Consider the following 461,373-nt stretch of genomic DNA (forward strand, 5'->3'; position numbering starts at 1 on the left):
AAAAAAGCTACTAATAATCTTTTATCAAGATTGGAACGAAATGTGCTTAAAGATTCTGATTCAGGAAATATAAAAAGCTTTTTTAAGAGATTAATTGATAGGATTTAAGGTATATGAGAACGGATAATTATATTGCTTTTGTTACAGTTTGTGGATTTTTTATAGGTTTTATTTGTGCTGTATTTAAGATTGATGATCCGTTTATGATGATAGGTTTTACCTTATTTACTACTTTTGTTTTTTATATTTTAATTCACCTTGTTGTTCTTAATTTTGTTGATGCAAAGAAATTAGGTAGTAGGAATTTTGATAAATTTGCTTATGAAAATACCACAAATCATTTCATAAAAGAGCTTGAAATTAGAGAAAATAGAATGGATAAGATTATTCAGAGTGTAGAAAGTGAATTAGAAATTATCAAAAAGCAAACAAAACCTGCAAGGAAATATAATGCAAAAGCGGCTTAATGCGTATGCAAGTGCTTTAAGAAATGCTCAAGATGAATTAGCTGTTAAATATCAACCAGCATTAAGAGCTATGGCATTTAGATTAAAAGAACGCTTGCCTGCTAGTGTTGATGTTAATGATTTAATAGGTGTTGGGACTGAAGAATTAATCAAATTAGCAAGACGCTATGATGATTTACAAAATGATAATTTTTGGGGATATGCTAGAAAAAGAGTATATGGTTCTATGCTTGATTTTTTAAGAAGTCTTGATACTTTAAGCAGAAGCAATAGAAAAATTGTAAAAGATATAGAAAAAATAATAAATGATTATATAAATGATTTTGATGAAGAACCAAGTGATGAGTATTTAGCAAGTGAATTAGGTATAGATATAGATAAGATTAAAGAAGCAAGATTAGCACAATCAATTAGCTATATCGTTCCATTAGATGAACAATTACAAGTATTAAGCGATGAAGACGCTAATGAAAGACTTGATAAAGAAAATTTATTAGAAAAAATTACCGAAGTTTTAGAAGAATTAAATGAAAGAGAACAATTGATTATTCAGTTATATTTTTATGAAGAGCTTAGTTTAAAAGAAATTAGTGAAATTTTGCAAATTAGCGAATCAAGAGTATCGCAGTTGCAAAGTAGGGTAATTAATACATTAAGAAAAAGGCTAATTGATGGCTGATATTTTATCTCAAGAAGAAATAGACGCACTTTTAAATTCCGTTGATTCAGCCGATAGTGTCCCTGAAGTAAAGAAAGAAAACGATGAAAGGCAAATCATAATATATGATTTTAAGCGTCCAAATCGTGTTAGTAAAGAGCAACTTCGTGCAGTAAAAGGAATTCATGATAAATTAGCAAGAAGCCTTGCTACTCAAATTTCTCAAATGATGAGAAGTATGGTGGAAATAAAGCTACATTCAGTTGACCAGATGACTTATGGTGAGTTTTTGATGTCTTTACCAAATCCTACTAGCTTTAATGTTTTTTCAATCAAGCCTTTAGATGGAACTTGTGTTTTAGAGATAAATCCTAGTATTGCCTTTCCTATGATTGATAAGTTATTAGGCGGAGCTGGAGAAGGAAGTGAAAAAAATAGAGAATTAACAGATATTGAGATTAACTTACTTGATAGTATTTTAAGAATTATGATGGGTAGGCTTAAAGAAAGCTGGTCAATAATTACTGATATGTATCCTAGCGTAGAAGCTAAAGAAAGTAGCCCAAGTGTAGTCCAAATTGTAAGCCAAAACGAAATAGTAATAATGGTTGTAATGGAGCTTACTATAGGTAATAATAGCGGTATGATTAATATTTGTTATCCTGTAATTTATTTAGAACCAATTTTAGGTCGTTTAGCAAATCGTGATGTAATGCTAGGCGAAACAAGTGCTAAAAAAAGTAGAAATAAAGAAATCAAAACCTTAGTAGGTCGTGCTGATATGGTCTATGAAGTGATTTTAGGTAAGGCTTTTATTAGTGTAGAAGAATTTTTAGGACTTGAGAATGGAAATATTATTAAGTTAAATAGAAATGCTGATGATAAAGCTATTGTGAGCGTTGATGGAAAAGATGTATTTTTAGCTCAATTTGGTATTCATAGATACCAAAAATCAATTAAGATTTTAGATTTAATTAAAACTGATAAAGATGAGGTTAAAAACATACTTGAAGCTTACGAACTAGAGCGTAAAACAAAGGCTGCAGAATTTGATAAAGTAGTAGAAATTCAAGAAGAATTGTCAATGGAAGATGAGGAAAAATTAGATGATTGATGAGTTTTTAGGTTTATTTGTAAATGAATGTATTGCCACTATTGAAGGGCTTACAGGAAAAAGTGCTAGATTTAGTGAATATAGTGAGTTTGATATTAAAAACAATGCCTTAAAACCACCTATTTTAAAAGCTGTTTTTAAAAGCGAAGATAAAGAATTTGCATTTTTATCAAGTCCTGTTTTAATGAGTGCGATTTCTGAATGGATGATGGGTGAAGAAGAAATCTCAATGAATGAGAATTTAGGCACAGATGAGCTTGACGCTAGCAAAGAAGCAATTAGCAATATATTTTCAGCATTTTCAACTTCATTAAATGCACAAAAAGATTTACCTAAGTTTAATTTTAGCTTAGAAAAATGTGAGTTTTTGACTGATGAGTGTGATTTATCTAAGTTTTATAAAATTTATTTTTATGATGTAAATATCAATGATTTAAATGAGCAAATAAGTCTTGCTATCAATGAAAAAGCTTATAAGCTTTTAAATCCTAATTCAAATTCTACAAAAGAAAGTGAAGTAAGTGCGCCTAAAATGGATTTGGGTGAGTTAAAAAATATTAATTTAATAATGGATGTAAAGCTTCCGATTAGAGTTAGAATTGGTAGTAAAAAAATGCTTTTAAAAGATGTTTTAACAATGGATATAGGTTCTGTTATTGAGCTTGACCAATTAGCAAATGACCCTTTAGAAATCTTAGTTGGGGATAAATGTTTTGCTGAAGGAGAAGTTGTTATTGTTGATGGAAATTTTGGTGTTCAAATTACTAAAATCGGAGATAAAAAAGAAAGGTTAGAAAGTCTTAGATGAAATCAGTTACAATTTTTGGCTCGGCTAGATTTGATGAAAATAATAAATATTATAAAGACGCTTTTGAATTAAGTGAAGTTCTAGCAAAGAACGGCTATAGCATTACTACAGGTGGTGGCGGTGGTATTATGCACGCTGCTAATAAAGCTGCTTTTTTAGTTGGCGGGGTTGAGAGTATTGGTATTAATATAAAATTACCAATGGAACAAAGATTAAATGAATATTGCACTAAATCTATTGAATTTAGCGATTTATCTTTAAGAAAAAAAGCCTTAATGCAAAATGATGTAATGATAGTTTGTGCTGGTGGATACGGAACTTTAGATGAATTATTTGAAGTTTTAACCTTAGCTCAAACAAAATTAAGAAATTATAAAATCATTTTATATAACGAAGAATTTTTTAAACCATTAGTTGATTTTTTTAAAAATACACTTTTAAATTCCGGTGCAATTGATGAGAGTTCTTTAAATATTTTTAGCATAGCAAATACACCTAGTGAAGTTTTAGACTTAATAAAATAATTTTTTTACCGATATACCCTAAAGATTATTAACAAGGAAAAAGAATGAGAATAACAAGCTCTTATATTTATTCACAAAATTTAGGCAATTTTCAGCGTCAGCAAAATATGATAAATGACGCAAATAACCAATTAACAAGTGGTTTGAAGATTAATCAATCTTATGATGACGCTGGAATTTATTCAGAAGGTTCAAGACTTGTTTATGAGATTTCTACATTTCAGCAAATTAGCGAAGCTGCTAGTAAAGCTATAAATATTACAAAAAACTCTGATAAAGCAGTAGATGAAATGAGTAAGGCACTAGACCAATTTAAAAACAAATTAATTCAAGGTGCAAACGAAGTTCATTCTGATACTTCTTTAAACGCTTTAGCAAATGACTTACAAAAAATAAGAGATCATATTGTAAATATTGCAAATACAAGTATTAACGGACAATATTTATTCAGTGGAACTAATGTTGGGACTAAGCCTTTTGATGAAAAGGGTAATTATTATGGCAATGATGAAAATATGCAAGTTTTACTAGGGTCTAATGTGTATAATGATTACAATATTTCAGGTCAGGAGCTTATGAAAGGTGTTGATAATGATTACAAAAAAATAATCAGCACAAATGTTCGTTTGGTTGATAGAAGATATGATATTAATAAACCAGAAGAAGTGCATTATATTACTCAAGATAGTAAGATTAAAGACTTAATTGGTAAAGAATATTTAAAACCACAAGCTAATGGAAAAGAGCTTAATGTGAATGATCATTTTTTAAAAAATGATGAAGGAAGATTTCCTGATACTTATTTTTATGTTCGTGGGACTAAGGGAAATGGTGAGAGTTTTAAAGCTAAGTTTAAGATGGGTGCTAGTGAAGATGTTGGTGCTATGCTTAATAAAATAGGTGAGTTATATGGAAATACTAAGGAAAATAAGGTAGTAGATGTAACGCTTAGCAATAATGGAACAATAGAAATTACTGATTTAAAAAATCAAGAAAGTAGAATTAATTTTTCTATGTTTGCAGCTACTGCTAAGGCTGATGATTTCGGACAAATTTATCCACCAAAAATACCTGATACACCACCAATGCCTATCATTCCTTTTCCTGTTAAAAGTGAGTTAGCAAGTGTAACTAATCCAAATGATTTAAGAAATAATAATAATGTTTTTGTTTTAGAATTTACAAATACAGGTAATATTGATACTTCTTTTACTAGCGATGGGATTGATTATTCTAGGTCTTTATTTAGTAAAAAAGATAATATCTTAAGCTCAAACATAGCTCAAGTAGATAAAAATAATAATGTAGCTACTAATGAGACTAAATTAGTTGAGGCTTCGCAAGGAACGTTAAAACTAAATCCAAATGATAACACGAGACCTGATAGTGTTTTAAAACTAGAAATTACTTCAAAAAATAAGGTACATTATTCAATAGATTTTAATATTACTCAAGGCACTGCAACGGCTAGTTATAAACAAAATGGTCAAGATAAAAAAGTAACTTTACCTATTACAAATGTGGTTTATGATAATAATCAGCATATTTCAGATAGTGTTAAGACAAATCCTGAAAATATAACATATAAGCAATTAGGAGATATTATTTCTATGTTTGCTAGTGATAATATCCCAACTAAAGATTATCAATTAGTGCCAAAATATCCAAATCAAGCTAATTCTCCTATGATTTTAAATAATGATGATAAAGCAGAATTAGAAAGGCTTTTAATTAATTCTAAAAATTCAGTTGATGTAGGTCTTAATGAAAAAGGTCAAATGACTTTAATAGACAAAGGTGCGACTACTACTAAAATAGATTTAGCTATATTTGACGCTAATACTATGAACGCTAATGAATTTGATTTTGGAAATGATGCTAATGGTGTGGCTATTGCTGAAGGTTCTAAAAAGGGAGATTTGTTTAATTTTAATACAAATTCTACTTTAATTGTTGATGAAGGCAGGGTTGATATTATAAAAGACCTTGATAAGATGATAGAAGCTGTTAGAAATGGAAATTATAGAGCAGATAGTAATAATCCTGAATTGTTAAAAAGTGTTGGTATTCAAGGAGCTTTAAAAAGGATTGACCATTTACAAGATCATATTAATAAAGTTCATACAAAAATAGGTGCAACTCAAACAAGTATTCAAAATTCTCAAGATAGAGCGGATTTAATGAAAGTAAATGTTGAACAAGTTAAGGCAAAGGTTCTTAATTCAGACCCTGTAGAAAGCCAATTAATGCTAATGCAAGCGACAATTACCTTACAAGCTACTTTACAAGCTAGTGCGCAGGTTTCAAAATTAAGCTTATTAAATTATATGTAAGATGAAAAAAGAATTTATATTTATATTTGTTTCATTTATATTATTTTATTTTAGTTTCGGGCTGTTTTTGCCCGAAGCTAATGGATTGTTTTTAGCAAGTGCTTATTTTAGCAAGGGCTTAAGAATTTGTTTTGGAAATCTTTCTTATATTTTTTTATTAGCATTTGTAGGAAATTACTTATTTGTATATAAATCTTTTAAATATGCTTTAAAAATATTAGCCAATATAATTTGTAGTATTTTGATATTATCTTTACCTTTTTCTAGTGTTTTTGATTTTGGAATTATTAGCTTTTTAGGTTTTGTAAATATTGTATTTTTTATCTTGCTTGTATTTGTTTTAATTTATTTTAATCATTCTTATATTTATTCAAAATTACAAGATAAAGATAAGTTCAAAAATCTTTTTAAAAGCAAAGAAAAACCTATTAAAAAAGAAAAAATCATAAAAGAAACAAAAACTCCTAAAGAAGACAAATCAAAACCAAAAGAAGAAATTTTAAGTGATTTAGGCAATATTAGATTTGTAAAATCATATGAAATAAAAACCACTAAAGAAGATGAAAAGACTAAAATTAATTTTACAAACGAACAAGGCAAAATAATTAGTGAGCCAAAAATAATCTTAGAGCCTTTAATGCAGAAAATAAACAAAGATAGCATTAATAAAGATGATTTTAAAATAGTTAAAAACGAAATAAAAGAAGAAAAATCAGTAGAGCAAACCGAAGAAATACAAAATGAAATTCCTGTTTTAAATTCTAATGATTTTCAAGATATTTTGATAGTAGATGAGCAAGATTCTCAAAGTTTTGTCCCTAAAAAAGGCAAAAAAGTAGAGATTTTAAATGAGCTTGAAGAAAATAAAGCAATTTTAAAAGATATTGAATTAGGAGCAATTGAAATACCAAGAGATTTTGAGCTACCTAGTGTGGAATTATTAGATAAAGCCGTAACTACAGAAATAATAATTAATGAAGATGAGCTTGATGAGAAAATAAACGAGCTTTTAGCAAAATTAAAGCATTTTAAGATTGATGGAGATGTGGTTAAAACATATTGGGGTCCTGTGGTTACTACATTTGAGTTTAGACCTGCTGCTGATGTAAAGCTTAGCAAAATCTCAGGCTTAGCTGATGATTTAGCTATGGCACTTAAGGCTACAAGTATTAGAATTCAAGCACCAATTCCAGGAAAAGATGTGGTAGGGATTGAAATTCCAAATAAAACTTCTCAAACAATTAATATTAGAACTATTTTTGAAGATGAATTATTTTCAAAATCTAAAAGCAAATTAACAATAGCCTTAGGTAAGGATATAGTAGGAAATACTTTTGTAACTGATTTAAAACGCTTACCGCATTTATTAATAGCAGGAACTACAGGAAGTGGTAAGAGTGTAGGTATTAATGCTATGATTTTAAGTCTTTTATATAAAAATAGCCCAAGGACTTTAAGGTTATTGATGATTGACCCTAAAATGCTTGAATTTTCAATGTATAATGATATTCCGCACTTATTAACTCCTGTAATTACAAGAGCAGAAAAAGCAACTTTAGCTTTAAAAAATATGGTTTTAGAGATGGAAAGACGATATGAATTAATGGCTAGCGTTTATACTAAAAATATTGAGAGTTTTAATGAAAAAGCACCTAAATTAGGACTTGAGCCTTTTGCTTATATTGTAATTATTATTGATGAGTTGGCTGATTTAATAATGACTAGCGGAAAAGAAGTAGAAACTTATATAGCAAGATTAGCTCAAATGGCAAGAGCAGCAGGAATTCATCTAATAGTAGCTACACAACGCCCAAGTGTAGATGTAATAACAGGTCTTATTAAGGCAAATTTACCTAGTAGATTAAGCTATAAAGTTGGAACTGGAGTTGATAGTAAGGTTATACTAGATTCTAAAGGAGCTGAGAGTTTGCTTGGTCGTGGAGATAGTTTATTTACTCCACCAGGAACAAGTCAGATAGTAAGATTGCACGCTCCATTTGCAAGTGAAGAAGAGATAATTAGAGTAGTAGAGCACCTAAAAAAACAAGAAAAAGCAAATTATGATGAGAGTATTTTACAAGATTCAAGCTTTACTCAAACCTATGTTAAAAATAATGATGATAGTGTAGATGAATTATTCAGTGAAGCTGTAAGAATTATGCAAGAGAGTGGAAAAACTAGTATTTCTTATATTCAACGCCAATTAAATATAGGTTACAATAGAGCTGCTAATATTGTAGAGCAGTGCGAAAAGCAAGGAATTTTGAGCGAACCTAATTCAAAAGGTGTGAGAAGTCTTTTATAAAAAAATCTAAGGAGAAATATGACAAAAATAGGAAAAAAAGAATTTTATGTAGTAGCATTAATGCTGTTTGCTATGTTTTTTGGTGCTGGGAATTTTATTTTGCCACCAAAACTAGGAATGGATGCGGGGAGTAATTTTTATTTAGCGATTTTGTTTTTTTGTGTAACAGGTGTTGCTTTACCTGTTTTAGGCGTTGCTGCAGTTGCTAAAGCAGGAACATTAAAAGAATTAGCAAGTAGAGTAAATGTAACATTTGCAGTAATTTTTGTAGCAGTTATTTATATTACCATAGGGCCTTTAGTAGCAATTCCAAGAGCTAGCACTATGCCTTATGAAATAATGATTTTACCTTTTGTTGATAATGAATATAATGTATATTATTTAGCTTTTTATAGTTTTATATATTTTGCACTTAATTATTATATATGCTTAAATCCTAGCACTATGTTAGATACATTAGGCAAGTATTTAACACCGATTTTACTTATTTTAATAGCAGTATTTTTTATATGCACTTTAATTTATTCAGAAGTAAATGTTAGCATTCCTAATCAAAATTACACTACCCACCCAGTAGCAACAGCATTTGTAGAAGGCTATCAGACTATGGATGCGCTTGCTGCTTTAGTATTTGGGATTAGTGTTGTTGGGGCTTTAAAATCATTAGGAGTTACTAATAAACATCAATTATCATTACTTACTATAAAAGCAGGATTATTTTCTGGAATTATTTTAATGATAGTTTATTTTGCTTTAGGGTATTTAGGCTATGTTTATGGTAATACCTTTAAAGACGCTAGTAATGGGGCTATTTTATTATCATTAATTAGTGATGATTTATTTGGTAGTTTTGGTAGATTTATTTTAGGATTTACAGCTTTACTTGCTTGTCTTACTACTACGATTGGTTTGATTGGCTCAAGTGCTAGCTATTTTAGTAGTGTTACTAAGATTTCTTATAAAAATTGGGTTATTATTTGGGTAGTTGCTAGTTTTGTTTTATCAATTCAAGGTTTAACGCAGATTTTAAAAGTAAGCGTTCCTATATTAATAGCGATTTATCCAATAGCTATAGTTTTAATAATTTTATCTTTAATAAATAATTTAATAAATGAGAGCAAAATCATTTATAGATTTAGCGTTTATACTGCGGCTTTTATAGGAATTTTAAACGCAATTGATAGCTCAATTTTAAACATAAATGATGAAAAAATATTATCTTATTTAGGTATAGCTAAATATTTAGAAATGTTGCCATTTTACTCATCTATGCTTGGCTGGGTTATACCTGTGATTGTTATGTTTATATTAGGATATATTATTAATGCCTTTAGTAAAAAAGATGATTTTTAATTAAATCATCTTGTTACAATTCTACACACTTATTTCTTATTAATTAACAATTAATATCAAAAATTAAAATTTTGTGTTAAGATTAAGCATTTTTTAAAAGGAGTGCTAATGAAAGCAAAAATTTTAAAAGAAGCACTTAATTCACAAGAAATTTTAGTAGCACCAGGAGCTTCTTGTGCTTTATATGCAAGACTTATTGAATTAGCAGGTTTTAAAGTTGTTTATGCTACAGGAGCAGGTATGGCAAATATGCAGTTTGGTTTTCCTGATATAGGACTTGTTAGTATGAATGAAATGTTAGAAAATACAAAGAGAATAAACGATGCTACAAATCTTCCCGTAATAGCAGATATAGATAATGGCTACGGCAATGCTTTAAATGTTTATAGAACAGCAAAAGAATTTAGCAAAAACAAAATAGCAGCAATTCAAATAGAAGACCAGCAACTACCAAAAAGGTGCGGGCATTTTGATGGGAAAAAATTAATATCTCAAGATGAAATGTGTGCGAAAATCAAAGCTTGTAAAGACGCCTTAGAATATGATACTTTAATAATTGCAAGAACAGACGCAATTGCTGTTAATGGTTTTGATGATGCTATTAATAGAGCTAATGCGTATTTAGAAAGTGGAGCTGATATATTATTTATAGAAGCTCCTACTAGCATAGAACAAATGGCAAGTCTTCCTAAATTAATAAAAGCTTATCATATTGCAAATATGGTAGAAGGTGGCAAAACTCCGATATTAAGCAATGATGAATTACAAAAAATGGGCTTTAATATAGTTCTTTATGCAAATGCTACTTTAAAAGCTGCTATTAAAGGTATGAATGATTTATTAAATCATCTAAAAACTACAGGCAGAACAGATAATGCAGAACATTTAATGATTTCTATGAAAGAAAGAAATAGAATATGTGAATTTGATAAGTGGATGGATATAGAAAATAAATTTAAAGGATAATTATGAAAATTAAATGCAGTGTTTATAGGGGTGGCACGAGTAGGGGGCTAATATTTAACGCAAATGACTTGCCTAAAGATAAAAGCACTTGGGCTGATATATTTAAAAAATCTATTGATTGTCATAACCAAAACGCTATTGATGGGCTAGGTGGTTCTATATCATCAACCAATAAAATATGCGTTGTAAAAAGTGTAAATAATAAAAATTATGATATTGAGTGGGAATTCTTTCAAGCTGGGGTTATGAAAGATAGTATAGATAATAAAGGCACTTGCGGGAATTTAATAGCTGCTGTTGGAGCTTATGCTATTAATGAAAAGTTATTTAGTTTTGATAGGTTTGCAAGCAATGTATGTGTTAGAATTTACAATACAAATATTCAAAAAATTATTGAATTTAAAGCTAAGATTAAAGATGGAGAATTTGTAGAAAAAGGTTCTAGTATTATGCAAGGAGTTTTTGGTGGTTGTGAGCTGGCTGATGTTTTTATTAAAAATGCAGGGGCTGAACAAACAGGACTTAAATATCCATTAGGAAAAATTAGCAATTTTAATGGTTATAGAGCTACTTTACTTGATTTAATAAATCCATTTTTATATGTTGATGCAAGGGAATTTGATTTAGATTTTAATTTAAATTATAATGATTTTAGTGCTTTAAAAGCTATTGAAGATTTAAACAAATTAAGAGATTTTTATGCTATTAAATTAGGTTTTGCTAAAGATGAAAATGATTTAGAAAACAATCAAGCTATACCAAAAATAGCAGCACTTTTTAAATCTGATAATAAAAGTGAATTTGATATAGGAATTAGGGTTTTAAGTCTTAGAAATCTTCATAAAAGCTCGCCTGCTAGTGGATTATATAATTTAGCCGTTGCAGCATTAGAAAATGGCACTTTAGCAAATGAGCTTAGTGGTTTAACTATGATACAAAATGGTATTCAAGATGTAAAAATTAAACATTTTTTAGGCGTAGTAGATGTTAGCGTAGAGATAGAAAGTGGTAAAATCATAGGTGTTGGACTTAAAAGAAGTGCAAGAAGAATAATGGACGGATTTATTTACATTAATTAAAAGGAGAAAATATGAAGAAATTTAAATGTAGTATTTATAGAGGTGGCACATCTAAAGCTGCTTGTTTTTATGAAAAGGATATGCCAGCAAGAGTTAAATGGGGCGAGTTTTTAGCTGATGTTATGGGGACTGCTACAAAGCAAATTGATGGAATTGGTGGTGCTGCGTCAGTAACTTCAAAAGTAGCTATAGTTGATATTAAAAATAATGAATTAACTTATACTTTCGCTCAAGTAAATATTGATAAAGAAATGGTTGATTTTAATAGTAATTGTGGAAATATTAGCTCATGCGTTGGTGCTTTTGCTTATGATTTGGGTTTGATTGATTTAAATGATTCTAAAATGTATGAAAAAATCATTATAAAAGATGAGTGTGATTTAGAAAATAAAATAATTTGCGTTAGGATTTTAAATACCAATACAAATAAATATTTAAAAGCTAGATTCAAATTAAGCGATGATTTAAAAAGTTTTGAACCAGCAGGAGATACTAAAATAGCAGGAGTGCCAAATACAGCTAGTGAAATTAAATTAGGTTTTATTAATCCTGAAGGCTCTATGAATAAAGGATTATTGCCTACAAATTCTGCAAAACAAGTTGTAAATACAAGTTTTGGCAATATTGAAATTAGTATAGTAGATGCTGGAGCAGCGCTTGTGTTTATGAGAGCTAAAGATTTATTAAGTGGCAATATATATGATGAAATTTCTCAAAACGAGCTTGATAAAATTGAAGAAGTAAGAAGTATAGCAAGTGAGCTAATTGGCTTAGCAAAAAAAGAAGAAGCAACAGCAAAAAATCCATCAGTGCCTAAAGCTTGTTTGGTTGATTTTGTGCAAGATTACACTAGCACAAGTGGTGCTAAAATATCAAAAAATGATATAAATGTATGCGTTAGAATGATGAGTATGCAACGCCCACACCCATCAATTGCAGTCACAGGAACGGTATGTATTTCAATGGCAGCAAAGACACAAGGCACATTAATTAATGAGCATTTAAGTAGCTTTTCTAATGAATTAGTAATAGCTCATCCAAGTGGGACAATTACGGGATTTATTGATAATGATAGCGTGAGTGTTATTAGGACTGCAAGATGCTTAATGCAAGGCTATGTATTTACTAGAAAAGATTATTAAGTTAAATTTCTAATTTAAATTCCTTTTTTGGAATTTAAATTAGGATTAAGTATTTTATAAATTAATAATGGCTTATAAAATACTTTAAAAATTATTTGATTTGATATTATTTTTTTCGTGTTTATTTAAAAACTCTTTCATATTAGACACTTCACAAGTAAATCTTCCTAGACTTTCATCAGAGCGAATTACTCTATGGCAAGGTAGTATTATTAAATAAGGGTTTTTTGATAATGCAGTTCCTACTGCACGATAGGCTTTAGAATTTATTCTATATGCTAATTCTTTATAAGTTATAGTGTTTGCATAAGGTATATTTTTAAGTTCATTTAAAACTTCTTTTGTAAAAGTAGAAAATTTATCAAGATTAAGTTTTATATTTGTAAAATCAAAATCTTCTCCCTTAAAATACTTTAAAAGTTCAGATTTTACTAATGAAGTTATTTGATTTGGTTTTTCTTTTAAAGTAGCAAGATTTGTAATATCAACTGAAATCAAATACTCATCATTAGCTTTTATTAAAACTATAAAGTTTTTAAATTTTATAATTTCAATATACATTAAGAGCCAAAACTACCAGAACTACTAGCACCACTTGTGCTTTGGCTTTTAAAAAATCCACTACTTTTTGAAGCTCCTGCACTAGGTGTGCTTTTAAAGCTATTTACACTTCTTTGATATGTGCTTGGGTTTTGATAATGCGTAGCTTTGTTTGCATTAAAATGTGAATTATTAAATAACTTATTGCCTATCCAAGAGCCAATTATTGCACCTGCTACAGAGCTTAGCAAAACTTCGCCTAATGAATGATTTGAACCAATACTTTCATTTGTTAATGAGCTTTGATTTGCTTCTATTTTTGCATTTTCAGCTTTTATTAGCTCATCCATCTCAGCCTTGCTTAATACTCTTTCATTTCCATTTAATTCTTTTAGAACTACTCTTGTTTCATCACTTGGAAATTCATCTTTAATTCTGTATTGTTTAGGAGCATATTCTTCTATTATTAAAAATGAGCCTTTAGCTTGTTGTTGCTCTTCGCCACCACAAGCACTTAATAATGAACCAGCTACAATTGCAGTTAAAGACGCTTTGTAAGTTAAGTTATTTAAATTCTTAAACATTTTTCCTCCTAAATCTTTGATAATTTTTTGTTTCTTATAAATACTTGATTGTTTTCTAGTTTTATTTTTTTACTTTTAAAAAGCCTTGATATGAGATATTTTTTTATTTTTTCACGCTTTTTTTTCTTAAATCTTAATAAATATTCATCTATTAAAATCCATTTTGCTTTTATAATTACTGGTAGATTTATTTTATTTTTTAATTCTTCGTTTTCTTTTTTTAATTCTTCGTTGCTTAGTTTTAAGATTTTTATTTGTTCTAATAGCTCATCTTTAATAGCTAAACTATTTTGTTCTGGTTCTATTAAAACATAGGTTTTATTATCTTCTTTTATTGATTTTAAAGTGCCTCTTCTAATTCTATTATAAATAGCTTCTTTGCTGATATTTAAGTATTTTGCGGCGTCTTTTACTAAGAGTTTCATTTCTAACCTTTAAAAAGGGGATAACCCCTTTTTATTAAAGCTTTGCTTCGTAATGTCTTAACATATATAGGCGTTTTAGCATTTTTTTTCTAGCTGAAATTTTTTGTTTTTTGCGAATTTCAGTCATAGGTTCAAAAAAGCGTCTTGCTCTAACTTCTGTTACGATTAGGTTACGATCAGTTTGCTTTTTGAATTTGCGATAAGCCTCGTCAAAAGATTCGTTATTATGAACTTTAATCCCTGGCACGGCAATCACTTCCTTTCGTTGTAAAATTAAAAGTGCTAATTTATAAAAAAATTGTTAATAAACAAAATATTTTTTAATTTACTATTCTTAATTTTTAAAGACTAAAATTATCTTAAAATTACAAATTAAGTTAAAATTAAGGAGAACGTAATGGGAAATATTACAAATTATTTTAAAAAGCGGACTACATTTTATGTTTTACTTACCTGTATTGTTTTTATTATTCCATTTATTAGAATAAATGGTAATCATTTATTTTTGCTTAGTTTTGATAAACAAAAATTAGATTTATTTTTCATATCTTTTAATACAAACGAGTTGTATTTAATGCCATTTTTATTAATTATGATGTTTGTATTTATTTTTTTTATTACAAATTTACTTGGTAGAGTTTGGTGTGCTTGGGGCTGTCCTCAAACTATATTTAGAATAATTTTTAGAGATTTAATACAAACTAAATTATTTAGAATTTATAGTGGCAGAAAAAATAAACAAAATAAACCAAGAAATAAAATATTTGCAAGAATTGCAAGTGTTATTGTGTTTTATCCAATTAGCTTAATTGCTGCAAGTAATTTTTTATGGTATTTTGTTCCACCTGAAGATTTCTTTACTTATCTTGACCATTTTAATGAACACTTACTTTTATTTGGAATTGTTTTATGCTTATCTTTATTTATAACATTTGATATTACTTTTATTAAAGAGAATTTTTGTGCTTATATTTGTCCTTATGCAAGAATTCAAAGCGTTATGTTTGATAACGACACAAAAAGTGTTATATATGATGAAAGTCGTGGCGGAATTATTTATAAAGATGGAGAAAAAATTATAAAAAAACCAATAGGTGGAGAATGTATAGCTTGTGAAGCCTGTGTAAAAATATGTCCAACTCATATAGATATTAGAAAAGGAATGCAGCTTGATTGTATAAATTGTCTTGAATGTGCTGATGCTTGTTCAAATGTTCAAGCAAGATTTAATAGACCATCATTAATATCTTGGTCTAGCACAAAAGAAATAAAAACTAAAGAAAAACTTAAATTCTTTAGATTTAGAACTATTGTTTATATAGTTGTATTGTGTGCTATGTTTATTGGGTTAGTTTTAACGGCTGGTAGCAAAGAAACTATGCTTATGAATATAAATAGAACTACTGAATTATATACAATAAATAAAGATGAAAATTATGTTGATAATGCCTATGTTATATTATTTCACAATACTAGCAAGCAAGACCATAGATTTTATTTAGAAATATTAGATGATGATATTAGTATTTTAAAACCTAAAAAAGATTTTAGAGTTAAAGCTGGTGAGAAATTAAAACAAATTGTTATTTTAAGAAGTGAGCTTAAGAAAGTTAAAAAACATCATAAGCATATTAATATAAGAGCTTATGCCTTAGATGATGATAAAATATTTACCATAAAGGATACAATATTTATATATCCTAAGGAGAAAAAATGGAAGGAAAAGAAGAAATAATTTTAAAAGTAGCCCTTGAACTATTTTTAGAAAAGGGCTACGAAAATACAAGTTTAAATGATATTGTTAAAGTAACTGGCGGTTCTCTTGCGACGATATATAAAAAATTTGAAAATAAAAATAATTTATTTTTAAAGGCTTTAAAATTTAGGGCAGAAACTAGGTTAGAGAATTTAAAAATTATGATTTCTTCAAAAGCCAACTTGGATTTACCAGATTTTTTAAATGTATTTGGTAATGAATATTGTAATTTTTTTATAGGCGAAGATAATGCAAAATTTTTAAGATTAGTTCTTGAAAGAACTTATCAAGATATTAATTTTAAACAAGAATGTGCAAAAGCAGATAAAGATGTAATAATTAGATTTTTATGTGAAGTATTTGAGAAAAAAATCAAAAAAGAAATTCTAAATGAAATAAGTGCTTATAATTTAGCTAATTTATACTGCTCTATGATTAGAAGTAATAAGATTTTTGATTTGATTTTTAACTCTAAAGAAATCTTTACACAAGATGAATTAAGTGAGCATGTAAAAAATGTAAATATCTTATTTTTAAGGGCTTTGCGTTAATTTCATTAACTTAAATGTAATTATAATTACATCTTTAAAATTTAAAATTACAACAAGGAAGATTTATGAAAAGACTTATTAAACTAAGTTTCGTTGCTAGCTTGTTATTATTTACAGCTTGCAATGACAAGGTAGAGCAAAAGCAGCAAGAAATGCCACCTTCTATTGTAGATATTAAAAAAGTAAGTTTAGAAAATGCTGAAATTTATTATCAATATGCAGCGAAATTAGAAGCTAACAAAGATGTAGTAGTTTTGCCAAAAGTATCTGGCGAGATTAAAAAAATATTATTTAAAGATGGCGATTTTGTAAAACAAGGAACAATTTTATATAAGATTGATGATGAGCAATATAAAGCTAGTTTGGATTTAGCGTTAGCTGATGTTGGTGTTGCTAAAGCAAACTACGAAAACGCTAATACTGATTATAATAGAACTAAAGACTTATATGCTAAAAAAGCAGTTAGTCAAAAAGAATTTGATACAAAAGAAGCAGCCTTTAAAAGTGCAAAAGCTAGTTTAGATAAAGCTAATGCAGCTTATAAGATAGCTAAATTAAACTATGATTATACTAATGTAAAAGCTCCATTTGATGGATATGTGCAAGCTTCATTAGTTGATGCTGGAAGCTATGCTAATGCAAATAATACTCAATTAGTAAAAATTGTAGATCAAAATACCTTAAAAGCTACATTTTTTATATCAGATACAAATATGGAACAAATTAAAAGAAATAATAATGATTTAAAAAGCGCAAAAGCTAATTTTACTTTAAATGGTAAGACTTATGAAGGTAAAGTTGAGTTTATATCAAATTATAATGAATTAGCAAGCACTAAGGCTTATGCGGTTTTTGAAAATACTAATCAAGAATTAAGTGCAGGAACATTTGTTAGTCTTAAACTAAGCAATATTATGCAAAATGATTCTTTTGTAATTAGTAGAGAAAATTTATTACAAGATATTGATGGATATTATGTATTTGTTAAAGACAAAAATATAACAAAACAAATTCATGTTAAAACAATTTTTGATGATGAGAAAATTGCCGTAATTGACGCAAAAACAAGTGATTTAAAAGTTGATGATGAATTGATTTTAAATAATTATAAAAAGATTTATCCTGGCGCAAAAATAGCAACTAAGGCAGAATTTGGTGCGATGATGCAAAAGCAAGCTCCTAAAGAGCAGACTAAGGAACAATAATGTTTTCTAAGTTTTTTATATATAGACCAGTATTTGCGATAGTTGTTTCAATTATAATTACTATTGCTGGTATTTTAGGAATGAAGGGTTTGCCTATTGAAGAATATCCTAATGTAACATCTCCAACGGTTAGGGTAACTGCTAATTATTCTGGCGTTGATGCAGCTACGCTTTCTCAAAATGTAGCAAGTATTCTTGAAGACGCAATTAATGGTGTTGAAGATATGATTTATATAACTTCAAGCTCAAGTTCAAGTGGTTTGATGTTTTTAAATGTTTATTTTAAGGTTGGAAAAGACCCATCAAAAGCATTAATTGATGTTAATAATAAAGTTCAAAGCGTTCAAGCAAAAATGCCTGAAGAAGTTAAAAAATTAGGTGTTAGTGTTGATGAAACTAGCTCAAATATTTTAGCTGTTGTTTCGTTTTATTCTCCTGATGATAGCCGTGATGAAACTTATCTAAGTAACTATGCTACATTAAATGTGGCTGAAGAGTTAAAGAGATTAGAAGGTATTGGTAGTGCTGAAGTAATTGGAGCTAAAGATTATTCTATGAGAATTTGGCTTGATTCAGAAAAGCTTAATAAATATGATTTAAATCCAGCTGTTGTAAGTGCAGCTATAAGAGAACAAAACTCACAATATCCAACAGGAACTATAGGCGATTTACCTATGAAAGAAATTAGTCCATTTGTTTATACAATGAGTGCTAAAGGTAAGCTTAGTAAGGTAAGTGATTTTGAAAATATCATAATAAAAGCACTTCCAAATGGAAATATTTTATATTTAAAAGATATAGCAAGAGTAGAGATAGGAACTAAAAACTATGGTTTTGCCGGACTTAATAATGGTAAAAAAATGGTTCCTATGATGATTAATTTAAAATCAGGTGCAAATGCTATAGCAGTAGCTAAAGCTGTGCAAGAAAAATTAGAAGAGCTAAGCAAATTCTTCCCAAGTGGTGTTGCTTATAGTATGCCTTATGATACTACCGATTTCGTAAAAGATAGTATAAGCGAAGTTGTTCAAACATTTGTTGAAGCTATTTTACTTGTTTTAATAGTTATGTATATGTTCTTAAAAAACCTTCGTGCAACTATTATTCCATTAATTGCTGTGCCGGTTTCTTTACTTGGAACTTTTGCTTTCCTTTATGTTTTTGGTTTTACAATCAATCTTATTACATTATTTGCTTTAGTTTTAGCAATCGGCATTGTTGTTGATGATGCTATTGTTGTTGTAGAAAATGTTGAGCGTGTGTTTAGAAGTGGTATTACAAAAGATGTAAAAGCAGCTACTAAAATGGCAATGGATGAAGTAACCGGACCTGTAATTTCTATCGTTTTAGTATTAAGTGCGGTATTTATTCCTGTATCATTTTTAGATGGATTTGTAGGGCAAATTCAAAGACAATTTGCAATTACTCTTGTAATTTCTGTTTGTATTTCAGGTTTTGTTGCATTAACGCTAACTCCTGCATTATGCGGTATATTATTAAAAGACCATGAAGATAAGCCTTTTTATTTAGTTAAAAAATTTAATGACTTTTTTGATTGGAGTATTAATATTTTTGGTAGTGCAGTTGCAAAAGTTTTAAGACATGTAATTCCAAGTTTAATAGTAGTTGCTATATTCTTTTATGGAATTTTTGCCTTACTAAAAATTATTCCTAGCTCACTTGTTCCTAGCGAAGATAAGGGTGCTGTATTAGTTTTATCACAATTAAAATCTTCTAGCAACCTAGATAAAACTCTAGCCTTTAATAATAAAATCTATGATATGGTTAAGAATAATCCTGCAGTAGAAAGTATGATTTCTTTAAATGGATTTGATGTAGAGAGTTCAGCTCTTTCTCCAAGTGCTGGAATTTCATTTATTACATTAAAAGATTATAAAGATAGAAAAGATTTAGGTATTAATGGAGATAGTGAAAATTTAGCTAATACTTGGATGAAAAATATGTGGCTTGACCCTGATGGTTTTGCATTTTTCTTAAATCCACCACCGATTATGGGGCTTTCTTTAACAGGCGGATTTGAAATGTATGTGCAAAATAAATCAGGTAAAAGTTATGAAGAAATTAAAAAAGATATAGATACTTTACTTGCAGCAGCATCAAAAAGACCTGAATTAACTCAAGCAAGAACGACTTTAAACACTGATTATCCTGAGTTAAAAGTAAGTGTTGATGAGAAAAAAGCTAAAATTTTAGGGCTTAGTTTAAGTGATATATATTCAAATTTAAATTTAATTTTTGGTTCTGTTTATGTGAATGATTTTACTGCTTTAGGTAAAAATTTCCAAGTAAATGTAAGAGGCGATGAAGAATTTAGAAATAAAAGAACAAGTCTTGAAAATATTTATGTTAAAAATAGTGAAGGCAAAAGTATATCTTTAGCTAGTGTTGTTGATATTAAGCCAAGTGTAGCAGCGTTTTCAGTAACTAGATTTAACCTTTTCCCAGCTGCAAAAGTTACAGCTTCGCCAGCTCCAGGATATACTAGTGGAGATGCTATTAATGCTATAGTTGAAGTGTTTAATGAAACTATGAATAAAGATGAATATTCTTATGCTTGGGCAGGAAGTTCTTATGAAGAAGTAAATGCTAGTGGTAGTGGTTCTACTGCATTTGCATTAGGTATGGTATTTGTATTTTTAATACTTGCAGCTCAATATGAAAGATGGTTAATGCCACTTGCAGTAATTACGGCAGTTCCTTTTGCAGTATTTGGAAGTTTAGCAGCAACTTATTTAAGGGGTATGCAAAATGACATATATTTTCAAATAGGTTTATTATTGTTAATTGGTCTTAGTGCAAAAAATGCTATATTAATTGTTGAATTTGCTATGGAAGAAAAATATAAACACGGCTTAAGCACTTATGATGCAGCTATAAAGGCGGCAAAACTTAGATTTAGACCTATTATTATGACTTCTTTAGCGTTTGGTTTTGGTATTTTACCTTTAGTATTTAGTGAAGGTTCAGGTAGTGCTGCTAGACACTCACTTAGCACAGGGCTAGTTGGTGGTATTATTATAGCTTCTAGTATATCTATTTTATTTGTGCCTTTATTTTTCTATTTACTAGAGAGTTTAAATGATAAGGTTTTTAAAAAGAAAGGAAAGCAAATTAATGAATAAGCTTTTAATATCAGCAATCGCAGCTTTATTTTTAGCTGCTTGCTCTAGTGTTAATAATTATGAGCTTAAAACTCCAAATAATTTAGATAATAATACTAAATTTGAAATTAAAGATTGGAGAAGCTTAGGCAAAGATGAAAATCTTAATCGCTTGATTGAGATTGCTATGGAAAATAATGAAGATGTTAAAATGGCTATTAATAATCTTTTAATAGCTGAATCAAATTTAGTAAGTGTTGGGATTAAAAGAGAGCCTAGCATTAATCTTGGAATTAATGCAAATGAGAGATTAATTAAACACCAAAAGCCAACTTACGGGCATTCTTTAGGTCTTAATTTATCTTATGAAATAGATTTATTAAATAAATTTGGTAAGGCTAAAGATAACGCTATTTATAGTGCTAATATTAGCGAATTTGATGTAGAAAACACTTATCAAACTATTGGATTTAGTATTGCAAAACTTTATTATCAAGTTGTAGCAACTAATAAAAAAATAGAAATTTTAGAAGACTTTATAAATAGCTATGAAAAAACTTTAAAATTAAAAGAAGAGCAATATAAATTAGGCTTTATTACAAAATCAGTTCTTTTACAAACTAAAGAACAATTTACTCTAAATCAAACTAAATTAAGAAGTTTAAAATTAGAAAGAGATTTGTATATTAATTCTTTAGATATTTTAGTTTATGGATTAAATCAAGAAAAAGAACCAATTAAATTTGCTAATAACTTAATAGAAGATTTTGTTATGCCAGCTACTATACCAAGCTCTGTTATGACAAATCGTCCTGATATAGCAAAAGCAATTTTAGATGTAAAAATAGCTCATAATAATGCAAAAATTGCTTGGGATAGCTTTTTTCCAACCTTTACAATAGGTGCTGGTGTTAGTTGGAGTGGAGATACACATAATGTATTTTCTGACCCTGTTGGCTCAATTACTGCTAGTTTGTTACAACCTTTATTTAATTTAGGTGATGTTGATGAGCAAGTAATTAGAGCAAATTTAGCTCAAGATAATGCAGTATTAGGCTATGAAAAAGTAGTAAAAACTGCGTTAAAAGAAATAGAAGATGCTATTTTAAAATATAATAATGCTGAAGTTAAATTAAGAGATTATGATGAAATAGTAAAACTAGAAGAAGAAATTTATGAGTTTAATAAGCTTAAATTTAATGAAGGAGAAATCAGCTTTTTAGAATTCTTAGATAGCGAAAGAGCTTTACAAAATAGCTTAATAGAGCAAATTGATTTAAAATTAGGCAAGATAACTGCAGGAATTGATGCTTATAAAGCTATTGGAGTTAAAAAACTTGAATTTAGGAAGTGATTTTTATATGAACCTAGCCTTAAAAGAGGCTTGGAAATATCAATTCTTAACTTATCCAAATCCTGCCGTAGGTTGTCTAGTATTAGATAAATACGGCAAGATTTTAAGCATTAAAGCACACCAAAAAGCAGGAACATTTCACGCAGAAAGATTATGTGTGAATGAAATCTTAGAAAAATATGGAAAAGATGCTTTAAAAGATAGTGTATTTTATGTAACTTTAGAGCCTTGCAGTAAGCAAGGTCGCACTCCACCTTGTCATGAATTATTAATAAAATATAAAGTTAAAGAAGTAAATATAGGCTCAAGTGATAGTTCTCAAAATGGTATAAATGAATTAAGGCAAGCTGGAATTAAAGTAAATCTTGGGATTTTACAAGATGAATGCGATAAACTAATTGCTCCATTTAAATTCTGGCTAGATAATAAGCCTTTTGTTTTATTTAAATTAGCAATTAATCTAAATTATAACAATGAAGGTAGTATTAGTAATGAGTATTTAAGGACATATTTTCACGAAATTAGAACCAATATAGATTATTTAATAATTTGTGGCAATACTTTAAGACTTGATAATCCTATGCTTGATGCTAGATATTCTACTAGCAAAAAAGCACCTAATTTATTAGTATTTTCAAAATATTTTCAAGATTTAAATTCTAATTTTAAATCTCTAAATATTTTTAAAACTAATAGAGAAATTATTTTTGGTAAAAATCCTTTAAAATTAAAAGATGAATTGCAAGAGCAAAATATTAAATTTGTAATGATTGAAGGTGGGTTTAATGCCTTAGAACTTTTCAAAAATCAAATAGATTGGTTGTTTTTACAACAAAGTAATTCTACTTATAAAAATTCAAATAACTTTAAGTTAAGTTTAAGTCCTATTTATCAAAGCACTACAAAAGATTTTTATAATAAACCACACGAATACCAACAATTCGGATTTTATGAAATAAGGGAATAAATGTTAGAAAAATATTTTGAAAAATTCCTAGTAAATTCTAGGTTTATTACAATCTTACCTGTTATTTTTGGTCTTTTAGGTGCTTTTATGTTATTTTTTATTGCTAGTTTTGATGTGTATAAGGTCATAAAAGTTACATATACTTATTATTTTTTAGGTGCTGATATTGACATTCACGAAGAAGCTGTAAGCACTATAGTTGGAGCTGTTGATTTATATTTAATGGCTTTAGTTTTTTATATATTTTCTTTTGGAATATATGAATTATTTATAAGCGATGTTGAAGAATTTAAACAATACAAACAAAGCAAGGTTTTAGAAGTTCATAGTTTAGATGAGCTAAAAGATAAGCTTGGTAAAGTTATTATTATGGTTTTAGTTGTTAATTTTTTCCAACACGCACTTAATTTAAAATTTAGCTCAAGTATGGATATGCTTTATTTAGCAATCGGTATTATGTGTATTTGCCTTGGATTATGGGCTTTACATAAAAGTGATAATAAATCTAAAGAACACTAAGGAGCAAAGATGATATTTATAGATACTTGTTTTGGAAAAAAAAGTGATGTTATGCCTATTTGGATGATGCGTCAAGCAGGTAGATACCTAGCTGAATACAAGGCTACTCGTGCTAGAGCAGGAGATTTTTTAAGTCTTTGTAAGGATTATAAATTAGCTAGCGAAGTTACGCTTCAGCCAGTGGATATACTAGATTTTGATGCGGCTATTATATTTTCAGATATTTTAGTAGTGCCACTTGAGATGGGCTTACCACTTAGATTTGAAGCAGGTGAAGGTCCTGTGTTTGATGAGATAATATCAAGTGAAATTGATGTAGAAAAATTAAATATAAATGCAGCTAGTAAATTAACTTATGTTTATGACGCTATAAAATTAACTCGTGAAAAATTAGCTTCAAATAAAGCTTTAATAGGATTTTGTGGTGCTCCTTGGACTTTAGCAACATATATGATAGAAGGAAAAGGCTCTAAAACTTATGTAAAAAGTAAAAGAATGATTTATGAAAATCCAGCCCTAGCACATAAATTATTAGCAAAAATTACTGAAGTTTTAAAAGAATACTGCGAAAATCAAATAAAAGCAGGTGCTAATGCTATTCAGATTTTTGATAGCTGGGCTAATGCACTTGAGCCTAGTGCTTATTTGGAATTTGCTTGGAAATATATTCAAGATTTAGCAAGTTATTTAAAGACAAAATACCCACATATTGCAATAATTGCTTTTCCTAAAGGAGTAGGTGGTTTTATTGAATGTTTAGATGCAAAAATTGATGTTTTAGGTGTTGATTGGAGCACTCCACTTCAAGTAGCAGCAAAAACTCCTTATGTATTACAAGGAAATCTTGAGCCTTGCAGACTTTATAGCAAAAAAGCTATAAAAGAAGGCGTTGAAATCATAAAAGAACTTACAAAAGATAAGGCTCATATATTTAATTTAGGGCATGGAATTTTACCTGATATTCCAGTAGAAAATGTAAGATATTTAATAGATTGTGTAAGAAATGCTTAGTTTAATATCTCTTGGCGGGACAATTTCTATGCGTAATTTAGGCGAAGGAGCAATTCCTAGCCTAAATGCTGATGATTTAACAAGTTCATTTAAAGACATTAATGCAATAACTTTTAGCAATATCTCAAGTCCAAATATAACTTTTTCAATGTTAATTGAAGTTTTAAATCTTGCAAAAGAAGAGATTAAAAAAGGCTCTCGTGCTGTAATTATTACTCAAGGAACTGATACTTTAGAAGAAAGTTCATTTTTTTGTAATTTATTTTGGGATTTAGATGAGCCACTAATTTTTACAGGTGCTATGAAAAATCCTAGCGAGTTAGGAAGTGATTATCTAGCTAATATTAGCAATGCAATTACTCTAGCAAATAGTGAGTTAGCAAGGGGTTTAGGTGTGCTTTGTGTATTAAATGATAGCGTTCATTCAGCACAATTTATCCATAAAAGCAATTCATTTAGTCTTGAAACTTTTACAAGTTTTAATCGTGGCTTGGTTGGAGAGATTAAAGAAGGTAGGTTTTATTTATTTAATAATAATTATAAAAGGCCAAAACTAAAGCCTTTAAAAGAAATTACTAAAAAAGTAGCCTTGTTAAAAATGTGCCTTGATTTTGACAATGATATGCTTGAATATGCTTTAAATAATTATGATGGTTTGGTAATTAGTGGCTATGGAGCAGGGCATGTAATGGCTAGAGCTATGCCAATTATTCAAAAAGCAAATATTCCAATAATTATGACAAGTAGATGTGAAAGTGGTAAAGCAGGTCTTAGAACCTATGCTTATGCTGGAGCTGAAGTTGATTTGATTAAAAATGGTGTAATTATGAGTGAATATTTAAGTGATGTTAAGGCTAGAGCTTTATTAATTAGTGCTTTATCTTTAGGAATTACAAATATAAAAGGTATGATTGAAGAATTGATTTAAAGGCAAATAAATTGCCTTTAGTTCTGTAGTGCTAAAATTAGATTTTTATTAATTAGTGCTTATCTTTATAAATTACAAATAGAAGAATTGATTTAAAGGCAAATAAATTGCCTTTAAACTTATAGTTTTTCTTTTATTTTTTCTGCATCAAATCCAAAATATTTAAATACATCTTTTTCTTTACCACTAGCGCCAAAACTATCCATTATGAAAAGCTCATCGCAGTATTTATATAATTCATAAGACCTTGCAGCTTCTATTCCGATAATCTTGCCTTTTAATAAAGATTTATCAAATTCTTTATCAAATAATTCAAAGCAAGGCATACTTAATACATTTATATTTTTATCTTTTGCAACTTCAAGTGCGAGTGCAACCTCACTACCACTTGCAATTATTGTAGCTTCTGCATTATCGCTATATTTTATAAAATAAGCCCCCTTGCTAATATCAGGAATGCTTGTATTTAAGCTTGGAAGTGCTGAGCGACTAAGTGTGAATGCACTTGGATTATTTAGCTTTAAAGCTACTTGCCAACAAGCTATATTTTCAGCCATATCAGCAGGACGGAAAGTGTATAGATTAGGAATATTTCTAAGAGTGCTGATTTGCTCAATTGGTTGATGAGTTGGACCATCTTCTCCTACTCCTATGCTATCGTGTGAAAATACAAAAAATGCTTTTAAATTCATTAAAGCCGCTAATCTTATTGAAGGCTTTAAATAATCACTAAATACTAAAAATGTAGCACAAAACGGATGCAAACCATATCTTGCCATTGCATTTATAATAGCACCCATTGCATGCTCACGAATACCAAAAGCTATATTTTTACCACCATTTCTAATATCTGCATAATCTTTTAGATAAGTTTTATTTGATGGTGCTAAGTCTGCTGAACCACCTAAAAATGTAGGAATTTGTTTTGCTATTTCGTTTAGACAAGCGTGGTTGCTATCTCTTGTAGCGTAATTTTTACTTAAATCAAGTTTAGAAAAATCCACATTTAAATCTTTTTTGCCTTCTAAATAAGCTATAAATTCTAATTGTTCATCATTAAATTTATTTGCTTTATCCCAACTTGCAAAATACTCATCACTTCTTTTACACATTTTCTCAAAGCCATTTTTAGCTTCGCTATCTATATAAAACTCTTCTTCATTCCAATTAGCTGCTTTTTTAGCTTTTAAAGCTAGTTCAGCACCTAGTGGTGAGCCGTGAGTTTTCTCGCTTCCTTCTAATTCACAAGCACCTTTTCCAATCTTGGTTTTAGCTATGATAATACTTGGACGCTCAGCATTTTTAGTCATTTCTAAAGCCTTGCTAATTTCATCAAAATTATGCCCATCAATAGTATAAACATCAAAGCCAACGCTATTAAATCTAGCCTTTATATCATCACGAAATGCTTGTTTTACATCGCCTTCAATACTAATTTCGTTACTATCATAAATTAATACTAAGTTATTTAAATTATGAACATTTGCTAAAGAACAAGCCTCATAGCTAATTCCTTCTTGCAAATCCCCATCTCCACAAAGGCAGTATATTTTATGATTTAACGAATTATTTAGTTTGCTACTAGCAAATTTTGCTGCCATTGCGAAACCAACAGCATTTGCAATACCTTGACCAAGTGGGCCTGTATCTATTTCTACTCCGTGAGTTTTAATCTCAGGATGCCCTGCTGCAAGTGAGCCTAATTGGCGAAAATTTTTAAGCTCATCAAGACTTAAATTAAATCCACTTAAATGTAAAAACGAATATATTAAAGAACTTGCGTGTCCGCCTGAAAATACTAATCTATCACGATTTATATGATTTTTTGTATTTAGATTAATTTTTGTGCTAAGCACTGCTAAAATATCACTAAGTCCCATTGCTACGCCTGGATGACCACTATTTGCACGATTAATCATATCTACACTTAAAAATCTTAAATTATTTGACATTTTTTCTAACATTTATTTTCCTTTGTTAATTGTTATAAAGAATTGAAAATCCCCGTTTTTATTCTCGTCTTTAATATATCTTTGAATTAATATATTTAAAACACCGCTTTGTTGAATTTGTTTATTAAAATCTGCTTTAGTATTTACTATTACATTATTTACTCTTAGGATTTTATCTTTTAGCTTAAAGCCTAAATTTTTATTTGAAATTCCTATTACATTTAGATTATTATCTAAAGTTATTCCTAAAGAATTTGAAATCTGTTTTTTAACAATTGCTTTTTTTGTTGTAAATACTGGTTGTTCATATATTTTAGGACTTACAACAGAGCTTATATTAATTTCTTCATTATCTCTTAAAACTTTTAAATAAATAGTGCTTTGATTTTCTGCAAAAAGTATTCTTTCATTTAATGCCCTAAGTGATTCTATAGGCTTATCATCTATGCTTAAGATTTCATCATTTAATCTTAAGTTGCTATTAAAAGTAATACCACTTACAAAATATCTATCCCCTCTTTGAGTAAATGTAGCACCAATATCGCCCCAATAAACATCATTATATTTTTTAAAATGATTTAAATAGCGATTGCCTATGAATTCTCCATTTAATAAACTAATACCCAAAACCTTGCAACAAGGAGAATTTAATAAACCAATTTTTGTATTAAAATCAAGCTTATCTCTTTCAAACAAACCTTGAGCTAGATATTTTAAATGTCCTATATATTCTTTTTTAGCATCAATAATTCCTAGCCAATCATTTCTAGTTCTTGTTGTTTCATCATCTGTGATTGGCTTTATTAAAGAAAAATCAGTCCTTACTAAATAAAGATTTAAAAATGGGTCGTATTTAATGTATGAATTTAATTTTGTATCAGGTAATTTTACTACAGCTAAAAGATTTTCATCTAACACAAAAGCAGGTAAGCCTTCGTAATTTAACATACTTGCTTTATTTTTTTCATAACATGCTAAATAATCATCAAATGTAGGTCGCTCTACGCCAAATAAGGTCGCTACTAACATTAAAGATAATGCAAGTTTTCTCATTTTCCTGCCTTAAAAAACATATCAGCCGCAGCATTTTTTGTGCTTGAACTTGCACTTTCTAATGCTTCATTTAGTGCAGAAATTAATAATATTTGCATAGATGATTTGTCTTTTAACAATTCATCATCTATTTTTATATCAATTACTTGAAATTTGCCATTTACTTTAACTTCTACCATTCCAGCACCACTTTTTGCTACAAATTCTTTATTTGCTAATTCGTTTTCAAATTCTTTAGCTTTATTTTGGACATCTTGCAACATTTCTTGCATTTTAGAAAAATCAAAATCTTTAAACATATTCACCTTTCAATCTAATTTTTTCTTCATAATTGTGTATTTCATATAAGCATTCAAGTGCTATTTTTTCATCTAAAAATGGATATTTTACACCTTTTATTTCTTGGTAATCTTCATCACCTTTACCTAAAATCATAACACATTCATTTTTATTTTGAGCTAAAAGTGCTTTATAAATTGCTAATCTTCTATCAATTACAATATTTATATTTTTTAATTCGTTTTCGCTTAAGCCATCTATCATATCTTTAAGAATTGCAATAGGTTCTTCATCTCTTGGATTATCACTTGTTAAAAATAAAGTTTTTGCATAATGACTAGCTATTTTTGCCATAGGAGTTCTTTTACTTTTATCGCGATTACCACCTGCGCCTAATACTACTATTAATTCTTTATGCTTCATTGCTTCTAGCACATTAGCAATTCCATCTGGAGTATGGGCAAAATCTACTATTATTTCTTTATTATATTTATTAGGAATGCTTTGCATTCTTCCCATTACCCCTGCATAATTAGCAATAGCATTAGTTAAATCATCTTTATTAGGTTTTACTAATTCATTAACACAAGCAAAAGCTGCAAGAAGATTATAGATATTAAATAAGCCTTTTAAAGAAGAGCTAATCTCATAAAGCTCATTTTTAACAGCAAAAACTGCTTCAATACCATCAATTAATGTATAAGCTTTTACGCTATATAAAGCAGGATTTTCTATACCATAAGTAATAGCACCTTTTACATTATAAGAAAATTTATAAGCATCTTGATTTATTATTTTTAAGCATTCATCTTGAAAAAAACTTGCTTTACAATTTGCATAATTTTCAAAAGTTTCGTGAAAGTCTAAATGGTCTTGAGTTAAATTAGTATAGATTTTAGCAGCGAATTTCATATCTCCACAGCGATTTTGTGCAATTGCGTGAGAGCTTACTTCCATTACAAAATATTCGCAATTATTTAAAGTTGCAATTTGTAAATACGATAATAATTCTAATAAAAATCCTGTTGTTAAAGATTTTGCCGCAACTTTTTTATCATTACAAAATGCCCCACGAGTTCCACATAAAAATACTTTTTTACCTAAATCAAGCAATATAGAATAAATTGCAGCAGCGGTAGTGGTTTTACCATTTGTGCCTGTTATACCTATAATTTTTATATTTTCATTGATTTTTAAAAGTTCTCTTGCTTTTGCTTCGTTAATTACTAAAGCACCTTTAGATTTTGCATCGTTTTCGTATTTGGAATTTGAATTGGTTAGTAAAAAATAACAACCTTTTTCACATTCATTTGAATTATCTGTTATGTAAGAATTATCTAAATTAACTTTCATAGTTTTTCAAAAGCTTCCTTTCCACCTTCAAGATTTATTAACGAAATATTGCTATCAATTTGTTCTTTTAAAGCCCTTTCAAGCCCTAATTTTAAAGTGGTATTTGCAGCAGCACAACCATGACAAGCACCAAGTAATTTTATATAAACAACCCCGTTTTTAACACCCAAAAACTCCAAATCACCACCATCATTATGAAGTATGTGAAGCTTTGATTTTAGGACATTTAAACAAGGTTCAATTAATTCTTCATCACTAAATATCATAATTTTTCCTTATTGTAATTTGTGTTATTGTGCTTTAATAAAATAAATATTCATTAACTAAGTTAGATGATAATTTTTATTTACAAATATTTTTTTAGGAGAATAAAATGGCAAAAGAATTAACAAGTGAAAATATTAATTTAGCTAAAAAAGGCGTTGCTTTAGTAGATTTTTGGGCACCATGGTGTGGACCTTGCAGAATGCTTGCACCTGCTATTGAAGAATTAGCAAATGAATTTGAAGGTAAAGCATTAGTGGCTAAGGTTAATATTGATGATTGTGAAGAATTAGCTGCTGAGTTTGGAATTCGTTCAGTTCCTACTATGTTATTTTTCAAAAATGGCGAAATAGTTGATACAGTAATTGGTGCTCAAGCAAAACAAGCTTTAGCTGATAAATTAAACTCACTATTATAATAAAATGATAAATCTAGCAGTATTTGGGGCAAATGGTAGAATGGGTAAGGAGCTAGTAAAACTAGCTTTGGCTGATGAGAATATTGATTTAGTATATTCTTTTACTAAGGAAAATAATGATTATAATGAGCTTTTTAAAGCTAATGTTATAATAGATTTTTCTACTCCTGCTGCTAGTGTTGAGTTACTTGAAAAAGCTAGCTTATTAGATAATCCACCAGCTTTAGTTGTTGGAACTACTGGGCTTAAAGATGAATATTTTAAAAAAGCTAAAACTTATAAAGGTAAGTTTTTTTGGGCTTCTAATACTTCATTGGGTGTTGCAATATTAAATGAACTTACGAAAATTGCTGCACTTGCTTTAAAAGAATTTGATATAGAAATTTATGAAAAACATCATAAGCATAAAGTTGATGCTCCTAGTGGAACAGCTCTAACATTAGCAAAAAATGCACTTGAAGCTAGAAATAAAGCTTTAAATAAAGAGCATAAGATTTGCTTTAACAGAGAAGGCAAAAGAGAAGATAACGAAATAGGTTTAGTAAGCCTTAGAGGTGGAAGCGTTGCAGGGTATCATAGTGTTGGATTTTATGGAGATGATGAAAGTATAGAATTAATTCATAATGCAAATTCTAGAGTAATATTTGCTAAAGGTGCTATTAATGTAGCAAAATGGCTTATTACTAAAGAGAATAAAAATTATTCTATGAGTGATTTTGTAGGTGAATTATTAAATAAGTAATTATAAAACATATTTTATTTTTAAGATTGCTTATAAAATTTATAATTAGTATTGCTTAATAACGAATAAAAATAATACCTTTAAACAATACAGATTCAAAATTTATAATCGTTATTTGAGCTTAATTTTTACAATATAAGTGATTTATAAAAAGGGCTTTTGCTTTATAAAATGTTTTTAAAATCCTTAAAATGTAATTTTATAATTTTTGTAAAACCTACTAAATAGATTTTAAAATCAATTTATGTATTAAAAATTGATAGAATTTTTTATTAAAATAGATATTAAAATTTTTAAGATTTAAGCTAAGATATTTTAAAGCTTCACAAAATAAATTAGTATTCAAATTTATGGATTGTATTTGTTTTATTAAAATATTTATAAATTTTTTTATTGCAGAGCAATTGTTGTTGTAAAATAAATTTGTTTTTATATTCTTTTATATTCATAAATTTATATATCAAACTAGAAATAAACTTATAATTCAAAGAATTTTATAAGCATATTCTTATTGATTTATAAGTTTATATTTAATACTAATAAAATACATATTTTAAGTGATATTTAGAAATTACGATTTCTCGTAATTTCTTAGTTTTAATGTAAATCTTTATTTAGTTTAATTGCTTTTTTATTAAAGCCTACTTGAAGTTTTCCATTAGTTGAGTTTAGTCTAAAGTGTAGGGCATTTAATCCTGATAATTCTTTAGCTTTATAAACATTTTTATCAAAATTAAAATTAGGATTTGCATTCTTAAGTCCATCACATAATAACAATTCAACCTTGCTTCCACCTAAAATTGCAATACCTGCATCAATTACACAATCATCTCCTAAAACTATTCCTGTAACACTATTTGCTCCTAATAAACATCTTTTACCAACACTAATTGGTGTGCCATCAGTCCCACTTAATACTCCTAAAATACTTGCACCACCGCCAACATCACTACCTTCGCCTACTATTGCAGAGCTTGAAATTCTACCTTCGCACATTACTGAACCTAGAGTTCCTGCGTTAAAATTCACATAACTTGCACCTGGCATAATCGTTGTTCCATTAGCTAAATGTGCTCCTAATCTAACCTTAGAAGTATCTAAAATCCTTGTATTATCAGCTGGGATTATTGTTTGTAAATATCTTGGGAATTTATCTACAAAATCAATTTCAGGATAAGTTTTGCTAAATTTTAATTCAGCTTCAAATTCTCTTAAATATTCTAATTCATAAGGTTTTGAATTGCTCCAAGCAAGATTTTTTAATAGTCCAAAAGCTCCATTTAGATTAATCTCTCTTGGTTTTACGAATTGTCTTGATAATAAATGTAGTTTTAAATAAACACTAGCAATGCTTTTAGGTGCTTCATCGCTATTTAGTGCAACTAGGAAAAATCTTTCATTTTTTATATTTTTTAAAGCTGCTTTTAGACTTATTATATTTTCGTGTCTTTTACCATCGTTTTCAAAGCATTCAAAATGTTTTAAGATATTCTTGATTTGCTCTTCTTTAAGCTCGATACAAAACTCACTTTCATTTTTGTAATTATTTAGCGCTAATTCTTTAAAATACACAGCAAAAGTGCCGAAATTTTGCATATAATTTACATTTGCAAAATCAATATAAATTAATTCTTTGCTTTTTTGTCCGAAATACCCAACTCCTAAAGCAAAAGCAAGTGGTTTAAAAAAGTCTTTTTCGCTTTGAACTTTTTCACAAAATTCATTAAAATTATTCATAAAATCTCCTTAAATCATATAACTTGTTTGATATAAAGTAATTAGCTCTTTATAAAGGTCTTCATCACTTCGTTTTTCTATAATACCATTACTTGGAAATAATCCATCATAAATCATTTGAACATTTTTAAATCTATTAGGGTGTAAGTGTGCTAATAGCTTTGCTGATATTTCTTTTCTTACTAAAACGGTTGGCGGGATTAGCCCTGAATGAAGCATTTCTCTAATCATTGATGAACGATATTTTATGTGATGATGAGCTCCGTGTGGGCATGATTTTGTGCTTACCATTACATTGCATTTATTACAAAATACAAATTCAGGTAAAACTATTAGCTCTAAGCCTGTTTTTTTAGATAATTCATCTATGGCTGTATGAGCTAAATTATTATCATAAAACAATCCTAAACCTTGATGATTTTGTCCTATTACTAGCTTATTTGCACCAAATGAACTTGCCAATAAACATTCGTAATTTGGGTCAAGGTAAGGACTAAATAAATCTATGTTTTTTAAATACACAGGGAAAATTCTCTCAAGTGGTAAAAAGTTTTTCGCATAGTATTCAAAGCATTCTTTTTTTGCTTGAAAATTTAAAGAATTTGTATCATATCCTTCAACTACGAAAATTATCACTAAATCAGCCTTATCAATAGTCCATCTTAGCATTCTTTCGTGTGCTCTTGTGATTGGGTCGGCATTTAGGATTAGGGCTGTTATTTTCTTGGCATTATTTTTTTTGATTTTATTATTTAGAGCAGTTTTTACTTTTTTAAATTCATTATTAAAAATCTCAACCTTTCCTGCTATGCAAGGATTTAATTCTTTATCTAATTTGCAAGTATTTGCACTAAATATATTTGTATATGCTTTATCATTATCAAAAGTAGTTGCTTGAGTGATTTTTCCTACTTTTTTATCATTTAATATTAATGTAATTTCATTGTTAAATTGATAGTTTTTAATATTATCATTTAATTCATAATTAGGAGAAAAAGCTAAAGTACAGGCTGATATATTTTTATCAATTGTGGCGGAATTAAATTCTTTAAAAACTTCTTCTTTATTTGGTAAATATCCATTGGTATTAAAAGAATTAATTTCAATTAAACTTAATATACTTAATTCTTTTTCAGTAATTTTTATTTCTTTTATTTTATTTTTTATTGATTCCATATTTTCTCCTTTTTTCCCAAAGTGATTTTCTGCTTAATCCTAATTTTTTACTAAGTTCTGTATCAGAATAGCTTTTTTGCCAATTAATTATCATATTTTTTATGTAATCATCAATTGTTAGAATTTCTCCTAATGCTAGTGTATTTGAATTGTCTTCTAGCTCAATTATGTTAAAGCCTTCAATATCGGCATTTCCATTAGTGTGAAATATAAAATTTTGCCCTTTACTAAGCTTGATAATTTGCTCTAATTTAGAGCCTTTTAAAACTTGAAAATTTGTAAAATATCTAATATCTCTATCTCCTACTAATAAATTATTTAGATTAAATGAGCTACTTAAATCAGTAAAATGAATATTTACATTATGAGAAAATACATAATTAAAAACATAGCTATCTGCTAAGATTTGCTTATTTGTTTTTATTAGTGTTGGAAATACTAATCTTTTTGCTGTATGAAATTTTGAATCAATAACTGATTTTATATAGCTACTTAATGCGGTATTTTGAGCTTTTAGCTTGTTGTAGCCATAAAAATAGTTTATTTTTCTAATAAGTTCTTCTATCATAAAAGGTTTTTGTATGTAATCATACGCTCCAGCTTCAATAGGCATACTAACTGTATCACTACTCACATAAGAAACTAACAATAATATAACGCTATTTTTATGATTTTGAATAACTTTTAAAAAATTATCTATATTAGTAGATAGCAAAATAACATCATAATATTTGTTTTTTATATCTTTAAAATCATTTGCAACTTCACAAATATATCCAGCATCATTTAGCTTTAAAGCCATACTTTGAGCTAAGTAAATCTCATTTTCAACTATTAATATTCTCATACTCGCTCCAATCAAATAATTTCATATTAACAACTACGCTTACGCTTATACCTTCGCATCGCCCAACAAAACCTAGTTTTTCTGTTGTAGTAGCTTTTATATTAATATTGCTTGTTTTTAGGGTAGTGATTAAATTTTTTAGCATTTCTTGTTTATATTTTAAGAGTTTTGGTTTTTCAGCACATATTGTAATATCAGCATTAATTAGCTCGTATCCATAAGATTTGCATTTATCATAAGCAAGTTTTAATAGTTGCATAGAATTTGCGTTATGATAATTATCATCATCAGGGCTAAAAGCAGCCCCAATATCTCCTAAGCCACAAGCTCCAAATAAAGCATCAGTAAATGCGTGAGCTAATACATCTCCATCAGAGTGTGCTTTTAGAGCATATTCTTTTCCTAGTCTTACACCTGCTAAGATTAATTCTTCATTTTTATTATCTTCATCTAATTTATGCCCTACATTAGAGTGGCAAAACTCATGCACATCGTATCCATATCCAACAAAAATATCTTTACTTGGCTTTGCTAGATTGAGTAATTTTAATTTTTGCAAGTCATTTTTTGTAGTTATTTTAAAGCTTAATTCATCTCCATTTATAGCTTTTATTGTTCCGTTATTTGCTAATATTGCCGAGCTTTCATCTGTAAAATTTTTTAAATTCGCAGATTTTAAAGCAGAGCTTTTGCTAAGTTGTGGGGTTTGAACTAATCTTAGTTCATTTCTATTTAAATAGCATTGTTTTTCTTCATTATAAATTGTATCAACAATTTTAATAGCTGGAAAAACACAATCATAATTTTTAGCATTTAATATAAGTTCGTTTAATACATTAGGATTGATAAAAGCTCTTGCTACATCAGTAATTAAAACATATTGAGAATTTACTTTTTCTAAAGCATTTTCAATACTTTCAAATCTTTCTTTACCGCCTTTAACATAAATATAATTTGGCTCTTTAACTTCATAAAAACAAGGCTCATCACAAACAATTATTATTTTTGAAAACTTATATAATTTCTCAAATTCTTTTGCTAAATATAGCCATAATGGGGATTTGTTTATATATAAATTTTGCTTTTTACAAGGTAAATTAAACCTAGTAGAATTACCTGCAGCTAATAAAATAAGCGTTATATCCAACATAATTATCCTTAAAATTATGATTTTGAGTAAGTTTTTAACATAATTTTATTTAAATCTTATCTAAAATGTAACATTTTTATAAATTAAATTAAAAATTGTTACATTCCGTAACAAGTTATAAAGATACTATGATTTTTTTAGCGGGAATTTGAAATTGAATTACATCATTTATTGAGTAATTTTTACATAATTTATTTTTTTTACCAATTGCTTTGATGATTTGATTATTGAAATTTAATGTAAAATAAATTAACTCATCTTTAATATCTATATTTTGAATAATTGCATTAAAGCTATTTTCTTTATTATTTTCTAATTCTATAAAATTAATTTTTGTTATTAATATAACTTCATCAAATAATTTTAGATTTAATTCAGTAAGAGCAGCTACTGAAATATTTGCTTTTATTAAGTCATCACCGCATTTGCAAGTTAGATTTATATAATTTTTCTCATTTTTAATCTCAACTATTTTAGCCTTAATTTTATTTTGAGCTGATAGTTTATAGGTAAAATCATCATTGAGTTTGGCTTTAAATTTGCAAAACTCTTCGTATTTTTTTAATATATCTTCACTAAAAGCACTTAATTTACTTCCTTCTTTTCTTGAAGTATTTGAAAATAGATTATACTCACTAGCTTTGCTTATTTCATCAAGACTATCCCAAGCATTTTTATAAGAAATATTCAAATTCTTAGCAGCTTTGCTAATGCTTTTGTCTGTTTTGATTTGTTGTAAAAGCAATATATGTTTTTTTGTAATTTTTACATTATCATTTAAAATAAATTCAATTTCTAGATTAATTTTCATAGTTTGTTCTTAATATTTTTTTGTTATTATTTGCCAAAAATACTAAATATGGAGTAATTTTGTGATAAAAAAATTATTTTTTATCCTTTCTTTGATTACGCTAGTAGTTGCGAACGAAATTGATGATTTTGAAGCAGAATTTAATCAAGTAGAAAGAGTAGATAAATTTTATAATTACAATAAAGCTGTTACTAGTTTTAATTATGCAGTTTATAATATGAGTTTAAGACCGCTTAGCAATATTTACAATACTATCACTCCTCCAATAGTTAAAAAAGGTGTTAATAATTTTTTCCATAATTTAGGGTCTCCGCTTAGATTTATTACTTTATACTTGAGTGGAGAATTTAAATCAGGAACTGCTGAATTAGGAGCATTTTTAGGTAATACCACATTGGGTTTAGGTGGTATTTTAAGACCTTTTAAATATGAAAAAGAAAGTGATTTTGGCTTGATGCTTGCTAGATGGGGTGTTCCACCAGGAGAGCATATTGTTTTACCATTTTTAGGACCTTCAAATGTAAGAGATGCTTTGGCATTGCCGTTTGATTATGCTTTAAAGCCTAATTTTTATTTAACTAATAATGCTAGTATTAGCGTTTCTACTTTTGGGCTGATTGATAAAACAAGTAGTAATTCTGTTTTAATTAATGAAGCTTATAAAAGTATAAATCCTTATGTAACAATAAGGGATTTTTATGAAAAAAACCGAAAGGAATTAGAATGAAAAAATTATTAATAATAGCTTTAAGCTTAGCAAGTTTATATGCTTACAAAATTGATACTTTTAAAGATGACATTGTTTTAGATGTTGCAAAAATACAAGATATCTTTAAGGGTGATAGCAACGATAAATCACAAGATTTATTTAATTTATTAAAAGATGATTTAGATATTGAATTAATGACGAAATTAGTTCTTTCAAAAAATGCTAATGAGTTAAGCGCTGAAAAATTAGCAGAATTTCAAAGTATTTTTATAGAAAGACTTAAAAAAGATTTTTCATCTAAAATTGATTTGGTTAAAGGTAGTAGCCTTGAATTAACAAGCACTAATATAGATGATAAAAGATGTCAGGCAAATATGAAAGTTGAGTATGAAGAACAAGTTAAAGAAATGATATTTAAGTTTAGAATTATCAATAACGAATGTAAGTTATATGATATTGATATTTTAAATACAAGTTTAATAGCTAGTTATAGAGCTCAGTTTTTAGATATTATAAAACAGAGTGGAATTAATGGCTTATTTGAAAAGCTTAAATGAATAAAATAATTAATTTTCTTCTTGTAAATTCTAAAAAAGTTTTTATGATAACTCTATTAATTTGTTTAGGGTTATCATATTATTCTACTAAGATAGAAGTTGAAGCAAAATCAACTAGCTTTTTCTTAGAAGATGATAAGGATTTACAACTATTTAATGAAAGTATAAAAACTTTTGGTTCTCAAGATTTTTTAGTATTAGCCTATAAAAGCCAAGGCGATGTCTTTAGTATTGAAAGTATTGAAAAACTTCAAAATATAGAGAAAAAACTATTAAAAATAGATGGTGTTAAATCAGTTCTTAGTATTTTAAATGCTCCATTATTTTTAAGTGATGGAAAAAGTATAAATGAAGGAGCTAATTTATTAAAAGCTAAAGATGAAATAAGTAAAAATAAATTTTATTTAAAGAATTTAATTAGCAAAGATTATTCAGTTGTTGATTTTTTAATATATGCAAATAACCCAGATGATTTGATTGTTACATTAAAGCAATTTGCGCTTGATAATGATTTGATTTTAGGTGGGATGAGCGTTATTGCAAGTGATATGATTGCTTATGTTAAATCTGATTTATATGTTTATGGAATAGGGTTATTTGTATTATTATCAATTGCTATTTTTATATTTTTTAGAAGTTTGTATTTTGTATTTGTTTGTATGTTTATATGCTTAATTTCTCTTTTTAGCACGACGGGAATTTTGGCGATTTTGGGTTATAATATAACCGTTATTTCAAGTAATTATGTAGCATTGGTTTTAATTATTACAATTTCTGTTATAGTGCATTTATTATCTCATTTTTCAGAACTTATAAACTTTAATAAAAATACAGATAGATTAACACAAGTAAGACACACATTATTAGCTAAGGCAAAACCTAGCTTTTATGCTATTTTAACAACCGTAGTTGGGTTTTTAAGTCTTGTTTTTTCAGGAATAAAACCTATTAGTGAATTAGGCGTTATGATGAGCATTGGTATTAGTGTTAGTTTGCTTTTATGCTATTTATATTTGCCTTATTTGTTACTTGCAAAAAAAGATTTTAAAAATGTATATTTTGCTAAAGAGCCTAAGTTTTTATTGTTTTGTGCAAATACTGCAATAAATCATAGAAAAATAGTATATTTTGTAAGCTTGATAATAGTTGTTTTTGCTATTGTTTCAATTCCAAAGCTTAGTGCTGAAAATAGTTTTGTGAATTATTTTAAAGATAGTAGTGATATTAAAAAAGGTTTATTATTAATTGATGAAAAACTAGGTGGAACGCTTCCGTTAGATGTAATTGTTAAATTTAACGATGAAGACGATGAACAAGCTGATGAGTTTGCTGAATTTTTAGATAATAGTGATAAGTATTATTTAACACCATCAAAAGTAGAAATTCTAAAAAAAATTCATAATTTCTTAGAAAATCAAAATTATGTAGGTAGTGTTTTAAGCCTTTATTCGCTTTTAGATTTTGCAAAATCTATGAATAATGGTAAAGATATTGATGGCTTTTTGCTAAATATATTGCAAAATAACCTTGAAGAAAGCACTAAAAAGCAAATTATTTATCCATATTACAACGAAAAATCAAAAGAATTTAGAATAGCAATTAGAATGGTTGATAGTGATAAAACTTTAAAAAGAGCTAAATTTTTAAAAGATTTAAATGATAATTTAAGAGAACTTACAAAAAATGATAATATAAATATTCAAGTAAGTGGAGTTATGGTGCTTTATAACAATATGCTAAGCTCACTTATAAGTTCTCAAGTAGATACTCTTAATTTTGTTATACTTAGCTTATTTGCATTGTTTTTAATAATTTTTAGAAATATAAGATTTAGTATTATTGGAATAATTGCTAATTTGATTCCTATTTCATTATTGTTTGCGATTATTGCTTTTAGCGGGTTAAGTCTTGATTTAATGAGTATTACAATTGCAGCAATTTCTATTGGAATTGGAGTTGATGATATAATACATTATGTTCATAGATTTAAAGAAGAAATCAAAAAAAGGAATTTAAATGATGCTATTAGGGCAAGTCATCAAAGTATTGGTTCAGCACTTTATTATACAACTTGCACTATTGTTTTAGGATTTTGTCTTATGATGAGCTCTAATTTTACACCTACTATTTATTTTGGATTACTGACTGTTTTAGTTATGATTTTATTATTATGCGGTTCTTTGTTTTTATTACCATCACTTATAATTAGTTTATATTTTAAGGGTTATTTTAAAAACGAATTATCAAAGAAGGATTTAAGTGCTTAAGTTTAATAATATAATTTGGCTTTTAAGAAAAAATTTTTTTATTACTTTTATTTTACTTGTATTAGTATTATTTTTTAGTTTTTATGTAAATTTTACAACAGTCAATGATAAACTAATTAATAATAACAAATTGATTTCTCATAGTATTCAAAATGCTATAAAACAGCATAAAATTAGACTAGATTTATATTCAAAAGCACTTGAGATGAATCCTAGTTTAAAAAATTTAGACTTAAATACATTTTCAGCATTTTATTATCTTAATGAAGATGGAGAAGTTTTAGATAAAATTAGCAGTGATGAAGTTGACCCTTTAAAAAAATTCATAGAAATTAATACTAGGAATTTAACTGGCAAAACTACTTATATTAGCGAATTAATTACTACTAAAGACTTACAAAGTAGCATATATTTTGCAAAAAAATTAGAGAATAATAAAAATACATTTTTGGTTGCAAAGCTTGATTTAAAAGAACTTTTAAAAAGTGTGAATAAATTTAATACTGATTATATATTGGTAGATTCTTTTGGTAATGTTTTGTATTCAAGTAATCAATCAAAATTAGATTTATCTGTCAATGTAAATGAGTTTAGTTACTATTGGTATTTATCTGGAATTTATCAAACAGCAAGTAATTCTGATAATATTATTAAAGAAGTAGAATATAGCGGCTTTAATGTGAGAAGCTTTATATCTGTAAGCGAGTATTTTAATTATTATTTTGTGTTAAGTGCATTTTTGCTAATAATATTAGTTATGTATTTTTGGAACGCTTATCTTGATTCTATGTTGGTTGAAAATGGTTTAGTAAGACAAGTAAGGTATTGCTATGATTTACAAGGTGCTAGCGATATTGATGAGTTTCAAAATTTTGAGCTAATAGAAGGCTCTGATTTAGAAGATTTGCAAAAACAAACGGCATTTTCAGTTCTTGAATATAAAGATATTAAAAAAGAATATAGAGAATTAGAACAAAGACTTAGCTCTATGTTTAGTAAAAGCACAATTCCTATGCTAATGATTGATGCTTTTACGGCTAAGATTTTTAAAGCAAATCAATCAGCACTTGATTTTTATAATCAAAAAATTACAGGTATGTCTAAAATGAATTTGTATATGCTTGGTAAAAAAGAGCAAAGAGATACCATTATAGACCCGATAAATTTTGCAAACAATATGCAAAATTCTATTAAAAATCAAGGATTTTATATACAAACTGAACACTATGTGAATGGAGAAGACTTTAAAGAAGTTAAAATATATCCATTCGTTATGAGATCGGAGAGATTTTGCTACGATATTTTGATGATTTTAGATACTAATATGGTTAGTAAAAGTTATGAAAATATTAAATCTCAATATGAAGCTTTAGAAAAAAGTTTCATTATTACTATGAATTTTACCCTTAAAGGTGGTAAGTTAAAAATAAGAAGTTGTAGTAAAAATATAGATAGAATTTTAGGCTATACAGCTTTAAGTTATACTTATTTTAAAGAGCTTTTACATAAAAGTAGCTATCCTGCTTATATTGAATTTTTATTAAAATTAAAAAATCTTAAAGATAATAGTTTTACAAATTATTCTAAAGTAATTGAACAAAATTTATATTTAAGACAAAATAATGGTAGATATGCAGAATTTAAAGTTAGCTTTAATATTTCAAGAGATTATAATTATGATAGTAAACAAGCTAGGTTTTTAAATATAACAGCTCATCTTGCTTTATTAAAACAAGATATATTAGAAGATGAAATAAAAGAACCTATATCTTTTAGTGATATTTATAAACAAAGTAATTCTATCATAGGTATATTTGATAAAGAATTTAAATGTATTAGTGCTAATAAAGAACTAAGAAATTTATTAAATACTCAAAATGTACCTAAGATATATTTAAAAGACTTGTTAGCAAAAGAGCAAGATAAAATTATTGCAAATATATTAGATGGCAAAACTTGTTCTATTAAGGATATTGTTTATTTAAAAGACTTTAATAATATATTGCATCCTAATAAATTAAGCTATGTTGTAACTAAGAATTCTTTAGGTGAGAATTTATATTGTTTAATTTTTAGACAAGAATACGACCCAGCAGAATTGGATAATTTTGTTGTATTTTGCAAAAATAGAATTGTAAATAATGAGAATTTAGATATTTTGTATTGTGAATATTACTATAAAGTAATTGGCAATAGAATTAACAATAACGAATCTTTTGATAATTTAGATTTTGATAAATTCTTAAATAATATTAGAAATTTTGATTTTACTAATGAAGAATTGGCTATTAAAGCAGATTATATGAGTAGATTAGTATCTTTAGTGAAAGAAAAAAATAGAGATAAAATTATGCAAATGTATGAAAACGGAAATAATATTTTTATAGGAGATATATATGAGCAAAGCTGACATATTAGTAGGTATTCAGTGGGGAGATGAAGGTAAAGGCAAAGTTGTAGATAAATTATGCGCTAACTATGATTTTGTATGTAGGAGTGCAGGAGGACACAACGCAGGTCATACTATTTGGGTTGATGGAGTTCGTTATGCTTTACATTTATTACCTAGTGGTATTTTGCATCATCGTTGCAAAAATGTAATAGGAAACGGGGTTGTATTAAATCCTGAAGTTTTGATTACAGAAATGGCTCAATTTGATAATTTAGAAGGTAGATTATTTATTAGTGATAGAGCTCATCTTAATTTAAGTTATCATGCACAAATTGACATCGCTAAAGAAAAATTTAAAGGTGATAATGCAATAGGAACGACTGGTAAAGGAATAGGACCTTGCTATTCTGATAAGATTTCAAGAAGTGGGCATAGAGTAAGTGAGTTGCTTGAACCTGAAAAACTTTGTAATGCAATTTTGAAAGATTTTGTGATAAATAAACCATATTTTGATACTTTAGGCGTAAATGCACCTGATGCAAATGAGCTGTTGGCTAATCTTAAAAGATATAAAGAAATGTTAGCACCATTTATTTGTGATACTACAAGACTTATATGGAAAGCTTTAGATGAAGATAAAAAAGTCTTATTAGAGGGAGCTCAAGGTAGTTTATTAGATATTGACCACGGAACTTATCCTTATGTAACTAGCTCAACAACTATTGCTGCAGGAGCTTTAAGCGGTTTAGGATTAAGCCCTTATGAAGCAGGCAAATCAATAGGAATAGTAAAAGCTTATACTACAAGAGTTGGACACGGACCTTTCCCTACAGAAGATAAAACAGAGCAGGGCGAAAGAATAGGCGAAATAGGAAAAGAAATAGGTGTTAGCACAGGTAGAAAAAGACGCTGCGGATGGTTTGATGCAGTAGCTGTAAGATATACTGCTAGATTAAACGGGCTTAGCGAACTTGCTTTAATGAAATTAGATGTTTTAGAAAATTTTGATAGCATTAAAATTTGTAAAGCATATGAATATAAGGGCGAAATAATTGATTATGTTCCAGCTGATTTAGAAAATGTAAAACCAATTTATGAAAGTGTTGATGGCTTTGGTAAAATTTATGGAATTAGAAGATATGATGATTTACCTGTAAATGCGAAAAAATATATCTCAAAAATTGAAGAATTAGTTGGTGTAAAAATAAAAATGATTTCTACTTCTCCTGAGCGTGAAGATACAATCATTTTATGAAATTTAAACAAATATTAAGTGTAAAAAAGCAAGCTTTACAAAATGCAGAGCTTGCTTTAAATAAAGCAAAACTTAAAAAAACTGCAATTGAACAAGAATTTGAATTAGTAAAAAAAGAATTAGACACATATCCAGAACCAAAAACTATACTTGAAATAAAATTAGCAAATGAAGCGATTTTTTTTAATTTAAATAAACAAAAAGAATTACTAGAAAAAATTAGTTTATGTGAAAAAGAGATAGTGCATTTTACTCATTTGTATAAAAAAGCTTCGCTAGATTATGAGAAAATAAAATACTTACACGATGAAGAAATTAAAAAAAAGAAAAAAGAATTTGAAAAAAAACAAGCATTAGAGTTAGATGAGATTGCAACAATGAGATTTTTTGCAGCTAATCAAGATATAAATTAAGTTTAAGGTTTTTAGTAAGATATTTTATAAATTGCTAAAAAAGGCTATAAACCAAAAATAGCTTTATTTTAGACATACAACCGATATTCAAAAGAATATAATTAAAGCCATTGTTAATAATAAAGATAAGTATAGTAATATTTTTTTATTCTTACTACACGGAAGAAGAAAAAACGAAGTATTAAGCCTTAAGTGGAAAGATATAGATTTTAAAAACGAAAGCTATATAATACGCTCCGAAAATTGTAAAATCTCTAAAACTATGGAATATTCATTAACCCCTTTATTAAAATATAGATTAAAAGAGCATTATAAAAATACTCTATTTAACTCACCTAAAGATTATGTATTCACAAATCCAGATACAGCAAATAAATATATAGATTTACGCAGAGCTTGGAATAACTTTTTAAATAAAAACAATTTACCAAAAATGAGACTTCACGACATAAGGCATTTAATAGGAACTTATGCTATTAATCATTTAGGACTTAGTATGGAAAGCGTAATGCTTACACTAGGACACGCTAACATTACTACTACTCATCACTATTTAACACGCAATAAAAACCTTTCAAAAATGGTAATTAATAGCATTTTAGAAAGTATCATTATTCCTAATAATAATGATGATTTACAGAAAGCCGAGTAAATAAAAAAACTTCAATTGGGGTTATTAGGGGTTTACCCCTAATTAACAACGAACACGCCAAAGCGTGTGAGTGGAAGCATTGAAAAACGAAGTTTTTCACACTCTACCTATTCTAACGCATAAAAACGCCCTTTATTTCAAAAATCTACTAAAAACAATGATAACTCTTTCTTATTAGCCCTTAATAACTTTAAGCTTAATTACGCTTATTTAAAAGCTATATCTTAGAGTTTATAAAATATAATGCTAAATTATATAAAAAGAGCAATAAAGGGCGTGAGTTATGGCGGGGGGCGTGAGCCCAACGCCGTAACGAACCCCGCCTTGTCTTATTTATACAAATTTGCGAGATTTTAAAAATTTGCCCCTTAAACGCCTATCACATAGGCATTTTAACCTTATTAAGTTTCACTTAAGAAAAGCAATAAACCAACATAAAAAAACAACATTTTTAAAGTAAAATAAAACTAAACTATTTTAAGAATTTTTTAAGTTTAAAGATGTTAAAATTCTAAACATTTATATAAAAAAGAAGTCTGATAAAGATTTATATATTAAATAAGTATTCTAATTATGCTAAAATGGTTGCGAAAGAGGGATTTGAACCCCCGTCCTTCGGGTTATGAGCCCGACGAGCTAACCACTGCTCTATTTCGCGACAAAAAAAGTGGATGGGGTAAAGGGATTCGAACCCCTGAATGACAGGACCAAAACCTGTTGCCTTACCACTTGGCGATACCCCAATGCAAATTGAAAGCGTGATTATATATCAAAAAAATATATTTGTCAAGTAAAATTTTTAAAAAAATAATTTTTACTTATTTTTTTTGTATTTCTAAACATTTATATATTATTTTTACATACACTTAATTAAAATAATTATTAAAAGGAAAAATATGTCTTTTGTTAGTATAGAAGAAGGTATAAAAGAATTAAAAAAAGGAAATATGTTGATAATGCTAGATGCTGAAGATAGGGAGAATGAAGGTGATTTGATTTTTCCAGCAGAATTTAGCACACCAGAAAAGGTGAATTTCACATTAACACATGCTAGGGGCGTTGTTTGTGTAGCACTAGATAAAAAAATTGCAGAGCATTTTGAATTACCGCTAATGGTTCCTAAAAATACTTCTAATCATGAAACGGCATTTACTATTACGGTGGATATTAAAACGGCAAGTACAGGTGTTAGTTCTAGCGAAAGAGATGCTACTATAAAATTATTTGCAAATAAAAATGCAGTTGCAAGTGATTTTGTAAGACCTGGTCATATTAATCCGTTAATAGCAAAAGATGGCGGTGTATTAGTTAGAACAGGGCATACGGAAGGAACGGTTGATATGTGTAAATTAGCTGGTCTTACTCCTGCTTGTGTAATTTGTGAAATTATGAATCCTGATGGAACAATGGCTAGGCGTGATGATTTAATAGAATTTGGCAAAAAGCACAATATAAAATTAGTAACTATTGAAGACTTAATCAAGTATAGATTGCAAAATGAAAGCTTAGTATCAAAAATTAGTGAAGAAAAAACCAAATTACTATGTAAAGATGTTAAAAAGATTGTATATAAAGATTTTTTAGGAGATATTCACACTATTTTTGCTTTTGCAGGTAAAAATGAAAAAAGTCTGATTAAGTTTTATAAGAGCTCTAAAGATATTAATATTTTAAATGCTACTAAATTAGAAGAAACTTTAAAATCAATAGATGATTTAAGTAAAGAAGGTGGTATGTTAGTATTTATGGAAGGCTTAAAAAGCGATGATAAAAATTATGGCATAGGAGCGCAGATTTTAAAAGATTTAGGCATTAATAAGTTTAAATTTTTAGGCAATCAAGAACAATTTGCAGCTTTAAGTGGCTTTGGCTTAATTATTGAATAATTAAAATATTTAGAATTTGAAATTAAATAATTGATTTCAAATTCTATTTTAAAACTTACTTATTTAAACCCAAAACCTTGCAGTATTCACAATACACACAACTAACAGAACGCTTAGCACATACTAAAGGAATATTTCTTTTTTTAGCTTGACTTTTTATTTTTTTCATAGTGTTATGATTTAAAAAACTTGTAAGCATAACAACACAGCCAGTATCTTGTGGAATGCTTTGACGATTTACTCTATTTTCATTTCTAGCATCCCAATGAGTGATTGTTTTTGCACCTAAGTCATGTAAAACTGCTTTAATAGGGGTAATCTCATCTGCACCAATAACCAAAACTGACATAAAACTCTCCTTAAAAATAATTTTGAGTATGATACTCAATTAACCTTTAAAGAAACTGATAATTATTATAAATTTCTAACAATTATATTAACTTACATTTTTATACAATGGTTTTAGGCTTTCATATGCAATATTTATCTCTTCAAATTTTTCTTTTAACACTCTTTTTACTTCTTCACTTTTTTCCGAGTGAAAATCAGGATGATAAACTTTACTTAACTTAAGATATTTATTCCTTACAACATCAAAACTAGCTCCTACTTCCACTCCTAATGTTTTAAAATGTTCTTCTAAAAGCATACAAACATTTAAAAACCTATTGTCTTTTTTCAGCTCATTTTTAATTTCTTTTTTAAATTGCAAATAAGCCAATTCGCTTAGACTAAAGCTTACGCAGTAATTTAAATGCTCGTTGCAAGCACATAGTTTATCTAATAAACTTAAGGTATTTTCATCTTTATAAGTGATGATAAATTTAGTTTTTAATATTTTTATATCGTGCTCTTTAAAATAATTAGAAAGATAAATTATTAAATTTTTTTCAAGATTTGAGAAATTTAAAATTATATCTTTTCTCATAAAATCAAGCTTACAATTTATCATTGCTTTTAGGCTATTTACACTTACTAGATTTAGTTTAAATTTTTTATAATATGCGGTATTTATATTTTGAAGTTGTTCGTTATTGTATTTTTTATTCAATATTGATAGTAATTTTAAAAAATATCTTCTTTGTGGAATTTCATTTTCAACATAAAATGATATTAGTTTGCTTTTCTTTCCGATATTTTGTGAAAAATTTTTATTAATTATTTCTTTCATTTCTTTAAAAAATGAAAAATCTTGAGTATTTATACTAATTGATTCTAAATTCTGTACAACTTGCATTTATAACCTTTATAAAGTTTTTTATAAATAAGCAATTTGTATTCCAAATATAATTGTAGTGATTTTCAAAAGAACTTTTGCAAAAGGAAATAATATTAATTTTCCTTTTGCAATGTAGAATTTAAATAGCGATTAATACATATACTATTGCTGCAATAATTGTTGGTATTGCATTTCTTTTAGCTAGTTCAATTGGATTAACCTTCGCATAAGTCGCACATATAATAGCAGCTCCTGCAATAGGGCTCATACTTCTTCCAAGTCCAGCTACAGCAGTTACAACAGAGCCAAGGTGCATAGGGTCTAGTCCGATATCTGCTGCTTTTATCGTTACAGCTTGATTAAATGCTATTCCGGCAGCATCTCCGCTACCTGTTATTAAGGCTAGGGCAAAAGTTCCAACAGAACCTATGAAAGTTGCAATATTTGGGTTTGATTTCATAAAATCAATTAATTGTTGAACAAATCCCATAGCTTCAAGCCCTGCAACGAATATCCCCGCACAAATAATGATTCCATATACATGTGAAAATCCTTCACCCATACCAGCACAAAATTTCTTCATAACTTCACCGGCTTTTACATCTTTAAAGCAAGTAATAAATGCTAATAATGAGCCAATAATCATTGCATGACCAATGCCAACTTTTGGAACTTTAAGTGCAAAAGTAGCTTCATACCATTCTTTAAAATGCGAATTGCTAAGAACTAAAAGTATAGCAACAGGAACAATTGGAACAATAGCTTTTATAGGATTGATTTTGAAATCTTTATCATCATTGCTTTCATCTTCAAGAACATAACCTTTATATTCTTTTAAAAGTAAGCCAACAATCATCAATCCAAAAGCACAAATTACAGCACTTACTCCAAAATAAAACGCTTCATAATGAATTACTTCCATTACATTTACTTTACTAACTTCAGCGACTATATTTGTCTGATGATAACCAGGGTTTAGATTTGCGCTTCCATAAGTTCCTAATAAAACGGTTGAAGCAGCAAGTGCAGGATGAACCCCCATTCTCATAAGTAGCGGGATAATAACCGCACCAACAGCAGCAGAGCAACCAGCAGCAGAAGTTACTGAAATATTAATAAATGCAGTGATTAATACAGCTCCAGGAACTAGAAAAATACCTGCATATTTTAATACTTTTGACAAAGCATGAACTAAATGCTTATCGCAAGTTGTAAGTTTTAAAACATAAGCAAAACCCATAGCAGCAACTATTGGTTCAATAATGTTTGCCTTTTTTATCGCTTTAGTAAAAGCTTCTAGTGCGTCCATTGGAGCACCTGCAATAATACATAAAACAACACCACTTGTAAAAAGAACCATTCTTGATTCGTGGCGTTTAATTAAAAGTGTAATAGTAACAATTACTACTATTAACGCTAGTGCAATTTTAAGAATTGCAAAACTTTCCATATTTTCTCCTTAGATTAAGTAATAAAAATTAAAATTAATTTTCATTTATTCTAACTGAAAGTTGTTAATTTGATATAAATTATAAAAATGATAAAGCAATAATTAAAATATATTTAATATAAATATTAAATACTATTAAAATAATTATTGCAATTGCTCTTCTATAATTTTTTTATATTTTAATAATTCTGTTGTTATTAAATCCTTTTTTTCATCATTTATATGAAATTTCAAGATAGTAACACTAATTGCAGCAAATATTTGTTGGTTTTTATAAATAGGCACAGCAAAACAAGAAAAATCATCATCATATTCCCCGTATTCATAAGAATAACCTAGATTTTTACAATACTGAATATTGTCGTATAAATCATTTATATTATTGATTGTTCTTGCAGTATTTTGCTCTAGAATTTGTTTTTTGAAAATACTTTTTAATTCATTTAAATTTTTATCAAATAACAATGCTTTGCCAAGAGCAGTTGCGTTAGCATTGGCTACATCTCCAGCTTTTGTCTTTAGAATAATTTTTTCATTACCTTCACTTTTATGTAAATAAATTACTTTTTTACCATTTAAAATCCCTAATTGCACGGCTAATCTTATTTTTTTAGCTAGCTCATCCATATAATAAATTATAATTTTTGTAGATTTCCTTTGTTCTAGCTCTGGATTTAGACAAAAAGATAATTTGTAATTTTTATTATCAAAACTTAAATAATCTAATTCACAAAGTGTTTTTAAAATAGGATGAAGAGTTCCCACACTGATTTTACATTCTTTTGAAATTTGTGTTATGTTAAGACCTTCATCACAATTTTTTAAAGTCTCTAAAATTTTAATAACCCTTAAAGTTGGTTGATGTAAAGTATCCAAGATTTTTCCTATTTATGTAAGATATTTTAATATATTAGATATTTCTTAATTATCTCTTAAAATTACAAGTTTTTTAGCTTAGTATTATTATTTAGTTTTTAAAAGAATTTAAACTAATAATATACATTATTGTTTAAATAGGAATATGTTGTATTCCTATTTAAAATGGTCTTATAATCATTGCAGTAATTATACCTATCATTATTATAGTAGGCACTTCGTTATAAGCTCTAAAAAATTTACCACTTTTTTTACAGGTATCATTTTTTAGTTGTTTAAGGTATCTTAAGCAATCAAAATGATAAATCAGTAGTAGAACAACACACAATAATTTAAGATGAAAATAACCAAGTTTCATCAAGGTTGAATTAGCACTAATCATTAAAATTCCAGTAAGTAGTGTAATTATCATAGAAGGTTGTCCTATGAAATAAAACAATTTATCTTCTTGAATTTTTACAACTTCAACAAATTCTTTTTTATGTGAATGTTCTTGATGATATACATAAAGGCGTGGCAAATAAAACAAAGTCGCCATCCAAGAAATAAACGCTAAGTAATGAAGCCATTTTATCCAATCATAATTGTTAGCTAGAAATTCCATTTTTCTTCCTTTTCTTAAAAATTTCTTTTAAAATTATTATAATAACGCCAAGGTTAATACACACATCAGCAATATTAAAAACAGCGAAGTTAAACCAATAATGCCAAGCTATAAAATCAATAACTCCAGGATATAAAAACCTATCATAAACATTGCTTATGCCCCCGGCTAATATGAATGATAGGGCATAATAATTATCGTTTAGGAATTTTTTTTCTTTAATTAAAAGTATTCCAGCAATTATAAGCAACATTATTTGAATATATTTTAGATATTCTTGTAAAAAACTTAGCATTGAAAAAGCAACCCCATCATTAAAAACTAAATAAAAACTAATAGGGGTAAAATGCCATTCATAACCTGCTAAAAATATATTTTTACTAAGTCTATCTAAGATTATTACAATGGCTATTATAAGACTTGAGATAATAATTTTTTTTCTCATACTAGCACACTTTGAAAGTATTTTATACATTCATTTTCCATATTTTTTAAAGTTTTTTCACTTTCGCATTCAAGTAATATTCTCATTAAATTTTCAGTTCCTGAATATCTAAATAAATAATTCACATTATTTTTATTTAATTTTTCATATAAGTTATCTATGCCTTCTAATTTATCTAAAGGTTTTTTTTCTGTGATTTTTAGGTTTGTTAAGCTTTGTGGAAATAATTTAATTTCGCTAAAAATCTCGCTAGCTTTTTTATTTAATAATAATTTTGCTACTTGAAGTGCTGCTACTATACCATCGCCAGTTTTTGCGTAATCGCTAAAAATTATATGTCCGCTTTGCTCTCCACCAAAATTATAATTTTTATCTTGCATTGCGTGTAGAATATATTTATCTCCAACATCGGTTGTAACATAAGAAATATCGTGTTTTTTAAGATAATTTAAAAATCCCATATTGCTCATTTTGCTAATTGCAACACCGCTTAAATTATTATTATCTTTTAAAGCTTTTGCTAAAACCCCTAATAAAATATCTCCATTAATGATTTCTCCGTTTTCATCAACCACAACCAATCTATCAGCATCTCCATCAAAAGCAAACCCAACATCAGCTCTTAATCTTTTTACTTCTTTAGCTAACATATTTGGATGAAGTGCTCCACAATTATCATTAATATTTATTCCATTTGGCTCACAAGCTAATGTTATAACATCAGCTCCTAATTCAGAAAAGACAGCAGGCGCAACCTTATAAGCCGCTCCATTTGCACAATCTAATACAATTCTAAGGTTTTTTAAGGTTGTATCTTTTGGAAAAGAATTTTTAATATGAACTATATATCTACCTATTACATCATCAATTCTTTTTGCAGAGCCGATTTTATCCTTTATTACAAGATGCGAATTAATTAAATTATCATCATTAAATATTTTATCAATTTCAAATTCTTCGCTTTCGCTTAATTTAAATCCATTAGCATCAAATACTTTAATACCATTATCATAATAAGGATTATGAGAGGCACTTATCATAATAGCAAAATCACATCTTAAATCTTGACTTAAAAAAGCAACAGCAGGTGTAGGCATAGGGCCAATTTGCAATACATTAAAACCTACTGCATTAAGACCACTAACGATTGCATTTTCTATCATATAACCACTTCTTCTAGTATCTTTTCCAACTATTACTTTTTTTGTTAATGCTTTATTTTTAAAAAAAATTCCAATAGCCATAGCAGCTTTAAGAGCTTTAAAAGCACTTAAATCATTACCTGCAAAACCTCTAATTCCATCTGTTCCAAATATCATTTTTTTGCCTTTCAGTATGATTTTAATTTTGAATTAAGATTATTTTAACAAAACTTTACTAAAATCAGTCTTTTAAAAATTTTTACGAAGGAATTTTTTATGGCAAATCATAAATCATCAGAAAAAAGAGCTAGACAAACAATTAAAAAAACTATTAGAAACAGATTCTATAGAACAAGACTTAAAAACATTACTCGTGCAGTTCGTGAAGCAGCAGCAGCTAATGATAATGAAGCAGCAGCAGCAGCTTTAAAAGTAGCTAATAAAAAAATTCACGAAATGGTAAGCCGTGGTTTTATTAAAAAACAAACAGCTTCAAGAAAAGTAAGTCGTTTAGCACTTTTAGTAAATAAAATTGGTGCATAATTTTTAATGCTAGCAAGCAAACTTGAACCTTTCTTAAAACGCTATGAAGAAATTCAAGCGTTTTTAAGTAATATTGAAAATACTACAGATTTAGCAAAAGTTACAGCCTTATCAAAAGAACAAAAAAGTTTAGAAGATATAGTTGAGGTTGCTAAAAAATATTTAAATACGCTAGATTCAATTGAAGAAAATAAAACTTTATTGCAAGATCCTGATTTAGGTGATTTAGCTAAAGAAGAATTAAAAGAATTAGAAGAATTAAAACCTAAATTAGAAGAAGAAATAAAAATACTTTTATTACCAAAAGACCCAAATGATGATAAGAATATTTTCTTAGAAATTAGAGCTGGAACTGGTGGAGATGAAGCTGCTTTATTTGTCGGAGATTTATTTAAAGCTTATGCAAGATATGCTGAAGACAAAAATTATAAAATAGAAGTAGTTAGTCAAAGTGAAGGCAGTGCAGGTGGATTTAAGGAGATTATTTTATTAATTAAAGGTGATAAAGCTTATTCAAGATTAAAATACGAAGGTGGCACACACAGAGTTCAAAGAGTTCCTGCTACAGAATCTCAAGGCAGAGTTCATACAAGTGCTATAACCGTTGCAGTTATGCCTGAAGTAGAAGATAGTGATATTGAAATAAATCCAAATGATTTAAAAATTGATGTAATGAGAAGTAGTGGTCATGGTGGTCAGAGTGTAAATACTACTGATTCTGCAGTTAGAATTACACATATTCCAACAGGTTTAGTTGTTGTTAATCAAGATGGTAAAAGTCAGCATAAAAATAAAGAAAGTGCTTTAAAAGTTTTAAAAGCAAGGCTTTATGAAATGCAAGAGCAAGAAAGATTAGCAAAAGAGCGAGAGAGTAGAAAATCTCAAGTTGGAAGTGGAGATAGAAGTGAAAGAATTAGAACTTATAATTATCCACAAAATAGAATAAGTGATCACAGAATAAATCTTACTTTACACAGATTAGACATAATTATGCAAGATGGTTTATTAGATGAAATCATTGAACCACTAATAGCTCACTATCAATCAGAGGCTTTAAACGAAGCTAATTTATGAAAAAAATAATTTTAAGCATACTTGTTGTTGTATTAACAACTAGTGTGTTTTTGTATGATAATTATCAACAAGAACAAAGAAATATAATCAAGCAAAAACAAGAAATAGATTATCTAGTAAAATTACTTGAAAAATTATATATAGCAGCTAAGGTGGAATGTTCAAGTTATACTGAATGTTTTATAGAAAATGGAGTTTTTAAATATTTTAAATTCTCTAATATTTATATTAAAAACAGAGTTGCATTTTATAATTTTTTACAATTACTTGAAAAAGATTTTAAAGATTTAAAATACTCTTTTATAGAAAAGAATAATTTAGAATATTATTTTGATAAAAATAAATATTATTTTGATGATACTAGCTTGTTTAATATGAGTTCAGAATTTGAATTTAATGTTGATAATCTGAAGTTTAATGACAATGTAAAAGATGATTTAGCATTTTTATCTTGGTATTTAAATAAAACTGCTTATAAATCTGTTCTTGATATGTTAAATGATATTAGTATAGATTTTAGAGTAAAATATAGTGTTGTAAATAACGCAATTGATTATTCTAAAATAGCGACTAATTTACAAATTAATCTTTCAAATACAAGTAAAATTAGTTTTAAAATAAGAAATAAAAAAATTGAGTTTAAGATTGAAAATTTTGATTTAATTAAAATTATTTTTATAGAATTTAAAGAAATCATAAAACCATTTTTAAAAAATAATGAAAATATTATATTTTTTGAAAGTTTATTTACTCATTATGATGAAATAATTAACCCTAAAATTAAATCAGTAACTTTTTTGATTGACAATATTTACAATACTAAAAATGTCCTATTTTCTAGCACTTACAAACTTGAATCAAATTAACATTTATTTATAAGCTTTGAGTAAAATTGAAACACAAATTCTATAAAAAAGGAAAAAATTATGGCAAAAGTTATGAAAACAATGGATGGTAACGAAGCCGCTGCATATGCTGCCTATGCGTTCACAGAAGTCGCAGGAATTTATCCTATTACTCCAAGTTCACCTATGGCTGATTATACAGATATTTGGGCTTCTCAAGGAAAGAAAAATATTTTTGGAATGCCTGTAAAAATTGTTGAAATGCAAAGTGAAGCAGGTGCTGCTGGTAGCGTTCATGGTTCGTTACAAGCTGGTGCATTAACTACAACTTATACAGCTTCTCAAGGTTTATTACTCAAAATCCCAAATATGTATAAAATCGCAGGTCAAATGCTTCCTGGTGTTATACATGTTGCTGCTCGTGCAATTGCTGCCCAAGCTTTATCAATTTTTGGTGATCATCAAGATATTTACGCAGCTCGTCAAACAGGTTTTGCAATGCTATGTTCAAATAGTGTTCAGCAAGCTATGGATTTAGCTGGTGTTGCTCATCTTAGTGCTATTAAAGGAAGAGTTCCATTTATGCATTTCTTTGATGGATTTAGAACATCTCATGAAATTCAAAAAATTGAAGTAATGGACTATGAAGTATTTAAAAGATTAATTGATATGGATGCAGTTCAAGCATTCCGTGATACCTGTTTAAATCCTGAACATCCAAAAACTCGTGGAACTGCGCAAAACGATGATATATATTTTCAAACTCGTGAGTTAGCTAATAAATTTTATGATGCTTTACCTGATGTAGTAGCTGATTATATGAAAGAGATTTCAAAAGTTACAGGTAGAACTTATAAACCATTTGTATATTATGGTGCTGCTGATGCTACTCGTGTAATTGTTGCTATGGGTAGTGTAAATGAAGCTTTAACTGAAGTGGTTGATTATCTAAACAAAAAAGGCGAAAAAGTTGGTGTTATGATGGTTCATTTATATAGACCATTTAGCTTAAAATATTTCTTTGAAGAAATGCCAAAATCAGTTAAAAAGATTGCAGTTTTAGACAGAACAAAAGAACCAGGTAGTATAGGCGAGCCTTTATATCTTGATATAAAAGCTGCATATTATGATAAAGAAAATGCGCCTTTAATTGTAGGTGGTAGATATGGTCTTAGTTCAAAAGATGTTGACCCTGCACAATTACTTGCAGTATATGAGAATTTAAATCAAGAAAAACCAAAAAATAATTTTACAATTGGAATTAATGATGATGTAACTCATCTTTCATTACCACTAGGCAAAAAGATTTCATTAGGGGATGAAAGCACAACTGAATGTTTATTCTACGGACTTGGTGCTGATGGAACGGTAGGTGCAAATAAAAACTCAATTAAAATTATTGGAGATAAAACTGATTTATATGCACAAGCATATTTTGCTTATGATAGTAAAAAATCAGGTGGATATACAAGAAGCCATTTAAGATTTTCTAAAAAGCCAATAACTTCAACTTATTTAGTAAGCACCCCACATTTTATTGCTTGTAGTGTTGCTGCATATTTAGACATTTATGATGTTTTAGCAGGTATTAGAGAAAACGGAACTTTCTTACTAAACTCAATTTGGGACGAACAAACTACAATTGAAAAAATTCCTAATAAAGTTAAAAAAGTTCTAGCTGAAAAAAATGTGAATTTTTATATCATAAATGCTACAAAACTTGCTCGTGATATAGGACTAGGTAATAGAACAAATACAATTATGCAAAGTGCATTCTTTAAATTAGCAAAAATTATTGATTATGAAGATGCTCAAAAATATATGAAAGAATTTGCATATAAAAGCTATGTTAAAAAGGGCGAAGCAGTAGTTGAGATGAACTATAAAGCTATTGATATTGGAGCACAAGGTTTAGTAAAAGTTACTGTTGATCCAGCTTGGGCTAATTTAGTAATAGATGAGAAAAAAGCTGATGATAAATACATAGGAACTGCTTTTGTTGAAAATATAGTTAAACCTATGAACGCTGCAAAAGGTGATGATTTACCAGTGTCAGCATTTATTGGGTATGAAGATGGTAGTTTTGAGCATGGAACTACACAATACGAAAAGCGTGGTGTTGGTGTTATGGTTCCTAAATGGATTGAAGCAAATTGTATTCAATGTAACCAATGCGCATCAGTTTGCCCACATGCAGTAATACGCCCATTCTTAATTAATGATGAAGAAATGGCAAATGCTCCAGCAGGCGTGAAAGAGCATTCAATTGATGCTAAAGGTGTAAAAGGCGAAAGTCTTAAATTTAAAATTCAAGTTTCAACATTAGATTGTACAGGTTGTGAGTTATGTGTAACTGAATGTCCAAGTAAAGAAAAATCACTTGTTATGGTTCCACTTGAAGAAGAGCTAGAAAAAGGTGAACAAGATAATGCTGATTACTTATTCCATAAAGTTACTTATAAAGATAATTTTATAGCAAAAGATACTACAAAAGGTGCTCAATTTGCACAACCATTATTTGAATTCCACGGAGCATGTCCAGGTTGTGGTGAAACTCCATATATTACATTAGTTACTAGAATGTTTGGTGAGAGAATGATGATTGCGAATGCAACAGGTTGTAGCTCAATTTATGGTGGTTCAGCACCTTCTACTCCATATCGCAAAAATGATAAAGGTTTTGGACCTGCTTGGGGTAACTCATTATTTGAAGATAATGCTGAGTTTGGTATGGGTATGAGAGTTGCTACCGAGACAATTCGCCATAGAATTGAAGATATTATGATTAATACGAAAGATAAAGCTCCAAATGCAATTGCAGCTCTTTATGGCGAATGGTTGGCTAATAAGAAAAATGCTGATATAACAGCAGATGTTAGAGATAGACTAATTCCATTATTAGAACAACACGCAGAACTTGAAGGTGCTAAAGAAATTTTAGGTCTAAAAAGCTATGTAGCTAAAAAATCTCAATGGATTTTTGGTGGTGATGGCTGGGCTTATGATATTGGTTATGGTGGGCTTGACCATGTTTTAGCTAGTGGAGAAGATGTGAATGTATTAGTAATGGATACTGAAGTTTATTCAAATACAGGCGGACAAGCTTCAAAATCAACTAGAACAGGTGCAGTAGCACAATTTGCTGCAAGTGGTAAGCCAAGTCAGAAAAAAGACTTAGGACAAATTGCTATGACTTATGGAAATATTTTCGTAGCTCAAGTAAACTCAAACGCTAACTATGCTCATTTTATTAAAGCATTAATCGCAGCTGAAGCTTACGATGGACCAAGCTTAATCATTTGCTATAGCCCTTGTATAGCTCACGGAATTAAAGGTGGAATGGGTGCTAGTGGTGATCACGCAGAAATCGCAACTAAGTGTGGTTATTGGCCAATTTACACATTTGATCCAAGATTAGAAGCAGAGGGTAAAAATCCATTAAAAATTGCTTCAAAAGAACCTGATTGGAATTTATATGAAGAGTTCTTAATGGCAGAAGTTCGTTATAACTCACTAAAAAAAGGAAATCCAAAAGAAGCAGCAGAACTATATGCTCGCAACAAAGCAGATGCGCAAAGACGCTATAGACAATTAAAGCGTTTAGCAGCAGCTGATTATAGCGTTTCTGAATAATTTCAAGCCCTTTTTAGGGCTTGATTATTTTATTACTCAAATAGAATTTAAAACATTAATATAATTTTTTAATAACTAGTGAATTATTAATCATATTAATCTTTTTATGAAGAAATAAGAAACATTATTGACACTTATAAAAGCATTAAAACACTTTCATAGTTTTATACTCAAAAATTAAAATTATTTTTTAAGAATATATAAAAATATCATCTAATTATTATAAATTAAAGTAATTACTTAAATGGTGTTAATTTGCCTATTTAAAGCTTAATAGTATATATTCAAAATTAGCGTAAATAAAGGCAAATTAAATATTTAAAATATTAGTAAATTTATACTATAGATTTATAAGCAATGTGAAAAATTATTAATTATTAAAATACTAAAAAAGAATTTTTTTATAAGTTTATTACTAATAAATATTGATGATATTTTATTTTTTATATTAATTTTATTACAAATTCTCTAATTCAAAATACCATAAAATCGTGATTTTTTATATATTATAATTTTTATCTTATGAGATTATAAAAAAAATAATATTTGACTTATAATGTAATTTAGAATAATATTTTGCTATTAATTTTTTATTTTAAGAAAAAAATAAAGATTAATACCAAAATTCTTATTTAAAGGAGTTTTATATGAATGAAGAAAAATTCAATAGGCGAGATTTCATAAAATCAGCTACTATTGGTGTTGGTGCAGTAGCAGCTAGCACAAGCCCTGTATCAATTATGGCAAGTGAGCTTAAAAAAAGTGGTAAAAATACCTCACTACCAAGCGTAGATGTTTTAGTTATCGGCTCTGGTGGTGCTGGTCTTAGAGCTGCTGTTGCGGTTAGAAAAAATCATCCAAATTTAAATGTTGTAGTAGTTAATAAAGGTATGCCATCACGAAATGCAACCTGTATGGCTGAAGGTGGGATTAATGGTGTGATTGATTTTGAAAATGGTGATTCAAACAAATTACACGCGTATGATACTGTTAAAGGTAGTGATTTTTTAGGCGATCAAGATGCAATTATTAAATTTGCACAAAAGGCTACCGAAGCAATTCACGAACTTGATTATGCAGGAATGCCTTTTAATAGACAACAAGATAAAACGGTTGCAAGACGTTTTGCTGGTGGTGCAAAATATGAACGCTGTAATTATGCAGCCGATAAAACAGGTTCTATTATGATGCACACCTGTCTTGATGAAGCTATTACAAATGGTGTTAATTTCTTGCTTGACCATTACTTACTTGACATTGCGATTGATAATAATGAGTGTGAAGGTGTAGTTCTTTTAAATATGCAAACAGGAGATGTAGTGCCTGTATTAGCAAAATCAGTAGTTCTAGCAACAGGTGGTTATACTCGTGTGTTTTATAACCGCACTTCAACCCCATTTAATGCTAGTGGAGATGGAATTGCTGCAGCACTTAGAGCTGGACTTGCGTTTAAAGACCCTGAAATGCTTCAATTTCACCCAACAGGAGTTAGAAATGGTGGTGCATTAATTACTGAAGCGGCAAGAGGTCTTGGTGGAAAATTAATTAATAATAAAGGCGAACGCTTTATGAGTAAATACTCAAATCGTCTTGAGCTTGCTCCAAGAGATATTGTTTCTCGTTCAATTGAAAGTGAAATTCGTTTGGGCAATGGATTTGGAGAAGGAATGGGCTCTTATGTTCTTTTAGATGTTACACATTTAGGTGAAGAACAAATTATGAATGAATTACCACAAATTCGTCATATTGGACTTTTATTTGAAGGTATAGATTTAGTAAAAGAACCAATTAAAATTCGTCCAACAGCACACTATTCAATGGGTGGTATAGAAATTGCAAAATTTGATGATATGAGTACTCATTTAGCAGGACTTTTTGCTGCAGGTGAGACAAGTTGTGCTTCAATTCACGGAGCAAATCGTCTAGGTGGAAATAGCTTAGCTGATGCGGCAGTTACAGGCAAACTTGCAGGTGAGGGTGCAGGTGAGTATGCAAATAAAAGACAAAATTATGGCTCTGGCAAACACGCTGAAGAATTAGCTCAAAAATGGAGAATTAAGCTAAAAGATATAACAAGTGGCAATTCAAAACCTAACGAGCTTTATGATTTAAGAGAAGAATTTGGACAATATAACTGGGATAATATGGGAATTTATAGAACAGGAGAAAAGCTTGAAAAACATATAAAAATCCTAGATGAGATTTGGGCTAAATATAATAATCTTAAAATTTCAAATCCAAATATGTTCTATAACACCGCTTTAATTGAGTATTTAGAATTTGGAAATCTCATTCTTTTAGCAAGATGTGCTTGTCTTGGTGCATTAAATAGAAAAGAAAGCCGTGGGGCTCATACTAGAGAAGATTATCCAACAAGAGATGATGAGAATTTCTTAAAACATAGCCTTGTTACTTTAAAAGATGACAAATTAAGCCTTAGTTATAAAGATGTAGTTATTACAGAATTTAAACCTGAAGAAAGGAAATACTAATGAAAATTTTAATTGACCGCTTTAATGGAGTTGATAAATTTGTTCAAGCATATGATTTAAGTATAGATGAAGTAAAGGGAAAAACGCTTTTAGCCTTATTACAACATATAAAACGCACTCAAGATATTTCACTAAATTTTACTTCGGCTTGTCGTATGGCGATTTGTGGTGCTTGTGGTGTGCGTGTGAATGGGCATTCATACCTTGCTTGTGATACTAAAATGGATGATTTATTAAAAGAATATGACAATCCTGAAAGCTTAAAAATCTCTCCTTTGGCAAATTTTAAAGTTCTTTCGGATTTGGTTGTAGATTGGGAGCCAAGTATTGAGAATTTAAGAAAAATAAAACCAACTATAACACCAAAAGAAGCCTTTTCTGATAAAAAAGGTTGCGTGCAAACTCAAGCTGAAGTTGATGCTATTAAAAAACAATGGGATTGTATTTTATGTGGTTGTTGTGCTAGTGAATGTAATAAACTTGAAGCTGATTCAAGTGATTATATGGAACCATTTGTATTTACTCACGCATTTCGTGCTGCTTATGATTCACGCTCAAAAGATGCTTTAAAACACTTAAAACCATCTATTGCAAATGGTCTTTGGATGTGCGTTCATTGTCAAGAGTGTGCCGACCGCTGTCCTAAAGGAATTAGTGCTGCTGATGATATAGCAATGCTAAGAGTAATGGCTATGAAAAAAGGTTTAAAAGATGGCACAGGACCAGCTCACGCAGAAGCATTCTTAAAAGACTTAGAAGATACAGGTAGATTAAATGAGATTTATTTAGCACTTCGCTCTGAAGGTGTTTTAGCAAATACTACAAAAATAGATATTGCATACAATCTAATGAAAGCAGGTAAGATGAATCCATTACATATTTTTGGTGATGAAGAAATTGAAGGTCATGAAGATTTAGTAAAAATGATTGAAGCAGCTAGAGCTGCTAATAAGGAGTAAGTTATGCAACAAAAAGATTTCGCTTTTTTCCCTGGCTGTGTTTTAAGTCAAGCAGCTAAAGAATCAAAAATGTCATTAGAAGCAATAGCTCCAATACTAGGTATAACTTTACACGAGATTAAGGGTTGGAGTTGCTGTGGTGCATCTCAAGCACAAGATGTAGACCCAATAGCAGCACTTGTAGCAAATGCTAGAAATATAGCATTAGCTGAGAATATGAATATGCCAATGCTAACAACCTGTAGCACTTGTATGCTAACTTTAACTCGTGCAAAAACTGCTTTAGATAAAGGTGCAAAAGACCGCATAAATGAATATTTAGCAAAAGGTAATATGAAATATCAAGGAAATAATGAAATAACAAGCCTTTTATGGATTTTGTATGAGAATTTAGATACCTTAAAATCAAAAGTTGTTAAGCCACTTTCTAATCTAAAAGTAGCTTTATTTTATGGTTGTCATAGTATTCGCCCTGAAAAATCATATAACGCAAAAGAAAGTTCAACTAATCCAAAAAGCTTTGAAGCTGTAGTTAGTGCGCTCGGTGCGACAATAGTTCCGTTTGAAAAACGCTTAGATTGCTGTGGTTTTCACGCTAGTTATCCAGCAGTAAAATCGGTGCAAAAAATGTCATCTCAAATTGTTGGTAGTGCTGATAAAAATGGTGCTGATTGCGTTGTTACACCTTGTCCGCTTTGCCAAATGCAGCTTGATATTTACCAAGAACGCTATCAAGATGCAATGGGTTCTGAAATTAGAAAGCCAATAATTCATCTTTCTCAATTAGTAGGATTAGCACTTGGTCTTAGCAACGAGCAATTAGGACTTGATTTAAATATAATTGATGCTACAAAATTAGCATAATTTTAGGGGCTAAGCCCCTAATTCTTTTGCCATTTTTATAAACTCAAGCTCTAAATGTGAGAGTTTTTTATCTTTTTTATAAGCTATAACTAATGTTTTAATTAAATTATTATCCTTTATATTAAATAATTTTATTTTATCTTTTTTATCATCTTTTATTAATTCGCTAATAGTAAAAGTAGCACCAACACCACTTGCTACTATTGAATTTGCAATATCAAAAGTCTCAGTTTCGCATAAAATTTTAGGAATAAATTCATTGTTTTTAAACATTAAATCAATATCTAATCTACTTCTTTGAGAAGATTTTGGCAGAATAAATTTCTCATTTTTTAGTTCTTTGATTGATATTTCTGGTAATTCTTTATTTTTATATTTTAAAGATAATTCGTGTAAAGATGGCAGTGCTAGAAAAACATTGCTGCTTTTTATTATTTCATATTTTAAATATTTTATATCAAGTGGTAAAACTAGCATTCCAAGGTCAATTTCATCATCATAAATCATTTGTTTGATTTTAAGCGTTGAAAAGATTTGAGAAATTTTAATATCAGCGTCGCTAAAACGCTTGCAAAATTGTGGCAAGAGATTTGGAATCATATTATAGCCATTTTGTAAGAATGCTATACGAATTTTGCCAGTTTTGGCATTGTTTAGTGCTGAAATTTCAGTATCAAGCTCTGCTATCATATCTTTTATTAGATTTGCTTTTTTTAAATATATTTCTCCTGCTTCGGTTAAAGATATTGGATTTGTGCTTCTATTAAAAAGCGTGGTTTTTAGCTCATTTTCTAATGCAAAAATACTTTGAGATAATGATGGTTGCGGTATTTTAAGCTCATTTGCAGCCTTTGTAAAGCTTTGTAATTTTGCTACTTTTAAAAATAGTTGCATATGTCTAAAATTCATCTTTTATCCTAATTTAAATTCTTTATTTTTCATATAAATATTTTATATGTTATTTGGTAATAAAATAAAAAATAGCTTTATAAAATTTTTTACTTTTAAAATTTAAATAGATAATATTTATTATTAAGATTTTAAAACAAGGTAAAAATGATTATTCTAGCGTGGGTAATACCTGAATTATAAGTAAAATAGCAAAAATAATATGCTAAATAATATTGACATTACAACAAATTCTACTTTAGATTAATATATCTTGTAAGAATATTTTAAAGCAAATTGAAGCTGTATTTTATGGTTTTCATATTATATAAATTTATATAATTTTTAAAGATTAATTACTAAGTAAAGCAATGATTTTAAATTCTTATTTTGTAAAAATCAAAATAAGAATTTAAACAAGCATTATAAACCTAATTGAATTTCTTTAGAATATAAATATCCTAAATGATTGGTGTTATTTAAGGTTATTATTTTTGCTAAATCATTAGATATTTCAAGGACATTAATGCAGGTATTATCTTGAGTAATGTTCCAAAATGAGCTAAGTGGTGCATTTAATAAATGAGAAATGATTACCTTATTTACTGCATCGTGAGCGAAAACTGCAATTGTTTTTCCATCGTATTTTGTAATATAATCGTTTATTGCAAGTTTTACTCTATTTAAAATATCTTCTAAGCTTTCTCCATTAGGCATTTTTACTAAATGTGGGGTTTGCTTCCATTTTTTTAATAAATCTTGTTCTATTTCACTTGATAATCTACCTTCCCAAGTTCCGTGATTTATCTCTAATAATCTTTCATCTTTTAAAACTTCTTTATTGTGAAATTTAGCACTTTCACAAGCTGTTTCATAAGCTCTTTTTAAAGGACTTGCTATAAAAAAATCAATTTGTATATTTTTTAAAGCAAGGGCTAATTTCTTAGCTTGCTCCTTGCCTAAATCACTTAAATCAGTATCAATTTGACCTTGATATCTACCTTCTTTATTCCAATTAGTTTGCCCGTGTCTAAGTAGTATTAGATTAATCATCGCAAATCTCACTGCAATCAATTATCTTAACTCCATGAACTCCAGCTAATTCACAAAGTTTTTTATAATCTGTTTTTAATGGTTTTTTATTAATGCTAATTGCCATTATGTTTTCACCACTTGTATTTGTTTTGCTAACTTGCATACTTAAAATATTTATTCCTGCTTCGCCTAAAATAGTTCCAATTTGTCCTATCATACCAGGCACATTATCGTGTGGCACTAACAATAATACTCCACTTGGTTCAAATTTAATATCATATTCATCAATACCACTAACATAAGCACTCTTATCGCTCATTAAAGCTCCTCTTATTTCGTGCTCACCTAATTCGCTTACTATTTTTACTTTTATTTGATTATTTATTTCATCACTTTTTTGCTCAATTAAGCTTATTCCTCTATTTTGAGCTAGAATTGGTGCATTAACCATATTTACTTTTTCTTGCAATATAGAATTTAATAATCCACATAACATTACTTGGCTTAAAGCTCTAGTATCAAGCTCTTTAAAGGCATTTGAATATTCAATGAAAACTTGTTTAATTGCTGAATTGCTAACTTCACACGCAATAAATCCTAATGCTTTTACTAGATTAAAATAAGGCTTAATTTTATTTAGCATTTCAGGGCTAACTGGCACAGCATTTAAAGCACTAGCAACCATTTGACCATTTAACGCTTCTTTAATAGCAATTGCTACATCAACTGCAACTCCTTCTTGAGCTTCTATTGTAGACGCACCTAAATGCGGTGTTAAAACCACATTTTTTAAAGTTGTAATTTCGTGGTTTCCTAATGGCTCATTAGCAAAAACATCAAGAGCAGCTCCTGCAATATCTCCATTTTTTAAAGCATTTGTTAAATCATCAAGATTAATACATTCACCCCTTGCTGCATTTATAATTCTTACACCTTTTTTCATTTTAGCTATGCTATTTTTATTTATCATTTCTTTTGTTTCATCTGTTAATGGAAGGTGTAATGTAATAAAATCAGCTTCAGCATAAACTTCATCTAATTCACATTTTTTAACTTGTAAATGAATAGCTCTTTCGTTGCTAAGATATGGATCATACGCAATTACTTTCATACCAAATGCTTGTGCTCTACTAGCAACACCAGCACCAATTCTACCTAAACCTAAAACCCCTAAAGTTTTATCTTTTAATTCAAGTCCTAAAAAGCTTTTTCTATCCCAAATACCATTTACAACGCTAGCATGTGCGTTAGGTATCATTCTAGCAAGGCTTAACATTAGTGCAAAAGTATGTTCTGTAGCTGCGTTTGTATTACCATTTGGTGCATTTACTACTATTATTCCTTTTTTTGTAGCTGCTTTTATATCTATATTATCAACACCAACTCCAGCTCTACCAATTACTTTTAATCTATGAGCGTGTTCTAATACTTTTTCTGTAATTTTTGTAGCACTTCTTAAAATAACTGCATCATAATCACCAATTATTTTTAGCAATTCTTCTTCGCTAATTTTAGGATATTCACTTACTTTGCAATCTTTTTCTAAAATTTTAGTAGCTAAATCGCTAACTCCATCTAAAACTAAAATCTTGTTCATCTACTCTCCTTTAAATAAAAGCTTTATTCTAGCAATTATTTTAAAGGATTGATTAATTAATTTGTTTTAAGTCGGTATTTTTAATATCTTAATTCAAATTCTTTAGAATTTCTTGAGTATAAATAGCATCATCAACACTTGCTAAAAGCCCTAAATCATTTGTCTTGATATAATTAATAAACTCATCTTGCTCTTTTGCTAAGCTTGAATGAGCTTGAAGTGTTATTGTAGTTTCATCTTTAATTAATTTTGAGTTTAAAAAGTCTAATTCATAGCTTGATACATTTGTATTTATAAAGGCTTTTCTAATCCTACTATTAAATTCCCAAGAAGCTAAAATATCAAGATTATTAGAATTTAGCTTAATTTGCGTGCAAGGATTATTTGTGCGATTTATTTTAAAACTAGCCTTTATCCCAAAGAAATTTGCTAAATCCAAATCATGCACACAAAGGTCTAAATCAACCCCAACATCACTAATTCTAGCTGGTTTTTTAGACGCTCTTATAAAACTTGCATATTTTATTTCTTCGTTTTTGATATGTTTTAAAAACTCAAGACTTACAGGGTTAAATCTCTCGCAAAAGCCAACTGCTACATTTACTCCGCTATTTTTAATAGCTAAAGCTTCATCAAGGCTAAATGATAATGGTTTTTCTATTAGAATAAAATTGATTTTATCTTTAATCTTAGAAAATACTTCATAATGATATTTAGTCGGAACAACTATTATCGCTCCATCAATATCATTTTTTAATAATTCATCTAAATTAGAAAAATACTTATTATCATCAATCCAATCAGGTTTAATTAAATCAAAGCAATATAAATTTATATCCTTTTTACAAAGTTCGGTGTAGTGGTTTTTACCCATTACACCAAGACCTATTAATGCTATATTCATTAAAAGCCTTCTTTATCTAAAGTATTATTTAATTCATTTAAAAGTGCGATTTTTTCCCATTGAGTATTCATATCAATTTCATTGCCTTCTTCTGTAGAGCTAAAACCACATTGGGTGCTAAACTCAATTTGTTTTGTATCTAAGAAATTAGCTGCTTCTTTTGCTCTTTTAATTAGAGTTTGAATACTTGGATTTTCCTTAGTTTTAGTAGTTAAAAGTCCAATTACTACTATTTGATTTTTAATATATTTTAATGGTTCAAAATCTCCTGACCTATCATCATCAAATTCTAAAAAGAATTTATTTATATTAAGATTTGCAAATAATTCGCTAGCAACCTTGCTATATCCACCACTAGCACTAAAATGGCTTCTATAATTACCCCTGCATATATGTATTGCACTTGTGATTGTTTTTGGCATAGTTGCTAGGCTTTTATTTAAATACTCCACATATTCTTTAGTGCAATCATCGGCGTTATAGTTGTTTTTGATTAGATTTGCTCTAAAATCTTCATCACAAAACGAGCCAAAGCTAACATCATCAAGTTGTAAATAAACTCCGCCTAATTTTTCAAATTCTAAATAAAAATCAGCATAGGCTTTTAAAATATCTTCTTTTAATTTTGCATAATCTTTTCCGTAGTATTCAAATTCTACATTAAATCCACCACGGATAAATAACATATATAAAAGCATTGATGGGCTAGGAATTGTTAATTTTAAGCGATTTGTATCAATGCCTAATTCTTTTGCAATTTTTACTAAACTTGCAAAATCTTTTAAGAAAGGATGGTTTTTACACTCTATTTTATTAGTTATTTTAATACCTTCAGCTCTTGTTTCTATACCTTTAAAAACATAGCCTTTTTCTTTAATAATTTTGCTAATTCCACTAAATCCCCAATAAAAATCTAAATGCCACCAAGAGCGTCTAAATTCTCCATCACTTAGATAATAAACATTGTTTTTATCACACTCAATGAGTAGTTCTTTTATACACTCATCTTCAATAGCTCTTAATTCGTCTTTACTGATTTTTGCGTTTGCATAATCACTTCTTGCAGCTTTTAATTTAGCTGGTCTTAAGAATGAACCTACTTGATCTAATCTTCTCATTTATTCTCCTTTATTAAAAATTTCAATGATTTTTTCTTGGTCTAGTGTATCTAAAAATGCAGAAAATGGCAAAGATAAAATCTCATTCGTTACATTTTCGCATACTTTAAAATCACTTGCTTTATAATCTAAATATTTAAAGCAAGGTTGCGAATATAGTGCTATTGGATAATGAATTGCGGTTGGGATATTGTTTTCACTTAGTTTTTTTACTACTAAATCTCTATTTTTAACCCTTACGCTATATTGAGCCCAAACACTCTTATATCCTGGTTTTACCTTAGGTGTAATGCAGTTTTTAAGGTTTTTTGTATAAATGTTAGCAATTTCGTTTCTTTTAGCAATTTCTTCATCAAAATATTTTAATTTTACATTTAAAACTGCAGCTTGTATGCTATCAAGTCTTGCATTTAAGCCTATTATTTCGTGTTTATATCTCATTTCGCTTCCGTGATTTATAAGTAATTTTACTTTTTTTGCTAATTCATCGTTATTTGTAAAGATAGCCCCACCATCTCCATAACACCCAAGTGGTTTTGAAGGGAAAAAACTTGTCGTGCTAATATCAGCAATATTACAAGAGATATTGCCTAAATCATCTTTTGCACCAAAGCTTTGAGCTGCATCTTCAATCAAGTATAAATTATGTTTTTTACATATATTTTTTATGGAATTTAAATCAGGCATTTGACCAAAAATTGAAACTGCCAAAATAGCCTTAGTCTTAGGTGTAATTAGGCTTTCAATTTTGCTTATATCAAGGTTATAATCTACTTCGCTTATATCAACAAAAACAGGTTTAGCTTTAATTAAAGCTATCATTTCAGAACTTGCAATGAAAGTAAAAGGAGTTGTAATTATCTCATCACCTTCTTTAATCCCTAAAGCTTTTAATGCTACATATAAAGCCGTAGTTCCGTTTGAGCAAGAATATGCGTATTTTGCTTTTGTATAATTTGCTAGATTACTTTCAAGTAAAGCAACTTCATTACCACCGATAAAACTTGTATTATTTAATATATTTTGAATTCTTTCATCTATTTCGTTTTTGTATTTTAAATATTGAGATTTTAAATCACAGAATGCTAACATTGATTATCCTTAAAAAATAAAAGGCTAATTGTATTTGCTTTCATTTAATACATAATTATTTAAGGCTTTATTGTAATCTTTATAATAAGCTTTTTTAAAATATAAATTTATAAAAATTATTTAAAATGATATTGAATGTGATAAAATAGGATATTTAAAAGCTTTTATTTATAAACAAGTAGCAAATACTCAAAAACTATAGCTAGTAATAAATCTATTTATTAATAAAATATTTGAATTATTAAATAATCTTATTTTATAGTATTTTATTATTATTGGAATTTAGGTGCTAGAGTTTTAAAAGTTAGTCTATATAAAAGGATAAAAATGAATGAATTAGAAAAGGTGCAAATTAGTTTGCCAATAATTTTAGATTTTGTATTCTATAGCGTATTAATGCTAGGAATTGGGTTTTATTTTTGGAAGAAAAATAAAACTTCAGAAGATTATTTTATAGGCGATAAAGGTATGGGTCCTATAGTATCAGCACTTAGTGCTGGAGCGTCTGATATGAGCGGTTGGCTTCTTATGGGATTACCAGGGGCTGTTTTATTATATGGCTTAGGTAAAACTTATATAGCAATAGGGCTTAGTATTGGTGCTTTAATTAATTGGATGTTTGTTGCTAAAAGGCTTAGAATTTATACTGATGTTAGAAAAGATTGTATAACTATTCCTGATTATTTTGAGACTAGATTTAGCGATGATAGTCATACCTTAAGAATAATTTGTGCTATTGTGATTTTAATATTTTTTACTATTTATATATCTAGTGGTTTAGTAGCTGGTGGAAAGCTTTTTGAAGAATTATTTTCGGTTAAATACGAACAAGCAGTAATTACAGGAACTATATTAATAGTTGTTTATACTTTCGTTGGCGGATATAAGGCAGTTTGTTGGACTGATTTGATACAAGGCTTATTGATGATGGGAGCTTTAATTATTGTTCCATTGGTTATGATTAATGAAATAGGCGGATTTAGCGAAGCTATTAATATAATAATTAAGCTTGGAGAAGAAAGTCAAAAAGATTATATTTCTATGAGTAAAAATCTAACTTTAGTAGGGATAATTAGTTCTTTAGCTTGGGGACTTGGGTATTTTGGTCAGCCACACATAATAGTAAGGTTTATATCTATAAAAAGCACAAAAGACATTCCAATTGCTACTTTTGTAGGTATTTCTTGGATGGTAATTAGCTTAATTGGAGCTATTTTAATAGGATTTATTGGTATAGCTTATTTGTATAAGTTTAATATAGACTTATTAGATAAGGATAGAATTTTTATAGTAACTAGCCAATTATTATTTAATCCTTGGATTTCTGGAATTTTATTAAGTGCGATTTTAGCAGCGATTATGAGTACGGCAAGTTCGCAATTATTAGTATCTAGCTCAACTTTAGCAGAAGATTTTTATAGAAAAATTTTTAATAAAGGTGCTCCTGCTAAGATAGTAATGAGAGTTTCAAGACTTAGTGTTTTGGTTGTTGCTATTGTTGCTTTTATAATTTCTGCTGATAAAAATACTAGCATTATTGATATTGTTGGATATGCTTGGGCTGGTTTTGGTGCTTCTTTTGGTAGTGTGATAATTTTTTCTTTATTTTGGAAAAATATGAGTAGATTAGGTGCGATTTTAGGTATGAGTTTTGGTGCTTTAGGAGTGATTTTGTGGGAGCATATTGATTATTTTAATATTGCAAAAGAAGGTATATTTGAACTTTATTCAATAATACCAGGATTTTTACTAGCTTCAGTATTTATAATAATAGGCTCAATGATACAGCCAGTAAGACAAGGAACAAAAAAAGCTTATGATGATATGCTAACTAAATTAAAGCTCTAAAAATTAGAGCTTTATTATCTTTAGTTTAAAACCTTTTTGATATGATTTAAAAAATTTTCAAGGATATAAAAATGGATATAAGAAAAGAATTTTTAGAGTTTTTTGCTAGTAAAGGTCATGAAATTACCCCATCAAGCCCACTTGTGCCTGATGATGCGACTTTGCTTTTTGCAAATGCAGGAATGGTTCCTTTTAAGAGTATTTTTACAGGTGAAGTGCCACGCCCAAATCCACCTAGAAAAACAAGCTGTCAAACTTGTATTCGTGCAGGTGGAAAGCATAATGACTTAGATAATGTTGGTTATACTGCAAGACATCATACATTTTTTGAAATGTTAGGAAATTTCTCTTTTGGTGATTATTTTAAAGAACAAGCAATTGCTTATGCTTGGGAATTTGTAACTGAGGTTATAAAATTACCTAAAGATAGGCTTTATGTAACCGTTCATGAAAACGATGATGAAGCTTATAATATGTGGCAAAAACACATTGCAAAAGAACGCATTTATAAATTTGGAGATAAAGATAATTTCTGGCAAATGGGTGATACTGGCCCATGTGGTCCTTGTAGTGAGATTTTTTACGACCAAGGTGAAGAAAATTTTAAAAGCGATGAAGATTATATGGGTGGAGATGGAGATAGATTCCTTGAGATTTGGAATTTAGTTTTTATGCAGTTTGAAAAACACCCTGATGGAACTATGACAAAACTACCAAAACCTAGCATTGATACGGGTATGGGGCTTGAGCGTGTAAGTGCTATTAAAGAAGGTAAATTTAGCAATTTTGATAGCTCATTATTTATGCCAATAATTGAAAAAATCGCAAGTTTAGCAAACTTAAAATATGAATATAAAAGTGGTGCTAGCTTTAGAGTAATTGCTGATCATATTCGTTCAGCTACATTCTTACTAGCTCAAGGCGTAACATTTGATAAAGAAGGGCGTGGATATGTTTTACGCCGTATCGTAAGAAGAGCTTTAAGACACGGATATTTATTAGGATTTAAAAGTGCATTTATGTATAAATTAGTAGATATTGTTTGTGAATTAATGGGAGAGCATTATACATATTTAAACGAGAAAAAATCTTTTGTAAAAGAGCAATTATTAAGCGAAGAAGAGAGATTTTTAAATACTATTGAAAAAGGTATGCAAATCTTTAATGATGAATTAAACAATACTAAAGATATTTTTAGTGGAGAAGTTGCGTTTAAATTATATGATACTTATGGCTTTCCACTTGATTTAACTCTTGATATGTTAAGAGAAAAAAATCTTAAAATTGATGAAGACAAATTCAATGAACTAATGGCTAAGCAAAGAGAATTAGCTAAAGCAAATTGGAAAGGTAGTGGGGATAAAGCAACTCACGGAGATTTTAAAGAATTATTAGATAAATTCGGTCTAAATGAGTTCGTTGGATATGAAAACACTGAAATTAAAGCAAAATTATTAGCTGCTTTAGATGAAGAATTTAAAATTGGAATTAAAAGCAAAAAAGCTTGGCTAATGTTTGATAAAACTCCACTTTATGCAACAAGTGGTGGGCAAAATTACGATTTAGGTAGTATTTATAAAAATGATAAATTAGTTGCAAATGTGCTTGAAGTTGAGAAATTTTTTGATATTAATTTAGCTTTAGTTGAAATTCTAGGTGATTTTAATGTAAATGATGAATTATTAATCAAAATTGATACCGAAAGAAGAGCAGAAATCGCAAGACATCATAGTGCTACTCACTTGCTTCATTATGCGTTAAGAAAGGTTTTAGGAGAAAATGCAACTCAAGCAGGTTCATTTGTAGATTACAATAGAATTAGATTTGATTTTAATTTTACCCGTGCATTAAACGAAGATGAGCTAAAGCAAATTAGTGATATTGTAAATGATATGATTTATAAAGCTACAAATTCAAATATTCAAATAACTGATATTGAAAGTGCAAAAAAATGCGGTGCAATGGCGCTTTTTGATACAAAATATGGCGATAAAGTAAGGGTATTAACTTTAGGAGATAGCATTGAGCTTTGTGGTGGAACTCATGTTAGCAATACTTCAGTAATTGGCGATTTTATAATATTAAAAGAAAGCGGAGTAAGTGCTGGTGTTAGAAGAATTGAAGCAATAGCAAGTAAGGCTGCTAAAGAATACTCAAGGAATTTGATTGCGGAATTTGAAAATATCAAAAAAAGTCTAAAAACAAATGATATTTTAAAGAGTTTTGAGAATTTAAAAAATGAAATAAAAGAACTAAAAGACGCTTTAAAAAATGGTGCTAATAATTTAAATAGCGAGATTATTAACGGCGTTAATGTTTGCGTTAGTGAATATAACGGGCTTGATATTAAATCTGGTATAGATGAGTTTAAAAATAAATTTGATAAAGCTGTTATTGTTTTAATCACTTGCAAAGACGATAAAGTAAGCATTGCGGTTGGCTCAAAAAATACTAGCGTTAAGGCTGGAAATTTAGCTAAGATTGTAGCTCAATTTTTAGGCGGAAATGGCGGCGGTAGAGATGATTTTGCTACTGCTGGTGCAAAAGATATTAGTAAAATCAACGAAGCTTTAGCTTTAGCAAAAGACGAAATCAAGAAGGTAATATGCTAGGGCTTGATAGCTTAGTTTTACCTTATATACATTTATTAGCTGGTATTTGCTTTATTGGTCTTCATTTAGGCATTAGAGCAAATGCTGGTTTTTATTTATGTGAAGATGAAGAGAATTTACAAAAAGCACTAAGGATATTAAAAAAGCAGCTTTATGCGTTTTTTGTTTTAATGGCTGTTATGGCTTTTAGTGCTATATATGTAATGATTAATAATAGTTCTGACCCATTGTTTAATACTTTAGCATCTACGCAATGGTCGCTTTATGCTTTTGCTACTTTAAATTTATTATATATTTATTATCAATTTATTTTATGTGAGAAAGAAAAAGAAAATAAATTATTAGTTTGTAATGAAAAAATAGCTTTAATTGTTTATTATTTTATCCCGTTAAATATTTTGATTTCTTGTATTGGTGTGCTATTTGCTTTACTCATTAGCACTATGATTTAAGGAGATTTTTTGAAATACATTATTTATTTTATAGCTGTTTGTGGAATTTTAGGCTGTGTTGTTTTAGGATATTTTTTAAATGTTGTTGAAAATAAAGATATTGATTATAAGGAATTTGATTTAGACCTTACAACTCAATTTTATGATAGAAATGGCACTTTACTTGCAAATGTTTTTAACGAAAATAGAGCTTATGCTAGATTTGAAGAAATTCCACCAAGACTAATTGAAGCATTAATTGCTATTGAAGATACGAGTTTTTTTGAACACGAAGGAATTAATATTGATGCTATTTTTAGAGCAATTATCAAAGATATTCAAAAAGGTCGCTTAGCAGAAGGTGCTTCAACTCTTACTCAACAACTTGTGAAAAATCATTATTTAACAAGTGAAAAAAGTATTAAAAGAAAAATAAATGAAGCAATAATTAGTTATGAAATTGAAAAAAATCTAACAAAAGAACAAATATTAGAAAGATATTTAAACTTTATATTTTTAGGGCATGGATATTATGGGATTAAAACAGCTGCTGCTGGGTATTTTCATAAGGAATTAAACGAACTTAGCCTTAAAGAAATGGCTATGCTAGTTGGCTTACCAAAAGCTCCTAGCACATATGATCCTACAAAAAGAATTGATTTATCGCTTTCAAGAGCTAATGCGGTTTTAAAAAGAATGTATGATTTAGGCTGGATTAGTGAAGCTGAGTATAAACAAAATGTAGCTTTAAAACCAATTGTTTATGATGAGAGTTTAACTCAAAATAAAGCTCCTTATGTAATAGATGAAGCTATTAGACAATTACAAGCTATGGGAATTGAAGACATTAAAACAGGTGGTTATAGAGTTGAACTTAGTGTTGATTTGAATACTCAAAAAATAGCTGAAGAAGCTATTAAGTTCGGATATGATGAACTTATCAAAAGAGATAAAGATATAGATTTAAACCAAATCAATGGAGCTATGATAGTTACAGAGCCTAGTAGTGGGGATATTTTAGCTTTAGTTGGTGGGGTTGATTATTATAAAAGTAATTTTAATCGTGCTACTATGAGTAATCGTCAAGTGGGTTCAAGCTTTAAGCCATTTGTATATCTTACAGCTTTAAATCTTGGCTATTCACCTGCTAGTGAGATTGCTGATATTGCAAGAGTATTTGAAACTCGTGATGCACAGGGTAAGAAAATGATTTGGAAGCCTAAAAATTATGGAAAAGATTTTAATGGTTTAATCACTCTTAAAGAAGCACTTACAAAAAGTAGAAACCTAGCTACAATTAACTTATTACTTGATACTAGCCTTAGTTTTGTTCATCAAACAATTACTAAATTTGGTTTTACAAATGTTCCACAAGATTTATCAATAGGATTAGGTTCTTTTGGTGTTAGTCCTTATAATTACGCTGAACTTTATAGCATTATTTCAAATTATGGAACAAAACAACCTATTAGATTGATTACAAAAGTTACTGATAAATTTGGTAATGAAATTGAGTTAAAAACCAAAGAAGCAGAAGAATTTGTAAAACCTGAACAAGCTTATTTAATGATTGATATGATGAAAAATGTTGTCGCAGCCGGAACTGGTGGTGCAGCAAGAATTGCAGGACTTGAAGTAGCTGGAAAAACAGGGACATCAAATAAAAGTATAGATGCTTGGTTTGTAGGTTTTACGCCTAGTATTCAAGTAATAACTTGGTATGGTAATGATAATAATAAGCCTATGAAATATTATGAAGGTGGTGCTAGAACGGCTGCTCCTGTATTTAGATATTTTATGCAAAAATATTTAGCAGAAAATCCAAATATTAAAAGAACTTTTGATATACCAAAAGGCGTTGAAAAAAGAGTAATTGATGGTAAAACTTGGTTTTATACAGATAAATCACCTTTACCAAAAGCAAGCAGAAATGATATATTAAAACAACAAGAAGAAGATGGATTGATGTTTTAAGGAGATTAAATGAATATTTATAATAAACATATAAGAAGTTGCTTAAAAAGAAAGCATGAATTTTTATCATTATTTGAACCAAAGCCAAAGGATATAAATCCTTGGGCTTTTATAAGAGCATATAATGAAATAGAAACTATTAATATTACCTTAAATACAATAGTTGGGGGGGGGGGTATTACAAGAGGAATTCTAGGCTATCACTTAGATGAATTTGGTAAAGACGATGGAACTAGTGAAGTAATTAAACAATTTTGCAAAAATAATCCAAATTTTACTCCTTTAGAGTATCCTTATAAAGTAATTCCTGCAGGGAAAGAAAAATATAAACAAAAAATATCAAAAGAATTTAGACTTGATACTTATTATAATTTTGTGCTTAATAAAATTCCATTAAATGATTGGTTGATTAAAATTGATTGTGACCATATTTATAATGAGATTGCATTAAGTAAAGCCTTGTTACAGCCAAAAAACATTATTGATAGTATTTATTTGCCTGCTCTTAATATGCATTATAGCGATGGTAAATTATATTTTTTAAAGAATTTTTATAAAGTAGGAGATGATCATTGGGTATTAAACAAAGGTAAATATACTCATTTTTATATGGATTATAATCAAGGTTATGAGTCTTTGTATTCTTTAAATAAATGGAAAAAAGCAGAAAATATAATAAGTCTTCATTTTCCGTTAATGAAAAAATCTCGTATTCATTTAGCAACTAAAGATAATTTAATTCCTTATGATGAATTTGATTTTTCACAATTAAAAATGACAGAGATTGATAAAGAATTTATTTTAAACAAAGAAAAAATTTTAAGTTATTTTAATTTCTAAGTATTTTAAATTCTAATTCAATTTAAAATCTAGGATTAATTATGATATTACTATCAAATATATAGCTATATTTTATAAAGTTGAAATATTAAATTATTCACTTATTTTAAACTTTTATAATTTTTAAGAAAATATATCAAAATAGTAGCAAAACTAGGGATTAAAAATGCAAAATTTAAAAAAGTTAAAAAACTAATATAATCAATTCCGTATCCATATTTTATAAATTTTATATCAGGCGGGAATATAAATGCTATAAAAATTAAAAAGCAAATAGTTATAAGCCTAAAAATTAAAGATTTTTTATTTAATTTTATATTAAGATTTGTAGAATTTATATTAAAAATCATAATAATAACATATAAAATAAATATTAATATTATATAAAATACCCCAAAAAATACAAGTAAAACAAATAAAGGTATCAAAAATAAACCAGCACAAAATAACCAAGATTTACAAGAATTTGCCTTATAAATAATACTTAAAAATAATATGCTAAAAAATGGTAGTATCAATATATCTATAAAATATGCTTGAAAAGTAAAAATACTTTTAATTACTCCAATTTTAAACATTAAAAAACCAAAAAACATATAAGAGCTTAATATTAAAAGTAAAATGCCCCAAAATTTAAAAAAATCTGTTGTGCTTAAACTTGCATTATAATTTAATAAAAATATATTTAAAAGAGTTTTTAAAAATATATTTTTAAACATTTTTATCCTTTAGATTTGATATTTGTTATTAAATTGATATATAAAATATATGTTAATATGATATTAACTTACAAAATATCTTTAATAATTGAGCTAATTTCTATAAAGCCATCAACTTCTCTTAAAAACAAATACTCATTTGAAGGTTGTTTTAGTGCTAAATAATTTTTACCTAAAATTTCATTGCAATATAAATAACTAGCAAAACTCCCACTCCCACAAGCGCTCTCATAAAATAAAGTCTTAATATCTCTTACCCAGACAATAGGCTCAAGGCAATCACCTTGTAAATACATAAAACCACTTGCTTTTTTGTCTAAAAAATCATTATCTTTTAAATATGAATATGCAAATTCTTTTAAATTAATTTTAGATAAATTTAATTTTTTCGTATAAATAATATGAAAAATATCTCCTAAATCTACATAATATATATCATCATCAAGCTTATTTAATTTATATTCATTTTTAAATCTTAAATAATAAAAATTATCATCTTTATATAGTTTTTTAATATTATTATCTTTTATAAAATCACTGCTACTAATACCGCATAAATAATCTTTATCATTTAGTTTAATTTTTGTAGTTTTTAAATTATTAGTATCTAAAAAATACTTTCCCGCACATCTTAAAGCATTAAAACAAATCTCTCCACCTGCCATTTTTAATTCATAATCTTGCACAAAGCCAACTTGTTCAACATCTTTATGCTTAGATAAAATCTCATTATTTATACTTTTAAAATCTAAATTATTAATGCCAATAACCAAAGCTGTAGTATTTCCCGCTGGATAATATAAATTATATTTATACATTTTTTACTCCTTTAATTTTCTTTATCTTAAACAAGCTTAGTTAAAATGGCGTAAGAGTATGGTGGATAATCGCTTTTAATTAAGAGGAAAGTCCGGGCTGCAATAAGATGAGGTTCCATCTAACAGATGGCTAGAGCAATCTAAGGGAAAGTGTAACAGAAAATAAACTTCCTAATTTTAGGTAAAGGTGAAACGGCGGGGTAAGAGCCCACCAGTGATTATGCGAGTAAAAGCAATTCAGCTTATAAACCCAACCTGCAGCAAGAAGGGGTGGTTTTTATCTTATATTTTAAACCCTTCGCTAGAGTGCTATTGTGAAATAGTAAGTAGATAAATGATTATCCAAGACAAAACCCGGCTTATAGCCATACTCTTTTAAGGATTAGGATGCAAATTAGAGTTTATTATGAAGATACTGATTGTATGGGGATTGTCTATCATACAAATTATTTAAAATATTGTGAAAGAGCTAGGAGCGAATGGTTTTTCGCTAATGAAGGAAAAGATTTATTAAAAGAAAATCCTTTTGCATTAAGAGAAATTAAGGCTATTTATAAAGCACCTGCTAAATTAGGAGATATTTTAGAAGTTAAAAATATTCTTGTAGGATTTGATAAATATTGTTTAGAATTAAAGCAAATAATTTATAAAGATGATAAAGCTATTTTTGAAGCTTTTATAAAATTAGTTCATATAAAAGATGGCAAACTATCCCCAATTAGCGAAGAATTAAAAAAAATATTTGAGTAAATAATTTATATAAATTCTTTAAAATTTTCGTGATTAGCTAGTATTAGTCTTTTATCATTTAAAGCTAGGAGTTTTTTACTAAAGCCGTTTTTACTAAAAAGTATAAAATAATCAGGCTCAAACCCTAAATATCTAGCCTTTTGAATGAGTTTTGAATACGAGCTAATGCACATTTTTTTGCCATTAAATTTCACTTCGCCTAATAAAGATATTTCGTAATTATCATAAAAAATATCACATTCATAATCTTTGCCCCAAATACTCTTAATGCCTTTTATATTAAATCTCTTCTCGCACCATTCACAAGCAATTTGCTCGTAAATAAACGACTGATATTCATAAAATTTTTCATTAATTAATTTTAAGGCTAGTTCTTTATCTTTTAAAATGATTTTTTCCATTGCCTTTAAAAAATAAAAATAAAATCTAGTGTAATTAGAATTAAAAATAACTTTATTTTGTGGATAAAATCTCTTAAAACTCAATAAATCATTATTTAATTCAAGTCTTAAAAAACCACGATTAATCAACGAGTGAAAGCTCTTTCTAGCTTTAAATCTTGAGCCGTATTTGTTGATAGAAAACTCCAAGCGAGATTTTCTAGCGTAGTGAATTAGTGCCTTGCATTCGCTTTCATTTATTTCAAATTCGTAAGGATTATATGTATTTACTAGCTCGTATATATAATAATTAATATCATTTAAACTAGGTTTAAAACTCTTATCTCCAAACACAGAATAAAAGTCTAACGCTTCGTCTAAATAAAAATGTGGATATCTTTTAATAAAGTCTAAAAATTCTATAACTACCCCTTAATTTTTTTGTGCTAATTTTACTTTAATTATTTTTACAAAGGGCAAAAATGCAAATTAGTGAGCTAAAAAGCGACATAATTTTAGATGAAAATACAAAATATTTTGATTACACAGCAAGTGCTTTAGCACTAAAATCAATTGAATTAAAAATGCAAAATATTTTAAAAACATACGCCAACACTCATTCAGATAGTGCAAAAAATTCAAAAATAACAAGTAAATACTATAAAGACGCAAAAAGCTATATCAAAAAAAGCTTAGGATTAAATTCTAATTATAGCTTGATTGCTTGTGGGAGTGGCTCAACTGCGGCTATTAAAAAATTTCAAGAATTATTAGGAATATATGTTCCACCGCTTATTAAACAGCGTTATTTTAATGATATTGCTAAAAATACTTTGCCTTTAGTAATTGTTAGTGCGATTGAACACCATTCAAATGAGCTTAGTTTTAAAGAAGGTTTATGCGAGTGCATTAGGCTAAATCATAGGGATTTTAATAGTGATTTATACGAGCTTGAAAGAATTTGCAAAAAGAACGCTAATAGAAAAATAATAATGAGTTTTAATGCCGTTAGCAATATCACAGGAGTTAGAGCAAACCTTGCAAAAATCAGCGAAATTGCGAAAAAATATAAAGCGATTTTAGCAATTGATGCAAGTTCGGCTATACCTTATGAAAATATTGAAATTCCGTTTGATGCTTTGTTTTTTTCAGGACATAAAATGCTAGGTGGAGTTGGCACGAGTGGATTTTTAGCTATTAAAAATGAGCTTATTGGCAAAATTCCTACATTTGCAGCTGGTGGGACGGTTGGCTATGTTAGTAGGAGTAATTATGAGTTTTTAGACGATGCTGAAAGCCTTGAAGAGGGTGGAACCCCTGCGATTTTACAAGTTATTAAAAGTGAATTAGCTTTTAGACTTAGAGATGAAATAGGGCTTGGAGTGATTAAAGAAAAGGAAAATATCTTAAAAGAATATTTTTTAAACGCAATTAAAAAAGTGCAATTTAAATACAAAATCACACTATACGCTGCAAATATTAAGGATAGATTGCCTATATTTTCACTAAATTCTACAGGCGTTAGCCCTTATGATTTAGCTAGGGTCTTAAGCGATGATTATGGGATAGAAACTCGTGCTGGGTGTGCTTGTGCTGGTCCTTATGCGCATGATTTATTAAATTATGTGGATAATCAAAATTTCAATGCTAAGCCTGGATTTTTAAGAATAAGTTTGCATTATACTCACGAATTAAGCGATATTGATTATTTGATTAACTCACTTTGCAAAAGCATAGAAAAGCTAAATAAGAATTTAAAATAAGGAATATTTATTAGCAAAGTAATTATGAATTTAAAAGGACTTGGTGCTTTAAGTATTCCAAGAGTGTTTTTTAATATGCAATTAATTTCAAAATTAAATGCTTTAAAAAAGCTAAAAAATGATGAGATTTTATATATAAAAAATAGATTGAATTATTACAATAAAATTAATGATTTTTTTGAGCTAAAAAAGATAGAAAATGTAGAGCATTCTAAATTAGGCGAAAACTTATTAAAAAACACTTCATATTCTTTTGATTTTTACAATGTTAGCAAATATTTTCATAAAGATTTAAAGATAAATAAATTCTTTTATGATTGTTCTAGTGAGTTTTTAAATACCATAACAAAATCAAGACCAATTGATAGTAAAAATGTGATTTTAAAGCTTGATAGCAGAAGATATTTTTGTTTTTTAAATGATAAAAATGATTTTAAAGATAAAGTGGATTTGGCTGTTTTTAGGGGTGCTTGTGTTCAACAAAATAGAATAGATTTTATTAATAAATTTAAAGATTGTAAAAGACTAAATCTAGGTAATGTAAATAAGAAAAATAGGTCAGGTTATTTAAGCAAGGAAGAGCAGCTTAAATATAAATTTATAATCTCTCTTGAAGGTTGGGATGTTGCTACAAATCTTAAATGGATAATGAGTTCAAATTCTATCGCAATTACTCCAAGATTAAAATATGAAACTTGGTTTATGGAAGGAAAATTAATTCCTAATGAGCATTTTTTATTAATTCAAGATGATTTTAGCGATATTTTAGATGTAATGGATAATGCTTTAACTAATGATAAATTAGTAAAAAATATTATTAAAAATCAAAATGAATATATACAACAATTTTTAAATCCTAATATAGAAGAATTGCTTGGTATTTTGGTTTTAGCGAAGTATTTTTATTATTCAAATCAAGTGAAATTAGATAATTTTGTAATTGAATTATTTGATTGAATTTAAAATATATAAATTTTATTTTAAACTTTATTAATATTTAATATGAATTAAAGTAAAAATATTTTAATATTTATTAAATATTTTTAAAGGAGAGTTTATGAAAAAAATTGTATTTTTAGGTGCTGGGTATGCAAATTTAAGTCTAATTAAAAAGATTAAAAAGAAAAATCTAAGAAAAGCAGAATTTATACTAATTAACAATAATTCTTATCATTATAAAACGACAGAATTACACAAAATAGCAGCAAGAGAAAGCGAAAAAGACATAGTAATAAATCTAAAAAGCATACTGCCTAAAGATATAACTTTAATTTGTGATAATGTAAAAAGTATTGAAAATGGCAAAGTTATTTGCGAGAATGCAAATTATGATTATGATGAGCTTTATGTTGGGCTTGGTGCGAGTGTAAATACCTTTGGCATTGATGGACTTGATGAATGCTTAAATATTATAAATTATAAAAACGCTTTAAAAACTGCTGAAACACTTTATAAAAATCTTGAGCTTTATGAGAATAAAAATGTAATTATTTGTGGTGCGGGGCTTAGTGGAGTAGAACTTTGTGGCTCAATCGCTACAACTTGCAAAAATCTAGGAATTAGCATTAATTTATATTTGGTTGAAGCAATGGATGAGATTTTGCCTGTTTATACTAAAGATTTAGCTAAAAAAGCTAGAAATTATTTAGAAAATCTAGGCGTAAAAGTTCTAAGCTCTCATAAAATAATCAAAAAAGTTGATGATAAATTATTCTTAAACGATGAAAATAATTATATAAAAGCAAAAACTATAATTTTTACAGCTGGAGTTAAGGGTAGTGAAGTAATTGCAAATAGTGGCTTTAATCACAAAAATAATAGAGTTTTAGTGAATGAGTATTTAATGGCACCTAATTTTGATAATTGCTATGTTTTAGGAGATTTAGCGATTGTTTCAAATTTCGCACCTACTGCACAAATTGCTTGTAAGCAAGGAAAATACCTAGCAAAAAGACTAAATGCAAGACTTGAAGGAATTGAGTTTAATGAACCTTTTAAATACAATGATAAAGGTAGCATTTGTTCGGTTGGAAAAGACTATGCAATAGGCGTTATTTTAGGTAAAACTTATAGTGGTTTTATGGCAAAAAGTCTTAAAAAATTAACCGAAATAGAATGGAGTGAAACTCTAAAGTAAAACATTAAAACAATTTTAAGAATTTGAAATTCTCATTTCACATTCTTAAATCTCAAAATCTCTTTTATGCTATTTATTACATAATTTATCTCATCGTTATTGATTACATAAGGTGGCATAAAATAAATCGTATTGCCAAGTGGTCTTAAAAGTAACCCATATTCAAGTGCTTTTAGATATACTTCAAGCCCAAATCTAGGATTAAAATGCTCTATATCAAATGCAAACACCATTCCTTGATGCCTAACATTTCGCACACTCTTAAATTCAGCAAATCCTTGCCAAAGTGAGTTTATATACTCGCTTTTAATTTTATTTTGATTTATAACATTATCTTTAGTAAATATATCTAAAGTTGCATTCGCAGCAGCACAAGCAAGTGCATTTCCTGTATAGCTATGTGAATGCAAAAACGCCTTGTATTCGCTATATGGAGCATAAAATTCATTATAAATTTCATCATTTGTAATTACTACACTAATTGGCAAATACCCACCGCTAAGCCCTTTGCTAAGGCATAAAAAATCAGGCACAATTTCACACTGCTCTAAAGCAAACATAGTCCCGCTTCTTCCAAATCCAACGGCAATTTCATCAAAAATTATATCAATATCATAAGATTTTGCTAACCAACAAGCCTTTTTAATAAACTTAGCTGAATACATATTCATTGAACCTGCACACTGAATTAAAGGCTCAAGTATAAAGGCATTTATGTTTTTATGCTCTTTTTCAAGTAATTTTTCAAGCTCTTTTAATTCATTTTCATAATCTAGCCCACTTGGTGCAGGAGTGTTTAAGCATTCAAGCAAAAGTGGTTTATAAGTCTTTTTATAAAGCTCAACATCGCTTACGCTTAGTGCAGCTATCGTTTCTCCGTGATATGAATTACTAAGTGATAAAAATTTGTTTTTTAATTTTCCTTGCAAAAGATTTTTATGAAAACTCATCTTAAGTGCTACTTCAACAGCACTTGAGCCATTATCAGCATAAAAGCATTTATTAAGCTTAGTTGGTAGTAAATCAGTAAGTCTTTTTGATAATCTTATAATGCTTTCGTGAGAAAATCCAGCCATTATGATATGCTCTAAAGTGTTTAATTGCTCGTAAATTTTACTATTTATATAATCATTGCTATGTCCGAAAAGATTTACCCACCAAGAGCTAACGCAATCAATATATGATTTATCATTAAAATCATATAAATACACACCTTTTGCCCTTTTTATAGGGATTAATGGCACAAATTCGTGCTCTTTCATTTGCGTGCAAGGGTGCCAAATATGTGCTAAATCAAGTTTTACTAATTCTTCTTGCATTTATAACTCCTTTATAAATTTTAATTAAAATTATTATAAAGGATAAAAATGCAAAACTTATTAAATGAATTAAAAAAAGAAAATAATTTTAGAGAACTAAAAAGATTTAAAAATGATGGTAAATTTGTGATTTTCAATGATAAAAGACTGCTTAATTTTGCTAGTAATGATTATTTAGGAATTGCAAGTAGCGGTGAACTTGAACGAGAGTTTTTAAAAAATCATTTTGCACTTAGCTCAAGCGCTAGTAGAAGTCTTGGTGGCGGTGGAGATGAATACTTTTTGTTTGAAGAATACTTATCGTCTTTATATAAAAATGAAGCGCTTTTATTTAGCAGTGGGTTTTTGCTAAATTATAGTTGTTTAAGTGCTTTAGCTACTTTAAAAAATACGCTTTTTTTAGCTGATAAAAAAGTTCATGCAAGTATCATTGATGGCATAAAGCATTCTAATTTTAAACGCTTTAAACACAATGATATAAATGATTTAGAAAAATTATTGCAAACGAATTTAAATTATGAAAAAATCATAATAATTTGCGAGAGTTTATATAGTATGGATGCAGATTTTGCACCACTTGATAAGCTTTTAGAACTTAAGAAAAAATATAAAAACATTATGCTTTATGTTGATGAAGCACATAGTATTGGCTCACTAGGTATTAATGGGCTTGGACTTGGACACTTAAAAGACATTGATTTTTTAGTTCTTACATTTGGCAAAAGCATTGCTAGTATGGGTGCTGCGATGATTTGCTCAAAAGAAGCAAAAGATTTTTTTATAAACAAGGCTAGGGGGTTAATTTATTCAACCGCTTTACCGCCTATTAATGTAGCTTATTCGCATTTTGTGTTTTCAAAATTGGCTAATTTTGATAAATTAAGAGAGCATTTACAAAATCTTAGCTCATATTTAAATGAATTGCTAAAAGATAAAATAAAGGGCGTTAGTTATATAAAAATGATAGTTTTAGGAGATAATGAAAAAGCTAATTTTTACTCGGCAAGACTTATGCAAAAAGGCTTTTTTGCTCCAAGTATAAAAACTCCAACCGTAGCTATTAAAGATACAGGAATAAGACTATCAATAAATGCTAGTATGGATTTTAGCGATTTAGATAATTTTGCTAAGGCTTTTTATGAAATTTGAGTTTTTACATAAAAATAATTCTAGTGATTTGGTGCTATTTTTCGGTGGTTTTGGATTTTTACCGAGTGCTTATAATTTAGCTTCTAAAAATGATGTTTTAATGGTTTATGATTATTTGGAATTTGATTTAGGATTTTTAGAGATTTGTAAAACTTATAAAAACATTAAACTAATCGCTTTTTCAATGGGTGTTATGGTGTCTTGCAAGTGTGATTTAAGTTCGCTTAATATCGTGCAAAAAATAGCGATAAATGGCACTATAAAAGGTATTGATGATGAGTTGGGAATTAGCGAAAAGCTTTTTAAAATTACGGCTAAAAGATTTGATAAAGAAAGCTTTTTAAATAATTGTGGCGGGATAAATAAGGCATTTAATCAAAATCCTAAAGATGAGCTTTTAAGTATTATAGAAATTTCTAAAAAGCCTTGTATTTGGCAAGATTATGATTTGGCATACTCATCAAATGATGATAAAATTTTCCCACAAAATGCACTTTTAAAAAGCTTTAAAAATATTAATAAAATCAATGCTTCTCATTTTTGCTTTGATGAGTTTTTAAGCTGGGATGAAATATGAAAAGTTTTTTAAGAGCAAAAGATACTTATTTTAAAAATGCTATCGTGCAAAATGATATGAGAGAAGTTTTGCTTAGCGAAATAAATGGGCGTTTTGATAGGGTGCTTGAGCTTGGCTCAAATAGGGGTGAGTTTAGTAAAATGGTAGCTAAAAAGATAGAATTTAGTGAGTTTTATTGCGTGGATATTAATGATTTTAGCTGTGATTATGGTAAGGAATTTATTTTCGTAAAGCACGATTTAAGAGATTTTGAAAACTCATTTTTAGCTAAAATGGATTTTGATTTAGTTATTTCAAATGCGTGTTTTCAGTGGCTTGATTTAGCAAAATTAATAAATGAAATTTCTAAATCAAATTCTAAGCTAATTTTTAGCACTTTTGGAGTGAATAATCTTTGGCAAATTAATGAGCATTTTGGTGTGGGGCTTGAGTATTTAAATATTGATGAAATAGAGCAGATTTTAAAGCCACATTATAAAAATATAAAGATTTTTGAGAAAGATTATGAGTTAAATTTTAGCTCAAGTATTGAGCTTTTTAGGCATTTAAAGCTTAGTGGAGTAAATGCCTTTAGCGGGGTATTTTTAGGTAAAAATGATTTAAAAATCTTTAATGATAAATATCACAATACCTTAAACTACCACGCTATTTTCGTTAGTGCTAATAATTAAAAAAATAATGTAGAATTAAATAAAAATATCAAGAAAGAAGAATATGAGTAGAAAAATAATATCTTTATTTTCAGGTGCTGGTGGTCTTGATTTGGGGTTTTTAAAAGCTGGATTTGAGATACTTGTAGCTAATGAATATGATAAAAGTATATGGGAAACCTATGAAAAAAATCATAAAGTAAAGCTTATAAAAAAGGATATTAAAGATGTAAAAATTGATGAACTTCCAAAATGTGATGGTATTATCGGTGGACCTCCGTGCCAATCTTGGAGTGAAGCAGGAACATTGAAGGGTATTGATGATCCTAGAGGACAGCTTTTTTATGAATATATTAGAATTTTAAAAGCCTTAAAGCCTAAATTTTTTTTAGCTGAAAATGTAAAAGGTATGATGTCAAAAAGACATAGTGAAGCTGTGAAAAATATAATTTATGAGTTTGAAAATGCTGGTTACGATGTATTTGTAAATGTTGTAAATGCAAGTGATTATGGAGTAGCTCAAGATAGGTTAAGGGTTTTTTACGTAGGTTTTAGGAAAGATTTGAATTTAAGATTTATTACACCATTACCATATAAAAACAAAATAACTTTTAAAGATGTAATATATGATTTAAAAGATAGTGCCATACCTGCTTTAGATAACAATAAATCGAATAGTGATAAATGTAAAATACCGAATCATGAATATTTTATAGGTTCTTATTCTAGTATTTTTATGAGTAGAAATAGGGTTCGAACTTGGAACGAGCCAGCATTTACCGTTCAAGCTTCTGGAAGACAAGCTCAATTACACCCACAAGCTCCAAAAATGCCAAAAGTGGATAAAAATAAACATATCTTCAAAGAAGGTTTTGAGAGTTTATATAGAAGACTTAGTGTTAGAGAGTGTGCTAGAGTTCAAGGTTTTGATGATAATTTTAAATTTTATTACGATAAACTTGAAGATGGTTATAAAATGATAGGTAATGCTGTTCCGATTAATTTAGCTTATGAAATGGCAAAAGCTATCAATAATTTGCTAAAAGGAGTTTAATGAGTAATAAAAGTAATAATCAAGGAAGAGCTTATGAATTTGCTTATTTAATTAATTTAGAGTATGAAATAGGCAAACATAGAAAAGTAAAAGTGATTGAAAATAGCAGTTACAAAGCAGCTAAAAAAGCTTGGGATAGTTTAAATGATATTGAAAAAGATATGTATAAAACTAGCGCCTTAGCTGGAATAGGCAAAATTTTTGAACTAGAACCATTGATTTTAGAAAATAGTAATGATGAGGTGGAGCTTTCAATTCAATCAGATGATAAAGGTAAGGATGCTGATGTAAGAGATGTTTTAATAAAAAGAAATGATATTAGTTGGGAAATTGGACTGAGTATTAAGCATAATCATTTTGCTGTAAAACATTCAAGATTATCAAAAAAATTAGATTTTGGTCAAAAATGGTACGGGTTTAAATGTTCTGATAATTACTGGAATGAGATTAAACCAATTTTTGATTTTTTAGATAATAGCAAAGGCTTAAAATGGAGCGAATTGCATAATAAAGATGATGTATATATTTCATTATTAAATGCTTTTAGAAACGAGATATTACAACAATACGCTTTAAATCAAGGAAAAGTTGCAAAATCTATGGTGGAATATTTATTAGGAGAATTTGACTTTTATAAATTAATAAGTATTGATAAGAAACAAACAACTCAAATACAAGCTTATAATATGCACGGAGATTTAGGCAAGAAAAGTCAAGTTGAAGTTCCTTTGGTATGCTTGCCAAATCAAATCATTTATTTAGATTTCAAAAAAGATAGTAAAAACACACTAGAGCTTTATTTAAATAATGGGTGGCAATTTTCATTTAGAATTCATAATGCTTCTACTATGGTTGAAAGTAGTTTAAAGTTTGATGTTCAAATTATAGGAATGCCAGTTAGTGTTCTTACAATAAATTGTATTTGGCTTTAATACCCCATTAATGGGGTATTTTTACAACTCTTAGCTACTTCATAGCCACTTTTTAAGATTAGTTCTACATTCTTTATATTTTCTTCGCCTTTTGTGGTTAGATAATCTTCTAACACGATTTCAAATATAGCTTTACTAACCTTTGATTTAGATATTTTGTTAATTTTATTATAATGGTATTATTTAAAATATATAAATATTTATTTTAAGTTGAGCTTTTTAGGCATTTAAAACTTAGTGGAGTAAATGCCTTTAGCGGGGTATTTTTAGGTAAAAATGATTTAAAAATCTTTAATGATAAATATCACAATACCTTAAACTACCACGCCATTTTCGTTAGTGCTAGCAAATGATTTACTCAAGTTCTAAATTCATTTAGTTTTGAGTTTAATTTTTCTGTAATATTGCTAAGATGATTTGCTGCCCCTGCTATTTCTTCTACGCTTCTTGCGTTTTCGTGAGTTATTTTATTGATATTATTAACTCCTGATAATATATCATCCATAACCTTGCTAGTGATTATATAATCATCTACGGTTTGATTTGAAATTCCTATTACATTATTCATAGCTTCATTCATATCGTTCATAGTTTTTTGAGTATTATCAGCTAATTTTGTCAGTTCCCCAATGCTTTTTGCATTTAGGCTCATTTGACCACTTGCATCTTCTATACCTTGCGTTATAACACTTATTGTTGCGTTTATTTCTACTAATGAATGCTGGGTTCTTTCTGCTAATTTTCTTACTTCATCAGCTACTACGGCAAATCCACGCCCATGCTCTCCTGCTCTTGCTGCTTCAATTGCAGCGTTTAGTGCAAGTAGATTAGTCTGGTCTGCTACATCATTTATCATTTCTAAAATAGATTTAACATTATCAGCATCTTGACTAAGTCTTACTATCTTATCTGATACTTCAGCTTCTAAATTCGCACTTTGCATAATTTTTGTATTTAATTCTGAAATAGATTTATTTACATCATTTATATATTTTAGAGCATTTACTAATTGGTTTTTGCCATCTTCTGCAGCTTTAACTCCGATTGCTAGAGTAGAGTTTGCACTATCTCCTTTATTAGCTACATCTCTTACTATCACAGAGCTTTGCTCAACACTTTGACCTGTATTTAAAGAACTTTGAGAAAGCTCATTTGCTACACTAGCATTTTCGCTACTTATATTTTTAGCATCTACGATTAATAATCTAACTTTTTCTATAAAATCATTAATAGCTTTACTTGTTGCTGCTATTTCATCTTTACCATTTATAGGTAGTTTTTGAGTTAAATCTCCATCTCCACTACTTAATTCAGTAGCTCTACTTGTAAGATAATTAAGTGGTTTAGAGATTTGAAATAATACAAAAAATATCAATATCGCAAGTATTATTATCCCAATAATCACTGCGTATGTTATGAATTTGATTCCAAATTCATTTATGTGAGAGTTCATATCGTCGTTGATTTTTTGTATTTCTTTCATTCCTTCATCTAAATCCACGGTGCAAGCATAGATAATTCCCATGCCTATATCTTTTTGAGCGTATATTAATACATTTCTTTCTTTGTTAATCATAGAATCAAAAAACTTAGTTTTAACATATCCACCATCTGGGTTTGCTGATGATTTGATTAAATCTTGAATAAAGTATTTTCCATAAATATCTTTGTCATTTATATGATTTTTACCAATTCTTGCTTGAACATAATGAACTAGGTAGGTTCCATCTTCATCCATTGCGAAAAAATTCACTAATTTATTATGTAAATCCATATTGCTTAAGTATTTTATGGTGTTATTGTATGATACTTCTTTACTAATGCCTTTACTTTTTAAATCTAAATATAACTGGTCTGTCATATGATTTACACTATATACAACGCTTTGAGCAGTTTTTAAAGCATCGTCTAAGACTAATTTTTCAATAGATACATCAGTATCATCACTAATTGATTTCATCGCACTATTTGATAAATAAATCATACTAGAGCATAAAATCACTAAAGACACAGCAATTATAATTGCTAATTTTTGAGATATTTTCATTCTCATTCTCCTATTGATAATAATTTCTAAATTAAGCTCCGTATATTAGCATAAAATTTACTTTTTATTCTTAAGCCTTTAAATATCTATATAGCAATGATTTAATATGTGTCAATGGGGGGGGGGTATCTTAAGTTGTAACAAATAAAATAAATATTAATTTAATAGTATTTTGAATTTTTTAAAAAAAATATAAAAATTTTTATATAAATTATTTATGGAATTTGGATTTAAAATTCAAATTCCATAAAATTTTTAACAACTCTTAGCTACTTCATAGCCACTTTTTAAGATGAGTTCTACATCTTTATGTTTTTCTTCGCCTTTTGTAGTTAGATAATCTCCTAGCACGATAGCGTTTATCCCTGCTTCAAACATAGCTTTAAAATCATCTTTAAATGCAAATTCTCTACCACCTGCAGCCATTAGTCTTGTATTTGGTAGTTTTTCTTTTGCAAGTTTTATTATATTAATAGCTTCTTCTTTGGTGATTTCTTTAGCCTTGATTTTTAAAGCTTCATTTTTTATATAAAAATTAATTGGACTTGTGTGCGGCTTTAAAGTCGCAAGAGCGTCAAGTAATTCAGCTCTTTGCTCATCGCTTTCGCCTAAGCCAAAAATCCCACCACAGCAAATGCCAAGCCCAGCATTTATAGCGTTTTGATTAGTTTCATATCTTTCTTCATAAGTATGAGTTGTGCAGATATTTTTAAAATTGCTTTTGGCGCTCTCTAGGTTGTGATTATAACTATCTATTCCATGCTCTTTTAAAAATACTAAATCCTTATAACTAGCTCTTCCATTGCAGCCAATTAGGTGTAAATGCAAGCCACTTTCTTTAATAGCACTTGCTGCTCTTGCAATAAAATCTAGCTTTTTACTGTCAATTCCACGACCAGAAGTAACAAGGCAAAATCCTAAAGCACCAGCTTCACTAGCTATTTTTGCTTCGTTTAAAATAGTATTAATATCCTTATAATCATATACATTAATATTTGTATTATAATGCTTACTTTGGGTGCAATACGCACAATCTTCGCTACAATTTCCACTTTTTACATTGCAAATTGAACATAAAAATATTTCTTTCATTTTATATCCTTTACTTGTTAAAATACAATTTATTCTAACTAAAAAGGATAAAAATGTATATATGTGGCATTCATACTGACGCTGGTAAAACTCATTTATGTGTTGCTTTGTGTAAAGCTTTTAATTATTCTTATTTTAAAATAGTTCAAGCAGGTTGTAATAAAGATAGCGATATTTTAAAGCGTTTTGTAAAGAATGTAAAAGTTCATAAAGAAGGGATATTTTTAAATACTCCTGCATCACCACACATAGCAAAAAAGGTTGATAATATTGAATATTCTATAAATGATTTAATCTTGCCTGATGATGATAAAATGATCATTGAATTAGCTGGGGGTCTTTTTTGTCCTATTGATGATAATTTAACTATGATTGATTTTATGAAAAAACATAAGCGTAAAGTGATTTTAGCTGCTAGGAATTATTTGGGTATGATAAATCATACGATTTTAAGTATAAAAGCATTGCAAGATAATGGTTTTGATATTGTTTGTGTCGTGATGATTGGCGAGATTGATACTAGACTTGATGAGTTTATTTATAATTATACGGGCGTAAATATAGCTCATTTAGAGTATTTTGATGAGTTTAACATAGATGAAAAGATACAAGAATTTAAAAATGAAATTGAAAAATATTTAAGGAGTTAGTTTTGGAAATAATTTATGTGATTTTGGCTATTTTGTTTTTAGTAATTATTATGGTTATTTTTACTTATAATTCTTTAATAGCAAGAAGAAATGATGTAAAAAATACTTATTCAAGTATTGATGTTGAGCTTCAGCAAAGATATGATTTAATACCTAATTTAATAGCTTCTATAAAAGCTTATTTTGAATACGAAAAAGATACTTTAGAAAATATTGTAAAACTTAGAGAAAATGCTATGTATTCAAATAATACTAAAGAAAAATTTGCTTTAAATAACGAACTAAGTAAAGCTTTAGGGAATTTAAATATCAAACTTGAAAATTACCCTGATTTAAAGGCAAACTCAAGTGTTAATAATCTTTTAAATGCTTTAAAAGATTGTGAAGAGCAAATTAGTGCTGCTAGAAGAGCTTATAATTCAGCAGTTACAAGTTATAACAATTATTGTGAGAGTTTTCCAAATAATTTAATAGCTAACGCTTTTAATTTTATAAAAGCTGATTTTTATGAAGTAAAAGATGAAATTAAAAGCAATCCTAATGTAAAAGATTTATTTAAATGATTAAAACATTAAAACTTATTTTTATAGTTTTAGTTGTTTTTGCATTTTATAAATTATGTTTAGCAATAGATGATTATTATATTAGCAAGGATATGAATTTAACTCATTTTAGTCATTTTTTATATTTAATGGTATCTTTAATATTACTTGCTTTATTAATTTATACTCTTAATCTTTTTTTATATGTATTGCCGTTTTTTTATAAACATAATTTCGTTTTGATTGAAGATAAGGAAAAATATAAAGATACATTAATAGCTTCTGATAGGGCTTATATTTTTAATGCTTATAGAAAAAATGGTTTAGATATTTTGTTTTGTTCTTTTTTAAAAGTTGATAGTATAGGTATGTTTGATGTTAAGATTAAGTATTTAAGCATTGATTTTTTTGGAACTTATATAAGGGTTAAGAAGAAAATTCATAATAATTTTGGTATTTTTGCTAATAGGAGATTGTTATTTTTGTATTTTAATAATGGAATTTTATTTAATCAAAAGATTAGTTATTTGAGTGATAATGTAGAATTTAATAAAAAATTTATTTTATATCCTAGCGATATGGTTAAGGATTTTAAATTTTTAAATCCTAAAAAATTAAGAAATATCGTAACAGCTGCAAAATACATAAATCATAGATTTAGTGTGATTTATGGCGATGAATATTTAGAAATTTATATTCATAATTTTTTATTTTCTTCTAATATTGAGAATGAATTTAAAAGTGTTTTAAGAATTATAAAAGAATTTAATGAGGCAAAATGATAGAGTTTTTAAAAGTTTTTAGAATAATTTGTATTGTGTGTTTGGCAATATATTTAATTTGGGGTATTACTAGGCAATTTCAAAATATTTATATAATGTTTATTTTGATAGTATTTATTATAATTTCATCATTTTTTATTAGCTATATTCAGTATAAAAATATAATCAAACCATTTTTTATTAGCAATAATTTTAATGAAATATCAAATATAAGCGATATTAAAAAAGGCATAATTAATAGTGAAAGTTTAAATATAGAATTTGCTTATAATAAAGATGATTTAGATATTTTAAAGGTTAATATTAAAAACACTTATTACACACAAAAAGATAAAAAAAGAGAAAAAGATATTTTTAAAGGAATTTATATTCGTAAAAAAAATATAAAAATGAAAGATTTTATAATAGTTAGTAATAGCGATATTAAGGATATTTTAGGAGTTAAAGAGCCTTTAATTTTACTTGATAATGTAGATTTTAATAAATATTTTAAATTGTATTCTAATAATAATTTAGAAGTTTTTAAATTCTTAAATCCTAAGAAATTAGATATTATTAGTAATAATGCAAAACTTATTAATCACAAAATAAGTCTTTTTTATAAAGATAATTATTTGCATATTTATATTCATAATTTTTCTTTTAGTGAAAATATTGAAAAAGAATTTAAAAGCATAATAAATATTGTTAATGAGTTTTAAAAAATGTGAGAATTTGAAACACGAAATTAAAAGTATATGCTATTATAAGTTATAATTTTATTTTTGTTATATTTATAACATTAAAATTGTCAGAATTTTATATCAGGAGAGAAAATGAAAAGAGAAGAAATAAAAGAATTAATAGATATGTTTGCTCAAGCAAATATAGGCAAAATCAAAATCAAAGAAGGCGATTTTGAAATTAGCTTAGAAAAGCAAGGAACGGTTGTTGAATGCGCACCAATTCCTGCAGTAATGCCACAAAGTGCTCCAGCACCAATTAATGTAAATGTAGTAAATGAAGCACAACCTGCTAAAAACACTCATCCAGCAATTACAAGCCCAATGGTAGGAACATTTTATCAAGCACCAAGTCCAGGTGCAGCTAGTTTCGTAAAAGTTGGTCAAACAGTGAGAAAAGGCGATACAATTTGCATTATTGAAGCTATGAAAATTATGAATGAAATTGAAGCTGAATTTGATTGCAAAATCGTAAGCGCTTTAGTAGAAGATGGACAACCTGTGGAGTATGGAACAGAATTATTTGCAGTTGAAAAACTATAAGTAGGTTGCAATGAGAGAGATTAAAAAGATTTTAATTGCTAATCGTGGAGAAATAGCTCTAAGAGCTATTAGAACGATTAAAGAAATGGGTAAAGAAGCTATTTGTATATATTCTAGTGCTGATAAAGACGCTTTATATTTAAAATATTGTGATGCTAGTATTTGCGTTGGTGGTCCAAAATCAAGCGAGAGTTATTTAAATATCCCATCAATTATTAGTGCTGCTGAATTATGCGGTGCTGATGCGATTTTTCCTGGATATGGCTTTTTGAGTGAAAATCAAAATTTCGTAGAAATTTGTGAGCGTCATAATATTAAATTCATAGGTCCTAGCGTAGAAGCTATGAATACTATGAGTGATAAAAGTAAAGCTAAACAAGTTATGAAAAGAGCAGGTGTTCCAGTAATCCCAGGTAGTGATGGGGCTATTAGTGGAGTAGAAGTTGCAAAAGAATTAGCTGAAGAAATGGGCTATCCTGTTATTTTAAAAGCTGCTGCAGGTGGTGGTGGTCGTGGTATGCGTGTGGTTGAAAAGGCTGCTGATTTAGAAAAAGCATATTGGTCTGCTGAAAGCGAAGCTACAAGTGCATTTGGTGATGGTAGAATGTATATTGAAAAATACATTAAAAATCCACGCCATATTGAAGTGCAAATCATAGGAGATAGTTTTGGAAATGTTATTCATATAGGTGAGCGTGATTGTTCTATGCAAAGAAGACATCAAAAGCTAATAGAAGAAAGTCCAGCTAGAATTTTAGAGCCAGCTACTAGAGAAAAATTATTAGAAACTGCTATAAGAGCAGCTAAAGCTATTGGATATGAAGGTGCAGGGACATTTGAGTTTTTATTAGATGATTATCAAAATTTTTATTTTATTGAAATGAATACAAGGTTACAGGTTGAGCATTGCGTAAGTGAAATGTGTAGTGGAGAAGACATTATTCGTCATATGATAAATGTAGCTGAAGGAAAAGCTCTACCTAAACAAGAAGAGATAAATTTCAAAGGTCATTCAATTGAGTGCAGAATTACTGCAGAAGACCCTAAAACATTTACACCTTGTCCTGGGACAATTAGTAGATATACAGCTCCTGCAGGTGCAAATGTGAGAATGGAAAGCCATGTTTATCAAGGATACAGCGTTCCTCCATTTTATGATAGTATGATAGGTAAGCTTGTTGTTTGGGCTCCTACAAGAGAGATGGCAATTCATAAGATGAAATGTGCTTTACAAGAATTAATAGTAAGTGGTATTAAAACTACAAAAGATTTTCATATTTCTATGATGGAAAATCCTGATTTTATAAACAATAAATTTGATACAAACTATTTATCAAGAAGATAATTCCTAAATGAAATTCTTTAAGAATTTCATTTAGTCCTAAGTAATGCTATGAAAGAAATTAATTTTTATAAATTATCTTTAAATATTTATTTAGAAATGCTACTTCGTTTTAGCTCTATTGTCATAAATACTATTATGATTAGTAGATACAATGTGTTTTTAATCGGAGCTATGAGTAGTGCAAATCAGATTTTTATAATAGCTACAACTATATTTTCATTCCTTTCAATTGGCTCAAGTGTATTAATATCTCAAGCTTTAGGTGCTAATAACAAAAACTTAGCAATAAGGTCAGCTCATATTAGTATATCTTTTAATATGGTTTTAGGTATTTTGATATTTTTTATAATTAATTTTTTTGATGGCAATATGCTTAAGTTGTTAAATGTTCCTAATGATATATTTGATTATTCATTAATATATTTACAAACTATAGCTTATGTAATATTGTTAGATTGCTTAAATATAGCTTTATCATCTGTAATTAGAACTTATGCTAAGGCTAAGGAATTAATGATTGTATCGCTTATTATGAATGCAGTTAATATCGTTTTTAATGCTATATTTTTGTATAAATATGATTTAGGCTTATTTGGAGTGGGAATTTCAAGTGTAATTTCTAGGATAGTAAGCCTTGCAATGTTAGTTTATATATATTTTAAGATTGCAAAACTTAAGATTTATTTTGAGCTATTTTTTAAAATTAATAAAAAAATATTAAAAAATATTTTGACAATAGGTGGCTTTAGTGCAGGAGAAAATCTACTATGGTCAGCACAATATATGGTTATTTTTGCTTTTGTTGGATTATTAGGAAAAGATGCTTTAAGTATTCAAAGTATATTTTTTCAAATTTCAATGTTTATATTTACTACTAGCTCTGCTTTAAGTGTGGCTAATGAGATAATCATCGGTAGGCTAGTTGGTGCAAAAGAATTTGAAAAAGCGTATAAACAAAGTTTTAAAGTATTAAAAATTGCAATAATTTGTAGTTTAGTATATGCTAGTTTTGTTTTTTTAATTCAAGATTATATATTTCAAGCACTTAGTTTAAGCAATGAATTAATAAATATTATAAAACCGCTTTTTATAATAAGTTTTTTCTTAGAAAGCTCAAGAGCTTTAAATATAGTAATGGTTAATTCTTTAAGGGCTAGTGGGGATGCTGCTTTTCCTTTTTATGCTGGAATTGTTTTTATGTGGGGAGTTAGTGTTCCTTTAGCTTATATTTTAGGGATACATTTACATTTTGCTATGGTTGGAATATGGAGTGCTTTTGTAGTTGATGAACTTTTAAGAGGACTTGCTAATACATATCGTTGGAAAAGTAAAAAATGGCAAAGCAAATCAGCTGTATAAATATCTTTTAAAAGATATTTATATTTTATGATTTAGTGTTGTTGTACTTTTAAATTCTTGTTTGTATCCGTTAGTTTCTATGCTATCTTTTAACATTTCTTCAAGTAAAGAATCATAAAATTCTTTAACACTTAGCACATATTTTGCATATTCTTTGTTTTTTGCTAATAAGTAATTTAAATTAAATTTTAATTGTTGTAATAAATCGCTTGATTTTTCACTTAATAAATCTGATAAATTACCATTATTTTTAGTAGCTAATTCAAGTAAGGCATTATCTAAAGCTTGCTTTTCTTTTAAAAAAGCATTAAGTGCTTCTACTTTTTCCTTATTTTGAGTATCAAGTCTGTCCTTTCTAGCTTCTTTGATATCACTTATTCCTTGTTCTGTTATGCTAATAATTTTTAATAAAAGATTATTAGCAGTAGCTAGTCTTTTTTCTATCATTAGCATAACTCATTTGCAATTGCATTTGCGGTAGATTTTAAATCAATTTTATAAGTTCCATTTGCAATTTGCTCAGCTATAGCAGCTGCTTTTGGGCTTAAAGAACTTTTGGTTTCTTTAACTTCAGTTTTATCAACATTTTCACTTTTTGTAGCTTTTGGCTTCATAATATCTTGGCTTGAATATACCATAGATGAACTAAGTGAGTTTAACATTTTTCAACCTTTTTATAATATTTGCATACTATATCGGAATTAGTTTAAAAAACTTTATAGCCTTTCTTTTAAAAAATTAAATAGCATTTCAGAAAATCCAAGCCCACCACTTAAAGCCTTACTCATAGCATCATTATACATTGAGCCATAAATATCATCTCCAGCATCTTTTCCAAATAGTGGATTTTCTAATTTAAGACTAATATCAAGGACACTTTTTATCATAAATGCTTCAAAAGCATCTGTTTGTTCTTTTAACAATTTTTCATCTACTTTTGCAGTATTTGGCTGGTTTATTAAATTAGAATTTAAAATTTCATGAGATTTTTTATTTTCTATTTTATTAATTTCTTTTTCTAATAAATTAGAAAAATTATTTTTACTATCTTCGCTTAATTTTATTAAGGTATTTGTATTTGGTAGAGTATTTTTATATGTATTTTCATAAATTTTTGATATATCCATTATAAAATCTCCAATTCAGCATTAATTGCCCCAGCTTGTTTTAAATTTTTAATAATCGTTATTACATCAGCAGGGCTTGCACCTAGTTTATTTAAGGCTCTAGTGATATTTGCTAAAGTTATTTTATCGTTAGTAATTCTTAAAATATTTGAGCTAGTATCAATTACACTACCATCTTTTAAATCAACTTCATTGTCTTTTAGTTCATAAGGTCTTTTAGGTTCAATTTTAATTGTTATATTTCCATGAGATATTAAAACAGGACTAACTTCTACATCAATTCCACTTATTATCGTTCCTGTTTTTTCATTTATTATGATTTTACTATTTGCGTTTATTTCTCCAGCATCTAGCGATAATACTTTTGCTATAAAATCAACTGCACTTTCTTCTTCTGGTCTTTCTATTATTATTGTTTTACCATCTGTAGCTTTTGCTATATCTAAATCATAAGCTTTATTTATTGCGTTTTTTATTTTACTCGCTAGTGCAAAATCATTTTGCTTTAGACTTAGAGTAATTCTTTCTTGATTGTTAAAATCAAAATTAACTTCTCTTTCTATACTAGCTCCATTTGTTATTTTTGCATTTGTCATACTAGCACCTTTGCCACTACTATCTATACTAAGCGCTCCTTGAGCTAATGCGTAAATATTCCCATCAACACCTTTTAAAGCACTTAATAAAAGTGTTCCACCTTTTAAACTTTTAGCATCACCTAATGAAGCTACATTTACATCAATTTTATCCCCACTTTTTGCAAAGGCAGGTAATTTTGCACTAATCATAACTGCTGCGGTATTTTTACTTTTAATATCATCAGGGCTTATTTTGATATTCATAGAGCCTAGCATATTTGCAATTGATTGAATAGTAAATTCGCTACTAGAACCATCTCCACTACCATTTAGACCAACAACTAAACCATATCCGATTAATTCATTATCCCTAACTCCAACAATATTTGCAATATCTTTTATTTGTGAAGCCATTAAGGAATTTAATATAAATATCAAAAATATCATAAATCTCATTATTTTTCCTTATTTTAAATATGTTTAAATTAAGCAAATCATATTCCATATTTTTTACAAAAACATTAACCAAATACTAAATTAGCTTTTGTAAAATCAGCAGATTACTTTCAAATTTTAAGGATAATAAATGCACAATTTATTTTTATTTAGTGATTTTATAGCTGATGACAATAAAGCGATTACTTATTTAATTCATTTCGTTTTAGTTATTGCAATTATTTTGGTTTTAGCAAAATTAGCAACTTCTAAAATGCAATTAGTTCCAAAAGGTATTCAAAATATTATGGAAATGTTTTTAGATGGTGTTTTATCTATGGGTAAAGATACTTTAGGCTCAAAGGAAGCAGCTTTAAAATATGTTCCTTTAATCGCTACTCTTGGATTAGTTGTTTTTGTAAGCAATATAATAGGTATAATTCCTGGATTTGAAGCTCCTAGTGCTAGTTTAAATTTAACACTTCCTTTAGCAATAATTGTTTTTATATACTATCATTACGAAGGCATAAAAACTCAAGGATTTTTTAAGTATTTCAAGCATTTTTTTGGTCCTGTTAAAGTGATTGCTCCACTTATGTTTGTTGTTGAAGTGATATCACATTTTTCTCGTATAGTTTCTTTATCTTTCCGTCTTTTTGGAAATATTAAAGGAGATGATTTATTTTTAGGTGTTATTTTAGCTTTAGTTCCAATCGTAGCTCCGCTTCCACCATATTTTCTTTTAACATTTATGGCATTTTTACAATCGTTTGTATTTATGATTTTAACTTATGTATATATAGCTAGTGCTATTGCAATTGATGAGGAGCATTAATGGAATTTGAAGTAGTTATTGGTTTAGAAGTTCATACTCAGCTTAATACAAAAACTAAGATTTTTTGTTCTTGTGCGACAAGTTTTGGTGAAGTTGCTAATACTAATGTTTGCCCTGTGTGTTTGGCATTGCCTGGAGCTTTACCTGTATTAAATAAAGAAGCTTTACAAAAGGCTATATATTTTGGTAAAGCAATTAACGCAAAAATTAATGAAGTAAGTATTTTTAATAGAAAAAACTATTTTTATCCTGATTTACCTAAAGCTTATCAAATATCACAATTTGATGTGGCAATAGTTGAAGGTGGAAAATTAGAAATTGAAGGTGATTTTGGTAAAAAAATAGTAGGAATTACTAGAGCTCACCTTGAAGAAGATGCAGGTAAAAATATTCACGAAAACGATAATTCTTTAGTAGATTTAAATCGTGCAGGAACTCCACTACTTGAGATTGTAAGTGAGCCAGATATTAGAAGCGCTGATGAAGCTGTAGCTTATCTTAAAAAACTTCATTCTATTATAAGATTTTTAGATATTAGTGATGCTAATATGCAAGAAGGCTCTTTTAGATGTGATGTTAATATATCTATTAGACCTAAAGGCGATAATAAATTTTATACAAGAGTAGAAATTAAGAATTTAAATAGTTTTAAATTTATTCAAAAAGCAATAGAGTATGAGAAAGAACGCCAAATAGCTGCTTGGATGGATGGTAAGTATGATAGTGAAGTAGTTCAAGAAACAAGATTATTTGATACTACAAGACTTGTTACAAAACCTATGAGAAGTAAAGAAGAAGCTGCTGAATATAGATATTTTGCAGACCCTGATTTATTACCTGTATTTGCTAGTTCTGATATGGTTAATGTTGTAATTCCTGAACTTGCAGATGAGAAAATATCTCGTTATGTTAGCGAGTATGGGCTAAAAGAAGATGATGCTAAGGTTTTAGTAAGCTCACTAGAAATGGCTATGTTTTTTGAATATTTAATAAAATCAGGTTGTTCTCCAAAACTTAGTACAACTTGGTTAAGTGTAGAATTAATGGGTTTATTAAAAGGTGAATTAAATATAACAAATTCTCCTGTGGGAAAAGAAAAATTAGCAGATTTGATAAAAGCTATTGAAAATAGTGAAATATCAAATAAAGCAGGCAAAGATGTTTTAGCTTATTTGTTTGAAAACGATATAAGTGTAAGCGATGCTATTGATAAACTAGGATTAAAACAAGTTAGTGATGATGGTGCTATTAATGCAATAATAGATGAAATATTATCTAAAAATGCAGATAAAGTAGCTGAATATAAGTCAGGTAAAGATAAATTGTTTGGATTTTTTGTAGGACAGACTATGAAAGAAGGCAAAGGAGCTTTTAATCCAAATAAAGTAAATGAGCTTTTAAAGGCTAAGCTTGGATGATTAGCGTAATTGGTTCTGGTAAGTGGGGTAGTGCAATAGCTCATGCTATCTCACTTAATAACAAAGTAAATATTTGTTCTTTTAGTAAAAAATCAGGTGAATATATTGATATAAACGAAGCTAAAAAAAGTAAATATTTAATATTTGCATTAAGTGCTCAAGGAACCTATGATTATCTTAGAGCTAACTTTAGTAATTTAAATGATAATTATGTATTAATCGCTTCAAAAGGTATTTATCAAGACTTGTTTTTACACGATGTATTTTCTAAGTTTTTTCCAATAGAAAATATTAGTGTTTTAACTGGCCCATCTTTTGCAGCAGAAGTTAGTAAAAATTTACCAACAGCACTTGTAATTAGTGGTGTTAATGATAAGTTAAATCAAGAATTTGCTAATTTTTTTCCTAGTTTTATAAAGACATACACCGATAATGATGTCGTTGGTGCTGAGATTTGTGGTGCATATAAAAATATTATTGCTATTGCTAGTGGAATTTGTGATGGATTAGAATTAGGTAATAATGCAAGAGCTGCTCTTATTTCTCGTGGTCTTATAGAAATTACTAGATTTGGTAAGTTTTTTGGTGCTAAAGATAATACTTTTCTAGGTTTAAGTGGGGCAGGTGATTTATTTTTAACTGCTAGTTCAACATTATCAAGAAATTACAGAGTGGGATTAATGCTTGCAAAGGGCTATAATCAAGATGAAATTAAGCAAGAATTAAATGAAGTTGCTGAAGGAATTGATACTACTAAATCAGTTTGTAAAATTGCAAAAACACATAATATATATTGTCCTATTGCTAATGAAATTTTATTAATTTTAAATGGCAAGAATGTAAAAACTAGCTTACAAGATTTATTAAAAAAATGAAAAAATTTTTAATTATATTATTTGTAAATATTGTATTGTATTCTCAAAATTTATCAAATATAAGCACCCAAAGACTAGCTGGTCAGATGATTATGATAGGTTTTAATGGAAAAGATATTAAAGAATACAATATAAGAAAATTAGGTCAAGAAGCTAGCCTTGGAAAAGTTGGTGGTATAGTTTTTAGGGCAAATAATTTCACAGATATTGAACAGGCAAAAAAATTAGTAAGTAGATTTAAAAATATAGCAATTGTAAATCCATTATTTTTAGGTATTGATTATAAAGATTTAGATAAAAATTATGATTTTTTATATTGTAAAGAACCTGATTTTATTAATCAGAATTTAAATATTAATGATGCTAGATTGAATTATCTAAAATCAGCTTTAAATTTAAAAGAATTAGGACTTAATTTAAATTTAACATTAGGGGTAAATACTAGTATAACTAATGATTTATTAGATAAACTTAGTATCTATGCTAGAGAATACTCTGATGCTTTTAGGCAAAGTAATATTTTAATAGCAGCTAAAACTTTTCCTGGAGATATGAATAATTCTTCAAGTTTTGTTAAAGATTATAGATTAAGTTTTTTAAAGCCATTTTATGATTTTACACAAACTAATAAAGTTGATATGATAATGGTTTCAAATAAAATTTATCCTATACTAGACAAAAAACCAGCAAATATGTCTAAGAAAATCATTAATATATTAAAAAATGATTTATCATTTAATGGGGTAATAGTAAGTGATGATATCTTAGGTGGTGATTTAGATGGCATAGATTTTAAAGATAGAATAATTGATAGTATAAATGCTGGAGTTGATATATTATATTTTGGATTATCTAGGATAAAGTATGGAGATACAGCAAGTTATGTTGTTGATATTATAAGTCAAGCAGTAGATGATGGCAAAATAAGTAGAAGTAGATTAGAAGAATCTTATATAAAAATTACTTCTTTAAAAGAGAGAATATGATAAAAAAATTATTAGATGAGCAAAGTGGTATTAAAAATACAATTGATAATTTATATTCACACCCTGACCCATTGCAAGTAGTATATGATAATATTAATAGCAAAGATATAGAATTTATTGCTTTAATATGCGCTTTATTTGCGTATGGAAATGCTGGTGCTATAGTAAAATTTTTAAAAAAACTTGATTTTACTTTACTTAATAAAAGTGATGAAGAAATAAGGCAAATAAATCACAAATATAGATTTCAAAACGAAAGAGACGTAGCAGAAATTTTTATTAGTCTAAAAAGATTTAAAGAAAAATCAAGTATAAAAGATTTTAGTCATAAAATTTATAAAACAAGCAAAAATAATAAAATATTAGAAGTTATTCAAGCTTTAATTGCTGAGATTTATTCATTGAATGATTATAGAAGTGATGGGTACGAATTCTTTTTTAGTAAAGTTAATAATACAAGTGCGTATAAAAGATATTGTATGTATTATCGCTGGATGGTAAGAAACGATAATTTAGATTTAGGTTTGTTTAATGAAATTAGTCCTGCTGATTTACTAATGCCACTTGATACACATACACATAAAATGGGGCTTATGTTAGGGCTTATTAAAAGAAAACAAGCCGATCAAAAATGTATGCTAGAGCTTAGTAAGGCTTTAAAAAATTTTTGCAATGAAGACCCTTTAAAATATGATTTTGCTTTATATAGAATATCTCAGACTAATGATGAAAATTCTTTACAAGAATTAATTAAAAATGCCAGAAATTAGTATTATCCAAGAAATTGTAGTTTTAATATCGGCACTATTTGCTGGCTTTATTGATGCAATTTGCGGCGGTGGAGGGCTTATTATAATACCTATGCTAATTGCTTTTGGTTTAGGAGAACAATTAGCCATTAGCACTCACAAATTTCAAGCAATGTTTGCGATGTGTTGTTCGTTTTCAACCCTTTTTAAATATATAGAATTTAAAAAAGTATTTATAGGAATGATTTTTAGCATAATAGGTGGTATTTTAGGTGCTAGGGTTCTTTTAATAATTAATCCTGAACCATTAAAACCCATTATATTATTTACTCTTTTATTGATTTTTATATATTCTATTTTCAATTCAAAACTAGGTAGTATTAAAGCTAAGCAAATAATGAGTGAAAAATTATTCTATCCGTTTTTTGGCTTATTAATAGGATTTTATGATGGATTTTTAGGGCCTGCTACAGGTTCATTTTGGATATTTGCTAGCATTAGTTTAATAGGTCAAGATATTAAACAAGCAAGTATTAATGCTAAAGCTTTATGTATGGCAAGTGGTATGATTTCTCTTATAATATTTATGATAGATTTTAAGATTTATTATTCACTTGGTCTAAAAATGGCTATGTGTGGTATATTTGGAGCATTTTTAGGTGCTAAATTTGTTTTAAAATACAAAAGTGATTCTATCAAAAAAATATTTTTAGTTATTGTTTTTATAACTTTACTTAAACTAACTTATGAATATTATTTAAAATAATTTTTATTACAAATTATAAAATTTATTTATATAAAAGACTTTTTATAAACTTATTTAGTCTTGTATAATTTAACTAAAATTATTATATAATTTCTTTATGGAATTTAGTTTATTAGAATATTTTATAGGCTTTTTAGCTTCATTTATTGGTGGTTTTATTGATGCTATTGTGGGTGGTGGCGGACTTGTTACATTGCCTGTGATTTTAGGACTTGGAGTGCCACCATCTTTAGCCATTGCAACTAGTAAGTTACAAGCTAGCATGGCTGCAGTTTCTGCTGTATTTAGTTTAAGAAAAGAAATAAAATTTAAAGAATTAAGACTTGGAATTTTAATAACAGCAATTTTTTCAATTCTTGGAAGTTATGTTTTGCTTTTAATATCTAATGAAGCTATTATGCCACTTATTTTAGTTATTTTAATATTAGTATTTATTTATACTATTTTTAAGCCAAATCTAGGGAATATAAACAAAAAAGCTATTTTAAGCACTACTTTATTTTTAATAATTTTTGGTGTTATTTTGGGATTTTATGATGGTTTTATAGGACCAGGAACTGGCTCATTTTGGATATTAGCATTTACTTCTTTATTAGGATTTAATCTAAAGCAAGCATCAATAAATACTAAATTATTAAACACTACAAGCAATGTTTGTTCTTTATGTTTCTTTTTGTGCTTTTATGATGTTTTAATTAAACTTGGTCTTATTATGGGAGTAGGTGGGATAATAGGTGCTTATTTGGGTGGTAAATGCCTTCTAAAAATTAATATAAATATAATTAGATGGGTTTTTATAATTATTGTTTTTTGCACTATTTGTAAATTAATATATTCAAATTTCTTTTAGCATTTTAAAATAGTTTTCAAATTCTTTACACTCATTTATTACTTTAAAACCATATCTTTCGTATATTTGTGAAGATTTGGTTATTAGTGTAATTTTGTTATAACCTTTATTTTTTGCTATATTAATTGCATATTCAAGCATTTCTTTTAATATCCCCATTTTTCTATAGCTAGGAATTATCGCTACACTATCTATATAAAATTCATCTTTATCGCATTCTTTTATAATCTCATAATTTGAGTTTATATTTTTTAAATATTGCTTTAAAGCGTCATCATTATATTCTCTATCGCCATAAGCACAACAAATTGAAATAATTTGATTGTCTTTTTCATATACAAATAAATTATCAAGACAAAATCTAGTTTTTTCCTTACCAAAAAAATCATAAAATTTTTCAATTTTCTTTTGATAATTTGTTTCGTTAAAAAAGTTTTCACTAAACTCAGCCATTGCTAAGTCTAAAATCTCGCAAGCCTTATAATCACTCATTCTAGCAGGTCTAATCATTAGTTATCCTTGTTTTTGTAAAATCTTAACCAAATTTTAATTATAAGAGGTGAATATGGGAAGAGCGTTTGAATACAGACGTGCAGCAAAAGAAGCTCGTTGGGATAAGATGAGTAAGATATTTCCAAAATTAGCAAAAGCTATTGAAGTTGCAGCAAAAGAAGGTGGAATTGACCCTGAAATGAACGCAAAACTTCGTTCAGCAATAGCAACAGCAAAAGCTCAAAATATGCCAAAAGATAATATTGACGCGGCATTAAAAAGAGCAGCAGGTAAAGATGGAAACGATATTAAAAGCCTTCATTATGAAGCTAAAGCTAATTACGGAGTGCAAATTATAGTTGAAGTTGCTACTGATAATACCAATAGAACCGCAGCTAATATAAAAGCTATTTTTAATAAAAACGGAGCTACTCCACTTGTAAATGGTAGTTTAGAATTTTTATTTTCAAGAAAAAGTGTTTTTGTATGTAAAAAACCTAATATGGATTTAGAAGAATTAGAATTAAGCCTAATTGATTTTGGTTTAGAAGAATTAGAAGATGAAGAAGAAAATGTAAGAATTATCGGAGCTTATGATAGCTTTAAAGAGCTTAGCACAGGAATTGATGAGCTTAAATTAGAGCTTGTTAGTGGAAGACTTGAATATGTTCCAAACAATCCAATAAGTCTTAGTGAAGAGCAAATCACTGAACTTGAAAAATTATTAGATAAGCTTGAAGAAGATGATGATGTTCAAGCAGTTTATACAAATATAGAATAAGGAAAAATTATGTTAAAAGTATATGACAATTTTGCAGATTTAGAAAATATTAATGAAGCTATTATTAAGACTAATAAAGGTGATATGAAATTAACTTTATTTAAAGATAGCCCGCAAGCTACTTTAAATTTTGTTCATTTAGCAAAAAATGGATTTTATAATGGTCTAAAATTTCATAGAGTAATTCCTAATTTCGTTATTCAAGGTGGTTGTCCTTTAGGCACAGGCACAGGTGGTCCTGGTTGGAATATTAAATGTGAATGTAAAAATCAAGAGCATAAGCATTTAAGAGGGACTTTATCTATGGCTCACGCTGGTCGTGATACTGGTGGCTCTCAATTTTTTGTTTGTCATTCAGCACAACCACACTTAGATGGAGTTCATACGATTTTTGGTCAAGTTAATAACGAAGATGGCTTAAAGATTCTTGATAGTATCCGCCAAGGCGATATTATTGAAAGTATTGAAATAAAATAATTTAAAATATCTAAGATATGATTCAAATTCTTTAATTTAGGTTAAAGAATTTGAAAATTAATTAAATTGATGATTATATTGCTTTTTACGAGGATATAAAAGTTTTTTGCAGATATTTTTTAAATATCTTTTTATTATATTTTTTTTACTTGTTCTAATACTATTAAATATCATATCAAGCTCTATTCTTTCCTTTTCGGTAATCACTTTTAGTCCTTTAATTGTTTTCTTATACGAGACATTAAAAATAATAACTCATCATCATCTAATTCACAAAGCATTGTAAATACAGCTTTTACTGCTTGTGGTTTAGAATTACCTAAACGCCAGTCTTGATAAGTTCGCATAGGTAATCCTAAACGCTGCGACATTGCTTGCAAAGAAATTTTCTTACCATTTTCTTTACTCTCTATCGCATTATGTAATAAATTAAATATATCGTTCGTCTCAATCATTTTTAAATTATACGATTTTAAAAATTAAACTTCGCTAAAACGGAGTTTATATTTGTAAAAAAATATAAAAAATACAAAATATCCTTAAATCAATACATTAAAAAATAAAATATATACGAAATAATGTATAAAATATATGGTTAAATAATTTTACTAAATTAAGTTGAGTGTATTAGACTAAATAGTTACTTGATAGTTAACAACTCAAGTGATATAATTCGTTTATCAATTTTAAGGTATGAGTGATAATGAGTAAAAAAACTGATTTTATACTAGAGCAAATGATTAAAGCTTATTTAAGCGAGCAAAATCCAATTGGCTCTATGTTATTGCAAGATAGTTTGAATGTTCCTGCAAGTACTATAAGAGTTTATTTTAAACAACTTGATAGTGATGGTTATATTTCAAAACTTCACGCAAGCGGTGGAAGAATTCCTACTCAAAAAGCTATGAAATATTATTGGAAGCAATTTTTTAATTATGAATTAAATTCTAAATTAGAATTAAACTCAACTTTAAATTTATTAAGAGTTGCTAACGAGAATGATTTGTTTTTCCTTATTGTTGATAACAAAAAAATATTTTTAAATGATATTTTAAACATTGAAAATAGATTTATTATTTTAGATTTTATAGAAAATAGGGTTTTGATTGATTTTAACGATGAATTAAATATACTTTTTAATCAGTTAAAAGGATACGAGATAAATGATATTAAGACTATTTTATATAGATTAAATTTAATAAATACTTTAAGTGATATTGAAAATTCTTTTAAAAATAAAATTAAATTTATATGTGGAGAAAAAATTTTTGCAAATATTGTAAAACTTTCTTCATTTAGTTCTATTATGAATTTAAAGTTACTTGATTATTTTACTAATAACTTGATTTATGATGAGCTATTTTTACCTGATTTTATGGGAGTTAAATTAGATTGTAATTATATGCAAAATAAAAGCTCTTTAATAATTGCAGGTAGTATTTTTACAGACTATGAAAATGTTTTAAATCAATTAAGGGAGGCGATATGAGCGAAAAAGCCACGCAAGAAGAAAATGTAGTAAATAACGAAGAAGTTTGCGAATGCAATGAAAATTGTGAATGCGAACAAAATGAGTTAAGTAATGAAGAAATTGCTTTAAGAGCAGAGCTTGATAAGGCAAATGAAGAATTTGCAAAATTAAAAGACGCTTATCTTAGAGCTAATGCAGATTTTGAAAATTATAAAAAACGCTTAGAAAAAGATAAGCAAAGTGCTGTGCTTTATGCACAAGAAGGCTTATTAAAGGATTTAATCCCTGTTTTAGACGCATTAGAAAATGCTAGTAATTTTGAAGCAGATGATGAGTTTTCAAAACAACTTAAACAAGGTATTGACAATACTTTAAGTTTATTTAAAAATATCCTAGCAAAACATGGAATTAAAGAAATCGTAGCTAATGAAGGTGATGAATTTGACCCTAGTTATCACGAAGCTATGATGCATGTTGAAGCAGAGCTTGAGCCAAATTGTGTTGCAGCTATGTTTCAAAAGGGTTATATGATAAATGACAGAATAATTAGAGCTTGTAAAGTAAGCGTATCAAAATAAAAGGAGAAAACTATGGGAAAAGCAATAGGTATAGATTTAGGAACAACAAATTCATGTGTAGCAATTTATGAGCGTGGAGAAAAAAAAGTAATTCCAAATAAAGAAGGAAAAAACACAACCCCTTCAATTGTAGCATTTACAGATAAAGGCGAAGTTTTAGTAGGTGATAGTGCAAAACGCCAAGCAGTAGCAAACCCAGAAAAAACAATTTATTCAATTAAAAGAATTATGGGTCTTATGATGAATGAAGACAATGCTAAAGAAGCGGCAAAACATTTACCTTATAAAATAGTAGATAGAAATGGTGCTTGTGCGATAGAAATTGCAGGTAAAACTTACACTCCACAAGAAATTTCTTCAAAAGTTTTAATGAAACTTAAAGAAGATGCTGAAAGCTATTTAGGAACATCTGTAACTGATGCAGTAATTACCGTTCCAGCATATTTTAACGATGCACAAAGAAAAGCTACTAAAGAAGCAGGTCAAATCGCAGGATTAAATGTATTAAGAATTATAAATGAACCAACTGCAGCAGCTCTAGCTTATGGTCTTGATAAAGTAAGTGCTGAAAAAATTGCAGTATATGACCTAGGTGGTGGGACATTTGACGTTACAATCTTAGAAACTGGTGATGGTGTTGTAGAAGTTTTAGCAACTGGTGGTAATGCGTTTTTAGGTGGAGATGATTTTGATAATAAATTAATTGATTTCTTAGCAACTGAGTTTAAAAATGAGCAAGGAATTGATTTAAGAAATGACAAAATGGCGTTACAAAGATTGAAAGAAGCAGCAGAAAACGCTAAAAAAGAGCTTTCAAGCACAAATCAAACTGAAGTGAATTTACCATTCATTACAGCTGATGCAACAGGTCCAAAACACCTTGTAAAAACAATCACAAAAGCTCAATTTGAAGGAATGATTGACTCACTTGTAGCTGAAACTATCACAAAAATCAATGAAGTTATAAGTGAAGCAGGAATTAGCAAAAACGAGATTAAAGAAGTAGTAATGGTTGGAGGTTCAACTCGTGTGCCTTTAGTTCAAGAAGAAGTTAAAAAAGTATTTGGAAAAGAACTAAATAAAAGCGTAAATCCTGATGAAGTTGTTGCAATGGGTGCTGCTACTCAAGCAGGAATTATTCAAGGTGATGTAAAAGATGTGCTTTTACTTGATGTTACTCCACTTAGTCTTGGAATTGAAACTTTAGGCGGAGTTATGAGTAAAATCATAGAAAAAGGTGCAACAATTCCTACTAAAAAAAGCCAAACATTCTCAACTGCAGAAGATAATCAAAGTGCAGTTACTATTAATGTTTTACAAGGTGAGCGTGAGTTTAGCCGTGATAATAAATCTCTTGGTAATTTTAATCTTGAAGGTATCCCAGCAGCTCCAAGAGGTGTGCCGCAAATTGAAGTTACATTTGATATTGACGCAAATGGTATTTTAACGGTAAGTGCATTAGATAAAGCAAGTGGTAAAGCTCAAAATATCACAATCACAGGCTCAAGTGGATTAAGTGATGAAGAGATTAAAAATATGATAAACGAAGCTGAGAAAAACAAAGAAGCTGACAAATTAAGAAGAGAAGTAGTAGATGCGAAAAATCAAGCTCAAAGCCTAGTTCATCAAGTTCAAAAAAGCCTAAATGATTTAGGAGATAAAGTTGAACCTGCAATTAAACAAGAGATTGAAGGTGCAATAAATGAGCTAAATGATGTAGTAAATAATGAAAACGCAACAAAAGCTCAAATAGATGAGAAAATGAAAAAACTAAGCGACGCAAGTCATAAATTAGCTGAAAATCTTTATAAAAAAGATGATAGCAAAGACGCTAAAAAAAGCGAAAAAGATGATGCAGTAGATGCAGAAGTAGAATAATAATTTATAAAAACTAGTCTTACAAGGATTTATCCTTAATTTTAGGAATTTCAATTTGAAATTCCTAATTTATCTTAATTCAAAATATCTTTTAATATTTATTTTTATTGATGGCAAAATTTAGTAAATATTATATTTTTACACAAAAATAGATTGCAAGCTCTGAATTAATTTTGTAAATTACAATTAAGTATGAAAAGTATATAAAATAAGAGTTCTTATATTTTATAAAATAATTTTTAAGAATTTAAATAAGTCATATAGTTTTTAAATAAGCATATATAAAAATTAAGTATTTTTAAAAACATTTGATAGCGATTTTAAACCCAAAATATAATTTATTTTTTATTACTGCAATATTTAAAGCATATATCAATTATTATAAAGTAAATTATTAAAATCATTTGAATTGTTTTTTTGATATAGTTTTTATACTAGTATTTAAGCTTTAATGGTTTTTAGCTCCTCTTATAATTTAGTGCAAAAGCTAAGGATAATATAGGTAAAAATACCTATATTATTGATTTTTATCTATTTGTTTTATTAAATCACTCATTTTTACATTTTGACCTAATATTTTTAGGTAGATATAATAGTTTGCTAAAACTTTTTTACCATACAATCTACTTTCTAAATAAGGCACAAGCTCCATTGATAAGAATGGTTCGTATGATTTTAATTTAGAATTTGGATTAAACATATAATCTTTTTTTAGCATTCTTTGAGTAAATCCTAAGCCCCCGTTATAAGCATAAGCTATAAATATAGGATGCTTAACTCCTTTTTTAAGAGTATTTAAATGAGCGTGTGCGAATTTATAAGCTATTTTTGGGTCAAACATTTGAGTAACATCAAAATCATTATCATTAAAATCAACTTTAGCAGTATGTCTTGCTACAAAAGGCATAAATTGCATCATACCTAAAGCATAAGAAGTGCTTACAGAAGCTGGTAAAAATCTGCTTTCTTGTTTAGCAATAGCTAAAATTAGTGCTTTTTGCTCTACGCTATAATTGGCTAATTCTTCAGGAAATGGTATTGGATAAATATTATCTTTAAAATTACTTAATTTATCGCTAATTACTAGATATTGTCCTTGAGTATTTTTGGTATTAAAATATTCTTGCATTTCGCTAAGCTTTTGAGTATCAGCGTTTTTAATGTCATTCATAAATCTAGCTTGAACTAAAGCATTATTTATAGGATAATCTATGCTTTTTGTAGGATTTGGTGTGATGATGGTCGGTAATGGTGTATTTGTTAGCTCTTTTGCTAAAATACTATAAATATTTAAATCATCACTATTTGCCAAAGTATCTAAATGTCTAGTTTTATTACTAGCTAAATAAGCAAAAAATAAAGCATTATCCTTTGGTCTTTTATATTTATAAGTTTTATTAGCTCTTAAAAAGTATTTTTCTGCTAAGGCATTTTTATTAAACATAAGTGCATTTAAACCTAATGCAAATGCTAAATCTTCTTTAGCGTCTTCTTTATCAAGACTTGCTAATTTTTCTTTTATTTTTGGATATTTATCATCTACTATAGCTGAGTTTAAAAATTTATAAGCATTAGGGTGTTCCATCATACTAGCACGAGTAAGTGGTCCTGGAGAAAAATCATCTAGCTTATATCCATCATAATAAAGCTTCATTAAGGTTTTTCCATCACCTTTTTTAATGCTTTCTGCCACAGGGTTTTTGTTAGCTAATATGCTTAATTGTGAGCTTAGATTTTTATCTTTTTGTTTATAAATATTTGCTAGTTTTATTAGGTTTTCTTTGCTTAATTTTTTTGCAAAATTTATTTCTTTTAGTCTAAATACCTGACATTTTTCATCTGCGTTCATTATAGAATTGATTGAATAATTATAGCAAGAATCAGCAGGTAATGTCTTTGGCTCTTCTTTAATATCTTTGCTTAGTTTTTCATATTCTTTTTTCATAACTCCAGCAAAACGGAAAATATGTGTTTTAAATTCTTTTAAATCTTCTTTTTTTATCTCATTATTTTTTAATAAATTATATAAAAAAAAGTCCTTAGCAAGTGAGTTCGGCTCATTTTTTAATTCTTCATAAGTATATGAAAATAAAGCTTGAGCAATTAATAATATACTAATTAATTTTTTCATAATAATCCTTTTACGATTTTTACTAATTCAAATAATCCGATTTGTAATAAATGTATTCCTACGAAAACAGCAATAGGAGCAAGACTTACCATGCCTATATTTAAAAATCTAGGCGGTATTATCATATATACTAAATCAAAGGCAGGTCTTACTAATTTATATACAATATTGTATATTTTATATCCGATAGGGCTTGTAAAAGCTTGTGGAAAAAACGAAAACAAACAATAGGCAATAACTAAATAAGAATAAATATTTAGTCCTCTTATTATTAATACAAGTAGTAAAACTACAATATCAGCAAAGCTCATCTTTTACCTTTAAAAACTCACTCATACAAGGTTGCATAATCTCATAAATTTGTGCTAATTCAGGGCCGTGAGCTGAACCGCTAAGCAATAATCTTAAGCTCATAAATAATTGTTTGCCTTTTAAATTAGCGTTGTGATTTAGTTTAAATTCTTCGTATTTGCTAGGTATGTTTGATTTTTCTAATTCAGCTTTTAATAATTTCGCACTCTCACTAAAATCTAAATTGTTAGCAAAAACTACATTAAATGGTAGAAAATATCCACTAAGTTTAGCTCTAATTTCATTTAAAGTGCTTGCTTCTTCTAAGTGAAGTTTTGCTAATTTTGCTAATACTTTTACATTACTAAACTTAGCTAAAAACTCATCTTTAAACAATAATCTAGCTAGAATTTCATCATCTAAAATCTTAATATGCTCTCTATTTATAAATCTTAATTTTGCCATACTAAATCTAGCCGGAGATTTAGAAATATTGCTTATTTCAAACCAAGAAATTGCATCATTCATCGTAAAAATTTCATTAGGAATTTTATTGCCTAAAGCTAGTAAATAATTAGCTATCGCATCAGGCAAAAAGCCTTCATTTAAAAGCCATTTTACGCTTGAATGCTCTTGTCTTTTACTCATTTTTTGACCGCTTTCTTCGTCTAAAATGATAGGTAAATGTGCATATTGCATACTCTCATTAAAGCCTAAAGACGCCTTTATATGTTCTTGTTTTGGAGTATTGCTTACATGGTCTTCTCCACGGATAATAAAGCTAACTCCTTCGCACATATCATCCATAGAGCATGCAAAATTATATGTAGGTGTCCCATCAGCTCTTAAAATCACAAAACTATCAACATCATTTGGCTCAAATGATAAAACGCCTTTTATTTCATCTTTAAAAGTAATTGTGTTTTTAGGCTTTTTAAGTCTTATTACGAATGGTTTATTTAAATCTTGTTTTAAATTCTCGCAAGTTCCATCGTATCTATAAGCTCTTTTTTCGTTTTTTGCTAATTCTTTTTTTTCTTCTAATTCAGCTTCGGTGCAATAGCATTTAAAAGCAGAACCATTTTCTAATAATTTTGCTGCTAATTTTTGATGAGTTGCTAGATGAGTGCTTTGCACATAGTATTCGTCCCAATTAATCCCAAATAAATTTAAAATACTCTTAATCTCTTCTTCTTTGCCTTGAATATTTCTAGCTGTGTCTGTGTCTTCTATCCTTAAAATAAACTTTTTATTATATTTTTTCGCACATACATAATTAATAACGGCAGTTCTTAAATTCCCTATATGCATATCGCCTGTAGGTGATGGGGCAAATCTAAACATTTGTAATTCCTTGATATGATTTTTCATAATTCTATTTTAAGAAAGTAAAAAGAGTGCCAATGAAAGAAGTATTAAAAAAAATTTCTTTTTTTAAAGATTTTAGCGAAAATGAGCTTGAAGAATTAGCAAAAATTTGTATTCTTAAAAGCTACGAAAAAGGCGAAATGCTATTTATGGAAGGTGAAAGTAGTAAGTATTTGCACTTATTAATTAAAGGAAATATTAAGGTTTATAAAACCAACCAAAAAGGAGCTGAAATTTTTATGCATAAATTAACTCCGATTTCTTTTGTAGCCGAATTAGCTAATTTTGAAAATATTCCTTTTCCTGCGAGTGCTAGTTTTTTAAATAGTGGGGAAGTGATTAAGATTGATTTTGAAGAGCTTAAAAATAAGTTTTTAACTAAGGTTGATTTTGTTCTAGCTTTATTAAGTGGAATTTCAAAAAAGTTAATTTATTTATCAGAATTCGTTCATAATGAAATGATTTTAAGTGCTGAAGCAAAGTTAGCTAAATTAGTTTGCGAGCAAAGCGAAGTATTTAAGAGCATAAAGCATATCCAATTAGCTTCATTTATAAATCTAGCTCCAGAGACTTTTTCTAGAATTTTAGCTAAGTTTAAAAATGATGGAATTATTAGTTTTGATGATGATAAAAACTTAATAATTCATGATGAAAAATATTTAAAATCACTTTACGAGAATTAATTATGAGCTTACACCATTTATTATTTGCTACTGCATTTTGCGTTGCTGTTTTTATTGCAAATGCTTATATTTATAGACAATTATTTAGAGTAATTTTCCCTAGATTTAAAAACTTTTTTTTAGTAGTTTGCATAGTTTTATTCATATCTAATGTTGTATTTTTGTTCTCTATGAGAGCTAATTTTTTGCCTGATTTTCTTTATACTACTTTATCAATTCTTTTGGGTTTTTCTTTCTTCTTCTTTTTAATCGCTTTAATTTATGATATTGTTAAATTTATAGCCTTTAAAAGCGTAAAGAATATAGACACAAATAGAAGAAAAACTTTAAAATTGATTTGTGATTTAGGCGTTTTATTTGTTGCATTTGGGTGTTTTTTACAAGGTATATTTAAGGCAATTAAAATTCCACCTATTAAATATGTAGATTTAAATGCTAATTTAGGAATAAAAATCGCAATGATAAGTGATGTGCATTTAGGCAAGAATTTGCACAAAGATTTTTTAGAAAAATTAATCGCAAAAATCAACGAACAAGAAGTTGATTATGTAGTAATTGTTGGGGATTTAATAGATACTAACATAGATGATATTGATTATTTGGATTTATTAAATACCTTTAATAAGCCTTGCTTTTATGTAACTGGCAATCACGAATACTACCACGACGCTACAAAAATCCTAGCAAAATTAAAACAAACCAATATAAAAGTATTAGAAAACGAAAGCATAGATTTAGGCAAAATAGTGCTTAGTGGCATAAATGATTTAAAGGGTGCAAAATATGGAATGCCAATGGATTTAGCCCCAATTTATAAAAATTTTAATGATACTAAATACAATATTTTATTAGCTCATCAACCTGTTGTAGCTAAGGAATTTGATTTGAGTAGATTTGATTTAGTTTTATCAGGACATACTCACGCAGGGCAGATTTTCCCATTTAGTATTTTTGTTTTAATGCAGCAAGGATTTTTGCACGGACTTTATGAAATCGGTAAAAAAACTAAATTATATGTTAGTAGTGGTGCTGGTTTTTGGGGTCCATCTATACGCTTTTTAGCACCTAGTGAAATAGTAATAATTAGACTTTAAGGAATATAATGAGAAAAACAATTTCAAGAATTTTTGGTAAATTAGTAAGCATAAAATATCCAAAAATTATGCAAAATTATATAAACAAAACTTATGTAAAGCATTTTAATATACCTTTAGATGAGTTTAAAGATTATAAAGAATACGATAGTTTATTAGCTCTTTTTACTAGAAGATTAATAAAGCCAAGAGAATTTGAAAGTGGCTTTATAAGTCCTTGTGATGGCACTATTTTAAGTTATGCAAAAAGCTCAAATTTAAAGGCGTTTAGTATAAAAGGTAAAGATTATGATATTAAAGAGCTTTTAGGTTTTACTCCTAAAAATGAGCTTGATTTTTTAAATATTTATCTTAGTCCAAGGGATTATCACAATTATCATAGTCCTTGTAATATGCAGGTTTTAAATCTAAAATATTTTTGTGCGGAGCTTTTTAGCGTTAATTTAAAAGCACTTAGTAAGCATGATAATTTGTATTCAAGAAATGAGCGTGTGGTTTTAACTTGCAAAAAAGATAATGGAGATATTTTTTATATGGTTTTTGTAGGGGCTGTAAATGTTGGCAAGATGGAATTTGATTTTGATACAAGCGTGCAAACTAATATGAAAAATGCAAGTGATTATGAGAAAAACTATGATAATGTAAGCTTAAAAAAAGGCGAAATGCTAGGAAGATTTTTGATGGGTTCTACTATTTTAATCTTAGGCGATGATTTAAAACTTGAATGCCAAGTTGGTGCGATTAAATTCGGACAGAGAATAGCAAATGATTAAAAAGACTAATGCAGCAAGGTTTTTAGATACTTTAAAAATAGATTATGAATTATTAAGCTATGAAGTAGATGATGATTTATCAGCAATTAGTGTAGCAAAAAAGACAGGAATTGATATTAAATATATTTACAAAACCATAGTTTGCGAGGGTAAAAATGCCTTGTATGTTGCTTGTATTCAAGGGGATTTAGAAATAGATTTAAAATCTTTTGCAAAGGCGGTAGGAGAAAAATCCTTAAGCCTTTTAAAACTTGATAAATTAAAGGATAAAACAGGATATATTAGGGGCGGTTGTTCGCCTTTTGGTATGAAAAAAGATTATGTTAGATTTATTGACGAAAGAGCTTTAGAGCTTGAGTATTTTGTGCTTAGTGCTGGGCTTCGTGGTCTTCAGCTAAAAATAAATGCAAAATATATTCAAAAGCTTTTTAATATTGCTAGTATAAGCAATTCATCTATCATTTAATTCTCCTTTTTTATACATTGGTTGAAATTTATTAACAATAACATTAAGCATTCTATATCTTATTTCTTTATCTTCTGGGCAATATTTATGTAAAGCATATAAATAATTAACCGGACCATCATAGATATTTTTTATATATACATTACTTTTATCTGTAAATAAAATAGCTTTTTTAAAGTATTCATTAATTTTTATTGTGTCTGTAGCATTACAAATATAATCAGGTAAAGGTATATCAGTAACATCTATTTTTGAAGTTCCATCGTAGTAATTGTTTTCACTATAATATTTAAATGCTGAAGTTCTTAAGATATCTATGACTACTTCTAGGTATAGTGCGTAATTAAATTTTTTCTCTGCTTGATATGAATAGTATTTATTAAAAGCTATATTTAAAAGCTCATAAATTTCACTTGCTTTATCATAATCTTTTATATAATATTCATATGACCTTTTATGTGGAGAATGAGACATATATAGCATAACCAAACCAAGCATATTAGATAGTCTATATTCTGTCATAATATCCACATCATAATAAATATTGCCATAAGGCACTCTTTTTATCATTTCATAGATTTCTTGATAATCATCGTAGCTTAGCTTGTCTAACATACTATAATCTTGTGTTTTTTTAGTTAAACCATACATGCGTTTATAATACAAAACCCACCACATAATATCTTCAATACTATCATCTGGCAAGAGCTTTTTACCTTCATCATAATAATTTTTAGCTATATTTAAAAAAGGTCTTACAATAAAGCTATCATATTTAAAAAATATATTTAATGTATTTGCAATATCAATAAATAAATATCCGGTTAAAAATTTTTCACTTGCTTCTGGATTTTTACTATATTTTTGTGGATTAAATTCTAATAAATATAAACTCATAATTAAAATATATAAAAGTGGAATTATTATAAAAACAATAAATAAAGCTTTGTATAAAATCTTTTTAAAATTAAATTTAAAATTAATTATTTGATTTATATTCATATTTAACCTTGTAAAAATAAGGTTTATTATAGCAAATAAATATTTAGGAATTTGATTTAAAAATTTATTTAAGTATTTAATTTTTCTTTTTTTTGAACTTCAAATTGACTTAAGTCAAAGTCAAAATTTTTAAACTTTTTTAGAATAGTGAGAAAAAAGGAGAAAAAATGTTTGATTTTAAATCTTGGAAAAAAGTTAGTTTAGCAAATGCTACGGTTGAGTTTTATGAGAATGATGAATATTTAGCTTTTGATAGTAGTCAGTGTATGCCACCTGAACCTATGATAAATGCTAGAGTTGGCTTAAATAATTTAAAGCCTAATCAAAAATTAATTATGCTAAATCATAAAAATCCTTTAGGCTTACTTCCTAGCGTGAAGCCATATTATGATATTCAAACTACACAAAAAGATGGACTTTTTTGGCTAGTATTTACTAAAATTAAAGAGCATAGCAATTTTGATGAAGCTTGTAAAGACCATCCATAAGGGCTAAGTTATGTTAAACGCATTCGCACCACCATTTAAAGTGGTGGCTATTTATTTTATATTTGCATTTTGCTATTTATTAGCTTTTATGTTTTTATTTTCTTATTCAAATTACGATTTTGAGAGTTATCAATTTAAAGCGTTTTTACATTGTTTTTTTGCTGGATTTGCTTTAAATATAATAATAGGTAGCCTTTATCAATTAAGCTCGGTAATTTATGAAAAAGCATTCTTTAGTATAAAAGGTGTATTTTTTGTGAGTTTTATTTGCAATATCTCTTTAGCCTTTATTATGTATTCGTTTTTAAATTATGATTTGGCATTACTAAAATATAGCGTATTTGCTATGATTTTAAGTGTTTTTTATTTTATTGTGCTGTTTTTAATATCATTTTTTGATTTTAATAATATTGCTAAAAGTGCTTTATTTTGTGGGGTTGTTTTTTTAGCATTAGGCTTAGTTTGTGCTGGTTTAATTGTGCTTATTTTAAACGGGCTTATATATTTAGATTATGAACTAATTCTTCATCTTCATATATATTTTATGTTAGGTTTTATTTTATTTATTTGTATAGGTGCTGCTAGTGTGTTATTGCCAATGTTTGCACTAACTCATAAGCATAAAAATTATTTATTATGGCTTAGTTTAGTGGCGTATTTTTTAGCATTTTTTCATAAAAGTATAGCTATTTTTTCCCTAGCTTGTTTTGTATTTTGGTGTTTATATATACTTAAAATACGAACAAGAAAGGCTAAAGATTATTGGAATTTAAATATTGTTTTTGCTTGTATTGGCTCGTTTTTAGCGATGAGAGAATTTTATGTTTTAGACTATGCTTTAGCTATTAAATTATTAATTTTTGCAACGATTTTACCTTTTATAATCGCACATATTTATAAAATTTTGCCATTTTTAATATGGTTTCATTTCATTTCAAAATTAATCGGAAAAATAAAAGTCCCTTTATTAGATGATATGGTGATTAAAAAAGCAGCTTTTTTTACTATGCTAATTAATATATGCTTAGTAATTTCTCTTTATTTTAGTTCATCAATTTATTTATATATAGCGTTAAATATAGGTCTTTTAATTAATGTAATCAATTTTTTTACTTATATAAATTACAAAGGAGCAAAGAATGAAAAAGCAAGTAATTAATGCAATTTCAAATGTAATTGACCCTGAAGTGGGTTTTGATATTTTAGCTTTAGGGCTTATTTATGATATACAAATTGATAATTCATATTGTAAAATCACTATGACCTTATCTACTAAATCTTGTCCTATGCACGATTTATTGATAACTTGGGTAAAAGACTCTATTTTAAGTGTAGATGGAATAGATAGTGTTGATATTGATTTAGTGTTTGAGCCTGCTTGGAGTATAGAAATGGCTAGCGATGAGGTCAAAAGTGCTTTAAGTTTTTGATTTACTATGAGAGATTTTCTCATAGTAAATTCTAATTATAATTTGATTTTTAATAAAGAATTATTAGCCATTTCAGGCACTAAAAGTGTGTTTGTAGAGTTATCATAAAACATATCAGCAGGTCCTTTAAGTGCTTTTAAATCTAGCTTTTCTAATTTATTTTGATTAAGTTTATAAATATAACCATTTAGCTCTTTACCCCAGCTAGATACTAAAATATCATCATTAATTTTAACAATTCCATCAAATTGCTCTAAATTATCACTTATTTTTTCTACATTTTTACTAGCTAAATCAATTTTTAAAATAGCTCCACCATCTTTTTCACTAGGATCATATCCTACAACATATAAAGAATTTTTATCAATCAATAAGCCATTAGGACCACCATAACTTTTGTCAATATTCATAAAAGTTTTATAATTTTTATCTTTTAAATTGATTTCAAAAATCGTATAAGTGCCAGTATCACTTACTAAAAGAGTATCATTGTCTAAGCTCTCAATTGCATTTAAAAATACCGAGCCTTTAATTTCTAGCTTAAATACTTCTTTTTTGCTTGTTATATCAAAGCCGTATAAAGTATCAATATCTACAACATAAAGTGTATTGTTAATAATCTTCATACCTTTTGGAGCATTTAAATTCTTTACAAATACATTGATTTTATCATCGGCTTTTGAGATTATAGTTATATAACCATCTAAATCCTTGTTTAAAGGCTCAATTTTTTGACCCACATTTGAGACAAATACATAATCTTTATTTGCCACAACACTCTCAGGCGAAGCAAAAGCATTGATTTCTTTAACTTCCATTGCATTCATACTAGCAAGTAATGCTATACTTAAAATATATTTTTTCATCTTTTCTCCTTAAATAATTTTTGAAAAATTATAAGGAAAAAAGAATTTTATTTCTAATAGTTTTAATGTAAAAAATATAAGTTTTTTGATTTTTGAAATTGTTTTGGGGTTTTATTATATCTTTTTTTATAGCGTGAAATAAACCAAGCAGGGGAGTTAAATCCTACTTCTAAACATATTTCTGTAATGTTTTTGTTTGAAAATTCTAATAAGAATTTTGCTTTTTCAAATTTTTTATTATCAAGCCATTCTTTAGGGCTAATTCCAAAACTTTGTTTGAAGTTTTTGCTAAAAGTAGTTAAGGACATATTAGATATTTTTGCCATATCATTTACGCTTTGAAAATCTTGTTCGCAATATGAAAATATCTGATATAAAGATAGTTTAAAATTGGTGATTATGGTCTTTAAAAATGATAAAAAACTTTGATTGTTTTTGCTATAAAGTAGGGCTAAAAATAATTCTTCAAATTTTAATTTTAAAATATCTTCATTGGTTTTATAGCTAAAACAAGGCAAAAATGATGTAAAAATTGAGCTTAATAATTCATTAGAATTTAGCTTAAAAATATGCTCATCGGTTGTAAAATTGCTATTTAAAAGGGCTTTATATTTATAAATTAGCTCTATTAAAATACTTTCTTTAAAACAAATTATAATTGAATTATAATAGTTATTTTCTACGCAGTCTTTTATCAGATATGAGCCTTTTGTAAAAAACAAAATCTCGTTTTTATTAATTGTAAAATCTTGCTTTTTAGTATGTATCATTTTATATCCATCGTTTATAAAAACAAGAGCATAATCATCAAATAATACTTCATAATAATCATCATTTTTTCTAGTTTCATATAAACAAAGATTAAGATAATTAGAACTTATAACATTTTTGCTGATTTTACTTAATTCATTAGGTAAATATATCATTTTTCGCCTTTAGTTTTAAAATTTATATATTTTACAAAAGAAAAATTTAATAAAAATTTTTTCGTATATACAAAATATAAATTTTAATTTACAAAAAGTAACACTTTTTCAAAAAAATTAATTTTATTTAATTTATTTTTCATAATTTTTATCATTTTTTGCATATTCTTTCTTAAATACAAAAAATAAAATTTAATTTTTTTGTATATACAAAATTAAGGAGAAATTATGGGAATTTTAAAAGGAACTTTACCAGCTTTATATACACCATATAAAGATGATGGAGGTATTAACGAAGTTGAGTTTTTAAAGATATGTGAATGGGGCATTGAAAAAGGACTTGATGGTTTATTTTGTAATGGTAGTGCGGGAGATTCTCAAGCAATGCCATACGAAATGAAAGTAAAAATGCTAGAGCTTTCAATTAAAGCTGCAAATAATAAAGTGCCTGTTATTTGTGGGATAGGAAGTTGTATTTATAAAGAGAGCTTAGACCTTGCAAACGAAGCTTATATAAAAGGGGCTAATGCGCTTTTACTTATGATGCCATATTATTATAAGTTTAACGATGATACGATTTATACTTATGTAAAAGACTTGCAAGCAAAAGTAAAACTCCCACTTTATATTTACAATATCCCACTTTTTGCACCTGCAATGAGTTTAAATCTAATTGAAAAATTAAGCAAATTACCAAATATTGTAGGTATTAAAGATAGCAGTGGAGATGCTTTGTTGCTAAACCATATTTTAGATGTTGTGCCAAGTGATTTTGATGTATTTGTGGGTCGTGAAGAGCATTATTTTGGAGCTTTAATGATGGGTGCAAAAGGTTCAATGACAAGTGCAGGATGTGTTTTCCCTGACGCTATGAGTGCGATTTATAAAGCATATAATGAGAAAAATTATGAAAGAGCAATCAAGCTTCAAAAAGCCTTGCTACCAGCTATTAGATTTGGAATGAGCTTATCATTTCCTATGGGATTTGCGCTTTTACTTAAAGCTCGTGGTTTTGCTTTTGCAAACAAAAGCATTCACCCACTAAGCGAAGAGACCTTAAAAGCACTTGATGAAAAATTCGAATATGCAAAAGAATTAGTTAAAAACATAGAGAGAATACTCTGAATAGAGGTTTAAAATGAAAATTAAGAAATTTTTAGAAAAGGTTCCAGGTGGTATGATGTTAGTTCCTATGTTATTAGGTGCTATTATACATACTTTTCTTCCTGATAAATTGGCTTATTTTGGACCTTTTACTAATGCCTTAGGAACAGGTGCAACAGTAATGCTTGCTGTTTGGTTTGTAGGTATTGGAGCAAGTATTAAACTTAAGGCTACTACAACAGTTTTAAAAAAATCTGGAGTATTGTTAGCAACTAAAATATTTGCCGCATTTATGGCGTGTATTATAGTTAAACAGCTTGTTCCTAACGGTATGATAACTGAAGGCTTTTTTGTTGGTTTTAGCACATTAGCAGTAGTTGCTGCAATGGATATGACTAATGCTGGTCTTTATACGGCTTTAACAAAACAATACGGAACTACAGAAGAAGCTGGTGCTAGTTTATTGTTAATGATAGAAAGTGGTCCTTTATTTACTATGTTAATTTTGGGGGTTAGTGGTTTAGCATCTTTTCCTATACAAAACTTTATAGGATTAATGATTCCATTTGTATTAGGTTTTGTATTGGGTAATTTAGATGAAGATTTTAGAGAATTTTTAACTAAATTAAATGAGCCAATGATAATTTTTGTTGGTTTTGCACTTGGAAGTACTATAAACTTAAGCTCGATTCTTGATGCTGGATTATCTGGATTGGTTTTAGCATTTATTGTAATCATATACACAGGAATATTATTAATATTTGCAGATATTTTTATTGCAAAAGGCAATGGAACTGCAGGTATAGCAGCATCAAGTACTGCAGGAGCAGCTGCGGCTACTCCGATGTTAGTTGCTGATTTTTATCCAGATTTTAAACCATTAGTAGAACATGCAACGATTTTAGTTAGCACTTGCGTTGTAGTAACAGCTTTTGTTGTGCCAATAATTACTGCTTATTATTCTAAATGGGCAAAAAATAAATTTAAGGTTAAATTATGAAAAATAGATTTTTAAAAGTTAGTGAAATTGACAATGTTGCAACTGCAATAAGTGATTTAAATAAAGGCGAAGTTTTTAATGAAGTTACCTTATTAAATGATATTAAAAGCGGACATAAATTCGCTTTAACTGATATTAAAAAAGGTGATTTTATTATTAAATACGGCGAAGTAATAGGAGCAGCTAGTATTGATATAAAAAAAGGCGAGTGGGTTCATACAAGCAACACCGAAGGCGTTCGTGGTAGGGGAGATAGCTGTGATAGTTCAAAATTAGAAAATGCTTTAAGATTAAGTCAAGAAAGTGCAAATAAGAAAAATCTAAATGCACAAGATTCAAAACACGAAAAAGTAATTTTGAAAGGCTATAGAAGAGAAGATGGCAAGTTTGGCTTAAGAAATAAGGTCTTAATAATTCCTAGCGTTGTATGTGCTAATAAGGTCGTAGAAAACATTGCTAAAGCGTGTCCTGAAGCTGTATATGTAACTCATCAGCACGGATGTAGTCAGCTTGATTTTGATGCAGAGCAAACAAGAATGCTAATGGCTGGAAATTGTGCAAATCCTAATGTATATGCAGCACTTGTAGTTGGGCTTGGTTGTGAGACTATTAGTTCAAATTCTGTTAAAGAATTAGCAAAAAGTTTAGCTCCTTATAAAGATATAAGAGCAATTAGTATTCAAGAGCTAGGTGGTATTACAAATACAACAAATGAAGGCATAAAAATAGTTAAAGATATGCTTGAAAATGCTAGTAAATGTGAATTAAGTGAAGGCGATTTTAGCGATATTATCTTAGGAACTGAATGTGGTGGAAGTGATGCTTATAGTGGGCTTAGTGCAAATCCATCTTTAGGAAGTTTAAGTGATTATGTAGTAGAGAATGGTGGAGCTGTAATTTTAGCTGAAACAACCGAGCTAATAGGAGCTGAAAATATCTTAGCAAGGCGTGCAATTAATGCTGATGTTGAGAAAAAAATATATGAAAAAATCTATGGCTTTGAAGAAAATGTAAAAAATAGTGGCTCAGATATTCGTGGTGCAAATCCAAGCCCAGGAAATATAGCAGGTGGGCTAACTACTATTGAAGAAAAAAGCCTTGGTTGTGTTTATAAAGCAGGGACGAGCAAAGTTGTAGATGTGATTGATTATGCAATGCCAGTTACTAAAAAAGGTCTTACATTTATGGATACTCCAGGAAATGATATAGAGCAGCTTAGTGCTATGGTAGCAGGTGGGGCGAACTTAGTTGTATTTACAACAGGTCGTGGAACTCCAACAGGAAGCCCTGTAACTCCAACGATTAAGCTAAGCACAAATAATTTTTGTGCGAAGAATATGGCTGATGTAATTGACTTAAATGCTGGTGAAATCGTAGATGGTAATAAGAGTAAAGAAGATATTAGAGACGAATTAATTGAATTAATTGTAAGAATAAGCGAAGGTAAATTAACAAAAGCAGAAATCAATAAACAAAATGATTTTAGCGTTTGGAGACTTGCAACAACTTGTTAAGTCGTAATCAAAGGAGGATTACATGGAAAAAATAGTAAATAAAATGTATTTAAAGATAATGCCTTTAATACTTTTAATGTTTTGTTTAGCAATGCTAGATAGATCAAATATTGCTTATGTAAAAGATTATATAGAAATAGACGCTGGTATTAGCAAGGCTGCATATGCTTTAGGTGCAGGGATATTTTTTATAGGCTATGCGATATTTGAAATTCCATCAAATTTATTATTGCATAAATTAGGGGCAAAAATTTGGCTAAGTAGAATTATGATAACTTGGGGACTTGTATGTATGGCTATGATTTACATAAAAGATGAAACAAGTTTTTATATTCTAAGATTTTTATTAGGGCTTAGCGAAGCAGGATTTAGCCCAGGGGTTATTTTATATCTTAGTTATTTTTTCCCTACTATTTATAGGTCAAAAGCTTATGGTTTTTATCAATTAGGAGCACCGCTTGCACTAATGCTTGGTGGCGTAATTACAGGGGCTATATTAGATTATGCACCTAGCATTTGGTTTAAAAATTGGCAATGGATGTTTATTATCCAAGGTGCTATTACTGTTATAGTTGGTTTTTATGCTTATTTTAAACTTGCAAGTAAACCTGAAGATGCTAAATGGTTAAGCGAAGAAGAAAAAGCAATTTTAATTGCTGAACTTGAAAAAGAACAAAATAATAAAGAAGAATTAAATTCTAGCAAAGCTTTATCATCAATTATTGTATGGAAATTCGTTTTAGTTTATTTTGCAATTCAGCTTAGTGTTTATGGGGTTTTATTTTATTTACCTACTCAAGTTTCACATTTTTTAGGGACAAATGTTGGATTAAAGGTTGGAATTATTAGTGCAATTCCTTGGGCTGTTGTATTAATTGCTCTACCTATTGTTACAAGTTATGCTGATAAATTAAGAGCTTGGAGTTCTTTTAGTATTGCATTATTGTTATTAGCTGTTGTTAGTATGTTTTTATCTGTATTTATAAATTCTTTAGCTTTATTTATTTTATTCATATCTTTAGCAGCTGTTGGTTTTATAGCGATTCAGCCTATTTTTTGGAATTTACCAACTCAAATCTTAAAAGGCACAGGAGCAGCAGCAGGAATAGCATTGATTGGGGCTTTAGGCAATCTTGGTGGTTTTGTAGCACCTAATTTAAAAAATTATGCCGAAAGTCAATTTAATAGTTCTTATGCAGGTTTAATTGCTCTATGTTTGGTTGCATTCTTAGGAGTGCTTATGTTAATACATTTAAAAAAATCTTACACAAATATTAAATAAGGAGAAATTATGGATTTAGGATTAAAAGGAAAAGTTGTAGTTGTTACAGGTGGTGGAAAAGGTATTGGTGGTGGCATTAGTATGTGTTTAGCTAATGAAGGTGCAATTCCTGTTATCGTATCTCGCTCTAAGCTTGATAGTGATTTTGAAAGCAAAATTAAAGCACTTTGCCCAAATTACGGCTTTTATCAATTAGATTTATCAAAATGGCAAGAAATTAGTGCAGTTGTAGAGCAAATTGTGGCTAAATATGGCTCAATTTACGCACTTGTTAATAATGCAGGTATGAATGATAATCTTCATATTGAAAGTGCTACAACTGAAGAGCTTATTAAAAGTTATGAGAGCAATTTATTTCATTATTATGAAATGACAAAGTGCTGCCTTCCATATATTAAAAAAGAGCAAGGAAGTATCTTAAATATCTCAAGTAAAACAGGTATCACAGGTCAAGGAAGAACAACAGCATACGCAAGTGCAAAAGGCGCTCAAATAGCAATGACAAGAGAGTGGGCTTGCGCTTTTGCACCTGATAATGTTAGAGTAAATTGTATTTGCCCTGCTGAAGTTTGGACTCCACTTTATGAAAAATGGATTAAAAATTTCTCTGACCCTGAAAAGCAATATCAAGAAATTGCAAAATTTATTCCACTAGGTCATCGCTTTACAACTTGCGAAGAGATAGCTGATACTGCAGTATTTACAATAAGCCCAAGAGCATCTCACACAACAGGGCAGATTTTAACTCCAGATGGTGGTTATATGCATCTTGATCGTGCATTAAACTGGGAAAATTAAGGAGAAAAAATGAATAAAAATGTAAAAATTGCAATTATTTTAGTAACTTCATTATTTTTCTTATGGGGTGTTAGCTATGGACTTGTTGATGTTATGAATAAAAACTTTCAAAATCATCTAGGCATTACTCAACAAAATAGTGGCTATTTGCAAATGGCTTATTTTGGGGCGTATTTTGTGATGGCACTTCCTGCTGGCTGGATTGCTTCAAGATTTTCTTATAAGGTTGGGATTATTACAGGACTAGCACTTTATGCGATTGGTTGCTTACTAATAATTCCTGCAACTAATATGGCTAGTTTTTCTATGTTTTTATTTGCATTTTTCGTTCTTGCGTGCGGGCTTGGAGCACTTGAGACTAATGCAAATCCTTATATGACAAAGCTAGGAGATGAGAAAAACGCTTCATTTAGAATTAATGCAGCTCAAAGCTTTAATGGTTTTGGACAATTTGTTGGACCTATTATTGGTGGAAGTTTGTTTTTATCAATTACTCATAGTGGCGAAAATGCAACTGATACAGAAAAAGAACAAGCATTACTTGAAAATATGTTTAATGTGCAAATGGTTTATGTAGGAATTGCTTTAGTAGTGTTTTTAATCTTACTTGCATTTGTGTTTAATAAAATTCCAGAAGGTAGCGAAGTAAGTGAAGAAGTAGAGTATAAAGACAACTCAAAATCAATTGATGTATTTAAACATAGACATTTTAACTTAGGCGTATTAGCTCAATTTTTATATGTTGCAGCTCAAGTTGGAGCGGGGGCGTTTTTTATAAATTACGCAGTAGAACATACAGCAAGTCTAGGAGAAAATGCTTTAAGCGATGAAAAATCAGCATATTTTTTCTCAGCTGCACTTGTTGCATTTATGATAGGAAGAATTGTTACAACTCCACTTATGAAAAAATTTAAAGGCGAGAGTATTTTGGGGCTTTATTCATTAATAAATGTTGCATTGTGCTTTTATTTATATATTGCTGATGGAATGATTAGTGTTTATGCTTTAATTTTGGTATTTTTCTTTATGAGTATTAGTTTTCCTACTATTTTTGCCGTTGCTACAAAGGATTTGCCATTAAATCAAGTAAAACTTGGTGGCTCAATCTTAGTAATGAGTATTTGTGGCGGTGCAATAATGCCTACAATTATGGGTTCAATAAATGATAGTTATGGCACAGGTGCGGGATTTTTAGCTTTAGCTCCTTGCTTTTTATATGTAGCATTATATAGCTTTTTATGGACTAAAAAGTCATGAAAATAATTGATACGCATTTTCATATATGGGATAAAAATGATATTAGTTGGGTGCAAAACGCCCCAACTAGATTGCAAAGAGATTTTTCTTTTGATGAATATTTAGATGAGTTTAGCAAAAGTGATTTTTTAGGTGGGGTTTATGTAGAAATAAATGCAAATAATCCTAGCCAAGAGAGTGCAAAAATGCTTAGCTTTAAACATAAAAAATTACTTGCTTTATGCCTTGCTACGATAGGTGGTGCTAGTTTTAGAGAAGTTTTACATACAAAGCCAAGTGGATATTGCTTAGGCAGTGAGTTTAAAAAGACTATTAATCTAGTAAATGCAAATGATTTAATGTTTGAAGTTTGTATAAACGAAGATGAGCTAAGTAATTTTAGTAAAATTGCAAAGGAATTTAAATCAGGAATTATCTTTAATCATTTTGCAAATATTAAGGATTTTAGCGGCGAAGATAGTTTAAGGCAAATTGCTAAAAAAGAAAATATTTATATGAAATTATCATGCCAAGATGATTTTATTTTAGGTAAGGATTATTCAAAATTACTTGATATGGCATTTAATATTTTTGGAGAAAGTAGAATTTGTTTTGGCTCAAACTATCCTGTAAGTGAGTTAAAACCAAATGAATGGATTAGAATAATTGAAAATCATTTTAAAAGTGATGATTTAAAAGAAAAGATTTTTTATTTAAATGCAAAAGAAATTTATAAGATAAAGGAGATTTAAAATGCAAAGATTTGGGCAAATTATAAAAGTTATTCCGGAAAAATTAGCTGAATACGAAAGACTTCACGCAAATCCTATGGAAGGTGTAAATGAGATGATAAAGGCTTGCAATATTCGTAATTATTCAATTTATAATTTTGGCGAATATCTATTCGCTTATTTTGAGTATGTAGGGAGTGATTATGAAGCTGATATGGCAAAAATGGCAGCCGATGAGAATACTCGTAAGTGGTGGGCTTGCACAGACCCTTGCCAAATATCACTTGGCTATGCAGGTCAAAAATGGCTTAATATGAAAGAAGTTTATCATTTAGATTAGACTTTTTATATTAAGTTTAAAATAATTCTTATTTAACTAAATTAAATAAGAATTAAAAATATTTATATAAAGAAAAGTTCTTTAGCATTATCTTGTAATATAATTTTAGCTTTATCATTAGTAACTTTTAAAAAATCATCTAAAGCTTTTTGATAATTTATTTTGCTTTCGTAATTTGTATGCGGCCAATCACTTCCATAAACAAAGCGTTTTATATCAAAAATATCGCTTAATTTATCAAATACATCTTTACTAAACGCTAAATCTTCATCTAATCTATAAAAGCCACTTACTTTAAAGTTAATATCTAAATTTTTATAATTATTAAACTCATCTAATAATTTAAAAGTATCTTTATTAGGTCTTGCAAGATGATCAATCATAATTTTTACATTATATTTGGCTAAATCATCAATGATAAATAATAATTTATCTAATTCTTTATGTAATTCTATGTGAAGATTAAATTCTTTAATATACTCTAAAGCTTCTTTATAATCATCAAAATTAGGCTTATCTTTTCCTATTAGATTAAGCCTTAATCCACAGACATTTTTTTCTTTTAAATCACTAATATTATTAGGGTCAATTACCACAATTCCCCTTAAATTAGAATGCTCTTTTAAAGCTTGTAATAAATATGAATTATCAAAACCTAAAAAGCTAGGCTGAACTAAAACACCATAAGAAAAATTAAATTCCTTTAAATTAGCCAAATATTGTTCGCAACTTGCATCATAATTTGGCACATATCTAACTACATTAGCCGAACTTATATTTGCTCTAAAAATGTGAGCGTGAGTATCTATATACATAATTCTTCCTTAAAAAATATTCATAACAATAATTCCAGCAATTAATGCTGCTATAAAACCTATAGGAATTGCTCTTACAATCAAGCCTTTAAATAAACTATCCTTATGCTCGTTTGCAATCGCTCCTAAAACCAATGAACCTCCAGAGCTAAATGGAGAAATAGCACTAGCTTGTGCTCCAATTACTATGCAAGTAAATAGCACAACTTCACTAAAACCACTTGCATTGCTTAATGTAGGCACAAGTGGGAAAAGTGCAGGAGTAACTACTCCTAAAGTGCTAGAAAATAGCGACATAATAGCTGCAATTATCATCATCATAATAGGGACAATTATTTTTGGCACATTGCTTTCTACAAAGCCTGATAATTGATTAATCACACCTGCTTTAGTAGCAATGCTAACAAGTATCCCAACTCCGCAAATCATAATCAAAGTCCCCCAAGGAATAAGTGCTATAACTTGCTTTTCATCTCCTAATTTTAAAAGCAATGATATAGCTACAAAAACAATAGCTATTAATCCTATATCTATTTTAGAATTTATAAAAGTTATAGTTTTTTCATTAGGAAATGCAATGTGTAATAAAGGAAATGCTAATACAAAAACCATCATAAGCGCCATTAAAATTAGTGTGGTTTTTTGTTTATCATTAAAAGTAATTTTTTCGCTTAATAATTCTATTTTTATATTAGATTTTTTTGCTTTAAATACAAAAAGACTGATTACAAAAATAGGCAAAATAAAAGTAAATAAAAATATCACAAAAGCATTAGAAAATGCAATATCAGGATTTATACTTGATTTTTCCATAAGAGAGCGAAATATTATTCCACTTTGAGAAGTTGGAAAATTTGCCCCGCCTAAAGCACCATAATTAATAGCCATAGCTCCACCAACTCTATCAAGACCTGTTTTTTCACAGAGTAAAAAAGTAATTGGAGCCATAAAAGCTAAAACACTATAAAATCCAGCACCCATTGCAGCAATTAAAGCCGATACTAAAAATATAGCATAAGGCAAAAAATACGGATAATTTTCAAATTTTTTAATCAAAAATGCAGCTAGTTTTTCTAATGTCCCATTAACACTTGCGAAATTATAAAATAACGAAACCGCAAAAATAACAAAAAATATAGAAACAGGCCAATAAGAAATAATTTCTTTAGGCTTTAAATCCATAAAAAACGCACCGATAATATAGGCAAATATAATTGCAAAAAATCCTATATTTAAACGAGTTTTATAGCCAATTAGAATTGATAAAACAATGGCTAAGATAATAAAACTTGTAAGCATATTAATCCTTTAATTAAAAATCTTTTTTTAAATTCTTTTTTAAATTCCAAATAATTTATGTAAAATAACATTAATTTGATTAACGAAGAAAAAAGGAGAAATAATATGAATAATTATGAATTATTTTATAATGAAGCTAAGAATATGTTTAAAGATAGGATATTTAATGACTATCTTAGATGTTTTGCTTATGGAATTGATGCGTCTTGTTATAAATATGTCCCTAAGATAGTAGTAATAGCAAGAAATGAGAGCGAAATACAAGAAATAATTAGACTAGCAAATAAATATAAAACTCCATTAAACTTTAGAGCAGCAGGAACTAGCTTAAGTGGTCAAAGCTCAACGGATAGTGTTTTAGTAGTAATTAAGTTTGCATTCAAAAAAATCGCTATAAATGATGATGCTAGTGAGATTAGTTTAGGTTGTGGTGTTGTTGGAATTAATGCTAATTTATCATTAGCTAAATTAAGTAAAAAAATTGGCCCAGACCCTGCTACGATTAATTCAGCTTTAATTGGTGGTATTGTTGCTAATAACTCAAGTGGTATGTGCTGTGGAACTAAGGATAATTCTTATAAAACTTTAAATAGTATTAGAGTGATATTAAATGATGGAACTATCTTAGATACTAAAGATAAAGCAAATGTGGAAGAATTTAAAAGAACTCACGCTAATTTAATTAATGAAATTAGAGCTATTAAAGAAGAGATTAAAAATGATAGCGAATTATATGAATTAATTAAACGCAAATTTAAAATCAAAAACACAACAGGCTATGCTATAAATTCTTTCATTGATTATGATGATGAAATAGATATTTTAGCTCATTTATTTGTAGGTAGCGAAGGGACTTTAGGTTTTGTTAGTGAAGCAAGACTTAAAACTATTGATGATTTACCTTATAAAGCCTGTGCTTTATTGTTTTTTAATGATATTAGTGATGCTGCAAATACTATTAGTGAATTTGCAAAATATGATTTTATAAATTCAGCTGAAATTATGGATTATGCTAGTTTAAAAGCTGCTAGTAGTTATGATGAATTAAAAGATTTATTAAGTGATATAAAAGACAATAATACCTGTGTATTAATTCAAACTGAAAGCGATAATGAAGAAGTTTTAAATGCAAATATAGTTAAAATTAAAGAGCTTTCAAGCAAAACTTTTAAATCATATTATTCTAAAGAAAAAAGCGAATATGATTTATGGTGGAAGATTAGAAAAGCGCTTTTACCAATAGCAGCTAGTAAAAGACCTGTTGGAGCTACTGTTATTACTGAAGATGTGTGTTTTGAGATAAAAGATTTAGCAAATGGTATTAGTGCTATTCAAGATTTATTTAAAGAATTTAATTTTGAAGGTATTATTTTTGGTCACGCATTAGCTGGAAATATTCACTTTATCATTACTCCTAATTTAAATGACAAAACCGAATTTGAAAATTTTGCAAAATTAGTAGAAAAAATGTCAAGTGTAGTAGCTAGTTTTGGTGGAAGTATTAAAGCAGAGCATGGCACAGGAAGAATGGTTGCACCTTTTGTTGAGATTGAGTGGGGTAAAAAAGCTTATGCTATAAACTGCAAGATAAAAGATATTCTTGATAAAGATAATATATTTAATCCTGATGTAATTATTACAAAAGATAAAGATATTTATAAGAAAAATATCAAAAACCAAAGCCCTGTTGATGAAGCTTTAAATTTATGTATGGAATGTGGATTTTGCGAGAGATTTTGTCCATCAAATGAAATCAGCCTAAGCCCTAGACAAAGAATTGCAGTGCTTAAAGAGATGAAGAGTTTAGAAGAATTAAACGACGAAGATAGCAAGAAAAAATTAAAAGATATGAAAAAGCTTTATAATTTTTATGTAGATACTACCTGTGCTGCTTGTGGGGTTTGTTCTATGGTATGTCCTTTAGGTATTAATTTTGCTGATTTTAGCTTAAAATATAGAAAAGCAAATCAAGGAGCTATTTCAAGAATTATCGGTAATTTTGCTTATAATCACCACGAAACTACTTTAGCTCTAGCAAAAACTTCTTTAAAAATTGCTAATAAATTTGATAATTACAAATTAAATAATTTACTAGCTACATTTAATTTACCACAAAGTAGAAATTACTTGCCTAGAGCAAATGATTATAAGTATTCAACAAATACTCAAGAAGAAAATGTTATATATTTTACAAGTTGTTTAAATAAAGCATTTAAGCCTAATGCAAAAATGAGTGATAAAAGAAGCATTCAAGAAGTATTTGAAAGTCTATGTAAAAAGGCAGGAATTGGAATAATCTACGCTCCAAATGATTTATGCTGCGGAAAGGCTTATGAGAATTATGAAAATATTCAAATTGCTAATGAAGCAAAATTAAATGAGTATTTATCTAATCAAAATTGCAGCGTTGTGATTGATCATTCTGCCTGTTCGGCTAAGGTAGTTAAAAATCATAAAGGTAAAGTTTATGATTTGAGTGAATATTTATACAAAGTAATTGCTCCAAGATTAAAAATCACAAAAGTAAATGAGCCAATAGGCTTATATATTATGTGTGCTGCTAGAAAAATGCATATAGAAGATAGCATAATGAGTTTAGCTAAATTATGTGCTGATGAAATAGTAATTGATAATGATACATACTGCTGTGGATTTGCTGGATATAAAGGCTTTTTAACTCCTAAGCTAAATATAAGTGCTACAAATAATTTTAAGAAATTTTACTCAAGCACTAATGTTAAAAGAGGCTTTAGTTCATCTAGCACTTGCGAAGTAGGACTTAGCGATGCTACTAATATGTCTTGGCAACATATTGCTTATTTATTAGACGAATGCAGTAATTAATCATTGAAAGAATTTGAAAATTAATTTTCAAATTCTTTAAGCTTGTGTTACTAAAAGTAATACAAGCTTTAATATTTTTCTTTTTTTCTATCTTTTTATCAATATATCTAGTATCCTAAAAACATAAGTTAATAAAGGAGTAAAATGAAAACTTATGTTTCTAAATTAGTATTAAAAGATACTATAGGTATTGGTGTTTTAGTTGTTAAAGAAGAGCTCTTTAGTAGAGTAGAATTATTTTTAGAAAAAGATTATCAAAAGAGCATAAAAGAATTAGCAAATATTTATGGTTTTAGTGAAGACGCAATTGATTTAAGAGATAAGATTATTTTTCCATCGGCTATTGATTCTCAAGTGCATTCTCGTTCTCAAGCAAATAATGAAGATTTTGAACTAGCAAGCAAACAAGCAAGTGCAGGTGGTGTTAGTGTAATGGTAGAAATGCCTTATGATGCAGGATTACTTATATCAAACGCAAATAATTTTAATAAAAAATTAAAAGATGGCTTAGAAAATTCTTATGTTGATTTTGCTCTTTATGCAACCATAAATCCAGAAGATGGTATAAAAAATATTGAAGAATTAATAAAATTAGGTGCTTGTGGCTTTAAATTATCTTTATTTGGAACAGACCCTGTTAGATTTCCTAGAATACCACCATATTTAATGTATGAAGTTATGCTTGAATGTGCAAAATATGATGTAATGGTAGGAGTGCATAATGAAGACCATGAAAGTGTTATTTATCTAACTGAAAAAATAAAACAAGAAAGAACAGACTATAAAGCACATAATTTATCTCGCCCTGAGTGGGTTGAAAATATAGCTGTAAATACTATATATGAATTAGGAGCTAGTGCAAGAGCAAAAGCTCATGTTGTTCATGCTTCTAATAAAAGAGCTTTAGAAATTGCTAATAATTATAAAAAAGATGGCTACAAAGCTAGTGTTGAATGCTGTTTGCATTATTTAATTTGCTCTGAAGAAGATGAGGTTAGAAGATTAAATGGTATTGCTAAAATCAACCCACCAATAAGAGATTTAGCCAACAAAGAAGCTATATGGGAATGTTTAAAAAATGGCTTAGTTGATGTAGTTTCAACAGACCATGTAAGATGGAGTAAAGATAGAAAGAGCAATGAGAATATATTTTTAAATTCTAGTGGAGCTGCCGGTCTTGAAGTGTTATTACCTTTATTTTTAAGTGAATGTAAAAAAAGAAATGTAGATTTAAGTTTAGCTTCTAAATTACTATCAACTAATCCAGCGAAATTGTTTAAATTGCCAAATAAAGGAGAATTAAAAGCTGGAAATGATGCTGATTTTGTTATTTTAAGTGAAGATACTTATAAGTATTATGCAAAAGATGGTTTTAGTAATCTTGATTATAGTTTGTATGAAGGCTATGAAATGCTTTATAAAATAAATGAACACTATGTTAGGGGTAATAAAGTATTTGATGGTAAAAATGTATATAAATTTAATGCAAAATTTATAAATCCTAACGAGAATTGATATGAAAATACTTGCAGATGATATTAAATTTCATATAAATAATTTAGCAAAAATTACAGAAACAAATCGTCCTTTTACTAGATTGGTATTTACTAATACTTATGAAGAAGGTAGAAAATATATTAAAAATCATTTTTTAAATTTAGGACTTAATGTTATATATGATGATTTTGCCAATATGTTAGCTATTAAAAAGGGCAAAAGTAATGAATGTATTATAATAGGTTCTCATAGCGATACCGTTGCTAGTGGTGGTAGATTTGATGGAGTTTTAGGTGTTGTATCTGCTATGGTAATTGCTACAGCTTTAAAAGATATACAATTAGATAAAACTTTAATTTTTTGTGATTATTTAGGAGAAGAGCCTAATTATTTTGGTTTATCTTGCGTAGGTTCTAGGGGAATGTCTGGTAATTTGAGTAAAGAACAACTTGATATTAAAGTTAATGATACTAAATTATCAGATATGATAATCAAATCAGGTGGTAATAAATCATTTAGAACTTTTAACGAATTAGGAATAGGTAAGCTTATTGAAAGTTATGAATTGCATATTGAACAAGGAAATATGTTAGAGAGTTTAAATACTAAGATTGGTATTGTAAATAAAATTGTAGGTATTTCAAGATTTAATGTGGAATTTAAAGGTTTAAGCAATCACGCAGGAACAACAGCTATGCATTTAAGAAAAGATGCTTTATTAAATTCTTCAAAATTTATTGTATGGTTAAATGATAAAGCTATTGAGTATTCTAAACAAGCTTATACGGTAGCAACCGTTGGGGCGTGTAGTGTAATGCCTAATGCTGCTAATGTTATTTCTAATAGTGTAAAAATAAGTATAGATTTAAGAAGTGAAGATGATTTAATAAGAATAAATTTTATTAAAGAGATTGAAGAAAAGTTAAAAGATTTAGACGCTAATTATAAATTAGTATCAGATTCTAATGCTACTCCTGCTGATGATTTAATTATTAAGAATTTAAAACAAACAGCAGATGAGCTACAAGTAAGTAACATTATTATGCCAAGTGGGGCAGGGCATGATAGTGCTTTTATGGCTAAGATAGCTTCTATGGGTATGATTTTTATACCTAGCAAAAATGGTTTATCTCATCATCCTGATGAAGAAAGCTCATTTGAAGATGCAGCTATTGGCACTCAAATTATTTTAAATAACATATTAAGGAGTGGTTATGAAAAATAGAACAAGAACCGTTATAGCAGCTTCTATGGGTAATGCTTTAGAATGGTATGATTTTTCTTTATTTGCATTTTTTGCAGTATATATTAGTGCTAATTTTTTTCCAAAAGAAGCAGACCCAATTACTAATATGATTAATACTTTTTTATTATTTGGGGTTGGTTTTATAGCAAGACCTATTGGTGCTATATTATGTGGTTATATAGGTGATAAATATGGTAGGAAAAAGTCTTTATTGCTAACTATTTCAACAATGGCTATAGGAATAATTATTATAGTATTAACTCCAAAATTTCAAGATATAGGATATTTAGCTCCTATTATGCTTTTAGTAGCAAGATTATTTCAAGGATTTAGTGCAGGTGGAGAAATCGGTGGAGCAACTAGTTATTTATTAGAAAATGCTGATAAAAAGCAAAGATTATTATATACTTCATTTTTGCAATCAACCATTGGAATTGCTAATATATTATCTGCATTAGCTGGAGTTATTATTACTACTATATTTACTACTCAAGATATTTATGATGGTGCTTGGAAATATGCTTTTGCTTTCGGGCTTTTGATTATTCCTGTTGGTGTATATATTCGTAATAAATCTAATGAAAGTGCAGTTTTTATTGAGCAACAAAAAGAGAACAAAAACAAAGCACCTTTAAAAGATTTATTAAAAGATTATAAAGGTAGAATTTTTACAGGTATGCTCTTTAGCACATTATGGACTGCTGGAGTTTATAGTTTAATTATTTTTATGCCTACTTTTTATCATAAATTCTTAGGCTATGATATGCAATTAGGCTATACTGCTAGTTTTTTAGGAAATATATTTTTGACATTAGGGTGTTTTTTTGCAGTGTTTATAGCACATAAAATTGGTCTTATAAAATCTCTTATGATTTCTATTGGGCTTTTATCTTTTATGCCATTTTTGGCTTTATATGTTTTATTAGGTAGTAGCAATGCTTTTTTATTATTTGCTATTCATATAATTTTATGTTTATTAATTAGCTTTTTTGTTGGATTAGCACCTGCTATTATGAGTTTATTATTTCCTGCTCATGTAAGAAGTAGTGGTTTGAGTATTTCTTATAATTTAGTTGCAATATTTTTTGCAGGATTTACTCCGGCAATTATTACATATTTAGCAAAATTTAGCTTATTTGCTCCTGCTGCTTGGACTTTATTGTCTTGTATTTTAGCGTTTTGGGGAGTTGTAAGAATGAAAAAATTAGGTCTTGATAATTGGCAAGAGTTTTAATTAAAAAGAATTTGAAAATTAATTTTCAAATTCTTTAATTGTTTTAGACTTGTCTTATTACATCAATTACACTGCCATCACGATATTCAACGACGGCTACTATTCTTTTATTTGATTTTTCATACTCACAAACTCCGCAAATATCATTTGCAATACTAGCTAAGTCTTTTATATCAAGTATTTTTAGCCTTGAGTTTTTTAAGGTTTTTGCCAAAGTTTTATCATTTAGCGCAATTCCGTATTCGCAAACAAGTGCATTAATGCTTTCTCCTGGAGTTGTAATTGAGTTTATTTTTTCTTTAACGATAGCTTTTCTAGTCCTAATTAAATTAGTAGTAATTATTGCTAGTTTTGCTCCTGCAGCAGCGTCGCTATGCCCACCACTTCCGCCCATAATATATCCATTTGAACTAGTCATTACATTGGTATTAAAATTAGTATCAACTTCAGTTGCTCCTAAAACAACGCAATCAAGTCTATTTACTATAGGAGAGCTTGTGTGAATGTTTGCATACAAACTTGAGCTAACTTCGTAATGATTAGGATTAGTTTGCAATGATTTTAAAGCTTCTAAATCAAATCCTTGAACATCAAAAATATTATTAAAATACCCTTCATTATATAAACTAACTAAATATGCAGTTATTCCGCCCATAATAAATGAGCCTTTGATATTTTTTTCTTTCATAATTTCTTTTACATAATGAGCACTTGCAAGGCTTATCCCACCAGCTCCTGTTTGAAATGAAAAACCATCTTTTAAAAGCCCACTTTCATCTATTAAATTAGCCGTTGTTTTAGCAATTTTTAGCTGAATTGGGTCTTTTGTAATATCAGTTGTGCCTGATTTAATACCATTTGGATCACCTATCTCATCAACCATTAAAATATAATCAATCTTATCTTGAGTAATACTAGGATTGCTTAATGGATAAGGATAAATTGTATCACTTACTGCAACGCTAACTTTAGCACAGTCTGCATCAGGCATAGCATAACCGATTGAGCCAAAGGCATTTTTACCCATTGTTCCATTGATATTCCCTGCATTATCGGTTGCACTTGCTGCAATAAATGCTACATCAATTTCTAAATCCCCCGCATAAATTGCTCTAGCACGACCGCCGTGGGTTCTAAAAATAGCTACTTTTTTAAATTCTCCACGAGAAATAGCATTTGCGACTTTTCCTGTGCAATAGTTTGTATCTATTTGAGTTATTATTCCTTTTTTTGCATATTCTACTAAAAAATCATGAGTTGGAAAAATTGCACTAATTGCTAGTTTTAAATCATTTATGCCTAGCTCTTCACAAGCTTGTAAGATAATTCCTACTACTTTATCTCCATTTCTTAGATGATGATGAAATGATATTGTATCTCCACTTTTTAAGCCTGTTTTTTTGATTAATTCTTTTACATTTGTATAGACTTTATTATCAGTTGGGTTTGATAGTTTTATATGCTTTTTAAGTGATTTTTCTTTAGGTTTTAGGCTAAATGCTCCGTTAAAAGCAATTACTTCTCCATAATCTTTAATATAATCAATATTCATAGAATTTCCTTTAAAATCTTTTTAGCACGACTAACAATAGGTGCATCAATCATTTTGCCGTTTAGTGAAATTACTCCACTTTTTTTAAGTTCGGCTTCTTTTATAGCGTTTAGGACTTGATTAGCCCAGATTATTTCTTTTTCACTAGGTTTAAAGCAATTATGAATAATATCAATATGCCTTGGGCTAATTACTAATTTGCCATCAAATCCTAGATTTTTAATATAAGTTGTATCGGCTATTAATCCATTTTCATCATTTATATTTGTATATGGAGTATCTATTGCATCTATTTTTGCAGCCTTACATACATTTAATAAATAATTTCTAGCAAAATCAATCTCAACTCCACTCTCACTTCTTCTTGCACCAATTTCGCTCGTATAATCTTCTGCACCAAAGCAAATAGCACTAACGCCATTTAAAAATGCTAATTCTTTAGCATTTAATAAGCCAAGTGGAGTTTCTATTAAAAGTAAAATTTCAATTTTTGGATTTAAATTCTTAGTGTATTTGATAAGTTCTTTAATCTCTTCTATATTTTCAGCTTTTGGGATTAATATGCTATTAATTTTAGTTTTTGATAGTGCTAAAATATCGTTTTTTGCATACTCTAAATTAATCCTAACTATTTTTTCACATTCATAATTTAGCATAGTTAAGGCATTGCAAACTAGATTTAAGGCACTATCTTTTTGCATAGGACTTACTGCATCTTCTAAGTCAAATATAATAGCATCAGCTCCAAATAATCCTGCGTTTTGAATATTTCCTGCATTATTTCCTGGTATAAATAGCAATGTTCTTCTCATTTTTCTAACCTTTCTAATGCTGTTTTTAGCCTTGCTAAGATACAAAAATCTAAAGCACCTTTATCATTTATCTCTATTAAAACATTTGTATTTTTGTGTTCTTTACAATAATTTTGAATTAAGTTCTTAATATGTTTTGCATAAGGATTTTCTTCTTCATTTATAAATACGATTTGAAATTCCTTATGTTTTTGAATATTAATTAAACAATCATTTGATTCAATAGTTCCAACGCTAATCATCTTAAACTCCAAATTGTGCAAATAAAAATGTAGCAGCTATAACCGTGCAAGCCCCACCAATTCTAGTTGAAATCTGTGCAAATGGCATAAGCTCCATTCTATTACAAGAGCCTAGAATTGCAACATCTCCTGTGCCACCAAGTCCTGAATGACAAACCATAACGCAAGAGCATTCAATCTCAAACATATTTAAAAACTTTGCACAAAAATACCCAGTAAGTGCCATAGTAGTAACTACGCTAAAGCAAATTATTATAAAAGCAATATTAATTGCAGCAATTACATCTTTCCAAGGTGTCCAAATAACTCCAACACCTACTAAAAGAGCCCAAGTTAGGTTTTTGCTTACAAATTGATATATGAAATTAGCTCCGTATTCTAGGCTTTTTGGCATTATGTTTAAAACTTTTGTAATAGCAGCCATAATAATCATAATAATTGGAGCAGGAATTGAAATTATCATATTTAATAATTTTCCTATTAAAAAATAGCATACCGCAACAAGCAAACCAGCACCCATTAATTTAATATCAAAAGGCAAGGTATCGTTATTTAAAGAATTGATATTTTCTTCTTTAGTTTTTACTAAAAGCCCGTTTCCACTTAAATGTGGCTTTTTTAGAGCTAGATTTTTTAAATATCCTGCATAAGCAATTGCAAATAGGTTTCCAAGCATTGCAGCAGGTGCTAGAAGTGCTATTATATTTGATGAATTGGCATTGCCTAAAATTTCTGAATAAGCAACACTTAGTGGGATAATTCCCTCTCCAACTCCGCCACTTAAGATAGGAATTGCTATATAAAATACAGCGTGAGCTCCGCCTATGCTAGTAATTGAACCTATTAAATATGCTACTATAATAGCTAAAAAAGTTCCTATAAATAAAGGTATAAACATTTTTAAAAACCCTGCAATTAAAATTGCTCGTTTCATACTTAATATACTTCCAACTACTAAAACGCTTATATAAAGATATAAGAAATTAGATTGTTTTATAAAAAATGTTATAGCATCTATTGAGTTTTGATTTAATAAACCATAATAAACCATACAAGATGGAACAAAAATGCTTAATATAGCTGGTCCGCCAATATTTTTTAAAATAGGCACTTTCATACCAATTTCGCCAAGCAGTATTCCTAAAATCATAGTAATAGCAAGTCCGCCTACCATATCTTTAGGAAGTTTTCCAAAATAGCAAGTGAAAAATACAATAAGTGCAAATACACAAAATGCGTATAAATTTACACCACCTATTTGTCTTTCTTTCATAAAAACTCCTTTAAAAATAATTTGAGTTTTCATTTTAAGAAGAATTAAGATTTTGTAAATTTAAGTAATTTAAAAAAGCTTTTAAATAATTAAAATAAGTAAATTAGTTTAATTTATAATATATTTGTGGTCTTCCTTTGGCTTTATATTCTAGTTTTGAAGTAATGTAATTAATTTGTTCTAAATAAGTAAGATATTTTCTAAGAGATATTTTAGAAATATTTGTTAGTTTTTCTAATTCATTGACATTAAACCAAGTATTAAATTCTTTTATTTTATCTTTTATAAGAGCTAAAGAATTTTTATCAATTCCTTTTGGTAATTCATCAATTTGTTTATAAAGAGCTTTATCAATATTTTCTTGATTGATTTTGCTATTTAATAGATTTCTTCTTAACTTATATTGATTTAGCGAGCTTTCAAGCCTATTTTGTTTAAATGGTTTTAGAATATAATCAATTACTCCTAGATTTAAGCTTTTTTGTAAGCTTAAGCTATCATTTCTAGCAGAAATTACAATAATATCAATCTTGCTAAACTCACTTTTAATTCTTCTAATAAGCTCAATTCCATCAGTATTTGGCAAGGTTAAATCAAGTAATATCAAATCTATTTCATTACTTAGCAAATAATTTATAGCATCATCTACTTTAGTAAAACAAGCTAGTAATTTAAACTCACTTACTGATAAAAGAATGTTTTTATTAATATCTTGCACCATCAAATCATCTTCAACTATTATTGTCTTAATCATTATTAATCCTTAAAATTACACTAAAAGAGCTTCCATTTTTTAATTTACTAACACTTATTGTTCCATCATAATTAGCAACAATTTTAGCACATAAATAAAGTCCATATCCTCTAAATTCACCCTTAGTAGAATAGCCTTTAGTAAATAAGTTTTCTTTATTTTGAATGCCGCAGCCATTGTCTTTACATTGAATTTTTAGGTAGTTTTTATTATTTTTTATAAATATTTCTATATTTTTATTTTCTGTATTGCTTAATGCGTCTATTGAATTATTTATTAAATTTGAAAGAATGCTAATAATATCATTTTGTAAATTACTATCATTTAAATTATCTAAAAATGATTTTTTATTAAGATTTATATTGATTTTTAATTCTTTTGCAAAAGCGAATTTGCTTTCGCAAAAAGCTAGGATTACTTTATCATTGATATTGCATAATAATTTATTTAAATTCTCTTTATTTTTTAAAATCAATTCATCACAATAATTTTTTGCTTCATTTATATTATTATTTTCTAATAAGGCATTTATTATGTGAAGTTTGTTTGAGAATTCGTGATGATTTGCTCTTAGGGCTTCGGCGTATTTTTTGACATCTATTAGCTCATTTGCTAATTTTTTAACTTCTTTTATATCTTTAAAAGACGCTACAACTCCTGCTATATTATTATCTATAAAGTATGGAATTCTATTTGTTAAAATTGTGATTTCGTTTAATATTTGCTCTTGATTTAATTCAGCTATTTTTGTATTTAATACTTTTTGCATATTTGAATGTGGGATAATATTGGCATTTTTTCCTATTAAATCATTATCTACTAAGGCTAGTTTAAAAATATCTTTAGCTTTATCATTTATTAAAGTAATGGTGTTTTTATCATCTACTGCAATTATCCCATCATTTAAAGATTGCAAGATAGCGTTTTGTCTTGCAACTAAACTAGCTATTTGTTTTGGTTCATAACCTAATAATATGTTTTTTATATTTTTATTTAGTATTTTTGCTAGTATTAAAATGATTATTATAAAAATAATTATCAAAACAAAATTATATTTATTTTCTTCTAAAATTATTTGATTTAGATAATCTACGAATACTCCAACTATTACAGCACCTATAATTTGATTATCTTTATAAATTGGACTAAAGCTTCTAATTGAGCGTTTTAAAGAACCTTTTGCTATTGATATATAATCCCCCCCCCCATTTAAGACTTGCTTAGCGTCCCCGCCTTCTACTAAAGTGCCTATTAAATCTTTATTAGGGTGGGTTAGTCGCTTTTGATTTTTATCTATTATTACTATGAAATCAAGATTTAATTCTTTACTTAATGTGTTTATATCTTCATTTAAATTAGGATTATTTATATTAATATTTTTTGCTAGAGTTTTTGATATTGCTTCTATTTTATGAGTAATTTCGTTTTCAATTAATTTTTTGCTTTGTATAAAAATAAAAATAGAAGTAATGCTTAAAACTATAAAAGAAATTAAAAAAAATGTTAAAGTAATTTTTGTAAATAATCTCATTTAAAATTCCTAATAGTTTTTTGGATACATTATATTAAAATCATTTAAGGAATTTGAAATTATGCAAAAAGATTTGCTTCAGCTAGTTTTAGAACAAAAAGAAAAGAGATTTAATGCAAGACTTGAATACGAAAATATTTATAAAACCCCTGTAATTTGCTTTAGTCTAAATCTTCCTTATATGTATAAAATAGCTAATATTAGTGAAGTTAAAGAGTTGTTTTTATTCGGAATTAACGAAGCGCTTAGTTTAGGAAATATCATAAATTATAGTGTTAATTTAGATGAATTATTTTGCTTATTTGCGATTGATGATGAAGCTTTAAATATAAAAAAACTCACTATATCTTTAGAAAATAAATATAATTTTTCAAGATTATTTGATTTTGATGTGTATTTTAATAACGAGACAATTAAGTTAAGAAATGCAGGTAGGAAGTGCTTTTTATGTGATGAATTAGCCATAGTTTGTCAAAGAAATAACACTCATACAAAATCTAGCATATATAAAAAACTTGATGAATTATTTGATGATTTTTATGTGCATATTTGCATAAATAAAAGTATTAAAAATAATTTTAGCAAAGCTGCTTTAAAGGCATTATTGTATGAAGTTAGCTTATCTCCTAAAATTGGCTTGGTTGATAGATTTAGTTCAAATTCTCATAATGATATGAACTTTTATACCTTTTTAGATAGCGTAAGTGAATTAAGAGAATATTTTGATAGCTTTTATACCTTAGCAAAATTATCAAAAAGAAATGATTTTATTAGGCTTAAAAAAATAGGTCAAATAGCAGAAAAATCTATGTTTAACGCTACAAATAATATAAATACTCATAAAGGTGCTTTATTTTTGTTTGCGATTATGATTTTTGCTTGTAGCAAAAGTGAAGATGAATTATCGCTTGAAAATATCTCAAAAATTACAAAAGATTTATGTGTAAATCTATGTCAAAATGAGTTAAACAACAATCTTAATTCAATCGGTGGGATTTGCTTTCAAAGATTTGGGATTAAGGGGGTAAGAGATGAGGTTGAGAAAGGATTTATAAATACTTTTAAGGCTTTTAAATTCTATCAAGCATTTGAGATTAAAAATGATATAAGTTTGTTAAAGACTTTATTTTATATCGTATATTTAATAGATGATACGAGTTTAATAAAAAGATTAAATTATAATTATGATAATTATTTACAAGTAAAAAATACTTGCTTAAAACTTAGTAAATATGATGATAGTAAAATAATAAAAATTATTAATAAATTAAACAATTTATACTCAAGTAAAAACATTAGTTTTGGTGGAAGTGCTGATGTTTTATCATTAATAATATTTTTAAATTTTATAAAAATAAAATAATTTTTTAATAATTACTTAAAAATTATATAAGATTAAAATTTTTTATAAAAAAAAGTAAAAAATCTATGGAAATATTAAGTTTAATTAATTAAAGTAATACCTTTAATTTATTTTTAAACTTAAGGAACAATGATGAAAAAAACATTAATCACATCTATTATTGCGGCTAGTTGCTTGCACGCAGCTGAATATAATATATTCATAGCCAGCTTTAAAAAAGACGATTATGCTACATTAAACAAAATAAAATCAAATATTGAAAAAGTTGTTAATAGTAGCAAATACGCTAATGAATTGGTGGTAAAAGCAAGAGCTAGTGACCCACAAAGTGCAAATAATAGCACATATCACACCGTAGTTGTTGAAACTGCTGATATGTCTAAATCAAAAGTAACAGAGATTAGAAACTATCTTCGCTCAAATTCTATCTATAAAGACGCTTATTTTACGACTAGAAAACCAAATGAACCTAAATTTGCTAAGGTTGATAGCGAAGTAGATACTAATTTAAACAATGACGAATTAACTAGCGAACCAGCTGTTGTAGATAATAATTCATCTGTTTCAAGTATGTTAGATAGTTTAGATGAAAAAAATGATAATGGTTTAAATATTCCTGCATTTAACAATGTTGAAGACGCTAATTCAATTACTTTAAATAAAATGATTGCTAGTGTTCTTGATACAAACCCAAGTGTAAATACTTATAAACAAGAATATTTAAAATCTTTAAAAGACTTAGATATAGCAAGTGCTGAATATTATCCAATGTTAAATGTATATGCAAATGGTGGATATGTTAATAAAAAGCATAAAGTTAATGTAAAACCTGAAGAAAAAGGAACAGGCACAACTCACGATGCTTCAATAGTTTTAACAGAAAACTTATTTAATGGTGGAAAAGATATGAATGGCAAGGCTCAACAAAGCCACATTACAAATTCTACAGCTTATAAAGTAATTCAAAATTCAAATGAAATCGTGTATGATAGCACTAAAGCATATTTAGATATGATAAAAACTAAACTATTACTTGAAATAGCACAAAAAAATGTAAAAGCTCACGAAGATATTTATGCTCTAATCAAAGATAGAACAAGTTCAGGTTTTGCAAGAGCTAGTGAAGAAAGACAAGCAGGAAGCCGTTTAGCACTTGCTAAAAATAACTTATTATCAGCAGAAAACGATTTTAAAGATGCTGAATCAAGATTTACAAGATTATTTGGTAAAAATGTAGATATTAATTCTCTTGTAATGCCAGAATTTACTTATGCAATTCCTAGTTCAGTTGAAGGCTTAAATGAAATTAGTAAAAAATGTAATCCAAGTGTGAGAATTCAAGCTGAAAATATCAATGTGCTTGAATATGAAACAAAGGTTAAAAAAGGAAATTATTTACCTAAATTAGACTTAGAATTAAGTGCAAACTATGCAAAAGATAAAATCTTTAGAGATTTACAAGCAGATACTAAAGATACTTCAGCAGGTGCTTATTTAAGATTTTCATACAACCTATTTAATAAAGGTCAAGATAAGCTAAATGTTGAAAAAAGTAAAATCGGAGCATTAGCAAGTCAAATGGATTATAATGCTACTTTAAGAGAATTAGAAGAAAGCAATTCATACGCATTTAATTCATATAAAATTAGTAATGATAAATTAAATTATTTAAATGATTATGTTGAATATGCTAAATCTACACTTTTAACTTATGAAGATGAATTTAAAATTGGTAAAAGAGATTTAATCAATGTATTAGATGCTCAAAGCGAATATTTTTCAGCTGCTAAAGAATTAATTAATACAAAGAGCAATATTTTATTAACCCAATACAAAATGCTTGATAATATGGGTGTAATTTCTGAAGGTTTTGTTAATGGTTATGCAAAACAATACATTAATAAAGCTTGCTCAATCTCTGATATTAAGTAATTGATGTATAGTAGAATTTTTAAAAGAGTGATTTTATTCACTCTTTTTATCGGTATTAGTTTATCTAGTTCTTCATTCATTAAACCACAAACTTATGTTAGAATGGAGAAGACTTACGGACAAGTTAGTGTTAAAAGACTTGAAAAACTAGATAAGTTAATGCAAGATATACAAAATACAAATGATGCAAATAAATTAGTAAAAGTTAATGAATTTTTTAATGACCCAAGTATTATAAAATGGCAAGATGATATGATAACTTGGGGTAAGACTGATTATTGGGCTAATAGATTTGAATCGCTTGGAAAGGGTTTTGGAGATTGCGAAGATTTCGTAATTGCAAAATATCTTACTTTACTTGATTTAGGAGTTAGTGAAGAAAAATTATTTTTTACATACGTATATGCTAATTTAAATGGTAAATGGATTTCTCATATGGTTTTAGCATATTATGAAAAACCTAACGATATTCCTTTTATTTTAGATAGTAATACAAATTCAATTAAAAGAGCAAACAAAAGAGTTGATTTAAAGCCTGTGTTATCGTTTAATGCTAAAGACTTATTTTTAGCACAACAAGCATCAAGCGGTAAATTATCGGCAAAATCTTCAAAATATACAAAAGATTGGTCTAGTTATTTAGAGAATTTAAAAAAGGGTGATTTATGACTTTATTTAAGCAAATTTTATTAGGTGCTATAGTTTTTATATTAATTATAATAGCTATTGTTGGTGTTAAAAACTATCAAACTACAAATGATTTTATAAACGAGCAATTAAGTGCAAATGCAAAGCATACAGCAACTTCGCTAGGATTATCAATTGCTACTTTAGATAATGTTGATAAAGATAGTGTTGAGCTTATGATTAATGCTATTTTTGATAGTGGATATTATCAAGAAATTAAATTCACTGACGCAAATGATGAGATAGTTTATGATAAAAGTAAAGAAAAAGTATTTTATGGAGTTAGTGATTTATTTGTAAAACTTGTAAATATTAGCACTCCTGTTGAGAGTTTTGAGATTAGACAATGGAATAAAATAGGCACTATTTATGTGCAAATTAGCCCTGCATTTGCTTACGAGCAACTTTATACAACCCTTAAAGAATTGTTTATTAATTTAGTGATTATTTTTATAGTTTCTATGATTTTAATTTATTTTTCACTAAAAGCGATTTTAGCACCACTAAATAAGGTTAGAAAACAAGCAGAAGCTATACTTGAACACGAGTTTATAATACAAAATAAACTACCATTTACCCAAGAAGTCAGAAAAATGGTAATGGCGATGAACTCAATGGTAGGTAAGGTTAAAGATATATTTGATAAAGAGAGCGAAACGCTAGATAAATATAATGATTTGCTTTATAAAGATGAAAGAACTAAGCTATTTAATAGAAGATATTTTATAAATAAATTTGAATCAATTAAAAGTAGGGAAGAATATTCAAATGGATATTGCTTTTTATTAAGTATTAAAGAAACTTATAATCTAAAAAAGATTTTAGGTTTTAATAAATCTATGGAATTTTTAGGAAGATTATCAGATATTTTAAGAGATAATGATAAGGTTTTTGATAGTGAATGTGTGTTTTCAATTAATGAAAATGATTTCGCTGTTTTAGGCGAGAATTCTTTAGGTTTTGAAGAAAACTGCGTAAATTATCTAAATAAAATAAAAGATTTATTTAAAGAATTTGGACTTGATGATAGTGAGTTTTTAATAAGCAGTTCTTTAAGTTCTTATGAAGGAAAAAAGCTAAATGAAATTCTTGCTGAACTAGACTTATTGTTAATTAAAAATAAGACTAATTATTCTTTAAACAAATCAAATAATTCTGATAATATTATCTTAGGTAAAGAGCAATTTAGAACATTTATTTATAACGCTATGAATAATAATGATTTTTGTTTTGCTAGCCAAGAAGTTTTAGATACTGATAATAATGTATATCATAAAGAATTATATTTGAGATTAAAATATAAAAATGAATTAAAAAATGCTTCTTATTTTATGCCTATTGTAAATGAGCTTAATTTATCAAAAGAATTAGATATTTATGTATTAAGTAAGGCTTTAAGTGAAGAATTTAAATCAGGAATTTCTGTAAATATTTCAAATGATTTAATAAAAGCAGAAAATTATCAAAAATTAGAAAAAATATTCAAAACTAGAAAAAATGAAAAAGTTTATTTAGAACTTGCTATGAGTAAGGAATTAAATATTAGAAATCTTATTGAGTTTTCAAGATTTGCTAAGACTTATGATATAGCTTTAGGGCTTGACCATTTTACTTTAAACAAAGAAAACTTAAGTATTTTAAATGAATTAAATATTTCTTATATTAAAGTTCAGGCAAGAACATTGCTTGATTTATTAGAAGATGTTAATGCTAGTGGGGCTAAAAATGCTTTAGAAATTATCTTAAATTCAAAAGGAATAAAAATAATTGCAATAGGTATAGAAGATGAAGAAACTTACAACAAAATAAAAGAATTAAATATTAATTTAGTTCAAGGAAATTACACAAGTAAAGTTAAGGAAGAAATATGATAAATACAAAAACAGATGAATTGCTAGATTGTCTAGTTATTCTTACTAAGCTTTATAACAATCCTTATAGTGCCGAAGCACTTACGGCTGGGTTGCCTTATGATAAAAATTTAGGCGGTATAGAGCTATTTTCAAAAAATAATAAAAAATCTCTTTTTAGTAGAGCTGCAAAAAGAGCTGGTTTTGCTAGCACATTAGTGAAAAAAGATTTAAAAGATATTCCTAATTTAGTATTGCCTTGTATTTTAATGCTAAAAGACCAAAAAGCATGTATTTTACAAAGTTTTCAAGATAATGATAAATTAAGTATTATTTTTCCAGGATTTGATGGTGCAGCTACATTGGTTAGCAAAGCAGAAATTGAAGAAGAATATTTAGGCTATGCTTTTTATTTAAAAAGAGAATTTGTTATTAAAAATGAAATAAATAATCTTAAAAATAACCCTAATGAGCATTGGTTTTGGGATACGCTTAAAAAATCAAAATCAATTTATGTAGATGTTTTACTAGCTTCATTTATCATAAACTTATTTGTTTTAGCAGGTCCGCTTTTTACAATGAATGTTTATGATAGGGTTGTGCCTAATAATGCAATTGAGACTTTATGGGTTTTAGCTTTAGGAGTATTTGTTGTTTATACAATTGATATGATTATTAAATTAGTTAGAGCTTATTTTTTAGAAACAGCTTCAAAAAAGAGCGATATTATTATGAGCTCATTAATTTATGAAAGAGTGTTGGATATTAAATTAAGTTCTAGACCTGCTAGTGTTGGTTCTTTTGCACAAAATCTAAAAGAATTTGATACGCTTAAAAGTTTTTTTGCAAATGCTAGTATTGCTGCTATTGTGGATTTGCCATTTTGTATAATATTTTTAGCAACAATTTATTTTCTAGCAGGGCATTTAGTAGTAGTTCCTGTTGTTGTGATGATACTTATTTTAATTTATACATTTAGTATTAGAAAACCTTTACAAACTTCAATAGAAAGCACATATCAAGCAAGTGCATTTAAAAATGGTGTTTTAATTGAGAGTTTAAATACACTTGAGACAATTAAGACTTTAGGTGCAGCATCTTCTTCTCAATGGATATACGAAGAAGCAACAGGAGAAATTGCTAATAAAAGTATAAAAAATAAATTATTATCTAGTTCTATTCCTATGGTTACAGGGTTTTTAGTTCAATTTAACACTATTGCTATTGTTGTATTAGGTGTTTATATGATTAAGGATATGGAGCTTAGTATGGGTGGTCTTGTTGCTAGTGTGATTTTAAGTTCTCGTGCAATATCTCCTATGGGTCAGGTAGCTTCTCTTATATCAAATTACGAGCAGACTAAAACAGCTTATAAGAGCCTTAATGATATTATGAATATGCCAGTAGAGCGTGAAAATGGCAAAAAATTCGTAAGAAGAAATAATTTCTTAGGTGGTATTGAGTTTAAAAATGTTTCATTTGCTTATCCAGAAGCTAAAAAAGAATCTTTAAGTGATGTTAGCTTTAAAATTAATGCTGGAGAAAAAGTTGCAATTATCGGTAAAAATGGTAGTGGAAAAACAACTATAGAAAAATTAATTATGGGACTTTATGAGCCAAGTAAAGGTAGTATTCATGTAGATGGTATTGATATTGAGCAAATTGACCCAGTGGATTTAAGAGAGCATATTGGCTATGTTTCTCAAGATATTATGCTATTTAAAGGCACTTTAAGAGAAAATATAGTTTATAAAGCACCTTATGCAAGTGATGAAGAAATTATAAAAGCTGCAAATATTTCTTGCGTTAGTGAATTTGTAAATTCTCACCCACTTGGATTTGATATGCCTGTTTATGAGCGTGGAGAAGGTATAAGTGGGGGTCAAAGACAAGCTATTGCAATATCAAGAGCGTTTATAACAAATACACCTATTATGCTACTAGATGAGCCAACAAATCAAATAGATACTCAAACAGAAGCAAAAGTTATAAATAATTTAAAAGAAGCTTGCAAAGATAAAACATTAATAGTAATTACTCATAAACAATCACTTCTTAATCTAGTTGATAGAATAATTGTAATTGATAATGCTAAGGTAGTTTTAGATGGAAGTAAAGAAGAAGTTTTAGCAAAGTTAGGAGCTAGTAAATGAAAAACTATACAAAAGATGATTTAGATTTTATGAATAGCTTATCACAAGCTGTATTATCAAAAAGCTCTCAAAAAACAAAAACTATGCTTTATATAATTATTACTTGTGTAATTGGTTTGATTGCTTGGATGAGTGTAGCAGAGATTGATGAGATTACAAGGGGGCAGGGCAAGGTAGTACCTAGTGGTCAAAACCAAGTAGTTCAAAACCTAGAAGGTGGTATAGTTCAAGAATTATTAGTAAGAGAAGGTGATGTTGTAAAAAAAGGTCAAGTATTACTTAAGATTGATAATAAAAGTTTTGAGAGTTCTTTAGGCGAGAGTGAAGTAAAAATTAGTGAGCTTTTGGCTAAAAAAATTAGGCTTTTTGCTCAAGCAAATAGTAAAGAATTTGATATTAGTATTTTAAGCGAAGATGAAGTAAATAAAATTTTCCCACAGACTTTAAAAAACGAACAAAGTTTATATGAGAGTAATATAGAGCAATTAAAAGAAAAAATTTCTCAAAAAGAAAGCGAAATAAAGGAACTAAAATCAAAAATCAACCATCTAAGCACGAGTTATAATTTAGTATCTAAACAAAATGATTTAACTTATAGTCTTTATAAAAAAGGTAGTGTAAGTGAAGTTGAATATTTACAAATTAGCAGACAATTAAATGATATTAGGGGAGAATTATCTCAAGCAAGATTATCGCTACCTAAATTAGAAGCTACATTAAATGAAATAAGATTAGGTTTTATTAATGATTCTAAAAAAGAATTAAATGAAACAAATGCTGAAATTGCTAGAATTAATAAAAGCCAAATAGGTCTTGATGATAGGGTTGATAGAACCTTAGTAAAAAGCCCTGTAAATGGTATAGTTTCAAAGCTTAATGTTCATACTGTTTCAGGAGTAATCAAGCCAGGTGAAAATATAGCTGAAATAGTTCCACTTGATGATAGATTGATTGCTGAAGTTAAGGTTAAACCTGCTGATGTGGCATTTTTAAGAGAAGGTTTAAGAGCTATTATTAAGGTAAGTGCTTATGATTTTAGTATTTATGGCGGACTTGAAGGACAAGTTATGCAAATTAGTGCCGATACAGAAACCAATGATAAAGGAGAGAGTTTTTATTTAGTAAAAATCGTAACAGAAAAAAATCATCTAGGAACAGATGAGCACCCACTAAATATTAAGGTGGGTATGATAGTAAATGCTGATATTGTTACTGGTAAAAAGACTATATTAGATTATTTATTAAAACCAATATTTAAAACCAAACAAAATGCTTTAAGGGAAAGATAATGCAAATAATTATAAATGTAGAAGATAAAGAGCTAAGAACTTATTTAGAAGAAATATTGAATGATTTTAATGTATATTCAACAAATTATTTAGATGTAATAATAGCTAAATACAAAGATGCTAATGTTATAATTTGCGATAATATTGATAGTATAAAAGAATTATCAAAATATAATTTTAAATGTCTAGCTATATCAAAAAATCCAAATTTTATAGAATCTCAAGCGTTTTTAAATGGCAATGCTAAAGGGTATGCAAACGCAAGAATGCAAAAAATTCACTTTATAGATGCAATTAATTGTATTAGTAATGGCGGTATATGGTTATTGCCTGATATTATTAGTAATATGATAAGTCTTATTAATCAAAGCTATAAACAAGATAATAATGATTTATATGAATTATTAACTGATAGAGAAAAAGTAGTTGCAAATTATATAAAAGATGGATTAAACAACGCACAAATTGCTAATATTTTGCAGCTTAGTGAAAGAACTATAAAGGCTATAACTTCAACTATTTATCAAAAAGTAGGGGTTAAGAATAGAATTCAATTCGTAATGGCTTTAAAAAATATTGATAAATAAATATAAAGTCCTATTTTAAATTCTTGTTTAAAATAGGATTAAAATTGTATTCTTTTAGTTAATATTTTTAATTAATAATTATTATTACTTAAGTTTTATTTAACTTTGTTTATTTATACTACGCCTTTTTAAATTATTACAAAAAAGGATTTAAATGAAACTATCACAAAAAATTTCCATATATCTTACCGCAGTTTTAATAATTGCATCAGTAATTTTAACTTCATACGAATTAAATAGAGTTAAAACTATTATTAATTCAAATTACAATGAATTAAATAGAAATGATATAACTTTAAAGAATTTGTATATAAATTCTTATATAGATGTAAAATTAAATAATATTAAAAAAATTGCTAAAAAATTTGAAGAAGCAAAAGATGTAAGCCCAAATTTTATTAAGCAAATAATAGAAGATGATAATAAGATTTTAGATTTTAAAGGTTTATTTGTAGGTTTAACAAATGGCGATGTTTATAAGGCTGAATCTGATTTAACTTTTAGATTAATCCCTAATTTTGATGGTAGAACTATAGCTTGGTATAAAGAAGCTTTAGAATTAAAACAAGCAAATTTATCTTCAGTATATCAAGATGTTTCAAGTAAAAAATCAGCTACAACTATTTTTGCACCTGTAGTAATTGATAATAAAATAGTAGCTGTTGTTGGTGGTAATATTTTAATTGATGATTTTAGCGATGAGATTACTAGAGCAAATTCTTTAAAAAATTCTAGCACTATAATTTTAGATAAAAATGATGAGATTATTTCAAGTTCTAATAAAGATGATTTAGGAAATCCTGAATGGAAAAAAGAATTTGTAAGTAAATTACAAAATTATTATAAAAATGATAATAGTGGTAATTTTATATTTAATAAAAACGATAAAGAATATATAGCTTATTGTTTAGAAGATAAATTAACAGGATATGATGTTTGCTCAATTATGCCAAAGGCAAATATTGATGATACTATTCACAATAGTATGATGAATTCAATTTATGAGTTTATAATATTTATTATTGTAGTTATAGGAATTTTATACTATTTAATCAAAAAATCTTTAAATCCTATGATTGCTATGCAAAATGGTTTAACTGAATTTTTTGAATTTTTAAATTATGAAAAAAATGATGCTAACAAAATCGCAATCACTTCTAAAGACGAATTTGGCTCTATGGCAAAAGCAATCAATGATAATATAGAAAAAACTAAATTATCTTTATTAAAAGATGAAGAAGCAGTAGAACAAAGCGTTCAAACAGCAGCAGCAATTGAAAGCGGAGATTTAAAAGCAAGAATTACTCTAAATCCTGCAAACCCACAATTAATTGAATTAAAAAATGTCTTAAATAAAATGCTTGATACTTTAGAAGAAAAAGTTGGAGCTAATACAAACTCAATTGAAAAGATATTTGATGAATATAGCCAAAACGACTTTAGAAATGAAATAAAAAATGCTAAAGGTAGAGTAGAACTTGCAACTAATATGTTAGGTAAGCAAATAAGAGATATGTTAAAAACAAATCTTGAAACTGCAAGAAACCTACAAGATAAATCTAAAATACTAAAAACAAGTGTTAGTGATATAAACGAAGGTGCAAGAAAGCAAGCAAGTAGCTTACAAGAAAGTGCAGCAGCAGTAGAAGAGATGAGTGCATCTATGCATGCAGTAAATCAAAAATCAAACGAAGTTATTAAAAACGGAGAAGATATTAAAAATGTTATTACTATGATTAAAGATATAGCAGAACAAATTAATCTACTTGCACTTAATGCTGCAATAGAAGCAGCACGTGCAGGTGAGCATGGGCGTGGGTTTGCTGTAGTTGCTGATGAAGTAAGAAAACTAGCTGAAAGCACTCAAAAATCACTAACAGAAATAGAAGCAAGTGTTAATGTATTAACTCAAGGTATAAATGATATGAGTGAAAGCATTAAAGAACAAACTCAAGCAATATCTCAAATAAATGAAGCAATAAGTAGTATAGATGAGCTAACACGTGCTAATGTAGTAGTAGCTGATAATACTAATAAAATATCAGATGAAGTAGATTTAATGGCTAGCATTGCTGTTGAAGCTGTTATGAAGAATAAGTTTGAGTAATAAAATTTATTTCACGATAATAAATTTACAAAAATATAATATCTCTATTTTACAATAATGAAGATATTATAAAATTATTTTTTGATACAAAAATATCTAAAAAAAGATTGGGGAAAAATGGAAAAGGAACTATTAGATAATGACTTTATAGTTAGTAAAACAGATATTAAAGGTAATATTACTTATGCTAATGAATCTTTTTTAAAAATTATAGGTTCAACAGAAAATGAAGTTTTAAATAAGCCACATAATGTTGTAAGACATAAAGATATGCCTAAAGCAGTTTTTAGATACTTGTGGCAACAATTAAAAGGAAGAAAAGAAGTTTATGCTTTCGTAAAAAATAGAACATTTGATGGTGGATATTATTGGGTATTTGCCAATATTAGCATATCTTATGATTTATCTGGTAATACGATAGGATATTATTCAGTTAGAAGAAAAATAGGTAAAAAAGCTAAAGAAGTTATTATTGCTTTATATGCTAAAATGCTTGAAGTTGAGAAAGCTCAAGGAGTTGATGCTTCTTGGAAAATTATAGAAGATATTTTGAAAAAAGAAAATAAAGGTTATAACGAATTTATGATAGGTATTCAGGGGCTAAAATGAGTATATTTAATAAAAATAATGATGAAGCATTCAATAAAATTATAGAAGTTTTAGAGCAAACTTCAAATGGATATTTAGAATCAAGAGTTACTGGTATAAAGGGCGAAAAATACACAATATTAGCAAATCATTTAAATAATTTGTTAGACCAAATAGAAGTGTGGCAAAGAGAAGTTGCTAGCTCTATTGAGGTTGCTTTTTCTGGTGCAACTTATAGAAATATTAATAGTGTAGGTTTAAAAGGTAGATTTAAAAGCACTGCTGATAATTTAGTAAGTGCTATTTTAGGAATTGCAAAAAGTATAGAAACTCAACGCTTAAATGAACTTAGTATTAAGGTTCAACAAAACAACAATGATTCAGGTATAATTGATATTTTAACAAATGGCTTAAGCACAAATCAAACTAATTTAAATAGCATTTTAAATTCTTCAAAGCAAATTGCAGATGATTCGCATACTACTCAAACTATGGTAAAAGAATTGTCAAAAAGCTCAAATGAATTACAAAATTACATAGGTTTATTTACTGATTTAATCAATGGTCTAAATGAAAAAACAAATGAAATATCAAAAATTATTGAAATGGTAAAAGACATTACAGACCAAACTCAATTATTATCATTAAATGCTGCAATTGAAGCAGCAAGAGCAGGAGAGCATGGTCGTGGATTTGCGGTAGTTGCTGATGAAGTAAGAAAATTAGCAAATAATACAGAAGAAGCTACTAATACTATTAATTTGAATATAAATTCTTTAAAAGAAAGTGTTAAAAAGTGTTTAGAATATTCAAATCAAGTTTCAGAAATTAGCAATAAAAATCAAGAAAAAACAAATCAGTTTTTTGATACTTTAAGTTCTTATGAAAAATTATCTGAAAATAACTTTAATAATGCTCAAAATAGTGGTAGATTGCAAAATAATTTATTTATACAAATACATTTATTACTTTATAAAGATGATGCGATTAGATGTTTGCTTAATAAGAATTTAAAACAAAATAAATCATTAGAAGAAAACATTGCAAAATCAATTAAAAAAGAGCAAGAAGGTATATTTAAAGATATTTTAGCTTTATACGAAGAGCTTTATAATTGTGAAGAATTAGACGAGCAAGTAAGACTTGTGAAAAGATTTGATGATTTAATCTTTAATATGTGTAAAAATTGCTAGTTTAAATAAGGAATTTAAAATAAATTTTTAAATTCCTTAAACCTTTAAATATATTCAATTTCGTTTTTAAAATAAATTATACTAAGAGTGATTTTATATAAATTCAAAATCATTTCATTTCTTTTGACATTCTATAAATGAATGAAAATACTTCGGCAACAACTTTTTATATATTTAAAAGCCTATTAATAGTCCTTAAAGTTATTTTAAAACCTAATAAACCACTAAGATATTTAAAAAAACACTCAAAAGGAATTTAAAAACAAACTTTTAAATTCCTTAATCTTTTTTAGTATTTACTTACACTTTTAAAACATACTCACTCATCATCGCCAGGAGCTACTCTTTGTAAGTATTTTACTACTTGATAGTATTCATTCTCATCTAAACTTGCATTATCTTGCATAGATTTAATTGTGCTTGGCCATACATTTTTACTAAACTCATCATAAGCATGTAAAGCATGGCATATACCACATCTTTCTTCAAATAATGCCTTACCATCTTCTATAATATCTTTATTTGTAATCTTAGTATTATCAACACTAGCTACTATCTCTACTACTTCCCAAGTATTATCATAATCATCTACTTTAGTTCCTATTACTTTAACAGCATTAGCATCATCAAGATTTACACTATTTGATAAGACACCTAAAGTATCATAAATAGCTTTTCCGCCTTTAGGACGATAGCCTGTAAGTTTTATCTCACTTTTATTATTATCATTTTTAACTATATCAAACTTAGTTCCTATAATAATTGTTCCTATTGTTTTATTATTAATACTTAAAGGAGTGTTTTCTAAAGCATAATTATTAGCTAATAATGAGCTTGTAATTAAACTTAATAATATTAGTTTTTTCATTTTTTATTATCCTTATAAATGTTTTTATACTTATTATTATTTGTTTTTATTACTTATCTTAATAAGTATTTTTAAAGCCTAAAATATACTTTTAGGCTTTATTTAATTTATGCTTTAAACTTTGGTTGTCTAAATAAATCAAGTGCTGGAATTTCTTTAGTATATTTTTCTATTTCTACTAAAGCAGTTGCTTGATTACCACAAGCAAGTTTACTACTTGGAATATCAGCTATAAGCACATTCACATCTCCGTGTAAGCATAAGCCTTTTTTATTAGGATTATACCAAGAGCCTTCTTGCATTCTAATTACACCAGGTTTAACATATTCAGTTACTAAAACACCACCTAGTATTTCTCCTCTATCATTAAATATACGAACTATATCTCCATTTTTAATACCACGAGCTTTTGCATCAATTGGATTCATCCATAAGCTTTCTTTTCCTTCTACTTCTTCAAAATCTCTTAAAAAAGTATTATTAAGTTGTGAGTGTAATCTATACTTTGGATGTGGAGTGATTAGATTTAATTTATATTTTTTAGCATTGCCTAAATATTCAGCTGGTTCATAAAATTGAACTAAGCCTTTGCAATCATCATAGCCAAACTTATCAATCTTTTTAGAAAATATTTCTATCTTACCACTTGGAGTTCCTAATCTATTAGTAATTGGGTCATCTCTAAAATCTTTCATTTTTACGAAATTCTTAGCTTCTTCAGGAGCTTTAAATTCTACATAGCCTTTAGCCCAGAACTCATCAAAGGTTGGCATTGATAGGCCTGTAGCACTTGCTTTATCGCGAGCTTCATTATAAAAATATTGCACCCAACCCATCATATCGCGACCTTCTGTAAAGGCATTTAATGCGTTATCTCCAAAATGCTTTAATATACCACAACAAATATCATAGTCATTTTTCGCATTGTAAAGTGGTTGTATGGCTTGTTTAATTGCAAATATATATCTGTTAGTATTTGCTTTAGTTATATCATTTCTTTCTATTTCAGTAGTAGCTGGTAGAACTAAATCAGCATGTCTTGCACTAGCAGTCCAAAAACAATCTTGAACTATAAAACTATCAACTTTTTCAAATGCTTTTAATTGTCTATTTCTATCTTGATGATGGTGCATTGGATTACCACCAGCCCAATAGATACATTTTATATTAGGAAATACTTTTTTCTTTCCATTAAAATCATATTCTTTGCCAGGATTTTCAAGCATATCTACTATTCTTGAAACAGGAATTACTTCGTTTTCTCTATTACTCCATTCTCCTTTAGTTGATGGGCTAACACTTATACCACCAATTCCTGGAAATCCAGCAAAATCCTTGCTCGTGTCAAATGTAGCTCCACTTCCAGCACCATTTAAAGTTAGAGAGCCTGGAATTGGTAACCCACCTGCATAATGATATGCAAACCCATATCCACCACCATCAAGTCCAATTTGTCCTAAAACAGATGCAAGAGTTATCATAGCCCAGTGAGCTTGTTCTCCGTGATGAGCCCTTTGAAAACCCCAACCTGCCATAATCATAGTTCTATTTTTAGCCATAAGTTCTGCTAATTCTTTTATTTTTTCTGCTTTTATACCTGTAATTTTTTCTGCTAATTCAGGAGTTTTTGGATTATTCTCATCAAATAATCTTTCTTTTAATTTAGCAAATCCTACTGTGTATTTTTTAAGGAATTTTTCATCGTGAAGATTGTTTTTAATTAGATGATAACACATTGCTTCTACTAAGGCAACATCGGTTGTAGATTAATAAATACTTGCTTAGCACCTAAAAATCTCGCTGTATCATTATATACTGGGTCAATATTAATTACTTTTATTTTTCCATCTTTAACTAATGCTTGTAATTTTTCTAAATAAGGGTAAGTTTCATGTAATGGCACACCCCAAGCAATTTGATTTGTATTAATCATATCATTTGACCATAAAACAACCACTTTTGAGTGTTCTAATACATTGTCCCAAGAAGTTTGCTTAGCACTTGATTCATCAACACCACTAATATAAGGAGTAATTGCACGAATACAATGAGTTGAGTATGTAAGAGTTCTAGTAGTGCAACCTCCAGCTATATTTAACATTCTTCCAAGTAAGCTTTGTGGGTTATTTATATTTCCAACACAATACCAACCATAACTACCGCCATAAACAGCATTAGAGCCATATTTTTCATAAACTCTTTTAAGCTCATTAGCTACTAATTCATAAGCTTTTTCCCAAGTAATCTCAACAAATTCTTCTTTACCCCTTAAGTTTTTAGGAGCTTTTTCAAATCCTTTTTCTAAAACACTTTTTCTAACGCTTGGGTTTTTAATTCTATCTGGAGCATAGGTTCTAGATAAAACTCCTTGTAATAATGTTGTAGGACACTCATCTTTTTCAAATGGTATTATGCTTTCTAATTTATTATTTTTAACAATAGGATAAAAAGCTCCAAAGTGCGTAGCACTAAATCCATCTACTGCACCTATTGGATCACCTGCTACAAAATCAACAGCACCTAAACTTGACGCACTAGCTGCTACTCCTGCTGCACCTTTTAAAAAGCTTCTACGAGATAACTTTTCCATAAATTCTCCTTTTAGTTTAAATAAAACTTAATTTTTTAAGTTATATAAAAATTATAATATTAAAATATGAAAATAAGTTAATGGAATAATTTTAAAAGCTTGATATTTATTAATTTAAATATTATTATAAATATTTAAAAAAATAATCATTTCATTTCTTTTGACATTCTATAAATGAATGAAAATACTTCTGCAACAGCCTTATACATTGCAGGTGGAATTTCTTCTCCTAATTCTAATTTGCTTAATACTTCACATAATTCTTCATCTTCTTTAATAGGAATATTATGCTCGTTAGCTAATTTTATAATTCTTTCGGCAATTTCTCCGCTACCTGTTGCCATTACTTTTGGAGCATTATTTTTATCTTTGTTATAGCCTAAGGCTAGGGCTTTTCTTATCTTACTCATACTTTTTTATTAAATCCTAAGTCTAATGTATATTCATCTTCGTATTTGCTCTCTCTTAATTTACTAATAAAGAAATTAGAAGTAATTAAACCAGCTTTTCTTAAATCTTTTTTAAAACCCCTTGCGTGATTGATTAAGATTTCTCTAAAATTATCATTTTCTATCATCATATTAATATCTAAATATTTATCTTGATTTAAACCAAGCATAATATTAATAGCTCCAAGTCTTTTAAATTTCAGCTTAATTTGTGCGTAAAATTTATCTTCGCTATCACTTTTAAAACTGATATTTGATTCATCTAAATCATCTAAAGAGTAGGGTAAGTATGTATTTACCTCATTATTTGCAACTGATATTATTTGATTTAATTCTATTTGATTTAATAGTTTTTGGCTCATATCATAGGCTATTTTATTATCTTTTGCTAAAGCTACTTTTGAAGTTTGAAGCAGTATTGATTTAGCATCATTTGAAATGGAGTTGTTTATATGTTCTGCAGTTCTAGTTACAACCTGATTTATATCTTTTTTGGCTTGATTTAAGTGAGTTTTTAGGCTTTTTATTTCTTGAGTATTTATATAATTTTTAAAACTTTCTTCATTTTTTAAATTAGCACTTAGTAATTTTGTCAAACTTTCAATTTTATTTTGCAAACTCAAATTCTCACTATTTAAAATAGAACTTATTGTATTGTTTTGATTGATTGCTTGTTTGATTTCTGGATTGTTTAACAACTTTAATTCTTGTTTAATATCTTGAGATTTTGTTATATCTTGTAAAGCTTTTAAATCACTTTTTATATCTTCACTTGATTTTTCTATAGGTTTTTCAGTAGCTTTTATTTTATCATCTGTGGTTTTAGAATTTAAATTATTGATTTTTTGATTTTCCTTATTTTCAAATTCTTTTGTTGTTTTTATTTCAATTTTATTAGTATCTTTAGTATAAATATCATTATTATTTTTTAGAATTTCTTTAATATTTTCAAGTTTGCTTAAAATATTATTCTCATTATTTGAAATTTTATAATTATTTTGCACATTTGATGGGTTGTTTATGATTTCTTTTGCTAGATTTTTTATGTTTTGAATATCAGCTTTTAAACTTGCTAATTTTGGTAATATACTTTTTACTTTATCGTTTTTAACTTCAATATTTATTAGGTTTTTTATTTCTTTATTGATTTTATCTTCTAACTTATTTGCTACTTCAATTAGTTTTAGTGGTTCGGTATTTTTTTGCAAATACGCTCTAGCGTTTTTTAATAATTCTAAAGTTTTTATAACAGGGGTAGTGGTTGATTTATTTTCTAATTTTTGATTTATAAAATTTTCTAATTTTTCAAGGGATTTTTCGGCACTCATTTGCTCTTGACCGAGTTTAAAAATCTCACTTTTTAAATCACTTGTTTTGATATTTTTCATAAATGAAATAAGCCTAAAAAAGCTTTGTGGTAAGGCTTGTTCGTTTAGATTAGCTCTTAGTTTGCTCTCTAAAAATACTCCTGAATTATTTAAAGCTTGAAATAAGGCTTTTGAATCTTGCATTTTGGTATTTAATAAATTATCAAGTTTATTTACAAATACTTCTAAATCCTTATCCTTGCTTAAAATTGCTTTTAATTCTTTAATATCTTGAGCGATATTTTTTGAAATATTTATGTTTTTTGCATTTTCGCCTAGTTGGTTTAAATCTTTACTTGATTTTATTCCATCAAGTAATTTATTTACGATTTTTTTAAGACCTAGTTCTAGTGTTTCATCTTCGCTTAAGGCTTCGTTTATTAATGAACTACCTTCTTTTAAGGGTTCTTTAATATCTTTTGTATCTTTTACATTGGGTTTTAAATTCCCTTGTTGCTTTAGCCCTAAATCACTATTTACTAAAGAATTTAAAGTCGTATTTATATTATTCATCGTTGCCTAAATGCACAAATTGACTTGGTTTTTGCTCAAATTCTATTCTATTTACAGCGTCAATTTTTGGTTGGGTAAGAGTAAAAATAGCTAAGAAAAACAATAAAACTATATAAATTAAAATATAAGCATTAGCTCCAAAATTACTTATCATAAATCCTAAAATTATAGGAGATAAAACAGAGCTTGATACATAAGCAAACATTAGCGTTCTTCCGATTTCAAGCATTTGCGAGCTTTCTTTTGCTCTATCACTAGCCCTTGCAAGTGCTAAAGCATATACACAAAAAAGACCCATTCCAAGGAAAAAGCATAAAATAAATATAGCAATTTTGTTACTTGCTAAAAAATATAGCCCTAAACTTGCAAAAAATGCAAGTATTACGCAAGATAAAATCGCTATTTTTCTACCATAAGTATCAGAAAATTTACCTATAAATAATTGTGCTATAAATCCGCCTAACATTGCTGTGAAAATTAGCAAAGATATATCTTGAATATTGTAATTTAATGCTAGAAAATATGTCTGAGACATAGAAAAAAATCCATTCATTAAAAAGCCACCAACAAATGCTGATATAAATGCTAGTTTTGATACATTAAAAATATTTGGGATACTGATTTTACGCCTTTCTTTAAGGATAGGTTGTTTGATTTTTAACAAATTAAGCGGTAACGAACATAATAAAATCACTATAACAGCTATTATAAATACATTATTGTAATCTGGTTCAAAATATAACAATAATACTCCTATGGCAAAACCAGAATAAAATACTATTTCATAAATTGAAAGCATTCGTGAGCGAATTTCGTTTTTTGATTTTTGATTTATCCAAGATTCAATAATTACTAATAATGTATAGTATGAAAATCCTATTGTAAATCTTAAAATAGCCCAAAAATATATTTCTTTTGTAAATATATGCAAAATTGCAGCTATAGCAAATAGTGAAGTAAAAAAACCAAAACTTCTAATATGTCCTACTTTTTGAATTAGACTATGAGAAAAAAATGTACTAATTAATGCACCAAAATATATGCTTGAACTTACTAATCCTACATAAAATTCATCATATCCAAGATTTTTTAGTAGTATAGAATTTGAGCTTAGTAAAAAAGAATTTCCTACAAACAATAGCAAAGATGCAAATAATAATGCTCTTAAAGAGTTGATTGTTTTTATCATTTAAATATCCTTACTAATAATAAGTTTAAAATTATTACAAAAGAACTTGCAAAAAAAGCAATTATATTAAAAAGCTTATTATTAATTAATATTAATACGAGTATTATAAAAAAAACATAGGCTAAAAATTTATATATATTTATAAATATTTTATAATGTTTAATTGCTTTAAAATTCTCTTTAATTCCTTTTTTTGGTATATAAATAGGGTTTGTATTTTGTATAAAAAATCTAGGTGTATTAGCAATTTGGAATTTAGGTAATGATTTTTTAAGGCTTAAATAGCTTAGAAATGGAATTATTAAATTAGCATAAAATGCTAGTTGGATACTATAAAAAGCATCTAAACTAGCAAAGTATAAACATAAAGCTATATTAAAAAATATTAAAGATATTACTAATTTATACATAAAACATTAACTTAGCACAAAGCACAATAAGAATAGCTAGAGTTAATGCTAGTGGGTGTATTATTTTGTTTAAAGGATTTGGTTTTTTGATTACGAATTTGAAAATTAAACTAATAGCTACCATTATAAAAATTAAGCTTGCAAAAGCAACTTTTAGCATAAAAATTTTCTGAAATGTAGTGTCAAAAAAGCCAATCTCGCTACCAACCCATCTACTCATCATCATACCGCCTGTAAGTATTAATAATACTACACAAATTGGCATAATCTTAATAGCTCTTTTAGTTATGCTTTCTTGAATTTGTTGTGCTAATTCTTGGCTTAGATTTTTCTTAGCACGACTAAATATAACAACATCAAAAAACAAATAACCAACAAAAATAATCGCACAAAAAATGTGAATAATAAGTGCAAATGGATATAAACTTTCCATAAAAATCCTTTCATAATATTTTTAAATGAGATTATATTTGTCTTTTTTGTTTGTTTTATTGATTTAGCTTAATTATTATAAAAGTTTATTAATAAATTGTTCTAGGGCAAAATGCCCTAGATTATTAATCTACTTTAAAGTTTTCAATTTCATTGAAGTTTAGATATTTGTAGATATTAGCTTTTTTGCTATCGCTTATTTTATCATTTACTAATTCTAAATATTCGCTTGGGTTTGGTAAGCGACCAAGTAAAGCACAAACAGCAGCTAATTCAGCGCTACCTAAATAAACTTGAGCGCCTATACCCATTCTGTTATCAAAGTTTCTTGTGCTTGTACTAAACACAACAGCTCCATCATTTACACGAGCTTGGTTACCCATACATAAGCTACATCCTGGAACTTCAATTCTAGCACCTGCTGCACCATAAATTGAATAATATCCTTCTTTTGTTAGTTGAGCTTTATCCATTTTTGTTGGAGGTGCTACCCATAGACGAGTTTTAAGCATACCTTTACCTTTAATAACTTCTCCTAAAGCTCTATAATGTCCTATATTTGTCATACAAGAACCAACAAATACTTCATCAATATTTTGTGGGCGTTTGCTATCTGCTAATACTTCACTAAGAGTTGCTACATCATCAGGGTCGTTTGGACAAGCTAGGATAGGCTCTTTTATAGTATTTAAATCTATTTCAAAAATATGCTCATAACTAGCGTCTTTATCAGCTCTTAATAATGTAGGATTATTAAGCCATTCTTGCATTCTAGCTTTTCTTCTTAAAAGTGTATTTTTATCTTCATATCCAGCTTCAATCATAGCATCAATTAAGCTTATGTTAGAATTTAAATATTCAGCTATGCTTTCTTTACTTAAATTAACACAACATGCAGCTGCGCTTCTTTCAGCACTTGCGTCGCTTAATTCAAATGCTTGTTCTACTTTTAGATTTTCTAAGCCTTCAATTTCTAAAACTTTACCAGCAAAAATATTCTTTTTGCCTTTTTTCTCAACCGTTAAATAACCTTCTTTTATAGCTACATAAGGAATTGCATTTACTAAATCTCTTAATGTAACACCAGGTTGTAATTCGCCTTTAAAACGAACTAAAATACTCTCAGGCACATTAAGTGGCATAGCACCTGTTACAGCAGCAAATGCTACAAGTCCTGAACCTGCAGGAAAACTAATACCTATTGGAAATCTTGTATGTGAATCAGCTCCAGTTCCAACTTCATCAGGCATAGCAAAACGATTTAGCCAACTATGAATTACCCCATCACCTGGTTTAAGTGAAACCCCACCTCTTGAACTCATAAAATGTGGTAATGTTGTGTGTGTTGTTACATCGCTTGATTTAGGATATGCTGCTGTATGGCAAAAACTTTGTAATACAAAATCAGCATTAAATCCTAAGCTAGCAAGTTCTTTAATCTCATCTCTTGTCATTGGTCCTGTTGTATCTTGACTACCAACTGTTGTAGTTTTTGGCTCTATATACATTCCAGGAACAACGCCTTCTAAACCACAAGCACGACCTAACATTTTTTGAGCTAATGTATAACCTTTAACTTTTACTTCAGGTTGAGATGGTTTTTTAAATATTTCTTCTTTTGGCATACCTAAAACATCTCTAGCTTTAGCACATAATCCACGACCTACGATTAGTGGAATTCTGCCACCTGCACGAACTTCGTCTAAAAGAGTATTTGGATTTATTTCAAAAGTTGAAACAACTTTACCATCTTTTTTAATTTGTCCGTTTGCAATATCAACAACAAATCTATCTCCCATTTCAAGATTTGTAACATCACAAACTATTGGTAAAGCACCACTATCTTGAGCGGTATTGAAAAAAATTGGAGCAATAGTTTGTCCTAAAATCACACCGCCTGTGCGTTTATTTGGAACTCCTTTTATATCTTCACCTATGTGCCATTGAACTGAATTTATTGCTGATTTACGGCTTGAGCCAGTTCCTACAACATCACCTACATAAGCTACTTGAATGCCAGATTTTTTAAGTTCTTCTATTTTTTCAATACTACCTGGTTGTCTTCTAACTAGCATTGCTTGTGCGTGTAAAGGAATATCACTTCTAGTAAATGCTTCACTTGCTGGACTTAAATCATCTGTATTTGTTTCTCCATTTACTTTAAAGCAAACGCATTCAATTTCAGATGCTACTTCAGGTCTTTTAATAAACCATTCTGCATTAGCCCAACTTGTTAGAACTTTGGTTGCGAATTTATTTCCTTTTTTATGTAATTCAGCAACTTTATCAAAACCATCATGAACGAAAATAATATTAGTTAAAGCATTTGCAGCAAGTTCTGCAATTTCATTGTTTTCTAAAGCTTTAAGTAATACTCTTACATTATAACCTCCAAGCATTGTGCTTAGCATTGATATTGCTTCAGATTTATTTATACAGGTGCATTTACTATTGTTAAATAGTATTTTTTCTAAGAAATCACATTTAATAAGCGCAGAATCATCAACACCAACACCAACACGATTAGCTAATAAATCTTTTAATTTTTCGCTATTTTTATCGTTGTTTTCTAAAAGCTCACATAATTGTTTTGTCTGAGCTACATTTAAAACCAATGCAGGGACATTAAGAGCAGCACGCTCTTCAACTAATTTTTGGTATTCTTCTAAAAATGCCATATTAACTCCTTTAAAATTTTTAAAAAGATTATAAATGCTTTAGATAATAAAAAAGTAGTTTTGTCAAGAAAAATGTATAGGGTCTATATCAATTGTTACTTTTTGTAACTGTTTGTAGTGCAAGGCTAGGTTACTTAGTAACATTTTTTTATTTGAACGGAGCAAAATATAATATCTATAATTATTGTTAATTTTTTCTATAGCACATTTTCCATAGCCTATTATTTCATAATCATTATCGTTTTCTTTGCTATTTTTTAAATGATTTGCCAAGTCTTCACATAAATTACTTGCTTCTATTTCATTTTTTGATGCAATAATTAATCTTAATAGTCTTTTGAATGGTGGATAATTAGTTCTAAAAAATTTCTCATCTTCTAAAAATTCATCATAATTTTGCAAGTATTTTTCAAAAAAATCTTTATTTTGAGTATTTATTAACACTTTAGCTTTTTTGCTTCTTCCTGCACGACCAGCTACTTGAATAGCAAGGGCAAGTGTATTTTCACGAGCTTTATAATCAGGGTAGAATAAATATTCATCAAGTCCTAAAATAGCACAAAATGTAACATTTTTATAATCGTGTCCTTTTGATATTAGTTGAGTTCCTACTAAAATATCTATATTTCCTAATTCAAATTCTTCTAGTATTTCTTTAAGTTTAGTTGCCGAGCTTAATTCATCGCTATCTAATTTTGCAATATTTGCATTAGGTAAAGCCTTTTTTAATTCTTCGCATAATTGAGCTGTTCCTATTATTTTACTTTCTAATATTTCGCTACCGCAGTTATCACAGGTATTTTTTAAATACTCTTTTTTACCACAATAATGGCATTTATATGTTTTATTATGTAAACTCATTGCCACAGAGCAATTAGGACAAACTTTTCTTGAATTACAATCCTTGCATACAACTTGACGATAATTACCACGCACTGGCAAAAATATCATACTTTGCTCTTTTTTATTTAAATTATCTTCTAATAAATCAAGTAAATTAGAGCTAGGTGTCTCAAGACTATCGTCAAAAAGAATTTCTTTTTCGCTTTGAAAATATGTGCCTTTTAATCTAAATTTATTTATATTTTGATTATAAAAACTTTGAAGGCTTGGTGTAGCAGAGCCTAAAATGATTTTTGCATTTGTAATACTTGCTAGATAAATTGCCAAATCTCTTGCGTTATAACATGGATATTTTGAAGATTTATACGAATTATCGTGTTCTTCATCTACGATAATTAACCCTAAATTACTAAAAGGTAAAAAAAGTGCCGACCTAGCACCAATTACTAAAGGCTTATTTCCTAATTCAAATTCTATTAAATCTTTTTGTTTGTTAGCCTTAGTAATTTTGCTATGCCAAGTAATGAATAAATCTTTAAAATATACTTTCATTCTTTTTTGCATTTGTGGAGTTAGGCTGATTTCTGGCATTAAAAACAATGCTTGTTTTCCTTCATTAAGGCATTCTTGAATTAATTTTGCATATATTTCAGTTTTTCCACTTCCTGTATCTCCAAAAACCAAATTCATTTTATTATTTTGTAAGCTATTTAGACACAAAAGTTGTTTTTCATTTAGTTTTAAATTTATATCTATATTCAAATTATTTTTAGTATTAGATATATTTTTGCTTAGTATAAAACTATCAAGACATAAAGATATATTAGCAGCGTAATATTTACTCATAAATTCTGCTAATTTCATTTGATTATCAGTTAGAAATTCATTGAAAATACTTATTATTTGTTTGGTGTTAAAAGTTGGCTTTTCACATTTATTAATAACAATTGCAAGACAATTTTTATTATGTAATTTTACTTCAACCTTTGAAAATGGTTTAATTTCCTCATCACTTTCATAGGTTAAAGTTTCTAAATTATGTCCTAAAATCGCTACTTTATAATAATTCATCAAGAAGCTTTTTTGATACAAGGAATCATATTATTAATTGAATCAATTCTTTTACTATTACATTTATTACATACTGCTTCTACGCATATTAATTCTGATTTTATACTTCTATAAATAAATTTATAATATATATTAGAATTAAATGTGTATCTATATAGTTCCATTTTCTCATCTTTTATAAGATTATTATCTTTCTTTTCTTTATCTAAGTAATCTTGAAAATCTTTATCTGCTTGATAAGCTGGGTTGTATAAATCAGTCCATGCAGAATATGTTGCATTGCTTGTAGCTATTGTTCTTGCTAAAAAAAGCCAACCTTTATTCTCATCTCCTCTATCTAAGCCATCTTTAAATAAAGCTGTAAAAATTTTAGTAGGTTCAATTGGTTTTCCAGAAGAATTTAAATTATCTAGATTATCATAGCTTGACACTTTCCCTACCATTACATTTTTTAGTAGTTGAGCGTTAATTTTACCATTAATACCTTCAATTTCTGATTTTAAGCTAGCTATATCAGATTTAAATTTTAAATCAAAAAAATTAGGTAAAGCTACAGCCGATAATATCCCGATAATAACTATCGCAAATATTAGTTCTATCATAGTAAAGGCTTTTTTATTTACTAGCATTTTACTCGCCTAATTTTTTACAAGGTAAAACTTTTGCACCTGGATACGAATTAAGGCATTTAAAAGTTCCTTTATTTTTATCGTATTCAAATACATAGCCATTTTTATTATTATCAGCATAATAAATAAAAGTTTCATTTACAACACTATTAGTCCAACCATCCCAACTACCTTGCTTAGACCCAAAAGTAACAGGGTTTTTTAATACTGCTGCAAAAAAACTATTGCTATTTTTCATATTATTTTGGCATGTTGTGCCTTTATCACGCTTAGCGTCTAAGCATAAGCCATCTGGATATTTTGAAGTACCATCTGTATAAAGGCTATTTTGCTTATATTGTTCTATACCTGAACGAATTAAAGCTAGTGTTTCTTTTAGTTTTAATATTTGTGCATCATCACGACCTACAAATAATTTAGGAATAGCAACGCCAGCTAATATACCAATAATCACTATTACAAATATAATTTCCATCATACTCATAGCTTTTTTCATCTTATTCTCCTATTATAGAGCAATCTTCTGCTTTCCAACCGCTTAAGACCTTGCTTTTATCACACTTAAAGCTTCCATCACTTGCATCGTATTTAAAAAATACTGCTGTATTTTCTTTAGGTTTTGTAACAAATAATAAATCATCATCAGAGTTGTCCCAACCAACTGAATTTTTAGCTCTTCTATTAATTCCTTTTGCTACCTCATCAGCAAAAGCAGGAGCACCCTTACAACCACTACTGCATAATTTTGTAGGATATTCTTTGAAGCCTTTTTCTACATAAGAATTTCCAGCGTAGGCTTCAATACCTTTTCTAATAGCTTCAACTTGCTCTTTTAATTGCACTATATGTGCTGTGTCTTTATTAGCCATCATTTTAGGAATTGCAATTCCTGCTAATATTCCTATAACAGCAATAGCAAAAATCATTTCTATCATACTAAATGCTTTTTTCATCTATTTTTCCTTTATTGTTAAGAATATTTATAATATTTATTAAATCTTCTTTTTGTCTTTGCAATTCTGATTTAAGATTTAAATTCTCTTCTTTAAGTTGTGAATTTTCTTCTTGTATTTTTTCAAATTCTTGCACTAATTGAAAGTGTGAGTAACTTTTTTTAAGATATAAATTAATAAATTGTGGTATTTCTATATTTTTTGTAGGGTTTTTTAGCTTATTTATATCATCATTTAAATAAGCTAAAAATTCTTTAGATGGAACATTAAAATTATAGCCCCTAGCTCCTAAGGTTATCGTAAATTTAGTTGTTGTTTCCAAGCACTTGCTCTATTGCTTTTAAGGTTTCTTCTTCAATTAGATTTTTATTTAATAATTCTTCTTCTAATTTACTAATTTCATATGATTGTGCTTCACATTTAGCTTTTGCTTGAGTTAATTCATTCATAAGTCTTTCGTTTTCGCTTACTAAATATTTATATTTTTCCATTAATTCTACTATTTTATTACTTAGTGTGCTTGTTATGTTATCGCTCATTTTGTTTATCCTTAATCAAATTTTAAAGCTGTGATTTTAATTATTTATAGTTAATATAATAATAAAAATTATTTTTTAGGATTAAAATGTTTGAGTTAATTAGTAATTATAAACCATCACCTGATCAAGCACAAGCAATAGAAAAGATTGTAAATGGTGTAAAAAACGGACAAAAATATCAAACTCTTTTAGGAGTTACAGGCTCGGGTAAAACTTTTACAATGGCAAATGTGATAAATAAACTTAAAATGCCTACTTTAATAATGAGCCATAATAAATCACTTTGCGCTCAGCTTTATAGCGAATTTAAAGGCTTTTTTGCGAATAATCATGTGGAGTATTTCATAAGTTATTATGATTATTATCAACCTGAAGCTTATATTCCTAGAACTGATACATTTATAGAAAAAGATAGCTCGGTTAATAATGATTTAGAAAGGCTTCGTTTAAGCTCAACTGCTTCGCTTTTAGCATACGATGATTGCGTTTGTATTGCAAGTGTAAGTGCTAATTATGGATTAGGAAATCCTGCTGAATATATTGATATGGTAGAATTTTTTGAAATAGGCAAATGCTATAAACAAAAAGAATTATTACTTCATTTAGTAGCTATGGGATATAGTAGAAATGATGCATTTTTTGATAGGGGGAATTTCCGTGTAAATGGAGATATTATAGATATTTATCCAGCTTATTATGAAGATGATGCAATTCGCTTAGAATTTTTTGATGATGAATTAGAAAAAATTTATACTTTTAATACTTTTGATAATAAAAAAATAAAAGATTTAAATAAATTTACACTTTATGCTGCAAATCAATTTATAGTTGCTACTCCAACGCTTAAAAGAGCTTGTAAAGATATTAAAAATGAGCTTGATGAAAGATTAGAATACTTTAAAAAACAAGGCAAATTATTAGAAGCACAACGCTTAGAACAGCGAGTTGAATTTGATTTAGAAATGCTAGAAACTACAGGAATGACTAAAGGAATAGAAAATTATTCAAGACATTTAAGTGGGCTTAATGCAGGAGAAACTCCTTATACTTTATTTGATTATTTTAAAATAAAACAAAAGCCATTTTTAGTAATTGTAGATGAAAGCCATGTTAGTTTGCCACAATTTAGGGGAATGTTTGCAGGAGATAGAGCTAGAAAGGAAGTGCTAGTTGAATACGGCTTTAGATTGCCAAGTGCTTTAGATAATAGACCATTACAATTTGATGAATTTATTAATAAAGATTGCTTTTTTTTATTTGTGAGTGCAACCCCTGCTGAATTAGAGCTTGAGCTTAGTGGTGAGTGTGTTTATCAGCAAATTATGCGTCCAACAGGACTGCTTGACCCTGAAATTAGCATAATTGATAGCGAAAACCAAATAGAGCATTTATATGATGAGATTAAAAAGGTGATTGCAAGAAATGAGCGTGTATTAATCACAACACTTACAAAAAAAATGGCAGAAGAATTGCAAAGATACTACACAGAATTAGGGATAAAATGTAAATATATGCATTCAGATATTGATGCAATTGAGCGAAATGAATTAATAATTGGTCTTAGAAATGCAGATTTTGATGTGCTAATTGGAATTAACTTGCTTCGTGAAGGACTTGATTTACCTGAAGTTAGTCTTATAGCTATTTTAGACGCTGATAAGGAAGGCTTTTTACGCTCAACTACGAGTTTAATTCAAACAATGGGAAGAGCAGCTAGAAATGTCAATGGAAAAGTAATTTTATATGCTAAAAAAATCACAAAATCAATGCAAGAAGCAATAGATATTACGAGTGAGCGAAGAAGCTTGCAACAAGCTTATAATAAATTGCACGGAATTACTCCAAGAAGTGTTGAGCGAAAATTAGAAAAGACTTTAAAACAAAACGAAGATAATGTTTCTATAAAAAAATCAAAAATAGAAAAAATGCCAGCAAACGAGCGAGCAAAATTAGTAAATGAATTAAGAGAAAAAATGCACCTAGCAGCAAAAGAGCTTGATTTTGAACAAGCAGCGTTTTATAGAGATGAGATTAAAAAACTAAGAAGTATTTAAAATTTTAAAATTAATAATTATTATTAATATTTTTTGTTTAAAATATTAGTTCTTATTATCATTATTAAGGAGAACTAATGTTTAAAGGCTTATTAAAAAGCTTAGTTTTGGCGAGTGTTTTATGTGTTGGTGCTAATGCTAAAGTGGAAGTAATTAAAGATGTTTTAGATAGAGAAGTTAAAGTTGATTTACCTGCTAAAAGAATAGTTCTTGGATTTTACTATACTGACTTTTTAGCAGTTGGTGGTAAGGACGCTTTAAAAAATGTAGTAGGATTTTCTAAGGAAGTTTGGACTGATTGGACTCCTGCTAGCTGGGACGCTTATATTAAAGTCTTGCCGGAGTTAAATAATATAGCTGATGTTGGAGAAGTTGAGCTAAGTACATTTTCGGTTGAAAAGGTATTATCTTTAAAACCTGATTTATTAGTATTAGCTGATTGGCAATATGAGATGATAAAAGACCAACTTGTACCAATTAATAAAGCAAATATTCCTATTGTAATACTTGATTACAACCGCGAAAGTGTTGAAAGACACATAAGAAGCACCGAAGTTATAGGAAAAATTACAAATAACGAAGCAAGAGCAAATGAGCTTATAAGTTTTTATAAAGGCATAATTGATGATGTGCAAGAAAGAATTAAAAAAGCAAATCTTAAAAAGCCAAAAATTTATATAGAATTTGGAAATCTTGGTCCAAAAGAGCATAGTTATACCTTTGGTAAAGATATGTGGGGTGCTTTAATTGACCTTGCAGGTGGGGATAATATAGCAGCACCACTTGTAGAAAAATGGATGCCAATTCATCCTGAAGAAGTTTTAGCAAGTAAGCCTGATGTAATAATAATTGCTGGTCGTGAAACTGAACTTAAGAAAAATCCAGAAGCTATGGTAATGGGTATTGGAATTAATGAAGAAGAAGCAAATAAAAGGCTAAATGGTTTTAAAACTAGAGCAGGTTGGGATAGTTTGCCAGCTATAAAAGATAATAGACTTTTTGCAGTATATCAAGGAGCTAGTAGAACACTAGTTGATGCTTCTATGGTGCAATTTATTGCTAAAGCTTTATATCCTGATTTATTCAAAGATATAGACCCTATTAAAACTTATATTGATTATCACAAAAAATATCTTCCGATAATTCCAACAGGTTCTTTTGGTATCCAAGCTAAGTGATAAAAGATGAATTTAAGTAAAGAAATAATCGCTCATAGAAAATATGAGCGAAAAAAAATTGTAATTATTGTATTTTTTATATTTTTGGGTATTTTGGGTTTTGTGTGTGATATAGCTGTAGGTCCATCTATGATAAGTCCTATTGAAGTTGTAAAATCAATTTTAAAAGCGTTTTTTATTGATATTGAAGTTGATAATACATCGTATATAATCACACATTCATTAAGATTGCCTATGGCTGTTATGGCTTTAGTTGTGGGTGCTGCTTTAGGTTATGGTGGAGCATTAATTCAAACTTTACTTAACAATCCTATGGCAAGTCCATATACTTTAGGACTAGCTGCTGCGGCTGGTTTTGGAGCTTCACTTGTGATTGCATTTGGATTTGCAGGAATTAGTCTTTATTTTGCTGTTCCACTTGGTGCATTTACTATGACTATGGTTTGTTCTAGTGTTTTGTTTTTGTTTGCAAAATCAAGAGCTTTTAGTTCTGAAATGTTAATTTTAGTAGGTATTGCGCTTTTATTTTTATTTCAATCATTATTATCCTTAGTTCAATACATAAGTGCGCCTGAAATTTCTCAACAAATTGTTTTTTGGCTTTTTGGCTCACTTCAAAAATCAAATTGGACTAATGTAATTATAGTTGGAGTGGTTACGATTATTTGTGTTATTTTACTTATAAAGGATAGTTGGGCGTTGTGTGCTTTTAGATTAGGTGAAAATAGGGCTGAAGTTTTGGGCGTTAATTTATCTTATCTTAGATTTAAAGCATTGCTAATTGTATCAATTATGAGCGCAACGGCTATTTCTTTTGTAGGAGTTATTGGATTTATTGGGCTTGTATCTCCTTATATAGCTAGAATGCTCGTAGGAGAAGACCAAAGATTTTATATGCTTACATCTATGTTAATTGGTGCTGTATTTTTAAGTTTTTCTTCTGTGATTTCAAAGATTATAGTAATAGGGACTTTATTTCCTATTGGAATTGTTACTTCTTTTGTTGGAGTGCCATTTTTCTTTTTTATAGTTTATAGTAGGAGAAGGGTATGCTAATCTTAAAAGATGTAAATGTTAAAAGAGCTAATAATTTAATATTAGATAAAATCAATTTAGAATTTGAAAATGGAAAAATATATGCAATAATAGGTGCAAATGGCGCTGGTAAAAGTTCGCTTTTAGATGCTATTTTTGGCAGAGTAAAAGCAGATGGAAAAATTAGTTTAGATGATTTTATTTTAAATAAAAAAACTTATAAATCTTGGCAAAACAATATTGCTTATATGTTGCAAGATTTTAATTCTAATGCAAATCTTAGTGCTTTAGAAGTAGTTTTGCTTGGAAAATTAAAAAAATTAGGGCTTTTTATAAAAGATGAAGAATTAGAATTTGCATTGAATATAATGAAAGGTTTAAATATTAATCATTTAGCTAATAAAAATATAAACGCACTTTCAGGCGGACAAAGGCAGATGATAAGTTTTGCTCAAGTGTTAGCAAAAGAGCCAAAAGTATTATTACTTGATGAGCCTGTGAGTGCTTTAGATTTGCATTATCAATGCTTATTGCTTGAAGCTTTAAAGGAGCAAACTTATACTAAAAACTTAATTAGTATTGTTGTTTTGCACGATTTAAATTTAGCTTCAAGGTTTTGCGATGAGCTTATAGTTTTACATAAAAATTTAGTTTATCAAAAAGGTTTAGCAAATGACATTATCACAAAGCAAATGTTAAAAGATTTATATGATGTAAATGTAAATGTTTTAGCTGATGAAAATAAGCCTTTAATATCACTTTTAGGAACAAAATGAAAATTTATATAGCAATGCAAGATATTTATAAAGAGGGCTCTATAGGTCTTAGAATACTTAAAAATGAGTTTTTGAGCTTGGGTTTTGAGTGTGAGTTTTTTGTGTGGCAAGAGTATGAGAATTTAAAAGATTGTGTTATTTTGCCACTTGGTGTTTGGGATTATTCTCTTAAAGTAGATGAGTTTTTGAGATTTTTAGATTTTTGTGAGTTAAATAATATTATTTTGATAAATAATACAAAATTAATTAGAAAAAACTTAGATAAATCATATTTACTAGATATAAAAGACGCTGTAAAATCTAATATTGTAGATATTAAAGATATAAAATTAAAACCAAATCAAATCATAAAACCCTTAATAGGTCAAAGCGGAAATGGTGTAGCAAGGTTTAATGATGATATTAATTTACAATTTTATAAAGATAAAGCCTTAATTCAAGAATACATTAATCACGATAGCGAAGCTTGTTTGGTATTTTTTGAAGGGGCATATCAATATAGTATTTTAAGAACTAAAAATAATGATTTTAGAGCAAACTATAATTATGGTGTAAAAATAGATGATTTTAATCCAAGTGATGAGCTTATATCTTTAGCTAGCAAATATATTCCAAAAGATAGCTTTTATGCAAGGTGTGATATATTTTTGGCTGATAGGTTTTATATAAATGAAATTGAATGTATTGAACCTGCTTTATATTTTGATAAAAAACCAGAGTTTGCAAGTATTTTTGCAAATAAAATGAAAAAATATTTAAATTCCTTAAAAATTTAAGGAATTTAATTTTAAGAATTTTCCAGATATTTTTTGCTAACTTCTGCATATTCTAAAGCTTGGTTTTTAATAGCTTTTATTTCTTCATTGCTTAATTCTCTAACAACTTTTGCAGGACTTCCTTGAATTAATGAATTTGGTGGAAAAACTTTATTTTTAGTTACTAATGAATTTGCACCTATTATTGAGTTTTCATTAATAACCGCCCCATCCATAATCACACTTCCCATTCCTACTAATACATTGGAATTTATCGTGCAAGCGTGGATTATAGAGTTATGCCCTATAGTTACATAATCTTTTATTATACAAGGTGTTTTAGGGCTAATCTCAACTCCTAGTTCATCATATAAAGCTCTTGCTACATGAATTGTAGAATTATCTTGGATATTTGTGTATTTTCCTATTTTTATATTAGCTACATCTGCACGAATAACTGCATTAAACCATATTGATGAATATTCATCAATTGTAGTATCTCCAATGATTTTAGCTCCATTTGCTACAAAAACTGATTTATTTAAATTAGGATAAAAACTATCGTATTTAACTAACATTTGCTTTCCTTAATAATAATTTTTATTATATGATATAAAAAAGGAGAAAATATGAAGAAAATATTAGTTGTATTTTTATTAAATATAATACTTTTTGCTGATTCTATTACTCAACATAAGGCTGATAAAATTCAAGATTCAAGACTATTTGTTCAATCACACGATGGAAAATTATTTTGTCTTAGCCCTAAGTTAGCTGATGGAAGATTGCTAGTAGGTATGCAAGATTGTAAGAACTCAAGTATCACAAGATATGATGTATATAAAAGACTTGCTTTTAGATATAATGATAGCTGGGTTTGTGCGTCGCTTGGGGATAGAATGAAAAATGGCAAGATGGGGAGTGATTATGTAGAACTTCGCCCTTGTGTATTAAACGATAAATCTCAATGGTTTGATATTAATAATGATGCTTTTAGCTTAAAAGCATTTTCAAATATGAAAATTACAGAAAAAAACTTTTTATTAGTGGCTACTAAAAATAATTTTGGTAATAAAATAAAAATTTTTGAAGGCGTTATGAAAGAATGGCTTGAAGCTATTGCACCACCTGTAAATTATGCTTTAAAAACACCAATATATTTTTATGTAGAAAATAGAACAAGTGGAGTTAGAACTAAGTATTATTTGGGTAAAAATAATGCAAATAAAAATAATCCAACTAATTTTTATTATGATTTTAGTTCAGGTAAAATTGCTTTATATAACAATGGTAATTTTGAATGTTTAAAGACCAATTTATCTAATTTAAATGCTAGTTATTTAAGATTTGAGAAATGTAATTTTGAAGATAGAGAGAATGATTTTTATTGGAATTTAAATCTATTTGATGGTTCTTTTATAGTGGATAATAAAAATAATATTTTAGAAGTTGCAAGGGGCAGTGATTTAGGAAGATTATTTGTTGTTACAAAAGATTATTATAAAATTAATCTTGCGGGAAGTTCTTTAAAGAATACTCAATTTTTCTTTGATAGTAGTGTGTATGATTTATGGAATTTTAATTATAGAAATGCGGGATTTAATTCGCACAAATGTGGAAATGAAAGAAGAGTAAAAAGAGATTTAAATTTCTTTAACTTAGCTAATTTTAATGTTTTAGATGATAATTGGATAAGAAGACTTTATGCGATAACAAGAACAAGTGATAGTAGTAATGATGCTAGTGGAATTTGTGGAATTTGTATGCTACAAACTTTTGAAATAGTATCTTTATTAACTCAAGTATATCCATATAATCCTGAACTAGAAAATAATAATCAGGGTTATTTATTTGATTATAGCGAGCATAGAAGTCCTTTTGTGTCTTTTCAAAGAAGAAATCCAGCATTATATAATCTAATGCAAGGAGCTTTTAACTTTTGGGGAAATGAGTTGGTATTCGGAGAGCCAATTTATCATAGAGGAGTTAGGGCGATTTGGGCTTTAACTAGAAATATATTGCCAAGATTTGATTGGAGTTTAAGTTCAGTTTATACTGGAGATGATATTGGTAGAGAATTAATAAGACTTACCCGCTCTCCTGCTGGTTCTTTATATATAGCTTTAGTAAGCCTTAGTAATGGTAGAGCTCACGCTATTCCTATAGTTATTACAAATCACGGGGTTGTGGTAATTCCAACAAATAATGAAAATATAAGCGAAGAAGAATATTTAGAATTAGTAAGACCTGCTAATAATTTAAGAAGCTTAGAGCTTTCTGTTACGGCAAATGGAAGATATCAAATAGAGGCATTAGCTTTAATTGGTTTAGTTGGAAATAGAGATAATGTATTAGGAGAATACTTAAATCAGTTTGATTGCACTGGAGATGGTAGTTTTAGAAGGGGTAATGGTAATTTCTTAAATCCAAATAATGCAAATACTTGCAATAATGGAAGATGTGAATTAATGGAAATTGATTTTATGTTTAGCAATTAAGCTAAACATAATCTCTTGGCTTTTTTAAAGACGGGATAAAATATATAATTTTTTGTTTGATTGTTTTGATAATTTTGCCAAATTTAGAACGTCTTTTCAAATTAGCATTTTCATTTATTGAGCTTTGAAAATTAATATCTACATTAATTAATATCGGATACACAGCATAAGTATTAAATAATAATGTATTAGATGTGTAATGATCTGCGGCCATATATATTTTTTTTGTTTCGTTGAATAATTTTTCAGCTCCTTTTTTTGTTATATAATATCCATGAGTTCCGTTGCCTCTTCCAATTATCTTTCTTATATTCCAGTTTTTTATTTTATGATTAAATTTTAAAGAATAAGGTGTATTGATAATATAACCATCATCTCTATATTGTTGCCAATAATGTCCTAATAATATTAAATCAGTATTTTTTGGAAATTCATTTTTATATTTTAAAAATTCTAATAAATTTTCATCAAATATTGCATCATCTTCTAAAATAATTGCGTCTTCTAGATTTTGTTCTATAATTTTTTGATAACATAATCTATGGCTCATAGCACAGCCTATTTCGCCTAAATTTAATGGTTTTCTAAGATATTTTAATTGAATTTCAACTGAAGCTACGTTGTTTTTTATTTCATCTTCACTCAACGCTTTGCCATATACAGCTTTAATTATTTCATAATTAAGCCCTAAGCTTTCGCAAAGGGCTGTTATTTTTTGTCTTTTTTCTATATCTTGCTCAAGATTAATTATAAAGAATTTCAAGCAAATACGCCTTTTTGTGGCCCACTTTTGCCACAACAATCTTTATACTTCTTACCACTACCACAAGCACAAGGTTCATTTCTTGATTGCTTTTTGATAGGTTTTTCAATTTCTTGAATTTCTTCATTAGTTTCAGGCATTCTTAGTTGAATTATTAGTAATACTTTTATACTTTCACTTTTAATTCTTTCAACTAGCTCCATAAATAAATTATAACTTTCTCTTTTATATTCTACTAATGGGTCTTTTTGATTATATCCACGAAGACCAATACCTGTTTTTAAAATATCCATTTGATACAAATGCTCTCTCCAAGCACCATCTAAAACTTGTAGATATAATAATTTTTCAATTCTTTCCTTTTCACTATCAGGAACTATGCTAAATTTAACTTTTAACATAGTAGTTATTGCATCAACAATAACACTTCTGCTTTCTTCTGTGTTTAAAGTTTTTAATAATTCTAAATCTAGCTCTAAATTAATTTCATTTTTGAATAATTCTACTAAATTTTCAGCACTTAAATCATTTAAGTTATGAATTAAATAATCCACATATTCAGCTATGTTTTGCTCAACTTTTGTCTCAATATCATAATTTGTATCTAGCAATTCATTTCTATATTTATATATAGTTTTTCTTTGTTCGTTTGCTACATCATCATATTCAAGTATATGTTTTCTACTTTCAAAATGAAGATTTTCTACCTTTTTTTGAGCACTTGCTACTGCACGAGTTACAAGTGAGCTTTCTATGCTTTCACCTTCAGCGATTTTTAATCTAGTAAAAATTGCTTTTAGCTTATCTCCACCAAAAATTCTTAATAAATTATCTTCAAGACTTAAATAAAATCTACTAACACCAGGATCACCTTGTCTTCCAGCACGACCACGCAATTGATTATCAATTCTACGGCTTTCGTGTCTTTCAGTTCCTATTATATATAAGCCACCTAATTCTCTAATTTCATCAGTAATTTTTATATCAACACCACGACCAGCCATATTAGTTGCAATAGTAACTGCTCCTTTTTTACCTGCATCTTTAATAATTTCTGCTTCGTGAGCGTGATTTTTAGCATTTAATACATTGTGAGCTATTTTTGCCTTTTTTAAATACTCGTGTAAAAGCTCGCTTTTTTCAATACTTGCAGTTCCAACTAATACAGGTTGTCCTTTTGCGTTAGCTTTTTTTATTTCATCAACTACAGCTTTAAATTTCTCATCTTGAGTTTTATAAATTAAATCATCTAAATCTTTTCTAATTACAGGCACATTAGTTGGGATTGTAATTACATCAAGGTTGTATATTTGAGAAAACTCAGTTGCTTCAGTTTGGGCTGTTCCTGTCATACCAGCAAGTTTTTCATACATTCTAAAGTAATTTTGGTAGGTAATATCTGCTAAAGTTTGACTTTCTTCTTGGATTTTAACTCCTTCTTTAGCTTCAAGTGCTTGATGTAAGCCTTCGCTAAAGCGTCTTCCTTCGCTAATACGACCTGTGAATTCATCTACAATCATTACTTCGCCATCTTTAACAACATAATGAGTATCTTTTAAAAATAAATTATTAGCCTTTAAAGCTTGGTCTAATTGATGAGCTAAAATAGCATTATCAAGACTATATAAATTATCAACTCCAAATAGTTTCTCTGCTTTTGAAATTCCTTGCTCTGTAATTAAAATAGTTCTATTTTTCTCATCTGCTATAAAATCTCCACTAGGTTTTTCTTTAGGATCATCTGGTGCAACTCCGCGAACCATTTGCTTAGCTACTTCATTAGCTCTTATATAGCCATCTAATGTTCTATTGGTTGGCCCTGAAATTATTAATGGAGTTCTAGCTTCATCTATTAAAATACTATCAACTTCATCAACTATTACAAAATAATGTCCCCTTTGAACTTTATCTTCAGCATCAAAGCACATATTATCTCTTAAATAATCAAAACCAAATTCACTATTAGTCCCATAAACAATATCACACGCATAAACAGCTTTTCTATTTCTATGGTCGTTTCCTACTAAAATACCAACACTAAAACCAAGAAAATTATATATAGCACTCATCTCATTAGCATCTCTTGCTGCTAGATAATCATTTGTTGTTACTACATGAACGCCTTTTTTTGTCATTGCGTTTAATACCACAGGTAAGGTTGCTACTAAGGTTTTTCCTTCCCCTGTTTTCATTTCTGCTATGCTTTTATCATTTAAAACCATACCACCTATTAATTGCACATCATAATGTCTCATTCCAAGCGTTCTTTTGCTAACTTCTCTTACTATTGCAAATACATCTTCTAAAACTAAATCTAAATTATTATTGTCTTCAAGCACTTTATTTTGTAGGTTTTGAAATTCGCTTTTAATTTCTTCGTCATTTAATTTTTGATATTTTTCTTCTAAAGAATTTATTTTTAATACTCTTTTTTTGTAGGCTTTAAGAAGTCTATCATTACGAGTTCCAAATATACATTTTGCTATACTTTTAAACATTTAAATTTACCTCTTGGTTTTGATTTTTGAATATAATTATATTTGTTAAAATAAATAAAAGGATATTTAAAAGGTATTTAAATGATTATTAAAAAAATCTTTTTGCTTTGTATTTGTGGAATTTTTGCTTTTGCATTTAAAATTGATAATATAAATTACAATAGTTTTGAAGCTGATTTTATTCAAAAAGTAGTTGATTTGAGTAATAAAACTTTAATATATGAAGGTAAATTTTATTATCAAAATGAAAAAAGTTTATGGCAATACTTAAACCCTGATGAAAAAAAAGTTTATATTACTAAAAATGAAGTTGTAATAATTGATTATGACTTAGAACAAGTAATTATTAGTAAAGAACAAATTGATTTAGCAAATATTTTAAAAAATGTTTCTTTATATGAAAAAAAAGAAGATTTTGTAATCTATAAAGCTAAGTATGATAATATAATTTATTATGTAAAAGTGCTTAATAATCTTTTAACAAATATAAGTTATAAAGATGAATTAGATAATCAAGTAAGCATAGATTTTATAAATTCAAAAATTAATTTAAAAATAAATGATGATATTTTTAAATATAGTATTCCAAAAAATTATGATGTAATAAGGTGAGGTTATGGTAATAGATATTGATTTAAAAGATAAAGCATATAAAGTTTATATAGATGAAGAATTAAAAATAAATAAAGATTATGTAATTTTAACTAATACAACTTTAGAAAAACTATACTTAAATGATGTTTTACAAAAAATAGGAAAACAACCAAAAGCGATAATAGTTATACCAGATGGAGAAGAATACAAAAATCAAGAAAGCGTTAATTATATTTTAGAAGAATTATTTAAGGCTGAAATTAGTAGAAGTGATTTGCTAATTAATCTTGGCGGCGGGGTAATTAGCGATATTGGTGGCTTTGTAGCTAGTATTTATAAGCGTGGAATAAAACATATAAATATAGCTACAACCTTACTTGCTAGTGTTGATGCAGCAGTAGGTGGTAAAACAGGCATAAACAATGCTTATGGTAAAAATCTAATAGGCACATTCAAGCAACCTAGTGCTGTTTATATTTTCACAAATTATTTTAAGACTTTAAAAAAGGCTGAATTAAGTGCTGCTATGGCTGAAGTTATTAAAATGGCTGTTTGTTTTGATTTGGATTTTTATAACAAATTAAGTAAATTAAGTTTTGATGATATTTTTGATAATATCTTAGAATTTGTAGAAAAATCAATAAAAATTAAAGCAAATGTGGTAATAAATGATGAGTTTGAAGATAATCTTAGAATGAAACTAAATTATGGTCATACTTTTGCTCATGTTATAGAAAATGAGACGAATTATAAAGGCTATTTACACGGAGAAGCTGTTGCTATTGGTATGGTTATGGCTAATAAATTGGCTTGTAACTTAGGTTTAATTTCAAAAGAATTTGAAATAAGTATTTTAAATACTTTAAAGAATTTTAATCTACCTACATTTTATAAAATCAATTCATCTTCTAAATTCTATGAAGGATTTTTCCAAGATAAAAAAACTCTAAGTGGAAAAATCAACTTTATTTTACCTAGCAAAGAAGATTTAAGCATTATTAAAAATGATATTTCAAAAGATGAAATATTAAAAGTTTTAAGGGAATTTGAATGAGATTTTTATTAGCTTTTTTTGTTTTTGTAACTTTTATTTATGCAGAAAATACAGAAGAATTTACAAAAAACCTTGAGGGCGTGTATTCTGTCAAAGAAAAATTGCATATTATAAATAATGAATTAAAAGACAATATCACTATAAAAAATTATAAAAATTATCAAGAATATTTAAGATTAAAAAATGAATTAAAAGAAGCAAATGAAAATTTATTAAAAGCTAAAAAAACTCAAAAAGAACAATTAGAAAATACCATAAAATCACTTGAAGATAAACTAAGTGTATTAAAAGATTATGAAAGCTACAGCGTAGTAAAGTATTTAAATCTACCAAGTGAGCCTACTGAATATAAAAAGATTTCAAATATTTATTTAGTTATTGAAGGTTTATCAGAGCGTAAAGAATTAGCTAATGAGAAAAAAGAATATGAAATAAAATTAAAAGATTTTACTACATTAGTATCTAAAATAGATAAGAAAACAAAGCTTTTACAAGAACTATATGACATTGAGCCAAGTGAGAATTTAAGTCAAGAATTAGTATATTCTATAAAAGAATTAAATGATTATAAAAGCGCTTTAGAAAATATCACAAATGCTTTTGAGATATTTAAAGTTAAGGCAAATAACACAATTAAGCTTATAAATAACGATATAAAAAAGCAATATGATAGTGCTATATTTTTTATAGCAATTATTATTTGCATATTTATTGCTAGGTATTTATTAGGTTTGATGCTTAGAAAATATGTTGATGATAAAGATAAAGTTTATACTTCTTTTAAGATTTTAAATATTTTTACTTTTATTATTGTTTCTATGTTTTCTATATTTTATTTTGTTGAAAATATAAGCTATTTAGTAAGCGTATTAGGATTTGCATCAGCTGGTCTTGCTATTGCTATGAAAGATATGTTTATGAGCTTACTTGGTTGGGCCACTTTACAATTTGGTGGTGGCTTTCATGTAGGTGATAGGGTAAAGGTTAGTAAAAATGGAGTTACTTATGTAGGAGATATTATTGATATTTCTTTACTTAAGATGACTATATACGAAGATGTTACATATACTACTTTTTTGACAAATCGTCGTGCTGGAAGAATTATTTACATACCAAATCACTATATTTTCACAGAATTAATATCAAATTATAATTATTCTTATATGAAAACCGTTTGGGATGGAATAGATATAGTAATAGATTTTTCAAGCAATCTTGAAAAGGCAAAACAAATAATTTTAGAATCAGCTAGTTCTCATACTCAAGCATTCAGCGATAGTGCAAAAAAAGCAATTCAAAAAATGAGAAATCATTATCAAATGAAAAATTCAGGAACAGACCCAAAACTATTCGTAATGCTAGAGCAATACGGGATTAAAATATCTATTTGGTATATGACAAATTCAAGAGAAGCTCTTAAAATGCGTTCAATAGTAAGTGAAGAAATTATTAAAAGATTAAAAGCAAGTGATGATATAAAATTAGCTTTCCCATCACAAACTATTTATATGGATAAAAGAAATAATCAGCCATTTTTAAAGGATAATAATGAAAATATATATTAAAACTTTTGGTTGTAGAACCAATATTTACGATAGCGAACTAATCAAAAGCTATATAAAAGATAATGAAATAATAAATGATGAATTGCAAGCTGATATGATAGTAATTAATTCTTGCACGGTTACTAATCAAGCTGATTTAGGCTTAAAGCAATATATAAGACATATTAAAAATCATAATCCAAATACTAAGTTCATCTTAACAGGTTGTGCTGCAGCAAGTATTGGCAAAAGCTTATATGATAGCAAAATAGTTGATGGTGTAATGGGTGCGTCTTTAAAATCAAATATAAATAAGTTTATACTAAATCCAAAGGAATTTGATTTAGGAAATTTAAATTTCATAGATGAAAAAATAGTAAGCAATTACGAAAACCACACAAAAGCATTTGTTAAAATCCAAGAAGGCTGCGATTTTGCTTGTTCTTATTGTATTATTCCTAGTGTAAGGGGCGGGGCTAGAAGCTTAAAATTAGAGCAAATTATAAATCAGATAAAAACCCTAGCTAATAATGGTTATAAAGAAGTAGTTTTAACAGGCACAAATATAGGTAGTTACGGAAAAGATTTAAATCTATCTTTAGCAAAATTGCTTAAAGAAATTAGCAAAATAAATGGGATTAAAAGAGTTCGTTTAGGTAGCATTGAGCCGGTTCAAATTGATGATGAGTTTAAAGAATTATTAGACGAAGATTTTATTGAAAAACATCTTCACATAGCCTTACAACACACAAATGAAAAAATGCTAAAACTAATGCAAAGAAGAAATAAAGCTTATAAAGACTTAGAATTATTTGAATATTTAGCTAATAAAGGCTATGCCTTAGGCACTGATTATATAGTAGGTCATCCAGGTGAGAGTGATGAAATATGGGCTGATGCTATTGATAATTTTAAGAAATTTCCAATAACTCATCTTCACGCTTTTGTGTATTCTAAAAGAGACGGGACAAAAAGCGTAGAATTAGCAAAGACTTTAGGCGAAGTTGATAAAAATATCTCAAAGCAAAGATTAAACGAGATTAAAGAAATTACTAGATTAAAAAATTATGAATTTAGAAAAAATCAAAAAGATTTAATAGTATTAGTAGAGCAGTTTAAAGACGGCTATTATCAAGGATACGACCAATATTTTAATTTAATTAAAATCAAATCAGATAAAGACTTATTAAAAACTTGGATAAATATTAAAGATTACGAGGTAGAAATTGACAAAAATAAAGCCATTTACTAAAAATATCAAAATAATAATCGCTTGCATAATTCTTGCAATTATAGCTTTAGGAATATTTTCGCTAAGTAAAAAAGAGCAAAATATATCTTTAAACGAGTTTTCATCATTAGAATTAAAAAATATTTCAAATGCTTACATTTATGAAAATATGCTTTATTTTTCAATAAATGATAAAGATTATAAAATTCTAGCTGATGAAGAAATAATCAAAAAAATCTTAAAATTCAAAAGCGTAGAAAATAAAACAGAATTTGATTATTCAATAATTTTAGTTTTTATTATGATAATAATTTTTATTTATTATCTAATATACTTAAGAAATCTTAGCACAAAACAAGGCATATCAAATCATCCAATTAATAATGTCTTAAAGCCTGAATTTAGATTTGTTATCAAAACAGATAGTAATTTTAATGATGTTATAGGTCAGTTTAAAGCCAAAGAAGAATTAAGAAAATTAAGCTCTATTTTTAAAACCAACAATCCTTGTTTAATAAAAGGAGTTTTATTAACAGGTGCTAGTGGAGTAGGTAAGACTATGTTAGCAAGAGCTTTAGCAAATGAGTGTGGGGTTAATTTTTTATACCAAAGCGCAAGTAGCTTTAATGAAATTTTTGTAGGTCTTGGAGCAAAAAGGGTTAGAGAATTGTTTGCAAATGCTAAAAAATTAGCACCTTGTATAGTGTTTATTGATGAAATTGACGCACTTGGAAAGCAGCGTGGAAATGCTTTAGCAAACGATAGTGAAAATACACTTAATGAATTGCTAACTCAAATAGACGGCTTTGCAGAGCTTAAAAATGTCTTAGTAATTGCTGCTACAAATAGAGCTGATGTTTTAGATATAGCTTTACTTAGAAGATTTGATAAAAAAATTCATTTTACCTTACCAAATTATAGCGACAGAATAGAATTCTTTAAACAACTTATTAAAAAAGATTTAATAAGTTCTGATTTTAATTTAGATTATTTAGCTTATATTTCAAAAGGTTTTAGTGGAGCTTCTTTTAAAAGCTTAGAAAATGAATTGTTACTAAGAGATAGATTAAGCGAAAGAGAAATAATAAATGAAATTTTAGTGATAAAACACGGCATTAGCGAAGATTTAGAATTAAGCGAAAACGAGCAATATATTCAAGCTATTTATCAAGCAGGTAAAATCACTATGGCAAAGATTTGTGATGCGAATTTAATTTATGCTAATTTATTTACATTTGAGTATTTTTATCCAAACGAGCATATAAAATCATTTTCAGAAATAAAAAACGAAATCAAAATTCTTTTATCAGGAATGTTAGCAAATGAATTATTTTTAGGCGAAAATTACAATAATTTTTCTAAAGATAGAGATAAAATACAAGAATTAAGCAAATTTTATGTGGAATTTGAAATATCATCTTTAGAAGAAGAATGTAAAGAATATTTAAAAGCTTATGAAGAAGAGATTAAAAATACAGCAAATGAATTGCTTTTAAATAAAGAAATATTTTTTAAAGGATAAAAATGGATATTATAAAAATAGGGATAATTACGAGTTCAGATAGAGCAAGTGCAGGAGTTTATGAAGATATTAGTGGAGCAGAGATTAGAAAAATTATGCAAGAATATTTATTAAATGAAATTGATTTTAAATACTCATTAATCCCTGATGAAGAAGAACTAATTACAAATGAGATTATTAAAATGGCTGATGAATTTGAATGCGATTTGGTATTTACCACAGGTGGAACAGGACCAGCTTTAAGAGATGTTACACCAGAAGCAACAAAAAAAGCAATCGAGCGTGAATTACCAGGCTTTGGAGAATTAATGCGTGCAAGCTCACTTAAGATTGTCCCAACAGCAATCCTAAGCCGTCAATTAGCAGGGACAAGGGGTAAAACTCTAATAATTAATCTTCCAGGTAAGCCAAAAGCAATTCGTGAATGTATAGAGCCTATTTTTCCTGCGATACCATATTGCCTAGACTTAATGAATGCAAGTTATATAAATGAGAGCGAAAATGCACCAAAGGTATTTAGACCTAAAAGTAAGTAAAAATATTCAAAAATGCACATAAGTGCAATAATTATTTAATAAAAAAAATTATAATTTAGAACTTTAATTTTTTAAGGAGAATAATATGAATAGGAAAATTGTGTTTTCATTAGTATTATTATCGGCTTTTTCTTATGCAAATGCAGAGAATAGAGTGGAATTACAAATAGGTATAGTGGATACTGATAATGCAAATCAGCATAGTAATCACTTAAATAAATGTATTAATTCTGTGCCTGGCAACAGAAGTGTTGATGGCTTAAACGATTGTGCTAAGCTAAGAAAGATGAACGATAAATTTTATGTTCAATGTTTTGCAAACCCAGATATAAGTGATGATACTTACAAAATTTTGTCTGAAAATTCGAGTTATTTCCATTTAATAAATATCTTAACTCAAAAAGGCGATGTTGTTAAAAACCCAGAAAAGGTTAGATATGAAGCATTAAGACAATGTGGAGTTAGCTATTTTGATGCTAGAATGTATTCAGCTTATAAAATGGCTGTTAAATATACACCTTATGAAGAAGCTACAAAATTTGTTAATAGCTATAGAGATAATGTTATTAAAAAGAAATTAAATGAAATTAAAAATACAGACAAAGAAGTATGTAAAAAAGTTTTTGAAGCAGAATTGAATTATATAAATAATTCTCAAAAAGGCTTAGATGATATTGATTACGACCCATATTATGCTGCAGTTGGTTTTAGAACACCTGAAGTTCAAAATTTTTCATCTAGTAAAACATTTTCAACTAATGTTAAGTTAAAATCAGATTTAGATGGTAATGATAAGAAAAAGTTTATAGAAGAATATTATAAAGAATTTCATGCAAATACAACAGGTAGAGTTATAGTTTCAAGTAGTCCAACTGTTATTAATAGTCAATATTTAGTGTATTTATTAGACCAAAATGAGTTTGCAGGTAGCAATGGTTGGGTATATAGAAACTTTTCAAATGTTGTTGGTGATAAAACAAATGCAGGTGATATTCAAGGAATGAAAGGTTGTTCTAGTTTATCAAATGTTAGTTTAACAACTTATAGTATTGCTTCTTGGGACGTTAATAAATTAATTTTTGTTAATGAAAATTATAATAACTCTGTAGTATTAGGTGTTTGTGATGTTTATAATAAATATTTAGAATTAAACAATAATCCTAATACTTTTGCTAAAGACAGAGCTTTAGAAGCTATAATTTTAAAGAATTCAAAAATTAAACCTTTTGATTATGGTGATTTGCTATCAGATTATAATGATAATAAAAATGGCAATCGTGTGAATGATTATGCCGGTGGTGTTAGTAAGTGCTATAATTATGATTTAGAGCATTATTCATCACAATATTCAAGAGCTAATTATTTTGATTATTTAAATCAAGAAGATTTTAGAAAAGATGATGCTAAAGAGATTGTAAGAAAAAATTATGTGTTTAGTATTCACAAAAATAACACTACTAGAAAAGGTATTGTTTTAGGAGATGATGATACTTATAATTTCAGTGTAAATGTTAGACCTTCATTTGTAACTAACAAACAATATAATTCTCAAGGAAAAGGGTCTGTTGTAACTACACAAGTATCAAATCTAGCTGTTAAATTTATCCCTGATGCTAATTATTATCAAATAACAAATGAAGCAAATCAAACTGATAAAAAAGATAGCAAACCTTTAAAAGTTACTAATTTAGATGATGTATATATTGCTTTAAATAATAGTAAAACTCCATTTAACGCTGAAGATAGAAAAGCAAATAATATTTCAGTTAAATATTATTTAACAAGTTTTGAATTAACAAAGCAAAGAATGGCAGATGCGAATGGTGCAGTAGATTCTAAAGAAGAAAAGATTTCGGTTAATTCTGAATATGAATTAGTTCAGAAAGAAAACATAACTGGTTTTGGACTAAAATTTACAAAAGATACGTTCAAAAAACTAGCTAAAATTGATGATAATGATTTATTAAAAGGTAATGTTTATAAATTCACATTTAAACCTTTAGAAATTGTAGAAGAAATTACCGAAACAAATAGAGAAGAAGTATGTCCATCAAGTGGTGCTTGCAAAATTCAAGAAAAAACAAGAAAATTTAGAAGACCAATGTTTCAAGCTTCAGGTGTTGATATTGTAAAAGGTGCTCCAAAGGGTAGTGTAGAAATTATCTTAGGTCATAGCGAAATGCCAAATGGTATTAATTTTGGAACAGCTTATAATAATATTGATGCTACTAAAATATTAGAAAATAATAAAATTGCTTCAAATACAAAGGTAGCTGATAAGATTTATACAAGAACAAGTAGTCAAGATATATATTTAGGCTTTACAAAACCAGATGTTAAAGTTCTTTATAAACAATACATTAAGTTTTATAATGGTTCTGATGAGTTAAATGCAGATATTTATAACGGAACTCAAAAACTTTCAAAATCAACTACAGAATGTAAAGGTTATTATCCAATTGATAACAAAATGGTTTTACATTTAAAAGATAAATTAGCTGTAAATCAAAATTATCAATTTAGATACGAAATTGCAGAATACGATAGCACTTTTGAAGAATGTTCAGTATTAGGCGATAGAAGTTCAAATACATTCTCAATTAGACCAGATAGCATTACTTATAAAGTAGGCACACTTGATACATTTGATAAAAAAGCAGGTAAAGAAGATAAAAAATATCCAAACAATAATGTAACTTTCACTGCGGATTTAAAAGATGATAGATTTGGAATTAGTGTTGCAGAATTAAAAGTAAGTGATTCAAAAGGTAGTGTTAAGAAATTCTATTTAGAAGATAAAAACTCAGTTCAATTAAATCAAGTTGGCTCAAAAGCTGCTAGTAGAACATTTGTTGATTTTAATAAAACAAATGGTAATTTTGATATAAAAACCGTGTTTCCTTTAGTAACAGACGCTCAAATAGCATTCTCTGAAAATAAATTTACTATAGGAGATTTAGAGCAAGATTTATGCGTAAATTCTAATGTTGCTGTAGATATTACTAATGCTAATAAGATTAATTCAGATGGTAAAATTAACTGCCAAACTCCAGGTAATGAACTTACTGTTAATTTTATAGCAGATGAGACACTAGGCTTACAAATTGATAATACGAATATGGCTATTAGACCTTATTTAACAAATACAAGCTTTACTAATTATGTTCCATTTAGTGATAATGACTCTGAAAGATTGGCATTACCATTGCAAGTAGCTAATAAAAATACTAATAATTATTTTTATAAAAAATTTGCTAATGATGACGCAACTATTAATATTAATTTAGGGTATGACCCAACACCAAATGTAAATAAAGTAATTATTAAAGCTGATTCAGAAACTTTAGGCGTAACAGCTACAAGTGGAACAAAAGGTGGATTTAAGGTAACTGGATTAAATAGTGGATTTGACAATGCTTTAAGTTTAATTGACCCAAGTGCTAAACTAAGCACCTATGATGATAGCAAGTTTAGTGCAAAAGAATTTGGTAAAATTTTAGTTAAAATTGGTTATCCAAAATACGATGGCACTAAGCCTAATTTAGACCCTAAATTCTTAATAAAATCTGCAGAAGCAGAAATTAAGTTTAATGGTGGCGGTAGTTTAAATGTAAGTAATTTATTAACAAATCCTTATGAGTTTGCTTTCACAGGTTTATTCTTTAAAGATTTAAATAAAAACACAGGAACAACTCGCAAAATTAGTGAAACTGACGCTTGGGTATTTAAATACGATAATAATAAATTTGTAAAAATGGATTCTAAGAATTTAAGTAATTATTCAAAAGTATATAATGATGCTAAAGGTGGATTTAGCTTTATTTCTGATTATTCTAAAAAAGAAATACCTGGAGATACTTACGAAGTTCCAACTAATTTAGAAAACAACCAATATATAAAAGATACTTTAAGATTTAGAGTAAAAGATAAAGCATTTAGCTATCTTGATTCTGACGCTACATTTACAATTGAATTTGTAAAATAATTATCTAGCCCTTAGTTTATCTAAGGGCTTTTATTTTTAACATATATTTCTTATTAATTTATTTACTATTTTTTAACATTATTTTAACTTAGCATAAATAGAATTAGCGATTTTAATTATTAAAATATTAAAGGAGCTATATGAAATTATCTTACAAAATTACTTTATTTGCTTTTGTTTCATTACTGATTATTAATTTAAGTGCTATTTTAGTAGCTAGTAAAGGTATGAATGAATTAGACAATATCGCTCAAGAAGCTCTTGATAATATGAGTGTTGATGATGCGAAAAAAACAGCAGTTAGTATTACTAGCTTAATTACTTCAATGTCTAAAAAAATTCATTCAACAAGTGAAAATCAAGAAAGTTATAATAAAAATATTCTTACATTTTTAAGTGAATTAGACTTAAAAAATCGCTCTGTTAATTTATTTGTAATTAATAAAAAAGGCGAATATGTAATGCACTATCTAAAAGATAGAATTGGCGAAAATGCTTATAATAAAAAAGATTCTAATGGTAAATTATACATACAAGAAATAATTCAAACAGCAAATAATGGTGGTGGATTTGTAACAACCCATATGAAAGCTGATAAGACAAGACCAGAAAGAGATGTGGTGTATTATGTAGAAAAAGATAGTTTCAATGATTATGTATATATAAGCGTAATTTACTTAGTAGAAGCTAAAGAAGAAATAGCAGAAATTAGTGCAAAAGTATTAGATAAGAAAAATGAAGTTGTTTTAAACTATTCTGTATTTGCAGTTATTTTATGTATTATTATTCTTGCTTTATGGCTGATTGTTATTAGAATTTGGATTAGCAAACCATTAAATGAACTAACCCAAAAAGCTTATGATTTATCTAAAGGAGATGGGGATTTAACTAAACTTTTAGAAATAAAAGGCAAAGATGAAATAGCAAGTGCTAGTAAGGCTATAAATGATTTTATAGGCAAGATTAGAATTTTAATTAACGAAGTAAAACAAATATCTTATGAAAACAAAACAATAGCAGCCGAGCTTAGTAGTGTTAGTATGCAAACAGGAAAAAGAAGTGAAGAAAGCTTTAATATAGTTGAAAATGTTGTTGAAGAAGGTAAATCAACTAAGGATAGTTTATCATCAGGTATAAATAGTGCTAATGATAGTAAAAATGAACTAAGAGGTAGCACAACTAGTATTCACGAGACCATTAATGCTATTAATTCATTAACTAATCAAATAAATCATAGTGCTGATATAGAAAGTGCTTTAGCTAGTAAGATTGAGCAATTAAGCCGTGATGCTGATAATGTTAAATCTATTTTAGAAATAATTAATGATGTAGCAGACCAGACTAACTTACTTGCATTAAATGCTGCAATTGAAGCAGCAAGAGCAGGAGAGCATGGTAGAGGATTTGCCGTAGTAGCTGATGAAGTAAGAAGTTTAGCTGAGAGAACTCAAAAAAGCCTTAGTGAAATAAATGCAACAATAAGCGTTATAGTTCAAGGTATTAAAGATGCAAGCGAGCAAATGAGTGATAACTCTAAGCAAATTGGCAATCTAACAAATGTTGCAAATGGTAGTGAAGAGCTAATTAAAAATATGGAACAAAAATTAAAAGAAGCAATAATTAGTAGTGATAAGACCGTGGATAATTATATTAACGCTAGCAAACAAATTGAAGATATTTTAAATGAAGTTTCGCAAATTGCAAAAATTACTAATGAAAACGCAAGAAGTGTAGAAGAAATAGCAAAAGCTGCAAGTCAATTAACTAATATCAGCGAAGAATTAGATAAAAAATTAAGCGAATTTAAATCATAATATATTCTTGCTAAGATTTTGTATTTAAGGAGTTTTAATGTCTTGGATATACTTAATCTTAGCAGGTGCTTTTGAGATTGGTTGGCCTATTGGCTTTAAATTAGCTAGTAATGGCTCAAAAATATGGATAGTGTTTTCTATAGTATCAATGGGGCTTAGCGGGTTATTTTTGTATTTAGCGCAAAAAAATATTCCTATCAGCACAGCTTATATTGTATGGACTGGTATTGGTGGGTTAGGAACGGCTTTGATTGGGATTATGGTTTTTAATGATAGTATTAGCTTTTTAAAACTTATGTTTTTAAGTCTTATATTAATAGGGTTAGTTGGAATTAAAATTGTAAGTTGATATTAAAAAAGATATATTTTAATAATTTGTTTATTTTATTAAATCTTATAAATATTTATATAACTTAGAATATATTTATATAAAATATTTAAAAATATTTTTAATTTTATAAATACCCCCCCCCATTTTGTTAGTAATTGATTAACCTTTATATATTGATTTTTAACTATAATAAAGCATTTTTCATTTATTTTTTAGGGGAGAAAATGAATAGAACTATAAAATTATCTTTAATAACTTTTATATTAGTGGGGGGGGGTAATTTAGCTCTTGCTGATGTAGTAACAAATGCTACCAATAGTGGATTAATTAGTCCATTAGCTAATAATCAAGTAACTATTAGCAAGGGTAATATAGTTAGTAATACATACACAAGTCCTACTGATATTACTTTTAATAGCACTTCAACAGGTAGTGTTATAAATTTAGGAAATAATAATGAGACCCATATAATTAATAATGTTAATATAAATGTTATTCATACTGATGGTAGGATTTGGGTTAGGGGTGATGCTACTTTAAATAATATGAATATATCTAAGGTAAGTAATTCAAGTCATGGCTTTATTGTTGATAATAATGCGAATGTAAAAATGGTAGGTGGAAGTTTAAAAAATATTGCTATTAATTTAGGTAGTTTTAGCGCAAACGGTTTACTTAGTCTAGATAAAGTATCTTTAGAGAATATTAAATATGGTTATAATACAGATAAAGGTGTTGGTTTAACTATTTTAAATTCTACTATAAAAGATAGCGATTTTAAGCACAATACTACTATAGATAATTCTGTATTATCTGGTACCATAAAAGGAAATATTACGCTTGTTAATAAAGTGGATTTATCTAAAGCTACTATAGATACTACTGATTTAAAATTGAATAATATCGAAGTTAAAGGGCTAGGAAATGATAAATCAGAATTGAAAGCAAGTGGTTTAATAACCACTTTAGGAAATGTTATGTTGAATAATATTTCAATTGCCAAAGCTAATTCATTAACCGGTAAAACACACCATATAACCATAGGTAATGATAAAGAAGGAAATAATACGAATATAGTTATAAATGATAGTATTCTTATAAATACAGCTATAAATCGTTATACAAATAAATATACAAATACAGCTTTAACCATAAATAAAAGCTTAGTAACTAATGTTAATTTTGGTAATGCTGATTCTGGGCTTGAAAATGTATTTATAAATGATAGTATTATTAATAATACAGATAGTAATGTAAGTATTAACAAAGGCGATAATAAAGGAACTTTTTATTTTAAAAATTCAGAAGTAAATAGCGTTATAAATGGTGGAATTCTTAATTTTGATAATTCACAAGTTAAAGGTAATATTAGTGGTGAGCTTAATTTTACAAATAAATCAAAAATTAATGCAACTATTAGCAGTGGTAATATTACTTTAGATAATTCAGAAATAAGTGGAAGTATAACTGCGAGTAATTTAACTGCTACAAACGGCTCAATTATAAATAGTAACTCTACTATTAGTGGAACTACAAATATAAGTGATAGCACAATAAAAGCTGATATTTCAAGTAAGAATTTAAATATTACAAATTCAACTGCTAGTGGAACTGCTGATAAAAAATTAGATATACAATCTACCGGAAATCATATGCAATTAAATGGGGTTACATTTAGCGATGTTGCTCTTAGTTCTGGCAATAATAGAATTGATTTAAATGGAGATAATACCTTTAATAGAATTTTAGTTAAAAATGAAAATATAAAAGGAACAGGTCATCATATAACTTTGGGTAATAATGCTAGTGCTACATTTAATGATAGTGAATTTATAAATACTGCTATTAATAATTACTCTTGGACTTATAACAACACGACTACTTTTAATAAATCAAAATTTACTAATACTTCAATAGGTTCAGCTAGTGCAGCATCTACTTCTAAAGTGTATATAAACGATAGTGAAATCAACAATACAGATACTAATGCAACAATAGGTGGTGGGACTATTTATCTTACTAATTCCACAATAAATAGTGATTTTACTGGTGGTCATATATATTTTGATACTAAAAGTAAAGTAACAGGCACTTTAAAAGGTTCTAGTTTTCATTTAAACAATATTACTAAATCAGCAATTAATGATAATATTAAGTTAGAAAGTGGAAATATAATTGCTTATGAAAGTCTTGAATTAGATGGTAAAAAGGATTTCATAAAAGAAAATACGGATTTAAATTTTTTAATTGAAAATAATTCGGAACTAAGGCTTAATAATTTAAATATATCAAATACGGAAATTAATTCTTGGAAATATAATAAAGATGAATTGACAAATAATAAATTATATATATCAAATTCTACTTTAAATGAAGTTGGGATTGGCTCAAAGGTTAATGGTGCTATTAAATATCTAACCGATTATTTAAGTTTAGATAATGTTGATATAAACAATACTCAAGCAAACAAAACTATGTATGCAAAAGTAATTGATATTAAAGGTGGTAATATAACAATACCTATGATTACTACTCTGCATCAAATTTATGCAAAAAATACAGATGGAAGAGATTTTTTCAATGTAAATAAAACTGATACTTTTATCAATGTAGATAATGCAGTGATTAATTCAAATATAGAAACAGGCGAACTTCATCTTAAAAACAATTCAGTTTTAAATGGAAATATTCAAGGAACTCATAAAGTTTATATAGATAATTCTACTCTTAATGGAAATATTACAAAAGACAATAGAAATACTTGTTATGAGCAAGAAGGCTGCACCGGAGAAATAGAAGATGTAATCATCACAAACTCAACCATAAAAGGTGATATAAACGAAGTAGGTAATGTAAGCTTAACTAATACTAACCTAGAAGCTTCAAATGTAATAGTAAAAAATGATATTAGCATAGATAACTCAACTAGCACAGAAGCAAAAACCATCACAGGAAATTTCAAAGTAGGCAATGACTTTAAATCAAGCAATACAATCTTTAGTGGAGATATAACTGCAAATAAATTATTAAGCGATGAAAAAAGCACTTTTCAAGGTCAGGTTAGTGCTGATAGCATAAGTGCAGTTGGTTCTATATTCAAACAAACTCTAACTATTACAGGCGATAGTAAAAACAATGTCTTAGATAAAGCTACATTAGAGCAAGGCATAGTAATTGATAGTAAAGGTGCACAAGTAAGTGTAATAAATGGCTCAGAAATCAAAGGAGAAATAAAAAACGAAGGCTTTATAAATGTAGAAGAAGGCTCAAAGGTATCAGAAAAAGTAACAGGTAGTGGTATTTTAAAAACCGATGGAGCTTTTTATGAAGATAATGTAAGTATGGGTAAGATTGAAGGAGAGAACAATACCTTTAAAGGCGATGTAATTATTACAAATACAAATACCGAAGTAAAAGCTGATAATAATACCTTTTTAGGCAATGTATCAGTAAATAATGGTAAACTTAGTGCTACTACTAATAACAACTTTAAAGACATTAATGCTAATAATATTGATTTTATAAACGATGATATAAAAACAACCGATGAAATAAAAGCTCAAACAATAAAAGTAGATGATAAGCTAGTAATTAAAAATATAGATTTAAAAACAACTTCTATTAGTGCAAACAAAGGAGAGATTACAAACTCAAATGTATTCTTAAATAATACTAATGAAGGCTCTAAAGATACTAAAGTATTTTTAAAAGGTAAAGATGATAATGCTAGTAGTGTATATGATAAAGCAGAAATAACAAGTGGAGATTACACTATAGAAAAATCAGCTATTAAAGGTGGTATTAGAGCTAATACCTTAACTACAACTAATTCAAAAATAGTAGGGCAATTAGCAGTAAATAATCTAAACGCTACTAATTCTACATTTTATATAACAGGTGGTGGATATAACACTTCTTTATATAATCACTTTAGTGGAGCAATCATTGCAAGATATGGTGCAAGTGGCTTTAATAATATAATTAATATTTCTAATACAAACTTAGGCTTATTAATTAATGGCTATGTTCCTATTGCAATTATTAATAATACTAACAACTCAAATACTACTAATTCAAATTCTACAAGAGCTGATGCAATAGCTACAACACCTAAAGTAGTTAATAAAGACTTCTTTAAGGTAACTTATACAACACCTATTTCAAGTGTATTATTATCACCTAATCTAGTTCATTATACAACTATGCAAGATGAGAATGGAACTAAAGAAGTTTGGAGTGTAGGTTTAGCTGGTAAAGAATTAAGTAAAGATGAAATCCAAGCAATAATTGATGGTAAAGGCAATGTTAATTACACTACAACAGAATTAATTAATAAAAACTATAAAGATTATTTTATGAGTGAATTATTAGACGATAATACAAAAGCTGAATTAAAAAGCATAATTAATACACCTTATTATGTAGCAAAAAATCAAGCAGAGATTTTAAATGATAGATTTACTTATCTAAGAGATGATATTAAAAATCACGGCTTTTGGGTGAATAATTCATATAATTATTTAAAGACTAATTATAATGATTTAAGAAACAAAGGCACAAGTGTTGGTATAGATAAGAATATAAGTTTGGATAGATTTAATCTAACTTATGGAGTATTTGCAAATATTTCAAGATTAGAAATAAATAAAGCTTTAAGCTCTTCTACTAATGTAAGGTCATTTGGAGCTTATGCTTCTACTAATTTTTATAATGGAAGCTTTATTGATTATTCTTTAGCTTATGTAACATTAAAAAATAAATTTGAAGCTAAAAAGATTGATTTATATACTACTAATTACTTAGACTTATATCAAATAGGTTTAGGCTTAGGACATAGATTTAGTATAAATAATAATTACTTAGAGCCTAATATTAAATTAATAGCTACTAGATATAAGGACTTAGACTTAAAAGGAACTAATGCAAGTATAGAAACTAAAAAAGGTCTTCAAGCTAGTATAAAAGCAGGAGTTAAAGCAGGGGTTGAGTTTAACAAAAACTTTAGCTTAGTTACTGAATTACAATACTTTAAAGACCTAAATGCTCTTTCAAAAAGTAAAGTAGTAGCTCTTTTAGAAAACAATTTTAACAATATCCAAGATAGTGGCTTAAATGCTAAAATAGGATTTTTAGTAAAACCAAATTCTAAACTAGACATTAATGCTGATTTTACAAAGAATATTTCTAATGAGTTTGATACAGGATATAGATTAAACTTAGGATTTAGCTATAAGTTTTAATTAGAACTTTATAAGTTCTAATTAACTTAGCTTTATTCTAAATACAAAGCTATTTCATCTGATATTAAATAGTTTTTATTAAATACTTTATTATCTTTTATAAAAACCAAATCTTTTAAATCATCTAATTTCTTTTTATCTTTAATAAGATTAATATCTACTCCTACATTTGATCTAAGTCCTAGAAAAATGCTTTCTAGTCTAATGTCATTTGGGCTTAAACTTTCTTTAATCCTAAAATATGGATTTGCTATATATTCATTTAGGTTTGAACTTGCTGTATAGCGAATATTATCGCTAGTGCCAACGCTTGAAAGTCCAATGCCTAAGTAATTTTCTTTACTCCAATAAGCTTTATTATGAGAGCATTCATATTCGCTAGAACTTGCAAAATTACTTATTTCATAAGCTTTTAACCCGATTTTTTGCAAATTTTCATAAAAATAGCAATTTAACTCATCATCTTTTTGAATATACTCGGTTTTATTTTGAAAAGGGGTATTATCTTCTAAAATTAAAGTATAAGCACTAAGATGATTTAATTCTAGGCTTTTTATGACTTTTAATTCATCATTTAGCATATTTAAATCATCTAAATAAGTGCCATAAATTATATCTATACTAAAAGATATTTTTTCATTTTTTAATAGTTTGATTTTTTCTATAGCTTGTTTGCTAGAATGAGCTCTGTTTAAGAATTTTAATTTCTCATCATTAAAGCTTTGCACCCCAACGCTTATGCGATTTAATCCATAATTACGCATAGTATTAAGCCAATTTAAGCTTAAAGAATTTGGATTTGCTTCAGCACTGATTTCTGTATCATTATTAATATAAGGCTTTAATAATTTAAAAATATTTTCATAGTATTTTGCGTCTATAAAGCTTGGAGTTCCACCTCCAAAATATATGCTTTTTATATCTTTAGAAAATGGTAAAAACCTTGCTAAATCTAATTCTAAGGCTTTAAAATATTCGTTTATTTTTTGCTGATTTGTAAAACTAGCAAAAGAACAATAAGAGCATTTGCTAGCACAAAATGGAATATGAATATAAATTCTCATTTTATGCTTTGAAATTTAATAAATTTTCGCCTAGTTTAGCGATTTGCTCATCTATCATTTTGATAGCATTATCAAGAGTTTTATTAGCTAAACTCATATAATCATCACCGAAATTAAATCTTTTTAAAGCTTCATTAAAGCCACTTAATAATCCATCTTTACCTAATCTTAGTTTATTAGCATCATTATTTGCATTTTTTAGGATTTGCTCTGCCATTCTTTTTGCAGTATTTTTTGAACCAAATTCTGCATTATCTAATAATAAATTTTTAGCACTATTGCTATCTAAATTATCTTTAACTAAATCTTTAAAATTATTTAAAAATTCTTTAATATTACCCCTATTATTTGCAATTTCGTTTAAATTACCTTGAATGCTAATTTCTGTGATACTAATCTCAAAACTCATTGCAAAAAAACTATCATTTTCGCCTTTTGCTGTGAGTTTGTCTAATTCTTCGTTGCTAATATTTACGCCGTAGTTTTTTAAGCTATCTTTAATGTTTTTTTGTGCTTCATCTTTACTACTAAAAGAAGCTGCTGCTTGATAAGATAAAGTTATATTTCTAGCACTTATTTGCATTTTTTCTCCTTGAAAATCATAAGCTTCATATCGGCAAAAAATAATTATTTCTTTAGTAAAAATGTTGCTTTTAATTAAATTTTTCTTGATAGTATCGTGTGAAATTAATTTTAGGTTATTTGATGAAAAAAAGATTTAGAAAAAATGTAGCAGCTATTGTTTTGTCTCAAGAATACCCATTAAATTGTAAAATTTTAGTGGCTTTAAGACTTGATATTGATGTTTGGCAATTCCCGCAAGGTGGTATTGATGATGGAGAAAGCCCAAAAGAAGCATTAATAAGAGAGCTTGAAGAAGAATTAGGCACAAAAGAATTTGAAATCATTGCTGAATATCCTGAATGGTTAAGCTATGAATTTCCTAACGAAGCTGTTAAGAAAAAATATAATTTTGATGGGCAAACTCAAAGGTATTTTTTAGTTAAAGTAAGAGATAATAACTTGATTAATTTAAATACTAATGAACCTGAGTTTAAAGAGCATCTTTTTGTGGATTATAAGGATATAAACCCTTATATTAATCATTTTAAAAGACCACTTTATACCAAAGTTTTAAAGTATTTTCAAAAAGAAGGATTTATAGGATGTTAGTTGTTCAAAAATACGGAGGCACAAGCGTTGGCAACCTTGAACGCATAGAAAATGTTGCAAATAGGGTTATTAAGTCTAAAAAGACTTATAAAGATATAGTTGTGGTAGTTTCTGCAATGAGCGGTAGAACAAATCAATTAATTGATAATGCTAATTTTTATTCAGAAAGTCCAAATAAAAAAGAATTAGATATGTTGCTTTCTTGTGGTGAGAGAGAAACTGCTGCTTTACTTGCTATTGCACTTATGTCAAAAGGATATGATGCGATTTCTTTAAGTGGTAAAGAAGCTGGGCTTTTAACTACAGATGATTATACAAACGCAAAAATCATTGATATTGATGCAACTAGAATTAAAAAAGAACTTTCAAGTGGAAAAATAGTTGTAATAGCTGGTTTTCAAGGGTATGCAGCAAATGGAAATACTACTACACTTGGTCGTGGGGGAAGTGATTTGAGTGCTGTTGCTTTTGCAGGGGCTTTAAATGCTGATTTGTGTGAGATTTACACAGATGTTGATGGGGTTTATACTACTGATCCAAGAATTGAGCCAAAGGCTAAAAAACTTGATAAAATTTCTTATGAAGAAATGTTAGAACTTGCTAGTTTAGGTGCTAAAGTTTTACAAAATAGAAGCGTTGAATTAGCAAAAAAATTAAATGTAAAATTAGTTACTAGAAGTAGCTTTAATGAAAATAGTGGAACAATTATAACAAGCGAGGAAAAAATGGAACAAGCATTAGTTAGTGGAATAGCATTAGATAAAAATCAAGCAAGAATAGTTTTAAGAAGAATTGAAGATAAGCCAGGAATTGCTGCTAGTATTTTTACAACTTTAGCAAAAAAAGACATTAATGTTGATATGATTATTCAAAATGTAGGTCATGATGGAACTACTAATTTGGGTTTTACCGTGCCACAAAATGAATTAAAAAATGCAAGTGAAGCTATGAGAGAGCTTTTAGGTAGTGATGTAGTAATAGAAAGCGATAGCGATATAGTTAAGGTTTCAGTAGTTGGAGTTGGTATGAAAACTCATTCAGGTGTTGCTAGTGCTGCATTTGAAGCATTGGCAAATGAAGGTATTAATATACAAATGATTTCAACAAGTGAGATTAAAATTTCTATGATTGTTAGCTCAAAATATGCTGAATTAGCAGTTAGAACACTACATAAAGTTTATAAGCTGGAAGATTAATGCAGGATTTTTTAAGTTTTGTAAAAGACTTTATCCAAAAAAAAGGTATGCTTTATAGTTGGCTAGATAGCGAAAGGTTTAAGATAAGCCCTTTGCTATCTTCTAGGCTTAGCTATTTACTAGATGGGAAAAATTTTATAGTAATTTGCGATGATGAAAGAGCTTGGTTTGAGGAGTATTTTTTAAGTCTTGTAAATGCAAAAAGTGCTAGACCATTGTTGCCATTTTTTAGCTTAAAAGGTTTTAAACTTGATAATTATGATAAGAATGAAGATTTACTTGATGATGTTTTAAGTCTAGCATATCCTAATGGTTATATTTATATTTATTTTGGTAAGGATAGTTCAAAAATGGCAAAACTTGCTAAAAATAAAAAAGATAGCTTAATGTTTATATTAGATGAAGAATATGATAATTCTTTTTGTCTTAAGTCAAGTGATGAACATTTAGATATTAAACTAATAACTATTGCTCAATTAATTAACGCTTGTTTAGACGCTATTATTTTTGCAAAGGTTAAGATTTGAGAAGTGAGATAATAATCACTCAAAGCCCTGATGATTTTATAAATGATTTAAGGCAAAAAACTAAAATCTGCAAGGTTTTTAGTGGCGATGAGTTTTTATTAGATGATGCAAAAGCGATTATGCAAAATGCTTATTTGATTGAAGAATATGATAAATATTTTGTATTATCATATAAAGAATATAGCATACAAGCTCAAAATTATATGCTAAAACTACTAGAAGAGCCACCTGCTAATGTGTATTTTAAGATTTTAGTTAGTTCAAAAAACCTTTTATTAGCAACTATTAAATCAAGATTAATTTCAAGAAAATTAGAAAATTATAAAAATAATTATGAGATTAAATTAAATCTTAAAAATATGTCGTATTTAGATATTGTAAATTACGATGTTGATAAAGCGAGTTTGAGTGAATTTATAAGTGCATTAGCTAAAGAATGCTACAAACAAGGCATAAATATTAGTAGTGATTTATTAGAAGAATTTTATAAATGCTATGAATTATCAAAGCTTAATTCAAATTCTAAAATTATAATTTCAAGGTTATTATTAGGAATAATGCGTGAGAGAAGCTAGTTTTTATTTACTAGATGAAAACTCGGCTAAAGATATTAATTCAAGTGAGTTTGCACTAGATAGATTTTTAAAAAGAAGTAATCATCAAATAATTTATATAAAAAATATAAGTACAACCGCTGCAAATATTTTAAAGCAAGACGCAATTAGCGTAGGTGCAATTGTTTTAAATCATAAAAATACAATTTTAGGTGGAGAGTATAAATACGATAGCATTTTGCTAGTTGATAGCATTAATGCAAAGGATTTAGCTAATAAGCTTAAATTGCAGCAGTTTTCTTGCATAAGACTTAGTAAATTTTTAAACGAATTAAAAATAAGCAAAAAATATCCAAAAATTATGGGTATTATGAATATTAATGATGATAGTTTTTATGAAAGTTCTAGGATTAGCGAGAAGGAATTTTTAGCTAAGGCTTATGAGTTTATTGAAAATGGTGCAAGTATTATTGATATAGGTGCTATGAGCTCAAGACCTAATTCTACTTATTTAGGAGCAAAATTAGAGCTTGATAGATTAAAGCCTATTTTTAATTTAATAAAAGAACATAAATTATGCGATAAGATAGATTTTAGCTTGGATAGTTTTGATGAGATTTGCTTAACAAATGCTCTTGATATTGGCTTTAAATATATAAATGATATTAGTGCTAATACTAAGCTATCAAAACTAGCTTTAAAATACGACGCTACTTATATTTTAATGCACTCACAAAATAATTATTTTGATAATTATATAAATAATACTGGCTTAAGCAACTCAAATTCCAATTCTAAATTCTTTATTTTAGATAGCGTTTATGAGTTCTTTTTAAATAAATTAAGCGAAATAGAAAGTAAAGTAATAATTGATGTTGGAATAGGTTTTGGCAAAAGTGAGTATGAGAATTTAGTTTTAGTAAAATATCTAAATCATTTTAAGACCTTAAATAAACCTATTTTATTAGCAGCTTCAAATAAAAGATTTTTAGGTGAGCATAAAGAAGCTTTAAGTTTAATCACTCACGCTAATTCAAATGCTGATTATATTAGAGTTCATGATGTAATAGGGCAAAATGCAATGATAAATTATCTTAAAAAAATGGAAAGTATATGAAAGAGTATTTAGAAAATATTAAATTAGCAAATAAATGGGCAAAGGCTTATTATTTAGGAGAAAATCCACTTGCAAGTGATGCTGAATACGACGCACTTATGAAAAAAATAAAAGATTATGAGAGTTTAAATCCAAATGATATAAGCCCTGATTCTCCAACGCAAAAAGTATTGCCAATCAATCTAAAAGATGTAAATGATGGCTTTAATAAATTAGCTCATCTTAGCAGAATGTATTCTATGGAAGATGTTTTTAATGAAGATGAATTACACGCTTGGATAAAAAGAGCAAAAGCAGAAGATGAAGAATTTTTCATTGAGCCAAAATTTGATGGAGCTAGTTTAAACTTAATTTATGAAAATGGTAAATTAATTCACGCAATTACTCGTGGAGATGGTAGTGTAGGCGATGATATTACTCTAAATGCTATGCAAATTACTTCAATTCCTAAGAGCATTGCTTATAAAGAATTGATTGAAATTAGGGGTGAAATTGTTATTTTAAAAGATGATTTTTTGAAGTTAAATGAAATAAAATTAGCAAATAATGAAAGCTTATTTTCAAATCCAAGAAATGCTGCAAGTGGTTCATTAAGACTTAAAGAACCAAGCGAAGTTGCAAAGAGAAATTTACAATTTTATCCGCACGGAATAGGGCAAAACTCACTAAGTTTTACAAAGCATAGCGAAGCAATGGAATTTATTAGAAGTTTAGGTTTTTTAAAAGATGATTTTTGCAAGGTTGTTAGGGCTAATAAATTGCAAATTGAGTATGAGAATTTACAAAATGATAGATTAAATAAAAAAATGATGTTAGATGGTTTTGTTTTAAGGATAAATGATTTAAGCAAATGCACTGAATTTACAAGCAAATTTCCAAAATTTATGGCTGCTTATAAATTTGAACCTTTAGAGCAAATTACAAAATTAATTGATGTTAGTTATCAAGTAGGAAGAACGGGAGTAATAACCCCTGTTGGAACACTTGAGCCTACTAATATTGATGGAGCTATAGTTAAATCAGTAACTTTACATAATTACGATGAGATAACTAGGCTTGATTTAATGATTAATGATAGCGTTAGCATAATTAGAAGTGGAGATGTTATACCAAAATTAACTCGTGTTTATAAAGAAAGAAGAGATGGCACACAAATTAAAATTCCAAAGCCAATAATTTGTCCATCTTGTAATGAAACTTTATTAGATGATGGAGCTTTAATTAAATGTATAAATCTTAATTGCAAGGCAAAAATGCTAAATCAATTAATATATTTTGCGAGTAAAAAATGCCTAAATATAGATGGTTTAGGGGATAAAATTATTGAATTGTTATTTAAACTTGAAAAAATCAGCACATTTGAGTGTATTTATGAGCTAAAATACGAAGATTTTCAAGGTCTTGAGGGTTTTGCTGATAAAAAGATAACTAATATTTTAACTTCTATTGAAAAATCAAAAGATTGCGAATTAGCAAGTTTTATAAATGCTTTAGGATGTGAGCATATTGGAGAAGTAGCTGCTAGTAAGGTTGCTAGTGAATTTGGATTTGATTGGTATTTAAAAGATGAGATTGATTATTTAAAATTAGATGGATTTGGAGAGCAAATGGCTAAATCTATTGCTAATTTTTGCGTGATTAATAAAGAGCTAATTATTAGATTTTATGAGATTTTAAGGCTAAAAAATACAAATATAAAATCTAGTGATAAATTCGCAAATACGACTTTTGTAATAACTGGCACACTTAGTAATCCAAGAGAATATTATGAAAATATAATCAAAGAAAACGGCGGAAAAACTAGCTCAAGTGTTAGTAAAAAAACTTCCTATTTATTGTGTGGAGATGATGCAGGAAGTAAGCTTACTAAAGCTAAAGAATTAGGCATTAAGATACTTAATGAAGATGAGTTTAAGGCACTTTTATGAGAGCTGATTTGTTTGTAGCAAATAAATTAAATATAAGCCGAAATAAAGCTCAAGAATTATTAGAAAATGAAAAAGTATTAATCAATAACGAAGTAAAAAAGGCAAGTGATAAGATACTGCAAGATTATGAATGCAAACTATTAGATGAAGTTTATGTTAGTAGGGCTGCTTATAAATTAAAAGGATTTTTAGAAGAATTTGAGTTAGAAATTAGCGGAATTAATTGCTTAGATGTTGGTTCTAGCACGGGTGGATTTACCCAAATATTACTTGAAAATAATGCTTTAAGTGTTACTTGTGTAGATGTTGGAGATAAACAATTGCATAATAGTTTAAGAGCAAATCTAAAGGTAAAAGTATTTGAAAATACAGATATTAGAGATTTTAAATCAGCTCCGTTTAAAATAGTTGTGTGCGATTTAAGTTTTATATCAGCTAGATTAATTATAAATGATTTAATAAGACTAAGTAGCAAGTATTTAATCATTTTATTTAAACCACAATTTGAAGTAGGAATTAATGTAAAGCGTTCTAAAAATGGTGTGGTAAAAGATGAAAAAGCCGTGCTTAAATCTTGCGAAGAATTTGAAAAAGAAGTAATAAGATTAGGTTTGATTTTACTTAAAAAATCAAAATCAAAACTTAGCGGAAAAGATGGAAATTATGAATATTTTTACGCTTTTTCAAAATGAAATAACAAAAGCAAATAAATGTGATTTAGAAAATATTACAAGTTTAGCAATAGGGTGTTTTGATGCTTTACATTTAGGGCATTTTGAACTGATAAAAAGGCTTGATGATAATGGAGCTTTATTAATAATATATAAAAAAACAAGAGAATTAGTTCCGATAATTTATAAGCAAGAATTATTAAATTGCAAAATATTTTTTGTAAATCTTGATGAGATAAAAGATGAAAATGCGTATAATTTTACACAAAATATTATGTATAATTTTACACAACTTAAATATTTTGTAGCAGGATATGATTTTCATTTTGGTAAAAATAGACAAGCTCACGCAAAAGAATTGCAAGAATTTTCTGGGCTACGATGTATTATCGTAGATGAATTTAAAATAGATAATATAAGCGTTCATTCAAGTTTGATTAAAGAATGTTTATTGAATGCTGATTTAGAAAGTGTGAATAAATTTTTAGGTAGAAATTATTTCATTCAAGGAAGACAAATCAAAGGTCAAGGTTTAGGAGCTAAATTTTTTGTCCCTACTATTAATGTAGATTATGATAATTATTTTTTACCAAAAGAAGGAGTTTATTTTACTAAGGTTTATTTAGATAATGAGTGTTATTTTGCAGCTACTTTTTTAGGCAAACGCTCAACTGATTTAAATACGGCTTTAGAAGTGCATATTTTAAATAGTTCAAATTCTTATTTTAAATTCCACAAAATTAAAATAGAGTTTTTAGAATTTTTTAGAGAGAATAAAAAATTTGATAATTTTGATAGTTTAAAACAACAAATTAACTTAGACATAAAAGCTCTAAGTTTAAAGGCTAAAGATGAAAGATGAAGTTTTTAACGAAGAATTAATAAAACAATTTGAATTTGATGAAAAAGTGGTGCGTGTGTTTGATGATATGGTTACTCGTAGTGTGCCGTATTATTTGCAAAATCAAGAATTAATTTTTAAAATTCTAAGTCAGATTTTGCCAAAAAATGCAAAGGTTTTAGATTTAGGTTGCTCAACTGCAAATACACTTTTAGCACTTTCAAAAAGAGATGATTTAGAGCTTTTTGGGCTTGATAATTCAGAGCAAATGCTAAATAGGGCTAGAATTAAGGCCAGTGATTTAGGTGTTAAAATTAATTTGATTAATAAAAATATAGAAGATATTTTAAGTCTTAATGATAGTTTTGATGCGATAATTTGTTCTTATACCTTGCATTTTATTAGACCACTTTTAAGAGAAGATTTATTACAAAAAATATATAAGTTATTAAATAAGAATGGGATTTTTATTTTATGTGAAAAAGTGCTTTATGAAAATAAAATTTTACAAAAAAATATAATTGATATTTACGAAAATTATAAGGAATTGCAAGGATATTCAAGATATGAAATAGCTCAAAAAAGAGCTGCTTTAGAAAATGTTTTAATACCTTTTACTTATGATGAAAATATAAAAATTTTAAGCAATGCTAATTTTAAGCAAATTGATTGCTTTTTTAGGTGGGCAAATTTTTGCTCTTTTATAGCTTTTAAGCTTTAAATGTTACGAAATGTAACAAATAATATAAAATTATTTTAAAAATATCTTGACATCAAAAATATTTTTTGCTTTAATCAACAAATATTTTTAAACAAAGGATTTTAAATGATGATGCAGATGCGCTAGCGTCTGGCTTTTAAAGACTTTCTTTTTTAGCTAGACGCAAATTAATTATATTAAAGCAAGCAAGCTAAAAAAGAAAGATAAAATATTTTTGCAACTTACAAAACTCTCAAAAATTTTTATTTTTCTTTAAATTAAATTTTAAGGAAAGTTATGATTGAAATTAAAAATCTTAAAAAGTATTACGGAAATACTTGCGTAATAAACGATGTAAGTCTTGATATTAAAAAGGGCGAGATTTATGCGATTGTCGGACAAAGTGGAGCTGGTAAAAGCACACTTTTAAGATGTATAAATGCACTTGAAAGCTATCAAGCAGGTTCATTAAAAGTATTTAATCAAGAAATTAAAGACCTTAAAGAAGAAGAGTTAAGAAAATTAAGAACCGAAGTTGGAATGATTTTTCAACATTTTGCTTTAATGGGTAGAAAGAGTGCTTATGAAAATATTGCAATGCCTTTACTTTTACATAAAAAAGATAATGTAGATAAAAGGGTTAAAGAATTGCTTGATTTGGTTGGATTAAGCGATAAGGCTAATTCATATCCTGCAAATCTTAGTGGTGGTCAAAAGCAAAGAATTGCAATAGCAAGAGCACTTGCACTAAATCCTAAGATTTTATTAAGTGATGAAGCAACTAGTGCGCTTGATCCTGCTACTACTAATCAAATCTTAGATTTATTAAAGCAAATTAATAAAGATTTAGGCATTAGCGTTGTATTAGTAACTCATGAAATGGACGCTGTTAAAAGAGTAGCTGATAAGGCTTGTTTATTAAGTGGTGGAGAAATCATTGGCAATGGAGAAATTAGCGAAATATTTTTAAAACCAAGTAAGAAGATGAGAGAATTCTTAGATGAGAGTGATTGTGTGCCAGAAAGTGGGCTTAATATAAGATTAATTTTCCCTAAAGAAGTAGCACTTGATGGAGTAATTTCTAAAATGGCAAGAGAGCTTAATATTGATTTTTCAATAGTTTGGGGAAAAATTGAAAAGCTAAATGATATTGCACTTGGCTCACTTATTATAAATATTAATCCAAGTGATAAACAAAGAGTGTGTGAATATATTAATAAAAGTGGCGTTTTATGGGAGGAAGTATGAATTATTTTGATAATTTTTTAAGTCATTTTGACAAGATTTTATATCCTGCATTAAAAGAGACTTTATATATGAGTATTAGTGCTACTATTATTGGTTTTGCACTAGGACTTGTTTTAGGAATATTTCTTTTTGTTAGTAAAAAGGGTGGTTTGTATGAGAATTTAGGCTTTTATAGAGTGCTTGATTTTGTAGTGAATATATTCCGTTCTTTTCCGTTTTTAGTATTAATTATTGCTTTAATTCCTTTTACAAAGTTTTTAATAGGAAAAAGCATAGGAACAACAGCTGCTATTGTGCCACTTACAATTGGAATTGCTCCATTTATTGCAAAATTAGTGCAAAGTGCTTTAAATGAAGTAGATTACGGAATAATTGAAGCAGCTAAGAGTTATGGTGCTAGTAGAATACAAATTATTTTTAAGGTCGTATTGTATGAAGCGTTACCGGCGTTAATTAATGCAGCAACGCTTACTTTAATAGTAGTCATTGGATATAGTGCAATGGCAGGAATTGTAGGAGGTGGAGGACTTGGCGATGTTGCTAATCGCTATGGTTATCAAAGATTTAAAACAGATATTATGGTAGAAACGGTTATCGTTTTGATTGTATTGGTTCAAATCGTTCAGATTTGGGGGGATTTAGTTGAAAAAGCTTTAAGAAAAGGTAAGGATAAATATCTTTATATTTCAATTTTAGCTTTAGTTATTTTATTTATTTATTCAGGAAATTTTATTTAAGGAGATATTATGAAAAGATTGTTTAGTTTAGCTGCTTGTTTAGCTTTAAGTGCAAATTTATTTGCTGATGTTATTAGTGTAGGTGCAACGCCTGTTCCACATGCTGAAATTTTAGAAGAAGTTGCAAAAATTGTTAAAGAAAAAGGGCACGAGTTAAAAATCGTTGAGTTTAATGACTATGTATTGCCAAATCTAGCGGTTGATGATGGCGAAATAGATGCAAACTTTTTCCAACATAAACCATATTTAGATGAGTTCAATAAGCAAAAAGGAACAAAATTAACTCCAGTTGCACCAGTTCATCTTGAGCCAATGGGAGCATATTCTAAAAAGATTAAAGATATTAAAGATTTAGGAGATAAGGCTTTAATTTATATTCCAAATGACCCAACAAATGAAAGTAGGGCTTTAGATATACTTGAAGCTGCAGGGCTTATTGAACTTGATAAAAATGTAGAGCTAAAAACTCCACTAGATATCGTAAAAAACCCTAAAAATCTTGATATAAAAGAGTTAGAAGCTGCACAATTACCAAGAGTTTTAGATGAGTGCGATTTAGCTGTGATTAATTCAAATTACGCATTAGCAGCGAAGTTAAATCCTACAAAAGATGCGGTAATTATTGAGGGTAAATATAGTCCATATACTAATGTTTTAGTAGTTAAGACTGATAATATTAATAGTGATAAGACAAAGGTTTTAGTTGATTCTATAAATGATGCAAGAATTAAAAAATTTATAGAAGAAAAATATAAGGGCGAAATAATCCCAAGTTTTTAAGGAGAAAATATGAAAAAATTAGCTTTAAGTTTAGCATTTTGTTTATACGCTAGTGCGGAAATTTTAAGAGTAGGGATTACCCCATATCCAAATGCTACTATTTTAGAAAATGTAAAAGATGATTTAAAAGAGCTTGGATATGAGTTAAAAGTTGTAGAATTTAATGATTATATTCTGCCAAATCTTGCATTAAATGATGGGGAATTAGACGCTAATATGTATCAACATAAGCCTTTTTTAGAAGACTTTAACGAGAGTAAAGGCACTGATTTAGTAGCGGTTGCTAATGTGTTTTTACCTCCAATGGCGGCATATTCAAAAAAGGTAAAAGATATTAAAGAATTAAAAAATAATGCTTTAGTATATATCCCAAATGACCCAACAAATGAAAGTAGGGCTTTAGACATACTTGAAGCAGCTGGACTTATTAAGACAAATAAGGAAGTAAAATTTAGAAGCGTTATTGATATTACGGAAAATCCTTTAAATCTTGATATAAAAGAGTTAGAAGCTGCACAGGTTCCAAGAGTTTTAGATGAGTGTGATTTGGCTGTAATTAATACAAATTATGCATTAGCAGCGAAGTTAAATCCTACAAAGGATTCTATAATATTAGAAGATTTAAATAGCCCTTATGTAAATGTTATTGCTGTTAAAAAAGGCAATGAAAATAATGAAGGGGTAAAAGCTTTAATAAAGGTTATAAAAACAGAAAAAATTAAGAAGATACTTGAAGAGCAATTTAAAGGTGCTATAATCCCAGCATTTTAATGATTAGGAATTTGCTTTTGGCAAATTCCTTTTTTTATTTCTTTAAAATTTAAGGAGAAGTGTTGAGATTTATTCTACTATTTTTATTATCATTTAGCTTGTTTGCTAAGGAAATTACTTTCAAAGATGTAACAGGAAACGAAATTACTTTAAATACCCCAGTTAACAGAATAGCTTTAGGTTTTTACTATACAGATTTTTTAGCAGTTGGTGGAGAAAAATCATTTGATAAGGTTGTTGGTTTTTCAAAAGCAGTTTGGAGTGAATGGAGTCCAATTTCTTGGCAAATGTATTTAGATGTAATGCCTAATTTAGACAAAATTGCAGATTTTGGTGAAGCAGAATCAGGTACATTGTCAATTGAAAAAATATTAGAATTAGAACCTGATGTATTAGTTTTAGCTAAATGGCAATATGATACATTAAAAGATACTTTAAATCCAATTAAACTAGCAAATATCCCAATAATAGTAGTAGATTATCACGAAGGAAAATTACAAAACCACGAGATAAGCACTAAAATTTTTGGAATTTTAACCAACCAAGAAAAAAGAGCTGAAGAAATTATGAATGATTATAAAAGTCGTTTAGAATTAATTCAAACAAGAACTAAAGATATTAAAAATAAAGTAAAAGTTTATATAGAATACGGAATTAATGGCCCTAGTGATAATGGAGTTACATATTCACATTATATGTGGGGAAGTTTGATTGATAAAGCAAATGCTAAGAGTATTGCTGATGGGCTTATTAAGACTTGGGGAGCTATTAATCCTGAAGAAATCATAGTTCAAGACCCTGAAGTAATTATTATAGCAGGTCGTGAAAGTGAGCTTAAGAAAAATAAAACTTCAATGGTAATGGGTAATAATATTAGTTTTGATGAAGCAAATACTAGATTAAGAGGATTTTCTAATAGAACTACTTGGCAAGATTTAAACGCAGTAAAAAATCATAGAATTTATGGTGGTTATCATAGTATGCTAAGGACTTTGGGGGATATTTTTATGTTAGAATTTGTAGCAAAAGCTGCTTACCCTGAGTTGTTTAGCGATATTAATCCAAGTGATGATTATATTAATTATCATAAGAAATATTTGTCAATTATTCCTGATGGAACTTTTATGTTAAAGCTTGATGATGAGAAATTTTAATAGAGAAATTCTTTCATATAAAGCAATTGTTTATAAGAGATTGGGATTTTTACTAATCTCTTTTTTATTAGCATTAGTATTTTTTATACTAGATATTTCTACAGGACCAGCTCAACTTGATTTAATTATTGTATGTAAAGCTTTGTTATCTAAAGCACTTGATATAGATATACAAAAGAATTTCGTTAATATTGTTTATAATTTAAGATTACCTATGGCATTAATGGCACTTGTTGTCGGAGCTTCATTAGGACTTGGCGGAGCTTTGATGCAAACTATTTTAAATAATTCTTTAGCTAGTCCATATACTTTAGGTCTTAGTGCTGCAGCTGGATTTGGAGCTTCATTAGTGATTGCATTTAATGTAAGTTTTATAAGTTCTTTTATTAGCATTCCATTAGGAGCATTTTGTGCTAGTTTGTTAAGCTCTGCAATATTATTTATGTTTGCTAAAAATAACAAATACAACACTCAAAGTTTAGTTTTAGTTGGTATTGCTTTATTGTTTTTATTTCAGTCTTTTTTATCTTTAGTGCAATTTTTATCAAGTCCTGAAGTATCTCAACAAATATTATTTTGGTTATTTGGAAGTTTGCAAAAAGCTAATTATATGAATATTTTAATAGTCTTTTTGGTTACTTTATTTTGCTATTTAATTTTATTAAAAGACAATTGGGCTTTAAGTGTATTTAGACTTGGAGAGAAAAATGCTAAAGTTTTAGGGGTTAATTTAGTATATTTAAGAATTAAAGTTTTATTATGTGTTTCTTTTGTTAGTTCTGTTGCTATTTCTTTTGTGGGCGTTATAGGTTTTATAGGTCTTGTTGCGCCACATATCGCAAGGCTTATTATAGGAGAAGATCAAAGATTTTTCTTACCAGCTTCAATGATAATAGGAGCTTTATTTTTAAGTTTAGCTTCTAGTGTTTCAAAATTGATAATTCCTGGTAGTTTATTTCCAATAGGAATAGTAACTTCTTTTATTGGTGTTCCTTTTTTCTTTTTTATTATATTAAGGAATAAAAATGCTTAAAATTAATAATCTAAGTATTAAAAAAGGAAATAAGACTATTTTAAATAATATCAACCTAGAATTTAAATCAGGTAAAATTTATGCTATTTTAGGTGCTAATGGTGTAGGTAAAAGCACATTGTTAGATGCTATTTTTCAACTTGATAAAAAACATAATATGACTTATCGTAATATTAATTCAGATAATATTAAAAAATGGCAAAGCAATATAGGTTATATGTTACAAAGTTTTCATACTCATACAAACCTTAGTGCTTTAGAAGTAGTTTTACTAGGTGCTTATAATGAATTAGGTTTAAAAGTAAGTGATGAAATTTTAAATAAAGCAGTTAATGTTTTAAAGGAATTTAAAATTTCGCATCTTGCTAATATTAATATTAAAGATTTATCTGGCGGTCAAAGACAAATGATAGCTTTTGCTCAAGTTTTGCTTAAAAACCCAAGTATTTTATTACTTGATGAGCCTGTAAGTGCATTAGATATTAAACACCAATGTATTTTATTAGAAGCTTTAAAAAAGATTACAATTGAAAATGATTTAATAAGCATAGTTGTTTTACATGATTTAAATTTAGCGAGTTTATATTGTGATGAAGCAATTTTTTTACACAACAACAAGGTTTATAAAAATGGAAAGATTAACGATGTTATTACACTTGATTTAATACGAGAAATTTATGAAATCAAGGCAAATTTAAGTATAGTTGAAAACAAGAAATTTATTCAAATATTAGGTTCATTAAACAAGGAAAATTATGACAACTCAAATCAAGCAGTTAATATCTAGACTGATTAATTTTTATGATTATATTTATTTAATCATACTTTTGGCGACAATTTTACATGTGTCCTTTTTGTTTATATTTTATTATATGAAAATATATGAGCTATTTTATGTAAATATAGTCTCAACCTTAATTTATGTATTAATAATTACAAATTTTAGTAGCGATAAAATAAAAATTTATTATGCCGTTGTATATTTTGAAGTTTTAATCCATCAGCTAATCGCAATTTATTACTTAGGTAGTGCTAGTGGATTTGACTTGTTATTATGTTGTTTGATACTTGTGCAATTTTTATTTTTTAAGAAAAGCACCTGTTTTGTATCAACAATTTTAATTATTTTTTTAATTTATCTTAGTTATTTTCAAGCAGATTCTATTGTGCTACATAGTGATAAATTTTTTGAAATTAACGAATATAAAAATGCAAATATTGTTCTTTATCCAATCAATTTAGCGGTTTTATTGGTATTTTTAGTGGTTTATGGTGTATTGGTAACCGTTATTCCTAGTAAAAAAATTAACGATTTAGCTCAAATTGTATATAAAGATTTTTTAACAGGTTTATATAATAGAAAATATATGGAAGATGTTGTGTTATCAAAATATAACAAACAAAGAATTTTAATTGCGGTATGTGATATTGATAATTTTAAACATATAAATGATACTTATGGTCACCAAACCGGAGATATTGTGCTAAAAATGTTGGCTATAGTTTTAATCAATAAGTATAAAAAATATTCTGATTTTAATATTAATATTTGTAGATGGGGTGGGGAAGAATTTTTAATCATTGCAGATATTGATAATAAAAAAGATGCTGAAATATTTTTAAATGACATTAGAGAAGAAGTGTTTAAATTAAAGATAAGTGATTTGCAAGAAACAATAAGTATTACAATAGGTGGATATATAGCTAATTTTAATCAAAAAGATTATAAGCAACTATTTGAAATCGCTGATAAGAATTTGTATCTTGGCAAGAATACGGGTAAAAATAAATGCGTAGTGAGTGTTGAAGAATAATAAAATTATGTAAGTTTTGCCTAGTTTTATCTAGTGAGCTTTAATTATTAGAATTAAAAAACCAATAAAATATAATACTTTATTGGTTTTCAATAATTCTTGTTATATCATTAAATGCAGCAAATATCATTAAAGAAAATAATAAAAACATTCCAATATAACTAAGTGTAATAAATACTTTTTGATTTACTTCTCTTTTAAAAACTAACTCATATAAAGAAAAACTACAAGAATAAGAAGTCTAGTTTAATTAAAAATATTGTAAGTAAATTAGAGATTTGAATTAAGCACAATATCTAGAGTGAGCTTTAATTAATTATTAGAATTAAAAAAACCAATAAAATATAATACTTTATTGGTTTTCAATAATTCTTGTTATATCATTAAATGTAGCAAATATCATTAAAGAAAATAATAAAAACATTCCAATATAACTAAGTGTAATAAATACTTTTTGATTTACTTCTCTTTTAAAAACTAACTCATATAAATTAAAAACTATATGCCCGCCATCAAGCACAGGAATAGGTAATAGGTTTAAAATCCCAAGATTAATTGATAATAAAGCCGTGATTATTAGCAGTTTTGAAATTCCAAGTGTAGTAGCCATTGTAGTTGTGTCGGCTATGCTTATAATTCCACCTATATTTTTAGGGCTAACTTCGGCTAATATTAATTTTTTAAGACCTTCAAGTATTAAAAAAGCTCCATCTAAACTCTCTTTAAAAGCCCAAGCAAATACACTAAAATCTCTATGATATTCTATAAAAGTCTCATTTTTAGGCACAATTCCTAATAGTGGTTTTGTGATGATTTCTCCGAAAATATTTTGAGTTTTGCCTTCGTAAGTTTTAATATCAAGTTCTAAAATTTCATTATTTCTTAATACTTTTACATTAATACTACTATCATTTACGAGTGGTTTTATATCGTAAAAATTATTAATTTTAGTGCCATTGATTTCTAATATTTTATCATTTACTTTTAGTTTTGTATCAGCATATTCGCTAAGCGCACCAATAGTCGGACTAAGCCTTTCAACTCCTATAAAACCTAAACTTATATAGATTAAAAATGCTAAAAGTAGGTTAAAAAATGGACCTGCAAAAAGAATTAAAATCTTTTTAAATGGGTGTAATACCGAATAGCTATCATAATCATAATTTTTAAGAGTAGGGTCGCTATCATCTTGACCTTTCATCTTGACATATCCACCTAAAAACACGCTTGATATTTGATAATCAGTGCCTTTATAATGCTTCACATAAATTGGCTTTCCAAACCCTATGCTAAATGTTAAAACTCTAACTTTAAAGTATTTTGCAGCTAAAAAATGCCCTAATTCATGAAAAAATATCAAAAAAGAAAGTATTAAAATAGTGCCTAAAAAACTAGCCCCATAATGCCAAAAGCAAAAAGCTAAAACAATAAAAGTGAGAATTATATTCTTCATTTTTTTGCCTTAGCGTATTCTATTACATAAATAGCCCCAGAATAAATAGTAAAGAAAAAACATAAATAAAATAAAATATCTTTTCCCCACCAATCCATTAGTAAAAATCCAATTGCTAACATTTGAAATGTTGTTTTGATTTTACCACTCATATTTGCAGCGATTTTAAGTCCATCAGCTACTATCATAACTCTTAAACCAGTTATAAAAAACTCACGAACTAATATAAAATAAACTAGAATTTCATTAACCCTTCCCATCATCATAAGCCCTAAAAACGCTGCTAAAGTAAGCATTTTATCAGCTAAAGGGTCTAAAATCTCTCCTAAAATTGTTTTTTGATTCCAAGACCTTGCAATATATCCATCAAAAAAATCAGTTATAGAAGCAATAGTAAAAATAAGAGCTGCTAAATAATTTATCCAAGAAATATGTATATTGTGAGTATTAACCAACACATTTGAGTGCGTTAATAATATAAATAAAATTGGTGCTAGGACTATCCTAGCACTAGCCAAAAGATTAGGTAAATTCATCACTTGAATGTTGTTCCACCATCTACAATAAATGTATGTCCTGTAACCCAACTAGCTTTATCGGTGCATAAGAATAAACAAGCACCTGCTAAATCTTCAGGTTGCCCCATACGATTTAATGGGCTTAAATTCATTGTAGCTTGTTTTACTTCTTCATAATTAGTAAATGCTTTTAGAGCATCAGTATCAATTGGACCACCACTTACAACATTTACACGGATATTTTTCTCGCCTAATTCAGTTGCTGCATATCTAGCCATTGCTTCAACAGCTGCTTTAGCAGTTCCATGACCTGCATAGTTTTCAATATGAACTAAATTCCCTGTGCTAGAAATTGAAATAATACTTCCGCCGCCAACTTTTTCCATTCTCTTAGCTGCTTCTTGAGCACCACAAACAAAAGCATTAACGGTAGCTGTAAAGATATTATTAATTCCACGAGGTTTAAGTTTCATAAACTTAGTATATCCACCTACAACTGCACGACCTGTAATAATTGCATTTGAGATAAAGAAATCAACTCTATCAAAATCTTCATCAATTTTTAAAAATAAATCTTTATAAGTTTCAGGCTCAAGTATATCAAATGGATAGCATTTAGCTTTAACTTTGTAAGTTTTTTCAATATCAGCAACGATTTCTTGTGCGATTTGTTCGTTTGAATTATAAGTAAATGCAACATTACAACCTGCTTTTGCAAATTCATACACAATAGCCTTACCTATACCACGAGTTCCACCGCTTATTACTAATACTTTATCTTTAAAATTAATCTCTTGCATTAAAATCCTTTTATATCATAATTTTTCATAACTTCTTCTATTCTTTTTAGATTTTCTTTACTAGGAGCGCAAAGTGGCAAACGATATTCAAGACTAGGAAGTAATCCTGCTATAAACATTGCTGCTTTTATTGGAATTGGGTTGCTCTCACAAAATAAAATCTTATTTATATTATAAAGTTTATCGTTAATAGATTTTGCATTTTTATAGTTTTCTTTTAAAGCTTCGTGAGTTAAATTAGCAATTTCATTTGGTAAAAGATTTGAAGTAACGCTAATTACACCACTACCACCATTGCTTAAAATAGGATAATTTATACTATCTTCTCCACTTACAAGTCTTAGTTTTGGCTCGTTTGCTAATAAATCTACGCATTTATCTATATTTCCACTTGCTTCTTTTACTCCGTAAATATTAGGACAATTTCTAAAAAGTTCAATTATAGTTTGACTAGCTATTTCACAACCTGTTCTTCCTGGAACATTATAAAGCATAATAGGAATATCAATTGATTTAGCAATAGCTTCATAGTGTTTATATAATCCACTTTGCATAGGTTTATTATAATATGGAGTAATGCTTAAAATCCCATCAGCTCCACACTCTTGAGCAAATTTTGCTAAAGATATTGCTTCGTGAGTTGCGTTTGAACCTGCACCTGCTAAAACCTTAGTATTTGTTCCTTTACAAACACTTACTGCGATTTCTATACATCTTTTATGCTCTTCGTGAGTTAAAGTTGGGCTTTCTCCTGTGGTTCCAACAGGAACTACGGCATCAATTCCATTTGCTATTTGTCTTTTAACTAGCTTTTCATAACTAAGTTCATCAATTTTATCATTTTTAAATGGTGTTATTAAAGCTGTCATTGCACCTATTATTTCTTTTTTCATACTTTCTCCTTTAAAATTATTTGAGTTAAATTGTCATCTTTTAGATATTTTTTAAAAACTTGGTTTAAAATTTTATAATCTAATTCTTTTGAAGTTAGAGAATTTAAAAATACATTTACATCTCCAAAACATTCAAATTTACCAATTCCACTCGCTAAAGCACTTGGGTTGGATTTTACTTGATTTATGCTTAATTCTAATTGATTATAAATTGTTCTTGTATCAAATTTATTAAATTTTGTTTGATTAATTAATTTTTTTAGTTGCTTTATTGCTGATTTTGTATTTACTAAATCATTACAAACTCCAAAAATTATAAATAAATTTTCATTCTTAGAGCTTTGTGCGTAAAAGTCCAAATCAGCACATAGATTATATTCATTTATCATTTTATTTTTTATAATTGAGTTTTTATCAAGATTTAAAAATATTGAAATAGCCTTTAAATACTCAAAATCTTCGTGATTAAATGCAGGTATTTTATAAGCACAAGCAAAAATATTAGAATTTAGATTAGGAAAACTAAGTTCTATTTCTTTTAGACCTGTTCTATCTGGCTCATATACTTTATTTTGTGTGATTTTTTTTGCTGATTTTTTACTAAAAATCTCTTCGCACATACCAAAAATATCAATATTAGCTAAATCACCGCTAATTACTATACAAGCATTATTTGGTGCATAGAATTTAGTATAAAATTCTTTTACAATTTTAGGTGTAAGATTTGCTATATCATCAGCAAATCCAATCGGCGTCCAATGATAACTAGTCTTTATAAAAGCGTAATTATAAATAGCATTATATAAATACCCAAAAGCATCATTTCCTACTCTTAATCTCTCTTCTTCAAGGACTACATCTCTTTCTTTATAAAACTCATCTTTATTAAACAATAACTCACTCATCATACTAGAATATAATTCTAAAACCCTTTTAATATGAATATTTGCGATATTTACATAATATTGAGTGTAATCAAAACTAGTGCAAGCATTATTTACTCCACCTAATGCTTTTATTATCTCATCAAATTCTCCAGCCTTATGAGTTTTTGTGCTTTTAAAAGATAAGTGTTCTAGCAAATGTGCTATACCGCTTTTGCCTAATTCTTCATAACTTGAGCCTACTTTATAAAAGATATTTACACTAGCTACACCTGAATTATCATTTAGATTTATGGCATAAATTTTTAAGCCATTTTTTAATACTTTACTTTCTATATTCATTTTATCTCTTTTAACATTCTTCAAATTTTTCTTTTAATTTTTTATAAAATTCATTATTTTCTAAGCTTTTATCGTTTCCAAATCCCACCATTTTAGAATTATCTAAAATCAAAATATTATCAGCAATTGCAATAGAATTTAGTCTATGTGCTATTAGAATAATTATCTTATCTTGCTTAATATTTACTAAGCTTTTTGATATTAAATTCTGACTTTCATTATCTAAAGCACTTGTTGCTTCATCAAAAATTATTATTTCAGGATTTTTATAAAACGCTCTTGCAAGTGCTAGGCGTTGTCTTTGACCGCCGCTAAAATTATTACCTTTTTCACTTAGTTTAGTATAAATTCCATCAGGCATAGCACTTATAAAATCATAAGCATTTGCAAGTTTTAAAGCATTGATTACTCTTTCTTCATCAAATTCATTTGCATAAGCAATATTATTTGCAATAGTATCGCTAAATAAATAAATATTTTGTGTAACTATTGCTATTTTTTCTCTTAAGCTATCTAGTGAATAATTTTTATAATTGTTATTATTTATTTTAATTTCTCCAGAATTTAGCTCATAAAATCTTAAAATAGTATTTACTAAAGAGCTTTTTCCACTACCACTTCTTCCTATAATTGCGGTGATTTCGCCTTTTTTAAACTCTATACTAACATTATCTAAAGCTAATTTATCATCGTATTTTAAACTAGCATTTTGTAATTTTAGGCTTTTAATTTCTTGATTTAAATTCTCATCTCCGCCTTTAATCTCTGGCTCAAGGTCAAGTAAATAAAAAGTCCTTGTGCTAGCTGCTAGGTTTGTTTGAAGACTTGCATAAAGACTTGTAATTCTTTTAACAGGAGTATATATTAAAAATAAAGCCGTTAAAAATGAGAAAAAATTGCCTATTTGCATAGAGCCATTTATAACTTCCATTCCACCTATTATTATAGTTGCCGATACGCCTAAAGCACCAAAAGTTTCCATAATAGGGCTTGTAAAGGCATTTATTTTAGTTCCACGATAGATTAATTTTGCTACATTTTCATTACTATTTTTGTATTTTTCTAGTTCTAATTTTTCAGCATTTGATGATTTAACTAGCTCAATATTGCCTAAAATCTCATTTAGTCTTGAAGTAAGCTCGGCATAATTTTGTTGTGTTGCTATTCCTATGCTTTTTAATTTTTTTATGAAATATCTAATAGGAAGCATAGCAGCAGGTAAGATAATAAATGCAAAAAAAGCTAATTTTGGGCTTTGAGAAATCACTACATAAAGTAAGCCTAAGGTTGTAATTATTTCTCTTGTAATATCAGGAATGAAATTAGTAAGCACATTTTGAAGACTTCCAATATCATTTAATGAGCGTGATATTAGCTCTCCACTGGGGTGTTTTTGAAAGAATTTCATATCCATTACTATGATTTTTTTTAGGATTTTTTGTCTTAGTCTTTTTGTAATTTCTATACCTATAAAACCCATATTAATTGTTTGCATATAAAGACCTAAATTCTTTATAAAATATAAAGCAAACACACCTAAAGGTAAGATATATAATAATGTTACATCTTTTTCTACAAAGATTTTATTTAAAATCGGTTCAATAATCTTAGCACTACCAGCAGTTCCAGCTGAAGCTAAAATCATACCTATTATTGCTAGAAAAAATCTTATTTTATAATCTTTAAAATAGTGCTTAAACCTTTTTAATACATAAGATAATTTTAATTGGGATACATTTTGATTTTCTATTTCTTTTAAATTCATAAAATCTCCCAATCAACACCATTAGCGCTATCTTGAATGCTTACGCCTAAATTACTTAATTCGTTTCTAATACTATCGGCTTTTGCGTAATCTTTATTTTTTTTAGCTTCATTTCTTTCATCAATTAATTTTAGAATTTGAATACGGAATTTCGCATCACAATTTTGTAAATATTCATTAGGATTAATCACTCCAACTCCTAATAATTCAACAATAGCTAAAAACTCATTTTTAAGCTCATCATTAGCTTTTATAGTATTTGCATAATTTACCCATTCATCTACAATTGCAAGTGCTTTTGAAGTATTTAAATCATCGCTTAAAGCTTCAACTAATTTTGCTTTTAGCTCACTATTAGGTGCTATTGTTTTTAAATCTAGTTCATTTAAATTAAGCTTTTTTTTCACTCTAAATATTTTATCAAGGCGTTTTTTAGAAGCTTTTAAATCAGTAATTGTGTAATTAAAATCTTGTCTATAATGAGTGCTTAGTAAATAAAATCTAAGTGTTTCTCCGCTAAATTCTTTTAAAGCGTCTTTTACAAAAAAGCTATTATTTAGACTTTTACTCATTTTTTCGTTATTAATATTTACAAAGCCATTATGTAGCCAAAAAGTAGCCAGTTCGTTTTTAGTTGCTAAACGACATTGACAAGCTTCGTTTTCGTGGTGTGGAAATAACAAATCAGCCCCACCACAATGAATGTGTAATTTAGGAAAAATATCTAAAATCATACAAACACATTCAGTATGCCAACCAGGACGACCTGTGCCAAAACTTGCTTTATAATAATTCTCATCAAATTTCCATAATACAAAATCACTTGCATTCTTTTTATCTACTTCATTTTCAAGTCTTGAGATAGTATCATCTTGAGGTTTGTTTGAAATACTTAAATAAAGTTTATCTAAACTTGTATTTAAATATATTCCATCATCTAATCTATAAGCATATTTTAATTCAAGCAATTTTTCAATAAAACTAATCATTTGATTAATATATTCAGTTGCTCTTGGGCTAATATCAGGCTCTAAAACATTTAAAGCCTTCATATCAGCTTCATAACTTTTAATATAAGTTTCGCTAATTTCAGCTAGACTTTTGCCACTTTCATTCATTTTTTTGATTAATTTATCATCAATATCTGTGTAGTTTTTCGCTAATTTTACTTCAAAACCATTTGCTTTAATTACTCTTTTTAATAAATCAAAACTTATGCTTGACCTTGCATGGCCTAAATGTGCGTCATCATAAACGGTTGGACCGCAAACATATATATTTATACATTCATTTTTATATGTAAATTCTTCTTTTTTTCTAGTTTGTGAGTTAAAAAATTGCATTTAAAAATCCTTTTAAATATATTAAAACATAAGCAAATATTACACTAATAAAGATAATTCCTAAGCAAACGCTAGGTCTTAAAATACTAAAAAATCTAGCATAAGAAAACACAAAAAGATAAGCAAGTAGTATAAACCAAGCAGAAATATTAGCACTTATACAAAACGCTAAAATACCAAAATCTTTTATCAAACATAAACTTGCAATTATACTTATAAAACAAGACATTATTGAAATCTTAGCAGCAATTGAGTGTAAATAATTTGCATTTATCCAAGCTAAAAATAATTTTGAAATTCCAAGTGGAACTATACATAATATATAAAGCCTTAAGACTTTAGCACATTCAAGTGTGTTTTCATTTGTAAATGCTCCACGCTCAAATAAGAGTTTAATTATCTCTTCGCTTAAAATATAGCCTGTTAATGCAGCAAGTATTAATAAAAGCAACATTAATTCAAATATTTTTTGAATACTTAAAATAGCATTTTGAATTTTTCCTTGTTTAATATAAGCAATTAAGCTTGGGAAAAATACTTGAGTAAAAGCTATAGCAATTAAGGCTAATGGGAGTTGATAAAGTCTAGTTGAATAATTAAGATATGAAATACTTGCGTGAGCTAATGAACTAGCTAGAGCAATTTCAACCAATGAGTTTAATTGCGAACTTGATGAGCCAATTAAAGATGAGCTAAAATTTTTAAAAAAGCCTTTAAGAGAAGTTTTTTTATTTTTATGATTTAAATTCTTTACATAAATTATCATAGAATGAAAGATTTTATTATCCTTTAAAGCAATCATTAAAATAATTACTTGAATAAAAGCACTTATTAAAATAAAATAAGTAATCATTTTAAGCAATTGTAATTTTTCTAAATCTTTAAATATTAAAAGAGCAGCTACACAGGCAAAATTAAAAATAGAAGCGCTTATGCTAGTTATAAAAAATCTACCTTTATAATTAAGTAAAGACGCAAAAAACGAAGCACAAAAAATAATCACTAAATACCAAATATTAAGCCCGATTAAAGGTGCTGATATTTTTTTAATCTCATCATCAAAACCATAGGCTATTAGATTAGTAAAGATATTAGAAAACATAAAAACAATTAAGGCTATTAAACTAAGTATAGCTATAAAAATTATAAGTATCTTTACACAAAATTCGCCTTTACGATTAGTCTTGGCTAGATTTGGTAAAAAGCTTTGATTAAATGTGCCTTCGGTAAATAAGGTTCTAAAAACACTCGGAAGCTTTATCATTATAAAAAATATATCAGAATAAATACTAGCCCCTAAAAATCTAGCTAGTAAAAAATCTCTACAAAAGCCACTTATTCTTGATATTAAAATACCAAAAATATTGAAAAAATATTTTTTTATTAGTTCTTGTTTCATTCATTTTACTTTTTTAATTTATTTTTAGGTATATTAACGAAAAAAAATAAAGGCTTTACAATTTGGAAAAATACATAATCAAAACAGATAAACCTTATGATGAATTAACAAATTATGCAAATAGATATAGAAAAGATATAAATAATTTAGATTTTAAGGTTCTTCATTATGAGACAATAATCACTAAAGATGGAATGTCTCAAACTCTTTTAGAACACGAATTAGAAGTATTTAACGATGATAAATTCTTTAATGACGATATGGAAATTAAACAAATATATGAAATAGAAATAATAGACAATATTGTTCCATTAATTGATTTTAAGATAGGAACAAATAAAAATCTTACTAAGGTAGTAGCAAATTTTAGTGCTATAAATTATGATGATAAAATAGAATTTGCTGAATATATAGAAAATATTAGAGATTTAATTAATAAAAAATTTATAAAAGCAGGTTTATTACTAGGCATTAGAGAATTTACTTTTCAAGAGCAGCTTGTAAAAATGCTAAAGGCATTTGAAAGTAAGCAAATTATGGAAGCTAGTATAGTTTTAGCTAAGGGGATTGAGCCAATTAATGCTATTAATTCAGAAACCAAGCTTTATTATAAAGATAAAAAAGTAGATGAAAATGCTAAAATTGATTATTCTCAGCGTGGTTTTATAAATGCTATTAGTAAAGATGAATTAATAATTGAATTTATTAAACCAATAAAAGCTGTTAATGGTAAGGATTTAAAAGGAAATATCATTAATGCTACTAATTCTAATATTATAAGTGAGCCTGATTTTAAGGTTAGTGAAAATATTAGAATGCTTGAAGATGATTTGAGTATAAAGTATTATGCAAATATAAATGGCTATGTAACTTTTGTTTATAGAGATAAGTTGTATGATATAAAAGATAGTGTTAGCGTTCAAGCTGTGGAATTTAAAACAACAGGTTCAATTGATGCAGGTATTAATAAAGATATTACTTTAAATGTTGATGAACAAGATTATTTAAAAGATGCAGTAGGGGCAAATCTTAGTATAGAAGTAAGCACACTTAATGTAAAAGGAAATATCGCTCAAAATTCAGTAGTAAAAGCAAAGATTGCAAATATAGGTGGACAAACTCATTCAAAAAGTAAGATTTATGCGAAAAAAATCAATATAGAAGTGCATAGGGGTTATTGCGAAGGCGAAGATATAGAAGTAAATAGGCTTGAAAATGGCGTTATTGTAGGAAAAAATGTAAGAGTAAAACACGCATTAGGCGGTAAAATCATAGCAAATAAAGTAATGATAGATACACTTACAACTAATACAACTATAGAAGTTAGTGATATTGCAGTTGTTAAAGAGTGCTTAGGAGAAAATAACAAATTCTTAGTAAGTGCTAGTAAATCTCCAATAATTGTTAAAAGTCTTGAAAAAACTTTAGGTCAATTAGCCGAAGTAAATAAAAATCTATTATCTTTACCAAAAATTATAGATAGTAAAAAATCAATCATAGACGCTAATAAAGATAGTATTATGCAAATTAAACAAAGATTAGCAGAGATGAAGCAAAGTAATATTATTCCACCTACTGCATTTTTGCAAAAAATTAGAGATTATCAAAATGTTGTGCTTGAATATAATGATTTAATTACTAAATTAAAAGATTTTAAAGATAAGCATAAAGATTTAGAAGATGATTTAAAAAGATTGCAAAATAAAGTCTATGAAGCAAAGGTTATAAATACTAAAAGATGGGCGAATTTAAATGAAATTAAATTCAAATTACTTTATCCTGATATTGAGCTAACTTATAATACTAAAGAATATGAAGATTTATATTGTTTAAAATTAGAAAGAGTTATGATAGGTGATGAAGAAAGTGCAAAAATAGTAAAGCTAAAAAGAACAGAAGTTAAAAATTACGAAGATGAATTTATGGAAGAAAAGGAAGATTATTGATAGTTTATTTAGAAGGTGAAGTTATTAAAAAAACTCCTGCGTTTATAATCTTAAAAACTTATGGAGTAGGGTATGGAATAAATCTTAGCTTATTAAGTGCTGCTAGGATTAATAAAGGAGATAAAGTAGCTTTATTAATTACTCAAATTATTAAAGAAGATTCAAATAAATTATATGGCTTTTTAGATGAAAGTGAGCAAATATTATTTGAAGCCTTAATAAAAGTAAATGGCATAGGTGCTACAAGTGCTATGGCACTTTTATCGTCAATGGATGTAGCGAGTTTGCAAAGTGCTATTATTAATGAAAACGCAAAAGCTTTATGTAAAGCTCCAGGAATTGGTGCTAAGAGTGCAAGTAGATTAATATTAGAATTAAAAGATAAAATAATCAAATTAGGAATAAGTGCGGAGAATAATTATTATTACGAAGCTAGTGAAGCTTTACTTGCTTTAGGTTTTAAACAAGAAGCTGTGATTAAAGCTTTAAAAGATATAAATGCAAATAGTGTTAGCGAAGTAATAAAACTAGCTCTTAAAAAATTAAGTTAAGGAAAATAAATGAAATACGCAATGGTTTTTGGTGGGAATTCTTACGAGCATGAAATAAGCATAGTAAGTGCTGTAACTGTGGCAAAATTATTAGATGATGTAATTTTTATTTATGTTAGTTTTGATAATGAGTTTTATCTAATAGATAAAAACAATATGAATGCAAATTATTTTGCAAAAGGTGGTTTTAAAAACCTTAAGCCTTTAGTATTAAAACACGGTGGCTTTTATCTTAAAAAACTTTTAGGCGAAGAAAAAGTAGAATTTGATATAGCTATTAATATAGTTCATGGAAAAGATGGCGAAGATGGGAAATTAGCCTCTATGTTTGATTTTTATAATATAAAATACATAGGCCCTAGAACTGCTGCTTGTGTGCTTAGTTTTGATAAACATTTAACTAAACTTTATGCAAATGAAGTAGGGGTTAAAACAATTGCTTATAAATTATTAGAAAGCAAAAATGATGAGGTTGAACTACCTGTTATTTTAAAACCAGCTAGGCTTGGAAGTAGTATAGGTATAAATATAGTAAAAAATAAAGAAGATTTTGCTTATGCGTATGATAGTTCGTATGAATTTGATGACAAGATTTTAGCAGAGCCTTTTATTGAAAATATTCAAGAAGTAAATCTAGCAGGATTTTTTGATGGCGAAAAAATTGTATTTTCAAAGATTGAAGAGCCTAAGAAAAATGGTCATTTAGATTTTGACCAAAAATATCTAAGCTTTAAACAAGAAAAAGTAGAAGAAGTAAAACTTAATGATGAGTTAGTAAATAAATTAAAAGACGCTTTTACTAGACTTTATTTGCCGTTGTTTAAAGGTGCTTTAATTAGATGCGATTTTTTTATTAAAGATAATGAGATTTATCTAAATGAGATTAATCCAAATCCAGGTTCTTATGCTAATTATTTATTTGATGATTTTAAATCTTCTTTAGAAAAATTAGCAAAATCTATTGAAAGTGATTTTAAAATTAAAGAAAATTTCACATTTTTAAATAAAATTGTAAGAGCTAAATAATGAGATTTGTTTTGATATTCTTGCTAAGTATTAATCTATTTGCAGGAGAGTATTTTGTATCAAAAGTAATGGACGGAGATACTATTCAAGTAAGAAAAGGCAAGAAAAAAACAAAAGTTAGATTATATGGCATTGACGCACCTGAAACAAGTCAGAATTTTGGTGCATATTGTACTAGGGTTTTGTCTTCTAAAATAATTGGCAAAAAGGTTGATTTGAAAATCAAAGGCAAAGATAAATATAAAAGAACCATAGCAATTGTATATTTAGATGAGGTAGATATAAATCGCTATGTAGTTCAGCAAGGTTGTGCTTGGGCGTATTCTTATTATACAAATATGTATAAAAGCGATGAGTTAAAAGCAAGACAAGAATTAAAAGGCTTATGGATAGATAAAAACGCTCAAAATCCTTATGAATGGAGAAAAAAGCATAAAAATAGAAGAAGTGAAAGTGAAGAGCTGAAAAAATTATTTCAATGGTTGATAGCATGAAAAAATTGATTGTTTTAATAGCTATTATTTTTAGCTCGTGTGCTAGTAAAGATGGAATTAGGCTTCATTATTATGAAGATTGTAATGAATATTATGACGCAGCTGGGGTTTATCATAAAGAATGTCCAAACAATATTATAGATTTTTAATACTGATTTTTTTTAGTATTAATTTATTTGCGGGTGTGCCTAATTTTGCTTATGAAAAAGAATATATTTTAAAAAAAGATGAATTAGAATGGTTTTTCATAAGTCCTAAGGGTGAAGAAAAATGGCAAAAATATGCCTTTAGATGGACGCATTTTGATAATACGAATTTGATTTTGCTAACTAATTTTAAAGATTATAAAAATTATAGAAAACAATATGTATTATCTCTTAGAAGGGGGCTTGATTTTGTTAAAGAACAAATTTTGCCTAATTACAAAAATCCTAGCATTGATAAAGTTACACTTTTTTTAGAATTTAAGGATTTTAAAGATAATAAAGCTAAAATAAAGGTTTTAGTTATTGATAACGATGGAAGAGTAGATATTGAGTTTAATAAGAATTTAAAAGGGAAGTAGTATGGAAAAGATAGATTTTTATATAAATGAATTTATAAAAGAGTTAAAGCATCCTAGTATTTATGAGTATTTAGCCAAGGTAAATCACGGCAAAAGATTACGTTCAAAACTGATTTTAAAAATAGCTGGAGTTAGTGATGAAGCTTATAAATTATGTGCAGTAATTGAGTGTATTCATCTAGCATCACTTATGCACGATGATGTAATAGATGAAGCACTAACTAGAAGAAATGCTCCAAGTATTAATGCAATTTATGGCGATAAAACTGCTATTATGCTAGGCGATATTTTATATTCAATTGCGTTTTATAATTTATGCTCTTTTAAAAGTGAAATAGCAGCTTGTGTTGGTCGTGCAGTTGCCTTACTTAGTAGTGGCGAATTGCTTGATGTAGAGCTTGGAGAAAGCTTTAATGAAGATGAGAGCAAATATTATGAAATGATTTATAAAAAAACTGCTTCATTAATAGAAGCGAGTGCATATGCAGCAGCACTTTTAGCTAATTATCCTAACGCTAATGATTATAAAGAATTTGGTAAAAATCTAGGAATTGCCTTTCAAATAGTTGATGATATTTTAGATATTACTCAAGATGAAGCTACTTTAGGAAAGCCAAATCTAAATGATTATAAAGAAGGCAAAGTTACTCTTCCATACATTATGCTAGATAAAAAATTGCAAGGCGATGATAAAGCAAGGCTAAGGTCTTATTTTTGTAAGACTTTAAGCAAAGATGAATTATTGTGGATAAAAGAGCAATTTTTAAAATACGATTTAATAAATGCAAGTATAAATGAAGCTAAAAATTACGGAGAACTTGCATTAAAATACGCAAGTAGCGATGAATTAAAAGAAATCGTTAAAAAAATGATTTTTAGGGAGTTTTGATGCATTATTTTAGCGTTAGTTTTACTCATAAAAATACAAGTATTGAAGTAAGAGAAAGACTAGCTTTAAGTGATGAATTTAAGAAAAAAGAAATTTATAAATTAATCTTAGCTAATGATTACATAGAAGAATGCGTGATTTTAAGCACCTGTAATAGAATAGAAATAATGTGTTATATTGAAAACCAAGTGGGTGTTTATGAATACATAATAAAGTGCTTATGTTTAATTTGTAAGATTGATGAGCAACTTATCAAAAATTCTCCTGATATTTACGAAGGCAGTGGGTTTATTCATCATCTTTTTAGTGTTTCAAGCTCACTTGATAGCCTTGTAATAGGGGAAACTCAAATTACAGGTCAATTAAAACAAGCCTTGCAAAGTGCTAATTATTCTCCTAATTTAGAAGTAGCGATTAATTATTCTTTTAAATGTGCTGCAATGATTAGAAATAAAACCGCTATTTCAAAAAACTCTGTATCAGTAAGCTCTGTTGCAGTAGCAAAAGCAAGAGAGATTTGTGATATTAAAACTAAAAAAATCCTTTTAATAGGAAGTGGTTTGATGATAGAATTAGCTGCAAAACACTTGCTAAATCATACAAAAGGAAATATTGCGATAATTTCAAGAACCAAAGCAAATGCTTTAAAACTAGCAAATGAACTAGATTTAATATGCTTAGATTATGAAGATTTAATCTCTATTTTAAATTCTTATGAGCTTATATTTTGTGCTACTAGTTCAAATGAACCTATAATTACTAAAGATATTATAAGTCCGGTTGAGTTTAAAAGGTATTTTTTTGATATTGCTGTGCCAAGAGATATTGAGCTTGAAAATAGCGAATTGATAGAAGTTTTTAGCGTTGATAGTCTAAATGAAATAGTTAAGAAAAATATGCAATTTAAAGATGAAGAAGCAAAAATTGCTTTTAGTGTAGTTGCAAAAATGGTTAATGAGTTTTATAAGGATTTAAATGTAATTCAAGTAACTCCTATAATAAAAGCTATGAGAATTAGAGCAGATGAAATTATAAATCAAGAATTAGCAATAGCAATTAAGAAAGGTTATTTAAAAAATAGTGATAATGAAGAAGCATTGAAATTCGCAAAACAAGTTATGAAGTCTTATTTGCACGAACCTACAATAAGACTTAAAAATATTGATGATGAAGGTTTAGAAACGCAAAGTTTAAATTATTTATTTAATGTGAAGGAAAACGAATGAGATTTTCAAAATTATACGCACCAACGACAAAAGAAGCACCAAGAGATGCTATCTTAAAAAGTCATATTTTACTTAGTAGAGCAGCTTATATAGAGCAACTTGGCTCAGGACTTTATAGTTATTTACCATTAGGGCTTGAAGTATTAGAAAATATTAAAAATATTGTAATTAAGCATATGAAAAATGCAGGAGCAAACTATTTAAATCTTAGTTTTGTATGCCCGTTAAATTATTGGGATGAGAGTGGAAGAAGTGCTAAATTTGGTAAAGAATTGTTAAGGTTTAAGGATAGAAAAGAAAATGATTTTATCCTAAGTCCGACAGCAGAAGAAGCAATAGTTGCACTTGTGCGTGGAAAAATTACAAGCTATAAACAATTGCCTATTAATTTATTTCAAATTCAAACTAAATTCCGTGATGAAGCAAGACCTAGATTTGGACTTTTTAGAGCTCGTGAGTTTATTATGAAAGACGCTTATAGTTTTCATGATTCGCTTGAGTCTTTAGAAGCTGAATTTTTAAATATGCAAGAAGCGTATTGTAAAATTTTTGATGAATTAGGGTTAAATTATGCGATTGTAGAAGCAGATAGCGGAGCAATTGGTGGAAGTGGTTCAAGAGAATTTATGGTGATTAGTCCTAGTGGAGAAGATGATTTGGCTATTTGTGAATGTGGATATTGTGCTAATATAGAAACAGCAAAAAGAGCTAAAAGAAAATTTATTAAAGAAATAGAAGCTGATTTTGCAAAATTTCACACTCCAAATGTAAAAACCATAGAAGATTTAGCTAAATTCTTTAAATGCAAAGAGCATAATTTCATAAAAGCAGTAGCAAAAAAAGCAATATATGTAGATAAAGAAGAAATCATAGTATATTTTATAAGAGGTTGTGATGAGCTAAATGAAACTAAGGCTTTAAATGCAGCTAATGCACTTGATTTAGTAGATGCAAGTGAAGAAGAATTAATAAAAGCTAATTTAGTTCCAGGATTTATTGGGCTTAAGGATTGTCCTGTTAGATTTTTCATAGATAGCGAGTTAGAAAATGAAAGCGATTTAATTTGTGGAGCAAACGAAAAAGACTATCATTATGTAGGATTTAAGGTAACTAGCTTTTTACAAGAGCGTTTTTATGATTTAAGCTTGGTTAAAGAAAATGATGAATGCCATAAGTGCAATAAAGCTTTAAAAATTACAAAAGGCATTGAAGTAGGGCATATATTTAAATTAGGCGATAAGTATTCAAGTGCTATGAATGCAACTTATCTTGATAATAATGGCAAGGCAAAACCTTTTATAATGGGTTGTTATGGTATAGGAATTAGTAGGCTTTTAGCAGTAATTGCTGAATGCAATAATGATGATTATGGGCTTATTTTTGATAAAAATATTTCAGCATTTACATTACAAATCATAATATCAGATATTAAAAATGAAGAGCAAATTAAGTTTGCAAATGATATATATGAGTATTGTTTGGCTAATGGCATTAAGGTTTTATTAGATGATAGAAATGAGCGTTTTGGTGTAAAAATGAGTGATTATGAGTTAATAGGCACACCTTATGCTATTGTAGTGGGTAAAAAACTTGATGATAATTTGGTAGAATTTAGAGCTCGTAAAACACTTGAAAAACTAGAATTAAACTCAAACGAAGTTAAAGATAAATTATCAAATCTTTTAAAATAATTTTATTCATTTAAAACTATAAATAATATTTATAAATTATTTATAGTTTTTATAATCTAAATCTACCTTTAGAACTTATTGCTTTATATATATTTTCAATATAACCACAACTATCTATGAAAAACTCTTTACTAACTTCTTTAAAATCATTATTTTCATCAAAGTAATAATACTTCACAAACAATCTTTCAGATTCAAAAACAAATGAAGCTTCATCATAAAAATATTTATCATTTTTTATTACTAGCTCATTATTAAATTTATTTATTTTTGAAGTTTTTAATAATTCTTTGCTAAATTCTTTTATTTCTTTTATTTCATCTATACTTTTATAATTTTGAACTTTTTCTAATTTTTCTACATTTGCATGACGATTAAAATAATCTTTTATAGCGAGTTTTTGTCGTTCTAGGTATTCAATTTTACACTTATAGCCGAATTTATTATAATCTATTTTATAAGTTTTATCAGTATTAAAATCATAATAGCTCAAATTATTCTCACTTAGGTCTGCTTCAATTCTATATAATTTTGATTTAAGTTCATTAAATTCTTTTAATGGGTCGGTGTTATTACTTATAAAATAAGTTAATGCGAAATAACACAAAGCAAGTATTAAACATAATAAACCTATAACAAATATTAATTTAACTATTCTAAAAAACATTTAAAATCCTAACAATTATTAATTACTTTCATACTAACTCTTTTACTACATACGCTCAATATAACCACAATCATCTATTAAAAACTCATAATTTTCTTCAAGCAAATTATTATTAAAACTAAAGTAATAATATTTTACAAATAATTTTCCATCTTTAAAAATAAAAGAATTTTTATCATAAAAATGCTCAAAACCATCAATTGTTAGCTCGTAATTAAATTCATAGACTTGTGAAGTTTTTAATAAATCTTTGCTAAATTTTTTTATTTCTTTTATTTCATCTATACTTTTATAATTATTGATTTTTTCTAATTGCGTATGTGGATATCTTTCAAAAAAATTTTGAATAGCGTATTCTTGTTTTTGTAACTCATCAATAATGCAACCATATCCAAGTTCATTGTAATTTACCTTATATGTTCTTTTATCACCAAAATCATAATATGGTTTATATCCTTGCTTTAATAAAATTTCTTCAACTTTTTTTAATTCCTTTGTTACCTTAACAAAATCACTATAATCATAAGGTTTTGTAACATAATATTCTATTATTGTAAAAGCGCCGATGAATAAAATAGATAATATAAATAGTATGCAAAGCAATGCAAATATACAATACAATAATTTTCTTATAAACTCTATCAGCTTAGAATACATTTATCGCTCCAAATATAAAACAATTTTTATGGTTTAGTATAGCAAATAAGTTTATTTAAATTCTTTTAAACAATAAGGTTAATTGATGGTGTAAAATATTTTGGAATTTAAATTAGGATTTTAATAAATTTAAAAATGTTTTATTGTAAAAATAGTTGGAATTAAAAGTTATTATTTTTTGCTTTTATATTTTATATAACAATAAAATAAAATAGTAGATATAAAAGCCATAGCAAGACTTAATATGCTATTTTTTATAGGAAGTGATGCGATATTGTCTATATTAAATTTCTTTAGTATTTTTAGTTAAAACATATTTATCAATAATTAATATGTGAAATACATGCATAAAATAACCATACAAAAATATTAAGATAAAAAAACATATAAGTTCGTTAGCTATAACACAATAAAACACATATATCAAAATAACACTAAAAATAAGAGCAAAAACATTGCAAATAAAAATCAAAATTCCTAAAATATCTCTTGTTTGGTGTTTGTAAATAGCTTCACAATAATCGCATTTCATTATATATCCTAAATCTTCATCAAAAACATGTGTTTTAGGTAAAGGAATTTTATTTTTACAAACTTCACATTTTTTATAAAAAAACATTTAAATGCCTTAACTTGCTAATTAATTTTTTATAATATAAAGTTTTAGTAAAAAATCCATAAAATTTAAAAATAATTATTAATTTAATTTCAAATTCCTAATCCAAATTCTTAAAGAATTTGGATTTAGTTTATAAATATACTTGAATATTGTTGTTTTTATCATCTGTATATGTAATAAATCCAGATGAATTAGGCGAGTAAGCATTCGTATCTTGTATTAGTCTTTCTGTATTTTTTAAATAAGATGATAAATCAGGTTTAATCACTTTATTTACCAAATCCTCATAGCTTGGTAATTCTTTTGCGGCTGTATTTATAAACTCATCATAGCATAAAGTTTTATCACTAAAAACAAATTTTTCAATCTTATTAAATCCTATCCCAAAATTACCTAATATAGTAACACTATCTTTATTATTGTTATATTTGATGATTAGATTATCTACATCTTTTTTAAGCACAACTTCACTAAAGCTAATATCATTAAATTTAATAGTATCATATCCTAAGGCATCTTTTATATAATCATTCCCATCATTTCTATTAAAGATATATGTATCATTTCCAGCACCGCCGTCTAAATAATCATCTCCTTTACCACCAATTAAAGTATCATTACCAAATAAGCCATATATTTTATCGCTATATTCACTTCCAATTAAAGTATCATTGCCCCAAGTAGGAGTTAATACCATTTGTCTTAAATCATTAGCACTTAAAGTCTTATCTTGTAATACTAAAGCAGATATATCATAATCTTTTTTGAAAAAATCTACAACTTTTATAGATGAACTTTCATCAACCACTTTTCTAAACCAACCAGCACTTTTTAGCTTGTTTATTATTAAATCATCATTATTTCTAGTAATTTTTACAAATGATGAGCTAACATCTAGGATTATTTCATCATAAGCATTATCATTTCTAAGATTAATTATTGTATCTTTTCCCCAAACTCCTTTATAAATATACTTATCATTCCCCATACCGCCTTGCAAGATATCATCTCCTGCTCCGCCTATAATGATATCATCACCATCTCCTGCATAAATATCATCATTACCATTGCCACCATTTATGATGTCTGCTCCTGCTCCACTTCTTATGATGTCATCTCCATCTCCACCATCAATAATATCATCTCCATTATGTGTGATTATGGTATCGTTGCCATCTAGCATAGTTATTACATAATCTTTATTTGTAAAAAACATTGTAAAGTTATCATCACCATTTGTAGGTGTATAAACTCTATTAATTATCTCATCCTTATTTATGCTTGTATTATTAGCGAATTTGATTTCATCAATAGTATTTCTTAAATCTTCATATGCAAAAAAGTCTTTAACTCTAATGCTATTATTATCATCTTTAATCAGCATTAAATCATCATAATTTCTTACATATTTTAAATTATTGGCATTTATACTTGCATCGTTAAATTTAATACAATCTATATCATTTAGATTTGATTTATAGTTTATGATAGTATCGTGCCCGAAATCTTTATCAAAAACATAAGTATCATTGCCATTACCACCCACTAAAGTATCATCACCAATTCCACCGATTAAGGTATCATCGCCATCAAGTCCATATAAAGTATCTTTACCATTTAATAAATTTGTCCCTACTAATGTATCATTACCACTTGTTCCTGTTTGAGTTGATAGTGCATTGATAGTATCTTCATCTAAAAGTTTTAAATAATCACTTAAAGTATAATTATTCATTGTTTTTATAAAATCACCTAGCAATATTACACAATCATTTAAAGAATTTATATCTTTAAAGCTTGTTATAAACTCAGCTAAATCAACGAAAGCTTTTTTAGGATTTGTTTCATTAATAGCCTTAAATTTTTCTATACTTTTAGAAAAATCTAATTTAAGCTCATACGAGCCATTGTTTTCGTAGCTAGTAATGCTTATTTCATCATAGTATTCTTTTAATCTTGTTTGAAATAACAATCCCTTATAAACATAAGTTCTTAAACTATCATAAGTATTATTAAAGCTATTTCTAAGCTCGTTAAACTCATTTAAACTAGCTATATAAAAATCTTGATTATTAACGCCTAAAAATGAATTAATAATTGATATTTTTTGCTTAAGCTCATTAAACTCATTTTTTAAACTTTCACTAATAGTAAAATTAGCATATTCTCTAGCTTGTGATGGCGTAAGCCATAAATCCCTTATGCTATCAGTATTGCTAGGATTATTGCTATCAAATTCTTTGGTTTTAGATAGGTTAAAGTCTTTGTTTAAAGCTTTATTAGTATTAGCCCAAGCATAAATTAGACTATCAAGCTTGTTTAATTGCTCTTCTTTGCTGTTTGTAGATGAATAATCTTTAAGCAATGCTTTTAATTTAGTATCTAAACAAGCAGCATCCCTTAAATCTCTTAATACTCCATAGCCTTTAAGATTTGCTAGATTTAATTCTTCTTCTGAATATTTTATCTTGTCTTTAAATACTCTTTCTATACTACTAACGCTAAAATTAATATCAGCCAATAAGCTTTCTTTATCATCCTTGATAAAGGTAGCTGTTTGAGTGATGGTGTTATCATTATCAAGATTTTGATTTGTATCTTTATAGTTTAGATTTATGCTAGTTATGTTTAAATCTTTTAAAGACTTTAGTTCGTTTATTTGCGTTATGCCATCTTCGTTTAAGTCTTGCCAAATTTTAAGATTGTTAAACTCTTTATCATTTATATCAATTACTCCATCTTCATTACTATCTAAAAGCTTTAAGGCTTCAAAGCCGTTTAGAGCAAGTGTGGTTTGAGTAGGATTTAAGGTTTGATTATTGTTAGTATCTAAAGCTTTAAAATCACTACTTGGAATTTCAGTAAAGTTTCCAAATAATTCATTACCATTATCTATTAGATTATTATTGTTTTTATCTAATACTAATAATCCATCATCTTTACTAATCCAAGATGATTTATAAGCTATGTTGTCACTATTGTGGTCAAAAAATGCCTTAGAATTATTAAGAGTGATTGTATCTATTCTGCCGTTGTTGTTTAGGTCTAGGACTAGCGGGTCGTATTTTATAACTTTAGCCATTGGATTATAGAAAATGTTTAAAGTTTTATTTTTATATAAACTATTTTTAAAATCATCACTATAATCCCCTTTAAATGTATCTTTAAAGGTTCTTGATACAAAATCTTTATAATCAAATATTTTTGCCAAATCTCCGTTTGCTTCAACCAATACTTTATCTTCTAAAAATTTAACTCTTCCTTGTTCTATTAAATTTGGATTTAGTTTGATTAAAGATTTAACACTCATTTTGTTTGCTTTTGCAATATCTATGATTGTATCGCCTTGTTTTACTACATATTTTTTATTATCTCCTAATAAAATCTCTTCTCCTACTAATATCTTAATATTAGTTAGCACAAACGATTTACTAGGTATATAATCTATAATATCTTTTAAAGTATCATTATCTAATTGTTTTATATCATATTTAACATTATTGATACTAGCCTTATTTACTCCACTAAATAGTGCTAAATCAAATAAATCTTCATCAGATAAAGTAGAATTATTATTGGTGTTTATTGTGACAAAATTATTGTTTTTTTCAATTTGAACTGAATTATTATAATCACTTAATGCGATATCATAATTATTAAATTTAGAATTATTTGCAAAATCAATCCCATCATTAATATTATCTGCTTTAATAATTATATTATTATCTTTAACTTCTGCTTCTAATACAGGTTTACCTTTTTTCACATCTTCTTTTGGTCTAAGTAAATCTATAACATCACTACAAAATTTATCAAAAGTTACATTAGAATAATAATCCTTTATCAAATCAAAATCTAAAACTGACTTGGCATTTTCAAACATTTCTTTTGCAAACTCTTTATCATTCAATATTCTTCCATAGAATTCAGCAGCTTCAGGAAAAGTTTCTCCAAAATAATCAGAAGCTTTAAAATTGATAATAGCTTCAATCCTTTCATTTTCTACAACCCCTAGTTTGTTTAAGAATACTAATATATTTTTAGATTTATTGAGTATAACTTCATCAATTATACTGCCAAAAATATTGCCTGCCAACCTTAAAGCTGTATTATCTTTATCTTTATTTTGTAAATATTTTATATATATAGAAAATGTTTGAGTTTTAATATCAAAAAATATTGTATTCTTAACCCCAAGATATTTTGCCATTGATTTTTCTACAAATTGAATTTTTGCAAAAACATCATTTATAAAATCTAAAGTTTCTTTATTTTTCTCGGTCATAATGTCTCCTTTTTCTTGTTTAAAATCTTTTCAATTTTCTTTTGTTGTTTTGCTATGTATTTTTCACCTAGTGGTTGTGCTTCTTCTCTAAATTCCATTTCAAATCCGCCTTTACTTATTGCAGAATACTTTTGTCTAAACTCTGTGTATAAAAAATAAACCGATAAATCATCAACAAAAGGCAATGAAACTAGCTTGGTTTTAGTTTGATATATTGTGTAAGTTTTTAAGTTTTTACCATTTAAGAAAAATAGTGCTAAATAGCTTGATAAAATATCTAATATTACAAAAAACATAATTATAGGAAAGAAAATTATTCTAGCTATAGGGTAGTCTAATCTATAATTTAAACTTTGATTTTCTGTTTCTTTAGTGTTATAAGCGTCTTTATTGAATATATACGAATAAGCTAAAGCAGGTCGCTTGGTTTGTAATCTAAAAACTATATCGCTTTTATTTATCGTTGCAGTTACTTTCTTATAGCTCTTTGCTATACCAAAAACACCTGCTTCATCTATCTCATAAGTATCAAAATATATCTTTTCATTATCTACGCTAATATAAAAATCATTATTTTTAACAAATCTAAGTCTTTTTATTTGTCTAAGTTTTAAAAAGAATGCAACAAAAAAAATACCATCAATAATACCACTCCAACCTTTTTGAATTCTTCGTATGTCAGTCATTGTTTTTTCGGGTTTACTATTTAATTCATTGATAATATCTATTACAAAATAACATGAAATAAGTGTAAGAAAAATTGAAAAAATCTCATTAAACAATCTAATAAGCTCTAAGTTATATAAATAATCGTTTTTTATTTTATAATCTTTTAAATTATCTATATTCAAATTTATCCTTTGTTTTTAATAAGATTAATTATAGCAAATAAACAATAAAAATTCATAAAATTTAAAAATAATTATTAAAATTATGTTACTTTTCGTAATAAATAATACTAAAAAATATTTTTTAATTTAATTTCAAATCCCTAATTCAAATTCTTTTAAAACTATAAATAATATTTATTAAATTATTTATAGTTTTAGGTTTATAGATTTTGCTGTTTGTATAAATGTGCGTAGTATCCATTAAGCTCCATTAGTTTTGTATGATTTCCACACTCAACCAAATTACCCTTATCAAGGACTAATATCTCATCACAATCTTTAACCGTGCTTAATCTATGTGCTATTATTATAAATGTTTTGTTTTGTTTGATTAGTGATAGATTTGATGTGATGATTTTCTCGCTTTCATAATCAAGTGCCGAAGTAGCCTCATCAAATATCAAAACCCTTGGATTATGTAGCAAGGCTCTTGCTATTGCTATTCTTTGTCTTTGACCGCCGCTTAATGCAGAGCCTCTTTCTCCTACTAAAGTATCATAACCTGCACTAAGTTCGCTTATGAAATCGTGTGCTCCTGCTATTTTGCATACATTTATTATTTCTTGCATTGATGCACTTGGCTTTGATAGGCTTATGTTTTCTTTGATACTACCGCTAAATAAATAATTTTCTTGTAAAACTACGCCTAAATTACTCCTTAAAACATAAGGATTTAAATGTCTTAAATCTATTCCATCTATATAAATAGAACCTTCGTTTGGGATATAAAGTCTTTCTATGAGTTTTGTTATGGTGCTTTTACCACTGCCACTGCGTCCTACTATTCCTATGCTTTTATTTGCTTGTAGGTTAAAGCTTAGATTATTTAAGACATAGTTAGAATTTGGGCTATATTTAAAGCTTACATTATCAAATTTTATATTACCTGATACTTGATTTAGCGATATAGGTTTATTTGTAGTTTGCTCTTGCGGTGTATTTAAAATATCTCCTAATCTATCTACGCTTAAAATAGCTTGTTGTAATTCATTCCACAAGCTTACGAGTCGCATAATAGGAGCGCTAAATTGATTGGCAAACATCTGAAAGGCTATTAATTGTCCTACACTTAAACTCCCATCAATTACTAATCCTACTCCAAAATATAAAATCGCTAATGTCATAAGCTTTTGTAAAGAATTAGCAAAAGTGCTTGCGATATTGCTTAGATTACTTAAATTAAAAGATGATTTTAAATATTTTGCTAAATAATCCTCCCAGTATTTTTTCATACTACCTTCAATGGCTAAGGATTTTATGGTTTGCATTCCTGTTATGCTTTCTACTAGATATGAATTAGATGCTGCTCCCATTTGGAATTTATCTTCAAGCCTTGCTCTTAAAATAGGCGTTATAAAAAAATAAATCAAAGCAATGCAAATCACAAAAGCTAATGAAACAAATGTTAGCTTCACGCTATATAAAAACATCATCAAAATAAAAACTATACTAAATAACAAATCTAAAATCACGCTTACTGATTTGTTGGCTATAAAATCTCTTATATTATCAAGCTCTCTTATTCTAGCTGCTATGTTGCCTACTTTTCTATTCTCAAAATACACCATAGGTAACAATAATAAATGTGTAAATAACTCACTGCCTAATTTTGCGTCAATTTTTGTGGTAGTATGAGTAAAGATATAATTTCTACTAAGGCTTAATAAACTTTCAAAAACAATAACGCTAAAAAATGCAAAAGCGATTACATTAAGTGTGCTTATACTATGGTGCAACAAGACTTTATCAAGGACTACTTGAGTAAATAAAGGTGTAACTAAGCCAAATAATTGCATAACAAAACTTGCTAATAAAATTTGTAATACAATACCCTTATAACTTAGCATTCTTTTATAAAACCAAGAGAAGCCAAACTTTACACTATCGTTTAATAATTTGTGTGCTAGGATTAAGATTTTATCACTTGATAAATTATGTAATTCTTCATAGCTAATTTGCCTTGCTTCTTTTCCACCATCAAAAATAAGAGCTTGTTGATTATTAAAATCAAGTTTTAAAACTACAAAATATGTTAAATCTTTTTTCAAAAATATAAAAGGTGCTTTATATAAATGAAGGTTTTTTAAATTAAGCTTTTTGATTTTTACCTTAAAATCATTATCTTTAGCGATTTTTGCTAGTTCGTAAATACTTGGCTCGCTATCTTTTAAAGCGTATTTGTTACAAATCGCATTAATATCTATTGATATATTTGCAAATTGCGCACAAAGTGATAAGCAACCTAAGGCTGTATGCATATTAATATCCTTTTTTACAATTATTAAATTGATTATTTATTAAATTAATTTTAATAGCGTTTGCATTTGCATTTATTATATATTCATTTAAATCTTGGAGTTTTTTATAGTTTTCTATACTTGCATTTATGACTTCAAATTTTGATTTTTCACCAGTTTTGTGTAGTTTTTGTATATAAAGCTCATTTGTATTTGCTTCTTTGCTTATTATCTTTAAGGTTTTTATTATTTCATCTTTGTTTTGTATAAAAAATATAAGCTCGTTTATTTGTTTTTCATATTCTAGCTTTGCTTGTATTAGCTCTTGATTTAATTTGTTTATTTCTAATTGTTTTAACTCTTTAGATGAACTTGTTTTAAATCCATCAAATATAATATAGTTAATCCCAATTCCTACTAAGTACCCGTGTTTTTTAGAACTATCGGCAAGGTCTTGATAATTATTTTTGGTTTTATCATAAAAATCATATCTTGAATAAAGGCTTATTGTAGGGCGTTGATTTAGGGATTTTAGTTCATACATTGAGCTTTTTATTTTAGAATTTAATTCTAAAAATTTATTTGTTTTTTCAAATTCTAAAAAGTCTAAAGCAATTTCATCAATTTTACTAAAATCATCTATTTTATCAATATTAAGATTTGATAAATACGATATATATGATAAATAATTTCTTAATTCAAATTCTAGTTTTAAAATCTGCGTTTTTGCATCGCTAAAGTCCAAAAAATAAGAATTTACATTGATTAAATCTAATTCTCCAACCTTATTTAATCTCTTTGATAATTTATATAAACTTTCATAAGCAAGGCTTAAATTTTTATATGTTTTTAATTTATTTTCACTTAATAGTGCGAGTTTGTAGTATTCTAATAAATCTAGTGATAATTGCAATTCCTTATAGCACTTATTGTAATTACTTGTAGCGATATTCTCTTTGGCTGATTTGATTTTATAATAATCATTTCCAAATTTGAATAAATCATATTTTAATATAAGTGATATTGTGCTTTGATGATTGTTATAATCGCTAAAAAGCTCTCTTTTATAATCATTACTTTTTGTATTTGAATACTTAAAATCTGCATTAAATGATAATTCTGGATACAAATATGATTTATAAAAATCATAATTATAATTAGCACTTTTAATATCTATTTTTGCTATATTTATGATAGGAGAATTTTTAAGTGCATAGTCTAGTATGGTGTAAAAATCTTTAGCTATTGATGTGCTAAGCATTATAAGAAAAACAAAAATAATTCTCATCTAATACTAAGCCCTTCATCAAGATATCTAATAATAGGATATATGAAAAACTCTATTACTCTTCTTTTGCCAACCTTTACTTCAGCTATTACTTGCATTCCTGGTTCTATTTCTTTTACTTCCCCATCTACTATCAAATGATTTTTTAAAGGTTTTACTTTAATTTCAAAAATATCTCCTAATTTTTCATCTTTTATAGCATCGTTTCCAATATGTTCTAAAATTCCATCTAGTTTGCCGTATTTTTGAAAATTAAATGTGGTTATTTTGATAGCTACATTTTGCCCTTTTTTAAGATATCCTATATCTTGATTTAATACATTTGCCTTTATTATAAGTGGCTTATCAATTGGGATTATTGATATTAATTGCTCATTGCTTGATACAGAACTTCCTTCAGTATTTACAAATAATTTTCCTACATATCCATCAACTGGTGATGAAATAACTTGCCTTAGGCTTTGAAATTCTATCGCGTTTATATCTGCCTTTAATAATGCTATTTCATTTTTAGTTTTTAAGAGTTCATCATAATTTTTAGCAATAAAATTTGCTTTAAAACTCTCAAGTTCTTTTGTGAGTTCGTTTAATTTATTTTCTAATTCTAAAGATTTGTTTTTATTTACAAGTATTTGTAATTGTAAATCTTGCTTTGTTTTTAATAAATTTTCATAATCTTTATAAGCGATTATATCTTTTACCTTGCTAAGTCTATTTAATTTTGAGCTTGTGTATTTATGCTCTATTTCTAATCTTTTTAATTCTTCTTTATTGGCTTGTAATGAATTAATAGTTTGTTTGATTTTAAATTCATAAGTGTTTATGCTATTTTTAAAGCTATTTAATTGGTTTTGATATAGGCTTAATTCTGCATTACTAACATCTTTTAATTCGCTCTCGTTACTTAGTGCATTTAATCTTTTTAAACTATCTTCTAAAGCTTTTAAATTCTCTTTTTTACTTTCTAAATTGACTTTAGATACACTTGGGTCAACTAGTATTAAAGGCTCATTTGCTTTTATTTTATCACCTTCTTTTACAAGAATTTTGTAAATTACTCCGTTTTCTAAAGGTTTGATTATTTTAATTTCTCCATCAGGCACTACTTTACCACTAGCACTTACCACTATATCAACCTTAGCTAGTATTAGCCAAGCAATACTAAAAACTATTACAAATAAAACTATATATAAAATACTTTTACCTAATGGATTTTGCGGTCTATCTTCTAACTCTACTAAAAGTGGTTTAAATTCGTGTGTATCATCATCAAATTTTTTAAAAATTTTAAACATATTTTACCTAATTAATATATTTTTTAAATACTTAAATAATAATTACCCTAAATTAATTTAGGGTAATTTGCTTAATTCCAAGCACTCATATAGATTTGATTTAATCTATCATCGTTTATATGATTAATATTATGAATATCTATGCCGTTATTTTTAGCAAATGCACTAGTTTGCTCTATTAGTTTATCTATTGTTTTTGTATTGATGAATTTATTATCATCAAGTTCTATTGTGTTTATTTGATTGTGATAGCCAAATTTCCAAGCAAAGTGATGTGCTACTCTTATGCTATTTGTATCATCATCTTTAAACTTTATTAGCAGGTCTTTACCATCTTTTATTAAAAATATTTCATCAGCTTTTAAATTTTGTAATTTTAAAGCATCTTGCCCACCATCATCATAGATTAAATCATTTCCATCACCTTTTCTATAAACATATATATCATTACCAAATCCACCATATAACTTATCATCTCCTTTACCACCGATTAAAGTATCGTTTCCTAATTTGGTTGATATAATATCGTTTTTATTACTGCCTATTATTACATCATCTTTATAAGATGTGCTTATATTGCTTGCATTATCTTGATAGGCTACTGCAAATGTTGATGTAGCAAAATTAGAAAAGCTAAAATCTTTTTCTTTTAAGAATACTATTGCTTCTTTGTTTGCTTGCATACTTACGCTTCTTTTGATAGCTAGTTCATCTAATGTAACATCACTAAAGCTTATGCTACTAATTTTACTTTCATTATTGGTATTATAAAAATCTTTTATTGTTACGCTATTATCTTTATTAAGTGTAATTTTTAAATCATTTAAATCTTTTTTAAATCTTACATCTTTATAGCTTACATCTTTAAAAATAATTGTATTTTTATCAATATTATTTAAATTGCTTTCTATTATGGTATCGTTACCAAAATTAAGCCCAGTAAATGTATAAGTATCGCTTCCAGCCTTACCTACTAGTGTATCATCTCCACCAAATCCATTAAGACTATTATCCTTATCATTGCCTTCTATCACATCATTACTTGAGGTTCCTATATTGCTTAATTCAAATAAAGCATCGCTAAGCTCTTCACTTGAATTTGAATTAAAATACATTCCATTAGTATTTTTAGCTAAATCTTTAAAATGCTCAAACTAATTACGAATAGCTATAAAATTAATTTTTACTGAATTATCTTCGTATTTATTGGTATTATTTGCATTTCTTAGACCTGCTACATAAAAAATTTTAGCTCTACCTTCTACTTCATCTCTTCTATGATTATCATCTCCAGGCTCATCTGTCATTACATACACTTCTTTACTCAAGTGATTATTTGGTGTAAAACGACTCATTCCTTCTAAGATAGCTGCCATAGTGTATTCTGTGCCACCATATTGCAAATTAACACTATTTATTCCACCTAAAAAACCTTGATAATCAGTGTAAGTTCCAATTGTTTTTATATCATTATCATTATAAGTAACTATTGATATTTTAGAATAAAAATTTTCTTTAAAGATATTACTAGCTATAATCTTTGCATTTGCTTTGCAAGTTGCTATATCATCTCCCATAGAACCTGTTGTATCTATTACTATAGCTACTTCTTTGCCTGGATTATCCTTTAAATTAATATTTAAAAATCCATCTTCGCTTTTTTTAAAATTGCGTATTGTTATACTACTATCGCCTTTAGTTACTATTAAATCATTATTGTCTTTAAGCTCATATGTAATACTTGTATCTTTAGCATCTATATATGCTTTCCTATCTTCATCATAAGAACCACCTTCTAATGTAGAGCCATTAAATACTACTTGACCTTTGCCATCCTTATCGTCTATTGTAACTTTACCATTACGAACATAATAAATATCATTACCGCTTATATCGCTAATCTTATGCTCTCCACCATCAATGATAATCAAATCATTTTTATTTAAATTTGTATTTTCACCTAATTTATTATGGGTATTATCAAGCAATATAATATCCCCACTAATTTGATTTTCATTAGTAAAATGTTTAAGGGTTGTAGAGATTTGGCTTTTAAAACTATTTGTACCTTGATAAGCTTCTCCTATTTTCTTACCATCATTTTCACTAGGTTCTTCTATGCTGGTTTCTTCTCCGATTATTTTATCTTTATAGTCAGCATACATTCTAACTACTTTCATATGATATTCTTCATCTACATTGCCATCAGGATAAAGCCCAAAAAAATCTGAAGTTCTTATTCTTCTTTGTGCAATTCCATAACCACTAGTTTTTCGTGATTTCCCGCCATTAGAATTATATCTTATCTCAAACCAAGCTCTAGCTCTATCACCTTCTTCAATAGCTTTAGATAAACCAGGTCCTATTAATTTTTTACCCCCATTGTACGCTAAATCAATAAGAGTTATTAATTCTTTGCTATCTTTTAGATATTTATACATTTCTTCACTAATTCCTTGATTAGGATTATTACTTGTTTTAATAATCATTTTTTTATAATCTGGCAATATAGTATAAAAAAGTTCTTTTGCTTCTTTTTCGTTAGTTAGTTTTATGCTATTTTTATTGTTATAATACTTTTCAATAATACGTTTGCCTTCATCTTTAGACTTTACTTTAGATAAAGCAGATATTAAATTATTAAAATCATTAGCTTGTTCATTGCTAACATTAAGTTTGATTGTTTTAAAATGTTCTCTCCAAGTATTTTTATGAGAAATTAATTCATAACCAACACCAATTGTAGGTCTAAGTTTACTATCAAGATAAACTTTTACATCAAAACCTTCATTATTCTTAATATTATTATATAATTCACTACTAAAGTTTTTTACCCTATGTAAACCACTTAAACTCATTTTTTCTCCTTTTTTAGATTTGTTTCACAACCAAAAATTTTAAATTTATTACATCTATTAAGAGTTTTTTCTGAATATGGTTGATAAATTACATTAGATACCATATCTAAAATATCAATAAAAGTTATATTATAATAACTGTCATATCTAATATGATTTAAATTATTAAATTTATGATAATTTAAAATATAATCACTACCCTTATACTCTATAATAAAAGTTTCTTTTGCTTCTTCGTAATATTTATTTGACATTTTCATTTTATTAGAATTTTTTAAAAGTTCTAATAGATTTTTATTCTTCATAGGATGATTGCAAAAATCTTTTTCTATAAATAATATATTTCCAATTTCACCTGATAAAGCTAAGTAATTTTTATCATCTAAAACTACATCACTTATAGTTATACTTTTATGTTTTTCTATGTATTTTTTACCTTTAATTTTACTTATAATATAAAGCTCATTATTTTTATCAACTTCTATAAAACGATAACTGACATTATCATTGCTATCATCTGAACTATAATCTTTTATATACTTATAAACTTTTCTATCAAGCCCTAAATCCCAGCAGTATTTAAGAGTATCTTTTACTTCTTGGCTTGCGTAAGGCTTAGCATCTACAATTTTTGGCTTTATTTTTATATCCTTATATCTAAAAAAATCTTGCCAAAAATTATTGAGTTTTAGTAATTTTCTACATTTTTCTGGCTCATCAATAAATCGTCCATGCTCATATCGCATATAGTTATCTTTATTGCATTCTATTGAGTTTTCTTGAATTATTTTTATATGTTCTATTAGTTCTTTAGGATAGGTTTTTGAGTTTTCAAGACTAGTGCTAAGCTCTTTTATTCTAGCTTTATAAGAACTTATAATACAATTATTATCATCTTTGCAATTACTAATGATTTTTATAAACTCATTTTGGTCTTGTTTTATCTCTTTTGTAATATATGCAAAGCTTTTATAAATACTATCTAGCTCTATTTTTAACTTATTTATTTGATATGAATAAATATTTGTAATTAGTAAAATAGCTAATATTTTAAACATAACTCTCCTTTATTTTTCATATCATAGCATTTACTTAAATAAAAATATCAAAAAACTTTATTAAAATTAATTATTGTGTTACTTTTTGTAATATTTTTAAATCCTTATTTCAAATTCTCATAATTTTTTAAAGAATTTAAAATAAGAATTATAAGTTTTATAATTTGTAATCTCATCTTTACTAGGAGCTCTTTTTTGTCCCCACAAATACAATGATAATATTTCACTTGTAAAATCATCATTTAAATCTAATCTAAAATTTGCCATGTTTTCTCCTTTTTATAATTTTAAATACCATTGTAGATCTCAATTGCTTCTTTTTCTGGATTAAAATTTGAATAACCACAATTATCAAATTTGCGTATATAACTACGTTTTTCCTTTATATCAGCTTCGTATGATAAAAGCTGATGATTAAAAACTCTAAGTCTATATTTATACTCTTTTTCTTTATCTTCACGCTCATCAAATTCATCAATAAGATAAAAGCTATAGGTTCTATATATATTATCTTTAAATTCAAAGGCTATATCCGTATAAACTGAAATTGAAACAGAAGCACCCCATCCAAGTAAAATAATAGGTTTAGTAAATCCAGCTATATTATTTTTAACTACTAGATATTTAGTGTAATCAACCGGTTCTAATTCATCGTAATTAACATATCTTTTAGAATAAATATTTTTTCTTAAGTAATCTTTGTAATTATCTAGATTTATATCTTTATGTATCTCATATTCATGATTTGTAATGCTATTATAAATCATTTTATAAAGAATATCTTTACGTACTAATAACTTTGTAAAATCATCAACCACTACTCTTTTATAAAGCTCATCTTTAGGTAATATCCTATCTTCTTTTAAGCAATAGCCTTGCTGATATTTTTTATAATCACTTAGAGTTACTATTTTTTCGTGAGTTTTACTTGAGTAATCAGGTATGGTTCTAAAAAAATAATTATATAAAGTAAATATTATTATCATAGGTATTATGCTATATTTAAAAGCTATTTTATTATTAAATCTTTTTCTTAATTTAAAGAAAAGTATTATAAAAAATATAATTATAAAAACTTTAAGATATATTAGTGGATAAAGTATAAACCCCTCATAAAATAAAATTATTATTTGACTTAAATTTTCATAAATAAAATAATTAGCTGCAAAAAAGCAAACAATAATTGAATAAATTACATTTACATCTGAGCCAATGCTAAAAATAACACCAGCAAAAATTGAGTAAAAAGCAATCACTATTTCAATTATTATAAAAATCTTAAAAAGTATTTTTAAGATTTCTAATGTTTTTTTCATAATATAACCTTAATTATTTTTCATATCGTAGCATTTACTTAAATAAAAATATCAAAAAACTTTATTAATTTACAATTTAACCACTATTTAGATAGTTAATTTACGACAAAAAAAGATAGAAAGTATAAAAATTACATGATATAAATATTAAGTAAAGTGCTAAAAGTGATTAAAATCTATTTTAAATTCTCAGAATTTAAAATAGAATAGGGTAAGTTATTGAACAGCGTTTTCCAAACTTAATGCTGCATTTAATAAGTTTTGCTCATCAAATCTTTTTGCTACTAATTGAACGCTCACATTTAAATTATCTTCAGTTTTAGCAACAGGCACGCTAATACCTGTAAGCTTTGCAAGATTAACTGAAATAGTAAAAATATCTTCTAAATAGCTTTCAACAGAACTAGTCTTCGCATCAAATGATTTTGGAAGACTTGGTGCAACAGGCATTAGTATTAAATCATTATCGCTTAAAATTTCATTGTATTTTCTAGTGATAACTTCTCTTACTAATTGAGCTTTTTTATAATATGCGTCAATATAACCACTTGAAAGCACGAATGTTCCTAATAAAATTCTTTTTTGAACTTCAAGTCCAAAACCTTCGCTTCTAGTATTTACATATAACTCGTTTAAATCTTTAAATTCCTTAGCTCTATTGCCATATCTAATCCCATCGTAACGGCTTAAATTAGCACTTGCTTCAGCACAAGCTATTATATAATAAGCAGCTACATCGTATTTACTATCAGCAAGGCTAACTTCACTTATGGTATGACCACAAGCTTTTAATTTATCTATAGCTTTATAAGTTTGTGTTTTTATTTCATCAGAGCATGAATCTATATAATTTTTAATAATTGCGATTTTGTATTTTTTATTAGCGTCTAATTTATCAAATGTAGGCACAAATTGAATATCAGCACTAGTGCTATCAAACTCACAATGACCTGCAATCGCATCGTATAAAATACTAGCGTCTTTTACATTTTGAGTTAATACTCCTATTTGGTCTAAACTACTTGAATAACTAGCAAGTCCATATCTGCTAACTCTTCCATAACTTGGCTTAAAACCTACACAACCACAAAATGCAGCAGGCTGGCGAACACTTCCACCTGTATCGCTTCCTAATGCAGCAAGAGCTATTTTTGCACCTACCGCAGCAGCACTACCACCACTACTTCCACCTGGGACTAAAGCATTATTTAAAGGATTTAGAGTCTTTCCATAAAAGCTTGTTTTTGTAGTATTACCCATAGCAAACTCATCCATATTACATCTTCCAAATGGTGCGAATTTGTGTTTTTTCATATTGCTAATCACACTTGCATCATAAGGTGCATAATATCCTTGCATTATTTTTGAACCATTTGTAATGCTCCAGCCCTTAACTTGAATATTATCTTTAATAGCTACAGGCACTCCTAGATAGTCAACATCATCTAAAGGAGTATTGATTAATTGCTCTACATAAGCTCCTAAATGTTTGTTTTCTAATGCTAATTTATTTAGTTCTTTTTTTAATTCTATTAATTCATTATCACTTAATTTTAATGCTTGTTCTAAAGTTATCATTTCTTTCCTTTATTTACTAAAATTACTCCAATAGCACTAATTATAGCTAATACTATAATAGTGCCGACTATTAGCTCTAAGCTAACAGGTTCGCTCATTTTAACACCCTTTCGCATCTAGGACATAAGCTTTCTTCGTTTAGGCTTAAGTATTTCCAACATCTAGGGCATTTGCATAGATTTGATTTTATGATTTTGTATGTTTTATTATCAATTTCAAAACTTGCCAAAGCTTCGTTATTATTTAAAGCTTCAATTTTACTTAATGAATAAAAATCAGCTGCTTCTTCATAATTTAATATCACTTCATCATTAGTAGCTAGATTCAGCTCTAATGTGCTTTTGATTATTTTATCTTTTTTCAATATATCAATTTGCTCGTAGAATTTAACACGAGTTTTTAATAAATATTCATAATCGTTTTTGCTAGGTGTGATTTTACTAGCAAAATCAAAATCTTCTAAATCAAAAATACTCTTAATATCGCCTAATATAAATTTGTTTGCGTGTTCACAAGCTTCATTTGTAGTATGAGTTAATACAGGTGCTAGTAAAACTAATAATTTTTTAAGTATTAAAGCCATTGCAGTAATTGACGCTGTTCTTTTGCTATCTTCTTTAGCATCACAATACAAGCTATCCTTACAAATATCAAGATAAACACCGCTTAAATCAGCACTTAAAAATGTGCAAAGTGCATTCATACCTTTAGCGAAATCATATTCTAAGAATGATTTTTTGTAAAGTTCAAACACATTATTAGCTTTATTTAAAATCATTTTGTCTAAATCACTGAAATTATAATTATAAGCTTTTAAATCGCTAGTATTTGCTAATAAAAATCTTATTGTATTTCTTATTTTTCTATATTGTTCGCTAGTTTGTTTTAATATGCTTTCGCCTAATTTAACATCAGTTGAATAATCACATAATGTTATATAAAGTCTAAAGATTTCTAAGCCATAATTTTTTGCAATTTGTTCTGGTGCTATTACATTGCCTAGACTTTTACTCATTTTTCTACCTTTTTCATCAACGGTAAATCCGTGAGTTAAAACTGCTTTATAAGGTGCTTGTTTGTTTAAAATAACGCTTAATAATAATGAGCTTTGAAACCACCCACGATGTTGGTCGCTTCCTTCTAAATACATATCAGCTTGAGTTGTTTTTATATCGTAATTTCCACTAGCTAAAACAGCGTTAAATGTAGAGCCACTATCAAACCAAACATCTAAAATATCAGTAACTTTTTCTAATTCATCTGCTTTATATTTTGAATTAGCTGGTAATAAATCTTTAATATCTTTTTGCCACCATACTCTTACGCCTTCTTTTTCAAATATACTTGCAAGGTGTTCGTAAAGTTCAAAATCCATAATCAAATTCCCTGATTTATCATTAAAGAATGCTAAAGGCACACCCCAAGAGCGTTGTCTTGAAATACACCAATCAGGTCTATTACTAATCATAGTTCCTATTCTATTTCTTCCTGCTTTTGGATAAAAACTCACTTCATCAAGTGATTTTTGAGCTAATTCTCTTAAAGTCATACCATTGTAAAATTCTTTATCCATAGCTATGAAAAATTGTTTAGTAGCTCTATAAATTATTGGTTTATGAGTTCTCCAGCAAAATGGATATGAGTGTATAAATTTAGAGCATTTTAAAAGACTTTCGCCCAATAATTCAATAATTACTTCATTTGCTTTAAATACATGCATTCCTAATAATTCAGGTTTATTTGGCACTAATCTTTTGATATTTTCATCATAACAACCATCATCTCCTACAGGCATTTCTACTTCTATGTTGTATCTTAAACAAGCATAATAATCATCTTCTCCGTGTCCTGGTGCAGTATGAACTAAACCACTACCGCCATCCATTAAAACATGCTCTCCTGTTATGAATTGAGATAGATTATTGTTTAAAGGATTTAATGCGTTTGTATTTTCTAAAAAATCTCCTTTAAACTCAAGCACAGGTTTAATATTAAATTCTGCTAAATCTTCTAATCTTTTTTTAGCTACGATAAGACCATTTTCTCCTAAAACATATAGCTCATCTTTATTTAATGCGATTGCTTTATTTGCTGGTAAAGTCCAAGGAGTAGTAGTCCAAATAACAGCTCTTGCATTGTTTAAAATACTATCATTTGCTCCTAAAGATTTAAGTTTTGCTTTTGCATCATCGTTTAGTTTGAATGCTACGAAAATTGAATAATCTTCTTTATCTTCATATTCAACTTCTGCTTCAGCTAAAGCACTTTTAGCAGCCCAACTCCAATAAACTGGCTTACTTCTTTGAATTAATAAACCATTTTTAGCTACTTCTAAAAGAGTTTTGTAAATATTTGCTTCAAATTTAAAATCCATAGTCAAATAAGGCTTGTCAAAATCTCCAATTATTCCTAAGTCTTTAAATTCTTTCATTTGAATACCTATGAATTCTTTTGCGTGTTCGGTGCAAGCGTCGTGAATTTCTTTTATACTTGGATTTTTATCTTTTAATTTGATTTCAACTTGTTGTTCAATAGGCAAACCATGGCAATCCCAACCAGGAGTATATGAAATTGAATTATTAGCTAGAAAATATCTAGTTTTATTAATCATATCTTTTAAGATTTTATTTAAAGCATGACCTATGTGTAAATGCCCGTTAGCATAAGGAGGGCCATCGTGTAGGATAAATTTAGGTGCTTTTTTATCTCTTAATTGTGCGTATGCAAATGATGAAAATTTTTCAAAACTTTTTTTCTCGTTTTCATAAAGATTTGCTCTCATCTCAAAAGTAGTATTGGGTAATAATAATGTATCTTTATAATCCATAAATGTGCCTTTAATATTTTTTGATTGTTAAAATGCACTTATTTTGCTATACTTTTTTAAATAAAAGGATAAGAAATGAAACATTTATTAATATATTTTACAAAAGATTTGAGTTTTAATAGTAGTTTTTGTGAATTTGTAGATAGAAGTTTGGCTAAGAAGAATTTGTTTGCTAATACTATCATTAAGCTTAATGATGATGATTCTAAATTAAATACTCTTTTAGAAATAGATGTTAAAAAATATGAATTAGTAACGATAATTGCTGATGAGCATTCTTTTTCTATGATTAATAAAATCCTAGCTACATTAAAAGAATGTGAATTGAGTTTAATTGATGATGAGTTTATAGTAGAAAATCCTAAAGATTATAAGAAAAATTCAGTTTTAATAGATTTAAACGGGGTTATGATTAATATATTAAAAGCTAGTATGTTTTATCTACCTGAAATTTTGCATAATACAAAACAAAGTTATGATTTTTTAATAAGTGATTTGGATTTAGAAAGTGCTGAAATATTATTAAATACTAGCGTAAAGCCTTATGGAGTAAGTCTTAATATTTATTCACTACTTGATAATTTATTATATGTCAAAGTAAATACTAATGAATATTCAGATGAAATAGGGCTTTTAAATTCCGTTAAATCATTATTCCCTAAAAAAGTGATTTTTGCTGATAATTTATACGAGCATATAATTAAAAAATTAAAAGAAAATAACAAAAAATTAAGCTTCGCAGAAAGCTGCACTGGTGGATTATTGGCTAGTAATTTTACTAAAATTAATGGCTCAAGTAGTGTTTATGAAGGTAGTGTTATAACATATTCAAACAAAAGCAAAAAAGCTTGGCTAAATGTAGAAGATATTCATTTAGAAAATCAAGCAGTTTATTCTCAAAATTGCGCTTTAGCAATGGCTACGGGGGTATTAAAATTGACTAAGGCAAATTACGCTATAACTTGCACGGGGGTTTTAGGAGATAGCGATGATTTAGGTGTTAAAAGCGGTGTAGCTTTTATATGTGCTATTAGTGATACAGGCTTGATTTTGCACGAGAGATTAGAATTACTTGGAGATAGGATTTATAAGCAAAATCAATGTGCTTTAGCTTGTGCTTTATTGCTTTGCAAACTTGAAAGAGAAGTGTTTTTTGAATGATTTATGTAGTTGGTTTAAAAAACGAAACAAATATAAAGAGTATTTTTGTAAATGAAATAATTTTTAATAATTTTAGCATTAATGATGATTTTGATGCTTGTATTTTTACTAGCAAAAATGCCGTTAAATCTTGTGTATTAAATAATATTAATCTAAAAAATAAAAAGATTTTTAGTATAGGTTTAGCAACTACGAAATACCTAAATAGTTTAGGCTTAGATGTATTTTATACAGGCAAATCAGCTCACGCGAGTGAATTTAAAAACGAGATATTGCCACTGCTAAATAATTTAAAATGTGTTTATTTTAGGGCTTTAAATATTATAAGTGATTTAGATGAGTTTTTGGATTCAAATAATATTAGTCTAAGGTCTGTAATAGCATATAGTAACACTAGATTAAATACGCCTTTAGATAATGATTTAAACCCTTTTGTAAAGTCAATAAATAATGAAGATATATTGATATTTTTAGCACCATCAGGAGTGCGTGATTATGAATATTTTTTCAAAACTTTTCCAAAAAATATAATAGCAATAGGAAAAAGCACTGAAAATGAATTAAAAAAATATAATGTAAAAAATATCTTTGTTTCAGACTATCCTACTTTGCAAGATTGCTTAAACCTAGCTAATAGTTTAAATAAAATTAAAATAAATTAATTGTTTAATATTAAATTATCTAAAAACATATATCTTTTTTTATACATTGAACGTTTATTACTAGGTATTTCATTAATTGGAGTAGTTTTAAAAGATAATTTTTTATATCCTTGAAATTGTTCAATAACTTCACAATTTTCTTTAAAAATTTCATCAAGGTTGTGAATATTTAAAATTTTTCCTTTTCTTTTTTTACCTCTTTTAAAACTAGATATTGCATAAAAATCATCCACTCCATAAACATACTTTAATTTAAGCTTTTTAATAAAAATAAAAGAATAAAAAATCATGAATGTTATGGGTCTTAAACCAAAAAAACATTTTGTAAAATTTTTAATATATTCTTTTATATTATTTCCACTACCGCAACCTTGCAAACAAGTAATTAATATTCCATCATTTAGGGTAATAAAATTTAAATTATAAATTGGTTGATTTTTGTAATGAAGACTTAAAAAAAATAGTCCTTCGTTAATCATATTAGGGGTATTTTTTAAATATATAATATAGTCTTCATTTAGATTAATTACAGGAATCATACGAGTTTTAAAAATATTTGGATAATATTCATTAATAATAGATAAATCTCTTTCAAAACTTATATATCCTTGATTAAAGTTGAAATTTCTACAACCATATTGAATGTGTAATAAATCAATAGCTAACAAATTATTATTCTGAAAAAAACTAACTATATTGTTTGAGTTGTTAAAACAAATCTTATTTAGACGTTCATAATTATTTTTATAATAAAATTTTCTAATATTGAATTTTATTATTCTAATAATATTCTTAATAACACCATCTTTTCTACTATAATTATAATTTAAGCTCATTAGTCAATCTTTAAAATACTTAAAAATGCTTCTTGTGGTAAAGATACTTTACCTATTGCTTTCATACGCTTTTTACCTTCTTTTTGCTTTTCAAGTAGCTTTCTTTTTCTAGTAATATCCCCGCCGTAGCATTTAGCAGTAACATTTTTACCCATTGATTTTACATTTTCACGAGCTATGATTTTATTGCCTATACTTGCTTGAATTGCTACTTCAAATAATTGTCTAGGCACAATATCTTTCATAGCTTTTACTAAATCTCTACCTTTGCTTAAAGCCTTTTGATTTGGTACGATAATGCTTAACGCATCAACTGCTTCTCCAGCTACTTTTATATCAAGCTTTACTAAATCTCCCACTCTATAATCACAAAATTCATAATCAAAACTAGCATATCCACGAGTAAGTGATTTTAATTTATCATAAAAGTCCATAATAATTTCATTCATAGGTATATCGTATTCAAGCAATACTCTATTTTCTGTTATATAATCCATTTTTGTTTGTATTGCACGGCGATTATTTAAAAGAGTAATTAAATTCCCTAAAAACTCGCTAGGAGTTATTATGGTAGCTTTTACATAAGGCTCTTTTATGTGGTCTATTTTATTTACAGGTGGTAAGTCGCTTGGGTTTTGGATATTTAATACGCTTCCATCGGTTAAATTAACTTCATAAGTAACACTAGGAGCGGTTGCTATTAGGTCTAGATTAAACTCACGCTCTAAGCGTTCTTTTATAACTTCCATATGTAATAAACCTAAAAAGCCAACCCTAAAGCCAAAACCTAAAGCAAGTGAAGTTTCTGGCTCGTATGAGATTGAGCTATCGTTTAGTTTTAATTTATCTAAAGCATCTCTTAAATCTTCAAATTTATCAGTTTCAATCGGATAAATCCCTGCAAATACAAAGGCTTTTGCTTTAGCAAAACCTTCAATTGGCTCTGTTGCTTTATCTTTTGCTAGGGTTATTGTATCTCCTACGCTAATTTGTGCTATGTCTTTTAATCCTAATACAACGATACCAACTTCTCCTGCTTTAATTGTATTTGTTGGCATTGGATTTAGTGGGTGTGGATAGCGTAAATCTAATACATTATGCTTTACGCCTTCGTGCATTAAATATATTTCATCGTTTTTATTAATCTCTCCGTCCCTTACTCTAACTAAAGCTAAAGCCCCTAAATAGCTATCAAACCAGCTATCATAAATTAGTGCTTTTAGCTTATTTTGATTACTTTTTGGTGCAGGAATTCTCTCACAAATTGCTTGTAATAATTCAGCAATTCCTATCCCAGCTTTTGCACTAACTTCTATTGCATTAGAACAATCAATTCCTATTATATGCTCAATTTCAGCCTTTACTTTTGCAGGATTTGCTGCTGGTAGGTCAATTTTATTAATTACAGGAATTATTTCTAAATCATGCTCAATTGCCATATAAACATTCGCAATTGTTTGTGCTTGAACGCCTTGTGAAGCATCAACTACTAATAATGCCCCTTCGCAACTTGCTAAACTTCTACTAACTTCATACGAAAAATCCACATGACCTGGGGTGTCAATAAGATTTAAAATATAATTTTCTTTATTATAAGTATAATTTAATCTAACTGATTGAGCTTTTATAGTAATTCCACGCTCTTTTTCTATATCCATAGTATCCATTACTTGCTTACTCATTTTGCGTTGCTCTATAGCATTGCAAGTTGTGATTAAACAATCTGCTAAAGTGCTTTTACCATGGTCTATATGTGCTATTATTGAAAAATTTCTTATATTTTGCATTAAAGTTCCATTATTTTGATGTGATTTTTAATATTAACAAAAAATAATAAATTACAGATTGTAAAAAGGGCATAAAGCCCTTTTTTAGCAAAATTTCTTGTAATTTGTAGCTAGACCTGCAAGGCTAGTTTCTTTATATCTTGTATCCATATCCTTGCCTGTTTCATACATAGTTTTAATAACCTCATCAAGCCCAACGCTAGGAGCACTCTCTCTATCCATAGCCATTTTAGCTGCACTTACAGCCTTTATTGCTCCGAATACATTACGCTCAATGCAAGGAATTTGAACAAGTCCTGCAACAGGATCGCAAGTTAGCCCTAAATGATGCTCCATTGCAATTTCAGCAGCAGAGCAACAATCAATCGGACTTGCCCCCATACTAAAGGCAAATGAAGCAGCTGCCATTGAAGAAGCTGAGCCAATTTCTGCTTGACAACCTGCTTCAGCTCCACTTATACTTGCGTTTTTCTTAAACAATGAACCTATCGCCATTGATACTAATAAAAAGTCTCTAATGTCCTTTTCACTCATACTTTTTACATGTTCTTTTAAATATAAAAGCACAGCAGGAACTACCGCACAAGCTCCATTGGTTGGAGCAGTTACTACACGATTACCCGCTGCATTTTCTTCTGAAACACTCATAGCATAAAGACTAAAATAATCTATAAAATCCAAATCACCCTTACGATTTAAATTCTTATCATCTAAAAGCATTAATTTTTTAGCTAATGCAGGAGCTCTTCTTTTAAGCTTGATTGGTCCTGGTAGGATTAGTTCATTTGAATTAGCACCTGCTTTAAAGCTATCTTGCATTGCTTCATAAATCTCTTTGCAATAATTATTTATATATTCTTCGCTATTAAAATTAAGCTCATAAAGCATTGCAATTTCGGCTATGTTTTTATTGTATTTATTACATAACCACAAAAGCTCCGTCGCACTATCAAAAGAATAATCATAATTTTTTTCTTGATTAGTTTGATTAGTTTTACTAATCTCATCTTCACTTTTAATAAATCCACCGCCAACTGAATAATAAGTCTTAGATTTAACACAAGTATTATTTGAAAATGCTTCAATCGTTAAAGCATTTTCGTGATAGCTTTTAAATTCTTTAGAAAAAATAATATCGCTATTTTCATCAAAATCTATTTCAAATTCATTTCCTAATAAAAGCTTTCTTTCGTTTAATCTTAATAATACAACTTGTTTTTGTTCTGGGCTTATTGTTTTTACATTTAAGCCACTAAGACCTAAAACCACAGCAATATCGCTTAAATGTCCTTTACCTGTAAGTGATAAAGAGCCAAATAAAGTAACTTTTATCCTAGTAATTTCTTTTAAATTTAAACCTTTTAAAAACTCATTTCCTGCAACAAAAGGTCCAACGGTGTGCGAACTTGATGGACCAATGCCGATTTTAAAAATACTTAAGTTACTCATAAGTTCATCTTATAAATTACACTTGTAATTGTGATAATTCCCATAATAGCTACGAAATAACAAGCCGCACCATTTTTATAAACTCTTAGCTCTGGGATTTTATATATAGCATATACAGGCATTAAAAATAATATTACAGCAATAATAGGACCGCCTAAATCTTCTATAAATCCTAAAATACTAGGGTTATAGTAAGCTACTATTATCATAGTTACATACATAAATATAGTTGTAAAGGCATTATTTTTACTAACAGCTTTTCCACTTACTTTTTTAATAAGTCCATTTAAGCCTTCTCTAGCACCAAAATAGTGCCCAAAAAAGCTAGTTAAAATTGCCAAAAATGCAACAGCAGGAGCACCATAACTTATAATATTTCCATCAAATTTATTAGCAAAATAGCTAAGAATTGGAATATTTGCATCTCTTGCAATAGCAAACTCATTTTTATCAAGACATAAAATACAAGAAAATACAAAAAACATAACAAATACTAATAAAAGCGTAGCATTATTAAATAATATTTGCTTTCTTTTTGCGTCCGAGTTTTCTTTATATTCATTATATGTATTTAGGCTAAAAGTTGAAATCGCAGGAGAGTGATTAAAGCTAAATACTAATACAGGTAAAGTAAGCCATATTGTGCTAATAAATTCTTTTGCACTTGGAACTTCACCTAAAACTTCTAATTTCCAATGTGGAATTAAATAAAGTGAAAATAAAAATAATATTAAGCATAATGGATACACAAGCCATTCACAAACTTTAGTAACTAAAGTTTCATTAGTAAACATTACAGCCATCATAATTGTAATTAAAACAATAGCCAAGATTAAGCGATTTGGCTCGGCTAAGCCTAATTGATTTACCATAAATGAGCTTATAGTATTTGTAATACCAACCCCATAAGCAAGACAAATAGGATAAATTGCAAAAAAGTATAAAAATGTAATCACAATTCCTACTTCTTTACCAAAATATTTATTCACAGCATCAGTAATATCTCCACCTTTAGTAGAGCCTACAAAATATGATAAGAATAAATGTGATAAATAAGTCATTGGGAAAATTAATACACACATTAAAACAATAGGCCAAAAGCCACCAGTTCCTGCACGAATAGGTAAGAATAAAATTCCAGCACCAACAGCAGTGCCAAACAATGAAAACATCCAACGATTGTCAAATTCGCTCCATTTTTTCATTATTACTCCTTAAAATAATTTAAAGCCGCTATTTTAATTATATTTATATAACTTATTATAAATTTAAATCAAACTTTTAAAATAAATGTTACAAAATGTAACAAAATATTAAAATTTATAAAAAATAATATGATTTTGATATTTATTATCTTTTATTTATTATAATAACTTCGTTTTTTTTAAATTTAAAGGAGATATTATGAATTTATTACATCCAAAGAGCTTAAAAGACATTATTAAAAAGCCAGATAATCAAAAAAATCCTTTTGAAAGATTAATTATTGCTTGCGAAGATAAAAGCAGTAAGCATAAGTAATTAACCAAAAACGCTTGAATTTATATATAATGATTTTTTGAAATTTTTATCAAGGAGAGCGTTTGCAAAGTTTATTAGAAGAAATACATTTATTTTTAGATTTAATAAATGGTTATTTGTATACTTATTTTTTAGTATTTGCACTAATTATTGTAGGTGTTATTTATACTATTAATACTCGTTTTGCTCAGTTTAGATTGATGGGTAATGTTTTAACATTATTAAAAGAAAAGCAAGACAACAAAGACCATGTTAGTAGTTTTGAAGCTTTAATGATTTCAACAGCTTCAAGGGTTGGTATCGGAAATATCGCTGGAATTAGCACTGCAGTTGTAGTTGGTGGTGCAGGTGCATTGTTTTGGATGTGGGTAATGGCATTTATAGGTGGTGCAAGTGCATTTGCTGAAAGCACATTAGCTCAAATATATAAAAGTAAAGATGAAAATGGTTTTCGTGGAGGACCTGCATATTTTATTGAAAAAGGCTTAGGAAATAAATTTTTTGGTAAATTATTTTCAGTTATTTTAATTATTACTTATGCTTATGGATTTAATGGACTTCAAAGCCATACTATGACTTCAGCATTTGAGATATATTTTCCTGATAACTTTGGTAATGCAAGTATAATTATAGGGATTATTTTAAGTGTTGTTGCTTTTGCATTATTCTTTTCAAATTCAAAATCACTTGGAAAAGTAAGCTCAATTATTGTTCCTATAATGGCTTTTGTTTATATTTTACTAAGCATTATTGCTATGGCTATGCACTATGATTTAATACCATCTGTGTTTAAAATGATTTTTAATAGTGCTTTTGATTTTCAAGCTATTTTTGGTGGATTTGCAGGTAGTGTTATAGTAATAGGAATTAAGCGTGGGTTATTTTCAAACGAAGCTGGTATGGGTTCTGCTCCAAACGCAGCTGCAGCAGCAAATACAAGTCATCCTGTAAAACAAGGAATTATTCAAAGTTTTTCAGTGTTTATTGATTTAATTATATGTTCATGCTCTGGATTTTTAGTATTGTTCTCACAAAGTTACATTAATCAATTATCAACTGGCGAAACTAAATTAAATGCTTTACCTATGGTGCAACAATCAATGATGGAATATTATGGTACTTGGGGACTTCATTTTATAACTTTTGCTGTTATTTTATTTGCTGTAACTTCATTAATCGGTAATTTTTACTATGCAGATGCAAATGTTAAAAACCTTACAAAAAATAATTTAAATGAATTAGTTTTTAAAATAAGTGCGGTTGCTATGGTGTTTATTGGTTCTCAATTAGATTTAAAAGTAGCTTGGGATTTAGCAGATATTACAATGGCTGCAATGGCTTCTATAAATATCATTGCTATTTTATTATTAAGTCCTATTTTAATAAAATGTTTAAAAGATTATGATGAACAAAAGAAAAGAGGTTTAGACCCTGTATTTAGTGCTAAAAAATTAGGTATTAAAAACGCTGAATGTTGGGATTAAGCAAGATTTGAATTAGGTTAAATCCTAATTCAAATTCTTTACCATTTATATCCAAATCCTATTCTTAAATCAAAATAATTAGGCACTTTACTTGAAACCTTGCAAATATCTTTATCGCAATTACTAGACTTTAATCCACTTGCTAAGGCTATATCAAATATATTAAAGAAATTAGCTCCCGTTGTAAGTATAGTCCCATAATCTTTTTTAATATCGTAAGCTAAGCCACCCCTTAGATTAAAATAATCATTAAATTCGTATTTAATACCACCGCCTAGCATTTGAGATTTATTGTATTTATTTGATAAAGTTGTGTTTGTAACTAAATCAGTATCAAAAGCAAAAGTAAAATCACTATATTTATATGCTAATCCAAATCTTACTTGCGGATTTAATCTCATACTACTTGAATGGAATTTGATTTTAGGATTATTTAAATTTTTAATAACCAATCCAGTAGAAAAATCATCAATACTATATAATGCTCCTATATCTATTCCAAAAGTATTTGTTGATTTTGCATTATGCAAATCATTTTTAATATTTATATCTTTAGAATTAACTCCATTCATATCTATTTTAATGCCTTTTTCTACTTGATATGCTTGAATATTCATATATTTTAAACTAGCACCTAAACTAAGCTCTCCATAAGGCATTATAAAACCATTTGCGTAGCTAATTGGCACTTCTGTTATCATTAGCATTGTTGTATTTAAAGGATTTTTTACACTATCTTGCATTGCTGAATGATTTAAATATTCTTCTTCGCTTACATTGGTTACGAATAGTTGTGAATTGCTTTTAAATAATTTTAAATAAATATATCTATCATCATCTTTTACTTTTATTATTAAACTACTTTTTTCTTTATTTAATGAAGCATAAGTATTAAGTGAAATCGTATTAAATAAGCTTACAGAAAAAGCACTTAAATCCCCTAAATTATTGTTATATTCTAAACCACTTAATATATTTAAATTAACTTCATTATCATAAACTGCATTATAAATTAATTCAATATCATTTAAGGTATTTTCATCAAGAAAGGTATCTAATTTAGTATCTCCAATATCTAACAATAAATCATCTAAATTAACATTACCATCTTTTGAATTCTTTATCACATCTAAGACATTTTTTGTATCAGTATCACTTATTATATTTGTTAATAATTTTGTATCAACGCCATTGTTATTTAATTCTTCATTTGTATTATTTGTTGAAGTTATTAGCTCGGTTTTTATTGTTGTAGATAATTCATCATTATCTTGCATTTTATTTTTTAAATCATTAATTATATTGTCTAGTTCATCTTTAGTTAAATTATCATCTAATTCATCTTTAAAAGTTTTTGCTAATAAGGCTAAATCTTCATTATCGCTATTTGTGTTTCTTAATATAAAATCATCTATAACACTACCAAAATTACCAAATTTTAAATTATTAGCTCTTGAATTGTTGTTTGGATTAAAAATATGCTTTATTTTGCTTATATTTGCTTCAATTTTTTTATTTATAGATTTATCAAGATTAGATAATTCTAAAAGATTTTTTTGATTATAATTTGCTCCAAAACTAAAATTAACCCCATTTTTAGAATAAATCAAACTAGCAGGATTATAATAAGCTGCAAAATCATTATCTTTAAGTGCAACTCCAGCATATCCCATACTCAAAGGTATATTACCTAAACTACCAAATTCTAACGCCAAAGCACTAAAGCTAAAAGCACTAGTTAATATTATCTTTTTCATAATTTTCCTTTTTAAAATATTAAAAATTATATAGTTACTTTATTATTGTTATTTAATGTATCAAAAAAATAATTTTTAGATTATTTTATTTGATTAATTGGCTTAAAAAATATAATTTTTTATAAAATCTCTCAAAAGGAGATTGGTAAAATGACAAGCAAATTATTTGTAGAATTACTTTATAGCGTCGGCTTTATAAGTTTGTTTTTATTATTAGGAATATTTTATAAGCAAAAATATTAAATGGAATTTTGGTTTTTACTAATTTAGCTTTTAATAATGCAAATGATGATTAAAAATTAACCTTAAAATATTTTAAGTTTAAATTGTTTTTAAATTAAAGCTTAAAAATAGATATTAATTTTTTAAAGTTAGATGATTATTTAAAAAATTAAGATTTTCTTTAGCTTTTTTGGAATATATTAATTTCAACTTAATTTTAGGAGTTAATATGAAAGGTAAGGTTCCGTTGTGGAAATTTATCGCACCAGTTGTTGCTGGTTTGCTTGTGTTTTTGCTTTCGTATTTATTTGCTGATTATTCTCAGCTTAGTATGAATGCTTGGATTTATGTTAGCATTTTTGCTGCTTTAGTTGTAGGGCTTATCTTAGAGCCTATGCCACCTGCTTTTTTAGGTATTATTGCTATAGCTTTAGCAGTATTATTTAAAGTTGGACCTGCAAAATCAGGCGAAGTTGGTGCAAAAATTACTTCAGAAGCTGCAATTAATTGGGGTTTAACTGGATTTTCAAATTCTGTTGTGTGGCTTATTTTTGCTTCATTTATGATAGGAATTGGCTATCAAAATAGTGGTCTTGGTAAAAGAATTGCTTTAATTTTAGTAAATAAATTAGGCAAATCTACTTTAGGTTTAGGCTATGCAATTGCTATTGCTGATTTAATTTTAGCTCCATTTATTCCGAGTAATGCTGCAAGAAGTGGTGGAACTATTTATCCAATAGCTACAAGTATTCCTGCTATGTATGATAGCTCTCCTGATAAAGAACCAAGAAAAATAGGTGCTTACATAGCGTGGGTAAGTCTTGCTACTACTTGTATTTCAAGTTCAATATTTTTAACAGGTCAAGCACCAAACCCACTAGCTTTAGAGATATTATCAAAATCAGGTATTGCTGTAGTTGATTGGATGGGTTGGTTTTTATGCTTTTTACCTATTGGTATTATTTTGTTTTTAATCACTCCTTTATTAACTTATTATATCTATCCACCAGAAGTTAAAGGCTCTAGTAAAATTAGTGCTTGGGCTAAAGAAGAATTGGTAAAACTTGGTTCAATTAAATTAAAAGAATTATTAATGTTAAGCATTTCAATTCTTGCTCTAATTTTATGGATAGGTTCAAAGACTTTTGGAGTTAGTGCTACTACAACTGCTTTAATTGTAATTATTCTAATGATAGTTACTAATATTATTACTTGGAATGATTTTTTAGCTAATAAACCAGCGTGGAATGTTCTTACTTGGTTTGCTACTTTAGTAACAATGGCAGGTGGATTAAAAAATGTTGGATTTTTAGAATTCTTATCAAAATATACTGATAGTTTATTAAGTGGTATTAGTCCTACTTTAGCAGTATTTATATTATTACTTGTATTTTGTTTATTAAGATATTTCTTTGCTTCTGGGACTGCATATGTTACTGCAGTTGTTGGGGTGTTTGCAATTATTGCAAGTAAAATTGCTGGTTATGATGCGTCTTTTATTATGATGTTTTTACTAGCTCCAATGGGTATGATAAGTGTTTTAACGCCTTATGGGACAGGACATAGCCCAATTTGGTTTGCGAGTGGTTATATTAAAGGTGCAGAATTTTGGAAATTAGGTGCTATTTTTGGAGCTATTTATTTACTAATTTACACACTTATTGCGTATCCGTGGTTTAAATTCATTATTCCACATATTTTTTCGTAGGTCGTTTGTTAAACATTAGTAAAATGAGAAAAATTTAAGAAAAGGAGTTAAAGTGTCTAGTAAAATTGAAAATTTTTTAGGCAAAAGAGTTGATGGCACTAAATCACGCTTACCTGCTAAGCTTGATTTTTATCAAAGTGCTACTGGTTTAATTCTAGGGCTTTTTATGTGGGGACATATGCTTTTTGTTTCTACCGTTTTAATCAGTCCTGAATTTTTTGAAGCTACGGCTAAGTTTTTTGAGGGTTCGGCTATTTTTGATACACCAAAACCTGCTTTAGTATCTTGTATGGTGCTTATTATTTTTATTATTTTCTTTATTCACGCTGCTCTTGGTATGAGAAAATTACCAATTACTTATCGCCAATGGCAAATCGCAAGAGAGCATTCAAAACTAATAAAACACGAAGATACAACGCTTTGGGTTATTCAAGCCTGTACAGGTTTTGTTATGTTTTTCTTCGCTTCAATGCACCTTGCAATGATGTTTTTTAATCCTGAAACTATTAGATTTTTAGGTGCAGTTGAAAGAATTGTAAATCATAATATGTGGGCGTTTTATTTAATTTTATTATTCGCTGTTGAGCTTCATGGTGGTATTGGTCTTTATAGACTTTGCGTTAAATGGGGCTGGTTTGATGGAAATGATGTGCATACTGCAAGAGCTAGAAGAAAAACTCTTAAAAAATTAAAATGGGTTATTAGTATTTTCTTTATAGTTTTAGGACTTGCTAATTTAGCAGTATTTATAAAAGCTGGTATTAGCTTATAACAAACAGAAAGGCTTAAAATGAAAGTAGAATTTAGTGATGCTTTAATAGTTGGTGGTGGTTTAGCAGGACTTAGAAGTGCTGTTGAAGTTGCTAAAAGTGGTCAATCAGTTACGCTTTTAAGTATTTGTCCTGTTAAGCGTTCTCACTCAGCTGCGGTTCAAGGTGGTATGCAAGCAAGTCTTGCTAATGGTAATAAAGGCGAAGGAGATAATGAAGATTTACACTTTGCTGACACCGTAAAAGGAAGCGATTGGGGATGCGATCAAGAAGTAGCAAGAATGTTTGCTCAAACTGCACCTAAGGCTGTTCGTGAGTTAGCTAGTTGGGGCGTGCCTTGGACTAGGATTACAAAAGGTCCTAGAAATGTTGTTATAAACGCACAAAAAGTAACAATAGAAGAAAAAGAAGAAGCACACGGACTTATAAATGCAAGAGATTTTGGTGGGACTAAAAAATGGAGAACTTGCTATATTGCTGATGCTACAGGGCATTGTATGATTTTTGGGGTTGCAAACGAAGCAATCAAACATAATGTAAAAATCATAGATAGAATGGAAGCTCTTAGAATTATTCACAAAGATGGAATTTGTTTAGGCGTAGTTGCAAGAAGCTTAATTGATGGTAGTTTAACTGCATTTGTATCAAAAGGCACAATGATAGCAACAGGTGGATATGGTAGAGTTTATAAACAAACAACAAACGCTGTTATTTGTGAAGGAACAGGTGCAGCAATGGCACTTGAGACAGGGTTATGCTCTTTATCAAATATGGAAGCGGTTCAATTTCACCCAACTCCAATTGTTCCAAGTGGGATACTTTTAACTGAAGGTTGCCGTGGTGATGGTGGTATTTTAAGAGATGTTGATGGATACCGCTTTATGCCTGATTATGAGCCTGAGAAAAAAGAATTAGCAAGTCGTGATGTTGTAAGTCGCCGTATGATGGAACATATTAGAAAAGGAAAAGGTGTTAAAAGTCCTTATGGAGAGCATTTATGGCTTGATATTTCAATCTTAGGTCGTGCTCATGTTGAAAAAAACTTAAGAGATGTTCAAGATATTTGTAAGACATTTAATGGAATTGACCCTGCTGATGAAGGTCCAAAAGGTTGGGCGCCGGTTCTTCCTATGCAACACTATTCAATGGGTGGAATTAGAACTAAGCCAAATGGAGAAACTCCTAAGATGAAAGGACTTTTTGCAGCTGGTGAAGCAGCTTGCTGGGATATGCACGGATTTAATAGACTTGGTGGAAATAGCTGTGCTGAAACCGTTGTTGCAGGTATGATTGTAGGAGATTATTTTTCTGAGTATTGCAAAAATAATACAATAGTAGCTGATATGCAAGTGGTTCAAAAATTCTTAAACGATGAAGCAAATTATTTAAAAGAAATAGCAAATCGTGAAGGTAAATATAATATTTTTGAAATCAAAAACGAAATGAAAGATATTATGTGGGAGCATGTTGCTATTTTTAGAACAGGCGAAGGATTAGAATACGCAGTAAAACGCCTTGAAGAATTATTAATAGAGAGCAAAAAAGTAGCTATTAAAGATAAAGAATTAAATTGCTCAAATCCAGAGCTAGAAGAAGCTTATAGAGTTCCAAGAATGTTAAAAGTTGCTTTATGTGTTGCTCGTGGTGCGCTTCTTAGAACTGAAAGCCGTGGGGCTCATTATAGAGAAGATTATCCAAAAAGAGATGATTTAAATTGGATGAAAAGAACTATGACTTATTGGGATGAAGGCTCAACTTTACCTAGAGTTGAATATGAAGACCTTGATATTATGAAAATGGAAATGCCACCAGCATTCCGTGGTTATGGTGCAAAAGGAAATATAATTGAAAATCCTTTAAGTGAAGTTCGTCAAAAACAAGTAGATGAAATTACAGAAAAATTACAAGCAGAAGGTAAAAGTAGAGCAGAAATCCAAGACGCACTTATGCCTTATGAATTACAAGCTAGATTTAAAGCAGCTAATCAAAGAATAGGGGTTGATTATGAGTAGGAAACTAACAATAAGGGTATTTAAATATAATCCACATAGTAAAATTAGCAAGCCACATTTTGCTACTTATACATTAGATGAAACTAGTGGTATGACTATTTTTATAGTTTTAAATCAAATTAGAGAAAAATTTGATGCAAGTTTGAGTTTTGATTTCGTTTGTCGTGCAGGAATTTGTGGCTCATGTGCAATGATGATTAATGGAAAACCAAAATTAGGTTGCAAAACTCTTACTAAAGATTATCCTGATGGAGTAATTGAGCTTATGCCTTTACCTGCGTTTAAGCATATTAAGGATTTAAGTGTTAATACAGGTGAATGGATGGAAGGTATGTGTAAAAGGGTAGAAAGCTGGATACATACTGACAAAGTTACTGATATTTCTAAGATTGAAGAAAGAGTTGAACCAGCAGTTGCTGAAGAAACATTTGAGCTTGATAGATGTATTGAATGTGGTATTTGTATAGCTTCTTGTGCTACTAAAGTTATGAGACCTAATTTCATAGGTGCTGCAGGACTTATGAGAGCTGCAAGATACGAGCAAGACCCACACGATAATAGAACTTTAGATGATTTTTATGAATTAGTTGGTGATGATGATGGAATTTTTGCTTGTATGAGCTTACTTGCTTGTGAAGATAATTGCCCTAAACAATTACCACTACAAACAAAAATCGCTTATCTAAGACGCAAATTAGCTACAAATAAAGGCTAAAAATATTAAGAATTTGAAATAAGATTTTATTTCAAATTCTTTTTTCACTACTCATAAAATACTTAATAATTTTGCAAATAAAACTATCAAAAAACATATTATCAAGGCTAAAATATGAGCCTGTTTTACCAAAAAATGTTCTTTATTGTTTTTAAATCTCGCTATATAAATACTAATAAAAGTTATAAAAAGCATTAAAATTACTAGAGCTATTTTGATAAAAAACATAATTTTATTTATATTTGCAAAATTATTATATTCATTATATGCTAGATAAATTCCACTAAGAATTAATATAACAAAGCTAAGTGCATATAAAATACCTGAACTTTTAAAATAAGCCTTTTTTAGCTCATTAGCTTGTTTTAACCCATAGCATAAAATCGCATCAACAAATACATAACCTATAAAAATAATTGCTGAAAATAAGTGTAAAAAAATCACAATAAAATCAACCATTTAAACTCCTTTTTTTAGAAAAATATTATATTATTTTGCATATATAAATCTTAATTAAGGATAAGTTATGAAAGCAGTTGTAATTGGATTAGGATTAATTGGTGGCTCATTGGCTTTAAATTTGATGAAAAACAAATTTATTAGTGGAGTTTATGGAATTGATTTAAATAAAGAACACGAAAAAGAAGCTTTAAAGCTTAATTTAGTTCATGAAATTATAACTTTTGATGAGATTAAAACTTGTGATTTGATTTTTTTATGTGTTCCTGTTGGGGCTATTATTGAAATTATTAAACAATTAAAAGATATTCCAAAAACTACTACAATTATAGAATTTGGTAGCACAAAAGAAAGTATTCAAAACGCAATAAGCGATGATTTAAAAGAGCAATTCATACTAGCTCATCCAATGGCAGGAACAGAGCATAATGGTCCTAGTGCTGCTAAGATTGATTTATTTAAAAATGCTGTTTGTGTATTGTGCAATACCGAAAATACGAGCGTATTTCATCAACATAGAACCATAGAATTATTAAGCAATATTGGAATGAGAATTACTTTTATGAATGCAAGTTCGCACGATCATCATAGTGCCATCATATCTCATCTACCGCATGTAATTAGCTTTTCTTTAGCAAATTATGTGTTAGATTGCGAAGATAAGAAAAACATTTTACACCTAGCAGGTGGTTCTTTTGCTGATATGAGTAGGATTGCAAAGAGTAGCCCTGCAATGTGGGAAAGTATTTTTAAAGAAAATAAAACAAATGTTTTAAATGCTCTTGATGGCTTTATAAATGAACTAAATGAGTTTAAGCAAATGATAAATAACGATGAATATCAAAAGCTAAACGAATGGCTTAAGAATGCTAATAAATTAAAAGAGATTTTATAATTTCATTGATTTCAATTAATATATTTTTAATTGAAATCATAATTTTTCTTATTATTCCTTAAACGCTTAAACCATTGCTACATAGATATTTAAAAATTTTTTTACTATTAAATATTATTCAATTCTTTAATTGTAACATTAACGCAATTTTTTAAAAAGGAGTATTATGAAATTAACAAACAAAATTCCAGCATTAATTGCTATCCCACTTGTAGTTTGCTTTATTGTATTGTGTATAGTGAATTATTCTAGTTCAAAAACTGATTCATTATCATTTACAGACAAAGCTAAAGAAAACGGCTTAAATGCCACTATGCTTTATGTAGATTCTTATTTTAATTCAAGAATAAATTTTATAGAGCAATTCTCACCAATTTTAGCAAATTCAATTAGTGAAGATAATCAAGATGAGAATATCTTTAAAATTCTTAAAAATTATTTAGGAATTTCAAATTTCTCTGCTTTATTTATTGGTATGGCTGATAGTGGCAAGTTTTATTATATTAGCTCTAATAACGAGCCTTATATAGTAAAAGACCAAGATGCAAGAAGTAGGGGTTGGTATAAAGATGCTATTAGTGCCAATAGGGCTTTATTAGGTAAAGAAGTTTATCCTGATGAGAGATTAAAAGAAAAAGTTATGACAATTTCAGCACCTATTATTAAAAATGGCAAAATCATTGGAGTAATTGGTGGAGATATGGCATTTAAAGATTTAAAAAATCAAATTTTAACTTTACATTTTTCTAAGACCAACACAATATTTGCTTATGATGATAAATTAGAATTTGTAATGCACCCAAATGAAGAATTTGAATTAAAGCAAGATGATGTTATAAAAATGATTGAAAATAATCTAAAAGATGGCATTTCAGTTCGCTATACCTTTAAAGGTGATGAAAAAACTGCAGTATGTATTAATTCAAATACAACAGGCTGGAAATTCTGTAGCACCAATTTAACTAGCGATATAGACGATACTTTAAATTCTTTATTAAAACAAAATATAACATTATTTTTCGCTTCTTTAGTGATTATTTTATTATGCTTATTCTTCTTAATCAAATTCTCACTTCGCCCACTTGAAATCATTCAAAAAGGCTTAAGAGAAGTATTTTCACTAATAAATCACGAAAGAAAAACAGCAAGTAAGATTGATTTAAATTCTAAAGATGAATTCGGAGATATGGCTAAAGCTATTAATGAAAACATTGAAAGAACAATCAACTCACTTACTCAAGATACAAACGCAGTAGAACAAAGCGTTCAAACAGCAGCAGCAATTGAAAGCGGAGATTTAAAAGCAAGAATTACTTTAAATCCTGCAAACCCACAATTAATTGAATTAAAAAATGTCTTAAATAAAATGCTTGATACTTTAGAAGAAAAAGTTGGAGCTAATACAAACTCAATTGAAAAGATATTTGATGAATATAGCCAAAACGACTTTAGAAATGAAATAAAAAATGCTAAAGGTAGAGTAGAACTTGCAACTAATATGTTAGGTAAGCAAATAAGAGATATGTTAAAAACAAATCTTGAAACTGCAAGAAACCTACAAGATAAATCTAAAATACTAAAAACAAGTGTTAGTGATATAAACGAAGGTGCAAGAAAGCAAGCAAGTAGCTTACAAGAAAGTGCAGCAGCAGTAGAAGAGATGAGTGCATCTATGCATGCAGTAAATCAAAAATCAAACGAAGTTATTAAAAACGGAGAAGATATTAAAAATGTTATTACTATGATTAGAGACATTGCAGAACAAATTAATCTACTTGCACTTAATGCTGCAATTGAAGCAGCACGTGCAGGTGAGCACGGACGTGGATTTGCTGTAGTTGCTGATGAAGTAAGAAAACTAGCTGAAAGCACTCAAAAATCACTAACAGAAATAGAAGCAAGTGTTAATGTATTAACTCAAGGTATAAATGATATGAGTGAAAGCATTAAAGAACAAACTCAAGCAATATCTCAAATAAATGAAGCAATAAGTAGTATAGATGAGCTAACACGTGCTAATGTAGTAGTAGCTGATAATACTAATAAAATATCAGATGAAGTAGATTTAATGGCTAGCATTGCTGTTGAAGCTGTTATGAAGAATAAATTCTAATACTAATTATTCTTAAGAACTTTTATTTATTAAGTTCTTAAGAACTTATCTAAAGCTAGAAAGTAAAACTTTTTAGCTTTATTGTTTTTATGAGTTTTTGTCTTTTTACTTAGAGATTGTTTTTTAAAGCTTATTATTTTTTACCTTAAACCTAAAAGTTTTTAATATTTTTTATATTAAAATTCTTTTGATTAGATTGTTAAAAATTTATAAAAATATTAATTTTTATAATTACCCCCCCCCATTTTGTTAGCAATTGATTAACCTTTATATATTGATTTTTAACTATAATAAAGCATTTTTCATTTATTTTTTAGGGGAGAAAATGAATAGAACTATAAAATTATCTTTAATAACTTTTATATTAGCGGGGGGGGGTAATTTAGCTCTTGCTGATACTATTCCAAGCACTGCTAATACATTAGTGCAAAGTAATACTATTAATGTAAGTAATAGTAGCAATAAAAATTATAATGCAGCTGAAACCGATAAAATTATTAATCAAACTGGTGGAACACTAAATATAGGTAATACTACTGCTAAAAATTATACAGATTTAAAAGTAACTTCAACCGGTGGAACTACAAATATTAAAAATGCAAGCATTACTAATGGCAAGTTAGACTTAGATAGTAGAGTTGATTTTGATGGAGTGGTTAATTTTATTAAAACTGATTTACAAGGGAATAAGAATTCAAGTAATTTTAATTATCTACTTAAAGATACTGCTAGTGTTACTTTTGATGGTTCAGTAATTAGCGATGTTAAATTAGAAGCTTGGTCGGAAGATAATACAAATGGTGCTTTAGTTATTAAAAATTCATTAATTTATGATAGTCAGTTGGGTTTTGAAAAGATAAATTCAACTAGTAAATTAACACAAAGACCTTATGTGCCAAAATTAACATTAGAAAGTGTTATATTTGACAAAACTCAAGATGAAAAAACATCTAATATTTTTGCTAGAGATTTAAATATTAATAATTCATCTATTATTGGAACAGAGATAAGAATTAAAAATAATGCTGAAATAGATTCTACCTTTATTGATGATAGCTCAATAATTTTACAAAATACATCTAGTATAAGTATTAAAAATAATTCTAACATTAACGCTAATATTAATAGTGTTTCTGTTAATAATAATGCTATTAATACAAATGTTACTTTAGATAATTCAGAAATAAGTGGAAGTATAAATGCAGGTAATCTAACTGCTACAAATGGCTCAATTATAAATAGCAAATCTATTATAAGTGGAACTACAAATATAAGTGATAGCACTATAAAAGCTGATATTTCAAGTAAGAATTTAAATATTACAAATTCAACTGCTAGTGGAACTGCTGATAAAAAATTAGATATACAATCTACCGGAAATCATATGCAATTAAATGGGGTTACATTTAGCGATGTTGCTCTTAGTTCTGGCAATAATAGAATTGATTTAAATGGAGATAATACCTTTAATAGAATTTTAGTTAAAAATGAAAATATAAAAGGAACAGGTCATCATATAACTTTGGGTAATAATGCTAGTGCTACATTTAATGATAGTGAATTTATAAATACTGCTATTAATAATTTTTCAAGTTCTAACACTAATACAACCACTTTTAACAATTCAAAACTAACTAATACAGCTGTGGGTTTAGCATCTACTTTAGATAATGTTGTTTTTAATGGTGGGAGTATTGTTAATAATGATAAAAATATTTCTATCTTGGCTAATAATATAGAATTTAATAGCACCAAAGTAATTTCAAATTTGGGTACTATTAAATCAAATAATAATAAGTATGTATTTAATAATTCTGAATATCAAGGCAACATAAATCTCGGAAATACTTATTTTAATAATACAAAAGTAAATGCTGATTTTATAGGTGGAAAAATTTATTTTGATGGTTTAAGTAGTGTCAGCGGAACCTTAAAGGGTGCTAATATTTATTTAAATGATGAAAATAAAAAAGTATTATCTGATATTATTTACGAAAAAGGTTTGGTTATTGCCGAACAATCTTTAAAATTCGATGGTAAAGAAGATTTCAAAGATAAAGAATATAATTTTGGTTTCTTTGTAGAGAATGATGTAACATTGGATATTAATAATCTCAAAATGTCAAATAATAGTATTAATGCTTGGAGAAAGAATTCGGCAGATTCTTTAGTAAACAATAAAGTAAATATATCAAATTCAAGTTTAAAAGAAGTAGGAATAGGTATACATAATAATTCATCACTTATTAAGTATATGACTGACTATCTTAGCTTTACAAAAACTACAATTACAAACAATAATGCAAATAATATGATATATGCAAAAGTTATAGATATTAAAGATAGTAATATTACTGCTCCTATGATTACCACTTTAAATCAAGAATATTTAAATTCTACAAGTAATGCTATATATTATAAAATTAATAAAATAGGCACTTTTTTAAATATTGATAATTCAATTATTAATAGTTCAGTAGAAACAGGCGAACTTCATCTTAAAAACAATTCAGTTTTAAATGGAAATATCCAAGGAACTCAAAAAGTTTATATAGATAATTCTACTCTTAATGGAAATATTACAAAAGACAATAGAAATACTTGTTTTGAACACGAAGGTTGTAGTAAAGAAGTAGAAGATGTAATCATCACAAACTCAACTATAAAAGGTGATATAAACGAAGTAGGTAATGTAAGCTTAACTAATACTAACCTAGAAGCTTCAAATGTAATAGTAAAAAATGATATTAGCATAGATAACTCAACTAGCACAGAAGCAAAAACCATCACAGGAAATTTCAAAGTAGGCAACGACTTTAAATCAAGCAATACAATTATTCAAGGTAGTATTAATACTACAAATAATATGGAATTAAATAATTCTAATATTAAAGGCGATATAACTGCTAATAATTTAACTTTAAATAATTCTAGTATTACTAATAAAGCTGATGGTTCTACTAATACTATAAATGTTACAAACGATTTAACTATAAATAACGAAAGCCAAACTACTATTGATGGAAATTTCAAAGTAGGCAATGACTTTAAATCAAGTAATACAATCTTTAGTGGAGATATAACTGCAAATAAATTATTAAGCGATGAAAAAAGCACTTTTCAAGGTAATGTTAGTGCTGATAGCATAAGTGCAGTTGGTTCTATATTCAAACAAACTCTAACTATTACAGGCGATAGTAAAAACAATGTCTTAGATAAAGCTACATTAGAGCAAGGCATAATAATTGATAGTAAAGATGCAAAAGTAAGTGTAATAAACGGCTCAGAAATCAAAGGAGAAATAAAAAACGAAGGCTTTATAAATGTAGAAGAAGGCTCAAAGGTATCAGAAAAAGTAACAGGTAGTGGTATTTTAAAAACCGATGGAGCTTTTTATGAAGATAATGTAAGTATGGGTAAGATTGAAGGAGAGAACAATACCTTTAAAGGCGATGTAATTATTACAAATACAAATACCGAAGTAAAAGCTGATAATAATACCTTTTTAGGCAATGTATCAGTAAATAATGGTAAACTTAGTGCTACTACTAATAACAACTTTAAAGACATTAATGCTAATAATATTGATTTTATAAACGATGATATAAAAACAACCGATGAAATAAAAGCTCAAACAATAAAAGTAGATGATAAGCTAGTAATTAAAAATATAGATTTAAAAACAACTTCTATTAGTGCAAACAAAGGAGAGATTACAAACTCAAATGTATTCTTAAATAATACTAATGAAGGCTCTAAAGATACTAAAGTGTTTTTAAAAGGTAAAGATGATAATGCTAGTAGTGTATATGATAAAGCAGAAATAACAAGTGGAGATTACACTATAGAAAAATCAGCTATTAAAGGTGGTATTAGAGCTAATACCTTAACTACAACTAATTCAAAAATAGTAGGGCAATTAGCAGTAAATAATCTAAACGCTACTAATTCTACATTTTATATAACAGGTGGTGGATATAACACTTCTTTATATAATCACTTTAGTGGAGCAATCATTGCAAGATATGGTGCAAGTGGCTTTAATAATATAATTAATATTTCTAATACAAACTTAGGCTTATTAATTAATGGCTATGTTCCTATTGCAATTATTAATAATACTAACAACTCAAATACTACTAATTCAAATTCTACAAGAGCTGATGCAATAGCTACAACACCTAAAGTAGTTAATAAAGACTTCTTTAAGGTAACTTATACAACACCTATTTCAAGTGTATTATTATCACCTAATCTAGTTCATTATACAACTATGCAAGATGAGAATGGAACTAAAGAAGTTTGGAGTGTAGGTTTAGCTGGTAAAGAATTAAGTAAAGATGAAATCCAAGCAATAATTGATGGTAAAGGCAATGTTAATTACACTACAACAGAATTAATTAATAAAAACTATAAAGATTATTTTATGAGTGAATTATTAGACGATAATACAAAAGCTGAATTAAAAAGCATAATTAATACACCTTATTATGTAGCAAAAAATCAAGCAGAGATTTTAAATGATAGATTTACTTATCTAAGAGATGATATTAAAAATCACGGCTTTTGGGTGAATAATTCATATAATTATTTAAAGACTAATTATAATGATTTAAGAAACAAAGGCACAAGTGTTGGTATAGATAAGAATATAAGTTTGGATAGATTTAATCTAACTTATGGAGTATTTGCAAATATTTCAAGATTAGAAATAAATAAAGCTTTAAGCTCTTCTACTAATGTAAGGTCATTTGGAGCTTATGCTTCTACTAATTTTTATAATGGAAGCTTTATTGATTATTCTTTAGCTTATGTAACATTAAAAAATAAATTTGAAGCTAAAAAGATTGATTTATATACTACTAATTACTTAGACTTATATCAAATAGGTTTAGGCTTAGGACATAGATTTAGTATAAATAATAATTACTTAGAGCCTAATATTAAATTAATAGCTACTAGATATAAGGACTTAGACTTAAAAGGAACTAATGCAAGTATAGAAACTAAAAAAGGTCTTCAAGCTAGTATAAAAGCAGGAGTTAAAGCAGGGGTTGAGTTTAACAAAAACTTTAGCTTAGTTACTGAATTACAATACTTTAAAGACCTAAATGCTCTTTCAAAAAGTAAAGTAGTAGCTCTTTTAGAAAACAATTTTAACAATATCCAAGATAGTGGCTTAAATGCTAAAATAGGATTTTTAGTAAAACCAAATTCTAAACTAGACATTAATGCTGATTTTACAAAGAATATTTCTAATGAGTTTGATACAGGATATAGATTAAACTTAGGATTTAGCTATAAGTTTTAATTAGAACTTTATAAGTTCTAATTAACTTAGCTTTATTCTAAATACAAAGCTATTTCATCTGATATTAAATAGTTTTTATTAAATACTTTATTATCTTTTATAAAAACCAAATCTTTTAAATCATCTAATTTATTTTTATCTTTTGTTTGATATTGTTTTGGTTAATTAGAACTTGAATAGTTCTAATTTTTATCTATCTATTATATTTTTAGGTAGAGTGATGATATTTTTCATAAGTATAAAAGGACTTGTTAATATATCTTTAGCTAGGCTAGTTTTATATTCAAGATTGTCTAAACTACCGCTAATTTTTAATTGAGTAGCTATTTTATTATCCTTACCGCCTATAAATATTTCTTTTACGATAGGAATATTGCTTATGATTTTATTTGTATTTTTTAGAGTAAAAATATTAAGAGTAATATCTGCTGTTTTTGATTTTGTATTAATAATGCCTTGACCGCTACAATCTATGTTGTAACCTAAAATATTAACCTTATCAATATTTATAATGTCATTTTTATTTCTAAATTCAATTGAGCCAAATTTTATCCCTAAACCTTTTTTTGTAAAACCCGGCTTATTAAAAGTTACTAAAGCCGGTATGCTTTCTATAAATGCGATTAGATTTATGTAGTTTTTGGTATTTGATAAATAGGCATTTCTTATATTAATTAAGCCTTCATAATCACTTAAAGTATTGCCTTTTGCATCTAAATCAATTTCTCCACTTATAAAAACTTCTTTATTTACGATTTCATTTAGTGCTTGATGGCTTAGTTCTCTTAGGTAGGCTTTAAAATTGTTTTTTCCTATTTGGGCTATCAAATCTCCACCTTTAATAAAACTTGCACTGATTGAAGTTTCATAAGGATTTTTATTTAGTTTTAAATTCTTGAAATTAAATAAAAAATCTTTATAAATAATCTTAGAATTTAATAAATTAAGAGCTATATTATTATTGCTATCATTATTTTCATCATTATTTAATTTATTTGCGTCTATTATTAGATTATTTAGATTAATAGTTGTTTTATTGTTTTGAGAATTTAAATTAATAAGATTGCTTTTGGTATTTATTGTGGTTATGTTGTTTTGAATACTTATATAAAAGTCATCTTGAGTATATTTATAATTATTATCTAAATTATTTGGATTATTTTTATATAAATTAAAATCAAATTTAGCATTAAATATATTTACAAAAAATGCCCCATCTTTACTACTTAATTCAATATCTCCATCATTAAAATTTAATTTTTTAAGTTGCTTTGAATAACTAATAATACTTGAAATATCGCTTTTTATAAGTAAATTTTTATCAAAATATATTGTGGTATTTAATGCCGGAAAATCTAAAGTTTTATTATTTAGATTTAAATTCATTTTTGCTTTATCGCTGTAATAAAAATAATCTTTATAATCAATTCCTAAAGTCTTTATATTTACACTTGCTAATTTGGTTTTAGTATCTAAATTTATATCCGCATTGCTTATTTTTAATTCTTTTGTATCTGCATTACCTTGAATTGCTACTAAATTATCATTTACACTTATATTTAAATTAGCGTTAAAGTTAAAATTGCTAAAAGAATAATTTCCATTGGTTTTAACATCTACTTTTACATTGTGAGTATGGTCGTTATTTAGTTTTATATTAACTAAGGTGCTTGTTTTACCACTATTTTGCTTTAACCCTAAAACAACATTATAAGCATTTAGTATTTTTTCTATTTCACTATTGTAAAGCGTATTATTTGAGATGATATTTATATCAATATTTGGCTTTAATAAATTATCTATTGTTAAATTAAATTCATCAATAGTCGTGATATTGTCTTGAGAATTTAAATTATTTGCTAATAGCTTTAAACTATAATCTTTTAAGCTTAATTTAACTTCTTTTGCATAAGCATTTGGTGCTTTATCATTATAATTTGCAATTACATTTGTAAAAACACCTTCTCCTAAGGTATTTTCTAGTTGATTATTTTTTATTTTTACAATAAAGCTACCTTTAAAATTATCAAATTTTACTCTAGTTATTAGCCATTCTTTTAGTATTGGTTTTAAATAATTTTCAATATGCTTAAATGCTTCTTGTTGATTTTTAATCTCTAAATTATCAACGCCTAATAAAAAATCATTTTTTGTATTTATTATATTTATTTTTGCGTTTAAATCATTGTTTATAGAGTGTAAATATCCTTTAATTTCAACATCTTTAGCTATCTTTATATCTCCATAAAAATATAAGTTTTTATATTTTAGATTTGTTATGTTTGCTAAAAGCTCATTTGAGTATAGATTTATTTTTATATTTGCTTCAATATCATCTGATTGGATATTCAATTGGTTTTCATCATAATATATTTTTACTAAAGCATCATTTATTTGAATATTTTTTATATTAATACTTTGAAAAAATAAAAATACTTGTTTGTATTCTTTAAGGCTTAATATTTTTTTTCTAATTTGATTTATATCTAGTGCTTCGTTGCTATTTGCTTTTTTTATATAAACTTTATTTATATTTAAGATTAGTTTTTTATCAAGTTTCAAATAAAGCTCAGAGATTTCAATATTAATTAATTTAAAATCCTTAATTGAAATTCCATTGGCTAATACAAATACAAAGGCGATTATTAAGAATATGAATATAAAAAGAATTTTAATTATTTTATTTATGTGTTTTGATGTTTTAAGCATTTTTGTCCTAGCGATTTTGTTTTACTTATTGCAGCCTGTTAAGTCAAATTCTGTTGTATTTATACCACAAGGCTCTAATGCTAAAATTATAACAAGTTTAAATAACACTAAATTGCAATTTAGCAAAATAGACCAATATTTGTTATTATTTTTTGGACACCCGCAAAGTGGTTGGATAGCAGTATCTAAACCTATTTTAACAAGATATGAATTTTTAAAAGAGCTAACTACAAATAAAGCTGCGTTAGTTAATCTTACTTTAATTCCAGGTGAAACAAGTGAATATTTTTTAAGAGAAATTGCAGCAAAAAAACTTAATTTGAATCCTGATAAATTATTAGATGAATTATATTCTCAATCAAATAGAAAAGAAGGTATGCTAACTCCTGATACTTATTCAATTCCATTAGGAATTAGTGAAAGATTGTTTATAAAATATTTATTAGAATTTACAAAAAAAAGAAATGAAACAATTAGTAAAAAAGTGTTTGGAGATTATACTGAATATAAATTTTATAGATTTATTATAGTAGCTAGTATTATTCAAAAAGAAGCTGCTAATGAAAGCGAAATGCCTATTGTAGCGAGTGTTATTTATAATAGATTAAATAAAGGTATGAAACTACAAATGGATGGAATGCTAAATTATGGTATGAATTCTCACATAAAAGTAACTCCACAAATGATTAGAGAAGATAATTCAGAATTTAATTCTTATAAAAATTCTGGTTTACCAAGTGTTTCAATTTGTAACGTTTCTACACAAGCAATTTTGGCAGCAATTTCTCCAGCTAAGACAAATTATTTATATTTTATGAGAGATAAAAGGACTGGTACACATAGGTTTAATACAACTTTAGCAGCTCACGAAAAAGAAATAGAAAGGCAAAGATAAGAGTAATTTAATTTTTTTTGATTTACTCTTTTTTAACTTAGCAGTTATACATTCATCTAAAATTTAATTAAAGGAGTTACGATGAGTATTGTATATACTTTCACAGATGAATCGCCAGCGTTGGCAACTTTAAGTTTTTTACCAATTGCAAAGGCTTTTTTAAAGCATGCAAATATTGAAATTACCACAGCTGATATTTCATTGGCTGCAAGAATAGTTTCTAGTTTTCCAGAGTGTTTAAAAGATGAGCAAAAGTGTGAAGATGCACTTGCAAAACTTGGTGAATTAGTAAAACTTGATGGAGCAAATGTAATTAAAACTCCAAATATTTCTGCTTCTATTCCGCAACTTAAGGCTTGCATAAAAGAATTACAATCAAAAGGATATAATGTTCCAAATTATCCAGATGAACCACAAAATGATAGCGAAAAAGCAATCAAAGAAAAATATGCAAAAGTTTTAGGTTCTGCTGTAAATCCTGTTTTAAGACAAGGAAACTCAGATAGAAGAAGCACAAAAGCTGTAAAAGAATACGCAAAAGCAAATCCATATAGAACAAAAACCTTTAGTAAAGATAGTAAAAGTTGTGTAACTTGTATGAGTAGTGATGACTTTTTCTCTAATGAAAAGGCAACTTTAATCAAAGAAAACGGCACTGCTAAATTATATAAAGTTGTAAATGGAGCTAAAACTGAGCTAAAATCTTTTGAAGTTGTAAAAGATGAAGTAATGGACGCGACTTTTATGAATGTTGCAAAACTAGATGAGTTTTATGAAAAACAAATCAATCACTGCAAACAAGAAAATATTTTATTCTCACTTCATTTAAAAGCAACTATGATGAAAGTAAGTGACCCTGTATTATTTGCTCACGCTTTAAAAGTTTATTTTAAAGATTTATTTGCTGAATTTGGCGATGAGTTTGCAAATCTAGGCATTAATCCAAATAATGGTTTAAGTGAGCTTTTAAGTAAGGTTGAAAACTCAAGCAAAAAAGATTTAATCCTAAAAAGATACGAAGAAATATTAAATACAAGAGCACCAATTTCAATGGTTAATTCTGATAAAGGTATTACTAATCTTCATGTTCCAAGTGATGTAATTGTAGATGCTTCAATGCCTGCAATGCTTAAAAATGGTGCTAAATTATGGGATAAAAATGGTGCAGAAATGGATACAAATGCTGTTATTCCTGATCAAACATACGCAACAATTTATCAAGCAGTTTTAGATGATATGAGAGCTAATGGAAGTATTAATCCAAGTGTGGTTGGTTCGGTTAGCAATGTTGGTTTAATGGCTAAAAAAGCTCAAGAATATGGCTCTCATGATAAAACTTTCATAGCTGATTGCGACGCTACTTATCAAATAGAGTTAAATGGCGAAGTTTTATTATCACACGATGTTAAAAAGGGTGATATTTATAGAATTAATTTAGCAAAACCTGATGCAATAGCAAACTGGATAAAACTTGCAAAACAAAGATGTGAATTAAGTGGCGAGCAAGGAATTTTCTGGCTTGATAGCAAAAGAGCAAGTGATAGAATAATCATTGATTTAGTTAAAAAAGAATTAGGAGAAACTTTCTTAATCTTAAGCCCTTATGAAGCTTGCAAAAAAAGTTTAGAAATTATTAGAAGTGGTAAAAATTGTATATCAATTACAGGTAATGTTTTAAGAGATTATTTAACAGATCTTTTCCCAATACTTGAATTAGGAACAAGTGCGAAAATGCTTTCAATAGTTCCAATGCTAAATGGCGGAGCTATGTTTGAAACAGGTGCGGGTGGTTCTGCTCCAAAACAAGTTGAGCAAGTTGTATTAGAAAATCACTTAAGATGGGATAGTTTAGGCGAGTTTTTAGCTCTTCAAAGCTCACTTGAATTTGAAGGAAACAAAGGCAATGCAAAAGCAAAAGTTATGGCAGAAGCTTTTGATGAAGCAATATCTCATTATTTAAATGAAAATAAAGCTCCAAGTAGAAATGCGAAAGAAAACGATAATAGAACAAGTCATGTGTATTTTGCAATATATTTAGCGAATGCACTTGCTAAGCAAAATAATGATGAAAGTATGAATAAGTTTTTTAAAGTTATTGCTGATAAACTTAATTCAAATTCTTCTAAAATCATTGAAGAATATATGAATGAAGAAGGTAAAGCAGTTGAATTAGGTGGATATTATGTTTTAGGCGAAGTAGCTGAAAAGATAATGAGACCAAGTGTTACATTTAATGAAATTTTAAAATCAATTTAAGGAGAAAATATGAATATACACGAATATCAAGCAAAAGAAATTTTTGCTAAATTTGGTGTGCCTACTTTAAAAGGTAAGGTTGCATTTAGTGTTGAAGAAGCTGTTGCAAACGCAAAAGAATTAGGCGGAAGTGTTTGGGCTGTAAAAGCTCAAATCCATGCTGGTGGTCGTGGTTTAGGTGGCGGTGTAAAAATCGCTAAGAATTTAGATGAAGTTAAAATGTATGCTGAAAAAATATTAGGTATGAACCTTGTAACTCATCAAACAGGACCAGAAGGAAAACTTGTTAGAAAACTTTATATTGAAAGTGGTGCAAATATTGCTAAAGAATATTATTTAGCACTATTATTTAATAGAATGGAAGAAAAAATCACAATCATTGCTTCAAGTGAAGGTGGTATGGATATAGAAAAAGTTGCAGCAGAGCAACCTGAAAAAATAGCAAAAGTTACAATTGACCCTGCAATTGGCTTTAAAATGTTTCACGGACTTGAAGTAGTAAAAGTTTTAGGTCTAAATAAAGATGAAGGTAAAAAATTAATAACATTTATAGATAAATTATATAAATTATATTTAGCAAAAGATGCAAATTTAGTAGAAATTAACCCATTAATCAAAACTGCAGAAGGCGAGTTTTTCGCACTTGATGCTAAGATGAGTTTTGATGATAGTGGTCTTTATAGAAATCCAGATATTGCAGAATTAAAAGATGAAACAGAAGAAAACCCAGCAGAGCTAGAAGCTAGTAAATATGGTTTAAGTTATGTAAAACTTGATGGCGATGTGGCTTGTATGGTAAATGGTGCAGGTCTTGCTATGGCTACAATGGATATTATTAATTATAGTGGCTGCAAACCAGCAAACTTCTTAGATGTTGGTGGTGGAGCAAGTGCTGAAACCGTTGCAAAAGCATTTGAGATTATTATGAGAGATAAGAATGTAAAAGTAATTTTCATTAATATTTTTGGTGGTATCGTAAGATGTGATAGAATTGCAAATGGTGTTTTAGAAGCTACAAAAACAACTAAAATTGATATTCCTGTAGTAGTTCGCTTAGATGGAACAAACGCTAAAGAAGCAAAAGAAATTCTAGATAATTCAGGTCTTAAAAATATTCACGCAGCAACAGATTTTGCAAATGGTGCTGAAATTGTAAAAAGCTTAGTAAAGTAAGGAGAAAAAATGAGTATATTAGTAAATAAAAATACAAAAGTAATAGTTCAAGGCTTTACAGGTAAAGAAGCTACATTTCACGCAGAACAATGTATTGCTTATGGTACAAATATAGTTGGTGGTGTAACTCCATTTAAAGGTGGAGAAACTCATTTAGGAAAGCCTGTATTTGATACGGTTAAAGAAGCAGTTAGTAAAACTGGTGCTGATACAAGTTTAATTTTCGTTCCTCCTTTTGCTGTTGGAGATAGTATCATTGAAGCTGCTGATGCAGGAATTAAACTTGCAGTAGTAATCACAGAACATACTCCTGTAAAAGATATGATGTTCGCAAAAGCTTATGCAAATAAAAAAGGTATGAAAATAATTGGACCAAACTGCCCAGGAATTATCACTGCAGATGAATGTAAATTAGGAATTATGCCAGGCTTTATATTTAAAAAAGGAAATATCGGTGTAATTTCTAAAAGTGGAACTTTAACTTATGAAGCAGCAAATCAAGTTGTTTTAGGTGGTTATGGAATTACAACTGCAGTTGGAATTGGAGGAGACCCAATCATAGGTCTTGCTTATAAAGAATTATTAGCTGAATTTGAAAAAGATAGCGAAACTAAAGCTATAGTTATGATAGGTGAAATTGGTGGAAGCTTAGAAGTTGAAGCTGCTAAATTTATAAAAGAAAATATCACAAAACCTGTTGTAGCATTTATAGCAGGTGCAACTGCTCCAAAAGGTAAAAGAATGGGTCACGCAGGTGCTATTGTAGGAAGTGCTGACGAAAGTGCTGCTGCTAAAAAAGAAGCTTTAAAAAGCTATGGAGTTCATGTAGTTGATTCTCCTGCAGATATCGGTAAAAAAATCAAAGAAATTTTAAAATAATTAAAGCCTAGATAATCTAGGCTTAGAAAGGTTAAAAATGGAAAATAATAATAATGCACCTGTATGGGTGGATGAAAAAAGATGTAAAGCCTGTAATATATGCGTAAGCTATTGTCCTATGGGCGTTATTGCTATGAGAGATGAACCAAGTGCTGTTTTAGGTCAAATGATTGAAGTAGTTAATCCAGAATCATGCATAGGTTGTAGAGATTGTGAAACTCATTGTCCTGATTTTGCGATTAATGTTGCAGATGCTAAAGGCTTTAAATTTGCAAAACCTACTCAAGAAGGTAAAGATAGAGCGGCTGCAATTAAAGCTAACAATTTTAAAAAGTTAAAGGCGTAAAGATGAGAGAAGTAATATCAACAGGAAATAATTTAATAGCTCAAGCTGCAATTGATTGTGGTTGTTCTTTTTTTGGTGGTTATCCAATAACTCCTAGTAGTGAGATAGCTCATGAATTAAGCCATATGCTACCAAAAGCTGGTGGAACATTTATTCAAATGGAAGATGAGATAAGTGGAATTAGCGTTGCACTAGGTGCGGCTATGAGTGGTGCAAAAGCAATGACTGCAAGTAGTGGTCCTGGAATTAGCTTAAAAGCAGAACAAATAGGACTTGCATATATAGCTGAAATTCCAATCGTAATAGTAAATGTTATGCGTGGTGGTCCATCAACTGGTCTTCCAACTCGTGTTGCTCAAGGCGATTTATTTCAAGCAAAAGCTCCAAGTCATGGAGATATAGCAAGTATTGCTATTGCACCTGCTAGTCTTGAAGAAAGCTATAATCTAACAATAACAGCATTTAATTATGCTAATAAATACTCAACTCCAGTATTTTTATTAATGGACGAAACGGTTGGACATATGAATGGTAAAGCAATTTTACCTGATGTAAAAGATTTAAAAATAGAACCACGCCGTGAATTTACAGGAGACCCAAAAGATTATAAACCTTATAAAGCTGATATGGATGAACCTGCTACATTAAATCCATTCTTTAAAGGCTATCGTTATCATATAGCTGGTCTTCATCACGGAGATATAGGTTTTCCAACTGAAGATGGCAAAATAGTTGATTATAATATGAGAAGATTAGTCGGTAAGATTAAAAATAAAGTAGATGAATTAGCACTTTATGAAGAATATATGTTAGATGATGCTGATATTTGCATTATTGCTTACGGAAGCGTTGCTCGTGCTGCAAAAGAAGCAATTGCAAGACTTAGAGCGCAAGGATTGAAAGTAGGTTTATTTAGACCAATTACTTTATATCCAGTTCATGAGAAAAAAATAGCTGAAGTTTGCTCAAGATTTAAGAAAATTTTAGTAACAGAATTAAATATGGGACAATATTTAGAAGAAATTCAAAGAGCAAGTAAGAGAGATGATTTTGCTAGCTTACATAGAGCTAATGGTCGTCCAATAACTCCAAGTGAAATTGAAGCAAAAGTAAAGGAGAGTTTCTAATGGCTTTTAATTATGATGATTATTTAAGAGTAGATAAAATGCCTACTCAGTGGTGCTGGGGATGTGGTGATGGTGTTGTTTTAAAATGTATTATTAAAGCAATTGCAAAAATGGGTTGGAATATGGATGATGTTTGCGTAGTTAGTGGTATTGGCTGTAGTGGTCGTATGAGCTCATATGTAAATTGCAATACCGTTCATACAACTCATGGTCGTGCATTAGCTTATGCAACTGGTATTAAATTAGCTAATCCAACTAAACATGTAATAGTTGTAACAGGTGATGGCGATACAACTGCAATTGGTGGTAATCATTTAATCCATGCTGCAAGAAGAAATATTGATTTAACTCATATTATGATTAATAACTTTATTTATGGACTTACAAATTCTCAAACAAGCCCAATGACCCCACAAGGATTTTACACAGTTACAGCTCAATTTGGTAATATTGACCCTACATTTGATGCTTGCGAATTAGTAAAAGCAGCTGGAGCTAGTTTTATAGCTCGTGGTAATGTAATTGATGCTGCTAAACTTGAAAATATGATTTATAAAGCAATGGCTCATGAAGGATATAGTTTTATTGATTGCTTTAGTAACTGCCATATTAATTTAGGTCGTAAAAATAAAATGGGCGAAGCTGTTCAAATGCTTGATTGGATAAGTAATCGTTCTGTTGAAAAATCTAAATTTGATAAATTAAGCGATGAAGAAAAAGTTGATAAATTCCCAGTTGGAATTTTATATGAAAATAAAACTAAACCTGAATATTGCAAAGCTTATGAAGAAGTTCGCCGTGCTGCTAAAGAAGGTAGAATGGTTAATTTAAATGCTTTAGGGGGTGCTAAATGAAATTCCAATTAAGATTTGGTGGAGAAGGCGGTCAAGGTGTAATTACTGCTGGTGAGATTTTAGCAGCTGCTTGGATGGAAAAGGGTGGAAGTAGTAAAAAAGGTGCTTATGCTATAAAAGCTAGTACATATACTTCTCAAGTTCGTGGTGGTCCAACTAAGGTTGATATTATTTTAGATGATGAAGAAATATTATTTCCTTATGCAGTTGAAGGCGAAATTACTTTTATGCTTTCAACTGCTCAAAAAGGCTATTCTGGTTTTAAAGATGGTGTTTGTGAAGGTGGAATAATAGTAGTTGAGCCAAATCTAGTAAAACCAAGTGAAGAAGATAGAAAGAAATTTAAAATATTTGAAATTCCAATCATTACAATAGCTAAAGATGAAGTTGGCAATGTGGCTACTCAATCAGTTGTTGCGCTTGCAATTGCGGTATATATGAGCAAATGTATGGATACTGATGTTGTAAAAGAAGTTATGTTAAGTCATGTGCCACCAAAAACTCGTGATGCAAATGCTAAGGCTTATGATTTAGGTATAAAATACGCTAAAAAAGCTTTAGGAGAATAATTTTAAGCCCTTTATAGGGCTTAAATATTAATTATTTAATAAAAATTTAATATTAATCTTTAAATTATTAAAAAATATACTTTATTTTTCTTTTTAATAAATTCTTATTATAATTACTTACTTTTTGAAAAGGAGATGTTATGACTAAGGATAAAATTCCTTTAGCTATTTTATGTATATTAATAGCTATTTCATTTGTATTTATTCCGGTTCCTGAAAGTCTAATTTCTATTAAACAAGCTGCTTTATTAAAGGCTCATTCTGATTTTTCAGAACAAAAATTATTAGAATTAAGCTTATTTGATGCAAGACTTTCTTGGATATATTTAGGTTGTTTTATAGCTACTGTTTTATGTATTATTTTAAAGGTAATGCCACTTGGTGCAGTTAGCTTAATATCTATTGCTTTTATAGCAATTTCTACAATTAGCGTTAGTGCTGATATTAGTGGAGCTGCTAGAAGTAAGGCTGCTATTAAAGATGCTTTAAGTGCATTTTCTAATAGCTTAATATGGCTTATTGTAATATCTATTATGCTCGCTCGTGGTATTATCAAAACTGGTCTTGGAAGAAGATTGGCATTTTATTTTTTAAGCATATTTGGTAAAAAAACTTTAGGTATAGGATATTCAATTGCTTTAAGCGAAGTGTTTTTAGCTCCAATTACTCCATCAAATACTGCAAGGGGCGGTGGTATAATTAATCCAATAGTTCAATCAATTGCTAAAGCTCTAGGTTCAGAGCCAAATAATGGCAGTGCAAATAAAGCAGGAACATATCTTAGCCTTGTAAATTATCAATCAAATCCAATTACATCTGCTATGTTTATTACCGCAACTGCACCAAATCCATTGGTAGTAAAACTAATTTCAGATGCAACTAATGCAAATATTAGTATTACTTGGGGGCAATGGGCTTTAGGAATGTTTGTTCCTGGAATGTGTGCGATATTGCTTATGCCATTAGTGATTTATTTTTTAAGCCCACCTGAACTTAAAGAAACACCTGATGCAAGAGAATTAGCTAAAAAAGAATTAGCTGCTATGGGTAAATTTAGCTTAGATGAAAAAATTATGCTTAGTATTTTTGGATTATGCTTATTCTTATGGGCTGGAATGCCTAGTAATTTTGCTAATTGGTTTGGTTTTAGCGAATATGCAAAGGCCTTGACGTTTGATCCTGCTAGTGTGGCGGCTTTAGGACTTGCAATTGCGCTTTTAACTGGTGTTTTAAAATACGATGAATTATTAGCAGAAAAGACAGCTTGGGATACATTAGTATGGTTTGCTGCTTTAATTATGCTTGCTACTATGCTTGATAAATTAGGTTTAGCTGCATTTTTAGGACAAGAGTTAAAAATGGCAGCTTCATCTTTAGGGCTTAGTGTAACTTTTGTAATGATATTTTTTACTTTAGCGTTTTTATATTCGCACTATTTTTTCGCAAGCACAACAGCTCATATTTCAGCAATGTTTTTGGTATTTTATAAAACAGGGCTTGATTTAGGAGCACCACCTATGCTATATGCTTTTATGTTAGCAGCTGCAGGAAATATTATGATGGCACTTACGCATTATGCTACAGGGACTGCTCCTGTTGTATTTGGTAGTGGTTATGTTAGTCTTAATAAATGGTGGATAATAGGTTTTATTGTAAGTGTTATTGATATAGCAGTTATGATTTGTGTTGGCTTGGTATGGTGGAAGATATTAGGCTTTTATTGATTTAAGAATTTGAAATAGGAAATTCCTATTTCAAATTCTAAACACAAAATTATTAATAAACTTCCACATATACCATACCATCATCAGTATATCTTGCACTATAATCAAACCAATTTTCAGCACTTTGTTTTGTGTTTTTATTTGTCATTTTCATTTCAGCTTTACATCTAATTAGTTTTTTTTCTTTATCTATTTTTTCAGTCATAAATCCAGAATACGAAATATCTAATGAAGAAATATTAGGAACTTGTTTTTTAACAATTTGAGTAACAACATCAGTTACTTCTTTATCATCACAACTAGGTATAGAACCACAACCTATACAAAATACACTAACCACAATTAAAGAAAAATATATTTTTTTCACGATATATCCTTATATAATTTGTAAAATTTGTTGATAATTGTATTGTCTAACTTTTTTGCCAATATTTATAATATCAATAATCCACCATATAATTCCTATTGCAAACATACAAGTAATGAATTTGAGTATAAAAATAAGTATGCCTAAACCAATAGAGCCAAGATAAAATCTATCTACATAAAACATAGCACATATAATTCCAGTAGTAGGATTTTTAAGCTTTGCAGCAAGTAGTTTGTCTGAAAAGTTTTTTCTTTCAGCATCGTTCATTCTCTCTAACTTTTCTCTTAAATTAATTACAGCCATTCCGTCTTTTGGCAACTTGTCTTGAATACTCATTAAAATACTATTCGTATCCATTTACACTCCTTAATAAAAAATTAAATCCATATAATACCCCCCCCCCCAATCTTAAAAGTAGCTTAAAATAATTTTAAAATATTTAAAACAAAAATTATCTTATTTAGGCTACAATGAAACTACATTTTAATTTTAAGGAGAAGTTATGAAAAAAGTTGGTATTTTTTATGCTACAAAAGGTGGTACTACTAAAGCTTTTGCAGAGCAAATCGCAGCAAAAATTGGTGCTGATGTTGTAAATATTAAAGATGTTGAAATAAACGCATTATCAGAATATAAAACTTTAATCTTAATGAGTTCAAGCTATTTTTTTGGTGCTTTGGCTGATGATTGGGGAAGTAAAGTAAAATTATTAAATACTATTGATTTTAGCGATAAAAATGTAGCTATCGTAGGTGTTGGCGGACAAGAAAGACATCCTGATAGTTTTTGCTCTGGTGTAGCTGATTTTTATGATAAATTAGCTTTTAGTGGAGCAAGATTTATAGGCGAAGTTTGCTCAAGTGATTATAACTACACATTCTCAAGATTACAATTTGGAAAAGCTTTAAGAGGGCTTTGCCTTGATAAAGCTGATGGGGATAAAAACGAAGCAAGAATTAATGCTTGGGTTGAAAATATTAAAAAATATTTATGATTTTTAGGAAGCCAAGCTTCCTTTTTGGTAATGTTAGCATTTTTTAAACACTTATATTTGATATTTATTTTTAGACTTTGTTATGATAAAAAAGGTAATTTTTTATTGTTTTTATTTCAATTAGTTTCAGCGTTTTTTGTTTTTGTAACTTTTATTGTGATAGTTTTATATAGCTTAGAATACATAAGCGATCATACAAAAAATCTTGATGAACTTAAAAAGGCTGAAGGTGTATTGTACGATATAGAAAAGATAGTTTATAAGAAAATATTTAGGAGTAGAACTGATTACATAATATGGCATTATAAAATGATTGATAATAATAAAAATCACAAAACTTTCATAGCAAGAGAAGATAAAAGTTATGCAAAAAATCTCATAGGGCAAAAAGTAGCTATTTACTATGTTCCTAGCGTATTTTATCCAGAAATAAGACAATTAGAATCAAATGGCTTTATTTATGAGCGATACAAAGTAAGAGATAATTATGAAGATTTAAAGTATATTTTCCCATTTTTTATGTTTTTTGCGAGTATATTTTATATGCTAAATATTAAAGGCAAATACCCTGATGATTATGAATTACCATTACTTAAACATAGTATAAAGCTAAAGGCTTTTAATAAATATTTTTTGATTTTATTAATTTGGTTTATTTTTATAATCGCAGCGTTTAAATATAGTGATGAAATTATTATAATGTATTTTTTAATTATTTTAAATCCTATAATTACGCTAGTTTTTGAGCTAAAATTTAATTTAATCAAAATTAATTTTTATGATGATTTTTTAGAATTTGAATATGGATTTTTCTTATTTAAAGTCAAGTATAAGAAAATAAAATATATAGATTATCAAGGAATTTATATTCAAACTAAATATATTAATTTTATTATTAATATAAATAAATTGAGCGAAGATGATTTGGATTATTTAGCTATAAGTTTAAAAAATAATTCCTAATTAATTAAATTAGGAATTATGAAAAATTTAATTATGAAAATAAACCATTAACACTTTCATTATGATAAACACGGCGAATAACTTCTCCAAATAAAGGTGCAACACTTAAAACTGTTATTTTTTTACATTCTTTTGCTAGTGGTATAGTATCAGTTACTATTAATTCATCTAAAGCACCATTTTCTATTCTATCATAAGCAGCTCCACTTAAAACAGGATGAGTACAGCAAGCAATTACACTTTTAGCTCCTAATTTTTTAAACACTTCAGCAGCTTTAACAATAGTTCCTGCAGTATCAATCATATCATCAACTATAATTACATCTTTACCATTTACATCGCCAATTACATTCATAACTTCGCTTTCATTAGCTTTTTCACGGCGTTTATCAACAATAACAAGTTCTAAATCTAGTGCTTTTGCAACAGCTCTTGCACGAACAATTCCGCCTGTATCAGGACTTGCAACTACTGCTTTACTTAAATCTCTTTGTTTTAAATGTTCGTTAAAAATAATACTTCCGTATAAATTATCAACAGGGATATTAAAAAATCCTTGAATTTGACCTGCGTGTAAATCAATAGTAGCTACACGGCTAATTCCTGCAGTTTGCATTAAATCAGCTATTAATTTTGCACTAATTGGAACTCTAGGAGCTGCTTTTCTATCTTGTCTAGCATATCCAAAATAAGGAATTACAGCAGTGATTGAATTAGCTGAACTTCTTTTTAATGCGTCAGTTAATATTAATAATTCCATTAAATTATCATTCGCTGGTGCGCAAGTGCTTTGGATAATAAATACATCTTTACCACGCACACTTTCTCCAATTTGAACGCTAATTTCTCCATCACTAAAACGCTTAACTCCAGCATCGCTTAATTTACAATCTAATCTTTGAGCGACTTTATTGGCAAATTGAATATTTGCAGAACCCGAAAAAATGGTATAACCTCTCATAAAATAACCTTTCTAAATTAATAAAATGAGCTATTATATCTTAAAAAACTTATTTGTAAATTTGTTACAAAAAGTAACATATTGTTAAAAATATTACGATTATTCTTAATCTTGTTGTTATTATATGCTAAATTCAGCATTTAAAATTAAAATATTAAAATCTTATCACGAAAGGAAAATTATGGAATTTACACCTAATTTTAACCCACTTGGCAACATTTGGTTAAGTGCATTTGTAGCATTTTTACCTATACTTTGCTTTTTTCTTTGCCTAGTGGTTTTTAAGACAAAAGGTTATGTGGCAGGTTTTTTAACCGTTGTTACAGCCATTCTTGTTGCAGTTTTTGCTTATAAAATGCCGTTAAATGCTGCATTTGCTAGTATTATAGTAGGTTTTACTACTGGTATTTGGCCTATTGCTTGGATTATAATAGCAGCTATTTTTCTTTATAAGCTTTCGATTAAATCAGGTCAATTTGAAGTAATTAAACAAAGTATTATGACAATTACGCCTGATCATCGTATTCAAGTAATCATCATTGGATTTTGTTTTGGAGCATTCTTAGAAGGTGCTATTGGATTTGGTGGACCTGTTGCAATTACTGCTGCTTTACTTGTTGGTTTAGGTCTTAGACCATTACAAGCAGCTGGATATTGTATGATAGCAAACACAGCTCCTGTTGCATTTGGTGCTATTGGTATTCCAATTATTGCAATGGCTCAAGCTGTTGGAATACAACAACATGAAGTTGCTGCTATGGTTGGTAGAATTTTACCTCCGTTTAGTTTTTGTATTCCATTTTTTATAGTATTTTTAATGGATGGTATGAAAGGTATTAAAGAAACTTTCCCTATTGTATTTGTTGCAGCTATTTCTTTTGCTATAGCACAATTTTTATCAGCAAACTTCTTAGGTGCTGAATTACCTGATATTATTTCAGCTATTGTTTCTTTAGTAGCTACTGCTGTTGCTGCAAAAACATTTAAACTTAAAAATATTGTAAGATTTGATGATAAAAAAGATTTTAGCGATGTAAAAACTTTAAGCATCAAAGAAATTGTTTATGCCTGGTCACCTTTCTTATTATTAATTGTATTTGTTGTTATATGGACTCAAGGTTGGTTTAAATCATTATTTGGAACTGATGCAGCTTTAGCATTTACAAATCTTAAATTATCATTTGCTAGTTTAGGTGATTTAGCAGTTATTAAACCATCACTTGTAGAAGGTGGAAAAGCAGGAACTCAACCTTTAGGACTAGGAATTCCATTAATCAACACTCCAGGAACAGCTATTTTATTTGCTGCAATTGCAAGTATATATATTTTAAAAGTAAAAGCTAGTGATGCTAAAGTATGCTTTAATGATACTTTAAGAGAAATGGCGTTTCCTATTTTAACTATTGGTTTAGTTGTTGGTTTTGCAAAAATTACTGATTATAGTGGAGCTAGTGGAACATTAGGAATTGCATTATCACAAACTGGTGGAGCATTTACATTCTTCTCTCCTGTAATTGGCTGGATTGGAGTATTCTTAACAGGTTCTGATACAAGTGCAAACCTTTTATTTGGTTCTTTACAACAAGTTACAGCTCATCAATTAGGCTTTTCTGACACATTATTCTTAGCAGCAAATAGTGCAGGTGGTGTTGTTGGTAAAATGATATCTCCACAAAGTATTGCAGTTGCTTGTGCTGCTGTTGGTCTTGTAGGACGCGAGAGTGAGTTGTTTAAATACACAGTTAAATACTCAATAGCTATGATAATAATTATAGGAATTTGGGTAAGCTTAATTGCATATTTTATGCCTGGAATTATACCACCTAGTATTCCTTTAGCTAAATAATTATGCTTAGTTTAAAAAGGTTAATTAAAAAAAATCTAGGAATATATTTTATGGTTATTGCTAGTTTTGCATTTGCACTCATGGGGTGCTGTGCAAAACTACTTGCAAATACTATGCCTAGTGTAGAAATAATGTTTTTTAGAAATGTTATTGGAGTTATTTTTATAGCTTATTTGATTTATAAAATTCCACACAAAAAATCAGGTGGTAAATTCTCTTTATTGTTTTTTCGTGGTTTAATAGGAACTATTTCTTTATATTTTTTCTTTTATAATGTCGCTAATATTTCTTTAGGCGGTGCTTTTGCTTTTCAAAAAACAAATCCACTTTTTGTAGCATTAATTGCATTTTTGTTTTTTAAAGAGCAGTTAGGATTTAAAAGTATTTTATATTTATTATTAGCTTTTGGTGGTGTAATGTTAATAATTCAACCATTTGCACCTGAACATTTACATAGTGGTTTTGATATTAAAAACTCAATTTTAGGTGTTTTAAGTGGTTTAACAGCAGCACTTGCTTTAACAAGCGCTAGGGAATTAGGAAAGTTTTACAATACTGAAGTTATAGCATCAAGTTTTTTTATACTAGGAACAATTTTACCTATATTATCTATGCTAGGCGGAGAGTATTTAAATGAGAGTATTATTAGGCATTTTGATTTTGCTTTTGCTACATTTGTAATGCCTGTTGGATATAAAATATGGACTTTAATTATTTTAATGGGCTCTTTATCGATTCTATACCAAATATATGTAACAAAAGCCTATAAAGTAGCTAAAAAGGCTGGGGTTGTAGCTGGAGTTGGATATATTGATGTTGTATTTACTTTATTTTTAGGAATACTTTTAGGAGATGATTTACCAAGTTTTGTAGTTTTAACAGGTATAATCTGCGTTTTAATAGGTGGTATAGGAATAAGTTTAAGTAAGGATAATAAAAAATGAGAAAAATAATATTATTTGCAGGACCTTGCGTTATAGAAAGTCCTGAAATTGTTACAGAAGTTGCAAAAAGATTAGAAAAAATTGCAAAACATCCACAAATTGATTTTTATTTTAAATCAAGTTTTGATAAAGCAAATCGCACAAGTTTAGATAGTTTTAGAGGACCTGGACTTGAAAAAGGTTTGCAGATTTTAGCTGATATAAAATCTAAATTTGGATATAAAATAATTACAGATATTCACGAGAGTTATCAAGCTGAAATTGCAGCTCAAGTTGTTGATACTCTACAAATTCCAGCTTTTTTATGCAGACAAACTGATTTATTAGTTGCAGCCGCTAAAACTAAAGCTATTATAAATATTAAAAAAGGTCAATTTTTAAATCCAAGTGATATGAAATATAGCGTAGCAAAAGTAGCACAGACTAGAGGGTATGATTATAAAACTAATGATGAAAGTTTTTTTGCTTGCTCTGATATTGGAGAATTATCATATAAAGATTTAAAAGACGAAGATTTTTCAAAAGCTCATCAAATGGCAAGAGAAGCTGGTGTTTTAGCGGTTGAGCGTGGAACTAGTCTTGGATATGGGAATTTAGTTGTTGATATGAGATCTCTTAAAATTATGAGAAATTTCGCACCTGTTATATTTGATGCTACACATAGCGTTCAAATGCCTGGAGCAGCAGGTGGTAAGAGTGGTGGAGATAGTTCTTTTGTATTGCCTTTAGCAAGAGCTGCTGCTGGAGTTGGCGTTGATGGATTTTTCTTTGAAACACATTTTAATCCGTGTGAAGCTTTATGCGATGGACCTAATATGGTAGCTACTAGCAAATTAGAAGAGAAAATTAATTTATTATTGAAAATATTAAATAAGGAATAAGTATGAATATTATTGAAGGACAATTAAAATTAAATGGTAATGAGAAATTTGCCATAATAAATGCTAGATTTAATAGTTTTATAACTGATAAATTAGTTGAAGGTGCTAAAGATGCTTTTGTTCGTTTTGGTGGAAATGAAAAGAATTTAGATTTAATTTTAGTTCCTGGTGCTTTTGAATTACCTTATGCTTTAAAACAAGCAGTGAAGAAAAATTATGATGGAATAGTGGTTTTAGGTGCTGTTATTCGTGGAGATACTCCACATTTTGATTATGTATCAGCAGAATGCACTAAGGGTGTTGCAGCTATAACTTTAGCAAATGATACTCCAATTAGTTTTGGTGTTCTTACAACAAACACTACAGAGCAAGCTATGGATAGAGCAGGAATTAAAAGTGGTAATAAAGGTTATGAAGCTATGGTAACTACTATTGAAATGCTAAATTTACAAAGAGTTCAAAATGGCAACTAGACATCAAGCTAGAAAAACGGTTGTAAGTTTATTGTATTCATTTGATTATGTTCAAAATAGTGAGCATGTAAATGATTATTTAGAAGAGCATAAAATAAGAAATGCTATTCGTGAATGGGCTTTAGAATTATTTAACGGCGTTCAAGCAAATCTATTAAAAATAGATGAGTGTTTAAAAGGTATTTTAGAAAGCAATGAAGTTAGTAATTTAGGTGGTATGGAAAAAGCTATTTTAAGACTTGGTGTTTATGAATTGCTTTTTACAAAAACAGATAAAGCTGTTGTTATAAATGAAGCTATTGAACTAGCTAAAGAATATGCAAGTGATAATGCACCTAAGCTTATTAATGGTGTATTAGATAAAGTTAGAAATTAATTTTAAATTAGCTAATATTTTTTATATTAGCTAATTACTCGTTGAATATTTTAATAGATATTTTTATATTTTATTTTCCAAATTAAATTCCTAATAGTTTTATGATATTTATTAAAATAATCAAAAAGGATAAATATGGAAAATGTTTTAATGCTAATGATAGGGGTATCAATATTATTAGCTTTTATAGTAATCATTGCCTTTATTTGGGGTTTTAAAAATAAACAATTTACCGAAAATAATGGCTTTTTAGAATTAAATGATAGTGAAGAAGCATTAAATGATGCAATTATTTTAGAACAAAGAAAAATGGAATTAAAAAATATGAAAAAGGCTTTATTTTTAGATAGAGATGGAGTAATTAATAAGGATTTTTCTTATGTTTATGAATTAGAAAAATTAGTATTTATGCCTAATATTTTTGAGATAGTTAAATTCTTTCAAGATAAAGATTATTTGATTTTTATAATTACAAATCAAAGTGGAGTAGGGCGTGGGTATTTTACAAAAGAGCAAATGGATATTTTTAATGAAGCAATTTTAAATGAGTTTAAAAATCATAAAATTAATATAAGTAAAATTTATTCTTGTTTGCATATACCTAGTGATAATTGTGAATGTAGAAAACCAAAAGCTGGTCTTATTTTACAAGCAGCTAAAGAATTTAATTTAGATTTATTTAATTCAATTTTTATAGGCGATAAAGTAAGTGATATGCAAGCGGCTATAAATGCAAATATCAATAATCGTTATTTGTTTAATGAAGATTTAAAAGAATTTGAATATTGTAAAAAAGTGAATAATTTATTAGATATAAAAAAGGACTATGAATGAAAAATATTAAAGCTTTAGTAATTGGAGATTTAATACACGATATTTATGTTTTCGCAAATTGCACTAGAATTAGTCCAGAAGCACCAGTTCCAGTAATCACTCCTAAAAGTGAGAAAAAAGTCTTAGGTGGTATGGCAAATGTGGCTAATAATCTTGCAAAATTAGGTGCAAATGTTAGTATTTTAAGTGTTATTGGAGATGATGATAGTGCTAAATTTATTGAAAACGAATTGCAAAAACAAAATATAACTTGCCATATAATTAAGCAAAAAGATAGAAAAACTTCTACAAAAACTCGTATTTTTGGCTCAAATCAGCAAATAGTAAGAATAGATATAGAAAGCACAGAGCAAATTAGCGATAAATTAGCTGATGAATTATTTGATAAAATACGCAATGATAAATATGATGTAATTATTTTTAGCGATTATGATAAAGGAGTTGTTAGTCCTTATTTAGCACAAAAAATAATTAAATTTGCAAAAGATAGCAATACTTTAAGCCTAGCAGACCCTAAGAAAGATTTTTATAAGTTTAAAGGCATAGATTTAATAACACCTAATTACAAAGAAGCTTGTGAATTTTTAGGTAATTTTAATGAATATGATGATGATATATTATTAAAATCATTAGAAAAATTACAAAAAGAATTGGATTTAAAAATACCATTAATTACTTTAGGTAGCAATGGAATTGCTGCTGTTTATGATAATAAATTAAATCGCCATTATGCTTTAGCTAAAGAAGTTTTTGATGTAACCGGTGCTGGAGATAGCGTGATTTCATCATTATCATTTTTCTTAGCGAATGATTTTAATATTAGTAAAAGTATAGATTTAGCTAATAAAGCTGCTGCTATTGTTGTAGGTAAGATAGGGGCTGTTAGCGTAGGGCTTGATGAGATTATAAATTTTGATAATGAATTTTATAAATTTAAAAATATAGATGAGATTAAACAACTTAGTAAAGGTAAAAAAATAGTTTTTACCAATGGCTGTTTTGATATTTTGCATTACGGGCATCTTAGTTATTTAAGAGCAGCTAAGGAGTTAGGAGATATTTTAGTTGTTGGTTTAAATTCTGATGAAAGTATTAAGAGATTAAAAGGTGAAAATAGACCAATTAATAATATAATGACTAGAAAAGCTATGATGTGTGCTTTAGAATTTGTAGATTATGTTTGTGAATTTAGTGAAGATACGCCAATTAATTTAATTAAAACTTTAGAGCCTGATATATTGGTAAAAGGTGCTGATTATGAAGGAAAAGAAGTTGTTGGCTCATCATATGCAAAAGAAGTAAAATTAATAGAATTTAAAACAGGATATTCAACCACAAATATTATAGAAAAAATAAAGGAGTTATATGTTAAATAAATTAAAAAATGAGTTAAACGAGCACAAAAAAGCTTATGATAATATTAATGAAGAATATTTAAAAGATATTATTCAAGTAGCTGATATTATAAAAAAAGCTTTGGAAAATGGTAAAAAATTATTGATTTTTGGCAATGGTGGTAGTGCTGCAGATGCCCAACATTTTGCAGCCGAACTTAGTGGAAGATATAAATGTGAGCGTAATGGTCTTAGTGCTATTGCACTTAGCACAGATACTTCAGCACTAACTGCAATCGGTAATGATTATGGCTATGAATATGTGTTTAGTAGACAAGTAAATGCTATTGCTAAAAGTGAAGATATAGTGTTTGGTATAAGCACTAGCGGGACTAGTAAAAATGTTATTTTAGCACTTGAAGAAGCTAGAAAAATTGGTTGCAAATGCGTTTTATTAGCTAGTGAAAAATTAGAAAATAGTCCGTATTTTGCCCTAAAAGCACCTAGTAAGAATACGCCAAGAATACAAGAAATTCATATTTTCACAATACATTGTATTTGTGAAATACTGGATAATTATTTTAAAGATAAATAAGGTTTGAGCTTAAAGCTCAAACTAAATTATGATTTTTAGCTAGCCTTAATGCTTTTATAAATTCTTTTAATTGTTTAATATTTCCTATGCTAATTCTATTTAATAAAGGATAATTATCTATAGGTCTTCCAACTATTATCCCGCATTCTTTCATAAAATCAGCATATTTTGTGCTTTTAATTTCGTGTAAAATAAAGTTAGTATGAGATTTAAAATATTTTATATTTAAAGTTTTAAATTCATTTTCTAATAAAGCTTTATTATCGTTAATAATTTTTCTTGTAGTTTTTGCAAAGTCATTTTGTTTTAGGGCAAAAATCGCACACTCTAAAGCAAAAGCATTAATAGCATCAGGACTAAAAAAATCTTTTAAAATCGTTATTAATTTATTATGAGCTATCCCATATCCAACTCTTAAACCTGCTAATGAATACATTTTAGAAAATGTTCTAATATGTAAAATATTTGGATTTTTTGCAAATTCTAAACTATAAAAATCATCAGCAAATTCACAATAAGCCTCATCTAAAAGCATATATACATTATCTTTACAAATTGAGTTTAATTCATTTAAATCTTTCTTGCTTAGCATTAGGCCTGTTGGATTGTTTGGATTTACAAGATAGATTATATTTATTTTATTTGGGATTATTTTTATTTTATTTATATCAAAATTAAACTCACTATCTAAATAAAACCCATCAATACTATAACCTATATTTTTAGCATAATAAAGTGTTAAGTCAAAAGTAGGTAATGGTGATATTAAATGAACATTGGAATTTGAATATTTATAAAATGCTAAAAGGCTCATATAAATAACATTACTTGAGCCATTACCTAGAACAAAATTATCACTTTTTAAATTATAAAAATTAGCTAATTCATCTAATAATTTATAATTTTTATCAAAAGAATACTTATTAAATTCAATACTATTAATTATTTCTTTAATATCTAAAGTATTACAAGTATTTTCGTTTTTGCTTAAATCAATCATATATTTTTAAATAGATTTTCAAGATTTGCTTTTGCTTCTTCTGAGCTTATATGATTTTCTGCTTCAGTGCCAACTTCAATTAATTCAATATTAAGTCCTGTTAGCATATTGCATAATCTAATATTAATTCCTTGCTTACCTATAGCTTTACTTTTTTGGTCGTGATTTATTACAACCTTAGCTATGTCGTTATCAATCGTAACTGAATTAATAATTGCAGGTGCTAAAGCACGAGAAACTACAATAGCTTGTTCGTTAGAATACTCTATACAATCTATATTTTCGCCATTTAATTCTTTACTAATAGCATTAATTCTAACACCTTTTGTTCCAACACTAGCACCTACAGCGTCAATATTGATTGAGTTAGCTTTTAATAAAACTTTAGCTCTTTCGCCAGGAATTCTAGCGCAATTAATAATTTCTATAGCACCATCTTTAATCTCTGGAACTTCAAGCATTAAAAGTGCATTTAAAAATTTTGGAGATGTTCTTGAAATTTCAACCTTTAAGCCTAGTTTTTTATCAACACTAACTTTTCTAATAACAGCTTTTAATACATCACCAACTTTAAATTTTTCGCCTTTTATACGATTTTTTCTAGGTAATACTGCTCTAATTTCATCAAATTCTATGAAAGTATTTTCATCATTATCAACAAATACTACCGTTCCAAAAATTAATCTATCAACCATACTTTGGTATTTTTCAAATAATTTTTCTTCTACAAGTCTTTGCACATTATATTCTAATTCTTTATAAAGCCAATTTATTGCAGTTCTATCAAGATTTGCAAAAGATATTTCATATTTTAAAGTATCTCCGATTTCTACTTCACTTGATTCTAATTTTGCTTTATCAAGGCTAATATATTTACTTTCATTATTAGCTAATTCATCATTATTTGCAACAACTACTAGATTTTGATATACACAAAGAGTTTTTTTAACATCTACACTAAATTCTTTATCATCACCAAAAAGTCTTTTAGCAGTATTTGTAATAGCTTTTACTACACGCTCACTTACTTCTTCTATTGGCAATGATTTCTCATTCGCAATTGATTCTATTATATCTACTATTCTTTCCAAGATTTTACCTTTAATTGAAGTTTGAAGACTATTATTATATAAAAAATAACTTTTAATAAGTTTAATGAAAGAACTTTTTGTTATTATTTTATTTTTTTAATTTAAAAAAGGATATGAGATGAAATTTAAATTAGCAAAACAAACTTTAAATTCAAAACCAAAAGAAGTTACTATTGAAGAAGTTATAAAAATACTTGAAGAAAAAAAGGTTATATTTTTAGACCATTCAAATTCTAGTGAAGATATTACAAAATTAGTTGAAAAATTAAATAATTTTAAGGTATATGTAAATACGGTTAAATATGGTTTAGTAGAAGATGAATTTATTTATGAGGTACATATACTTTGAGTAAAAAATTATATATAGAAACTTTAGGCTGTGCAATGAATGTTCGCGATAGTGAGCGTATGATTGCAGAGCTTACCACTAAAGAAGGTTATGAAGTAACTACAGATAAAAAAGAAGCTGATTTAATATTAATAAATACTTGTAGTGTGCGTGAAAAACCAGTCCATAAGCTTTTTAGTGAAGTAGGTGGTTTTTTAAAAGAGAAAAAAGAAGGAGCAAAAATAGGCGTTTGTGGTTGCACAGCTTCTCATTTAGGTAGCGAGATTTTTAAGCGTGCTCCACAAGTTGATTTTGTGTTAGGTGCAAGAAATATTAGCCGTATAACAGAAGCAATTAAAACTCCAAAATTTATAAGTAATGATATAAATTACGATGAAAGCGATTTTGCTTTTGCTGATTTTAGAAATAGTATTTATAAAAGCTATGTAAATATTATGATAGGTTGTGATAAGCATTGTGCTTATTGTATCGTCCCACACACTCGTGGAGATGAGCTAAGTATTCCAAAAAATATTATTTTAAATGAAGTAAAAAAAGCCGTTAGCAACGGAGCTAGTGAAGTATTTTTGCTAGGACAAAATGTAAATAATTATGGTAAAAGATTTTCAAGTAACCATCCTAAAATGGATTTTTCAGACCTTTTAAATGAGATTAGCGAGGTTGATGGGCTTGAAAGGATTAGATTTACTAGCCCACACCCACTTCATATGGATGATAAGTTTTTAGAAACTTTTGCAAAAAATCCTAAAATTTGTAAAAGTATGCATATGCCTTTACAAAGTGGTAGCACAAGTATTTTAAAAGCTATGAAGCGTGGCTATACTAGAGAATGGTTTATAAATAGGGCTTTAAAATTAAGAGAATTAGTTCCAAGTGCTAGTATATCAACAGATATTATCGTGGCATTTCCTGGTGAGAGCGATGAAGATTTTGAATTAACACTTGATGTAATGAGAAAAATTAGATTTGAGCAAATTTTTTCATTTAAGTATTCTAAAAGACCACTAACACCTGCAGCAACAATGCCAAATCAAATTCCTGAAAATATAGCAAGTGCAAGGCTAACTAAATTACAAAGTTTATACAATGAAATTTTAGATGAGATTAGTGCAGCACAATTAAATAAAACTTATAAAGTATATTTTGAAGAATTAAGAGAAAATCAAACTATAGCAGGAAGAAGTGATAATAATTTCTTAATAGTTGTAAATGGTAGCGAAGAATTGCTTGGAAAAATGGTTGATGTAAAGATTACAAAGACTTCTAGGACAACCCTTTATGGCGAAATACAAAGTTAAAATTTTAGCTTTTATAATATTTATACTTTTAAATATTATTTATTTAACTTGTAAAAAAAGATTTTATGGAGAAAAAACTTTACCTAAAGAGCCTTGCATAGTGCTTTTTTGGCATGGAAAACTTACTATGATGGCTTTTATTTTTGCTTATATGAAGAAAAATGGTTATAAAAAAAAGCCTTATGTATTAATAAGTAATCACAAAGATGGAGAATTAATTGCTAGTGTTATGAAATACTTTAATATAAATGCTGTTAGGGGTAGCACTTATGATTCTCCAGTTAAAGCATTGCTTGAAATTAAAAGTCTTTTAGGACAAGGTCATGATGTATATATTACTCCTGATGGACCTAGAGGGCCTTATCATAGCATTTCAGCAGGTTCTTATAAAATAGCTTTAAAATATAAAATTCCTACGATTATTTTTGATAATGCTGCAAGTAGATTTTATAGGGCTAAAAGCTGGGATAAGATGATTTTAGCTAAGCCATTTTCTACAATTGCTTATATTATTTCAAAACCGATATTATTAGATGAAGAAAATTCTGTTAATTTAATAAATAAGGAATTTAATAAACTAGAGCTTAAATTAAATGAAGAAGGTTTTTATGTTTAATATAAGAAAATACCTATCAACTATTTTTATTAATTTAGTAATTAAGGATAAAAGTTGTAGTATAGAAGCTTATTCTGTTAAAAATGAAAAAATTATTAAAATTCATCAAAGAACTTTTATTGAAGAAGATAAAAATAAATTACTAAAATATATAAAAACCTTAATTGATAATCATTATTTTACTTATGTTTCACTTTTATTTACTAGTATCGGTCAAGGAATGGTGCCGACAATTAATAAAACAGATTTACAAAAATTTGGTGTTGATAGCAGTGCTGTTAGTTTAAAAATCTTTGATAACTCGTTTTTGTATGCGGCAAAAACTGAATTAATTAATGCTGATATTGTTTTTGATGAATTGCAAGTGGATTTAATTTATTCTCCTTTTAGCATATTGTTTAAACTAATTCAAGATAAAAAATCAGATGGTTTTGTATTTGATGGCATAAGTTTATTTGTGTTAAAATACGGAGAATTCATTACTTTAATGATTTATGATGGTAAGAAATTTAAATTTGGTAGTTATTTTGAGCTTAAAATCAACAAAGATAATGAAGAAGACCATCAAACTTTAGAATTAGAAGAAGAAATTGAATTAGATAGCAATAACGATACATTAGAAGAACTTGATTTTGATGAATTTGATAATGTAAAGGTTGATGATAATTTTGATTTAGGAGCTGATTTAAATTCTGATTTGAATGAAAATTTACAATCATTTAGCTTGGATATGCAAATATTTGAATATATAAATAGTGCGATTAAAGAATTTTATAATAACAATATTTATGATAGTGATTTTATTAATAATATTATTATATTTGAACACGAAAAAAGCTCTAAAGCTATGCATTCTTATATTGAAAGTGAATTATTAATAAAGCCTATTGTATATACAATTGATATATTTAAGGAAATGTTAAAATTAAGCAGTAATGATTTAGGAGCAAAAATTGATATATAGTCTTAAAAATGCTGAACAAAAACCTATATTAAATAAATTTAATAAATTATGCTTTTATTTTTTAATCTTCATTATTTTTGTAATTATATTTTTTGCTGTATTTATAAAAATAAAACAAGAATTAGCATATAGCGACGCACAACAAGCCAAAGAAAATAGTGATAAAATGATAGAATTAATAGGAAAAAATAGGAATGAAATTATTTTAAATAAAGAATATATAGCTTTAGTAAGTGATATACAAGCTTCTAATATAAATTTAAAAAAGAGTATAAAAAATTTATTTGACTTAGTTCCTGATAGTATAGTTTTAAATGAAGTTCTAATGGAGCAAAAAAGCTTATTGATTAAAGGAATTACTCCAACAAAAGAAATTTATAATAATTTATTGCAAACACCGCTTCAAAGTATTTTTGAAACATCAAAAACTAATTTTATACAATTAAATTCTGGTTGGTATAACTTTGTAAGCATTAACACTATTGAAAATTCTGAGGGTTTTAATGAATAAAGATAATAGTATGATTAAAATTGATATAGTAAAGTTGCTATTATGGTTGAGTATATTTTTGATTACTATTTTTACTCTTAGTGCTTTGCTTATAATTCCAAGTGTAAATAAATTAAAAGTTGCAAATGAAGTTTTAAGCTCTTCAAATTCAAAATTTCAGCAAAATAAAGCAAAAAATGAAAGTATTGAAAGACAATTAAATGATTATTTATCAGAGAATAAAACCAATTTAGCAAAAATTCATAATGAATTTGATATTGAAAAATTTAAAAATCATTGCAAGACTTTTTTTGATGAAGTGAATTTAGATAAGAATTTAGATTTTAGCGAAGATTATGTAAGCTATCAGTTATCAGTAAGCACAAAAATAACAAGTCCAACTATTTTTTATGATTTCATAGATTCTTTAGATAATTTTCCAAATATTTTACGAGTTCATTTCCCAATAGTTTTAAAATCTGATAAGAATTTGATAAAAGCACAATTTAACATTCAAGTATATAAAAGATAAGCCTACAAAAGTAGGCTAAGAATTATTTATGCAATTCGTTTGCATAGAATTTAACAGAATTAAAGCCTTCTTTTAAAGCCCATTCGTAAGCACTTGATACGAATTCCCAATTAATATGCTTATAAAAACCTTCAAGGTAAGCTGCTCTTGCATTTCTGTGGTCAATATAATAAGCGTGTTCCCAAACATCAACAACTAATAAAGGAATTAATTTATCAGTAATTGGAGTTGCTGCATTGCTTGTTTTTACTAATTCAAGTTTTTTACTTGTAGTATTATATACAAGCCAAAACCATCCACTACCAAATAAGCCTGTAGCACCTTTTATAAATTCATCTTTAAAGTTTGAACAGGTTCCAAAAGCTTCATTAATTGCTTTTTCTAATTCAGCACTCATTTTGCTTTCTTTTGGACTAATGCAGTCAAAATAAAAATCGTGATTATAAACTTGTGCAGCATTATTAAAAATACCTTCTTTAGAAGTTAAGATAATATCAACTAAATCTTTTTTTTCAAATTCTGTTCCAGCAATCAAATTGTTAAGATTATTAACATAAGTTTGATGGTGTTTACCATAGTGATAATTGAAAGTTTCTTCAGTTAAAAAGCCTGAAAACGCATTTGTTGCATAATTTAATGTTCTTAATTTAAACATCTTTTCTCCTTAATTTTAAAATTTGTATTAAAAATATATCAAAAAAAAGATAATATTTATCTTATTTAAAATCCTTTTTTATTTGTAAAAAATATATTTATTAAAGAAAATTAAAATTATTATCAAATTAAGAAAAAATTAATAAATAATTCATATAATAATCAATATCAAATTAATTTAAAAAAAAGGATATGTTATGAAGTTAAGTAAAATTACATTAGCTAGTATTTTTGTTGCAAGTTCTGCATTTGCTCATCAATTTTTTCCAATGAAAACAGATGATGGTTATAAGGTTGGATTTTGGGCTGATGATCACTGGGGTCAATTTCAAAGCGATAGAATATTTGGTGTAAGTGCAAAAGATTCTAAGGGTAAAAAGCTTAAAGCTGGATATGATTATTTAAATAATAAAATCTTTATAGAAGGTAATCCATCAGTAGCTAGTGTAAATTATGATTTTGGTTATTATACTTTTACAAAAGATGGCAAACATTATTCTCAAGCTAGAAATGAAATTACCGACATTACAGGTGCAAATGAAGTAACCCAAACTAGAAAAATATTTAAAATGGGTAAAAGTATATTCGCTTGGGACGAAGCATCAAGTAAGCCTTTAGGATTAAAGTTTGAAATAATTCCATTAGAAAATCCACTAGACAAAAAAGTAGGTGATAAATTAAAAGTTCAAGTATTGTTAGATGGAAAACCTATTAGTGGGGTTGAATTTGAAGACCAAAATGATGATATAGATGATATTACAACCGATGAAAAAGGTATTGCAACTTTAACTCTTAGCAAACCTCAAGATGGCTTGCAAATTATTGCAGCTGGTATAAAATTGCCTTATAATCTTGATAGATACGGAGATACTTTACAGCTTACTGCTACTTTAAGTTTTAAATCTAAATAATATTTTTAATCCCTAATTGTTAGGGATTAAAAGAAATATTTTAAAATACCTTTATTAAATTTAAAGGTTTTTAAAATGAAGACAAAAGTGTTTTTTGCTATATTAATAGCTGCTTTTGGCATTTGGTATTATTATTACAACGAAGGTAGTTATACAAAAACAGATGGTTTTGAATTAACTTATATAGATAATAGTATTATTAAAAATTATAATTCAAATATATTGTTAAATTTTTGTAATACTAGTAATTCATCTTGCAATCAATTTCAGCCAATTTTAAAATCAGTTTATAATGAACTAGGTAATTTGAATGTAAAAATTTTAAATATTGATATTTTTGACAATCCTGAATTATTGAATAAATTCCCAATTTCTTTAATACCGATACAATTTTTTTATACAAAAGATGGAGTAAATTTCAAACCAAAATCAGAAATTGGAAAGAAATTTAAAGAAGTTAATTTCAATGATGAAACTTTTTATTATCACTTAGGTATTTTAACGCAAGAAGAGATAATGTTGATTTTTGAAGAAATGCAAAACTATTAAAGTTGGTCTAGTTTTATTAGTGCATCTTCAACAATTTCTCCAATAGGTGGAGTAATATCAATATTTATTACCAAGTCTTCATTGTGTGGAAATTCCAATGTTGAAAATTGAGAATCAATCATATTTTCTTTCATATAATGACCGCTTCTTTTACTCATTCTTTGCATTATTAATTCTTTTGAGCCGTGTAAATGAATAAAGATAATTTTACCAGATTGTCTTATTTTATCTCTATATTGTTTTTTTAATGCAGAACAAGCTATGACACAAGAGCGATTTCTTCTTGAAATTGAGTAAAATACATCAGCAATTCTTTCAAGCCAAGGTTCTCTATCTAAATCATTTAATGGAACCCCACTTTGCATTTTTTCTATATTTGCTCTTGGGTGTAAATCATCTCCATCTATAAAGCTAGCCCCTAAACTATTTGCAATCATAGCACCTATCGTGCTTTTGCCACAGCCACACACTCCCATTACAACAATATTATAATGTTTCATTAATTATCCTTTTTTATAAAAATCTTGCTATTTTTAACCTATTTTTCTTAATATTACATAAATTCAAATAAAAGGAGAAATAATGCAAGAGCTTAGTGCTTCTTACTTATTATGTGTTGCCGCAGTTGCGGTTGTTTTATTATTATTTATGATTATGAAATTAAAAATTCACGCTTTCATATCATTAATAATAATAAGTTTTTTAACTTCTTTAGCAGCCAATACGCCGCTTGATAAAATTTTAGGAGTAATGCTTGGTGGTTTTGGTTCAACTTTAGCAAGTGTTGCTTTATTAGTTGGTATTGGTGCTATGATAGGTAAAATTTTAGAAGTTTCTGGTGGAGCTCAAGTTTTAGCTGATACTTTAATTGAGTTTTTTGGGGTGCAAAGAGCTCCATTTGCACTAGGTTTAGCTTCATTGATTTTTGCTTTCCCTATATTTTTTGATGCAGGGTTAATTGTAATGTTGCCTGTTATATTAAGCGTAGCTCATAAATTAAAAGGTTCTGTTTTAACTTATGCACTTCCTTCGGTTGGTGCATTTTCTGTAATGCATGTTTTCTTACCACCACACCCAGGTCCAGTTGCAGCAGCAGCTACAATAGACGCTAATGTTGGTTGGGTTTTAATATTAGGACTTATTATTGGTCTTCCTACTTGGTATTTTAGCTCTTATTTATTTGGGCTTTATTCTGGTAAAAAAATGTATTTTAAAGCACCAGATTTATTTGAAGATGAAAAAATAGAAATTAAACATAAACCTAAATTCTTAACCGTAATATTTATATTATTAACCCCTGTAGTATTGATTTTTATAAGTGCAATTATCTCATCTATGCAAAAATTAGAAATAATCGCAAAAAATGATATATGTTTTAATGTTTTAAATCTAATAGGTCAAACTCCAATCGCTCTTATGATTACTTTAATAATTTGTATTATTGTATTTAATAAGAGTTTAGGTGCTAAAAATCTTGAAAAATATTGTGAAAAAGCTCTTCCTGCAATTTGTTCTGTAGTGCTTGTAACTGGTGCAGGTGGTATGTTTGGTGGTGTTTTAAGAGCTAGTGGAATAGGTGATGCGTTGGCTGGAACTTTAGCTAATTTAGGCGTTCCTGTTATTTTAGCTGGTTTTATAATAGCAGCAATTATTAGAATTGCTCAAGGTTCAGCTACTGTTGCACTTACTACAACAGCTGGTTTAATGGCACCAATTATTGCAGCAAATACATCAATTGCAGAATTTGATAAAGTTGCTATCGTTTTAGCAATAGCTTGTGGTAGTGTTGTTTGCTCTCATTTTAACGATTCTGGATTTTGGCTTGTAAAAGGCTTATTTGGTTTAGATGAAAAAACAACTCTTAAAACTTGGACTATGCTAGAAACTTTAATAGGTGTTATAGGTTTTGTATTAATACTTATAATTTTAGCTTTATTTAATCTTGTATTTTAGTGTTTTTACTTTGGAATTTAAAATTATATTTTAAATTCCATTTTTAATTAATTCTTCTTAAATAATATAGTTTTCATTATATTTACATATTATTCCTTTTTGCTATTGGGGGGGGGTATTTAATATCTATATCATAATTAAGAATATATTATTCCATTTACTTAATTCTTAAATTATTTTATTATAATTTTATCTAACTTATAAAATTAAGTTTTATTTAAATTTTTAAGGAGAATTTATGGAAAAGTTATCTCGTAGAAGCTTTTTAAAAGGTGCAGCAGGAGTAGCAGCTAGTGCGTCAAGTTTAGGTGCTGTTGATTTTATTGGTGAAAACGCTATTCCTAAAATAGATGAAAGCTTAATTAGTGCTTCACATTTTGGAGCTTATCATCCAATTATTAGAAGTAGCAAAGTTGAAGGATTTAAAGCTTTTAATGGGGATTTTAAACCAACAACTCTTATGAATGGTGTAGTAAATAGAGTATATTCACAAGATAGAATTAAAAACCCAAGCGTTAGAAAAAGTGTTTTAGAAAAAGGATTTGAAAAAGCTCCTAAAAACTTAAGGGGTAAAGAAGAATTTGTTGAGATTACTTGGGAAAAAGCTTATGAATTAGTAGCTAATGAGCTTAAAAGAGTTTATGAAAAATATGGCTCTAATGCTGTTTATGGCGGTAGTTATGGTTGGTTTTGCGTTGGAAGCGTTAATAACCCACAAAGCTTACTTGGAAGAATGTTAAATATAGCTGGAGGTTGCACTACTAGAACTCTTACATACTCAACTCATTGTATTCGTGCAATTACTCCTTATATTAGTGGTGTTGATGAATCAAGTGCTAAGCAAACTTCTTGGGACAATGTATTAGAACACTCAAAAGTGGTTGTTTTATGGTCAAATGATATGATTAATACAAATCAAATTGCTTGGGGTGTGCCATTACATGAAACTTACCCTTATTTAGAAAAATTACAAGCATTAGTTAAAGATGGAAAAATAAAAGTAATTAATATTGACCCAGTATATAATGATACAGCGAGATTTTTAGGTGCTAAGCAAGTATTTATTAATCTACAACCGATGTTGCCTTAGTAGAAGCAATGTGTTATCATCTAATTAAAAACAATCTTCACGATGAAAAATTCCTTAAAAAATACACAGTAGGATTTGCTAAATTAAAAGAAAGATTATTTGATGAGAATAATCCAAAAACTCCTGAATTAGCAGAAAAAATTACAGGTATAAAAGCAGAAAAAATAAAAGAATTAGCAGAACTTATGGCTAAAAATAGAACTATGATTATGGCAGGTTGGGGTTTTCAAAGGGCTCATCACGGAGAGCAAGCTCACTGGGCTATGATAACTCTTGCATCTGTTTTAGGACAAATTGGACTTGATGGTGGTGGATATGGGTTTAGCTACCATTATTCAGATGGTGGAGTTCCAACTCCGGGTGCAGTTACGGGCAATGCTAATAGTGGTAATATTGAAGATAAAGCAAATAATTTTAGTGGTTTTCCTGGACTTGCAGGAATTAGCACAAAAACTACTATAAAAGGGGAGTGGGATAATAGAACTAACGAAGTAATTCCTGTTTCAAGAATAGTAGATATGCTTGAAAATCCTGGTAAAGAATATGAATTTGATGGCAAAGTTAAGACCTTCCCTTTAATTAAGTCAATTTATTGGGCTGGTGGTAATCCAATGCACCATCATCAAGATAGAAATAGACAATTAAAAGCATTTGCTAAGGTTGATAGCTTTATAGTTCAAGATTGTTTTTGGACTGCTAGTGCAAGACATGCTGATTTAGTTCTACCGTCTACTACTGAAATAGAAAGAAATGATATAACTAAAGCACATACAAACAAATATATCTTCGCTATGAAAGAATGTATAAAGCCTATGTATAACTCAAGAAATGATTATGATATTTTTTGTGGAATTATTAAGCATTTTAGTGAAGAAAAATACCAAGCTTTTACAGAGGGTAAAACTGCAAATGAATGGATTAAATACTTTTACGAACAATCAAGAGAAAAAGCAGCAGCAAGTGGCCTATCAATGCCAACCTTTGATGAGTTCTGGGCTAAAGGCTATGTAGAATTTAAAGCTCCTAAAGAAGCTAAGAATTTCGTAAAAATGAAAGATTTTAGAGATGACCCAATTACTAATAGATTAGGAACTCCAAGTGGTAAGATAGAAATATTTTCTAAAAAGATTGATAAGTTTGGCTATGATGATTGCAAAGGCTTAGTTCAATTTTATGAACCAGCTGAATATTTAGGCAATGCTAAAAAATATAAATTAAATCTAATAACTCCACATCCAAAGTATAGATTACACTCACAACTTAATAATACTTTTTTAAGAGATTTTGAAGAAGTAGAAGGAAAAGAAAGCTTATGGATGAATCCAATTGATGCAAAAGCTCGTGGTATTAAAAATGGAGATATAGTTCGTATATTTAATGATAGAGGGGAAATACTAGGTGGTGTTTTAGTAACTGAATATGTTAAACCTGGTGTAATTAGAATGCAAGAAGGCTCTTGGTATAATCCTAATAAAAAAGGCTTATGCTTACACGGAGATGTAAATGTGCTTATAGCTGATATCCCAAGTAGCAAACTTGCTTGTGGTAATCAAGCAACTGCTTTAGTAGAAATAGAAAAATATACTAAAGAAATTCCAGCACTTGATTTATTTAGACAACCAAAGTTTAAAGCATAAATTAAATAAAGCCTAAAAGTATATTTTAGGCTTTAAAAATACTTATTAAGATAAGTAATAAAAACAAATAATAATAAGTATAAAAACATTTATAAGGATAATAAAAAATGAAAAAACTAATATTATTAAGTTTAATTACAAGCTCATTATTAGCTAATAATTATGCTTTAGAAAACACTCCTTTAAGTATTAATAATAAAACAATAGGAACAATTATCATAGGAACTAAGTTTGATATAGTTAAAAATGATAATAATAAAAGTGAGATAAAACTTACAGGCTATCGTCCTAAAGGTGGAAAAGCTATTTATGATACTTTAGGTGTCTTATCAAATAGCGTAAATCTTGATGATGCTAATGCTGTTAAAGTAATAGGAACTAAAGTAGATGATTATGATAATACTTGGGAAGTAGTAGAGATAGTAGCTAGTGTTGATAATACTAAGATTACAAATAAAGATATTATAGAAGATGGTAAGGCATTATTTGAAGAAAGATGTGGTATATGCCATGCTTTACATGCTTATGATGAGTTTAGTAAAAATGTATGGCCAAGCACAATTAAATCTATGCAAGATAATGCAAGTTTAGATGAGAATGAATACTATCAAGTAGTAAAATACTTACAAAGAGTAGCTCCTGGCGATGATGAATAAGTATATTTTTAAAAGTGTAAGTAAATACTAAAAAAGATTAAGGAATTTAAAAGTTTGTTTTTAAATTCCTTTTGAGTGTTTTTTCAAATATCTTAGTGGTTTATTGGGTTTTAAATATAAAATCTAACTTAAGCAACGAATATTTAAAGCTTTCAATTTATTTTAAATCACTTAATTATTCACTATAAAAGTAGCTTTAATTACAAACAAGAACTATAATAAACCTATGCAAAGTAATTTTAAATTTATGCTTTTAATAGTTTCATTAGGTTCATTTTTAAGCACATTAGCGCTTAATCAAATTCTACCGCTTTTACCATTTATTATGCAAGAATATGGAGTGAGCGGAGATAAGATTAGCTTATATAGTGGTTTAGCTTATGCTGGTAGCACGCTTACTATGGCGTTGTTTGCACCATTATGGGGTATTTTAGCTGATAAATATGGTCGTAAAAAAATGCTTTTAAGAGCTAGTTTTGGTATGGGCTTGTGCTTGTTAATTAGCGTATTTTTAAAAACCGCAGAATCATTTATAACACTTAGATTTATTATGGGATTTTTTTCTGGGTTTAACCCTGCTTGTATTGCATTAATAGCTGTTAATGCTCCTAAAGATGATGTGAATGTATCTCTTGCAAAACTTAGCTCATTTCAGATAACAGGCTCGCTTTTAGGACCATTGTTTGGTGGAGTATTAATGCACTTTTTTGATTTTAGAGTTCAGTTTGCAATATCGGGATTTTTATTAATTAGTATATTTTTATTGATATTATTTTTTGTAAAAGAAGATTTTACTCCAGTTCCTAAAGGCGAAAAAATAAGGCTTGATAAAGGCTTGTATTCATTTGTAATAGTTTTGTGTTTAGCTTCGTTTTTAGTGCAGTATTCTCAAACATTTATAGGTCCTATAATCGGCTTATTTGTTTCAAAATTAGTAGACCATAAAGAATTAGCTACAGGTTTTTGCTTTAGTTTAGCAGGAATTGCTAGTGCTATATTTGCTCCGAAATTATCAAAATTAGCAAAAGATTATGGAGAAGTTAATTTGATTTTAATTAGCACTTTTGCTTTGTTTATATGTTTAATATTGCATTATTTTACTAGCCATAATTTTTGGTTATTTTGCTTAGTTAGGTTTATAACCGGTATTAGTTTTTGCTCTATTATGCCTAGTGTTTATTCTATGATAAGAAAAAAGATACCTAAACAAATTAGCTCAAAAATATTTGGAATAAATCAGAGTTTTTACGGATTAGGTGCGTTTTTTGGTAGTTTAAGTGGTGGGTATTTTTATAACTTATATGATGAAAAAGTGTTTTTTATTTGTGCTAGTTTTATTTTAGCTAGTTGTTTTTTAGTTTTCTTTTATAAAAGAATAGGTTCAAAATAAAGTAGGGTATTTAGCTTAAGAATTTAAAAATAAATAGATTAGGTTGATTAGTAATAGTTTATTACAATCTATACGATGAAAAAATCTTTTTTATCTATTCAAGTTTTATTTTAGCTAGTTGTTTTTTTAGTTTTACTTTATAAAAGAATAATTTCAAAATAAAGTAGGGTATTCAGTTTAAATATTTAGAGTAATTTAGAGTTATTTATGGATTAGGTTCGTTTTTTGGTGATATTAGCTTATATGATGAAAAGTGTTTTTACTAGTTTTATTTGTTATTTTGCTTAATATATAGACTATACTTGTTTTGAGCTAAATTAATTTAATAGTTTTGATGGATACATAAGAAGACTTTTTAGTCTTCTTTTAAATTATTAGCTATTTTTGCTGCTAATTTTAATTTATCATTATCAAAATGAGTATAAATTCTTGAAGTATTAAGCGAAGCATGTCCTAAGGCTTCTTGGACTAATAACAAATCTTTTTCTTTTTTATAAAGTAGGGTAGCAAAACTATGTCTTAGCATATGAGCTCCATTTTTTTCTTTGCGAATACCGGCTGCTAATAATACATTTTCAATTAATCTTGATATATAAGCTTGAGTTAATGGCTTACCTTGTTTATTTGTAAATAAGTATTGATTAGGTTCGGCGAAATTATTAAAATATTCTAAATGCTCTTTAATGGAATTTATATTTAGTAAAACCACTCTATATTTATTACCTTTAGCATGAATTCTAAGGCTTATCAAATCATTTTCATAGCTAATATCTTTTAACCTTAATCTAAGAACTTCATTAACCCTTACTCCAGTAAATAATATGATTTTTATAGCAAGTTTATTTCTGTCTTGATTACTTTTAAACTCATAATTATTTAGAGTATTTAAAAATGTTTTCATTTGCTCTTCACTCATAAATTCTGGTAGTTTGTGTCCTGATGATGAGTTTAATCCTGACCAGTTTTTTAACTCTATTTCATAAACATAAGAACTATCATCATCTTTATTTTGCGAACTTAAAAATTTAAAAAAATTAACTATAGCGATTTTGTGATTTTTTTTACTCGCATCACTAAGACCTGCTGTTATACTTGATAGAATTTCAATTACCAATTCTTCATCAATTAGTTTTAGGGAATATAGCTTATAGTGAATTATTTGCTCGTAAAATTTTTTAATAGGGTTAAAATAAGTATTTACACCAATCATTCCTATATTTCTTGATTTTTTAGCTAGCTCATCTAATTCTTCTATAGTGAAATTATTTTTACTTAAAGCAATATTAATCTCTCTTAATTCTTCTGCTTTTTCAAGTAGTTTATTTGATAAAGAATTTAATTTAAATTTTAGAAATTTAGCTATCCAAAATAAAAATGATTTTGAAAAATTGTCTTCACAATCTAAAGGGTATTTCATAATTGTTCCTTAAAATAAGTTGTTTAATATAGAAAAAAATTATAATAAAAGAAGATTATATTATAAACTTAGTTTTCAATATAGATTTAATATGTAAAATTTTATTAAAAATAATAATAAAAAAATATGATAATTTTACATAAAATAATACATAAAATAATATGATTATTTTTATAAATATACTAAATATCGTATAAAATATCAAAAAATTATTTATATATTTTATTAAAATAATTAATATAGAAATAATTCAAATTTATATTAAGCATATAAAAAATAGTTTGAAAATTATATTACATATATAAATTAAATTCTAAAACCTTATTAAATCTAATTTTGCTATGTTTGGAAATGAAGTATTTTTATAGTATTGAAATTATTGGCGTAGGCATATGAAAAATACATAAGTGATTGGTATAAGTATATAATTTAAGTTCCGTAAGACTATTAAATTATTTTAAAAATAAAAGCAATCTAAATTGATTATTAGCATATTTAATATGTTTACATGTTATATTAGTATTGAAAACTATAATTTTCAAATTAGTATTTTAAAACCATATCACCACTCTGCGATTTTAATAAAACTAAAGATTTTAGATTGTTTATAACAAATTATTATTAAGTCTTTTTTGGCAACTATTAGTTCAAATGCTATTTTAAGCTTACTTGTTGCGTTTAATAGCATTTTGAATTATGTTTTATAAACTCATATATTTTATTGGACAATAGAAATATATGTATGTTATTTGCTAAAAGCTCAAAATCACTAAGCTTAGCAGTATTATTAAAATCAGCCAAAGCACTCTCTTAGTAATACTTACATTCAATTTATCCTTATCATTAGCACTTAGCTTTGTTACACGACCAAGCACCTTTAAAGAAGTTTGCTTGTCTTTAATTCCATTAAATCCATCAAAAGCTTAATTTTATCTATTTCCAAATCTAAGCCCATTTTAAGCTTCTATTAATGCATAATTGTATAATACAAATGCGTGATATAAGTAGCTCTTATTGAGCGACAAGGGCTTGAAATGTATATTGTAGGCTAATATACAAGGCTTTAATGCTTCGCTAGCAAGGTGACTTAGTCTAGTCCGCCTGTCAATTAATATCATAAAATGACTCAATATAATATTTGCTATTGATATCCTTTGAAGTCAAATATATATAATGTTTAAGCACTTTTTAAATACTCATTTTAAACTAAATATTAAATATGCTTTAAGTTAAGGCAAATGCAAGTGCCGTTGTTTTAAGTGTAGTGTTGTTCTATATATTTTGAATTTGATTTGTATAAAAGGTTTTAGTTTATAAAACAAGAAAATTATTATTCTTGTTTTTTGCTCTGGTATTTTGCTAATTCACTTTTTTGCATTTTTAATATATGTTCATCTGTTACTAGAACATAAAAAATACCTTCAAATACACATACTTCTCTTATATATGCTTTTACTAAAACTTCTCTTTTTTTACTATTATCAAATTTAGCAGTTGCTTCAAAAGATATAATATCCCCTATTTTAGCCGGCGCAAAAAAACTAGTTCTTGAGCCTATAACACAGGTATTTTTTTTGTTAATTGCTACTTGTGCAACATAAGCTCCTGCAGAATATATAAAACCATTATGCGCTAAACCTTCAGAATCTGAAATTAATTCAGATGTTATTTTTAATTGCAGATTTGCTTTATTTTCATCTGTTTCGGTAATGTTGCCACAAATTTCTGTATTTATTGTAGGGCAAGCTTCAACATTGATTTTAATCTCTGTAGAATTTTCTTCTATATCATTTTTTTCTTCAGCCATTTCATACCTTTAATTTTATATATATTCTTTTTGGTGCAGGATAACCTTCTTTTGTAAAATCATCATCTTCTAAAAAATCTTCCAAGCTATATCCATCAATCCAATCTGTTTTCCTTTGCTCTTCTATTGTTGTTTTAGAAGTTGCTAGTATTTCAAATTCTTTAAAATTAGCTTTTTTACACCAATTTTGCAATGCTTTAATACTTGGTATAAAATATACATTAGACATTTTTGCATAACTTGTATCTGGAACTAAAGCAAAAGGTTGTTCGCTATCAAAATAAATAGTATCTAAGAATACAATCCCATTAGTGTTTAGGCTTTGTTTTAATTGTTTTAGCATTTGCACTGGGTCGCTTCTGTGATAAATCACCCCTAAGCAAAAAATTACATCAAATTTATGATTGTAGCTTGGTAAATCAGCTACCCCTAATCTTTCAAATACAATATTTGTTTTAAATAAGGAATTTAAAAAAGTAAATTGCTCATAGCACCTTTGAGAAGGGTCAAATCCGACAATCTTAGTCGGTCTAAATTCTTGCATTCTAAACATATAATAACCATTATTGCACCCAACATCAGCCACTATTTTATTCTCAATACAACTAATATGCTTTTTTAAAATATTATATTTTATATTGCTTTTCCACTCACTATCTATAAAAATATTATTTATTTTAAAAGGCCCTTTTCTCCAAGGTTTAAGGCTTTTTGCTTTAATTAATAAATCTTCTTCATTTAATGTATCATCATAAATTTCAACAATATCATCAAAAATAACTTTCATTATCCCTCATGCCCTAAAATTTTTGCTGTTAAATCTATAAAAACATCATTTAGCATTTCATTTAGCAAAGCATCATTATTAAATATAAATTCTTCAACTTGTGTATAGTCTATATTTTGCTTTTCTAATAATAATTTTAATGCCAAAAATTCTTTACTATGCGTTACTATAGTATTTTGAACTGCACCTCTTGGTGCGTTTTGTAATACGTCTATTAGTTTTTCTTCTGGTGTGGTCTCAAATAATTTATCAAAATCATCCATTTTAATTCTCCAATAACTTATTTAAATAAAAACATATTTTAACTAAATAAATTATCATACAATTGATTTTTATGTTTTGTTTTTTTGTATTGATTTTGCTTTTTTATTTTCTCTAGAGTATTAAATTTGCTAATTAGCTCAAATCTGTCTAATTGAGAAAAACAGCATAAATTTACAAAATTTTCTAATTCTTTTGAATATGTAGAATCAAGATAAACTGGCTCACATTTATTTAGTAATTTTAAATTCTGCTCTATGCTAGATGCGAAAATACCATCTGAAAAATCTTCTTTTTTTAAGGCTAAAGCAAAGCGATTAGCAGCTTTTTCTAAAGCTCTTAAGTATTTTACACGCTTTGCTTTATCGTTCATAATTATTTATTAGCTCTTTCTATATACTCGCCTCTTTGAGTATCTACTCTAATAACTTCCCCTTCTAATACATGGAAAGGTATTTGAACAACTGCACCACTTTCTAAAGTAGCTGGCTTTTTATTAGAGCCTTGTGTGTCACCCTTGAAATTCGGTTGAGTTTCAACTATTTTTAGTTCAACAACTTGCGGAACTTCAACGCCTATTGCTTTTCCGTTATGGAATAATACGCTTACATTCATACCATCAATCATCCATTTTCTACTTTCGCCAACATCTTCTTCTGTTATAGCTACTTGCTCATAAGTCTCATTATCCATAAATTGGCAAAATTCTCCATCATCATATAAATATTGCATTTCTTTTTCTACTAAGTTAGGAGATTCACATTTATCACCTGCGTGGAAAGTTTTTTCTAAAACCTTACCATTTATGAAAGATTTTATTTTTATTCTTACGAAAGCAGGACCTTTACCTGGCTTTACATGTTGATATTCCACTATTTTATAAGGAACTCCTTCTATTTCTATTTTTAAACCTTTTTTTAAATCACCCATTGAATAAGATGCCATTTTGTTAATCCTTTAAAATTAAATTAAATCCAAATTTCTTCAAAATCAGAATTGATATTATAGTTTTTTAAACTATCTATAAGGTAATGTAATAAAGAAATATTGTTAGTATCTATGACTATCTGAGAATATTTTTTATTATTAATTAAAAAATATTTCAAATTTAAATTAGATATAGTTTGTTTTACACAAAATAAAGAATAATTATCGTTTTTATCTATATTTAATTTAAAAAATTTCTTTTTACTTAAATTACCTGTATCTTGTAATTCAAAATGAACATAAAGTTCATTTGATATTGGGTAAGAATCTCCCAATTCATCTTTAGCTAATTTAGCATACCACTCATTATTTGATATTTTATTTTTAATAATTTCAATATTTTCATCAATAATTTTAGAAATCTGCAAATCTTTATAATTTGCAGATTTTATTAATAGCATTAAAACCAATACTAAAATAAAAAAAATTATTCCAAATATAAAATATAACGAGTGTTGTTTCATTACTATTGTAATTGATCTTTAATTATATCACCTATTGTAATTTTATCATCAGAATTAAATTTTTCTAAATCTTCACGAGTTTTAATTAAATTTAATTTTTTTATACTTAAGCGAATTTTACCATTTCTAGTGAAAATTAAAGCTCCTTCAATTTCATCTCCAATATTAGGCTTAACTTCTCCTAAATCTTCATTTTTAATTAAAGCTTCAACTTTATCATTTACTTTAACGAACACTCCAAAGTCTTTAATATCGCTTACAATACCTTTAATAACATCACCTAATCTATGTTCTTTAGCAAATAATGAACTAGGACTTTCTTCTAAATGTTTAACACTTAAAGAAATTTTTTGGTTTTCACTATCAATTTTTCTAATTTTAACTTTTACTTTATCCCCTACTTTATAAACTTTTTTGCAAGTTTCATTTTCAGTCCAAGATATATCATCATTTAATAATAAACCTTCAATATTGTCAATTTTAACAAAAGCTCCAAAATTTGTAATAGTGCTAATCTCGCCTTCAACAATATCTCCTACTTTAAATTTCTCATTAAAGCCATCAAAAGGTTTTGGAAGTAAATTTTTAAGAGATACTCTTAAACGGCGTTTTTCATAATCTATTTCAATTACTTCAACATCAATTTCTTGACCTTCTTTTAAATAATCTCTTGGATTTTTAACATTTTTATCCCAAGAAATTTCACTTATATGTAAAAATCCTTCAATATCATTTCCTAAATCTACAAAAGCTCCATAATTTTCAATATTAGAAACTACTACTTTTAAAATATCTCCAATTTCTAAGCTATCTTTAATTTCATCCCAAGGGTCACTTAAAGCTGCTTTAATTGATAAAGAAATATGTTTCTTCTCTTCATCATATCCTACAATTTTTACTAAAACTTTATCCCCTTCTTTGTATAAAGTACTAGGATTTACAGGACCTTTATAAGATATTTCGCTATAATGAACCAAGCCATCAACTCCACCAATATCAACAAACATTCCATAGCTTGTAAGTTTTCTAACAACACCTTCTTTAAGTTCTGAATCGTTGATTATATTATTAATTAATTCTTTTTTCTTTTTGCGGTCTTCTTCGTTTGCTTTTCTTTTTGACACAACTATACTTTGTGTTTCTTCATCAATTTTTAATATTTTAACTTTAATTTTTTTATTCATTAAAGTATTAATTTCTTTATGAGAGCATTGTGATTTTGGTAAGAAAAATTCTACTTCATTATTATCTACTGCAACAAAACCACCACGATTTTTTCCTATAATTTTTACTTCAAAAGTATCGTTATTGTCTTCATTATAGTTTTTAATAAATTCAACTACTTTTTCTTTACGAAGTGCTTTTTTGTATGATAATAAACGGCGTCCATTATAACTACCTACAACTGTTACTTTAATAACATCATCAACATTAAATAATAGCTTATCATCTTTTGTGATTTCACTAATATTTAAAACACCTTCTGATTTATCTTGTATATCAACAAATACTTCGTCGCCTTCAATTTTAATAATTTTTCCATCAATTACTGAAATATTTTCAGGATTTTTTTCGCTTTCAAACTCATCTAACATTGCCGCGAAATCAATGTTTTCTAAATCTTCTAAATTGTTATGAGCTCCATTTAACTTAGCCATTTTGGTCCTTTTGTAATAAAATTAATCAAATTAAGAAATGATTGTGCCCTATTCTATCACTATTTCACTTATGACTATTTAATATTAAGTAAAATTTTCTATTTTTTTAACAACTTTATCAATAATCCATTCAGGTGTGCTAGCTCCTGCACTAATTCCGCATAGATTTTTATCCTTAAACCAATTAAAATCTAATTCATTTTCATTTTCAATTAAATAACTATCTTTGCAATGCTCTTTTGCTATTAAAAATAATTGCTTTGTATTTGAGCTATTTTTACCGCCAACAATTATCATAACATCACTTTTCATTGCAAGAATTTTAATAGCTTCTTGGTTTTTAAATGTTGCATCGCAAATTGTATTAAAAACTCTTACTTCTTTTACTTTTAACATTAAAAAATTAGCTATTTGCATAAATTTTTCTACTTTTTTTGTAGTTTGACTTACTAAAGCTACTTTATTTTTAAACTTAATATCTATCAGTTCTTTTTCATCTAAAACTACATAATTATTAGTAGTAGCATAACTTCTTACGCTTTTTACTTCTGGATGATTGCTATCACCAAAAATAACAATTTCATACCCTTCGTTGCTCATTTTTTCCACAATTTCTTGTGGCTTTTTAACGAAAGGGCAAGTTGCGTCTATAATTTCTCTACCACTTTCTTTTAATATGTCTAAGTCTTGTTTTGTTATTCCATGCGTTCTTATAATAGCCTTTTTCTCATCATTTAATTCTGTTATATCATTAATAGTCTTTACATTAAAATCGTTCTTTAATCTTGATATTTCATCATTATTGTGAATTAATGGCCCAATGGTGGCTGCATCTTTAGTCTTTTCTGCTTGTTTGATAGCTCTTTTAACTCCAAAACAAAATCCGTAACTTTTAGCTAATTCTATTTTCATATTTTATTGTCTTTCAAATAAAGATAAAATTTCATAAAAATTTGTAAAAGAAGCATCTACACATTCAACATTGTCAATTTCTATTTCATAATCTTTAGCTAGCAAAGAAAAACTCATAGCTATTCTGTGGTCTGCAAAACTTTTTAGTATTACATTATTATTTTTTATACTTTTTCCAACAACCATAAATCCATCTTCAAATTCTTCGTATTCAACACCTAAAATTGAATAATTTTCAAGGACAGCCTTTATTCTATCGCTTTCTTTTACTCTTAATTCTTTTGCATTTTTGACAATAGAATTTCCTTCAGCATATAAAAATGCTATTGATAATGCTGGTATTTCATCAATTAGCCAAGAAATATTTTCACTAACTTCAACTGCCTTTAATTTAGAACTTTTTATAGTAATGGTTCCTATATTTTCATAATCATTTTTCTCTATTTGATATGTAATATTTGCCCCCATTTTTTCAAGAATTTTAAATGCTTCAATTCTAGTTTTATTTAAAAGCATATTTTTTAAAACTAGAGTGGAATTATCACTGATAGCACATAAAACAGCAAAGAAAAATGCAGAAGAAGGGTCATTTGGAACTTCTATTTCATACGATTGTAATTTATCTTGTAATGGTTTTACTTCTATTTTAGAACCATCTGTTTTTATTGGTGCTTTTATCATTTTTAATAAATTTTCTGAATGGTCTCTGCTTAATTCGCTTTCGTATATTTCGCAACCATTACTCAATAATCCAGCTAATATTAATGCAGTTTTTACTTGTGCTGATTTTAGAGTATTTTCAAAAGTAAAATAATCTATTTTCTTTCCCCTAATTGCTAAAGGAGCATAATTTGCCCCTTCTCTACCATCAATTTTAGCCCCTAGTTTATTAAGTATATCGCTTACTCTTTTCATAGGTCTTTTGTTTAAATATTCATCTCCGCTTAAAACAAAAAAACCATCTTGACTAGCTAAAAAACCAATTAAAAGTCTCATTAGTGTCCCAGAATTTCCACAATCTAAAACTACATTAGGAGATTTGATAGCATTAGGCGGTGTTATAAATAATTCATTTTTATCTTCATATATTTTTATTGTAGCACCTAAATTTCTTACAACTTCTAAAGTATGTAGGCAATCTTGTGCGTAAAGATAATTTTTAACCTTACACTCCCCATTAGTTAATAAAGAAAATAAAGCAGCTCTATGAGAGATAGATTTATCTGCAGCTATATTTTCCAAAACTAAATCAAATTGTTTATTTAATGCTTTTATTCTCATCTTAATTTTAATCCTATTTTATCTAATTCACTAATAATTTCATTCATTTCATTATTTATATCATCATTTTTTAATACTTTTTCATCATCAACAAATGAAAAACTTATACTTAAACTTTCATAATTTTTTAAGCTTTCATCTTGATATAAATCTACGATTTTAAAATCTTTTAAATTCTTAATGTTTAATTTATTTATAGTTGATTTTATAACTGAATAATCATAATTTTTAGGCACTAAAATACTTAAATCTCTAGTTGTTCCTTGGAATTTTGAATAAGCTTTTGCTTGTATAAAATCATACTCTAAAGCATTAAAATCAATTTCGCATAAATAAGTAACCGGTAATTCTAATTCATTTTCTAAATGTAAATCTAATCTTCCAACTACCCCTATTTTTTGATTGTTTTTATAAATATCAGCTCTTTCAAATTCGCTAAATAAATGATAATCACTAGATTTTAATTGAAAATCCTTTAATATTGTTTTTAATTCATTTAAGAATGTGAAAAAATCAACATTTTTAGGTTTTGCATGATTTTTTAAATTTGCATTTTCACTTAAGCCAGAGCTAATTAAAGCAAATTTTTTATTTTCTTGTCCGTTTTCATCAAATACACTACCAATTTCAAATAATTTTACTGATTTTCTTGAATTATTAAAATTAAAACTAGCTTGTTTTAAAAGTGTGCTAATGATAGAGCTTCTTAGCGTATTCATTTCATTTGTGATTGGGTTTATAATTTCATTTTTGATATATTTTAAATTTAATTTTTCTAAAAATTCTTTGCTATCAAAAACATAGCCAATACTTTCAAAATATCCACACATTAAAGCTCTATTTCTTAATTCAAGAGATTTTTTATATTTTAAATAAGTGTTGTTTGTTCTGTTTAATTCATAAAAATCAAGTGGTTTAGGCTTAATATTATCAATGCCAATCATTCTTACTATTTCTTCACAAATATCAGCAGAATTATTAATATCATGTCTATAAAATGGAACTTTTAAATATAGATTATCTTCAGCAATACTTAATTCAAACCCTAATCTTTTTAAAATTTTCACAACATCATTTTTTTCGCAAGACTGACCTATCATATTTTCAAGCTCACTAATATTACAATTAATTGATATTTTTTCTTTGCTTGGGGTATTTTGACAAGAACTACCATAAATTTTAATGTTTTTATTAAGTTGTAATAAATTAAATAAATAATCAATTCCTATATTAAGCTCTGGTTCGCTACCCCTAAAACTTCTATAAATATCTGTATTTTTATAATTTTTATGGGTATTTGCGATTATTTTAGGATTTACATAATTTGCAATTATGATTATTTTTTTACTATCTTTATCTATTTTAAATTCTTCATTTTGTGTAATTCCAGCAATTGCTAATTCTTTATCTTTATACTTAATAACAAATTCTTTGTTTTCTTTGGTTTTTACATCTAAACTTATTTGCTCGCATTCATTACATAATTTGCTTAAATCAACTGCATTAAATAATACCCCGCTTGCATGTGTTGTATAAGATAATAAGTTTTCTATAGCATTATCTTTTAATTCTTCAATACTAGCTAATCTTAATTTAACCTTTAAAGTATTTTCAATATTATTTAATAATTCTATTGCTTTTATATTTAAATTACCATCAATTCCATCACTAAAATGAACATTTAAAATTCTTCTAATACCTTCTGCATTATCAATATCTTTAAAAGGTTTCTTTTCTTTTAAATTAATATCTAATGCTGCACTTAAATCTCTTGCTATACCATTAATACTTAAGCAATCCCCACGATTAGGAGTTAGCTCAATTTCAATTAATTCATCATTAAATAAAGGATATTCGCATAATTCTTTACCTAAAGTAAGTTCGCCTATACTACTATCTAAAACCATAATGCCATCATTTATTTTAGCAAATCCAAGTTCAGTTGATGAGCATATCATTCCATTGCTCTCAACCCCACGCAATTTAGCTTTTTTAATAGTAATATCACCAATTTGTGCACCTTCTAAACTAACTGCTACAAATTGCCCTGCTTCAACATTTTTAGCTCCACATACGATTTGTAAAACTTCATTACCAACATCTACTTGGCAAATGCTTAATTTTTCAGCATCAGGGTGCTTTTCTTTACTCATTACTTTTGCAACTACAACTTTTTTAGGAGCTATAATTGTAGTTACTCCATCAACTTCTAAACCTATGCTATTTAAAGTTTTTACTAATTCATCTGTGCTAATATTTTTTAAGTCTATAAATTCATTTAACCAATTCTTACTAATTATCATTTAAATTGCTCCAATAATCTTAAATCTCCTTCAAATAATGACCTTAAATCAGGTATTTTATGAAGTAGCATTGCAAATCGCTCAACTCCTAAACCAAAAGCATATCCGCTAACATTTTTATAGCCAACATTTTTAAATACATTTGGATGAACCATACCACAACCCATAACTTCAATAAAGCCAGTTTGCTTACAAATTCTACAACCACAACCGCCGCAGAATACACAAGATATATCAACTTCTGCACTAGGCTCTGTGAATGGGAAAAAGCTTGGACGAAATCTAACTTTTACATCTCCGAACATATATCTTAAAAATTCTTCTAAAACATATTTTAAATTAGCAAAAGATATTTTATCCCCATCTTCAACCACAAGCATTTCTATTTGATGAAACATAGGAGTGTGTGTAATATCAAAATCTCTTCTAAATACGGCACCAGGTGCAATCATTCTAATAGGTGGATTTTGTTTTTTCATAGTTCTTATTTGCACCGGACTTGTTTGAGTTCTAAGTAGTAATTTATCTATAAAATAAAAAGTATCTTGCATATCTCTAGCAGGATGTGATTTAGGTAAATTTAAAGCTTCAAAATTATGAAAGTCGTCTTCAATCAACGGACCTTCTTCAAGACTAAAATTTTGTCTTAAAAAATAATCAATTATCTTATCCATTGTGCTCATTACAGGATGAAGAGCACCAGAATTTGAACGCTCATCAAAATAAGCAAAATTGAAAGCATCTTTTTTAGCTTTTGCTTTTATAAATTCATCTTTTAAATATTTTTGCTTTTGAATAAATTTATCATTAAATTCATCTCTTAATTTATTTAAAATTTCTGCTTTTTGTTTTTTTTCATCACCTTCTAAGTCTTTTAACTTAGCAAATTCACTTGTTAAATAACCTTTTTTACCAAGAATTTGCACCTTTATTTGCTCTAATTCTTCAAGCGAAGAACAATTATCTAAACTAATTAAAATATCTTCCAAGAGTTAGCCTTTTTATTGATTTTTTACAATTTTAGTGTAAATTACATAAATAAACGATTAAGACTATTAAAAAAAGGAAAGAAAATGAGCGATTTAAATGTTTTTGAAAGAATTGTAATAGGCGAACTCCCATCTAGTAAAGTTTTAGAAAATGATGAATTTTTAGCATTTCACGATATAGATCCAAAAGCTCCTGTTCATATATTAATAATTCCTAAAAAAAGATTTGTAAGTTTTCAAGAAGTTGACGGTGCTACAATGGCAAAAATGACAGATTTTATTCACGAAGTTGCAAAATTATTAGGACTTGATAAAAGCGGATATAAATTACTTACTAATGTAGGTGCTGATGCAGGACAAGAAGTGTTTCATTTACATTTTCATATGCTAGGTGGATTAAAACTATTTATCCCAAAAGTTGAAGAAAATAAAGAAGCATTATTTTAATTTAACTTCCTAGCATTTAGCTAGGAATGTTTTAATATTCTAAATCAGGTTTGATTGTTTTAGAAGTTGAAGCAGGTAAGCTAGGATATGTAATATCAGGCATTTTACCTGTTAGTGATTTTAAGAATGTAATTATTAATTGTGATTCTTCATCATTTATTTCTATTCCTAATTGGATTTTTCCCATTAATTTAACAGCTTCATCTAATTCCCAAATAGCACCATTATGATAATAAGGTGCGGTTAATTCAATGTTTCTTAATGTAGGAGCTTTAATTAAACCATCGCTATCTCCTTTAAAATCACCTATATTTGCATATTTATATTTATTAGCTACTTCAAATGCTTGTAGTGTCCCACCAAGATTAATACCTGTATGACAAGCAGTGCAACCTTTATCTATAAATAGTTTTAATCCTTGTTTTTCTTCTTTACTTAAAGCTTTCTCATTACCATTTAAAAATTCATCAAATCTTGATGGAGTTATTAAGGTTCTTTCAAAAATACCAATACTTGTAGCAATTAAATCAAAATCAATTTTTTTATCTCCATAAGCTTTTTTAAAATCATTAACATATTCAGGAATTGAAGTAATTTTGCTCACAACTTCACTTGGTATAGCTGCCATTTCTACTGATGATTGGATAGGTCCTTTTGCTTGGTCTTGTAAATGACCTGAACGACCATCCCAAAATTGCGAAGAATTAAATACAGAATTATAAACCGTTGGAGAGTTTAGATGATGTGGATTAGGAGACCATTTATGCCCTGTACTTGCTGGAACTCCATCAGTTCCACCTAAACCTAAATTATGACAGGTATTACAAGATATAATTCCACTTTTTGAAATTCTTGGGTCAAAATATAGTTTTTTACCAAGTTCAACTCTTTCTTTAGTGGTAGGATATTCTACATAATCAGGTGCATATTGTTTAATTAATTCTTCTAATTTGGCTTTATCGCTAGGTATAGCAACCAAACCTGCTTCTTTTGCTTCATCAATTAAACTAGCAGCATTTAAACCTACTAATAAACTTAAAGATAACATAATTTTTTTCATTATTTTCTCCTTTTAATTAAAGTAAAAAGATTATAAAGTTTTTTAGATAATAAAAAATATTATTTATATAAAATTTTAAAATTTTGTAATTTATTTTTTGATAAAAAATATTATTTAATTCATCACTATGCTTTGTGTAAAAATTAAAATAAATATCGTAATAATATTGTTTTAAATAGCTAGAAAATAGAATTAGATTGTAAATAAATATAGAAATAGAATAATTTTAGGTCTTAATGAAAAGACCTAAAATATTAAATTAAGATTTTTTTAGTGCTCTAATTTTTGCACTTAAGCTAAATAGTCTTATAAATCCTGCTGCATCAAATTGATTATAAACTTCATCTTCACTAAAAGTTGCAAAATCTTTATCATAAAGACTATTAGGAGAGCTTTTACTCATTGCATTGCAATTGCCTTTATATAATTCTATAATTATTTCTCCATTTAAATCTTTGCTAAATTCATTAATCGCAGCACTAATAGCAGCTCTTGTAGGGCAAAACCACTTACCATCATACACTAAATAGCTCATTTCAAGTCCTAACATAGCTCTTAATTTTAAGCTATCTCTATCAAGAACGATTTGCTCTAACGCTCTTAAAGCAGTATTTATAATTGTTCCGCCAGGTGTTTCATAACATCCCCTTGATTTCATTCCTACAAGCCTATTTTCTACAATATCAATCCTACCAACTCCGTGTTTTGCCCCTATTTCATTAAGCTTATTTAAAGCTTCATAAGGACTTAGACTAATATCATTTACCTTTGTAACCACACCTTTTTCAATGCTTAATTTTACTAATTCAGCTTCATTAGGAGCGATTTTTGGATTTACACTTAGACAAAAACAATCTTCATTATTAAAAGTCGTTGTATCTTCTAAAACCCCGCCTTCAGTTGAAATATGCCAAGCGTTTGCATCTTTGCTATAGATTTTTTCTTTACTCGCTGTTGTTTTAATATTTTTTAATGCTAAAAAATCAAGCAAATCTTCTCTTGATTTCATATTCCAAATTCTCCAAGGAGCTATAACTTCTAACTTAGGTGCTAGTGCGTTTATAGTATATTCAAATCTTACTTGATCATTACCTTTTCCTGTAGCTCCATGTGCGATAGCATCAGCATTAATGCTTATTGCATAATCAACTAAAGCCTTAGCAATTACCGGTCTTGCCATTGAAGTGCCTAGTAAATATGTGCCTTCATATAATGCCCCGCTTAAAATTGTAGGATATATATAGTTTTTAACAAAATCTTCTTTTAAATCAACTACCACACAATCTTTTGCTCCTGAATTAAATGCCTTTTGTTTAACATCTACTAATTCATTTTTATCTTGACCAACATCAGCTACTAAAGCATACACTTCACAATCATAATTTTCTTTAAGCCAAGGAATAATTGCTGAAGTATCAAGACCCCCGCTATAAGCTAAAACAATTTTTTTCATACTTTCTCCTTAATTATCTAAATCGTATTTTTGTAATAATTTTACATAAGTTCCGTTGTCTTTTAGAATTTTTAAGGCATTATTAAAATCATCTTTTAATTTTGTATTACCTTTGGCAAATGCAAAACTCACTCCATCACCTAAAATTGGTGTTTTAGCAAATACGCTAAGTTCAGGATAAGTATTAATATAGCCTTTAGCCACAGCAGCGTCTAATACAAAACCATCTATTTTTTTATTAACCGTTGCTAAAACAAAAACTATTAATTCAGAATTTAAATATGGTTTTACGCCTTTAATTTTACTAACTTCATCAGCTTGTAAAGTGCCTAATTGAGCTCCTAATTTAGCCCCTTTTGATAAATCTTCTAAAGAATTTATATTAGTATTTTCTTTTAATTTAACATAATAATTTACCCCGTTATAATATGAATTAGAAAAATCAACACTTTTTGCTCTTTGTGGGGTTTCGTTCATTCCAGAAGCTATAACATCAATTTTCCCTGCTTTTAAAGCATTGATTAAACCATCAAATTCAATAGCAACAAATTCAACTTTAATATCTAGTATTTTTGCTATTTCTTCCACTAAATCCATATCAAATCCAACAATTTTACCATCTTTCATATATTCAAATGGTGCATAACCTGGAGATGTTCCTACTTTTAAAATATCTTGAGCAAAAATTTGTGCAACTAGTGCAAAACCTAAAAATAACTTTTTCATAATTAATCCTTTTAATAAAAATAAATAACTAAATTGCTTAGAGCAAAAAACTAAAATAACCTAAATAACAATGATAAAACTAACAATAATAAAAATTAACAATGATAAAATCTGGGAAATTAAAAAATAGTAGTAAGCATCAACGAAGTCTTAAAAATAATTTAGCAACACTCTTTTGCATTTTTTCTCCTTTAAAATAATTTAAATAATAATATCAATATTTTTTGTTAATGATAATAAAAAATTATTTTTTTTGTTAATTTCGTTACGATTTGTAACAAAATTAACAAAATTTGTATTAAAAAATATCACATTTCATATTTTTCTAATAATTTTTCATAAATTCCTTGACTTTTTACAATTTCTAAAGCCTTATTAAAATCATCTCTTAATTTAATATTACCTTTAGCAAATGCAAAGCTAGTGCCACTTTTTTCTTGTATATCTTTAAATATTTCAATTTCTTTATAGGTATTTAAGTATCCTCTAGCTACTAATTTATCAACTATAACAGCATCTATTTTGCCATTTACTAATGCTAGGATTAGATTTGAAATTTCAGAATTTAAAAATGGTTTTGCCGAAGGAATTTCATTAAGCATTGCAGCTTGAATTGAACCTAATTGCACTCCTACTACTAAATTATTTAAATCTTTAATATCAGTTCTTGATTTTAATCTTAAAAAACAATTTGAACCAGTATAATAAATATCACTAAACTCAACATTCTTTGCCCTTGCAGGAGTATTGCTAAGTCCTGAAGCTATCACATCAATTTTGCCTAATTTAACAGCACCCATTAAAGCATCAAAATCCATAGGAACAAATTCCACTTTAATATCCAATACTTTAGCTATTTCATTTACTAAATCTATATCAAAGCCAACGATTTTTTCATCTTTTATATATCCAAACGGAGCAAAACCAGGCGACATACCAACTTTAATTAAATCTTGTGCGAAAATTTGCATTACAAATGCTAATAAAATAATTAATTTTTTCATAATTTTTCCTTATTCCATATCATATTTTTTTATTAAATTATCATAAATTCCACTATCTTTTATAATTTTAAGTGCCCTATTAAATTCATCTCTTAACTTTGTATTTCCTTTAGCAAAAGCAAAACTAAGACCATCAGTTTTTTCTTCAGTTTTCTTAAATACAACTAAATTTTTATAATTTCTTAAATATCCTTTGGCTACAGTTTTATCTACTAAAACAGAATCAATTTTGCCACCAACTAATGCTAAAATTAAATTTGAAGTATCAGCATTTAAAAATGGTTTTACATCTTTAAATCTAGCTAATATATCAGCTTGAATTGAGCCTAATTGTGCTCCTATAGTAAGTCCATTAATTTCATTAATATCAGTTCTTGAAGATTGTTTTAAAAAATAATTACTACTTATATAGTAAAAATCACTAAACTCAACGCTCTTAGCTCTTTCTGGTGTATTTCTAAGTCCTGAAGCTATCATATCAATTTTTTTAAGTTTTAAACCACTTATTAAACCATCAAAATCCATAGGAACAAATTCCACTTTAATATCCAATATCTTAGCCATTTCATTTACTAAATCTATATCAAATCCATATGCTTTACCATCTTTCATATATCCAAATGGTGCATATGCTGGGTCAATTCCAACTTTAATCAAATCTTGTGCGAAAATTTGCATTACAAATGCTAATAAAATAATAAATTTTTTCATAATTTTTCCTTTAAAAACAATAAAACAAATTTATTTTCAAGCAAATAAAATAAAGCTATAAAGCTTAAAATGCTAAAAATAAAAAACTAAAAAAATAAACAATAATAAAAATTGGGAAATTAAAAAATAAGAGTAAGGGTCAATGGGCTTTAGTGAATAATACAAAAGAATTTAGATTGTTACAATTTAACATTTTATCTCCTTTAAATTTTTTTGCAAAATATATCATAAAATAGCAAATAATATTAATTATTTATAAAAAAATATTATTTGCTTTTAAATTTTATACTTTTTTGAAGAGTTTTAAGAGTTTTAACGTTAATTTTTTTAATATACTAGATTTTTGCGAAGCTAAATATTCAGCAATTTCAGTTCTTCCAAACATTAAAGCAAATGTGTAAGGAGTCATTCCTAAACCATTGTTTTCATCAATATTTGCTCCGTTTTCTACTAGCAGTTTTACGATATTTAAATAACCTTTAAAGCAAACTCCAGCTAGTGGAGTTTGACCTTTATCATTTTTCATATCAACACTTGCACCATTGCTAATAAGCATTTGAGCGCATTCGTAAGAGCCGTTATAACAAGCCAACATTAAAAGTGTGTTTCCACGATGGTCTTTAAAATCAACATTAAATCCTGCCTTTATCATGTTAAGGAGAGTGTTGTAATCATTATTTCTTGCAAAATCCAACGCCATTTTACATAATTCATCGTATCTTGCTAATTCGGCACTACTTAATTGCATTTTATTTTCCTAAAGCTTTTCTTACGCCATTTGCATATTCAGGGCTAATTTTTTCAAAATGTGCTAGAGCTTTTGCAATGATTTCATCTTTTACACCATCAAAACTTGCTGCTAGATTTTTATATAGTCTTTCTTTTTCATCAGCAGGTAAGATATTAAATAGATTTCTTGGTTGTGTATAAAAATCATTATCAAGCGGAGCATATCTAGCTGCACTATTACCTATTGCCAAATCAGGCTCAAGATATTTAGCATTTTCACTTGCACCACCTAAAGTATTTGGCTCATAATAAGCACCATTAGATAAATTATCACCTATACCAAAATTCATAGCACCTGCAACATTATATGTGCTAACTTCATTTCTAGCTCTATTTACAGGTAATTGATGATAGTTTGCACCAATTCTGTATCTTTGTGCGTCAGGATAGCTAAAAATTCTAGCTTGAAGCATTTTATCAGGACTAAAGCTTATACCTGGAACAATATTGCTTGGGCTAAATGCAGCTTGCTCTACTTCATTAAAGTAATTTTGTGGATTGCGATTTAATATCATTTCTCCAACTTCAATTAACGGAACAATGCTATGAGGCCATACTTTTGTTAAATCAAATGGATTAAATCCAAGTTTTTCAACTTCGTTTTCTGCAAGGATTTGAACTTTTACGCTCCAAACAGGGAAATTTCCTTTTTCAATATTCTCGTATAAATCTCTTTGATGAGATTCTCTATCTTTTGCTATGATTTTTTCTGCTTCTTCATTTGTTAAGCACTTAATTCCTTGTTTGGTTTTAAAGTGAAATTTAACCCAAAATCTTTCATTTTTATCATTAATAAATGAATAAGTATGAGAACCATATCCATTCATATGACGATATGATGCAGGAATTCCTCTATCACTCATAAGAATTGTTACTTGATGTAGTGCTTCAGGAGTTAAAGTCCAAAAATCCCACGCCGCATTATTACTTCTTAAATGAGTTCTTGGGTCTCTTTTTTGAGTATGAATAAAATCAGGGAATTTGTAAGCATCTCTTAAGAAAAATGTAGGAGTATTATTACCTACTAAATCCCAAATACCTTCTTTTGTGTAAAACTTAATCGCAAAACCACGAACATCTCTTTCAGCATCAGCTGCACCTGCTTCACCTGCAACTGTTGAAAAGCGTAAGAAAAGTGGAGTAACTTCACCCTTAGCAAAAACTTTTGCTTTTGTATATTTGCTAATATCTTGTGTTATTCTTAATTCTCCATAAGCTCCACTTCCTTTTGCATGAACTGCACGCTCTGGAATTCTTTCTCTATTTTGATGAGCAAGTTTTTCAATCAATTGATAATCTTGCATTAAAAGCGGTCCCATTGCACCTGCACTAAGTGAGTTTTGATTTGAACCTATTGGGTTACCAAAATCCGTTGTTAATTGTTTCATTATATCTCCTTTTAAAAATGTGAAGTAATAATAAATAAGATAGGATAATAATTGGTAAATAATAAAAATTATTATCTAAAAAATTTTTTAGCTAATAATTTTATTCTATTTTATATGAAATTAGGAGCGTCATTTGAGAATATTATTAAATCCTTTTCTTTAGTTTCATTAGCTAAAGTTTCAATTAATTTTGCTTTATCTTTTAGAATGATTTTTTTAATTTTTAAATTCTCATCATATATTCTAGCATTAGTCTCGCTTGTAATAATTGCTAAATCAAAACATTCATTAATTACTTCGCATAGTTTTTTGTTTAACTCTTCACTTGCTTCAATTATCCCTGGACTAACTAAGACTTTTTTGCCTAAATTATAATCTTTAATTATTCTATAGCTATCACTCATACCATCATAATTACCATTAAACCCATCATCAATTATAAATTTTGGCTCACGAGAGATGATTTGTAATCTATGTTCTGTAGCTTTTAAATTAGCTATTTCTTTGCTAATTTGCTCGTAATTTAAACCTAAAGCCTTAGCTAGGTAAATACAAGCACATAAATTACTAGCATTAAAACTACCTAATAAATTAGCAAAATACTTTTCATCATTGCATGTAAAACTAAGCCCATCTAAACTAGCTTTTATCTCACTTAAAGCACTATCATAGCTAAAGCTCTCACCTACACTACTATGAGTAATTGCTAATTCTAATCTAGTGCTTTTTAGGGCTTCTTTTTTAACTTCTTTAGTATTTTCTATATTTTTAAAATATTCTAAATGGGCTGTGCCAATTTGTCCTATTGTTACATAATGTGGGCGGACTAATTTTGTGATTTCTTCTATATCGCCCTTTTTTCTAGCACCTGCTTCTATTATTAATAAATTTGTATTTGTGTCTAGGTTTTCATTAATATCTTTAATAAGCCCTAAAAGAGTGTTAATACTACCTTTAGCATAATGAATTTTAAAATAGTTTTGAGTAATACTAGCTAGGTAATGTTTGATACTTGTTTTACCATAACTTGCAGTGATTAATACTACTTTACAATCTTTTAAATTGCTTATTTTGTTGTAAGCTTTATCATAAAAACTCTTATTTACAAAATACTCACAAATATACGAAAGTAAAAATGCAAAAATTATAATATCTAAGGTATGTGGGTCAAGTTTGCAATAAAAATGAATTGGGGTAAATACAAAAGCACCTAATAAATTAAATAAAAATAATCTCTTAATCCTAGCTGTAAATACTAAAGGTTTATCAATATTTTTTGCTAAAAAAATTAAAGCTAAAAGATAAATTATAGCCACTCCTAAGGCTAAAAAATGATTAATATCACAAGTAATTACATAGAGTAAAAATGGTGCTATTAGATAATAAAAATGCCAACGCTTTTTAGAAAAATTAAATAAAACTCTTTTAAATTTATAATTATTTAACTGCAATACCAAAGCTAAATAATAAAGCATCAAAAAAGAAAACGCAAAAGAAACTATATAAATCATAAAAATAACCCTTCGTTAAATACATTTAATTCATTAATAAATTTATTTTTATCGCCTTTATATAACATATAAGTATGATTTTTTATTTCGGTGATTTCAAATAAATTTAAATGTTTTTTGATTTCGCTAATGATTAATTCGTTATTTTCAAAAAACACAACCTTAGAGCCTTCGCTCATTTTGACTATTTCATTATTATCATTTAAAAATATAAAATCTAATAATTTAAGATTTGAATAATTGATATTTAGTTCTTTAAATACATTGATTTTCGCAAATTGTTCTGTAAATATTATAGGTATAAAAACATTGTAATAATACTCATCATTTAATATTAAATCTTGATAAAAAAAACTAGAGCGTTTAATAATTTCATAAGAATACTTTACATTTTCATAGCTTAAGCTTAATTTATCTAAATATTCCTTGCTTGAGCAAAAGATTAAGTTATTTTTTAAAATATTTTCAAAATCATAAAATAAGTCATTTTTTAAAGTAGTAATATTTAGCCTATTTAAACATTCTATGCTTAATTCATCTAATAAAACCACCCTTTTATCAATTGAATAAAAGGCAAGCAATCTTGTTAAAGCAAATTCAAAATCATTTATTTTTAAAAATGCTACTTCTTTATCACTAATTGATAAATCCTTAGTGCTAATTATTGCATAAGCACCTTTTTTAATAGCTTCATTTGCCAATGCTTGTTTATCAGTAAAAAACGCACTAGCATTAGTAACGCTATTTAAATTAAGGCAAAAATCTTTAAGCCTAGAAACACTAGGCTTATTAATAATTTTTGCATTAATTAATTCTGAAAAATTAGTTATTTCCAATTTTTATCCAATCACAGCACCATTTTCACATTTAGTAAGCGGTGTTAATAAAACTAAGCTTTCATCTGAATTTTTAGCACTTAAAATCATACCTTCACTTAAATGCTTAAATACTTTTCTACTCTCTAAATTAGCAAGTAAAATAATTTGTTTGCCAACTAAATCTTTAGCATTATAATATTTAGCAATTCCGCTTAAAACTTGTCTTTTTTCAGTTCCTAAATCAAGTTGGAATTTTAATAATTTCTCACTACCTTCTACATTTTCACATTCTAAGACGGTTGCTACTTGCATTTTGATTTTTGCAAAATCATCAATTTTGATTTTTGGCTCTTTTAATTCTTTTTTTACTTCTTCTTTGCTTTCAATTTTAAGCTCAACTCTTGAGAATAAATGTTCGCATTCGTTTAAATTAAATTCTTTTTGTAAATTAAACATATCGTTATATGTTTTAGTATCAATATTTACTCCTAAAGCATTAGCTATTTTTGTACTAGCTTTTGGCATAACAGGACTTAATAAAATACTAGCATTTTTTAAAATGTTAAAAATTACTGCTAATAAGCTTTGAGTTTGTTTGCTTTCGTTGTTTTTCATCATAGTCCAAGGCTCATATTTTGAAACCATCGCATTTGCTATACTTAAAGCTTTCATAATTTCGCTTATATATTCATTCATTCTAAGCTCATTTATAGCATTTATACTTGCTTTAAAATATTCATTTGCTTTATTTAATTCTTCGCTAAATCCTGATTCAAATTCCACTTTTAAATCAAAATATTTTTTAGCCATTGATATGCTTCTGCTTAATAAATTACCTAATTCATTTACTAATTCAGCATTTATTTTATTAACCATTGCTAGTTTGCTAAAATCTCCATCATTTCCAAAAGGCATTTGAGATAATAAAAAATATCTTAAAGGCTCATTGCCAAATTCATTTTTAACATCAATAGGATTTATTACATTTCCTACACTTTTACTCATTTTTTCGCCTTCAACCGTCCACCAGCCGTGCGCTCCTATCATTTTAGGCAACTCTAAATCAAGGCTCATTAAAAAACAAGGCCAATAAATTGCGTGGAATTTTAAAATATCTTTACCAACTAATTGAATATTTGCAGGCCAAAAAGACATTTTTTCATCATTATCTAAATACCCTAAAGCACTCAAATAATTACTCAAGGCATCAAGCCATACATAAACTATATGCTTACTATCATTTAATTCGTCAGGTATTTTTATACCCCAAGAAAAGCTAGTTCTAGTTACCGATAAATCCCTTAAGCCTTGTTTTACGAATGCTATTACTTCGTTTTTTTTGCTAGCTGGCATAATGCAAGTAGGATTATCTTCATACCATTTTAATAATCTATCTTGGTATTTGCTTAATCTAAAAAAATAGCTTTCTTCTTTTAAAATTCTAGTAGGCTTTTTGCAATCAGGACATTTATCATTATCAAGTAATTGAGTTTTTGTATGAAAAGTCTCGCAAGATACACAATAATGACCTTCGTATTCATCTTTATAAATATCGCCTTTTTCATACATTTTTAAAAAAATCTTACGAACACAATTTTTATGATTTTCATCAGTTGTTCTAATAAAATAATCATTACTAATTTCAAGTTCAGCCCACAAATCTTTAAAACTTTTGCTAACTTTATCAGCATAAGCTTTTGGACTTTCGTTGTTTTTGATAGCGCTTTCTTCTATTTTTTGACCATGCTCATCAGTGCCTGTTAAAAAGAAAGTCTCATCTCCTTTAAGTCTAGCAAATCTAGCAAGCGTATCAGCAATTATAGTAGTATATGCGTGACCTATATGAGCTTTGTCATTTACATAATAAATTGGAGTTGTAATATATGTTTTCATCTAAATCCTTAAAAATTAAAATCTTGTGAAGCACCTTGCGACATATTTTCATAAGTAGCCTTTACAAAAGCATTTCTTATATCGCACTCACAGAGCTTTTCACAATCTATACAAGATAATTTATTTTGCGTTTTTTGTTGGCAATCTTGCAAATTCTTTTTAGCAATTTGCAAATTACTCTCATAAATATTCATCTAAATATGCCTTTTCACTGATTGAACCAAGATAACAAGGTGTGCTTGCGTGAATTGTGCTAAATTTTAAATTAAGCAAACTCTCATATCCTTTAGAGCCTTTTATCCCATCACTTGAAAATCCACCAGCTTTTTCGTAAATATAAGCGAAAGGAAATACTTCAAATAAAGCCCTAAGTTTTCCTAATTTACCATCATTTAATGTAGCTTCGCTTGTATTTGGATATGAAAACAATCCCCCACCTTTTATTAAAATCTGATGTAAATCACTAACCATAGCACCGCTATATCTTAAGCGATATCCATCACTAAATATTTTATCAATCATTGCTTTATGAGCTTTACTCCAATCTTTTTGAGTGCCGCCTGTTGCGTTTAATTTACCTTTTTCATTTAGTTTTAAATCTTTTAAGAATTTAAATTCTTTTCCATCGTATTCATATAATTTTGGCTCATTTATACAAACTACTAATTGAGTTCTAGGGCCATAGATTGAATAAATAGCTGCTTTTAAACTATTAGGCTCTGCAGTATTTTCATAGATAGCAAATATACTTCCTACTGCAAAATTAACATCAAATAAAGAAGAGCCATCAAGTGGGTCATACGCAACTATATATTTTGCATCATCGTATAAAAATTGCGGATTTTCTTTTTCTTCACTGATAATTGCTTTAATTGAGCCAATTTTACTAAGCTCGTTTGTAATTATCATATCGCTTAATACATCTTGTTTTAATTGTAAATCCCCACTAGCATTGCTTAATTCTGTATAGCCATATTCAGGGTTATCAAAGCTTTGCTTAATCTTTAAAACGCTTTGTTTTATAGCTTCTATTATTTCTTGCATTAAATCTCCTTAGCATTATTCAAAACAAATTCACTAATACTAGCAATATCATCTAAATTAAATTGCTTTAAACCATAATCTTTATTAGAATAACTAGCTAATGCTAAAGAATATTCTAAATAACTCTCATCAACTTCTTTGCAAAACACACACAATCTTGGTAAAGGCAAACTTTTAAGTCCTTCAACTAAAACAATATCAGCACTAAATTGCTTAATTATTTGCTCTATTTCTAAGCTTTCGTGATAAAAAATAGTGGTTTTTACAGGACTTAAAACTGCAACTTCAGCACCCGTTTGATAGAATTTAAAACTATCTTTACCATTCGTATCAAATACTGCTTTATCTTTTGGGTCGTGCTTAATTATTGCTACCTTTAAGCCAAGCTTTTGTAAATGCTCTGAAATTTTACAAATTAGTGTAGTTTTGCCCGAATTTGATGGGCCAGTAAATGCGAATGCTTTTTTCATTGATTAACCTTTTTTATTAAAAATTATAAATTTATAAATTAAACGAAAGAGAAGTAATGAAAAAAGCTTTATTTTTAGTAATTTTGATATGTTTTACAGCTTGTGTTAGGCAAAATGATGAATTTTATAATTCAAAAGAAGAAATAATGTTAAGGTCTTATTATGTAAATGATTGCATTATTAGTTATTTAGGAGTTAAGGATAATAACGATTATTTTGTGATTGCTAGTAAAAATGAAATTGAACATATAATAATTGAAGGGTATTTGGTTCAATTTTTAAAACTGCCAAAAAATGAATTTAATTTGCCTTATAAAAATGATTTTTTATATTTTTACAAAATAATAAATACTGCTAGTAAAAAGACAAATATTGATATGGAAATTACTTTAAATAATGAAGAAACAAGAAGCGTTAAAATACAAAGAATTTCAAAATCTCTTGAATATCAATTTTAAGGGCTAAAAACCCTTAAAATTACGCTAATAATGACGCTATTTGAGTTTGGTTAAAATTAACTTGCTGAGCGTTTTTAAAACTTTCTTCATTTTGCTTTAAAAAATTAGCGTTTAATTTAGAAAAATCTTCATTTTTAAATCTATCGTTATTGTTATTTGCTGTTTTTAAACTATTTTCTATTTTTTCTAAATCATTTTTCAAATCAACTTTATTTGTATTATTATTTTGAATTTTTGAAATCATTTCATCTTGTTGAGTGCTGATTTCTTGATATTTTTTCTCGCTTAATTTTTCTTCACTTACTTTTTTCTCATTTAATTGTTCTACCGAAGTATCTTCAACTTTTTGAGTAGGTTTATTTTGAGCCATTAAGACATTGCTTTGTATGTTATTGTTAATTTGCATACTAAACTCCTTTTAAATTTTGCCGATTATAGCCTATTTTTCTTTTTTCTTAGTAAAAAATAATATTAATTGTAAAATAACCATAACTTTAAAAATCATTTCACTTTGCTTATGATTATCATCAAAATCTTTACTATCAGTAACGCCTAAAGCCTGCATATCAAGCACATTAGCTGTATAATAAAATACAAACACTAAGGCTAAAATCAAAATTATTAGGCTTAAAATTGGCTTTAAACTAAATAATTTATTTGAAATACTTTCATAAATAATATTTAAAAAGCTTACGAAAAGTAACAAATAATTAAATTTTACAAACACTTGTGTCATCAAAAGTCCGCTTTGAAAGTGGCTTAAAATCCCATCTCCAATAATTGCACTAGGATAAAAAATAATAGGAGCAACAACAATTCCTATGAATAATTCTACAAAAATTATTCCAGCTAATAAAAAATCATTAATTTTTTTCATAATCTAACCTTTCTGCTATAAAAACTCTATCAAAACCATTTAAATCTTTATAAAAACTAGCCTTAAAATTCTTTTCTTTTAGATAATCATTTAGGATTTCTTTTTGATCATATCCAAATTCGCACATTAAAAATCTCACATTTTCTAAATAACATTTATCAATTATTTTAAATAATATCTCATATCCTTTTTTACCACCAAAAAGCGCTGTTTTAGGCTCTTTTAATACTGATTTATCTAAATTATATTCGGTGCTAATATATGGAGGATTTGAGATAATTAGTTCATAGTCTTTAAAATTAACTTTCATAAAATCGCTAATAAAAAAATCACAATTTACATTATGCAATTTAGCATTTTCATTGGCTAGTTGTAAGGCTAATTTGTTTATATCACAGGCTTTTATATTTGCTTTTGTAAATAATTTTAAAAATATACTAATAATCCCACTTCCAAAACCTATTTCAAAAATATTTTTTATATTATTTTGATTTATTAGATTTATTGCTAAATCTATTAGTATTTCAGTATCATTTCTAGGAATTAACACTCCTTTAGCACATTTAAATTCTAAATCTTTTATATAAGTTTTTGAGAATATGTATTGCAATGGAGTGCCGTTTTTGTATTCGTTTGCAATACTTAAAAGTTTAATTTTATCGCTTGGATTTATCACATTTGCCCTTGCGACTGAATACTCAAGCATTGAATATGAAAAATACTCCATTATAATCTGTCTTGCAATTACTTCATTGCTTAGGGCTTTTAATTCGTTAAATGTGGCTATCATTTAATACACTTATTCTTCTACTTAAACTCGGATGAGTTTTATAAATCATTTCATAAATAGCGTTATGATCTAACAAGGCTTTATTATGAATAGCTAATACCTTTAAAGCACTTATCATATCGTTTTTGCTAGTTTTTATTGCTCCGTGTTTATCTGCACTAAATTCATTTTTTCTTGAAATAGAATTTAAAATAGGACTTAAAATAAACGAAATTGCCGAGCCTACCATAATAAAAGCAAACAACGGGCTAGATACAAAGCCTTCTAAATTAAATTGATTTTCAAAAAAACTTGAAAAATATCCAAAAAACGCAAAGGTAATTAATAGATTTAAACCACTTATAAAAAGCATTTTTAAAATATCTTTATGTTTAAAATGCCCTAATTCGTGAGCTAATACGGCAAGTAATTCATCTTTACTCATAGCATTGATTAAAGTATCATAAAGAACTACTTTTTTTGCTCCAAACATACCCGCAAAATAAGCATTAAGTCTAGTATCGTTTTTACTAGCGTCCATACTAAATACCCCATTACTTTTAAAGCCACATTCATCTAATAATTTTGCAATATCATCTCTTAATTCACCTTCTACAGGGCTTAACTTATTAAACAATGGAACTATAAAATTAGGATAAATAACCATAGCTAAAAGACTAAAAATAAATAAAATAACAAAGCCACCTATCCACCAAAACTCGCCTAATTTAGCAATAGCAAAAAGCAAAATATAAACTAAAGCTCCACCTATAATTACTAATAAGATTAATGATTTTAAAAGGTCTTTAAAATACATTTTAGGAGTTTTTTTATTAAAGCCGTGCTTGGTATCAACAACCATAGTTTTATAATAATCTAAGCAAGTTAGAATGCAAGAATTTATAATAAAATACAATAAAACTAAAATAGTATTATCAAGCAGTGAATTAGGCTCAAAATGAACCTTTAATACATTAAATAACACCAATATAAATACGCAATTTAAAATAAGTGCTAAAAAATTATTTAGTATTGAAAATTTATGCTCAACTATGGCTATATTTTTAAATTCTATAAATTGCTCATCACTTAAAAAACCTTTATTTGTTTTTGTTTTAATATGATTTATTTCAAGTAATTTAAGTATTGTTTCAATCACAAAAATTACACTAATTATACTAATTATCAACATTTTCTAACCTTTCTGTAAGTTCTAAAACTTCGTAATACTCATTTTCTAAAAGCTCTAATTCCTGATTTAAATTCTCAAGCCTTTCATTTAAAGCTAATATCCCATATTTTTCATATTTTGTAGGGTCGCTTAAGTATTCATTTAATAATCTAATTTCTTTTTCAATCTCTTCAATCTTAACTGGGTGTTCTTCTAGGATTTTATTTTGTTTATAGCTTAATTTTACGCTTTTTTTACGCTCAACTTTTACTGGTTTTTCTTTATCATTTTCTATTTCACTATTTAACTCGCTTAATTCATCGTTTAATTCTAAAAGCTCACTAAATTTCATAGTTTCAATTTCAATTGATTGATTTGAAAAGGCAAAAAGCTTAGTAGCAAGTCTATCCGTAAAATATCTATCATGACTTACAAATATCAAAGCACCTTTAAAATCCATTAAATACTGCTCTAAAATATTAATCGTAGCAATATCTAAATCATTAGTAGGCTCATCTAAAATTAATACTTCATAATCTTTTGTAAAAAGTTTTGCTAAAGCCACCCTACTTTTTTCGCCACCACTAAGTGAGCCGATTTTATAAGTAAGTTGTTCTTTAGGAAATAAAAAATGCTTTAAATATCCATATACATGCATATTAGAGCCTTTCACATTGATAGTATCACCGCCATTTGGACAAAAATACTCAATCAAAGTTTCATCATCTTTTAAATCACTTTTTTTCTGGTCAAAATATCCTATATTTATCTCACCTTTTTTTATAAAACCACTGCTAGGGCGAAGCTTTTCAAGTAGAATTTGTAAAAAGCTAGATTTTCCACAGCCGTTTTTGCCTACAATTGCTATTTTTTCACCTTGCAAAATCCTTGCATTAAATGGCTTAAATAATAATTTTTCGCCTAGTGTTAGGCTAATATCGTGTAATTCAAAAAGCATTTTTTTCTTATTTGCTATGAGTGGATTTGATTTTATATCACTTGCACGGGCAAGCTCAACTCTTAGTCTATTCAAAATACTAGGATTTTTTTTAGCCTCTTCACGCATTTTAAAAATACGCTCTTTTCTACCTTCGTTTCGCTTAAGCCTTGCTTTTACCCCACGACGCAGCCATTCTTCTTCGCTTTTTAATTGTTTTACTAAGGTTTCATAGCTTTTATTAAGGCTTTCTAGTAATCTTGCCTTAGCTTGTAAATAATTTGAATACCCACCTTCAAATTCTCTTAATTTTGCATCTTCTATTTCTACGCATTTACTTGCAATGTTGTCTATAAAATATCTATCGTGACTTATAAAAATAACACATTTTTTACTAGCTTTTAACATATCTTCAAGGTATTTACACATAGTTACATCTAAGTGGTTCGTAGGCTCATCTAAAATCAAAACATCAGGAGATTTAAGCAGCATACAAGCAAGGCTTAATCTTCTTAATTCCCCACCACTAAGACTTGCTAGATTTCTATTTATAAAACTACTTAATTCAAATTCTTTTAAAGCTCTATTTATTTTGCTATCAATACTCCAAGCGTCCTTACTCTCTATTAAATCAAATAAAATTTGTTGTTTTTGTAATAATTCTTTATCATTTGGATTAGTTGATAGTTTAGAATTAATCTCATTATATTCGCTTAAAGCATTAAAAATATCGCCTAATTCTAATTTAATATATTCATCTACGCTAAGATTATAATCTATATTAATGCTTTGAGAAAGCATAGAAAAATTTATACTTGAATTAATCAAAACCCTACCATTATCAGGTTCTATTTCTTTAGTAATTATTTTTAAAAATGTAGATTTGCCCTGCCCGTTTTTACCTATTATTGCGATTTTTTCGCCATCGTTTATACTAAAATTTACATTTTTTAAAATAACTTTTTCGCCGTAAGCTTTATCAATATCAATACAATCTATTAAAATCAATTTAAATAATCCTTAAGTTTTTTAAAGGCTAGTATTCTAGCCTTTAAAGATTATTTAACATCTACATCAAAATAAATTTCAACTTCTTCGTGAGTTTTCTTTCCGTGAAGTGCCGAGATTTGTTTATCAGTTGAAAGTGCTGTAAATGCTTCAGTTGTATTAAAATCAGTATTCATATTTATTACTCCTTTTACAACTAATTTACCATCAGCTACGCTATAAGTCATTGGAATTTCTTTTGTAATATCATTAAATGTGATTACACCTGTAGCACTACCACTTGTTTCATCACCTTTTACATCTTTTAAACTAGCTTCAATTTTGCTATTTTTTAAATTTGCAATATAAGTTCTATGGATATTGTTTTCACGAATTTTATCTTTTGTATTTTCGTTAGCAAAATCCATACTTGCTTTAGTTCCGTTTAAAATATCTACAACAGAGCCACTTGTTTTGCTAAATTCAAATTTAGCATCATCAATAACGCCAGGAACACCTAATTTTTTTTCCATTTTAAAACCAACGAAATGAGCTTTTACACTAGCTTCATCAATAGTAATTGCATAAGCACTTGAGCCTAAAATCGCAGTAGCGATGATTGAAGAAAATATCTTTTTCATTTTTTATCCTTTTTTTTAAATTGAACCATTATTATACGATATTTTGTTAATCATTATCATTTCTAATAGAAATTTTTATTAATTAAAATTTTATATATTTATGCAATTTTTTTAAGGAGAAAAAATGTTAAAACAAATTAAAAAGTTAGCTTTAGTGTTGCTTGTTAGTTCAAACTTATTTGCCTTAAGTGAAGGTGTAGAATACAATGTACTTGAAAATCCAATCCCAAATTCTGATAATTCTTTAACAGAAATATGGTCTTATCAATGTTCGCATTGTTATTTACACCACAATCACAATACTTTAGGACTAATAAAAGAGCAATTAAAAGATTTAGATATTAGATTAATGATGGTAAAAACTTGGGGAAAATTTGGTCAAGAAATGGCTAATTTACTTGCATACGCACATTATCAAGATGAAAAAAATAAAATTAGCTTGATTGATAAAAATAGCCTATATGATAAAATTAGTAGCGTTTATTTTGTTGAAATGTTTAAAAATAAATCAACTTGGAATAATAATCCTGATGAATTTTATAAATCTGGTCTAAGTATTCTTGGAATTTCAAAGAAAAAATTAGAAAGTTTCTTGCAAAGCCCTGAAGGAAAATATTTGTTAAGCTCAACTGATATTGCAAATGAAATTGCTAATACTTACGGAACTCCAACTTTTATTGTAAATGGAAAATATGTAATCAATTTAGCTTATGCAAAATCTCCACAAATGCTTATAGATATGATAAACGAACTATCTAAAAAATAAGGATTTACTTAGGTAAATCCTAAATATTTCTAATACTTGTATTATGAAGTAGTGAAATGTTGCATAAAATTATAAAACTCTTACAATATTTATCTTATTATTTATCTTGGTTATGCGTAGTTGTTGGCTTGATTGAACTTTTTATGGGCTTTAATTTTGCTTATTATTTTATATCTGCAATTTTGCTTTCTGCTATTTATGGAAGTATTAAAAAGAGATTAGATGAGATTAAATTTAATAAATACTTTTTAATAATTTTAGCTTTAGTATCTGCTTATAAATACTATGAATTTTTTATAAAAGAGCCAAATGACTTAATAGTAAAAATCATAAATGCTAATAAAACTTGCCTAGAAAATCAAAGATATTGCATAATAAATGAAGTTACTACAAAAGAACTCAACGCTGTATTACTAGATAAAAACAATGATGAAATTCTTAAATATCTAAAAAAATATGGATTTAGAAAAAATGAGAAAAATAATATGCTGTATTTTCAAGATACTATTTATAACAACCCAGTTGATATAGCAATAAAATTGCAAGATAATCAAATAAATAAAATATATTATAAAGCAGATAGAAAATAAATCTACTTTACACAAAATAAGCAAATCCTACTTATATACCTTATAATGAATTTCTTGGATTACTTTATCTTTATAAATTAAAGCTATGAAAATAGTCTTACCAAACACTACATTTTTATAACAAATATTAGCATTTTTATAACACCTTAGCATTTTAAATTCTTTAAAATATTCATAAACTTCATAAGAGCTTTTATCCTTTATATTTTTATTAAGTGCATTGATTAAATTAATATCATCTACTAAAAAATAATCATCAAAATTAATCGTTTTAGCCTTTATAATCTGCATTACAAGTTCATTTGGCTGTTTTAAAAAATAATCATAATATTTATAGGCGCAAAATACTAGCAAGATAGCTAAAACAAGTGCTTGGTATTTAATTGTATTTTTACCAACTAATTTATAAATTATGAAAAATAAAATCGCATAAATAATGTCTAAAATAAAATCATTTTTTACATAAAGATTAAATAAAGCATTAGCTAAGGCAATAAACATTATATTAAATGAAAAATATTTTAAAACACTAAAAAATCTATCTTTTAAATATATTTCAAAGTTTTTTAATCTTTTAGAAATTATATAATAAAGCATAAAAGATAGGCTTAAAATTATCAAATAAATTATAAAATCCAAGTGATTATTAAAACTCAATGGATTTATATTGATTAAATAAAACAAAGCTAAAGCTACGAAAAAGAAAAACCAAGCTAGATAAAAAAGTATATTTTTTATAAATACAATAAAATCATTTTTAAAAGTCATATATTCTCGCATTATATTATTTTAGTTTTGAAATAATTTTATTGTAAATATAATTTATTGCAAGAGCTAAATACATATAAAACAAATTAATATTTAAAATAACTTCTTCTGAAAATATTTTATAAAATTGTTGATAGTAAGTAATAAAAATAGCAATAGTTAAAAAAATAAATAAATTGTCTTAACTCTAAAAAAATAACACACAATATGTATTATTAAAGATATAACTAATAAGCTAAAACTAGGAAAAATATTATAAAAAAGATACAATAATGCAACAATAAAAATCAAACTTATATACGCATATTCTATATTGATTTCATGTGAAATTTTATTTTTAAAACTAGCAAACAACCACATATAAGGTAAAATGAAAAAATGAATAATTGTAAAAATTATGTTGAAAAATATATAGCTATCATTTGAGTTATGTGAAAATGCTTTAGTTAAAAGCCCTAAATCAACAGAATAATAAAGTGATAAATAAAACAAGAATAATAAAAATCTATAAATACTAATCTTCAAATAAGAAAATGGAAAAAACATAGCTTTAAAATAATCAAAATCTATTAAAGCCTTATCCTTGCTATTTAAATTAATAATAACCCAAGATATTAGCATATTAATATAGTTTTTCATTACTTTCCTTTTTTATTAAAATAAATCTTGTATATATTCTATTCCAAGAAATGGCTCGTATCTTATTACAATATCTTTCATCACAATACCATTGTCTGTTTCATTACTAACGAATGTTATATCATAATATTGACCTTTTATAATCTTCTTGCAAGAATAAACATTATTTTTAAATTTAATTTGTTTAAATCCACTATCCTCAAAATATTTTTTAGTATTATCTCTTATTTTTGTATTAACATAATCAAATAAATCTAAATCATTTTTTATCACATAGATATATCCGCCTTTCTTTCCATCTGTAAAATACCCTTTATTAGAACTTATAATCATTTTTATTAATTCATTTGGTTCTTTTATATGTGTTATATAAAATTGTGAAATTATTAGCAAAGTTGATAAAGTAATAAAAATATATAAAACTTTTTTAGAAGGTTTATAATCTCTTATAATCATTGACATTAACAAATAAAGAAAAGCAAAAACTATCGTGCAAAGCAATAATATATCATTACAAACATTGATATAAATTAAAGATACAAGATGTATAAAAAAAATTATAAATAAAGCAAGAAAAATATTTTTCAAAATACCTATGATAAGTTTTAAAATATTAAAAATTTTACCAATACATTTCATAGTTTTACCTTTTTTTGTTTGAATAGTATTTAAAATACATAAAATACAATTAAAATTCTAATTTTTATTAATATAATTTATTTTATATTAAAATCTTCTCATTAAAAAGCTTGATATTTTTATAAAAGAATTTAAATGTTTTTAAAAGAGTTTTATTAACCCTAGCTTAGGTATTAATTAAGCTAGAGTTATTTGGAATTTTATTCCCATTCTATAGTTGCAGGTGGCTTACTAGAAATATCATAAACTACTCTATTAATTCCATTAACTTCGTTTATAATTCTTCTACTTACATTCTCTAATAATTCATAAGGTAAATGAGAAAATGTAGCTGTCATACCATCACTTGCATCAACTGCTCTTAAAGCTATTGCATTATCATAGGTTCTATTATCACCCATTACTCCAACGCTTCTTACATTTAACAATACGCAAAATGCTTGCCAAGTTTTATCATAATAACCATTTGCTTTAAGCTCTTGAATGAAAATATCATCAGCTTCTTTTAAGATATTTAGGCTTTCTTCATTTACTTCACCCATAATTCTAATTGCAAGTCCTGGACCTGGGAAAGGATGGCGATATACTAAGTCTTTAGTAAGACCTAATTCAAGTCCAAGCAATCTTACTTCGTCTTTAAATATTTCTTTTAAAGGTTCAACTAATTTTAAATTCATCTTTTCAGGTAAGCCACCTACATTGTGATGGCTCTTAATTGTTTTTGAGCTACCTACAACGCTACTTTCAATAATATCAGTATATAAAGTGCCTTGAGCTAAAAATTCAACACCTTCTTGTTTTTTTGCAAAATCTTCAAATATTTCAATAAAGGTATTTCCGATAATTTTACGCTTAGTTTCTGGGTCTGTTACACCTTTTAATTTTTTTAAGAAAATTTCTCTTGCATCAATAGTATTTAATTCTATTCCGAATTTTAATTTAAGCATACTTTCTACTTGCTCTTTTTCATTTTTTCTAAGCAATCCAGTATCAACAAAAACTAAAATAGTTTGTTCTTTAATAGCACTAGCAAGCAATGCAGCCACAACGCTACTATCTACACCACCACTAATTGCACAAAGAACCTTTTTATCTCCAACTTGCTCTTTAATTTTTTCAATTTGTGTCTTAGCAAATGAACCCATATTCCAAACGCTTTCGCAATTGCAAACATATTTTGCAAAGTTTTTAAGAATATTTTTACCAAATTCACTATGTTGAACTTCAGGATGAAATTGTAAGGCATACATTTTTTTCTCATCATTACCATATACACAAAATGGACTATTATCACTAACAGCAATAGTTTTAAATCCTGCTGGTAAATTCTCAACCTTATCAGAATGGCTCATCCAAACCACTTGAGATTTAGGTAAGTTTTTAAATAAACAACTATCTTCTTGAATGCTAATTTTAGCTTTACCATATTCTTTATGTCCTGCAGGTGCAACAACTGCTCCAAAATGATGAGCCATTAACTGCATTCCATAACAAATCCCTAAAATCGGCAAACCTAAATCAAAAATTTCTTTATCGCAAAAATAAGCATCATTTGCATAAACACTAGCAGGACCACCACTTAAAATAATACCTTTAGGCTCATAATTTTTAATATCATTCGCACTAATGTTAAATGGTAAAATAAGTGTATAAACTCCTTGCTCTCTAAGTCTTCTAGCAATAAGTTGGGTATATTGCGACCCAAAGTCAAGCACTAAAATATCTGCTTTTTCCATTAATTTCCTTTCCTAATATAAATCAAAATATTCAAATTGTAACCACCAAACAATAACACTTAGAACATAACCTAATAAAACAGTCCAAGCATATTTCATATGAGAGCCAAAGGTATAAATTCCACGCATTTTTCCCATTACTCCAACCCCAGCAGCAGAACCAAAACTAATTAATGAGCCACCTATTCCAGCCGTTAAGGTTACTAAAAGCCAATCATCTATATTCATATTTGGATTTGCTTTTAAAACCGCACTCATTACAGGCACATTATCAACTACCGCACTTAAAAATCCAACTCCAATATTTGTGCTCATAACTCCAGCAAAATCATATAATCTTGAAGCATAAGCTAGCCAACCTGCAAAATGAAGTGCTCCAACAGCGGCTAAAATACCGAAGAAAAACAACAATGTATCCATTTCAATTTTAGTCATATATGAAAATATATTTATATCTTTTTTGCCACGAGCGACATTAAATCTATAAGTATAAAGACTTAAAAGTGATAAGCCAAACATCATTCCCCACATAGCAGGTAAGCCAAATAATGAGTGCATTAAAACTGCACTAAAAATTGTTAAAGCACCTAAGAAAATAATGATTTTTCCACCATCTTTTATACGCTCAACTTTTAAAGATTTTTCATCAAAATTAGGTTTTACATTTGGAACGAATTTGCTTAATAAAAACGCAGTAAGCCACCAACCAAGGAAACTAGCAGGAAATAATGCGAAAAAGTCTATAAAAGGACTTTTACCAGCAGTCCAAACCATAAGAGTTGTAATATCTCCAAAAGGACTCCAAGCTCCACCTGCATTTGCAGCTACAACTATATTTATAGCACCAGGAACTAAAAATTCCTTTTTTTGATTGTCAATTGTAAGTAAAACGGTTGAAAGAATTAAAGCTGTAGTTAAATTATCAGCAACAGGAGATATGAAAAATGCTAAAAGCCCAGTTAGCCAAAATAATTTTCTATAAGTATATCCCTTTGTTACAAGCTTATATTTTAAGGTATTAAACACATTACGCTCAATTAAAGCTTCAATATAAGTCATAGCAACCATTAAGAAAAACACTATTTCAGCAATCTCTTCTATTAAATCCTTTACTTCATGCTCTAATGGCTCTGTGCTTTTTCCATTTAGACACAAATAAAGCCCTAAAATAATAAACATTAAAGTTCCAATAAATATTGCAGGTTTTGTTTTGTTTATATGATATTTATCTTCAGCTGCGATAAAATAGTAACCGATGATAAATATCACTAAACATAAAATTCCTGCCCATGAAAATGTAATTTCCATAAAAGCTCCTTTTAAAAAAATGATAGATATTATTTACTCTAATTCAACAAAGGGTAATTTTTGCGTTTGCGTTGACTTGTTATTATAATAACTTGGGTCGCTTTTATACCCACAAGCAGAAAACAACAAGGCAGCAAGTAAAACAATATGGTGGAATTTAAAAACATTGAAAATATTCATAATATTCTTTCTTCTCATAATAAAAACCTTTTATTTTTAAAGATTAATAAGCAATTAAAATTATTTATTTTAAGTATGCCACCTGACCTTAAATATAAATTAACTCAAAAAGGTGTAGTTTGTGATGTATTTAAAAAATATAACAAAAATTGCTTTAGAATTAGAGTTTATCATCCGACTTTAGCACAAGACTTAAGAAATGATTCAACTATAAAAACATTAAAAGAACATATTAAAATATATAAAAGAATTAATCCAAAAGACGCTGCTATTTTAAATCTATTTGAAGAAGAAATTATAATTAATTCTAATGCTATTTTAAAAGCATATATTGATTATGAAAAATCAAAACAACCAAAAATATTTTTAAAAGATTTAATGTGTGAGAATTTTCAAAATCTAGCGATATATGAAGAGCAAAAAATATTAATAAATAATCTAAAAGAAAGTATCAAAAAAACAAATGCAAAAATCAAATCTCTTAGACAAAATTAAATCATTACCAAATTCTTCTGGAGTTTATAGATATTATCATAATAATACCTTGCTTTATGTAGGTAAAGCAAAAGATTTAAAAAAAAGAGTTAAAAGCTATTTTGCCTTTACTCCAAGCCTTAGAGCAAATCCTAAAAACTCTCCTAGAATTATAAAATTAATTGAAGAAGCAAATAATTTAGAATATACCGCTACAAATAGTGAATTAGACGCACTGATTTTAGAAAATTCATTAATTAAACAAATGCGACCAAAATATAATATTTTATTAAGAGATGATAAGACTTATCCATATATTTGCTGTGATTTAAAAGAGACTTATCCAAGATTTGAGATAACTAGAAAGGTTAAAAAAGACCCACTGACTAAATATTATGGGCCTTATGCTAGTGGGGCTAAGGATTTGTTAGAAGCATTGTATTTATGTTATCCATTAAGACAAATGAAAAGCTGTAAAAAAAGATGTATATTTTATGATATGTCAAGATGTTTAGCTCCTTGTGAGTTTAGTGTTAAAGATGAATATGAAAATATCTTAAAGCAAGCCTTACAAGCTCTTAAAAATCCAAAACAAATGCTACAAACTTTAAATGAAAAAATGTTTAGATACGCTGATAATGAAAACTACGAAGAAGCGGCAAAAATAAGAGATATGATAAATCATATAAAGAATTTAAATCAAGAAATTGAAGTGGATTTGGCAAAAGATGTTAGTTTTGATGTATTTGCAATAACCAATAATAACGAATTCTTATCAAGCACTAGATTGGTGATAAATCACGGAAAAGTAATAAGCGTAATAAATGAAAAAATATCTAATAAAGAAGGTGATTTTTTAACCCAATTAATACTAGCAAACTATAAAGAAGGAATAATTCCAAACAATATTTATATAGAAAATCACAATGAAAATATAGAACTCTTAGAAGAATACTTAAGCAATCTTGCAAATCATAAAGTAAATATAAAAATCGCAAAAACTTTGGAGATAAAAAAACTAATTCAATTAGCTAAAAACAATGCTTTAATAAATCTTGAAAAGACTGAAAATAATATAGCAAATAAACTAAAAAGCTTTTTTAATCTTAGCAATACTCCTTATAATATTGAAGTGTTTGATAATTCACATTTTCAAGGTCAAGCAATAATTGGAGCTTTAATTAGTTATGATGTGTTTTCTAATAGTTTTAATAAAAATAATTATAAAAGATTTAATCTTACTAGCAATAACGATTATGAACAAATGAGAGAAATGCTTACTAGAAGGATAAATTCTTTTGATAAATCAGCCTGTCCTGATTTGTGGATTATAGATGGTGGAAAGGCTTTATTAGATTTAGCAAACGAGCTTTTAGCTCAAAATGAAATCAATTTAGATGTAATTGCAATTTCCAAAGAAAAATTAAATCATTTAGCACATAGAGCAAAAGGTGCTGCTAGGGATAAAATACATTTTAAGGATAAGGAATTTAATCTTAAAACAAGTGATGAAATATTGCAATTTATTCAAAAACTAAGAGATGAAGCACATAGATTTGCAATTACTTGTCATCAAAATGCAAAAAGAAAACAAGATATAAAATCATCAAAATTAGAGCAAATTGGAATTTCAAAAGCTAGTATCGTAAAATTATTAAAATACTTTGAAAATTATGAAAATATATACAATGCAAGTTATGATGAAATAGCAAAAGTAACAAATAAAAATGTAGCAACGAAAATTAGCCAAATTATTAAGTAATCATTTAATTTAATAGACATAATTATGCTCTAAATTATATAAAGGATTGTTGTGTTCCCAAGCTTGTTTAATATATTATTATGTGCTATTTTAATAGCAAGTTTATTTATAGAAAACCTATTAAATCAAACAATTTTTACAATTATTCTAGCAATAATTTTGATATTTAATGCTGTTAGTTTTATGGCTGCATTAATTAGAAAAAAAAGTGCTAACCAAAAAATAAATATTTTAAAAGAAATTTTAAAAAGTTTAGGTGCTAATAGCGATAACTTAGATTTGAATAAGAATTTAAGATTAATCGTTGATGAGGTTGGTAAAATCAAACAAAAAATGATGGCTTTGCAAAATCACAACGAATTTTTACATAAGCATTTAATTGATAATGCTAAACAATTAAAGAATATAAATGCCGTGTTATCTTATACAAATGACAAGAATTTAAATCAAATTAAGGAATTAATAGAAAAGCATAATGAAGATAATATTCAAAATATATACTCTTTAACAAAAACTACAATTACATACGAAACTAATTATGATAATTTTGATAATGAGTTAAATCCTAATTTTGCAGGTGCAAAAATAGCTATTTTAAATAATGATTTATTAGAAAACTTTTTGCTAGAAACATTACTAAATCAATACGGAATTAGTGTTGATTTTTATACAAAAATTAATGATTTTTCAAATTATGCCTGCGTTATAGCTGATGAAAATTTTAATTATAAAGAAAAAAATACAATTATTTTAAGTGAAAATTGCAATAAAGATAGTTTTTTAAAAAGACCTTTTAATAAAAATAAATTAAAAAATATTTTAGTAACAATGCTAAATGATTATAAGAGTGATATGAATACAACAAATTATCAAAACGATGTATTAATATTGCTTAGTTCTGATATGCAAAGTGATTATTTATATCATATCGCAAATAAACACGCAAAATTGAATAAAAAAGTAGATAGTATAAGTTCATTTAAAGATGAACTAAAAAATAATTATAAAATCATTGCCATTGGATATGAGGCTATTTTATTTGATTATGAAAGTTTAGTTAGCAATATTAATCAAGTAAAAAGCGAAAATCCAAATACTTTTATAATGTTATTTTTAGGCAATAAACACGCTAAAAAGAATTTAGATTTTGCAGATTTGATTATTAAAGATGCTACAGAAACACAAATTGCAGAAGTAATGAAGAAATATTTATGATTAGATACTTGCTTTTTAAATACCTAAGATTTGATAAATCAATGCCATTTATTATGATTACTAAGCTACTTGCTTTTATCGGAGTAGCTTTAGGAGTTTGTGTTTTAATAATAACTATGGCAGTAATGAATGGAATGAATAAAAGCTTTATTGATAAATTACTTACTATGAATTATCCAATTACTTTATATCCTAAAACCACATTAATTGATGAAGAATTAATAAATGAATTAAGTAAAGATTATAAAATTAGTCCTTTTATTCAAACACAAGCTGCTATTAAATATGGTAATGAAATGAGAGGTGCTATAATTTTTGGGATTGATTTTGAAAAAGAAAAAGAAGTAAATAAAATTTTTAAAGATTATTATTTAAATTCTAATTTGAAATTTCCTGCAATTTTAGGCAATTTACTAGCTTCAAGATTAGAAGTTAATAAAGAAGATAAAATACATATAATTTTTACAAATCTTAATGCAAATGCTTTTAGTATTACACCTAATATAAAAAGTTTTTATGTAAATAATACTTTTCATTCAGGTCTAAATGCTTATGATTCATCATATGTATATGTAGATATTAAAGATTTACAAAAGGTATTAAAAAATAATGAGATTACAGGCATTCACATAGATACTGCAAATCCTAAAGAAGAAATTAAAAAATTAAATGAAAAATACAAAAATAATTATTTTTTAGTTGGCTGGTGGGAGCAAAACGGCAATATTTTAAGTGCAATTGACTTAGAAAAAAAAGCATTATTTTTTATTTTAATGATGATAGTAATTATTGCTAGTTTAAATATAATTACTTCTTTATTTATGATAGTTTTAAATAGAAGAAATGAAATAGCCCTACTTTTAGCGTTAGGAACAAGCAAAAGCGAAATACAAAAATCATTTTTTACCATTGGTTGTTTTATAGGATTTATCGGAATTATTTTTGGTTGTTTATTAGGATTTTTTGGACTTTGGTTTTTAGATACTTTTGATATTATTTCTTTACCAGCTGATGTTTATGGTAGTTCAAAATTACCTATTAATTTAAGTATAAGTGATTTTTGTTTTATTATTTTAGGTGCTAGTTTAATAGTAGTGTTATCATCACTTTATCCAGCATATAAAGCAAGTAAAATTGATGTATTAAAAACTTTAAGAAATGAATAAAAAGGAGTTGTGTTATGCAAATGTTTAAAAAAGAAGATATGAGAAAAGTTGTAGAATTTTTTACTGCTAATATTTATAGGTATTTTTATGATATAGATTTTGAATTTTGTCTTACTTATATCAAAAGCCCTGATGAAGAGCATAGAAAAGTAATTGCTAGTATTTTAAGAAAAACTGATTGTGTATTTGAACTAGATAGTGGAATAATAATATTATTTTCTGGAACAAGTAAAGAAAAAACACAAATAATAAGTAATGAAATATATGATTTTTTAAATACTAAAGCAAGAGATTGTGTAGCTTTTTATCCTTATGATGGAGATAATTTTGATGATTTAATGTTAAGATTAAATAATCTTACTACTAAAAACTATAAAGTAAATATCTTAGATGAATCAAATTAAACATATCATTGATTTATTAAAGCAAGGAAGAAATGTATTTTTAACAGGTGGTGCAGGAGTTGGAAAATCCTACACCATAGAAAAAATCATAAAAAGTGAAGCTTTTAAAACCATAGTCTTAGCAAGCACTGCACTTGCTGCTATTAATATTGGTGGAGACACTGTTCATAGATTTTTTAAATTACGCCTAGCTAAAAACATTAATGAGCTAAAAACAAGTAAAGATGATTTAATGGCTTTAAATAAGTCTTTATCAAATATAGATTTAATAATAATAGATGAAATTTCAATGATTAGTAGTGATGTTTTTGATATGATTTATTCAAGGCTTTTTGGTTATAGCAATATAAAATTACTAATAGTTGGAGATTTTTATCAACTCGAACCTGTAAAATCCGATGGAAATTATGCTTTTTGCTCTAAATATTGGAATGAATGTAATTTTAAGGTGATTGAGTTAATTACCCAGCACAGAATGGAAGATAAGGAATTTTATGAAAATCTAAGAAGTATTAGGATTGGCAATATAACTAATACTTGCATAGAGTATTTTAAAAAGTATAAAATTCAAGATGATATAAATAATTATGATGATTATACAATTATTTGTGGCACCAATGAAGAAGCAAAAAATATAAATAATGCTAAACTTAAAAAAATTGATGATGAAGAATATGTTTTTAACTCAAGTATTAAAAAAAATACAGAATTAAATGAAGAACAAGAAAAAGAATTTAAACAATGGCTAAAAGCTCAACCAATTGAAGAAGAATTTATTTTTAAAATTGGAGCTAAAGTTATTTTTACTTATAATTCTGATAATTATTATAATGGAATGCAAGGAGAAATAATTGCGTGGGATAAAAGTGAGCAGGAACTAAAGATTAAATCTAATAGAATGATTTATTCAGTTTATCCTAAAGAATTTTTATACTTTAATGACCCTGAAATAGCAGCTAGCTATAGGGTTAATCCTAATTTGGTTGATACCAAGCCTGATGCTATATTAAAAGCATTCCCACTAAAATTATCATATGCTATTACTATACATAAAAGTCAAGGAATGAGTATTGATAAGTTAATTTGCAAATGTGATAGGATTTTTGCACAAGGTCAGCTATATGTTGCATTATCAAGAAGTTCAAATCCTAATAATTTTAAAATTATTTTTAATGGAAGTGATAAATCGTATGAGAATTTGTTTAGACTAAAGGCAAAGACAAATCAAGTGGTAAAGACATTTTATCAATTTTGCGATAAGGAACAATTATGAAAAAAATAATGCTAATATTTTTTAGTATTTTTGCATTTGCAAATAGTATAGAAATTAATAATTTTGAGACCGATTTGTATTCAAAATCAAACGGGCTTAAAAAAATTACTTTAAGTTTAAAAATCATAGGAGATAATGTTAATAACGAAAATGATTATATACAAGATAGTATTAATATGGTGATTTCTAGCTATTATTACGAAGATTTATTTACAGAACTTGGTAAGGAAAATCTCAAAAAAACCATAATAAAATACGCAGGTAAAAAATACTCTGTAAATATTGATGATATATTAATCATAAATCTAAAAAGCAAAGATAGTGCAGAAGCGATAAAAGAGATATTAAAAGACGCAAATTTAATATAAAAATTAATAAATAAGTTCATAAATTTTAGAACTTATTTAAAATTATTATCATAAATTATTAGCTAAATCTTTATCTTGAGAGTATTTAATATAACCCAAAACAAAAGCTAAAATAATTATTAAAATTACGAAAAATAAAATATTTAAAAAAGAATTTAAAAAAACAATAGGAAATTTAATAAACAAAAAGCTCATATAATTAGTAAAAAAAGCTTCGTAAAAATCCACACATAAAAAATATAATAAAATAGCTGGCAATAAGCCTATTTTAAACATAGAAAAAATCTGATTTTTATTTTGTATATTTTTATATTCTATTTTTAAAAATTGTTGATAGGCTAGTTTGATTAAATACATAAACACAAATGATAAAAGAATTTGAATTGAAACATTTGAAGCAATATAATCAGACAAATATTTAAAAAACATCAAAAAAGACATATAAGAAATGATATATCCATCAATCTTAGAAATAACCTTTAGCATAATTTTTCCTTTTAATAGAATTTAAAATAAGAATTTTAAATTCTTATTTTAAATCTTATCTTACTGATATTTTATCAAATCATTAAATCCAGCTTCGCTAAAGCCTTTTAGTCTTAATTGGCAAGATTCACATTTACCACAAGCTAAATCATTACTATCATAACAACTATAACTAAGCTCTAAAGGTGCTTTTAGGCTCATTCCAAGTTTTACTATTTCTGATTTTTTTAGCTTGATTAAAGGAGTAATTATTTTAATATCTTCTCCACTACCTTCTTTTATAAACGAAGTGGTTTTTTCAACGAAATCTAAAGTAGTATCAGGATAATTGCTAGAATCCTCACTAACTAAACCCGTATAAATCGCACTAGCATTAAATCTTTGTGCAACAGCAGCAGCAATACTATAAAAAATCCCATTTCTAAAAGGCACATAAGTATTTGGTAATTTACCATTTTTACCTAATTCATCTTTTGGAATTTCTAAACTCATATCAGTTAAACTAGAGCCACCAATTTGTTTGAAAAAATCCATATCCACAACTAATTTTTCTATATTATAAAACTTGCAAATTTCATTAAAAGCTTGCAATTCTCTTTGCTCTGTTCTTTGACTATAATTAAAATGAAGGGCTATTACTTTATAGCCTTCATTTATAGCACAAGCAGTGCTAACGCAGCTATCTAGCCCTCCACTTAAAATACTTATAGCGATTTTACTCACTTATATTCCTTTACAAATTCTGCGATTTTTTCTATACCTTCTATGATATTTTCCATTGAAGTTGCATAAGAAATTCTAAAATACCCACTCATGCCAAATCCACTTCCTGGCACACAAGCTACTTTTTTATCATCTAAAAGCTTAGCACAAAACTCAACATCATCAGGATTAATACTAGAGCAATCAATAAATAAATAAAACGCCCCGCTAGGTTTTACGCTTAATTTAAGCCCATTAATACTATTAATCATTTCACAAGCTTTATCTCTTCTTTTTTTGAATTCTTTTTTCATCATCTCAATATCTTTATCAATCTCTCCAACTAAAGCAGGAACTGCAGCAGCTTGAGTTATACTACAAATATTACTTGTGCATTGACCTTGAAGATTTTTCATTAATTTATTCAATTCTTTATTTTTACTAGCACTATAACCAAATCTATATCCTGGCATTGCAGCACATTTGCTAAGTCCATTTATTGTAACCGTGCGTTTTAGTGCATCTTCGCTTAAACTTGCAAACGCTACAAATTCTCCATCATAAACTAATTTTTCATACATTTCATCAGCTAATACAACAATACTAGTGCCTTCTAAAACTTTAGCTAATGCCATTAATTCATCTTTTGAATATAAAGCTCCGCTAGGATTACTAGGATTATTTAATATTAATATTTTCGTCTTAGGTGTAATTGCAGCTTTTAATTCATCAGCACTGATTTTAAAATCTTTTTTAGGAGTTACAATCACAGGAACTCCACCTGAATACTTAACTTGCTCTGGATAAGTTACCCAATAAGGAGCTGGGATTATTACTTCATCACCATCACAAACAAGTGCTTGAATTGCATTAAATAAACTATGTTTAGCACCAACATTTGCTATTACTTCACTTGTCTCATAATCTAAATTATGGTCTTTTTTAAGCTTAGTGCAAATTGCTTTTAAAACTTCAGTAGTTCCAGATACTGGAGTGTATTTTCCGCATCCATCATTTATCGCTTTAATAGCTGCATTTTTTACAACTTGCGGAGTATCAAAGTCAGGCTCTCCTGCACTAAAACTAATAACTCTTACGCCTTGTTCTTTTAGTAATTTTGCCTTAGCTGTAATTGCTAAAGTTATTGATTCTTCCAAACCTTTAATTTTTTCTGAAAATTGCATATTCTCTCCTTTTAAATTTTCTTTAAATATCCATTATCGTGCATAAATATGAAAAGCTCACCTAAAATATGTTTTTTAGTTTTTTCATTTATTAATTCCGAAGAATTTATTTTATCTTGAATTTTTTCATCAATTTCACGAATATCGTAGTCTAAATCTTCTAAAATATCCCTAATTGATTGACTTTCAATAATACTTTCAATCTCATAACCTTTATCATCAATATCAATACTAACTTGAGTTGGATGGGTAAATAAATTATGCTTCATTCCTAATACTTCTTGATAAGCACCAACTAAGAAAAATCCTAAGAAATAATCTTCTTGCTCTACATCAACATCGTGTAAAAATAAAGGACGCTTAGCAGCATCAAACGATATTTCTCCATCACTATCACAAGTTATATCCCAAATACTAGCTGATCTTGTTGGTTGAGTATCTAATCTATCAAGTGGCATTATAGGAAATTCTTGCCCTAAGCCCCAAAAATCTGGCAAACTTTGAAACATTGAAAAATTGACCAAATATCTTTCTTGAACTTCTTTTTGAGTTCTTAATAAATGTTTTGGACTTAGCATAGAAACTGCTTTTTTACCTATTAGATGAACCAATATTTCGGCATTTGAGCGGTCTTGTAAATCTACATATCCTAAGTCAAATAAGGTTAAAATACTATCTAAATGATCATAACTATCGTGCATATATTCTACTGCATTGCTTGGCTTTATATTTTTGTATAAATCGCATAATTCATCTATTAATTGTGGGTTTTTTTCTTTTAACTGCATTTTGCTTTCTGAATATTCTTGAGAAAATAGTTCAAGAACAGGTGCTACTAATACTGCGTGAGAACCGCTTACAAAACGACCACTTTCTATATAAATATTTGGCTCTATTTCTTGTTTTTGTGCTGCAAGAGTTTTTAGAATAAATACAATATCATTTGCATATTCGCTTAAAGTATAGTTTCTTTGAGAAGTCTTTTGAAATTGTGAATACTCAATTGCTAAACCACCACCAATATCAATATTTTCAAGGTTATTTGCACCCATTTTGCGTAATTCAAAATAAATATTTCCTGCTTCACTTAAAGCTTTTTTTAAAGGATGTATTTCATTAATTTGTGAACCTATATGAAAATGTATCATAGTAAAACAATCTAATAAATCATTTTCTTTTAAAAGCCCTACTGCTTCTATTAATTCAGTTGATGTTAGACCAAATTTTGAATTAATCCCACCACTTTTAGCCCAAGTGCCACTACCTAAAGAATGTAGCCTTACTCTAAGACCGATTTTTGGTTTTATCCCAAAACGCTCTTTTGCTGTTTTGATAATTACTTCAAGCTCATTAATACCTTCAATAGTTAAAGTTATATTATGCCCCATTTCAGCAGCGATAAAGCCCATTGTTATTAGTTCTTTATCTTTAAAACCATTAACAGTTATTGGAGCATTTTCGTTGTTATAAGCCATAGCTAATAATAATTCTCCTTTACTACCAGCTTCAAGACCATAATTTAGATTTTTACCAAGTTTTACAAGACTTTTTACAAAACCAGGAAATTGATTGACTTTTAGTGGATAAACAGCATTAAAACTACCACGATAATCAAATTCTTTAATGGCATTATTAAAATTTATATAGATTTGTTCTATTTGTTTTTTAATCAAATGATTAAATCTTAAAATTATAGGACCTTTATATCCATCATCTAAAAGAGTATTTACTATATCAATAATGGCAGGTTCGCTTCCATATTTTAAACATACCTTGCCATTTTTAATGATAAAATTATCATCTCCCCAAATATCTATGCCATAATCATTCATAAAATTTCCTTTAATTCATCGTATTTTATACTTTTTTGTTCGCCACTTTCTAAATCTTTAAAAAATACTTCATTTTTACTAGCTTCATCACTACCAATTGCAATAAAGTATTTATAGTTTTGTTTATTTGCTATATTTAAATGTTTTGCTAATTTTTTTGCTTCGTAATTTAGATTAATTGTTTTTCCGTTTTCTCTTAAATTATCAACTAATTTATAAGCAATTGGCAATAATTCTTCATCTAATATACAAAAATAAGTATTTTGTAATTTTTGCTCTATATTTTTACTTCTTAAAATATCCATAACACGCTCAACACCCATAGCAAATCCAACGCCATAGCTTTTAGCTCCGCCTAAATACTCAACCAAATAATCATATCTTCCACCACCAGCTATTGCAGCCTTTGCACCTATTTCGCTACTTTCAAACTCAAATGCTGTTTTTGAATAATAATCAAGCCCGCGAACCAATCTTTCATCAATTACAAAACTAATCTCATTATCTTTTAAAATCTCTTGTAATTTAATAAAATCAGCCCTACTCTCATCATCTAAAAACTCACTTAATTTAGGAGCGTTTATTAAGTGTTTAGCACATTCATCGTTTTTACAATCTAATACTCTAATAACATTAGTTTGTGTTCTTTTAGCACAATCAGCACAGAATTTAAAACCAGAACTATTTTCAATGTTTGCAATATATTCTCTTAATGCTTTTCTATAGTTTTGAAGGCATTCAGGCGAGCCTAAAGAATTGATTTTTAAAGTATAATTAATATCAAGTTTTTTAAAGATTTTAGCAAGTATCATAATCACACTAGCGTCTTCATAAACATTAGCTATATTAAAACACTCTAAGCCAAATTGATGAAATTCTCTATAACGACCTCTTTGTGGTTTTTCATAGCGAAACATTGAGCCGTGATAAAACCATCTTTTAACAACTCCAGCTTTATCCATCTTATGTTCAATAAAAGCTCTTACAACCCCAGCAGTTCCTTCAGGTCTAAGACATACACTATCCCCGCTTTTATCTAAAAACTCATACATTTCTTTACCAACTATATCGCTACTTTCTCCTACGCTTCTTTTAAAAAGCGGAGTAACTTCTAAATGTGGCACTTCAATATAGCTATAACCATAAGTTTTTGCTACTTCTTCACAAGTTTTTATAATCTTTTCGTAAATTAACGCATCATCATCTAATAAATCATTCATTCCTTTAATTGCATGTATCATTTATATACTCCTTAATCATTGTATTTATTTTATCTATACTAAGACTTGCATCTATTGTAAAAACTTTTAAATTTAAAGCCTTAAAAATCGCTTCATAATTTTCTTGAACTTTTAAAAAATATTCTACGCCTTTTTGCTCTATTTTATCAAGGCTTTTATTATTTAATCTACTTTCTAATAATTCCTTACTGCCTTTAAAAAATATTATATGATTAGGTAAAACATTATTAGTTGCAAATAAATTAAAATCCAATAATTGTTTGTAATCACTATCAACTTCATAAGCTAAATGAGAAAACAAACTCCTATCAGCTATAATAAATTCTTTAGCAAAATCAATTTTTGAAAATAATTCAGCCCTATCAGCTAAAAACAAAAACATTCTAGCCTTTTTACTCATTTCGTCATTTAAAATCAATTCTCTTAATTTTATTCCTAAAGTAGTTTCGCCGGGTTCTTTTACAAAAATCGGCTGGAATTTAAAATAAGAATTTGGTAATTCTTGTAAAAGCTTAATTTGAGTGCTTTTGCCTAGAGTATCAATTCCTTCAAAAGCGTAATAATTCATTTTAAATCCTTTAAAATACTAGATGGAACTAATTTTGAAATATCTCCACCATGAGCTTTAATGCTTCTTACAATTGAGCTTGAAATAAAGGCATTTTTAAGGCTTGGCATTAAATAAATAGTGTCAATTTCTTCGTTTAATTCAGCATTTGCATAGTGCATTTGTAACTCGTATTCAAAATCACTCACAGCCCTTAAACCCCTTACAATGGTATATATTTTTTGCTCTTTTGCAAAATCTACTAATAAATTGTCAAACCCTATTACTTCTACATTCAATCCATTTGTTGCATTTTTTACTAAATTAATCCTAGTTTCTAAATCATAATCAGGCTTTTTTTTATCATTTTTAGCAACTGCTATTATTAATTTATCAAAAATTTTTAAAGCCCTTTTTATTACATCTAAATGCCCATTTGTTATCGGATCAAATGTGCCTGGATAAATTGCTTTTTTCATTCGCTTTTCCATCTTTTAAATTTTTTATATTCAACTCCAAGCAAATCACACCATTTACCTATTACAAATTCTTTAAAAGAACTCTTAGAATATTTAGCGTAAATTGCAGGGGCTATTATACAGCCTAATTTATTTAATTTTAAAATATTTTTAAGCATTAATTCATTTAATGGCATTTCTCTTGGAGCTATTATGATTTTTCTATTTTCTTTAAGATTTACGGTAAAACTTCTTAGAATTAAAGTATCACTAAAACCATAACTAGCCTTTGCTAAAAAATCACTACTAGCATAATAAAACGCTGCATCAAGCTTAAAACTCCCACTTGATACAGGTGCAGCTAAATCATCATTTTTTAAAAGAGTAATATTTGTATTTTTAATGTATTTTTTCAATTTTTTATTATTTTCTTCTTTTAAAACCTTTAAAGCACCTTTACTAAGGATTAAATATACTTCATTTTCTTTGCTTAATACCTTAGCTAATTTTAAAGCCAAATTAACTCCACTAGCTCCATTAATCGCTACTAAAAATCTCATTTTATTAAGACCTGTTTTTCATTAATTATTTCGCCAGTTAGATTGTGTCCTTGAGTGTTTTTAAGGCGAATTCTTTGACCTTTTACTCCACTTTGCAAGGCTATTAAATCAACAAACACACTCAAATCTCCATCATCTAAAATACCAACTACACTATCATCTTTATTAATTAAATAATTTGGCATTAGCATAGAGGTTTTTATAATACTACCTGCTCTTACTTTGCTTTTAAACTTAATACTATTATCAAGTGTTCTTAAAGCATTATAAGGTAATTTTGAAAAATCAATTTTTTCACTTTTTAAATCAAATAGTCCTATTTCTTCATCTTTTAAGACATCTTTTTTTAAAATATAAACCTTAGTAAGAGCTTGTAATTTAAAAGATATTTGCATATCTTTATCATTGCAATTTGCTTTAAAAAATCCTTGTTTGCCAAGATTTGGATATGTAATAATTTTGCAATTATTAATATTAGGATTAAAACTAAGGCTTTTTATTTCTAAAAATTCATCTTGTTTTTTCCAATGTTTTAATAATTCATCGCTTAAATTATTAGCAAACAAAACCCCACTTAATACAAATAAACTAAATACTTTGTTCATAAACTCTTACTTTATCGTTTTGCTTAATATCACAATCAATAGGACAAATTATGTAATGAGTGCATTTATTTAATGGGGTAATTTGTCCGCTACTAAGTTTTGCATTATTAAACGGAACAAAAGTATCATTTATAATATTTCCAATAACTACATTTTCTTTATTATTTTTAATCTTTAAATCCATTGATATAGGATATAAAAAGCTTGGCTTTTCATATACAATTCCTTGCATTTTATAAATTAAAGCTCTTGCATAAATTAAAGCCCCAATATAAGCGCTCATAGGATTACCCGGTAAAACCAAAATATATTTATTATCTTTAAAATATAAGCTAACAGGACCTGCAGGTTTCATTTTTACCTTAGTAAAAATAGGCTTAAAACCTAGCTCATCTAAAGCTTTTTTGATAAAGTCAGCATCACCTACACTTGCAGCTCCGATACTTACAACTAAATCAAAATTATCTAAAGCACCTTTTAAAGAATTTAAAACGAACTCATATTCATCTTTTAAAACCCCTAAATAATAAGGTTTAGAAAAACTCTTAAAAGCAGAATAAATTCCATAAGCATTAGAATTATAAACACCAAATCCATTTGAATAAGGCTCAATAATCTCAAGACCACTTGCAAAAATACCAACTTTTATTTCTTTAATAACTTCAATATTAAAAACTCCATTACTAGCTAAAATCATAATAATTTCATCAGTAATTACGCCTTTTTTGATAATTAATTCGCCTTTTTTGTATTCTTCGCCTTCATATCTTATAGCTTCACCTACTTTTAAATTATCACTTGTAGCATACATTAAATCATCTTTAATAATAGAGTTTTCAACCATTAAAACACTATCAGCACCCTTTGGCACTCTTGCACCTGTCATAATCTTTACACATTCGCCACTTTTAATCTCGCATTCACTCATATCTCCTGCAAAAATAGTCTTTAAAACTTTAAGACCATTTTTAAACTCACTAGCCTTTAAAGCATAGCCATCCATTGCAGAATTTGTAAATAAAGGAGCATTGCATTTAGCATAAAAATCATTCGCTAAAACTCTTCCTTTTGCATCAAATAAATTAATAATTTCGGTGTTTTGAGTGTGATTAAGTGATTTTATATTTTCTAACGCTTCATTAATTGTCATTCTTCTTCCTTTAATTCAACTAATTTCGCACCTAATTTACTTAATTTCTCACACAAATTCTCATATCCACGCTCTAAATGATAAATTCTATGAATATTAGTAGTCCCATTTGCAGCAAGTGCAGCTAAAATTAATGCCGAACTAGCTCTTAAATCAGTTGCCATCACTTCAGCACCTTGTAAATTAGAAGTCTTAACATTAGCAATATGTCCATTTAGCTTGATATTTGCACCCATACGATTTAGCTCACTTACATGCATAAAACGATTTTCAAATAATCTTTCATCAATAATGCTTTCTCCATTTGCCTTAAGACATAAAGCCATAAATTGAGCTTGCATATCAGTAGGAAAGCCTGGATATTCGCTAGTTTTGATATTTGCCGCTTTATAATCGCTTGAATATACTTTAATACTATTTTTTAAAGTTTCGTATTTAATTCCCATTTCATCAAATTTTGATAATAATGCACCTAAATGCTCTGGAATTATATTTTTAACTTCTATATTTGATTTTGTAATAGCACCTGCACAAAGATATGTTCCTGCTTCAATTCTATCAGGAATAATTTCGCAAGTAAAATCAGTATTTAATTTGGTTACTCCTGTGATTTCAATAGTATTTGTCCCAATACCTTTTATATTAACACCTGCTTTTACTAAAAACTCACATAAATTAACGATTTCAGGCTCACAAGCTGCATTTATTATAGTAGTTACACCTTTAGCATAAACTGCTGCTAAAATTGTATTTTCAGTAGCACCAACAGAAATTTTATCAAAATGTATTTTAGCTCCAACCAACTCTCCACTAGCTTTTACATAGCCATCAACTAATTCAATATTAGCACCCATTTTCTCTAAAGCACTTAAGTGCATATCAATTGGGCGTTGTCCTATAGCACAGCCACCTGGTAAAGATACTTCGCAAATTTTAAATCTACTAAGCAAAGGTCCTAAAACCAATATGCTAGCACGCATTTTGCGAACAATATCATAAAGTGCTTTTGTATTAAATACATTACTTGAATCAATTGTAACGCTATGATTGTTTAGTTCATATGTAGCTCCTAAATTCTCAAGCAATCTTAACATAGTCTTAATATCTGATACTAAAGGAAGATTTGTTAAAGTGCATTTTCCTTTAATAAGTAAAGCAGCAGCAAGTAATGGTAAAGCTGCATTTTTAGCTCCACTAATTTCTACGCTACCACTTAATTTTGCATTACCTTCTATTTTTAAATATTTCATTCATTATCCTTTTGTATGTGAAAACCTGCCCAAGTTTGAGTAACAGGCATTAGTTCTATTCTATTTATATTTACATGGTCTTTTAAATTAATAATACTAATAACTGCATCAGCAATATCTTCTGCATCAAGGTATTTTGTATTTTCATAAACTTTATCAGCTGCAATTTTATCGCCTTTAAAACGCACTTCGCTAAATTCTGTCTTACATAATCCCGGTGCAATATCAGTAATTTTTATATTATTTTTTCTTACATCATTTCTTAATGCGTGGCTAAATTGACCCACAAAAGCTTTAGTTCCTGCATATACATTACCACCAAAATAAGGATTATTAGCAGCAACTGAACCAAAATTAAATATGTGTCCGCCGTTTTCAAGCATTCTTGGTAAAATCAAATGAGTTACATATAAAAGCCCTTTTATATTAGTATCAACCATAGTTTCAATATCTGCTAAATCTAATTTATAAAACTCTCCTAAACCCAATGCTAATCCTGCTGAATTAACTAAAACATCAATTTTATTAAAATCATTAGGTAAATTATTTACAACATTTTTTAAAGCATTTATATCTCTTACATCAGCTTCTGCTATATATACATTATTTTTAAATTCATTTTCAAATTCTAATAATTTTTCCTTGCGTCTTGCAAGAACTACTACTTTATAATTATTCTTTAAAAGTCTTTTAGCAATCGCTTTTCCAAAACCACTACTAGCACCTGTTACAAACGCTGTTTTCATTGTTCTTTCTCCTTTAATCCTAATTTTTTTAAATACTCAATATTTTCTTTATTGTTATAAATCATCGCATAATCTAGTGCATTTAATCCAAAATTATCGCTTATCGTATAATCAGCCTTATTTTCTATAAGCAATTTTAAGGTATTTAAATTCGCTAAAGACGCTGCGTGTATTACCAAAGTCTTTGCAGGATGAATGTAAGAGCAAAAAGAAATATAATAAGGAAGATTTGTTTTTAGCTCTTCTTCACTATCAATTTGTTGTAAATTAAGATTAGCCCCATATTTTATAAGTAATTTTATAGTTTTAATATCACTGATTTCAACTGCATAAAAAATCGCACTTTTACCAAGAGCATTTACATAATTAACATTGGCTTTGTTTTCTAATAAATATTCTAATGCTTCATAATAATCAAGTGCATAAAAAATCGCACTCTCATAACCTGAATTAATATTTGTATTATTTTTAGCTAAAAACTCTATTATTTTCATATCTTTTTTAGCTAATAAAGCTATTTTTAATAAAAAATCTAACTGATAATAATTTGGGCTAATTTCGTTAAGATATGCAATGCTATCTTCTGGATTTTCTATCTTTAAAAATTCAATATAAATATCATCAAGCTTAATAAATTTATTAATAGAGCCAAAAGCTCTCATTCCTAGCCTTTGAGTAAAATTCTCACAAGATTTTTGATAATTTTTAGAAGAAAGCTTTATAAAATGCTCCTTGTTATTGCTACAAAAATTATTTATTTCATTATTAAACTCATCAAATAATCTTTTATTGCCAATGCTTTGATAAGCCCAATATTGAAAATAATCATAATATTTATCATAATCTTTTATAGGATTTTGATAAATATTTTTATCATTATAAGCTTTATTTAGCTCATCTATATAATTATTTAAATTTACAAAATAATCATGTCCGTTACACTCAACATTTCTTCCGCTAATTGTCTCGGCTAATTTAAATAACTTTTCATCACTTAATTCCTTTGAAAAAACAAAAGCACTAATTAATAAAAATACAATCTTTTTCAATACAAATCCTGATAATTTAATAGCCCTAACTTTAACATTTTTAAATAATTATTTGGTATTTTTTCGCACTAGTTTTAAATAAAAAATATAATTAAGTTTGTGCTAAATCAATATATATTTTTAATACTAAAATATAAAAATTACGCTTTTTTAAAGAAATTAATATTGAATTGTTATTAGTTTTTAATAGCAAAATTAGAAATTTAAATTCCTAATCTTTAACTAAGCCTTTTTTTAAATCCCTTATTAAAAATCTAGCAGGATGAAGTGCGTGTTCGTATCTTTTAAACATTCCACTAGGTGTGTTGTTAAAATAACTAGCAATTAATCTTGCAGATGTTATCGCACTAGATAAACCCCTTGAACCATGAGCTGTATTTATAAAAATCCTACTTCTTGGAGAATTTACTTGCGGTTTATGTTTATCAAATTGTAAAGATTTATAAAGATTTTTATATTTTTCTTCATTGAAATAAGCTCCAACAATAGGAAATCTATCTGAAGAATAACTTCTATAACCAACCCTATTACCTATTACCAAATCACTAAAATCAGCTTTAAAAATTTCTTTAAAATTATTTATATTAATATCATCATACTCTCTACTTGCTTCAGCAATTAAGTTTCTATCATAAGTAGCACCTAATAAAATAATCCCATCTTTTGCTCCAGTTATATAAGCTTTTGAGCTAATTGGGTGCTTATATTTAATTTTATTTTTTAGCCAAGTTGCCTGACCTCTTACTACTGATAATGGTAAATTACTAAAGATTTCTTTAGAATATGCACCACTAGCAAATATTACAGCATCAAAAATCATAGTCTTATTATCAAAATCAAGCTCAACTCTATCATAAAATTCTCTAAAACTATTTAGTTTATAATTTAAAAATATCCTAGTATTAGATTTTGCAAAAATTTTAGGAACTAATTTACAGGGTTCTAATGTCCCACCATCTTTTAAATATGCAAAATCAAAATGTAATTTAATTAATGGATTATCCTTTTGCAGTTTAAATCTTTCTCTTAATTCATCAGTATATGCGTGCTCTAATATCCCTTCTAGGTTATAGCCTAATTTTTTATAAAATTTTGAGCTATGCCAAAACGAAAACTGACTAAATTCTCCTAACAAACTTGATGGATTTTGAATTAATGCTGTTAATAACCCTATTTTATTTCCACTTCCTTCGTTTGCTAAAGTATGGCTTTGCTCAAATACACTAATAGTTTTACCTAACTTTGATAGTTCATAAGCTATTGTAGCACCTGCAATACCACCACCAATAATTGCTATATTATTAACTTCTAAATAGTTTTTATGAAAATATCCTTCTATATCATCTTGCAAATCTTTATGTTTTAATATAGCAAGAGTGCTTTCTCTTTTTATTCCCAAATTAATATCGTGTATTTCAAATCCTAATTCAATTAAAGATTTTTTAAAATCAGAATTTGAACTATAACTAACTAATTTACCAGTTAATTTTAATAGCTTTTTGACATATTTTAAAGTCTCTTTAGAAAACATTTCTTTATTTTTATTAGGAGAAAAACCATCAGCATATACAACATCAGCTAAAAAATCTAAATCTTTTAAAGCAATATTTACATCTTGAAATACCAAGTCAAGAACAACGCCATCAAATTCTATTCTATAAATTCCATCTTTACAAGGTGGGTAATCATTAATAAAATTATTATTTAACTCTATACCAAATTTATTACAAAAATATCTTATATCATCAATACTTTGGTAATAATTTTCAATCGCTACATAATGGAGTTTTATGCCTAAATCAATAGCTCTTTTTGCGCTTAAAAAGAAATTTAAACCCAATCCAAAACCAAGTTCTAAAATAGTTAATTTATTAAATGCGTTACTAAAAGCATTATCTATATAAATTCCATTTCTTTCTTTTAAAGGTTCTTTTATGTTGTAATAAAAATCATCAAAATCTAAAGAAAAAATCTCATCATTTTTTAAAATCCAATTCGCCTTTTTCATAAAACTTCCTTATTTGTTTTTAACAAAATAACTCTCAATTCCATTTACAATACCATTTACCAAATAATCCTGATAAGCACTATCTGCGATATTTTTACCTTCAATAGGATGTGATATATAGCCAACTTCAATCAAAACAGCAGGCATTAAAGCACCAACTAAAACCCAAAAAGGAGCTTCTTTTACGCCACCATCTCGCTTTAAATATCCCTTAGGTATATTATTTAAAATACCACCTTGTATATCAATAGCTAACTTATTAGATGAAATAATTTTTTCTCTATTTAAAAAATTCAAAAAAGTTTGTTTAGAAAAATAATTCATCTCTTCAATATCACTTTTATTTTCTATTGCAGCTGCGTTTTTACTTCTTTCGCTTCTAGCTGGAGAGAGAAAATATGTCTCAATTCCATATATTTTATCAAATTTTGTCTTATCCCCGATAGAATTTGCGTGAATACTTATAAATAAATCACTTTTTTTATCATTTGCCATTTTAGTTCTATCTCTTAGATTTATATAAACATCTTTTTTTCTTGTTAAAAATACTTTATACCCTTTGTTTTTTAGAGCTTTTTCTAATTTTAGAACTATTGATAGAGTAATGTTTTTCTCATATCTGCCAAAAGCAGTTGCACCTACATCTTTTCCACCATGACCTGCGTCTAAAGTAATTAATAAATTTGATTTTTTAAATCCAACTTCAAATTTTTCACTAATCTCATCAGTGCTTACTTCTAAAGAATTATTATTTATATTAAAAAATATTTTTTTAGTATTCTTAGAGTATAAAACCACTCTTGCCTTTTTAGGATTAAATTGTAAAACACTAATAGAGTATGTTTTAAAATCATAATTCTTCCTACCACCATTTAAAACTGCGTCAAATTCTAAAATTTGATTGTTGTTATAGCTAAAAGTTTTAATATCATCATTTGATAAAGAGTTGTTTAAAGTCAATAAAACCCCATTATCTTTTTTAACGGCTTTTGTAATTGTTATAGGTTTTTTGTTTTTATCATTTGCAATATTATTTGCAGCATTATCATTACTATCTAGCTTCGTATTTATACTACTTTCTTGTTTGTTTTTATCGTTAGTAGTAGCGTTTTTTACATTATTATTTACTTTAGTATTATTATCTAATTCTTTTTTATCTTCAACTGAAGATTTTTTTATTTGAGTAGTATTTTCTTGCTTATTTTGCTCTTGCAAATTACCATCTATAGTAATGAGTAAAACATTATTATCAATCTTATAATCTAATTTCAAATCAGATTTTGACCTTAATACAAATCTTACTTTTTCCGGATTAAATTGAACCAAACTTACTTCATAATTTTTATCTATGAAATTTTGTTTTCCTATATCTAAAGCAGCATTAAATTCCAATATTTTATTTTTTAATTCTTTTGTATTATAGATAATACTTTTTATATTATTATCAAAATCTCCTTTTAATGATATTTCTATTGTGTTATTTGCCTTATTAATTTTAGTTATATAAGTTTTTTTTACTTCTTCTTGTTTTGTTTCTGGCTTATTTTGACTATTTATATTTTTAGAATTTAAAGTATTTGTTGTAGTTTTAGTATTTTGTGTTTTGGTATTTTGAGTATTAATTGATTTTTGCTCTTTAGCTATATCTTTAGTCTTTTTTGCATCAGTATTATTTATGTTATTAAATGAAATCTTATTAGGATTAATACCTAAATCTTGTAATTCTTTTTGATATGTAGATGAGTCAAGTTTTAATGTTTTTGAACTTAAAATAATTCTTTTTAAAACTTCTTTTTTGGTATCAATATCATCAGAAATTATACTTTTAATATATATAGTTTTTAATCTCTGATGAATTGCTAATTGTTCTGTTTTGCTAGATAATAAAAAACTCTTATCAAAATTAACAAATTCTTCATTTAAACTACTAGCAAACAAAACAACGCTTAGTAATAATAGTAAGATTTTATTCATCTTCACCATTAACTAATTTTTCAATCAACTCTTTAACACTAATTAACTTATTTAATCTATATCCATTAGCACCTGTAAAAAATAATCCACTTTCCTTTTTTCCACTATAAGCATCATAAAGTCTTTCGGCAATACAATATCCTACCTTTTTAGCGCCCCTACCACGCTCACATGGTGCAACACAATTTGCTATACAAGAAATTTTAGGAGCAGTGCCTTCTTCTATCATTTTTTGAAGGTTTGTTCTAATACCACGAGCAGGATAGCCAACAGGACTTTTTAGCAATTCTATATCTTCTTTTTTAGCATCTAATAATACTTGTTTAAATTCAAGTGCAGCATCACATTCATAAGTTCCTATAAATCTTGTTCCCATTTGAACCCCATTTGCACCTAAACTAATAGCATTTAAAATGTCATTTTTATTCCAAATTCCACCAGCTGCAATTAAAGGAATATTATCTCCCCATTCATTAAGTTCAGCTCTTACTTCAGGAATTAATTTTTCTAATTGATAATTTGGGTCTATACATTGCTCGTATGTAAATCCTTGATGACCACCACTTAAAGGCCCTTCAAGAACAACTGCATCAGGCAATCTATCGTATCTTTGAGTCCATCTTTTACAAATTATTTTAAGAGCTTTTGCTGATGATACAATAGGAATTAATGCAACATCAGGAAAGTCTTTAGTAAATTCTGGCAAATTTGTAGGTAATCCTGCACCACTAATAATTGCATTAAAACCGACATTGCAAGCGTCTTTTACTATTCTTTCATATTCATTTGACGCATGCATTATATTACAGCCTAATGGTGAGTCATTGCAGATTTTTCTAGCATTAGTAATTACAGCATTAAGTCCTTTTGTAGAATAAAAATTCTCACTTCCATAAGGTTTGCCATTTAGTTCTTTGTTAATATGTGCTCTATTTTCATAAAACCCAGTTCCAACCGAACTAATAATACCTAAAGCTCCATTTAAACTAACATTACCAGCTAATTTATCCCAACTTATTCCAAGTCCCATACCTCCTTGAAATACCGGCACTTTTAATGTAAAATTTCTTATTTTTAATTCTGGTAAGCTCATTATTATCCTTTTATTATTACTTTTGCAAATTTTCTTTTTCCAACTTGAATTATAAATTCACCATTGCTTATTTTTAGTTGTTCATCGCTAATTTTTTCTCCATTAACACTTACAGAATTAGCTTTTATAGCTCTTCTTGCTTCACTACCTGAACTTGCCAAATTAGTATCTTGCATTAGTTTTACAATCCATTGTTCTTCATCAAAATTAAACTCCGCAATATCACTTGGAATTTCATTTTTACTATGAATATTATCAAACTCATTTTTCGCATTAATTGCTAAATCTTTACCCCAAAATCTCTCAACTATTTCTAAAGCCAAATTTTCTTTAGCAACCTTTGGATGTAGAGTATTGTTTTTAATATTGTCAAAAATATCATTAATTTCTTTTGTCGTCTTAAAGCTTAAAAGATTGTAATATTCTTTCATTAATTCATCACTTATACTAAGTAATTTTGCATACATAGAATTTGGTTCTTCACTAACTCCGATATAATTACCCAAACTCTTACTCATTTTATTAACACCATCAAGACCTACTAAAAGTGGTAACATTATAATACCTTGTTCTTTACCTGTATTATAAGTTCTTTGTAATGTTCTTCCCATTAATAAATTAAATTTTTGGTCAGTTCCACCCATTTCAATATCACATTTTAATGCAACGCTATCATAACCTTGTAAAAGTGGATATAAAAATTCGCTAATTGATATAGGGCTTTGTTCTTTAAATCTTTTCGTAAAATCATCTCTCTCAAGCATTCTAGCTACACTAAAAGTTGATGTAAGTTCAACTATGCCAACTGCTCCTAAAGCATTAAGCCAAGTTGAATTAAATTTTAATTCAGTTTTTTCTTTATCTAAAATTTTAAAAACTTGCTCTTCATAAGTTTTTGCATTTTTTAAAACTTCTTCCTTGCTTAATTGTTTTCTAGTAGCACTTTTGCCTGTTGGATCACCTATTTGAGCAGTGAAATCTCCTATTAAAAATTGAACTATAGCACCATGATTTTGTAAAAATCTCATTTTGTTTAAAATAACACTATGACCTAAATGTAAATCAGGTGCAGTTGGGTCAAACCCAGCTTTTACATAAAATACTTCGCCCTTTTCATAGTAATTTTTAATCAAATTCTTAATTTTTTCTAAATCAATAAATTCTGATACACCGCGTTCTAAATCATTATAAATTTCATTCAAATTCATCTTTATCCTTTATTCACTATAAGCGTCTTTTAATGATATAAACTCATAGATTTTACATTTTGTTTTGATTTTTTCTTTTGCTATTTCTATATTTTGATTATCAGGTACTTCAAAAACTATTTCAAAATACTCCAATAAACTATCAGCATTTTTTGTAATATTAATACTATTAACATTGATTTGTAGTTTTAGTAATTCTGTTAATAATGCTAGTAATGTGCCTTTTTTATTCTCTAAAGAAAAAATCATTTTATAATTTTTAGGAGCATGCTTAGACCATTTAATTAGCACCATTTCTTCTTTAGAATCTTCCATTAATTTACTTGCTCTTTCACATAATTTATTATGAATTGTAACAGAATGATTATGTTTAAAAGCAACTATATCATCACCTCTTTTTGGGTTACAACAATAATCAAAATCCACATTATTTATTTTATAGTTTGAATATACAACAAGATTTTCTATTCTTTGTTTTTTTAAATCATAATTTTTAACTAGCCAAATTCTTTTTGAATATTTTTTAAGACTATCTATAACCTTACTTAAAGTAATATTATCTGTAGTGCATTTTTTAACATTTTTTGATAGTTTTTCATTTGCAATCCAAGTATTTATTTTGTCTTCATCAGCACTAAAAATAGTTTGCAAAATTCTTAACCCAGCTTTTTGGTCTATACTTGAAATTCTTTGTTTACAATGTGATTTAATCATAGCTTTAGCTCTAGCAGTAACCACACTATCAAGCCAAGAGCATCTTGGTTTTGCGTTATCATCTATCTCAATTCTTACAATATCCCCATTTTTAAGACTTGTAAGCAATGGAGATTTTACTCTGTTTATATAAGCATGACTTGCTTTAAGACCAATTTGTGAATGAACTTCAAAAGCAAAATCAAGAGCAGTCGAACCTCTAGGTAATGTAAAAATCTCTCCTTTTGGAGAGTAAACTGCAATATCTTCAACATATAAACTATCTTTTGCGTATTCATAAAATGCCAAATCATTGTCTTTTTCTTCTAAAGAACTATTGGTTGCTATATCATTTACCCAATCAGCTTTATAGTCTTCTTTATCATTTTTATATTTCCAATGTGCTGCAATTCCAAGTTCTGCAGTTTCGTGCATTTTATATGTTCTAATTTGTGCTTCTATTATTGATTGTGCGTCAAATAAAGTAGTATGGATTGTTTGGTAACCATTTTGCTTAGGTAAGGCAATATAGTCTTTAAATCTTGAAGCAAGTGGATTAAAATGCACATGTAAAAGTCCTAAAACTATATAACAATCTTTAACATCTTTTACTAAAATTCTAATCCCCAATAAATCAAGCACTTCTTCAATACTAACGCCTTTTCTTTGCATTTTTAAGAAAATAGAATATACATGTTTTATTCTTTTTTCTATTTTAAAATCTACATCTTCAATATATCCGTTATCACGCATTAAATTAATTATTTTTTCAATAAAATCATTTAATGTTAATTGTAATTGCACATTATTTGCCTTTAAATAATCTGCTATTTCTTTAAATTCTACTGGCATTAGATATTTAAAGCTCAAATCTTCTAAGTAATTTTTAATACTAGAAATTCCTAGCCTATGTGCAATTGGTGCATATACCATTAGAGTTTCTTCAGCTATTCTTTTTTGTTTTGCTTCTCTTAACGCATCAAGAGTTAGCATATTATGCAATCTATCACATAATTTAACAAGCAATACCCTACTATCTTCAATGCTAACCATCAGCATATTTCTAAAAGTCATTGCTGATTTTCTAAGTTTTTCGTTTGATTCTGAACTAGCTAAATTATCTCCCCTAATCTCAACTATTTTAGTCATACCTTCAACTAAAATACCCACAGAATGTCCGAACATTTTTACAAGTTCTTCCTGAGTGCATTCGGTATCTTCTACAACATCGTGCAAAAGTGCTGCTAAAATCATACTTTCATCTTTTGAAAAGAAAGCTACAAAACACGCAACTAAAATAGGATGAATAGAATAAGGTTCTCCACTTTTTCTAAATTGTCCTTCATGTGATTTTATACAAAAATCTAAAGCTTTTTCAAGCATAGGAGTGCTTGAAAAAAGTGAATACAATAATTCCCGTGCTTTATTTAAATCATTACAATGCTTAATGTCTTCTAATAATGTTTCAAAACTTAGAATATTTTTCATTTTTTTATTCGTTTATTACACCATCAAATATAATTTTTTCTTCAGCAACTTCTAACATTGCTATATCAGTAAATTTCATTTTTCCTTTTTCAACTTTTACTAAAGGTTCAGCACCATCGCTTAATTCTCTAGCTCTTTTAGCTACTATTAAAGATAGAATATATCTATCATTTCCTACTTTTTCTAATGCTTTTGCTGCTACTTGTTCAGTTCTCATTTTATTCCTTTTAATTAATTTTTTACGATTGAGCAATTGCTAAAATCATCTTTAATAATTTTTAAAATATTACCTTCTTCAAACATATTGCAAACTACTATTGGTAATTTATTATCCTTAGCAAGTGCTATTGCTGTATCGTCCATTACCTTAATATCATCGCCCATAGCAAGTTCGTAACTTAATTCATTATATCTTTTTGCATCTTCAAATTTCATAGGGTCTTTATCATATACACCATTAACTTTTGTTGCTTTAATAATCATTTCAGCATTAATTTCAATAGCTCTTAAAACTGCTGCAGTATCGGTAGTAAAAAATGGATTACCTGTTCCTGCTGCAAAAATTACAACTCTACCTTTTTCTAAATGTCTTTGCGCTCTTCTCATAATATAAGTTTCGCAAAAAGCTTCCATTTGAATAGCACTCTGAACTCTTACACTAATTCCACAACCTTCTAACGCTTCTTGCATAGCAATTGAGTTTATCACGGTAGATAACATTCCCATATGATCGCCACTAACACGCTTAATTATCCCATCTTTAGCAGCACTAACTCCACGAATAATATTACCGCCACCGATAACAATTCCTACTTGAGTTCCAGCATCTACTAATTGTTTAATTTGTCCTGCAATAAACTTTAAAATATGAGTATCTATTCCAAAGCCTTGCTTTCCAGCCAAAGCTTCACCTGAAAACTTAATTAAAATTCTTTTAGCCATAATGATTTCTCCTTAATTGATAAACGCGATACTACAAAAAAATTTTTAACGCTTAAACTCAAGTAAGAATTTTTCAATCTGATATCTATCTCTATAAGCAGGGCTCATTAAATGAATTAAACAATCTCCTAAATCAAGAACACTCCAATCATCAGTGCATTCTTCATAATAAACTTTACTATTATGTTTTTTTAACAATTCTTTAATATCTTCAATTATTGCAAAAGATTGTTTAGTAGAAATCATAGTTGCAATAATTACTTCATCTACAAAATATTCACTTCCTTTAATATTAATCAACTCAACATTCTCTGCTTTTTTTTCATCTAAAAGCTTAATAATATCTTCATTTCTATTCATTACTTTCCTTTATAAAATTCTTTTACTTCATCTTTAATTTTAGGATTTACTTTTTCCAAAATCAAATTATTTCTTATAAAACTTGAAGAAATATCTTCATTTATTTCAAGTCTTAAATAATTATCTGGTATAAAAATATTATCCCTACTAGCTATAACAAAAACGACATTTTTAGATAATTCATCAAAATTATGCCATTTATGTAAAGTTTTTAAATGATCAGCCCCTATTATAAAATAAATTAAGCTAGAATTTAGTAAATTTTTAAAATACATAACACTCTTAAAACTAGGAACTGGCTCATTTTGAGATATTTCATAATCACTTATTAATAATTTATCACTTTCAACAAACACGCTCTTTAGCCATTTTAATCTAAGTTCTGGACTAGCATTAAAATTATTTTTAAATAAACTAATATATGTTGGCAATATTATTAATTTATCAATATCTAATGTATCTAAAGCTGCTTTTACTACTTTTTCATGACCTAAATGAACTGGGTCAAAACTACCACCAAAAATTGCTATTTTCAAAATCTCTTAACCTTTTTTTATTAGTATTATCTCAAATTTTTTAAATAAAGGGTTAAAAATGGGAGTAAATGTAGCGATTAATGGATTTGGTAGGATTGGTAGATGTCTTAGTAGAATAATTCTTAATGAAAACAAAATGAATTTAGTAGCAATAAATTGCTCGTGGGATATGAAAAGTATTAAATACCTTCTAAAATACGATAGTGTTCATGGGAATTTCAATCAAGAAATTGACAATGATGGAGAAGATATTTTAATAGTAGGAAATAAAAGAATTCAAATAATTAGAAGTAGAGAAATTGAAAATATTGATTTTGCTAAATATGGAGCTAGTTTAGTTTTTGAATGCACGGGAGCATTTTTAACACAAGAAAAAACTAAAGCATATTTAGACAATGGTATTAAACAAGTAATTATGTCAGCACCACCAAAAGATAATACACCTATGTTTGTAATGGATGTAAATCACACTAAATATAACGGCGAAGCTATTATTTCAAATGCAAGTTGCACAACAAACTGCCTTGCACCAATGGCAAAAGTTTTAGATGAGAATTTCGGTATTAAAAAAGCTTTAATGAATACAATTCACGCATATACAGCAACTCAAGAACTATGTGATACAAAATGCCCTAAAGACATTAGAAGGGGTCGCGCAGCAGCACTAAATCTAGTCCCATCAAGCACAGGTGCAGCAAAATCAATAGGTAAAGTTATACCTAACCTTTTAGGTAAAGTTGATGGTCAAAGTGTTAGAACTAGCTTAGCAAATGTATCAATGCTTGATTTAACTTTATTGTTAGATAAAAAAACTACAAAAGATGAAATAAATGAAACTTTTATAAAAGCAAGTAAAACAATGAATGAAATTCTAGCAATTGATTACGATTGCTGCGTTTCAAGTGATTTTTGCACTAGCACTTATGGATGTATATTTGTCCCTGATTTAACTCAAATAATTGATGAAGATTTTGTAAAAGTTCTAGCTTGGTATGATAATGAATACGGATATTCATATCAATTAAATAGATTAGCTCAATATATTAGCAAGGAGAAATAATATGCCTTTAATTTCCATAAAAGATGTAGATTTAGTAAATAAATGTGTTTTTATTAGATGTGATTTTAATGTCCCACAAGATGAATTTGGAAACATTAGTGATGATAGAAGAATAAAATCTGCAATTCCAACTATTAAATATTGCCTTGACAATGATGCTAGAGTGATTCTTGCAAGTCATTTGGGTAGACCAAAAGAAATAAGTGATAAATATTCTTTAAAGCCAGTTGCAAAAAGATTATCAAAACTTCTTGGAACTGAAGTTATAATGACAAACGATATAATCGGAGAAGACGCTCAAAATAAAGCTAAAAACTTAAAAAAAGGTGAAATTTTACTACTAGAGAATTTAAGATTTATAAAAGGTGAAACAAAAAACGATGAAGATTTAGCTAAGAATTTAGCTTCAATGTGTGATGTGTATTGTAATGATGCTTTTGGAGTTTGCCATAGAGCACATTCAAGTGTAGAAGCAATTACTAGATTTGCAAAAGAAATTTGCGCTGGGTTTTTATTGCAAAAAGAATTTAATTTCGCACAAGATTTATTAAAATCTCCTGCTAGACCTTTTGTTGCTGTTGTTGGAGGTAGTAAAGTTAGTGGAAAATTACAAGCTTTACACAATCTACTTCCTAAAGTTGATAAGATAATAATTGGTGGTGGAATGGCTTTTACTTTCCTTAAAGCAAACGGATTAAACATAGGAAATTCAATTGTAGAAGAAGAACTAATTGAAGATGCTAAACAAATTATGCAAACTGCAAAAGAACTAGGCGTTAAGTTATATTTACCTGTTGATGTTCTTGCTGCACAAAGCTTTTCAAATGATAGTGTAGTAAAGAAAGTAAGCGTTCAAGAAATACCAAATGGTTGGATGGGGCTTGATATTGGACCTGCTAGCTCAATTTTATTTAAAGAAATTTTAAGTGATGCTCAAACTATATGGTGGAATGGACCTATGGGAGTATTTGAGTTTGATAAATTCTCAAAAGGTAGCTTTAAAATGAGCCATTATATAAGCGATTCTTATGCTACTAGCGTTGCTGGTGGTGGAGATACTGCTGATGTTATTAATCGTGCAGGAGATGCTGATGATTTTAGTTTTATCTCTACTGGCGGTGGTGCTAGTTTAGAACTAATTGAAGGTAAGGAATTACCTGCTATAAAACCACTTATATTAAAGGAAGAATATTAATGATAATTGCCGCAAATTTTAAATGTAATCATACTAGAAAAGGTTTTGCTGAATACGCTAAAAAACTTAATGCTTATTTAAGATTTAGTGATTTTACTAATCTTGAAGTAATTGTAGCTCCAAGTGCAACTTCATTTATTGATAGTGAATTTAGTTTCATTCAAGCTGCTCAAAATATATATCCAACTCATAGTGGAGCTTTTACTGGAGAAATTGGACTAGATCATTTGCTAGAATTTGGAATTAAAACAATTATTTTAGGACATTGTGAAAGAAGAAATTTAGGCGAAACAGATGAATTTCTAGCAAAAAAATTTGAATTTTGCGCTGAAAATGATTTAAAAATTATTTATTGCATAGGAGAAGATTACTCTACTTACGAACAAAATAAAAGCATAGATTTTTTAAATAAACAACTAAATAAAATAGATTTGCAATATGATAAATTAATATTAGCTTATGAGCCAATTTATAGTATTGGTAAAAGTGCTGCAAAATTAGAAGATATTGAAAATATTATGAGCTTTTTACGCTCAAAAACTAAGCAAAGTATTTTATATGGTGGTAGTGTAAATTCTAGTAATATCGCTGATATCAAAAGACTTTGCGATGGGGTTTTGGTAGGTGGAGCTAGTCTTAATGTAGATGGTTTTATAGACTTAATCAATGCCGCAATAAGAGGTTAATATGATAGGCCTAATCGGTGGGATGAGCTATGCTAGCACAATAACTTATTATAAATTAATAAATGAATTTAGCCAAGCTCATCACAATTCTTTATCTCGTGCAAAGATTTTAATATCAAGCGTAGATTTTGATGAGATTGAAGAACTTCAACACAATAACGAATGGCAAAAAGCAGGAGAATTATTAAATAAAGAAGCAAAAAGATTAGAAAAGGCTGGAGCAAACATAATTGCACTTTGTACAAATACTATGCATAAAATTGCAAATGATTTGCAAAAAGATTTAAAAGCTAGATTTATTCATATAGCCCATTCAAGCCTTAAAGAATTAAATCATAATAATATAAAAAATATTTTATTACTAGGCACTAAATACACTATGCAAGAAGACTTTTATAAAAAAGAGTTAAAAGGAATAAATGTAATTACCCCAAATAATAGTGATATAAATACTATTAATGATATTATTTTTAATGAACTTTGCTTTAATGTTATCAAACAAAAAAGTAAAGAAACTTTCATAAATATTATAAATAAACATAATATTGAAGGAATTTTATTAGCTTGCACTGAAATTGCACTATTAATTAACGAAAATGATTTTAAAAATATAAAAGTCTTTGATACAACATATATTCATGCAAAAGATATATTTTTGCAGTCTTTAGAGTAAAATGACAAGAGTTGTAGTAAAACCAATAGATAAAAATAAATTTGAATTAGCTTTTGAATATAAATATGAAAGCAAAAATCAAACCATCATAATACCAAAGGGATTTGTTACAAATGGAGCAAATATACCTAGAATATTTTGGAGTTTCTTTCCACCAAATTCTCCAGAATACTTATCAGCAGTAGTAATTCATGATTTTTTATGTCTTCAAGCTAAAAAAAGTAAAAAATACCAAGACGCTGTTTTAGCTGATGAAATTTTTAAAGAAGCTCTTAGAACTTTGCAAGTGGCAAATTACAAAATTAAAATATTTTATTTTTCTTGTAAAATATATCACTTATATAAAAAATACTTAGGATTTTATAGGTAATAATATTTATTAAACTAAACATTATTAAACCATTTTAATACTTTATATTTTTATAATTTACATTCAAACCCAATAATCATTTGATATCTAAAACTATTTATATTCTTTTAAAGCTTTAACATTAAAAAAAAAGTTAAATTATTTAAAGTACTTATTTGATTTTAACAAAAAAAAGATGATAAAAAATAAGAATGGTGGAGCTGTGGAGATTTGAACTCCAGTCCAAAACTAGCTCAAAACCAGCGTCTACATGCTTAGTAGGCTGCTTAAATTCATTTTTACCAAGTGCAGCTTACGACTTTAGCAAAAACTAAGGCTTTTATTTTATTTAAAGTCTAGCCAAAACTTTAAACTAGCTTGAATGATGACCCGCTAATGCTATTACAAGCTTTAAGCATCGCAGGGCTCAACTGAACTTACGCAGCGTAAGCGTAAGCAGGAGCTAATTCTTTTTTGTTTGCGTTTAATTTTAATTTAGCGTTTAACGTAGCAACACGGCATGCAGCTAATCCCTTACTAATCCTGTCGAAACCTAGTCAGCCCCAAGAAAAGTAAAGTCGTGATTATATCAAATTAACATTATTTTTCAAGGTCTATTTTCACTTAAAGGTCCTAAAGCATTTGTAATTAAATCTAATTTTTTCTTAATTTCTAATTGTTCTTTACTTAATTTTAAATGCTCTATTTCTAAATTTATATTTTTTTCTTCAATGTTTTCAGGCTCTATTACAAATTTAGATAATTCTAATTCGCCTAAATGCCTAGATATATTAAAATCTTGCTCTTTATTAAACTCATTAGCCTTATTTTCTAAATCAATACTACTTTGAAAATCTGGTTCTATTACAAATTTAGATAATTCTAATTCACCTAAATGCCTAGATGTATTAAAATCTTGCTCTTTATTAAATTCATTAGGTTTAGTTTCTAATGAAGTTTTTTTTTATCTAGCTCTGCATTGATTATTTTTGCATTTTTAGTTTTAAAAAACGCACTACATTTAGCTAAAACATTTTTAATATTATCTCTTAAAATAGCCTTTTCTTTCTCATTATAAGGCGGCATTACATGTAATTCTAAAGTATCATTTTCTATTTTAATTTTTACTAATGATTCAAATAAAATATTTTGAAGTTCAGGTTCGTATTGCTCTAAAATATCATCTGGTATTTCATAAATATTATCTTCATCTTCAAAAGCCATATTAGAATCTAAAAAATCATCGCTTTGATACTCAGGATATTTAATCTCTTCTTCATAAGTATTGTAATTATTTTGAAATTCCTGTTTTAAATTCTTGCTTGAATTATTTTCAAAATTAGTATTATTTATTTTAGGATAATTACTTTCTTCTTTTATTGCTTCATTTTTTACATTTTGTTTCGTTAAATCACTAATTAAAACTAATTTTGCATCATTAAAGATACTAGCAAATACATTCTTTACAACGCTTGTGTAATATTGTTTAAAATACTGCTTATCTTCTTCATTTTTAGGGTTGATTTTAATACAAAACTCACTACCATCAAAACTTACAAAAGAAGCACATTCTTTAAATATTTCTCCTAATTTATAATCTCTTTTAGCAATCATAGTTACAAAATTTAAGTAATCTTGCTCGTTTTTATTTATATTTTCTACTTTTAAATCTTCATCTATGCTTTTTAATTTTGTAGCGTCTTTTAACATAAATGCTAAAATGTATAAAATAAATTCATCATCATCGCTAATCTTTGTCATATTTTTAGCCTTTGCTAAAATATGAAAAAATCTATCGTATAAAATTAAAGAAAAATTTGGATTTTTATTAGCAAAACTATCTTTTAAAAAAGAACTCATCTCATCAATTACCACACTTGCTTCATAAGATTTAGCAAGTTCTAAAAACCTAAAAATACCATTATCATTTGAGCTTAAAACATCAGCAAAAAATTGCTTTATAATATTTGGCTCTATTAAGCCTAGCATTAAAGCTATGCTTTCTTTATTAAGTTTTCTTTGAGAATAAATTATGCCTTGCTCTAATAAAGTAAGACTATCTCTTAAAGACCCGCCACCGCTTCTAGCAATAAGAGTTAAAGCTTCTTTTTCATAAGGAATTTGCTCATTTGCTAATATAAATTCCATTCTACTTACAATATCTTGTAAAGGAATTTTTTTAAATCTAAAATGTAAAACCCTACTCAAAATAGTAGCTGGTAATTTATGCACATCGGTTGTTGCTAAAATAAATTTAACATGACTAGGTGGTTCTTCAAGTGTTTTTAAAAGCGCATTGAAGGCTTCACGAGTAAGCATATGTACTTCATCAATTATAAAAATCTTAAATCTTGAATGAAGTGGTGCATATTTTGTATTTTCTATTAAATCTTGAATACTATCAATACCACGATTACTGGCCGCATCAAGCTCATAAATATCTATTCCATCATTACTAACGCAACTAGCACACATTCCACAAGGTTTTGAGCTAATCCCACGCTCACAATTTAGTGCTTTTGCTAATATCCTAGCAGAGCTAGTTTTTCCACTCCCGCGAAGACCAGAAAAAAGATAAGCATTAGCTATATTTTTACTATCTAGTGCATATTTTAAACTCTTACTAACAGCACTTTGCCCTACTAAATCATCGTAATTTTTTGGACGATATTTAAGTGATAAATTTTGCATATTATTCATTTAATCCTGACAATAATTCTTCATTATTTTGAGTTTTTAGCATTTTTGCATATAAAAATTTAAGCGCTTCTACATCTTCCATAGAATTCATAGCTGAACGAATTGCCCAAATCTTAGGTAAATTAATTGGCCCTTGCAATAATTCTTCTTTTCTCGTTCCACTCTTTGTAATATTTATAGCTGGATATATTCTTCTATCTGAAATATTTCTATCAAGAACGATTTCGCTATTTCCTGTTCCTTTAAATTCTTCAAAAATCACATCATCCATTCTTGAACCCGTATCAATTAAAGCAGTTGCAACTATTGTTAAGCTTCCACCATGCTCAATATTTCTAGCAGCTCCAAAAAATCTTTTTGGCTTATGAAGTGCATTTGCATCAACACCACCACTTAAAACCTTACCACTACTAGGAGTTGCAGTATTATAAGCACGAGCAAGTCTTGTGATGCTATCAAGTAAGATTATTACATCTTTACCCATTTCTACTAAACGCTTAGCTTTTTCAATCACAAGTTCAGCCACACGCACATGATTTAATGCAGGTTGATCAAATGTAGAGCTAAAAACTTCACCTTTTACACATCTTTGCATATCAGTTACTTCTTCAGGTCGCTCATCAATTAAAAGCACTATTAGTTGGCTTTCAGGATGATTTTTAGCAATTGCAGTTGCTAATTCTTTCATTAATTCAGTTTTTCCTGTTCTAGGTGGTGCTACTATTAATCCACGCTGACCTTTTCCAATAGGTGTGAATAAATCAAGCACCCTACCCGTTAGCTTTAAAGGGTCGTATTCAAGTTGTAATTTTTCTGTTGGAAAAATTGGAGTTAAGTTATCAAATAAAGCTCTTTTTTTAGCTTCTGCTAAAGGCAAATAATTAATCGCTTCAATTTTCAAAAGTGCATAATATTTTTCTTGTTCTCTTGGCTCTCTTACTTGACCTGTTACGATATCACCCACTCTTAAAGCAAATTTTTTAATCTGTGAATTACTAACATAAGCATCGTTTGCACTATCACTTAAATTCGCATCCATAGCTCTTAAAAAGCCGTAACCTTCTTGGTTAATCTCTAAAATACCTGTAAAGAGTATAAAACCACCTTTTTTTGTTTGAGCTTTTAATATTTCAAACATAAGCTCTTGTCTTCTAAATTCCATCGGATTTTCAACACCAGCTTCGTTTGCGATTTCTATTAGTTTTTCAAGAGTTAGTAGTTTTAATTCTTCTATTTTATATCCATCTACTGGAATATGCTTTTTTTGATTTTTTTTATCTTGCTTTTGTTCTGTTTGTATATCTTTATCCATTGATTTCCTTATTTGTAAAAAACGAAGTATTAAAAATTATTTTATAAATTAAAAATAAAATTGTCAATAAAATTAAAGGAAATTATCTTGAAGTGCTCTCATTGTAAAATAGATTTTGATAAAAATAGTATGATTTTTCAAGGCAATAACGCATTTTGCTGTAATGGTTGTAAAAATGTTTTTAATCTCATAAACGAAAATAATTTAGAAGATTTTTATAAAAATGCTTCAAATTTATCTAAAATTAATGAGCAAATTTCTTATGATGAGAACTCTTTTTGCATAGAAAAAGAAAATAATTATGAAAAAATTTTAATTTTAATAGACAATTTACATTGCGCAGCTTGTGTATGGCTTATTGAAAAAATGCTGCTTAAAAATGAAGGCGTATTAGAAATTAATATAAATTATCAAACAAAAAGAGCAAGTATAGAATATAATCCTAATAAAACTAAAGCAAAAGATATATTAAATATAATAATATCTCTAGGCTATATCCCACTAGCTTACAATCCAAATACAACAATGAAAGCTAAAAGAACTCATATTGAGTTTTATTCAAAACTAATTGTAGCAATTGCTTGTGTTATGAATATTATGTGGCTTAGTATCGCAAGATATGCTGGGTATTTTTCTAGTATGGAGCAAAGCGTTCAAGATATTATTAATTTTGCAGAATTTGTTTTATGCACTCCTGTGCTTTTTTATAGTGCTTCATCTATGTTTAAGAGCGCAATTTCTGCTTTAAAAAATAAGATTTTAAATATGGATTGTCTAGTTACATTTGGGGCTAGTTTAGTTTATATTTATAGTATTTATGCTATGTTTACAAGACTTTCTTATGTGTATTTTGATAGCGTAGCTATGATAATTTGCTTTGTTTTTATAGGTAGATTTTTAGAACAATTATCATATAAACAAGCTTTAGAAAATATTGATTTTTTAAGTGATTTATTAAACGCTAGTGTAAATATTGTTAAAAATGACAAAATAGAAAAAATAAGCGTTACTAAAATAAAAAAAGATGATGTAATTAGAGTATTTTTAGGGGATAAAATCTTAATAGATGGCACTTGTAAAAGCTTACAAGCTAGATTAAATCTAAGTGCTATTACAGGCGAGAGTGAATTAGTTGATATTAAGCAAGGAGATTTTATAAAAAGCGCTAGCGTGGTTGAATGTGCTAGTTTTGATTACATAGCAAATTGCACTTTTCAAGATAGCTATATTAATAAACTTGCAAAATTACTAAATAAAACTAAAAAATCAAACCTAGAAAAACTAACTGATAAAATTGGTGTTTATTTTTGTTATGCGATTTTTAGCATTGCGTTTTTGTGCTTTTTATATAATATGAGCGATATTCAAGAAGCAATTATTAGAAGCGTTAGTTTATTAATTATTGCTTGTCCTTGCGCTCTTGCACTTAGCGCTCCTGTTGGAAATCTTTTATGCTTACACGAAGCTTTAAAGCTTAAAGTATTATTTAAAAACTCAAATTATATTGAAAATCTTAGCAAAATTGACATAGCTGTATTTGACAAAACTGGGGTTTTAACAAAATCAAAATTAGAATTATTAAGCCAAATAAATCTAAATGATTATGAAAAAAGCATTTTAAAAGCAATTTTAGATAAAAATAATCACTTCATAGCAAGTTCGCTAAATGAATATATAAAAGATACTAAGCCTAGTTTAAAAGACTTTAAACTCACGCAATTAAGCGGCTTAGGAGTGATTGCAGAATTTGAAAATGATAAATACTATCTAGGCTCTGCAAAATTATTAAATAATCATAATATTAATGCAAATTCTAAAAACGAAACTGAAATGTTTTTTGCTAAAAATGATGAGATTTTAGAGCATTTTGTATTTTCTAATCAATTAAATGATGATGCTTTAGAGCTAATAAATTATTTTAAAAAGCAAAATATAAAAGTAATAATGCTATCAGGAGATAAGCAAAAGCCTTGCGAAAAAATAGCAAAAGAACTACAAATTGATGATTTATATAGTGAATGCTTGCCCGAAGATAAGCTTAAAATAATTCAAAATCTTAGTAAAAATAATAAAGTCTTAATGGTAGGTGATGGCATAAATGACGCACTAGCTTTAAAATTAGCATTAGTATCAATTAGCTTTAAAAACGCTACTAATTTAGCCCTTAATTCAAGTGATATAATTATGCTTGATAATAAATTAATAGGCATTAAAAACTCTCATTTATTAGCAAAAAGAACTTATAGACTAATAAAAACAAACCTAGCATTAAGCTTTTTATACAATATAATTAGCATTCCACTAGCTTTTATGGGGCTTATAAATCCATTAATTGCTAGCATTTTTATGTCGCTTAGCTCAATTTGTGTGATACTTAATTCTATAAGAATTAAAAATTATGCTAAAAAAATAAAGAATTTAAAATAAGATTTAAATTCTTTTAATTTTTCTTACCTTCATCAATAAAAATTGAGCGTATTGCGTCTGTTTTATCATCTTCTTTTTGCCTTTTAGCCCAGCTCATAATAAGTTCATCTTTTGCCCTTGTAAGTGCTACATAAAATAATCTTCGCTCTTCATCAATACCCCCAGCACTTTTGCTAAGCTTTAGATTTGGAAACCTACCTTGCGCTAAGTCAATCAAATAAACAATTTCAAATTCCAAACCTTTACTAGCATGAACGGTTAAAAGCTGAACTCCTTTAGTATTTTCATAATCAATATTTAAAATAGTTTTTTCATAAAATTCTTTAAAAGTATTATAGTTTTTCGCATCGTCTAAAATATATTTACAATTATTTTTAATATTTTCTAGCTTTTGCTCTTTTATCTCATTTACTATTTTTGCACCTTTAAAAGAACGCTTAGCTGCAAGATTATTGATAATCAAGCTAAAAATCTTAGATGAATAAGCATTGTTTAATAAAACGCTAGGATTATCAATATTTTCATTTTCTTTTAAGAATTTATAAAGTTCTTCAAGAAAGGTTACATTATCAAATTTTAATTCTTTTAACAATAAAACAGGATTATTTTTAAACTCGGTTGCTAAAAAGCTAAACTCACTTTGCTTAGCTTGATTTTGAGTACTTGCAAACAGACCAAAAGCTTCATCACTTTTAGCTAAAAAATCGTAATTATCTTTTTTAATAGGTCTTAAAATACCTTCTAATAAAGAGCCATTTCCTAATTCTAAAAATGCTTTATAAATAATATTTACCTTAGCATTTCCAACACCTTTACTCTCTAATAAAATCCCTAAAAAGCTTAAAATATCACTATTTTTATTAGTTAAATTAGCTAGATTTATAAGAGTATTTATTTCTTTTAATTCATAAAAACTACTGCCACCTTTTCTAGCTATTTTAATGCCCTTTTGCTTTAGGCTTCTTTCCATTAAATCACCACTTGAATTATTGCGATAAATCACTGCAATATCAGCTCTATTATTTGCTTCAAGTTTGCTTAAAATATCATTGGCAATGAATTCATATTGTTCATTGGCTAGATTAAAACTATGTAATTTAATAGGTTTTGTAGCTTCTTTTCTAGTTACGATTAGCTCTTTTGGATATAGCCTTTCGTTTTTTGTAATAACCCTATTTGCAAATTCTAAAATATTGCTAACACTTCTATAATTTTTATTGAGTGAATAAATTTTAGCATTTTTATATCTATCTTTAAAACTTCCAATTATTTCTATATTTGCCCCATTAAAAGCATAAATGCTTTGATCATAATCTCCTACACAAAAAAGAGATTTTTTAGGGATTGCGTCTAAAATCGCACTTTGAAGATTATTTGTATCTTGATATTCATCTACTAAAACTTCATAAAAAGGCTCATTTTTATAATCATTTGTGAAAAAATCCTTAGCATTTAGCAATAAATCATCAAAATCATAATAATTATGAGCTTTTTTTTGTTCTTCGTATTCGCTTAAAACTTTGCAATAAAAATTAATATTATCGCCCTGCTCTTCATAATTAGCCTTTAAATATCCACGAAAATCATCAACTAAATTAGTATTATTAAACCTTGAATAAATATCGGCTAAATATGAATAATCAAACAAATCATCTTTATTAGGAGAATATTTTTCGTAAATACTTTTTAACAAGGCTCTTAATTCACTATTTCGCTTAAGCTGAATATTTTTATGCTTTTTAAGATATTCAAGACTAATTGCGTGAAATGTCCCACTTACAATACCTTTTATCTTGCTTGAGCCGAGTTTTTTTTCAAGTCTTGCTATCATTTCACGAGCGGCTTTGTTTGTAAATGTAAGTAGCATAATGCTATTTGCTTTAGCACCATCATTTAATAATTTTTCTATCCTTGCAACTATTGTGCTTGTCTTTCCTGTTCCTGCACTTGCTATTATTAAATTACTACCTAAACTAGTATTAACCGCTGCAAATTGTTCATCATTTAATCTATTCAAAACATCTCCACAAATTAAATTAAAAGCCAAAAAGTCTAGCAAAATAACCTAAAAATAAGCAAAAATTAATAAAATGGCAAAAAACACTAATTTAAGGATTATTTATGAGCGATTTTTACAATCCAAAAGAAATTGAAAAAGACTACTATGAATTTTGTAAACAAAAAGGCTATTTTGAAATAGATGGAAATAAAAACATTCAAGAAAATGGCAAAAACTTTGCAATTATGATGCCACCGCCAAATGTTACAGGTGTTTTACATATAGGACACGCACTTACTTTTACCTTGCAAGACATTATTACAAGATATAAAAGAATGGATGGCTTTAAGGTACTTTATCAACCAGGCTTAGACCACGCAGGCATTGCTACTCAAAATGTAGTTGAAAAGCAACTTTTAGCAAAAGGGATTAAAAAAGAAGAGTTAGGGCGTGAAAAATTCATAGAAAAAGTATGGGAATGGAAAGAGCAAAGCGGTGGAGCTATAGTTAAGCAAATGCAAGCACTAGGCATTACTCCTGCCTTTTCAAGACTTCGTTTTACTATGGATGAAGGGCTTCAAAATGCTGTTAAAAAAGCTTTTGTGGACCTTTATAATAAAGGCTTAATAGAGCAAAATAACAGAATGATAAACTGGTGCACAAAAGATGGAGCATTAAGTGATATTGAGGTTGAATATGAAGAAAATAAAGGCAAACTTTATCATATAAGATATTTTTTAAATGATAAGGATTATTTAGTAGTTGCAACTACTAGACCTGAGACTTATTTTGGCGATACTGCCGTAATGATAAATCCTAATGATGAAAGATATAAGCACTTAGTTGGTAAAGAAGTTACGCTGCCTATTATAAATCGTAAAATAAAAATCATAGCTGATAGCCATGTTGATATGAGCTTTGGAACAGGAATTGTAAAAGTAACACCAGCTCACGATAATAATGACTATGAAGTAGGACTTAGACATAATTTAGAGTTTTTAACTATTTTTGATGAAAATGGAATTTTAAACGAGCATTGTGCTGAGTTTAAAGGACTTGAAAGACTTGAGGCTAGAAAAATAGTAGTTGATAAACTAAACGAATTAGGCTTTATTGAAAAAATTGAAGATTATGTAAATCAAGTTGGACATTGTTATCGTTGTAAAAATATCGTTGAGCCGTATATTTCTAAACAATGGTTTGTAAAAACTGATATCGCAACAAAAGTTATAGAAAAAGTAAATAATGGTGATGCTAAGTTTTATCCAGCTCATTGGATAAATAGCTTTAATGCTTGGTTAAGAGAATTACGCCCTTGGTGTATCAGCAGACAACTTTGGTGGGGACATCAAATTCCTGTTTATTATTGTGATGAGTGCGAACATATTCATGTAAGTGAGAGAAAGGTAGAAAAATGTGAAAAATGTGGCTGCGATAGTATCACTCAAGATAAAGATGTGCTTGATACTTGGTTTAGCTCGGGACTTTGGGCATTTTCAACTCTAGGTTATAACAATGGCGATTTTGGTAAAGGCACTTTATGGAATGAAAATGATATAAAAGACTTTTATCCAAATTCGCTTTTAATTACAGGCTTTGATATATTATTTTTCTGGGTATGTAGAATGCTATTTCAAAGTGAAAATGAGCTAGGCGAAATCCCATTTAAAGACATTTATCTTCACGCACTTGTAAAAGATGAAAACGGACAAAAAATGAGTAAGAGTAAAGGCAATGTAATTGACCCACTTGATAGCATTGATAAATATAGTGCTGACATTTTACGCTTTACTTTAGCACTTTTAGCCGTTCAAGGAAGAGATATTAGAATGAGTGAAGATAGAATGATTTTAGTTCGTAACTTCACAAATAAGCTTTATAATGCGGTAAATTTCTTACTACTTAAAGGTAAGGATTATAAAATACTAGGTAGCTATAAAACAACACTAGGTATTTATATAAACGCAGAATTTCAAAAATGCGTAAATGAAACTCGCAAAAACTTAGATGAATATAGATTTAATGATGCTGCTATGAATATTTATAAGTTTTTATGGGATGAGTTTTGTGATTATGGAATTGAGTTTAGCAAGGCTGATGAGAGTAGTATAGATGAGCTTGCGAGCGTATTTTTAAATGCTATGAAATTGCTTAGTCCATTTATGCCATTTATTAGTGATTATTTATATCATAAATTAGGCAGCACAAGTATTTTTGAAAACGGCTCAATTATGGTAGAAAAGTATCCTAAAATAAATGAGATTTCAACCACTGAAGAGCAAATTATCAAAAACTACGAGCTTTGCAAAGAAGCGATTAATAGCCTAAGAAGTATCAAAAAAACAGCAAATATTACTGATAAAAACGCTCCGGCACAAATTATAAGCGAACATAAATTTGATGAATATTATCTAAAACTAATAGCAAAATTAGCTAAAGTAGGAGAATTAAGCCAAGATGAAAATCCTAAAGAAAGCTTTAGCGTAAATGTTAGCACGAACCTAAAAACCGCTATTTTTGTAGATAGCAAAGCACTTGATGAAATGAAAGCTAAGTTAGAAAATAGATATAAAAAAGTTCTAGCAGAATACGAAAAGCTAAACAAAATGCTAAGCAATGAAAAATTCGTAGCTAACGCACCAGCACAAGTTGTAGAACAAAACAAAATTGCTATGCAAAAAGCTGAAAATGAATTAAATGAAATAAAAGCTGAATTAAATAACATAGGATAAATTATGAATGAATATATCTTAAAAATCACTTGCCCTGATAAAAAAGGGCTTGTGGCTATTATCTCAAATGAGATTTATAAGGCAGGATTTAATATAGAAAGCAATAATGAATTTGTAAATAGCGATACAAATTCTTTTTATTTTCTAGCGATTTTAAGCTCAAGTGAGAGTGTAAAAGATGAGTTTGTAAATAATTTAAAACAGATTTTAAAAGACGCACAAATCACATTTAGCCCAAAAAGAAAGAAAAATATAATAATCCTAGCATCAAAAGAGCTTCATTGTTTAGGTGATTTGCTACTTGCAAACTATGAAGATGAACTAAATGCTAATATCTTAAAAGTTATGGCAAATCACGATTTAAGTGATTTTGTGAAAAGATTTGATATAGATTTTAGCCTAATTGATACTAACAAAGATAAAGAACTTTACGAGCAAGATATAATTCAAGAGATTAAAAAATACAATGTTGATTATATAGTATTAGCAAAATATATGCGGATTTTAAGCCCAAATTTTGTAAATACTTTTAAAGATAAAATAATCAATATTCATCATTCTTTTTTACCTGCATTTATCGGTGCAAATCCATATCTACAAGCTTATGAGCGTGGGGTTAAAATCATAGGAGCAAGTGCGCATTTTGTAACGGATAATTTAGATGAAGGGCCTATTATTTTTCAAGACATAGTTAGAGTAAATCACACTTATAATTCAAAAGATTTAAGAAAAGCAGGTAAAAAAATAGAAACTCTAGTGCTAAGAAATGCCCTTGAAAAAGTGTTTGATGATAAAGTATTTATTGCAGGTAATAAAACAATTATATTTTAAAAAATTTTGAAAATACAATTAGGGTTTAAATTTTTAAACCTTAATTTTATTAAATTCCTTAGCTTATTAAATACATATAATAATTTGTGATTAGTTTTAAAATTATGCTAATTTTACGATTTTAAATTCTTTTAATCTAAACTCTTTTATCATATAAATTCTCGCCATTTTTATAGGCTAAAAATATAGCTAATAAATCTCTTTCATCTTTGATATTTTGAATATCAAGTTTGCTTAAAATATCTTCCATACTTTCACGAATATTATCACTTTTCACTTCTATGGGTTTAAACTCATCTTTTTTAAGCTCTTCGCTAGTTTCTTCTATATTATCTTTTAGATTTTCTTGCTTAAGTTCGTTTATACGCTTTAAGTATTTTTGCTTAAATTCATTCACGCTAATATCACTTGCAAAAAGCTCTTTAATCTCATAATCATAATTAGCAGTACAATCGTTGTTTAAGGCATTTTCTTTTAAAAATGCCTTAATATCCTTTGCCTCATCATCGTTTTGAAAAAGCTTAGAAATAAACATTTCAGGATGAAGCCTAGCATAACCAAAATCTCGCATATAAACATAAAATATAGAAATATCACTAATATTTGTCGATGCATTATTGTTACTTATATTATTGTTTTCTTGACTATCATTTTTACCTTTAAATAAAGCGATATTACTTAATTCTTTTAAGTATTTATTCTCTTCTTCTAGTGTTTTTGCTTTTTGATAATCTTTATAAGCGTCATTCCAATTTCTTAGATTTAAATCATTAAAATTAATTTTCATTTTTTACTCTTTTGATAAAAATTAAGATTTTTAAATTCTTTTATTTTAAACCCTTTTATCATATAAATTCTCGCCATTTTTATAGGCTAAAAATATAGCCAACAAATCTCTTTCATTTTTGATTTCAGTTTTATTTAATTTGCTTAAAATCTCTTCCATACTTTCACGAATGCTAGTGCCTTTTACTTCTATGGCTTCGAATGGTTTTTCTTTAGTTTGTTCTTCTTTTTCTTCTTGTTTAATTTCTTCTTTTGTATTTATTGCATTATTTCTTAAATTTTCTTTTTCTTTAACTCTAGCTTGTAATTCTTCAACACTTGGCATTTTCTTACTATCTATATAACCTAAAGGAAAATCATCAGGCAAACCTAAAGATGACATATTTAGTGAGTTTAGCGTTCTATCAAGCTCTTTTTTATCAATTTCTACCCAATTTTTCATAAATTCTTTGCTTATTTCTTCTACTAAATCAGGGTCTAATGCTCCAAACACACAATAACCTGCCTTTTCTCCAAGATTTAGATTTTTATCATTTATTGGATTATAAGTCGGATCGTTTTCTAGCTTTTGCTGGGCTAGTTTAAGATATTCTAAACTAGCCCCATCATTTGCTTTATTTTGTGAATTTTTATTATTAAGCGTATTTGCATAAGTATTTGAAAAATTATTTACTCCATTAAATATCATAACAAATCCTTATACTTTCATATCAAATAAACTTATATTTTTTTGGCTGTATTGTAAAGCTGCTTGTAAAAACTCTTCAAATGTTTCGTAATTATCTATATCTTTAGGAGCTTTTAGATTTTTACCACTTAGCATTTCATAAGCTAGTTTTTCATACCAATTTAGTATTTTTTTATATTCTTTTGCTAATTCTTCACTTCTTGCTCTTTTAAAATCTTGTGATAATCTATTTGCTTCATCAGCTAAGTATTTTGGCATTTTTGAAATATCGCTTTGAGTTATTAAACCTTTTGCTACCATAGAATTAAGTGGTTTTGCGACATTTTGTGCGAATTCTTTATAATCTACAAATCTATCCCCGCCACTCATCTTGCCCCAATAAGTTCTCTCGCCTTCTACTAAAAAATGATTATTTCTTAATACGGCTATTAATATTCCACCACGACTTACATCTCCTTGATTGTTTTTATAATTATCGCCTTTAGCGTCCCATAAAATAGAATAACCTTGAGAAAAACTATCGCTATGCACGGGAAACATATCCATTTTGCCATCACCATCATAATGAAATAGTGTATCAGCACCCTTTATTCTTTGAAAATCTCGTGCATGAATATTCTTATCATTATAATCTTCAAAATCATATCTAGTTTGTAAAATCTTGCCTACACTAAAGGTACTATTATCTATCTCAAACCCACATGGCAAATTGTTAATATCTTCTTTGCTAAAAAATTCTTTAGAGTTTAAAAAATCTTCACTTACAACTTGGCTTAAGACTTTATAAGCATTTCCAACGCTTTTTGCTATATCAATTTCCATGAATCTTTTACCTATTATATGAGCTTTATTGTTTTGTTCTACTAAAGATTTTAAACTATCGCTGTGGATTTTATAATTATCCGGAATACCTGCAGCTTTATTAAAATCACTTGTAAAAAAGCCATCTTTATCAATTCCGTATCCTAATACTTCACCTACCTTTTTATCATCTGCTTTATTGTCTACTTTTTTAATCTCGTTATTTGTTTCTTTTTTGCTTATATTAGTTATTTGATATGTTGAATAAGAATTTATTTTCATAATTATTCCTTTATTTTAAACCCTTTTATCATATAAATTCTCGCTATCTTTATACGCCATTAAAATAGCTAATAAATCTCTTTCATCTTTGATATTTTGAATATCAAGTTTGCTTAAAATATCTTCCATACTTTCACGAGTATTAGAGCCTTTTACTTCTATGGGTTTTCTTTTTATATTCTCATCTTTTTTGGAATTTTCTTGTAAATATTTCTCTCCAAAATGTTTTTCATAACCATTTTGCTCTTTGTATAAATCAACTTCTAATTTTAAAGCCAAATAACCGATTTTAAACTCATCTAAATCATCAAGAGCAAATAAATCCATAAGCCTATCCATAAAGCCACCGCTCCCACAAAAAACATCTCCTAGCTTTATATTGCCTTGAGAAAATCTGCTTAGATAAAACTCAGGCACGCTAGTATCTCCAAAATTTGTATCATTAGTAGCAAATCTAACGCCCACAATCTCGTTTTGCTTTAAAAACTCTAAAAGTTTTAAATCGTTTTTAATAAATGCTTGATTATAAATATTATTAGCTTTTGTATTTATTTGTAAAGCGTCTAGCTTAGAAAGAGCCTTTTTGTCATCGTTTTCGTTGAAAAATGCAGGGTGTAAAGAATTAATCACTTTTACCATTTCTTCAGCGCCAACTTTTTTACCCGTTTCTATCCAATCTTCTCGCTCTTTTTTACTCATTCCATAAAAAAGCATACCTTCCATAAACTCGCTTTCAAGCATAGCGTGAAGCTCTGGATACTTAGATTTATTTACACTCAAAAGTATTCTTTGCGTATTATTTGGCTCATAAGTTCCCCATTCATCTTGTGGGGCGTCTTTTAAAATATTTGCGATTTGTTCTTGTAGATTATCTTTAGGAGTTTGAGTGGTTGGAATTTGATTTTTAATATTTGTTTGATAATTTATATAATTGTTATTTATTATTTGCATTTTAAACCCCCGTTATTTTTCTATATCGGTAGGTTTAAAAAAATATTAATAGATATTTAATTTATATCTGAACTCTTTTATAAAATTTTTAGCTTTAATTCTTATTTATATAAAATATTAATCTATATTCATTTTAACAATTTTATAACTTTCCTTTATTTTAAACTCTTTTATCATATAAATTCTCGCTATCTTTATACGCCATTAAAATAGCTAATAAATCTCTTTCATCTTTGATATTTTGAATATCAAGTTTGCTTAAAATATCTTCCATACTTTCACGAGTGCTAGAGCCTTTTACTTCTATGGCTTCGTAAGGTTTTTTATCTTCAGTTTTATCTTTTTTATCTTCAGCTTTTTCATAATTTTTATTTATTGTTGATATTTCATCACTTGGTTTTGTATTTTCACTATTTTGGATACTTTCATGCTCTTTGCCTTGTTTTATCTCATCAATTCTTGCTAGATATCTTTGCTTAAACTCATCTTCGCTAATATTTCTTGCATTAAATAGCTTTGCTATTATTACATCTTGATTCCATTTATAATCTCCTAAGCTATCAGAATGCTCCTTTAAAAAATATTTTAAATCTTTTTGCACATCTTGGTTTGCTTCGGGACTAAAAGCTCTTTCATAAATTGTATTTGTATACATATCGCCATATAAAGCATCTTGATGTTCAAGTAACATATAAATAACCATACTTTGGATTTTTGCTTCATTGCTATTAGTTGGGTAATTAAAATCCAAGCTATCGTGAGTATCGGGGTAAAACATTTTAATAAAATCATCATATCTTTTTGCATTTTCTTTATTTTCAAGTCTTCCTTGAACTAATGCTTGATTATTATTTACCTTTTGTAATGGTAAGTTATAATTATTTGAACTAATTTTCATATTTTATCCCTTTAAAATAATTTAATAATTAGTAAATATATTAATTAAATATAACTAAATATAACTTTAAAAAGATTAAGTAGCAAAACTTAATTTAAACTAACGATTAAAAAAAATTAGATAAATTCAGCAAAAAATTATCTAAAAGAGTTTTATTATGAGTTTTATGGAAATTGTTATTATTTTAATAGTTGCTGTTTTGGTTTTAGGACCTGAAAAACTACCTGGCACTATAGTTGAAATCGCAAAATTATTAAAGGCTGTTAAAAAACAAATTAACGAAGCTAAATCAAGTATAGAAAACGAAATCAATATTAGCGAATTAAAAGATGAAGCTAGAAAATATAAAGAAGAAATCACAAAAGCAAATGATAGTATCAGAAAAAAATTAAGCTTTGAAGAATTTGATGAGATTAAAAATACTTTAAGTGATTTTGAAAAAGACGCACAAAATGCTTTAAATAGCACTATTGATAGTGTAAAAAATACAGAAAACTCAAATCAAAATTCAAATTCTACAGAAGAAAAAAATATAAATACAGAAGAAAAGCAACTTAGCAAAAGAGAACAATTTTTAAAAGAAAAGAGCGAAAATGTTTGAAGAATTAAAACCACATTTAGTTGAACTTAGAAAAAGATTATTTATTAGTGTAGTTGCTTTGATTTTAGCTTTTTTTGTATGTTTTGTATTTTGGAAACCAATACTGCATTTTATTTGTGTTCCACTTATGAATGTATTGCCTGAAGGCTCTGAAATTATATTTTATAAACCACAAGAGAATTTCTTCACTGCTATGCAAGTGTCTTTATTTGCAGCATTTCTTGTAGCATTGCCTATAATTTTGTGGCAAGCTTGGAAATTTGTTGAACCAGGTTTATATGAAAATGAAAAAAGATTTGTAGTGCCTTTTGTATTTAGCGCTACTATTATGTTTTTGATTGGTGCGGCGTTTTGCTATTATTTAGTAGTTCCTATTGCTTTTGATTTTTTAATCAATTTTAGCGGTGGAGAATATAAGGCTATGCCTTCAATTTCTGAATATGTGAGTTTTTTTACAAAATTAGTAATTGCATTTGGATTAGGATATGAATTACCTGTTGCTATATTTTTCTTAGCAAAAATTGGTCTTGTAACTGAAAAAACTCTTATTAGAAATTTTAGAGTTGCTATATTAATTATTTTTATATTCGCAGCAATTATGACCCCGCCTGATGTATTTTCGCAATTTTTAATGGCAATTCCTTTAATTGGGCTTTATGCTATTTCAATTTATATTGCTAAAGTAGTAAATCCAGCTGACCCTGATATAGATAGCGAAGATGATGAAAAAGAATTATTAGAAGATAAAAATGCTTGATAATTTACTAAGTTCTTATGATTATGATTTGCCAGAAGAATTAATAGCAAAATACCCTGCAAATCCTGCTGATAGTGCAAAACTATTAGTATATGAAAAAAATAGTGGAAAAATTACTCATAGTGTATTTTATGAATTAGCTAATTTTTTGCCTGAATGTGCTTTGATTTTTAATGATACTAAAGTATTTAAAGCTAGATTTTATGGCAATAAAATTAGTGGTGCAAAATGTGAATTATTTATAAATAAAATTCTAGCAAATGATGAGTTTTTAGTGCAAATTAGGGGTAAAGTTAAAGAAGATGATATTTTAATTTTTCAAGATAATTTAAACGCAAAAATATTAAAGCTAAACACAGATGGCACCAGAATTGTGAAATTTTGCAAAAACAATGAAGTTTTAAAAACCGATGAAGTTTTAACAATTAGCGAAAAAATCGGACATATTCCACTACCACCATATCTTAAAAGAATGGATAATTTAGATGATGAGATAAATTATCAAAGTGTGTTTGCTAAAAATATTGGAGCTGTTGCAGCACCTACTGCGTCATTGCATTTTACGAATAGAGTTTTAGATAGTCTAAAAGATAAAAAAAGCGCTTATATTACTTTACATGTTGGTGCAGGAACTTTTGCTAGTGTAGAATGTGAAAACATACAAGAACATAAAATGCATAGCGAATACTTTAATCTAAGCGATGAAGCAATAAAATTAATTAATAGTGATATACCTATTTTAGGGGTTGGCACAACTGCTACAAGAACAATAGAGTATTATGCAAGGACAAAAAAAAGTAGTGGTGAATGTGATTTGTTTTTAAACCCATCTAATAGACCAATTAGACAAAATTATTTATTAACAAATTTTCATTTGCCAAAATCAACTTTAATTATGTTAGTAGCTAGTTTTATAGGTAGGCAAAATACTTTAAAACTTTATGAAGAAGCTATTAAAAATAAATATAAATTTTACTCATACGGCGATGCAATGCTTATTATTTGAAAGGAAAATATGAAAAAATTATTATTAATTTTAATCTCAACCTATCTATTTGCAGATTCTAAAATAGATTTTTCTGATAAAGATACAATACTTTTATTTGTAGTTTTAGGTGGCTTAATAGTTTTATTATTAGCTTATATTTACAAGCTAAAAATGAAATTAAAAACTAAAAAAGTAAAAATGTTTAGTGTTAGCGATGAAGCAGAATTTGAAAGTGAAAGTTTTGAAAAATCATCTTTATATTTTGATTTACAAGAAGTATTTTTGTATTTTTTCAAAACGCTAAATTACGAAGCTAGTGTTAAAAATAATATATTTTTAGTTAGACAAGATATGTTATATCTAAACGATAACAATGAAAAATGTATGCCAAATAGGTATTTTTATGGAGATTATACAAATATTATCAATGCTATTTGGGCTGCTGCTGATTTGATTAATCAAAATGTAGAAAATGAAACCATATTTATTGATATTGGAATTATGAATAATATGCAAAATAGAACTCTTTTATGCGTTGATATTGGAGTTTGTGGGGTTGTTGATGATAAAAAAACTGAACTATTTAAAAGCTTTACTAATCCTAAAAAATTATCTATTTCAGAACAATTACATAAATTTAGTGGATATATGAAAAAAATTGATGGTTCTAGCTATGCCTTTAAGGATACAAATGAAAGAATTAATCACGCAATCTGTCTTAGTATCCCAATACTAATCAATGATAAAGAAAATAATTTACCAGATGTAACTCCAAAAGATAGATTAAGTGTTTTAATAGTTCATAACAATATTGACATATCAAAAACAATCACTGCAAATCTTGAAAGCTATGAAATAAACTGCATTCAAAACCAATCAAGTAATGGTCTTTTAGAAAAAATTGAAGATGGGGTAAATTGCGCTTATAGAGCTGTTTTATTAGACGCAAATCTAATTAATACTTTTAATGAATATGATTTAAATCGTTTAGTAAAAGCACAAGATGAATATTGCTTTAAATTAATTCTTATACTAAATAATCATAAAATAACACCTAATATTGAAAAGATTATTCAAGAAGTAGATTTCCTACCATTACCATATACAATTGATAATATTCGCTCAATTGTAAATATCATAAAAACTCAACAAGAAAAATTATTAAGCTAATTTATTAATTAGCTTAATTTTATAGTTTTAATTAATTTAGCTGGAACCCCTGCTACTATTTGAAATTCTTCAACATCTTTAGTAACCACCGCACCAGCTGCTATTATTGAGCCTTTTTTAATGTTTACTCCGCTAAGTATTGTGGCATTTGAACCAATCCAAACATTATCTTCTATTGTTATTGGCTTTAATACCATATCAGAGCGTTTAAATGGATTGATATCGTGATTTATAGTAGCTAATACTACATTATGCCCTATTAAAACATTATTTCCAATATAAATTCCACCTTGGTCTTGAAATTTACAACCACTATTTATAAATACATTTTTGCCTACTGAAATATTTTTACCGCAATCCGTATTAAAAGGTGGAAATAAAGTGAAACTTTCATCTACTTCTTTACCAATTAATTGAGAAAATAATTTATTTAATTCTTCTAGTTCATTATAAGTATTGTTAATTTTAAAAGTTATTTTCATAGCTTCTTTAGCTTGTTTAAGCATAAGTTTATGCTCAATAGAATTTGCTTTTACATACTTAATCATAATTAATCCTTATTTTTAACATAAAACCTAGCATTAATTTTGCCATTACCTAAAAGCTTTTTTAACTCATCTTTACTAATGCCATAAATTGTTCCTAATTTAGTAAAACTCCAAGAATTATTATCATAATAAATTACTATATTATTAGCATTATATAAAATCAAATCAAGTGCTTTAGCTTGAAAATATTTATCATTAGTAGGAAGATTTTTATCAATTCTTCCTACCTTTTCAAACCCACCATAATCATTCATTAAAACATTCAAATCAGACTTTTGTAATACTTCATAAAGAGCAGTTGATGATGAATTGCTTTCTAATTTTATTCTTAATTCTTGATTATTTATTTCAACATATATTTCATCATTGCTAAATCCATTTAACATACAAAAAGCTCCTAAACCAATAAAAATACTAAAAACTTTTCTTAAGTATATGAATAATTTCATCTTTATTAAGCTCCTTATAACCACCATTTAAAATGAATACATTATTAGCAATATCTTCAATCAAGCTTTCATCTACTAATAAATCTTTTATATTCATACAAAGACCTAGCTCACTCATCCAATCTCTCATAGCAAATAGTCCTAATTTAGCTATTTCTTCATCGCTTTTATTGTCTTTTATACCCCAGACATTAATAGCAAATCTTTTAAATTTCTCAATATTATAAGGCATTATATATTCATAATACGCCAAGCTAATAGCACTTAAAGTAGCTCCGTGCGTTGCATTGGTAAAGCCACCAATTGCCTGACCTATCATATGAACCATCCAATCTCCATTTTTACCACAATGAAGCATAGTATTTAATGCTAGAGTACTTGCCCACATAATATCGCTTCTAGCCTTATAATCATTAGGATTTTTATTTGCAATTTTGCTTGATGAGATTATTGAACGCATAAGCCCTTCTGCTAAATAATCGCTCACATTATCATCTTCTTTTGAAAAGTATTGCTCTAAAATATGATTAAACGCATCATAAATTCCATTTATCATTTGATATTTGCTAAGACTTAAAGTGTATTTAGGATTTAATATAGAAAACTTAGGAAATACTCTTTTATCATTAAAAACTTTTCCTATTTTTTGATGAGTTTTTTCATTTGTAATTACACTACCACCATTCATTTCAGAGCCTGTCCCACACATTGTTAAAATACAACCTAACGAAACTACATCACAATTTGGCTCAAGTTGATTTATAAAATACCTATCCCAATAATCATCGCTTGAGTTTATACTAACTGCTAAAGCTTTTGTATAATCACAAACAGAACCGCCACCTAAAGCTAATAAAAAATCAGCTTTATGCTCTCTTGCTATCTTTACACCTGAGTTTAATTTTTCTAAAGTAGGATTTGGCATAACACCATCAATATATGCTACATTTTTGCCTAATTTATCTAGTATTTTTACAATTTGGTTAAAAATACCATTTTTATGCACCGAGCCGCAACCATAAACCAAAACAATGTTTTTACCATATTTACTTAATTCAAATTCTAAAGATTGCTCTACTTCATCAGTAAAATAAATCTTAGTTGGATTGTGAAAAATAAAATTATTCATAAAAAATCTCCTTGTTTTAAAAGTAAAATAATTTTATTTATTTTTAAAAGAAATATCAAATACTTATAATATATAATTAATTATAAAAATTAATTATTTCTAAGGAATATTATGGAAATTAGAGTTTTAAAATATTTTATAGAATCTGCAAAATTACAAAATATAACTAAAGCAGCTAATAAATTAAATCTTACTCAACCAAATCTATCAAGACAATTAAAAGATTTAGAAACAAAATTAGGGCAAAAACTTTTTATTAGGACAAATTATAAAATCATTCTCACAAAAGAAGGAGAAATGCTTTATAAAAGAGCTTGTGATATTTTAGATTTAGTTGATAAAACCGAGCAAGAATTTAAAAATTTAAAAGATTTTAATGGTGGAGATGTTTATATAGGCTGTGCTGAATCAATTGGAATAGTCAAAATAGCAAGAACTGCTAAAAAGCTACAAAATAAAAATATTAAGTTTCATATATTTAGTGGAAACTATGAAAATGTGGTAAATAAATTACAAAATTCTTTAATAGATTTTGCCGTTGTAGTTCAAGAATTTGATATTAGCAATTTTAGTTATTTAGATTTAAATCATAGTGATACTTGGGGGATTATTATGAAAAATACTTCAAAATACGCTAAGCAAAAAGACATAAGCATAAATGATTTATTTCAAATGCCACTTATAGTATCAAGACAAGGTTTTACGCAAGAAATGCCAAATGTTTTAAGACAAAATCAAGATAAGCTAAATATAGTAGCTACTTATGATTTATTATACAATGCTGCAATTTTTGTTAAAGAAGATATTGGATACGCTTTATCTCTTGATAAATTAATTAATACTAATGATGATTTATGTTTTAAGCCTATAAACCCATTAATTACTTCTAATTTAAGGTTAATTTGGATTGATGATAAATTAAGTGATGTTGCGAGAATTTTTTTAAAAGAATTGCAAAAAGACTTAAAAAACTAATTTGAAATTCCTAAGAATTTCAAATTATATTTATTTATTTTCTTCCATAGCTCTTGCTACTTCTTCTGAACTTTGTTTGATTTTATTCATACATTCATTTGCAGTATTTGCTAACACAACACTATCATTTACTTGAGCTATGCTTTTATTTATACTCTCAACAACATTAGCACTAACATTTCTAATAGAATTAATTGTTAAAGTAATTTCATTAATTGATGTTGCAGTCCTTTCAGCAAGTTTTCTAACCTCATCAGCAACCACAGCAAAACCACGACCATGCTCGCCAGCACGAGCAGCTTCAATAGCAGCATTTAATGCTAATAAATTAGTTTGCTCTGCAATATCTTTAATAGTTTGAATAACAGATACAATCTCATCTGATTGAGTATTTAACGAATTAACCAATTCACTACTTTCATTCATAATTTCTGCTATTTCTTGGACATTTTGCACGGTTTTAGCAATAACTTTACTACCTTCATTTGTGCTTTCATCATTTTTTTGTGCTAACTCGCTTACGATTTTATTTTTATTCAAATCTCTTATTACTTGCTCGCTAACATCACTTGCGAATTTAATTACCTTATAAACCTTACCTTCAACATTATAAACAGGATTGTAACTTGCTTCTAAATATACAGGATTATTATCTTTTGTATATCTTATAAATTGACCTGATTGAAAATGTCCGCTTCTTAAATCTTCCCAAAATTTTCTATAATCACTGCTTTTTACATATTCACTATCACAAAACATAGAATGATGTTTGCCTATAATTTCGCTTTTTCTGTAATTTAATGTATTTAAAAAATTATCATTTGCATCAAGTATTTCCCCGTTTGGAGTGAATTCAATTAAAGCCATAGACTTACTTGCCGCATTAATTGTATTTTTTAAATCCAACAATTCATTTTCGTGTTCTGTAACATCAGCAGCAAACTTAATTACTTTATAAACTTGATTTTGCTCATCTACTATTGGTAAATAATTTGCTTCTAAATAAACTACTTGACCATCTTTTGCAAATCTTTTAAACTGACCACTTTGTGGAATATTTCTTGATAATTCTTGCCAAAAGATTGAATAATCACTTGAATTAACATAATGTTTATCACAAAATATTCTATGATGCTTACCTTTTATCTCTGCTAGTGTATATTTTGTAGCTTTTAAAAAATGCTCATTTGCATCAACAATATTTCCTTTAGTATCAAATTCTATAATCGCCATTTCTTTATAAATAGCTTTTAAAATAGCTTCTTTATCTTTTAACTCGTTAATAATCTTGTCTTGTATTTCTTTATTATTTTTAAAAAACATTAAATTACTCCTAATTTTAAAAAAAGGAGCGATTATAAATAATTTTATTTAAAAAAGTATTAATAGTTTAAATTAAAGCAAATAATTAATCCAAATCAATGAAAAATTAATTTGGATTAATCTAAAAAATCAACAAATTACAATCACATTAAATTATCATCAATATATTTATCAACATATTTTTCTTTTATTGCAAATATTTCTTCTTTACAAGCAAAAAATGCTTCAACCACTTTAGGGTCAAATTGAAAACCTGAATTATCACTAATATATTTGCAAACTTCATCAAGTGGCCAAGCTTTTTTATAACATCTATCACTTGCAAGCGCATCAAAAACATCAGCTAAAGAAACAATTCTTGCATAAATATGAATATCATCACCTTTTTTACCCATTGGATAGCCACCACCTGCATATTTTTCGTGGTGTTCGTGAGCGATGATTGCTGCTGCTTCCATAATTTTGCCTTTAAACCTATGCAACATTTCATATCCTATTTGTGCGTGTTTTTGCATAGTTTTAAATTCTTTTTCATCAAGTCTTCCAGGTTTATTTAAAATAGCATCGGGAATTCCAATCTTACCAATATCGTGAGTTGGAGCACCATAACTAATTAGTGTTACTTCTTCTTCGCTTAATCCCATTTGTCTTGCTATAGCTTCGCTTATTTTACCTACTCTTTTTACATGATTTCCTGTTTCTTCACTTTTGCTCTCAACCATTTCAGCTATTGAATAAATTAAATCTTTTTGAGCGTTTAAAATATCTTCTTGGAATTTCATTCCTTCATAAATCTTACCTGAATAATCAGCTGCAATTCTTAGATAATCTAAATCATCTTTATCAAAATTATTATTAATATCTGTAAGTTTATTTAAAGCTTGGAATACCCCAATAACTTCATGCTCACTATTTAAAATAGGCATAGCTAAAATTGATTTAGTGCTATATTTTGTTCTCTCATCATTTGAGCTATCAAAATACGGATTGCTTTTTGGATTATTTTCTAAAATAGCTTCTTTTGTCTCAATTGCACGACCTACTATTCCTTTACCAAAAGGAACTCTAATCTCACCTACTCCATCAGCGTGTAAGGTATAATATTCTTTTCTTTCATTGTCAATAAACCACACACTACATCTATCAGCTTGAATGTTTTGTTTAACCATTTCGCCTAAGGTATTTAGGTTGGCTTTAGAATCAGAGTTTTTAGAAATTTGAGAAAAGCATTCAAGTATGGTTTCTAGTTTTTGTTCTTGGTCTAAATTATGTCTTTTCAATACATTTATCATATCACTTTGATAATTTGTATTAAATTGCATAAATGAACCATTTTTAATAATCATTCCATAATCTTTTAAGATATTAAATTCTCTTAATTCTTCTTCTATTTTATCTTTAAAGCAATATTTAATGTGGTATACATGGAAAATCACATCATCTCTTACTTGCTCTTGTATTTTTTTTAATAATTTTGGAGTTAAGTGTTTTGAATCTTGTGCTAATTTTTCTAAACTTGAATCAAAACTAACATCAGCAATTACTTGTCTTATATCAGTTCTTTTATTGATTAATTCCACTATATCATCGTGATAATAAGTATCTGAAGTAAAATATATACTATCTTTATCATAGCTTAAAATAAAGCCAAAACTACCTTCAGTATGATAGCTCTTAACTGGCTCTATTGTTATATCATCTATTAATAATTTATCTCCTACATTAATTTCTTTATAAACTATAGCAGGACTTCCATTTGGCAATTTTATCTTTGCAAAATCAGGCCAAATTTTATTGTTAAAAAAATGCTCTTTAAGATTATCTATACTTTCTTTACTAGCATATATACAAATACTATCTTGAAGTTTTAAAAAATAATTATCAACATATAAAGCAATAGCGCAAATATGGTCTAAATGAGTGTGAGAAATAAAAACATGCTTTATAAAATTATCATCAGTTGGTTTTGGTAAAAATCCAGCATCAATTACACCATTTAAACTAAATTGAATGCAAGTTAAATTATCACTTAAATATTTGCTAACCGAAGAACCTTCAAAAACTATTCTATGTGTGTTAAAAATATTCATATTAATCCTTATTAAATACACTTGAAAACGCTATAAAAGGTTTGCAAGAAAAATTGGGCGTATTATAATTCAATTTTTGTTTATCAAGCCCTAACATTAATCCACCACTTTGATTTATTAAAAAATCCCCAGCAGCTAAATCCCAAGAATTGAGCCTTTCGTATCTTAAATATACATCAGCATCACCTTCTAATAAAGCACAAAACTTTAATGCAGAGCCTATATTTAATGCCGAGTATCCGTAGCTAAATGGAATTTTACTATTATTTATATCTTGTTCTTTTCTTAAAGATACCAAAGCTTTATTTGATTCTTTTTTAACTTTATTTAGGATTTCTTGATTTTTATAAACTGGCATATTTTTAGCTGAATAATACAAATTCTTATTGCAAACATCATAAATTACACCTAAAATTGGTCTTGTATCTTCAATCAAACTAATACAAACGCAAAAATTTTTTCTATTTTTTAAATAGTTATTAGTGCCATCAAGTGGGTCAATTAGCCAAAATAAAGATTTTTTTCTTTTTTCATAATCTAAAATCTGTTCTTCAGAACATATATTAATTTTACTTTTTCCTAAAATATCAAATATGATTTCATTAGCTTTTAAATCAGCTGAACTAACTAAAGTTCCATCTGGTTTTGTATTAATTAAAGGGTGTTTTATATCAATTATTTCATCTCCAGCAATTCTTGCTGCTCTTTTAGCAAGAGTTAATAACTCTTGCATTATTTTTCCTTAATCCAAGTCTGACTTCTTCCTATTAAAGAAAATCCAACATATCCTCTTAAAATTAATTTATCATCTTTAAAAGTTGCATTTGCTCTATATAATTTACCACTTTCTGGGTCAATTATGTAACCACTTTTATAAGAATTTTCACCATCTTTTTTTAATTTATAAAGCAATGGCGCACCTACTATTTTCATCTTTCTAGCATCTTCTGCATAAGTAAAATAATCATAAGTTTTTTCACAAGATTTACAAAGTTCATCATCGCCATATTCAAACAATTTAACAACTTTGCCAAATAATTCATTATTTTCTTCATAAATATGCCATCTAGCAGTTTTTTTACCATTTTCATCAATACTTATATAATTACCATAATCCTTAGCTAATAAACTACCTAATAATCCTAAACATAAAAATATTTTTTTCATTAAATTAAAGCCTTTTAAAATTTTTTGATTTTGGGTTTATTATATCATCACTTATATTTACAAAATCTTTATTTTTGTATGCAATAACCCCTGCTCTTGCTATCATTAAAGCATTATCAGAACAATATTTAAGCGGAGCTAATAATAATTGCATATTATTTTTTTTACAAATTTCATCTAATTTAGACCTAAGCAATAAATTAGCACTTGCACCACCAACTACGCCTAATGCTTTATAATTTTTATTATGCAAAACTATGTTTAATTTATTAATTATATGCTTACAAGCAATTCTTTGAAATGCTGCTGCTATATTTGCTTTTTGAGTATCTAAAGTATTATTTGCTATACAATCATTAATAGCTAATCTCACTTGATTTTTAATACCCGAAAATGAATACTCAAGCCTACTTTTACTTGGGATTGGTAAAGAAAACTCATAAGTATTATTGCTTTCATTTTTTGCTAATTCTTCAATAAATACCCCACCAGGATAACCAAGTCCTAGCATTTTTGCAACTTTATCAAAACTTTCTCCAAAACTATCATCACTTGTAGTTGCTATTAAATTTATATCATATTCTTTAGTAATCTCAAGTATCATAGTATGACCGCCACTTACAAGCAAAACTAAAAAATCATTCATTATTTCTTTATCTAAAAATAAAGAACAAATATGACCTTTTAAATGATTTATCGCAATTAATGGTATATTTAAAGCCACACTTAAAGCCTTAGCCATTGCAACTCCACTTTGAAGAGATACTGATAATCCTGGCTCATTAGTAACTGCAATTGCCTTTAATTCGTTTAAAAAAGGCTTGGTTTTAGCTAATATTTTAGGTAAAGCTTCAGTATGTAGCCTTGATGCAAGTTCTGGCACAACTCCACCAAATTCATTATGCTCATCTTGAGATATTTTTTCATAAAATAAACATTCATAAGTATTTACATCAATAACTGCGATGCTTGAATCATCGCAGCTACTTTCTATTGCTAAAAGTAATTCTCTCATTTTGGCTTAATCATATTTGCAGGAACTACAAATTTATCAAAATCTTCTTCACTAACTAAGCCTAATTCTAAGCAAGATTCTTTTAAGCTAATTCCTTTTTTGTGAGCATTTTTTGCAACTTTTGCTGCATTTTCATAGCCAATATGTGGATTTAGTGCAGTTACTAGCATTAAAGAATTATTTAAATTATGAGTAATTTTATCAATATTTGGAGTAATTCCTATAGCACAATTATCATTAAAGCTAATCATACCATCAGCTAATAATCTTAAACTTTGTAAGAAATTATAAATAATCACAGGCTTAAATACATTTAGCTCAAAATTACCTTGAGAAGCTGCAAAACCAATTGCCGCATCATTTCCCATTACTTGAACGCTAAGCATTGTTAAAGCTTCACTTTGAGTAGGATTTACTTTACCTGGCATAATTGAGCTTCCTGGCTCATTTTCAGGAATACTAAGCTCTCCTAAACCACATCTAGGACCACTTGCAAGCCATCTAATATCGTTTGATATTTTCATTAAATTTGCTGCAAGAGCTTTAAATGCTCCGTGTAAAAATACTAAAGCATCGTGACTTGTAAGTCCGTGGAATTTGTTTGGACTACTTATAAATTTAGTGCCTAAAAGTTCGCTTAATTTTGCTGATACTTTTTCACTAAGTTCTGGATGAGCATTAATTCCAGTTCCAACAGCTGTTCCGCCAATTGTTAGCTCTCTTACATCTTCAAGTGCTTTTAAAATATGTCTTTTTGAGCTTTGCAACATATATACATATCCACTAAATTCTTGACCTAAAGTAAGTGGGGTTGCATCTTGCAAGTGAGTTCTTCCGATTTTAATTATATTTTCAAATTCTTTTGCTTTTTTATCTAGTGTTTTTTCTAGAATTTCTAATGCAGGAATTAAAGTCCTTTCAGTTTCTAAAACTGCAACTATATGCATTGCAGTTGGGAATGTGTCATTTGAGCTTTGGCTCATATTTACATGGTCGTTTGGATGGACTATTTTTTCTTTAGTAAAATCCATTCCACTAAGTTTAGTAGCAAGATTTGCTATAACTTCATTTAGGTTCATATTTGTTTGTGTGCCTGAACCTGTTTGCCATATAGCAAGTGGGAATTCATCATTATGTTTATTAGCTAAAATCTCATCACAAGCTTTAACGATTGCATCTTTTTTTACATTGTCTAATTTGCCTAAATCATTATTTACTAAAGCTAAAGACTTCTTAAGATGCGCAAAAGCGTGGATTAATTCTACAGGCATTTTTTCTGTGCCGATTTTGAAATTCTCTAAACTTCTTTGTGTTTGTGCTGCCCACAATTTATCTGCAGGAACTTTAACTTCACCCATTGTATCGTGTTCTATACGAAAACTCATTTTATCTCCTTTTATTTGTAGTTTTTAATTAAATCAAATGTTGTGTTTTTAATAATATCTATTGTGCTAATCTCACATCTTTCATAAATACTATGTGGGCTTAAGATATTTGGACCTATTGAAGCACATAATAATTCATTTTGCTTAGTTTTTAGCACTCCGCACTCAAGCCCTGCGTGAATACTACTCATACTAGCTTTTGGATTATATTTTTGTAAAGAATTAAGCACTGCATAAGTAAAATCATTTGGTATAGGCTCCCAAGGCTCATCTTTAGCAAGTAGTTTTGCTTCGTAATTGTTAAAATGTGCTTTGGTTTTATAAAAGACTTCATCTAAATCTGCTGAATTATCGCTTCTTGCAAATAATTCAAGCTTTAATTCATCATTATTTTGACTAATAATTGCTAGATTTACGCTAGTTTTTACTATATTTAAATCCCTTGAATAAGACCAAACTCCGTGTTTATAACTAGTAATTAGACTTAAAATATCTTCTTGAATTACTTTTTCGCCTTTACTCTCAAGCCTAATTATTTCAATATTTTCACTAGATTTAAGTTCAGTGTCACTATAAAAAATAGCCTTAGCATTTACACTTATACTATTAGTTCTTTCCCCACCACTAAAGCTTACTAATTCAGCATCGTTTTTATATAAAAATAAAGCTAAATCACTAATAGCACTAGGAATGTTTTTAATAATATCAATCCCACTATGACCACCTTTATAGCCTTTAGTATGAGCTTCATATAAATATTTTTTACTAGGGTTTTTATAATTTAGCTTAATATTTACATTCATCATTAAACTCGCCGCACAACCAATTATTACTCTATCTACGCACTCGCTATCAAGATTTAATAAGTGTTTTGAACTAATTTTTAGCTCTAAATTATTTGCACCTATAAGCCCTACTTCTTCATTAGCAGTAAATAAACATTCAAGGTCGCCAAACTCATTCATAGCTTCCATCATAATGGCAATTCCTATACCATTATCAGCACCTAAGGTTGAATTATTTGCTTTAATAAATCCATCACTTTCTATTATATTTATATTAGGTGCATCTCCAACGCAAACCATATCATAATGGCTTTGCAAACATATATTAGGATTTCCCTTTTTGCATAAAATATTTTCAGCCTTATCAACTAATACCTCAAAACCTTTTGATTTTGCATAATTAATTAAAAAATCTTTTAATTTAACTGCATCAAAACTACAATGCGGAATTGCTGCAATTTGTTTAAAGTTTTCTAAAACTCCCATTCTTTCTCCTTATTTTTAAGCAAACATTAGATTTTAAAGTTTAATAAAGAGTAAGATTTGTGTGTAATTTTGTAATTTATTTTAAAGTGTGTAAATTCGTAATATTTTTGTAGAATTTAATTCAAATTCTAAAAAGAATTTGAATTAAAAATTTATAGACCTTTAAATCCAAATAATTTATATTGCCATTTTAATTCTGTGATTTTTTTAAGAACTTTTGCTAAAAATCCACTAAAATCTTTGCCTTGAATACTTGCAACGGCATATTTTTCACTAAGAGAACAAACACTTCCTTGGTCTTTATAAATAAATGTTTCTTTAAATTCTTCATTATTTAACCTAGCACTTAAACTTCTTGCTAAATAATTACCTTGCTTGCAAGCTATTTGAGCTGTTGGAGCAAATGGTCTATCATTATTCATAATTAAAGAACAATCTCCTAAAATATAGCAATTTGAATAATTTGGCGCTTGTAAAAACTCATTAACTAATATTCTATTATTTTTGTTTTCAAATACACTATTTTTAATAACTTCATTTCCCTTAACGCCAGCTGTAAAGATTATATTTTTTGAATCTATATAAGTATCTTCATTGTTTAAATACAATCTATCCCCAACTTTTTTAATAATTTTATGAGATGTTAAAACTTTTACACCTAATTTTTCAAGATAATTTCTTGCTATTTTTGCTAAATCTTTGTTATACATAGGCAAAATCTCATCCATAGCTTCAACTATGCTAATTTTTGCATCAATTCCTTTGCTTTTGCAAACTTGAGCTATAGAAGCACATAATTCAACACCACTAAATCCAGCTCCACAAATTACAATATTTTTATAAATACTTTCAGATTTTTCTAAATTAGAATAAATAATTTCTTTGGTTTTTAAAGCGTCTTCATAAGTTCCGATTTCATAAGCTTCATCAAGCCCTTCTATACCAAAAGTATTTTTATTAGCACCTAAACCTACATAAATCTCATCAAAATCATAATCAGTATTTTTGCAATATAATTTATTTCCTTCAATTTTAATAGCACTATCTTGAATAATTACAATTTCACTAGGAATTATATCTTTTAAAGGAATTTTGATATTTTTTTCACTCTCATTTGCTGCAATTTTATGTAATTCTGTAGTTTTATAATGATATGAATTATTATTAATTAGCAAAAATTCAGCCTTTGTTAAATCTTCCTTGCTTAGACTTTTAATTAAAGATAAATTTGCATATCCAGCACCTAAAAAAATTATTTTTTTCATAACACCCCTTTTTATTGTAATTTAATTAAATATTCTTTAGATTTTTTTTCAATATTATAATTATATATACCATCAAGTTTTATTACAAGACGATAAAAATTTCTATGAACTCCAGTATAAATTTCATCAAAATAATTAGCTTTTATTTCAAATGATTTATTTTTTAAACTTGGATTAATTTTAAAATCCATAACAATTCTATTTGGTTTTTTTAAACTAAATTCCCTAATTAATTCGCTATTTGTTTTAATTGAAATATTTCTTTTGTCTATAACTATTTTAAAATTATTTGATATATCCAATGATAAAGGTGTATATTCTGTGGTTTTACTAATTTTATTTTCTTTATTTTCTTCTTTCTTAACTTCAGTAATTTTAGTAGTATTTTGCTCCACATTAGAATTGTCATCATTAGCATTTTCTTGATTTTTTAATGCAAGTTTTATTTTATCAACTTCTTTTAATTCAGTTTTTGCTTCTTCTTTATCTTGGTTTGTAAGCTCTTGGGCGTCAAGTAGCATATAAACCTTATGCCAATCAAGAGCTTCATTAATATCTAATTCAAATTCTTTCAATGTCCCATCTACATTTGTATAAATAAGTTTCATTTTATTTAAAATTCTAGCATCGCTTGGAACACTAAAAGCTGTTTTTTTAAATTCCTTTATCTCTTCAATAGGACTTGGATTATTGATTTTTACAATAGGCACAAATGGATTTTCTCTAGCAAAAAGCATTGAGCTTATTAGTAAAAATAAATATTTTTTCATTATAAATCCTTTCTAAAATAAGCCCTTACTAAATCCATATTTATATAAAATTCTTTCATCAAGGTAAGTGCTAGATATTTACCAAAAAAAGTATTATTAATAATACCATTATTTATGTTAATTGCTCCAATAGTCTGCATTGCTTTTAGTTTTAGCCCTAAGTGTTTTTCTAAATCACAATTATAATTAGAATTAAAATTATTAATATTCAAATTATCCTTAAAAAACTCTGTTAGAAAAATATAATTAATTCTATCTTCAGGACTAAAATCTATGTGAGCTAATTTTTGATTTTTACCAGCTAAAACCTTAGCTTTATAATCATCTAATTTAAAAGCATTTACTAAAAGCTTATTATTTGTAAAAGAAAAAGCCCCGCTACCAGCACCAATGTATTCGTGATGTGTGCTTACATATTCATCATTAAAACTAGTTCTATCCTTAGAAAAACTCCAAGAGTTATTTTGCTCATAATCACTAAAGTATTCGCAAATTATCTTATAAAATTCATATTCATTATCTTGTTTATCTATGCCTAATTTAGCTGCAATTATTTCTTTAGTAAGATTAGATTTCATCAGTGGATATAAAGTAATTTGTGATGGAGCAATATTTTTAGCTAATTCAATATCTTTTATTAGCATTTGTTTTGTTTGTGATGGAAAATTAAAAATCAAATCAATACTAAAAGTTGGCAAAATCCCATTAGCTAATTCTAATTTTTTTACTAATTCTTTTTGATTTCCAAACTTTTCTAAACGATTAACTTTTCTTAAAATTTCATCATCAAAACTCTGCACCCCACAACTAAGCCTATCAATAAGCCCTTTAAAGTCTTTTAAAGCTTCAGGCTTTATATGATTTGGGTCACTCTCACAAGAAATCTCTTCAATACTAAATAAATCCTTACATAAACTAAGTGTTTTTATAAGTTCTGCTTCATTGATTAAAGTAGTTCCGCCACCAACATAAAGTGTATTAAAATCGTATCCTAAATCCTTAAATTGCTGTAATTCAATTCTTAAAGTTTTAAAATATTCTTTACATAATTCTTCATCATAAGCAAATTTGTGAAAGCTACAATAAGGACAAAAAGTATGGCAAAACGGAACATGAATATATAGCATTACCTTTTTACCATCTTTAGATTTTTCTAAATTAACTTCATTTTTAAAATTAAACTTAGACTTAAGCTCTTTGTTAAGAAAATTGCAAGTATATTTTAAAGCTTGATTTTGTAAAAAATTCATTAATAACCTTTATTAAAAATTAAAAAATGCCATTAGTTTATACAAATAAAATTAATTCAAAATAACATAAATTAAGAATTAATTTTAAAATTAATATGCTCTTCAAATTCTTTTAAACGCTTGTGAATACTTCTTAATTCTGTAATAGTTGTCCAGTTTTTAGTAAGAACACTAAAACTTGAGCGAACACTACTAAAAGCATTATTGATTTGAACTAAAACACCTAGGGCAATTATTCCTAAGAATAAATTTTGCCCTACTATCAAATAAGCAAAAATCACCATAAATTGCTCATATAAATATAGCCAAACATCAAAATATCCATAGTGCAAAAACAATCTTTTGTAATTAAACTTAAGCCCTGTAAAAAGCTCAAACATTTGCTCTGGTAATGCGTGATTGGTTCTATCATTTTCTGCATAAACCAACTCTTTTCTAAAAGCAGCTTCGGCTTTTTGATTGTTATATTCAAGATTAGGAAGTTTAATTCCAACAAACCAAGATATAATAAGACCACCAACGCTTGTTAATAAAGCCCACATAATTAAACCTGATTGAAAATTAAAAATAGGCAAAACTAAATTAGCCCCTAAAGTATATAAAATAGGCAAAAAGGCAATCAAGGTCATAAAAGCCTTTATAATATCAACACCCAAGCTCTCAACGATTTTTGCAAATCTATATATATCTTCTTGAATACGCTGTGATGAGCCTTCTATATAATCATTATTCTTACGCCAAGCCTTAAGATAAGCAAATGTAATAGCTTCTCTCCAAGCAAAAGCAAAATGCCTAGAAAAAAACGCTGTTAATGTAGCTATTAAAATATAAGGTAAAGCTATAAATAAAAAATCACTCAAGCCACTTAAAAACTGCTCGTAAGTGCTATTTTGTGGTGCTGCTTGTAAGAGATTATAAAAATCTTTATACCAATTATTGATTTGTACATTAAGTAAGGTTTGAGAAAAAATTGCAAGTAAAATAAGCAAACTCCCGCCCCAAGACCATAAAAACCATTTTTTAGATAAATAAAATGCTCTAAACATATAAATCCTTGCAAAAAAATAGGCTAATCATAATAATTTATCTTTAATACATTTAGAATTTGAAATATCATTTATGTTTTTTAAATCCCTTTTGATATTGCTCATCAATATAGCCTAATTCTAATAATTTATTAAATATTTTTGCAACAATTGGCCCAGAAGTAGCACCTCCGTGCATTCCATGCTCAACTAGAACAACCACGGCATATTTTGGCTCTTCATAAGGTCCATAAGCATTCATCCAAGCGTGGCTTCTTGTATAATATTCCATATTTTCTTCTTTCATACGCTTTTTTTCACTTTGAGAAATCCCTACAACTTGCGCTGTGCCTGTTTTGGCTGCTAATGTGATTTTACTCTCCAATAAAGGTTTATATCCTGTGCCTTTAGGTGTATTTGCTACATCATACATAGCTGCTCTAATATATTTTAAATCTTGTTGTTCGCTTTGAGTAAAAATATCTTTTTTAACAATTTCAACTTTTTCTTTATTTATTTCATCTACAAAATGTGGCTTTATTTCATATCCACTAGCTAATTTTGCTGTATAGACTGCTACTTGCATTGGAGTTGCTAGGAAATTACCTTGCCCTATGCTAGTAATTAAAGTTTCACCTTGATACCAAGGCTGATTATATCTTGAACTTTTCCATACTTTATTTGGTAATATACCAACACTCTCAAGTGGTAAATCAATATCTGTTTTTCTACCAAATCCAAGCTTATATAAACTTGCACTTATATCAGCTATTCCAACTTTTAAACTGCCTTTATAAAAATAATCATCACAACTTGACCTAATAGCAGTTCTTAAATCCATAACCCCATGCCCATATACATTATGGCATCTAAATTTTCTACCACCAAAATCAAAAGAACCAGAACAAGTAAAAGTAGTATTTGTATCTATTTTACCACTTTGTAAAAACGATAAGCCTACGCCCATTTTGACAACCGAACCTGGTGGATAACGACCATTTATAATCTTATTTGTAAATGGGTGGTCTAAATCTTGTATCATCATATCCCATTCGTTTTGTGAAATTCCAGTAACAAAAGGATTTAAATCATACTCTGGATAAGAACCTGCTGCAACAATTGAGCCATCTTCAATATTTAAAACAACTGCTGAACCACTAATATTTTTAAATAATTCATCTAAGTATTGCTGCATTCTTATATCAATAGTGAGTTTTATGTCATTTTCCATAATTGGTTTTTTAAACTCAATTTCTTCTACTTCTTGATTGATGGAATTTACTTTTGTAACTTTTTTACCAGGCGTGCCTTGTAATATATCATCATAATATTTTTCTATGCCTGTTTTTCCAATTTTTTTTGTAACTTTTACAACATCATTATTTACCATATCTTCAGCATTTGCCCTTGCCACATAGCCTATTATATGACTTGCTAAAGAATTAAATGGATATAGTCTTTTAACACTTGGTTTTATTAATATATTATCATCTAAATTCAGCTCAAAATAACAAGGATTTATCTTCTCATACTCTATAAAATCTATAATTTCTATTTCATCTTGATTGTAATAGCTATTTTCTCTTTTATATATTTTAATAATTTTATCAATATCTAAATCACTAAAGCATTTTAGAATTTTATTAGTTGTTACATCTAATAAATTACTACTTAAATGTGGTTTTAAAGATATTGAAAATCCGAGCTGATTAACAGCTAATGGGGTATTATTTCTATCTAATATTATCCCTCTAATAGGCGGAATTAATTCTTCTTTGGTTGAATTCTTTTGTGCTAGTTCTTCATAATAATCATTGCTATAAATACTAAGCCAATATACCCTAGAAAGTAGCATTATAAAAAATGACAATATTACAAAAATTACAAATTTTAATCTCACACAATACCTCTAAACAAAATAATTGATAATAAAGATTCAAGGCATATATAATAAATAAAAATATTGCTTAATTTAAGCACTTCTAGTTCAAATAAATAAGAAAATAATAAATTTAAAAATATATCTATAAAATATACAAATATTATAAAAATAATTATCAAAATATCTCTATTTTTAAGTTTGTAAATCAACTTATCATAAAAATAATAAAAAAATATTAAAAACGCTATTGTAGTGCTAAACAGCACTAATCCGTGGGTTATTTCAATAAGACATAGATATAAAATAATAAGCAAGCTAGTTTTATCAAAACCACTTTTTTTAAAATGTATAATCAAAAATACAAAAAAAACCCCGAGTAAAGGTGGTAAAAAAAATGTAATAGAGCATAGTAATTGGTAAAAAAATAAAACAAATATTGTTATATAATAGCTTAACCCAACTCGTTCTTTCATTTAATAAACCCATATATTTTTTCCTGCAATTTATCTATACCTTTTTTACTAGCACTTGATACATAAATTGCATCTTTATATTTTGATTTTAGTTTTGAAAATTCACTCTGATTTAATTTATCAATTTTTGTAAAAACCTTTATATAAATTTGATTTTCATTCATAAAATCTTGTAAATATTCATAAACACCTTCATCTATATCTAAATCATCGTGTCTTGAGTCTATTAAATGAATAAAGCATTTTATTTCTTTTCTTTTTTGTAAAAATTCATTTAAATTCTTGTTCCAAGCAGCTTTTTTATCCTTAGAAACCCTTGCATATCCAAAACCTGGTAAATCTATTAAAATCAATTTGTTTTTATCCGCAAATGTAACTTCAAAAAAATTAATTAATTGAGTTTTGCCTGGAGTTGAAGATGATTTTGCAAGACCTTTGTGATTTGCTAAAGCATTTATTAAAGAGCTTTTACCTACATTAGAACGACCTAAAAAAGCAATTTCACCTAAATTATATTCTTGTGTTTGAAAATATTTTTCACAAGATATTAAAAATTTTGCACTTACTATATTCATTTTGCTATCTCAAAAATTAATTTAACTGGCTTATTAGCTTTATCGCTTTTTACTTTATATGTTCCATCATTTTGGTTTATATAAATATAATCTGCTGATAATTCTTTGTTATTTTCTGTAATTTTAACATTCCCTATAAGCTCATAAGTATTTTTATTTACATCATAAACAATCTTATCTGCTTTACCTTTGAAATTATCTTTATTTAAACTTATAGAAAAACTTGTTACATATTGTGCTTCATAGCTAGCAATTTTATTATCCTTATTTGTTCTTATTGTCAATATTTGACAATTTAAATAATCTTTACCTTGCCTTATACTAACATCTTTGCTAAATACCCCAGTTTGATTATCTTTATTACCTTCAAAAATTTTTGCATTAATCTCAATTTTTTCAGCATATAAACTACATAACGATAATAATAAAATAACTATTTTTCTATACATAAATCAACCTCTTTTAATAATAAATCTGAAGAATTTAAATTATAACTAAAAGAATTAGCATTAATTAAACTATTATTATAGGTTACTTTAGTTTTACTCAAAGAGCTTAAGATTTTTTCATTTATTGAATAATTTAATACATCGCTTTCAAGCTTAATTAGATTATCTTTATATTTGACATCGCCATTTAATACTATAATATTATTTTCTTTAGTTGCTTTATTGCTACTTAAATGCTTTTCTAAATCATTTATACTTAAATTAATCAAATTATCTTGATTATTTATTTTGTAATATTGCTTAGCATAAGCTATTTTTTCAAGCTTATTACTAAGCTCATAACCAATAATGTCATTAGCTTCAAGGCTTTTAAAATCAAGTTGATAATTCATCTTATCAATATCATAAGGCTTTTGTATTATTATAAAAAAAAGCATAGATAGCATAGAAACTAAAATAATATTAAAAGTTTTTATTAACACTTAATCCACTGCTTTAATTGATTATTTTCTTTTACAATAATTTCAAGCATTTCATGCACACAACCATATCCACCTTTTGTATTTAAAATTCTTCCAAAAATTTTTGCCCCATCTTTAGGAATAAAAGGTAGCTTAACAGATTTTAAAAGGTCTAAATCGTTATAATAGTCCCCTATTGCAGCAACTTCATCAAAAGTAATATTTAAATCTTTCAGTAGTGTTTTAGCACAACTTAGCTTATCTTTAATACCACAATATACATATTCAATGCCTAAATCTCTTGCCCTATTTAAAACAACTTCAGAACTTCTTCCTGTAATAATTGCAAATTTTATACCCAATTCTTTAGCTTTTAAAATAGCAGCTCCATCTTTTACATTAAATTCTTTAATCAAATCAGCATTAGGAGAATAAATAATTTTACCATCACTTAAACATCCATCAATATCTAAAATAACTAATTTAATCATTCTTACTCCCTAAATATAAATGAACCTAGAAAATTAGCTAAATTTATAAAATCCTTTGCTTCTTCTTCACTTCTAAAGCCTTTTAAAAATACTCTATAAAATCCATCGCTAGAATTTAATACTTTGCTTGTATAACCTTTATAATTTGCATATCTTTTTGCTAAATTATAAGCATTTGCAGAGCTTTTAAACGCTCCTATTTGTATCATAAAATCTCCACCCATAATACTATTTACACTATTTTGAATGTTGGAATTTATATTAGATATTTGAGGTTTAATATTGTCTTGATTAAAACCTAATATAGTTAATTTTACCCTTGCAGTGCCTTTTTTAGTCATATCTATTTCATGTGCTGCACGATTTGATAAATCAATAATTCTTCCAGCAACAAATGGCCCTCTATCATTAACTCTTACTACAACACTTTTTCCATTTTCTAAATTATCAACTCTAACCATTGTATTCATAGGTAAAGTTTTATGAGCTGCTGTCATAGAATTTGTATTAAAAGTTTCTCCATTTGAAGTCTTTTTACCATGAAAACCTGGACCATACCAACTAGCAATGCCAGTTTCAGTATCTCCAATATCAACCTTACTTGGATAATAAGTCTTACCATTTATTGTATAAGGTCTCATTGTAGCTGGAGTATTTGGTTTAGCTACTCCATAATTATAATTTTGGTTTAAGCTACTTGTAGTTGAACAAGCAGCAAATAAAAATAAAAAACTAGCGAAAACTAAATATTTTTTCAATTTTTAGCCTCCTTACTATCATCATATACTAATACAGGAATTAATAAGGTTTGATTAATTCCAATTCTATCATCTTTTAAATTATTATAAGCTCTTAAAGCATTTGTAGAAACACCATTTTTCTTAGCTATTGCATATATTGTATCACCTTGTTTTACCCTATAGCTTATTACATTTTTTACATTATTTTTAGCATACTTAATAGGATTTGAGTTATCTTTATAAGCTGCTATCTTTTCTATTGGTAAATAAGCATAATAATTATAAGGTGGTGCAAAATCGCCTTTAAATTGTGGGTTTAAATCTTTAAATTCACTTAAGCTAATCCCAGCTTTTCTAGCAATTGATGATAAACTCTCTTTTGGTTTTACATCAACTTTACCTATATTAAGTGCCATAACTTGATTTAATAAATAAATATCACCATACTTAGCAATATCATTTTCTGCTATTAAACTAGTGCTTAAAATCTTTTTGAAAAATCTTCTTGTTTCTTTAGGCAAATATTTTTGGTCTTCATCTAATAATACACTTAATTCATCACTACCTGCATTTTTAATAGCTTTTCTAACACAGCCATTTCCACAATTGTAAGCAAAAATAGCTAAATACCATTTACCAAATTCATCTTTTAGCCTATGCAAATATTTTGCAGCAGCAACGCTAGCAGCTACAACATCTTTTCTTTCATCAATAAATTTGTCAATTTTTAGACCAAAATTCTTAGCAGTAGGTTCCATAAATTGCCAAACACCTGTAGCTTTTACTCCAGATTTAGCATCTGTTTTAAAATTACTCTCAACCATAGCAAGATATAAAAAAACATCAGGAACACCTTCTTTTTTTAAAATTGCTTTAATAATTGGAATATTCATATTAGCTTCATTCAATACTTTTGTAAAATAAAGCACTTCTCTTTCACTCATATCGTAAAAAATTTCCATAAAAGATTGGTCTTGTAAATATCTTAAATCTACATCAATACTTTTTAAGATTTTTTCTTGTTTATCGTATTTATCTACTGAAAAATTCGCATATAAACAAATACTTGTAACTATTAATAATATAAATTTTTTCAAATTAATCCTTTAAATAATTTTTTTGCGTTATTTGTTGTAAGTTCTTCTATCTCCTCAATTGATTTATTTAGTATTTCTGCCATTTTTTGTGCAACTAATTTGCAATATTTTGGCTCATTTAAAGTCCCCCTGTGTGGATGCGGGGTAAGATAAGGTGAATCAGTTTCTATAAGTAATCTATCTGTTTTGATTTTAGGTAAGATTTCAACTAAGTTTTTTGCATTTTTAAATGTAAGCACTCCTCCAATTCCATAATAAAATCTATCGCTTAATTCCAATAGAATTGGACTTGCATTAAAACAATGTAATACTCCAAAAGCTTCTTTATAAGCCTTTAATATTTCTAAAGAATCAGCATTTGCGTCTCTTATATGTATTATTAATGGTAGTTTTCTTTCAATTGATAGTTCAATCTGTTTTTTGAATACTTCTTTTTGTAGCTTTTTTTCTTCTTCGCTAGGATTTTTATAATAATCTAAACCACATTCTCCTATTGCAACACATTTACTATCTTCTAAAAAACTCTTTAAGTAGTCTAAATCAAAATCTTGTATATCATAAGGATGAACTCCAGCAGCAAAATATACATTATCATATTTATGTGAAATATCACGAGCTTTTTGTAATGTTTTTATATCAGCACCTGGAATAATATGAAGTTTTACTTCTTCATTGCTAGCATTAAGCAAAACTTCATCTAAGATATCATCATATCTTTCATCATCTAAATGCGTATGAGTATCAATTATCACTATTATTCGCCTTCATAAACTTCAACTCTATCACGACCATTTCTTTTAGCGTCGTATAAAGCTTCATCAGCTTTTTTAATCATTTCTTCTATTTCTGATTTTTTAGAGCCTACTGCAACTCCTATTGAAGCTGTGAAATTAATTGGTTTATCAAGATACATAGCAGGAGTTGATTTAATTGCACTTCTAATTTTCACTGCCATTTTAATAGCGTCTTCTTTCTTAATATTTTTAATTAATAAACAAAATTCTTCGCCACCAAATCTAGCAACCATATCCCCACCCTTAACTTGTTCAAGTAGAGTTTGACCACATTGAACAATAACGCTATCTCCTGCAGCATGACCTAGTGTATCGTTAATGTTTTTAAATTTATCTATATCTATCATTAATACAGCAAAATCAACATCATCATTGATTTTTGAATAATATTCTTTGCTAGCCTCAAAAAAGCTTTTTCTATTATTTAATTTTGTTAAAAAGTCCTTTTCAGCACTTTCTTTTAGTTGTTCTGAATAATAAATTAAATCTATACTATTATTAATCCTACAAATAATATTCTCTCTTGAAAATGGCTTTTGAATAAAATCATTTGCTCCGGTTTTTAGCATTCTAGCACCAACATCATCACTTCCGTGAGCTGTTAAAACTATTATTCCTAATTGATTTTTATTATAAGATTTTCTAACTTCTTTTATAAGTTCTTCACCAGAAACTGCTGGCATTTCTTTGTCTGTTAAAATAAGTTTTACATCAGGGTGTTGTTCTAAATATCCTAATGCTTCAGCTCCATGAGCTGCTGGGAAAACTTGGAATTTGTAAGCTTGCAAAATATTTTTAATAATATTTCTCATAGCCATTGAATCTTCAGCCACTATAATTTTTGTATTTTCGTTTCTTTGTAAGCGTTCAATAATATCTATTATATAATCAACACATTCGCTACCTTCTTTTAGCACATAATCAACAATGTCTTTATCCATAAAACTTTTTCTTGTAGCGTCATCATCAAGTCCAGTTAGAATAATACTTGGAATTTTCTTAGATAGAGCATAATCAACAACTTGACCATGCATAGCATCAGGCAAACATAAATCAAGTAATGCAGCAAAATACTGATTATTATCTAGCAACTCTTTAGCCTCTGCAAAATCATAAGCTACATCAAATTCGCAATTTAATGCGCCACTAACTTTTTTTGCTATTGCTTTAGCTAACATCTTATTGTCATCTACTAATAGTAATTTCATTCTTTTCCTTCTAATATGGTTTTTGCAAAATCTAAGGCTGATTGGCTGATATTCTCATCACTAATCATTCTTGCAAGTTCATTTGCTACTTCATCTTTTCTAAGCTCTCTTGCAAAGCTTTTATTGTTTTCTTTACTTACTAAAAAATGCTGATTTGCTTTTGCACAAATCCAAGGCATATGAGTTATTACAAATATTTGATAATGCTTACTCAATTTACTAATTACATTTGCAATACTAATGGCCTCTTTTCCGCTTAAATTAGCATCTATCTCATCTAAAAATATATAACCATTCGCATAATCAATAAAATCAGCAAAACTAGCCAAAAATGCAAGTCTTAATCTATTTAACTCGCCCGAGCTAATCTCTTTAAAACCTGCTTTATTTAGACTTATTTCAAATCTATCTATGCCGTTAATTCCTAGTTCAAATTCCACTAACCTAAGAGCAATTTTGTCTAAGTATAACAAATTTAGATAATCATTAATTTTACACTCAAGTTCATTAAGGTAAATTAATCTTATTTTTGATATAGCTTTCGCATCGCTTATAAGCTTATTTTTTAGAGTTTTAAGCTCTTTTTCAATATTGTCTTTTTCGTAATCAATATTTTCATAAATATTTAATTCTTTTTCTTTATCTTTTAGTATATTTAACGCATCTTCAACGCTTCCATAACGCTTTACTAGATAATGCAGCTTTTCTAGTCTATTTAAAATCTCTTCAATATCTAACTCACTACTATCATTATTTAAATCATTATAAATATCATTTAATTCATTCATAGCACTTACAAAAAATTCACTATCAATATTAGCTAACCTTAAAAGCTCTAAAACACTGCTCTCATAGGCAAAAATGCCTTCTGATTTTCTTAAAGCTTGTTCTATTTTATCTCTTTTTGAAAGCTTGGTTTTAATATCTAATAATTTTTCATATTCGCCTATTTTTGGATTTATATCTTTAATTTTTTTAATTTCTAAGCTTAATAATTCTTTTAAATCATTGATTTTATTTTCATCTTCACATAATTTTTTGTATTCTTTTTCTAATTCATCTAATTTTTTAAAATTATTTTTATATTCATTTAAAGTATTTTCATAATTTTGCTCTTTTTTAATTATAATTAAATCTAGCATTTTTAACAAATAATTTGGCTCAAAATCATCATAATTTTTAGCCGATAAATAGCGAATATTACTAGCATTTAGCTCACTCATAATCTTTTTTGAAACTGCTTGATTGTTTATAAAATATCTAGTAACTTTATCCTTTTTAACCCTAAAAACATTTGGATTAGAATTTTCTATACTTTCATCATTTATCTTATCATCTATGCTAATTTCTAAAAGACTTGCACTGCTTTCAAAAATTCCAAAAGCTGCTAATATGCTTTTAAAAATCACTGATTTTCCAGCTCCACTAGAACCTGTAAAAACTATAAGACCATTTTTAAATTCTAAGTTAAGTTCATCAAAAGTTATATTATTTGTAAAATATAATCTTTCTATCATCTTACTTCTCCCCAATTAAGCTTTTCATTTAAAACCCTAAAATAAGAGCTATTTTTACGCCTAATAATATTTGCTCTTACATTACTAAGCCCTATTCTAACGCTTTTAAATTCATCTTTATTAAATACTTCTTGCCCATCTATACTTAAAGTGCAATTTGCACTTATAATATCAATAAAAAAACTTTTAGGTAATACTATTGGTCTTTGAGTAAGCGAATGAGAACAAATTGGAGTTAGCATAAAAACACGGCTTAATGGATAAATAATTGAGCCGCCTGCACTAAGATTATAAGCAGTTGAGCCTGAAGGAGTGGAGATTATAAGCCCATCGGCATTATAGTTATTAAAAATATCTCCTTTAAAACTCGTTTTTATATCCGCTAATAATAAATGATTTGCTCTATTAAATACTGCGTCATTAAAAGCATATTTTTGTAAGATTTTGCCATTATTTAGCTTTATTTGAACACTTAGTAAAAATGGTCGCTCAAGTTTATATGAACCATTTAAAAAATCGCTAATTCCTGATTCAAATTCTTTGATTTGAAACTCTGTTAAAAAGCCTAAATTACCAGCATTAACTCCAAATACAGGAATATTAGAATTTGCTAGATATCTACAAGCTGAAATTATATTTCCATCTCCACCTAAGGATATTAATAATCCCACATTTTCTAAATCAAATTCTATTTCGTTTTTTCTATCATTTATATATATTAAATATTCAATATTTTTACTATTAAGATAATTTTTTATATTATTTAATTCCAAACTATCTTCTAAACCTAATTTGCAAAATATAATTATTTTTTTAATTTCTTTATTTTTCATAATCTTTTCTTATTCTTTTTATTATAAATTTACAATTTTTGAGTAAAAATCAATTAATTTAATAAAAATTCATGTTAAGGAAAGAAATTGAGAACACATTATAGCACTGAGCTTAGCATTAAAAACATTGATGAAGAAGTAGTTGTAGCTGGATTTGTAAATAGCTACCGCGACCATGGTGGAGTTGTATTTTTAGATTTAAGAGATAAAGAAGGTATTATTCAATTAGTATGTGACCCTGAAATAAACAAAAATGCTCACGAAATAGCAAGTAGCTTAAGAGATGAGTATGTAATAAGTGCTAAAGGTAAGATTAGAGCTAGAGGCGAAGGTTTAGTAAATCCAAGACTAAAAACCGGAGAAATTGAAATAGTATGTAGCGAAATTGAACTAATTAATAGTGCAAAAGCGCTACCTTTTGATATAAATGATTTAAATGTTAATGAAGAATTAAGACTAAAATATAGATTTTTAAGTCTTAGAAATCCTAAATTATTAGATAATTTTAAAAAGCGCTCAATCATTACAACAGCAGCTAGAAATGCTTTAACAAAATTAGGCTTTATGGAAGTAGAAACTCCGATTTTAACAAAAGCTACACCTGAAGGTGCAAGAGATTATTTAGTTCCATCTCGTGTGCATGAAGGCGAATTTTATGCGCTACCACAAAGCCCACAATTATTCAAACAACTTTTAATGGTTGCTGGGTTTGATAAATACTTTCAAATTGCAAAATGCTTTAGAGATGAAGATTTAAGAGCTGATAGACAACCTGAATTTACTCAAATAGATGTTGAGATGAGTTTTTGCGACCAAGAAATGGTTATGCAAAATGCTGAAACTTTCTTAAGAGAAACATTTGCAAGTGTTGGCATTACAATGCCTCTTAAAGTAAAAAGAATGACCTATAATGAAGCAATGGAGCTTTATGGAAGTGATAAGCCTGATTTAAGATTTGATATGCCGATGATTGATGTTGCGCACATTTTTGCAAAGTCAAATAACGCTATTTTTAGCGAACCTGCAAAAGATACTAAGAAAAATCGTGTAAAAGCAATTGTTGTTAAAAATGGAGATAATATTTTTTCAAAACGCCAAATGCAAGGATTTGAAGAATATGTTAGAAAATTTGGTGCTAAAGGTCTAGCATTTATTCAAATGAAAGAAGATGGACCAAAAGGACCATTAACTAAATTTTTTGATGATGATGGAGCTGAACTTATAAATTTCTTAAAAGAAAAAGCTGATTTTAGCGTAGGAGATGTAGTATTCTTTGGCGTTGGTGCTAAAAAAACCGTTTTAGATTATATGGGAAGATTTAGATTATTCTTAGCGAATGAATTAAAGATTATTGATGAAAATAAATTTGAGTTTTTATGGGTTGTTGACTTTCCTATGTTTGAGCAAAATGATGATGGAAGCTATTCGGCAATGCATCATCCATTCACAATGCCAAAAAATATCGATGCACCAATTGATGAAATAAGTTCTGTTGCTTATGATATAGTATTAAACGGAGTTGAGCTTGGTGGTGGAAGTATAAGAATTCATAGAAGCGATATTCAACAAAAAGTATTTAAATTACTTGGAATTAGCGAAGATGAACAAAAAGAAAAATTTGGCTTTTTACTAGATGCATTAAGCTATGGAGCACCTAGTCATGGTGGATTTGCAATAGGGCTTGATAGATTATTAATGCTAGTTACAAAATCTAGCTCAATTAGAGATGTAATAGCATTCCCTAAAACTCAAAGAGCGCAATGTCTAATGACTGACGCACCAAGCAAAGTTGCTTATGCACAGCTAAATGAATTACACATTGCACTAAAAGAAAGTAAAAAATAATTTTTACCCCTAAAAAAGGGGTTTTTATCCTATGTTAATTAGATATTTTAAACAATATAAACTTCGTAAAAATGTTAAAAACTTTTTAAATCTTTCTTGGCGTGATGCAAGTTGCAATGGTGTTTATTATGGCTGGGGAAGAAAGGAAAGTGGAAGAATAGCCAAGAATTTAGCTAAAAAAAATAATGCTAAATTTTGCTTACTTGAAGATGGGCTTATTCGCTCTTTAGGGCTTGGCATTAATGATAAAAATAGCTTTTCACTAGTATTTGATGATATTGGGATTTATTACGATGCAACCGCTGCTAGTAGATTAGAAAATATTTTAAATACTTACGAGTTTAGCGAAGATGAATTAGAGCAAGCAAAAAAAGCTATCAAATATCTAGTAGATAATAATATAAGCAAATATAACAATGCTTACAAAGAATTTAAATTAGGGAATAAAGATAATGTTTTAGTGATTTTACAGAGTGCAAATGATCTATCACTTAAATATGGTTTAGCTAATAATATTAATTCACTTGATATGATTAAAGATGCAATTAAAGAAAACCCTAATTCTAAAATATATATAAAAATTCATCCAGATGTACTAAGCAGCAAAAAACAAAGCGATATAAATATAAATGAAATTCCACAAGAATGCGAGATTATAAGCGATAGTTATAATCCAATAATTTTACTTAAAAACTTTAAAAAGGTTTATACAAAAACTTCAACAATGGGGTTTGAAGCTTTACTTTGTGGGTGTGAATGCGTGTGCTATGGAATGCCTTTTTATGCAGGATGGGGAATTACAAAAGATAAACAAAAATGTGAGCGTAGAATAAAAATAAGAAATATTGAAGAAATATTTTATGCTATGTATTTTTTATATACGAAATATTATAATCCCTACTCTGAAGATATTTCAGATATTTTTGATACTATGAAAACCATGGTGCAATTTAGAGAAATTTATAAGGCTAATTCAGGGAGATTATTTTTCTTTGGGTTTTCTTTATGGAAAAGAGCTCATACAAAGCATTTTTTTAAATCATTTGATAATAAAATAATTTTCATGAACTCTTTAAGTGCCTTAAAGCGGTATAAGGTTACAGAAAACGATAAAGCATTTATATGGGGTAAAAAATATGATAAAGATGAACTCGAAAAGTATTTTAAGAATGTTAGCATAGTAGAAGATGGTTTTATACGCTCAATTGGACTTGGCTCAAACCTTACTAAAGCATACTCATTAGTAGTTGATGATATGGGAATTTATTTTGACCCTCAACTTCCAAGTAGATTAGAATATATCCTAAAAAATACCAATTTTAGCGATGAGTTAATAGAAGAAGCAAAAGAGATTAGAAAACTAATTTTAGATAATTCATTTTCTAAATACAATTGCTTAAAACATCAAGAATTGCCAAAAAGAAAACAAAAAACAATACTAATTCCAGCACAAGTTGAAGATGATGCATCTATCAAATGTGGTGGTTTAGGATATGATACTTTAAAACTTATAAAGCAAGTTAGAGCTGAAAATCCAGAGGCTTATATAATATATAAAGTTCATCCTGATGTAGTAGCTGGTAATCGTAAAGGACTTAAGGATGAGAAAATTATCTTAAAATATTGCGATGAAATTATAACTGATATTAGTATAGATAGTTGTATAAAAGCTTGTGATGAGGTTCATACTATCACATCAACAGCAGGATATGATGCACTTATCCGAGATAAAGTAGTAGTAACTTATGGGGCTCCATTTTACGCTGGCTGGGGTTTAACCATTGATAAAAACATAACTCCAGAAATCCTATCCCATCGAGGAAGAAAACTAAGCATTAACGAGCTAATAATAGGGGTTGTTATCTTGTATCCTAGATATTTAAACCCTATATCTACCAATTTAACTAAATCTACAAGTACAATTAGGGTGCTTATCAGTAAAAACTCAAATGATAAAATATAACAATCTTATTTAGTACCTATTTACGTGTTGGATACGGATCTTTTGGTGCATCACCAACGCCAGATAAACAGTCCCACTTATTTGTTACACGAGGATGTTTAACTTTCATTAATGGGCAAGGCGGTAAGCTTGTTACTGATTGCACAGGTAGTTTATATCCACACACAGTACACTTATAAGTACCTGATGATACATCTGAACCAATAGGAATATTATTCTTTTTCATATTTTTCTCCTTATAGATATAATATAAATACAACACCAATTTATTAATCATATTTATATTGAAAATTATATACCAAATACGGTAATTTTATGCTTTACTATTAAAAAGAGACTAATCACAATAATTCAATAATTAAATACTCACATTTAAGTAACCTATTTTATGAGTAAATATAAAAAAACTACTATTTTCTTAAAAAATTGAAATATTAGATTTTATTATATTTATCAATATTATTAATATTTTCTAAAATCATTTATATTTTCACACCTGACAAACCATAAATAATTTTATCTATCAATATTTTTCAATATTACCAATAAAATACACTTAAACGTCAATAAACCAATCTCTAAGATTATCCTTATATCCTCAATATTCAAATGACAAAAACAAATGTATTTTATAATCTAACACGTATTATAAATAATTTAATCAGCTAAATTTTATATTAGCTGATCTAAAATAAATATTAATTTATTATTCTTCATCATAGTTTATATAAGAATAAATAATCTTTTGAACAAAGTTATCTTCAATACTAAAACATTTTTTTAAAATATTACATATGTCTTGTTCTGAATATTTATAGAATTTTAACCTAAAACTTATATCTAAAATTCCACCATTAATACAATCCATTTCTATTGTTGTTGGCTTGTTGTGCCAAGCAGAAAAAGTATCATATGTTTTTGAATTAATAGTGAGTTTGTCATATGTAACCCAAATTGGTAAAAAATTATTATCCTTATCTTTAACACACGACGATAAAAATTTAAATGATATTTTCCCACTTAAATGCGTTTTAATTTTTAAATTAAAATCACTAGTTTCTATTTTATTATTATAAATTATCATCCCCTTTCCATTTGATGCATCATACCATTTAGGATATTCAACTACAACTCCATTGCTACAATTTGTGTCAAATTCTTGATGGTTATTTTCCATAAACACATCAATTCTAAAAGTTTTTAGTGTTTTTAAAATTTTTTTAATCTCTATTAGATCTTTGCTATCATTATTTTCATGTTGAATTGCTTTTTCATAATATTCATTAGACACATCTACTGCAAAATCTACATCTGGCAATATTTTACTCAAGTCCTTGTTGACTATTATATCATTAGCATAAATCTCATATATTTCATCTAAAGTTAATTTTAAAGATTTACTACATAAAAATAAAGAAATAAAATCTAAAAAATCTATTTTACAAGTATCGTTAAAAGTTGCACTTGTATGCTCACCCCATTCAGTTTCTTCTTTTTCATTGTCAAAATAATGCAATTTTGTACTATTATCAATTAAAAAATCATTTTGAACAGTTGAGAATTGATTAAAATACGAAAACGCTTTTACTAGATTATTTTTATCATTAGATATTTTTATCAATGAATATGTCCCATAATATCTATCCGGTACTATAGATAATTTATCATCTTTATTCCAAGTATGTATACCAACTATAAACCAACCACTATATTTTGATAACTTTGCTATTTCAGTATCTTTATTTAATCTTAAAACCTTTTCACAATAGCATGAATTTTTATGCACCAAATCAGAATCTTTAGAAAATATATCTTCATAGTTTATTATTTTGAATTCTAAATCTAATAAATTTACATCATTAGGATTTGGCATATCAATTAAATTATAATTTTTAATTATATTAGCTCCTATTTTTCTCATTATACTATTTAAAGGATGATTAGCATCTGGTTTTTTAAAAAATTCAAACAAATTTTTAGATATCATGTATTGTTGCATATCAACAACGCTAATATCATACAAATTACAATAGGATTTATGTATGTTATAAATAACTTTATGATTGATATTATTTTCATCATAGAGTGGTTGAGAAATTAGTAAAGATACGACTTTAGTTTTTAATTTAGATAATTCATTATAAAGATAATGAGCATTTCTTTCTATCATGCTTATATTGTATCTAGAATATAAATATTTAATAAAATCATTCAAATAAGCATCTATAATAACCAAATCAAAAGTTTTTATCTTATCAATATTGCGTGTTAGTTCATAAAGTCTATGTGCAGAACCTGGGCCCCCAAGAGATAAATTTAAAAATTCATGATTACCCCCCCCCACAATATTAGAATTTAAAGTATCCTTTAAACCACGTTGCAAGCCTTCAAGCATTACACCATTACTACCACCGATCAAACAAACCTTCATTTAATTTCCTTTTTTTATTTAATAATTTCAACAATCTGACTTAAATAATCTTTATCTTTACACTCCGGAACATTCCTTTGATTTATTTCATTAACATACTTGCCAGGTACAGGACCTCTTTGACCAAATCCACGTAAGGAACATTCATAAATTATATCTAAATGACCTATATCAAGAGCTCTATACCCCCCCCCAACAGTTAAGTCATACGCTAACACCGTAGCTGTTGGTCCTAAAGCTATTAAAAATAAATGACTATTATCTATTTTATTGCAAGCTTTTAATATATCATCGTATTTATCAAAAGCATTTTCTTTAGGACACAGTATTCTTTTGATACTTTTCACATTATCCAACAAATCATTACCTACGCCCATTCTTGTTGCTTCACCCTCGACAATAACTATATCTTTATCTTTCCATATATTTTTAAATTTCAATACATTACTTACGTTTCTTGTTATCTCAGCATTCCCATAATTTTTATTATAATTTACAATAGTATTATATAATTCTCTTTTAGTTTTTACTACAAAATGTAACCAAGTAGATTCATCTTTAATATCAAAACTATAACAATTGTTATAATGAGGACTTATACAAGTAAACACACTATCATTATTATTTTGAATTATTTCTATCAGTCTATTTGATAGTTGTAAATTATATTTTTGAAACCCAACTTCAAATTTACCAAACATTAAACCTATTTCTCCATCTCCAAATCTAACTAATGACCTATTTGATTTTACAAGCTCATCCATTGTAGAATCTAAACTTAAAATTTTTAATTTTGGTTGCAAATATGTCTTAATATTTTGTAATTCATTTTCTAAATAAATTATTTTTTTTATCAAATATTCATTTAGATTATCTTTGTTATTGAAAGAACTTATTTCTTGCACAATTTCTAAAATAGCTTGATTGATATTCTTATCAGTATGTATTTTTAAAATTTTAGCAATGTCTTGTAATTCAGACCTATTATAGCTATATAATTCTAACTTTAAATCTAATTCTACTATATCGTCTTTTTTTGCAGACAAATTTGACATGATATCTAAACTTTTATTATGCCATAAAGCTACTTTTTCATCTAGCATTTCTTGTTTATTAATTTTAAATGATTTATATACTACATAAATAGGGTACGGGCTATCATCTAGCATTATTAGACTATTTTTTAAATTAATTTTTAATTTACAATCGCAATTGACTTTAATTTTAATACTATCATCCAATATATTATTAAATATAATAGCACCTTTTGAATTAATTTTGTTTAACCACTCTGGATATATAATTTTTGTGTTTGTATCATTACCAACAAACTCAATTATATTTTTACCATCTATATTATTTTTTAGCTCGGTCGCTAATATATCTAAGCGATAACTAGATATTGTCTTATATATTTTTTCTTTTAATTCTCTAACTTCCATATCTACCTCTATTTAATTTAATTTTTCTTTTAATTGTTCAATTTCTTTTATTAACTTTGCGTTTTCTTCTTTGATAAGGTCTAGGATTTCTCGTCTAGTATTAAATTTTACATACTTCAAACCTAAGAAATAATATCTTGTTTTATATTTTTCTCTTGTGATTGAGAAAATACGATTTGGTTGTTTTAATTTAGTTGATTTTTCATACTCCAGTCTGTTTTTAATAATATTTTCAATAATATTATTTATATCTTTAGGCTCTACTCCACTAGAAAGCTTAATTATTAATTCTTTTAGTTCACTTTTAGTATAAGGATATGGTGCTTTGGTTACCTCTATGTCTATCATCTCATTATCCTTAACCTTCATTTCATAGGTAAAAGCTTTATCATGCCAAGTAGTAATAGGCTCCCTTAAAATCTCTTTTCCATTTATCTTGATTGATTGATAGTTGACATACAAAGGAATCATTTTATTATTATATTTTCTATAAATTCCCATAAACTTAAACACTAAATTACCATTACATCTAGTTTTAATTTGAAAACTATCTTTATAGTTTTTACTAGCTAAAATTGCTCCTATACCATTATTATCTGCAAACCAGCTAGGGGTACTTATACTTATATTTGAACTATGATTTAACAATCTTATATTGTTTTTATATGTTCTCACATTTCTTATATTAATTTTAAAATATTTACTACCAATATAATCTACTTCTAATTTAATTATTTGTTTATTTAATACATATTTTTTTATCTTATATGAAGTATTTTTAGTAATATTTAATGGCTTTTGCAAAAGATTTTTACCATTTATTTTAATCTGATTATAAATAATATTTTCATTATCACAAAATAAATCTATAACAAGTAGGCCACTATTGATTATTATAAATTCAATAATATTATTATTGCCAAAAATACTATAACCGTTACTTTTTTCTGTTGATATACTTATATGTTTATTTATCTTTTGAATAATATCAATATTGTTTTTGTTAATACCAAAATTTTTTACATCAATACGACTTGAACTTAATACACTTAAATATGTTAAATATTCATCCTTAATATTAAAATTATCAAAATTATTTGATTTAAAATTTATTTCTTTTTCTGCAATTTTCATCCATTCATAATACAATTCTCTAATATTAAAATCATATTGTTCTATATTTTTAATATTCCAAGGCTTCAAATCTGTGTTATAATGAATTATTTTTGCATATTTTACTAATTTTTTTTCTTCTAAAAATATATTTTGATTAAAAAATAAATAATTCCATTGATAGTTCCATATGATTTCTAATAATTTCTTACGACCTTGACAAGCCATATTTAACAAATCTTGATCTGGATATTCTAAATCTCTATACTTATCAATTAATTCAAAACATTTATTTTTAATTTTTTCAATTATAAATTTTTTGTATCAATCAACAATACACCAGAATTAATATATTCATTTTTGTTCATATTTAATTGTTTTATTTTTTTTTCATACTTATCTACAGGATTGATGATAGCACCTAATATATTACCTTCTAAATCAATATTATAAAATTCAGATATGTCACCTTTTATAAGAATATCACAATCTAAGTAAATAATTTTTTCATAACTTTTAAGGATTTCAGGAGCTAAAATTCTATAATACATCTCTATACTGAAATGATTTGTACTATATAAATTATATTGCTGAATATAATTAAAAACATCTATAAATTCTATATATATATTATCTTTTATTTTTGTATTAAAAATCTTATCCATACTATCTTTTTTTAAGTTACTATAAAAAATAAATATATGATATTCATCATTATTATTTACAGTATTAGATAATGATTTCAAAGCTACTCTCAAATAATCCACATAATAGTCATTAGTCGCAAAAATAACTGGTATATAATTTTTAGAAAAAACTATATTTTTTATTTGTTCTACAACTTTAATATCAATTAGATCTACACTAAATATTTTATCCTGCATACACTCATCTTTAAGTAATTTTCTAAAAATTCCCCTATCTTTTAAAGAAATCCTATTTTTATAAAAGTAAATATAAGAATTATATTTTCTTAACAACAAGATATTATATAGGTATTGAAACTTACTATTTTTTTTCATAATGTTAAATACATGTTGTTGCTCCAAGAAGATAGTATAAACACAAGATTTTTTAAACATTGAAGCTTCTTCATTATCTTGTCTGTAATAGTAAAAAGCTTCATCTAAATACATTATTTTATCTGCTAAATAAGTGGTACAATAATCAAATCCTATATCTTGATGTGATGCTCCTGGAGTTTCATTGAAAGTAATATAATTGCTATCTAAAAAAACTTTTTTAAATATTCCTGTTGGGTTTATCACAAAACCTAGCTTATCTTTATCATTAACTCCATTAAAAATTTTGTTATAACAATTATCATTTATAACTTTATTTAGAGTACTAACATTGTTTTTGTATATATAATAGTTTGATTTTAATACATCCAAATCATTTTCTTTAGCGACTTTATAAAGTCTTTTATACATATCTAAAGCTATGAAATCATCAGGTTCAACTATGCCTATATATTCACTATTAGCAACACGTAAACCACAGTTCATAGAATTTCCATATCCTGTATTAATCTTATCAATTATTTTAATATTTCTATGCCTATTTGCAAAATCATTTAATATATCTAAAGAATTATCACTTGAGCCATCATTAACGCAAATAATTTCAATATAATCAAAAGTCTGACTAGTTATAGAATTTAAACATTCTTGTAAATACTTAGATACATTAAATATAGGAATAATTATAGAAACTTTTGCTTTCTCTAAGTTAGTATAAATTTTGCAATATCTTTTAAGTGAAAGTTCAACTAATTTTTGTTTGACTAAATTTATGTCATCATTGTCTACATTTTTAATCTTTCCCCAATACTCCTTTTTCAATCTCATTAGGCTTAAATCGTAAAGTTTATTTAAATTATTCTTATTTGTATAATCTAAAATTTCTAAAAATGCGTTCAAAATATCAATTACTCTACTATTGTCCCAAGTGACTGTTTTATGCTCCATTCTGTAAGTATAAGTATGAGATTTTACAACATATATTTTTTTTGCACAATCCATAGCCTTAATCATAAAAATAGGATCTTGATATCTTTTATAATTTGGAAAAAATATATTATTTTTTAAAACCATCTTTCTACTATAAATAAACCTTTGAAAGCCATAATCAAACTGATAGTCTGAATAGTCCATTATCCCATCATATTTAAATAAATCTTTATTGTTATCCTTTTGATAGCACTCTTTTTTATTTTCATCGTATATCAATAACGATCCGCCACAAATTAGTACATTATTTAAAATTGCTTTTTGATATAAAATTAAAATCACATTATTGTCTGGATAATAATCATCAGGATCAATGAATGCTAAAAATTCCCCTTTTGCTTTTTGTATCCCCTCATTTCTTGAATACCCTACTCCACAATTTATCCTGCTAACAACAAAGATGCGATTATCTTTAGCTGCATATTCTTTTAAGATTTCTAGCGAATTATCAGTTGAACCATCATCTACACATATTATTTCTATTTCTTTTAAGCTTTGGTTTATTACACTATCTAAACACTCTCTTAAATATTTTTCAGTGTTATATACTGGGATTATTACTGATACTTTTGGGATATAATCAATCTTATTTTTAATCAAAATAGTAGCTTTTGTATCAGGGTCACCTTCAGCGTTTTTAACTATAATTTGATTTTCTGACAAAGTCATTGATAAAAAATCACTCATTTATTACTTCCTTTTACATTAAAGATATTCTCAAATACTTCAAAAGCACCAAGGATAGTTCTATTCATATCATAATATTTATAAGCTCCTAGTCTTCCTAAAAAATAAATATTTTCTAATAATATAGCTTCTTGTAAGTATTTGTTATATAAAGCAGTATTTGAATTATTTAAAATTGGATAAATTCTTTCATTCTTTCCTATTTCAAATTCTTTAGGATATTCAAACGATAAAACTGTTTTATTAGATTGTTCTTTTAAAAAATATTTATACTCAGCTATTCTAGTAAAATCATAATTGTTAGGATAATTAACCACCGGAGCATTTTGAAATTTATCAATATCATAAGTTGTAATTTTAATATCTAGACTTCTATAAGGTAGTTTTCCAAATTTATATTCAAAAAATTCTTCAATAGCTCCAGTATAAAATATTCTATCAAAATGTTTTTCATTTATATTTTTATAGTCTGTGTTTAGTCTTATTTCTATATTTTTATGAGATAACATATTTTCAAACATCTTAGTATAACCATTAAGAGGTATACCTTGGTATTTTTCTTGAAAATACCTATTATCTCTACCTATAAAAACTGGAACCGATCCGGTAACAGATGGATCTAACTCTTCAGGCTTAAAGCCCCATTGTTTAATAGTATATTCCTTAAAAATTTTTTCATATATAAAATCTGCTAATAATTTCAAATCTTTATCATCTGTTTGTAATAGCTCAAGTATCTTTATCTTTACGTTATATCCAAATTTTTCTATAAGTTTATTTTCTAATTTTTTTGCCAACTGCTCAGGAAATACAATATACAATGAATTTAAGTTAAATGGAACTGGTACTTCATTGCCGTCTACTATGCCTAAAACATTATGCATAAAAGGCATCCATTCGGTATATTTTGATAAAAAATCCCAAACTTCTTTATTATTAGTTCTAAAAATATGAGGGCCGTACTTATGAACTGTAATGCCTGTATCTATATCTTTATAATCATAACAAGTACCTGCTATATGGTCTTTTCTATCTATAATAACAACTTTTTCATCCAATTCGTTGGCTATTTTATTTGCCATTACAGCACCACTTAAACCACATCCTACTATTAAATTTAGTTTTTCTTTACTCATTTATATTCCTTTTATTTTTACCAATTCAACACTATTTTTTTTATTTTTTACATTTCTTATATTTACTTTAAAATCTTGTTTAACGTTTGTAATTCCTAATCTAAATTCCAATTTCAAAATATCACCATTTTTAACTTTTAATTTATATCTATAAGGAGAATTATCAGTTGTAATAACCGGAAGTATACTTATTATCTCATCGTTGATTTTTATTAAGTTATATCTTGTAGCTTTATAAAAGCCATTGCTCAAAATAGACCTAAAAGTTATATTAAATAACCCACTTTCTATAGCTTTTAGATATATCACACAATCACCACTACCTTCAATGCTTATGCCATTGCCTTTGTCATTAGAAAGTATCTTTGGATATGAATAATAAAAGTTATTAAATTTCGTTTGTTGTGGCTTGTAAGCTATTACAAAATCATTAAAATTTATCAAATCTCTATCATTAAAGCATCTATAAGATATAGTTTTTAGCTCATCAAAAACATCTTCACTTAGCTTATCTAAATTATTTATAAATTGTGATTTAATTTTCATAAAAATATATTTCAATATAATTTGTTTATGTTTTAAATCCACTTTTTCTATATTCTTAAACTGCCTTATTAAATCAACTAAATTATCAGCTCTAAGCTGCATTAAAGAATTAACATGATTTCTTCTATATATAATCAATTCTTTATTTGATATATAAAGACTATTGAGATTATTTATGCACTTTATGAAAAAACTAACATCATTAACACATTTAAGATTATCAAATTTTATATCAAATTTTTCTATAAAACTAGCTTTATATATACCACTCCAAGCACTATCAGGAAGATTTAAAAGTAAATCTATCTTAGGATTTTTTATGAGTTTATTAAAGTACTTTTTATCAAGTTTTGATATCAAAATATAATCATTTTGATAATATAAGTCATTATAATCATCATAAATTATATTTTTAAATTTAAACAATTCAACTTGATTTTTACAAGCTTCATTATAAAAATAATTAAGCTCACCACTCATGCAATCATCACTATCTAAAAAATGATAATACTCTCCACTAGCTACCATCATACCAGCATTTCTTGCAACTCCAGCATATAGATTTTCTTGAGCTAAAACTGTAATACGGTTATCTTTAGCTGCATATTCTTTTAAGATTTCTAGCGAATTATCAGTTGAACCATCATCTACACATATTATTTCTATTTCTTTTAAGCTTTGGTTTATTACACTATCTAAACACTCTCTTAAATATTTTTCAGTGTTATATACTGGGATTATTACTGATACTTTTGGGATATAATCAATCTTATTTTTAATCAAAATAGTAGCTTTTGTATCAGGGTCACCTTCAGCGTTTTTAACTACGATAACTGTTTGGCTCAATTCTTAACCCCAATATTTATCACGTCAAAACCATATTTTTTAGCTTCATTGAAATTTATTATATTTCTAGTATCATAGATTTTTTTAACCTTTATACAATCTTTAAGCTTTAAAAAATCAATATCCTTAAATTCATCCCATTCTGTCAAAATTACTAATAAATCACATTCATTGGCACATTCATAAATTGAATTTGTATAATTAACGTTATCATTTAAAATACCTTTAGCATTATTTATAGCCCTCGGATCATAAACATTTATATTTTGATAATTTTTAATAAATTCTTTTATAATTTCAATCGCTGGACTTTGTCTACAATCATCAGTGCCATTTTTAAAAGCAAGTCCTAAAATACCTATTTTTGGATTATCAATATCTTTTAACATATCCTTAATGTTATTTGCAATTTTTTTAAATCTATCATTATTACCCTTAATGGTAGTTTCTATTAAAGATACTCCTACCCCAAGCTCCTTAGCCATTCCAAGCATTGCTAAAGTATCTTTAGGAAAACAACTCCCACCAAATCCAGGTCCAACGTTTAAAAATTTATTACCAATCCTACTATCAAGTCCAATTCCAAGTGCAACATCACCTATATTTGCCCCGCTTTTTTCACAAAAATCAGCTATTTCATTTATAAAATGTATTTTCATTGCTAAAAAAGAATTAGAAGCATATTTTATAAGTTCAGCCGATTTTCTAGTTGTAATTAAAATTTTATCACTATCAATATGCGAATACAATTCTTTTATTGCTTTACTTGCCTTATCAGAATTGCTTCCTATTATAACCCTATCTGGATTATAAAAATCTTCTAAAGCATACCCTTCTCTCAAAAATTCAGGTAAAGATACTACTTCAATATTAGGATTTATTTTGTGCACTATTTGTTCTATTTTATCTCCAGTACCAACCGGAACAGTTGATTTGGTTGCTAAAATAAAATATTTATTTTTATCTCTTAAATTTTTACAAATTTCATTTATCGCTTCAAATATATATTTTAAATCAGCTTTCTCACTATTATTTGATTGTGGAGTTCCAACAGCTAATATAACAATATCAGCTTCATTTATACAAGAATAGGATGTGGTGAAAGTGAGATTTTCATTAACTACTTCTAAAAATAATTGCTCAATATTATTTTCATATATTGGCAAAATACCATTTTGTAAAGAATGAATTTTACTTTTATTAATATCTACACAAGTAACATTGTGGCCTAGTTTAGCAAACCCAATACCGCTAGGTAATCCTACATAACCAGTTCCTATAATAGCTATATTCAACAAACTCTCCAATTTTGAAAAACTTTTATTTTCAATACAAAAATGTATTAAAATATCTATAGAATAATTGTTTATAAATATTTTAGTTTTTTGTATATTGGGGGGGGGTATTTTTTATAATATCTTATTAACTATTTTTAATAACTTTATGCTTTAATTTCAAATCATATTTTTAATTTTAATACATTTTTGTATTGAAAATAAAAGTTTTTCAGATTCATGTAAGGTAAATTATGAAAAATATATTAATTGTTTTTGGAACTAGACCTGAGGCTATAAAAATGGTTCCTTTAATTAAAAAATTGCAAAAAAATAGCATATTTAATGCCAAAGTTTGCGTTACAGCACAGCATAGAGAAATGTTAGATCAAGTTTTAGATTTTTTCGAAATTCAACCTGACTTTGATTTAAATATAATGTCGCATAATCAAACTTTAACTACTATAACAAATAAAATTTTAAATGGATTGGATGAAATTTATAAAACTTATAAACCAGAAATAATATTAGTTCATGGAGATACAACAACAGCTATGGTGACTGCTATAAGTGCGTTTTATAATAAAATAAAAATAGCACATATTGAAGCAGGTCTTAGAACAAATAATATATACTCACCATATCCAGAAGAAGCTAATAGACAAATAATAAGTGTATTGGCAAATTATCATTTTTCACCGACAATTTTAACTAAACAAAATTTGATAAAAGAGAATAAAAATGAGAGTGAAATAATGGTGGTTGGAAATACGGTGATTGATACTTTATTGGACACTATTAGTATAATAAACAATAATGCTGACAAGAAAAATAAAATAATTCAAGAAATTTCACAAGAATATAATTTGAGCAATAAGAAATTTATTTTAGTTACAGGTCACAGAAGAGAAAATTTTGGGCAAGGCTTTGTAAATATTTGTGAAGCGTTAAAAAAAATTGCATTATCACACCCGAATATTGATATAGTTTATCCTGTTCATTTAAATCCAAATGTACAAGAACCTGTAAATAAAATACTTAATAATCTTAAAAATGTATTTTTAATAAAACCTTTAAAATATGAAAATTTCGTATATTTAATGAGTAAATGTTATTTTATAATTACCGATTCTGGTGGTATTCAAGAAGAAGCCCCGACTTTTAATAAACCTGTCTTATTGCTACGTGAAAATACAGAAAGACCAGAGGCGTTAAATTCAGGCGGTGTTAAATTAGTGGGCTCCAATAAAGAATTAATAGTAAAAAGTACTAACGAGCTTATCAACAATATTGACAATATATATAAGCATATGTCAAACATTGAAAATCCATATGGAGATGGTAAGGCAAGTGAAAAAATAATTGAATTTTTAAGGAGTAAATTAATATGAAAATTTGTGTTATAGGATTAGGCTATATAGGGCTACCAACAGCAGCAATGTTTGCAAAAAATACTAATAATTTTATACTAGGTATTGATATAAATAAAAATGTAGTAGATACTATCAATAAAGGTAAAATTCATATAGTAGAGCCTGGTCTAGAAGAAATTGTTAAAGAAGTAATATTAAATAATAAACTAAAAGCTAGTATGGAAATAGAAGAAGCTGATGTTTTTATTATTTGTGTTCCAACACCATTTGACAATGAACAACTTAAACCAATTACAGACTATATCAAGAGTGCAGTTAGTGAAATAGCAAAAGTTATTAAAAAAAATGACTTAGTCATTTTAGAATCAACATCTCCAATAGGCACAACAGAAAAAATTTCCAAATGGATTCAAGAACTAAGACCCGATTTAGTGTGCCCACACACTAATGAAAATTCTGATGTTTACATAGCTCATTGTCCTGAAAGAGTAATACCAGGATATGTTTTAAAAGAAATTATAAACAATGATAGGATAATAGGTGGACTAACAAATAAATCTACCGACAAAACAATAGAGCTGTACAAACAGTTAGTAAAAGGTGAATGTATACCTACAAATGCCAAAACTGCTGAGATGTCAAAATTAGTAGAAAATGCTTCAAGAGATGTTCAAATTGCATTTGCCAATGAACTTTCTATGATATGTGACGACTTTGGAATTAATATATGGGAATTGATTTCTTTAGCCAATAAACACCCTAGAGTAAATATCTTAAACCCAGGTTGTGGTGTTGGAGGACATTGCATAGCAGTTGATCCTTGGTTTATAGTAAATGCTGCACCATTAAAAAGCAAACTTATAAAAACTGCAAGGGATATAAACAATTATAAAACAGACTATGTTATAGAGCAAATTATTCAACAAGCTAATAAGTTAAATACTAAACAAATCACTTGCTTAGGGCTAGCTTTTAAGCCTGATATTGATGATTTAAGAGAAAGTCCAGCTGTAAAAATAGTTGAAAAATTATTTAGTCTAGGTTATGAATTAAAAGCTGTTGAACCTAATATTGAAAAACTACCAGAAAAATTGCAAGATAAATGCCAATTGATAAAGATTGATGAATTAGATGACACTTTTAAGGTTATTTTAGTAGCCCATAAAGAGTTTAGATTAATAAAAAATAAACTAAAAAGCAACTGCTTAAGTTATTGTAGTATTTGAGGTATTTTAATGAATAGTAAGTATTTAGAACATAAAAATAAAAAACTTGAAAAAGAATACCAAGTGCTATCTGAAAAAGTAGATTTACTGGAGTTTGAAATAATTAATCTGCAAGACAAACTTAAAAAAATAC

The 461,373-nt window shown here is 27.5% G+C and carries 424 protein-coding genes, 2 tRNA genes, 2 other RNA genes and 1 pseudogene (2 of these 429 running past the window's edge); 215 read left to right on the plus strand and 214 right to left on the minus strand.

From position 1 onward, the window contains the following. From AVBRAN_RS03210 to AVBRAN_RS03265, 12 genes are all read left to right on the plus strand, one after another. Window positions 1–108: the 3' end of a P-loop NTPase gene (locus tag AVBRAN_RS03210; protein WP_214117271.1), read on the plus strand. Its footprint begins 759 nt before the window's first position; the window shows 108 of its 867 coding nt (coding positions 760–867); its start codon lies off the left edge, out of view; the stop codon is at window positions 106–108. A gap of 5 nt (window positions 109–113) precedes the next feature. Then, window positions 114–467: a hypothetical protein gene (locus tag AVBRAN_RS03215; protein ID WP_214149799.1), complete on the plus strand. Its 354-nt coding sequence runs from the start codon at window positions 114–116 to the stop codon at window positions 465–467. Then, a complete protein-coding gene (locus AVBRAN_RS03220; protein ID WP_214117293.1) occupies window positions 448–1,146 on the plus strand; it encodes an RNA polymerase sigma factor FliA in 699 nt (232 codons plus the stop codon). The genes AVBRAN_RS03215 and AVBRAN_RS03220 overlap by 20 nt, the downstream gene beginning before the upstream one ends. Continuing rightward, the gene (fliM, locus tag AVBRAN_RS03225; RefSeq protein WP_214117268.1) at window positions 1,139–2,239 is read left to right on the plus strand and encodes a flagellar motor switch protein FliM; all 1,101 of its coding nucleotides are present in this window, start codon (window positions 1,139–1,141) and stop codon (window positions 2,237–2,239) included. The genes AVBRAN_RS03220 and fliM overlap by 8 nt, the downstream gene beginning before the upstream one ends. Further along, the gene (fliY, locus tag AVBRAN_RS03230; RefSeq protein ID WP_214117267.1) at window positions 2,232–3,047 is read left to right on the plus strand and encodes a flagellar motor switch protein FliY; all 816 of its coding nucleotides are present in this window, start codon (window positions 2,232–2,234) and stop codon (window positions 3,045–3,047) included. Before fliM ends, fliY begins: the two co-directional genes overlap by 8 nt. Further along, a complete protein-coding gene (locus AVBRAN_RS03235) occupies window positions 3,044–3,571 on the plus strand; it encodes a TIGR00730 family Rossman fold protein (protein ID WP_214117266.1) in 528 nt (175 codons plus the stop codon). The genes fliY and AVBRAN_RS03235 overlap by 4 nt, the downstream gene beginning before the upstream one ends. Before the next feature lie 44 nt (window positions 3,572–3,615). After that, window positions 3,616–5,904: a flagellin biosynthesis protein FlgL gene (locus AVBRAN_RS03240; RefSeq protein ID WP_239803540.1), complete on the plus strand. Its 2,289-nt coding sequence runs from the start codon at window positions 3,616–3,618 to the stop codon at window positions 5,902–5,904. Window position 5,905: 1 nt separating this feature from the next. Next, window positions 5,906–8,209, plus strand: a complete 2,304-nt coding sequence (locus AVBRAN_RS03245) for a DNA translocase FtsK (protein WP_239803541.1) — start codon at window positions 5,906–5,908, stop codon at window positions 8,207–8,209. A gap of 18 nt (window positions 8,210–8,227) precedes the next feature. Further along, the gene (gene brnQ / locus AVBRAN_RS03250; RefSeq protein WP_239803542.1) at window positions 8,228–9,562 is read left to right on the plus strand and encodes a branched-chain amino acid transport system II carrier protein; all 1,335 of its coding nucleotides are present in this window, start codon (window positions 8,228–8,230) and stop codon (window positions 9,560–9,562) included. A 108-nt stretch (window positions 9,563–9,670) separates the two neighbouring features. Then, window positions 9,671–10,528 (plus strand): oxaloacetate decarboxylase, encoded by an 858-nt coding sequence (locus AVBRAN_RS03255; protein WP_239803543.1) that lies wholly within the window; start codon window positions 9,671–9,673, stop codon window positions 10,526–10,528. Between the two features lie 2 nt (window positions 10,529–10,530). Further along, window positions 10,531–11,607, plus strand: coding sequence for a PrpF domain-containing protein (locus AVBRAN_RS03260; protein ID WP_214117259.1), 1,077 nt, complete (start codon window positions 10,531–10,533; stop codon window positions 11,605–11,607). 11 nt (window positions 11,608–11,618) lie between these two features. Further along, complete coding sequence (locus AVBRAN_RS03265) at window positions 11,619–12,749, plus strand: PrpF domain-containing protein (protein ID WP_214117255.1); 1,131 nt, start codon at window positions 11,619–11,621, stop codon at window positions 12,747–12,749. Between the two features lie 84 nt (window positions 12,750–12,833). Here AVBRAN_RS03265 and AVBRAN_RS03270 read toward each other — a convergent pair whose 3' ends face one another. The 4 genes from AVBRAN_RS03270 to rpsU are packed head-to-tail and all read right to left on the minus strand — an operon-like array spanning window position 12,834 to window position 14,545. Continuing rightward, entirely contained in the window at window positions 12,834–13,310 is a 477-nt protein-coding gene (locus AVBRAN_RS03270) for a methylated-DNA--[protein]-cysteine S-methyltransferase (RefSeq protein WP_239803544.1), read from the minus strand. Then, window positions 13,310–13,873: a UPF0323 family lipoprotein gene (locus AVBRAN_RS03275; RefSeq protein WP_214117251.1), complete on the minus strand. Its 564-nt coding sequence runs from the start codon at window positions 13,871–13,873 to the stop codon at window positions 13,310–13,312. The genes AVBRAN_RS03270 and AVBRAN_RS03275 overlap by 1 nt, the downstream gene beginning before the upstream one ends. A gap of 8 nt (window positions 13,874–13,881) precedes the next feature. Next, a complete protein-coding gene (locus AVBRAN_RS03280) occupies window positions 13,882–14,298 on the minus strand; it encodes a helix-turn-helix domain-containing protein (RefSeq protein WP_214117248.1) in 417 nt (138 codons plus the stop codon). A gap of 34 nt (window positions 14,299–14,332) precedes the next feature. Further along, window positions 14,333–14,545, minus strand: coding sequence for a 30S ribosomal protein S21 (gene rpsU / locus AVBRAN_RS03285; protein WP_214117291.1), 213 nt, complete (start codon window positions 14,543–14,545; stop codon window positions 14,333–14,335). 150 nt (window positions 14,546–14,695) lie between these two features. Here rpsU and ccoG point away from each other — a divergent pair, with 150 nt between their 5' ends. The 9 genes from ccoG to AVBRAN_RS03330 all read left to right on the plus strand — a co-directional run bounded on the left by ccoG (window position 14,696) and on the right by AVBRAN_RS03330 (window position 25,711). Continuing rightward, entirely contained in the window at window positions 14,696–16,033 is a 1,338-nt protein-coding gene (gene ccoG / locus AVBRAN_RS03290) for a cytochrome c oxidase accessory protein CcoG (protein WP_239803545.1), read from the plus strand. Further along, window positions 16,012–16,605: a TetR/AcrR family transcriptional regulator gene (locus AVBRAN_RS11000; RefSeq protein WP_214149795.1), complete on the plus strand. Its 594-nt coding sequence runs from the start codon at window positions 16,012–16,014 to the stop codon at window positions 16,603–16,605. Before ccoG ends, AVBRAN_RS11000 begins: the two co-directional genes overlap by 22 nt. Before the next feature lie 65 nt (window positions 16,606–16,670). Next, window positions 16,671–17,810 carry an efflux RND transporter periplasmic adaptor subunit gene (locus AVBRAN_RS03300; RefSeq protein ID WP_239803546.1) on the plus strand — a complete coding sequence of 380 codons (1,140 nt, stop codon included), beginning with the start codon at window positions 16,671–16,673 and terminating at the stop codon, window positions 17,808–17,810. Then, on the plus strand, window positions 17,810–20,953 hold the full coding sequence (locus AVBRAN_RS03305) for a multidrug efflux RND transporter permease subunit (protein ID WP_214119950.1): 3,144 nt from the start codon (window positions 17,810–17,812) through the stop codon (window positions 20,951–20,953). Before AVBRAN_RS03300 ends, AVBRAN_RS03305 begins: the two co-directional genes overlap by 1 nt. Next, window positions 20,946–22,286: a TolC family protein gene (locus AVBRAN_RS03310; protein ID WP_239803547.1), complete on the plus strand. Its 1,341-nt coding sequence runs from the start codon at window positions 20,946–20,948 to the stop codon at window positions 22,284–22,286. The genes AVBRAN_RS03305 and AVBRAN_RS03310 overlap by 8 nt, the downstream gene beginning before the upstream one ends. Before the next feature lie 7 nt (window positions 22,287–22,293). Then, window positions 22,294–23,253: a bifunctional diaminohydroxyphosphoribosylaminopyrimidine deaminase/5-amino-6-(5-phosphoribosylamino)uracil reductase RibD gene (gene ribD / locus AVBRAN_RS03315; RefSeq protein WP_214117234.1), complete on the plus strand. Its 960-nt coding sequence runs from the start codon at window positions 22,294–22,296 to the stop codon at window positions 23,251–23,253. Further along, window positions 23,254–23,772, plus strand: coding sequence for a YqhA family protein (locus AVBRAN_RS03320; RefSeq protein ID WP_214117232.1), 519 nt, complete (start codon window positions 23,254–23,256; stop codon window positions 23,770–23,772). Window positions 23,773–23,781: 9 nt separating this feature from the next. After that, a complete protein-coding gene (hemE, locus tag AVBRAN_RS03325) occupies window positions 23,782–24,783 on the plus strand; it encodes a uroporphyrinogen decarboxylase (protein ID WP_239803548.1) in 1,002 nt (333 codons plus the stop codon). Next, window positions 24,776–25,711, plus strand: coding sequence for an asparaginase (locus AVBRAN_RS03330; protein ID WP_239803549.1), 936 nt, complete (start codon window positions 24,776–24,778; stop codon window positions 25,709–25,711). Before hemE ends, AVBRAN_RS03330 begins: the two co-directional genes overlap by 8 nt. A gap of 119 nt (window positions 25,712–25,830) precedes the next feature. On the opposite strand, the gene AVBRAN_RS03335 is transcribed toward AVBRAN_RS03330, so the two are convergent. The 5 genes from AVBRAN_RS03335 to AVBRAN_RS03355 are packed head-to-tail and all read right to left on the minus strand — an operon-like array spanning window position 25,831 to window position 30,617. Next, the gene (locus AVBRAN_RS03335; protein WP_239803550.1) at window positions 25,831–27,675 is read right to left on the minus strand and encodes a transketolase; all 1,845 of its coding nucleotides are present in this window, start codon (window positions 27,673–27,675) and stop codon (window positions 25,831–25,833) included. Further along, complete coding sequence (locus AVBRAN_RS03340) at window positions 27,676–28,716, minus strand: PDZ domain-containing protein (RefSeq protein ID WP_214117224.1); 1,041 nt, start codon at window positions 28,714–28,716, stop codon at window positions 27,676–27,678. Then, on the minus strand, window positions 28,713–29,015 hold the full coding sequence (locus tag AVBRAN_RS03345; protein ID WP_214117222.1) for a YbaB/EbfC family nucleoid-associated protein: 303 nt from the start codon (window positions 29,013–29,015) through the stop codon (window positions 28,713–28,715). Before AVBRAN_RS03345 ends, AVBRAN_RS03340 begins: the two co-directional genes overlap by 4 nt. Next, on the minus strand, window positions 29,008–30,348 hold the full coding sequence (locus AVBRAN_RS03350) for a UDP-N-acetylmuramoyl-L-alanyl-D-glutamate--2,6-diaminopimelate ligase (protein ID WP_239803551.1): 1,341 nt from the start codon (window positions 30,346–30,348) through the stop codon (window positions 29,008–29,010). Before AVBRAN_RS03350 ends, AVBRAN_RS03345 begins: the two co-directional genes overlap by 8 nt. After that, the gene (locus AVBRAN_RS03355) at window positions 30,345–30,617 is read right to left on the minus strand and encodes a NifU family protein (protein WP_214117289.1); all 273 of its coding nucleotides are present in this window, start codon (window positions 30,615–30,617) and stop codon (window positions 30,345–30,347) included. Before AVBRAN_RS03355 ends, AVBRAN_RS03350 begins: the two co-directional genes overlap by 4 nt. 104 nt (window positions 30,618–30,721) lie before the next feature. Between AVBRAN_RS03355 and trxA the strand changes: the two genes are divergently transcribed. Then, window positions 30,722–31,030, plus strand: a complete 309-nt coding sequence (trxA, locus tag AVBRAN_RS03360) for a thioredoxin (protein ID WP_214117217.1) — start codon at window positions 30,722–30,724, stop codon at window positions 31,028–31,030. 4 nt (window positions 31,031–31,034) lie between these two features. Further along, window positions 31,035–31,772 carry a 4-hydroxy-tetrahydrodipicolinate reductase gene (gene dapB, locus AVBRAN_RS03365; protein WP_214117215.1) on the plus strand — a complete coding sequence of 246 codons (738 nt, stop codon included), beginning with the start codon at window positions 31,035–31,037 and terminating at the stop codon, window positions 31,770–31,772. A 597-nt stretch (window positions 31,773–32,369) separates the two neighbouring features. Here dapB and AVBRAN_RS03370 read toward each other — a convergent pair. From AVBRAN_RS03370 to AVBRAN_RS03390, 5 genes are all read right to left on the minus strand, one after another. After that, on the minus strand, window positions 32,370–33,509 hold the full coding sequence (locus AVBRAN_RS03370; RefSeq protein ID WP_214117213.1) for a tetrahydrodipicolinate N-succinyltransferase N-terminal domain-containing protein: 1,140 nt from the start codon (window positions 33,507–33,509) through the stop codon (window positions 32,370–32,372). A 9-nt stretch (window positions 33,510–33,518) separates the two neighbouring features. Continuing rightward, window positions 33,519–34,685 carry a sulfate adenylyltransferase gene (locus AVBRAN_RS03375; protein ID WP_214117211.1) on the minus strand — a complete coding sequence of 389 codons (1,167 nt, stop codon included), beginning with the start codon at window positions 34,683–34,685 and terminating at the stop codon, window positions 33,519–33,521. Next, window positions 34,666–35,532 (minus strand): response regulator, encoded by an 867-nt coding sequence (locus AVBRAN_RS03380; RefSeq protein WP_214117208.1) that lies wholly within the window; start codon window positions 35,530–35,532, stop codon window positions 34,666–34,668. Before AVBRAN_RS03380 ends, AVBRAN_RS03375 begins: the two co-directional genes overlap by 20 nt. Next, entirely contained in the window at window positions 35,513–36,682 is a 1,170-nt protein-coding gene (gene ispF, locus AVBRAN_RS03385; protein ID WP_214117205.1) for a 2-C-methyl-D-erythritol 2,4-cyclodiphosphate synthase, read from the minus strand. The genes AVBRAN_RS03380 and ispF overlap by 20 nt, the downstream gene beginning before the upstream one ends. A gap of 115 nt (window positions 36,683–36,797) precedes the next feature. Beyond that, entirely contained in the window at window positions 36,798–37,493 is a 696-nt protein-coding gene (locus tag AVBRAN_RS03390; protein ID WP_214150508.1) for a LysR family transcriptional regulator, read from the minus strand. A 91-nt stretch (window positions 37,494–37,584) separates the two neighbouring features. Between AVBRAN_RS03390 and AVBRAN_RS03395 the strand changes: the two genes are divergently transcribed. The 7 genes from AVBRAN_RS03395 to AVBRAN_RS03425 all read left to right on the plus strand — a co-directional run bounded on the left by AVBRAN_RS03395 (window position 37,585) and on the right by AVBRAN_RS03425 (window position 45,738). After that, on the plus strand, window positions 37,585–38,220 hold the full coding sequence (locus AVBRAN_RS03395) for a VacJ family lipoprotein (protein ID WP_239803552.1): 636 nt from the start codon (window positions 37,585–37,587) through the stop codon (window positions 38,218–38,220). Beyond that, the gene (locus AVBRAN_RS03400) at window positions 38,217–38,759 is read left to right on the plus strand and encodes an ABC transporter substrate-binding protein (RefSeq protein WP_214117190.1); all 543 of its coding nucleotides are present in this window, start codon (window positions 38,217–38,219) and stop codon (window positions 38,757–38,759) included. Before AVBRAN_RS03395 ends, AVBRAN_RS03400 begins: the two co-directional genes overlap by 4 nt. 44 nt (window positions 38,760–38,803) lie before the next feature. Then, window positions 38,804–41,026, plus strand: a complete 2,223-nt coding sequence (locus tag AVBRAN_RS03405; protein WP_239803553.1) for an MMPL family transporter — start codon at window positions 38,804–38,806, stop codon at window positions 41,024–41,026. Beyond that, complete coding sequence (locus AVBRAN_RS03410) at window positions 41,019–43,436, plus strand: hypothetical protein (RefSeq protein ID WP_239803554.1); 2,418 nt, start codon at window positions 41,019–41,021, stop codon at window positions 43,434–43,436. The genes AVBRAN_RS03405 and AVBRAN_RS03410 overlap by 8 nt, the downstream gene beginning before the upstream one ends. Beyond that, the gene (locus tag AVBRAN_RS03415) at window positions 43,423–44,673 is read left to right on the plus strand and encodes an adenylosuccinate synthase (protein WP_239803555.1); all 1,251 of its coding nucleotides are present in this window, start codon (window positions 43,423–43,425) and stop codon (window positions 44,671–44,673) included. The genes AVBRAN_RS03410 and AVBRAN_RS03415 overlap by 14 nt, the downstream gene beginning before the upstream one ends. Beyond that, complete coding sequence (locus tag AVBRAN_RS03420; RefSeq protein ID WP_214117182.1) at window positions 44,670–45,086, plus strand: hypothetical protein; 417 nt, start codon at window positions 44,670–44,672, stop codon at window positions 45,084–45,086. The genes AVBRAN_RS03415 and AVBRAN_RS03420 overlap by 4 nt, the downstream gene beginning before the upstream one ends. A gap of 139 nt (window positions 45,087–45,225) precedes the next feature. Beyond that, on the plus strand, window positions 45,226–45,738 hold the full coding sequence (locus tag AVBRAN_RS03425; protein ID WP_239803720.1) for a tyrosine-type recombinase/integrase: 513 nt from the start codon (window positions 45,226–45,228) through the stop codon (window positions 45,736–45,738). A 582-nt stretch (window positions 45,739–46,320) separates the two neighbouring features. On the opposite strand, the gene AVBRAN_RS03430 is transcribed toward AVBRAN_RS03425, so the two are convergent. Both AVBRAN_RS03430 and AVBRAN_RS03435 read right to left on the minus strand, forming a co-directional pair. Beyond that, window positions 46,321–46,396: transfer RNA gene (locus AVBRAN_RS03430), tRNA-Met, on the minus strand. A gap of 10 nt (window positions 46,397–46,406) precedes the next feature. Beyond that, window positions 46,407–46,481: transfer RNA gene (locus AVBRAN_RS03435), tRNA-Gln, on the minus strand. A 153-nt stretch (window positions 46,482–46,634) separates the two neighbouring features. Here AVBRAN_RS03435 and AVBRAN_RS03440 point away from each other — a divergent pair. Further along, entirely contained in the window at window positions 46,635–47,624 is a 990-nt protein-coding gene (locus tag AVBRAN_RS03440) for a bifunctional 3,4-dihydroxy-2-butanone 4-phosphate synthase/GTP cyclohydrolase II (RefSeq protein WP_214117180.1), read from the plus strand. A gap of 55 nt (window positions 47,625–47,679) precedes the next feature. Here the strand turns inward: AVBRAN_RS03440 and AVBRAN_RS03445 are convergent, their stop codons facing one another. The 7 genes from AVBRAN_RS03445 to glmM form a co-directional block, all read right to left on the minus strand. Then, entirely contained in the window at window positions 47,680–47,973 is a 294-nt protein-coding gene (locus tag AVBRAN_RS03445) for a DUF2325 domain-containing protein (RefSeq protein ID WP_214117178.1), read from the minus strand. Between the two features lie 87 nt (window positions 47,974–48,060). Beyond that, entirely contained in the window at window positions 48,061–48,861 is an 801-nt protein-coding gene (locus AVBRAN_RS03450; RefSeq protein ID WP_214117176.1) for an adenylosuccinate lyase, read from the minus strand. A gap of 121 nt (window positions 48,862–48,982) precedes the next feature. Then, window positions 48,983–50,293: a C4-dicarboxylate transporter DcuC gene (gene dcuC / locus AVBRAN_RS03455; protein WP_214117164.1), complete on the minus strand. Its 1,311-nt coding sequence runs from the start codon at window positions 50,291–50,293 to the stop codon at window positions 48,983–48,985. Between the two features lie 144 nt (window positions 50,294–50,437). Continuing rightward, complete coding sequence (locus AVBRAN_RS03460; RefSeq protein WP_214117161.1) at window positions 50,438–51,169, minus strand: IclR family transcriptional regulator C-terminal domain-containing protein; 732 nt, start codon at window positions 51,167–51,169, stop codon at window positions 50,438–50,440. A gap of 160 nt (window positions 51,170–51,329) precedes the next feature. Next, entirely contained in the window at window positions 51,330–51,773 is a 444-nt protein-coding gene (gene hemJ / locus AVBRAN_RS03465; protein WP_214117160.1) for a protoporphyrinogen oxidase HemJ, read from the minus strand. Beyond that, on the minus strand, window positions 51,757–52,218 hold the full coding sequence (gene lspA / locus AVBRAN_RS03470; RefSeq protein ID WP_239803556.1) for a signal peptidase II: 462 nt from the start codon (window positions 52,216–52,218) through the stop codon (window positions 51,757–51,759). The genes hemJ and lspA overlap by 17 nt, the downstream gene beginning before the upstream one ends. Then, complete coding sequence (gene glmM / locus AVBRAN_RS03475) at window positions 52,215–53,537, minus strand: phosphoglucosamine mutase (protein ID WP_239803557.1); 1,323 nt, start codon at window positions 53,535–53,537, stop codon at window positions 52,215–52,217. Before glmM ends, lspA begins: the two co-directional genes overlap by 4 nt. A gap of 99 nt (window positions 53,538–53,636) precedes the next feature. On the opposite strand from glmM, the gene rpsT reads away from it, so the two are divergent. The 7 genes from rpsT (at window position 53,637) to sdhE (ending at window position 63,770) form a co-directional block, all read left to right on the plus strand. Then, window positions 53,637–53,903 carry a 30S ribosomal protein S20 gene (rpsT, locus tag AVBRAN_RS03480; RefSeq protein WP_214117154.1) on the plus strand — a complete coding sequence of 89 codons (267 nt, stop codon included), beginning with the start codon at window positions 53,637–53,639 and terminating at the stop codon, window positions 53,901–53,903. 6 nt (window positions 53,904–53,909) lie between these two features. After that, window positions 53,910–54,977 carry a peptide chain release factor 1 gene (gene prfA / locus AVBRAN_RS03485; protein WP_214117152.1) on the plus strand — a complete coding sequence of 356 codons (1,068 nt, stop codon included), beginning with the start codon at window positions 53,910–53,912 and terminating at the stop codon, window positions 54,975–54,977. After that, the gene (locus AVBRAN_RS03490; protein WP_239803558.1) at window positions 54,974–55,843 is read left to right on the plus strand and encodes a hypothetical protein; all 870 of its coding nucleotides are present in this window, start codon (window positions 54,974–54,976) and stop codon (window positions 55,841–55,843) included. The genes prfA and AVBRAN_RS03490 overlap by 4 nt, the downstream gene beginning before the upstream one ends. Before the next feature lie 60 nt (window positions 55,844–55,903). Then, window positions 55,904–59,455, plus strand: a complete 3,552-nt coding sequence (gene nifJ, locus AVBRAN_RS03495; protein ID WP_214119808.1) for a pyruvate:ferredoxin (flavodoxin) oxidoreductase — start codon at window positions 55,904–55,906, stop codon at window positions 59,453–59,455. Between the two features lie 647 nt (window positions 59,456–60,102). After that, window positions 60,103–61,947: an 8-methylmenaquinol:fumarate reductase flavoprotein subunit gene (sdhA, locus tag AVBRAN_RS03500; protein WP_239803559.1), complete on the plus strand. Its 1,845-nt coding sequence runs from the start codon at window positions 60,103–60,105 to the stop codon at window positions 61,945–61,947. After that, a complete protein-coding gene (gene sdhB, locus AVBRAN_RS03505) occupies window positions 61,947–62,906 on the plus strand; it encodes an 8-methylmenaquinol:fumarate reductase iron-sulfur subunit (protein WP_214117140.1) in 960 nt (319 codons plus the stop codon). Before sdhA ends, sdhB begins: the two co-directional genes overlap by 1 nt. A gap of 3 nt (window positions 62,907–62,909) precedes the next feature. Then, the gene (sdhE, locus tag AVBRAN_RS03510) at window positions 62,910–63,770 is read left to right on the plus strand and encodes an 8-methylmenaquinol:fumarate reductase membrane anchor subunit (protein ID WP_214142701.1); all 861 of its coding nucleotides are present in this window, start codon (window positions 62,910–62,912) and stop codon (window positions 63,768–63,770) included. Between the two features lie 9 nt (window positions 63,771–63,779). On the opposite strand, the gene AVBRAN_RS03515 is transcribed toward sdhE, so the two are convergent. The 6 genes from AVBRAN_RS03515 to AVBRAN_RS03540 all read right to left on the minus strand — a co-directional run bounded on the left by AVBRAN_RS03515 (window position 63,780) and on the right by AVBRAN_RS03540 (window position 70,404). Continuing rightward, window positions 63,780–64,679, minus strand: a complete 900-nt coding sequence (locus AVBRAN_RS03515; RefSeq protein ID WP_214142702.1) for a LysR family transcriptional regulator — start codon at window positions 64,677–64,679, stop codon at window positions 63,780–63,782. 402 nt (window positions 64,680–65,081) lie between these two features. Further along, entirely contained in the window at window positions 65,082–65,723 is a 642-nt protein-coding gene (locus tag AVBRAN_RS03520) for a histidine phosphatase family protein (RefSeq protein WP_214142703.1), read from the minus strand. Then, window positions 65,704–67,290 carry a phosphoglycerate dehydrogenase gene (serA, locus tag AVBRAN_RS03525; protein WP_239803560.1) on the minus strand — a complete coding sequence of 529 codons (1,587 nt, stop codon included), beginning with the start codon at window positions 67,288–67,290 and terminating at the stop codon, window positions 65,704–65,706. Before serA ends, AVBRAN_RS03520 begins: the two co-directional genes overlap by 20 nt. An 88-nt stretch (window positions 67,291–67,378) precedes the next feature. Further along, the gene (locus AVBRAN_RS03530) at window positions 67,379–68,194 is read right to left on the minus strand and encodes a Gfo/Idh/MocA family oxidoreductase (RefSeq protein WP_214150536.1); all 816 of its coding nucleotides are present in this window, start codon (window positions 68,192–68,194) and stop codon (window positions 67,379–67,381) included. Next, window positions 68,194–69,312, minus strand: coding sequence for a 5-methyltetrahydropteroyltriglutamate--homocysteine S-methyltransferase (locus AVBRAN_RS03535; protein WP_239803561.1), 1,119 nt, complete (start codon window positions 69,310–69,312; stop codon window positions 68,194–68,196). The genes AVBRAN_RS03530 and AVBRAN_RS03535 overlap by 1 nt, the downstream gene beginning before the upstream one ends. Then, complete coding sequence (locus tag AVBRAN_RS03540; RefSeq protein WP_239803562.1) at window positions 69,313–70,404, minus strand: DegT/DnrJ/EryC1/StrS family aminotransferase; 1,092 nt, start codon at window positions 70,402–70,404, stop codon at window positions 69,313–69,315. Window positions 70,405–70,731: 327 nt separating this feature from the next. Here AVBRAN_RS03540 and putP point away from each other — a divergent pair, with 327 nt between their 5' ends. The 5 genes from putP (at window position 70,732) to AVBRAN_RS03565 (ending at window position 78,109) form a co-directional block, all read left to right on the plus strand. Beyond that, entirely contained in the window at window positions 70,732–72,252 is a 1,521-nt protein-coding gene (gene putP / locus AVBRAN_RS03545) for a sodium/proline symporter PutP (RefSeq protein ID WP_214150494.1), read from the plus strand. Window positions 72,253–72,323: 71 nt separating this feature from the next. Continuing rightward, window positions 72,324–74,864: an alanine--tRNA ligase gene (gene alaS / locus AVBRAN_RS03550; RefSeq protein WP_239803563.1), complete on the plus strand. Its 2,541-nt coding sequence runs from the start codon at window positions 72,324–72,326 to the stop codon at window positions 74,862–74,864. After that, window positions 74,858–75,316 (plus strand): hypothetical protein, encoded by a 459-nt coding sequence (locus tag AVBRAN_RS03555; RefSeq protein WP_214117112.1) that lies wholly within the window; start codon window positions 74,858–74,860, stop codon window positions 75,314–75,316. The genes alaS and AVBRAN_RS03555 overlap by 7 nt, the downstream gene beginning before the upstream one ends. A gap of 45 nt (window positions 75,317–75,361) precedes the next feature. Beyond that, window positions 75,362–77,269: a PBP1A family penicillin-binding protein gene (locus AVBRAN_RS03560; protein ID WP_336607080.1), complete on the plus strand. Its 1,908-nt coding sequence runs from the start codon at window positions 75,362–75,364 to the stop codon at window positions 77,267–77,269. A 9-nt stretch (window positions 77,270–77,278) separates the two neighbouring features. Further along, window positions 77,279–78,109 (plus strand): hypothetical protein, encoded by an 831-nt coding sequence (locus tag AVBRAN_RS03565; RefSeq protein WP_239803564.1) that lies wholly within the window; start codon window positions 77,279–77,281, stop codon window positions 78,107–78,109. 101 nt (window positions 78,110–78,210) lie between these two features. On the opposite strand, the gene AVBRAN_RS03570 is transcribed toward AVBRAN_RS03565, so the two are convergent. After that, window positions 78,211–78,828, minus strand: coding sequence for a hypothetical protein (locus AVBRAN_RS03570; RefSeq protein ID WP_239803565.1), 618 nt, complete (start codon window positions 78,826–78,828; stop codon window positions 78,211–78,213). Between the two features lie 68 nt (window positions 78,829–78,896). Further along, window positions 78,897–79,646 carry a hypothetical protein gene (locus AVBRAN_RS03575; RefSeq protein ID WP_239803566.1) on the minus strand — a complete coding sequence of 250 codons (750 nt, stop codon included), beginning with the start codon at window positions 79,644–79,646 and terminating at the stop codon, window positions 78,897–78,899. Between the two features lie 53 nt (window positions 79,647–79,699). Here AVBRAN_RS03575 and rnpB point away from each other — a divergent pair. Beyond that, window positions 79,700–80,024, plus strand: an RNA gene (gene rnpB / locus AVBRAN_RS03580) — RNase P RNA component class A. Between the two features lie 9 nt (window positions 80,025–80,033). After that, entirely contained in the window at window positions 80,034–80,396 is a 363-nt protein-coding gene (locus tag AVBRAN_RS03585; protein WP_239803567.1) for a YbgC/FadM family acyl-CoA thioesterase, read from the plus strand. Between the two features lie 5 nt (window positions 80,397–80,401). Here AVBRAN_RS03585 and AVBRAN_RS03590 read toward each other — a convergent pair whose 3' ends face one another. After that, window positions 80,402–81,130: an ATP-binding protein gene (locus tag AVBRAN_RS03590; protein ID WP_239803568.1), complete on the minus strand. Its 729-nt coding sequence runs from the start codon at window positions 81,128–81,130 to the stop codon at window positions 80,402–80,404. A gap of 128 nt (window positions 81,131–81,258) precedes the next feature. Between AVBRAN_RS03590 and AVBRAN_RS03595 the strand changes: the two genes are divergently transcribed. The 3 genes from AVBRAN_RS03595 to AVBRAN_RS03605 all read left to right on the plus strand — a co-directional run bounded on the left by AVBRAN_RS03595 (window position 81,259) and on the right by AVBRAN_RS03605 (window position 84,676). Further along, window positions 81,259–82,539, plus strand: a complete 1,281-nt coding sequence (locus AVBRAN_RS03595) for an aminotransferase class V-fold PLP-dependent enzyme (RefSeq protein WP_239803569.1) — start codon at window positions 81,259–81,261, stop codon at window positions 82,537–82,539. Between the two features lie 24 nt (window positions 82,540–82,563). Beyond that, entirely contained in the window at window positions 82,564–83,496 is a 933-nt protein-coding gene (locus AVBRAN_RS03600; protein WP_239803570.1) for a glycosyl transferase family 90, read from the plus strand. A 100-nt stretch (window positions 83,497–83,596) separates the two neighbouring features. Then, entirely contained in the window at window positions 83,597–84,676 is a 1,080-nt protein-coding gene (locus tag AVBRAN_RS03605) for an FAD-dependent oxidoreductase (protein ID WP_214150434.1), read from the plus strand. Between the two features lie 32 nt (window positions 84,677–84,708). Here AVBRAN_RS03605 and AVBRAN_RS03610 read toward each other — a convergent pair whose 3' ends face one another. Next, complete coding sequence (locus tag AVBRAN_RS03610) at window positions 84,709–85,995, minus strand: adenosylmethionine--8-amino-7-oxononanoate transaminase (protein WP_239803571.1); 1,287 nt, start codon at window positions 85,993–85,995, stop codon at window positions 84,709–84,711. A 48-nt stretch (window positions 85,996–86,043) separates the two neighbouring features. On the opposite strand from AVBRAN_RS03610, the gene AVBRAN_RS03615 reads away from it, so the two are divergent. The 5 genes from AVBRAN_RS03615 to AVBRAN_RS03635 are packed head-to-tail and all read left to right on the plus strand — an operon-like array spanning window position 86,044 to window position 90,357. Then, window positions 86,044–87,144: a pyridoxal phosphate-dependent aminotransferase family protein gene (locus tag AVBRAN_RS03615; protein WP_239803572.1), complete on the plus strand. Its 1,101-nt coding sequence runs from the start codon at window positions 86,044–86,046 to the stop codon at window positions 87,142–87,144. After that, the gene (locus AVBRAN_RS03620) at window positions 87,134–87,721 is read left to right on the plus strand and encodes a pimeloyl-ACP methyl esterase BioG family protein (RefSeq protein ID WP_214117085.1); all 588 of its coding nucleotides are present in this window, start codon (window positions 87,134–87,136) and stop codon (window positions 87,719–87,721) included. Before AVBRAN_RS03615 ends, AVBRAN_RS03620 begins: the two co-directional genes overlap by 11 nt. Continuing rightward, on the plus strand, window positions 87,718–88,392 hold the full coding sequence (locus tag AVBRAN_RS03625) for an SAM-dependent methyltransferase (RefSeq protein WP_239803573.1): 675 nt from the start codon (window positions 87,718–87,720) through the stop codon (window positions 88,390–88,392). The genes AVBRAN_RS03620 and AVBRAN_RS03625 overlap by 4 nt, the downstream gene beginning before the upstream one ends. A 43-nt stretch (window positions 88,393–88,435) precedes the next feature. Beyond that, the gene (locus tag AVBRAN_RS03630; protein ID WP_239803574.1) at window positions 88,436–89,425 is read left to right on the plus strand and encodes a DNA cytosine methyltransferase; all 990 of its coding nucleotides are present in this window, start codon (window positions 88,436–88,438) and stop codon (window positions 89,423–89,425) included. Then, window positions 89,425–90,357 carry a HaeIII family restriction endonuclease gene (locus AVBRAN_RS03635; RefSeq protein WP_239803575.1) on the plus strand — a complete coding sequence of 311 codons (933 nt, stop codon included), beginning with the start codon at window positions 89,425–89,427 and terminating at the stop codon, window positions 90,355–90,357. Before AVBRAN_RS03630 ends, AVBRAN_RS03635 begins: the two co-directional genes overlap by 1 nt. A gap of 358 nt (window positions 90,358–90,715) precedes the next feature. On the opposite strand, the gene AVBRAN_RS03640 is transcribed toward AVBRAN_RS03635, so the two are convergent. Continuing rightward, entirely contained in the window at window positions 90,716–92,404 is a 1,689-nt protein-coding gene (locus AVBRAN_RS03640; RefSeq protein WP_239803576.1) for a methyl-accepting chemotaxis protein, read from the minus strand. A 255-nt stretch (window positions 92,405–92,659) separates the two neighbouring features. Continuing rightward, window positions 92,660–93,496, minus strand: coding sequence for a biotin synthase (locus tag AVBRAN_RS03645; protein WP_239803577.1), 837 nt, complete (start codon window positions 93,494–93,496; stop codon window positions 92,660–92,662). Between the two features lie 53 nt (window positions 93,497–93,549). Between AVBRAN_RS03645 and bioD the strand changes: the two genes are divergently transcribed. The 7 genes from bioD (at window position 93,550) to AVBRAN_RS03680 (ending at window position 99,439) form a co-directional block, all read left to right on the plus strand. After that, window positions 93,550–94,146, plus strand: a complete 597-nt coding sequence (gene bioD / locus AVBRAN_RS03650; RefSeq protein ID WP_239803578.1) for a dethiobiotin synthase — start codon at window positions 93,550–93,552, stop codon at window positions 94,144–94,146. Between the two features lie 2 nt (window positions 94,147–94,148). Then, entirely contained in the window at window positions 94,149–94,709 is a 561-nt protein-coding gene (locus AVBRAN_RS03655) for a LemA family protein (RefSeq protein WP_239803579.1), read from the plus strand. After that, window positions 94,706–95,470, plus strand: coding sequence for a DUF3137 domain-containing protein (locus AVBRAN_RS03660; protein ID WP_239803580.1), 765 nt, complete (start codon window positions 94,706–94,708; stop codon window positions 95,468–95,470). The genes AVBRAN_RS03655 and AVBRAN_RS03660 overlap by 4 nt, the downstream gene beginning before the upstream one ends. Further along, a complete protein-coding gene (locus tag AVBRAN_RS03665; protein ID WP_239803581.1) occupies window positions 95,467–96,171 on the plus strand; it encodes a DUF3137 domain-containing protein in 705 nt (234 codons plus the stop codon). The genes AVBRAN_RS03660 and AVBRAN_RS03665 overlap by 4 nt, the downstream gene beginning before the upstream one ends. Window positions 96,172–96,285: 114 nt before the next feature. Continuing rightward, on the plus strand, window positions 96,286–96,735 hold the full coding sequence (gene accB / locus AVBRAN_RS03670) for an acetyl-CoA carboxylase biotin carboxyl carrier protein (protein WP_214118793.1): 450 nt from the start codon (window positions 96,286–96,288) through the stop codon (window positions 96,733–96,735). A 10-nt stretch (window positions 96,736–96,745) separates the two neighbouring features. Continuing rightward, window positions 96,746–98,080, plus strand: coding sequence for an acetyl-CoA carboxylase biotin carboxylase subunit (locus tag AVBRAN_RS03675; RefSeq protein WP_214118795.1), 1,335 nt, complete (start codon window positions 96,746–96,748; stop codon window positions 98,078–98,080). Window positions 98,081–98,128: 48 nt separating this feature from the next. Continuing rightward, window positions 98,129–99,439 carry an MATE family efflux transporter gene (locus tag AVBRAN_RS03680; RefSeq protein ID WP_239803582.1) on the plus strand — a complete coding sequence of 437 codons (1,311 nt, stop codon included), beginning with the start codon at window positions 98,129–98,131 and terminating at the stop codon, window positions 99,437–99,439. Between the two features lie 18 nt (window positions 99,440–99,457). Here the strand turns inward: AVBRAN_RS03680 and AVBRAN_RS03685 are convergent, their stop codons facing one another. The 4 genes from AVBRAN_RS03685 to AVBRAN_RS03700 all read right to left on the minus strand — a co-directional run bounded on the left by AVBRAN_RS03685 (window position 99,458) and on the right by AVBRAN_RS03700 (window position 101,600). Then, a complete protein-coding gene (locus AVBRAN_RS03685; RefSeq protein ID WP_214118799.1) occupies window positions 99,458–99,886 on the minus strand; it encodes a hypothetical protein in 429 nt (142 codons plus the stop codon). Then, a complete protein-coding gene (locus AVBRAN_RS03690; RefSeq protein WP_214118801.1) occupies window positions 99,886–100,101 on the minus strand; it encodes a flagellar biosynthesis anti-sigma factor FlgM in 216 nt (71 codons plus the stop codon). The genes AVBRAN_RS03685 and AVBRAN_RS03690 overlap by 1 nt, the downstream gene beginning before the upstream one ends. A gap of 54 nt (window positions 100,102–100,155) precedes the next feature. Beyond that, window positions 100,156–100,416: a rod-binding protein gene (locus AVBRAN_RS03695; protein ID WP_239803721.1), complete on the minus strand. Its 261-nt coding sequence runs from the start codon at window positions 100,414–100,416 to the stop codon at window positions 100,156–100,158. A 149-nt stretch (window positions 100,417–100,565) separates the two neighbouring features. After that, on the minus strand, window positions 100,566–101,600 hold the full coding sequence (locus AVBRAN_RS03700; RefSeq protein WP_214118805.1) for a flagellar basal body P-ring protein FlgI: 1,035 nt from the start codon (window positions 101,598–101,600) through the stop codon (window positions 100,566–100,568). 130 nt (window positions 101,601–101,730) lie between these two features. On the opposite strand from AVBRAN_RS03700, the gene AVBRAN_RS03705 reads away from it, so the two are divergent. From AVBRAN_RS03705 to AVBRAN_RS03735, 7 genes are all read left to right on the plus strand, one after another. Then, a complete protein-coding gene (locus AVBRAN_RS03705; RefSeq protein ID WP_214118807.1) occupies window positions 101,731–102,414 on the plus strand; it encodes a F0F1 ATP synthase subunit A in 684 nt (227 codons plus the stop codon). Continuing rightward, a complete protein-coding gene (gatB, locus tag AVBRAN_RS03710; protein ID WP_239803583.1) occupies window positions 102,414–103,832 on the plus strand; it encodes an Asp-tRNA(Asn)/Glu-tRNA(Gln) amidotransferase subunit GatB in 1,419 nt (472 codons plus the stop codon). The genes AVBRAN_RS03705 and gatB overlap by 1 nt, the downstream gene beginning before the upstream one ends. Further along, window positions 103,829–104,707 carry an NAD(P)H-dependent glycerol-3-phosphate dehydrogenase gene (locus tag AVBRAN_RS03715; protein WP_214150452.1) on the plus strand — a complete coding sequence of 293 codons (879 nt, stop codon included), beginning with the start codon at window positions 103,829–103,831 and terminating at the stop codon, window positions 104,705–104,707. The genes gatB and AVBRAN_RS03715 overlap by 4 nt, the downstream gene beginning before the upstream one ends. Beyond that, window positions 104,704–105,693 carry a glycoside hydrolase family 3 N-terminal domain-containing protein gene (locus AVBRAN_RS03720; RefSeq protein WP_239803584.1) on the plus strand — a complete coding sequence of 330 codons (990 nt, stop codon included), beginning with the start codon at window positions 104,704–104,706 and terminating at the stop codon, window positions 105,691–105,693. Before AVBRAN_RS03715 ends, AVBRAN_RS03720 begins: the two co-directional genes overlap by 4 nt. Then, window positions 105,690–106,463 (plus strand): TIGR02757 family protein, encoded by a 774-nt coding sequence (locus tag AVBRAN_RS03725; protein WP_239803585.1) that lies wholly within the window; start codon window positions 105,690–105,692, stop codon window positions 106,461–106,463. The genes AVBRAN_RS03720 and AVBRAN_RS03725 overlap by 4 nt, the downstream gene beginning before the upstream one ends. Beyond that, window positions 106,450–107,208, plus strand: coding sequence for a TSUP family transporter (locus AVBRAN_RS03730; protein ID WP_214118816.1), 759 nt, complete (start codon window positions 106,450–106,452; stop codon window positions 107,206–107,208). The genes AVBRAN_RS03725 and AVBRAN_RS03730 overlap by 14 nt, the downstream gene beginning before the upstream one ends. A gap of 97 nt (window positions 107,209–107,305) precedes the next feature. Next, window positions 107,306–108,058 (plus strand): TSUP family transporter, encoded by a 753-nt coding sequence (locus AVBRAN_RS03735; RefSeq protein ID WP_214150532.1) that lies wholly within the window; start codon window positions 107,306–107,308, stop codon window positions 108,056–108,058. Here the strand turns inward: AVBRAN_RS03735 and AVBRAN_RS03740 are convergent. Beyond that, a complete protein-coding gene (locus AVBRAN_RS03740) occupies window positions 108,044–108,568 on the minus strand; it encodes a GNAT family N-acetyltransferase (protein WP_214118820.1) in 525 nt (174 codons plus the stop codon). The genes AVBRAN_RS03735 and AVBRAN_RS03740 overlap by 15 nt on opposite strands. Window positions 108,569–108,623: 55 nt before the next feature. Here AVBRAN_RS03740 and AVBRAN_RS03745 point away from each other — a divergent pair, with 55 nt between their 5' ends. Continuing rightward, entirely contained in the window at window positions 108,624–109,331 is a 708-nt protein-coding gene (locus tag AVBRAN_RS03745) for a YebC/PmpR family DNA-binding transcriptional regulator (protein ID WP_214118822.1), read from the plus strand. 9 nt (window positions 109,332–109,340) lie between these two features. Continuing rightward, window positions 109,341–109,808 carry a peptidylprolyl isomerase gene (locus tag AVBRAN_RS03750; protein WP_239803586.1) on the plus strand — a complete coding sequence of 156 codons (468 nt, stop codon included), beginning with the start codon at window positions 109,341–109,343 and terminating at the stop codon, window positions 109,806–109,808. Between the two features lie 57 nt (window positions 109,809–109,865). Here the strand turns inward: AVBRAN_RS03750 and AVBRAN_RS03755 are convergent, their stop codons facing one another. Together AVBRAN_RS03755 and AVBRAN_RS03760 are read right to left on the minus strand one after the other, a co-directional pair. Next, window positions 109,866–110,015, minus strand: a complete 150-nt coding sequence (locus tag AVBRAN_RS03755; RefSeq protein ID WP_214118826.1) for a hypothetical protein — start codon at window positions 110,013–110,015, stop codon at window positions 109,866–109,868. Between the two features lie 2 nt (window positions 110,016–110,017). Beyond that, entirely contained in the window at window positions 110,018–110,263 is a 246-nt protein-coding gene (locus AVBRAN_RS03760) for an XRE family transcriptional regulator (protein WP_214118828.1), read from the minus strand. A 248-nt stretch (window positions 110,264–110,511) separates the two neighbouring features. Here AVBRAN_RS03760 and AVBRAN_RS03765 point away from each other — a divergent pair, with 248 nt between their 5' ends. Genes AVBRAN_RS03765 through dnaK form a run of 3 tightly spaced genes read left to right on the plus strand, consistent with a single transcriptional unit; the run spans window position 110,512 to window position 113,735 of the window. Further along, window positions 110,512–111,297 (plus strand): hypothetical protein, encoded by a 786-nt coding sequence (locus tag AVBRAN_RS03765; RefSeq protein ID WP_214120281.1) that lies wholly within the window; start codon window positions 110,512–110,514, stop codon window positions 111,295–111,297. Then, a complete protein-coding gene (locus tag AVBRAN_RS03770) occupies window positions 111,294–111,857 on the plus strand; it encodes a nucleotide exchange factor GrpE (RefSeq protein ID WP_214118832.1) in 564 nt (187 codons plus the stop codon). The genes AVBRAN_RS03765 and AVBRAN_RS03770 overlap by 4 nt, the downstream gene beginning before the upstream one ends. Before the next feature lie 12 nt (window positions 111,858–111,869). Then, entirely contained in the window at window positions 111,870–113,735 is a 1,866-nt protein-coding gene (dnaK, locus tag AVBRAN_RS03775; RefSeq protein WP_214118833.1) for a molecular chaperone DnaK, read from the plus strand. A gap of 517 nt (window positions 113,736–114,252) precedes the next feature. Here the strand turns inward: dnaK and AVBRAN_RS03780 are convergent. The 3 genes from AVBRAN_RS03780 to gltX are packed head-to-tail and all read right to left on the minus strand — an operon-like array spanning window position 114,253 to window position 117,501. Further along, complete coding sequence (locus tag AVBRAN_RS03780; RefSeq protein WP_239803587.1) at window positions 114,253–115,866, minus strand: lytic transglycosylase domain-containing protein; 1,614 nt, start codon at window positions 115,864–115,866, stop codon at window positions 114,253–114,255. Beyond that, on the minus strand, window positions 115,863–116,177 hold the full coding sequence (locus AVBRAN_RS03785; RefSeq protein WP_214118983.1) for a YggT family protein: 315 nt from the start codon (window positions 116,175–116,177) through the stop codon (window positions 115,863–115,865). Before AVBRAN_RS03785 ends, AVBRAN_RS03780 begins: the two co-directional genes overlap by 4 nt. Next, a complete protein-coding gene (gltX, locus tag AVBRAN_RS03790) occupies window positions 116,164–117,501 on the minus strand; it encodes a glutamate--tRNA ligase (protein ID WP_239803588.1) in 1,338 nt (445 codons plus the stop codon). Before gltX ends, AVBRAN_RS03785 begins: the two co-directional genes overlap by 14 nt. Before the next feature lie 59 nt (window positions 117,502–117,560). Between gltX and AVBRAN_RS03795 the strand changes: the two genes are divergently transcribed. Genes AVBRAN_RS03795 through AVBRAN_RS03810 form a run of 4 tightly spaced genes read left to right on the plus strand, consistent with a single transcriptional unit; the run spans window position 117,561 to window position 120,541 of the window. Next, window positions 117,561–118,208 carry a Crp/Fnr family transcriptional regulator gene (locus AVBRAN_RS03795; RefSeq protein ID WP_214118979.1) on the plus strand — a complete coding sequence of 216 codons (648 nt, stop codon included), beginning with the start codon at window positions 117,561–117,563 and terminating at the stop codon, window positions 118,206–118,208. A gap of 2 nt (window positions 118,209–118,210) precedes the next feature. Then, window positions 118,211–119,302 carry a metallophosphoesterase gene (locus tag AVBRAN_RS03800; protein WP_239803589.1) on the plus strand — a complete coding sequence of 364 codons (1,092 nt, stop codon included), beginning with the start codon at window positions 118,211–118,213 and terminating at the stop codon, window positions 119,300–119,302. Between the two features lie 8 nt (window positions 119,303–119,310). Then, entirely contained in the window at window positions 119,311–120,075 is a 765-nt protein-coding gene (locus tag AVBRAN_RS03805; RefSeq protein WP_214118977.1) for a phosphatidylserine decarboxylase, read from the plus strand. Continuing rightward, complete coding sequence (locus tag AVBRAN_RS03810; protein WP_214118975.1) at window positions 120,068–120,541, plus strand: YbaK/EbsC family protein; 474 nt, start codon at window positions 120,068–120,070, stop codon at window positions 120,539–120,541. Before AVBRAN_RS03805 ends, AVBRAN_RS03810 begins: the two co-directional genes overlap by 8 nt. On the opposite strand, the gene AVBRAN_RS03815 is transcribed toward AVBRAN_RS03810, so the two are convergent. Further along, on the minus strand, window positions 120,527–121,543 hold the full coding sequence (locus AVBRAN_RS03815) for a hypothetical protein (protein WP_239803590.1): 1,017 nt from the start codon (window positions 121,541–121,543) through the stop codon (window positions 120,527–120,529). The genes AVBRAN_RS03810 and AVBRAN_RS03815 overlap by 15 nt on opposite strands. 167 nt (window positions 121,544–121,710) lie before the next feature. Between AVBRAN_RS03815 and AVBRAN_RS03820 the strand changes: the two genes are divergently transcribed. Genes AVBRAN_RS03820 through AVBRAN_RS03830 form a run of 3 tightly spaced genes read left to right on the plus strand, consistent with a single transcriptional unit; the run spans window position 121,711 to window position 123,461 of the window. Next, window positions 121,711–122,031 carry a hypothetical protein gene (locus tag AVBRAN_RS03820; protein ID WP_214118493.1) on the plus strand — a complete coding sequence of 107 codons (321 nt, stop codon included), beginning with the start codon at window positions 121,711–121,713 and terminating at the stop codon, window positions 122,029–122,031. 10 nt (window positions 122,032–122,041) lie between these two features. Next, entirely contained in the window at window positions 122,042–123,190 is a 1,149-nt protein-coding gene (locus AVBRAN_RS03825; RefSeq protein ID WP_239803591.1) for a hypothetical protein, read from the plus strand. Continuing rightward, window positions 123,171–123,461 carry a metal-sulfur cluster assembly factor gene (locus AVBRAN_RS03830; RefSeq protein ID WP_239803592.1) on the plus strand — a complete coding sequence of 97 codons (291 nt, stop codon included), beginning with the start codon at window positions 123,171–123,173 and terminating at the stop codon, window positions 123,459–123,461. Before AVBRAN_RS03825 ends, AVBRAN_RS03830 begins: the two co-directional genes overlap by 20 nt. Window positions 123,462–123,496: 35 nt before the next feature. Here AVBRAN_RS03830 and AVBRAN_RS03835 read toward each other — a convergent pair whose 3' ends face one another. Both AVBRAN_RS03835 and AVBRAN_RS03840 read right to left on the minus strand, forming a co-directional pair. Next, window positions 123,497–124,327, minus strand: a complete 831-nt coding sequence (locus AVBRAN_RS03835; protein ID WP_239803593.1) for an ATP-binding protein — start codon at window positions 124,325–124,327, stop codon at window positions 123,497–123,499. Window positions 124,328–124,389: 62 nt separating this feature from the next. Then, window positions 124,390–125,253, minus strand: a complete 864-nt coding sequence (locus AVBRAN_RS03840) for a helix-turn-helix domain-containing protein (RefSeq protein ID WP_239803594.1) — start codon at window positions 125,251–125,253, stop codon at window positions 124,390–124,392. 228 nt (window positions 125,254–125,481) lie between these two features. On the opposite strand from AVBRAN_RS03840, the gene AVBRAN_RS03845 reads away from it, so the two are divergent. The 9 genes and pseudogenes from AVBRAN_RS03845 to AVBRAN_RS03885 all read left to right on the plus strand — a co-directional run bounded on the left by AVBRAN_RS03845 (window position 125,482) and on the right by AVBRAN_RS03885 (window position 133,258). Further along, on the plus strand, window positions 125,482–126,378 hold the full coding sequence (locus AVBRAN_RS03845) for a dihydrodipicolinate synthase family protein (protein WP_239803595.1): 897 nt from the start codon (window positions 125,482–125,484) through the stop codon (window positions 126,376–126,378). 13 nt (window positions 126,379–126,391) lie between these two features. Beyond that, window positions 126,392–127,357: a 2-keto-3-deoxygluconate permease gene (locus AVBRAN_RS03850; RefSeq protein ID WP_214118481.1), complete on the plus strand. Its 966-nt coding sequence runs from the start codon at window positions 126,392–126,394 to the stop codon at window positions 127,355–127,357. Continuing rightward, a pseudogene (locus AVBRAN_RS03855) lies at window positions 127,354–127,611 on the plus strand (UxaA family hydrolase); the annotation flags it as partial. The gene AVBRAN_RS03850 and the pseudogene AVBRAN_RS03855, both read left to right, overlap by 4 nt. Before the next feature lie 99 nt (window positions 127,612–127,710). After that, the gene (locus tag AVBRAN_RS03860; protein WP_239803722.1) at window positions 127,711–128,871 is read left to right on the plus strand and encodes a UxaA family hydrolase; all 1,161 of its coding nucleotides are present in this window, start codon (window positions 127,711–127,713) and stop codon (window positions 128,869–128,871) included. A gap of 22 nt (window positions 128,872–128,893) precedes the next feature. Then, window positions 128,894–130,153 carry an MFS transporter gene (locus AVBRAN_RS03865; protein ID WP_239803596.1) on the plus strand — a complete coding sequence of 420 codons (1,260 nt, stop codon included), beginning with the start codon at window positions 128,894–128,896 and terminating at the stop codon, window positions 130,151–130,153. A 9-nt stretch (window positions 130,154–130,162) separates the two neighbouring features. Beyond that, window positions 130,163–130,951, plus strand: a complete 789-nt coding sequence (locus AVBRAN_RS03870) for an SDR family oxidoreductase (RefSeq protein ID WP_239803597.1) — start codon at window positions 130,163–130,165, stop codon at window positions 130,949–130,951. A 9-nt stretch (window positions 130,952–130,960) separates the two neighbouring features. After that, window positions 130,961–132,208, plus strand: a complete 1,248-nt coding sequence (gene fucP, locus AVBRAN_RS03875) for an L-fucose:H+ symporter permease (protein ID WP_239803598.1) — start codon at window positions 130,961–130,963, stop codon at window positions 132,206–132,208. Further along, window positions 132,205–132,939 carry an amidohydrolase family protein gene (locus tag AVBRAN_RS03880; RefSeq protein WP_214120163.1) on the plus strand — a complete coding sequence of 245 codons (735 nt, stop codon included), beginning with the start codon at window positions 132,205–132,207 and terminating at the stop codon, window positions 132,937–132,939. Before fucP ends, AVBRAN_RS03880 begins: the two co-directional genes overlap by 4 nt. Before the next feature lies 1 nt (window position 132,940). Next, window positions 132,941–133,258 carry an L-rhamnose mutarotase gene (locus AVBRAN_RS03885; RefSeq protein ID WP_214118470.1) on the plus strand — a complete coding sequence of 106 codons (318 nt, stop codon included), beginning with the start codon at window positions 132,941–132,943 and terminating at the stop codon, window positions 133,256–133,258. A 62-nt stretch (window positions 133,259–133,320) separates the two neighbouring features. Here AVBRAN_RS03885 and AVBRAN_RS03890 read toward each other — a convergent pair whose 3' ends face one another. Beyond that, window positions 133,321–134,073, minus strand: coding sequence for an amidohydrolase family protein (locus AVBRAN_RS03890; RefSeq protein ID WP_214120164.1), 753 nt, complete (start codon window positions 134,071–134,073; stop codon window positions 133,321–133,323). A 9-nt stretch (window positions 134,074–134,082) separates the two neighbouring features. Next, entirely contained in the window at window positions 134,083–135,372 is a 1,290-nt protein-coding gene (locus tag AVBRAN_RS03895; RefSeq protein ID WP_239803599.1) for an SLC13 family permease, read from the minus strand. A 105-nt stretch (window positions 135,373–135,477) separates the two neighbouring features. Here AVBRAN_RS03895 and AVBRAN_RS03900 point away from each other — a divergent pair, with 105 nt between their 5' ends. The 4 genes from AVBRAN_RS03900 to AVBRAN_RS03915 all read left to right on the plus strand — a co-directional run bounded on the left by AVBRAN_RS03900 (window position 135,478) and on the right by AVBRAN_RS03915 (window position 142,193). Continuing rightward, a complete protein-coding gene (locus AVBRAN_RS03900) occupies window positions 135,478–138,216 on the plus strand; it encodes an FAD-binding and (Fe-S)-binding domain-containing protein (protein WP_239803600.1) in 2,739 nt (912 codons plus the stop codon). Window positions 138,217–138,360: 144 nt separating this feature from the next. Then, complete coding sequence (locus tag AVBRAN_RS03905) at window positions 138,361–139,731, plus strand: dihydroorotase family protein (protein ID WP_214120167.1); 1,371 nt, start codon at window positions 138,361–138,363, stop codon at window positions 139,729–139,731. A gap of 1 nt (window position 139,732) precedes the next feature. Further along, entirely contained in the window at window positions 139,733–140,938 is a 1,206-nt protein-coding gene (locus AVBRAN_RS03910; RefSeq protein WP_214118460.1) for a hydantoinase/carbamoylase family amidase, read from the plus strand. After that, on the plus strand, window positions 140,928–142,193 hold the full coding sequence (locus AVBRAN_RS03915) for an MFS transporter (protein WP_239803601.1): 1,266 nt from the start codon (window positions 140,928–140,930) through the stop codon (window positions 142,191–142,193). The genes AVBRAN_RS03910 and AVBRAN_RS03915 overlap by 11 nt, the downstream gene beginning before the upstream one ends. A gap of 43 nt (window positions 142,194–142,236) precedes the next feature. On the opposite strand, the gene citF is transcribed toward AVBRAN_RS03915, so the two are convergent. The 6 genes from citF to AVBRAN_RS03945 form a co-directional block, all read right to left on the minus strand. Continuing rightward, the gene (gene citF / locus AVBRAN_RS03920; RefSeq protein WP_239803602.1) at window positions 142,237–143,745 is read right to left on the minus strand and encodes a citrate lyase subunit alpha; all 1,509 of its coding nucleotides are present in this window, start codon (window positions 143,743–143,745) and stop codon (window positions 142,237–142,239) included. Next, window positions 143,742–144,557, minus strand: a complete 816-nt coding sequence (locus AVBRAN_RS03925; protein ID WP_239803603.1) for a CoA ester lyase — start codon at window positions 144,555–144,557, stop codon at window positions 143,742–143,744. Before AVBRAN_RS03925 ends, citF begins: the two co-directional genes overlap by 4 nt. Further along, entirely contained in the window at window positions 144,554–144,799 is a 246-nt protein-coding gene (locus AVBRAN_RS03930; protein ID WP_214118452.1) for a hypothetical protein, read from the minus strand. The genes AVBRAN_RS03925 and AVBRAN_RS03930 overlap by 4 nt, the downstream gene beginning before the upstream one ends. A gap of 1 nt (window position 144,800) precedes the next feature. Then, window positions 144,801–146,072 carry a 2-hydroxycarboxylate transporter family protein gene (locus tag AVBRAN_RS03935; protein WP_214118450.1) on the minus strand — a complete coding sequence of 424 codons (1,272 nt, stop codon included), beginning with the start codon at window positions 146,070–146,072 and terminating at the stop codon, window positions 144,801–144,803. Between the two features lie 103 nt (window positions 146,073–146,175). Further along, complete coding sequence (locus tag AVBRAN_RS03940) at window positions 146,176–146,826, minus strand: response regulator (protein WP_214118448.1); 651 nt, start codon at window positions 146,824–146,826, stop codon at window positions 146,176–146,178. Next, on the minus strand, window positions 146,819–148,357 hold the full coding sequence (locus tag AVBRAN_RS03945) for a sensor histidine kinase (protein WP_239803604.1): 1,539 nt from the start codon (window positions 148,355–148,357) through the stop codon (window positions 146,819–146,821). Before AVBRAN_RS03945 ends, AVBRAN_RS03940 begins: the two co-directional genes overlap by 8 nt. Window positions 148,358–148,418: 61 nt before the next feature. Between AVBRAN_RS03945 and AVBRAN_RS03950 the strand changes: the two genes are divergently transcribed. The 10 genes from AVBRAN_RS03950 (at window position 148,419) to AVBRAN_RS11005 (ending at window position 162,106) form a co-directional block, all read left to right on the plus strand. Further along, window positions 148,419–149,720: a triphosphoribosyl-dephospho-CoA synthase gene (locus AVBRAN_RS03950; RefSeq protein WP_239803605.1), complete on the plus strand. Its 1,302-nt coding sequence runs from the start codon at window positions 148,419–148,421 to the stop codon at window positions 149,718–149,720. A 132-nt stretch (window positions 149,721–149,852) separates the two neighbouring features. Continuing rightward, on the plus strand, window positions 149,853–151,652 hold the full coding sequence (locus tag AVBRAN_RS03955) for a TolC family protein (protein ID WP_239803606.1): 1,800 nt from the start codon (window positions 149,853–149,855) through the stop codon (window positions 151,650–151,652). A gap of 3 nt (window positions 151,653–151,655) precedes the next feature. After that, window positions 151,656–152,321 carry a transglutaminase-like cysteine peptidase gene (locus tag AVBRAN_RS03960; protein WP_214120625.1) on the plus strand — a complete coding sequence of 222 codons (666 nt, stop codon included), beginning with the start codon at window positions 151,656–151,658 and terminating at the stop codon, window positions 152,319–152,321. Next, on the plus strand, window positions 152,318–154,210 hold the full coding sequence (locus tag AVBRAN_RS03965; RefSeq protein ID WP_214118432.1) for a LapD/MoxY N-terminal periplasmic domain-containing protein: 1,893 nt from the start codon (window positions 152,318–152,320) through the stop codon (window positions 154,208–154,210). Before AVBRAN_RS03960 ends, AVBRAN_RS03965 begins: the two co-directional genes overlap by 4 nt. Then, window positions 154,207–156,342 (plus strand): type I secretion system permease/ATPase, encoded by a 2,136-nt coding sequence (locus AVBRAN_RS03970; protein ID WP_239803607.1) that lies wholly within the window; start codon window positions 154,207–154,209, stop codon window positions 156,340–156,342. Before AVBRAN_RS03965 ends, AVBRAN_RS03970 begins: the two co-directional genes overlap by 4 nt. Next, window positions 156,339–157,631 carry an HlyD family type I secretion periplasmic adaptor subunit gene (locus AVBRAN_RS03975; RefSeq protein WP_214118428.1) on the plus strand — a complete coding sequence of 431 codons (1,293 nt, stop codon included), beginning with the start codon at window positions 156,339–156,341 and terminating at the stop codon, window positions 157,629–157,631. The genes AVBRAN_RS03970 and AVBRAN_RS03975 overlap by 4 nt, the downstream gene beginning before the upstream one ends. After that, entirely contained in the window at window positions 157,631–158,218 is a 588-nt protein-coding gene (locus AVBRAN_RS03980) for a response regulator transcription factor (RefSeq protein ID WP_214118426.1), read from the plus strand. The genes AVBRAN_RS03975 and AVBRAN_RS03980 overlap by 1 nt, the downstream gene beginning before the upstream one ends. Window positions 158,219–158,372: 154 nt before the next feature. Next, the gene (locus AVBRAN_RS03985; RefSeq protein WP_239803608.1) at window positions 158,373–160,325 is read left to right on the plus strand and encodes a methyl-accepting chemotaxis protein; all 1,953 of its coding nucleotides are present in this window, start codon (window positions 158,373–158,375) and stop codon (window positions 160,323–160,325) included. Between the two features lie 117 nt (window positions 160,326–160,442). Then, the gene (locus AVBRAN_RS03990; RefSeq protein ID WP_214118998.1) at window positions 160,443–160,934 is read left to right on the plus strand and encodes a PAS domain-containing protein; all 492 of its coding nucleotides are present in this window, start codon (window positions 160,443–160,445) and stop codon (window positions 160,932–160,934) included. Further along, window positions 160,931–162,106: a methyl-accepting chemotaxis protein gene (locus AVBRAN_RS11005; protein ID WP_275591991.1), complete on the plus strand. Its 1,176-nt coding sequence runs from the start codon at window positions 160,931–160,933 to the stop codon at window positions 162,104–162,106. Before AVBRAN_RS03990 ends, AVBRAN_RS11005 begins: the two co-directional genes overlap by 4 nt. A 319-nt stretch (window positions 162,107–162,425) precedes the next feature. On the opposite strand, the gene AVBRAN_RS04000 is transcribed toward AVBRAN_RS11005, so the two are convergent. From AVBRAN_RS04000 to AVBRAN_RS04070, 15 genes are all read right to left on the minus strand, one after another. Continuing rightward, window positions 162,426–162,974 (minus strand): hypothetical protein, encoded by a 549-nt coding sequence (locus tag AVBRAN_RS04000; protein ID WP_239803609.1) that lies wholly within the window; start codon window positions 162,972–162,974, stop codon window positions 162,426–162,428. A 107-nt stretch (window positions 162,975–163,081) separates the two neighbouring features. Then, complete coding sequence (locus AVBRAN_RS11010) at window positions 163,082–164,710, minus strand: molybdopterin-dependent oxidoreductase (protein ID WP_275591992.1); 1,629 nt, start codon at window positions 164,708–164,710, stop codon at window positions 163,082–163,084. A gap of 8 nt (window positions 164,711–164,718) precedes the next feature. After that, the gene (locus AVBRAN_RS11015) at window positions 164,719–165,564 is read right to left on the minus strand and encodes a molybdopterin-dependent oxidoreductase (protein ID WP_275591993.1); all 846 of its coding nucleotides are present in this window, start codon (window positions 165,562–165,564) and stop codon (window positions 164,719–164,721) included. Between the two features lie 146 nt (window positions 165,565–165,710). Continuing rightward, window positions 165,711–165,974 carry a FlhB-like flagellar biosynthesis protein gene (locus AVBRAN_RS04015; RefSeq protein ID WP_214118364.1) on the minus strand — a complete coding sequence of 88 codons (264 nt, stop codon included), beginning with the start codon at window positions 165,972–165,974 and terminating at the stop codon, window positions 165,711–165,713. Then, entirely contained in the window at window positions 165,971–167,893 is a 1,923-nt protein-coding gene (locus tag AVBRAN_RS04020; protein ID WP_239803610.1) for a hypothetical protein, read from the minus strand. Before AVBRAN_RS04020 ends, AVBRAN_RS04015 begins: the two co-directional genes overlap by 4 nt. After that, complete coding sequence (locus AVBRAN_RS04025; RefSeq protein WP_239803611.1) at window positions 167,886–169,082, minus strand: MFS transporter; 1,197 nt, start codon at window positions 169,080–169,082, stop codon at window positions 167,886–167,888. The genes AVBRAN_RS04020 and AVBRAN_RS04025 overlap by 8 nt, the downstream gene beginning before the upstream one ends. Then, window positions 169,079–169,492, minus strand: coding sequence for a hypothetical protein (locus AVBRAN_RS04030; protein ID WP_214120517.1), 414 nt, complete (start codon window positions 169,490–169,492; stop codon window positions 169,079–169,081). The genes AVBRAN_RS04025 and AVBRAN_RS04030 overlap by 4 nt, the downstream gene beginning before the upstream one ends. Further along, window positions 169,485–169,925: a copper resistance protein CopD gene (locus AVBRAN_RS04035; RefSeq protein ID WP_214118371.1), complete on the minus strand. Its 441-nt coding sequence runs from the start codon at window positions 169,923–169,925 to the stop codon at window positions 169,485–169,487. Before AVBRAN_RS04035 ends, AVBRAN_RS04030 begins: the two co-directional genes overlap by 8 nt. Window positions 169,926–170,049: 124 nt before the next feature. Further along, the gene (locus AVBRAN_RS04040; protein WP_214149915.1) at window positions 170,050–172,602 is read right to left on the minus strand and encodes a bifunctional aconitate hydratase 2/2-methylisocitrate dehydratase; all 2,553 of its coding nucleotides are present in this window, start codon (window positions 172,600–172,602) and stop codon (window positions 170,050–170,052) included. 63 nt (window positions 172,603–172,665) lie between these two features. Continuing rightward, window positions 172,666–174,516 carry a primosomal protein N' gene (locus AVBRAN_RS04045; protein ID WP_239803612.1) on the minus strand — a complete coding sequence of 617 codons (1,851 nt, stop codon included), beginning with the start codon at window positions 174,514–174,516 and terminating at the stop codon, window positions 172,666–172,668. Further along, on the minus strand, window positions 174,516–175,145 hold the full coding sequence (locus AVBRAN_RS04050) for a type II secretion system protein (protein ID WP_239803613.1): 630 nt from the start codon (window positions 175,143–175,145) through the stop codon (window positions 174,516–174,518). Before AVBRAN_RS04050 ends, AVBRAN_RS04045 begins: the two co-directional genes overlap by 1 nt. 1 nt (window position 175,146) lies before the next feature. After that, window positions 175,147–175,641, minus strand: coding sequence for a prepilin-type N-terminal cleavage/methylation domain-containing protein (locus tag AVBRAN_RS04055; RefSeq protein WP_239803614.1), 495 nt, complete (start codon window positions 175,639–175,641; stop codon window positions 175,147–175,149). Window position 175,642: 1 nt separating this feature from the next. After that, window positions 175,643–176,098 carry a type II secretion system protein gene (locus AVBRAN_RS04060; RefSeq protein ID WP_214149919.1) on the minus strand — a complete coding sequence of 152 codons (456 nt, stop codon included), beginning with the start codon at window positions 176,096–176,098 and terminating at the stop codon, window positions 175,643–175,645. After that, window positions 176,082–176,420: a hypothetical protein gene (locus tag AVBRAN_RS04065; RefSeq protein ID WP_214149920.1), complete on the minus strand. Its 339-nt coding sequence runs from the start codon at window positions 176,418–176,420 to the stop codon at window positions 176,082–176,084. The genes AVBRAN_RS04060 and AVBRAN_RS04065 overlap by 17 nt, the downstream gene beginning before the upstream one ends. Continuing rightward, the gene (locus tag AVBRAN_RS04070; protein WP_214118384.1) at window positions 176,404–176,637 is read right to left on the minus strand and encodes a hypothetical protein; all 234 of its coding nucleotides are present in this window, start codon (window positions 176,635–176,637) and stop codon (window positions 176,404–176,406) included. Before AVBRAN_RS04070 ends, AVBRAN_RS04065 begins: the two co-directional genes overlap by 17 nt. 86 nt (window positions 176,638–176,723) lie before the next feature. Here AVBRAN_RS04070 and uvrB point away from each other — a divergent pair, with 86 nt between their 5' ends. The 5 genes from uvrB to AVBRAN_RS04095 all read left to right on the plus strand — a co-directional run bounded on the left by uvrB (window position 176,724) and on the right by AVBRAN_RS04095 (window position 182,456). Next, on the plus strand, window positions 176,724–178,691 hold the full coding sequence (gene uvrB, locus AVBRAN_RS04075) for an excinuclease ABC subunit UvrB (protein WP_239803615.1): 1,968 nt from the start codon (window positions 176,724–176,726) through the stop codon (window positions 178,689–178,691). A gap of 77 nt (window positions 178,692–178,768) precedes the next feature. Further along, entirely contained in the window at window positions 178,769–179,869 is a 1,101-nt protein-coding gene (locus tag AVBRAN_RS04080) for an ABC transporter substrate-binding protein (RefSeq protein WP_239803616.1), read from the plus strand. 6 nt (window positions 179,870–179,875) lie between these two features. Next, entirely contained in the window at window positions 179,876–180,925 is a 1,050-nt protein-coding gene (locus tag AVBRAN_RS04085) for an iron ABC transporter permease (protein WP_239803617.1), read from the plus strand. Beyond that, window positions 180,919–181,680 (plus strand): ABC transporter ATP-binding protein, encoded by a 762-nt coding sequence (locus AVBRAN_RS04090; protein WP_214120341.1) that lies wholly within the window; start codon window positions 180,919–180,921, stop codon window positions 181,678–181,680. The genes AVBRAN_RS04085 and AVBRAN_RS04090 overlap by 7 nt, the downstream gene beginning before the upstream one ends. Then, window positions 181,677–182,456: a hypothetical protein gene (locus tag AVBRAN_RS04095; RefSeq protein WP_239803618.1), complete on the plus strand. Its 780-nt coding sequence runs from the start codon at window positions 181,677–181,679 to the stop codon at window positions 182,454–182,456. Before AVBRAN_RS04090 ends, AVBRAN_RS04095 begins: the two co-directional genes overlap by 4 nt. 11 nt (window positions 182,457–182,467) lie before the next feature. Here the strand turns inward: AVBRAN_RS04095 and AVBRAN_RS04100 are convergent, their stop codons facing one another. Beyond that, window positions 182,468–183,013 carry a gamma carbonic anhydrase family protein gene (locus AVBRAN_RS04100; protein ID WP_214120339.1) on the minus strand — a complete coding sequence of 182 codons (546 nt, stop codon included), beginning with the start codon at window positions 183,011–183,013 and terminating at the stop codon, window positions 182,468–182,470. A 51-nt stretch (window positions 183,014–183,064) separates the two neighbouring features. Between AVBRAN_RS04100 and AVBRAN_RS04105 the strand changes: the two genes are divergently transcribed. Beyond that, window positions 183,065–184,933, plus strand: coding sequence for a DUF1561 family protein (locus AVBRAN_RS04105; protein WP_239803619.1), 1,869 nt, complete (start codon window positions 183,065–183,067; stop codon window positions 184,931–184,933). Between the two features lies 1 nt (window position 184,934). On the opposite strand, the gene AVBRAN_RS04110 is transcribed toward AVBRAN_RS04105, so the two are convergent. Both AVBRAN_RS04110 and secA read right to left on the minus strand, forming a co-directional pair. Continuing rightward, on the minus strand, window positions 184,935–185,696 hold the full coding sequence (locus AVBRAN_RS04110; protein WP_239803620.1) for a glycosyltransferase family 25 protein: 762 nt from the start codon (window positions 185,694–185,696) through the stop codon (window positions 184,935–184,937). Further along, a complete protein-coding gene (gene secA, locus AVBRAN_RS04115; RefSeq protein WP_239803621.1) occupies window positions 185,693–188,194 on the minus strand; it encodes a preprotein translocase subunit SecA in 2,502 nt (833 codons plus the stop codon). The genes AVBRAN_RS04110 and secA overlap by 4 nt, the downstream gene beginning before the upstream one ends. 81 nt (window positions 188,195–188,275) lie before the next feature. Between secA and lolA the strand changes: the two genes are divergently transcribed. The 10 genes from lolA to AVBRAN_RS04165 all read left to right on the plus strand — a co-directional run bounded on the left by lolA (window position 188,276) and on the right by AVBRAN_RS04165 (window position 206,045). After that, window positions 188,276–188,806 (plus strand): LolA-like outer membrane lipoprotein chaperone, encoded by a 531-nt coding sequence (lolA, locus tag AVBRAN_RS04120; RefSeq protein ID WP_239803622.1) that lies wholly within the window; start codon window positions 188,276–188,278, stop codon window positions 188,804–188,806. Window positions 188,807–188,810: 4 nt separating this feature from the next. After that, on the plus strand, window positions 188,811–189,842 hold the full coding sequence (gene aroB / locus AVBRAN_RS04125; RefSeq protein ID WP_214118405.1) for a 3-dehydroquinate synthase: 1,032 nt from the start codon (window positions 188,811–188,813) through the stop codon (window positions 189,840–189,842). Continuing rightward, window positions 189,839–191,407, plus strand: a complete 1,569-nt coding sequence (locus AVBRAN_RS04130) for a mechanosensitive ion channel domain-containing protein (RefSeq protein WP_214118407.1) — start codon at window positions 189,839–189,841, stop codon at window positions 191,405–191,407. The genes aroB and AVBRAN_RS04130 overlap by 4 nt, the downstream gene beginning before the upstream one ends. Continuing rightward, window positions 191,385–192,638: a tRNA (N(6)-L-threonylcarbamoyladenosine(37)-C(2))-methylthiotransferase MtaB gene (mtaB, locus tag AVBRAN_RS04135; RefSeq protein ID WP_239803724.1), complete on the plus strand. Its 1,254-nt coding sequence runs from the start codon at window positions 191,385–191,387 to the stop codon at window positions 192,636–192,638. The genes AVBRAN_RS04130 and mtaB overlap by 23 nt, the downstream gene beginning before the upstream one ends. Further along, window positions 192,613–194,139, plus strand: a complete 1,527-nt coding sequence (locus AVBRAN_RS04140; protein WP_239803623.1) for an AAA family ATPase — start codon at window positions 192,613–192,615, stop codon at window positions 194,137–194,139. The genes mtaB and AVBRAN_RS04140 overlap by 26 nt, the downstream gene beginning before the upstream one ends. A gap of 2 nt (window positions 194,140–194,141) precedes the next feature. Next, window positions 194,142–194,675 carry a molybdopterin adenylyltransferase gene (gene mog, locus AVBRAN_RS04145; protein WP_214118414.1) on the plus strand — a complete coding sequence of 178 codons (534 nt, stop codon included), beginning with the start codon at window positions 194,142–194,144 and terminating at the stop codon, window positions 194,673–194,675. Between the two features lie 85 nt (window positions 194,676–194,760). Beyond that, window positions 194,761–198,660 (plus strand): hypothetical protein, encoded by a 3,900-nt coding sequence (locus AVBRAN_RS04150; RefSeq protein WP_239803624.1) that lies wholly within the window; start codon window positions 194,761–194,763, stop codon window positions 198,658–198,660. A gap of 140 nt (window positions 198,661–198,800) precedes the next feature. Continuing rightward, entirely contained in the window at window positions 198,801–200,474 is a 1,674-nt protein-coding gene (locus AVBRAN_RS04155; RefSeq protein WP_239803625.1) for a methyl-accepting chemotaxis protein, read from the plus strand. A 37-nt stretch (window positions 200,475–200,511) separates the two neighbouring features. Further along, the gene (locus AVBRAN_RS04160) at window positions 200,512–200,823 is read left to right on the plus strand and encodes a multidrug efflux SMR transporter (protein ID WP_214118419.1); all 312 of its coding nucleotides are present in this window, start codon (window positions 200,512–200,514) and stop codon (window positions 200,821–200,823) included. 206 nt (window positions 200,824–201,029) lie between these two features. Continuing rightward, window positions 201,030–206,045 (plus strand): autotransporter outer membrane beta-barrel domain-containing protein, encoded by a 5,016-nt coding sequence (locus tag AVBRAN_RS04165; protein ID WP_239803626.1) that lies wholly within the window; start codon window positions 201,030–201,032, stop codon window positions 206,043–206,045. Window positions 206,046–206,077: 32 nt separating this feature from the next. Here the strand turns inward: AVBRAN_RS04165 and hemW are convergent, their stop codons facing one another. Together hemW and AVBRAN_RS04175 are read right to left on the minus strand one after the other, a co-directional pair. After that, window positions 206,078–207,109, minus strand: coding sequence for a radical SAM family heme chaperone HemW (gene hemW / locus AVBRAN_RS04170; protein WP_239803627.1), 1,032 nt, complete (start codon window positions 207,107–207,109; stop codon window positions 206,078–206,080). Window position 207,110: 1 nt separating this feature from the next. Beyond that, window positions 207,111–207,692 (minus strand): hypothetical protein, encoded by a 582-nt coding sequence (locus AVBRAN_RS04175; RefSeq protein WP_239803628.1) that lies wholly within the window; start codon window positions 207,690–207,692, stop codon window positions 207,111–207,113. A 122-nt stretch (window positions 207,693–207,814) separates the two neighbouring features. Between AVBRAN_RS04175 and AVBRAN_RS04180 the strand changes: the two genes are divergently transcribed. From AVBRAN_RS04180 to AVBRAN_RS04260, 17 genes are all read left to right on the plus strand, one after another. Further along, entirely contained in the window at window positions 207,815–208,282 is a 468-nt protein-coding gene (locus AVBRAN_RS04180; protein ID WP_214117753.1) for an RNA pyrophosphohydrolase, read from the plus strand. Beyond that, window positions 208,276–209,478, plus strand: a complete 1,203-nt coding sequence (locus tag AVBRAN_RS04185) for an aspartate kinase (RefSeq protein WP_214117752.1) — start codon at window positions 208,276–208,278, stop codon at window positions 209,476–209,478. The genes AVBRAN_RS04180 and AVBRAN_RS04185 overlap by 7 nt, the downstream gene beginning before the upstream one ends. Before the next feature lie 47 nt (window positions 209,479–209,525). Then, a complete protein-coding gene (locus AVBRAN_RS04190) occupies window positions 209,526–210,005 on the plus strand; it encodes a HobA family DNA replication regulator (protein ID WP_239803629.1) in 480 nt (159 codons plus the stop codon). Next, on the plus strand, window positions 210,002–210,580 hold the full coding sequence (locus AVBRAN_RS04195) for a DNA polymerase III subunit delta' (RefSeq protein ID WP_214117750.1): 579 nt from the start codon (window positions 210,002–210,004) through the stop codon (window positions 210,578–210,580). Before AVBRAN_RS04190 ends, AVBRAN_RS04195 begins: the two co-directional genes overlap by 4 nt. After that, window positions 210,567–211,676, plus strand: a complete 1,110-nt coding sequence (gene folP, locus AVBRAN_RS04200) for a dihydropteroate synthase (protein WP_239803630.1) — start codon at window positions 210,567–210,569, stop codon at window positions 211,674–211,676. The genes AVBRAN_RS04195 and folP overlap by 14 nt, the downstream gene beginning before the upstream one ends. Continuing rightward, window positions 211,673–213,604, plus strand: coding sequence for an NAD-dependent DNA ligase LigA (ligA, locus tag AVBRAN_RS04205; RefSeq protein WP_239803631.1), 1,932 nt, complete (start codon window positions 211,673–211,675; stop codon window positions 213,602–213,604). The genes folP and ligA overlap by 4 nt, the downstream gene beginning before the upstream one ends. After that, window positions 213,601–214,296 (plus strand): TlyA family RNA methyltransferase, encoded by a 696-nt coding sequence (locus AVBRAN_RS04210; protein WP_239803632.1) that lies wholly within the window; start codon window positions 213,601–213,603, stop codon window positions 214,294–214,296. Before ligA ends, AVBRAN_RS04210 begins: the two co-directional genes overlap by 4 nt. Then, window positions 214,268–215,137 (plus strand): bifunctional riboflavin kinase/FAD synthetase, encoded by an 870-nt coding sequence (locus tag AVBRAN_RS04215; protein ID WP_239803633.1) that lies wholly within the window; start codon window positions 214,268–214,270, stop codon window positions 215,135–215,137. Before AVBRAN_RS04210 ends, AVBRAN_RS04215 begins: the two co-directional genes overlap by 29 nt. Then, window positions 215,127–215,837, plus strand: a complete 711-nt coding sequence (cmoA, locus tag AVBRAN_RS04220; protein WP_214117745.1) for a carboxy-S-adenosyl-L-methionine synthase CmoA — start codon at window positions 215,127–215,129, stop codon at window positions 215,835–215,837. The genes AVBRAN_RS04215 and cmoA overlap by 11 nt, the downstream gene beginning before the upstream one ends. Window positions 215,838–216,113: 276 nt before the next feature. Further along, window positions 216,114–217,064: a methionine ABC transporter ATP-binding protein gene (locus AVBRAN_RS04225; protein ID WP_214117744.1), complete on the plus strand. Its 951-nt coding sequence runs from the start codon at window positions 216,114–216,116 to the stop codon at window positions 217,062–217,064. After that, window positions 217,061–217,801, plus strand: a complete 741-nt coding sequence (locus AVBRAN_RS04230) for a methionine ABC transporter permease (protein ID WP_214117743.1) — start codon at window positions 217,061–217,063, stop codon at window positions 217,799–217,801. The genes AVBRAN_RS04225 and AVBRAN_RS04230 overlap by 4 nt, the downstream gene beginning before the upstream one ends. A gap of 9 nt (window positions 217,802–217,810) precedes the next feature. Beyond that, window positions 217,811–218,581, plus strand: coding sequence for a MetQ/NlpA family ABC transporter substrate-binding protein (locus AVBRAN_RS04235; protein WP_239803634.1), 771 nt, complete (start codon window positions 217,811–217,813; stop codon window positions 218,579–218,581). A gap of 9 nt (window positions 218,582–218,590) precedes the next feature. Further along, window positions 218,591–219,352 (plus strand): MetQ/NlpA family ABC transporter substrate-binding protein, encoded by a 762-nt coding sequence (locus AVBRAN_RS04240; RefSeq protein WP_214117741.1) that lies wholly within the window; start codon window positions 218,591–218,593, stop codon window positions 219,350–219,352. Window positions 219,353–219,414: 62 nt separating this feature from the next. Continuing rightward, window positions 219,415–220,506 carry an ABC transporter substrate-binding protein gene (locus AVBRAN_RS04245; protein WP_239803635.1) on the plus strand — a complete coding sequence of 364 codons (1,092 nt, stop codon included), beginning with the start codon at window positions 219,415–219,417 and terminating at the stop codon, window positions 220,504–220,506. Continuing rightward, window positions 220,493–221,539, plus strand: a complete 1,047-nt coding sequence (locus tag AVBRAN_RS04250; RefSeq protein ID WP_239803636.1) for an iron ABC transporter permease — start codon at window positions 220,493–220,495, stop codon at window positions 221,537–221,539. Before AVBRAN_RS04245 ends, AVBRAN_RS04250 begins: the two co-directional genes overlap by 14 nt. Beyond that, window positions 221,532–222,326, plus strand: a complete 795-nt coding sequence (locus tag AVBRAN_RS04255) for an ABC transporter ATP-binding protein (protein ID WP_239803637.1) — start codon at window positions 221,532–221,534, stop codon at window positions 222,324–222,326. Before AVBRAN_RS04250 ends, AVBRAN_RS04255 begins: the two co-directional genes overlap by 8 nt. Then, window positions 222,295–223,353, plus strand: a complete 1,059-nt coding sequence (locus AVBRAN_RS04260) for a GGDEF domain-containing protein (protein WP_214117737.1) — start codon at window positions 222,295–222,297, stop codon at window positions 223,351–223,353. The genes AVBRAN_RS04255 and AVBRAN_RS04260 overlap by 32 nt, the downstream gene beginning before the upstream one ends. 352 nt (window positions 223,354–223,705) lie before the next feature. Here AVBRAN_RS04260 and AVBRAN_RS04265 read toward each other — a convergent pair whose 3' ends face one another. Genes AVBRAN_RS04265 through murJ form a run of 8 tightly spaced genes read right to left on the minus strand, consistent with a single transcriptional unit; the run spans window position 223,706 to window position 232,750 of the window. Then, window positions 223,706–224,806: a site-2 protease family protein gene (locus AVBRAN_RS04265; protein ID WP_239803638.1), complete on the minus strand. Its 1,101-nt coding sequence runs from the start codon at window positions 224,804–224,806 to the stop codon at window positions 223,706–223,708. Then, window positions 224,803–225,342 (minus strand): CDP-diacylglycerol--glycerol-3-phosphate 3-phosphatidyltransferase, encoded by a 540-nt coding sequence (gene pgsA / locus AVBRAN_RS04270; protein ID WP_214117756.1) that lies wholly within the window; start codon window positions 225,340–225,342, stop codon window positions 224,803–224,805. The genes AVBRAN_RS04265 and pgsA overlap by 4 nt, the downstream gene beginning before the upstream one ends. After that, window positions 225,342–226,124: an enoyl-ACP reductase gene (locus AVBRAN_RS04275; protein ID WP_214117735.1), complete on the minus strand. Its 783-nt coding sequence runs from the start codon at window positions 226,122–226,124 to the stop codon at window positions 225,342–225,344. The genes pgsA and AVBRAN_RS04275 overlap by 1 nt, the downstream gene beginning before the upstream one ends. Further along, window positions 226,124–227,017: a 4-hydroxy-tetrahydrodipicolinate synthase gene (gene dapA, locus AVBRAN_RS04280; protein ID WP_214117734.1), complete on the minus strand. Its 894-nt coding sequence runs from the start codon at window positions 227,015–227,017 to the stop codon at window positions 226,124–226,126. Before dapA ends, AVBRAN_RS04275 begins: the two co-directional genes overlap by 1 nt. Further along, window positions 227,014–228,243 (minus strand): pitrilysin family protein, encoded by a 1,230-nt coding sequence (locus AVBRAN_RS04285; RefSeq protein ID WP_239803639.1) that lies wholly within the window; start codon window positions 228,241–228,243, stop codon window positions 227,014–227,016. Before AVBRAN_RS04285 ends, dapA begins: the two co-directional genes overlap by 4 nt. Window positions 228,244–228,253: 10 nt before the next feature. Continuing rightward, on the minus strand, window positions 228,254–230,008 hold the full coding sequence (locus AVBRAN_RS04290; protein ID WP_239803640.1) for an ABC transporter ATP-binding protein: 1,755 nt from the start codon (window positions 230,006–230,008) through the stop codon (window positions 228,254–228,256). After that, entirely contained in the window at window positions 230,005–231,351 is a 1,347-nt protein-coding gene (gene cysS, locus AVBRAN_RS04295) for a cysteine--tRNA ligase (RefSeq protein WP_239803641.1), read from the minus strand. The genes AVBRAN_RS04290 and cysS overlap by 4 nt, the downstream gene beginning before the upstream one ends. Then, window positions 231,338–232,750, minus strand: coding sequence for a murein biosynthesis integral membrane protein MurJ (gene murJ, locus AVBRAN_RS04300; RefSeq protein WP_214119932.1), 1,413 nt, complete (start codon window positions 232,748–232,750; stop codon window positions 231,338–231,340). Before murJ ends, cysS begins: the two co-directional genes overlap by 14 nt. A gap of 62 nt (window positions 232,751–232,812) precedes the next feature. Here murJ and AVBRAN_RS04305 point away from each other — a divergent pair, with 62 nt between their 5' ends. From AVBRAN_RS04305 to AVBRAN_RS04345, 9 genes are read left to right on the plus strand one after another with little or no spacing between them, the layout of a single operon-like run. Further along, complete coding sequence (locus AVBRAN_RS04305) at window positions 232,813–234,696, plus strand: flagellar assembly protein A (protein ID WP_214117729.1); 1,884 nt, start codon at window positions 232,813–232,815, stop codon at window positions 234,694–234,696. Then, the gene (gene ruvA / locus AVBRAN_RS04310; RefSeq protein WP_214117728.1) at window positions 234,693–235,247 is read left to right on the plus strand and encodes a Holliday junction branch migration protein RuvA; all 555 of its coding nucleotides are present in this window, start codon (window positions 234,693–234,695) and stop codon (window positions 235,245–235,247) included. Before AVBRAN_RS04305 ends, ruvA begins: the two co-directional genes overlap by 4 nt. A 9-nt stretch (window positions 235,248–235,256) precedes the next feature. Further along, window positions 235,257–236,273, plus strand: coding sequence for a D-alanine--D-alanine ligase (locus AVBRAN_RS04315; protein ID WP_239803642.1), 1,017 nt, complete (start codon window positions 235,257–235,259; stop codon window positions 236,271–236,273). Then, window positions 236,273–236,767, plus strand: coding sequence for a thermonuclease family protein (locus AVBRAN_RS04320; protein WP_214117726.1), 495 nt, complete (start codon window positions 236,273–236,275; stop codon window positions 236,765–236,767). Before AVBRAN_RS04315 ends, AVBRAN_RS04320 begins: the two co-directional genes overlap by 1 nt. After that, window positions 236,764–236,916, plus strand: coding sequence for a hypothetical protein (locus AVBRAN_RS04325; RefSeq protein ID WP_214119933.1), 153 nt, complete (start codon window positions 236,764–236,766; stop codon window positions 236,914–236,916). Before AVBRAN_RS04320 ends, AVBRAN_RS04325 begins: the two co-directional genes overlap by 4 nt. Then, window positions 236,889–237,332 (plus strand): hypothetical protein, encoded by a 444-nt coding sequence (locus tag AVBRAN_RS04330; protein WP_214117724.1) that lies wholly within the window; start codon window positions 236,889–236,891, stop codon window positions 237,330–237,332. The genes AVBRAN_RS04325 and AVBRAN_RS04330 overlap by 28 nt, the downstream gene beginning before the upstream one ends. A 1-nt stretch (window position 237,333) precedes the next feature. After that, window positions 237,334–238,221, plus strand: coding sequence for a polyprenyl synthetase family protein (locus AVBRAN_RS04335; RefSeq protein ID WP_239803643.1), 888 nt, complete (start codon window positions 237,334–237,336; stop codon window positions 238,219–238,221). After that, a complete protein-coding gene (hemA, locus tag AVBRAN_RS04340; protein WP_239803644.1) occupies window positions 238,221–239,447 on the plus strand; it encodes a glutamyl-tRNA reductase in 1,227 nt (408 codons plus the stop codon). Before AVBRAN_RS04335 ends, hemA begins: the two co-directional genes overlap by 1 nt. After that, window positions 239,444–241,138: a proline--tRNA ligase gene (locus AVBRAN_RS04345; RefSeq protein ID WP_239803645.1), complete on the plus strand. Its 1,695-nt coding sequence runs from the start codon at window positions 239,444–239,446 to the stop codon at window positions 241,136–241,138. Before hemA ends, AVBRAN_RS04345 begins: the two co-directional genes overlap by 4 nt. 49 nt (window positions 241,139–241,187) lie before the next feature. Here the strand turns inward: AVBRAN_RS04345 and AVBRAN_RS04350 are convergent, their stop codons facing one another. The 15 genes from AVBRAN_RS04350 to ileS all read right to left on the minus strand — a co-directional run bounded on the left by AVBRAN_RS04350 (window position 241,188) and on the right by ileS (window position 262,713). After that, window positions 241,188–241,805 (minus strand): hypothetical protein, encoded by a 618-nt coding sequence (locus AVBRAN_RS04350; RefSeq protein WP_239803646.1) that lies wholly within the window; start codon window positions 241,803–241,805, stop codon window positions 241,188–241,190. Window positions 241,806–241,850: 45 nt separating this feature from the next. Then, on the minus strand, window positions 241,851–242,462 hold the full coding sequence (locus AVBRAN_RS04355) for a hypothetical protein (protein ID WP_239803647.1): 612 nt from the start codon (window positions 242,460–242,462) through the stop codon (window positions 241,851–241,853). Between the two features lie 283 nt (window positions 242,463–242,745). Then, window positions 242,746–243,081 carry a hypothetical protein gene (locus AVBRAN_RS04360; protein ID WP_239803648.1) on the minus strand — a complete coding sequence of 112 codons (336 nt, stop codon included), beginning with the start codon at window positions 243,079–243,081 and terminating at the stop codon, window positions 242,746–242,748. 130 nt (window positions 243,082–243,211) lie between these two features. Next, window positions 243,212–247,366 carry a calcium-binding protein gene (locus tag AVBRAN_RS04365; protein ID WP_239803649.1) on the minus strand — a complete coding sequence of 1,385 codons (4,155 nt, stop codon included), beginning with the start codon at window positions 247,364–247,366 and terminating at the stop codon, window positions 243,212–243,214. Further along, the gene (locus tag AVBRAN_RS04370) at window positions 247,363–248,217 is read right to left on the minus strand and encodes a hypothetical protein (protein WP_239803650.1); all 855 of its coding nucleotides are present in this window, start codon (window positions 248,215–248,217) and stop codon (window positions 247,363–247,365) included. The genes AVBRAN_RS04365 and AVBRAN_RS04370 overlap by 4 nt, the downstream gene beginning before the upstream one ends. 200 nt (window positions 248,218–248,417) lie before the next feature. After that, window positions 248,418–250,514 carry a type I secretion system permease/ATPase gene (locus AVBRAN_RS04375; RefSeq protein WP_214120456.1) on the minus strand — a complete coding sequence of 699 codons (2,097 nt, stop codon included), beginning with the start codon at window positions 250,512–250,514 and terminating at the stop codon, window positions 248,418–248,420. A gap of 1 nt (window position 250,515) precedes the next feature. Continuing rightward, window positions 250,516–251,781: a TolC family protein gene (locus tag AVBRAN_RS04380; protein WP_239803651.1), complete on the minus strand. Its 1,266-nt coding sequence runs from the start codon at window positions 251,779–251,781 to the stop codon at window positions 250,516–250,518. Then, window positions 251,778–253,076, minus strand: a complete 1,299-nt coding sequence (locus tag AVBRAN_RS04385) for an HlyD family type I secretion periplasmic adaptor subunit (RefSeq protein WP_214150390.1) — start codon at window positions 253,074–253,076, stop codon at window positions 251,778–251,780. Before AVBRAN_RS04385 ends, AVBRAN_RS04380 begins: the two co-directional genes overlap by 4 nt. A gap of 71 nt (window positions 253,077–253,147) precedes the next feature. Then, window positions 253,148–254,191, minus strand: a complete 1,044-nt coding sequence (locus AVBRAN_RS04390; protein ID WP_239803652.1) for a hypothetical protein — start codon at window positions 254,189–254,191, stop codon at window positions 253,148–253,150. A 39-nt stretch (window positions 254,192–254,230) separates the two neighbouring features. Then, window positions 254,231–255,934, minus strand: a complete 1,704-nt coding sequence (locus AVBRAN_RS04395) for a VWA domain-containing protein (protein ID WP_239803653.1) — start codon at window positions 255,932–255,934, stop codon at window positions 254,231–254,233. Continuing rightward, window positions 255,931–256,992, minus strand: coding sequence for a hypothetical protein (locus tag AVBRAN_RS04400; protein ID WP_214117710.1), 1,062 nt, complete (start codon window positions 256,990–256,992; stop codon window positions 255,931–255,933). The genes AVBRAN_RS04395 and AVBRAN_RS04400 overlap by 4 nt, the downstream gene beginning before the upstream one ends. Before the next feature lie 117 nt (window positions 256,993–257,109). Further along, entirely contained in the window at window positions 257,110–257,259 is a 150-nt protein-coding gene (locus AVBRAN_RS04405; RefSeq protein ID WP_214117709.1) for a hypothetical protein, read from the minus strand. 20 nt (window positions 257,260–257,279) lie between these two features. Next, window positions 257,280–258,308, minus strand: a complete 1,029-nt coding sequence (locus tag AVBRAN_RS04410) for a hypothetical protein (protein WP_239803654.1) — start codon at window positions 258,306–258,308, stop codon at window positions 257,280–257,282. Between the two features lie 216 nt (window positions 258,309–258,524). Further along, complete coding sequence (gene gatA / locus AVBRAN_RS04415; protein WP_239803655.1) at window positions 258,525–259,886, minus strand: Asp-tRNA(Asn)/Glu-tRNA(Gln) amidotransferase subunit GatA; 1,362 nt, start codon at window positions 259,884–259,886, stop codon at window positions 258,525–258,527. Between the two features lie 94 nt (window positions 259,887–259,980). Next, entirely contained in the window at window positions 259,981–262,713 is a 2,733-nt protein-coding gene (ileS, locus tag AVBRAN_RS04420) for an isoleucine--tRNA ligase (protein ID WP_239803656.1), read from the minus strand. Window positions 262,714–262,788: 75 nt separating this feature from the next. Between ileS and AVBRAN_RS04425 the strand changes: the two genes are divergently transcribed. Then, the gene (locus AVBRAN_RS04425) at window positions 262,789–263,874 is read left to right on the plus strand and encodes a CinA family protein (RefSeq protein ID WP_239803657.1); all 1,086 of its coding nucleotides are present in this window, start codon (window positions 262,789–262,791) and stop codon (window positions 263,872–263,874) included. Further along, a complete protein-coding gene (locus AVBRAN_RS04430) occupies window positions 263,871–264,536 on the plus strand; it encodes a uroporphyrinogen-III synthase (RefSeq protein WP_239803658.1) in 666 nt (221 codons plus the stop codon). Before AVBRAN_RS04425 ends, AVBRAN_RS04430 begins: the two co-directional genes overlap by 4 nt. Here the strand turns inward: AVBRAN_RS04430 and AVBRAN_RS04435 are convergent. The 4 genes from AVBRAN_RS04435 to AVBRAN_RS04450 form a co-directional block, all read right to left on the minus strand. Beyond that, a complete protein-coding gene (locus tag AVBRAN_RS04435; protein ID WP_239803659.1) occupies window positions 264,533–265,372 on the minus strand; it encodes a DUF535 family protein in 840 nt (279 codons plus the stop codon). The two genes, AVBRAN_RS04430 and AVBRAN_RS04435, sit on opposite strands and share 4 nt — an antisense overlap. Beyond that, on the minus strand, window positions 265,372–267,159 hold the full coding sequence (gene lepA, locus AVBRAN_RS04440; protein WP_214117702.1) for a translation elongation factor 4: 1,788 nt from the start codon (window positions 267,157–267,159) through the stop codon (window positions 265,372–265,374). Before lepA ends, AVBRAN_RS04435 begins: the two co-directional genes overlap by 1 nt. 84 nt (window positions 267,160–267,243) lie before the next feature. Continuing rightward, entirely contained in the window at window positions 267,244–268,608 is a 1,365-nt protein-coding gene (locus AVBRAN_RS04445; protein ID WP_214117701.1) for an L-serine ammonia-lyase, read from the minus strand. Next, on the minus strand, window positions 268,605–269,813 hold the full coding sequence (locus AVBRAN_RS04450; protein ID WP_214117700.1) for an aromatic amino acid transport family protein: 1,209 nt from the start codon (window positions 269,811–269,813) through the stop codon (window positions 268,605–268,607). The genes AVBRAN_RS04445 and AVBRAN_RS04450 overlap by 4 nt, the downstream gene beginning before the upstream one ends. A 399-nt stretch (window positions 269,814–270,212) precedes the next feature. Between AVBRAN_RS04450 and AVBRAN_RS04455 the strand changes: the two genes are divergently transcribed. Further along, window positions 270,213–271,613, plus strand: coding sequence for an alanine/glycine:cation symporter family protein (locus AVBRAN_RS04455; RefSeq protein ID WP_239803725.1), 1,401 nt, complete (start codon window positions 270,213–270,215; stop codon window positions 271,611–271,613). Between the two features lie 38 nt (window positions 271,614–271,651). On the opposite strand, the gene traF is transcribed toward AVBRAN_RS04455, so the two are convergent. Next, window positions 271,652–273,370 carry a conjugal transfer protein TraF gene (gene traF, locus AVBRAN_RS04460; RefSeq protein WP_239803660.1) on the minus strand — a complete coding sequence of 573 codons (1,719 nt, stop codon included), beginning with the start codon at window positions 273,368–273,370 and terminating at the stop codon, window positions 271,652–271,654. 451 nt (window positions 273,371–273,821) lie between these two features. On the opposite strand from traF, the gene AVBRAN_RS04465 reads away from it, so the two are divergent. From AVBRAN_RS04465 to AVBRAN_RS04480, 4 genes are read left to right on the plus strand one after another with little or no spacing between them, the layout of a single operon-like run. Continuing rightward, the gene (locus AVBRAN_RS04465; protein ID WP_214117697.1) at window positions 273,822–275,300 is read left to right on the plus strand and encodes a DASS family sodium-coupled anion symporter; all 1,479 of its coding nucleotides are present in this window, start codon (window positions 273,822–273,824) and stop codon (window positions 275,298–275,300) included. A 52-nt stretch (window positions 275,301–275,352) separates the two neighbouring features. Further along, window positions 275,353–276,072 (plus strand): fumarate reductase cytochrome b subunit, encoded by a 720-nt coding sequence (locus tag AVBRAN_RS04470; protein ID WP_214117696.1) that lies wholly within the window; start codon window positions 275,353–275,355, stop codon window positions 276,070–276,072. Window positions 276,073–276,090: 18 nt separating this feature from the next. Then, entirely contained in the window at window positions 276,091–278,082 is a 1,992-nt protein-coding gene (locus tag AVBRAN_RS04475) for a fumarate reductase flavoprotein subunit (protein WP_214120099.1), read from the plus strand. Next, a complete protein-coding gene (locus AVBRAN_RS04480; RefSeq protein ID WP_214117694.1) occupies window positions 278,075–278,797 on the plus strand; it encodes a fumarate reductase iron-sulfur subunit in 723 nt (240 codons plus the stop codon). The genes AVBRAN_RS04475 and AVBRAN_RS04480 overlap by 8 nt, the downstream gene beginning before the upstream one ends. A 51-nt stretch (window positions 278,798–278,848) precedes the next feature. Here AVBRAN_RS04480 and AVBRAN_RS04485 read toward each other — a convergent pair whose 3' ends face one another. Further along, entirely contained in the window at window positions 278,849–279,256 is a 408-nt protein-coding gene (locus AVBRAN_RS04485) for a hypothetical protein (RefSeq protein ID WP_239803661.1), read from the minus strand. Between the two features lie 67 nt (window positions 279,257–279,323). Here AVBRAN_RS04485 and AVBRAN_RS04490 point away from each other — a divergent pair, with 67 nt between their 5' ends. The 3 genes from AVBRAN_RS04490 (at window position 279,324) to AVBRAN_RS04500 (ending at window position 287,575) form a co-directional block, all read left to right on the plus strand. Next, window positions 279,324–280,151 (plus strand): prephenate dehydrogenase, encoded by an 828-nt coding sequence (locus AVBRAN_RS04490; protein WP_214120101.1) that lies wholly within the window; start codon window positions 279,324–279,326, stop codon window positions 280,149–280,151. 166 nt (window positions 280,152–280,317) lie between these two features. Next, window positions 280,318–282,264, plus strand: a complete 1,947-nt coding sequence (locus tag AVBRAN_RS04495; RefSeq protein WP_239803662.1) for a methyl-accepting chemotaxis protein — start codon at window positions 280,318–280,320, stop codon at window positions 282,262–282,264. Between the two features lie 325 nt (window positions 282,265–282,589). Next, window positions 282,590–287,575 (plus strand): autotransporter outer membrane beta-barrel domain-containing protein, encoded by a 4,986-nt coding sequence (locus tag AVBRAN_RS04500; protein WP_239803663.1) that lies wholly within the window; start codon window positions 282,590–282,592, stop codon window positions 287,573–287,575. Window positions 287,576–287,764: 189 nt separating this feature from the next. Here the strand turns inward: AVBRAN_RS04500 and AVBRAN_RS04505 are convergent, their stop codons facing one another. Then, on the minus strand, window positions 287,765–290,284 hold the full coding sequence (locus tag AVBRAN_RS04505) for an AsmA-like C-terminal domain-containing protein (RefSeq protein WP_239803664.1): 2,520 nt from the start codon (window positions 290,282–290,284) through the stop codon (window positions 287,765–287,767). Here AVBRAN_RS04505 and mltG point away from each other — a divergent pair. The 9 genes from mltG to AVBRAN_RS04550 all read left to right on the plus strand — a co-directional run bounded on the left by mltG (window position 290,229) and on the right by AVBRAN_RS04550 (window position 300,107). Further along, the gene (gene mltG / locus AVBRAN_RS04510) at window positions 290,229–291,179 is read left to right on the plus strand and encodes an endolytic transglycosylase MltG (RefSeq protein WP_214118499.1); all 951 of its coding nucleotides are present in this window, start codon (window positions 290,229–290,231) and stop codon (window positions 291,177–291,179) included. The two genes, AVBRAN_RS04505 and mltG, sit on opposite strands and share 56 nt — an antisense overlap. Before the next feature lie 81 nt (window positions 291,180–291,260). Next, window positions 291,261–293,435 carry an NADP-dependent isocitrate dehydrogenase gene (locus AVBRAN_RS04515; protein WP_239803665.1) on the plus strand — a complete coding sequence of 725 codons (2,175 nt, stop codon included), beginning with the start codon at window positions 291,261–291,263 and terminating at the stop codon, window positions 293,433–293,435. 9 nt (window positions 293,436–293,444) lie between these two features. Then, window positions 293,445–294,608: an ADP-forming succinate--CoA ligase subunit beta gene (gene sucC / locus AVBRAN_RS04520; protein WP_214118504.1), complete on the plus strand. Its 1,164-nt coding sequence runs from the start codon at window positions 293,445–293,447 to the stop codon at window positions 294,606–294,608. 9 nt (window positions 294,609–294,617) lie between these two features. Beyond that, a complete protein-coding gene (gene sucD, locus AVBRAN_RS04525; RefSeq protein WP_214118506.1) occupies window positions 294,618–295,487 on the plus strand; it encodes a succinate--CoA ligase subunit alpha in 870 nt (289 codons plus the stop codon). 37 nt (window positions 295,488–295,524) lie between these two features. Then, a complete protein-coding gene (locus AVBRAN_RS04530; RefSeq protein ID WP_214118508.1) occupies window positions 295,525–295,833 on the plus strand; it encodes a 4Fe-4S binding protein in 309 nt (102 codons plus the stop codon). A gap of 2 nt (window positions 295,834–295,835) precedes the next feature. Next, on the plus strand, window positions 295,836–296,960 hold the full coding sequence (locus AVBRAN_RS04535) for a 2-oxoglutarate synthase subunit alpha (protein WP_214150341.1): 1,125 nt from the start codon (window positions 295,836–295,838) through the stop codon (window positions 296,958–296,960). Then, complete coding sequence (locus tag AVBRAN_RS04540) at window positions 296,960–297,814, plus strand: 2-oxoglutarate ferredoxin oxidoreductase subunit beta (RefSeq protein ID WP_214118511.1); 855 nt, start codon at window positions 296,960–296,962, stop codon at window positions 297,812–297,814. Before AVBRAN_RS04535 ends, AVBRAN_RS04540 begins: the two co-directional genes overlap by 1 nt. Then, the gene (locus AVBRAN_RS04545) at window positions 297,811–298,383 is read left to right on the plus strand and encodes a 2-oxoacid:acceptor oxidoreductase family protein (protein ID WP_214118513.1); all 573 of its coding nucleotides are present in this window, start codon (window positions 297,811–297,813) and stop codon (window positions 298,381–298,383) included. The genes AVBRAN_RS04540 and AVBRAN_RS04545 overlap by 4 nt, the downstream gene beginning before the upstream one ends. Before the next feature lie 140 nt (window positions 298,384–298,523). After that, entirely contained in the window at window positions 298,524–300,107 is a 1,584-nt protein-coding gene (locus AVBRAN_RS04550) for a DASS family sodium-coupled anion symporter (RefSeq protein ID WP_214118516.1), read from the plus strand. A 52-nt stretch (window positions 300,108–300,159) separates the two neighbouring features. Here AVBRAN_RS04550 and AVBRAN_RS04555 read toward each other — a convergent pair whose 3' ends face one another. Both AVBRAN_RS04555 and AVBRAN_RS04560 read right to left on the minus strand, forming a co-directional pair. Continuing rightward, on the minus strand, window positions 300,160–300,474 hold the full coding sequence (locus tag AVBRAN_RS04555) for a hypothetical protein (RefSeq protein ID WP_239803666.1): 315 nt from the start codon (window positions 300,472–300,474) through the stop codon (window positions 300,160–300,162). Window positions 300,475–300,483: 9 nt separating this feature from the next. Continuing rightward, window positions 300,484–300,834, minus strand: coding sequence for a hypothetical protein (locus AVBRAN_RS04560; RefSeq protein ID WP_239803667.1), 351 nt, complete (start codon window positions 300,832–300,834; stop codon window positions 300,484–300,486). 145 nt (window positions 300,835–300,979) lie between these two features. Here AVBRAN_RS04560 and AVBRAN_RS04565 point away from each other — a divergent pair, with 145 nt between their 5' ends. Both AVBRAN_RS04565 and AVBRAN_RS04570 read left to right on the plus strand, forming a co-directional pair. Continuing rightward, complete coding sequence (locus tag AVBRAN_RS04565) at window positions 300,980–301,471, plus strand: flavodoxin domain-containing protein (protein ID WP_214118522.1); 492 nt, start codon at window positions 300,980–300,982, stop codon at window positions 301,469–301,471. 30 nt (window positions 301,472–301,501) lie between these two features. Continuing rightward, complete coding sequence (locus AVBRAN_RS04570; RefSeq protein ID WP_239803668.1) at window positions 301,502–302,434, plus strand: hypothetical protein; 933 nt, start codon at window positions 301,502–301,504, stop codon at window positions 302,432–302,434. Window positions 302,435–302,465: 31 nt separating this feature from the next. On the opposite strand, the gene AVBRAN_RS04575 is transcribed toward AVBRAN_RS04570, so the two are convergent. Then, window positions 302,466–303,395 carry a ribose-phosphate pyrophosphokinase gene (locus AVBRAN_RS04575; RefSeq protein ID WP_239803669.1) on the minus strand — a complete coding sequence of 310 codons (930 nt, stop codon included), beginning with the start codon at window positions 303,393–303,395 and terminating at the stop codon, window positions 302,466–302,468. A gap of 181 nt (window positions 303,396–303,576) precedes the next feature. Here AVBRAN_RS04575 and AVBRAN_RS04580 point away from each other — a divergent pair, with 181 nt between their 5' ends. From AVBRAN_RS04580 to AVBRAN_RS04615, 8 genes are all read left to right on the plus strand, one after another. Next, window positions 303,577–305,241 (plus strand): lactate permease LctP family transporter, encoded by a 1,665-nt coding sequence (locus tag AVBRAN_RS04580; RefSeq protein WP_239803670.1) that lies wholly within the window; start codon window positions 303,577–303,579, stop codon window positions 305,239–305,241. A gap of 2 nt (window positions 305,242–305,243) precedes the next feature. Then, a complete protein-coding gene (locus tag AVBRAN_RS04585; protein WP_239803671.1) occupies window positions 305,244–306,185 on the plus strand; it encodes a DMT family transporter in 942 nt (313 codons plus the stop codon). Further along, the gene (gene kdsA, locus AVBRAN_RS04590; protein WP_239803672.1) at window positions 306,182–307,066 is read left to right on the plus strand and encodes a 3-deoxy-8-phosphooctulonate synthase; all 885 of its coding nucleotides are present in this window, start codon (window positions 306,182–306,184) and stop codon (window positions 307,064–307,066) included. The genes AVBRAN_RS04585 and kdsA overlap by 4 nt, the downstream gene beginning before the upstream one ends. 2 nt (window positions 307,067–307,068) lie before the next feature. Further along, the gene (gene ribH / locus AVBRAN_RS04595) at window positions 307,069–307,539 is read left to right on the plus strand and encodes a 6,7-dimethyl-8-ribityllumazine synthase (RefSeq protein ID WP_214118534.1); all 471 of its coding nucleotides are present in this window, start codon (window positions 307,069–307,071) and stop codon (window positions 307,537–307,539) included. Beyond that, the gene (nusB, locus tag AVBRAN_RS04600; RefSeq protein WP_214120575.1) at window positions 307,529–307,915 is read left to right on the plus strand and encodes a transcription antitermination factor NusB; all 387 of its coding nucleotides are present in this window, start codon (window positions 307,529–307,531) and stop codon (window positions 307,913–307,915) included. Before ribH ends, nusB begins: the two co-directional genes overlap by 11 nt. A 135-nt stretch (window positions 307,916–308,050) precedes the next feature. Beyond that, on the plus strand, window positions 308,051–308,749 hold the full coding sequence (ccoS, locus tag AVBRAN_RS04605) for a cbb3-type cytochrome oxidase assembly protein CcoS (protein WP_239803673.1): 699 nt from the start codon (window positions 308,051–308,053) through the stop codon (window positions 308,747–308,749). Further along, window positions 308,746–310,125: a D-glycero-beta-D-manno-heptose 1-phosphate adenylyltransferase gene (rfaE2, locus tag AVBRAN_RS04610; protein ID WP_239803674.1), complete on the plus strand. Its 1,380-nt coding sequence runs from the start codon at window positions 308,746–308,748 to the stop codon at window positions 310,123–310,125. Before ccoS ends, rfaE2 begins: the two co-directional genes overlap by 4 nt. Further along, on the plus strand, window positions 310,115–310,678 hold the full coding sequence (locus AVBRAN_RS04615; protein ID WP_239803675.1) for a D-sedoheptulose 7-phosphate isomerase: 564 nt from the start codon (window positions 310,115–310,117) through the stop codon (window positions 310,676–310,678). Before rfaE2 ends, AVBRAN_RS04615 begins: the two co-directional genes overlap by 11 nt. Before the next feature lie 16 nt (window positions 310,679–310,694). Here AVBRAN_RS04615 and AVBRAN_RS04620 read toward each other — a convergent pair whose 3' ends face one another. Continuing rightward, complete coding sequence (locus tag AVBRAN_RS04620; RefSeq protein WP_239803676.1) at window positions 310,695–311,678, minus strand: histidinol-phosphate transaminase; 984 nt, start codon at window positions 311,676–311,678, stop codon at window positions 310,695–310,697. After that, window positions 311,675–312,769 (minus strand): transcription termination factor NusA, encoded by a 1,095-nt coding sequence (gene nusA, locus AVBRAN_RS04625; RefSeq protein ID WP_214118554.1) that lies wholly within the window; start codon window positions 312,767–312,769, stop codon window positions 311,675–311,677. The genes AVBRAN_RS04620 and nusA overlap by 4 nt, the downstream gene beginning before the upstream one ends. A 118-nt stretch (window positions 312,770–312,887) precedes the next feature. Here nusA and AVBRAN_RS04630 point away from each other — a divergent pair, with 118 nt between their 5' ends. Genes AVBRAN_RS04630 through AVBRAN_RS04655 form a run of 6 tightly spaced genes read left to right on the plus strand, consistent with a single transcriptional unit; the run spans window position 312,888 to window position 317,018 of the window. Continuing rightward, window positions 312,888–313,118, plus strand: coding sequence for an HP0268 family nuclease (locus tag AVBRAN_RS04630; protein WP_214118556.1), 231 nt, complete (start codon window positions 312,888–312,890; stop codon window positions 313,116–313,118). Next, a complete protein-coding gene (miaB, locus tag AVBRAN_RS04635) occupies window positions 313,115–314,416 on the plus strand; it encodes a tRNA (N6-isopentenyl adenosine(37)-C2)-methylthiotransferase MiaB (RefSeq protein ID WP_214120363.1) in 1,302 nt (433 codons plus the stop codon). Before AVBRAN_RS04630 ends, miaB begins: the two co-directional genes overlap by 4 nt. Beyond that, a complete protein-coding gene (locus AVBRAN_RS04640) occupies window positions 314,397–315,032 on the plus strand; it encodes a lysophospholipid acyltransferase family protein (protein ID WP_214118560.1) in 636 nt (211 codons plus the stop codon). Before miaB ends, AVBRAN_RS04640 begins: the two co-directional genes overlap by 20 nt. Next, entirely contained in the window at window positions 315,025–315,996 is a 972-nt protein-coding gene (locus AVBRAN_RS04645; RefSeq protein ID WP_239803678.1) for a hypothetical protein, read from the plus strand. The genes AVBRAN_RS04640 and AVBRAN_RS04645 overlap by 8 nt, the downstream gene beginning before the upstream one ends. Next, window positions 315,986–316,507, plus strand: coding sequence for a hypothetical protein (locus tag AVBRAN_RS04650; protein WP_214118563.1), 522 nt, complete (start codon window positions 315,986–315,988; stop codon window positions 316,505–316,507). Before AVBRAN_RS04645 ends, AVBRAN_RS04650 begins: the two co-directional genes overlap by 11 nt. Then, window positions 316,500–317,018 (plus strand): hypothetical protein, encoded by a 519-nt coding sequence (locus tag AVBRAN_RS04655; protein ID WP_239803679.1) that lies wholly within the window; start codon window positions 316,500–316,502, stop codon window positions 317,016–317,018. Before AVBRAN_RS04650 ends, AVBRAN_RS04655 begins: the two co-directional genes overlap by 8 nt. A gap of 22 nt (window positions 317,019–317,040) precedes the next feature. Here the strand turns inward: AVBRAN_RS04655 and AVBRAN_RS04660 are convergent, their stop codons facing one another. Then, window positions 317,041–317,673, minus strand: a complete 633-nt coding sequence (locus AVBRAN_RS04660) for a superoxide dismutase (RefSeq protein WP_214118567.1) — start codon at window positions 317,671–317,673, stop codon at window positions 317,041–317,043. Window positions 317,674–317,869: 196 nt separating this feature from the next. Here AVBRAN_RS04660 and AVBRAN_RS04665 point away from each other — a divergent pair, with 196 nt between their 5' ends. Then, window positions 317,870–318,583, plus strand: coding sequence for a DUF4198 domain-containing protein (locus AVBRAN_RS04665; RefSeq protein ID WP_214120361.1), 714 nt, complete (start codon window positions 317,870–317,872; stop codon window positions 318,581–318,583). Window positions 318,584–318,658: 75 nt separating this feature from the next. Further along, the gene (locus tag AVBRAN_RS04670) at window positions 318,659–319,132 is read left to right on the plus strand and encodes a thioredoxin family protein (RefSeq protein WP_214118571.1); all 474 of its coding nucleotides are present in this window, start codon (window positions 318,659–318,661) and stop codon (window positions 319,130–319,132) included. Here the strand turns inward: AVBRAN_RS04670 and AVBRAN_RS04675 are convergent. After that, window positions 319,129–319,632, minus strand: a complete 504-nt coding sequence (locus tag AVBRAN_RS04675) for a gluconokinase (RefSeq protein WP_239803680.1) — start codon at window positions 319,630–319,632, stop codon at window positions 319,129–319,131. The two genes, AVBRAN_RS04670 and AVBRAN_RS04675, sit on opposite strands and share 4 nt — an antisense overlap. Window positions 319,633–319,714: 82 nt before the next feature. On the opposite strand from AVBRAN_RS04675, the gene AVBRAN_RS04680 reads away from it, so the two are divergent. The 5 genes from AVBRAN_RS04680 to AVBRAN_RS04700 all read left to right on the plus strand — a co-directional run bounded on the left by AVBRAN_RS04680 (window position 319,715) and on the right by AVBRAN_RS04700 (window position 325,858). Further along, the gene (locus tag AVBRAN_RS04680; protein ID WP_239803681.1) at window positions 319,715–321,085 is read left to right on the plus strand and encodes a GntP family permease; all 1,371 of its coding nucleotides are present in this window, start codon (window positions 319,715–319,717) and stop codon (window positions 321,083–321,085) included. Window positions 321,086–321,323: 238 nt separating this feature from the next. Next, window positions 321,324–322,175 carry a molybdopterin-dependent oxidoreductase gene (locus AVBRAN_RS11020; RefSeq protein ID WP_275591994.1) on the plus strand — a complete coding sequence of 284 codons (852 nt, stop codon included), beginning with the start codon at window positions 321,324–321,326 and terminating at the stop codon, window positions 322,173–322,175. An 8-nt stretch (window positions 322,176–322,183) separates the two neighbouring features. After that, window positions 322,184–323,812, plus strand: a complete 1,629-nt coding sequence (locus tag AVBRAN_RS11025) for a molybdopterin-dependent oxidoreductase (protein WP_275591995.1) — start codon at window positions 322,184–322,186, stop codon at window positions 323,810–323,812. 107 nt (window positions 323,813–323,919) lie between these two features. Further along, window positions 323,920–324,468 (plus strand): hypothetical protein, encoded by a 549-nt coding sequence (locus AVBRAN_RS04695; protein ID WP_239803609.1) that lies wholly within the window; start codon window positions 323,920–323,922, stop codon window positions 324,466–324,468. Between the two features lie 226 nt (window positions 324,469–324,694). Further along, window positions 324,695–325,858, plus strand: coding sequence for an MFS transporter (locus AVBRAN_RS04700; RefSeq protein ID WP_239803682.1), 1,164 nt, complete (start codon window positions 324,695–324,697; stop codon window positions 325,856–325,858). 355 nt (window positions 325,859–326,213) lie between these two features. On the opposite strand, the gene AVBRAN_RS04705 is transcribed toward AVBRAN_RS04700, so the two are convergent. The 13 genes from AVBRAN_RS04705 to pheS form a co-directional block, all read right to left on the minus strand. Next, window positions 326,214–327,275 (minus strand): tyrosine-type recombinase/integrase, encoded by a 1,062-nt coding sequence (locus AVBRAN_RS04705; RefSeq protein WP_239803683.1) that lies wholly within the window; start codon window positions 327,273–327,275, stop codon window positions 326,214–326,216. Window positions 327,276–327,837: 562 nt separating this feature from the next. Continuing rightward, complete coding sequence (locus AVBRAN_RS11030; protein WP_275591996.1) at window positions 327,838–327,963, minus strand: hypothetical protein; 126 nt, start codon at window positions 327,961–327,963, stop codon at window positions 327,838–327,840. 642 nt (window positions 327,964–328,605) lie between these two features. Next, window positions 328,606–329,082, minus strand: coding sequence for a hypothetical protein (locus AVBRAN_RS04710; RefSeq protein ID WP_214117512.1), 477 nt, complete (start codon window positions 329,080–329,082; stop codon window positions 328,606–328,608). Window position 329,083: 1 nt separating this feature from the next. After that, window positions 329,084–329,869 (minus strand): tRNA 5-methoxyuridine(34)/uridine 5-oxyacetic acid(34) synthase CmoB, encoded by a 786-nt coding sequence (gene cmoB, locus AVBRAN_RS04715; protein WP_239803684.1) that lies wholly within the window; start codon window positions 329,867–329,869, stop codon window positions 329,084–329,086. Continuing rightward, a complete protein-coding gene (locus AVBRAN_RS04720; RefSeq protein WP_214117514.1) occupies window positions 329,869–330,132 on the minus strand; it encodes a DUF2018 family protein in 264 nt (87 codons plus the stop codon). The genes cmoB and AVBRAN_RS04720 overlap by 1 nt, the downstream gene beginning before the upstream one ends. Window positions 330,133–330,170: 38 nt before the next feature. Next, window positions 330,171–330,503: a hypothetical protein gene (locus AVBRAN_RS04725; RefSeq protein WP_214117515.1), complete on the minus strand. Its 333-nt coding sequence runs from the start codon at window positions 330,501–330,503 to the stop codon at window positions 330,171–330,173. A gap of 2 nt (window positions 330,504–330,505) precedes the next feature. Beyond that, complete coding sequence (gene efp, locus AVBRAN_RS04730; protein ID WP_214117516.1) at window positions 330,506–331,075, minus strand: elongation factor P; 570 nt, start codon at window positions 331,073–331,075, stop codon at window positions 330,506–330,508. Between the two features lie 23 nt (window positions 331,076–331,098). Further along, complete coding sequence (locus AVBRAN_RS04735; RefSeq protein WP_214117517.1) at window positions 331,099–331,581, minus strand: hypothetical protein; 483 nt, start codon at window positions 331,579–331,581, stop codon at window positions 331,099–331,101. Window positions 331,582–331,583: 2 nt separating this feature from the next. Then, on the minus strand, window positions 331,584–333,239 hold the full coding sequence (locus tag AVBRAN_RS04740; RefSeq protein WP_239803685.1) for a 30S ribosomal protein S1: 1,656 nt from the start codon (window positions 333,237–333,239) through the stop codon (window positions 331,584–331,586). 84 nt (window positions 333,240–333,323) lie between these two features. Beyond that, a complete protein-coding gene (locus AVBRAN_RS04745) occupies window positions 333,324–334,151 on the minus strand; it encodes a 4-hydroxy-3-methylbut-2-enyl diphosphate reductase (protein ID WP_214117519.1) in 828 nt (275 codons plus the stop codon). 3 nt (window positions 334,152–334,154) lie between these two features. Beyond that, the gene (aroA, locus tag AVBRAN_RS04750) at window positions 334,155–335,432 is read right to left on the minus strand and encodes a 3-phosphoshikimate 1-carboxyvinyltransferase (protein WP_239803686.1); all 1,278 of its coding nucleotides are present in this window, start codon (window positions 335,430–335,432) and stop codon (window positions 334,155–334,157) included. Next, a complete protein-coding gene (pheT, locus tag AVBRAN_RS04755; RefSeq protein ID WP_239803687.1) occupies window positions 335,429–337,735 on the minus strand; it encodes a phenylalanine--tRNA ligase subunit beta in 2,307 nt (768 codons plus the stop codon). Before pheT ends, aroA begins: the two co-directional genes overlap by 4 nt. Continuing rightward, window positions 337,732–338,724, minus strand: a complete 993-nt coding sequence (pheS, locus tag AVBRAN_RS04760; RefSeq protein ID WP_214117522.1) for a phenylalanine--tRNA ligase subunit alpha — start codon at window positions 338,722–338,724, stop codon at window positions 337,732–337,734. The genes pheT and pheS overlap by 4 nt, the downstream gene beginning before the upstream one ends. 84 nt (window positions 338,725–338,808) lie before the next feature. Between pheS and AVBRAN_RS04765 the strand changes: the two genes are divergently transcribed. Beyond that, window positions 338,809–339,171: a histidine triad nucleotide-binding protein gene (locus AVBRAN_RS04765; protein ID WP_214117523.1), complete on the plus strand. Its 363-nt coding sequence runs from the start codon at window positions 338,809–338,811 to the stop codon at window positions 339,169–339,171. Between the two features lie 31 nt (window positions 339,172–339,202). On the opposite strand, the gene AVBRAN_RS04770 is transcribed toward AVBRAN_RS04765, so the two are convergent. The 13 genes from AVBRAN_RS04770 to mobB form a co-directional block, all read right to left on the minus strand. Continuing rightward, the gene (locus AVBRAN_RS04770) at window positions 339,203–340,231 is read right to left on the minus strand and encodes a cytochrome-c peroxidase (protein ID WP_214117524.1); all 1,029 of its coding nucleotides are present in this window, start codon (window positions 340,229–340,231) and stop codon (window positions 339,203–339,205) included. A 259-nt stretch (window positions 340,232–340,490) separates the two neighbouring features. Continuing rightward, window positions 340,491–341,684 (minus strand): argininosuccinate synthase, encoded by a 1,194-nt coding sequence (locus AVBRAN_RS04775; protein ID WP_214150519.1) that lies wholly within the window; start codon window positions 341,682–341,684, stop codon window positions 340,491–340,493. 9 nt (window positions 341,685–341,693) lie between these two features. Continuing rightward, window positions 341,694–342,410, minus strand: a complete 717-nt coding sequence (locus tag AVBRAN_RS04780; RefSeq protein ID WP_214117526.1) for a transporter substrate-binding domain-containing protein — start codon at window positions 342,408–342,410, stop codon at window positions 341,694–341,696. A 308-nt stretch (window positions 342,411–342,718) separates the two neighbouring features. Then, window positions 342,719–343,414, minus strand: coding sequence for a transporter substrate-binding domain-containing protein (locus AVBRAN_RS04785; RefSeq protein ID WP_214117527.1), 696 nt, complete (start codon window positions 343,412–343,414; stop codon window positions 342,719–342,721). Between the two features lie 9 nt (window positions 343,415–343,423). Further along, window positions 343,424–344,125: an ABC transporter substrate-binding protein gene (locus AVBRAN_RS04790; protein WP_239803688.1), complete on the minus strand. Its 702-nt coding sequence runs from the start codon at window positions 344,123–344,125 to the stop codon at window positions 343,424–343,426. A gap of 283 nt (window positions 344,126–344,408) precedes the next feature. Then, window positions 344,409–344,873, minus strand: a complete 465-nt coding sequence (locus AVBRAN_RS04795) for an ankyrin repeat domain-containing protein (protein ID WP_214120329.1) — start codon at window positions 344,871–344,873, stop codon at window positions 344,409–344,411. Window position 344,874: 1 nt separating this feature from the next. Beyond that, a complete protein-coding gene (locus AVBRAN_RS04800; RefSeq protein ID WP_239803689.1) occupies window positions 344,875–346,302 on the minus strand; it encodes a catalase in 1,428 nt (475 codons plus the stop codon). A gap of 110 nt (window positions 346,303–346,412) precedes the next feature. Beyond that, complete coding sequence (gene murF, locus AVBRAN_RS04805) at window positions 346,413–347,813, minus strand: UDP-N-acetylmuramoyl-tripeptide--D-alanyl-D-alanine ligase (protein WP_239803690.1); 1,401 nt, start codon at window positions 347,811–347,813, stop codon at window positions 346,413–346,415. After that, on the minus strand, window positions 347,810–348,649 hold the full coding sequence (locus tag AVBRAN_RS04810; RefSeq protein WP_214150272.1) for a hypothetical protein: 840 nt from the start codon (window positions 348,647–348,649) through the stop codon (window positions 347,810–347,812). Before AVBRAN_RS04810 ends, murF begins: the two co-directional genes overlap by 4 nt. A gap of 3 nt (window positions 348,650–348,652) precedes the next feature. After that, entirely contained in the window at window positions 348,653–350,524 is a 1,872-nt protein-coding gene (gene metG, locus AVBRAN_RS04815) for a methionine--tRNA ligase (RefSeq protein WP_239803691.1), read from the minus strand. An 8-nt stretch (window positions 350,525–350,532) separates the two neighbouring features. Beyond that, a complete protein-coding gene (locus tag AVBRAN_RS04820; protein WP_214117534.1) occupies window positions 350,533–350,718 on the minus strand; it encodes a hypothetical protein in 186 nt (61 codons plus the stop codon). Further along, window positions 350,705–351,568, minus strand: coding sequence for a class 1 fructose-bisphosphatase (locus AVBRAN_RS04825; protein ID WP_214117535.1), 864 nt, complete (start codon window positions 351,566–351,568; stop codon window positions 350,705–350,707). The genes AVBRAN_RS04820 and AVBRAN_RS04825 overlap by 14 nt, the downstream gene beginning before the upstream one ends. Continuing rightward, entirely contained in the window at window positions 351,568–352,038 is a 471-nt protein-coding gene (gene mobB, locus AVBRAN_RS04830) for a molybdopterin-guanine dinucleotide biosynthesis protein B (RefSeq protein WP_214117536.1), read from the minus strand. Before mobB ends, AVBRAN_RS04825 begins: the two co-directional genes overlap by 1 nt. A 56-nt stretch (window positions 352,039–352,094) precedes the next feature. On the opposite strand from mobB, the gene AVBRAN_RS04835 reads away from it, so the two are divergent. After that, window positions 352,095–352,496, plus strand: coding sequence for a hypothetical protein (locus AVBRAN_RS04835; RefSeq protein ID WP_239803692.1), 402 nt, complete (start codon window positions 352,095–352,097; stop codon window positions 352,494–352,496). 19 nt (window positions 352,497–352,515) lie between these two features. Here AVBRAN_RS04835 and AVBRAN_RS04840 read toward each other — a convergent pair whose 3' ends face one another. From AVBRAN_RS04840 to AVBRAN_RS04865, 6 genes are read right to left on the minus strand one after another with little or no spacing between them, the layout of a single operon-like run. After that, window positions 352,516–352,902: a hypothetical protein gene (locus tag AVBRAN_RS04840; protein WP_214120460.1), complete on the minus strand. Its 387-nt coding sequence runs from the start codon at window positions 352,900–352,902 to the stop codon at window positions 352,516–352,518. A 33-nt stretch (window positions 352,903–352,935) separates the two neighbouring features. Then, window positions 352,936–353,373: a DUF4149 domain-containing protein gene (locus AVBRAN_RS04845; protein WP_239803693.1), complete on the minus strand. Its 438-nt coding sequence runs from the start codon at window positions 353,371–353,373 to the stop codon at window positions 352,936–352,938. Continuing rightward, entirely contained in the window at window positions 353,360–354,163 is an 804-nt protein-coding gene (locus AVBRAN_RS04850) for a HemK/PrmC family methyltransferase (protein WP_239803694.1), read from the minus strand. Before AVBRAN_RS04850 ends, AVBRAN_RS04845 begins: the two co-directional genes overlap by 14 nt. Then, on the minus strand, window positions 354,147–355,334 hold the full coding sequence (locus tag AVBRAN_RS04855; protein ID WP_239803695.1) for a M48 family metallopeptidase: 1,188 nt from the start codon (window positions 355,332–355,334) through the stop codon (window positions 354,147–354,149). The genes AVBRAN_RS04850 and AVBRAN_RS04855 overlap by 17 nt, the downstream gene beginning before the upstream one ends. Then, a complete protein-coding gene (abc-f, locus tag AVBRAN_RS04860; RefSeq protein WP_214120464.1) occupies window positions 355,321–357,258 on the minus strand; it encodes a ribosomal protection-like ABC-F family protein in 1,938 nt (645 codons plus the stop codon). The genes AVBRAN_RS04855 and abc-f overlap by 14 nt, the downstream gene beginning before the upstream one ends. Window positions 357,259–357,308: 50 nt before the next feature. Then, the gene (locus AVBRAN_RS04865; RefSeq protein WP_214120465.1) at window positions 357,309–357,878 is read right to left on the minus strand and encodes a hypothetical protein; all 570 of its coding nucleotides are present in this window, start codon (window positions 357,876–357,878) and stop codon (window positions 357,309–357,311) included. Between the two features lie 124 nt (window positions 357,879–358,002). Between AVBRAN_RS04865 and AVBRAN_RS04870 the strand changes: the two genes are divergently transcribed. Together AVBRAN_RS04870 and AVBRAN_RS04875 are read left to right on the plus strand one after the other, a co-directional pair. Further along, window positions 358,003–358,644, plus strand: a complete 642-nt coding sequence (locus AVBRAN_RS04870; protein ID WP_214117544.1) for a thioredoxin domain-containing protein — start codon at window positions 358,003–358,005, stop codon at window positions 358,642–358,644. Between the two features lie 56 nt (window positions 358,645–358,700). Further along, window positions 358,701–359,234: a hypothetical protein gene (locus AVBRAN_RS04875; RefSeq protein WP_239803696.1), complete on the plus strand. Its 534-nt coding sequence runs from the start codon at window positions 358,701–358,703 to the stop codon at window positions 359,232–359,234. A gap of 27 nt (window positions 359,235–359,261) precedes the next feature. On the opposite strand, the gene AVBRAN_RS04880 is transcribed toward AVBRAN_RS04875, so the two are convergent. From AVBRAN_RS04880 to nhaD, 5 genes are all read right to left on the minus strand, one after another. Continuing rightward, window positions 359,262–360,014 (minus strand): hypothetical protein, encoded by a 753-nt coding sequence (locus tag AVBRAN_RS04880; RefSeq protein ID WP_239803697.1) that lies wholly within the window; start codon window positions 360,012–360,014, stop codon window positions 359,262–359,264. Window positions 360,015–360,161: 147 nt separating this feature from the next. Further along, window positions 360,162–360,641 carry a hypothetical protein gene (locus AVBRAN_RS04885; RefSeq protein ID WP_239803698.1) on the minus strand — a complete coding sequence of 160 codons (480 nt, stop codon included), beginning with the start codon at window positions 360,639–360,641 and terminating at the stop codon, window positions 360,162–360,164. Window positions 360,642–360,656: 15 nt separating this feature from the next. Then, on the minus strand, window positions 360,657–361,280 hold the full coding sequence (locus AVBRAN_RS04890) for a hypothetical protein (RefSeq protein ID WP_239803699.1): 624 nt from the start codon (window positions 361,278–361,280) through the stop codon (window positions 360,657–360,659). Between the two features lie 200 nt (window positions 361,281–361,480). Then, complete coding sequence (gene guaA / locus AVBRAN_RS04895) at window positions 361,481–363,016, minus strand: glutamine-hydrolyzing GMP synthase (RefSeq protein WP_214117549.1); 1,536 nt, start codon at window positions 363,014–363,016, stop codon at window positions 361,481–361,483. Between the two features lie 12 nt (window positions 363,017–363,028). Further along, entirely contained in the window at window positions 363,029–364,324 is a 1,296-nt protein-coding gene (gene nhaD, locus AVBRAN_RS04900; protein ID WP_214117550.1) for a sodium:proton antiporter NhaD, read from the minus strand. A 147-nt stretch (window positions 364,325–364,471) separates the two neighbouring features. Between nhaD and AVBRAN_RS04905 the strand changes: the two genes are divergently transcribed. From AVBRAN_RS04905 to AVBRAN_RS04935, 7 genes are read left to right on the plus strand one after another with little or no spacing between them, the layout of a single operon-like run. Continuing rightward, window positions 364,472–364,999, plus strand: coding sequence for a hypothetical protein (locus AVBRAN_RS04905; RefSeq protein WP_214117551.1), 528 nt, complete (start codon window positions 364,472–364,474; stop codon window positions 364,997–364,999). Further along, on the plus strand, window positions 364,968–366,740 hold the full coding sequence (uvrC, locus tag AVBRAN_RS04910) for an excinuclease ABC subunit UvrC (RefSeq protein WP_239803700.1): 1,773 nt from the start codon (window positions 364,968–364,970) through the stop codon (window positions 366,738–366,740). The genes AVBRAN_RS04905 and uvrC overlap by 32 nt, the downstream gene beginning before the upstream one ends. Window positions 366,741–366,791: 51 nt before the next feature. Then, a complete protein-coding gene (locus tag AVBRAN_RS04915; RefSeq protein ID WP_239803701.1) occupies window positions 366,792–367,955 on the plus strand; it encodes a hypothetical protein in 1,164 nt (387 codons plus the stop codon). Next, window positions 367,952–369,121: an ABC transporter permease gene (locus AVBRAN_RS04920; protein WP_239803702.1), complete on the plus strand. Its 1,170-nt coding sequence runs from the start codon at window positions 367,952–367,954 to the stop codon at window positions 369,119–369,121. The genes AVBRAN_RS04915 and AVBRAN_RS04920 overlap by 4 nt, the downstream gene beginning before the upstream one ends. A gap of 14 nt (window positions 369,122–369,135) precedes the next feature. After that, complete coding sequence (locus AVBRAN_RS04925) at window positions 369,136–369,525, plus strand: hypothetical protein (RefSeq protein WP_214117555.1); 390 nt, start codon at window positions 369,136–369,138, stop codon at window positions 369,523–369,525. Further along, the gene (locus AVBRAN_RS04930; protein ID WP_214117556.1) at window positions 369,512–370,798 is read left to right on the plus strand and encodes a DEAD/DEAH box helicase; all 1,287 of its coding nucleotides are present in this window, start codon (window positions 369,512–369,514) and stop codon (window positions 370,796–370,798) included. Before AVBRAN_RS04925 ends, AVBRAN_RS04930 begins: the two co-directional genes overlap by 14 nt. Then, a complete protein-coding gene (locus AVBRAN_RS04935) occupies window positions 370,795–371,166 on the plus strand; it encodes a flagellar basal body-associated FliL family protein (protein ID WP_214117557.1) in 372 nt (123 codons plus the stop codon). The genes AVBRAN_RS04930 and AVBRAN_RS04935 overlap by 4 nt, the downstream gene beginning before the upstream one ends. Before the next feature lie 48 nt (window positions 371,167–371,214). Here the strand turns inward: AVBRAN_RS04935 and AVBRAN_RS04940 are convergent, their stop codons facing one another. From AVBRAN_RS04940 to nadD, 22 genes are all read right to left on the minus strand, one after another. Continuing rightward, a complete protein-coding gene (locus tag AVBRAN_RS04940; RefSeq protein ID WP_214117558.1) occupies window positions 371,215–371,652 on the minus strand; it encodes a hypothetical protein in 438 nt (145 codons plus the stop codon). Window positions 371,653–371,712: 60 nt separating this feature from the next. Next, on the minus strand, window positions 371,713–372,375 hold the full coding sequence (gene queC, locus AVBRAN_RS04945) for a 7-cyano-7-deazaguanine synthase QueC (protein ID WP_239803703.1): 663 nt from the start codon (window positions 372,373–372,375) through the stop codon (window positions 371,713–371,715). After that, window positions 372,372–373,538 (minus strand): pyridoxal phosphate-dependent aminotransferase, encoded by a 1,167-nt coding sequence (locus tag AVBRAN_RS04950; RefSeq protein ID WP_214149962.1) that lies wholly within the window; start codon window positions 373,536–373,538, stop codon window positions 372,372–372,374. The genes queC and AVBRAN_RS04950 overlap by 4 nt, the downstream gene beginning before the upstream one ends. An 11-nt stretch (window positions 373,539–373,549) precedes the next feature. Then, window positions 373,550–375,370 carry a biosynthetic arginine decarboxylase gene (gene speA, locus AVBRAN_RS04955; protein WP_214117561.1) on the minus strand — a complete coding sequence of 607 codons (1,821 nt, stop codon included), beginning with the start codon at window positions 375,368–375,370 and terminating at the stop codon, window positions 373,550–373,552. Next, window positions 375,367–376,611, minus strand: coding sequence for a histidine--tRNA ligase (hisS, locus tag AVBRAN_RS04960; protein WP_239803704.1), 1,245 nt, complete (start codon window positions 376,609–376,611; stop codon window positions 375,367–375,369). The genes speA and hisS overlap by 4 nt, the downstream gene beginning before the upstream one ends. After that, window positions 376,595–377,179, minus strand: coding sequence for a dTMP kinase (gene tmk, locus AVBRAN_RS04965; protein WP_239803705.1), 585 nt, complete (start codon window positions 377,177–377,179; stop codon window positions 376,595–376,597). Before tmk ends, hisS begins: the two co-directional genes overlap by 17 nt. Further along, on the minus strand, window positions 377,176–377,637 hold the full coding sequence (gene coaD, locus AVBRAN_RS04970) for a pantetheine-phosphate adenylyltransferase (RefSeq protein ID WP_239803706.1): 462 nt from the start codon (window positions 377,635–377,637) through the stop codon (window positions 377,176–377,178). The genes tmk and coaD overlap by 4 nt, the downstream gene beginning before the upstream one ends. After that, entirely contained in the window at window positions 377,634–378,176 is a 543-nt protein-coding gene (locus AVBRAN_RS04975; protein WP_239803707.1) for a UbiX family flavin prenyltransferase, read from the minus strand. Before AVBRAN_RS04975 ends, coaD begins: the two co-directional genes overlap by 4 nt. After that, window positions 378,173–378,781 carry a flagellar basal body P-ring formation chaperone FlgA gene (flgA, locus tag AVBRAN_RS04980; RefSeq protein ID WP_239803708.1) on the minus strand — a complete coding sequence of 203 codons (609 nt, stop codon included), beginning with the start codon at window positions 378,779–378,781 and terminating at the stop codon, window positions 378,173–378,175. Before flgA ends, AVBRAN_RS04975 begins: the two co-directional genes overlap by 4 nt. After that, a complete protein-coding gene (locus AVBRAN_RS04985; protein ID WP_239803709.1) occupies window positions 378,765–379,931 on the minus strand; it encodes a molybdopterin molybdotransferase MoeA in 1,167 nt (388 codons plus the stop codon). Before AVBRAN_RS04985 ends, flgA begins: the two co-directional genes overlap by 17 nt. Further along, window positions 379,928–381,181, minus strand: a complete 1,254-nt coding sequence (murA, locus tag AVBRAN_RS04990; RefSeq protein WP_214117568.1) for a UDP-N-acetylglucosamine 1-carboxyvinyltransferase — start codon at window positions 381,179–381,181, stop codon at window positions 379,928–379,930. The genes AVBRAN_RS04985 and murA overlap by 4 nt, the downstream gene beginning before the upstream one ends. Continuing rightward, window positions 381,178–381,927, minus strand: a complete 750-nt coding sequence (locus AVBRAN_RS04995) for an SDR family NAD(P)-dependent oxidoreductase (protein ID WP_214117569.1) — start codon at window positions 381,925–381,927, stop codon at window positions 381,178–381,180. The genes murA and AVBRAN_RS04995 overlap by 4 nt, the downstream gene beginning before the upstream one ends. Beyond that, complete coding sequence (locus AVBRAN_RS05000; RefSeq protein WP_214117570.1) at window positions 381,924–382,976, minus strand: ankyrin repeat domain-containing protein; 1,053 nt, start codon at window positions 382,974–382,976, stop codon at window positions 381,924–381,926. Before AVBRAN_RS05000 ends, AVBRAN_RS04995 begins: the two co-directional genes overlap by 4 nt. A gap of 211 nt (window positions 382,977–383,187) precedes the next feature. Next, on the minus strand, window positions 383,188–384,984 hold the full coding sequence (mnmC, locus tag AVBRAN_RS05005) for a bifunctional tRNA (5-methylaminomethyl-2-thiouridine)(34)-methyltransferase MnmD/FAD-dependent 5-carboxymethylaminomethyl-2-thiouridine(34) oxidoreductase MnmC (RefSeq protein WP_214117571.1): 1,797 nt from the start codon (window positions 384,982–384,984) through the stop codon (window positions 383,188–383,190). A gap of 9 nt (window positions 384,985–384,993) precedes the next feature. After that, window positions 384,994–386,958, minus strand: a complete 1,965-nt coding sequence (locus tag AVBRAN_RS05010; RefSeq protein ID WP_239803710.1) for an N-acetylmuramoyl-L-alanine amidase — start codon at window positions 386,956–386,958, stop codon at window positions 384,994–384,996. Beyond that, window positions 386,951–388,051 (minus strand): nitronate monooxygenase family protein, encoded by a 1,101-nt coding sequence (locus AVBRAN_RS05015; protein WP_214117573.1) that lies wholly within the window; start codon window positions 388,049–388,051, stop codon window positions 386,951–386,953. The genes AVBRAN_RS05010 and AVBRAN_RS05015 overlap by 8 nt, the downstream gene beginning before the upstream one ends. A gap of 2 nt (window positions 388,052–388,053) precedes the next feature. Beyond that, window positions 388,054–389,259: a tyrosine--tRNA ligase gene (gene tyrS, locus AVBRAN_RS05020; protein WP_239803711.1), complete on the minus strand. Its 1,206-nt coding sequence runs from the start codon at window positions 389,257–389,259 to the stop codon at window positions 388,054–388,056. A 9-nt stretch (window positions 389,260–389,268) separates the two neighbouring features. Then, window positions 389,269–391,440 carry a RelA/SpoT family protein gene (locus tag AVBRAN_RS05025; protein WP_214117575.1) on the minus strand — a complete coding sequence of 724 codons (2,172 nt, stop codon included), beginning with the start codon at window positions 391,438–391,440 and terminating at the stop codon, window positions 389,269–389,271. Between the two features lie 4 nt (window positions 391,441–391,444). Next, complete coding sequence (locus tag AVBRAN_RS05030) at window positions 391,445–391,657, minus strand: DNA-directed RNA polymerase subunit omega (RefSeq protein WP_214117576.1); 213 nt, start codon at window positions 391,655–391,657, stop codon at window positions 391,445–391,447. Window positions 391,658–391,671: 14 nt separating this feature from the next. Further along, window positions 391,672–392,388 (minus strand): UMP kinase, encoded by a 717-nt coding sequence (gene pyrH, locus AVBRAN_RS05035; RefSeq protein WP_214117620.1) that lies wholly within the window; start codon window positions 392,386–392,388, stop codon window positions 391,672–391,674. A gap of 39 nt (window positions 392,389–392,427) precedes the next feature. Further along, window positions 392,428–392,742: a ribosome silencing factor gene (gene rsfS / locus AVBRAN_RS05040; protein ID WP_214117577.1), complete on the minus strand. Its 315-nt coding sequence runs from the start codon at window positions 392,740–392,742 to the stop codon at window positions 392,428–392,430. Continuing rightward, entirely contained in the window at window positions 392,742–393,278 is a 537-nt protein-coding gene (gene nadD, locus AVBRAN_RS05045) for a nicotinate (nicotinamide) nucleotide adenylyltransferase (RefSeq protein WP_214117578.1), read from the minus strand. The genes rsfS and nadD overlap by 1 nt, the downstream gene beginning before the upstream one ends. A gap of 58 nt (window positions 393,279–393,336) precedes the next feature. Here nadD and gap point away from each other — a divergent pair, with 58 nt between their 5' ends. The 5 genes from gap to AVBRAN_RS05070 are packed head-to-tail and all read left to right on the plus strand — an operon-like array spanning window position 393,337 to window position 397,262. Then, window positions 393,337–394,338, plus strand: coding sequence for a type I glyceraldehyde-3-phosphate dehydrogenase (gene gap / locus AVBRAN_RS05050; protein ID WP_214117579.1), 1,002 nt, complete (start codon window positions 393,337–393,339; stop codon window positions 394,336–394,338). 1 nt (window position 394,339) lies between these two features. Next, a complete protein-coding gene (locus tag AVBRAN_RS05055; RefSeq protein ID WP_239803712.1) occupies window positions 394,340–395,533 on the plus strand; it encodes a phosphoglycerate kinase in 1,194 nt (397 codons plus the stop codon). Next, window positions 395,533–396,219 (plus strand): triose-phosphate isomerase, encoded by a 687-nt coding sequence (locus tag AVBRAN_RS05060; protein WP_214117581.1) that lies wholly within the window; start codon window positions 395,533–395,535, stop codon window positions 396,217–396,219. Before AVBRAN_RS05055 ends, AVBRAN_RS05060 begins: the two co-directional genes overlap by 1 nt. Window position 396,220: 1 nt before the next feature. Continuing rightward, window positions 396,221–396,892 carry an amino acid racemase gene (locus tag AVBRAN_RS05065; RefSeq protein ID WP_239802622.1) on the plus strand — a complete coding sequence of 224 codons (672 nt, stop codon included), beginning with the start codon at window positions 396,221–396,223 and terminating at the stop codon, window positions 396,890–396,892. A gap of 1 nt (window position 396,893) precedes the next feature. Further along, window positions 396,894–397,262: a DUF1353 domain-containing protein gene (locus tag AVBRAN_RS05070; RefSeq protein WP_214117583.1), complete on the plus strand. Its 369-nt coding sequence runs from the start codon at window positions 396,894–396,896 to the stop codon at window positions 397,260–397,262. A gap of 192 nt (window positions 397,263–397,454) precedes the next feature. Here the strand turns inward: AVBRAN_RS05070 and ssrA are convergent. The 3 genes from ssrA to rho all read right to left on the minus strand — a co-directional run bounded on the left by ssrA (window position 397,455) and on the right by rho (window position 401,253). After that, window positions 397,455–397,806: a transfer-messenger RNA gene (gene ssrA, locus AVBRAN_RS05075) on the minus strand. Window positions 397,807–398,189: 383 nt separating this feature from the next. Further along, window positions 398,190–399,941: a DNA polymerase III subunit gamma/tau gene (gene dnaX, locus AVBRAN_RS05080; protein WP_239802623.1), complete on the minus strand. Its 1,752-nt coding sequence runs from the start codon at window positions 399,939–399,941 to the stop codon at window positions 398,190–398,192. After that, window positions 399,934–401,253: a transcription termination factor Rho gene (rho, locus tag AVBRAN_RS05085; RefSeq protein WP_214118675.1), complete on the minus strand. Its 1,320-nt coding sequence runs from the start codon at window positions 401,251–401,253 to the stop codon at window positions 399,934–399,936. The genes dnaX and rho overlap by 8 nt, the downstream gene beginning before the upstream one ends. A gap of 87 nt (window positions 401,254–401,340) precedes the next feature. Here rho and AVBRAN_RS05090 point away from each other — a divergent pair, with 87 nt between their 5' ends. Beyond that, window positions 401,341–403,680, plus strand: a complete 2,340-nt coding sequence (locus tag AVBRAN_RS05090; RefSeq protein ID WP_275591978.1) for a heavy metal translocating P-type ATPase — start codon at window positions 401,341–401,343, stop codon at window positions 403,678–403,680. 13 nt (window positions 403,681–403,693) lie between these two features. On the opposite strand, the gene AVBRAN_RS05095 is transcribed toward AVBRAN_RS05090, so the two are convergent. Further along, window positions 403,694–405,697, minus strand: a complete 2,004-nt coding sequence (locus AVBRAN_RS05095) for an ATP-dependent helicase (RefSeq protein ID WP_239802625.1) — start codon at window positions 405,695–405,697, stop codon at window positions 403,694–403,696. Window positions 405,698–405,801: 104 nt separating this feature from the next. Here AVBRAN_RS05095 and AVBRAN_RS05100 point away from each other — a divergent pair, with 104 nt between their 5' ends. Further along, window positions 405,802–408,411, plus strand: a complete 2,610-nt coding sequence (locus AVBRAN_RS05100; RefSeq protein WP_239802626.1) for a valine--tRNA ligase — start codon at window positions 405,802–405,804, stop codon at window positions 408,409–408,411. Window positions 408,412–408,414: 3 nt separating this feature from the next. Further along, the gene (purU, locus tag AVBRAN_RS05105) at window positions 408,415–409,242 is read left to right on the plus strand and encodes a formyltetrahydrofolate deformylase (RefSeq protein WP_239802627.1); all 828 of its coding nucleotides are present in this window, start codon (window positions 408,415–408,417) and stop codon (window positions 409,240–409,242) included. Window positions 409,243–409,378: 136 nt separating this feature from the next. Here the strand turns inward: purU and AVBRAN_RS05110 are convergent, their stop codons facing one another. The 5 genes from AVBRAN_RS05110 to AVBRAN_RS05130 all read right to left on the minus strand — a co-directional run bounded on the left by AVBRAN_RS05110 (window position 409,379) and on the right by AVBRAN_RS05130 (window position 413,648). Continuing rightward, window positions 409,379–410,029 carry a hypothetical protein gene (locus tag AVBRAN_RS05110; protein WP_239802628.1) on the minus strand — a complete coding sequence of 217 codons (651 nt, stop codon included), beginning with the start codon at window positions 410,027–410,029 and terminating at the stop codon, window positions 409,379–409,381. A gap of 45 nt (window positions 410,030–410,074) precedes the next feature. Beyond that, window positions 410,075–410,716, minus strand: coding sequence for a hypothetical protein (locus AVBRAN_RS05115; protein WP_239802629.1), 642 nt, complete (start codon window positions 410,714–410,716; stop codon window positions 410,075–410,077). A 9-nt stretch (window positions 410,717–410,725) separates the two neighbouring features. Then, window positions 410,726–411,799, minus strand: coding sequence for a hypothetical protein (locus AVBRAN_RS05120; RefSeq protein WP_239802630.1), 1,074 nt, complete (start codon window positions 411,797–411,799; stop codon window positions 410,726–410,728). Window positions 411,800–411,814: 15 nt separating this feature from the next. Next, window positions 411,815–412,750, minus strand: coding sequence for a hypothetical protein (locus AVBRAN_RS05125; RefSeq protein WP_239802631.1), 936 nt, complete (start codon window positions 412,748–412,750; stop codon window positions 411,815–411,817). Window positions 412,751–412,910: 160 nt separating this feature from the next. After that, window positions 412,911–413,648, minus strand: a complete 738-nt coding sequence (locus tag AVBRAN_RS05130) for a hypothetical protein (RefSeq protein ID WP_239802632.1) — start codon at window positions 413,646–413,648, stop codon at window positions 412,911–412,913. A 157-nt stretch (window positions 413,649–413,805) separates the two neighbouring features. On the opposite strand from AVBRAN_RS05130, the gene tatB reads away from it, so the two are divergent. Genes tatB through AVBRAN_RS05150 form a run of 4 tightly spaced genes read left to right on the plus strand, consistent with a single transcriptional unit; the run spans window position 413,806 to window position 417,164 of the window. Further along, window positions 413,806–414,249, plus strand: a complete 444-nt coding sequence (tatB, locus tag AVBRAN_RS05135; RefSeq protein WP_214118044.1) for a Sec-independent protein translocase protein TatB — start codon at window positions 413,806–413,808, stop codon at window positions 414,247–414,249. Beyond that, entirely contained in the window at window positions 414,242–415,006 is a 765-nt protein-coding gene (tatC, locus tag AVBRAN_RS05140) for a twin-arginine translocase subunit TatC (RefSeq protein ID WP_239802633.1), read from the plus strand. The genes tatB and tatC overlap by 8 nt, the downstream gene beginning before the upstream one ends. After that, window positions 414,999–416,012 (plus strand): tRNA preQ1(34) S-adenosylmethionine ribosyltransferase-isomerase QueA, encoded by a 1,014-nt coding sequence (queA, locus tag AVBRAN_RS05145; RefSeq protein ID WP_239802634.1) that lies wholly within the window; start codon window positions 414,999–415,001, stop codon window positions 416,010–416,012. Before tatC ends, queA begins: the two co-directional genes overlap by 8 nt. 9 nt (window positions 416,013–416,021) lie before the next feature. Then, window positions 416,022–417,164 (plus strand): hypothetical protein, encoded by a 1,143-nt coding sequence (locus AVBRAN_RS05150; RefSeq protein ID WP_214118037.1) that lies wholly within the window; start codon window positions 416,022–416,024, stop codon window positions 417,162–417,164. A gap of 8 nt (window positions 417,165–417,172) precedes the next feature. Here AVBRAN_RS05150 and AVBRAN_RS05155 read toward each other — a convergent pair whose 3' ends face one another. The 3 genes from AVBRAN_RS05155 to AVBRAN_RS05165 are packed head-to-tail and all read right to left on the minus strand — an operon-like array spanning window position 417,173 to window position 419,290. Then, complete coding sequence (locus AVBRAN_RS05155) at window positions 417,173–417,712, minus strand: DapH/DapD/GlmU-related protein (protein WP_239802635.1); 540 nt, start codon at window positions 417,710–417,712, stop codon at window positions 417,173–417,175. 2 nt (window positions 417,713–417,714) lie between these two features. Further along, window positions 417,715–418,161 carry a cyclophilin-like fold protein gene (locus tag AVBRAN_RS05160; RefSeq protein WP_214118032.1) on the minus strand — a complete coding sequence of 149 codons (447 nt, stop codon included), beginning with the start codon at window positions 418,159–418,161 and terminating at the stop codon, window positions 417,715–417,717. Beyond that, window positions 418,127–419,290: an iron-containing alcohol dehydrogenase gene (locus AVBRAN_RS05165; protein ID WP_239802636.1), complete on the minus strand. Its 1,164-nt coding sequence runs from the start codon at window positions 419,288–419,290 to the stop codon at window positions 418,127–418,129. The genes AVBRAN_RS05160 and AVBRAN_RS05165 overlap by 35 nt, the downstream gene beginning before the upstream one ends. A 111-nt stretch (window positions 419,291–419,401) precedes the next feature. Here AVBRAN_RS05165 and AVBRAN_RS05170 point away from each other — a divergent pair, with 111 nt between their 5' ends. Beyond that, entirely contained in the window at window positions 419,402–420,265 is an 864-nt protein-coding gene (locus AVBRAN_RS05170) for a LysR family transcriptional regulator (RefSeq protein WP_239802637.1), read from the plus strand. Between the two features lie 30 nt (window positions 420,266–420,295). Here the strand turns inward: AVBRAN_RS05170 and AVBRAN_RS11035 are convergent, their stop codons facing one another. The 22 genes from AVBRAN_RS11035 to AVBRAN_RS05285 all read right to left on the minus strand — a co-directional run bounded on the left by AVBRAN_RS11035 (window position 420,296) and on the right by AVBRAN_RS05285 (window position 443,346). Next, the gene (locus tag AVBRAN_RS11035; RefSeq protein WP_214118027.1) at window positions 420,296–421,588 is read right to left on the minus strand and encodes a PAS domain-containing methyl-accepting chemotaxis protein; all 1,293 of its coding nucleotides are present in this window, start codon (window positions 421,586–421,588) and stop codon (window positions 420,296–420,298) included. A 143-nt stretch (window positions 421,589–421,731) separates the two neighbouring features. Continuing rightward, a complete protein-coding gene (locus tag AVBRAN_RS05185; RefSeq protein WP_214118019.1) occupies window positions 421,732–423,678 on the minus strand; it encodes an HD domain-containing phosphohydrolase in 1,947 nt (648 codons plus the stop codon). 1 nt (window position 423,679) lies between these two features. Next, window positions 423,680–424,411 carry a 3'(2'),5'-bisphosphate nucleotidase CysQ gene (locus tag AVBRAN_RS05190; RefSeq protein WP_239802638.1) on the minus strand — a complete coding sequence of 244 codons (732 nt, stop codon included), beginning with the start codon at window positions 424,409–424,411 and terminating at the stop codon, window positions 423,680–423,682. Then, window positions 424,411–424,845, minus strand: coding sequence for a DUF2147 domain-containing protein (locus AVBRAN_RS05195; protein WP_214118015.1), 435 nt, complete (start codon window positions 424,843–424,845; stop codon window positions 424,411–424,413). The genes AVBRAN_RS05190 and AVBRAN_RS05195 overlap by 1 nt, the downstream gene beginning before the upstream one ends. A gap of 4 nt (window positions 424,846–424,849) precedes the next feature. Next, window positions 424,850–425,860 (minus strand): tRNA (adenosine(37)-N6)-threonylcarbamoyltransferase complex transferase subunit TsaD, encoded by a 1,011-nt coding sequence (gene tsaD / locus AVBRAN_RS05200; protein WP_239802639.1) that lies wholly within the window; start codon window positions 425,858–425,860, stop codon window positions 424,850–424,852. Next, window positions 425,857–427,245 (minus strand): class II fumarate hydratase, encoded by a 1,389-nt coding sequence (gene fumC / locus AVBRAN_RS05205; protein ID WP_239802640.1) that lies wholly within the window; start codon window positions 427,243–427,245, stop codon window positions 425,857–425,859. Before fumC ends, tsaD begins: the two co-directional genes overlap by 4 nt. 11 nt (window positions 427,246–427,256) lie before the next feature. Beyond that, window positions 427,257–428,516 carry a M20/M25/M40 family metallo-hydrolase gene (locus AVBRAN_RS05210; RefSeq protein WP_239802641.1) on the minus strand — a complete coding sequence of 420 codons (1,260 nt, stop codon included), beginning with the start codon at window positions 428,514–428,516 and terminating at the stop codon, window positions 427,257–427,259. A 152-nt stretch (window positions 428,517–428,668) separates the two neighbouring features. Then, window positions 428,669–429,781 carry an NAD(P)/FAD-dependent oxidoreductase gene (locus AVBRAN_RS05215; RefSeq protein ID WP_214118000.1) on the minus strand — a complete coding sequence of 371 codons (1,113 nt, stop codon included), beginning with the start codon at window positions 429,779–429,781 and terminating at the stop codon, window positions 428,669–428,671. A gap of 11 nt (window positions 429,782–429,792) precedes the next feature. Then, a complete protein-coding gene (locus AVBRAN_RS05220) occupies window positions 429,793–430,551 on the minus strand; it encodes an AMIN domain-containing protein (protein ID WP_239802642.1) in 759 nt (252 codons plus the stop codon). Beyond that, complete coding sequence (locus AVBRAN_RS05225) at window positions 430,551–431,801, minus strand: coproporphyrinogen III oxidase family protein (protein ID WP_239802643.1); 1,251 nt, start codon at window positions 431,799–431,801, stop codon at window positions 430,551–430,553. The genes AVBRAN_RS05220 and AVBRAN_RS05225 overlap by 1 nt, the downstream gene beginning before the upstream one ends. Window positions 431,802–431,872: 71 nt before the next feature. Beyond that, window positions 431,873–432,847 carry a putative transporter gene (locus AVBRAN_RS05230; protein WP_214117998.1) on the minus strand — a complete coding sequence of 325 codons (975 nt, stop codon included), beginning with the start codon at window positions 432,845–432,847 and terminating at the stop codon, window positions 431,873–431,875. A gap of 67 nt (window positions 432,848–432,914) precedes the next feature. Continuing rightward, entirely contained in the window at window positions 432,915–434,726 is a 1,812-nt protein-coding gene (mrdA, locus tag AVBRAN_RS05235) for a penicillin-binding protein 2 (protein WP_214119847.1), read from the minus strand. Window positions 434,727–435,177: 451 nt separating this feature from the next. Beyond that, window positions 435,178–435,756, minus strand: a complete 579-nt coding sequence (gene yihA, locus AVBRAN_RS05240; protein ID WP_239802644.1) for a ribosome biogenesis GTP-binding protein YihA/YsxC — start codon at window positions 435,754–435,756, stop codon at window positions 435,178–435,180. Beyond that, the gene (gene lptA / locus AVBRAN_RS05245; RefSeq protein WP_214117992.1) at window positions 435,753–436,205 is read right to left on the minus strand and encodes a lipopolysaccharide transport periplasmic protein LptA; all 453 of its coding nucleotides are present in this window, start codon (window positions 436,203–436,205) and stop codon (window positions 435,753–435,755) included. The genes yihA and lptA overlap by 4 nt, the downstream gene beginning before the upstream one ends. Next, window positions 436,190–436,642, minus strand: a complete 453-nt coding sequence (gene lptC / locus AVBRAN_RS05250; protein WP_239802645.1) for an LPS export ABC transporter periplasmic protein LptC — start codon at window positions 436,640–436,642, stop codon at window positions 436,190–436,192. Before lptC ends, lptA begins: the two co-directional genes overlap by 16 nt. A gap of 38 nt (window positions 436,643–436,680) precedes the next feature. After that, window positions 436,681–437,157, minus strand: a complete 477-nt coding sequence (locus tag AVBRAN_RS05255) for an HAD-IIIA family hydrolase (protein WP_214117989.1) — start codon at window positions 437,155–437,157, stop codon at window positions 436,681–436,683. 2 nt (window positions 437,158–437,159) lie between these two features. Then, window positions 437,160–437,915 carry a septal ring lytic transglycosylase RlpA family protein gene (locus tag AVBRAN_RS05260; protein WP_239802646.1) on the minus strand — a complete coding sequence of 252 codons (756 nt, stop codon included), beginning with the start codon at window positions 437,913–437,915 and terminating at the stop codon, window positions 437,160–437,162. Beyond that, complete coding sequence (locus AVBRAN_RS05265) at window positions 437,912–438,994, minus strand: lytic transglycosylase domain-containing protein (RefSeq protein ID WP_214117987.1); 1,083 nt, start codon at window positions 438,992–438,994, stop codon at window positions 437,912–437,914. Before AVBRAN_RS05265 ends, AVBRAN_RS05260 begins: the two co-directional genes overlap by 4 nt. Further along, the gene (locus AVBRAN_RS05270; RefSeq protein WP_214119844.1) at window positions 438,991–439,746 is read right to left on the minus strand and encodes a TatD family hydrolase; all 756 of its coding nucleotides are present in this window, start codon (window positions 439,744–439,746) and stop codon (window positions 438,991–438,993) included. The genes AVBRAN_RS05265 and AVBRAN_RS05270 overlap by 4 nt, the downstream gene beginning before the upstream one ends. A 2-nt stretch (window positions 439,747–439,748) precedes the next feature. After that, window positions 439,749–440,996 carry a response regulator gene (locus AVBRAN_RS05275; RefSeq protein ID WP_214117982.1) on the minus strand — a complete coding sequence of 416 codons (1,248 nt, stop codon included), beginning with the start codon at window positions 440,994–440,996 and terminating at the stop codon, window positions 439,749–439,751. Further along, window positions 440,993–442,513: an AAA family ATPase gene (locus AVBRAN_RS05280; protein ID WP_239802647.1), complete on the minus strand. Its 1,521-nt coding sequence runs from the start codon at window positions 442,511–442,513 to the stop codon at window positions 440,993–440,995. The genes AVBRAN_RS05275 and AVBRAN_RS05280 overlap by 4 nt, the downstream gene beginning before the upstream one ends. Continuing rightward, the gene (locus tag AVBRAN_RS05285) at window positions 442,510–443,346 is read right to left on the minus strand and encodes an NAD(+)/NADH kinase (RefSeq protein ID WP_239802648.1); all 837 of its coding nucleotides are present in this window, start codon (window positions 443,344–443,346) and stop codon (window positions 442,510–442,512) included. The genes AVBRAN_RS05280 and AVBRAN_RS05285 overlap by 4 nt, the downstream gene beginning before the upstream one ends. Before the next feature lie 87 nt (window positions 443,347–443,433). Between AVBRAN_RS05285 and aspS the strand changes: the two genes are divergently transcribed. Further along, window positions 443,434–445,191, plus strand: coding sequence for an aspartate--tRNA ligase (gene aspS / locus AVBRAN_RS05290; protein ID WP_239802649.1), 1,758 nt, complete (start codon window positions 443,434–443,436; stop codon window positions 445,189–445,191). A 31-nt stretch (window positions 445,192–445,222) separates the two neighbouring features. Then, window positions 445,223–447,154, plus strand: a complete 1,932-nt coding sequence (locus AVBRAN_RS05295; protein ID WP_239802650.1) for a capsular polysaccharide biosynthesis protein — start codon at window positions 445,223–445,225, stop codon at window positions 447,152–447,154. 16 nt (window positions 447,155–447,170) lie between these two features. Here the strand turns inward: AVBRAN_RS05295 and AVBRAN_RS05300 are convergent, their stop codons facing one another. From AVBRAN_RS05300 to AVBRAN_RS05330, 8 genes are all read right to left on the minus strand, one after another. Next, window positions 447,171–447,380 carry a zinc ribbon-containing protein gene (locus AVBRAN_RS05300; protein ID WP_239802651.1) on the minus strand — a complete coding sequence of 70 codons (210 nt, stop codon included), beginning with the start codon at window positions 447,378–447,380 and terminating at the stop codon, window positions 447,171–447,173. Between the two features lie 480 nt (window positions 447,381–447,860). After that, entirely contained in the window at window positions 447,861–449,585 is a 1,725-nt protein-coding gene (locus AVBRAN_RS05305) for an SGNH/GDSL hydrolase family protein (protein ID WP_239802652.1), read from the minus strand. Between the two features lie 14 nt (window positions 449,586–449,599). Then, entirely contained in the window at window positions 449,600–451,027 is a 1,428-nt protein-coding gene (locus AVBRAN_RS05310; protein ID WP_239802653.1) for a GT-D fold domain-containing glycosyltransferase, read from the minus strand. A gap of 12 nt (window positions 451,028–451,039) precedes the next feature. Beyond that, the gene (locus tag AVBRAN_RS11040) at window positions 451,040–452,452 is read right to left on the minus strand and encodes a glycosyltransferase (RefSeq protein ID WP_345774109.1); all 1,413 of its coding nucleotides are present in this window, start codon (window positions 452,450–452,452) and stop codon (window positions 451,040–451,042) included. Then, a complete protein-coding gene (locus tag AVBRAN_RS11045; RefSeq protein ID WP_275591979.1) occupies window positions 452,449–454,839 on the minus strand; it encodes a glycosyltransferase in 2,391 nt (796 codons plus the stop codon). Before AVBRAN_RS11045 ends, AVBRAN_RS11040 begins: the two co-directional genes overlap by 4 nt. Continuing rightward, the gene (glf, locus tag AVBRAN_RS05320; RefSeq protein ID WP_239802654.1) at window positions 454,836–455,975 is read right to left on the minus strand and encodes a UDP-galactopyranose mutase; all 1,140 of its coding nucleotides are present in this window, start codon (window positions 455,973–455,975) and stop codon (window positions 454,836–454,838) included. The genes AVBRAN_RS11045 and glf overlap by 4 nt, the downstream gene beginning before the upstream one ends. Next, window positions 455,976–457,367: a glycosyltransferase gene (locus tag AVBRAN_RS05325; protein ID WP_239802655.1), complete on the minus strand. Its 1,392-nt coding sequence runs from the start codon at window positions 457,365–457,367 to the stop codon at window positions 455,976–455,978. Beyond that, window positions 457,364–458,662 carry a UDP-glucose/GDP-mannose dehydrogenase family protein gene (locus AVBRAN_RS05330; RefSeq protein WP_239802656.1) on the minus strand — a complete coding sequence of 433 codons (1,299 nt, stop codon included), beginning with the start codon at window positions 458,660–458,662 and terminating at the stop codon, window positions 457,364–457,366. Before AVBRAN_RS05330 ends, AVBRAN_RS05325 begins: the two co-directional genes overlap by 4 nt. 233 nt (window positions 458,663–458,895) lie before the next feature. Between AVBRAN_RS05330 and wecB the strand changes: the two genes are divergently transcribed. The 3 genes in view from wecB to AVBRAN_RS05345 are tightly spaced (at most 9 nt apart) and all read left to right on the plus strand, a layout consistent with a single transcriptional unit that may run on beyond the window. Next, window positions 458,896–460,032, plus strand: coding sequence for a UDP-N-acetylglucosamine 2-epimerase (non-hydrolyzing) (wecB, locus tag AVBRAN_RS05335; protein WP_239802657.1), 1,137 nt, complete (start codon window positions 458,896–458,898; stop codon window positions 460,030–460,032). Beyond that, window positions 460,029–461,240 (plus strand): UDP-N-acetyl-D-mannosamine dehydrogenase, encoded by a 1,212-nt coding sequence (gene wecC / locus AVBRAN_RS05340; RefSeq protein WP_239802658.1) that lies wholly within the window; start codon window positions 460,029–460,031, stop codon window positions 461,238–461,240. The genes wecB and wecC overlap by 4 nt, the downstream gene beginning before the upstream one ends. A gap of 9 nt (window positions 461,241–461,249) precedes the next feature. Further along, window positions 461,250–461,373, plus strand: partial view of a glycosyltransferase gene (locus tag AVBRAN_RS05345; RefSeq protein WP_239802659.1) — the 5' end (the start) only. Its footprint extends 2,729 nt past the window's final position; the window shows 124 of its 2,853 coding nt (coding positions 1–124); its start codon is at window positions 461,250–461,252; its stop codon lies beyond the right edge, outside the window.

This window comes from Campylobacter sp. RM12651, assembly GCF_022369475.1.
GTDB lineage: Bacteria > Campylobacterota > Campylobacteria > Campylobacterales > Campylobacteraceae > Campylobacter_E.

Bases quoted from the DNA above. Each gene is read 5' to 3' on its own strand.
- AVBRAN_RS04745 (WP_214117519.1), bottom strand. From the start codon at position 334,151: ATGAAAATAGAATTAGCTAAAAGTTACGGATTTTGTTTTGGAGTTAAA.
- AVBRAN_RS03530 (WP_214150536.1), bottom strand. From the start codon at position 68,194: ATGAATATAGCATTAATAGGTCTTGGTGTAATGGGTAAAAACCACTAC.
- AVBRAN_RS04790 (WP_239803688.1), bottom strand. From the start codon at position 344,125: ATGAAAAAATTTATTATTTTATTAGCATTTGTAATGCAAATTTTCGCA.
- AVBRAN_RS04215 (WP_239803633.1), top strand. From the start codon at position 214,268: ATGAATATTTTTACGCTTTTTCAAAATGAAATAACAAAAGCAAATAAA.
- AVBRAN_RS11015 (WP_275591993.1), bottom strand. From the start codon at position 165,564: ATGGAAAAGTTATCTCGTAGAAGCTTTTTAAAAGGTGCAGCAGGAGTA.
- lolA (WP_239803622.1), top strand. From the start codon at position 188,276: ATGATTATTAAAAAAATCTTTTTGCTTTGTATTTGTGGAATTTTTGCT.
- AVBRAN_RS05295 (WP_239802650.1), top strand. From the start codon at position 445,223: ATGTTAATTAGATATTTTAAACAATATAAACTTCGTAAAAATGTTAAA.
- speA (WP_214117561.1), bottom strand. From the start codon at position 375,370: ATGAATGATTATGGCATAGATATTTGGGGAGATGATAATTTTATCATT.
- AVBRAN_RS05160 (WP_214118032.1), bottom strand. From the start codon at position 418,161: ATGAAATTATTCATATACTTAAGAAAAGTTTTTAGTATTTTTATTGGT.
- gap (WP_214117579.1), top strand. From the start codon at position 393,337: ATGGGAGTAAATGTAGCGATTAATGGATTTGGTAGGATTGGTAGATGT.
- sdhB (WP_214117140.1), top strand. From the start codon at position 61,947: ATGAAAATTTTAATTGACCGCTTTAATGGAGTTGATAAATTTGTTCAA.
- yihA (WP_239802644.1), bottom strand. From the start codon at position 435,756: ATGAATATAGTAAGTGCAAAATTTTTAATATCTTGTGAAAAATATTTT.
- AVBRAN_RS03625 (WP_239803573.1), top strand. From the start codon at position 87,718: ATGAAAAGTTTTTTAAGAGCAAAAGATACTTATTTTAAAAATGCTATC.
- AVBRAN_RS05225 (WP_239802643.1), bottom strand. From the start codon at position 431,801: ATGAATTTTTTACAAAATCAAGCTTTAAAATATACTTGCAATTTTCTT.
- AVBRAN_RS05170 (WP_239802637.1), top strand. From the start codon at position 419,402: ATGGAAATTAGAGTTTTAAAATATTTTATAGAATCTGCAAAATTACAA.
- ribH (WP_214118534.1), top strand. From the start codon at position 307,069: ATGAATATTATTGAAGGACAATTAAAATTAAATGGTAATGAGAAATTT.
- AVBRAN_RS04085 (WP_239803617.1), top strand. From the start codon at position 179,876: ATGAATTTAAGTAAAGAAATAATCGCTCATAGAAAATATGAGCGAAAA.
- alaS (WP_239803563.1), top strand. From the start codon at position 72,324: ATGGATATAAGAAAAGAATTTTTAGAGTTTTTTGCTAGTAAAGGTCAT.
- AVBRAN_RS04655 (WP_239803679.1), top strand. From the start codon at position 316,500: ATGAATAAAGATAATAGTATGATTAAAATTGATATAGTAAAGTTGCTA.
- AVBRAN_RS11045 (WP_275591979.1), bottom strand. From the start codon at position 454,839: ATGAGTGATTTTTTATCAATGACTTTGTCAGAAAATCAAATTATAGTT.
- AVBRAN_RS05255 (WP_214117989.1), bottom strand. From the start codon at position 437,157: ATGATTAAATTAGTTATTTTAGATATTGATGGATGTTTAAGTGATGGT.
- cmoA (WP_214117745.1), top strand. From the start codon at position 215,127: ATGAAAGATGAAGTTTTTAACGAAGAATTAATAAAACAATTTGAATTT.
- AVBRAN_RS03440 (WP_214117180.1), top strand. From the start codon at position 46,635: ATGTCTTTTGTTAGTATAGAAGAAGGTATAAAAGAATTAAAAAAAGGA.
- AVBRAN_RS03845 (WP_239803595.1), top strand. From the start codon at position 125,482: ATGGGAATTTTAAAAGGAACTTTACCAGCTTTATATACACCATATAAA.
- AVBRAN_RS04375 (WP_214120456.1), bottom strand. From the start codon at position 250,514: ATGCATACAGCCTTAGGTTGCTTATCACTTTGTGCGCAATTTGCAAAT.
- AVBRAN_RS04825 (WP_214117535.1), bottom strand. From the start codon at position 351,568: ATGCAAGAAATAATAGAAGCTATAAAACAAAGCGTTTTAAAGATTAAG.
- AVBRAN_RS04450 (WP_214117700.1), bottom strand. From the start codon at position 269,813: ATGAAAAAATGGAGCGAATTTGACAATCGTTGGATGTTTTCATTGTTT.
- AVBRAN_RS04025 (WP_239803611.1), bottom strand. From the start codon at position 169,082: ATGATAAAAACAATCAACTCTTTAAGAGCATTATTATTTGCATCTTTG.
- rfaE2 (WP_239803674.1), top strand. From the start codon at position 308,746: ATGAAAAATATTAAAGCTTTAGTAATTGGAGATTTAATACACGATATT.
- AVBRAN_RS03320 (WP_214117232.1), top strand. From the start codon at position 23,254: ATGTTAGAAAAATATTTTGAAAAATTCCTAGTAAATTCTAGGTTTATT.
- AVBRAN_RS04445 (WP_214117701.1), bottom strand. From the start codon at position 268,608: ATGAGTAACTTAAGTATTTTTAAAATCGGCATTGGTCCATCAAGTTCG.
- AVBRAN_RS04630 (WP_214118556.1), top strand. From the start codon at position 312,888: ATGAAATTTAAATTAGCAAAACAAACTTTAAATTCAAAACCAAAAGAA.
- AVBRAN_RS04545 (WP_214118513.1), top strand. From the start codon at position 297,811: ATGAAATTCCAATTAAGATTTGGTGGAGAAGGCGGTCAAGGTGTAATT.
- AVBRAN_RS04530 (WP_214118508.1), top strand. From the start codon at position 295,525: ATGGAAAATAATAATAATGCACCTGTATGGGTGGATGAAAAAAGATGT.
- AVBRAN_RS05060 (WP_214117581.1), top strand. From the start codon at position 395,533: ATGATAATTGCCGCAAATTTTAAATGTAATCATACTAGAAAAGGTTTT.
- AVBRAN_RS05110 (WP_239802628.1), bottom strand. From the start codon at position 410,029: ATGAAAATTAATTTTAATGATTTAAATCTAAGAAATTGGAATGACGCT.
- hemA (WP_239803644.1), top strand. From the start codon at position 238,221: ATGCATTATTTTAGCGTTAGTTTTACTCATAAAAATACAAGTATTGAA.
- AVBRAN_RS03615 (WP_239803572.1), top strand. From the start codon at position 86,044: ATGCAAAACTTATTAAATGAATTAAAAAAAGAAAATAATTTTAGAGAA.
- AVBRAN_RS04645 (WP_239803678.1), top strand. From the start codon at position 315,025: ATGTTTAATATAAGAAAATACCTATCAACTATTTTTATTAATTTAGTA.
- AVBRAN_RS04095 (WP_239803618.1), top strand. From the start codon at position 181,677: ATGAAAATTTATATAGCAATGCAAGATATTTATAAAGAGGGCTCTATA.
- AVBRAN_RS04935 (WP_214117557.1), top strand. From the start codon at position 370,795: ATGAAAAAAATAATGCTAATATTTTTTAGTATTTTTGCATTTGCAAAT.
- AVBRAN_RS03540 (WP_239803562.1), bottom strand. From the start codon at position 70,404: ATGTTAGCATTCTGTGATTTAAAATCTCAATATTTAAAATACAAAAAC.
- fucP (WP_239803598.1), top strand. From the start codon at position 130,961: ATGAATAAAAATGTAAAAATTGCAATTATTTTAGTAACTTCATTATTT.
- fliY (WP_214117267.1), top strand. From the start codon at position 2,232: ATGATTGATGAGTTTTTAGGTTTATTTGTAAATGAATGTATTGCCACT.
- AVBRAN_RS05280 (WP_239802647.1), bottom strand. From the start codon at position 442,513: ATGATAGAAAGATTATATTTTACAAATAATATAACTTTTGATGAACTT.
- AVBRAN_RS04710 (WP_214117512.1), bottom strand. From the start codon at position 329,082: ATGGCTGAAGAAAAAAATGATATAGAAGAAAATTCTACAGAGATTAAA.
- AVBRAN_RS03345 (WP_214117222.1), bottom strand. From the start codon at position 29,015: ATGTTTAAAGATTTTGATTTTTCTAAAATGCAAGAAATGTTGCAAGAT.
- AVBRAN_RS03565 (WP_239803564.1), top strand. From the start codon at position 77,279: ATGAATATTTATAATAAACATATAAGAAGTTGCTTAAAAAGAAAGCAT.
- queA (WP_239802634.1), top strand. From the start codon at position 414,999: ATGCTTGATAATTTACTAAGTTCTTATGATTATGATTTGCCAGAAGAA.
- AVBRAN_RS03585 (WP_239803567.1), top strand. From the start codon at position 80,034: ATGCAAATTAGAGTTTATTATGAAGATACTGATTGTATGGGGATTGTC.
- AVBRAN_RS04865 (WP_214120465.1), bottom strand. From the start codon at position 357,878: ATGAAAAAGATATTTTCTTCAATCATCGCTACTGCGATTTTAGGCTCA.
- bioD (WP_239803578.1), top strand. From the start codon at position 93,550: ATGTATATATGTGGCATTCATACTGACGCTGGTAAAACTCATTTATGT.
- putP (WP_214150494.1), top strand. From the start codon at position 70,732: ATGAATGAATTAGAAAAGGTGCAAATTAGTTTGCCAATAATTTTAGAT.
- AVBRAN_RS03700 (WP_214118805.1), bottom strand. From the start codon at position 101,600: ATGAGATTTATGATATTTTTGATATTTATATTAAATTCCTTAATGGCT.
- AVBRAN_RS04640 (WP_214118560.1), top strand. From the start codon at position 314,397: ATGGCGAAATACAAAGTTAAAATTTTAGCTTTTATAATATTTATACTT.
- glf (WP_239802654.1), bottom strand. From the start codon at position 455,975: ATGAGTAAAGAAAAACTAAATTTAATAGTAGGATGTGGTTTAAGTGGT.
- AVBRAN_RS03735 (WP_214150532.1), top strand. From the start codon at position 107,306: ATGGAATTTAGTTTATTAGAATATTTTATAGGCTTTTTAGCTTCATTT.
- fliM (WP_214117268.1), top strand. From the start codon at position 1,139: ATGGCTGATATTTTATCTCAAGAAGAAATAGACGCACTTTTAAATTCC.
- AVBRAN_RS04225 (WP_214117744.1), top strand. From the start codon at position 216,114: ATGATTGAAATTAAAAATCTTAAAAAGTATTACGGAAATACTTGCGTA.
- AVBRAN_RS04285 (WP_239803639.1), bottom strand. From the start codon at position 228,243: ATGAATATAGAAAGTAAAGTATTAAAAAATGGCTTAAAAATTTATGCC.
- tyrS (WP_239803711.1), bottom strand. From the start codon at position 389,259: ATGAATTTGAATGAAATTTATAATGATTTAGAACGCGGTGTATCAGAA.
- AVBRAN_RS03820 (WP_214118493.1), top strand. From the start codon at position 121,711: ATGTTTGATTTTAAATCTTGGAAAAAAGTTAGTTTAGCAAATGCTACG.
- AVBRAN_RS04030 (WP_214120517.1), bottom strand. From the start codon at position 169,492: ATGTATAAATTAGTAATATCTTTAATATTTTTTAATATAGCTTTATGT.
- AVBRAN_RS03810 (WP_214118975.1), top strand. From the start codon at position 120,068: ATGATTAAAAAGACTAATGCAGCAAGGTTTTTAGATACTTTAAAAATA.
- AVBRAN_RS03595 (WP_239803569.1), top strand. From the start codon at position 81,259: ATGCAAATTAGTGAGCTAAAAAGCGACATAATTTTAGATGAAAATACA.
- ribD (WP_214117234.1), top strand. From the start codon at position 22,294: ATGAACCTAGCCTTAAAAGAGGCTTGGAAATATCAATTCTTAACTTAT.
- AVBRAN_RS04035 (WP_214118371.1), bottom strand. From the start codon at position 169,925: ATGGAAAGTTTATATCCATTTGCACTTATTATTCACATTTTTTGTGCG.
- AVBRAN_RS03555 (WP_214117112.1), top strand. From the start codon at position 74,858: ATGCTAGGGCTTGATAGCTTAGTTTTACCTTATATACATTTATTAGCT.
- citF (WP_239803602.1), bottom strand. From the start codon at position 143,745: ATGAATATTGATTATATTAAAGATTATGGAGAAGTAATTGCTTTTAAC.
- AVBRAN_RS04680 (WP_239803681.1), top strand. From the start codon at position 319,715: ATGCAAGAGCTTAGTGCTTCTTACTTATTATGTGTTGCCGCAGTTGCG.
- AVBRAN_RS03275 (WP_214117251.1), bottom strand. From the start codon at position 13,873: ATGTTTAAGAATTTAAATAACTTAACTTACAAAGCGTCTTTAACTGCA.
- AVBRAN_RS03915 (WP_239803601.1), top strand. From the start codon at position 140,928: ATGAAAAATAGAACAAGAACCGTTATAGCAGCTTCTATGGGTAATGCT.
- AVBRAN_RS03770 (WP_214118832.1), top strand. From the start codon at position 111,294: ATGAGCGAAAAAGCCACGCAAGAAGAAAATGTAGTAAATAACGAAGAA.
- AVBRAN_RS03305 (WP_214119950.1), top strand. From the start codon at position 17,810: ATGTTTTCTAAGTTTTTTATATATAGACCAGTATTTGCGATAGTTGTT.
- AVBRAN_RS04480 (WP_214117694.1), top strand. From the start codon at position 278,075: ATGAGTAGGAAACTAACAATAAGGGTATTTAAATATAATCCACATAGT.
- AVBRAN_RS03260 (WP_214117259.1), top strand. From the start codon at position 10,531: ATGAAAATTAAATGCAGTGTTTATAGGGGTGGCACGAGTAGGGGGCTA.
- AVBRAN_RS04055 (WP_239803614.1), bottom strand. From the start codon at position 175,641: ATGAAAAAAGCTATGAGTATGATGGAAATTATATTTGTAATAGTGATT.
- dapA (WP_214117734.1), bottom strand. From the start codon at position 227,017: ATGAAAAAAGAAATAATAGGTGCAATGACAGCTTTAATAACACCATTT.
- AVBRAN_RS03415 (WP_239803555.1), top strand. From the start codon at position 43,423: ATGAGCAAAGCTGACATATTAGTAGGTATTCAGTGGGGAGATGAAGGT.
- AVBRAN_RS04845 (WP_239803693.1), bottom strand. From the start codon at position 353,373: ATGAAAAAAATTAATGATTTTTTATTAGCTGGAATAATTTTTGTAGAA.
- sucD (WP_214118506.1), top strand. From the start codon at position 294,618: ATGAGTATATTAGTAAATAAAAATACAAAAGTAATAGTTCAAGGCTTT.
- lptC (WP_239802645.1), bottom strand. From the start codon at position 436,642: ATGCTTTTTTTTATAATAATACAAAAGCCTTATGATATTGATAAGATG.
- AVBRAN_RS04925 (WP_214117555.1), top strand. From the start codon at position 369,136: ATGCAAATGTTTAAAAAAGAAGATATGAGAAAAGTTGTAGAATTTTTT.
- nusB (WP_214120575.1), top strand. From the start codon at position 307,529: ATGGCAACTAGACATCAAGCTAGAAAAACGGTTGTAAGTTTATTGTAT.
- AVBRAN_RS04670 (WP_214118571.1), top strand. From the start codon at position 318,659: ATGAAGACAAAAGTGTTTTTTGCTATATTAATAGCTGCTTTTGGCATT.
- sdhE (WP_214142701.1), top strand. From the start codon at position 62,910: ATGCAACAAAAAGATTTCGCTTTTTTCCCTGGCTGTGTTTTAAGTCAA.
- efp (WP_214117516.1), bottom strand. From the start codon at position 331,075: ATGGCATCTTATTCAATGGGTGATTTAAAAAAAGGTTTAAAAATAGAA.
- AVBRAN_RS03985 (WP_239803608.1), top strand. From the start codon at position 158,373: ATGAAACTATCACAAAAAATTTCCATATATCTTACCGCAGTTTTAATA.
- secA (WP_239803621.1), bottom strand. From the start codon at position 188,194: ATGTTTAAAAGTATAGCAAAATGTATATTTGGAACTCGTAATGATAGA.
- AVBRAN_RS03765 (WP_214120281.1), top strand. From the start codon at position 110,512: ATGAGTAAAAAAACTGATTTTATACTAGAGCAAATGATTAAAGCTTAT.
- AVBRAN_RS04890 (WP_239803699.1), bottom strand. From the start codon at position 361,280: ATGAAATGTATTGGTAAAATTTTTAATATTTTAAAACTTATCATAGGT.
- AVBRAN_RS03965 (WP_214118432.1), top strand. From the start codon at position 152,318: ATGACTTTATTTAAGCAAATTTTATTAGGTGCTATAGTTTTTATATTA.
- AVBRAN_RS03960 (WP_214120625.1), top strand. From the start codon at position 151,656: ATGTATAGTAGAATTTTTAAAAGAGTGATTTTATTCACTCTTTTTATC.
- nifJ (WP_214119808.1), top strand. From the start codon at position 55,904: ATGGCAAAAGTTATGAAAACAATGGATGGTAACGAAGCCGCTGCATAT.
- AVBRAN_RS04400 (WP_214117710.1), bottom strand. From the start codon at position 256,992: ATGTTTAAAATATTAGCTATTTTACTAATTACAAATATTTATTCATAT.
- AVBRAN_RS03685 (WP_214118799.1), bottom strand. From the start codon at position 99,886: ATGATAGAAAAAAGACTAGCTACTGCTAATAATCTTTTATTAAAAATT.
- AVBRAN_RS03445 (WP_214117178.1), bottom strand. From the start codon at position 47,973: ATGTCAGTTTTGGTTATTGGTGCAGATGAGATTACCCCTATTAAAGCA.
- AVBRAN_RS04335 (WP_239803643.1), top strand. From the start codon at position 237,334: ATGGAAAAGATAGATTTTTATATAAATGAATTTATAAAAGAGTTAAAG.
- AVBRAN_RS03420 (WP_214117182.1), top strand. From the start codon at position 44,670: ATGAAATTTAAACAAATATTAAGTGTAAAAAAGCAAGCTTTACAAAAT.
- AVBRAN_RS03935 (WP_214118450.1), bottom strand. From the start codon at position 146,072: ATGAAAGAAAGACAAATAGGTGGTGTAAATTTATACGCATTTTGTGTA.
- AVBRAN_RS04040 (WP_214149915.1), bottom strand. From the start codon at position 172,602: ATGGCATTTTTAGAAGAATACCAAAAATTAGTTGAAGAGCGTGCTGCT.
- AVBRAN_RS04290 (WP_239803640.1), bottom strand. From the start codon at position 230,008: ATGAATTTAAAAGAAATAGAAAATCAAAATGTATCCCAATTAAAATTA.
- AVBRAN_RS04235 (WP_239803634.1), top strand. From the start codon at position 217,811: ATGAAAAGATTGTTTAGTTTAGCTGCTTGTTTAGCTTTAAGTGCAAAT.
- AVBRAN_RS04725 (WP_214117515.1), bottom strand. From the start codon at position 330,503: ATGAACGATAAAGCAAAGCGTGTAAAATACTTAAGAGCTTTAGAAAAA.
- AVBRAN_RS04835 (WP_239803692.1), top strand. From the start codon at position 352,095: ATGAAAAAAGCTTTATTTTTAGTAATTTTGATATGTTTTACAGCTTGT.
- AVBRAN_RS04240 (WP_214117741.1), top strand. From the start codon at position 218,591: ATGAAAAAATTAGCTTTAAGTTTAGCATTTTGTTTATACGCTAGTGCG.
- AVBRAN_RS03270 (WP_239803544.1), bottom strand. From the start codon at position 13,310: ATGTATATTGAAATTATAAAATTTAAAAACTTTATAGTTTTAATAAAA.
- AVBRAN_RS03805 (WP_214118977.1), top strand. From the start codon at position 119,311: ATGAGAAAAACAATTTCAAGAATTTTTGGTAAATTAGTAAGCATAAAA.
- AVBRAN_RS04160 (WP_214118419.1), top strand. From the start codon at position 200,512: ATGTCTTGGATATACTTAATCTTAGCAGGTGCTTTTGAGATTGGTTGG.
- kdsA (WP_239803672.1), top strand. From the start codon at position 306,182: ATGAGAAAAATAATATTATTTGCAGGACCTTGCGTTATAGAAAGTCCT.
- AVBRAN_RS04700 (WP_239803682.1), top strand. From the start codon at position 324,695: ATGCAAAGTAATTTTAAATTTATGCTTTTAATAGTTTCATTAGGTTCA.
- AVBRAN_RS05030 (WP_214117576.1), bottom strand. From the start codon at position 391,657: ATGAGAACTGAACAAGTAGCAGCAAAAGCATTAGAAAAAGTAGGAAAT.
- AVBRAN_RS03720 (WP_239803584.1), top strand. From the start codon at position 104,704: ATGAAAAAATTTTTAATTATATTATTTGTAAATATTGTATTGTATTCT.
- AVBRAN_RS04720 (WP_214117514.1), bottom strand. From the start codon at position 330,132: ATGGATGATTTTGATAAATTATTTGAGACCACACCAGAAGAAAAACTA.
- AVBRAN_RS05120 (WP_239802630.1), bottom strand. From the start codon at position 411,799: ATGAAAATAAATTCTTATTCAACATATCAAATAACTAATATAAGCAAA.
- AVBRAN_RS03280 (WP_214117248.1), bottom strand. From the start codon at position 14,298: ATGAAACTCTTAGTAAAAGACGCCGCAAAATACTTAAATATCAGCAAA.
- AVBRAN_RS03890 (WP_214120164.1), bottom strand. From the start codon at position 134,073: ATGTATATAGATACTCACGCTCACATTTTTAGAGCAAATATAAGTTCG.
- guaA (WP_214117549.1), bottom strand. From the start codon at position 363,016: ATGGAAAAAGCAGATATTTTAGTGCTTGACTTTGGGTCGCAATATACC.
- aroB (WP_214118405.1), top strand. From the start codon at position 188,811: ATGGTAATAGATATTGATTTAAAAGATAAAGCATATAAAGTTTATATA.
- AVBRAN_RS03635 (WP_239803575.1), top strand. From the start codon at position 89,425: ATGAGTAATAAAAGTAATAATCAAGGAAGAGCTTATGAATTTGCTTAT.
- gatA (WP_239803655.1), bottom strand. From the start codon at position 259,886: ATGATAACTTTAGAACAAGCATTAAAATTAAGTGATAATGAATTAATA.
- gltX (WP_239803588.1), bottom strand. From the start codon at position 117,501: ATGTTTAGATTTGCCCCATCACCTACAGGCGATATGCATATAGGGAAT.
- AVBRAN_RS04575 (WP_239803669.1), bottom strand. From the start codon at position 303,395: ATGAGAGGTTATACCATTTTTTCGGGTTCTGCAAATATTCAATTTGCC.
- AVBRAN_RS04130 (WP_214118407.1), top strand. From the start codon at position 189,839: ATGAGATTTTTATTAGCTTTTTTTGTTTTTGTAACTTTTATTTATGCA.
- rho (WP_214118675.1), bottom strand. From the start codon at position 401,253: ATGGATAAAGATATACAAACAGAACAAAAGCAAGATAAAAAAAATCAA.
- AVBRAN_RS03300 (WP_239803546.1), top strand. From the start codon at position 16,671: ATGAAAAGACTTATTAAACTAAGTTTCGTTGCTAGCTTGTTATTATTT.
- cysS (WP_239803641.1), bottom strand. From the start codon at position 231,351: ATGCAATTTTTTAACTCACAAACTAGAAAAAAAGAAGAATTTACATAT.
- AVBRAN_RS03665 (WP_239803581.1), top strand. From the start codon at position 95,467: ATGATAGAGTTTTTAAAAGTTTTTAGAATAATTTGTATTGTGTGTTTG.
- AVBRAN_RS03885 (WP_214118470.1), top strand. From the start codon at position 132,941: ATGCAAAGATTTGGGCAAATTATAAAAGTTATTCCGGAAAAATTAGCT.
- AVBRAN_RS03245 (WP_239803541.1), top strand. From the start codon at position 5,906: ATGAAAAAAGAATTTATATTTATATTTGTTTCATTTATATTATTTTAT.
- AVBRAN_RS04100 (WP_214120339.1), bottom strand. From the start codon at position 183,013: ATGTTAGTTAAATACGATAGTTTTTATCCTAATTTAAATAAATCAGTT.
- lptA (WP_214117992.1), bottom strand. From the start codon at position 436,205: ATGTATAGAAAAATAGTTATTTTATTATTATCGTTATGTAGTTTATAT.
- AVBRAN_RS04020 (WP_239803610.1), bottom strand. From the start codon at position 167,893: ATGAATAATATAAATACGACTTTAAATTCTTTAGTAAATAGTGATTTA.
- AVBRAN_RS04390 (WP_239803652.1), bottom strand. From the start codon at position 254,191: ATGTATTTTAATTCAAATTCAAGTGAAGAGCTTAGCGATGCTTTATTT.
- AVBRAN_RS04070 (WP_214118384.1), bottom strand. From the start codon at position 176,637: ATGAGCGATAACATAACAAGCACACTAAGTAATAAAATAGTAGAATTA.
- AVBRAN_RS04515 (WP_239803665.1), top strand. From the start codon at position 291,261: ATGAGTATTGTATATACTTTCACAGATGAATCGCCAGCGTTGGCAACT.
- ispF (WP_214117205.1), bottom strand. From the start codon at position 36,682: ATGTTGGATATAACGCTTATTTTATTAGCTGCAGGTAATTCTACTAGG.
- AVBRAN_RS04190 (WP_239803629.1), top strand. From the start codon at position 209,526: ATGCTTTATAGTTGGCTAGATAGCGAAAGGTTTAAGATAAGCCCTTTG.
- AVBRAN_RS04765 (WP_214117523.1), top strand. From the start codon at position 338,809: ATGAGCGATTTAAATGTTTTTGAAAGAATTGTAATAGGCGAACTCCCA.
- mnmC (WP_214117571.1), bottom strand. From the start codon at position 384,984: ATGAAAAAGGCGAATTGGATTTTAAAAAATGATGAGATTTTTTCTTTA.
- AVBRAN_RS04770 (WP_214117524.1), bottom strand. From the start codon at position 340,231: ATGAAAAAAATTATGTTATCTTTAAGTTTATTAGTAGGTTTAAATGCT.
- AVBRAN_RS04155 (WP_239803625.1), top strand. From the start codon at position 198,801: ATGAAATTATCTTACAAAATTACTTTATTTGCTTTTGTTTCATTACTG.
- purU (WP_239802627.1), top strand. From the start codon at position 408,415: ATGAATGAATATATCTTAAAAATCACTTGCCCTGATAAAAAAGGGCTT.
- AVBRAN_RS04775 (WP_214150519.1), bottom strand. From the start codon at position 341,684: ATGAAAAAAATTGTTTTAGCTTATAGCGGGGGTCTTGATACTTCAGCA.
- AVBRAN_RS03350 (WP_239803551.1), bottom strand. From the start codon at position 30,348: ATGAAAGTTAATTTAGATAATTCTTACATAACAGATAATTCAAATGAA.
- AVBRAN_RS03950 (WP_239803605.1), top strand. From the start codon at position 148,419: ATGCAAAAAGATTTGCTTCAGCTAGTTTTAGAACAAAAAGAAAAGAGA.
- metG (WP_239803691.1), bottom strand. From the start codon at position 350,524: ATGAAAACATATATTACAACTCCAATTTATTATGTAAATGACAAAGCT.
- AVBRAN_RS04820 (WP_214117534.1), bottom strand. From the start codon at position 350,718: ATGAATATTTATGAGAGTAATTTGCAAATTGCTAAAAAGAATTTGCAA.
- AVBRAN_RS03450 (WP_214117176.1), bottom strand. From the start codon at position 48,861: ATGCAAGTTGTACAGAATTTAGAATCAATTAGTATAAATACTCAAGAT.
- AVBRAN_RS04425 (WP_239803657.1), top strand. From the start codon at position 262,789: ATGAAACATTTATTAATATATTTTACAAAAGATTTGAGTTTTAATAGT.
- AVBRAN_RS03575 (WP_239803566.1), bottom strand. From the start codon at position 79,646: ATGTATAAATATAATTTATATTATCCAGCGGGAAATACTACAGCTTTG.
- AVBRAN_RS04355 (WP_239803647.1), bottom strand. From the start codon at position 242,462: ATGTATTCTAAGCTGATAGAGTTTATAAGAAAATTATTGTATTGTATA.
- AVBRAN_RS03265 (WP_214117255.1), top strand. From the start codon at position 11,619: ATGAAGAAATTTAAATGTAGTATTTATAGAGGTGGCACATCTAAAGCT.
- AVBRAN_RS03785 (WP_214118983.1), bottom strand. From the start codon at position 116,177: ATGAGCTTTGCTGATATTGTAGTTTTACTACTTGTATTAATAATAAGA.
- AVBRAN_RS04705 (WP_239803683.1), bottom strand. From the start codon at position 327,275: ATGAAATACCCTTTAGATTGTGAAGACAATTTTTCAAAATCATTTTTA.
- murF (WP_239803690.1), bottom strand. From the start codon at position 347,813: ATGATTTATATAGTTTCTTTTGCGTTTTCTTTTTTGATGCTTTATTAT.
- AVBRAN_RS03730 (WP_214118816.1), top strand. From the start codon at position 106,450: ATGCCAGAAATTAGTATTATCCAAGAAATTGTAGTTTTAATATCGGCA.
- AVBRAN_RS04615 (WP_239803675.1), top strand. From the start codon at position 310,115: ATGTTAAATAAATTAAAAAATGAGTTAAACGAGCACAAAAAAGCTTAT.
- AVBRAN_RS03955 (WP_239803606.1), top strand. From the start codon at position 149,853: ATGAAAAAAACATTAATCACATCTATTATTGCGGCTAGTTGCTTGCAC.
- AVBRAN_RS04660 (WP_214118567.1), bottom strand. From the start codon at position 317,673: ATGTTTAAATTAAGAACATTAAATTATGCAACAAATGCGTTTTCAGGC.
- pgsA (WP_214117756.1), bottom strand. From the start codon at position 225,342: ATGAATTTACCTAATCTTTTGGCTAGTGCTAGGATAGTCCTAGCACCA.
- AVBRAN_RS04045 (WP_239803612.1), bottom strand. From the start codon at position 174,516: ATGAATTATTATAAAGTAGCGATTTTAGGACATAATTTAGAAACTTTA.
- tmk (WP_239803705.1), bottom strand. From the start codon at position 377,179: ATGAATTATTACGCTTTTGAAGGAATTGATACTCTAGGCAAAAGCACT.
- AVBRAN_RS03640 (WP_239803576.1), bottom strand. From the start codon at position 92,404: ATGAAAATATCTCAAAAATTAGCAATTATAATTGCTGTGTCTTTAGTG.
- lepA (WP_214117702.1), bottom strand. From the start codon at position 267,159: ATGCAAAATATAAGAAATTTTTCAATAATAGCACATATAGACCATGGT.
- AVBRAN_RS05210 (WP_239802641.1), bottom strand. From the start codon at position 428,516: ATGGGAGTTTTAGAAAACTTTAAACAAATTGCAGCAATTCCGCATTGT.
- AVBRAN_RS03390 (WP_214150508.1), bottom strand. From the start codon at position 37,493: ATGAAAATTAATCTAGAAATTGAATTTATTTTAAATGATAATGTAAAA.
- cmoB (WP_239803684.1), bottom strand. From the start codon at position 329,869: ATGAAAGTTATTTTTGATGATATTGTTGAAATTTATGATGATACATTA.
- AVBRAN_RS04260 (WP_214117737.1), top strand. From the start codon at position 222,295: ATGACAACTCAAATCAAGCAGTTAATATCTAGACTGATTAATTTTTAT.
- AVBRAN_RS04465 (WP_214117697.1), top strand. From the start codon at position 273,822: ATGAAAGGTAAGGTTCCGTTGTGGAAATTTATCGCACCAGTTGTTGCT.
- gatB (WP_239803583.1), top strand. From the start codon at position 102,414: ATGGAATTTGAAGTAGTTATTGGTTTAGAAGTTCATACTCAGCTTAAT.
- AVBRAN_RS03630 (WP_239803574.1), top strand. From the start codon at position 88,436: ATGAGTAGAAAAATAATATCTTTATTTTCAGGTGCTGGTGGTCTTGAT.
- AVBRAN_RS05310 (WP_239802653.1), bottom strand. From the start codon at position 451,027: ATGGAAGTTAGAGAATTAAAAGAAAAAATATATAAGACAATATCTAGT.
- AVBRAN_RS03840 (WP_239803594.1), bottom strand. From the start codon at position 125,253: ATGATATATTTACCTAATGAATTAAGTAAAATCAGCAAAAATGTTATA.
- AVBRAN_RS11005 (WP_275591991.1), top strand. From the start codon at position 160,931: ATGAGTATATTTAATAAAAATAATGATGAAGCATTCAATAAAATTATA.
- AVBRAN_RS04505 (WP_239803664.1), bottom strand. From the start codon at position 290,284: ATGCTTAAAACATCAAAACACATAAATAAAATAATTAAAATTCTTTTT.
- brnQ (WP_239803542.1), top strand. From the start codon at position 8,228: ATGACAAAAATAGGAAAAAAAGAATTTTATGTAGTAGCATTAATGCTG.
- AVBRAN_RS04210 (WP_239803632.1), top strand. From the start codon at position 213,601: ATGAGAGCTGATTTGTTTGTAGCAAATAAATTAAATATAAGCCGAAAT.
- AVBRAN_RS04855 (WP_239803695.1), bottom strand. From the start codon at position 355,334: ATGTTGATAATTAGTATAATTAGTGTAATTTTTGTGATTGAAACAATA.
- AVBRAN_RS04175 (WP_239803628.1), bottom strand. From the start codon at position 207,692: ATGCAAATAAGTGCTAGAAATATAACTTTATCTTATCAAGCAGCAGCT.
- AVBRAN_RS03690 (WP_214118801.1), bottom strand. From the start codon at position 100,101: ATGTTAAACTCACTTAGTTCATCTATGGTATATTCAAGCCAAGATATT.
- AVBRAN_RS04560 (WP_239803667.1), bottom strand. From the start codon at position 300,834: ATGGATACGAATAGTATTTTAATGAGTATTCAAGACAAGTTGCCAAAA.
- mog (WP_214118414.1), top strand. From the start codon at position 194,142: ATGGATATTATAAAAATAGGGATAATTACGAGTTCAGATAGAGCAAGT.
- mltG (WP_214118499.1), top strand. From the start codon at position 290,229: ATGAATATAAAAAGAATTTTAATTATTTTATTTATGTGTTTTGATGTT.
- sdhA (WP_239803559.1), top strand. From the start codon at position 60,103: ATGAATGAAGAAAAATTCAATAGGCGAGATTTCATAAAATCAGCTACT.
- AVBRAN_RS04905 (WP_214117551.1), top strand. From the start codon at position 364,472: ATGGTGGAATTTAAAAACATTGAAAATATTCATAATATTCTTTCTTCT.
- AVBRAN_RS05150 (WP_214118037.1), top strand. From the start codon at position 416,022: ATGAAAAAATTATTATTAATTTTAATCTCAACCTATCTATTTGCAGAT.
- AVBRAN_RS03705 (WP_214118807.1), top strand. From the start codon at position 101,731: ATGCACAATTTATTTTTATTTAGTGATTTTATAGCTGATGACAATAAA.
- AVBRAN_RS04265 (WP_239803638.1), bottom strand. From the start codon at position 224,806: ATGAAGAATATAATTCTCACTTTTATTGTTTTAGCTTTTTGCTTTTGG.
- prfA (WP_214117152.1), top strand. From the start codon at position 53,910: ATGCTAGCAAGCAAACTTGAACCTTTCTTAAAACGCTATGAAGAAATT.
- AVBRAN_RS03535 (WP_239803561.1), bottom strand. From the start codon at position 69,312: ATGAGAAGATTAGATCAAGTAGGTTCATTCTTAAGACCAGCTAAATTA.
- murJ (WP_214119932.1), bottom strand. From the start codon at position 232,750: ATGAAACAAGAACTAATAAAAAAATATTTTTTCAATATTTTTGGTATT.
- AVBRAN_RS11025 (WP_275591995.1), top strand. From the start codon at position 322,184: ATGTGTTATCATCTAATTAAAAACAATCTTCACGATGAAAAATTCCTT.
- AVBRAN_RS04620 (WP_239803676.1), bottom strand. From the start codon at position 311,678: ATGATTGATTTAAGCAAAAACGAAAATACTTGTAATACTTTAGATATT.
- nhaD (WP_214117550.1), bottom strand. From the start codon at position 364,324: ATGGAAATTACATTTTCATGGGCAGGAATTTTATGTTTAGTGATATTT.
- dcuC (WP_214117164.1), bottom strand. From the start codon at position 50,293: ATGGAAAGTTTTGCAATTCTTAAAATTGCACTAGCGTTAATAGTAGTA.
- coaD (WP_239803706.1), bottom strand. From the start codon at position 377,637: ATGAAAAAAGCAATTTATCCAGGCACATTTGATCCGATAACAAATGGG.
- AVBRAN_RS03600 (WP_239803570.1), top strand. From the start codon at position 82,564: ATGAATTTAAAAGGACTTGGTGCTTTAAGTATTCCAAGAGTGTTTTTT.
- hisS (WP_239803704.1), bottom strand. From the start codon at position 376,611: ATGATACATGCAATTAAAGGAATGAATGATTTATTAGATGATGATGCG.
- AVBRAN_RS04350 (WP_239803646.1), bottom strand. From the start codon at position 241,805: ATGTTTTTTAGAATAGTTAAATTAATATTTGTTATAGGTTTATTATGT.
- AVBRAN_RS04275 (WP_214117735.1), bottom strand. From the start codon at position 226,124: ATGCAAGAGATTAATTTTAAAGATAAAGTATTAGTAATAAGCGGTGGA.
- AVBRAN_RS05230 (WP_214117998.1), bottom strand. From the start codon at position 432,847: ATGTTTAGAGCATTTTATTTATCTAAAAAATGGTTTTTATGGTCTTGG.
- AVBRAN_RS03255 (WP_239803543.1), top strand. From the start codon at position 9,671: ATGAAAGCAAAAATTTTAAAAGAAGCACTTAATTCACAAGAAATTTTA.
- AVBRAN_RS03680 (WP_239803582.1), top strand. From the start codon at position 98,129: ATGAAAGAAATTAATTTTTATAAATTATCTTTAAATATTTATTTAGAA.
- AVBRAN_RS03800 (WP_239803589.1), top strand. From the start codon at position 118,211: ATGAGCTTACACCATTTATTATTTGCTACTGCATTTTGCGTTGCTGTT.
- AVBRAN_RS04165 (WP_239803626.1), top strand. From the start codon at position 201,030: ATGAATAGAACTATAAAATTATCTTTAATAACTTTTATATTAGTGGGG.
- AVBRAN_RS05055 (WP_239803712.1), top strand. From the start codon at position 394,340: ATGCCTTTAATTTCCATAAAAGATGTAGATTTAGTAAATAAATGTGTT.
- AVBRAN_RS11030 (WP_275591996.1), bottom strand. From the start codon at position 327,963: ATGCTATTAAACGCAACAAGTAAGCTTAAAATAGCATTTGAACTAATA.
- AVBRAN_RS05025 (WP_214117575.1), bottom strand. From the start codon at position 391,440: ATGAAAAATATTCTAAGTTTTGAAACATTATTAGAAGACATTAAGCAT.
- AVBRAN_RS04885 (WP_239803698.1), bottom strand. From the start codon at position 360,641: ATGAAAAACTATATTAATATGCTAATATCTTGGGTTATTATTAATTTA.
- AVBRAN_RS11010 (WP_275591992.1), bottom strand. From the start codon at position 164,710: ATGTGTTATCATCTAATTAAAAACAATCTTCACGATGAAAAATTCCTT.
- AVBRAN_RS03340 (WP_214117224.1), bottom strand. From the start codon at position 28,716: ATGAGAAAACTTGCATTATCTTTAATGTTAGTAGCGACCTTATTTGGC.
- AVBRAN_RS04840 (WP_214120460.1), bottom strand. From the start codon at position 352,902: ATGCAAATTAACAATAACATACAAAGCAATGTCTTAATGGCTCAAAAT.
- AVBRAN_RS04740 (WP_239803685.1), bottom strand. From the start codon at position 333,239: ATGGCTAAGTTAAATGGAGCTCATAACAATTTAGAAGATTTAGAAAAC.
- AVBRAN_RS03570 (WP_239803565.1), bottom strand. From the start codon at position 78,828: ATGTTTAAAAATATATTTTTAAAAACTCTTTTAAATATATTTTTATTA.
- AVBRAN_RS04090 (WP_214120341.1), top strand. From the start codon at position 180,919: ATGCTAATCTTAAAAGATGTAAATGTTAAAAGAGCTAATAATTTAATA.
- AVBRAN_RS03780 (WP_239803587.1), bottom strand. From the start codon at position 115,866: ATGAAAAAATTAATTAGTATATTATTAATTGCTCAAGCTTTATTTTCA.
- AVBRAN_RS05275 (WP_214117982.1), bottom strand. From the start codon at position 440,996: ATGAAATTACTATTAGTAGATGACAATAAGATGTTAGCTAAAGCAATA.
- AVBRAN_RS04255 (WP_239803637.1), top strand. From the start codon at position 221,532: ATGCTTAAAATTAATAATCTAAGTATTAAAAAAGGAAATAAGACTATT.
- rsfS (WP_214117577.1), bottom strand. From the start codon at position 392,742: ATGAATAGAAATGAAGATATTATTAAGCTTTTAGATGAAAAAAAAGCA.
- AVBRAN_RS03240 (WP_239803540.1), top strand. From the start codon at position 3,616: ATGAGAATAACAAGCTCTTATATTTATTCACAAAATTTAGGCAATTTT.
- AVBRAN_RS04850 (WP_239803694.1), bottom strand. From the start codon at position 354,163: ATGATAGCCACATTTAACGAATTAAAAGCCCTAAGCAATGAAGTAATT.
- AVBRAN_RS04410 (WP_239803654.1), bottom strand. From the start codon at position 258,308: ATGAAAAAAACATTAGAAATCTTAAAAATACTTTTTAAGATTTTTATA.
- AVBRAN_RS03370 (WP_214117213.1), bottom strand. From the start codon at position 33,509: ATGAATAATTTTAATGAATTTTGTGAAAAAGTTCAAAGCGAAAAAGAC.
- AVBRAN_RS03235 (WP_214117266.1), top strand. From the start codon at position 3,044: ATGAAATCAGTTACAATTTTTGGCTCGGCTAGATTTGATGAAAATAAT.
- AVBRAN_RS04490 (WP_214120101.1), top strand. From the start codon at position 279,324: ATGAAAGCAGTTGTAATTGGATTAGGATTAATTGGTGGCTCATTGGCT.
- AVBRAN_RS03750 (WP_239803586.1), top strand. From the start codon at position 109,341: ATGTTAAAAGTATATGACAATTTTGCAGATTTAGAAAATATTAATGAA.
- uvrB (WP_239803615.1), top strand. From the start codon at position 176,724: ATGTTTGAGTTAATTAGTAATTATAAACCATCACCTGATCAAGCACAA.
- AVBRAN_RS04875 (WP_239803696.1), top strand. From the start codon at position 358,701: ATGTTGCATAAAATTATAAAACTCTTACAATATTTATCTTATTATTTA.
- AVBRAN_RS04365 (WP_239803649.1), bottom strand. From the start codon at position 247,366: ATGACCGAGAAAAATAAAGAAACTTTAGATTTTATAAATGATGTTTTT.
- AVBRAN_RS05070 (WP_214117583.1), top strand. From the start codon at position 396,894: ATGACAAGAGTTGTAGTAAAACCAATAGATAAAAATAAATTTGAATTA.
- tatB (WP_214118044.1), top strand. From the start codon at position 413,806: ATGAGTTTTATGGAAATTGTTATTATTTTAATAGTTGCTGTTTTGGTT.
- AVBRAN_RS04795 (WP_214120329.1), bottom strand. From the start codon at position 344,873: ATGCAATTAAGTAGTGCCGAATTAGCAAGATACGATGAATTATGTAAA.
- AVBRAN_RS04540 (WP_214118511.1), top strand. From the start codon at position 296,960: ATGGCTTTTAATTATGATGATTATTTAAGAGTAGATAAAATGCCTACT.
- serA (WP_239803560.1), bottom strand. From the start codon at position 67,290: ATGAACAAGATTTTAGTTTTAGATGGAGTTAGCGATTTAGCTACTAAA.
- AVBRAN_RS05165 (WP_239802636.1), bottom strand. From the start codon at position 419,290: ATGAATAATTTTATTTTTCACAATCCAACTAAGATTTATTTTACTGAT.
- AVBRAN_RS03865 (WP_239803596.1), top strand. From the start codon at position 128,894: ATGGAAAAAATAGTAAATAAAATGTATTTAAAGATAATGCCTTTAATA.
- ileS (WP_239803656.1), bottom strand. From the start codon at position 262,713: ATGGATTATAAAGATACATTATTATTACCCAATACTACTTTTGAGATG.
- AVBRAN_RS05305 (WP_239802652.1), bottom strand. From the start codon at position 449,585: ATGAAGGTTTGTTTGATCGGTGGTAGTAATGGTGTAATGCTTGAAGGC.
- AVBRAN_RS04360 (WP_239803648.1), bottom strand. From the start codon at position 243,081: ATGTTTTTTTATAAAAAATGTGAAGTTTGTAAAAATAAAATTCCTTTA.
- AVBRAN_RS05010 (WP_239803710.1), bottom strand. From the start codon at position 386,958: ATGAATAAAATCTTACTATTATTACTAAGCGTTGTTTTGTTTGCTAGT.
- AVBRAN_RS04325 (WP_214119933.1), top strand. From the start codon at position 236,764: ATGAAAAAATTGATTGTTTTAATAGCTATTATTTTTAGCTCGTGTGCT.
- AVBRAN_RS04780 (WP_214117526.1), bottom strand. From the start codon at position 342,410: ATGAAAAAGTTATTTTTAGGTTTTGCACTAGTTGCACAAATTTTTGCT.
- AVBRAN_RS04345 (WP_239803645.1), top strand. From the start codon at position 239,444: ATGAGATTTTCAAAATTATACGCACCAACGACAAAAGAAGCACCAAGA.
- AVBRAN_RS05190 (WP_239802638.1), bottom strand. From the start codon at position 424,411: ATGCAAGAGTTATTAACTCTTGCTAAAAGAGCAGCAAGAATTGCTGGA.
- hemJ (WP_214117160.1), bottom strand. From the start codon at position 51,773: ATGGAATTTCTAGCTAACAATTATGATTGGATAAAATGGCTTCATTAC.
- ccoS (WP_239803673.1), top strand. From the start codon at position 308,051: ATGGAAAATGTTTTAATGCTAATGATAGGGGTATCAATATTATTAGCT.
- AVBRAN_RS04985 (WP_239803709.1), bottom strand. From the start codon at position 379,931: ATGACAATTAATGAAGCGTTAGAAAATATAAAATCACTTAATCACACT.
- AVBRAN_RS05300 (WP_239802651.1), bottom strand. From the start codon at position 447,380: ATGAAAAAGAATAATATTCCTATTGGTTCAGATGTATCATCAGGTACT.
- AVBRAN_RS03380 (WP_214117208.1), bottom strand. From the start codon at position 35,532: ATGAGAATATTAATAGTTGAAAATGAGATTTACTTAGCTCAAAGTATG.
- sucC (WP_214118504.1), top strand. From the start codon at position 293,445: ATGAATATACACGAATATCAAGCAAAAGAAATTTTTGCTAAATTTGGT.
- AVBRAN_RS04580 (WP_239803670.1), top strand. From the start codon at position 303,577: ATGGAATTTACACCTAATTTTAACCCACTTGGCAACATTTGGTTAAGT.
- aroA (WP_239803686.1), bottom strand. From the start codon at position 335,432: ATGAGAATAAAAGCATTAAATAAACAATTTGATTTAGTTTTGGAAAAT.
- AVBRAN_RS04435 (WP_239803659.1), bottom strand. From the start codon at position 265,372: ATGAGCTTAAATTATAATTATAGTAGAAAAGATGGTGTTATTAAGAAT.
- AVBRAN_RS04535 (WP_214150341.1), top strand. From the start codon at position 295,836: ATGAGAGAAGTAATATCAACAGGAAATAATTTAATAGCTCAAGCTGCA.
- AVBRAN_RS04570 (WP_239803668.1), top strand. From the start codon at position 301,502: ATGTTAGCATTTTTTAAACACTTATATTTGATATTTATTTTTAGACTT.
- AVBRAN_RS05220 (WP_239802642.1), bottom strand. From the start codon at position 430,551: ATGAAAAAATATTTATTTTTACTAATAAGCTCAATGCTTTTTGCTAGA.
- accB (WP_214118793.1), top strand. From the start codon at position 96,286: ATGAAAAGAGAAGAAATAAAAGAATTAATAGATATGTTTGCTCAAGCA.
- mobB (WP_214117536.1), bottom strand. From the start codon at position 352,038: ATGAAAAAAGCATTCGCATTTACTGGCCCATCAAATTCGGGCAAAACT.
- AVBRAN_RS04870 (WP_214117544.1), top strand. From the start codon at position 358,003: ATGTTAAAACAAATTAAAAAGTTAGCTTTAGTGTTGCTTGTTAGTTCA.
- hemW (WP_239803627.1), bottom strand. From the start codon at position 207,109: ATGAGAATTTATATTCATATTCCATTTTGTGCTAGCAAATGCTCTTAT.
- AVBRAN_RS03870 (WP_239803597.1), top strand. From the start codon at position 130,163: ATGGATTTAGGATTAAAAGGAAAAGTTGTAGTTGTTACAGGTGGTGGA.
- AVBRAN_RS11035 (WP_214118027.1), bottom strand. From the start codon at position 421,588: ATGTTTTTTAAAAATAATAAAGAAATACAAGACAAGATTATTAACGAG.
- AVBRAN_RS03725 (WP_239803585.1), top strand. From the start codon at position 105,690: ATGATAAAAAAATTATTAGATGAGCAAAGTGGTATTAAAAATACAATT.
- AVBRAN_RS04495 (WP_239803662.1), top strand. From the start codon at position 280,318: ATGAAATTAACAAACAAAATTCCAGCATTAATTGCTATCCCACTTGTA.
- AVBRAN_RS04380 (WP_239803651.1), bottom strand. From the start codon at position 251,781: ATGAGAATTATTTTTGTTTTTCTTATAATGCTTAGCACATCAATAGCT.
- AVBRAN_RS03980 (WP_214118426.1), top strand. From the start codon at position 157,631: ATGCAAATAATTATAAATGTAGAAGATAAAGAGCTAAGAACTTATTTA.
- AVBRAN_RS04250 (WP_239803636.1), top strand. From the start codon at position 220,493: ATGAGAAATTTTAATAGAGAAATTCTTTCATATAAAGCAATTGTTTAT.
- AVBRAN_RS05185 (WP_214118019.1), bottom strand. From the start codon at position 423,678: ATGAATATTTTTAACACACATAGAATAGTTTTTGAAGGTTCTTCGGTT.
- tsaD (WP_239802639.1), bottom strand. From the start codon at position 425,860: ATGAGAGAATTACTTTTAGCAATAGAAAGTAGCTGCGATGATTCAAGC.
- AVBRAN_RS04930 (WP_214117556.1), top strand. From the start codon at position 369,512: ATGAATCAAATTAAACATATCATTGATTTATTAAAGCAAGGAAGAAAT.
- AVBRAN_RS04995 (WP_214117569.1), bottom strand. From the start codon at position 381,927: ATGAAAACAGCGTTTGTAACAGGTGCTAGTAGTGGTTTTGGAAAAGCG.
- AVBRAN_RS04880 (WP_239803697.1), bottom strand. From the start codon at position 360,014: ATGCGAGAATATATGACTTTTAAAAATGATTTTATTGTATTTATAAAA.
- AVBRAN_RS03970 (WP_239803607.1), top strand. From the start codon at position 154,207: ATGATAAATACAAAAACAGATGAATTGCTAGATTGTCTAGTTATTCTT.
- AVBRAN_RS03760 (WP_214118828.1), bottom strand. From the start codon at position 110,263: ATGATTGAGACGAACGATATATTTAATTTATTACATAATGCGATAGAG.
- lspA (WP_239803556.1), bottom strand. From the start codon at position 52,218: ATGAGAAAAAAAATTATTATCTCAAGTCTTATAATAGCCATTGTAATA.
- AVBRAN_RS04920 (WP_239803702.1), top strand. From the start codon at position 367,952: ATGATTAGATACTTGCTTTTTAAATACCTAAGATTTGATAAATCAATG.
- AVBRAN_RS03880 (WP_214120163.1), top strand. From the start codon at position 132,205: ATGAAAATAATTGATACGCATTTTCATATATGGGATAAAAATGATATT.
- trxA (WP_214117217.1), top strand. From the start codon at position 30,722: ATGGCAAAAGAATTAACAAGTGAAAATATTAATTTAGCTAAAAAAGGC.
- AVBRAN_RS03620 (WP_214117085.1), top strand. From the start codon at position 87,134: ATGAAATTTGAGTTTTTACATAAAAATAATTCTAGTGATTTGGTGCTA.
- AVBRAN_RS05100 (WP_239802626.1), top strand. From the start codon at position 405,802: ATGAGCGATTTTTACAATCCAAAAGAAATTGAAAAAGACTACTATGAA.
- AVBRAN_RS04395 (WP_239803653.1), bottom strand. From the start codon at position 255,934: ATGAGTTTAAGTGGTTTACATAGGGTAAAAAACTTTAGTAGTGAATTA.
- glmM (WP_239803557.1), bottom strand. From the start codon at position 53,537: ATGATATTTGGAACAGATGGAATTAGAGGTTTTGCAGGTAATGATTTA.
- uvrC (WP_239803700.1), top strand. From the start codon at position 364,968: ATGCAAAAATCAAATCTCTTAGACAAAATTAAATCATTACCAAATTCT.
- rpsT (WP_214117154.1), top strand. From the start codon at position 53,637: ATGGCAAATCATAAATCATCAGAAAAAAGAGCTAGACAAACAATTAAA.
- AVBRAN_RS03310 (WP_239803547.1), top strand. From the start codon at position 20,946: ATGAATAAGCTTTTAATATCAGCAATCGCAGCTTTATTTTTAGCTGCT.
- AVBRAN_RS04500 (WP_239803663.1), top strand. From the start codon at position 282,590: ATGAATAGAACTATAAAATTATCTTTAATAACTTTTATATTAGCGGGG.
- AVBRAN_RS03405 (WP_239803553.1), top strand. From the start codon at position 38,804: ATGATAACTCTATTAATTTGTTTAGGGTTATCATATTATTCTACTAAG.
- AVBRAN_RS04050 (WP_239803613.1), bottom strand. From the start codon at position 175,145: ATGCTAGTAAATAAAAAAGCCTTTACTATGATAGAACTAATATTTGCG.
- AVBRAN_RS04940 (WP_214117558.1), bottom strand. From the start codon at position 371,652: ATGCTAAAGGTTATTTCTAAGATTGATGGATATATCATTTCTTATATG.
- AVBRAN_RS04080 (WP_239803616.1), top strand. From the start codon at position 178,769: ATGTTTAAAGGCTTATTAAAAAGCTTAGTTTTGGCGAGTGTTTTATGT.
- AVBRAN_RS05015 (WP_214117573.1), bottom strand. From the start codon at position 388,051: ATGAGCTTACCAGAATTAAAAATAAGAAATTTTACATTAAAAGTGCCG.
- AVBRAN_RS03925 (WP_239803603.1), bottom strand. From the start codon at position 144,557: ATGAGAAGAACATTGCTATTTATACCAGGAAATAATGCAGGAAATATT.
- flgA (WP_239803708.1), bottom strand. From the start codon at position 378,781: ATGAACAAAGTATTTAGTTTATTTGTATTAAGTGGGGTTTTGTTTGCT.
- dnaX (WP_239802623.1), bottom strand. From the start codon at position 399,941: ATGAATAATATGCAAAATTTATCACTTAAATATCGTCCAAAAAATTAC.
- AVBRAN_RS03400 (WP_214117190.1), top strand. From the start codon at position 38,217: ATGAAAAAATTATTAATAATAGCTTTAAGCTTAGCAAGTTTATATGCT.
- AVBRAN_RS03815 (WP_239803590.1), bottom strand. From the start codon at position 121,543: ATGAATATAAATCAAATAATTAATTTTAAATTTAATTTTAAAAAGATT.
- dapB (WP_214117215.1), top strand. From the start codon at position 31,035: ATGATAAATCTAGCAGTATTTGGGGCAAATGGTAGAATGGGTAAGGAG.
- AVBRAN_RS04330 (WP_214117724.1), top strand. From the start codon at position 236,889: ATGTCCAAACAATATTATAGATTTTTAATACTGATTTTTTTTAGTATT.
- AVBRAN_RS04735 (WP_214117517.1), bottom strand. From the start codon at position 331,581: ATGAAACAACACTCGTTATATTTTATATTTGGAATAATTTTTTTTATT.
- AVBRAN_RS05115 (WP_239802629.1), bottom strand. From the start codon at position 410,716: ATGATATTTAATGGAGTAAATAATTTTTCAAATACTTATGCAAATACG.
- wecC (WP_239802658.1), top strand. From the start codon at position 460,029: ATGAAAATTTGTGTTATAGGATTAGGCTATATAGGGCTACCAACAGCA.
- AVBRAN_RS05130 (WP_239802632.1), bottom strand. From the start codon at position 413,648: ATGAAAATTAGTTCAAATAATTATAACTTACCATTACAAAAGGTAAAT.
- AVBRAN_RS05215 (WP_214118000.1), bottom strand. From the start codon at position 429,781: ATGAAAAAAATAATTTTTTTAGGTGCTGGATATGCAAATTTATCTTTA.
- AVBRAN_RS03215 (WP_214149799.1), top strand. From the start codon at position 114: ATGAGAACGGATAATTATATTGCTTTTGTTACAGTTTGTGGATTTTTT.
- AVBRAN_RS04060 (WP_214149919.1), bottom strand. From the start codon at position 176,098: ATGAAAAAAGCATTTAGTATGATAGAAATGATTTTTGCTATTGCTGTT.
- AVBRAN_RS03900 (WP_239803600.1), top strand. From the start codon at position 135,478: ATGAATAATTATGAATTATTTTATAATGAAGCTAAGAATATGTTTAAA.
- AVBRAN_RS04950 (WP_214149962.1), bottom strand. From the start codon at position 373,538: ATGCAATTTTCAGAAAAAATTAAAGGTTTGGAAGAATCAATAACTTTA.
- AVBRAN_RS04180 (WP_214117753.1), top strand. From the start codon at position 207,815: ATGAAAAAAAGATTTAGAAAAAATGTAGCAGCTATTGTTTTGTCTCAA.
- AVBRAN_RS04320 (WP_214117726.1), top strand. From the start codon at position 236,273: ATGAGATTTGTTTTGATATTCTTGCTAAGTATTAATCTATTTGCAGGA.
- dnaK (WP_214118833.1), top strand. From the start codon at position 111,870: ATGGGAAAAGCAATAGGTATAGATTTAGGAACAACAAATTCATGTGTA.
- wecB (WP_239802657.1), top strand. From the start codon at position 458,896: ATGAAAAATATATTAATTGTTTTTGGAACTAGACCTGAGGCTATAAAA.
- AVBRAN_RS03675 (WP_214118795.1), top strand. From the start codon at position 96,746: ATGAGAGAGATTAAAAAGATTTTAATTGCTAATCGTGGAGAAATAGCT.
- AVBRAN_RS03330 (WP_239803549.1), top strand. From the start codon at position 24,776: ATGCTTAGTTTAATATCTCTTGGCGGGACAATTTCTATGCGTAATTTA.
- AVBRAN_RS04800 (WP_239803689.1), bottom strand. From the start codon at position 346,302: ATGAAACAATTAACAACGGATTTTGGTAACCCAATAGGTTCAAATCAA.
- AVBRAN_RS05065 (WP_239802622.1), top strand. From the start codon at position 396,221: ATGATAGGCCTAATCGGTGGGATGAGCTATGCTAGCACAATAACTTAT.
- AVBRAN_RS04585 (WP_239803671.1), top strand. From the start codon at position 305,244: ATGCTTAGTTTAAAAAGGTTAATTAAAAAAAATCTAGGAATATATTTT.
- pheT (WP_239803687.1), bottom strand. From the start codon at position 337,735: ATGATAATTAGTAAGAATTGGTTAAATGAATTTATAGACTTAAAAAAT.
- AVBRAN_RS03660 (WP_239803580.1), top strand. From the start codon at position 94,706: ATGATTAAAACATTAAAACTTATTTTTATAGTTTTAGTTGTTTTTGCA.
- AVBRAN_RS04695 (WP_239803609.1), top strand. From the start codon at position 323,920: ATGAAAAAACTAATATTATTAAGTTTAATTACAAGCTCATTATTAGCT.
- AVBRAN_RS04475 (WP_214120099.1), top strand. From the start codon at position 276,091: ATGAAAGTAGAATTTAGTGATGCTTTAATAGTTGGTGGTGGTTTAGCA.
- AVBRAN_RS03515 (WP_214142702.1), bottom strand. From the start codon at position 64,679: ATGAATTTTAGACATATGCAACTATTTTTAAAAGTAGCAAAATTACAA.
- AVBRAN_RS03835 (WP_239803593.1), bottom strand. From the start codon at position 124,327: ATGAAAAAATATATTTTAAGTATAGCATTACTTGCTAGTATGAATGCA.
- AVBRAN_RS03745 (WP_214118822.1), top strand. From the start codon at position 108,624: ATGGGAAGAGCGTTTGAATACAGACGTGCAGCAAAAGAAGCTCGTTGG.
- AVBRAN_RS04185 (WP_214117752.1), top strand. From the start codon at position 208,276: ATGTTAGTTGTTCAAAAATACGGAGGCACAAGCGTTGGCAACCTTGAA.
- AVBRAN_RS04485 (WP_239803661.1), bottom strand. From the start codon at position 279,256: ATGGTTGATTTTATTGTGATTTTTTTACACTTATTTTCAGCAATTATT.
- AVBRAN_RS03905 (WP_214120167.1), top strand. From the start codon at position 138,361: ATGAAAACTTATGTTTCTAAATTAGTATTAAAAGATACTATAGGTATT.
- AVBRAN_RS04015 (WP_214118364.1), bottom strand. From the start codon at position 165,974: ATGAGTAAGATAAGAAAAGCCCTAGCCTTAGGCTATAACAAAGATAAA.
- AVBRAN_RS04230 (WP_214117743.1), top strand. From the start codon at position 217,061: ATGAATTATTTTGATAATTTTTTAAGTCATTTTGACAAGATTTTATAT.
- AVBRAN_RS04405 (WP_214117709.1), bottom strand. From the start codon at position 257,259: ATGGCAAATTTTAGATTAGATTTAAATGATGATTTTACAAGTGAAATA.
- AVBRAN_RS05195 (WP_214118015.1), bottom strand. From the start codon at position 424,845: ATGAAAAAAATATTTTTATGTTTAGGATTATTAGGTAGTTTATTAGCT.
- AVBRAN_RS03895 (WP_239803599.1), bottom strand. From the start codon at position 135,372: ATGCTTACAAGTTTTATTATCTTAGCCATTGTTTTATCAATTCTAATT.
- AVBRAN_RS03335 (WP_239803550.1), bottom strand. From the start codon at position 27,675: ATGTTAGAAAAAATGTCAAATAATTTAAGATTTTTAAGTGTAGATATG.
- AVBRAN_RS04675 (WP_239803680.1), bottom strand. From the start codon at position 319,632: ATGAAACATTATAATATTGTTGTAATGGGAGTGTGTGGCTGTGGCAAA.
- AVBRAN_RS03645 (WP_239803577.1), bottom strand. From the start codon at position 93,496: ATGAAAGAAATATTTTTATGTTCAATTTGCAATGTAAAAAGTGGAAAT.
- AVBRAN_RS04785 (WP_214117527.1), bottom strand. From the start codon at position 343,414: ATGAAAAAATTAATTATTTTATTAGCATTTGTAATGCAAATTTTCGCA.
- AVBRAN_RS04550 (WP_214118516.1), top strand. From the start codon at position 298,524: ATGACTAAGGATAAAATTCCTTTAGCTATTTTATGTATATTAATAGCT.
- murA (WP_214117568.1), bottom strand. From the start codon at position 381,181: ATGAAATATTTAAAAATAGAAGGTAATGCAAAATTAAGTGGTAGCGTA.
- AVBRAN_RS03850 (WP_214118481.1), top strand. From the start codon at position 126,392: ATGAAAATTAAGAAATTTTTAGAAAAGGTTCCAGGTGGTATGATGTTA.
- fumC (WP_239802640.1), bottom strand. From the start codon at position 427,245: ATGAGTTTTCGTATAGAACACGATACAATGGGTGAAGTTAAAGTTCCT.
- AVBRAN_RS11020 (WP_275591994.1), top strand. From the start codon at position 321,324: ATGGAAAAGTTATCTCGTAGAAGCTTTTTAAAAGGTGCAGCAGGAGTA.
- AVBRAN_RS03910 (WP_214118460.1), top strand. From the start codon at position 139,733: ATGAAAATACTTGCAGATGATATTAAATTTCATATAAATAATTTAGCA.
- AVBRAN_RS03825 (WP_239803591.1), top strand. From the start codon at position 122,042: ATGTTAAACGCATTCGCACCACCATTTAAAGTGGTGGCTATTTATTTT.
- AVBRAN_RS03610 (WP_239803571.1), bottom strand. From the start codon at position 85,995: ATGCAAGAAGAATTAGTAAAACTTGATTTAGCACATATTTGGCACCCT.
- AVBRAN_RS04430 (WP_239803658.1), top strand. From the start codon at position 263,871: ATGATTTATGTAGTTGGTTTAAAAAACGAAACAAATATAAAGAGTATT.
- AVBRAN_RS04105 (WP_239803619.1), top strand. From the start codon at position 183,065: ATGAAGAAAATATTAGTTGTATTTTTATTAAATATAATACTTTTTGCT.
- traF (WP_239803660.1), bottom strand. From the start codon at position 273,370: ATGAAAAAGATAATATTAACTAGTGCTTTTAGCTTTAGTGCTTTGGCG.
- AVBRAN_RS05285 (WP_239802648.1), bottom strand. From the start codon at position 443,346: ATGAAAAATAAAGAAATTAAAAAAATAATTATATTTTGCAAATTAGGT.
- ligA (WP_239803631.1), top strand. From the start codon at position 211,673: ATGAAAGAGTATTTAGAAAATATTAAATTAGCAAATAAATGGGCAAAG.
- AVBRAN_RS05155 (WP_239802635.1), bottom strand. From the start codon at position 417,712: ATGATTAAGTATGTAAAAGCAAATTCTATTGAGCATAAACTTATGCTT.
- AVBRAN_RS03930 (WP_214118452.1), bottom strand. From the start codon at position 144,799: ATGATTAGCGTTGGAACTATTGAATCAAATGATTGTTTAATTAATATT.
- tatC (WP_239802633.1), top strand. From the start codon at position 414,242: ATGTTTGAAGAATTAAAACCACATTTAGTTGAACTTAGAAAAAGATTA.
- AVBRAN_RS03490 (WP_239803558.1), top strand. From the start codon at position 54,974: ATGAAAAAAATAATTTTAAGCATACTTGTTGTTGTATTAACAACTAGT.
- AVBRAN_RS03740 (WP_214118820.1), bottom strand. From the start codon at position 108,568: ATGATTAGACCTGCTAGAATGAGTGATTATAAGGCTTGCGAGATTTTA.
- AVBRAN_RS11000 (WP_214149795.1), top strand. From the start codon at position 16,012: ATGGAAGGAAAAGAAGAAATAATTTTAAAAGTAGCCCTTGAACTATTT.
- AVBRAN_RS04315 (WP_239803642.1), top strand. From the start codon at position 235,257: ATGAAATACGCAATGGTTTTTGGTGGGAATTCTTACGAGCATGAAATA.
- AVBRAN_RS03375 (WP_214117211.1), bottom strand. From the start codon at position 34,685: ATGGAATCAATAAAAAATAAAATAAAAGAAATAAAAATTACTGAAAAA.
- AVBRAN_RS04665 (WP_214120361.1), top strand. From the start codon at position 317,870: ATGAAGTTAAGTAAAATTACATTAGCTAGTATTTTTGTTGCAAGTTCT.
- AVBRAN_RS04385 (WP_214150390.1), bottom strand. From the start codon at position 253,076: ATGTTTAAAATTTTTAAAAAATTTGATGATGATACACACGAATTTAAA.
- AVBRAN_RS05125 (WP_239802631.1), bottom strand. From the start codon at position 412,750: ATGCAAATAATAAATAACAATTATATAAATTATCAAACAAATATTAAA.
- AVBRAN_RS03990 (WP_214118998.1), top strand. From the start codon at position 160,443: ATGGAAAAGGAACTATTAGATAATGACTTTATAGTTAGTAAAACAGAT.
- AVBRAN_RS04975 (WP_239803707.1), bottom strand. From the start codon at position 378,176: ATGAGATTTTTAGTAGCGATTAATGGAGCTAGTGGAGTTAATTTGGCT.
- AVBRAN_RS03940 (WP_214118448.1), bottom strand. From the start codon at position 146,826: ATGATTAAGACAATAATAGTTGAAGATGATTTGATGGTGCAAGATATT.
- AVBRAN_RS03945 (WP_239803604.1), bottom strand. From the start codon at position 148,357: ATGAGATTATTTACAAAAATTACTTTAACATTTTTTTTAATTTCTTTT.
- AVBRAN_RS04150 (WP_239803624.1), top strand. From the start codon at position 194,761: ATGAATAGGAAAATTGTGTTTTCATTAGTATTATTATCGGCTTTTTCT.
- AVBRAN_RS03795 (WP_214118979.1), top strand. From the start codon at position 117,561: ATGAAAGAAGTATTAAAAAAAATTTCTTTTTTTAAAGATTTTAGCGAA.
- hemE (WP_239803548.1), top strand. From the start codon at position 23,782: ATGATATTTATAGATACTTGTTTTGGAAAAAAAAGTGATGTTATGCCT.
- AVBRAN_RS04565 (WP_214118522.1), top strand. From the start codon at position 300,980: ATGAAAAAAGTTGGTATTTTTTATGCTACAAAAGGTGGTACTACTAAA.
- AVBRAN_RS03830 (WP_239803592.1), top strand. From the start codon at position 123,171: ATGAAAAAGCAAGTAATTAATGCAATTTCAAATGTAATTGACCCTGAA.
- AVBRAN_RS03975 (WP_214118428.1), top strand. From the start codon at position 156,339: ATGAAAAACTATACAAAAGATGATTTAGATTTTATGAATAGCTTATCA.
- AVBRAN_RS03715 (WP_214150452.1), top strand. From the start codon at position 103,829: ATGATTAGCGTAATTGGTTCTGGTAAGTGGGGTAGTGCAATAGCTCAT.
- ccoG (WP_239803545.1), top strand. From the start codon at position 14,696: ATGGGAAATATTACAAATTATTTTAAAAAGCGGACTACATTTTATGTT.
- AVBRAN_RS04000 (WP_239803609.1), bottom strand. From the start codon at position 162,974: ATGAAAAAACTAATATTATTAAGTTTAATTACAAGCTCATTATTAGCT.
- AVBRAN_RS03605 (WP_214150434.1), top strand. From the start codon at position 83,597: ATGAAAAAAATTGTATTTTTAGGTGCTGGGTATGCAAATTTAAGTCTA.